Annotated in this window: 396 protein-coding genes, 4 tRNA genes, 3 pseudogenes and 2 riboswitches; of the genes and pseudogenes, 194 read left to right on the top strand and 209 right to left on the bottom strand. The window is 73.1% G+C overall.

Going from position 1 to position 419,837, the window contains the following annotated elements; all coding sequences use genetic code 11:
- Positions 1-798 precede the first annotated feature (798 nt).
- Positions 799-3,378: an ABC transporter permease gene (locus tag ACZ7MY_RS07025; protein ID WP_499600185.1), complete on the bottom strand. Its 2,580-nt coding sequence runs from the start codon at positions 3,376-3,378 to the stop codon at positions 799-801.
- Positions 3,375-4,163 (bottom strand): ABC transporter ATP-binding protein, encoded by a 789-nt coding sequence (locus ACZ7MY_RS07020; protein ID WP_499512247.1) that lies wholly within the window; start codon positions 4,161-4,163, stop codon positions 3,375-3,377. The genes ACZ7MY_RS07025 and ACZ7MY_RS07020 overlap by 4 nt, the downstream gene beginning before the upstream one ends.
- A 369-nt stretch (positions 4,164-4,532) precedes the next feature.
- On the opposite strand from ACZ7MY_RS07020, the gene ACZ7MY_RS07015 reads away from it, so the two are divergent.
- The 3 genes from ACZ7MY_RS07015 to ACZ7MY_RS07005 are packed head-to-tail and all read left to right on the top strand — an operon-like array spanning position 4,533 to position 6,608.
- A complete protein-coding gene (locus ACZ7MY_RS07015) occupies positions 4,533-6,020 on the top strand; it encodes an MDR family MFS transporter (protein WP_499600184.1) in 1,488 nt (495 codons plus the stop codon).
- Positions 6,021-6,024: 4 nt separating this feature from the next.
- On the top strand, positions 6,025-6,156 hold the full coding sequence (locus ACZ7MY_RS07010) for a hypothetical protein (RefSeq protein WP_499600183.1): 132 nt from the start codon (positions 6,025-6,027) through the stop codon (positions 6,154-6,156).
- 35 nt (positions 6,157-6,191) lie between these two features.
- Positions 6,192-6,608 (top strand): Uma2 family endonuclease, encoded by a 417-nt coding sequence (locus ACZ7MY_RS07005; RefSeq protein WP_499600181.1) that lies wholly within the window; start codon positions 6,192-6,194, stop codon positions 6,606-6,608.
- Here ACZ7MY_RS07005 and ACZ7MY_RS07000 read toward each other — a convergent pair.
- From ACZ7MY_RS07000 to ACZ7MY_RS06990, 3 genes are all read right to left on the bottom strand, one after another.
- Positions 6,593-7,561: a cellulose-binding protein gene (locus ACZ7MY_RS07000; RefSeq protein WP_499600180.1), complete on the bottom strand. Its 969-nt coding sequence runs from the start codon at positions 7,559-7,561 to the stop codon at positions 6,593-6,595. The genes ACZ7MY_RS07005 and ACZ7MY_RS07000 overlap by 16 nt on opposite strands.
- A 90-nt stretch (positions 7,562-7,651) precedes the next feature.
- A complete protein-coding gene (locus tag ACZ7MY_RS06995) occupies positions 7,652-10,063 on the bottom strand; it encodes an SUKH-4 family immunity protein (protein ID WP_499600179.1) in 2,412 nt (803 codons plus the stop codon).
- 8 nt (positions 10,064-10,071) lie between these two features.
- On the bottom strand, positions 10,072-11,058 hold the full coding sequence (locus tag ACZ7MY_RS06990) for an HNH endonuclease (protein WP_499600178.1): 987 nt from the start codon (positions 11,056-11,058) through the stop codon (positions 10,072-10,074).
- Between the two features lie 506 nt (positions 11,059-11,564).
- Between ACZ7MY_RS06990 and ACZ7MY_RS06985 the strand changes: the two genes are divergently transcribed.
- Both ACZ7MY_RS06985 and ACZ7MY_RS06980 read left to right on the top strand, forming a co-directional pair.
- Positions 11,565-12,059, top strand: coding sequence for a YwqJ-related putative deaminase (locus tag ACZ7MY_RS06985; RefSeq protein WP_499600177.1), 495 nt, complete (start codon positions 11,565-11,567; stop codon positions 12,057-12,059).
- Complete coding sequence (locus ACZ7MY_RS06980; RefSeq protein WP_499600176.1) at positions 12,056-12,535, top strand: SUKH-3 domain-containing protein; 480 nt, start codon at positions 12,056-12,058, stop codon at positions 12,533-12,535. The genes ACZ7MY_RS06985 and ACZ7MY_RS06980 overlap by 4 nt, the downstream gene beginning before the upstream one ends.
- Positions 12,536-13,149: 614 nt before the next feature.
- Here ACZ7MY_RS06980 and ACZ7MY_RS06975 read toward each other — a convergent pair.
- Complete coding sequence (locus ACZ7MY_RS06975; protein WP_499600175.1) at positions 13,150-14,511, bottom strand: sensor histidine kinase; 1,362 nt, start codon at positions 14,509-14,511, stop codon at positions 13,150-13,152.
- A 139-nt stretch (positions 14,512-14,650) separates the two neighbouring features.
- Here ACZ7MY_RS06975 and ppc point away from each other — a divergent pair, with 139 nt between their 5' ends.
- Entirely contained in the window at positions 14,651-17,380 is a 2,730-nt protein-coding gene (gene ppc / locus ACZ7MY_RS06970) for a phosphoenolpyruvate carboxylase (RefSeq protein WP_499600174.1), read from the top strand.
- A gap of 90 nt (positions 17,381-17,470) precedes the next feature.
- On the opposite strand, the gene ACZ7MY_RS06965 is transcribed toward ppc, so the two are convergent.
- Positions 17,471-18,073: a TetR family transcriptional regulator gene (locus ACZ7MY_RS06965; RefSeq protein WP_499600288.1), complete on the bottom strand. Its 603-nt coding sequence runs from the start codon at positions 18,071-18,073 to the stop codon at positions 17,471-17,473.
- Between the two features lie 76 nt (positions 18,074-18,149).
- On the bottom strand, positions 18,150-19,139 hold the full coding sequence (locus ACZ7MY_RS06960; protein ID WP_499600173.1) for an acyl-CoA desaturase: 990 nt from the start codon (positions 19,137-19,139) through the stop codon (positions 18,150-18,152).
- Between the two features lie 246 nt (positions 19,140-19,385).
- Here ACZ7MY_RS06960 and ACZ7MY_RS06955 point away from each other — a divergent pair.
- The 6 genes from ACZ7MY_RS06955 (at position 19,386) to ACZ7MY_RS06930 (ending at position 24,152) form a co-directional block, all read left to right on the top strand.
- Positions 19,386-19,456, top strand: a tRNA-Gln gene (locus ACZ7MY_RS06955).
- A 107-nt stretch (positions 19,457-19,563) separates the two neighbouring features.
- The gene (glmU, locus tag ACZ7MY_RS06950; RefSeq protein WP_499600172.1) at positions 19,564-21,003 is read left to right on the top strand and encodes a bifunctional UDP-N-acetylglucosamine diphosphorylase/glucosamine-1-phosphate N-acetyltransferase GlmU; all 1,440 of its coding nucleotides are present in this window, start codon (positions 19,564-19,566) and stop codon (positions 21,001-21,003) included.
- A gap of 152 nt (positions 21,004-21,155) precedes the next feature.
- The gene (locus ACZ7MY_RS06945) at positions 21,156-22,133 is read left to right on the top strand and encodes a ribose-phosphate diphosphokinase (RefSeq protein WP_499600171.1); all 978 of its coding nucleotides are present in this window, start codon (positions 21,156-21,158) and stop codon (positions 22,131-22,133) included.
- A gap of 198 nt (positions 22,134-22,331) precedes the next feature.
- On the top strand, positions 22,332-22,940 hold the full coding sequence (locus tag ACZ7MY_RS06940) for a 50S ribosomal protein L25/general stress protein Ctc (RefSeq protein ID WP_499600170.1): 609 nt from the start codon (positions 22,332-22,334) through the stop codon (positions 22,938-22,940).
- 66 nt (positions 22,941-23,006) lie between these two features.
- The gene (gene pth / locus ACZ7MY_RS06935) at positions 23,007-23,609 is read left to right on the top strand and encodes an aminoacyl-tRNA hydrolase (RefSeq protein WP_499600169.1); all 603 of its coding nucleotides are present in this window, start codon (positions 23,007-23,009) and stop codon (positions 23,607-23,609) included.
- A gap of 48 nt (positions 23,610-23,657) precedes the next feature.
- Positions 23,658-24,152 (top strand): hypothetical protein, encoded by a 495-nt coding sequence (locus ACZ7MY_RS06930; protein ID WP_499600168.1) that lies wholly within the window; start codon positions 23,658-23,660, stop codon positions 24,150-24,152.
- Positions 24,153-24,221: 69 nt separating this feature from the next.
- Here the strand turns inward: ACZ7MY_RS06930 and ACZ7MY_RS06925 are convergent, their stop codons facing one another.
- Positions 24,222-24,590: a VOC family protein gene (locus ACZ7MY_RS06925; protein ID WP_499600287.1), complete on the bottom strand. Its 369-nt coding sequence runs from the start codon at positions 24,588-24,590 to the stop codon at positions 24,222-24,224.
- A 5-nt stretch (positions 24,591-24,595) separates the two neighbouring features.
- The gene (locus tag ACZ7MY_RS06920; RefSeq protein ID WP_499600167.1) at positions 24,596-25,417 is read right to left on the bottom strand and encodes a trans-aconitate 2-methyltransferase; all 822 of its coding nucleotides are present in this window, start codon (positions 25,415-25,417) and stop codon (positions 24,596-24,598) included.
- Positions 25,418-25,538: 121 nt separating this feature from the next.
- On the opposite strand from ACZ7MY_RS06920, the gene ACZ7MY_RS06915 reads away from it, so the two are divergent.
- Both ACZ7MY_RS06915 and ACZ7MY_RS06910 read left to right on the top strand, forming a co-directional pair.
- On the top strand, positions 25,539-26,036 hold the full coding sequence (locus ACZ7MY_RS06915; protein ID WP_499600166.1) for a MarR family winged helix-turn-helix transcriptional regulator: 498 nt from the start codon (positions 25,539-25,541) through the stop codon (positions 26,034-26,036).
- A gap of 243 nt (positions 26,037-26,279) precedes the next feature.
- Complete coding sequence (locus tag ACZ7MY_RS06910; RefSeq protein WP_499600165.1) at positions 26,280-27,710, top strand: SH3 domain-containing protein; 1,431 nt, start codon at positions 26,280-26,282, stop codon at positions 27,708-27,710.
- Positions 27,711-27,785: 75 nt separating this feature from the next.
- Here the strand turns inward: ACZ7MY_RS06910 and ACZ7MY_RS06905 are convergent, their stop codons facing one another.
- The 5 genes from ACZ7MY_RS06905 to galT form a co-directional block, all read right to left on the bottom strand.
- The gene (locus ACZ7MY_RS06905) at positions 27,786-28,583 is read right to left on the bottom strand and encodes a LuxR C-terminal-related transcriptional regulator (protein ID WP_499600164.1); all 798 of its coding nucleotides are present in this window, start codon (positions 28,581-28,583) and stop codon (positions 27,786-27,788) included.
- 952 nt (positions 28,584-29,535) lie between these two features.
- Complete coding sequence (galK, locus tag ACZ7MY_RS06900) at positions 29,536-30,681, bottom strand: galactokinase (protein ID WP_499600163.1); 1,146 nt, start codon at positions 30,679-30,681, stop codon at positions 29,536-29,538.
- A complete protein-coding gene (galE, locus tag ACZ7MY_RS06895) occupies positions 30,678-31,667 on the bottom strand; it encodes a UDP-glucose 4-epimerase GalE (protein ID WP_499600162.1) in 990 nt (329 codons plus the stop codon). The genes galK and galE overlap by 4 nt, the downstream gene beginning before the upstream one ends.
- Positions 31,664-31,816 (bottom strand): hypothetical protein, encoded by a 153-nt coding sequence (locus ACZ7MY_RS06890; RefSeq protein WP_499600161.1) that lies wholly within the window; start codon positions 31,814-31,816, stop codon positions 31,664-31,666. The genes galE and ACZ7MY_RS06890 overlap by 4 nt, the downstream gene beginning before the upstream one ends.
- Positions 31,813-32,886 (bottom strand): galactose-1-phosphate uridylyltransferase, encoded by a 1,074-nt coding sequence (gene galT / locus ACZ7MY_RS06885; protein WP_499600160.1) that lies wholly within the window; start codon positions 32,884-32,886, stop codon positions 31,813-31,815. Before galT ends, ACZ7MY_RS06890 begins: the two co-directional genes overlap by 4 nt.
- Positions 32,887-32,989: 103 nt before the next feature.
- On the opposite strand from galT, the gene ACZ7MY_RS06880 reads away from it, so the two are divergent.
- Complete coding sequence (locus ACZ7MY_RS06880) at positions 32,990-34,660, top strand: sodium:solute symporter family protein (RefSeq protein WP_499600159.1); 1,671 nt, start codon at positions 32,990-32,992, stop codon at positions 34,658-34,660.
- Positions 34,661-34,671: 11 nt separating this feature from the next.
- Positions 34,672-35,004: a hypothetical protein gene (locus ACZ7MY_RS06875; protein WP_499600158.1), complete on the top strand. Its 333-nt coding sequence runs from the start codon at positions 34,672-34,674 to the stop codon at positions 35,002-35,004.
- On the opposite strand, the gene ACZ7MY_RS06870 is transcribed toward ACZ7MY_RS06875, so the two are convergent.
- From ACZ7MY_RS06870 to rsmI, 10 genes are all read right to left on the bottom strand, one after another.
- The gene (locus tag ACZ7MY_RS06870; RefSeq protein WP_499600286.1) at positions 34,928-35,659 is read right to left on the bottom strand and encodes a helix-turn-helix transcriptional regulator; all 732 of its coding nucleotides are present in this window, start codon (positions 35,657-35,659) and stop codon (positions 34,928-34,930) included. The genes ACZ7MY_RS06875 and ACZ7MY_RS06870 overlap by 77 nt on opposite strands.
- 307 nt (positions 35,660-35,966) lie before the next feature.
- Positions 35,967-37,538 (bottom strand): outer membrane protein assembly factor BamB family protein, encoded by a 1,572-nt coding sequence (locus ACZ7MY_RS06865; protein WP_499600157.1) that lies wholly within the window; start codon positions 37,536-37,538, stop codon positions 35,967-35,969.
- A gap of 380 nt (positions 37,539-37,918) precedes the next feature.
- Entirely contained in the window at positions 37,919-39,709 is a 1,791-nt protein-coding gene (locus ACZ7MY_RS06860; RefSeq protein WP_499600156.1) for an ABC-F family ATP-binding cassette domain-containing protein, read from the bottom strand.
- A gap of 553 nt (positions 39,710-40,262) precedes the next feature.
- Complete coding sequence (locus ACZ7MY_RS06855) at positions 40,263-41,570, bottom strand: acyltransferase family protein (protein ID WP_499600155.1); 1,308 nt, start codon at positions 41,568-41,570, stop codon at positions 40,263-40,265.
- A gap of 82 nt (positions 41,571-41,652) precedes the next feature.
- Positions 41,653-42,561 (bottom strand): 4-(cytidine 5'-diphospho)-2-C-methyl-D-erythritol kinase, encoded by a 909-nt coding sequence (locus tag ACZ7MY_RS06850; RefSeq protein WP_499600154.1) that lies wholly within the window; start codon positions 42,559-42,561, stop codon positions 41,653-41,655.
- 102 nt (positions 42,562-42,663) lie between these two features.
- Positions 42,664-43,557 carry a 16S rRNA (adenine(1518)-N(6)/adenine(1519)-N(6))-dimethyltransferase RsmA gene (gene rsmA, locus ACZ7MY_RS06845; protein WP_499600153.1) on the bottom strand — a complete coding sequence of 298 codons (894 nt, stop codon included), beginning with the start codon at positions 43,555-43,557 and terminating at the stop codon, positions 42,664-42,666.
- Positions 43,558-43,809: 252 nt separating this feature from the next.
- On the bottom strand, positions 43,810-45,057 hold the full coding sequence (locus tag ACZ7MY_RS06840) for a resuscitation-promoting factor (RefSeq protein ID WP_499600152.1): 1,248 nt from the start codon (positions 45,055-45,057) through the stop codon (positions 43,810-43,812).
- 225 nt (positions 45,058-45,282) lie between these two features.
- Complete coding sequence (locus tag ACZ7MY_RS06835; protein WP_499600151.1) at positions 45,283-46,182, bottom strand: TatD family hydrolase; 900 nt, start codon at positions 46,180-46,182, stop codon at positions 45,283-45,285.
- Between the two features lie 41 nt (positions 46,183-46,223).
- The gene (locus tag ACZ7MY_RS06830; RefSeq protein WP_499600150.1) at positions 46,224-46,622 is read right to left on the bottom strand and encodes a hypothetical protein; all 399 of its coding nucleotides are present in this window, start codon (positions 46,620-46,622) and stop codon (positions 46,224-46,226) included.
- A gap of 191 nt (positions 46,623-46,813) precedes the next feature.
- Positions 46,814-47,698 (bottom strand): 16S rRNA (cytidine(1402)-2'-O)-methyltransferase, encoded by an 885-nt coding sequence (gene rsmI / locus ACZ7MY_RS06825; RefSeq protein WP_499600149.1) that lies wholly within the window; start codon positions 47,696-47,698, stop codon positions 46,814-46,816.
- A 101-nt stretch (positions 47,699-47,799) separates the two neighbouring features.
- On the opposite strand from rsmI, the gene ACZ7MY_RS06820 reads away from it, so the two are divergent.
- From ACZ7MY_RS06820 to ACZ7MY_RS06795, 6 genes are all read left to right on the top strand, one after another.
- Complete coding sequence (locus ACZ7MY_RS06820) at positions 47,800-49,530, top strand: dolichyl-phosphate-mannose--protein mannosyltransferase (RefSeq protein ID WP_499600148.1); 1,731 nt, start codon at positions 47,800-47,802, stop codon at positions 49,528-49,530.
- A 158-nt stretch (positions 49,531-49,688) separates the two neighbouring features.
- Entirely contained in the window at positions 49,689-49,865 is a 177-nt protein-coding gene (locus tag ACZ7MY_RS06815) for a hypothetical protein (RefSeq protein ID WP_499600147.1), read from the top strand.
- Between the two features lie 67 nt (positions 49,866-49,932).
- A complete protein-coding gene (locus tag ACZ7MY_RS06810) occupies positions 49,933-52,353 on the top strand; it encodes a SpoIIE family protein phosphatase (RefSeq protein ID WP_499600146.1) in 2,421 nt (806 codons plus the stop codon).
- A gap of 165 nt (positions 52,354-52,518) precedes the next feature.
- Positions 52,519-54,138, top strand: coding sequence for a penicillin-binding transpeptidase domain-containing protein (locus ACZ7MY_RS06805; RefSeq protein WP_499600145.1), 1,620 nt, complete (start codon positions 52,519-52,521; stop codon positions 54,136-54,138).
- Positions 54,139-54,192: 54 nt separating this feature from the next.
- On the top strand, positions 54,193-54,678 hold the full coding sequence (locus ACZ7MY_RS06800; protein WP_499600144.1) for a YbaK/EbsC family protein: 486 nt from the start codon (positions 54,193-54,195) through the stop codon (positions 54,676-54,678).
- Entirely contained in the window at positions 54,675-55,517 is an 843-nt protein-coding gene (locus ACZ7MY_RS06795; RefSeq protein WP_499600143.1) for an EamA family transporter, read from the top strand. Before ACZ7MY_RS06800 ends, ACZ7MY_RS06795 begins: the two co-directional genes overlap by 4 nt.
- Before the next feature lie 94 nt (positions 55,518-55,611).
- Here ACZ7MY_RS06795 and ACZ7MY_RS06790 read toward each other — a convergent pair whose 3' ends face one another.
- Positions 55,612-56,391 (bottom strand): SDR family NAD(P)-dependent oxidoreductase, encoded by a 780-nt coding sequence (locus ACZ7MY_RS06790; protein ID WP_499600142.1) that lies wholly within the window; start codon positions 56,389-56,391, stop codon positions 55,612-55,614.
- Positions 56,392-56,498: 107 nt separating this feature from the next.
- Between ACZ7MY_RS06790 and ACZ7MY_RS06785 the strand changes: the two genes are divergently transcribed.
- From ACZ7MY_RS06785 to ACZ7MY_RS06775, 3 genes are all read left to right on the top strand, one after another.
- Positions 56,499-58,154, top strand: a complete 1,656-nt coding sequence (locus ACZ7MY_RS06785; protein WP_499600141.1) for an FAD-binding dehydrogenase — start codon at positions 56,499-56,501, stop codon at positions 58,152-58,154.
- A gap of 92 nt (positions 58,155-58,246) precedes the next feature.
- Positions 58,247-59,446, top strand: coding sequence for a serine hydrolase domain-containing protein (locus tag ACZ7MY_RS06780; RefSeq protein WP_499600140.1), 1,200 nt, complete (start codon positions 58,247-58,249; stop codon positions 59,444-59,446).
- A gap of 50 nt (positions 59,447-59,496) precedes the next feature.
- Positions 59,497-62,892, top strand: coding sequence for a S41 family peptidase (locus tag ACZ7MY_RS06775; protein WP_499600139.1), 3,396 nt, complete (start codon positions 59,497-59,499; stop codon positions 62,890-62,892).
- Between the two features lie 116 nt (positions 62,893-63,008).
- Here ACZ7MY_RS06775 and ACZ7MY_RS06770 read toward each other — a convergent pair whose 3' ends face one another.
- The 4 genes from ACZ7MY_RS06770 to ACZ7MY_RS06755 form a co-directional block, all read right to left on the bottom strand.
- Positions 63,009-63,272 (bottom strand): hypothetical protein, encoded by a 264-nt coding sequence (locus ACZ7MY_RS06770; RefSeq protein ID WP_499600138.1) that lies wholly within the window; start codon positions 63,270-63,272, stop codon positions 63,009-63,011.
- 98 nt (positions 63,273-63,370) lie between these two features.
- A complete protein-coding gene (locus ACZ7MY_RS06765; RefSeq protein ID WP_499600137.1) occupies positions 63,371-64,264 on the bottom strand; it encodes an SDR family oxidoreductase in 894 nt (297 codons plus the stop codon).
- Entirely contained in the window at positions 64,261-65,193 is a 933-nt protein-coding gene (locus ACZ7MY_RS06760) for an alpha/beta fold hydrolase (protein ID WP_499600136.1), read from the bottom strand. Before ACZ7MY_RS06760 ends, ACZ7MY_RS06765 begins: the two co-directional genes overlap by 4 nt.
- Complete coding sequence (locus ACZ7MY_RS06755; protein WP_499600135.1) at positions 65,190-66,701, bottom strand: flavin-containing monooxygenase; 1,512 nt, start codon at positions 66,699-66,701, stop codon at positions 65,190-65,192. The genes ACZ7MY_RS06760 and ACZ7MY_RS06755 overlap by 4 nt, the downstream gene beginning before the upstream one ends.
- A gap of 139 nt (positions 66,702-66,840) precedes the next feature.
- Between ACZ7MY_RS06755 and ACZ7MY_RS06750 the strand changes: the two genes are divergently transcribed.
- Both ACZ7MY_RS06750 and ACZ7MY_RS06745 read left to right on the top strand, forming a co-directional pair.
- Positions 66,841-67,557 carry a MerR family transcriptional regulator gene (locus ACZ7MY_RS06750; protein ID WP_499600134.1) on the top strand — a complete coding sequence of 239 codons (717 nt, stop codon included), beginning with the start codon at positions 66,841-66,843 and terminating at the stop codon, positions 67,555-67,557.
- Positions 67,558-67,664: 107 nt separating this feature from the next.
- Entirely contained in the window at positions 67,665-68,489 is an 825-nt protein-coding gene (locus tag ACZ7MY_RS06745) for an arylamine N-acetyltransferase family protein (protein ID WP_499600133.1), read from the top strand.
- Positions 68,490-68,535: 46 nt separating this feature from the next.
- Here the strand turns inward: ACZ7MY_RS06745 and ACZ7MY_RS06740 are convergent, their stop codons facing one another.
- The gene (locus tag ACZ7MY_RS06740; protein ID WP_499600132.1) at positions 68,536-68,751 is read right to left on the bottom strand and encodes a DUF4287 domain-containing protein; all 216 of its coding nucleotides are present in this window, start codon (positions 68,749-68,751) and stop codon (positions 68,536-68,538) included.
- A gap of 186 nt (positions 68,752-68,937) precedes the next feature.
- On the opposite strand from ACZ7MY_RS06740, the gene ACZ7MY_RS06735 reads away from it, so the two are divergent.
- The 4 genes from ACZ7MY_RS06735 to ACZ7MY_RS06720 all read left to right on the top strand — a co-directional run bounded on the left by ACZ7MY_RS06735 (position 68,938) and on the right by ACZ7MY_RS06720 (position 71,886).
- The gene (locus ACZ7MY_RS06735) at positions 68,938-69,750 is read left to right on the top strand and encodes a helix-turn-helix domain-containing protein (protein WP_499600131.1); all 813 of its coding nucleotides are present in this window, start codon (positions 68,938-68,940) and stop codon (positions 69,748-69,750) included.
- On the top strand, positions 69,747-69,941 hold the full coding sequence (locus ACZ7MY_RS06730; protein ID WP_499600130.1) for a DUF397 domain-containing protein: 195 nt from the start codon (positions 69,747-69,749) through the stop codon (positions 69,939-69,941). The genes ACZ7MY_RS06735 and ACZ7MY_RS06730 overlap by 4 nt, the downstream gene beginning before the upstream one ends.
- Before the next feature lie 60 nt (positions 69,942-70,001).
- Complete coding sequence (locus ACZ7MY_RS06725) at positions 70,002-70,661, top strand: HAD family acid phosphatase (RefSeq protein ID WP_499600129.1); 660 nt, start codon at positions 70,002-70,004, stop codon at positions 70,659-70,661.
- Positions 70,662-70,800: 139 nt separating this feature from the next.
- Positions 70,801-71,886 carry a glycerophosphodiester phosphodiesterase family protein gene (locus tag ACZ7MY_RS06720; RefSeq protein ID WP_499600128.1) on the top strand — a complete coding sequence of 362 codons (1,086 nt, stop codon included), beginning with the start codon at positions 70,801-70,803 and terminating at the stop codon, positions 71,884-71,886.
- Positions 71,887-71,950: 64 nt separating this feature from the next.
- On the opposite strand, the gene ACZ7MY_RS06715 is transcribed toward ACZ7MY_RS06720, so the two are convergent.
- The 3 genes from ACZ7MY_RS06715 to ACZ7MY_RS06705 all read right to left on the bottom strand — a co-directional run bounded on the left by ACZ7MY_RS06715 (position 71,951) and on the right by ACZ7MY_RS06705 (position 76,005).
- Positions 71,951-72,856 (bottom strand): DMT family transporter, encoded by a 906-nt coding sequence (locus tag ACZ7MY_RS06715; protein ID WP_499600127.1) that lies wholly within the window; start codon positions 72,854-72,856, stop codon positions 71,951-71,953.
- Between the two features lie 166 nt (positions 72,857-73,022).
- Positions 73,023-74,219, bottom strand: coding sequence for a MarP family serine protease (locus ACZ7MY_RS06710; RefSeq protein WP_499600126.1), 1,197 nt, complete (start codon positions 74,217-74,219; stop codon positions 73,023-73,025).
- Between the two features lie 274 nt (positions 74,220-74,493).
- The gene (locus tag ACZ7MY_RS06705) at positions 74,494-76,005 is read right to left on the bottom strand and encodes an MFS transporter (protein ID WP_499600125.1); all 1,512 of its coding nucleotides are present in this window, start codon (positions 76,003-76,005) and stop codon (positions 74,494-74,496) included.
- A gap of 185 nt (positions 76,006-76,190) precedes the next feature.
- Between ACZ7MY_RS06705 and ACZ7MY_RS06700 the strand changes: the two genes are divergently transcribed.
- Together ACZ7MY_RS06700 and ACZ7MY_RS06695 are read left to right on the top strand one after the other, a co-directional pair.
- On the top strand, positions 76,191-76,460 hold the full coding sequence (locus tag ACZ7MY_RS06700; RefSeq protein ID WP_499600124.1) for a DUF2630 family protein: 270 nt from the start codon (positions 76,191-76,193) through the stop codon (positions 76,458-76,460).
- On the top strand, positions 76,457-76,765 hold the full coding sequence (locus tag ACZ7MY_RS06695) for a GNAT family N-acetyltransferase (protein ID WP_499600123.1): 309 nt from the start codon (positions 76,457-76,459) through the stop codon (positions 76,763-76,765). The genes ACZ7MY_RS06700 and ACZ7MY_RS06695 overlap by 4 nt, the downstream gene beginning before the upstream one ends.
- Positions 76,766-76,853: 88 nt before the next feature.
- On the opposite strand, the gene ACZ7MY_RS06690 is transcribed toward ACZ7MY_RS06695, so the two are convergent.
- Both ACZ7MY_RS06690 and ACZ7MY_RS06685 read right to left on the bottom strand, forming a co-directional pair.
- Positions 76,854-77,459 (bottom strand): TetR/AcrR family transcriptional regulator, encoded by a 606-nt coding sequence (locus ACZ7MY_RS06690; protein WP_499600122.1) that lies wholly within the window; start codon positions 77,457-77,459, stop codon positions 76,854-76,856.
- Positions 77,460-77,578: 119 nt separating this feature from the next.
- Complete coding sequence (locus ACZ7MY_RS06685; protein WP_499600121.1) at positions 77,579-78,004, bottom strand: OsmC family protein; 426 nt, start codon at positions 78,002-78,004, stop codon at positions 77,579-77,581.
- Between the two features lie 229 nt (positions 78,005-78,233).
- Here ACZ7MY_RS06685 and ACZ7MY_RS06680 point away from each other — a divergent pair, with 229 nt between their 5' ends.
- From ACZ7MY_RS06680 to ACZ7MY_RS06665, 4 genes are all read left to right on the top strand, one after another.
- Complete coding sequence (locus tag ACZ7MY_RS06680; protein WP_499600120.1) at positions 78,234-80,759, top strand: SpoIIE family protein phosphatase; 2,526 nt, start codon at positions 78,234-78,236, stop codon at positions 80,757-80,759.
- Positions 80,760-80,881: 122 nt separating this feature from the next.
- Positions 80,882-82,360 (top strand): dihydrolipoyl dehydrogenase family protein, encoded by a 1,479-nt coding sequence (locus tag ACZ7MY_RS06675; RefSeq protein WP_499600119.1) that lies wholly within the window; start codon positions 80,882-80,884, stop codon positions 82,358-82,360.
- A 76-nt stretch (positions 82,361-82,436) separates the two neighbouring features.
- On the top strand, positions 82,437-83,390 hold the full coding sequence (locus ACZ7MY_RS06670; RefSeq protein WP_499600118.1) for a hypothetical protein: 954 nt from the start codon (positions 82,437-82,439) through the stop codon (positions 83,388-83,390).
- The gene (locus ACZ7MY_RS06665; RefSeq protein WP_499600117.1) at positions 83,387-84,163 is read left to right on the top strand and encodes a peptidoglycan-binding domain-containing protein; all 777 of its coding nucleotides are present in this window, start codon (positions 83,387-83,389) and stop codon (positions 84,161-84,163) included. The genes ACZ7MY_RS06670 and ACZ7MY_RS06665 overlap by 4 nt, the downstream gene beginning before the upstream one ends.
- On the opposite strand, the gene ACZ7MY_RS06660 is transcribed toward ACZ7MY_RS06665, so the two are convergent.
- Positions 84,112-85,722 carry an IucA/IucC family protein gene (locus ACZ7MY_RS06660; protein ID WP_499600116.1) on the bottom strand — a complete coding sequence of 537 codons (1,611 nt, stop codon included), beginning with the start codon at positions 85,720-85,722 and terminating at the stop codon, positions 84,112-84,114. The genes ACZ7MY_RS06665 and ACZ7MY_RS06660 overlap by 52 nt on opposite strands.
- Before the next feature lie 74 nt (positions 85,723-85,796).
- Between ACZ7MY_RS06660 and ACZ7MY_RS06655 the strand changes: the two genes are divergently transcribed.
- Positions 85,797-87,455 carry an IucA/IucC family protein gene (locus ACZ7MY_RS06655; RefSeq protein ID WP_499600115.1) on the top strand — a complete coding sequence of 553 codons (1,659 nt, stop codon included), beginning with the start codon at positions 85,797-85,799 and terminating at the stop codon, positions 87,453-87,455.
- Positions 87,456-87,571: 116 nt separating this feature from the next.
- Positions 87,572-88,141 carry a hypothetical protein gene (locus tag ACZ7MY_RS06650; RefSeq protein WP_499600114.1) on the top strand — a complete coding sequence of 190 codons (570 nt, stop codon included), beginning with the start codon at positions 87,572-87,574 and terminating at the stop codon, positions 88,139-88,141.
- On the opposite strand, the gene ACZ7MY_RS06645 is transcribed toward ACZ7MY_RS06650, so the two are convergent.
- From ACZ7MY_RS06645 to ACZ7MY_RS06625, 5 genes are all read right to left on the bottom strand, one after another.
- The gene (locus ACZ7MY_RS06645; protein WP_499600113.1) at positions 88,128-88,847 is read right to left on the bottom strand and encodes a VWA domain-containing protein; all 720 of its coding nucleotides are present in this window, start codon (positions 88,845-88,847) and stop codon (positions 88,128-88,130) included. The genes ACZ7MY_RS06650 and ACZ7MY_RS06645 overlap by 14 nt on opposite strands.
- A gap of 71 nt (positions 88,848-88,918) precedes the next feature.
- Positions 88,919-89,662: an aminoglycoside 3'-phosphotransferase gene (locus tag ACZ7MY_RS06640; protein ID WP_499600112.1), complete on the bottom strand. Its 744-nt coding sequence runs from the start codon at positions 89,660-89,662 to the stop codon at positions 88,919-88,921.
- 56 nt (positions 89,663-89,718) lie between these two features.
- Entirely contained in the window at positions 89,719-92,571 is a 2,853-nt protein-coding gene (locus ACZ7MY_RS06635; RefSeq protein WP_499600111.1) for an FtsX-like permease family protein, read from the bottom strand.
- Positions 92,568-93,305: an ABC transporter ATP-binding protein gene (locus tag ACZ7MY_RS06630; protein ID WP_499600110.1), complete on the bottom strand. Its 738-nt coding sequence runs from the start codon at positions 93,303-93,305 to the stop codon at positions 92,568-92,570. Before ACZ7MY_RS06630 ends, ACZ7MY_RS06635 begins: the two co-directional genes overlap by 4 nt.
- A gap of 48 nt (positions 93,306-93,353) precedes the next feature.
- A complete protein-coding gene (locus tag ACZ7MY_RS06625) occupies positions 93,354-93,980 on the bottom strand; it encodes a PadR family transcriptional regulator (protein ID WP_499600109.1) in 627 nt (208 codons plus the stop codon).
- Between the two features lie 368 nt (positions 93,981-94,348).
- Here ACZ7MY_RS06625 and ACZ7MY_RS06620 point away from each other — a divergent pair, with 368 nt between their 5' ends.
- Together ACZ7MY_RS06620 and ACZ7MY_RS06615 are read left to right on the top strand one after the other, a co-directional pair.
- Complete coding sequence (locus ACZ7MY_RS06620; RefSeq protein ID WP_499600108.1) at positions 94,349-96,250, top strand: alkyl/aryl-sulfatase; 1,902 nt, start codon at positions 94,349-94,351, stop codon at positions 96,248-96,250.
- A gap of 827 nt (positions 96,251-97,077) precedes the next feature.
- On the top strand, positions 97,078-97,677 hold the full coding sequence (locus tag ACZ7MY_RS06615) for an SMI1/KNR4 family protein (protein WP_499600107.1): 600 nt from the start codon (positions 97,078-97,080) through the stop codon (positions 97,675-97,677).
- A 152-nt stretch (positions 97,678-97,829) separates the two neighbouring features.
- On the opposite strand, the gene ACZ7MY_RS06610 is transcribed toward ACZ7MY_RS06615, so the two are convergent.
- From ACZ7MY_RS06610 to ACZ7MY_RS06600, 3 genes are all read right to left on the bottom strand, one after another.
- Positions 97,830-98,090 carry a hypothetical protein gene (locus ACZ7MY_RS06610; RefSeq protein WP_499600106.1) on the bottom strand — a complete coding sequence of 87 codons (261 nt, stop codon included), beginning with the start codon at positions 98,088-98,090 and terminating at the stop codon, positions 97,830-97,832.
- A gap of 1,614 nt (positions 98,091-99,704) precedes the next feature.
- Positions 99,705-100,937 carry an NsdA family TPR-like regulatory protein gene (locus ACZ7MY_RS06605; protein WP_499600105.1) on the bottom strand — a complete coding sequence of 411 codons (1,233 nt, stop codon included), beginning with the start codon at positions 100,935-100,937 and terminating at the stop codon, positions 99,705-99,707.
- A gap of 154 nt (positions 100,938-101,091) precedes the next feature.
- Entirely contained in the window at positions 101,092-101,454 is a 363-nt protein-coding gene (locus tag ACZ7MY_RS06600) for a winged helix-turn-helix domain-containing protein (RefSeq protein ID WP_499600104.1), read from the bottom strand.
- Positions 101,455-101,743: 289 nt separating this feature from the next.
- Here ACZ7MY_RS06600 and ACZ7MY_RS06595 point away from each other — a divergent pair, with 289 nt between their 5' ends.
- Genes ACZ7MY_RS06595 through ACZ7MY_RS06580 form a run of 4 tightly spaced genes read left to right on the top strand, consistent with a single transcriptional unit; the run spans position 101,744 to position 105,010 of the window.
- Positions 101,744-102,175, top strand: coding sequence for a hypothetical protein (locus tag ACZ7MY_RS06595; RefSeq protein WP_499600103.1), 432 nt, complete (start codon positions 101,744-101,746; stop codon positions 102,173-102,175).
- Between the two features lie 26 nt (positions 102,176-102,201).
- Complete coding sequence (repSA, locus tag ACZ7MY_RS06590; RefSeq protein ID WP_499600102.1) at positions 102,202-103,605, top strand: replication initiator protein RepSA; 1,404 nt, start codon at positions 102,202-102,204, stop codon at positions 103,603-103,605.
- A complete protein-coding gene (locus ACZ7MY_RS06585; protein ID WP_499600100.1) occupies positions 103,590-103,790 on the top strand; it encodes an excisionase family DNA-binding protein in 201 nt (66 codons plus the stop codon). The genes repSA and ACZ7MY_RS06585 overlap by 16 nt, the downstream gene beginning before the upstream one ends.
- Positions 103,778-105,010: a site-specific integrase gene (locus ACZ7MY_RS06580; RefSeq protein ID WP_499600098.1), complete on the top strand. Its 1,233-nt coding sequence runs from the start codon at positions 103,778-103,780 to the stop codon at positions 105,008-105,010. The genes ACZ7MY_RS06585 and ACZ7MY_RS06580 overlap by 13 nt, the downstream gene beginning before the upstream one ends.
- Positions 105,011-105,083: 73 nt before the next feature.
- On the opposite strand, the gene ACZ7MY_RS06575 is transcribed toward ACZ7MY_RS06580, so the two are convergent.
- The 7 genes from ACZ7MY_RS06575 to galU all read right to left on the bottom strand — a co-directional run bounded on the left by ACZ7MY_RS06575 (position 105,084) and on the right by galU (position 110,124).
- Positions 105,084-105,157, bottom strand: a tRNA-Ala gene (locus ACZ7MY_RS06575).
- Between the two features lie 61 nt (positions 105,158-105,218).
- Entirely contained in the window at positions 105,219-106,088 is an 870-nt protein-coding gene (sepX, locus tag ACZ7MY_RS06570) for a divisome protein SepX/GlpR (RefSeq protein WP_499600096.1), read from the bottom strand.
- Positions 106,089-106,228: 140 nt separating this feature from the next.
- Positions 106,229-106,849: a GNAT family N-acetyltransferase gene (locus ACZ7MY_RS06565; protein WP_499600285.1), complete on the bottom strand. Its 621-nt coding sequence runs from the start codon at positions 106,847-106,849 to the stop codon at positions 106,229-106,231.
- The gene (locus ACZ7MY_RS06560) at positions 106,846-107,334 is read right to left on the bottom strand and encodes a MogA/MoaB family molybdenum cofactor biosynthesis protein (protein WP_499600094.1); all 489 of its coding nucleotides are present in this window, start codon (positions 107,332-107,334) and stop codon (positions 106,846-106,848) included. Before ACZ7MY_RS06560 ends, ACZ7MY_RS06565 begins: the two co-directional genes overlap by 4 nt.
- Positions 107,331-107,813, bottom strand: a complete 483-nt coding sequence (moaC, locus tag ACZ7MY_RS06555) for a cyclic pyranopterin monophosphate synthase MoaC (RefSeq protein WP_499600092.1) — start codon at positions 107,811-107,813, stop codon at positions 107,331-107,333. The genes ACZ7MY_RS06560 and moaC overlap by 4 nt, the downstream gene beginning before the upstream one ends.
- Before the next feature lie 56 nt (positions 107,814-107,869).
- Positions 107,870-109,219, bottom strand: a complete 1,350-nt coding sequence (locus tag ACZ7MY_RS06550) for a molybdopterin molybdotransferase MoeA (RefSeq protein ID WP_499600090.1) — start codon at positions 109,217-109,219, stop codon at positions 107,870-107,872.
- The gene (gene galU, locus ACZ7MY_RS06545) at positions 109,216-110,124 is read right to left on the bottom strand and encodes a UTP--glucose-1-phosphate uridylyltransferase GalU (protein WP_499600088.1); all 909 of its coding nucleotides are present in this window, start codon (positions 110,122-110,124) and stop codon (positions 109,216-109,218) included. The genes ACZ7MY_RS06550 and galU overlap by 4 nt, the downstream gene beginning before the upstream one ends.
- Before the next feature lie 80 nt (positions 110,125-110,204).
- Here galU and ACZ7MY_RS06540 point away from each other — a divergent pair, with 80 nt between their 5' ends.
- Entirely contained in the window at positions 110,205-110,801 is a 597-nt protein-coding gene (locus ACZ7MY_RS06540; RefSeq protein ID WP_499600086.1) for a 5-formyltetrahydrofolate cyclo-ligase, read from the top strand.
- A gap of 100 nt (positions 110,802-110,901) precedes the next feature.
- Here the strand turns inward: ACZ7MY_RS06540 and ACZ7MY_RS06535 are convergent, their stop codons facing one another.
- Positions 110,902-113,733, bottom strand: coding sequence for a penicillin acylase family protein (locus ACZ7MY_RS06535; protein WP_499600084.1), 2,832 nt, complete (start codon positions 113,731-113,733; stop codon positions 110,902-110,904).
- A gap of 166 nt (positions 113,734-113,899) precedes the next feature.
- Between ACZ7MY_RS06535 and ACZ7MY_RS06530 the strand changes: the two genes are divergently transcribed.
- The 6 genes from ACZ7MY_RS06530 to ACZ7MY_RS06505 all read left to right on the top strand — a co-directional run bounded on the left by ACZ7MY_RS06530 (position 113,900) and on the right by ACZ7MY_RS06505 (position 119,448).
- Entirely contained in the window at positions 113,900-115,399 is a 1,500-nt protein-coding gene (locus tag ACZ7MY_RS06530) for a potassium/proton antiporter (protein WP_499600284.1), read from the top strand.
- Positions 115,400-115,664: 265 nt separating this feature from the next.
- Complete coding sequence (locus ACZ7MY_RS06525; RefSeq protein ID WP_499600282.1) at positions 115,665-116,918, top strand: MFS transporter; 1,254 nt, start codon at positions 115,665-115,667, stop codon at positions 116,916-116,918.
- Positions 116,919-116,984: 66 nt separating this feature from the next.
- Positions 116,985-117,308 (top strand): FmdB family zinc ribbon protein, encoded by a 324-nt coding sequence (locus tag ACZ7MY_RS06520; protein WP_499600082.1) that lies wholly within the window; start codon positions 116,985-116,987, stop codon positions 117,306-117,308.
- Between the two features lie 159 nt (positions 117,309-117,467).
- The gene (locus ACZ7MY_RS06515; RefSeq protein ID WP_499600080.1) at positions 117,468-118,481 is read left to right on the top strand and encodes a zinc-dependent alcohol dehydrogenase family protein; all 1,014 of its coding nucleotides are present in this window, start codon (positions 117,468-117,470) and stop codon (positions 118,479-118,481) included.
- 110 nt (positions 118,482-118,591) lie between these two features.
- On the top strand, positions 118,592-119,134 hold the full coding sequence (locus tag ACZ7MY_RS06510; RefSeq protein WP_499600078.1) for a universal stress protein: 543 nt from the start codon (positions 118,592-118,594) through the stop codon (positions 119,132-119,134).
- On the top strand, positions 119,080-119,448 hold the full coding sequence (locus ACZ7MY_RS06505) for a universal stress protein (RefSeq protein ID WP_499600076.1): 369 nt from the start codon (positions 119,080-119,082) through the stop codon (positions 119,446-119,448). Before ACZ7MY_RS06510 ends, ACZ7MY_RS06505 begins: the two co-directional genes overlap by 55 nt.
- A gap of 97 nt (positions 119,449-119,545) precedes the next feature.
- Here ACZ7MY_RS06505 and ACZ7MY_RS06500 read toward each other — a convergent pair whose 3' ends face one another.
- A complete protein-coding gene (locus ACZ7MY_RS06500) occupies positions 119,546-120,229 on the bottom strand; it encodes a helix-turn-helix domain-containing protein (protein ID WP_499600074.1) in 684 nt (227 codons plus the stop codon).
- Positions 120,230-120,633: 404 nt separating this feature from the next.
- On the opposite strand from ACZ7MY_RS06500, the gene ACZ7MY_RS06495 reads away from it, so the two are divergent.
- On the top strand, positions 120,634-121,038 hold the full coding sequence (locus tag ACZ7MY_RS06495; RefSeq protein ID WP_499600072.1) for an RcpC/CpaB family pilus assembly protein: 405 nt from the start codon (positions 120,634-120,636) through the stop codon (positions 121,036-121,038).
- Between the two features lie 192 nt (positions 121,039-121,230).
- Positions 121,231-121,710 (top strand): large conductance mechanosensitive channel protein MscL, encoded by a 480-nt coding sequence (gene mscL / locus ACZ7MY_RS06490; RefSeq protein ID WP_499600070.1) that lies wholly within the window; start codon positions 121,231-121,233, stop codon positions 121,708-121,710.
- A gap of 12 nt (positions 121,711-121,722) precedes the next feature.
- Here the strand turns inward: mscL and ACZ7MY_RS06485 are convergent, their stop codons facing one another.
- Complete coding sequence (locus tag ACZ7MY_RS06485; RefSeq protein WP_499600068.1) at positions 121,723-121,932, bottom strand: hypothetical protein; 210 nt, start codon at positions 121,930-121,932, stop codon at positions 121,723-121,725.
- Between the two features lie 180 nt (positions 121,933-122,112).
- The gene (locus ACZ7MY_RS06480) at positions 122,113-123,099 is read right to left on the bottom strand and encodes a sigma-70 family RNA polymerase sigma factor (RefSeq protein ID WP_499600067.1); all 987 of its coding nucleotides are present in this window, start codon (positions 123,097-123,099) and stop codon (positions 122,113-122,115) included.
- A gap of 189 nt (positions 123,100-123,288) precedes the next feature.
- Between ACZ7MY_RS06480 and ACZ7MY_RS06475 the strand changes: the two genes are divergently transcribed.
- A complete protein-coding gene (locus tag ACZ7MY_RS06475; RefSeq protein ID WP_499600065.1) occupies positions 123,289-123,816 on the top strand; it encodes a GNAT family N-acetyltransferase in 528 nt (175 codons plus the stop codon).
- A gap of 10 nt (positions 123,817-123,826) precedes the next feature.
- Here ACZ7MY_RS06475 and ACZ7MY_RS06470 read toward each other — a convergent pair whose 3' ends face one another.
- Positions 123,827-124,330: a MarR family winged helix-turn-helix transcriptional regulator gene (locus ACZ7MY_RS06470; protein ID WP_499600063.1), complete on the bottom strand. Its 504-nt coding sequence runs from the start codon at positions 124,328-124,330 to the stop codon at positions 123,827-123,829.
- A 98-nt stretch (positions 124,331-124,428) separates the two neighbouring features.
- Here ACZ7MY_RS06470 and ACZ7MY_RS06465 point away from each other — a divergent pair, with 98 nt between their 5' ends.
- Together ACZ7MY_RS06465 and ACZ7MY_RS06460 are read left to right on the top strand one after the other, a co-directional pair.
- Entirely contained in the window at positions 124,429-125,106 is a 678-nt protein-coding gene (locus tag ACZ7MY_RS06465; protein ID WP_499600061.1) for a GTP cyclohydrolase II, read from the top strand.
- 15 nt (positions 125,107-125,121) lie between these two features.
- Complete coding sequence (locus tag ACZ7MY_RS06460; RefSeq protein WP_499600281.1) at positions 125,122-125,883, top strand: dioxygenase family protein; 762 nt, start codon at positions 125,122-125,124, stop codon at positions 125,881-125,883.
- A gap of 139 nt (positions 125,884-126,022) precedes the next feature.
- Here ACZ7MY_RS06460 and ACZ7MY_RS06455 read toward each other — a convergent pair whose 3' ends face one another.
- The 3 genes from ACZ7MY_RS06455 to ACZ7MY_RS06445 all read right to left on the bottom strand — a co-directional run bounded on the left by ACZ7MY_RS06455 (position 126,023) and on the right by ACZ7MY_RS06445 (position 128,943).
- On the bottom strand, positions 126,023-127,534 hold the full coding sequence (locus ACZ7MY_RS06455; protein WP_499600060.1) for an MFS transporter: 1,512 nt from the start codon (positions 127,532-127,534) through the stop codon (positions 126,023-126,025).
- Positions 127,535-127,655: 121 nt separating this feature from the next.
- A complete protein-coding gene (locus ACZ7MY_RS06450) occupies positions 127,656-128,288 on the bottom strand; it encodes a TetR/AcrR family transcriptional regulator (protein WP_499600059.1) in 633 nt (210 codons plus the stop codon).
- 244 nt (positions 128,289-128,532) lie between these two features.
- A complete protein-coding gene (locus tag ACZ7MY_RS06445; protein WP_018559912.1) occupies positions 128,533-128,943 on the bottom strand; it encodes an organic hydroperoxide resistance protein in 411 nt (136 codons plus the stop codon).
- Positions 128,944-129,046: 103 nt separating this feature from the next.
- Here ACZ7MY_RS06445 and ACZ7MY_RS06440 point away from each other — a divergent pair, with 103 nt between their 5' ends.
- Both ACZ7MY_RS06440 and ACZ7MY_RS06435 read left to right on the top strand, forming a co-directional pair.
- Positions 129,047-129,529, top strand: a complete 483-nt coding sequence (locus tag ACZ7MY_RS06440) for a MarR family winged helix-turn-helix transcriptional regulator (protein ID WP_499600057.1) — start codon at positions 129,047-129,049, stop codon at positions 129,527-129,529.
- An 89-nt stretch (positions 129,530-129,618) separates the two neighbouring features.
- Positions 129,619-129,691, top strand: a tRNA-Arg gene (locus ACZ7MY_RS06435).
- A gap of 90 nt (positions 129,692-129,781) precedes the next feature.
- Here the strand turns inward: ACZ7MY_RS06435 and ACZ7MY_RS06430 are convergent.
- Both ACZ7MY_RS06430 and ACZ7MY_RS06425 read right to left on the bottom strand, forming a co-directional pair.
- Positions 129,782-130,084, bottom strand: a complete 303-nt coding sequence (locus tag ACZ7MY_RS06430; RefSeq protein ID WP_499600055.1) for a hypothetical protein — start codon at positions 130,082-130,084, stop codon at positions 129,782-129,784.
- Positions 130,085-130,167: 83 nt separating this feature from the next.
- Positions 130,168-131,042 (bottom strand): annotated as a pseudogene (locus ACZ7MY_RS06425) (tyrosine-type recombinase/integrase); the annotation flags it as partial.
- A gap of 206 nt (positions 131,043-131,248) precedes the next feature.
- Between ACZ7MY_RS06425 and ACZ7MY_RS06420 the strand changes: the two are divergent.
- Entirely contained in the window at positions 131,249-131,806 is a 558-nt protein-coding gene (locus ACZ7MY_RS06420; protein ID WP_499600053.1) for a hypothetical protein, read from the top strand.
- Positions 131,807-131,971: 165 nt separating this feature from the next.
- Complete coding sequence (locus ACZ7MY_RS06415) at positions 131,972-132,208, top strand: hypothetical protein (protein ID WP_499600051.1); 237 nt, start codon at positions 131,972-131,974, stop codon at positions 132,206-132,208.
- A 320-nt stretch (positions 132,209-132,528) separates the two neighbouring features.
- Here ACZ7MY_RS06415 and ACZ7MY_RS06410 read toward each other — a convergent pair whose 3' ends face one another.
- Positions 132,529-132,873, bottom strand: coding sequence for a hypothetical protein (locus ACZ7MY_RS06410; RefSeq protein WP_499600049.1), 345 nt, complete (start codon positions 132,871-132,873; stop codon positions 132,529-132,531).
- A 911-nt stretch (positions 132,874-133,784) separates the two neighbouring features.
- On the opposite strand from ACZ7MY_RS06410, the gene ACZ7MY_RS06405 reads away from it, so the two are divergent.
- Entirely contained in the window at positions 133,785-134,720 is a 936-nt protein-coding gene (locus ACZ7MY_RS06405) for a S41 family peptidase (protein ID WP_499600048.1), read from the top strand.
- A 15-nt stretch (positions 134,721-134,735) separates the two neighbouring features.
- Here the strand turns inward: ACZ7MY_RS06405 and ACZ7MY_RS06400 are convergent.
- A pseudogene (locus ACZ7MY_RS06400) lies at positions 134,736-134,984 on the bottom strand (site-specific integrase); the annotation flags it as partial.
- A 278-nt stretch (positions 134,985-135,262) separates the two neighbouring features.
- Between ACZ7MY_RS06400 and ACZ7MY_RS06395 the strand changes: the two are divergent.
- Positions 135,263-135,613, top strand: coding sequence for a hypothetical protein (locus ACZ7MY_RS06395; RefSeq protein ID WP_499600046.1), 351 nt, complete (start codon positions 135,263-135,265; stop codon positions 135,611-135,613).
- Between the two features lie 675 nt (positions 135,614-136,288).
- Positions 136,289-136,858, top strand: a complete 570-nt coding sequence (locus ACZ7MY_RS06390; protein ID WP_499600045.1) for an SMI1/KNR4 family protein — start codon at positions 136,289-136,291, stop codon at positions 136,856-136,858.
- Positions 136,859-136,917: 59 nt separating this feature from the next.
- Here ACZ7MY_RS06390 and ACZ7MY_RS06385 read toward each other — a convergent pair.
- Positions 136,918-137,244 (bottom strand): annotated as a pseudogene (locus ACZ7MY_RS06385) (hypothetical protein); the annotation flags it as partial.
- 105 nt (positions 137,245-137,349) lie between these two features.
- On the opposite strand from ACZ7MY_RS06385, the gene ACZ7MY_RS06380 reads away from it, so the two are divergent.
- Complete coding sequence (locus tag ACZ7MY_RS06380) at positions 137,350-137,841, top strand: DUF4265 domain-containing protein (RefSeq protein ID WP_499600044.1); 492 nt, start codon at positions 137,350-137,352, stop codon at positions 137,839-137,841.
- 5 nt (positions 137,842-137,846) lie between these two features.
- Positions 137,847-138,002 carry a hypothetical protein gene (locus ACZ7MY_RS06375; protein WP_499600043.1) on the top strand — a complete coding sequence of 52 codons (156 nt, stop codon included), beginning with the start codon at positions 137,847-137,849 and terminating at the stop codon, positions 138,000-138,002.
- Between the two features lie 910 nt (positions 138,003-138,912).
- Here ACZ7MY_RS06375 and ACZ7MY_RS06370 read toward each other — a convergent pair.
- On the bottom strand, positions 138,913-139,185 hold the full coding sequence (locus tag ACZ7MY_RS06370) for a hypothetical protein (RefSeq protein ID WP_499600296.1): 273 nt from the start codon (positions 139,183-139,185) through the stop codon (positions 138,913-138,915).
- 183 nt (positions 139,186-139,368) lie between these two features.
- Here ACZ7MY_RS06370 and ACZ7MY_RS06365 point away from each other — a divergent pair, with 183 nt between their 5' ends.
- The 3 genes from ACZ7MY_RS06365 (at position 139,369) to ACZ7MY_RS06355 (ending at position 140,860) form a co-directional block, all read left to right on the top strand.
- Entirely contained in the window at positions 139,369-140,115 is a 747-nt protein-coding gene (locus ACZ7MY_RS06365; protein WP_499600041.1) for a hypothetical protein, read from the top strand.
- Positions 140,116-140,279: 164 nt separating this feature from the next.
- Positions 140,280-140,558, top strand: a complete 279-nt coding sequence (locus ACZ7MY_RS06360) for a hypothetical protein (RefSeq protein WP_499600040.1) — start codon at positions 140,280-140,282, stop codon at positions 140,556-140,558.
- A gap of 74 nt (positions 140,559-140,632) precedes the next feature.
- Positions 140,633-140,860 carry a hypothetical protein gene (locus ACZ7MY_RS06355; protein WP_499600039.1) on the top strand — a complete coding sequence of 76 codons (228 nt, stop codon included), beginning with the start codon at positions 140,633-140,635 and terminating at the stop codon, positions 140,858-140,860.
- 124 nt (positions 140,861-140,984) lie between these two features.
- On the opposite strand, the gene ACZ7MY_RS06350 is transcribed toward ACZ7MY_RS06355, so the two are convergent.
- Both ACZ7MY_RS06350 and ACZ7MY_RS06345 read right to left on the bottom strand, forming a co-directional pair.
- A complete protein-coding gene (locus ACZ7MY_RS06350; protein WP_499600037.1) occupies positions 140,985-141,290 on the bottom strand; it encodes a hypothetical protein in 306 nt (101 codons plus the stop codon).
- A gap of 51 nt (positions 141,291-141,341) precedes the next feature.
- On the bottom strand, positions 141,342-141,617 hold the full coding sequence (locus ACZ7MY_RS06345) for a hypothetical protein (RefSeq protein WP_499600035.1): 276 nt from the start codon (positions 141,615-141,617) through the stop codon (positions 141,342-141,344).
- A gap of 334 nt (positions 141,618-141,951) precedes the next feature.
- On the opposite strand from ACZ7MY_RS06345, the gene ACZ7MY_RS06340 reads away from it, so the two are divergent.
- Positions 141,952-142,530, top strand: coding sequence for a DUF1990 domain-containing protein (locus ACZ7MY_RS06340; protein ID WP_499600034.1), 579 nt, complete (start codon positions 141,952-141,954; stop codon positions 142,528-142,530).
- Here ACZ7MY_RS06340 and ACZ7MY_RS06335 read toward each other — a convergent pair.
- Both ACZ7MY_RS06335 and ACZ7MY_RS06330 read right to left on the bottom strand, forming a co-directional pair.
- Complete coding sequence (locus tag ACZ7MY_RS06335) at positions 142,527-142,898, bottom strand: GntR family transcriptional regulator (protein ID WP_499600032.1); 372 nt, start codon at positions 142,896-142,898, stop codon at positions 142,527-142,529. The two genes, ACZ7MY_RS06340 and ACZ7MY_RS06335, sit on opposite strands and share 4 nt — an antisense overlap.
- A gap of 4 nt (positions 142,899-142,902) precedes the next feature.
- A complete protein-coding gene (locus tag ACZ7MY_RS06330) occupies positions 142,903-143,721 on the bottom strand; it encodes a hypothetical protein (RefSeq protein ID WP_499600030.1) in 819 nt (272 codons plus the stop codon).
- Positions 143,722-143,787: 66 nt separating this feature from the next.
- Here ACZ7MY_RS06330 and ACZ7MY_RS06325 point away from each other — a divergent pair, with 66 nt between their 5' ends.
- On the top strand, positions 143,788-144,027 hold the full coding sequence (locus ACZ7MY_RS06325; protein ID WP_499600028.1) for a hypothetical protein: 240 nt from the start codon (positions 143,788-143,790) through the stop codon (positions 144,025-144,027).
- A 94-nt stretch (positions 144,028-144,121) separates the two neighbouring features.
- A complete protein-coding gene (locus ACZ7MY_RS06320; RefSeq protein ID WP_499600026.1) occupies positions 144,122-144,418 on the top strand; it encodes a GYD domain-containing protein in 297 nt (98 codons plus the stop codon).
- A gap of 25 nt (positions 144,419-144,443) precedes the next feature.
- On the opposite strand, the gene ACZ7MY_RS06315 is transcribed toward ACZ7MY_RS06320, so the two are convergent.
- Entirely contained in the window at positions 144,444-144,812 is a 369-nt protein-coding gene (locus tag ACZ7MY_RS06315) for a hypothetical protein (protein WP_499600025.1), read from the bottom strand.
- Between the two features lie 373 nt (positions 144,813-145,185).
- A complete protein-coding gene (locus ACZ7MY_RS06310) occupies positions 145,186-145,308 on the bottom strand; it encodes a hypothetical protein (RefSeq protein WP_499600024.1) in 123 nt (40 codons plus the stop codon).
- Positions 145,309-145,314: 6 nt separating this feature from the next.
- On the opposite strand from ACZ7MY_RS06310, the gene ACZ7MY_RS06305 reads away from it, so the two are divergent.
- Positions 145,315-145,614 (top strand): hypothetical protein, encoded by a 300-nt coding sequence (locus ACZ7MY_RS06305; protein WP_499600023.1) that lies wholly within the window; start codon positions 145,315-145,317, stop codon positions 145,612-145,614.
- Positions 145,615-145,635: 21 nt separating this feature from the next.
- Here ACZ7MY_RS06305 and ACZ7MY_RS06300 read toward each other — a convergent pair whose 3' ends face one another.
- The 3 genes from ACZ7MY_RS06300 to ACZ7MY_RS06290 form a co-directional block, all read right to left on the bottom strand.
- Entirely contained in the window at positions 145,636-146,412 is a 777-nt protein-coding gene (locus ACZ7MY_RS06300; protein ID WP_499600022.1) for a hypothetical protein, read from the bottom strand.
- Between the two features lie 11 nt (positions 146,413-146,423).
- The gene (locus ACZ7MY_RS06295; RefSeq protein ID WP_499600280.1) at positions 146,424-147,008 is read right to left on the bottom strand and encodes an RNA polymerase sigma factor; all 585 of its coding nucleotides are present in this window, start codon (positions 147,006-147,008) and stop codon (positions 146,424-146,426) included.
- A 62-nt stretch (positions 147,009-147,070) separates the two neighbouring features.
- Entirely contained in the window at positions 147,071-147,421 is a 351-nt protein-coding gene (locus tag ACZ7MY_RS06290) for a hypothetical protein (RefSeq protein ID WP_499600021.1), read from the bottom strand.
- A gap of 206 nt (positions 147,422-147,627) precedes the next feature.
- On the opposite strand from ACZ7MY_RS06290, the gene ACZ7MY_RS06285 reads away from it, so the two are divergent.
- On the top strand, positions 147,628-147,849 hold the full coding sequence (locus ACZ7MY_RS06285; protein WP_499600019.1) for a cold shock domain-containing protein: 222 nt from the start codon (positions 147,628-147,630) through the stop codon (positions 147,847-147,849).
- Between the two features lie 13 nt (positions 147,850-147,862).
- On the opposite strand, the gene ACZ7MY_RS06280 is transcribed toward ACZ7MY_RS06285, so the two are convergent.
- The gene (locus ACZ7MY_RS06280; protein ID WP_499600018.1) at positions 147,863-148,303 is read right to left on the bottom strand and encodes an Lrp/AsnC family transcriptional regulator; all 441 of its coding nucleotides are present in this window, start codon (positions 148,301-148,303) and stop codon (positions 147,863-147,865) included.
- A 4-nt stretch (positions 148,304-148,307) separates the two neighbouring features.
- A complete protein-coding gene (locus ACZ7MY_RS06275; RefSeq protein WP_499600016.1) occupies positions 148,308-149,666 on the bottom strand; it encodes a transaminase in 1,359 nt (452 codons plus the stop codon).
- Between the two features lie 274 nt (positions 149,667-149,940).
- Here ACZ7MY_RS06275 and ACZ7MY_RS06270 point away from each other — a divergent pair, with 274 nt between their 5' ends.
- The 3 genes from ACZ7MY_RS06270 to ACZ7MY_RS06260 all read left to right on the top strand — a co-directional run bounded on the left by ACZ7MY_RS06270 (position 149,941) and on the right by ACZ7MY_RS06260 (position 153,430).
- Entirely contained in the window at positions 149,941-150,336 is a 396-nt protein-coding gene (locus tag ACZ7MY_RS06270; protein WP_499600279.1) for a nuclear transport factor 2 family protein, read from the top strand.
- A gap of 590 nt (positions 150,337-150,926) precedes the next feature.
- Positions 150,927-151,136: a heavy-metal-associated domain-containing protein gene (locus ACZ7MY_RS06265; protein WP_326575223.1), complete on the top strand. Its 210-nt coding sequence runs from the start codon at positions 150,927-150,929 to the stop codon at positions 151,134-151,136.
- A complete protein-coding gene (locus tag ACZ7MY_RS06260) occupies positions 151,133-153,430 on the top strand; it encodes a heavy metal translocating P-type ATPase (RefSeq protein ID WP_499600014.1) in 2,298 nt (765 codons plus the stop codon). Before ACZ7MY_RS06265 ends, ACZ7MY_RS06260 begins: the two co-directional genes overlap by 4 nt.
- Before the next feature lie 33 nt (positions 153,431-153,463).
- On the opposite strand, the gene ACZ7MY_RS06255 is transcribed toward ACZ7MY_RS06260, so the two are convergent.
- Positions 153,464-153,883, bottom strand: a complete 420-nt coding sequence (locus tag ACZ7MY_RS06255; RefSeq protein ID WP_499600013.1) for an SsgA family sporulation/cell division regulator — start codon at positions 153,881-153,883, stop codon at positions 153,464-153,466.
- Between the two features lie 158 nt (positions 153,884-154,041).
- On the opposite strand from ACZ7MY_RS06255, the gene ACZ7MY_RS06250 reads away from it, so the two are divergent.
- The gene (locus ACZ7MY_RS06250; protein ID WP_499600011.1) at positions 154,042-155,232 is read left to right on the top strand and encodes a winged helix DNA-binding domain-containing protein; all 1,191 of its coding nucleotides are present in this window, start codon (positions 154,042-154,044) and stop codon (positions 155,230-155,232) included.
- A 74-nt stretch (positions 155,233-155,306) separates the two neighbouring features.
- Entirely contained in the window at positions 155,307-155,495 is a 189-nt protein-coding gene (locus tag ACZ7MY_RS06245; RefSeq protein ID WP_431959569.1) for a hypothetical protein, read from the top strand.
- Between the two features lie 58 nt (positions 155,496-155,553).
- Here the strand turns inward: ACZ7MY_RS06245 and ACZ7MY_RS06240 are convergent, their stop codons facing one another.
- Positions 155,554-158,079, bottom strand: coding sequence for a D-alanyl-D-alanine carboxypeptidase (locus tag ACZ7MY_RS06240; RefSeq protein WP_499600009.1), 2,526 nt, complete (start codon positions 158,077-158,079; stop codon positions 155,554-155,556).
- 252 nt (positions 158,080-158,331) lie between these two features.
- On the opposite strand from ACZ7MY_RS06240, the gene ACZ7MY_RS06235 reads away from it, so the two are divergent.
- From ACZ7MY_RS06235 to ACZ7MY_RS06225, 3 genes are all read left to right on the top strand, one after another.
- The gene (locus tag ACZ7MY_RS06235; RefSeq protein ID WP_499600008.1) at positions 158,332-159,042 is read left to right on the top strand and encodes a GOLPH3/VPS74 family protein; all 711 of its coding nucleotides are present in this window, start codon (positions 158,332-158,334) and stop codon (positions 159,040-159,042) included.
- A gap of 246 nt (positions 159,043-159,288) precedes the next feature.
- Positions 159,289-160,146 (top strand): helix-turn-helix domain-containing protein, encoded by an 858-nt coding sequence (locus tag ACZ7MY_RS06230; protein WP_499600006.1) that lies wholly within the window; start codon positions 159,289-159,291, stop codon positions 160,144-160,146.
- Between the two features lie 160 nt (positions 160,147-160,306).
- Complete coding sequence (locus ACZ7MY_RS06225) at positions 160,307-160,516, top strand: DUF397 domain-containing protein (RefSeq protein WP_499600004.1); 210 nt, start codon at positions 160,307-160,309, stop codon at positions 160,514-160,516.
- A 94-nt stretch (positions 160,517-160,610) separates the two neighbouring features.
- Here the strand turns inward: ACZ7MY_RS06225 and ACZ7MY_RS06220 are convergent, their stop codons facing one another.
- Complete coding sequence (locus ACZ7MY_RS06220) at positions 160,611-161,453, bottom strand: hypothetical protein (protein ID WP_499600002.1); 843 nt, start codon at positions 161,451-161,453, stop codon at positions 160,611-160,613.
- 105 nt (positions 161,454-161,558) lie between these two features.
- Here ACZ7MY_RS06220 and ACZ7MY_RS06215 point away from each other — a divergent pair, with 105 nt between their 5' ends.
- The 3 genes from ACZ7MY_RS06215 to ACZ7MY_RS06205 all read left to right on the top strand — a co-directional run bounded on the left by ACZ7MY_RS06215 (position 161,559) and on the right by ACZ7MY_RS06205 (position 165,401).
- On the top strand, positions 161,559-162,752 hold the full coding sequence (locus ACZ7MY_RS06215) for an aminotransferase-like domain-containing protein (protein WP_499600000.1): 1,194 nt from the start codon (positions 161,559-161,561) through the stop codon (positions 162,750-162,752).
- A 51-nt stretch (positions 162,753-162,803) separates the two neighbouring features.
- Positions 162,804-163,589 carry an SDR family oxidoreductase gene (locus ACZ7MY_RS06210; RefSeq protein WP_499599998.1) on the top strand — a complete coding sequence of 262 codons (786 nt, stop codon included), beginning with the start codon at positions 162,804-162,806 and terminating at the stop codon, positions 163,587-163,589.
- A 279-nt stretch (positions 163,590-163,868) separates the two neighbouring features.
- On the top strand, positions 163,869-165,401 hold the full coding sequence (locus tag ACZ7MY_RS06205) for a sodium:solute symporter family protein (RefSeq protein WP_499599996.1): 1,533 nt from the start codon (positions 163,869-163,871) through the stop codon (positions 165,399-165,401).
- A 79-nt stretch (positions 165,402-165,480) separates the two neighbouring features.
- Here ACZ7MY_RS06205 and trxA read toward each other — a convergent pair whose 3' ends face one another.
- The gene (trxA, locus tag ACZ7MY_RS06200; RefSeq protein ID WP_499599994.1) at positions 165,481-165,819 is read right to left on the bottom strand and encodes a thioredoxin; all 339 of its coding nucleotides are present in this window, start codon (positions 165,817-165,819) and stop codon (positions 165,481-165,483) included.
- Positions 165,816-166,235, bottom strand: coding sequence for a MerR family transcriptional regulator (locus ACZ7MY_RS06195; protein WP_499599992.1), 420 nt, complete (start codon positions 166,233-166,235; stop codon positions 165,816-165,818). The genes trxA and ACZ7MY_RS06195 overlap by 4 nt, the downstream gene beginning before the upstream one ends.
- Positions 166,236-166,357: 122 nt before the next feature.
- Between ACZ7MY_RS06195 and ACZ7MY_RS06190 the strand changes: the two genes are divergently transcribed.
- The 4 genes from ACZ7MY_RS06190 (at position 166,358) to ACZ7MY_RS06175 (ending at position 171,641) form a co-directional block, all read left to right on the top strand.
- Positions 166,358-168,931: a bifunctional FO biosynthesis protein CofGH gene (locus tag ACZ7MY_RS06190; protein WP_499599990.1), complete on the top strand. Its 2,574-nt coding sequence runs from the start codon at positions 166,358-166,360 to the stop codon at positions 168,929-168,931.
- Between the two features lie 203 nt (positions 168,932-169,134).
- On the top strand, positions 169,135-169,887 hold the full coding sequence (locus ACZ7MY_RS06185; RefSeq protein WP_499599988.1) for an SCO2400 family protein: 753 nt from the start codon (positions 169,135-169,137) through the stop codon (positions 169,885-169,887).
- A 17-nt stretch (positions 169,888-169,904) separates the two neighbouring features.
- A complete protein-coding gene (locus ACZ7MY_RS06180) occupies positions 169,905-170,390 on the top strand; it encodes a hypothetical protein (protein WP_499599987.1) in 486 nt (161 codons plus the stop codon).
- Positions 170,391-170,534: 144 nt separating this feature from the next.
- Positions 170,535-171,641 (top strand): ADP-ribosylglycohydrolase family protein, encoded by a 1,107-nt coding sequence (locus tag ACZ7MY_RS06175; RefSeq protein ID WP_499599985.1) that lies wholly within the window; start codon positions 170,535-170,537, stop codon positions 171,639-171,641.
- Positions 171,642-171,671: 30 nt separating this feature from the next.
- On the opposite strand, the gene ACZ7MY_RS06170 is transcribed toward ACZ7MY_RS06175, so the two are convergent.
- From ACZ7MY_RS06170 to ACZ7MY_RS06135, 8 genes are all read right to left on the bottom strand, one after another.
- Positions 171,672-172,502 (bottom strand): LLM class F420-dependent oxidoreductase, encoded by an 831-nt coding sequence (locus ACZ7MY_RS06170; protein WP_499599984.1) that lies wholly within the window; start codon positions 172,500-172,502, stop codon positions 171,672-171,674.
- A gap of 99 nt (positions 172,503-172,601) precedes the next feature.
- Positions 172,602-174,341 (bottom strand): N-acyl-D-amino-acid deacylase family protein, encoded by a 1,740-nt coding sequence (locus tag ACZ7MY_RS06165; RefSeq protein WP_499599982.1) that lies wholly within the window; start codon positions 174,339-174,341, stop codon positions 172,602-172,604.
- A gap of 160 nt (positions 174,342-174,501) precedes the next feature.
- Positions 174,502-175,623 (bottom strand): LLM class flavin-dependent oxidoreductase, encoded by a 1,122-nt coding sequence (locus ACZ7MY_RS06160; RefSeq protein WP_499600278.1) that lies wholly within the window; start codon positions 175,621-175,623, stop codon positions 174,502-174,504.
- Positions 175,624-175,716: 93 nt separating this feature from the next.
- Positions 175,717-176,481 carry an SDR family NAD(P)-dependent oxidoreductase gene (locus tag ACZ7MY_RS06155; RefSeq protein ID WP_499599981.1) on the bottom strand — a complete coding sequence of 255 codons (765 nt, stop codon included), beginning with the start codon at positions 176,479-176,481 and terminating at the stop codon, positions 175,717-175,719.
- 12 nt (positions 176,482-176,493) lie between these two features.
- The gene (locus tag ACZ7MY_RS06150; protein WP_499599980.1) at positions 176,494-177,366 is read right to left on the bottom strand and encodes a TIGR03619 family F420-dependent LLM class oxidoreductase; all 873 of its coding nucleotides are present in this window, start codon (positions 177,364-177,366) and stop codon (positions 176,494-176,496) included.
- Positions 177,367-177,404: 38 nt separating this feature from the next.
- Entirely contained in the window at positions 177,405-177,839 is a 435-nt protein-coding gene (locus tag ACZ7MY_RS06145) for a hypothetical protein (protein ID WP_499599978.1), read from the bottom strand.
- Positions 177,840-177,929: 90 nt separating this feature from the next.
- Positions 177,930-179,165: an amidohydrolase family protein gene (locus tag ACZ7MY_RS06140; RefSeq protein ID WP_499599977.1), complete on the bottom strand. Its 1,236-nt coding sequence runs from the start codon at positions 179,163-179,165 to the stop codon at positions 177,930-177,932.
- Positions 179,166-179,418: 253 nt separating this feature from the next.
- Entirely contained in the window at positions 179,419-180,132 is a 714-nt protein-coding gene (locus ACZ7MY_RS06135) for an AMP-binding protein (RefSeq protein WP_499599975.1), read from the bottom strand.
- Between the two features lie 303 nt (positions 180,133-180,435).
- On the opposite strand from ACZ7MY_RS06135, the gene afsR reads away from it, so the two are divergent.
- From afsR to ACZ7MY_RS06120, 3 genes are all read left to right on the top strand, one after another.
- Positions 180,436-183,372: an SARP-family global regulator AfsR gene (gene afsR, locus ACZ7MY_RS06130; protein WP_499599973.1), complete on the top strand. Its 2,937-nt coding sequence runs from the start codon at positions 180,436-180,438 to the stop codon at positions 183,370-183,372.
- 175 nt (positions 183,373-183,547) lie between these two features.
- Complete coding sequence (locus ACZ7MY_RS06125) at positions 183,548-183,682, top strand: hypothetical protein (protein WP_265737386.1); 135 nt, start codon at positions 183,548-183,550, stop codon at positions 183,680-183,682.
- Between the two features lie 411 nt (positions 183,683-184,093).
- On the top strand, positions 184,094-184,237 hold the full coding sequence (locus tag ACZ7MY_RS06120) for a hypothetical protein (protein ID WP_499599971.1): 144 nt from the start codon (positions 184,094-184,096) through the stop codon (positions 184,235-184,237).
- A 65-nt stretch (positions 184,238-184,302) separates the two neighbouring features.
- Here the strand turns inward: ACZ7MY_RS06120 and ACZ7MY_RS06115 are convergent, their stop codons facing one another.
- Complete coding sequence (locus ACZ7MY_RS06115) at positions 184,303-185,871, bottom strand: FadD3 family acyl-CoA ligase (protein WP_499599969.1); 1,569 nt, start codon at positions 185,869-185,871, stop codon at positions 184,303-184,305.
- A 57-nt stretch (positions 185,872-185,928) separates the two neighbouring features.
- Between ACZ7MY_RS06115 and ACZ7MY_RS06110 the strand changes: the two genes are divergently transcribed.
- From ACZ7MY_RS06110 to ACZ7MY_RS06100, 3 genes are read left to right on the top strand one after another with little or no spacing between them, the layout of a single operon-like run.
- Entirely contained in the window at positions 185,929-187,077 is a 1,149-nt protein-coding gene (locus ACZ7MY_RS06110; RefSeq protein ID WP_499599968.1) for a lipid-transfer protein, read from the top strand.
- Position 187,078: 1 nt separating this feature from the next.
- Positions 187,079-187,486, top strand: a complete 408-nt coding sequence (locus ACZ7MY_RS06105; RefSeq protein ID WP_499599966.1) for a Zn-ribbon domain-containing OB-fold protein — start codon at positions 187,079-187,081, stop codon at positions 187,484-187,486.
- The gene (locus tag ACZ7MY_RS06100) at positions 187,455-188,234 is read left to right on the top strand and encodes an enoyl-CoA hydratase/isomerase family protein (protein WP_499599964.1); all 780 of its coding nucleotides are present in this window, start codon (positions 187,455-187,457) and stop codon (positions 188,232-188,234) included. Before ACZ7MY_RS06105 ends, ACZ7MY_RS06100 begins: the two co-directional genes overlap by 32 nt.
- A gap of 189 nt (positions 188,235-188,423) precedes the next feature.
- Here ACZ7MY_RS06100 and afsK read toward each other — a convergent pair whose 3' ends face one another.
- Complete coding sequence (gene afsK / locus ACZ7MY_RS06095) at positions 188,424-190,826, bottom strand: protein serine/threonine kinase AfsK (protein WP_499599962.1); 2,403 nt, start codon at positions 190,824-190,826, stop codon at positions 188,424-188,426.
- A gap of 135 nt (positions 190,827-190,961) precedes the next feature.
- Positions 190,962-191,762 (bottom strand): VOC family protein, encoded by an 801-nt coding sequence (locus ACZ7MY_RS06090; RefSeq protein ID WP_499599961.1) that lies wholly within the window; start codon positions 191,760-191,762, stop codon positions 190,962-190,964.
- A gap of 193 nt (positions 191,763-191,955) precedes the next feature.
- On the opposite strand from ACZ7MY_RS06090, the gene ACZ7MY_RS06085 reads away from it, so the two are divergent.
- A complete protein-coding gene (locus ACZ7MY_RS06085) occupies positions 191,956-192,603 on the top strand; it encodes a TetR/AcrR family transcriptional regulator (protein WP_499599959.1) in 648 nt (215 codons plus the stop codon).
- 159 nt (positions 192,604-192,762) lie between these two features.
- On the opposite strand, the gene ACZ7MY_RS06080 is transcribed toward ACZ7MY_RS06085, so the two are convergent.
- Entirely contained in the window at positions 192,763-193,263 is a 501-nt protein-coding gene (locus ACZ7MY_RS06080) for a nitroreductase/quinone reductase family protein (RefSeq protein ID WP_499599957.1), read from the bottom strand.
- On the bottom strand, positions 193,260-194,522 hold the full coding sequence (locus ACZ7MY_RS06075; RefSeq protein WP_499599955.1) for an acyl-CoA dehydrogenase family protein: 1,263 nt from the start codon (positions 194,520-194,522) through the stop codon (positions 193,260-193,262). Before ACZ7MY_RS06075 ends, ACZ7MY_RS06080 begins: the two co-directional genes overlap by 4 nt.
- A gap of 72 nt (positions 194,523-194,594) precedes the next feature.
- Between ACZ7MY_RS06075 and ACZ7MY_RS06070 the strand changes: the two genes are divergently transcribed.
- On the top strand, positions 194,595-195,761 hold the full coding sequence (locus tag ACZ7MY_RS06070; RefSeq protein WP_499599954.1) for a thiolase C-terminal domain-containing protein: 1,167 nt from the start codon (positions 194,595-194,597) through the stop codon (positions 195,759-195,761).
- A gap of 44 nt (positions 195,762-195,805) precedes the next feature.
- On the opposite strand, the gene ACZ7MY_RS06065 is transcribed toward ACZ7MY_RS06070, so the two are convergent.
- The 4 genes from ACZ7MY_RS06065 to ACZ7MY_RS06050 form a co-directional block, all read right to left on the bottom strand.
- The gene (locus ACZ7MY_RS06065; RefSeq protein ID WP_499599953.1) at positions 195,806-196,636 is read right to left on the bottom strand and encodes a glycoside hydrolase domain-containing protein; all 831 of its coding nucleotides are present in this window, start codon (positions 196,634-196,636) and stop codon (positions 195,806-195,808) included.
- A 250-nt stretch (positions 196,637-196,886) separates the two neighbouring features.
- Positions 196,887-197,438, bottom strand: coding sequence for a GNAT family N-acetyltransferase (locus tag ACZ7MY_RS06060; protein WP_499599952.1), 552 nt, complete (start codon positions 197,436-197,438; stop codon positions 196,887-196,889).
- Positions 197,439-197,446: 8 nt separating this feature from the next.
- Positions 197,447-197,872, bottom strand: coding sequence for a Zn-ribbon domain-containing OB-fold protein (locus ACZ7MY_RS06055; RefSeq protein WP_499599951.1), 426 nt, complete (start codon positions 197,870-197,872; stop codon positions 197,447-197,449).
- Entirely contained in the window at positions 197,869-198,321 is a 453-nt protein-coding gene (locus ACZ7MY_RS06050; RefSeq protein WP_499599949.1) for a DoxX family protein, read from the bottom strand. Before ACZ7MY_RS06050 ends, ACZ7MY_RS06055 begins: the two co-directional genes overlap by 4 nt.
- Positions 198,322-198,454: 133 nt before the next feature.
- Here ACZ7MY_RS06050 and ACZ7MY_RS06045 point away from each other — a divergent pair, with 133 nt between their 5' ends.
- The 3 genes from ACZ7MY_RS06045 to ACZ7MY_RS06035 all read left to right on the top strand — a co-directional run bounded on the left by ACZ7MY_RS06045 (position 198,455) and on the right by ACZ7MY_RS06035 (position 202,958).
- Positions 198,455-199,648, top strand: a complete 1,194-nt coding sequence (locus ACZ7MY_RS06045) for a flavin-containing monooxygenase (RefSeq protein ID WP_499599948.1) — start codon at positions 198,455-198,457, stop codon at positions 199,646-199,648.
- A gap of 270 nt (positions 199,649-199,918) precedes the next feature.
- Positions 199,919-202,126 carry an acetate--CoA ligase family protein gene (locus ACZ7MY_RS06040; RefSeq protein ID WP_499599946.1) on the top strand — a complete coding sequence of 736 codons (2,208 nt, stop codon included), beginning with the start codon at positions 199,919-199,921 and terminating at the stop codon, positions 202,124-202,126.
- Entirely contained in the window at positions 202,119-202,958 is an 840-nt protein-coding gene (locus ACZ7MY_RS06035) for an enoyl-CoA hydratase/isomerase family protein (protein ID WP_499599944.1), read from the top strand. Before ACZ7MY_RS06040 ends, ACZ7MY_RS06035 begins: the two co-directional genes overlap by 8 nt.
- Positions 202,959-202,971: 13 nt before the next feature.
- Here the strand turns inward: ACZ7MY_RS06035 and ACZ7MY_RS06030 are convergent, their stop codons facing one another.
- A complete protein-coding gene (locus ACZ7MY_RS06030) occupies positions 202,972-203,598 on the bottom strand; it encodes a hypothetical protein (protein ID WP_499599942.1) in 627 nt (208 codons plus the stop codon).
- Between the two features lie 83 nt (positions 203,599-203,681).
- On the opposite strand from ACZ7MY_RS06030, the gene ACZ7MY_RS06025 reads away from it, so the two are divergent.
- Positions 203,682-204,299 carry a flavin reductase family protein gene (locus tag ACZ7MY_RS06025; RefSeq protein ID WP_499599940.1) on the top strand — a complete coding sequence of 206 codons (618 nt, stop codon included), beginning with the start codon at positions 203,682-203,684 and terminating at the stop codon, positions 204,297-204,299.
- 24 nt (positions 204,300-204,323) lie between these two features.
- Here ACZ7MY_RS06025 and ACZ7MY_RS06020 read toward each other — a convergent pair whose 3' ends face one another.
- Positions 204,324-205,658 carry an MFS transporter gene (locus tag ACZ7MY_RS06020; RefSeq protein ID WP_499599938.1) on the bottom strand — a complete coding sequence of 445 codons (1,335 nt, stop codon included), beginning with the start codon at positions 205,656-205,658 and terminating at the stop codon, positions 204,324-204,326.
- Positions 205,659-205,728: 70 nt separating this feature from the next.
- On the opposite strand from ACZ7MY_RS06020, the gene ACZ7MY_RS06015 reads away from it, so the two are divergent.
- Positions 205,729-206,754, top strand: coding sequence for a GlxA family transcriptional regulator (locus ACZ7MY_RS06015; RefSeq protein WP_499599936.1), 1,026 nt, complete (start codon positions 205,729-205,731; stop codon positions 206,752-206,754).
- A gap of 6 nt (positions 206,755-206,760) precedes the next feature.
- On the opposite strand, the gene ACZ7MY_RS06010 is transcribed toward ACZ7MY_RS06015, so the two are convergent.
- The 4 genes from ACZ7MY_RS06010 to ACZ7MY_RS05995 are packed head-to-tail and all read right to left on the bottom strand — an operon-like array spanning position 206,761 to position 211,349.
- Positions 206,761-207,810, bottom strand: coding sequence for a Zn-dependent alcohol dehydrogenase (locus tag ACZ7MY_RS06010; RefSeq protein WP_499599934.1), 1,050 nt, complete (start codon positions 207,808-207,810; stop codon positions 206,761-206,763).
- Positions 207,810-209,276: an aldehyde dehydrogenase family protein gene (locus ACZ7MY_RS06005; RefSeq protein ID WP_499599932.1), complete on the bottom strand. Its 1,467-nt coding sequence runs from the start codon at positions 209,274-209,276 to the stop codon at positions 207,810-207,812. The genes ACZ7MY_RS06010 and ACZ7MY_RS06005 overlap by 1 nt, the downstream gene beginning before the upstream one ends.
- Complete coding sequence (locus tag ACZ7MY_RS06000; protein ID WP_499599930.1) at positions 209,273-210,418, bottom strand: acyl-CoA dehydrogenase family protein; 1,146 nt, start codon at positions 210,416-210,418, stop codon at positions 209,273-209,275. Before ACZ7MY_RS06000 ends, ACZ7MY_RS06005 begins: the two co-directional genes overlap by 4 nt.
- Positions 210,419-210,446: 28 nt before the next feature.
- Positions 210,447-211,349, bottom strand: a complete 903-nt coding sequence (locus ACZ7MY_RS05995; RefSeq protein ID WP_499599928.1) for an SDR family oxidoreductase — start codon at positions 211,347-211,349, stop codon at positions 210,447-210,449.
- Positions 211,350-211,444: 95 nt separating this feature from the next.
- Here ACZ7MY_RS05995 and ACZ7MY_RS05990 point away from each other — a divergent pair, with 95 nt between their 5' ends.
- Positions 211,445-212,371 (top strand): cyclase family protein, encoded by a 927-nt coding sequence (locus tag ACZ7MY_RS05990; protein WP_499599927.1) that lies wholly within the window; start codon positions 211,445-211,447, stop codon positions 212,369-212,371.
- Positions 212,372-212,447: 76 nt separating this feature from the next.
- Here ACZ7MY_RS05990 and ACZ7MY_RS05985 read toward each other — a convergent pair whose 3' ends face one another.
- From ACZ7MY_RS05985 to ACZ7MY_RS05970, 4 genes are all read right to left on the bottom strand, one after another.
- Positions 212,448-212,921 (bottom strand): ATP-binding protein, encoded by a 474-nt coding sequence (locus ACZ7MY_RS05985; RefSeq protein ID WP_499599926.1) that lies wholly within the window; start codon positions 212,919-212,921, stop codon positions 212,448-212,450.
- 387 nt (positions 212,922-213,308) lie between these two features.
- Complete coding sequence (locus tag ACZ7MY_RS05980) at positions 213,309-214,220, bottom strand: acyl-CoA dehydrogenase family protein (protein ID WP_499599925.1); 912 nt, start codon at positions 214,218-214,220, stop codon at positions 213,309-213,311.
- Between the two features lie 6 nt (positions 214,221-214,226).
- Entirely contained in the window at positions 214,227-215,348 is a 1,122-nt protein-coding gene (locus ACZ7MY_RS05975; protein WP_499599923.1) for an acyl-CoA dehydrogenase family protein, read from the bottom strand.
- Positions 215,339-216,535, bottom strand: coding sequence for an amidohydrolase family protein (locus ACZ7MY_RS05970; RefSeq protein ID WP_499599922.1), 1,197 nt, complete (start codon positions 216,533-216,535; stop codon positions 215,339-215,341). Before ACZ7MY_RS05970 ends, ACZ7MY_RS05975 begins: the two co-directional genes overlap by 10 nt.
- Positions 216,536-216,703: 168 nt before the next feature.
- Between ACZ7MY_RS05970 and ACZ7MY_RS05965 the strand changes: the two genes are divergently transcribed.
- Positions 216,704-218,203, top strand: coding sequence for a class I adenylate-forming enzyme family protein (locus ACZ7MY_RS05965; RefSeq protein WP_499599920.1), 1,500 nt, complete (start codon positions 216,704-216,706; stop codon positions 218,201-218,203).
- A 62-nt stretch (positions 218,204-218,265) separates the two neighbouring features.
- A complete protein-coding gene (locus ACZ7MY_RS05960) occupies positions 218,266-219,369 on the top strand; it encodes a tetratricopeptide repeat protein (RefSeq protein WP_499599919.1) in 1,104 nt (367 codons plus the stop codon).
- 79 nt (positions 219,370-219,448) lie between these two features.
- Here ACZ7MY_RS05960 and ACZ7MY_RS05955 read toward each other — a convergent pair whose 3' ends face one another.
- The 3 genes from ACZ7MY_RS05955 to ACZ7MY_RS05945 all read right to left on the bottom strand — a co-directional run bounded on the left by ACZ7MY_RS05955 (position 219,449) and on the right by ACZ7MY_RS05945 (position 223,076).
- Positions 219,449-220,921, bottom strand: coding sequence for a cellulose binding domain-containing protein (locus tag ACZ7MY_RS05955; protein WP_499599917.1), 1,473 nt, complete (start codon positions 220,919-220,921; stop codon positions 219,449-219,451).
- 101 nt (positions 220,922-221,022) lie between these two features.
- A complete protein-coding gene (locus ACZ7MY_RS05950; RefSeq protein WP_499599915.1) occupies positions 221,023-222,399 on the bottom strand; it encodes a glycosyltransferase in 1,377 nt (458 codons plus the stop codon).
- A 299-nt stretch (positions 222,400-222,698) separates the two neighbouring features.
- On the bottom strand, positions 222,699-223,076 hold the full coding sequence (locus ACZ7MY_RS05945; RefSeq protein ID WP_499599914.1) for an STAS domain-containing protein: 378 nt from the start codon (positions 223,074-223,076) through the stop codon (positions 222,699-222,701).
- Between the two features lie 219 nt (positions 223,077-223,295).
- On the opposite strand from ACZ7MY_RS05945, the gene ACZ7MY_RS05940 reads away from it, so the two are divergent.
- Positions 223,296-223,844 (top strand): sigma-70 family RNA polymerase sigma factor, encoded by a 549-nt coding sequence (locus tag ACZ7MY_RS05940; protein ID WP_499599912.1) that lies wholly within the window; start codon positions 223,296-223,298, stop codon positions 223,842-223,844.
- The gene (locus ACZ7MY_RS05935) at positions 223,841-225,136 is read left to right on the top strand and encodes a maleylpyruvate isomerase N-terminal domain-containing protein (protein WP_499599910.1); all 1,296 of its coding nucleotides are present in this window, start codon (positions 223,841-223,843) and stop codon (positions 225,134-225,136) included. Before ACZ7MY_RS05940 ends, ACZ7MY_RS05935 begins: the two co-directional genes overlap by 4 nt.
- Before the next feature lie 42 nt (positions 225,137-225,178).
- On the opposite strand, the gene ACZ7MY_RS05930 is transcribed toward ACZ7MY_RS05935, so the two are convergent.
- From ACZ7MY_RS05930 to ACZ7MY_RS05920, 3 genes are read right to left on the bottom strand one after another with little or no spacing between them, the layout of a single operon-like run.
- Complete coding sequence (locus ACZ7MY_RS05930; RefSeq protein WP_499599908.1) at positions 225,179-226,747, bottom strand: transporter; 1,569 nt, start codon at positions 226,745-226,747, stop codon at positions 225,179-225,181.
- Entirely contained in the window at positions 226,744-227,559 is an 816-nt protein-coding gene (locus tag ACZ7MY_RS05925; protein WP_499599907.1) for an ABC transporter ATP-binding protein, read from the bottom strand. Before ACZ7MY_RS05925 ends, ACZ7MY_RS05930 begins: the two co-directional genes overlap by 4 nt.
- 34 nt (positions 227,560-227,593) lie before the next feature.
- On the bottom strand, positions 227,594-228,262 hold the full coding sequence (locus ACZ7MY_RS05920) for a bifunctional DNA primase/polymerase (protein WP_499599906.1): 669 nt from the start codon (positions 228,260-228,262) through the stop codon (positions 227,594-227,596).
- Between the two features lie 271 nt (positions 228,263-228,533).
- Here ACZ7MY_RS05920 and ACZ7MY_RS05915 point away from each other — a divergent pair, with 271 nt between their 5' ends.
- Together ACZ7MY_RS05915 and ACZ7MY_RS05910 are read left to right on the top strand one after the other, a co-directional pair.
- On the top strand, positions 228,534-229,916 hold the full coding sequence (locus ACZ7MY_RS05915; RefSeq protein ID WP_499599904.1) for an NsdA family TPR-like regulatory protein: 1,383 nt from the start codon (positions 228,534-228,536) through the stop codon (positions 229,914-229,916).
- 204 nt (positions 229,917-230,120) lie between these two features.
- Positions 230,121-231,419: a hypothetical protein gene (locus tag ACZ7MY_RS05910; RefSeq protein ID WP_499599903.1), complete on the top strand. Its 1,299-nt coding sequence runs from the start codon at positions 230,121-230,123 to the stop codon at positions 231,417-231,419.
- Between the two features lie 111 nt (positions 231,420-231,530).
- Here the strand turns inward: ACZ7MY_RS05910 and ACZ7MY_RS05905 are convergent, their stop codons facing one another.
- Positions 231,531-232,769, bottom strand: coding sequence for an ABC transporter substrate-binding protein (locus tag ACZ7MY_RS05905; protein WP_499599902.1), 1,239 nt, complete (start codon positions 232,767-232,769; stop codon positions 231,531-231,533).
- Positions 232,770-232,965: 196 nt separating this feature from the next.
- Here ACZ7MY_RS05905 and ACZ7MY_RS05900 point away from each other — a divergent pair, with 196 nt between their 5' ends.
- Both ACZ7MY_RS05900 and purU read left to right on the top strand, forming a co-directional pair.
- Positions 232,966-233,412, top strand: coding sequence for an SCO4402 family protein (locus tag ACZ7MY_RS05900; RefSeq protein ID WP_499600277.1), 447 nt, complete (start codon positions 232,966-232,968; stop codon positions 233,410-233,412).
- A 176-nt stretch (positions 233,413-233,588) separates the two neighbouring features.
- On the top strand, positions 233,589-234,473 hold the full coding sequence (purU, locus tag ACZ7MY_RS05895; RefSeq protein ID WP_499599901.1) for a formyltetrahydrofolate deformylase: 885 nt from the start codon (positions 233,589-233,591) through the stop codon (positions 234,471-234,473).
- A 55-nt stretch (positions 234,474-234,528) separates the two neighbouring features.
- Here the strand turns inward: purU and ACZ7MY_RS05890 are convergent, their stop codons facing one another.
- Positions 234,529-235,416, bottom strand: coding sequence for an alpha/beta fold hydrolase (locus ACZ7MY_RS05890; RefSeq protein ID WP_499599900.1), 888 nt, complete (start codon positions 235,414-235,416; stop codon positions 234,529-234,531).
- Positions 235,417-235,976: 560 nt separating this feature from the next.
- The gene (locus ACZ7MY_RS05885) at positions 235,977-236,669 is read right to left on the bottom strand and encodes an iron-dependent transcriptional repressor DtxR (protein WP_018559992.1); all 693 of its coding nucleotides are present in this window, start codon (positions 236,667-236,669) and stop codon (positions 235,977-235,979) included.
- A gap of 111 nt (positions 236,670-236,780) precedes the next feature.
- Between ACZ7MY_RS05885 and ACZ7MY_RS05880 the strand changes: the two genes are divergently transcribed.
- On the top strand, positions 236,781-237,530 hold the full coding sequence (locus ACZ7MY_RS05880) for an SIS domain-containing protein (protein ID WP_499599899.1): 750 nt from the start codon (positions 236,781-236,783) through the stop codon (positions 237,528-237,530).
- Between the two features lie 72 nt (positions 237,531-237,602).
- On the opposite strand, the gene ACZ7MY_RS05875 is transcribed toward ACZ7MY_RS05880, so the two are convergent.
- Together ACZ7MY_RS05875 and pdxH are read right to left on the bottom strand one after the other, a co-directional pair.
- Positions 237,603-238,919: a PAS domain-containing protein gene (locus ACZ7MY_RS05875; protein WP_499599897.1), complete on the bottom strand. Its 1,317-nt coding sequence runs from the start codon at positions 238,917-238,919 to the stop codon at positions 237,603-237,605.
- Positions 238,920-239,280: 361 nt separating this feature from the next.
- Positions 239,281-239,904 (bottom strand): pyridoxamine 5'-phosphate oxidase, encoded by a 624-nt coding sequence (gene pdxH / locus ACZ7MY_RS05870; RefSeq protein WP_499600276.1) that lies wholly within the window; start codon positions 239,902-239,904, stop codon positions 239,281-239,283.
- Between the two features lie 283 nt (positions 239,905-240,187).
- On the opposite strand from pdxH, the gene ACZ7MY_RS05865 reads away from it, so the two are divergent.
- Positions 240,188-241,288 (top strand): citrate synthase 2, encoded by a 1,101-nt coding sequence (locus ACZ7MY_RS05865; RefSeq protein ID WP_499599896.1) that lies wholly within the window; start codon positions 240,188-240,190, stop codon positions 241,286-241,288.
- A 25-nt stretch (positions 241,289-241,313) separates the two neighbouring features.
- Positions 241,314-241,883 (top strand): RNA 2',3'-cyclic phosphodiesterase, encoded by a 570-nt coding sequence (thpR, locus tag ACZ7MY_RS05860; RefSeq protein WP_499599894.1) that lies wholly within the window; start codon positions 241,314-241,316, stop codon positions 241,881-241,883.
- A gap of 150 nt (positions 241,884-242,033) precedes the next feature.
- Here thpR and ACZ7MY_RS05855 read toward each other — a convergent pair whose 3' ends face one another.
- The 3 genes from ACZ7MY_RS05855 to ACZ7MY_RS05845 all read right to left on the bottom strand — a co-directional run bounded on the left by ACZ7MY_RS05855 (position 242,034) and on the right by ACZ7MY_RS05845 (position 244,245).
- Complete coding sequence (locus tag ACZ7MY_RS05855; RefSeq protein ID WP_499599893.1) at positions 242,034-242,453, bottom strand: CBS domain-containing protein; 420 nt, start codon at positions 242,451-242,453, stop codon at positions 242,034-242,036.
- Between the two features lie 69 nt (positions 242,454-242,522).
- Positions 242,523-243,518, bottom strand: coding sequence for an aldo/keto reductase (locus ACZ7MY_RS05850; RefSeq protein ID WP_499599892.1), 996 nt, complete (start codon positions 243,516-243,518; stop codon positions 242,523-242,525).
- A gap of 34 nt (positions 243,519-243,552) precedes the next feature.
- Complete coding sequence (locus ACZ7MY_RS05845; protein WP_499600275.1) at positions 243,553-244,245, bottom strand: GDSL-type esterase/lipase family protein; 693 nt, start codon at positions 244,243-244,245, stop codon at positions 243,553-243,555.
- 271 nt (positions 244,246-244,516) lie between these two features.
- Between ACZ7MY_RS05845 and ACZ7MY_RS05840 the strand changes: the two genes are divergently transcribed.
- Positions 244,517-245,122: a mycothiol-dependent nitroreductase Rv2466c family protein gene (locus tag ACZ7MY_RS05840; RefSeq protein ID WP_499599891.1), complete on the top strand. Its 606-nt coding sequence runs from the start codon at positions 244,517-244,519 to the stop codon at positions 245,120-245,122.
- Positions 245,123-245,150: 28 nt separating this feature from the next.
- Positions 245,151-246,170, top strand: a complete 1,020-nt coding sequence (locus tag ACZ7MY_RS05835; protein WP_499599890.1) for a hypothetical protein — start codon at positions 245,151-245,153, stop codon at positions 246,168-246,170.
- Positions 246,171-246,244: 74 nt separating this feature from the next.
- On the opposite strand, the gene serC is transcribed toward ACZ7MY_RS05835, so the two are convergent.
- Positions 246,245-247,363 carry a phosphoserine transaminase gene (gene serC, locus ACZ7MY_RS05830; protein WP_499599888.1) on the bottom strand — a complete coding sequence of 373 codons (1,119 nt, stop codon included), beginning with the start codon at positions 247,361-247,363 and terminating at the stop codon, positions 246,245-246,247.
- 86 nt (positions 247,364-247,449) lie between these two features.
- Between serC and ACZ7MY_RS05825 the strand changes: the two genes are divergently transcribed.
- A complete protein-coding gene (locus tag ACZ7MY_RS05825; RefSeq protein ID WP_499599887.1) occupies positions 247,450-250,248 on the top strand; it encodes an FAD-binding and (Fe-S)-binding domain-containing protein in 2,799 nt (932 codons plus the stop codon).
- A gap of 28 nt (positions 250,249-250,276) precedes the next feature.
- Here ACZ7MY_RS05825 and ACZ7MY_RS05820 read toward each other — a convergent pair whose 3' ends face one another.
- Both ACZ7MY_RS05820 and ACZ7MY_RS05815 read right to left on the bottom strand, forming a co-directional pair.
- A complete protein-coding gene (locus ACZ7MY_RS05820; RefSeq protein WP_499599885.1) occupies positions 250,277-250,855 on the bottom strand; it encodes a Uma2 family endonuclease in 579 nt (192 codons plus the stop codon).
- A 130-nt stretch (positions 250,856-250,985) separates the two neighbouring features.
- Positions 250,986-251,888 (bottom strand): NADP-dependent oxidoreductase, encoded by a 903-nt coding sequence (locus tag ACZ7MY_RS05815; protein WP_499599883.1) that lies wholly within the window; start codon positions 251,886-251,888, stop codon positions 250,986-250,988.
- Positions 251,889-252,036: 148 nt separating this feature from the next.
- On the opposite strand from ACZ7MY_RS05815, the gene ACZ7MY_RS05810 reads away from it, so the two are divergent.
- Together ACZ7MY_RS05810 and ACZ7MY_RS05805 are read left to right on the top strand one after the other, a co-directional pair.
- Complete coding sequence (locus ACZ7MY_RS05810) at positions 252,037-252,468, top strand: winged helix-turn-helix transcriptional regulator (RefSeq protein WP_499599881.1); 432 nt, start codon at positions 252,037-252,039, stop codon at positions 252,466-252,468.
- 212 nt (positions 252,469-252,680) lie between these two features.
- Positions 252,681-253,067 carry a hypothetical protein gene (locus ACZ7MY_RS05805; protein WP_499599879.1) on the top strand — a complete coding sequence of 129 codons (387 nt, stop codon included), beginning with the start codon at positions 252,681-252,683 and terminating at the stop codon, positions 253,065-253,067.
- Positions 253,068-253,121: 54 nt separating this feature from the next.
- On the opposite strand, the gene ACZ7MY_RS05800 is transcribed toward ACZ7MY_RS05805, so the two are convergent.
- Both ACZ7MY_RS05800 and ACZ7MY_RS05795 read right to left on the bottom strand, forming a co-directional pair.
- Positions 253,122-254,612: an MFS transporter gene (locus ACZ7MY_RS05800; RefSeq protein WP_499599877.1), complete on the bottom strand. Its 1,491-nt coding sequence runs from the start codon at positions 254,610-254,612 to the stop codon at positions 253,122-253,124.
- 18 nt (positions 254,613-254,630) lie between these two features.
- The gene (locus tag ACZ7MY_RS05795) at positions 254,631-255,086 is read right to left on the bottom strand and encodes a MarR family winged helix-turn-helix transcriptional regulator (protein WP_499599876.1); all 456 of its coding nucleotides are present in this window, start codon (positions 255,084-255,086) and stop codon (positions 254,631-254,633) included.
- A 143-nt stretch (positions 255,087-255,229) separates the two neighbouring features.
- Between ACZ7MY_RS05795 and ACZ7MY_RS05790 the strand changes: the two genes are divergently transcribed.
- Positions 255,230-255,439, top strand: coding sequence for a ribbon-helix-helix protein, CopG family (locus ACZ7MY_RS05790; RefSeq protein WP_499599874.1), 210 nt, complete (start codon positions 255,230-255,232; stop codon positions 255,437-255,439).
- On the opposite strand, the gene ACZ7MY_RS05785 is transcribed toward ACZ7MY_RS05790, so the two are convergent.
- Positions 255,409-256,869 carry an NCS2 family permease gene (locus tag ACZ7MY_RS05785; RefSeq protein WP_499599873.1) on the bottom strand — a complete coding sequence of 487 codons (1,461 nt, stop codon included), beginning with the start codon at positions 256,867-256,869 and terminating at the stop codon, positions 255,409-255,411. The genes ACZ7MY_RS05790 and ACZ7MY_RS05785 overlap by 31 nt on opposite strands.
- Before the next feature lie 146 nt (positions 256,870-257,015).
- Here ACZ7MY_RS05785 and ACZ7MY_RS05780 point away from each other — a divergent pair, with 146 nt between their 5' ends.
- Together ACZ7MY_RS05780 and ACZ7MY_RS05775 are read left to right on the top strand one after the other, a co-directional pair.
- A complete protein-coding gene (locus tag ACZ7MY_RS05780; RefSeq protein WP_499599871.1) occupies positions 257,016-257,300 on the top strand; it encodes a DUF2530 domain-containing protein in 285 nt (94 codons plus the stop codon).
- A 172-nt stretch (positions 257,301-257,472) separates the two neighbouring features.
- Positions 257,473-259,899: an HAD-IC family P-type ATPase gene (locus ACZ7MY_RS05775; RefSeq protein WP_499599869.1), complete on the top strand. Its 2,427-nt coding sequence runs from the start codon at positions 257,473-257,475 to the stop codon at positions 259,897-259,899.
- A gap of 30 nt (positions 259,900-259,929) precedes the next feature.
- On the opposite strand, the gene ACZ7MY_RS05770 is transcribed toward ACZ7MY_RS05775, so the two are convergent.
- The 3 genes from ACZ7MY_RS05770 to ACZ7MY_RS05760 form a co-directional block, all read right to left on the bottom strand.
- Positions 259,930-260,769, bottom strand: coding sequence for a DUF5707 domain-containing protein (locus tag ACZ7MY_RS05770; protein WP_499599868.1), 840 nt, complete (start codon positions 260,767-260,769; stop codon positions 259,930-259,932).
- 154 nt (positions 260,770-260,923) lie between these two features.
- Positions 260,924-264,079 carry a sacsin N-terminal ATP-binding-like domain-containing protein gene (locus ACZ7MY_RS05765; protein ID WP_499600274.1) on the bottom strand — a complete coding sequence of 1,052 codons (3,156 nt, stop codon included), beginning with the start codon at positions 264,077-264,079 and terminating at the stop codon, positions 260,924-260,926.
- Between the two features lie 739 nt (positions 264,080-264,818).
- Positions 264,819-265,721 (bottom strand): DUF3027 domain-containing protein, encoded by a 903-nt coding sequence (locus ACZ7MY_RS05760; protein ID WP_499599867.1) that lies wholly within the window; start codon positions 265,719-265,721, stop codon positions 264,819-264,821.
- Positions 265,722-265,935: 214 nt separating this feature from the next.
- Between ACZ7MY_RS05760 and ACZ7MY_RS05755 the strand changes: the two genes are divergently transcribed.
- The 4 genes from ACZ7MY_RS05755 (at position 265,936) to ACZ7MY_RS05740 (ending at position 269,456) form a co-directional block, all read left to right on the top strand.
- On the top strand, positions 265,936-267,315 hold the full coding sequence (locus tag ACZ7MY_RS05755; RefSeq protein ID WP_499599866.1) for an MFS transporter: 1,380 nt from the start codon (positions 265,936-265,938) through the stop codon (positions 267,313-267,315).
- 82 nt (positions 267,316-267,397) lie between these two features.
- Positions 267,398-267,868: a hypothetical protein gene (locus tag ACZ7MY_RS05750; RefSeq protein ID WP_499599865.1), complete on the top strand. Its 471-nt coding sequence runs from the start codon at positions 267,398-267,400 to the stop codon at positions 267,866-267,868.
- 29 nt (positions 267,869-267,897) lie between these two features.
- A complete protein-coding gene (locus tag ACZ7MY_RS05745; RefSeq protein ID WP_499599864.1) occupies positions 267,898-268,599 on the top strand; it encodes a futalosine hydrolase in 702 nt (233 codons plus the stop codon).
- Entirely contained in the window at positions 268,596-269,456 is an 861-nt protein-coding gene (locus ACZ7MY_RS05740; protein WP_499599862.1) for a 1,4-dihydroxy-6-naphtoate synthase, read from the top strand. Before ACZ7MY_RS05745 ends, ACZ7MY_RS05740 begins: the two co-directional genes overlap by 4 nt.
- 32 nt (positions 269,457-269,488) lie before the next feature.
- Here ACZ7MY_RS05740 and ACZ7MY_RS05735 read toward each other — a convergent pair whose 3' ends face one another.
- Positions 269,489-269,872: a cold-shock protein gene (locus tag ACZ7MY_RS05735; protein ID WP_018560023.1), complete on the bottom strand. Its 384-nt coding sequence runs from the start codon at positions 269,870-269,872 to the stop codon at positions 269,489-269,491.
- A 185-nt stretch (positions 269,873-270,057) separates the two neighbouring features.
- Here ACZ7MY_RS05735 and ACZ7MY_RS05730 point away from each other — a divergent pair, with 185 nt between their 5' ends.
- Positions 270,058-270,303, top strand: coding sequence for a hypothetical protein (locus ACZ7MY_RS05730; protein ID WP_499599859.1), 246 nt, complete (start codon positions 270,058-270,060; stop codon positions 270,301-270,303).
- Here the strand turns inward: ACZ7MY_RS05730 and ACZ7MY_RS05725 are convergent.
- Positions 270,273-270,917, bottom strand: coding sequence for an HAD family hydrolase (locus ACZ7MY_RS05725; protein WP_499599857.1), 645 nt, complete (start codon positions 270,915-270,917; stop codon positions 270,273-270,275). The two genes, ACZ7MY_RS05730 and ACZ7MY_RS05725, sit on opposite strands and share 31 nt — an antisense overlap.
- 10 nt (positions 270,918-270,927) lie before the next feature.
- The gene (locus ACZ7MY_RS05720) at positions 270,928-271,794 is read right to left on the bottom strand and encodes an HAAS signaling domain-containing protein (RefSeq protein ID WP_499599855.1); all 867 of its coding nucleotides are present in this window, start codon (positions 271,792-271,794) and stop codon (positions 270,928-270,930) included.
- Between the two features lie 897 nt (positions 271,795-272,691).
- Between ACZ7MY_RS05720 and ACZ7MY_RS05715 the strand changes: the two genes are divergently transcribed.
- Together ACZ7MY_RS05715 and ACZ7MY_RS05710 are read left to right on the top strand one after the other, a co-directional pair.
- Positions 272,692-275,109 carry a helicase-associated domain-containing protein gene (locus ACZ7MY_RS05715; RefSeq protein WP_499599853.1) on the top strand — a complete coding sequence of 806 codons (2,418 nt, stop codon included), beginning with the start codon at positions 272,692-272,694 and terminating at the stop codon, positions 275,107-275,109.
- A gap of 140 nt (positions 275,110-275,249) precedes the next feature.
- Positions 275,250-276,881: a DNA repair helicase XPB gene (locus ACZ7MY_RS05710; protein WP_499599851.1), complete on the top strand. Its 1,632-nt coding sequence runs from the start codon at positions 275,250-275,252 to the stop codon at positions 276,879-276,881.
- A gap of 25 nt (positions 276,882-276,906) precedes the next feature.
- On the opposite strand, the gene ACZ7MY_RS05705 is transcribed toward ACZ7MY_RS05710, so the two are convergent.
- The gene (locus ACZ7MY_RS05705; protein ID WP_499599849.1) at positions 276,907-277,080 is read right to left on the bottom strand and encodes a hypothetical protein; all 174 of its coding nucleotides are present in this window, start codon (positions 277,078-277,080) and stop codon (positions 276,907-276,909) included.
- A 261-nt stretch (positions 277,081-277,341) separates the two neighbouring features.
- On the opposite strand from ACZ7MY_RS05705, the gene ACZ7MY_RS05700 reads away from it, so the two are divergent.
- Together ACZ7MY_RS05700 and ACZ7MY_RS05695 are read left to right on the top strand one after the other, a co-directional pair.
- Positions 277,342-279,414 carry a HelD family protein gene (locus ACZ7MY_RS05700; RefSeq protein ID WP_499599847.1) on the top strand — a complete coding sequence of 691 codons (2,073 nt, stop codon included), beginning with the start codon at positions 277,342-277,344 and terminating at the stop codon, positions 279,412-279,414.
- Between the two features lie 5 nt (positions 279,415-279,419).
- Positions 279,420-279,605 (top strand): type II toxin-antitoxin system VapB family antitoxin, encoded by a 186-nt coding sequence (locus ACZ7MY_RS05695; protein ID WP_499599846.1) that lies wholly within the window; start codon positions 279,420-279,422, stop codon positions 279,603-279,605.
- Positions 279,606-279,933: 328 nt separating this feature from the next.
- On the opposite strand, the gene murQ is transcribed toward ACZ7MY_RS05695, so the two are convergent.
- Together murQ and ACZ7MY_RS05685 are read right to left on the bottom strand one after the other, a co-directional pair.
- Entirely contained in the window at positions 279,934-280,869 is a 936-nt protein-coding gene (gene murQ, locus ACZ7MY_RS05690; protein WP_499599844.1) for an N-acetylmuramic acid 6-phosphate etherase, read from the bottom strand.
- Positions 280,866-281,762, bottom strand: coding sequence for a MurR/RpiR family transcriptional regulator (locus ACZ7MY_RS05685; protein ID WP_499600273.1), 897 nt, complete (start codon positions 281,760-281,762; stop codon positions 280,866-280,868). The genes murQ and ACZ7MY_RS05685 overlap by 4 nt, the downstream gene beginning before the upstream one ends.
- 83 nt (positions 281,763-281,845) lie before the next feature.
- Here ACZ7MY_RS05685 and ACZ7MY_RS05680 point away from each other — a divergent pair, with 83 nt between their 5' ends.
- Together ACZ7MY_RS05680 and ACZ7MY_RS05675 are read left to right on the top strand one after the other, a co-directional pair.
- Positions 281,846-282,232 (top strand): DUF8819 family protein, encoded by a 387-nt coding sequence (locus ACZ7MY_RS05680; RefSeq protein ID WP_499599842.1) that lies wholly within the window; start codon positions 281,846-281,848, stop codon positions 282,230-282,232.
- 1 nt (position 282,233) lies between these two features.
- The gene (locus tag ACZ7MY_RS05675; RefSeq protein ID WP_499599841.1) at positions 282,234-282,506 is read left to right on the top strand and encodes a DUF4031 domain-containing protein; all 273 of its coding nucleotides are present in this window, start codon (positions 282,234-282,236) and stop codon (positions 282,504-282,506) included.
- 24 nt (positions 282,507-282,530) lie between these two features.
- On the opposite strand, the gene ACZ7MY_RS05670 is transcribed toward ACZ7MY_RS05675, so the two are convergent.
- Positions 282,531-283,142 carry a maleylpyruvate isomerase family mycothiol-dependent enzyme gene (locus tag ACZ7MY_RS05670; RefSeq protein ID WP_499599840.1) on the bottom strand — a complete coding sequence of 204 codons (612 nt, stop codon included), beginning with the start codon at positions 283,140-283,142 and terminating at the stop codon, positions 282,531-282,533.
- Positions 283,143-283,250: 108 nt separating this feature from the next.
- Positions 283,251-283,937 (bottom strand): HD domain-containing protein, encoded by a 687-nt coding sequence (locus ACZ7MY_RS05665; RefSeq protein WP_499599838.1) that lies wholly within the window; start codon positions 283,935-283,937, stop codon positions 283,251-283,253.
- Between the two features lie 51 nt (positions 283,938-283,988).
- Here ACZ7MY_RS05665 and ACZ7MY_RS05660 point away from each other — a divergent pair, with 51 nt between their 5' ends.
- Complete coding sequence (locus ACZ7MY_RS05660; RefSeq protein ID WP_499599836.1) at positions 283,989-284,690, top strand: copper homeostasis protein CutC; 702 nt, start codon at positions 283,989-283,991, stop codon at positions 284,688-284,690.
- A 113-nt stretch (positions 284,691-284,803) separates the two neighbouring features.
- Here ACZ7MY_RS05660 and groL read toward each other — a convergent pair whose 3' ends face one another.
- From groL to thrC, 4 genes are all read right to left on the bottom strand, one after another.
- Complete coding sequence (gene groL / locus ACZ7MY_RS05655) at positions 284,804-286,426, bottom strand: chaperonin GroEL (protein ID WP_089222503.1); 1,623 nt, start codon at positions 286,424-286,426, stop codon at positions 284,804-284,806.
- A gap of 360 nt (positions 286,427-286,786) precedes the next feature.
- Positions 286,787-286,993 carry a cold-shock protein gene (locus ACZ7MY_RS05650; protein ID WP_005486335.1) on the bottom strand — a complete coding sequence of 69 codons (207 nt, stop codon included), beginning with the start codon at positions 286,991-286,993 and terminating at the stop codon, positions 286,787-286,789.
- A gap of 423 nt (positions 286,994-287,416) precedes the next feature.
- Positions 287,417-287,695: a MoaD/ThiS family protein gene (locus ACZ7MY_RS05645; protein WP_499599834.1), complete on the bottom strand. Its 279-nt coding sequence runs from the start codon at positions 287,693-287,695 to the stop codon at positions 287,417-287,419.
- Positions 287,696-287,739: 44 nt separating this feature from the next.
- Complete coding sequence (gene thrC, locus ACZ7MY_RS05640) at positions 287,740-289,026, bottom strand: threonine synthase (protein WP_499599832.1); 1,287 nt, start codon at positions 289,024-289,026, stop codon at positions 287,740-287,742.
- An 18-nt stretch (positions 289,027-289,044) separates the two neighbouring features.
- Positions 289,045-289,172, bottom strand: a riboswitch (SAM riboswitch).
- Between the two features lie 157 nt (positions 289,173-289,329).
- Between thrC and ACZ7MY_RS05635 the strand changes: the two genes are divergently transcribed.
- Entirely contained in the window at positions 289,330-290,301 is a 972-nt protein-coding gene (locus ACZ7MY_RS05635; RefSeq protein ID WP_499599830.1) for a glucosyl-3-phosphoglycerate synthase, read from the top strand.
- A gap of 94 nt (positions 290,302-290,395) precedes the next feature.
- Positions 290,396-291,856, top strand: a complete 1,461-nt coding sequence (locus tag ACZ7MY_RS05630) for an alpha,alpha-trehalose-phosphate synthase (UDP-forming) (RefSeq protein ID WP_499599829.1) — start codon at positions 290,396-290,398, stop codon at positions 291,854-291,856.
- Between the two features lie 24 nt (positions 291,857-291,880).
- Here ACZ7MY_RS05630 and ACZ7MY_RS05625 read toward each other — a convergent pair whose 3' ends face one another.
- Together ACZ7MY_RS05625 and ACZ7MY_RS05620 are read right to left on the bottom strand one after the other, a co-directional pair.
- On the bottom strand, positions 291,881-292,744 hold the full coding sequence (locus ACZ7MY_RS05625; protein WP_499599827.1) for an alpha/beta fold hydrolase: 864 nt from the start codon (positions 292,742-292,744) through the stop codon (positions 291,881-291,883).
- Between the two features lie 98 nt (positions 292,745-292,842).
- Positions 292,843-293,346: a cupin domain-containing protein gene (locus ACZ7MY_RS05620; RefSeq protein WP_499599825.1), complete on the bottom strand. Its 504-nt coding sequence runs from the start codon at positions 293,344-293,346 to the stop codon at positions 292,843-292,845.
- A gap of 298 nt (positions 293,347-293,644) precedes the next feature.
- On the opposite strand from ACZ7MY_RS05620, the gene ACZ7MY_RS05615 reads away from it, so the two are divergent.
- Together ACZ7MY_RS05615 and ACZ7MY_RS05610 are read left to right on the top strand one after the other, a co-directional pair.
- Positions 293,645-295,096 carry an aldehyde dehydrogenase family protein gene (locus ACZ7MY_RS05615; protein WP_499599823.1) on the top strand — a complete coding sequence of 484 codons (1,452 nt, stop codon included), beginning with the start codon at positions 293,645-293,647 and terminating at the stop codon, positions 295,094-295,096.
- A 214-nt stretch (positions 295,097-295,310) separates the two neighbouring features.
- Positions 295,311-296,738, top strand: coding sequence for an MFS transporter (locus ACZ7MY_RS05610; RefSeq protein WP_499599821.1), 1,428 nt, complete (start codon positions 295,311-295,313; stop codon positions 296,736-296,738).
- On the opposite strand, the gene ACZ7MY_RS05605 is transcribed toward ACZ7MY_RS05610, so the two are convergent.
- A complete protein-coding gene (locus tag ACZ7MY_RS05605) occupies positions 296,707-297,111 on the bottom strand; it encodes a hypothetical protein (protein ID WP_499599820.1) in 405 nt (134 codons plus the stop codon). The two genes, ACZ7MY_RS05610 and ACZ7MY_RS05605, sit on opposite strands and share 32 nt — an antisense overlap.
- Entirely contained in the window at positions 297,108-297,500 is a 393-nt protein-coding gene (locus ACZ7MY_RS05600; protein WP_499599818.1) for an ATP-binding protein, read from the bottom strand. The genes ACZ7MY_RS05605 and ACZ7MY_RS05600 overlap by 4 nt, the downstream gene beginning before the upstream one ends.
- Before the next feature lie 114 nt (positions 297,501-297,614).
- Here ACZ7MY_RS05600 and ACZ7MY_RS05595 point away from each other — a divergent pair, with 114 nt between their 5' ends.
- From ACZ7MY_RS05595 to ACZ7MY_RS05570, 6 genes are all read left to right on the top strand, one after another.
- A complete protein-coding gene (locus ACZ7MY_RS05595) occupies positions 297,615-298,430 on the top strand; it encodes a helix-turn-helix domain-containing protein (protein ID WP_499599817.1) in 816 nt (271 codons plus the stop codon).
- Positions 298,427-298,627, top strand: coding sequence for a DUF397 domain-containing protein (locus ACZ7MY_RS05590; RefSeq protein ID WP_499599816.1), 201 nt, complete (start codon positions 298,427-298,429; stop codon positions 298,625-298,627). Before ACZ7MY_RS05595 ends, ACZ7MY_RS05590 begins: the two co-directional genes overlap by 4 nt.
- A gap of 102 nt (positions 298,628-298,729) precedes the next feature.
- Positions 298,730-299,638 carry a hypothetical protein gene (locus ACZ7MY_RS05585; RefSeq protein WP_499599815.1) on the top strand — a complete coding sequence of 303 codons (909 nt, stop codon included), beginning with the start codon at positions 298,730-298,732 and terminating at the stop codon, positions 299,636-299,638.
- A 38-nt stretch (positions 299,639-299,676) separates the two neighbouring features.
- The gene (locus ACZ7MY_RS05580; RefSeq protein ID WP_499599814.1) at positions 299,677-299,892 is read left to right on the top strand and encodes a type II toxin-antitoxin system VapB family antitoxin; all 216 of its coding nucleotides are present in this window, start codon (positions 299,677-299,679) and stop codon (positions 299,890-299,892) included.
- Positions 299,889-300,305, top strand: a complete 417-nt coding sequence (locus ACZ7MY_RS05575) for a PIN domain nuclease (RefSeq protein ID WP_499599813.1) — start codon at positions 299,889-299,891, stop codon at positions 300,303-300,305. Before ACZ7MY_RS05580 ends, ACZ7MY_RS05575 begins: the two co-directional genes overlap by 4 nt.
- Positions 300,306-300,527: 222 nt before the next feature.
- Positions 300,528-300,941, top strand: a complete 414-nt coding sequence (locus ACZ7MY_RS05570; RefSeq protein ID WP_499599812.1) for a hypothetical protein — start codon at positions 300,528-300,530, stop codon at positions 300,939-300,941.
- 82 nt (positions 300,942-301,023) lie between these two features.
- Here ACZ7MY_RS05570 and ACZ7MY_RS05565 read toward each other — a convergent pair whose 3' ends face one another.
- Complete coding sequence (locus ACZ7MY_RS05565; protein ID WP_499599811.1) at positions 301,024-301,236, bottom strand: hypothetical protein; 213 nt, start codon at positions 301,234-301,236, stop codon at positions 301,024-301,026.
- A gap of 134 nt (positions 301,237-301,370) precedes the next feature.
- Here ACZ7MY_RS05565 and ACZ7MY_RS05560 point away from each other — a divergent pair, with 134 nt between their 5' ends.
- Together ACZ7MY_RS05560 and ACZ7MY_RS05555 are read left to right on the top strand one after the other, a co-directional pair.
- Complete coding sequence (locus tag ACZ7MY_RS05560; protein ID WP_499599810.1) at positions 301,371-302,468, top strand: sensor histidine kinase; 1,098 nt, start codon at positions 301,371-301,373, stop codon at positions 302,466-302,468.
- A gap of 2 nt (positions 302,469-302,470) precedes the next feature.
- Positions 302,471-303,145, top strand: coding sequence for a response regulator (locus tag ACZ7MY_RS05555; protein ID WP_499600272.1), 675 nt, complete (start codon positions 302,471-302,473; stop codon positions 303,143-303,145).
- 37 nt (positions 303,146-303,182) lie between these two features.
- Here the strand turns inward: ACZ7MY_RS05555 and ACZ7MY_RS05550 are convergent, their stop codons facing one another.
- On the bottom strand, positions 303,183-303,455 hold the full coding sequence (locus ACZ7MY_RS05550; RefSeq protein ID WP_499599809.1) for a hypothetical protein: 273 nt from the start codon (positions 303,453-303,455) through the stop codon (positions 303,183-303,185).
- 191 nt (positions 303,456-303,646) lie between these two features.
- Here ACZ7MY_RS05550 and ACZ7MY_RS05545 point away from each other — a divergent pair, with 191 nt between their 5' ends.
- Positions 303,647-304,507 carry an SDR family NAD(P)-dependent oxidoreductase gene (locus ACZ7MY_RS05545; RefSeq protein WP_499599808.1) on the top strand — a complete coding sequence of 287 codons (861 nt, stop codon included), beginning with the start codon at positions 303,647-303,649 and terminating at the stop codon, positions 304,505-304,507.
- On the opposite strand, the gene otsB is transcribed toward ACZ7MY_RS05545, so the two are convergent.
- Together otsB and ACZ7MY_RS05535 are read right to left on the bottom strand one after the other, a co-directional pair.
- Complete coding sequence (gene otsB, locus ACZ7MY_RS05540; RefSeq protein ID WP_499599807.1) at positions 304,468-305,364, bottom strand: trehalose-phosphatase; 897 nt, start codon at positions 305,362-305,364, stop codon at positions 304,468-304,470. The two genes, ACZ7MY_RS05545 and otsB, sit on opposite strands and share 40 nt — an antisense overlap.
- Before the next feature lie 185 nt (positions 305,365-305,549).
- Positions 305,550-305,894 carry a DUF3263 domain-containing protein gene (locus ACZ7MY_RS05535; protein WP_499599806.1) on the bottom strand — a complete coding sequence of 115 codons (345 nt, stop codon included), beginning with the start codon at positions 305,892-305,894 and terminating at the stop codon, positions 305,550-305,552.
- 147 nt (positions 305,895-306,041) lie between these two features.
- Here ACZ7MY_RS05535 and ACZ7MY_RS05530 point away from each other — a divergent pair, with 147 nt between their 5' ends.
- From ACZ7MY_RS05530 to ACZ7MY_RS05520, 3 genes are all read left to right on the top strand, one after another.
- Complete coding sequence (locus tag ACZ7MY_RS05530) at positions 306,042-306,956, top strand: ROK family protein (RefSeq protein ID WP_499599804.1); 915 nt, start codon at positions 306,042-306,044, stop codon at positions 306,954-306,956.
- Complete coding sequence (gene nagA, locus ACZ7MY_RS05525) at positions 306,899-308,092, top strand: N-acetylglucosamine-6-phosphate deacetylase (protein WP_499599803.1); 1,194 nt, start codon at positions 306,899-306,901, stop codon at positions 308,090-308,092. The genes ACZ7MY_RS05530 and nagA overlap by 58 nt, the downstream gene beginning before the upstream one ends.
- An 89-nt stretch (positions 308,093-308,181) precedes the next feature.
- Positions 308,182-309,123, top strand: coding sequence for a 1-phosphofructokinase family hexose kinase (locus tag ACZ7MY_RS05520; RefSeq protein WP_499599801.1), 942 nt, complete (start codon positions 308,182-308,184; stop codon positions 309,121-309,123).
- A 36-nt stretch (positions 309,124-309,159) separates the two neighbouring features.
- On the opposite strand, the gene ACZ7MY_RS05515 is transcribed toward ACZ7MY_RS05520, so the two are convergent.
- Positions 309,160-310,152 carry a carbohydrate-binding protein gene (locus ACZ7MY_RS05515; protein ID WP_499599800.1) on the bottom strand — a complete coding sequence of 331 codons (993 nt, stop codon included), beginning with the start codon at positions 310,150-310,152 and terminating at the stop codon, positions 309,160-309,162.
- A gap of 216 nt (positions 310,153-310,368) precedes the next feature.
- Between ACZ7MY_RS05515 and ACZ7MY_RS05510 the strand changes: the two genes are divergently transcribed.
- Together ACZ7MY_RS05510 and ACZ7MY_RS05505 are read left to right on the top strand one after the other, a co-directional pair.
- Positions 310,369-311,382 carry an SAM-dependent methyltransferase gene (locus ACZ7MY_RS05510; RefSeq protein WP_499599798.1) on the top strand — a complete coding sequence of 338 codons (1,014 nt, stop codon included), beginning with the start codon at positions 310,369-310,371 and terminating at the stop codon, positions 311,380-311,382.
- Positions 311,383-311,402: 20 nt separating this feature from the next.
- Complete coding sequence (locus ACZ7MY_RS05505) at positions 311,403-312,545, top strand: NADH-quinone oxidoreductase subunit D (RefSeq protein ID WP_499599796.1); 1,143 nt, start codon at positions 311,403-311,405, stop codon at positions 312,543-312,545.
- A 39-nt stretch (positions 312,546-312,584) separates the two neighbouring features.
- Here the strand turns inward: ACZ7MY_RS05505 and ACZ7MY_RS05500 are convergent, their stop codons facing one another.
- The 4 genes from ACZ7MY_RS05500 to ACZ7MY_RS05485 form a co-directional block, all read right to left on the bottom strand.
- A complete protein-coding gene (locus tag ACZ7MY_RS05500; protein WP_499599794.1) occupies positions 312,585-313,574 on the bottom strand; it encodes a hypothetical protein in 990 nt (329 codons plus the stop codon).
- Positions 313,575-313,729: 155 nt separating this feature from the next.
- Complete coding sequence (locus ACZ7MY_RS05495; protein WP_499599792.1) at positions 313,730-314,695, bottom strand: ABC transporter substrate-binding protein; 966 nt, start codon at positions 314,693-314,695, stop codon at positions 313,730-313,732.
- Positions 314,692-315,402 carry an ABC transporter permease gene (locus tag ACZ7MY_RS05490; protein ID WP_499599790.1) on the bottom strand — a complete coding sequence of 237 codons (711 nt, stop codon included), beginning with the start codon at positions 315,400-315,402 and terminating at the stop codon, positions 314,692-314,694. Before ACZ7MY_RS05490 ends, ACZ7MY_RS05495 begins: the two co-directional genes overlap by 4 nt.
- A complete protein-coding gene (locus tag ACZ7MY_RS05485) occupies positions 315,402-316,082 on the bottom strand; it encodes an ABC transporter permease (RefSeq protein WP_499599788.1) in 681 nt (226 codons plus the stop codon). Before ACZ7MY_RS05485 ends, ACZ7MY_RS05490 begins: the two co-directional genes overlap by 1 nt.
- A gap of 170 nt (positions 316,083-316,252) precedes the next feature.
- Between ACZ7MY_RS05485 and ACZ7MY_RS05480 the strand changes: the two genes are divergently transcribed.
- Positions 316,253-317,437 carry an ABC transporter ATP-binding protein gene (locus tag ACZ7MY_RS05480; RefSeq protein WP_499599786.1) on the top strand — a complete coding sequence of 395 codons (1,185 nt, stop codon included), beginning with the start codon at positions 316,253-316,255 and terminating at the stop codon, positions 317,435-317,437.
- A 13-nt stretch (positions 317,438-317,450) separates the two neighbouring features.
- A complete protein-coding gene (locus tag ACZ7MY_RS05475; protein WP_499599784.1) occupies positions 317,451-318,065 on the top strand; it encodes a GPP34 family phosphoprotein in 615 nt (204 codons plus the stop codon).
- Between the two features lie 495 nt (positions 318,066-318,560).
- Here ACZ7MY_RS05475 and ACZ7MY_RS05470 read toward each other — a convergent pair whose 3' ends face one another.
- The 12 genes from ACZ7MY_RS05470 to dacB all read right to left on the bottom strand — a co-directional run bounded on the left by ACZ7MY_RS05470 (position 318,561) and on the right by dacB (position 330,950).
- Complete coding sequence (locus ACZ7MY_RS05470; protein ID WP_499600271.1) at positions 318,561-319,055, bottom strand: DUF3180 domain-containing protein; 495 nt, start codon at positions 319,053-319,055, stop codon at positions 318,561-318,563.
- Positions 319,056-319,109: 54 nt separating this feature from the next.
- On the bottom strand, positions 319,110-319,700 hold the full coding sequence (folK, locus tag ACZ7MY_RS05465; protein WP_499599782.1) for a 2-amino-4-hydroxy-6-hydroxymethyldihydropteridine diphosphokinase: 591 nt from the start codon (positions 319,698-319,700) through the stop codon (positions 319,110-319,112).
- On the bottom strand, positions 319,697-320,056 hold the full coding sequence (folB, locus tag ACZ7MY_RS05460) for a dihydroneopterin aldolase (protein WP_499599780.1): 360 nt from the start codon (positions 320,054-320,056) through the stop codon (positions 319,697-319,699). The genes folK and folB overlap by 4 nt, the downstream gene beginning before the upstream one ends.
- 226 nt (positions 320,057-320,282) lie before the next feature.
- On the bottom strand, positions 320,283-320,768 hold the full coding sequence (locus ACZ7MY_RS05455) for a nuclear transport factor 2 family protein (protein ID WP_499599779.1): 486 nt from the start codon (positions 320,766-320,768) through the stop codon (positions 320,283-320,285).
- Positions 320,765-321,619, bottom strand: coding sequence for a dihydropteroate synthase (gene folP / locus ACZ7MY_RS05450; protein WP_499599778.1), 855 nt, complete (start codon positions 321,617-321,619; stop codon positions 320,765-320,767). Before folP ends, ACZ7MY_RS05455 begins: the two co-directional genes overlap by 4 nt.
- 23 nt (positions 321,620-321,642) lie before the next feature.
- Positions 321,643-323,400, bottom strand: a complete 1,758-nt coding sequence (locus ACZ7MY_RS05445) for a phosphatidylglycerol lysyltransferase domain-containing protein (RefSeq protein ID WP_499599776.1) — start codon at positions 323,398-323,400, stop codon at positions 321,643-321,645.
- A gap of 155 nt (positions 323,401-323,555) precedes the next feature.
- The gene (gene folE / locus ACZ7MY_RS05440; protein WP_499599774.1) at positions 323,556-324,164 is read right to left on the bottom strand and encodes a GTP cyclohydrolase I FolE; all 609 of its coding nucleotides are present in this window, start codon (positions 324,162-324,164) and stop codon (positions 323,556-323,558) included.
- 133 nt (positions 324,165-324,297) lie between these two features.
- Positions 324,298-326,349, bottom strand: a complete 2,052-nt coding sequence (gene ftsH / locus ACZ7MY_RS05435; protein ID WP_499599772.1) for an ATP-dependent zinc metalloprotease FtsH — start codon at positions 326,347-326,349, stop codon at positions 324,298-324,300.
- A 192-nt stretch (positions 326,350-326,541) separates the two neighbouring features.
- Positions 326,542-327,081, bottom strand: coding sequence for a hypoxanthine phosphoribosyltransferase (gene hpt / locus ACZ7MY_RS05430; protein ID WP_499516875.1), 540 nt, complete (start codon positions 327,079-327,081; stop codon positions 326,542-326,544).
- Between the two features lie 36 nt (positions 327,082-327,117).
- The gene (gene tilS, locus ACZ7MY_RS05425; RefSeq protein WP_499599771.1) at positions 327,118-328,104 is read right to left on the bottom strand and encodes a tRNA lysidine(34) synthetase TilS; all 987 of its coding nucleotides are present in this window, start codon (positions 328,102-328,104) and stop codon (positions 327,118-327,120) included.
- Positions 328,105-328,282: 178 nt separating this feature from the next.
- Positions 328,283-329,461, bottom strand: a complete 1,179-nt coding sequence (locus ACZ7MY_RS05420) for a zinc-dependent metalloprotease (protein WP_499599769.1) — start codon at positions 329,459-329,461, stop codon at positions 328,283-328,285.
- 79 nt (positions 329,462-329,540) lie between these two features.
- Positions 329,541-330,950 (bottom strand): D-alanyl-D-alanine carboxypeptidase/D-alanyl-D-alanine endopeptidase, encoded by a 1,410-nt coding sequence (gene dacB, locus ACZ7MY_RS05415; protein ID WP_499599767.1) that lies wholly within the window; start codon positions 330,948-330,950, stop codon positions 329,541-329,543.
- 142 nt (positions 330,951-331,092) lie between these two features.
- On the opposite strand from dacB, the gene ACZ7MY_RS05410 reads away from it, so the two are divergent.
- Complete coding sequence (locus ACZ7MY_RS05410; RefSeq protein WP_431959297.1) at positions 331,093-331,587, top strand: inorganic diphosphatase; 495 nt, start codon at positions 331,093-331,095, stop codon at positions 331,585-331,587.
- Positions 331,588-331,662: 75 nt separating this feature from the next.
- Here ACZ7MY_RS05410 and ACZ7MY_RS05405 read toward each other — a convergent pair whose 3' ends face one another.
- From ACZ7MY_RS05405 to ACZ7MY_RS05395, 3 genes are all read right to left on the bottom strand, one after another.
- Positions 331,663-333,084 carry a wax ester/triacylglycerol synthase family O-acyltransferase gene (locus tag ACZ7MY_RS05405; protein WP_499599765.1) on the bottom strand — a complete coding sequence of 474 codons (1,422 nt, stop codon included), beginning with the start codon at positions 333,082-333,084 and terminating at the stop codon, positions 331,663-331,665.
- Between the two features lie 163 nt (positions 333,085-333,247).
- Positions 333,248-334,855, bottom strand: coding sequence for a threonine/serine exporter family protein (locus tag ACZ7MY_RS05400; protein ID WP_499599764.1), 1,608 nt, complete (start codon positions 334,853-334,855; stop codon positions 333,248-333,250).
- 367 nt (positions 334,856-335,222) lie between these two features.
- Complete coding sequence (locus ACZ7MY_RS05395) at positions 335,223-335,966, bottom strand: DedA family protein (RefSeq protein ID WP_499599762.1); 744 nt, start codon at positions 335,964-335,966, stop codon at positions 335,223-335,225.
- 139 nt (positions 335,967-336,105) lie between these two features.
- On the opposite strand from ACZ7MY_RS05395, the gene ACZ7MY_RS05390 reads away from it, so the two are divergent.
- Both ACZ7MY_RS05390 and ACZ7MY_RS05385 read left to right on the top strand, forming a co-directional pair.
- Positions 336,106-337,452, top strand: coding sequence for an ABC transporter ATP-binding protein (locus ACZ7MY_RS05390; protein WP_499599760.1), 1,347 nt, complete (start codon positions 336,106-336,108; stop codon positions 337,450-337,452).
- 38 nt (positions 337,453-337,490) lie between these two features.
- The gene (locus ACZ7MY_RS05385) at positions 337,491-337,862 is read left to right on the top strand and encodes a YbjQ family protein (RefSeq protein WP_499599758.1); all 372 of its coding nucleotides are present in this window, start codon (positions 337,491-337,493) and stop codon (positions 337,860-337,862) included.
- Here ACZ7MY_RS05385 and ACZ7MY_RS05380 read toward each other — a convergent pair.
- Positions 337,843-338,616, bottom strand: a complete 774-nt coding sequence (locus tag ACZ7MY_RS05380; RefSeq protein ID WP_499599756.1) for a MerR family transcriptional regulator — start codon at positions 338,614-338,616, stop codon at positions 337,843-337,845. The two genes, ACZ7MY_RS05385 and ACZ7MY_RS05380, sit on opposite strands and share 20 nt — an antisense overlap.
- Positions 338,617-338,670: 54 nt before the next feature.
- Here ACZ7MY_RS05380 and leuE point away from each other — a divergent pair, with 54 nt between their 5' ends.
- From leuE to ACZ7MY_RS05365, 3 genes are all read left to right on the top strand, one after another.
- Positions 338,671-339,330, top strand: coding sequence for a leucine efflux protein LeuE (gene leuE, locus ACZ7MY_RS05375; protein WP_499599754.1), 660 nt, complete (start codon positions 338,671-338,673; stop codon positions 339,328-339,330).
- A 97-nt stretch (positions 339,331-339,427) separates the two neighbouring features.
- Positions 339,428-340,882, top strand: coding sequence for a glutamate decarboxylase (gad, locus tag ACZ7MY_RS05370; RefSeq protein ID WP_499599752.1), 1,455 nt, complete (start codon positions 339,428-339,430; stop codon positions 340,880-340,882).
- Positions 340,883-340,910: 28 nt separating this feature from the next.
- Complete coding sequence (locus tag ACZ7MY_RS05365) at positions 340,911-341,909, top strand: cation diffusion facilitator family transporter (protein WP_499599751.1); 999 nt, start codon at positions 340,911-340,913, stop codon at positions 341,907-341,909.
- Positions 341,910-341,913: 4 nt separating this feature from the next.
- On the opposite strand, the gene ACZ7MY_RS05360 is transcribed toward ACZ7MY_RS05365, so the two are convergent.
- Entirely contained in the window at positions 341,914-342,972 is a 1,059-nt protein-coding gene (locus tag ACZ7MY_RS05360) for a M23 family metallopeptidase (RefSeq protein ID WP_499599750.1), read from the bottom strand.
- 118 nt (positions 342,973-343,090) lie between these two features.
- Here ACZ7MY_RS05360 and ACZ7MY_RS05355 point away from each other — a divergent pair, with 118 nt between their 5' ends.
- Positions 343,091-344,818 carry a SpoIIE family protein phosphatase gene (locus tag ACZ7MY_RS05355; protein ID WP_499599748.1) on the top strand — a complete coding sequence of 576 codons (1,728 nt, stop codon included), beginning with the start codon at positions 343,091-343,093 and terminating at the stop codon, positions 344,816-344,818.
- A 116-nt stretch (positions 344,819-344,934) separates the two neighbouring features.
- Positions 344,935-345,963: a rod shape-determining protein gene (locus ACZ7MY_RS05350; RefSeq protein WP_499599746.1), complete on the top strand. Its 1,029-nt coding sequence runs from the start codon at positions 344,935-344,937 to the stop codon at positions 345,961-345,963.
- Between the two features lie 103 nt (positions 345,964-346,066).
- Here the strand turns inward: ACZ7MY_RS05350 and ACZ7MY_RS05345 are convergent, their stop codons facing one another.
- Positions 346,067-346,966 (bottom strand): alpha/beta fold hydrolase, encoded by a 900-nt coding sequence (locus ACZ7MY_RS05345; protein ID WP_499599744.1) that lies wholly within the window; start codon positions 346,964-346,966, stop codon positions 346,067-346,069.
- A gap of 165 nt (positions 346,967-347,131) precedes the next feature.
- On the opposite strand from ACZ7MY_RS05345, the gene ACZ7MY_RS05340 reads away from it, so the two are divergent.
- The 4 genes from ACZ7MY_RS05340 (at position 347,132) to ACZ7MY_RS05325 (ending at position 351,141) form a co-directional block, all read left to right on the top strand.
- Entirely contained in the window at positions 347,132-348,352 is a 1,221-nt protein-coding gene (locus ACZ7MY_RS05340; protein ID WP_499599742.1) for an APC family permease, read from the top strand.
- Between the two features lie 30 nt (positions 348,353-348,382).
- Positions 348,383-348,985 (top strand): DinB family protein, encoded by a 603-nt coding sequence (locus ACZ7MY_RS05335; protein WP_499599740.1) that lies wholly within the window; start codon positions 348,383-348,385, stop codon positions 348,983-348,985.
- Positions 348,986-349,083: 98 nt separating this feature from the next.
- Positions 349,084-350,610, top strand: a complete 1,527-nt coding sequence (locus ACZ7MY_RS05330; RefSeq protein ID WP_499599739.1) for a vWA domain-containing protein — start codon at positions 349,084-349,086, stop codon at positions 350,608-350,610.
- A gap of 18 nt (positions 350,611-350,628) precedes the next feature.
- Positions 350,629-351,141, top strand: coding sequence for a pyridoxamine 5'-phosphate oxidase family protein (locus ACZ7MY_RS05325; RefSeq protein ID WP_499599738.1), 513 nt, complete (start codon positions 350,629-350,631; stop codon positions 351,139-351,141).
- A gap of 97 nt (positions 351,142-351,238) precedes the next feature.
- On the opposite strand, the gene ACZ7MY_RS05320 is transcribed toward ACZ7MY_RS05325, so the two are convergent.
- Positions 351,239-352,411 (bottom strand): DUF2786 domain-containing protein, encoded by a 1,173-nt coding sequence (locus ACZ7MY_RS05320; RefSeq protein WP_499599736.1) that lies wholly within the window; start codon positions 352,409-352,411, stop codon positions 351,239-351,241.
- A gap of 81 nt (positions 352,412-352,492) precedes the next feature.
- Between ACZ7MY_RS05320 and ACZ7MY_RS05315 the strand changes: the two genes are divergently transcribed.
- The 4 genes from ACZ7MY_RS05315 (at position 352,493) to ACZ7MY_RS05300 (ending at position 357,211) form a co-directional block, all read left to right on the top strand.
- The gene (locus ACZ7MY_RS05315; protein ID WP_499599734.1) at positions 352,493-353,299 is read left to right on the top strand and encodes an alpha/beta fold hydrolase; all 807 of its coding nucleotides are present in this window, start codon (positions 352,493-352,495) and stop codon (positions 353,297-353,299) included.
- A gap of 162 nt (positions 353,300-353,461) precedes the next feature.
- Positions 353,462-354,775 carry a polyprenol phosphomannose-dependent alpha 1,6 mannosyltransferase MptB gene (mptB, locus tag ACZ7MY_RS05310; protein WP_499600270.1) on the top strand — a complete coding sequence of 438 codons (1,314 nt, stop codon included), beginning with the start codon at positions 353,462-353,464 and terminating at the stop codon, positions 354,773-354,775.
- Positions 354,772-355,932, top strand: a complete 1,161-nt coding sequence (locus ACZ7MY_RS05305; protein ID WP_499599732.1) for a glycosyltransferase 87 family protein — start codon at positions 354,772-354,774, stop codon at positions 355,930-355,932. Before mptB ends, ACZ7MY_RS05305 begins: the two co-directional genes overlap by 4 nt.
- A 46-nt stretch (positions 355,933-355,978) precedes the next feature.
- Positions 355,979-357,211, top strand: a complete 1,233-nt coding sequence (locus ACZ7MY_RS05300) for a S8 family peptidase (RefSeq protein WP_499599730.1) — start codon at positions 355,979-355,981, stop codon at positions 357,209-357,211.
- A 28-nt stretch (positions 357,212-357,239) separates the two neighbouring features.
- On the opposite strand, the gene ACZ7MY_RS05295 is transcribed toward ACZ7MY_RS05300, so the two are convergent.
- Positions 357,240-357,674, bottom strand: coding sequence for a GNAT family N-acetyltransferase (locus tag ACZ7MY_RS05295; RefSeq protein ID WP_499599729.1), 435 nt, complete (start codon positions 357,672-357,674; stop codon positions 357,240-357,242).
- Between the two features lie 238 nt (positions 357,675-357,912).
- On the opposite strand from ACZ7MY_RS05295, the gene ACZ7MY_RS05290 reads away from it, so the two are divergent.
- The gene (locus ACZ7MY_RS05290) at positions 357,913-358,086 is read left to right on the top strand and encodes a hypothetical protein (protein ID WP_499599727.1); all 174 of its coding nucleotides are present in this window, start codon (positions 357,913-357,915) and stop codon (positions 358,084-358,086) included.
- A gap of 48 nt (positions 358,087-358,134) precedes the next feature.
- Here the strand turns inward: ACZ7MY_RS05290 and ACZ7MY_RS05285 are convergent, their stop codons facing one another.
- The 6 genes from ACZ7MY_RS05285 to ACZ7MY_RS05260 all read right to left on the bottom strand — a co-directional run bounded on the left by ACZ7MY_RS05285 (position 358,135) and on the right by ACZ7MY_RS05260 (position 364,150).
- Positions 358,135-359,205 (bottom strand): terpene synthase family protein, encoded by a 1,071-nt coding sequence (locus ACZ7MY_RS05285; RefSeq protein ID WP_499599725.1) that lies wholly within the window; start codon positions 359,203-359,205, stop codon positions 358,135-358,137.
- A gap of 500 nt (positions 359,206-359,705) precedes the next feature.
- Positions 359,706-361,175 carry a cytochrome P450 gene (locus ACZ7MY_RS05280; RefSeq protein ID WP_499599724.1) on the bottom strand — a complete coding sequence of 490 codons (1,470 nt, stop codon included), beginning with the start codon at positions 361,173-361,175 and terminating at the stop codon, positions 359,706-359,708.
- A gap of 30 nt (positions 361,176-361,205) precedes the next feature.
- Positions 361,206-361,829: a GTP-binding protein gene (locus ACZ7MY_RS05275; RefSeq protein ID WP_499599722.1), complete on the bottom strand. Its 624-nt coding sequence runs from the start codon at positions 361,827-361,829 to the stop codon at positions 361,206-361,208.
- On the bottom strand, positions 361,810-362,169 hold the full coding sequence (locus tag ACZ7MY_RS05270) for a DUF742 domain-containing protein (RefSeq protein WP_499599721.1): 360 nt from the start codon (positions 362,167-362,169) through the stop codon (positions 361,810-361,812). Before ACZ7MY_RS05270 ends, ACZ7MY_RS05275 begins: the two co-directional genes overlap by 20 nt.
- On the bottom strand, positions 362,166-362,552 hold the full coding sequence (locus ACZ7MY_RS05265; RefSeq protein WP_499600269.1) for a roadblock/LC7 domain-containing protein: 387 nt from the start codon (positions 362,550-362,552) through the stop codon (positions 362,166-362,168). The genes ACZ7MY_RS05270 and ACZ7MY_RS05265 overlap by 4 nt, the downstream gene beginning before the upstream one ends.
- A gap of 23 nt (positions 362,553-362,575) precedes the next feature.
- Complete coding sequence (locus ACZ7MY_RS05260) at positions 362,576-364,150, bottom strand: ATP-binding protein (protein ID WP_499600268.1); 1,575 nt, start codon at positions 364,148-364,150, stop codon at positions 362,576-362,578.
- Positions 364,151-364,972: 822 nt separating this feature from the next.
- Here ACZ7MY_RS05260 and ACZ7MY_RS05255 point away from each other — a divergent pair.
- Positions 364,973-365,752: an SDR family NAD(P)-dependent oxidoreductase gene (locus ACZ7MY_RS05255; protein ID WP_499599719.1), complete on the top strand. Its 780-nt coding sequence runs from the start codon at positions 364,973-364,975 to the stop codon at positions 365,750-365,752.
- Between the two features lie 116 nt (positions 365,753-365,868).
- On the top strand, positions 365,869-368,316 hold the full coding sequence (locus ACZ7MY_RS05250; protein ID WP_499599717.1) for a SpoIIE family protein phosphatase: 2,448 nt from the start codon (positions 365,869-365,871) through the stop codon (positions 368,314-368,316).
- A gap of 45 nt (positions 368,317-368,361) precedes the next feature.
- Here ACZ7MY_RS05250 and ACZ7MY_RS05245 read toward each other — a convergent pair whose 3' ends face one another.
- Positions 368,362-368,766, bottom strand: a complete 405-nt coding sequence (locus tag ACZ7MY_RS05245; RefSeq protein WP_499599715.1) for a VOC family protein — start codon at positions 368,764-368,766, stop codon at positions 368,362-368,364.
- A 94-nt stretch (positions 368,767-368,860) separates the two neighbouring features.
- Between ACZ7MY_RS05245 and ACZ7MY_RS05240 the strand changes: the two genes are divergently transcribed.
- The gene (locus ACZ7MY_RS05240) at positions 368,861-369,847 is read left to right on the top strand and encodes a sigma-70 family RNA polymerase sigma factor (RefSeq protein ID WP_499599714.1); all 987 of its coding nucleotides are present in this window, start codon (positions 368,861-368,863) and stop codon (positions 369,845-369,847) included.
- On the opposite strand, the gene ACZ7MY_RS05235 is transcribed toward ACZ7MY_RS05240, so the two are convergent.
- The 5 genes from ACZ7MY_RS05235 to ACZ7MY_RS05215 all read right to left on the bottom strand — a co-directional run bounded on the left by ACZ7MY_RS05235 (position 369,749) and on the right by ACZ7MY_RS05215 (position 374,566).
- A complete protein-coding gene (locus ACZ7MY_RS05235) occupies positions 369,749-370,156 on the bottom strand; it encodes an STAS domain-containing protein (RefSeq protein WP_499599712.1) in 408 nt (135 codons plus the stop codon). The genes ACZ7MY_RS05240 and ACZ7MY_RS05235 overlap by 99 nt on opposite strands.
- 104 nt (positions 370,157-370,260) lie before the next feature.
- On the bottom strand, positions 370,261-370,926 hold the full coding sequence (locus ACZ7MY_RS05230) for a histone deacetylase (protein ID WP_499599710.1): 666 nt from the start codon (positions 370,924-370,926) through the stop codon (positions 370,261-370,263).
- A 26-nt stretch (positions 370,927-370,952) separates the two neighbouring features.
- On the bottom strand, positions 370,953-372,092 hold the full coding sequence (gene rho / locus ACZ7MY_RS05225; protein ID WP_499599708.1) for a transcription termination factor Rho: 1,140 nt from the start codon (positions 372,090-372,092) through the stop codon (positions 370,953-370,955).
- Positions 372,093-373,148: 1,056 nt separating this feature from the next.
- A complete protein-coding gene (locus tag ACZ7MY_RS05220) occupies positions 373,149-373,967 on the bottom strand; it encodes a hypothetical protein (protein WP_499599705.1) in 819 nt (272 codons plus the stop codon).
- A gap of 80 nt (positions 373,968-374,047) precedes the next feature.
- A complete protein-coding gene (locus tag ACZ7MY_RS05215) occupies positions 374,048-374,566 on the bottom strand; it encodes a SigE family RNA polymerase sigma factor (RefSeq protein ID WP_499599703.1) in 519 nt (172 codons plus the stop codon).
- A 224-nt stretch (positions 374,567-374,790) separates the two neighbouring features.
- Between ACZ7MY_RS05215 and ACZ7MY_RS05210 the strand changes: the two genes are divergently transcribed.
- Positions 374,791-375,321 (top strand): TerD family protein, encoded by a 531-nt coding sequence (locus ACZ7MY_RS05210; protein ID WP_499599701.1) that lies wholly within the window; start codon positions 374,791-374,793, stop codon positions 375,319-375,321.
- 84 nt (positions 375,322-375,405) lie between these two features.
- Here ACZ7MY_RS05210 and gdhA read toward each other — a convergent pair whose 3' ends face one another.
- The 5 genes from gdhA to ACZ7MY_RS05185 all read right to left on the bottom strand — a co-directional run bounded on the left by gdhA (position 375,406) and on the right by ACZ7MY_RS05185 (position 379,860).
- Entirely contained in the window at positions 375,406-376,752 is a 1,347-nt protein-coding gene (gene gdhA, locus ACZ7MY_RS05205) for an NADP-specific glutamate dehydrogenase (protein ID WP_499599698.1), read from the bottom strand.
- A gap of 287 nt (positions 376,753-377,039) precedes the next feature.
- Positions 377,040-377,552, bottom strand: coding sequence for a hypothetical protein (locus ACZ7MY_RS05200; RefSeq protein ID WP_089222586.1), 513 nt, complete (start codon positions 377,550-377,552; stop codon positions 377,040-377,042).
- Positions 377,549-378,091, bottom strand: a complete 543-nt coding sequence (locus ACZ7MY_RS05195; RefSeq protein ID WP_499599695.1) for an RNA polymerase sigma factor — start codon at positions 378,089-378,091, stop codon at positions 377,549-377,551. Before ACZ7MY_RS05195 ends, ACZ7MY_RS05200 begins: the two co-directional genes overlap by 4 nt.
- 127 nt (positions 378,092-378,218) lie before the next feature.
- Positions 378,219-379,061, bottom strand: a complete 843-nt coding sequence (locus ACZ7MY_RS05190) for a class I SAM-dependent methyltransferase (protein ID WP_499599694.1) — start codon at positions 379,059-379,061, stop codon at positions 378,219-378,221.
- 61 nt (positions 379,062-379,122) lie between these two features.
- Positions 379,123-379,860 (bottom strand): SDR family NAD(P)-dependent oxidoreductase, encoded by a 738-nt coding sequence (locus ACZ7MY_RS05185; RefSeq protein ID WP_499599692.1) that lies wholly within the window; start codon positions 379,858-379,860, stop codon positions 379,123-379,125.
- Positions 379,861-379,987: 127 nt separating this feature from the next.
- Here ACZ7MY_RS05185 and ACZ7MY_RS05180 point away from each other — a divergent pair, with 127 nt between their 5' ends.
- Positions 379,988-380,458, top strand: coding sequence for a GNAT family N-acetyltransferase (locus ACZ7MY_RS05180; RefSeq protein WP_499599690.1), 471 nt, complete (start codon positions 379,988-379,990; stop codon positions 380,456-380,458).
- 129 nt (positions 380,459-380,587) lie between these two features.
- The gene (locus ACZ7MY_RS05175; protein ID WP_499600267.1) at positions 380,588-381,043 is read left to right on the top strand and encodes a contact-dependent growth inhibition system immunity protein; all 456 of its coding nucleotides are present in this window, start codon (positions 380,588-380,590) and stop codon (positions 381,041-381,043) included.
- Positions 381,044-381,090: 47 nt separating this feature from the next.
- On the opposite strand, the gene ACZ7MY_RS05170 is transcribed toward ACZ7MY_RS05175, so the two are convergent.
- From ACZ7MY_RS05170 to ACZ7MY_RS05155, 4 genes are all read right to left on the bottom strand, one after another.
- Positions 381,091-381,164: transfer RNA gene (locus ACZ7MY_RS05170), tRNA-Thr, on the bottom strand.
- 126 nt (positions 381,165-381,290) lie between these two features.
- Positions 381,291-382,862, bottom strand: coding sequence for an alpha/beta hydrolase (locus ACZ7MY_RS05165; protein WP_499599689.1), 1,572 nt, complete (start codon positions 382,860-382,862; stop codon positions 381,291-381,293).
- Positions 382,863-382,964: 102 nt separating this feature from the next.
- The gene (locus ACZ7MY_RS05160) at positions 382,965-383,990 is read right to left on the bottom strand and encodes an alpha/beta hydrolase (RefSeq protein WP_499599688.1); all 1,026 of its coding nucleotides are present in this window, start codon (positions 383,988-383,990) and stop codon (positions 382,965-382,967) included.
- Positions 383,991-384,267: 277 nt separating this feature from the next.
- Positions 384,268-385,479, bottom strand: a complete 1,212-nt coding sequence (locus ACZ7MY_RS05155; protein WP_499599687.1) for a DNA polymerase III subunit delta' — start codon at positions 385,477-385,479, stop codon at positions 384,268-384,270.
- 282 nt (positions 385,480-385,761) lie between these two features.
- On the opposite strand from ACZ7MY_RS05155, the gene ACZ7MY_RS05150 reads away from it, so the two are divergent.
- Positions 385,762-386,667 carry a DUF4396 domain-containing protein gene (locus ACZ7MY_RS05150; RefSeq protein ID WP_499599686.1) on the top strand — a complete coding sequence of 302 codons (906 nt, stop codon included), beginning with the start codon at positions 385,762-385,764 and terminating at the stop codon, positions 386,665-386,667.
- Positions 386,668-386,694: 27 nt separating this feature from the next.
- On the opposite strand, the gene ACZ7MY_RS05145 is transcribed toward ACZ7MY_RS05150, so the two are convergent.
- A complete protein-coding gene (locus tag ACZ7MY_RS05145) occupies positions 386,695-387,339 on the bottom strand; it encodes a hypothetical protein (protein ID WP_499599684.1) in 645 nt (214 codons plus the stop codon).
- A gap of 171 nt (positions 387,340-387,510) precedes the next feature.
- Entirely contained in the window at positions 387,511-389,544 is a 2,034-nt protein-coding gene (locus tag ACZ7MY_RS05140; protein ID WP_499599683.1) for an asparagine synthase-related protein, read from the bottom strand.
- A 773-nt stretch (positions 389,545-390,317) separates the two neighbouring features.
- Here ACZ7MY_RS05140 and ACZ7MY_RS05135 point away from each other — a divergent pair.
- From ACZ7MY_RS05135 to ACZ7MY_RS05105, 7 genes are all read left to right on the top strand, one after another.
- Positions 390,318-391,730 carry an NsdA family TPR-like regulatory protein gene (locus ACZ7MY_RS05135; RefSeq protein WP_018558441.1) on the top strand — a complete coding sequence of 471 codons (1,413 nt, stop codon included), beginning with the start codon at positions 390,318-390,320 and terminating at the stop codon, positions 391,728-391,730.
- Positions 391,731-392,413: 683 nt separating this feature from the next.
- Positions 392,414-393,643, top strand: coding sequence for an L-2-hydroxyglutarate oxidase (gene lhgO, locus ACZ7MY_RS05130; protein ID WP_499599682.1), 1,230 nt, complete (start codon positions 392,414-392,416; stop codon positions 393,641-393,643).
- Positions 393,644-393,655: 12 nt separating this feature from the next.
- Entirely contained in the window at positions 393,656-394,414 is a 759-nt protein-coding gene (trmB, locus tag ACZ7MY_RS05125; protein WP_499599681.1) for a tRNA (guanosine(46)-N7)-methyltransferase TrmB, read from the top strand.
- Between the two features lie 67 nt (positions 394,415-394,481).
- Complete coding sequence (locus ACZ7MY_RS05120; RefSeq protein ID WP_499599680.1) at positions 394,482-396,056, top strand: PrsW family intramembrane metalloprotease; 1,575 nt, start codon at positions 394,482-394,484, stop codon at positions 396,054-396,056.
- 41 nt (positions 396,057-396,097) lie between these two features.
- Positions 396,098-396,751 (top strand): DUF6230 family protein, encoded by a 654-nt coding sequence (locus ACZ7MY_RS05115; RefSeq protein ID WP_499599678.1) that lies wholly within the window; start codon positions 396,098-396,100, stop codon positions 396,749-396,751.
- A gap of 86 nt (positions 396,752-396,837) precedes the next feature.
- Entirely contained in the window at positions 396,838-397,494 is a 657-nt protein-coding gene (locus tag ACZ7MY_RS05110; protein WP_499599677.1) for a DUF6230 family protein, read from the top strand.
- A 20-nt stretch (positions 397,495-397,514) separates the two neighbouring features.
- On the top strand, positions 397,515-399,518 hold the full coding sequence (locus tag ACZ7MY_RS05105; RefSeq protein ID WP_499600266.1) for a DUF6114 domain-containing protein: 2,004 nt from the start codon (positions 397,515-397,517) through the stop codon (positions 399,516-399,518).
- Positions 399,519-399,707: 189 nt separating this feature from the next.
- Here ACZ7MY_RS05105 and ACZ7MY_RS05100 read toward each other — a convergent pair whose 3' ends face one another.
- Positions 399,708-399,926, bottom strand: a complete 219-nt coding sequence (locus ACZ7MY_RS05100) for a DUF2277 domain-containing protein (protein WP_499599676.1) — start codon at positions 399,924-399,926, stop codon at positions 399,708-399,710.
- A gap of 25 nt (positions 399,927-399,951) precedes the next feature.
- Positions 399,952-400,335, bottom strand: coding sequence for a hypothetical protein (locus ACZ7MY_RS05095; RefSeq protein WP_499599675.1), 384 nt, complete (start codon positions 400,333-400,335; stop codon positions 399,952-399,954).
- Between the two features lie 107 nt (positions 400,336-400,442).
- Here ACZ7MY_RS05095 and ACZ7MY_RS05090 point away from each other — a divergent pair, with 107 nt between their 5' ends.
- The 3 genes from ACZ7MY_RS05090 (at position 400,443) to ACZ7MY_RS05080 (ending at position 404,491) form a co-directional block, all read left to right on the top strand.
- Positions 400,443-403,580 carry a DEAD/DEAH box helicase gene (locus tag ACZ7MY_RS05090; RefSeq protein ID WP_499599674.1) on the top strand — a complete coding sequence of 1,046 codons (3,138 nt, stop codon included), beginning with the start codon at positions 400,443-400,445 and terminating at the stop codon, positions 403,578-403,580.
- A 152-nt stretch (positions 403,581-403,732) separates the two neighbouring features.
- A complete protein-coding gene (locus ACZ7MY_RS05085) occupies positions 403,733-404,245 on the top strand; it encodes a hypothetical protein (RefSeq protein WP_499599673.1) in 513 nt (170 codons plus the stop codon).
- 15 nt (positions 404,246-404,260) lie between these two features.
- On the top strand, positions 404,261-404,491 hold the full coding sequence (locus tag ACZ7MY_RS05080; protein ID WP_499599671.1) for a hypothetical protein: 231 nt from the start codon (positions 404,261-404,263) through the stop codon (positions 404,489-404,491).
- 41 nt (positions 404,492-404,532) lie between these two features.
- Here the strand turns inward: ACZ7MY_RS05080 and ACZ7MY_RS05075 are convergent, their stop codons facing one another.
- Positions 404,533-405,402: a PfkB family carbohydrate kinase gene (locus ACZ7MY_RS05075; protein ID WP_499599669.1), complete on the bottom strand. Its 870-nt coding sequence runs from the start codon at positions 405,400-405,402 to the stop codon at positions 404,533-404,535.
- Positions 405,403-405,563: 161 nt separating this feature from the next.
- Here ACZ7MY_RS05075 and ACZ7MY_RS05070 point away from each other — a divergent pair, with 161 nt between their 5' ends.
- Together ACZ7MY_RS05070 and ACZ7MY_RS05065 are read left to right on the top strand one after the other, a co-directional pair.
- Complete coding sequence (locus ACZ7MY_RS05070) at positions 405,564-406,328, top strand: DUF6227 family protein (protein WP_499599667.1); 765 nt, start codon at positions 405,564-405,566, stop codon at positions 406,326-406,328.
- Between the two features lie 123 nt (positions 406,329-406,451).
- Positions 406,452-406,733, top strand: coding sequence for a hypothetical protein (locus ACZ7MY_RS05065; RefSeq protein WP_499599665.1), 282 nt, complete (start codon positions 406,452-406,454; stop codon positions 406,731-406,733).
- Between the two features lie 117 nt (positions 406,734-406,850).
- Here ACZ7MY_RS05065 and ACZ7MY_RS05060 read toward each other — a convergent pair whose 3' ends face one another.
- From ACZ7MY_RS05060 to ACZ7MY_RS05045, 4 genes are all read right to left on the bottom strand, one after another.
- A complete protein-coding gene (locus ACZ7MY_RS05060) occupies positions 406,851-407,975 on the bottom strand; it encodes a M23 family metallopeptidase (protein ID WP_499600265.1) in 1,125 nt (374 codons plus the stop codon).
- 185 nt (positions 407,976-408,160) lie between these two features.
- Positions 408,161-408,300, bottom strand: a riboswitch (cyclic di-AMP (ydaO/yuaA leader).
- A gap of 217 nt (positions 408,301-408,517) precedes the next feature.
- Positions 408,518-409,942: an extracellular solute-binding protein gene (locus ACZ7MY_RS05055; protein ID WP_499599664.1), complete on the bottom strand. Its 1,425-nt coding sequence runs from the start codon at positions 409,940-409,942 to the stop codon at positions 408,518-408,520.
- A complete protein-coding gene (locus tag ACZ7MY_RS05050; protein WP_499599662.1) occupies positions 409,939-412,422 on the bottom strand; it encodes a caspase, EACC1-associated type in 2,484 nt (827 codons plus the stop codon). Before ACZ7MY_RS05050 ends, ACZ7MY_RS05055 begins: the two co-directional genes overlap by 4 nt.
- Before the next feature lie 37 nt (positions 412,423-412,459).
- Positions 412,460-412,828: an effector-associated constant component EACC1 gene (locus ACZ7MY_RS05045; RefSeq protein ID WP_499599661.1), complete on the bottom strand. Its 369-nt coding sequence runs from the start codon at positions 412,826-412,828 to the stop codon at positions 412,460-412,462.
- Between the two features lie 193 nt (positions 412,829-413,021).
- Between ACZ7MY_RS05045 and ACZ7MY_RS05040 the strand changes: the two genes are divergently transcribed.
- The 3 genes from ACZ7MY_RS05040 (at position 413,022) to ACZ7MY_RS05030 (ending at position 414,939) form a co-directional block, all read left to right on the top strand.
- Positions 413,022-413,183, top strand: coding sequence for a hypothetical protein (locus ACZ7MY_RS05040; RefSeq protein ID WP_499599660.1), 162 nt, complete (start codon positions 413,022-413,024; stop codon positions 413,181-413,183).
- Between the two features lie 35 nt (positions 413,184-413,218).
- Positions 413,219-413,923 (top strand): hypothetical protein, encoded by a 705-nt coding sequence (locus ACZ7MY_RS05035; RefSeq protein ID WP_499599659.1) that lies wholly within the window; start codon positions 413,219-413,221, stop codon positions 413,921-413,923.
- A gap of 131 nt (positions 413,924-414,054) precedes the next feature.
- Positions 414,055-414,939 (top strand): helix-turn-helix transcriptional regulator, encoded by an 885-nt coding sequence (locus ACZ7MY_RS05030; RefSeq protein WP_499599658.1) that lies wholly within the window; start codon positions 414,055-414,057, stop codon positions 414,937-414,939.
- Between the two features lie 57 nt (positions 414,940-414,996).
- Here ACZ7MY_RS05030 and ACZ7MY_RS05025 read toward each other — a convergent pair whose 3' ends face one another.
- Complete coding sequence (locus ACZ7MY_RS05025; protein ID WP_499600264.1) at positions 414,997-417,381, bottom strand: DUF8508 domain-containing protein; 2,385 nt, start codon at positions 417,379-417,381, stop codon at positions 414,997-414,999.
- 478 nt (positions 417,382-417,859) lie between these two features.
- Here ACZ7MY_RS05025 and ACZ7MY_RS05020 point away from each other — a divergent pair, with 478 nt between their 5' ends.
- The gene (locus ACZ7MY_RS05020; protein WP_499599657.1) at positions 417,860-419,026 is read left to right on the top strand and encodes an Ig-like domain-containing protein; all 1,167 of its coding nucleotides are present in this window, start codon (positions 417,860-417,862) and stop codon (positions 419,024-419,026) included.
- Positions 419,027-419,038: 12 nt separating this feature from the next.
- Here the strand turns inward: ACZ7MY_RS05020 and ACZ7MY_RS05015 are convergent.
- Positions 419,039-419,837, bottom strand: a 799-nt coding sequence (locus tag ACZ7MY_RS05015; protein ID WP_499599655.1) for a hypothetical protein, incomplete at its 5' end; no start/stop codon positions are given.

Here is a 419,837-nt window from a genome sequence, read left to right as displayed (position 1 = left end):
GTTTTCCCCCCACCTTCCCTCTGGGTTGCGGGAGAGGGGTTGTGGGGTTCTAACACTGGGGGGTGGTGCCGGCGCACTCCCCCAGCCTTCGGCCGGGGGGACCCCCAGAACGCTCGCGGTTTACGTCCACATCCTTGGGCACCGCGTTCGCCGCTCGTCTCCCCCAGCCTTCGGCCGGGGGGACCCCCAGGGCGCACCCCGACACACCCCCTCCCGTCATATGGGCGCACAACGGCCGGTGAGGGGTATGGAGGCGGTCCAAGGCGCCCCGGACCGCTCGCTGACCCCGCGGACCCGCGGTTCGAGCCCGCATCGTTCGGCACGGGTCCGCCGCTCGTTTCCCCCGGCCTTCGGCCAGGGGGAGCACCCCGCCACACCCCCCTGTTGTGCGGGCGCAGGGTGTCCAGTTGGGGGTGCGTCGGACAGGTGCGGTGCCCCAACTCCCTCTGGCCACCCACCGGCCGTTGGCCGCTGTCGATAGGGAGGGGGTGGGGGAGTTGGGGGCACCCCCGGCCGAAGGCTGGGGGAGGGTGGGCGTTCTGGACGCTGACGTGTATTTGATGTGCGGCACAGACGGCACCGACAAGTGCTGCCCGCCATGCACATAAATATGCGGTACAGAATGCCCACCCCGGAGGCCCCGCCCCCGGCCCACCAACCCACAGAGCGCAGGCCCGCACCAATCGCGCCGGGCAATCGGGAGGGCGGGTGGGAAAAAGCCCCCAACACCAACCACAAACAACCCGCACACGACGGCGGCCCCGGGCACGAGGCGGACCCGGGGCCAGGCCGTCAGGCCTACTCCGTGGCGATCGCGCCCAGCACGTTCATCCGGCCCGCCCGGAACGCCGGCACCAGGGCCGCGACGAGCCCGACGAAGGCGGAGCCGATGAAGACCGTGATGATCGTCGGCCAGGGGATCTCCAGGATCCCGAGGCCCTGGAGCGCCAGGAGCTGCTGGGCGGAGGCGCCCCAGCCCATGCCGAGCCCGAGGCCGAGCACCGCGCCGAAGAGGGCGATGACGATCGACTCCAGGCGGATCATGCGCCGCAGCTGCCGCCGCGACATGCCGATCGCCCGCATGAGGCCGATCTCCCGGGTGCGCTCGACCACCGACAGGGCGAGGGTGTTCACGACGCCGAGGATCGCGACGATGATCGCCAGGGCCAGCAGGCCGTAGATCAGGTTGAGCAGCTGGCCGATCTGGTCCTTGAGCATGTCCTTGTAGTCGGCCTGGTTGCGGACCTGGACCTGCGGGAAGTCGTGCAGCGCCTTCTTCAGGCCCGCGTAGGCCGCGTCCTGCCGCCCGTCCTTGGCGGCGGCGAACATGATGTCGTTGATCGGCATCCGGTCGGCCGGGACGTAGCGCGCCGCGGTCGTGATGTTGGTGTACATCGCGCCCTGGTCGAAGACGGTGTCCGCGGAGGTGATGGCGGCGACCGTCAGCGTGGCGGTGTCGCCGTGCTCGAAGCGGACGGAGAGCTTGTCGCCGAGCTTGACCTTGTGCTTGTCGGCGAAGCCCTCGCCGACCGACATCGCGTTGGCCCCGTACGCGGCCGACAGCTCGCCGGCGACCGTCTTGACCTGGAGGTCCTGGGCGTAGGTCGGGTCCGCGGCGGACAGGGAGGTGTCGGACACCGACCCGTCGGGGGCGGTGAGCTTCACGTCGAGGGACTTGTAGTCGGTGACGTGGGCGAGGTCCGGCGCGGCCTTGATCGCCTGCTCGATCTGCGGGGTGATCGGCTGGCCGCTGTCGGAGGCGATGATGAAGTCCGCGCCGACCGACTTGTCGAGCTGGTCGGTCGCCGAGGCCACCATGGAGGAGCCGACCACGGAGAGGGCGGCGACGAGCGCGAGGCCGATCATGAGGGCGGCGGCGGTGGCGCCGGTGCGCCGCGGGTTGCGCAGCGCGTTGCGTTCGGCGAGGCGGCCGACCGGGCCGAAGACCCGCAGGACGCCCGCGCTGATCATCCGGACGACGACGCCGGCCAGCAGCGGGCCGACGACCACGAAGCCGACCAGGGTGAGCAGGATGCCGAGGCCGAGGAACATCGAGCCCTCCGCGGCCTTGGTGGCCTGGACGGCGGCGAGCAGGGCGGCGGCACCGGTGAGGGTGAGGACCAGGCCGATCGCGGCGCGCACCTTCCCGGCCCGGACGTCGGCGGGGGTCCCGGCGTCGCGCAGCGCGGCCATCGGGGAGACCTTGCCGGCCCGCCGGGCGGGCAGGTAGGCGGCGAGGACGGTCACCACGACGCCGAGGACGAGCCCGATGACCGGGGTGGAGGCCTTGACCGTCAGGGAGGAGGTGTCGAGGTTCATACCCGCGCTGCCCATGAGGTTCATGAGCAGGACGGCGAGCCCGACGCCGCCGCCGATGCCGAGGACGGAGCCCACCACGCCGAGGAGCAGCGCCTCGACCAGCACCGAGCGGTTGACCTGGCGGCGGCTCGCGCCGATGGCCCGCATGAGGCCGATCTCCCGGGTGCGCTGGGCGACCAGCATCGAGAAGGTGTTGACGATCAGGAAGATCCCGACGAGGACGGCGATCCCGGCGAAGCCGAGCATCGCGTACTTGATGACGTCGAGGAAGCCGGCGATGTCCTTCTGGTTCTCGGCGGTCCACTCGGCCTGGGTCTGCACCTTGTAGCCGGCGGTGGAGCCGAGGGCGGCGGTGACGTCCTTCTTCAGCTGCTCGTCGGTGACGCCGGGCTTCGCGGTCACGCCGATGCTGGTGAAGACGTCCTTGGCGCCGAGCAGTTTGGTCTGGGTGGTGGCGGTGTCGAAGTAGAAGATGGCCGCACCGGGGTTGGTGACCTTGAAGGTGGCGATGCCGGTGATCCGGGCGTGGAACTCGCCGGGGATGGCGATGACCCGCAGCTCGTCGCCCAGTTCGAGGTGCTTCTTGTCGGCGGTGTCGGCGTCGACCATCACCTCGGTGGGGCCGCGCGGGGCGTGGCCGGAGGTGACGTCGACCGAACGCAGCTCGGTGGAGTCCCAGTTGGTGGCGATGGTGGGGGCGCCGGAGGTCGGGCCGAGGTTGTCGCCGGCGGCGTCGGTGACGGTGAGCGTCTGGCTGCCGGCCTCTCCGGTCGCGGATTCGACGCCCTCGACCTCCTTCAGCCGCTCGACCGTGGCGGCGGGCACGGTGGCCGCCTTGGTGGTCATCTGCATCTGGTCGTCGCTGGGCGCGCCCTTGGGCGTGACCGTGACGTCCGACGCGGTGGCGGCGAAGAGCTTGTCGAAGGTGGAGGTCATGGTGTCGGTGAAGACGAGCGTGCCGCAGACGAAGCCCACCGACAGCAGGACGGCGATGGCGGACAGCGCCATGCGTCCCTTGTGCGCGACGAAGTTGCGCATCGAGGTCTTGACGACGGTCACGAGGTCCTCCCGCGCGCGTCGAAGTCCTTCATGCGCTCCAGGACGGAGTCGGCGGTCGGGTCCCGCATCTCGTCGACGATCCGGCCGTCGGCGAGGTAGAGGACGCGGTCGGCGTAGGAGGCGGCGACCGGGTCGTGCGTCACCATGACGATGGTCTGGCCGAGTTCGTCGACCGAGCGGCGCAGGAAGCCGAGGATCTCGGCGCCGGCGCGCGAGTCGAGGTTGCCGGTCGGCTCGTCGCCGAAGATGATCTCCGGGCGGGCGGCCAGGGCGCGGGCCACGGCGACGCGCTGCTGCTGGCCGCCGGAGAGCTGGCCGGGCCGGTGCTTCAGGCGGCCGGCCAGACCGACGGTCTCCACGACGCGCTGCAGCCACTGGGGGTCGGCCTTGCGGCCGGCGATGTCCATGGGCAGCGTGATGTTCTCGGCCGCGTTGAGGGTCGGCAGCAGGTTGAAGGCCTGGAAGATGAAGCCGATCTTGTCCCGGCGCAGCTGGGTGAGCTTCTTGTCCTTCAGCTTGGTGATCTCGGTCTCACCGACCCAGATCCTGCCGTCGGTCACCGTGTCGAGACCGGCGAGGCAGTGCATCAGGGTCGACTTGCCGGAGCCGGACGGCCCCATGATCGCGGTGAAGCGGCCGCGGTCGATGTCGACGTCGACCGCGTCGAGGGCCACGACCCGGGTCTCGCCCGAGCCGTACGCCTTGGTGACCTGACGGGCCCGGGCGGCCACGGCCGTACGTTCTCCGCTGCCCCCGGACTTGGGAATCGATACTGCCGTTGTCACTGGTCTGCTCCTGTTCGGGTGGTGGTCGCCGCCGTCGCCGGGCGGGCTTCGTCGTGTACCAAGACTGGCTTCGGGGAGGGGGCCGGAACGATGGTGCGGGTCTCCGTATCGGCCCGGGGGTTAGCCCCACCAGAAGGCTAGGGAGCCCAGGAGGGCCCCCTCGTCCTCCGCCGGTACGAACCGGGGGTAGGAGAAAGTCGGGTGGGACCCCTAGGGGGCCTGCACCTTTCGGCGGACCCCGGCTCGGGGTCGAGACCGCACCCTCCGGTCGCGGGAGGTTCAAGCCCCGCCGTCCGGCCTGCGGGAACCCCCTGTCCGCGCGGGGGGCGGGCATGAAATCGTGTGTCGTACACACACCAGGGGGGTCCCGTGGAGCGCACCGAGCAGACCGCGACCGCCGCCGCCGCGGCGGCGTCCGCCGACGGGCCGCCGCGGCGCGGTCCCGTCGTCGCCGCACTGATGCTGGCCATGGCGCTGGCGGCGATGGACTCCACGATCATCTCCACCGCGGTGCCGCAGATCGTCGGCGAGCTGGGCGGCTTCTCCGTCTTCTCCTGGCTCTTCTCCGGCTACCTGCTCGCGGTCACGGTGACCCTCCCGGTCTACGGCAAGCTCGCCGACACCTTCGGGCGCAAGCCCGTGCTGCTGGCCGGCATCGGGATCTTCCTGCTGGGCTCCCTGCTGTGCGCCGGGGCCTGGAACATGGCCGGCCTGATCGCCTTCCGCATCGTGCAGGGGCTCGGCGGCGGCGCCATCCAGGGGACCGTGCAGACGATCGCCGCCGACCTGTACCCGCTGAAGGAGCGCGGCCGCATCCAGGCGGCGATCTCCACGGTCTGGGCGGTCTCCGCCGTCCTCGGGCCGCTGTGCGGCGGGCTGTTCGCCGGGTACGCCAGCTGGCGCTGGATCTTCCTGATCAACCTGCCCATCGGCGCGGTCGCACTGCTGCTCATCTCCCGTCACCTGCGCGAACGGGTCGCCGAGCGGACCCGGCACCGGGTCGACTGGCCCGGCGCGCTGCTGCTCTTCCTCTCCGGCGGACTGCTGATCACCGGCCTCGTGCAGAACGGGGCGGCCCGGTGGTGGCTGCTCGGCGGCAGCCTCGTGATGGGCGCCCTCACCGTGTGGGCGGAGCGCCGGGCCGCCGAGCCGATCATCCCCGGCTGGGTCTGGCGGCGCCGGGTGATCGTCGCCGTCAACCTGGCCCTGGGCATGCTCGGCGTCCTGATGGTGGCCCCGACGGTCTTCCTCCCGACGTACGCCCAGACCGTGCTCGGGCTCGGGCCGATCGCGGCGGGCTTCGTGCTGTCGGTGATGACGCTCAGCTGGCCGCTGTCCGCGGCCCTCAGCAACCGCGTCTACCTGCGCATCGGCTTCCGCAACACCGCCGCCCTGGGCATGGCGGCCGCGACCGTCGTCCTCGTCGTGCTGGTGATGCTCCCGTACGCCGGTCCGGCCTGGCAGCCCACCCTGGTGATGCTGGCCCTCGGCGCGGCCCTCGGCCTCTTCCAGCTCCCGCTGATCGTCGGCGTCCAGTCCACCGTCCCGTGGAGCGAACGGGCCACCGCCACCTCGTCGATCCTCTTCTGCCGCCAGGTCGGCCAGAGCGTGGGCGCGGCCGTCTTCGGCGCCGTCGCCAACGCCACCCTCGCCTCCCGGCTGCACGGCTCCGGCACCGACCTCGACTCGATCGCCGGGGCCGCCCACCTCGACGACCACGTGCGCCGCGCGGTCGCGGCGGCGGTCAACCACGTCTACGCGGGCGCGGCCGTCGCGGCGGTCCTGTCCCTGGCCGCCGTCCTCCTGGTGGCACCCCGCCGCTTCCCGGTCCTGGAGGAGGACCCGGCGGTACGGTGACGCCGTGGACGCGAAGACCTACGCGCGCATGCGGGCCGTCGCCGGCGAGCTGATGGGGCGCGAGGACGTCTGGGCCGTGGAGATCGGTGAGGGTGTCATCACGCTGATGATGCCGCCGGTGACCGGCACGAGCTGATCGCCCTGCGGCTGAGGCGGCAGATCGAGCGGCAGATGGCCGACGATCCGGACTGGGCCGGCCACGTGGCCCACAGCGGTCCCGAGATCGAGGCGCCCGCCATAGGGCGCATGCGCCGCCCCGACCTCGTCGTCGTACCGGAACAGGTCCTCGACACCCCCGGGTTCCTCGACCCCGCCGACGTCGCCCTGGTGGCCGAGGTCGTCTCCACGTCCAATCCGGAGAACGACTACCGCGAGAAGACCCGGGACTACCCCGCCATGGGCATCCCGCTGTACCTGATCATCGACCCGCGCGACAAGACGCTGGCCGTCCTCTCCGACCCGGGACCGTCGCCCGGCGACGACGGCCCCCGTTACCGGGCGCGCCACGACTACGCCTTCGGGGACGCCGTCCCCGTGGGGCCATGGGTCCTGGACAGCGGGGAGTTCCCCGCCTACGACGGTTCCTGATCGTCCCCGGGTGCAGGGGCGGGCAGGTCGGGGGCGGTGGGCCCCGGTTCGTCCTCCGTCCCGGTTTCGGGGACCTCCCGGCCGGTCAGGGCTGCGAGGCTGCTGCGGACGTGGGCGAGGTGCTCGCGGATCTCCTCCCTGCGGACCTCGTGCTCGCGCAGTTCGCGTTCGGCGGCGAGCCGGATGCGCTCCTCCCGTACCCGGGCCTGGGCGAGGAGTTCCGCGGCGGTGGCGTCGGCCTCCTCCTGGCGGCGCCGGGCGGCATCCTCGGTCTCTGCCAGGGCCCGGCGGGCGTCGTCGACCATGGCCTCGGCGTAGGAGGTGAGTTCGGCCGTACGGGAGTCGACCCCGGCCTCGCCCTCGGCGAGTTCGTGCTCCTGGGTGTCGAAGCGCTCGCGGTGGTCCTTCTCCAGTTCGGCGAGCGTGTGTTCGCTCTCCCGCCGGGCGGCGTCGAGTTCGCGGGCGGCCTCGTCGCGGACCCGGCCGGCCTCTTCCCGGGCCTCGCCGAGCACCCGTCCGGCATCGGTGCGGGAGCGCTCCAGCAGCTGCTCGGCGTGCTCGTCCCCGCCGACGCGCCGGGCATGGGCGGCCGCGCGGGCCTCGTCCATGAGGGTGCGGCGGGCGGCCTCGGCCGCGTCGTGCGCGTGCCGGGCCTCCTCCTCGGCCTGCTCGCGGACGGAGGCGGCCTCCTCCTCGACCAGCCGCAGCAGGTCCAGCGCGCCCTTCCCGAGGGACTCGTAGGTGGGCGGGGAGAGCGTGGAGACCACGTCGCGCAGCGCCGCGCACTCCGCGCTCATCTCGCCGGCCAGGACGGTGAGCCGCGCGGCCCGCTCCCAGGCGGCGTCGCGGTCCTCGGACAGCTCCTCCAGGAAGCGGTCGACCTGTTCGGTGCGGTACCCGCGGCCACGGACGGTGGCGAGGCCGTGGCCGCCGCGGGGCTGTGCCGTACTCATACCCCCATTCTCGGGGATTTGCCCGATTTACCCATATCGCGACACTCCGACCGGTGGCCGGCCGGTCGGAGCCGCTGGGACGGGCAGGGTCTAGAGCATCCCGTCCCACATCTGCTCGATGAGGACCGGCCACCAGTGCTCGGGCGAGGCGACGGCCGCCGGGTCGAGCGCGGCCAGCTGGTTCTGGAAGTCGACCGTCCAGCGGCCGGCCTGCTCCGGCGTCAGGCCCAGCCGCCAGCGCCACATCTTCCCGAGCAGCGCCAGGCAGCGGACGAACTCCGGCAGGCTGGTGTTGGCGAACTGCGGCGTCGCCGCCGTCCCGCCCGGCCCGGCCTCCAGCGGCACCGCCACGATGTGCGCCGTGCCGTACTGCACGCACAGCTGGCGGCCGAAGTCATTGCCCATCACCAGGTACGAACCCGCGTCCGGGGCCGGCTGCACGCCCCGCTCGGCGGCGAGCTCCGCCAGGGTCGGCACCGGCCGGCCGGGCTGGGCCTGGGCCCAGAAGAACGGGCCGAAGTCCACCGGCAGCCCGGACCAGGTGAGCGTCTGCGCGACCAGGTCCGGCACGCCCTGGCGGGCGACCGCCCGCTGGTCGAAGCGGAACACGCCCTGCGGCCCGAAGGACTGCGCCAGTTCGTGCCCGATCGCGTCCAGCGGGATCGGGGGGACCCGCTGGACGTGCTGCGGGTCGGGCATCGGCACCCGGTGCGGGTGGGCGTGCGCCGGGGCGCTCGCCACCTGGTGCAGCTCGCCGAGGTGGGTCAGCAGGTGCTGGACGCCAGCGCGACGGCTCGTGTGGTCCTTGCCGTACGGGGCGGTGCTGCTGATCCGCACCTGCGGCCAGGTCTCGCGGATCATGCGGGCGCAGTAGCCGCCCGGCAGGTCGCAGGACTCCAGTTCCGTGTGCAGCTCCAGCACCGCCTGCGGCGGCACCCCGAGGGCGCGCAGCTCGTGCAGGATCTGCCACTCCGGGTGCGGGGTGCCGGGTGCGGAGCGGCGGATCAGCTGCTGCTCGGAGCCGTCCTGCGCGCGGTAGCGGAGCACGGCCATGTAGCCGGGGCCGACCGTGGGCACCCCGGTGGGCGGGGCCGGGGCGTGGTGCTGCGGCGGCTGGGGGTAGCCGTACGCCGCGGGCTGCGGCGGCGCCGCCACCGGTCCGGGCGGCGGAGGGGGCGGCGGTGCGGCGGCCCCGGCGCCGCCGTCCGGGCGGGACAGCATCGTCGCGGCCCGGTGCACGTCGCCGGCCGCCGCATCGGGCGGTGCGGGCGGGCCGGGCCGGTCGTTCGCGGGGAGCGCCTGCACGAGCTGCGTGGGCACGTACCCGGCGGCCGGGGTGCCGGGCACTCCCGGTCCGGGCGGGGGCGCGGGCGGCCCGGGAGGGGCCGCCTTGGAGGTCTCGGCGGCGGCCACGTCGGCGGCGCCGCGGCCCGGTCCGGGCGGCGGCGGGGGCGGCGGGGGCGGTCCGTCCGGGCGGGACAGCATCGTCGCGGCGTGGTGCACGTCGCCGGAGGCCGGCCGGGCGGGCGTGGACGGCGCCGGCGGCGGCGGGGGCGGGCCGGGCTGGGCAGCGGCCGGCCCCCCGAACGGCGAGGGCGGCGGGCCCGGCGGCGGGGGCGTGGCCGAGCCGCCCGGGTAGCCGTATGCACCGGGCCCGGGGGCCGGCGGGGGCGGCGGGGGCGCGCCCGCACCGGCGCCGGGGTAGCCGTAACCGCCCCGCGCGTCGGGCTGCGGCAGCGGCGTCCCGGTCTCGGGCACGCCGGGCAGCCGCTCGGTGCTGGCGTCGGCGCTCGTCATCGGCGGCGGGGTGTGGGCGTCGTCCGAGTCGCTGATGGGCGGCGCGTACACGGTCGCGGGCGGCGGCACGGAAGCCCCCGCGCCATGGCTGTCGTTGGCGTCCCGCCAGGCCGCGGGCGGCGGGGTCGGCGCACCGCCGTACGAGGCCGGCATCGGCGGGGTCGGGGTCGGGATGTACGGCTGGGTGGGCGTCGCCGGCCCGGGCGTGGTGACGGGGGCCGGGGCGGGCGGCGGGGTCGTCACCGGGGCGGGCGCGGGCGGCTGGGTCGTGACCGGCTGGACCGTGACCGGCGCCGGGGCGGCGTCCGGCGCCTCGCGGCGGTCGGGGATGCCGAGCCGGTCGGCGGCGTCCTGCAGCCACTGCGGCGGGCTCAGCAGGAAGGACGTCGCCTCCAGGTCGACCCGCCGGGGCCGCTCCGGCACGGCGTCCGCGACCGCGCCGGCCGAGGCGCCGTAGACCTCCTCCCAGCGGCGGATGACCTCGCCCACGGGCAGCGCGGGCCAGAGCGTGGCCTCGCCGCTGTCCCGGGCGATGACGATGCGGGTCTCCCCGTCGTCGGAGGTCGGACCGCCGTCCCTGGGCTCGGACCACACCACGAAGCCCCGGTCGAACTCCCGCACCTGCACCGCGCGTGCGAGGTAGGCGGGGACGTCGGCGTTGATCCACCGCTCGGCGCGCTCCTGCGCCTGCGCGAACGTGACCATGTCCTGCCTCACCCCTCCACCGGGACGGCGCGGGCGAAGCCGCCGTCCACCATCAGGTTCGCCACGGTCTCCAGCTCCGGCGGGTCACCGGCGAGCGCGGCCAGGAAGGCGTCGAAGTCCTCGCCGCAGGGCAGCAGCAGTCCGGCGGCCCGCTCCTCGGTGGAGCCGAACGCGCCGTCGGCGTCCCGCACGTCGTCGTACGGGCACAGCCACATCGAACCGAGGTCGGCACCGCGCGACTTCACGGCGAGCACACCGCCCTGGACGTAGGAGATCGCCAGGTAGTCCTTGGTGAGGTGGTCCCGCAGGCACTTGTTGACGTAGACGAGGTCGTTGGCCGCCGCCTCGTCCCGCACGGTGAAGAAGGGCTGGTCGACGAGGAGTCCCAGCATGGGGAGCAGGGCGACGCCGCGCGGCGCGCTGCCGCCCGCCGCCTTCAGGAAGGTGCGGTAGGCGCCGGGCAGCCGGTAGCCGAGCTCCTCCTCGACGTCCCGCACCTGCTGTTCGGTGACGGCGACCCCGTCCTTGCGCAGGCCGAAGTGGACCGGCCGGGTCTCCTGCAGCGGCCGGGTGCCGCGCTTGTCGTGGTCGGCGGAGGCGGTGGTGGCCAGGCCGCCGTGGTGCCGCAGCAGCGACTTGACCTCGGCGGGGATCAGTTCCAGACGGCGGCTGCCGGCGACGTGGTGCCAGGTCCACCCGTGCGGCGTGGCGACGGAGGACAGGCTGCCCCACAGCTCGTGACCGGTGGCGTGCACGGCGGCGTTGGCCGACACGTAGTCGGTGAGCCGGAGTTCGTCGATGCCGAAGCCGTCCGGCGGCTCGGCGATCTCCGCCGCCGCGCGCGCGTACGGCGAGAAGTCGGGGAAGCCGCGCTCGTCCACGCGTACGCCCTGCGGGTGGCGGGCGCGCCGCACCGGGTCCGGGAAGTGCACGATCTGACCGGCGTAGGCCGCGTTCGGTGGCGCGACCCGGTGCCCGGGCCGACCTGTCGTCATTGCCGATGCCCCCATGCTGGATCTGGTGTTGGGCACAGCCTATGGGGTGTGGCAATAGGCGCTTCGGCTGGTTCCGGTCACGGGTGTGCGGCGGCCCGGGCGGGTTGCGCGCACTCCCGAGGGGGGGCACTCCGGACCCGTCGCAGCGGCACCCGCCGCACCGCCGTTCACACGTGGTGGGCGTCGTCCGCAAGCTGGTTCCGGTGAACGTCCGTCGCATCCCTTCCGTAGGGAAGGTGGTCGAATCCCGGCCGTTCTCAGGGGGCTTGGCGCCCTTTCCCTCCAGGTCGGCGCTACTATCCGTAGAACCACTGGCCAACGCAAGGAGCGGTACTGCGGGTAACACATCGGACTGCGTTACGCATCTCCCCACAGTGCCGTGACATCCGGCACAAAATAAACCTCTCACCTCACAACCGACTTCCGTAACGCCTTGTCCGTTTGGCAGTCTTACGCACATAGGGGGACGTCCTCCCCGCGAGGACGGATCGGAGGGCCGTACGAAGATGCTGACGAGAGACGCCGCGGACCCGCGGCTCAACTGGGGAGCCGACGAAGCGCCGCCGCCACCCGTCCTGCGCCACCGGCGCGACGGGATCCTGCCCGCGGTCGCCGCCGCGCTGTCCGTCAAGGACGAGGTCCTCACGTGCACCGGCGTCAAGGCCGACCAGCCGCCCCCGCTCCACCCGCTCGTCCAGGACGTCCTCGACGCCCTCCCCGTCGCGCAGCGTGAGCGCTTCACGGGGCGATGTCCCGAGCCGGTGCTGCTCTCCCGCCACCTCACCACCGTCGACGGCGCCCGCAGCAAGCGCGCCGCGCGCAAGCCGCTCACGAGCGGCGAGGCACGCAAGGCCCTCAAGGGCGCCAAGCTCACCGCCCGCCACATACGCGAGGACGGCGACCCCGCACACGGCGCCTACGTCCCGCCCTGCCGCTCCTGCCAGGCGCTGCTCGCACACTTCGGCGTCCGCGCCTTCGACCCGGGAGCCGGCGCCGAATGAACTCGACCCGCTTCCCCGTCGGCGTCGACGTGGCCCTGCGCTCCGCCGGCTGGCAGCCCGGCCGCTGGGACATCCGCCAGGCCGAGGTCTGGGCCGACACGCTCCGCGCCTACGCCTCACCCGGCGGCCACCGGCACAGCGTCTTCCCCGCCGCCGTCGAGGCCTGGGCCGAGTTCGGCGGTCTCACCGTGCCCGCCGTGGGCTCCCCCGGCCGCCACGTCGCACCCAGCGCGGTCCACATCGACCCGCTCCACGGGCTGCACCTCGCGCGCACGCTCGGCGACCTGGGCAGTGCGCTCGAGACGGAGGTCGCGCCGCTGGGCGAGGAGTCCGCGGGGCACGGGCAGCTCGCGATCGACGCGGAGGGACGCGTCTACTGCGTCGACCACACCGGTGACTACTACCTGGGCGCCAGCATCGACGTGGCCCTCGGCACCCTCACGACGGGCTCACGCCCCCACCGCCTCACGACGTGACCACCGGGGTGCTGCCGGTCTTCGGCCGCCCCGACGTCTCGCGCCCTGCGGGCGCACAGCGGCCGGCTGCGGACGGGAGGGTGGCGGTCCGGGGCCGGTCTGCCGTGTGCGGGTGGGTGGGTGGTCGGGGTTCAGGCGCCGGAGCGGAGCCGGTTGTTCGTCCGGTTCCGGTCTCGTCGCCGTCCGCGGGTACGGATGGCCGGTGACCACGCCCACCCTTGGTGGGTAGCGCGCCCGCCGCAACCGGCGCCTGCGGGTAATTCCCCGATCCGACATCGGGCTCTGTTCCGACGTATATACCGCTGAAAGCGGGCCCGATCTCCCGCCGGCCGCCCGGCAGTACCCCGAAATACCCGCAGACGCGGGTTACGGCGGGCCCCCACCCACGGATGGCGTGGCAACCGGCCATCCATACCCGCGGACGGCAACGAGACCGACACCGCCGGAAGGCAACCCGCTCCGGCGCCTGAACCCCGGCCACCCACCCACCCGCACACTGCGGACAAGGCCGGGCCCCACCCTCCCATCCCCAGCCCGCCGCTGTGCGCCCGCAGGGCGCGAGACGAACCCGCACCCACCCACCGACCCCACAGAACGCACCCCGGGCCGTACCGCTACGCGGGAAGCATCGCGGAGACGCGGAACCCGCCCTCGTGCGTCGTGCCGGCGGCGAACCCCCCGCCCAGCGCGGTGACGCGCTCCTTCATGCCGACCAGCCCGTTGCCCCCGCTGGGAAGCACCAGCGCGGGCGCCCCTCCGGAGGGCCCGTTCTGCACCAGGACCGCGACCTCGGCCTCGCGGTAGGCAAGGCGGATGCGGGCCCGCGCACCGGGCGCGTGCTTGTGCACGTTGGTGAGCGCCTCCTGCACGACGCGGTAGACCGTGGCCTCGACCCGCGCCGCCAGCGGCCGCTCCTCCCCCTCCACGGTGAGCTCGACGTCCATCCCGGCGGCCCGCGACTCGTCGAGCAGCCCCCTGAGCTCGGCCAGGCACGGCCCCTGCTCGTCCTCCCCCGCCTCGGCCGCCGTGGCCGGCGCCGCGGGCGCAATCGTTTCCGCAGCGGCCACACGGACCACCGACGCCGCGGACACGGACGCCGACGCCGACGCCGAAGCGGCCGCCCGCGCCGCCGTCGTGGGCTCCGTCCGCAGGACGCCCAGCATCTCGCGCAGTTCATTGAGCGCCTGGCGCCCCATGTCCCCGAGGAGCTGGGCGCTGGCCGAGGCCTTCTCGGGGTCCTTGACGGCGATGGCCTGGAGCGCGGCCGCGTGCACGACCATGAGGCTCACCCGGTGCGCGACGACGTCGTGCATCTCGCGCGCGATGCGGGTGCGCTCCTCCATGCGGGCGCGCTCCGCTGAACTCGTGGCCGTCTCCGCGAGCAGCGACAGCTCCCGCTCCAGGCCGTCCGCCCGCTCCCGCAGGCTCTCCACGAGGCGGCGCCGGGCGCCGACGTACAGGCCGAGCAGCACCGGCGGGGCGGTGACGCCGACGGCGGCGAGCACGGAGGTGAGGGCGACCACGGCCAGCGGGGCGTGGTAGGCGGCGGCGCCGAGGTCACCGTGCATCTCCAGGAAGGTGACGATCAGCATGCCGAGCATGGTCATCCCGGACAGCACCGCGATGATCCGCCGCGGCACGTCGGAGGCCGCCAGGGTGTAGAGGCCGACGACGCTGAGCAGGATCCCCATCTGGGCGGGCGTGACGGCGATGGAGACCAGGACGACCAGGACCGGCCAGCGCCTGCGGAGCACCAGCACCGATCCGACCAGCAGGCCGAACAGTCCCGTGACGACCGGCGAGATCCCGGTCTTCTCCGCGAAGGCCGCGCCCTCCAGGAGGCATTCCACGGCCGAGACGAAGGCCAGGGAGACGTCGAGCACCATGCTGCGCCGCCTGGGCCACCACCACGGCCCGGCGGCCCCCCGGCTTCGTCCGCCGGCCCCGTCCGGTACGTACTCCCCCGTCGTACTCATACGGACCAGCCTAGACGCGACGGTGTCCGCCTGGCGGTCAGCCCCGTACGGGGAGGCGGCCCCGACCTATCCTTGTGCCGTCGGACAGCGCGGTCCGGACAATGCCGCCGACCATTCCACTGCACTAGGAGCCGCACCTGTGAGCAGCGCCGACAACACCACCGGCAGCGCCCCCCTCCGCGCGGACATCCGCCGCCTGGGAGATCTCCTCGGCGGGACGCTCGTCCGGCAGGAGGGCCCGGAGCTCCTCGACCTGGTCGAGAGGGTGCGGGCGCTGACCCGCAGCGACGGCGAGGCCGCCGCCGCCCTCCTCGGCGAGACCGATCTGGAGACCGCGGCCAAGCTGGTACGGGCGTTCTCCACCTACTTCCACCTCGCGAACGTCACCGAGCAGGTGCACCGCGGCCGTGAGCTGCGGTCCCGCCGGGCGGCCGACGGCGGGCTGCTCGCCCGTACGGCCGACCTGCTCAAGGACGCCGACCCCGAGCACCTGCGCCAGACCGTGCGCAACCTCAACGTGCGTCCGGTCTTCACCGCCCACCCGACCGAGGCGGCCCGCCGCAGCGTGCTGAACAAGCTGCGGGTGATCGCCGCCCTGCTGGACGAGTCCGGTACGGCGGGCGGCGACCGCCGCCGCAGCGACCTGCGGCTGGCGGAGAACATCGACCTGCTCTGGCAGACCGACGAGCTGCGGGTCGTGCGCCCCGAGCCGGCCGACGAGGCGCGCAACGCCATCTACTACCTGGACGAGCTGCACGCCGGCGCGGTCGGCGACGTGCTGGAGGACCTGGCGGTCGAGCTGGAGCGGGTCGGTGTGCCGCTGCCCGCGGAGACCCGGCCGCTGACCTTCGGCACCTGGATCGGCGGTGACCGGGACGGCAACCCCAACGTGACCCCGCAGGTCACGTGGGACGTCCTGATCCTGCAGCACGAGCACGGCATCACCGACGCCCTGGAGCTGGTCGACGACCTGCGCGCGGCGTTGTCCAACTCGATCCGCAACTCCGGTGCCTCGCCCGAGCTGCTGGCCGACCTGGAGCAGGACCTGAAGCGCCTCCCGGAGATCAGCCCCCGCTACAAGCGGCTGAACGCGGAGGAGCCGTACCGCCTCAAGGCCACCTGCATCCGGCAGAAGCTGCTCAACACCCGGGACCGGCTGGCGGGCGGCACGCCGCACGCGCCCGGCCGGGACTACCTGGGCACCGGGGACCTCCTGGCCGACCTGCGTCTGCTGCAGGACTCGCTGCGCGCCAACCGTGGCGAGCTGATCGCCGACGGCCGGCTGGACCGCACCATCCGCACGCTGGCCGCCTTCGGCCTGCAGCTCGCCACGATGGACGTCCGCGAGCACGCCGACGCCCACCACCACGCGCTCGGCCAGCTCTTCGACCGGCTGGGCGAGGAGTCCTGGCGGTACGCGGACATGCCGCGGGACTACCGGCGCAGGCTGCTCGCCAAGGAGCTGCGCTCGCGGCGTCCGCTGGCGCCGTCCCCGGCGCCGCTGGACGAGGCCGGGGCCAAGACGCTGGGCGTCTTCCACACGGTGCGGGAGGCGTTCGAGCGGTTCGGGCCGGAGGTCGTGGAGTCGTACATCATCTCGATGTGCCTGGGCTCCGACGACGTCTTCGCCGCGGCGGTGCTGGCCCGTGAGGCCGGGCTGGTCGACCTGCACGCGGGGATCGCCAGGATCGGCATCGTGCCGCTGCTGGAGACCACCGACGAGCTGAGGGTCGCCGACAAGCTGCTCGACGAGATGCTCTCCGACCCCTCCTACCGCAAGCTCGTCTCGCTCCGCGGGGACGTGCAGGAGGTCATGCTCGGCTACAGCGACAGCTCCAAGTTCGGCGGCATCACCACCTCGCAGTGGGAGATCCACCGGGCGCAGCGGAGCCTGCGCGACGTGGCCCACCGTCACGGGGTGCGGCTGCGGCTCTTCCACGGCCGCGGCGGCACCGTCGGCCGGGGCGGCGGCCCGACGCACGACGCGATCCTGGCGCAGCCGTGGGGCACGCTGGAGGGCGAGATCAAGGTGACCGAGCAGGGCGAGGTCATCTCCGACAAGTACCTGATCCCGTCCCTGGCGAGGGAGAACCTGGAGCTGACGGTCGCGGCCACGCTGCAGGCCTCGGCGCTGCACACCGCGCCCCGCCAGTCGGAGGAGGCGCTGTCCCGCTGGGACGCGGCCATGGACGTGGTGTCCGAGGCCGCGCACTCCGCGTACCGGCGGCTGGTGGAGGACCCGGACCTGCCGGCGTACTTCTTCGCCTCCACGCCGGTGGACCAGCTGGCCGAGCTGCACCTGGGCTCGCGCCCCTCGCGCCGCCCGGACAGCGGGGCGGGCCTGGACGGGCTGCGGGCCATCCCGTGGGTGTTCGGCTGGACGCAGTCGCGGCAGATCGTGCCCGGCTGGTTCGGTGTCGGCTCCGGCCTGAAGGCCGCCCGGGAGGCGGGCCGGGAGGCGGACATCGCCGAGGCGTACGAGCAGTGGCACTTCTTCCGCAACTTCCTGTCCAACGTCGAGATGACGCTGGCCAAGACGGACCTGCGGATCGCCGGGCACTACGTCGGCACCCTGGTGCCCGACGAGCTCAAGCACGTCTTCGACGTCATCAAGGCCGAGCACGAGCTGACGGTCGCCGAGGTGCTGCGGATCACCGGTGAGGCGGAGCTGCTGGACGCGCAGCCGGTGCTCCAGCAGACCTTCCGGATCCGGGACGCCTACCTGGACCCGATCTCGTACCTGCAGGTGGCGCTGCTGCACCGGCAGCGCGAGGCCGCGGCCCGCGGGGAGAAGCCCGACCCGCTGCTCGCCCGCGCGTTGCTGCTGACGGTCAACGGTGTGGCGGCCGGCCTGCGCAACACCGGCTGACGCGCCCGTCGCACGACATGACGAGGGCGGTGCACCCCGGAAGCGGGGTGCACCGCCCTCGTCATGTGTGCGCGGAGCGGGTGGCCGGTGTCAGTTCTTGCGGTGGCCGATCAGCCGGGGCCTGGGCTCCAGCCCGGACAGCCCGTTCCAGGAGAGGTTCACCAGGTGGGCGGCGACCTCCGCCTTCTTGGGCTTCTGGGCGTCCAGCCACCACTGCCCGGTGAGCGCGACCATCCCGACCAGCGCCTGCGCATAGAGCGGGGCGAGCTTGGCGTCGAAGCCGCGCTGCTTGAACTCCATGCCCAGGATGTCCTCCACCTGGGTGGCGATGTCGCTGATCAGCGAGGCGAAGGTGCCGGTCGACTGGGCGACGGGCGAGTCCCGGACGAGGATCCGGAAGCCGTCGGTGTACTGCTCGATGTAGTCCAGCAGTGCGAAGGCCGCCTGTTCCAGCAGTTCGCGGGGGTGGCCACCGGTGAGGGCACCGGTGACCATGTCCAGCAGCTGGCGCATCTCGCGGTCCACGACGACGGCGTAGAGCCCCTCCTTGCCGCCGAAGTGCTCGTACACCACGGGCTTGGACACACCCGCCTTGTGCGCGATCTCCTCGACGGAGGTGCCCTCGAAACCGCGTTCGGCGAAGAGCGTGCGCCCCACGTCGAGGAGCTGCTCGCGGCGCTCCTTGCCCGTCATGCGGACCCGCCGGGTGCGCCGCGACGTCGTACCCTCGCTGCCCCTGCTGCTGCTTCTGCCGTCGCTCACCCGTCAATCATGCCGCTTCGCTGACGCTCTCCTTACGGCGGGCCGCGATCCGGTCAGCGGTCGGCCACCGTACGTCACTGGCCCAGCCCAGGAGTTCGAACCAGCGGATGATGCGGGCGCTGGAGTCGATCTGGCCGCGCAGGACGCCGTGCCGGGCGGAGGTGGGGTCGGCGTGGTGCAGGTTGTGCCAGGACTCGCCGCAGGACAGCACGGCCAGCCACCAGACGTTGCCGGACTTGTCGCGGGAGCGGAAGGGGCGCTTGCCGATCGCGTGGCAGATCGAGTTGATCGACCAGGTGACGTGGTGCAGCAGGGCCACGCGGACCAGGGAGCCCCAGAAGAACGCGGTGGCGGCGCCGGTCCAGGACATCGTCGCCAGGCCGCCGACCAGCGGCGGGAGCAGCAGGGAGACCGTCGTCCACAGCCAGAAGTCACGGCTGATCCGGCGGATCGCGGGGTCCTTGATCAGGTCGGGGGCGTACTTGTGCTGGGGGGTCTGCTCCTCGTCGAACAGCCACCCCATGTGCGCCCACCACAGGCCCTTGAGCAGGGCGGGGACGCTCTCGCCGTACCGCCAGGGGCTGTGCGGGTCGCCGTCGGCGTCGGAGAACTTGTGGTGCTTGCGGTGGTCGGCGACCCAGCGCACGACCGGTCCCTCGACGGCCATCGACCCGGCGACGGCCAGGGCGATCTTCAGCGGGCGCTTGGCCTTGAACGAGCCGTGGGTGAAGTGGCGGTGGAAGCCGATGGTGATGCCGTGACAGCCGAGGAAGTACATCCCCACCATCAGGCCGAGGTCGAGCCAGCTCAGGCCCCATCCCCACGCGAACGGGATCGCCGCGACGAGGGCGAGGAAGGGGATGCCGATGAAGAGTCCGAGGGTGATCTGCTCGAGCGACTGCTTCCTGTCAGCACCGAGGGTGGCACGGGGCGTCCGGTCCCCGTCGCCGGCCCCGGGTTCCGGGGACTCGGTGATCACGTCGGTCTGTGTGGTCATGGTGGTCCCTCAATGAAGGTCGGGGGCTACGCCACCGTAACTTACGGCTTCGTAAGTATGGCAGCGCCGAGTGAAGGCCGAACAGAGCACGCGTGTCGGCCGGAATACGGCTCTTGGCACATGTACCCACTCCACGGGGAGGGGAAGTACCGATCTTTCTCGTCGCATTGGAGGCGGTCGGTGCGGCATAGTGGTGGGGGCCCGCCGGGCACCCTGACGGGATGTCCTGTTCGGCCGGTGTTTCCATCCGCTGTGGTGTAACGGCAGCACTGAGGGTTTTGGTCCCTTAAGTCCGGGTTCGAATCCTGGCAGCGGAGCGCGGAACGCAGGGTCGCGGCAACCGTCGCGACCCTTCCGCGTTCACCGCCCGAAACGCCCCGGTATCCTTCGGGTGACCGTCACCCCACGCCGAGGAGCCCGTTCCGTGAGCGCCCACCGCCCGGCTGCCGTCATCGTCCTTGCCGCGGGTGAGGGCACCCGCATGAAGTCGGCAACCCCCAAAGTCCTGCACGCCATCAGTGGCCGGTCCCTGGTCGGGCACGTCGTGGCCGCGGCCCGCGCCCTGGAGCCGGAGCACCTGCTGGTCGTCGTCGGTCACGCCCGTGAGCAGGTGACCGCCCACCTGGCCGGGACCGACGCCGCGGTGCGCACCGCCGTCCAGTACGAGCAGAACGGCACCGGCCACGCGGTCCGGGCCGGCCTCGCGGAACTCCCGGAGCTGACCGGCACGGTGGTGATCACCGCCGGCGACACCCCGCTGCTCACCCCGGACACCCTGCGCGCGCTGGTCGCGGCGCACGCCGCCGACGGCAACGCCGTCACCGTGCTGACCGCCGAGGTGCCCGACCCCACCGGCTACGGCCGCATCGTGCGCGGCGCCGACGGCTCGGTGCTCGCGATCGTCGAGCAGAAGGACGCCACCGACGAGCAGCGGGCGCTGCGCGAGATCAACTCCGGGGTGTTCGCCTTCGACGCCCGGTTGCTGGCGGAGGCGCTGGCCAAGGTGACCACCGACAACGCCCAGGGCGAGGAGTACCTCACCGACACCCTCGGCATCCTGCGCGAGGCCGGCCACCGCGTCGGCGCCTCGGTCGCCGAGGACCACCGCGAGATCGCCGGCATCAACAACCGCGTGCAGCTCGCCGAGGCCCGCCGCATCCTCAACGACCGGCTGCTGCACCGGGCGATGCTGGAGGGCGCGACGATCATGGACCCGGCGTCGACCTGGCTGGACGTCACGGTCGAGTTCGAGCCCGACACCCTCGTGCTGCCGAACACCCAGCTGTACGGCGCGACCCGGCTCGCCTCGGGCGCCGAGGTCGGCCCCAACTGCACGCTGACCGACACCCTGGTCGGTGCCGGAGCCACGGTGAGCAACACCGTGGCGCAGGGCGCGGAGATCGGCGAGGCGGCCACGGTGGGCCCGTACGCCTACCTGCGCCCGGGCACCCGGCTCGGCCCGAAGTCGAAGGCGGGCACCTACGTCGAGATGAAGAACGCCACCGTCGGCGAGGGCACCAAGGTGCCGCACCTGTCGTACGTCGGCGACGCGACGATCGGCGAGTACACGAACATCGGCGCCGCCAGCGTCTTCGTCAACTACGACGGGCAGGCCAAGCACCACACCACGATCGGCTCCCACTGCCGCACCGGCTCGGACAACATGTTCGTGGCGCCCGTCACAGTCGGGGACGGCGCCTACACCGCCGCGGGCTCCGTGATCACCAAGGACGTACCGGCCGGTTCGCTCGCCGTCGCCCGCGGCCAGCAGCGCAACATCGAAGGCTGGGTGGCCAGGAAGCGTCCCGGCAGCGCCGCGGCCCACGCCGCCGAACAGGCCCAGCAGACCGCCCCGGAGGCCTGACCGGCGGGACGCCGCCGGGGGAGCCGCGGATGCAGTGGCCTTCCCCACGTGCGCGGTCGCGCCGGGCAACGCGTACCGTGTGAGGTGCACACAATTCCGCCAGCTCCCCTGACCGAAGGCGAAGCTGCGTTGAACACCAAGGAGACGGTGCAGTGACCGGGATCAAGACGACCGGTGAGAAGAAGCTGATGCTCTTCTCCGGCCGCGCACACCCCGAGCTCGCGGAGGAGGTGGCACGTGAGCTGGGCGTCAACCTTGTGCCGACGAAGGCCTTCGACTTCGCGAACGGTGAGATCTACGTCCGTTTCGAGGAGTCGGCGCGCGGCTCGGACGCATTCGTCATCCAGAGCCACACCGCTCCCATCAACAAGTGGATCATGGAGCAGCTGATCATGATCGACGCGCTGAAGCGGGCCTCCGCCAAGCGCATCACCGTGGTCGTGCCGTTCTACGGGTACGCCCGCCAGGACAAGAAGCACCGCGGCCGCGAGCCGATCTCGGCCCGCCTCGTCGCGGACCTGCTGAAGACCGCGGGCGCCGACCGCATCCTCACGGTCGACCTGCACACCGACCAGATCCAGGGCTTCTTCGACGGCCCGGTGGACCACCTGTTCGCGCTGCCGCTGCTGGCGGACTACGTGGGCGCCAAGGTCGACCGCTCGAAGCTGACCGTCGTCTCCCCGGACGCCGGCCGGGTGCGCGTGGCCGACCGCTGGTGCGACCGTCTGGGCGCGCCGCTGGCCATCGTCCACAAGCGCCGCGACCCGGACGTCGCCAACCAGGTCACCGTGCACGAGGTCGTCGGTGACGTGCGCGGCCGCATCTGCGTCCTGGTGGACGACATGATCGACACCGGTGGCACCATCTGCGCCGCGGCGGACGCCCTGTTCGCCAACGGCGCCGAGGACGTCATCGTGACCGCCACCCACGGCGTCCTGTCCGGCCCGGCCGCGGACCGGCTGAAGAACTCCCAGGTGAGCGAGTTCGTGTTCACCGACACCCTGCCGACGCCGGGTGAGCTGGACCTCGACAAGATCACGGTGCTCTCCATCGCGCCGACGCTCGCCAACGCGGTCCGCGAGGTCTTCGAGGACGGCTCCGTGACGAGCCTCTTCGAGGACGCGCACTGATCACGCGCTCCGCGCACTGATCGATTTCCGGGGCGGCCTCCCCGCCGGGTAGACTCTGCGAGTTGCTCGGCGAGGGAGGCCGTCCGCGTTCACGCGGGCCACTCCGTTATCGACGCGCTCCTCGTAAGTGGAACGGCCCGTCGTGGGCTGGGCGACCGACAGAAGTCCCGTCGTCTCTCCACGAGGAGTGTGATCCCCATGTCCGAGGTCAAGATCACCGCGCAGCTGCGCACCGAGTTCGGCAAGGGCGCCGCCCGTCGCGTCCGCCGCGCCCACCTGGTCCCCGGCGTCATCTACGGTCACGGCCAGGACCCCAAGCACGTCACCCTGCCGGGTCACGACCTGCTGCTCGCGCTGCGCACCCCCAACGTGCTGATCAGCCTGGCCATCGACGGTGACGGCACCGAGCTGGTCATCCCCAAGGCCGTGCAGCGCGACCCGCTGAAGGGCTTCCTGGAGCACGTCGACCTGCTCTCGGTCAAGCGCGGCGAGAAGATCACCGTCGAGGTCCCGGTCGTCACCGAGGGCGAGCTCGCCCCGGGCGGCAACCTGCTGGAGCACGTCCTCAACGCGCTGCCGGTCGAGGCCGAGGCGACCCACATCCCCGAGGGCGTCACCGTCTCCGTCGAGGGCCTGGAGGCCGGCGCCTCCGTGCTCGCGAAGGACATCGTCCTGCCCAAGGGCACCACGCTGGCCGTCGACGAGGACGCCGTCGTGCTCCAGGTCGTCGCCGCCCAGGCCGAGGCTCCCGCCGAGGGCGAGGGCGAGGCGGCCGAGGGCGAGGGCGCCGAGGCCGCTGCCGAGTAGTCACGGCAGCACGCTCTTCCCGTCCGCCGCCCCGCTCCGTCAGGAGCGGGGCGGCGGTCCTGTTGAATGGACGTCATGAGCATGAGCGCAGCGGAAAGCGCCCCCGAGGGGCCCTGGCTGGTGGCCGGCCTCGGCAACCCCGGTCCGGAGTACGCCGGCAACCGGCACAACATCGGCTTCATGGTCGCGGACCTGCTCGCCGAGCGGATCGGCGGGCGCTTCAAGACCCACAAGAGCCGGTCCCAGGTCGTCGAGGGGCGTGTCGCCGGGCGCCGCGTCGTGCTGGCCAAGCCGATGACGTACATGAACCTCTCCGGCGGCCCGGTGACGGCGCTGCGCGACTTCTACAAGGTGCCGCTCGGCAACCTCGTCGCGGTGCACGACGAGTTGGACATCGACTACGCCACCCTGCGCCTGAAGCAGGGCGGCGGCGACAACGGCCACAACGGCCTGAAGTCGATCACCAAGTCCCTCGGCCCGGACTACCTGCGCGTCCGCTGCGGCATCGGCCGCCCGCCGGGGCGGATGCAGGTCGCGGACTTCGTCCTCAAGGACTTCTCCTCGGCCGAGCGCAAGGAGCTCGAGTGGTTCGTGGACCGGGCGGCCGACGCGGTCGAGTCCCTCATCTGTGACGGGCTGGAGAGGGCGCAGGGCACCTACAACGGTTGACCATCGAAAGGTTGACCGAGTGCCACGCCATGGCCAAGGATCGCCCGCATGGTCAAACGGAGTCTCACCCGCCGCACCGCCGAGAGCGCCTGGGGGCTGGTGCTGGTCGGCCGCATCGTCCTGCTGAGCGCACTGGTCCTGTTCATGCTGGCGGCAGGGGTGTGGACCTCGTGGAAGACGGCCCAGCACGTCATGCTCACCAAGGGCCGCGAGCAGGGCACGATGACGGTCTCCCGCTGCGGCGCCGACACCTGCACCGGGCCCTTCGTGCCCACCGGCCTCGGCTCCGTCCGCGGCAAGGTGACGATCGACAAGGCGGTCACCCGCCGTACCGGTGAGCGGATTCCGGTCGCGGTGAAGCCCGGCACCGACGACGTGGTGCGCAGCGGGCTCGCCGGCGTGCTGCACGCCTGGGTCCCGCTGGGCGGCGCCCTCCTCCTCTCCGCCCTGGTCCTCGCCGGGGGCCTGCGCTGGCCGCGCACCGCCTGGACCGCCGCCGCGGCCGGCGCCGCGCTCCTGGGGGCGGCCTTCCTCACCCTGTGAGGGCACGCGCCGTGGTCGTGGACGCCGCCGGCGCAGGCCCCCTCCGCGGGGGCCGGCGCCGCCGGGGCGTCACGAGGCGCCGGCCGGTTCCAGGAACTCCAGACGGTTGCCGAACGGGTCGGCGGTGTGGAAGCGGCGGTGGCCCGGGAGGTCACCGTCCCAGACGACCGCGGTGCCGCGGGACTCCAGCCGTTCCGCGAAGGCCTCGATGCCGCTGACCCGTAAGCCCGGATGGGCCTTGCGGGCGGGGCGGAAGTCCTCCTCGACGCCGATGTGCAGCTGGACCTGGCCGACGGCGAACCAGCAGCCGCCCCGGGCGGCGAGCACCGGCGGCTTGGGGACCTCGCTCATCCCCAGGACGCCCGAGTAGAAGGCGCGCAGGATCTCCTCGGAGCCCGGCGGGGCGGCGAGCTGGACGTGGTCGAGGCCGGTGATCACCGGGGTCACCCCGCTTTCCTCGCCACGGCGAAGATCCGCCGGAAGGGGAAGACGGTGCCGTGCGGCCCGGCCGGGTACGCCTTGCGCAGCAGGTCGCGGTACTGGCCGAGGAACTCCCTGGCGGCCTCGGGGTCGTCCTCCAGCGCGGTCAGCACCGGGCGCAGCGCCGTCCCCTTGGTCCATTCGAGCACCGCGTCCTCGCCCTGCAGGAGCTGCACGTAGGTGGTCTCCCAGACGTCGACGTCCACCTCGACCTCGGGGATCTCGATGAGCCGCTCCAGGTAGCCGGGGGGCTGGAGGATGTGGACGTAGCGGCGGCCGTGTCCGTCGCCGAGGCGGTCCCGCCAGGCCGGGGAGTCGCAGAGGTCGCCGAGCAGGGCGTGGCTGGGCGAGGTGAAGTTGCCGGGGACCTGGAAGGCGAGGACGCCGCCGGGGGCGAGGTGCTCGACCCAGAGCGGGAAGCGGTCGGCGTGGCCCTCGACCCACTGCAGGGCGGCGTTGGAGACGATCAGGTCGTAGGTGCCGTCGGGCACCCAGTGGGCGGCGTCGGCGGCGCGGAAGGTGAGGCTGCCACCCCCGGGGGTGGGGCCCTCGTAGGCCCGGGCGGCCTCCAACATCTCGGCGGAGCTGTCGAAGCCGGTGATCCGGGCGCCGGGCCAGCGCTGCGCGAGCAGCGCGGTCACGTTGCCGGGGCCGCAGCCCACGTCGGCGATCCGCGGGCTCGCACCGGGCAGCTCGGGTATCCGGGCCAGCAGGTCGTGGAAGGGGCGGGTGCGGTGGGTGGAATGGCGGAGATACTGCTGGGGATCCCAGGCTGCTGCGGGCATGTTTCGAACTCCCTGGCGAGAGATGGATCTCTTCCTGCCGCCGACATTGCCCACAAGGTTCCAGAGCTAATCTCTTGATGTCAAGAGACTTCATGTCGACACAACCACTACACTGATCTCCATGGAGGACGAGGTCGATCGGCTGGTCGCTGCGTGGCGCAGGGAGCGCCCTGACCTCGACGTCGAACCGCTCGAGGTGCTCAGCCGGGTCAGCAGGCTCGCCAGGCACCTGGACCGGGCCCGTCGGCTGGCGTTCTCCGAGCACGGTCTCGAGCCCTGGGAGTTCGACGTGCTCACCTCCCTGCGCCGCGCGGGCGCGCCCTACCAGCTCTCCCCCGGGCAACTGCTGACCCAGACGCTCGTCACCTCCGGGACGATGACCAACCGGATCGACCGGCTCACCAAGAAGGGGCTCGTCGAGCGGCTGCCCGACCCCTCGGACCGGCGCGGCGTCCTCGTACGGCTCACCCCGGAGGGGCGGGACCGGGCGGACCAGGCCCTGGCGGGCCTGCTGGCCCAGGAGCGGGCCATCCTCGGAGAGCTCTCCGACCGCCAGCGCGGGGAACTCGCGAACCTGCTCCGACAGTTGACCGCGCCCTTCGACAACATCCCCGGTTGACGCCGATTGCCCGGCACAACCGCCAGGGAATGATCACAAACGACCACGCTCCGCCACCGGTTGCGCACACATAGTGGCGCACTTAGCGTGATGTCCGTGAACGCCGCTTAAAGGCTCAAATGGCCACTTTTGCGGCTGCCGGCGCACCACATTCCGACAACGTCAAGTGGAAGGCGGTCGGGGCGCGTCCGGCTTCCATTTTCCCTGGACCCCGCCGGGTCCCGCTCCACCTTGGAGATGCAGATGACTCTGCACACCCGCGCAAGCAAGATAGCCGCAACCGCGGTGACCGGCGCCCTGGCCGGCACCCTCGCCATCGGCACCATGGGCACCGCCTTCGCCACCGACGGCCGGCCTGCCGCAGGGGTGCCTGCCGCTCCTGGACCGGACGGCCAAAGTGAACTCGTTTCCCCTTCGGAGCGTCTCCGGGACCTGTCCCGTGAAGTGGCGGTGAAGTCCGCACGCTCCCCCAACGCGGCCCTGTTCCAGGGCCGCGTCGTCGCCCGTACGGGTCTGCGCGTCCGCAGCGGACCGGGCGTCCAGTTCTCCAGCGTCGGCGTCATCCCCTTCAACGCCCTGGTGGCCATCGTCTGCAAGTCCGTGGGCAGCCCCATCGCCGGCAACTCGCGCTGGTACCAGCTCAGCGGCAACTACTGGGCCTGGTCCTCGGCCCGCTTCGTCGCCAACGTCGGCCCGGCGCCGGCCTGGTGCCCCCCGGGTGCCGGCGGGGTCGGCGGCGTGGGCGGGGTCGGCGGTCCCGGCTTCGGCGGTGTCGGTGGCGTCGGTGGCGTCGGCGGCATCGGTGGCGTCGGCGGTGTCGGCGGCATCGGTGGCGTCGGCGGGATCGCCGTCCCCGGCGTCATCGGCGGGATCGGCGGCGTCAACTGCCGCAACAACGGGCACGGTGGCCGCCAGCACAACCGCGGCGACCAGCGCTTCAACGGCGTGGAGGACCCGTTCCGCGAGGACAGCCGTACCGAGGAGCCCCTGGACAGCGTCGCCCTCGCCCAGCGCAGCGACGGCCCGGGCGGCGGCCGCGGTGGCGTCGGCGGGATCGGCGGCGTGGGCGGTGTCGGTGGCGTCGGTGGTGTCGGCGGGATCGCCGGCCCCGGCTTCGTCGGCGGCCCCGGTGGGGTCGGCGGGATCGGCGGCGTGGGTGGCCCCGGCTTCGTCGGCGGCCCCGGTGGCGTCGGTGGGATCGGCGGCGTGGGCGGCCCCGGCTTCGTCGGTGGTGTCGGTGGCGTCGGCGGGATCGGCGGCCCCGGCTTCATCGGCAGTCCCGGCCTGGTGGGCGTGGGCGTCCCCGGCTTCAACGGCGGCTTCAACGGCGGCTTCAACTGCCGTGACAACGGCCGTGGTGGCAACGGCGGCCACGGCGGCAACGGCCGCGGTGACAACCGGGGCGACAACGGCCGCGGCGGCAACGGTGGCCATGGCGGCAACGGTGGCAACGGCGGCAACCGCGGCGACAACAACCGCGACCCGTTCGACGAGGCCGGTGACAGCCAGCGTGGTGACGGCGGCCGCGACCCGTTCGACGGCCTCAATGACCGCGGTCAGGAGAACGGTCAGCACCGTGACCGTTCCAACGACCGTGACACCAGCCGCTCGGCGCCGACCACCGGCGTCGGCGGTGACCGCCCGGCGCCGGCAACCGGCGTCGGCGGTGAATGACCGCGGGTATCCGCGGTGACCCGGCGGGTCGCTCTCCCCGGCAACGGGGAGGGCGATCCGCCGTGCGCGGTGCCGTCAGGCGTGCTGGACGGGGGCCGCGGAACCGATCCGGCCACCGTCGCCGTCGACCGGGGGCACCCCGGCCCGCCGGGCCAGCGCCACGGCGGCCAGCGTCGAGTGCACTCCCAGCTTGCCGAGCACGTTCTGCATGTGGGTGCGGACGGTGTGCGGCGACAGGTACAGCCGTTCGGCGACCGCCTTGCGGCCCAGACCGGCCACCATGCAGCGCAGCACCTCCTGCTCGCGCGGGGTGAGCGACTCCACCAGGCGCTCGCTCTCCGTCCGGTGCCGGCGGGCGGCGGTCAGTTCCCGCAGCACACCGGTGAGCAGCGCGGGCGGCAGATGCGTCTCGTCGCGCAGGACGCCGCGCATCACGGCCAGCAGCCGGGACAGCGAGCAGTCCTTGGCGACCCAGCCGGAGGCCCCGGCCTGCAGGGCCCGGGCGGCGCGGCGCGCGTCGTCCCGCTCGGCCAGCACGACCGTCCGGGTGGCGGGATGCTCGGACCGTACGCGTTCCACCAGGGCGATGCCGTCGAGCCCGGCCTGCCCGCCGCTGTCGGCCCCGGCCTGCGGGGCGGCCTTGGGCGCGCCCAGCACCCGGACCCCGGCGGCGGACGTCGCCCCGAGGTCGGCGTCGACCAGCAGCACGTCGTAGCGGCGGCCGTCGGTGGCCGCGCGTTCAAGGCAGCGCTGGGCGGCCGCGCCGCTCCCGGCCGCCGAGACGTCGACGTCGGGTTCGGCCGCGAGAGCGGCCGCGAGCGACTCGGCGAAGATGCGGTGGTCGTCGACGACGAGAACGCGGATTCGTCCCACGGGCCCCACTCCCGGCATTCGGCACTTCCCCCCACGGACGAGGTCGATGTGCACGGAGGGCCGGCACCTGGAGCGGACGCCGCACGCCGCCGGGCTAGCAGCCGTCCCCAACCAGGTGCCGAACCCTTGTGTCTCGCCCCCTGATGCCGCCGGCCCCCACCGGCGCTGCCAAAAAGCGTAGGGGCAGGAGCAGACAAAGGCGCCCGAATGGAAAAACTTGCGGGACGGACTTCCGCCGGGACCCGCCTGGTGTGGCCAGTGGTGCGGTTTTCCACAGCGGTGGACGAAGAGCGGCGCTCAGGGCTTCGGCCTGGCGCCGCGCACGGTGGGTGGGTGGGTGCGGGTTCCTCTCGCGCCCTGCGGGCGCACTGCGGCCGGTTGCGGAGGGGACGGTGGGGGCGCCCCTTGTGTGCGGGGTGTGCAGTGTGCGGGTGGGCGCGTGGCGGGCGTTCAGGCGCCGGAGCCGGGTGCCTTTCCGGCGGTGTCGGTCTCGTTGCCGTCCGCGGGTATGGATGGCCGCTTCCACGCCATCCGTGGGTGGCGGGCGCGGCCGCCGTAACCCGCGACTGCGGGTGATTCGAGGTGCTGCCGGGGCGGTCGGCGGGAGATCGGGCCCGCTTTCAGCGGTATAGCCGTCGGAACAGAGCCCGATGTCGGATCGGGGAAGCACCCGCAGGCGCCGGTTACGGCGGGCGCGCCACCCACGGACCGTGGGCGTGGTCACCGGCCATCTATACCCGCGGACGGCAACGAGACCCGAGCCGGACGAACAACCCACCCCGCTCCGGCGCCTGAACCCCGGCCACGAACGGACCCGCACACTGCCGACAAGGGCGGGCTCCCACCCTCCCCTCCGCAGCCCGCCGCTGTGCGCCCGAAGGGCGCGAGACGGCGCGGCAGCCGAACAACCGGCAGCCGCACCGCACCGCGCCCTGTCGGCCGGGTAGCGCGCCTACACCAGTCGGCGGGCCCCCGCGGACGGCACCGCGGTGAAGACGCGCGGCTCACGGTGGCCGGCGGTGGCGAAGGCGCCGGCGATCGCCTCAGCGGTCTTCTCCGCCGCGGACTCCTCCACCAGCACGATCGCCGAACCGCCGAAGCCGCCGCCGGTCATGCGCGCGCCGAGGGCGCCCGCCTCCACGCCGGCCGACACCACCAGGTCCAGTTCCGGGCAGGAGACCTTGAAGTCGTCGCGCAGCGAGGCGTGGCCCTCGGTCAGCACCGGACCGATGGCGCGGGCGTCGCCGGCCTCCAGCAGTCCCACGACCCGCTCGACCCTGCGGTCCTCGGTGACCACGTGCCGTACGAGTGGCCGCAGGGCGGGGTCCTCGAGGCGGGCGAGCGCCTCGTCGAGCCCCTCGTACGGGATGTCCCGCAGCGCCTCCACGCCGAGCAGCGCCGCCGCCTCCTCGCAGCCCTCGCGCCGCTTGCCGTACTCGCCCTCGCTGTGGGCGTGGGTGACCCGGGTGTCGACGACGAGCAGCCGCAGGCCCTGGGCGGCCATGTCGAAGGGGATCTGGCGCTGCGACAGGTCGCGGGTGTCGAGCCACAGGGCGTGCCCCTCGGTGCAGCACGCCGAGGCGGTCTGGTCCATGATCCCGGTGGGGGCGCCCACGTAGACGTTCTCGGCGCGCTGGCAGAGCCGGGCGATCCGCCAGCGCTCCAGGCCGAGGCCGTAGAGGTCGTTCAGGGCGACGGCCGTGACGACCTCCAGGGCGGCCGAGGAGGACAGCCCGGCGCCGGTGGGGACGGTGCTCTCGAAGTGGACGTCGGCACCGGTGATCTCGTGCCCGGCGTCGCGCAGCGCCCAGATGACGCCCGCGGGGTAGTCGGCCCAGCCGGCACCGCCGCCGGGTTCGAGTTCGTCGACGTGGAGTTCGACGACGCCGGCGGGGACGTCCGGCGAGCCGCTGTGCAGCCGCAGCCGTCCGTCGGCGCGGCGGGCGACCGCGGCGACGGTGGCGTGCGGCAGCGCGAACGGCATCACGAAGCCGTCGTTGTAGTCGGTGTGCTCGCCGATCAGGTTCACCCGGCCGGGGGCGGCCCAGACGCCCTCGGGGCCGGTGCCGTACGTGGCGCGGAAGCCGTCCTCGCTCACTTGCCGCCCTCCCGGTTCTGCAGGTCCTGCGCGAAGGTCCAGGCGTCGCGGACGATCCCGTCCAGGTCGGTGCGCGAGGGGCGCCAGCCCAGGCGCTCCTTGGCCCGCTCGGCGGACGCGACCAGGACGGCCGGGTCGCCGCCGCGGCGCGGGGCGACGACCTCGGGGACGGGGTGGCCGGTGACCCGGCGGACGGTCTCGACGACCTCGCGCACCGAGAAGCCGTTGCCGTTGCCGAGGTTGCAGATCAGGTGCTCGCCGGGGGCCGGCGCGTCGACCGCGAGCAGGTGCGCCTCGGCCAGGTCGGCGACGTGGATGTAGTCGCGGACGCACGTGCCGTCGGGGGTGGGGTAGTCGTCGCCGAAGACCGAGATGGCCTCCCGGCGGCCCTGGGCGACCTGCAGCACGAGCGGGATGAGGTGCGACTCGGGGGCGTGCCGCTCGCCGAACGCCCCGTAGGCGCCGGCGACGTTGAAGTAGCGCAGGGAGACCGCGGCCAGGCCGTGGGCGACGGCCTCACTGGTGATCATGTGGTCGACGGCGAGCTTGGACGCGCCGTAGGGGCTGGTCGGCAGGGTCGGGTCGTCCTCGGTGATCGGGACGGACTTCGGCTCGCCGTAGGTGGCCGCCGTGGAGGAGAAGACCAGGCGCCGCACTCCGGTGTCCCGCATGGCGGTGAGCAGGTCCAGCGTGCCGACGACGTTGTTGCGCCAGTACTTCTCGGGGTGGACGACGGACTCGCCGACCTGGGAGCTGGCGGCGAAGTGCAGCACGGCGTCGTAGGTGGGGTCGAGCACCTTCGCCGCGTCCTGGACGCGTCCCTCGACGAAGTCGGCGCCCTCGGGGACGCCGTCCCGGAAGCCGGTGGACAGGTCGTCCAGGACGGTGACCCGGTGCCCCGCCTCCAGCAGATGGGCCGCCACGACGCTGCCGACGTAGCCGGCGCCTCCGGTGACCAGAACCTTCTTCGTGCGAGGGTCGCTCACGGGGTCACTGCCTTTCTCGGGTTCGACTCGGGGCCACGGTAGTGGCGCCGGATGAACACGTGCCGGGAGTACGGCACGGCGGCGGCCACGGGGGTGACGCTCACCGGGATGCCGATGACGGGGGTGCCGGTGACGGGGGCGGGGTTCACGGGGTGGCGACCTCCCTGAGGCGCCTCGCGGCGGCCTCCGGCGGCACGTCGTTGATGAAGACGCTCATGCCGGACTCCGAGCCCGCCAGGTACTTGAGCTTCCCCTTGGTGCGGCGGATCGTGAACAGCTCCAGGTGGAGCGCGAACTCCTCGCGCCACTCGCTGCCGAACGGCGCCTGGTGCCAGCCGGAGATGTACGGGGTGGGCGGCTCCGCCGGGGCCTCGGGCCGGTACGGGCCCTCGGGGCCGAAGATCCGGTCGAAGCGGCGCAGCAGTTCGAGGTAGATCCCCGGGAACTCGGCGCGGGCCGCCTCGTCCAGGCCGGTCAGGTCCGGCACCCTGCGGCGGGGGTAGAGGTGCACCTCGTACGGCCAGTGCGCGGAGTACGGCACGAACGCCGTCCAGTGCTCGCCCTCGAGGACGATGCGGCTGCCGTCCTCGCGCTCGCGCGCGACGAGGTCGTCGAAGAGGTTGCGGCCGCCGGTGGCCTCGTGGTGCCGCTCCAGCGAACGCAGCATCAGCTCGGTGCGCGGGGTGGCGTGCGGGTAGCCGTAGATCTGGCCGTGCGGGTGACCGAGGGTGACGCCGATCTCCTCGCCGCGGTTCTCGAAGCAGTAGACCTGCTCGACGCCGGGCAGCCGGGAGAGTTCGGCGGTGCGGTCCGTCCAGGCGTCGAGCACCAGGCGCGCCTGCTCGGGCGTCAGGTCGGCGAACGACCTGTCGTGCCGGTCGGTGAAGCACACGACCTCGCAGCGGCCATGTTTTCCGGTGAGCGAGGGAAAGCGGTTCTCGAACACGGCCACGTCGTAGTGGTCTTCGGGGATCTCACTCGACCGCCCCTCCCGGGACGGGCAGAGCGGGCACTCGTCGGCGGGCGGGTGGTAGGTGCGGGTCTGGCGGTGGGAGGCGATGGCGACGAAGTCACCGAGCAGCGGGTCGTGGCGGATCTCCGAAGCGCTGGTCACCGGGTCCAGCGGGCGGCGGTCGACGGCGTCGCGGGGCTCGCCGTCGCGCAGGTCGTAGTAGATCAGCTCGCGCCCGTCGGCGAGCCGGGTCGATGTCTTCTTCACCCTGCGGGCTCCTCACGCCACGCCAACAAACAGAACTAAACACAATGAACCACAACGCAACAGCAACGTCAACGGAGACCCCGTTGCGGGGAGTGATCGAACCATGCAAAACCTGGCAGAAGGGCTACGGCTCCCGACCAACGCGCTCGACTACTCGATCCTTGCGATCTACTTCGTGGTCGTCCTCGGCATCGGCTTCGCCGCCCGCCGCGCCGTCCGGACCAGCCTCGACTTCTTCCTGTCCGGCCGGTCGCTGCCCGCCTGGGTCACCGGTCTCGCGTTCATCGCCGCCAACCTGGGTGCCACCGAGATCCTGGGCATGGCCGCGAACGGCGCACAGTACGGCGCCTACACGGTGCACTGGTACTGGATCGGCGCCATCCCGGCCATGGTGTTCCTCGGCCTGGTGATGATGCCGTTCTACTACGGCTCCAAGGTCCGCTCCGTGCCCGAGTTCCTGCTGCACCGCTTCGGACCGGCCTCGCACCTGCTCAGCTCGATCATCTTCGCGGTCTCCGCACTGCTCATCGCGGGCGTCAACCTCTACGCCATGGCGATCGTGCTGGAGGCGCTGATCGGCTGGCCGCAGTGGGTGGCGATCGTCGTCTCGGGCTTCTTCGTGCTCTTCTACATCACCCTCGGCGGCCTCTCCTCGGCCATCTACAACGAGGTGCTGCAGTTCTTCGTGATCCTCGCGGCGCTGATCCCGCTCACCGTCGTCGGCCTCAAGCGGGTCGGCGGCTGGTCCGGGCTGACGGACTCGCTCACCGACTCCCACGGCACGGCCTTCCTCTCCGCCTGGGACGGCACGGGCATCGGTTCGCCCAACCCGCTGGGCGCCAACTGGCTGACCATCGTGCTCGGTCTCGGCTTCGTCCTCAGCTTCGGTTACTGGACGACCAACTTCGCCGAGGTGCAGCGCGCCCTGTCCGCGAAGAACCTCTCGGCCGCCCAGCGCACCCCGCTCATCGCCGCGTACCCCAAGCTCTTCATCCCGCTGATCGTGGTCCTGCCGGGGCTGATCGCGCTCGTCATGGAGCCCGGCATCGGCAAGCCGGGCAGCGGGCTCCAGTACAACGACGCGATCCCGGTGCTCATGCGCGACCTGCTGCCCAACGGCGTCCTCGGGATCGCGATCACCGGCCTGCTCGCCGCCTTCATGGCCGGCATGGCGGCCAACGTCTCGTCCTTCAACACCGTCTTCACGTACGACATCTGGAGCGCCTACGTACGGCCCGGCCGCCCCGACCGGTACTACGTCACCGCCGGCCGCGTGGTGACCGCGATCGGCGTGCTCATCGGCATGGGCACGGCCTTCATCGCCTCGTCCTTCAGCAACATCATGAACTACCTGCAGACGCTGTTCTCGTTCTTCAACGTGCCGCTGTTCTGCGTCTTCATCCTCGGCATGTTCTGGAAGCGCTCCACCGCCGCGGCCGGCTTCTGGGGACTGCTGAGCGGCACGGTCGCCGCGATGGTCAACTACTTCTGGTTCTACAAGGGCGGCCTGATCTCCATCCCCAGCGACCAGGGCGCCAACTTCGTCTCCGCCATCGCCGCCTTCGTCGTCGGCGCGGTGGTGATGGTCCTCGTCTCCTGGTTCACCCGGCCCAAGCCCGTCGAGTCGCTGGCCGGACTGGTCTACGGGACCACCGCACCCGGCATGGCCGAACCGCCCGCCAGGGGCGACGACGCCTGGTACCGCAGGCCCGCGCTGCTCGGCTGGGGCGCCGTCCTCCTCGCCGTGCTGTGCTACATCCCCTTCTCCCTGTGAGGTGACCCGTCGTGAGCGAGTACGGCAACGAGTCGGACTTCCAGCACCGCATCCAGGACCTGGAGCACAAGTCGGCCTCGGCGGCACGCCTGTTCGACGTGCGCCGCGTCATCGGCGGCCTCTTCGTGGTCTACGGGGTGATCGTGACCGTGGCCGGGATCACGGCCTCCGACGCGGACATCGCCAAGGCCCAGGGCATCAACATCAACCTCTGGACCGGGATCGGCATGCTGGTGCTGGGGCTGCTCTTCCTCCTGTGGATGAAGCTCAGCCCCCCTCCTCCCCCGCCCGCTCCTGAGGAGACGCCTGAGCAGGGATCGCACCGCCCGGGAGGTGGTGGCTGACCCGGTCCAGCAGACCCGTGCGGGCCGCCAGCGCGGCGGCCTCCAGCCGCGAGCCCACCCCCAGCTTCATCAGCACCCGCTGCACGTGCGTACGGGCGGTGCTCGGCGCGATCCGCATGCCGGCCGCGATCAGCCGGGTGTCCTCGCCCTCCGCGACGCGCAGCAGCACCTCGACCTCGCGCGGGGTGAGCATCTGCAGCAGCCGGGTGCCCTCGTCGTCCGGCTCGGCCACCGGGTTGAGCAGGTCGGCGAAGGCACCCTGCAACAGCGCGGGCGCCACGGCCACCTCGCCGGCGCGCGCCTTGGCCATCGCCCGCTCGACGCCCTCGATCCGCTCGTCGTGCCGTACGTAGCCGGACGCCCCGGCGGCGAACGCGGCGGCTATGCCCCGCGGGTTGGGCACCGGCCCGAGGACCAGCACGGCGACGCCCGGCCGCTCCCGCTTGATGCGGACGACCGCGTCGAAGGCACCCGGCTCGGCCGGCGCGGCCGTCCCGATCAGGCACACCTCGGGCGAGCGGCTCAGCACGAGATCCGCCGCGCCCGACGCGGGCGCGGCTGCCGCGAGCACCCGGTGCCCGCGCAGCTTCAGCGCCGAGGCGAGCGCCTCGGCCAGCAGACGATGGTCGTCGACGACGACGAGCCGTACGCCCATGGGCGTCCCCCTCATCCCCCCATGGACTGGTGCGGACCTGCCCACCGAGTCCAAGCCGGTCCCCTTTCACATGCCGTGGCGAAGCCCGTCCGGCATACCGCCTGTGCCCCCGCGGCGGGCCCGGGCCATGCCCGGGAAGGTACACGCTTGTTCGACGCTTTGCGCCCCCTACTCGGCAGAAGCCTCCCTAAATCCGCATTATCTCCAAACATGGCCGACTTGCGACCGGCTGTGCGTGTTTGAGTTGGCGGCGCGCGTCGCGGCGCGTCGGCGCACGGGCGGCGGCACGTCGGCGGCGGGTCCCCGGTCAGCCGAAGGCGGCGATGGAGCGGTCCGTCAGGTTGGCCGAGGCGGAGATGTGGTCGGAGGTCAGGAAGAAGTGGTCCTTGTACAGCCACCGGCCCGAGTCGCTGTCGAGGAAGTCGTTCTCCATGTCCTTGCCGCTCTCCGGCAGTTCCATGAACAGGCTGAACGCACGGGTCGCGGGGTCGAGCCGCACCAGGCGGCCCGGCTTGTCGTAGGTGTTCTTCTGGTAGGCCACGACCTTGCCGCCGCTCATGCCGACGATCTTGAGCTCGCGCTCCTCGTCGGGCTTGGCCAGCCACTTCGGCTTGCCGGTGACGAGGTCGAGCGCGGCGATCTCGTTGGTCTGCGAGTAGGAGGCGCCGCTGCCCGAATGGGTCTTGGTGGGGAGGTAGATGGTCGTGCCGTCCACGGCGACGTTGGTGCACCGGTTGTCCTCGCACCGGATCCGGTACGTCGCATCGGCGCCGCCCGCGCCCAGCGAGATACGGCTCTTCATCTTGCCGCCGTCCAGGTACACGATGTCGGTCAGGGTTGCGCCGCCGGCCGCCAGGCCGACGACGACCGGGTCCGTGGAGATGACGTTGTAGACCTCGCTGCCGTTCGGCACCTGCCAGGACCACTTCTTGGCGCCGCCCTCGCCGAGGCCCTGCACGTACTCGTCACCGCCGAAGCCGCCGCACTCGACGACCGCGATCAGCGCGGTGCCGCCGTGGTAGCCCTTGTCGGTGCACTCGGAACCGGCCTTGGGCGTCCACAGCACCGCACCGGTGCTGATCCGGTACGCGACCGAACCGCCGATCCAGGACACGGCCGCGGTGTCGCCCGTGAGCGCGATCTGCGAGTAGCTGTGCGAGGTCCGGCCGTTCGGGCTGGGCAGCTTCTTCGCCCACAGCTTCCGGCCCTTGGCGATGTCGACGGCGATCACGCTGTCGCAGTCCGTGCCGTACTGCAGTACCAGGCGGTCGTTCGCCGGCGACTCCGGACCCGGGCAGGAGTCGCCGGACAGGGGGATCGACCAGTTCTCCTTGCCGCTGTCGATGTCGAAGGAACGCAGCGCGTCCGGCATCGTCTTGACGACCGCGTTGCCGGTGAACCACGCCTCCGCCACCGGGGCGGTGATCTCGGACTTGGGCGGCCGCACCGCCCGCTTGTCCCACAACGCCCGCGCCTTGAGCGGCCCGTCACCGGCCGGCCGGCTGCTGCCGCCCTTCGCCGGGGTGTCCGCGGGCCCGTCGTCGTCCCCGCCCGTGGTCGCCAGGAAGACACCCGCGCCGACGACCAGGACCGCCGCGATCGCCGCGGCCACGATCCCGACCACCTTGCCGTTGCCGCGCTTCGGCGGCTGCGGGTACTGCGGGTACGGCTGGTAGCCGTACCCGGGCAGCGGCTGGGTCGGCGCCTGGGCGTACGGGTTGGGCCCGTACGGACCCGGCGGCGGAGGCGGCGGCTGCCGGCCCTGCGGCTGCGCCGGCGGCTGGGCGTACGGGTTCGGCTGCTGCGGCGGGTAACCGTACTGAGGCGGCTGCGGCCCGAATCCGGGCTGGTTGCCGGGGGGAGGCGGCGGCTGCGACATCAGCGGCACCTTTCGGGCACAGGCGTTCGGGGCGGACGGTGACCCTCTTTGTACCACCGGTCACACACCGTTCCGCCCCCGCGCCCGAGGACCGTTACGGCACTGCTACTCGACCTGTTCGCAGCGCACCGGGCTCAGGCCGCCGAACTGTTCGCCTCAGTCCGGATCGAAGTGGCCGGGACGCCGGCGTCATCCGGATCGGCCGCTTCGAGCCGACGGCCCCGAACCCCGGCACGTCCGTGTGTGGACCTGCGGGGCGTACGGAGCCGTCCTGGACCGGGACATCCACGCGGCGGTCGACGCTGCCAGGGCGCCGGACCGGCGGTGTCAGCCCGTGCGGGAGCAGGCGGCGATCCCCGGCCTCCGGGCCGGGGAGGACGTCAGACCTCGTCCGCCAGCTCCAGCCAGCGCATCTCCAGTTCCTCGCGCTCGGCGGCCAGCGACCGCAGTTCCAGGTCGAGTTCGGCCACCTTCTCGAAGTCGGTGGCGTTGTCGGCGATGGCGATGTGCAGCTTCGACTCCCTCTCGGCGATCTTGTCCAGCTGCCGCTCGACGCGCTGCAGTTCCTTCTTGGCCGCGCGGCTGTCGCCGCCGCCCTTGGGCTTGGCCGGGGCGGGCGCGGGGGCGGCCGCCTCGACGGCCGCACGGCGGCGCTCCAGGTACTCGTCGATGCCGCGCGGCAGCATGCGCAGCGTCGCGTCGCCGAGCAGGGCCAGGACCCGGTCGGTGGTGCGCTCCAGGAAGTACCGGTCGTGGGAGATGACCACCATCGAGCCGGGCCAGCCGTCGAGCAGGTCCTCCAGCTGGGTCAGGGTCTCGATGTCCAGGTCGTTGGTGGGCTCGTCGAGGAAGAGCACGTTGGGCTCGTCCATCAGCAGCCGCAGCAGCTGGAGCCTGCGGCGCTCACCGCCGGAGAGGTCGCCGACCGGGGTCCACTGCTTCTCGTTGGTGAAGCCGAACTTCTCGCAGAGCTGACCGGCCGTCATCTCCCGGCCCTTGCCGAGGTCGACGCGGCCGCGCACCGACTCCACCGCCTGCAGCACCCGCAGCGCCGGGTCGAGTTCGGCTACCTCCTGCGACAGGTAGGCCAGCCGCACGGTCCTGCCGACCACCACCTTGCCCGCCACGGGCTGCTTCTCGCCCTCGCTGACGGCGGCGTCCGCGAGCGCCCGCAGCAGGGAGGTCTTGCCGGCGCCGTTGACGCCGACCAGGCCGATCCGGTCGCCCGGGCCCAGCTGCCAGGTCAGGTGCTTCAGCAGCACCTTGGGCCCGGCCTGGACGGTCACGTCCTCCAGGTCGAAGACGGTCCTGCCGAGCCGGGTCGTGGCGAACTTCATCAGCTCGGCGTTGTCGCGCGGCGGCGGCACGTCGGCGATCAGCTCGTTGGCGGCCTCGATGCGGAAGCGCGGCTTGCTGGTGCGGGCGGGGGCGCCGCGGCGCAGCCAGGCCAGTTCCTTGCGCATCAGGTTCTGCCGCTTGACCTCCTCGGTCGCGGCGATCCGCTCGCGCTCGGCGCGGGCGAAGACGTAGTCGCTGTAGCCGCCCTCGTACTCGTGGACGTCACCGCGCTGCACGTCCCACATGCGGGTGCAGACCTGGTCCAGGAACCAGCGGTCGTGGGTCACGCACACCAGGGCCGAGCGGCGCGCCCGCAGATGGCCCGCCAGCCAGGAGATGCCCTCGACGTCGAGGTGGTTGGTGGGCTCGTCGAGCACGAGCAGGTCCTGCTCGGCGATGAGCAGCTTCGCCAGCGCGATCCGCCGGCGCTCGCCTCCGGACAGCGGCGCGATCACGGTGTCCAGCCCCTGCGGGAAGCCGGGCAGGTCCAGCCCGCCGAAGAGCCCGGTGAGCACGTCCCGGACCTTGGCGTCGCCGGCCCACTCGTGGTCCGCCCGGTCGCCGACCACCTCGTGCCGGACGGTGGCCTGCGGGTCCAGGCTGTCGTGCTGCGTCAGCACGCCGAGCCGCAGGCCCGAGGTGTGCGTCACGCGGCCGGTGTCCGGCCCCTCCAGCTTCGCCAGCATCCGGATCAGGGTGGTCTTCCCGTCGCCGTTGCGGCCGACGACACCGATGCGGTCGCCCTCCGATACGCCGAGCGAGATCCCGTCCAGCAGGGTGCGCGTTCCGTACACCTTGCTGACGGACTCGACGTTGACCAGGTTGACGGCCATGGGACTCCTGTCACTACGAACGAACGACCTCCCAGGGTAGTGCGGCCCTCCCGTCCCCCGTGCCCGGCCGTCCCCGGCGGGCACCCGTGCGGGTGGGCCCGCCCGCTTCCGGCGTCCCCGCGCGCCCGGGCCCCGCACACTGCGCGGGGTCGCCATGCGCCCTGCGTCCGGCGCGCGGCTCCTTCGAGTGATCGGCGACCGTACGACGGGCATGAACACATCCTGATCAGCGAGTACGGAAAGCCCGCCGCCGCGCTCATCCCGATAAGCGAACTCGAGGAGCTCCAGCGACTTCGCGATGCGGCGGAGGCCGCCGAGGCGGCGGCCCGCGAATCGGCGCCCACCGGCCCCGCGATGACGCATGACGAGTTCATGGCCCGCTGGGAGGACGAGGACCGTCGGGCTGCGGCCCCGTGACCCACGCCGTCGTCCGGCAGCACCAGGGCATGGACGAATTCCGTCGCCTGCGCCTCCTCGATCCGGTGGGCGCCAAGGAGTGCGCGGCTGCCGTCCGGGATGCGGCCGGGGCACGTCGCGTGCGCTGACGTCGGGCTCAGACCCTGGCGCGGCCCGCGCGTTCGACCAGGGCCCAGCCGGCGGCGGCCATGAGGACGGCGGCCGGGGCCGTGACGCGGAAGGCGATCAGGGTGGCCGAGTGGCCGTCGAGGAGGCCGCCGAAGCCGACGGCGGACAGGCCGAGGACGCCGAGGAGCGCGAGGGCGACGCCGAGGGCCGCGCCGGGGCCGGACAGGGGCGTGCCCCGCCGGGCGGCCGGGACGGAGGGGGCCGCGGGGCGTTCGGCGCGGCGGAAGACGGCGACCAGGGCGGCGGTGAGGGCGGTCGCGGCCGCCACGCGCAGGGGCGCCTGGGCCCACCAGGGGGCGGTGGCCGGGGCGGGCAGCGTGCCGCCGAGCGAGATCAGCGCCCCGTACACGGCGAGCATGGCGGTGAGGTGCCAGAGGAACGCCGTCATCGCGATGCCGTTCGCGGCGACCACGCCGTGCCACACGCGGGGCCGCCGCAGCAGGCGCGCGGCGGGGCGGCGCAGCAGTTCGACGGCGCCGACGAGCCACACGCCGTGGCAGAGCAGGGCGAGCGTGGGCGGCGCCATGTTGGAGATCCGCTCGCCCGGCATGCCCACCATGGACAGCGGGTACGGCCCGAGGGCGACCAGCGCGACCGCCCCGGCCGGCCCGCAGGCCGCCATGGCCGCGGGGCGCCGCAGCCGGCCGTCCGCGCGCAGGAAGCCGAGCTGGTGCACCGCGAGCCACACGAACGCGAAGTTCAGGAACGGCACGTAGGGCACGGCGGTGGTGAAGCGCAGTACGTCCACCACGACCGCCCCGGCCGCGAGCGCGGCGAAGGCCCCCCAGCCGTACCGCTCGTGCAGCCGCAGCAGCGGCGGGGTGAAGGCGACCATGCCGAGGTAGATCCCGATGAACCACAGCGGTTGCGCCACCAGCCGCGCCGCCACGTCCGGCACCGGGAGCAGCAGCGCGCCCGCGCCCCACACCGCGACGAACAGCATCGTCGGCCGCAGCAGCCGGCGCAGCCGGGCCCGCAGGAAGTCCGCGTAGCCGCCGCCGGATCGCGCGACGGAGCGGTACGAGAGCGCGTGCGAGAAGCCGCCGACGAAGAAGAACACCGGCATGACCTGGAGCACCCAGGTCAGCGGTTGCAGCGCCGGGCGCACCGCCAGCAGGTTGCCGACCTCGACTCCCCCGCCGGCCCCGGTGGTCACCGCCGCCATCAGCCAGTGCCCCAGCACGACCGTGGCCAGCGACGCCACCCGCAGGAAGTCGACGTAGCGGTCCCGAGCCGCGGGCGTGGCCGCGGCCGTCTCTCCGGCTGTCATCCCCATGGCGGCACGATCCCGCGCCGGGGCGTCGCGGCGTCAGGCCCGTCCTACTCAACTCGCCCCGGGGACGGGTGAGTACGGGTACTCAGAGCAGGGTGGCGCCCTGCGCGGGGCCGGTGGTGACCCGGACCGCGCGGCAGGTGCCGGAGCCGGCGAGGGCACCGGCGACGGCGTGCGCGGTCTCGGCGTCCTTGGTGAGGAAGGCGGTGGTGGGACCGGAGCCGGAGACCAGGGCGGCCAGGGCGCCGGCCTCGGTGCCCGCGGCGAGGGTGGCGGCCAGCGAGGGCCGCAGGGACAGCGCGGCCGGCTGCAGGTCGTTCGCCAGGGAGGCGGCGAGGGCGCCGGCGTCACCGCCGCGCAGGGCGTCCAGCAGGGCGGCGGACGCCTCCGGCTCGGGCACCGCGGCGTCGCCTCGCAGCCGGTCGCACTCGCGGTAGACCTCGGGGGTGGACAGGCCGCCGTCGGCGACGGCGAAGACCCAGTGGAAGGTGCCGCCGGTCTCCAGCGGCTCCAGCAGCTCTCCCCGCCCGCGGCCGAGCGCTGCGCCGCCGACCAGGCTGAAGGGGACGTCGCTGCCGAGCTCCGCGCAGATCTCCAGCAGCTCCTCGCGGCTCGCGCCGGTGCCCCACAGCGCGTCGCAGGCGACGAGGGCGCCCGCGGCGTCGGCGCTGCCGCCGGCCATGCCGCCCGCGACGGGGATGTCCTTGTCGATGTGGATGTGGACGCGCGGCTCCAGGCCGTGCCGTGCGGCGAGCGCGACGGCGGCGCGGGCGGCGAGGTTGCTCCCGTCCACCGGGACCTGGTCGGCGTCCGGGCCCGCGACGGTGATCCGCAGCTCCTCGGCGTGGGCGACGGTGACCTCGTCGTACAGGCCGACGGCGAGGAAGACGTTCGCCAGGTCGTGGAAGCCGTCGGGGCGGGGCCCGCCCACCGCGAGCTGGACGTTGACCTTGGCGGGGACGCGGACGGTCACGGACGCGGGGCGGCGGGTCACTGGCGCGGTTCTCCTCGGTGCGTGGGTCGTGCGGTGCGCGGCGCGTGCGGGAACGGGACGTCGCGGTCCGGGGGCACGGCGGCGCCCCCATTGTGCCCCCTGCTACCGCCGGGGAACGGCGGGCCCGCCGTGCTCGGCGATGGCCGCGAACTCCTCGACGGTCAGCGACTCCCCGCGGGCCTGCGGGGAGACCCCGGCGGCGACCAGCGCCTCCTCGGCCGCGGCGGCCGAGCCCGCCCAGCCGGACAGCGCGGCGCGCAGCGTCTTGCGGCGCTGCGCGAAGGCGGCGTCCACGACGGCGAAGACCTGCTCGCGGGAGGCGGTGGTGACCAGCGGCTCCTTGCGGCGGACCAGCGAGACCAGCCCGGAGTCGACGTTCGGGGCGGGCCAGAAGACGCTGCGGCCGATGGCCCCGGCCCGCTTCACCTCCGCGTACCAGGCCGCCTTCACCGAGGGCACCCCGTACACCTTGGAGCCGGGACCGGCGGCCAGCCGGTCGGCCACCTCGGACTGCACCATCACGAGGGTGCGCTCGATGCTCGGGAAGGTCGCCAGCATGTGCAGCAGCACCGGGACGGCCACGTTGTACGGCAGGTTGGCCACCAGCGCCGTGGGCGGCGGCCCGGGCAGCTCCTCGACGCGCAGCGCGTCGCTGTGCACGAGCGCGAAGCGGCCGGCCCGGCCGGGCAGGCGGGCGGCGACGGTCGAGGGGAGGGCGGCGGCGAGGACGTCGTCGATCTCGACGGCGGTGACGTGCTCGGCCACCTCCAGCAGCGCCAGCGTGAGCGAACCGAGCCCCGGGCCGACCTCGACGACCACGTCGTCGGGCCGGACGTCCGCGGTGCGCACGATGCGGCGCACCGTGTTCGCGTCGATGACGAAGTTCTGGCCGCGCTGCTTGGTGGGGCGGACGCCCAGCGCGGCGGCCAGCTCACGGATGTCGGCGGGGCCGAGCAGGGCGTCGTCGGCGGGACCGGAGTGGTCGGTGGTGCTCACCGCTCAAGGGTATCCGTGCCCGGCGGGCCATCCCCCGGACCGGCCCTCGCCCCCGGACCGGCTCCCCCGGCTGACGCGGGGAAGGCCGGGCCAGGGCGCCGTCCCGCTCCGGCACGGTGGCCTCGCCGTGCGCCGTCACCGGGATCCTGGCGTCCCCGGCCGCTGGCCGGTCACCGACCCGGACGACCCGTCGCCGTACCCGGGGGCACCCCCGCGATCGGAGGCGCCCCGGACCGGCCACGACGAGACCGGCTAGGAGTAGAGCTTGCGGCCGCACACCGGCCAGGGGCCGGCGCCGCGCTGGATGTACAGGCGCTTGGCGCGGTACGTCTGCTCCTTGGCCGAGGCGTCCTGTGGGCGACCGTGGCCGCCCAGGTTGCGCCAGGTGCGCTTGTCGAACTGGTAGAGGCCGCCGTAGGTGCCGGAGGCGTCCACCGCGTTCGGCCGGCCGCCCGCCTCGCACTGGCCGAGGGCCTTCCAGTTGAGGTGGTCGGCGCCCTCGACGCTGTCGGGGAGCGGCTTGGTGCCGACGCGCACGACCTGCCGCACCGGCTCGCGCAGCACCTCCTCGGCCACGCGGCGCGGCTTCTGCCGGACCCCGTCGACCGTGCGGTGCGCGTACGTGACCCGGCGCAGCCCGTTCCTGCCCCGGGTGTCTACGGCGGTGGTGCCCTCGAACAGCGTGGGGTCCTCCGTCCGCTCGACGCGGAACGGCACCGGCTCCTCGTGCGTCTCGTCGTGGCCGCGGATGCGCTTCACGGCGATCGTCTGGCCCTCGCGGGGGAAGCTGTCGGGGTCGGCGGAGGTGGCGTCCAGGCCGTGCAGCGCGATGCCGGCGTCGTGCAGCGCCTCGCCGACGGTGGCGGCGTTGGTGCGGACCGGGCGTTCGTGCCCGTCGACGAGGAAGGTCACCTGCCGTTCGGTGCGGACGTCGAGTTCCAGCCCGTGCCGCCCGATGGCCTCGCCGCGGGAGGCGGACAGGTAGGCGCCGTCCGCGCGGACGCCCAGCTGGCGCAGGGCGCCGTCGACGGTGCCGGCCGTGGTCCAGATCCGCCGTGGCCTGCCGTCGAGGGTCAGCGCGACCGGTCGGCCGAAGCGGACGGCGATGGTGTCGCCGTCCCGCAGTTCGGCATCGGGGCCGGGCGCGACGATGTCGTGGTCGCCGACCTCGATGCCCTGGCGCTGCAGCAGTTCCTCGACGCTCCCGGCGAAGGTGTGCAGGACGCGTGGCCGGCCGTCCACGCTGAGCTGCACGGCCTTGCCGCCGACCAGGTAGGCGGTGCTGCCGCCCGCCAGGCAGGCGACGACGAGGGCCCGGGGCAGCAGCCTGCTCAGCGTGTCGGGGCGCCGTGCGGCGCGCCTGCGCCGGGTGGCCGCGCGCCCCGGACGCGGTTCGGCGTCCTCGGCGGCGGGGGCCGTACCCGGTGTCCCGCGGTCGGGGCCCTCCGCGGAGGACCGTGTTCCGGCCCGCGTCGTGCCCGCCTTGCTCCTGTTGCTCACGGCGTACCTCCGGCCCGGCCCGATTCGGGCCGAACCGGGACCATAGCGGAGGATTCATCACTCCCCCAAGCCGAACGGTCACGCCGTGTCGCCGGTACGGGTGCCCACCGCACCGCTCGCTGCCGTGGTCAGCGGGCCCCCGCCCCGGATGCGGTGGGCACCGAGGGGTCGCGGCGGCGGTCCGGAATCGGACACCCGGCGTTACGCCGACCGCGCGACGCGGCGTCAGTAACCGAAGGCGCGGGCGGTGTTGGCCCCGATGGCCGCGGCGAGGTCGTCCTCCGCGGCGCCCCGGGCGGCGGCCATGGCCCGCACCGTGACCGGGATCAGGTACGGGGCGTTGGGCCGGCCCCGGTGCGGGACGGGGGTGAGGAAGGGCGCGTCGGTCTCGACCAGGAGCAGTTCCGCGGGGGCGACGGCGACCGCGTCGCGCAGGTCCTGGGCGGACTTGTAGGTGACGTTGCCGGCGAAGGACATGTAGTAGCCCTTGTCCGCGCAGAGCTTGGCCATCTCCGCGTCGCCGGAGTAGCAGTGGAAGACGACGGTGCCGGGCGCGCCCTCCTCGTCGAGGATGCGCAGCACGTCGGCGTGGGCCTCGCGGTCGTGGATGACCAGGGCCTTGCCGTGCCGCTTGGCGATGTCGATGTGACGGCGGAAGGAGTACTGCTGGGCCTCGACGCCCTCGGGCCCGGTGCGGAAGTAGTCCAGTCCGGTTTCGCCGACGCCGCGCACCTGGGGCAGCGCGGCGAGGGCGTCGATCTCCGCGAGGGCGGCGTCCAGGGCGGGCAGACCGCCCGCCTCGCGGGCCCCCTGGCGCGACCATCCGTCCGGGTCCCCGTGGACGATCCTGGGAGCCTCGTTGGGGTGCAGGGCGACGGCCGCCCACACGGCGTCGTACGCGTCCGCGGTGCGTGCCGCCCAGTGGGAGCCGTCGACGTCGCAGCCGACCTGGACCACGGTCGTCACGCCGACCGACGCCGCCTTCGCCAGCGCCTCCTCGACGCTGCCCTCCTGCATGTCGAGGTGGGTGTGGGAATCCGCCACCGCGACCGCGAGCGGTTCGGGGAGGGGAGGGGCGGCGGACGCGTCCTTCTTGGGGCGCTGGCTCTGGCTCTGCTCGGGCATGCACCCGATCCTAGGCGGGCGGCACGGCGGCTCCGCCCGGCCTAGTGGTCGTCCCTCCTGCGGTGCAGCAGGTTGCGGGGCGACCAGTGCCGCGCCCGGCGCTCGGCGCCCTCCACCGCGGACGAGGCCGGTACCCGGCGCATGTCGGAGGCGGCGGGCAGGGGCCCGGCGGTCGCGGTGGCCGACCAGGACCCGGCGACATCGGAGACCTGTCCGGCCCGCATGATGCGGACCTTGTGGCTCTCGCACTCCACGCACGTCGGCCGGGTCAGCGGGGACGGCACACGCTTGCCGTCCGCCATGTACCAGACGACCTCGCGACCCTGTGCGTCGACGTGGTGCTCGATCTCGTACGCCTGCTCCCATCCTCGGCCGCAGCTGATGCAGACGAAGGCGTACGCCTCACGAACCGTGCCATCGGTTCCGATGGTCTCGCTCATGGCAGCTCCTGATGCCCTCCGGACGAGGCGTCCGGAGCGGGACTTCCCTCTACCAGCGAACGCCCGGCAGGGCGTCGGCGACAGCGGCGGTGCCCATTCTTGAGCCAGTTTTGGGGTGTGTGTGACGCGGGGCCGATCGGGCGGCCCAGGTTTTTCCCTCTCCTACGATAGGACTTTGCACCGTGCCGCGTTTAGCCGGTTGTGGGACGGTTCGCGGCGTGCTTCGCGGAGACCACGGCGTCGAAGACCTCCCGCTTGGGCAGCCCCGCCGCGGCCGCCACGGCCGCGATCGCCTCCTTGCGGCGCTCGCCCGCCTCCTCGCGGACCTGGACCCGGCGCACCAGCTCGGTGGCGTCCAGCTCCTCCGGCCCGGTCTCCGGGGCTCCCTCCACCACGACCGTGATCTCCCCGCGCACCCCTTCGGCGGCCCAGGCCGCCAGCTCCTCCAGGGTGCCGCGCCTGACCTCCTCGTAGGTCTTGGTCAGCTCGCGGCAGACGGCGGCCCGGCGCCCGGCGCCGAAGGCCTCGGCCATCGCGGCGAGGGTCTCGGCGAGGCGGTGCGGGGCCTCGAAGTACACCAGCGTGCGGCGCTCCCCGGCGGCCTCGCCGAGCCGGGCCCGCCGCTCACCGGCCTTGCGGGGCGGGAAGCCCTCGAAGCAGAAGCGGTCCACGGGCAGGCCGCTGAGGGCGAGCGCGGTCAGCACGGCGGACGGGCCCGGGACGGCCGTCACGCGGATGTCCCGCTCGACGGCCGCCGCGACCAGCCGGTAGCCGGGGTCGGAGACCGAGGGCATTCCGGCGTCGGTGACGAGCAGCACCCGGGCGCCGTCCTCCAGCGCCGTGACCAGCTCCGGGGTGCGGGCCGACTCGTTGCCCTCGAAGTACGACACGACCCGGGCGGTGGTGGTCACGCCCAGGGACTGGGTGAGCCGGCGCAGCCGCCGGGTGTCCTCGGCGGCGATCACGTCGGCCCCGGCCAGCTCCGCGGAGAGCCGCGGCGGTGCGTCGGCGACGTCGCCGATGGGGGTCCCTGCGAGTACGAGTACGCCTGCGGCCGGTCCTGCGGAGCTAGTCACCGCCCCAGTCTCCCACCCGCCGCGGGCCCGCCCGGGCCCGCGCGATCCCCGCGGCGGCGCGGCGGCGTACCCCCGGTTGGCCCGGTCCTCAGCACATACACATGCGGCTTCCCTACGATGGCCCGGTGACGAGTGACACCGCGACGCACGCCCACCGGGTCGAGGACGCACCGAAGGCCGCGGAGGAGCAGAGCCCCTGGCAGCGGCGGCTGCGCCGCTACGGCTACGCGGACCGCCCACGCGCCGACGTGCGCGAGCGCCTGGTCGCGCCGTTCCCCGAGCCGGGGACACGGGTGTGGGCCGCGCTCGGCGTGGGCCCGGCGGCGGCGTCACGGCTGGCCCGCTGGACGGGCTGGGGCGGTCCGCTGCTGGTGGCGCTCTTCGCCGGACTGCTGCGCTTCTGGAACCTGGGCAGCCCGCGCGCGGTGATATTCGACGAGACGTACTACGCGAAGGACGCCTGGTCGCTCCTGCAGTACCGCTACGAGGGGAGCTGGCCGGACAAGGCCAACGAGCTGATCCTCGCCGACCCGCCCTCCATCCCGCTCTCGGACGCCCCCTCCTACGTGGTGCACCCGCCGGTCGGCAAGTGGGTGATCGCCTCCGGGGAGTGGATCTTCGGGCTGAACCCCTTCGGCTGGCGCTTCGCGATGGCCGTGCTCGGCACGCTGTCGGTGCTGATGCTCTGCCGCATCGGCCGCCGGCTGTTCCGCTCCACGGCGCTGGGCTGCCTCGCGGGCGGCCTGATGGCGGTCGACGGCCTGCACTTCGTGATGAGCCGCGTCGCCCTGCTCGACCTCGTCGTCATGTTCTTCGTGCTGGCCGCCTTCGGCTGTCTGCTGATCGACCGCGACCGGGCGCGGGCCCGGCTCGCCGCCGCCCTCCCCGAGGGCCGCCCGGACGACCGCGTCGCCTCCTTCACGTGGCTGGGCCTGCGCCCCTGGCGGATCGCGGCCGCGATCTGCCTGGGCCTGGCCATCGGCACCAAGTGGAACGGCCTGTACGTCCTGGCGTTCTTCGGCGTCCTCACCGTGCTGTGGGACGCCGGCGCCCGCCGCGTGGCCGGCGCACGCTACCCCCGGCTCACGGCGTTCTGGCTGGACGGGCTGTGGGCGGGGATCTCCATGCTCGGCGTCGCCGTCGTGACGTACCTGGTGACCTGGCTCGGCTGGTTCACCACCGCCAAGGGCTACGACCGCGACTGGGCCAAGGGCGACGGCGGCTTCCTCTCGAACGCCTGGGCGGCGCTGCGCAGCCTGTGGCACTACGAGTCGCAGGTCTACGACTTCCACGTCAACCTGCACTCCCCGCACACCTACCAGTCCAACCCGTGGAGCTGGCTGGTCCTGGGCCGCCCGGTGTCGTACTTCTACGAGTCCCCCAAGTTCGGCAAGGACGGCTGCACCGCGGTCGGCGGCTGCGCCCGCGAGGTGCTCGCCATCGGCACCCCGCTGCTGTGGTGGGCCGGGTGCTTCGCCCTGCTGTACGTCCTGTACCGCTGGATCTTCCGCCGCGACTGGCGCGCCGGCGCGATCGCCTGCGGCGTCGCAGCCGGTTACCTGCCGTGGTTCCACTACCAGGAGCGGACGATCTTCCTCTTCTACGCGGTCGTCTTCGTGCCGTTCCTCTGCCTCGCGGTCGCGATGATGCTCGGCGCGATCCTCGGTCCCCCCGGTTCCAGTGAACGCCGCCGCATGTGGGGCGCGGTCGGCGCGGGCACCCTGGTGCTGCTGATCGTCTGGAACTTCATCTACTTCTTCCCGCTCTACACCGGGCAGACCATCCCCATGGACGCCTGGCGCGACCGCATGTGGCTCGACACCTGGATCTGACCCGGCCACCCCGCGCGGCGGGGCCACACCGCGGGCGGACCTCGGCACGCCGGCACCGAGCGCAAGGGGTGGCGCTGGACCGTCGAGGGAAGGGCGTCCGGTGGACCGGGAAACTGCCCGACGGATGCGTCGGTGCCCCGGTGTTCACGGTCGTTCCCGTGGAGGGCGACAGCTTCAGGCTGGTCTGCGTGGGCCTGGCGCTGTCCGGCACCGGCGGGCGGCATCCGGTCGCCACGTTCGACCGCATTCGCGCCGCACTGCGGACCTGGGAGCCGGACGGCGACGCCCCGGTGACGGCCCGGACGAAGCGCCGCTGGTGGCAGCGGGGCCGCTGACCTGGCCGGTGACCGTTTGCAGGGGGGAGGGCGCGGACCTAGCGTGAACCCCGAGGGAATGTCACGTATGTCCGCCCCCGATCGCAGCGTGCCCGGTAAAGCGTCGGCGCTCGACAGCGCCGGCGCAGCTTTGGCGGTGGTCGACGCCGGCGGGGTCCTGGTCCGCTGGACCGAGGTCGCCCGCAGGCTGCTGGGGTACACGGCGGAGGACGTGCTGGGCCGGGATGCCACGATGCTGCTGGACGCGCCGGGCCGCGGCCCGCGGGGGTTCACCGGCGAGTGGGCCGGGCCGGCCGCGCTGCGGCACCGTGACGGCGGGCGGCTGGACGTGGACCTGCGGGTGACCGGACTGCCGGGGGCGGCGGGCACGGTGGACTGGCTGGTCACGACGGCCGGGGTGCGCCCGTCCGTACTGGAGTCGGCCTGCGAGCTGAGCCCCTTCCCGATGGCGATCTGGGACAGCGACCTGCGCACCGCCTGGCTGAACGACGCCCTGGCCGAGAAGTTCGGCCTCTCCCGGGAGGAACGCCTGGGACGGCACCTGGACGAGTCGCCGCTCTACTCCAACACCGAGCAGGTCGAGTCGCTGCTGCGCGAGGTCCTGGAGAGCGGCGTCCCGGTGATCGACCGGGAGCTGGACCAGCTGGACCGGTTGCGGCAGCGCGCGTACGCGCTCTCCGTCTTCCGGATCGAGGACGTCCGCCACGGCCTGCCGGGCGTCTGCTCGGTGAACGTGGACGTCACGGAGAGCCGGCGGGCCAGGGACCGCATGACCGTGCTCGGCCGCGCGGCGAGCAGCATCGGGACCAACCTGGACGTCCTGCAGACCGCGCAGGACCTCGCCGACCTGCTGGTGCCGCTGCTCGCCGACTACGCGACGATCGACCTCGCGGAGTCGGTGCGGCTCGGCAACGCCCCGCTCACCCGGCTCGGCGTGATGGAGGGCGGCAACGTCCCCGTCTTCCACCGGGCGGGGATCGCCTCCGTCCACGACGACTTCCGGGAGTCGCTCTACGCGCGCGGCAGCCCCGTCTTCGTCCCCCCGCACTCGCCGTTCATCGAGGTGCTGCGCTCCGGCCGGACGTACATGGAGACGGAACTGGACACCGAGCCCGGCACGTGGCTGGAGGAGGACGCGCAGCGGCTGCAGCGGGTCCTCGACGTCGGGATGCACAGCCTGCTGATCCTGCCGGTGCACACGCGGGACGAGATCCTCGGTGTCGCCGTGCTCGTCCGCAGCGAGAACCCCACGCCGTTCGACGAGAACGACAGGACGCTCGCGGAGGAGCTGGTCAGCCGGGCCGCGCTGAGCCTGGACAACGCCCGCCGCTACACGCGCGAGCACACCATGGCACTGACGCTGCAGCGCAGCCTGCTCCCCCGTAACCCCAGCGCCGGGTTCGCCCTGGAGACGATCTGGCGCTACCTGCCGGCGGACACCCAGGACGGCGTGGGCGGCGACTGGTTCGACGTGATCCGGCTGTCCGGCGCCCGGGTGGCCCTGGTCGTCGGGGACGTCGTGGGCCACGGCCTCAACGCCGCCGCGGCCATGGGACGCATCCGCACGGCGGTGAGTACCCTCGCGAGCCTGGAGCTGCCGCCCGACCGGCTGCTGGCCGCGCTGGACGACCTCGTCGTACGGCTGGGCTTCGAGGACTTCGACGAGGGTTCCCCCGCCGCCGGCATCCTCGGCGCCACCTGCGTGTACGCGGTCTACGACCCCATCGAGGAGCGGCTGACCATCGCCCGGGCCGGGCATCCGCCGCCCGCGGTCGTCACCCCGGACGGCACGGCGGCCTTCCCGGAGATGCCCTCCGGGGCGCCGCTGGGCGTGGGCCTGCGGTCCTTCCCGTCGGTCGACCTGGAGCTGCCCGCGGGAAGCGTGATCGCCCTGTACACCGACGGGCTCGTCGAGACCCGGGACGGCGACATCGACGAGGGGCTGGAACGCCTGCGGACGGCGCTCACCCGGCCGCCGGGGACCTCGCTGGAGGACCTGTGCGACGGGGTGGTCGACCTGCTGCCCACGAGCGGCCAGGACGACGACGTCGCGCTGCTGCTCGCCAGGACCTGCAGCTTCAGCGCCGACCGGGTGTTCAGGGTGGAGGTGCCCGCCGATCCGGCCGCCGTCGGAGCGGTGCGGTCCGAGGCGGCCCGGCAGTTGTCCGCGTGGGGGCTGGACCGGGTGCGGGGGGCCGCCGAGCAGATCGTCGGGGAACTGCTGGCCAACGCCGTACGGCACGGGGCGGGACCCGTGCGGCTGCGGCTGGTCCGGCACATGAAGCTGTCCTGCGAGGTCTTCGACGCCGGTCCCGGCCCGCCGCTGCCACGCCGCCCCGAACCGACCGACGAGGGCGGCCGGGGCCTGGTGATCGTGGCGGAGCTGTGCACGCGGTGGGGCGTCCGCAGGACCGGGGAGGGCAAGATCGTCTGGGCGGAACTGGCCCTCACGGACGAGGAGCGGCTCCCGCCCGGGCCGGAAAGGTGACCCGCCGGTAGGGGCCCTGACCGGCGGACTTTCCCGTGCCATGGGAAGCGCGTGCTGAAGCTGTGACCCGGTCGGGCACCCCGGCTCCACCCGCGTCCCGTAGAGTGCGCTTGCACTGCCACGTTTTTGAACATGTTCAGGGGGACCACGGGGAGGGTCGGTGCCATGCGCCGAGGAGTGAAGCTGGGGATCGTCGCCACGCTGACCGCGGGACTGGTGGGAACCGCCGCGTACGGGGCGTACAACATCTACGACGGGCTGGCCGGGGGCGGCGGCTTCTCCGCGGAGGCCGCGCCGGTCGAGACCGGGCCGCCCACCGCGGCCGAGGTGAAGAAGACCGCCGCGGACTTCCTGGCCGCGTGGGCCAAGGGGGACACCACAGCGGCGGGGGCGCTCACCAACGACGCGACGACGGCCTCCACGGACCTGGCCGCCTACCGGCAGGACGCGCACGTCGCCCGCGTACGGCTGACACCGGGCACCCCCCAGGGGGACGTCGTGCCGTTCAAGGTCGTGGCCTCGCTCTCCTACAAGGGCAAGACCTCCACGTGGACGTACTCGTCGAAGCTCACCGTCTTCCGCGGCGAGACCACCCACCGCCCCCTCGTCGACTGGCAACCGGCGGTGATGCACCCCAAGCTGACGGAGGGTCAGTCACTGGAGACCGGTGAGGCCAGCTCACCGCCGGTGGACGTCGTCGACCGCAACGGCAAGGTCCTGGACGCCGACGACTACCCCTCGCTGGCCTCGGTGCTGCCGCAGCTCCGCGAGCGCTACGGCGCCAAGCTCTCCGGCGGCAAGCCGGGCATCGAGACCTGGGTGAACGGCGGCGACGGCCCCGGCCAGACACTGCACGTGATCGCCGAGGGCACACCGGCGAAACTCCCCACCACCTTGGACGCGCGCGCCCAGAAGGCCGCCGAACAGGCCGTCAAGAACAAGAGCCAGTCGTCGGTCGCGGCGGTCAAGGCGAGCACCGGCGAGATCCTCGCCTTCGCCAACAACCCGTCGACCGACAACAACAACGCCTTCAACGCGCAGGTCGCGCCCGGATCCACCTTCAAGGTCGTCACCGCCACCGCGCTGCTGGAGAAGGGCGTGACCCCGGGCACCCCGGCGCCGTGCCCGGCGACCGCGAACTACGACAACGGCAAGATGTTCCACAACGTGGAGAGTTCCTCCGACCCGTCGGCCACCTTCCAGCGGGACTTCGCGATCTCCTGCAACACCGGCTTCATCAAGCTCGCCGGACGGCTCGACGAGTCCTCGGTCCCCTCGGTCGCGCAGCGCTACTACGGCTTCGGCCAGACCTGGAACGTCGGCGTCCCCGCCTGGGACGGCCGCGTTCCCGGCGGCCCGGGCGACGAGATGACGGAGGAGATGATCGGCCAGGGCCAGATACAGATGAGCCCGCTCAACATGGCCTCCATCGCCGCCACCGTGCAGAACGGCGTGTTCCGCCAGCCCCGGCTGGTGGCCGCCGGCTTGATCGAGGGCCCCCTCGCCAAGGCCCGCAGCGGCCTGCCGTCCGGCGTCCGCGGCAACCTCAAGTCGATGATGCGGCTGACCGCGTCGAGCGGCACCGCCGCGGGCGCGATGCGCGGGGTCTACGGCGACGTCGGCGCCAAGACCGGCTCCGCGGAGGTCGGCGGCCAGGAACAGCCCAACGGGTGGTTCGTCGCGTTCCGCGGTGACGTCGCGGCCGGCGGGATGGTGCTGGAGGGCGGGCACGGCGGCGACTCCGCCGGGCCGATCGTGGCCTCGGTGCTCAAGGCCTCCTCGTGACCCGCCCGCAAATGGCTTGGCCCCCGCGCCCCGCCGGGGACTAGCGTGCCGGACATGTCGACTTCAGCTGCAGCCCATCCCCGGTTCGCGGAAGCGCTCACCGCGCTGGGCCTCCGGGTACCCGTGCGCGCCTTCCCCGACGCGACCCGCACCGCGGCGCAGGCCGCCGCGGCCGTCGGCTGCGAGCTCGGCCAGATCGTCAAGTCCCTGGTCTTCACGGCGGACGGGGTCCCGGTCCTGGTCCTGATGGACGGCGCCTCCCGGGTCGACGTGGAACGGGTCCGCGCCGAACTCGGCGCGACGCAGGTGCGCCGGGCCGACGCGGACCTGGTGCGCGAGACGACGGGGTACGCCATCGGCGGCGTACCCCCCTTCGGGCACCGCACGCGGACCACCGTCCTCGCCGACCGGGGCCTGCTGGAGCACGCGACCGTGTGGGCGGCCGCCGGCACCCCGCACACCGTCTTCCCCATGGCCCCCGCCGAACTCGTCGGGCACGCCGGGGCGACCCTCGCCGACGTCCGCGAACGCACCGCGTGACACCGCTGATCGCGGCGGCCGTCCTGCTCGCGGCCGTCACCCACGCGGCCTGGAACGCCATCGCCCACGGCATCAAGGACCAATTGGTCGCGTTCACCCTCGTCGGGGGCGGCGGAGCGCTCTGCGGCGCGGCCGTCGCCGGGTTCGCGCCACTGCCCGCGGCCGGCGCCTGGCCCTACCTGGCCGCGTCGGTGGGGATCCACATGGCCTACATGTACCTGCTGATGAAGTCCTTCACGCTGGGCGACTTCGGGCAGGTCTACCCCATCGCGCGGGGCGTCGCCCCGATGGTCGTGACGCTGCTGGCGGCGGTCTTCGTGGGCGAGGTGCCGGACGCCCTGCAGACCGCGGGCGTCCTCGTCGCCTCCGCCGGGCTCGGCGGGGCCGCCCTGTGGGGCATGCGGGGCCGCCGCAAGGACTGGCCGGCGGTCGGCGCGGCCGTGGGCACCGGCCTGACCATCGCGGCGTACACCGTGGTCGACGGCGTCGGCGTCCGCGCGTCCGGCACGGCCCTCGGGTACGTCGCCTGGCTCCTGCTCGTCCAGGGCGTCCTGCTCGTGTCCTGCGCCCTCGCGGTGCGCGGCGCGGCGCTCCCCGCGCAACTGCGCCCGGTCGCCGGCCGCGGCCTGCTCGGCGGGGCGCTGTCCATGTCCGCCTACGGCCTCGTCCTGTGGGCCCAGACGCGCGGTGACCTCGCCCCCATCGCGGCCCTCCGGGAGACGTCCATCATCGCGGGGGCGGTCATCGGGGCGGTGTTCTTCAAGGAGCGGCTGGGGCGGTCCCGGGTCGTGGCGGCGTTGCTGGTCGTTGCGGGGATCGGCCTGATGCTTCACGTGTGACCGGGTCGGTTGTGGTTGCGGCCGGTTGTCGTGTGCGGGTTGTTTGCGCCTGCGGCGGGCCCGCACACAACAACCGGGCAGCCCGCCGGAGGCGTCAATCCAGCGCGGAGCGGAACGATGCCGCGTTCACAAGGATCCCCCCGTCCACGGGCAGCGTGAGCCCCGTGATCCAGGACGCGTCGCCGGAGGCGAGGAACGCGACCGCCGCCGCGATGTCACGGGGCTCGCCGACCCGCCCGAGGGGATAGACCCCCGCGAGGCGGTCGAGCGCGTCCTCGCGCCCCGCCCAGGCGGGCGTCCGCACCGTGCCGGGGGCGACGAGGTTGACCCGGACGCCGCGTCGGGCGGCGTGCACGGCCAGCGTGCGGGTCAGGGAGGCGAGCCCCGCCTTGGCGGCGCTGTAGGCGTGGTTGCCGAAGTTCATGTGCCCGTTGACGGAGCCGATGCTGACGATCGCCCCGCGCCCGCCCGCCTCCGCCAGCAGCGGCAGCGCCGCGCGGGCGCAGCGCATGGCCCCGGTGAGGGTGACCTCCAGGTCCTCGTACCACTCGGCGTCCGGGACGTCCTCGAACCGCGGCGGGTCCACGTGGCAGGCGTAGGCGTTGTTGACCAGCACGTCGAGCCGCCCGAAGCGTTCGACGGCGTACGCCATGGCGGCGTCCACCGCGGCCTGGTCGACGACGTCGCAGCGCACCGCCGCTGCCCGGCCGCCGGTCTCCTCGGCGAGGGCCTCCGCCGTCGCCGCGGCACGGTCCGCGTCCAGGTCGGCCAGCAGGACGTCCGCGCCCTCGGCCATCAGGCGCCGGGCGGTCGCCGCGCCGATGCCCTGGGCGCCCCCGGTGACGACGGCGACGTGTCCCTCGAACCTGCGCATCGGGTCATCTCCCGCCGGCGAGCGATTGAAAGGCGCTGCCCTCTCGCCTCCTTACTCGCGCGTAGCGTAACGTGCCTGCACACCCAAGGGGAGCGGAAAGGCACACCATGGCGCTGGACGCGGACGTCATCGTCGTCGGAGCTGGACTGGCCGGTCTGGTCGCGACCGCCGAGCTGGCCGACGCGGGCCGCAAGGTCCTCCTGCTGGACCAGGAGCCGGAGAGCAACCTGGGCGGCCAGGCGTTCTGGTCCTTCGGCGGGCTGTTCCTCGTCGACTCCCCCGAGCAGCGCCGGATGCGGATCAAGGACAGCCGCGAACTCGCCCTGCAGGACTGGATGGGCACCGCCGGCTTCGACCGCCCCGAGGACCGCCGGCCGCGCGAGTGGGCCGAGGCGTACGTGGACTTCGCCGCAGGCGAGAAGCGGTCGTGGCTGCACGCGCAGGGAATGAGGTTCTTCCCGGTGGTCGGCTGGGCGGAGCGCGGCGGCTACCTCGCGACCGGGCACGGCAATTCGGTGCCCCGCTTCCACATCACGTGGGGCACGGGCCCGGGCATCGTGGCGCCGTTCGAGCGCCGGGTGCGGGAGGCCGTCGACAGGGGCCTGGTGGAACTGCGCTTCCGGCACCGCGTGACGGCCCTGACGACGACGGGCGACGCGGTGGACGGCGTGGCGGGCGAGATCCTGGTGGACAGCGACGCCGAGCGCGGCCAAGCGAGTTCGCGGGAGATCCGGGCGGAGTTCCAGCTCAAGGCGCAGGCGGTGATCGTCACTTCGGGCGGCATCGGCGGCAACCACGAACTGGTGCGCGCGGCCTGGCCGGAGCGGCTGGGCACGCCGCCGCGCAAGCTGCTGTCGGGCGTTCCGGCCCATGTGGACGGCCTGATGCTGGGGGTCGCCGAGGCGGCGGGGGCGCACCTGATCAACGGCGACCGGATGTGGCACTACACCGAGGGCATCGAGAACTGGGACCCGATCTGGGCCAGGCACGGCATCCGCATCCTGCCGGGCCCGTCGTCCCTGTGGCTGGACGCGACCGGCAGGCGGCTCCCGGTCCCGCTGTTCCCGGGCTTCGACACGCTGGGGACGCTGGAGCACATCATGCGGACCGGGCACGAGTACACGTGGTTCGTCCTCACCCAGAAGATCATCGAGAAGGAGTTCGCGCTGTCGGGCTCCGAGCAGAACCCGGACCTGACCGGCAAGAGCGTGCGCGACGTGCTCAAGCGCGTACTGCCGGGGGCGCCCGGCCCGGTCGAGGCGTTCAAGCGGAACGGCGTGGACTTCGTCGTGGCGGACGACCTGCCGGAGCTGGTGCGCGGCATGAACGCGCTCACCAAGGACGACCTGCTCGACGAGACGGCGATGCGCCGTGAGATCGAGGCCCGCGACCGCGAGATCACCAACACCTTCACCAAGGACCTGCAGGTCACCGCGATCCGCGGGGCCCGCAACTACATCGGCGACAAGCTGATCCGCACCGCCGCCCCGCACCGGCTGCTGGACCCGAAGGCGGGCCCGCTGATCGCGGTGCGGCTGAACATCCTGACCCGCAAGTCGCTCGGCGGCATGGAGACCGACCTGGACGCACGGGTGCTGCGCGCCGACGGCGAGCCGCTGCTGGGGCTGTACTCGGCGGGCGAGGCGGCCGGCTTCGGTGGCGGCGGGATACACGGCTACCGCTCGCTGGAGGGGACCTTCCTCGGCGGCTGCATCTTCTCCGGCCGTACGGCGGGGCGCGCCGCCGCGATGGCGACCGCCTGACCGGTCCCCCCGCGCGCCGCCGGTGTGTCCCGACCCCGGTCCTGACCGGTCCCGGGCGGGAGGCACCATGGGGGGAGCAACAACGGCGGCGCATGGTGGGAGCACGGGCTGTGGTGGACGTCCACGGGGCAGTGACGGAAGGCTTCGAGCCGGTCCGGGAGGCCTTCGTCCGGAACTTCGAGGAGCGGGGCGAGCGCGGCGGGGCCGTGGCGCTGTACCGGGACGGCCGCAAGGTCGTGGACCTGTGGGCGGGTTCCGCCGGCGGGGACGGGGCCGGCGGCGCGCCCTGGGCGCAGGACACGGCGCAGGTGGTGCGCTCGGCGACGAAGGGCGTGGCGGCGGCGTGCCTGCTCCTGCTGCACCAGCGGGGGCAGCTCGACCTGGACGCGCCCGTCGGCACGTACTGGCCCGAGTTCAAGACCGCCGGCAAGGAGCGGGTCACGGTCCGCGACGCCCTGGCGCACCGGGCCGGGGTGCCGGCGCTGGACACCCCGCTCACCCCGGAGCAGGCGCAGGACGGCGTCAGCGGGCCGCGCGCGATCGCGGCGCAGGCCCCGTTCTGGGCGCCCGGGACGGACCACGGCTACCACGCGCAGACGTACAGCTGGCTGATCGGCGAGCTGGTGCGGCGCGCGAGCGGCGGACGCTCCCTCGGGCGCTACGTGGCGGAGGAGATCGCCCGCCCGCTCGGCCTCGACCTGTGGATCGGCCTGCCGGCGGGCGAGGAGCACCGCGTCGGGCGGATCGCCGCCGTGGACACCCCGCCGCCCCCGGCCGCGGCGGGGCTGCGCGCGCGGCCCAAGCGGAACGTGACCGAGGCGTACGACGACCCGTCGTCGCTGACCCGGCGGGCGTTCGGCGCGATCGACCCGCTGCCGGACGAGAACGACGCCGCCTACCACGCGGCGCAACTGGCGGCCTCCGGCGGCATCGCCACCGCCCGTTCGCTGGCCCGCTTCTACGCCGCGCTCATAGGGGAGGTCGAGGGCCCCGGCGCCCGGCTCTTCGCGCCGGCGACGCTCACCTCAGCGCGCACCCCGGAGTCGGAGGGCCCGGACCGCGTCCTGGTGGTGAACACCCGCTTCGGCCTGGGCTTCATGCTGCACGGCCCGGCCGCCCCGCTGCTGTCCCCGGGCTCCTTCGGGCACCCGGGCCGCGGCGGGTCGCTGGGCTTCGCGGACCCGGGTGAGGGCGTCGCCTTCGGCTACGTCACCAACGGCATGCAGAAGAACGTCACCGCCGATCCGCGCGCCCAGGCGCTGGTCCGGGCGGTGCGGGAGTGCCTGCGCTGACGGCGGCCGGAAAAGTTGCCCGGGCTCCGGGAGCCGCGAACGATGGATGAGTGAGCGACGCCGCATATCTCCGGTTTCCGCATGTTCACGGCGAGCGGCTCTGTTTCGTCGCCGAGGACGACATCTGGGTCGCGCCCCTGGGCGAGGGGCGCGCGTGGCGCGTGACGGCCGACCGGACCCGGGTCGGGCATCCGCGCTTCTCCCCCGACGGGTCGGTGATCGCCTTCAACAGCTGGCGCTCCCTCGACCCCGAGGTGTACGTCGCGCCGGTGGAGGGCGGCCCGGCCCGCCGGCTGACCTACTGGGGCAGCACCGACACACGCGTGCGTTCCTGGACGCGGGACGGCCGCATCCTGGCCGTCTCCTCCCACGGCGAACCCTTCTCGCACTACACGTGGGCCTACGGCGTCCCCGTCGAGGGCGGTCCGGGCAGCCGCCTGCCCTGGGGCCCGGTGTCGGACATCGCCGTGGACGACAGCGAGGAGGGCGAGCACCGGACGCTGCTGCTGACGGCGACCGCGCCCCACGAGCCGGCCTCGTGGAAGCGGTACCGGGGCGGCGCGACGGGGCGGCTGTGGCTGCAGTGCCGGCGGCTGGTGCCGGAGGTCGACGGCCACCTGGAGTCGCCGATGTTCGTCGCGGGGCGCATCGCCTTCCTCTCCGACCACGAGGGCATCGGCAACCTGTACTCCTGCCTGCCGGACGGCACTGACCTGCGGCGGCACACCGACCACGCCGACTTCTACGCCCGCAGCGCGGCGACCGACGGCACGCGCGTGGTCTACCAGTGCGCGGGCGAGGTGTGGCTGGTCGACGACCTCGGCCCGGGCTCAGTGCCGCGCCGCCTCACCGTGGACCTCGGCGGCCCGCGCGCCGGCCGGCGCCCGTACCAGGTCCCGGCCTCGGCGTACCTGGACGGTCTGGCCGTGGACCGCACCGGACGCGCCAGCGCGGTGTGCGTGCGCGGCAGCCTGTACTGGCTGACCCACCGCGACGGGCCCGCGCGCACCATCTCCGACGTGCCGGGGTCGCGGGTCCGGCTGCCGGTCATGCTGGGCGACACCGGGCGGATCGCCTTCGTCACCGACGCCGAGGGCGAGGACGCCATCGAGATCGCCGCGCTGCCGGGCCGCCCCGCGGCGCTGGCCGCCGCCGACATCGCCGACGCCGACGACGCGGTCGCGCAGGCCCTGCGAGCCACGGAGGAGGGCACCGGGGACGGGGGCGGGGAGGAGGACGAGGAGGAGACCGCGCAGGAGATCGCGGCCGCCGAGGGGCAGACCGAGCCTCGGCCCCCGTGCAGCAGCGGCGGCACCCGGCTGGCGTGCGGGCTGCTCGGCCGCGTCCACGAGCTGGTGCCCTCGCCCGACGGCCAGATCCTCGCCGTCGCCTCCCACGACGGCCGGCTGCTCATGGTCGACGCGGAGTCGGGCGCGGTGGCCGAGCTGGTCCGCTCGTCCAACGGTCCCGTCCGCGACCTGTCCTTCTCCCCGGACTCCGACTGGATCGCCTGGTCCCACCCGGTCATCGGCCGTTCGCTGCGGAAGATCCGGATCGCCCGGCTCAGCCCGGACCCGGAGACCGGCAAGCACACCCTCATCGACGTCACCAACGGCCGTTTCGAGGACGAGCAGCCGGTCTTCACCCGCGACGGCCGCTACCTGGCCTTCCTGTCCTGGCGCGGCTTCGACCCGGTGTACGACGTGCACACCGGAGACCTGTCCTTCCCGCTGGGCTGCCGCCCGCACCTCGTACCGCTGCACTCGGCGACGCCCTCGCCCTTCGCGCTGCCCGTGGAGGGCCGACCGCCGGGGGGCGGGCTGGACCCGACCGGGTTCACCGAGGGGCCGCTGGCGGTGGAGGCGGCCGGGCTGCCGATGCGGGTGACGCCCTTCCCGGTGCCCGCCTCCAAGTACAGCTCGCTGGAGGCGGTGCGGGGCGGGCTGACCTGGCTGCGCTGGCCGATCTCCGGCGCGCTCGGCGAGACCTTCGTCAACCCGACCGACCCCTCCGCCCGCCCCACGCTGGAGTACTTCGGCCTGGCGAAGTCCAAGCGGGTCGAGCTGGTGCGGCACATGGACTGGTACCGGATCAGCGGCGACGGCACGCAGCTGGTGGTCTTCGACGAGGGCGACCTGACGGTGGTCCCGGCGTACGAGCCGGGCGACCTGGACTCCACCGTCTACATCGACATGCGCCGCATCCTGCACGAGGCGAACCCGCCCACCGAGTGGCGGCAGGCGTTCGACGAGGCCGGGCGGATCATCCGCGACTACTTCTGGGCGCCGGACATGTGCGGCATCGACTGGCCGGAGATCCTCGACCAGTACCGTCCGCTGGTCGAACGGGTCGCCACCCCGGACGAGTTCGCCGACCTGCAGCGCGAGGTCCTCGGCGAACTGGGCACCTCGCACGCGTACGTGGCGTCCGCCCGCCGCAGCGAGGGGCCGCCGCACTACCAGCGGCCGATCGGGCTGCTCGGCGTCAACTTCCTCCACACCAAGGACGGCCGGTGGGTCGTCACCCGCATCCTGCCGGGCGAGTCCTCCGACTCCAAGGCGCGTTCGCCGCTGGCCGGCACCGGCATCCTGGAGGGCGCGGCGCTCACCCACGTCGACGGCCGCGCCGTCGACCCGGACGCCGGTCCCGGCCCGTTGCTGTCGGCCGCGGGCGGCACCACGGTGGAGCTGACCTTCGTCCCGCCCGACGGCGGGCATCCGCGCCGGGTCGCGGTGGTGCCGCTGGTGGACGAGCGGCCGCTGCGCTACCAGGACTGGGTGGCCAAACGACGCGCGGTCGTACGGGCGTTGAGCGAGGGGAAGTGCGGCTACCTGCACATCCCCGACCTGGGGGGCTCGGGCTGGGCGCAGTTCAACCGCGACCTGCGCATCGAGATCGTCCATCCGGCGCTCATCGTCGACGTGCGCGGCAACGCGGGCGGCAACATCAGCGACCTGGTGGTGGAGAGCCTGACCCGCAAGATCCTCGGCTGGGACCACACCCGCCACGCGCAGCCGGTGAGTTACGCCGGCAACGCCCCGCGGGGCCCGATCGTGGCACTGGCGGACGAGGCGACGGCCTCCGACGGCGACATGATCACCGCCACGTTCCGGCTGCTGGGCATCGGCCCCGTGGTGGGCCACCGCACCTGGGGCGGTGTGGTCGGCATGACCGGCCGGCACCGGCTGGGCGACGGCACGGTGATCACGGTGCCGATGAACGCCGCCTGGTTCGAGGCCTACGGCTGGGCGGTGGAGAACTACGGCGTGGAGCCGGACATCCCCGTCATCCGCACGCCGTTGGACTGGGCGGAGGGCCGCCGCACCGACCTGGAGATCGCCGTGCAGACGGCACTGGACCTGCTGGAGAAGCACCCGGCCTCCACACCGCCCGATCTGTCCGACCGCCCGGACCGGCGGCGGCCGCCGCTCCCCCCGCGTCCCTGAACCTCCCCTCCCCGTCAGGGACGGCGGGCGGTTCCGCCGAGGAAGGTCCGGTCGAGGACGAGGAAGGGGCGCGCCCGGTACGGACGCGCCCCTCCTTCACGCCTTGACCACGCGGGTCAGGCCCGCTCGTGCCGCTCGTCGATCTCCTCCGGCGAGCGCCGGCGGTCGCGGTCGCCCTTGGGCATGCCCTCCGGGGGCTGCTTGGACGGCTGACCCTGGCCGGGCTCGCGGTGCTGCGGCTTGCCCGGCTGGCGCATCGGGTCGCCGGCCATGCCCTGAGCACGCTCGCGGGTCTGGCCGATACGCTCCTGCCCCTGGGGCTGAGCCTGCGGGCGGTGCTGCTGCCCGGCCTTGTTTCGCGTGGGGTCGTTCTTGCCCATGATCACTCCTTCGTGATGTATGGAATGGGCCTCGACCAGGCTGACACGGCCGGACACAGTACGCATTTCGGACGAACGCGGTCCGTGAACGGCGCTGGTCAGACGGGCCTTTCCGAGCGGGCGCGTTCGTCGGCGGCGCCGCCCCGGCCGACGAGTCCGTGCCGGACGCCGCCCGCGGCGGCGATCCTCGGCTCCAGGCGGCGCATCTCGCGCCGCCCCAGGACGCCGCCGATCAGGCCGGGCACGTACCCGCGTACGGACTGCATCCCGCGCAGCCACCACTGGGCGTAGACGTGCGGCGAGCGGCGGGCGATCCCGTCCGCGATGCGCTCGACGGCCGGTCCCAGCGGGTAGGTGCGGTTGGCGGGCCAGGGCAGCCGGGCGCGGGCCTCACGCATCAGGGCGTCCTCATCGGCGCCCCGCACCATGTCGGTGTCGGTCCAGCTCAGGTACCCCACACCGACCTTGACGCCCTTGAAGCCGACCTCGGCGCGCAGGCAGTGCGCGAAGGCCTCCACCCCCGCCTTGCTGGCGCAGTACGCGGTCATCAGCGGTGCCGGGGTGATCGCGGCGAGCGAGGCGATCTGCAGGAGGTAGCCGCGCGAGGCGACGAGCGCCGGGAGGAACGCGCGGGCGGTCACCACGCTGCCCAGCAGGTTGACCTGGACGACCCGTTCGAAGTCGGCGGGGTCCACGTCCAGGAACGGACCGCCGGTCGCCACACCGGCGTTGGCGACGACGACGTCGACGCGGCCGTAGCGCTCCAGTACCTCCGCGGCCACCCGGGCCATCGCCTCCCGGTCGGTGACGTCGGCCGTCCAGCACCCGGCGTCGGGGCCGATCTCCTCGGCCACGCGCTTGAGTTCGTCCGGCTCCAGCCCCACCAGCGCCAACCGGGCGCCGCGCGCGCCGAGTTCACGTGCGAGCACCGCCCCCACCCCACGGGCGGCACCGGTCACCACCGCGACCTGCCCGTCCAGCGACCTGCTCATGCCGTCTCCTCCTTGACCTGCGTTCCGGGCCGCAGATGGTCCTCGACGAGGGTGCGTACGACGCCGGCGACCGCGGCCGGCGCCTCCAGCGGCGTCATGTGGCCGAGGCCCGGCAGTTCGGTGAGCCCGGCGAACCCGGAGAGCCGGGCGGCCATGCCGTGGGCGTGCACCGGCGGGGTGAGCTTGTCGGCCCCGCCCACCAGCACGGCGGTGGGCGCACGCAGCGCGGACACGCCCGCGTCCAGGTTGAGCCCGGCCAGCACCCGGCCCCACGCGGCGCGCTGCCGGCGCCCGCAGGCGTGCACGATGCGCGCGGTGGCGGCCGTCAGCTCCCGGCTCGACGCCGCGCCCAGGATCCCGTACTTGAGCGCGGCCCGGGTCACCGCGGACTGCGGGCCGAGCGGCGCGGAACTGACCAGCAGGAAGCGGTGGAAGGCGTCGCGCACCCGCTTGCTGCGCACCCGCGGCGGCAGCACCGCGGCCTCGGTGAGCAGCCGCCCGCTGCCCGTGCTGGCCAGCAGCACCGCGGCCGTACGGGACTGCACGGCGGCCCGGTCGCCGGCCGCCATCGCGGTCATGCCGCCCATGGAGTGGCCGACCAGCACCACCTTCTCGTCGCCCTCGACGGCGGCCTCCAGGACCGCGGTGAGGTCGTCGGCGAGCGCGCCGGTGCCGTAGCCGCCGCGGCGCGGGGTGCCGCTGCCGCCGTGGCCGCGCTGGTCGTAGGCCACGACGCGGTACTCCCCGGCGAGTTCGTGGATGAGCGGGGCCCAGAACAGGGTGCTGCACGTCCAGCCGTGGATCAGCACCACGGTGGGCGCGGTGCCGGACTCGGGGCCGTACTCCTCCACATGGATCGAGGTGCCGTCCGCGGACCGCACGGAGTGCGTGCGCCGGGTGGCCGGCAGGTCGAAGACGGACGCGGTCACGAGGCCACCTCCACGCGCTCCGGGCGCTCCTCGGGGGCGCCGGCGGGCACGATGTCGTACTCCTGGAGGTCCAGCCGCCGGGTGGCGCGCCGGAACTCGGCGGTCGTCCCGGGCCACACCGTGGTGTTGCGGCCCTGGTCGTCCAGGTACCAGCTGACGCAGCCCCCGGTGTTCCACACCGTGCGGGCCATGCGGCGCTGCACCGCCTCGTTCCAGGACCGCACGGCCTCCGGACGGGCGTCGAGCGCGGCGGCCCCGGTGGTGTCCAGGGCGCGCAGGTACGCCGCGACGTAGTTCAGCGAGGACTCGATCATCAGGATCATCGAGCTGTTCCCGAGGCCGGTGTTGGGCCCGATGACGAACAGCAGGTTGGGGAAGCCGTCGACGGCACAGCCGCGCAGCGCGGCCATGCCGCCCTTCCAGTGCTCGGCCAGCGAGCGGCCGTCGGCGCCGAACACCCGGTCCCCGATGGGCATGTCGGTGACGTGGAAGCCGGTGCCGAAGACGATGGCGTCCACCTCGCGCTCGGTGCCGTCGGCCATGACCAGGGTCGAGCCGCGCACCTCCTTCAGCGCGGAGGCGACGACCTCGGTGTTGGGCCGCGCGAGCGCCGGGTAGTAGTCGTTCGACAGCAGGATGCGCTTGCAGCCGATCCGGTAGTCGGGTGTCAGCTTGGCGCGCAGCGCCGGGTCCTTGACGGACTTGCGCAGGTGCGAGGCGGCGACGGCCTGCGCGCCGCGCATCATCGCCGGGCGCTTGGTGAACGCGCCCACCTGGAACTCGCGGATCAGCCACAGCAGTCCGCGCCGCGCCCTGGCGGTGGCCGGCACCGTGCCGTGCAGCCACTGCTCGGCCCGGCTGATCCCGCGGTCCATGCGCGGCATCACCCACGGGGGCGTCCGCTGCACCACGGTCAGGCTCGCCACCGCGGGCTGGATCGCGGGCACGATCTGGATCGCGGAGGCCCCGGTGCCGACCATGGCGACCCGCTTGCCCGTGAGGTCGAAGTCGTGGTCCCACTGCGAGGAGTGGAAGACCCTGCCCGGGAAGGCGTCCAGGCCCGGGACGTCCGGCAGCTTGGGGTCGGACAGCGGCCCGGTGGCCGAGACCACGACGTCCGCGGTGAGTTCGCCCCGCGAGGTGGTGATGCGCCAGTGCCGGGCGCCGGCGTCCCAGCGGGCCTCGGTCACCTCCGTCTCGAGCCGCAGGTGCGGGCGGAGGCCGAAGGTGTCCGCGACCCGTTCCAGGTAGGCCCGGATGTGCGGCTGGCCGGAGAAGGTGCGCGGCCACCGGGGGTTGGGCGCGAAGGAGAACGAGTACAGGTGCGAGGGAACGTCGCAGGCGCACCCCGGGTAGCTGTTGTCCCGCCACGTGCCGCCGACGGAGTCCCGGCGTTCCAGGACGACGAAGTCGGTGATCCCCTCGCGTCGCAGCCGCACGGCGGCGCCCAGTCCGCCGAACCCCGATCCGATCACCGCAACCCGCACGTGTTCGCTGTGTCCGGCCATACCGCCGCCTCTCGGTGCCGCCCCTGTGCCGAATCGTGCCAGCGTTCACTGGCACGGTCGGAGCGTAGACCAGAAGGCGTTACCAGCGGTAGAGGTCGGGCCGCGCGATGTGGCGCGGACACGGCATAGGCTGAACGGCGTGGCAACGCACGAGCGCGAGTACCGGATGGACGAGCTGGCGGAGGCGGCCGGAGTCCCGGTCCGCACCGTCCGCTTCTACCGGGAGCGCAAGCTGCTTCCGCCGCCGCGCCGCGAGGGCCGGATCGCCTGGTACAACGACCACCACCTGGCCCGGCTGCGGACCGTCACGGCCCTGCTGGAACGGGGTCACACCCTCGGCGGCATCGCCGAGTTGATGGACGCCTGGGAGAGCGGCCGCCGCGACGTCGGCGAGTTGCTCGGCCTGGACCCGGGGCTGCCCACCCGCTGGTCGGAGGAGGAGCCGCTGCGGCTCACCCCCGAGGGCCTCGCCGACCACTACGGGGACCAGGCCACCGCGGAGAACCTGGCCACCGCCCTGGACGTCGGCTACATCGCCGTCGACGGCGACGACGTCGTCCACGTCAGCCGCCGCCTCCTGGAGGCGTCGGCCGCGCTGGTCCGGGAGGGCATCCCGCTCGCCGAGGTGCTGGCCGCCGGCCGCGACATGCGGGGCCGCATGGACCTGCTCGCCGAGCTCTTCGTCGAGCTTGCCCGCACCTACGTCCTGCCGGACGCGGAGGCCGACCTCCAGTCCGGCGACACCACCCGGCTCACCGAGGCCATCGCCCGGCTGCGCCCCCTCGTGCAGGCCGTCGTGGAGGCGGAACTCGCCCTGGCGATCGACCGCAGGCTCCGCGAGGAACTCAAGCGCTGACCCCGTACGCCGCCCCCGTACGCCGCCCCCCGGCGGCACCTCCGCCCGCACCGCGGCCGGCCGGCCCGCGTTCCCGGAACGGCGGCGCGCATCCGTACTGTGGACGCATGACGCTCGATCTCGACGCCTATCTCGCCCGCATCGGCTGGACCGGGGATCGCCGTCCCACGGCGGAGGTGCTGCGGTCCGTGCACCGCGCCCACCTGCTGGGCATCCCGTTCGAGAACCTCGACCCGGTCCTGGGCCACGCCCCCTCGCTCGCGCTGCCCGACCTGGAGGCCAAGCTCGTCCGCGGTACGCGCGGCGGCTACTGCTACGAGCACAACACCCTGTTCGCCGCGGCGCTCACCGCCCTCGGGTTCCGTGTCACGCTGCTCACCGCGCGCGTCCTGGTCGGGGCGAAGCCGGGGGACGTCCGCCCCCGTACGCACATGCTGATGCTCACCGACGTGCCCGGCGAGCCGGTGCCGTGGGTGAGCGACGTCGGCTTCGGCAGCATCGGCTCCCTGCTGGAGCCGTTGCCGCTGGTCGCGGACGTGGAGCTGCACGACGCGCCGCGCCGCCACCGGCTGGTCCACGCGCCGCACGACGGCCCGCTGGAGCTGTGGAAGCTCCAGGCGCACCTGCCCGGCACCACGGACGACGGGTGGGAGGACCAGTACGCCTTCACCGTCGAGCCCTTCCAGGCCCCCGACTACGAGGTCATCAACTGGCACGTGGCGACCAACCCGCGCTCCCCCTTCTCCCACGGTGTCTACGTCCAGCGCACCACCGGCGACGCCCACCTCTCCCTCACCGGACGGCACCTCACGGAGACGGCCGCCGACGGCACCCGCAAGGAGCGCGAACTCGCCGACGCGGACGAGGTGCTGCGGGTCCTCGCGGACGACTTCGGCGTACGGCTCCCCGAGGGGACGCGCCTGCCGCAGTGATCCGGCCCCTGCCCCCGGGTCCGGGGGCAGGGGCCGGGGGCCGGGACTACGACAGGTCCTTGCCCTCGGCCAGGGTGTGCGCCACCAGCGCGTTGGCGTGGCCGTGCCCGAGGCCGTGCTCGGTCTTCAGCCAGCCGACCAGCTCCATGTGCCGGGTCAGCGGGGAGGAGCGGATGAGCTCCTTCCATTCCCCGACCGGCCGCCCGTACTTCTTCTCGATCGCGGGGAAGTAGCTCGCGGGGCCCTTCACGTTCTCCGTCATGCCTGGTGGACCGCGCGGCCGTCGCGAACTCATCGGACGGGGGCCGTGACCCGCGTCACACGCCCGCCCACCGGCGGACGTTCGCCGGGTCAGGTGAATCCGGCCGGTTCGCGGCGTGCCGCCGGGCGCCACGTGCCTAGCGTGGCGGCCGGGACGACACCAGGTGGACCGGACGGGGGTGACCGCATGACGGTCGAGGACAAGCGCTCGGTGAGCATGAGGATCTTCGGGGACCTGCTCAGGGCACTGCGCGAGGGCCGCGGGCTCACCCTCGACGCGGTGGCGGCGCACACGGGCTACTCGAGGTCGCAGACCGTCAAGATCGAGTGCGGGGAGCGCATCGCCAGCACGGCGTTCATCGACCGCGCCGAGCAACTGCTGGGCTCCCCCGGCGTGCTGAAGGCCGTGGCACCCCATCTGTCCCGGGAGAAGCTGCCCGTGGGGTACGGGGAGTACGCGGACGAGGAGGCCCGGGCGCTGAGCCTGGGAACGTACAACATCCACGTCATTCACGGCCTGTTGCAGACCGAGGCGTACATCCGTGCCGTGTTCGGAGCCCGCTGTCCGGCCCTGGAGGAGGACGAAGTCGAGCGCTGGACCGAGGACCGGCTGGCCCGCCAGGCCCTGATCACCCGCCGGCCCGTGTGCATGCTCTCCTTCGTCCTGGAGGAGTGGCTCCTGCGCCGCCCGACAGGCGGACCGGCCGTGATGAGGGAGCAGTTGCGGCACCTCGTCGAAGTGGGGCGGCGGCGCAACGTCCAGATCCAGGTGATGCCGGCGCGGTACGAGGCGCACGCCGGCCTCGACGGTCCCTTCACCTTCCTGGAGAATCCCGAACGCCATCTGCTCGCCTACGCTGAAGGTCAGGTCGGGGGCCTGCTCACCGATGACCGGAAAAGGGTCAGCCTGCTCCACCAGCGTTATGGCATGATCCGGGCGCAGGCCCTCACGCCGGAGGACTCGGCCAAGGTGATCGAGCAGATTGCGGGTGAACTGTGAGCGCTCTCGTGTGGTTCACGTCCAGTCACAGCGGCAGCGACGGCGGCGAATGCGTGGAAGTTGCGGTCGGCCCGGCCGCCGTCCGCGTACGGGACTCCAAGGACAGGTCCGGCCCCGTTCTGGCCTTCGAGCCGGAGGCGTGGACCGCGTTCCTGGCCTTCGCCGGCCAATTGCGCGACCCCCAAGGATAGTTACCAACCGGTAACCCAAACGCCGGTTTCCGCTCACCCGCACCCGCGAACGTACGGTGCATGACAACCCTCAAAACCCTCGACTGGAGACGCGGCGCCGTCGTGACGGCGATCATCGTCGCCGGCGTGTCCGGCATCGCCCTCCCCGCCGACGCGCACGCCGCCGGGCACACCCCCGGCACGGTGGCGGCGGCCACCACGGCCCCCGCGACGGCCTCCGCCACCGCCCCGGTCGACCACGAGACCTGGCTGAGCGACGTCCGCCCGGTGATCGACCAGGCGCACGCCTACCTCCAGGAGCGCACGTCCGCCGTGCGCCCCGGCGAGAAGCCGGCGATCGTGCTGGACATCGACAACACCGCGCTGGAGACCCACTTCGACTGGTGGTTCCCGCCGGCCGTGGCGCCGACCCTCGACCTCGCCCGGTACGCGGACTCCCGCGGCGTGGCCGTCTTCTTCGTCACCGCGCGGCCGGACTTCATCCACCCGGCCACCCGCTACAACCTCGACCGCGTGGGGTACCCGGTCACCGGGCTCTACGGCCGCTCGATCCCCGACCTGTTCGAGGAGGTCAGCGCGTACAAGACCGCGCAGCGCGCCGCCATCGAGAAGCGCGGCTACACGATCGTCGCGAACATCGGCAACAACACCGGCGACCTGGTGGGCGGTCACGCCGAGCGCACCTTCAAACTCCCGGACTACGACGGCCTGCTCGACTGACGCCGTCCCGGACCGGCCGGCGCCCGGGGAAGGATCGTTCCCCGGGCATTCACCATGCCCTCATGCGCGGGCTTCGTACGGGCTCGACCTGCGGCTTAGCTTCACGAGGTCCCGTTCGCCCGATGTAGACGAGGTGTAAATGTCCCTCCGGCACGCAATCGCAGCCCTGGCCGTCGTCCCCGCGCTCGTGGTCCCCACCGCCGCCCAGGCCGCCACCGCCCAGCACGGCCACGACCACGGCCACGGCCACTCCCACCGGGTCGACTTCGACCTGCAGGCCCACCGCGGCGGCATCGGCATGACCACCGAGGAGTCCCTGGAGGGCTTCGGCAAGGCCCTGCGCCTCGGGGTGAGCACCCTGGAGCTGGACACCCACGTCACCAAGGACCAGAAGGTCGTCGTCAACCACGACCGCCAGATCAGCGCCCAGAAGTGCAAGGACACCGGCCCCGTGACGGCGGGTGACCCGATGTACCCCTACGTCGGCAAGTACATCAAGGACCTGACGCTGGCCCAGATCAAGACGATGGACTGCGGCTACCAGCACCTGCCCGGCTTCCCCGAGCAGGAGCAGGTCAAGGGCCACCGCATGGTGGAGCTCAAGGACGTGCTGGGCCTGGTCAAGAGCTACAAGGCCAAGAAGGTCAAGCTCAACATCGAGACCAAGGTGGAGGCCGGCGCCCCCGAGCAGACCGCGCCGCGCGAGCTGTTCGTGCGCCGGGTCTTCGAGGAGATCCACCGCTCGGGCATCGAGAAGCAGGTCACCATCCAGTCCTTCGACTGGGGCGCCCTGAACGAGATGCACAAGCTCGCGCCGAAGTACCCGCTGGTGGCGCTCACCAACTACGACTTCCTCCAGGTCGGCAAGCCCGGCGCCTCCCCGTGGCTCGGCGGCATCGACGCCGACGACTACGACGGCGACTTCGTGAAGGCCGCCTCCGCCGTACCCGGCGTCAAGGCGCTCTCCCCGGTCTACGGCATGCCGCAGAACGGCACCGTCGCCGACCCGAACTTCACGTTCTACGTCACCGAGAAGATGGTGGACGACGCCCACAAGCGCGGCCTGAAGGTCATCCCGTGGACCTGTGACGACAACCCGACCATCGAGGCCCTGATGGACATGGGCATCGACGGCATCATCACCGACTACCCCAACCACGTCCGGCAGATCATGGCCGACCGCGGCATGCGCCTGCCCAAGGCGTACTCCGCCCCGCGCCACTGACGACCGGCGCGCCCTACGCGTGACGCCCCCGGGACCCACCGGTCCCGGGGGCGTCCGCGCACGGTCAGCGGGCCGAGGTGGCGGGTTCCCCGGCGGGGCTCGCCAGGTGCTCCTCGGGGTGGACGCACTTGTACAGGCAATGTGTGCGGGACATCGCGAAGACGCCGTAGCTGAGCACCGCGAACCCGGCCAGCGCGGGCAGCATCCAGAAGCCGGTGCGCGGCTGCTCACCGTAGAGCGTGACCCCCAGGCAGAACCCGACGACGGCGTCGCCGAGCGTCAGGGCGGGCTGGGATGCGATCAGCGGTCCCCCCTGCATCGCGGTCCCCAGCAGGAACAGCGAGAACCCGCCGGCCGCGGCGAACGCGTAGGTCTGCCAGGACATCAGCCAGGCCACGACCCCCTCGTGCTCCAGGACGTACATGGACGACTTGATCAGCGCGGCCGTGAGGGCGTTGCCGACCGCGGCCCCGGCGCCCAGGCACGCGGCGCGCATCAGGCCGTTGGGCCGCCGCAGCCCGGCGAGCACCAGCGCCACGCCGAGCCCGCCGACGATCAGCAGCGTCGGCACCCACCAGATGCCCGGCACCTGCTCCCGCCCCCCGCGGGGCGCCATCGAGAAGAGGAACAGCGCGAGGCCCCCCGCGATGCACGCCACACTGACCCACGCCTTGCGGGACAGCTCGACGTGGAAGACCATGCCGCCGATCACCAGGGCCAGCGGCAGTTCCAGGATGAACACCGGCTGGACCGCGGCGAGCGAGCCCGTGCCCAGCGCCAGCGCCTGGAAGACCGCGGCGAGGATGACGCCGAGGATGCCGGCGAGCCAGACGGGGGTGCGCAGCAGGTCCTTCATCAGACCCAGGCGCAGGGACTTCGAGGCGGGGACGGTGAGCACCGCGCGTCGCTGCAGGACCGTGCCGTAGGCGTTGCTGCAGGCCGCGAGGACGGCGAAGAGGATGGAGATCATGACGCAGGCACCACTCCCGCGTGCTCGGCCGCGGTCGTCCTCGTCCGGCTCGGCGCCGGACGACGCTCGACGTTGTTATGGGTTCGTCCGGTTTTCAGCGTAAATGGAAAGTCTAACGTCGAACGTATGCGGAGGCCCGCCGCGCTCCGTGGGCGCGGGGCCGCGGTCACAGCGCCGCGCGGTCGCCGGTGTCCACCGGCTCCGTGGCGCTCGCCCCGCGCAGGGCGTCGGAGCGCACCTCGTCCGCGGTCAGCACGTAGCCCGTCGTGGAGTCGGTGGTGGAACGTGCGAAGACCACCCCGTAGACGCGTCCGGAGGTGTCCAGCAGCGGGCCGCCGGAGTTGCCGGGGCGCACGACGGACCGGACCTGGTAGATGTCGCGGGTGACCGTGCCGTCGCCGTAGATGTCCTGACCGGTGGCGCGGATGCGCCCGGCCACCGTCGCCGCGCGCAGGTCGAGGCCGCCGTCCTGCGGGTAGCCCGCCACCACGGCGCCGTCGCCGCGCACCGCGTCGTCGGTGAAGTCCAGCGCGGGCGCGTTCAGCCCCGGGACGTCCAGGACGGCGATGTCCTTGCCGGGGTCGAAGAGCACGACCGTGGCCCGGTAGGCCCGGCCGGTGCCGCCGACCTGCACCGCGGGGTCGTCCACCCCCGCCACCACGTGGGCGTTGGTCATCACGTGCTCGTCGGCGTAGACGAAGCCGGTGCCCTCCTGGCCCTGGCGGCGGCCGTCCACGAAGGCGACGCCCTCGATCTTGACCGTGCTGCGGGCCGCGGCGCCGGCCGCGGCCGCGGTGACGCTGTCACCGGAGGGCGCGGGCACCCCGTTGACGGGCTCGGACTCGAAGGGGTTGAACACCTGCGGGAACCCGGCCTCGGCCAGTGCGCTGGTCGCCTTGCTGAACCAGGTCGGTGCCTGCCGGGGCATGGTGTCCTGGACCGCGCCCAGCACCTCGGACCCGCGGATCGACTGGGACAGCACGCTGGAGGAGGACGTCACCAGCACGCTCGCGGCCACCCAGGAGACCAGCAGCACGGCCACTGCGTTCGCCACCGCGCCGCCCGCCCCGTCGACCCAGCGCAGCGGGCCCCAGTCCAGCCCGGTCCGCGCCTTCAGGGCGAGCCCGGAGGCCAGGGCGTGCCCGCCGGCCGCGGGCACCAGGACGGTGAGCAGCGCGACCAGCGTGGCCCGTGGTGTGCCCGGCTCGACGTACTGCAGTACGTACGGCAGCAGCCACACACCGACCACCGCACCGCCGAGGAAGCCAGCGAGCGAGACGCAGCCCGCGACCAGTCCCCGCCGGAAGCCGGCGACGGCGTAGGCGACGGTCAGCACCAGCAGCAGGAGGTCGAGCAGGTTCAACCGAGGGGCCTTTCGACGAAACCCTATGGACCAGTGAAAACGCACATTAACTGACCATAGGTTCCCTTTTGCGGCGCACCGCACGCAGATTCCGTCACATCCGCCCCGCCTACCCCGGATCGCCGTGGAATCGCATGGGAAAGGCCCGGCGCGGCTTCCGTGTGCAACCACGGACTCCGGCACCGGGCCCTCCGTCGCACCGCACCCCGTCCCCACGGGTCGGCGCGTGCGGGGCCTTCCCACCGCTCAGGGGCGGCCCCGCAGCTCATTCCCCCTACATGTGGACGACCGGGGCGGCGTCAGCATTCCCGTCCCGAGCGGGAATTCCGCGCCGGTACATCAGGAAGCTGATCACCAGACCGGCCGCGAAGAAGGCCGCGGCCCACCAGTAGGCCGTCGCGTAGCCCTCCAGGGCGGCCCGCGCCTTCACCAGCGGATCGGTGCGGTGGGCCAGGGCGTAGTCGGTGGCGGCACCGGTGGCCAGGGTGTTCAGCAGCGCGGTGCCGATCGAGCCGCCGACCTGCTGCATGGCGTTGACCGTGGCGGAGGCCACACCCGCGTCCTCGGCCCCGACGCCGGCGGTGGCCAGGTTCATCGCGGGCGGGAAGATCAGGCCCATGCCGAGGCCGACCACCAGCAGCGGCGGCAGTACGTCGGCCGCGTAACCGCTGTCCAGGCCGAGCCCGGTCAGCCAGACCAGGCCCGCCGCCGACAGGCCGAAGCCGGTCGGCACCACGGGCCTCGGGCCCACCCGGGGCACCAGCACCGTGGTGGCGACCTGGGCGCCGACCATCAGGGCGCCGACCATCGGCAGGAAGGCCAGGCCCGTCTCGACCGCGGAGAAGCCCAGGGTGAGCCGCAGGTAGTAGGTCAGGAAGAGGAAGACCGCGAACATGCCGGCGCTGGAGACCAGCGAGGCCGCGAAGGAGGCACCCCGGTTGCGGTCGAACAGCACGCGCAGCGGCAGCAGCGGGTGCCGCGCCCGGGTCTGCCACCAGGCGAAGACGGCCATCAGCGCCGCCCCCGCGGCCAGGTAGCCCCACACCTGCGGCGAGCTCCAGTCGTGGCTCTCGGCGTTGGAGAAGCCGAAGACGACGGCGAACAGCCCGGCGGAGACCAGCGCGGTGCCGGGCAGGTCGATCGTCGCGCCGGGACGGCGGCCCGCGCGCCGCAGCAGGGCCACGCCGCCGAGGAAGGCGGCCAGGGCGAAGGCCAGGTTGACGTAGAGGGTCCAGCGCCAGTCCAGGTACTCGGTCAGCAGACCGCCGAGCAGCAGGCCGACGGCCGCGCCGGAGCCCGCGATGGCGCCGTAGATGCCGAAGGCGCGGTCGCGCTCCTTGGCGTCGGTGAAGGTCGTGGTGAGCAGCGACAGCGCGGCGGGCGCGAGGAGCGCGCCGAAGGCGCCCTGCAGGGCCCGGGCGGTCACCAGCATCTCGAAGCTGCCGGCGGCGCCGCCCAGCGCGGAGGCCGCGGCGAAGCCCACGACGCCGACGAGGAAGGCGTTCTTGCGGCCGAAGAGGTCCGCGATCCGGCCGCCGAGCAGCAGCAGGCTGCCGAAGGCCAGGGCGTAGGCGGTGACGATCCACTGCCGGTTGCCGTCGGTGAAGCCGAGGTCGGCCTGGGCGGAGGGGAGGGCGATGTTCACGATGGTCGCGTCGAGCACGACCATCAGCTGTGCCATGCCGATGACGGCGAGGACCCACCAGCGCTGCGCCGCCGGGGCGTCGCTCGCGTTCGTCTCGGCCGGCACGGCAGGTGCGGCAGGTGCGGCGGTGGTCTGGGACATGCGGAACGTGCTCCAGTCGGTCGCGAGGAGGGCAGGGTGCGCCCGGGCGCCGGGAACCCGACGCGATACGAAACCGTTTCGTACACACAGAGACTAGGGAGCCCCTTATCGAAACGCAAATGTTTCGATCGCATGGACGCAAGCGGCTGCCTAGAGTGGGTGCCGACGACGAGGAGGTGCGGGCCGTGGCCGAGCATCACGCGGGAGATCGCCCCGAGAAGGCGATCCTGGAACGGATCAGCGCGATGGTCTCCGACGAGAGGACCCTGCGCGAGCTCCTCAGCGAGGGGCAGATGGACAGCGGGACCGAGCGGGCGCGGCTCGACGCCCTGGAGCGGGAGCTCGACCAGTGCTGGGACCTGCTCCGCCAGCGCCGAGCCAAGACCGAGGCCGGCGGGGACCCCGGCGAGGCGCAGGTACGCTCCTCGCGCACCGTGGAGGGCTACCAGTCGTGAAGAGCGACGCGAAGGTCTCGGACGCCACCGGCGCACGGCGCTACGAGGCGCACGTCGACGGCAGGCTCGCCGGCTTCGCCACGTACATCCGCACGCCCGAGATGGTCGCGTTCCTGCACACCGAGGTGGACCCGGAGTTCGAGGGCCGGGGCGTGGGCTCGGCGCTGGCCCGCCACGCCCTGGACGAGGCACGCGAGCGCGGGCAGAGCGTGCTCCCGGCCTGCCCGTTCATCGCGGGGTGGATCGCGCACCACCCGGAGTACGAGGACCTGGAGTACCGCCCGCGCAGCGCGGTCAGCGACTGAGCCTCCGGCGGGCGCCCCGGTTGTCGTGTGCGGCCCCGTTGTGGTTGCTGTCGGGCTTCTCCCCCAGCCACAAACGACCCGCGCACAGTCAGCGGCCCCGCGCGACACCCAGCGCGGGCAGCACGACCGCGTCGATGTACCGGTGCATGAACGCCGCGTCGACCTCCACGTCCTCCAGCAGACGCCGCGTGACCACCGCGCCGAGCATCATGTGCGGCATGAACTCGGCCGCGGGCACGGCCGCGTCGATCTCACCGCGCCCGGCGGCCCTGCCCAGCAGTTGCCGCACCCCGGTGAGCTCGGGCTCGATCAGGTGCTGGCGCATCGCCTCGGCGAGGTCGGGGTTGGTGGCGGAGGCGTGGGCCAGGCCCCGGATCAGCGGGGTGTCCACGTCGGAGCCGTCGCCTATGCGGTCGGCGAGTTCGTGCAGGTCGCCGGGGAGCGAACCGGTGTCGACGTTCTCCACGTGCACCGGCTTGGTGCACCGGAGCGCGGTCACGACCAGCTCGGGCTTGCTCTTCCACTGCCGGTAGAGGGTGGCCTTGCTGGACCGGGTCCGGGTGGCGACCGCGTCCATGGTCAGCGCGTCGTACCCGACCTCGCGCAGCAGGTCGATCACCGCGCCGTACAGCTCCTGCTCCCGCTCGGGCGTCAGCCGGGTGCGGCGCGCCGGTGCGCTCGCGTCGGTCGTCATGTCCCTGCTCCGTCTCTCGTCCCCTGCGAAACGGTTCCGTATCCGAACGACAATATGGCACCGCCCACCGAAACCGAAACGTTTCGATGGGCGGTGCACACGGTACGGGCCGTGCGGCGTCAGGCCAGCGAAGCCGTGAGGGTGATCTCCGTGCCCGCCAGCGCCTTGCTCACCGGGCAGTTCGCCTTGGCGTCCTCGGCCGCCTTGACGAACTCCGCCTCGTCCATCCCGGGCACCTCGCCCTCGACGGTCAGGTGGATGCCGGTGATGCCGGTGCCCGGCTTGAAGGTGACGTCGGCCTGGGTGCGCAGCCGGGTCGGCGGGGTGCCCGCCTTGCCGAGACCGGCCGACAGGGCCATCGAGAAGCAGCTGGAGTGGGCGGCGGCGATGAGCTCCTCCGGGCTGGTCTTCCCGCCCGGCTCCTGCGAGCGGGCGACCCAGGTCACCGGGTACTCCCCGATGCCGGAGGAGTCGAGGGTCACGACCCCGCTGCCCTCCGTCAGACTGCCGTCCCAGACGGTGTGCGCGACGCGCGTGGTGGACATGGTGGTTCCTCCCGAGTGCGGAGTACGGCTGCGGCGGGTCCAAGTCTTCACCACGGCAGGCCGCTTCGCGAAGCGATCACCCGCGCCGTGACGGTCGTGTTGCCCTCTGTCAAACGAGCCGTCACCCACAAGGGTGGCTGTATGCAGGGATTTCACCGACCCGCCCCCCGCCGGCGCGTCGCCGCCCTACGTTCGGGACCTGGGACGCGGACGTCAAGGAGTGAGCCTGGTGGTCGAATCCGTGCGGGTACCGATCCTCGCTTCGTGGGAACGCTGCCGGAGCGCCGGCCTCGACCCCGAGAGGTTCGACGTCCCGTACAGCGACGACCTCGACCCCACCGGAGCCCTGGTCCGGGCCGCGGCCCCCGTCCTCGACCGGCTCGCCGGCACGCTCTCCGGCACCCGCACCGCCGTCCTGCTCACCGACGACCGGGGCCTGGTGATCGACCGCCGGGCCGCCGAACCCCCGCTGCTGCCCGCCCTGGACCGGGTCCGGCTCGCCCCCGGGTTCAGCTACCACGAGCTCGACGCCGGGACCAACGGCATCGGTACCGCGCTGGCCGCCCGGCAGCCCGTCCGCGTCTGCGGCGAGGAGCACTTCTCCGCCGCCCTGCGCGGCTTCAGCTGCTTCGGGGTGCCCGTCCGCCACCCGGTCAGCGGCCGGGTGGAGGGCGTGCTCGACCTGACCAGTCTGTCCGGCGACGCCCATCCCCTCATGGCCGAACTCGCCCGCGGCTGCGCCCTCGCCATCGAGCAGCGGCTCCTCGAGGAGTGCGGCGAACGCGAACGCGCCCTGCTGCACGACTACTTGAACGCCGAGCACCGCGGTGCCGGGTCCACCGCGCTGCGGCTCGACGGCGCCGGACGCGTCCAGGGCGTCGGGCCCCCCGCCGGACTCACCGACGGCGACGAGTCGGCCCTCGCCGAGACCGCGGCCGGACTGATCGCCGCCGGACGGCGCGAGGCGCTCGAACTCCCCCTCTCCCGCGGCCGTACGGCCCACTTGCTGTGCCGGCCCGTCGCGGGCGGCGCCGTCGTGGAGGTCAGCGTGCCCGGGGACGCCGGGGCACCGGGCGCCGCCCCGGCCGGGAGCCGCCCGCTGCTGGTCGGCGAGCCGGGGGTGGGCCGCCTCGCCGTCGCCGCGCGCCGCCGCCTGGAACTGCTCAGCGACGCCGCCCTGCGGATCGGCACCACCCTCGACGTCGCCCGCACCGCCCGCGAGATCGTCGAGGCCACCGTGCCCCGCTTCGCCGACCACGCGACCGTCGACCTCTTCCGCCCCGTCCTGCACGGCACGGCCCCCGGTGACACCGGGGCGGAGCTGCGCCGGGTGGCGGACGGCGGCGCGGCGCCCGCCGGCGCGTACGGCCCGTACGCCCGGGGTGAACCGATTCGCCTCGTGCCCGGCAGCCCCCAGGCCAGAGCCCTGTGCGCCGGCTCGGCGGTCCGCGACACCTCCCCCGGCCCGGACGGGGAACCCCGCGCCGTCATCGCCGTCCCGCTGCGCGCCCGCGACACCCTGCTGGGCGTCGCCACCTTCCAACGCGCCGCGCGGACCGAACCGTTCGCCGACGACGACCTCACCCTCGCCCGCGACCTGGCCGCCCGCGCCGCCGTCTGCATCGACAACGCGATGCTCTTCACCCGCGAGCACCACCTCGCCCTCGAACTCCAGCGCAGCCTGCTGCCGCGCGGCGTGGCGGAGCAGCACGCCGTGGACGTGGCCCACCGCTACCGCCCCGCGGCCCGTGGCCGGGTCGGCGGCGACTGGTTCGACGTCATCCCGCTCTCCGGGGCGCGCGTGGCGCTCGTCGTCGGCGACGTCGTCGGCCACGGCATCCACGCCGCCGCCGCCATGGGCCGGCTGCGTACGGCCGTGCACAACTTCTCCACCCTCGACCTGCCCCCGGACGAGTTGCTGGGCCGCCTGGACGACCTCGTCGTCCGCCTCGACGACGAGAGCGGCACCGGCCCCGGCCTCGCGGGCGCGACCTGTCTCTACGCGGTCTACGACCCGGTCGCTCGGCGCTGCCAGCTGGCCCGCGCCGGCCATCCGCCACCGGCGCTGCTCGCCCCCGACGGCGGGGTGCGCTTCCCCGACCTGCCCGCCGGGCCGCCCCTGGGCCTGGGCGGACTCCCCTTCGAGACGGCCGAGTTCGCGGTCCCCGAGGGCAGCGGCCTCGTCCTCTACACCGACGGCCTCATCGAGGGCCGCCACCTCGACCCGGACACCGGGATGCGCCGCCTCGGCCGGGCCCTCGCCGCCGTCCCGCGCGGCTGCCCGCCGGAGGAGGTGTGCGCGGCGGTCGAGGCCGCGCTGCGCCCCGTGCCCTCCGCCGACGACGTCGTCCTGCTCGTCGCCCGCACCCGCTCCCTGGACGAGCGCCAGGTGGCCTGCTGGGACGTGCCCGGCGACCCGGCGGCCGTCTCCGCCCTCCGGTCCGCCATCACCGGCCGTCTGCGGGCCTGGGGCCTGGACGAGCTCGCCTTCACCACCGAGCTGATCGCCAGCGAGCTGATCACCAACGCCATCCGCCACGGCGCCGGCCCGGTACGGGCCACGCTGCTGCGCGACCGGGCCCTGGTCTTCGAGGTCGCCGACGCCAGCGGCACCTCCCCCCGGCTGCGCCGCGCGGCCACCACCGACGAGGGCGGCCGCGGCATCTTCCTCGTCGCCCAGCTCTGCCGCCGCTGGGGCACCCGCTACACCGACCGCGGCAAGGTCATCTGGACGGAGCAGCAACTCCCCGCGTGAGAGCCGCGAGCGGCGGCCCCGCCTCCCGTCTCGCCCTGATGGCCTACCAGCCGTACGGGTGAGGCCGCGGAACAGGGGGGGTTCCGGCTGTGCGCGGACGAGCTGTTGCCTACGGTGGGACCATGACCACGGCGGCAGACAGCGGTACGCACACGAGCACGGACACCTACGACGTCATCGTCATCGGCGCGGGCCCCACCGGGGAGAACCTCGCCGACCGGACCAGGCAGGCCGGACTGACCACGGTGGTGGTCGAGGCCGAGCTGGTCGGCGGTGAGTGCTCGTACTGGGCGTGCATCCCCAGCAAGGCGCTGCTGCGCCCGCAGGCGGCCCTGGACGCCGCGCGGGCGGTCGCGGGGGCGCGGGAGGCGGCCGGCGGCCGCCTGGACGCCGCGGCGGTGCTGGCCCGGCGCGACTACTGGACCTCCAGCTGGAAGGACGACGGGGCGGTGACCTGGCTGGACTCGGCCGGCATCGACCTGGTCCGGGGACGCGGACGCCTCGACGGGCCGCGCCGCGTCGTCGTCGAGACCCCGGACGGCGGCGAGCGCGTCCTGGTCGCCCGGCACGCGGTGGCGGTATGCACGGGCACCCGCGCGCAACTGCCCGACCTGCCCGGCATCGCCGACGACCACGTGTGGACCAGCCGGGACGCCACCAGTTCCCCCGAGGTGCCCGGACGGCTCGTGGTGGTCGGCGGCGGAGTGGTCTGCGTCGAGATGGCGACCGCCTGGCGGTCCCTCGGCTCCGAGGTGACCGTGCTGGTCCGCGGCTCCGGGCTGCTCCCGCGCTGGGAACCGTTCGTGGGCGAACTCCTCGCGGACGGGATGCGCGCCGCCGGGATGGACATCCGCACCGGCGTCTCGGTCACGGAGCTGCGGCGCGACGCGGAGTCCGGCCCGGTCACCCTGGTGCTCTCCGACGGTTCCGAACTCCTCACCGACGAGGTCCTGTTCGCCACCGGCCGGGTCCCGCACACCGACGACCTGGGCCTGGAGACGGTCGGCCTGAGCCCCGGCTCGTGGCTGGACGTCGACGACACCTGCCTGGTCAAGGACGTCGAGGGCGGCTGGCTGTACTGCGCGGGCGACACCAACCACCGCGCGCTCCTCACCCACCAGGGCAAGTACCAGGGCCGCATCGCCGGCGCCGCCATCGCCGCCCGCGCCAAGGACGAGCCGGTCGACACCGCCCCCTGGGGCCGGCACGCGGCCACCGCCGACCACGGCGCCGTCCCGCAGGTCGTCTTCACCGAGCCCGAGGCCGCGTCCGTCGGCATCACCGCGGAGCAGGCACGCCAGGAGGGCCGCCGCGTCAAGGTCGTGGACTACCAGATCGGCAACGTCTCGGGCGCCGGCCTCCACGCCGACGACTACAAGGGCAAGGCCCGTGCCGTCGTCGACCTGGACCGGGGTCACCTCGTCGGCGTCACCTTCGTCGGCCCGGCGGTCGGCGAGATGCTGCACTCGGCCACCATCGCCGTCGCCGGGGAGGTCCCGCTGGAGCGGCTGTGGCACGCCGTACCGGCCTTCCCCACGATGAGCGAGATCTGGCTGCGGCTGCTGGAGACCTACCGGGACGCGCCGGACGGCGAAGGCTGACGGAGACGGCGGCCCCGGGCGCCTGCCGATAGGATCGCGCCCTGCTCGTCGAGACCAGGTCGAGGGGACAGCTGAGGTGGGGATTTTCCGGCGCGGGCCGAAGCGTGACCAGCGGGACGCACCCCGCGATCCCGAGTACGCCTTCTTCTCGGTGGACGAGGGCGCGCGCTTCCGCGCGACCGTGCGCGAGTCGTTCGCCGAACTCGGGCTGGAGGTCACCGTCTTCGCCGACATGGTGACCGACGACTCCGGCCGTCGCTTCGGGCTCGGCAACCTCGCCGCGCTCTGCCACAACGACCGCCGCGGCCCGCGCGTGTGGCCGCAGCTGGCCCGGGAGCACGTCGGGGCGGTGCTGCGCACCCTCGACGGCCCCTCGCCGCTGGAGACCATGCCCGTCGAGGAGATCCGCGAACGGCTCTACCCGCGCCTGGTCCCGCCCGACGCGGTCGACCCGGAGACCTTCCGCTACGCCCGGGTCGCCGCGCCGGGGCTGCTGGAGGTGCTCGCCCTGGACCTGCCGGAGAGCGTGATGACGCTCGCCGACCACGCCCTGGGCCCGCTCGGCGACACCCGCGAGCTGCGCGGCCGCGCCCTGCTCAACCTGCGCGACCTGCCGGTGGAACGGCACGAGGTCGTCCGGCACGCCGATGTGCGCTTCGACGTCCTGGTCGGCGACTCCTTCTTCACCGCCGCCCGGGTGCTGGTCCTGGACGAGCTGGTGGAGCGGGTCACCGGGGAGCCGCTGACCGCCGACGGGGCGCTGGTCGCCATGCCCTTCCGGCACCAGCTGGCCTTCCACGCCATCCGCGACAGCGGCGTCATCCCGGCGCTCAACGGCATGGCCGGTTTCGCCGCGGCGGGCCACGAGGACGCGGTGGGCCCGATCAGCCCGTACGTCTACTGGTGGCGGGACGGGGTGCTGACCCAGCTCAGCCGCAAGGACGGCGACGGGCTGATGATCACCGTCGGCGAGGAGTTCCAGGACGTCCTCGAACGCCTCGTGCCCGACCAGGCCGGCGACGAGAGATGACCGGCGGCGAGCCGGGCGGCACGACCGTCAGACCGCTGATGGGCGTCGGCGCCGAGGGGCCCGCGCCCGACTACGCCGACCTGTTCCCCGAGGACCCGCCCGGCATGGTCGGCGGGCCCGGTGCGGCGCCGGAGGTGCCGCCGCAGCCGTACCCGGCGGGCGATCCGCGCGGTCCGCGCCGGGCGGCCGCCCGCTCCGGACGGCGCACCCGCATCCTCGTCGTGGTGGCCGCGGCGGTGACCGGCGTCGGCGTCCTGGCCCTGCTCGGGCACCTGGTCACCGGTCCCGGCGAGGCCGACCGGGCGCTGCCCGCCCCGAGCGCCTCCCAGCCGCAGCCGGCCCCGCCCAGCCTGCTCCGCTCCGGCGGCACGGCGGAGCCCTCGTCCGGTGCCGGGGCCTCCTCGGCACCGGCGGGCACGGGCGACGCCTCCCCGGCCGGCCCGGACCCCGCCTCCGCCTCCGCCTCTGTGCCCGCCTCCGCGTCCGCCACGGCCACCGCGACCGCGGGCGCCCCGGACGGCAGCGCCGGGACCGCGCCCGCCGTCCCCGCGACGGTGCTCAAGCCCGGCTCGCGCGGCCCCGAGGTCACCGCGCTGCAGCAGCGGCTCACCCAGGTACGGCTCTACGACGGCCCCGCCGACGGCAAGTACGACGGCGGCGTCAAATCCGCCGTCCAGCGCTACCAGCAGGACCACGGCGTCACGGGCGACACCGCCGGCTTCTACGGCCCCGCCACGCGCCGCTCGCTGGAGTCGGTCACCTCCGCGCCCTGAGGCCGCAGCGGGTTCGGCAGCGGCAGGTAGCGGGCGGCGGCCCCGTCCGCGCCCGTCCAGCGCAGCAGCAGATTGGTCTTCCCCGGGATGTGCGCCGCGGACAGCAGTTCCCGCAGCGGCGCCGGCTCGCCGTTCTCGGCCGACCACCCCGCGAGGAACGCCCGGGCGCGCGCCCACAGCACCGGGGTGAGTTCCGGGTGGCGTGCGGCGACCGCGCCCGCGATCTCCATCAGGTTGTTGGTGACGAGGCAGTAGACCAGCCGTTCCCAGCCGTGCGCCGCGTCCACGCCCGGCCCGGGGGCATCAGGGCGCGCGTGGCGCCGGAGCAGTTCCCCGTGCCGCTCCTCGACCAGCTTGACGCCCTCGTGGTCGCGGAAGAGCGCCTGGCCGGGCAGCCCTTCGTCGTCCACGGCGACGAGCACGTTCTGCAGGTGGCACTCCAGCACCGCCCCGTGCCGCAGGAACGCGTGCAGCACCGGCGGCACGACCTGCCGCAGGTACGCCTCCCACCAGGCCAGCGCGCCCCGCGCGGTCAGCCCGGGCGCGGCGAGCGGGCTGCCTGCGTACCCCTCGGCGACGGCCGCCGCCAGCAGCGGGGTGAGCCCCGGGCGCAGGTGCGCGCCGAAACCGTCGCGGACGAGCACGGCCAGCGCCTCGTACGCGTCCCGGCCGTCGGGGCCGTCCAGGCCGGCCGTCCGGTAGCCGCGGTCGGACAGGACGTCCGCCTCCGGGACGGCCCGCAGCACCTCGTCGACGGGCCCGAGCCACCGCAGGTCGTGCCGCCACAGCCGGCGGACGTCGTTGGTGATCCGCACGTCGAGGCTGAACTTCAGGAAGAGGTCGGCCTCCGGCAGGTACACCGTCCGCACGGACGCCGTCGGCACCGCCGGCACGGCGGTCTCCCCCAGCCGCAGCAGCCGGCCGTCGTGGAAGGCCGGGAGGTCGCCCAGCAGGGCCAGCTGCCACGGGTGCGCGGGCAGCACCCGGTAGCCCTCGGGGACGTCCGGGTGGAGCCGGTCGAGCACCGCGGTGTCGCCCTCCCCGGCCAGCAGGTCCGCCCGGACCGCCAGCAGGGCGAGCGGGAAGCTCGTGTGCGCCTCCGGCGCGTAGGGCAGCCAGCGTTCCGGCGGGCCGCCGCCACGGGTCTTGGGCGCGGGGTGGTGGCGGTGCCCGGCCACCAGGGCCTGCTCGGAGCGCAGGTACGGGTCGGCCGGCGGCGGGGCGTGCTCGCGGGCCTCCAGCAGCGCGGCGAGCACGTCGCGGCTGTCCGCGATCTCGGCGGGCAGCCCGGTGTTGGCCACACCCGTGCGGGCGGTCAGCTCCGCGGCGGTGACGTCGACCAGCGCCTCCAGCGGGAGCGGCCGCCAGCCGTCCGGGGTGTGCACCTCGGGCCCGGCGGGATGGCGCCCGGCCCGCACCCGCAGCAGCCGCCCGGTCGCGGGCAGCCGGTGGACGGGACGGCCCCCGTCCTCGCCGGCGGGCACGGCGACCTCACGCAGCAGGCAGTTCAGCAGGGCCGTCGCCGAGAGTGCCTCGGCGCGGTCCCAGGCCTCACCCACGACGGCTCGTTCCCGCTGGTCGCAGGGCTTGTCGATGCACGGCCGGCTGCCTCCTCGTAGGGTAGGGACTCATCATGTACCCGCACTCGGCGGCTGCGACGCGGCGCCCCCTGGAGACGGCGTTCGCCACCGAGCTGGCGACGCTCCGACCTGATCTGCACGACGCGTACACCGCTGCGCTCCCCGGTGCCCGCGCCGCCGTCCTCGGCCGCCTGTGGCGCGCCCTGCTGCTGGAACCGCTGCCGGGCATCGCCTGGCGCGGCCCCGGCCGCGTGCTCTTCCACGACGGCCGGCTGCTCACCGGGCCGCGGCGGCTGCCGCACGACCTGGCGTCGCCGGATGACGAGGCCGCCCTGCTGCTGGACGGCCTGCCCCACGACCACCCGGCCGCCCTGGTGGCGGCCCTGGGCCTGCCCGGCTCGGGCCTGCTGCGCGACGAACTCGACCACAGCGTCGCCTCCCTGGCCCTGTCCCGGGCGGGTGCCGCGGACGCGGACGGCCACGGCGTACGGCCGCCGACGCTCGCATCCTTCGAGCAGGGCGTCGTCGACGGCCACCCCTACCACCCGTGCTGCCGCAGCCGTCCCGGTTTCTCGGTCGCCGAGCAACTGGCGTACGGGCCCGAGCACCGGCCCGTCGTCGCCCTCGACCTCGTCGCCGTCCCCGCCGCCGAGTCCCTGGTCGCGGGCGCCTGGCCGGACCGGTTCCGGGACGGCGACCGGCTGCTGCTCCCCGTCCACCCCTGGCAGACCCGGCACATCCTGCCCGCCCTGGGGCTGCGCCCGTACGCCGAGGCCGCGGTGCCGACCCGCCCGCTGATGTCGGTGCGCACCTTCGCCCCGCTCGACGGCGGGCCGCACCTGAAGACGGCGCTGAGCATGCGGATGACCTCGTCCGTCCGCGACATCTCGGCCCTCTCGGTGACGGACAGCGCCCCGCTGTCCGCGCTGCTGGACGAGCTGACCCGGCGGCTCGGCGGCGACGCGCTGCGCGTCGTCCGCAACGTCGGGGCCGCGGCCGCCGTCGTCGGCGGTGAGCCCAGCCCCGACCTCGCGGCACTGCTGCGCGAGTCCCCGTCCGGCTTCGCCGACCCGGCGGCCGGGGAGTACGTCCTGCCCGTCGCCGCCCTCGCCGAGCGCCCCGCGGACGGCGGACCGCCGCTGCTCCGCTCCCTGCTCTCGGCCGCGGAACCTGCCGCGCCCCCGGACGGCGCCGCCTGGCTCACCGCCTTCGCCCGGCTCGCGCTCCCGGCCGTGCTGAGGCTGCTGTCCTGGGGCGTCGCCCTGGAGGCGCACGGGCAGAACCTCCTGCTCGTCCTCGACCGGCACGCCCGGCCGCTGCGGCTGGTCTACCGCGACCTCGCGGACGTCCGGATCAGCCCGGCCCGCCTCGCCCGGCACGGCATCGCCCTGCCCCCGCTCGGCCGGGGCCTCAGCGACGACCCCGCGGTCCTGCACGCCAAGCTCTACGGCTCCCTGGTCGCCACGACGTTCGGCAGCCTCGTCTCCACGCTCGGCGAGGGCCACCGCCCCACCGAGGCACGTCTGTGGGCCGCGGTGCGCACGGAGACCGCCCGCGCCTTCGACGCCCTCCCCACGACGGCGGACACCCGCACCGACCGCGCGGCCCTCCTCTCCGCCCCCGAACTCCCCTTCAAGGCCCTCACCCTGATGCGCCTGGAAACCCCCACGACCGGCGACCAGTGGACGGGCCTCCCCAACCCCCTGCTCTGACCGGGGCGGACGTCCGGGGCCCTGCCCCCTCCACCCCACGACGGCGAACACCGCACCGACCGCGAGGCCCAGCCGGCCCGAGCCCGCTGTCGGTGGGGCCCCCTACGGTGGCGGGCATGTCCGAAACGGCCGACGCCCCGCAGTCCTACACGACGTTGTGGACCAACGACCTCTGCCGTCACCTGGCGCGGAGCGGCTACGCCGGGCGCCCGCTCCGCGTCCTGTTCGGCGGGCCGCACCAGTCGCTGCCCAGCTTCAGGCTCGCGGGGGTCAAGCCCGGCGACCGCGTCTTCCCCGTCCGCGTCCACCGCACCCGGCTCCACGTGCTGGGCCGCCTGGAGGTGGCGCGGATCATCCCGTACGAGGGGGCCGCGGACGAGCTGGCGAAGCTGCCCGACTGGTCGCCGCTGGAGGGCGGTTGCGCGTCCGAGGTGCTCGTGGGCCCGCCCGGCACCCCGCTCGACTTCGGCACCACCGTCCCCGGCGAGCTGCTGGAACGGCTCACGTACCGCTCGCGCCGCGCCGAACGCAAGCTGCGGTTCGTCGAGGACGGCCGGCTGACGCGGTCGATCGGCCTCCAGGGCGTCTACCGGCTCGCGCCCGAGTCGGCCGCCGGACTCGACCGCCTCGTCGACGCGGCCGCCGCGGACGCCGCAGCCGCCGCCCCGCCCGTCAGTCCCGGATGACGCCCGCCGCCCGCGCCGCGGTCAGCCACTGCGGGAACTCCTCCATCAGCGCCGCGTACAACTCGGCGTCCGGCGCCGCCGCGGGCTCCTCCCCGGCGGCGTGGAAACCGGCGTTGTCCACCAGCCGCTTGGCGGGAACGGGGAGTTCGTCGAGCTTGCGCAGGAAGTCGAAGTCCTTGCCCGCCGGGTCGCCGAAGCCGACGAACTGCCAGAAGATCGGCAGCCCGGCCGCCAAGCAGAGCAGCCGCTCGGCGGCCGTGCGCGAGGAGGGGCCGCCGTCCGTCTGGAAGATGACGAACGCGGGCTGCGTCGCGCCGGACGCCCGGTAGTGGTCGATCACCGCCTGCATCGCCAGGTGGTAGTTGGTGCGGCCCATGTGGCCGTAGCCCTCGTGGAGCGCGTTGATCCGCCCCTCGTACCCGTCGAGGCCGATCTCGGCGACGCCGTCCACCTCGGTGGAGAAGAAGACCACCGGCACGACCCCGTCGTCGTCGAGGTTCGCCGCGAGCCCGAGGGCCTGCTCGGCCAGGCGCTGCACCGTGCCGTCCCGGTAGTGCCGCCGCATGCTGCCCGACCGGTCGAGCACCAGGTAGACCGCGGCGCGCTCGCCCGCGACCCCGGCCTTCTCCAGCGACACCCGGGCGCCCTTGTACAGGCTCACCAGCCCGGGCGCCGCCGCCTGCACCTTCTCCAGACTGATGGCCATCTCGTCCCGCCCCCTCGCTCTCGCGGTCTCCCGCCCCGATCGTGCCACCTCCGGCCCGCCCGGCGCACCCGTCAGGTGACGCTCCACAGGCGCCGGTAGTAGGCGGTGCGTTCCGGGTCGGGGGCGATGCCGTACGCGTCCAGGAGCGCGCCCTCCCAGCCAGGGCCGTAGTTCCACTCGGTGCTCCAGGTGGCGACGGCCAGGTCGGCCCAGCGGTCGGCGACGCCGAGGGCGCCCATGTCGACGTGGCCCGACCAGGAGCCGTCCTCGGCCAGCAGGGTGTTGGGCGCGCAGGGGTCGCCGTGGCACACCACGAGCCGCTCGACGGGCGGCGCCGGCGGCAGGTCCCCCGGCACCGGCCGGCCGGCCCGCCGGGCGCGTTCCAGGCGCGTGCCGACGGACCAGTCGTACGGGCAGCCGTCGACGGGCAGTTGTTCGTGCAGCGCGCGCAGCCCGGCGCCCAGCGCACGTACCGCGGTGGCGGGTTCGGCCGTCCAGCGCGGGCTGACGGCGCTCTCCCCGGGCAGCCCGCGGGTGACCAGCCAGGTCCCGTCGCCGTCCGCGCCGTGCTCCACGACGGGCGGCACGGACGTGAACCGGCCCGCCCATTCCAGGCGCTCGGCCTCGGCCCCGAGGTCGATCCCCGAGCCCGCGGGCGCCCACTTGGCGAACAGCCGGTCCTCCCCCGCCCCCAGCCGGAACGTCAGCCCGCCCCTCTCGTTGCGCCACACGGGCAGCGGCGTCCGCTCCCCCGCCAGCGCCCCGATCCGCGCGGGCACCTCCACCTCGCCCTCCGGCGGCCCCGAAATCTCCACCGCCGCATGCTCCCCCGCGCCCCGCCGGAAGGCCAGCCCATTTCGCGTTGCCGGGGCTACACCGCCCGTCGCGTGGTCGTGGGCCTCGACGAGGTGGCCAGCGCCGCCAGGCAGGCGGCGCCCAGCGGCACCGCGATCAGCAGGACGGCCAGCAGCCCCCAGGGCACGACGATCGGCACGTGCTCGATGATCCGGCTCGCGCTGCCCTCGTCGAGTTGCCGCTCGTTGAAGGCCTCGACGATGCGCCGGTCGACCAGCCGCAGCCCGATGGCGGGGATGATCCCGGTGACCGCACCCAGCACCACGCCCGCCGCGGCCACCACGGCGCACTGGAACGCGGTGAGCAGCCGGCGGGTCCTGGGCGGCGCCCCGATCGCGGCGAGCGTGGCGAGGTCGGCCTCGGCGTCGGAGCGTGCCAGGCCCGTCGCGGTCCCGGCGGCGCCGAGCGTGACCACCGCCGCGAAGACGGCCAGCGCGAGCGGCACGACACCGGCCGGGTCCTCGGGCCCCTCCTCCAGGTGGAAGCGGACGTCGGCCCCGGTGTCGCCGAGGGCCTGCTGCGTCTTCTGCCGCTGCGCGTCGGTCGGCGGGTGCGTGGTGGTGAAGTAGGCGCCGAACGGCACCGTCCCGATGTGCGCCGCCCTGGCCGCCGCCGGGGGCACGACCAGTTCCACGCCGTGGTTGGGCGGGCTGCCGGGAACCTGGTGGACGGGGAACCGGGCGACCCTGCCCGGCGGCTCCTTCCCCTGTGCCTCGGCGGCGCTCGCCCGCAGGTCGTCGGTGACCAGCCGCACGGCGACCCGGCCCCGGGCGTCCACGTTGCGGCGGTCGAGGGAGACGGCCCGCCCTTCGGCCAGGGCCGCCACCGCCCCGGGGTCGTCGACGCCGAGCACCGCCAGCAGTCTCGCGTCGCCGACCAGGACACCGCTGGGAGTCGTGTCGCCGGTGCTGCCGTTCGTGCAGCGCGAGTCGTGGGCCAGCGCCCTGAGCTCCGCACGCGGCATCGCGGACAGCGGGTTCGCCGGTCCCGTGTCGTACAGCGGGCACCTCTCGGCCGGAGGCCGTACGACCTCCACGTAACCGCACATGCCGTCCTGGTCGCAGCCGGCGCGGCCGGTGAACAGCTGGTCCACGTCCGCCTCGACGCCCACGGGCAGGTTCCGGGCGACGGCTCTCCTGGCGGCCGGGACGTCGCGTCCACGGTCCTCGTCCACCATCACCGTCACCGCCCCGTCGGGCAGCAGGGCCTCGTACCCGGCGCGTTCCTGGGCTGCCGTGCCGGCGGTGTACGCCGCGACGGTCACGGTGCCGGCGACGGCGGCGAGCACGGCCGCCACGGCGGGGGCGGTACGGGCGCGGTTGCGCGCGGCGTCCCGCAGCGCCAGGCGGGGCGAGAGGCCCCACCGGCGCCCGAGGCGGCCGGCGATCCCCATGAACGCCGGCGTCATCGCGACGACACCGGCCTCGGCGATGACGCTGCCGGCCGCGACGACGACCTTCCAGTCGGTCCGCATCGCCCCGTACAGCGCGATCGCGGTCCCCAGCAGGAACGCGGCCAGGCCCACGAGGCTCAGTCGCCGCCCCGAGCGCCGCACGCCCTTGCGCCCGGTGAGCGCGGCCAGGACCGGCTGCCGGGCCGCCGTGACGGCGGGCAGGGCCGCGGCCGCAAGTCCGGCGAGCACGGCGAGCAGCGCGATGCCGAGGAGGTCGGCCGGGTGCGGGTCGAAGCCTCCGTACCGCGCCCCGCCGCGGGCCTCGAACAGCGGACGCAGGGCCGCGGCCAGGCCGATGCCGAGGGCGGTTCCCACCGCGGCCGCGACCACGCCGGCGATCAGGCCTCCGGCGAGGACCACCGCCCTGATGTCCCGGCCCTCGCCGCCGCCCGCGCCGATGAGCCCGAACTGCCGGCGCGAGCGCTGGGCCCCGACGGCGAACGCGGGCCCCGCGAGCAGGCAGACCTCCGCGAGCGCCAGGACGACGACGGTCACCGCCGCCGTGGCCCGCGCGGAGACCGGCGCGGCCAGGGGCCGCTCCGGGTGCTCCCGGTACTGCGGCACGTCGGATCGGGCCGGCGGGTGCAGCGTCACCTCGCGCGAGACCACCGCCACGCCGTGGGTGTTCGCCTCCACCACCCTGGGCCAGCCGAACCCGCCCGGCAGCGACACCAGGAACGTCTCGGCGGCCGGCTCGGACGGCGTCCTGTGGGCGCCGGCGAGCATCCGTCCGTAGGGGGCCAGCAGTGCGCCGGGCAGCGCGTTGACCTCGTCCGCGGTCAGGTCCCCGGGGCGCTCGTAGGCGCCGACGACGCGGTAGGAGGGGCTGAGGTCCCGCACGGTGAGCCGTGACCCCACCCGCAGGCCGCTCACCGTCAGGAAGTGCGTCGTCACGGCCACTTCGTCGGGGCGGACCGGGTGGCGGCCCTGCTTCAGCGTGGTGATGCCGCGGGTCATCGGGTCGGCGGTCTCGAGTTCGAGCACGTCGACGTCGAGAGCGCCGTGGCGGGTACGGACCTCGGCGGTGCCGGCGAGGCGTTCGAGCGTCCGGGCGTGCGGCGGCATCGCCTGCGCGAGGACGGCCCTGGCGGTCGCCGGGGTCGGCGGACCGTCTGCCACGTCGTCCGGCTGCCCCTCGACGGGGGTGTGGTCCACGTAGAGCGCGGAGGCGTCGGGGTCCTGGAGGATGGGGCCGAAACCGGGGTAGCGGACCTCGGCGTCCGCCCGTCCGAGGGTGCGCTCCAGCTGTTGCTCCGGGGAGAGTTGTGCGCTGCGCAGCGTGACGTCGGCCGCCGACGCCCCCAGCACGGGCAGGGCGAGCATGCCGACGACGAGCAGGGTGCGGCCCGGGGCCCGCAGGGCGTCCCGGCCGGCGATCCGCAGGGCGGCCCGCCAGGCGTGGAAGCGGGCGGTCACCGGCCGGCCGTCCCGCTGAGCAGCGACTCCGCGGGCGTCCGGCTGGTCTCGTCGACGACGGCGCCGTCCCGCAGGAAGACCATCCGGTCCGCCCAGGCGGCGAGCCGCGGTTCGTGGGTCACCAGCACACCCGCCGCTCCGGCCTCGCACCTCCTGCGCAGCAGGGCGAGCACGGACTCGCCGGTCTCCGAGTCGAGCGCGCCCGTCGGCTCGTCGGCGAGCAGCAGCCGGCGCTCCCCGACGAGGGCCCTGGCGATGGCGACGCGCTGCTGCTGGCCCCCGGACATCTCGTCGGGGAAGCGGTCCGCCAGGTGCTCCAGCCCGACGTCTCCCAGCGCCTCGACGGCCTCCTTGCGTGCCCGGCGCACCGGGACGCCGTCCAGTTCACGGGGGAGGGCGATGTTCTCGGCGGCCGTCAGCGCGGGGATGAGGTTGTAGTCCTGGAAGACGTAGCCGACCCGGCGCCGGCGCAGCGCCGCGAGCTCCTTGCGTCCGGCGGTGGCCAGTTCGGTGCCCTCGACGGTCACACTGCCGGACGTCGGGGTGTCCAGGCCCCCCGCGATCGCCAGCAGCGTGGACTTGCCGGAGCCGGACGGCCCCATGACGGCGACGAGTTCGCCCGCGTGGACGTCCAGGTCGACGCCCCGCAGCGCGTGCACCTCGGTGGCGCCGCTGCCGTGCGTCCGCGTCAGCTCGCGTATGCGCAGGACGGGTTCGGTGGTGAGTGGGGACAAGGCGGTCCTCTTCGGAAGGGGTACGGGATGGGGGCTTCGGGGGCGCCGCTAGGAACGCGACGCGCGGCGGCGGCCGCCCCGGGGCGCGCCGCCGTCCGCGGGCTCCGGCCGGGTGTCCGCCTCTGCCCGCCGGGCCGCGGCGGCGGCCGCCACCCTGACCAGCCGCGCCTCGCAGTGGTCGAGCCAGCGCACCTCGGCCTCGGTCTGGAAGATGAGCTGCTCCAGGACGAGCACCCAGGCCACGTCCTCCGGCCGGTCCGACGCCGGCTCCGGGGCCGCGGCCTTGAGCCGGGTGTAGTCCTGCATCGCCCGCAGGGCGTGGAGCCGCTGCAGCCGGATGACGTCCCGCACGTCGACCCCCGGCGCGCTCACCGCCATGGCGAGCTTGATCGCGAGTTCGTCGCGCGGCGGGTTGCTGCGGTCGACGGGGCTGCGGAACCACGAGCCCAGCTCCGACCGCCCTTCCTCGGTGATGCGGTAGAGCGCGTGCCCCGAGTCGTCCTCCCCGTCCTGCACGACCAGCCCGTCGCGCTCCAATCGGTTCAGGGTCGTGTAGACCTGCCCGACGTTGAGGGACCAGGTCGCACCGGTACGGCTCTCGAACTCGGAGCGCAGCCGGGACCCGTAGCGGGGGCCGTGTTCAAGCAGGGCGAGCAGCCCGTGGCGGATCGACATACCGAGTATATATACCAAGTATGCCGACCGAACCAACCAGCCGCCGCGGCACCCGACTTGGGCTTCGCCAATCCCCGCAGTGCCCTACGCGCGACTACACGCCGCCACGGTCCCGTCCGGTCGGCGGCCGTCCCCGGCGACGGCTCCACATACCGGATCGCGGCTGCACGAGCCCACGGCAGCCGTACGGCCGGACCGAACGTCACGGGCGGCCGCGTATCCCGCCGGGCCGGGATCCGTTTCATCCGGCCCCCGGCGGTGTCGTGCGGATGGAGTACTCCTGCTCGCGCGCCTGAGGGTGTTCACCGAAGGTGACAGAGGCTCATCCCGAACGGTGTGATGCCGCTCCCGTCTCGAAGGGGAACACGTTGTCCGCCGATTCCGCGCTGAAGGGCCCCGAGCCGGCCATCGTCGCCGCCAACCAGGCCGCACGAAGCCTCCTGCCGTTCGAGGACAGCCGCGACCTGGAGGACATCGGCCGTGGTTTCCTCGGCACCGTCGACCAGCGGGAGATCACAAACCGCGACGGCCGGGTGGTGTGGTCCCTGGACGCGTACCGGTTCCTCGATGCGGACTGCCCGGACACGGTCCACCCGAGCCTGTGGCGGCAGAGCGGTCTGGTCGCCCGGCACGGGCTCTTCGAGGTGGCCGAGGGCATCTACCAGGTACGCGGATTCGACCTGTCCAACATGACGGTCGTCGAGGGCGAGCAGGGCATCCTGGTCGTCGACCCCCTGCTGTCCGTCGAGACCGCCGCGGCCGCCCTGGCCCTGTACCGAAGCCACCGCGGCGACCGCCCCGTCACGGGCGTCCTCTACACCCACACCCATGTCGACCACTTCGGCGGCGTCAAGGGCGTCATGACCGCCGAGAAGGTCGGCGCCGGGCTGCCCGTCATCGCCCCTCAGGGCTTCCTGGTCCACGCCGTCAGTGAGAACGTGTACGCGGGCACGGCGATGGCGCGCCGCGCCGCCTACATGTACGGCGCCGCGCTGCCCAAGGGGACGCACGGCCAACTCGGGGCAGGTCTGGGGCAGACGACCTCCACGGGCACGGTCAGCCTCATCCCGCCCACCGTCGAGATCACGCACACCGGCCAGACGTACACCGTCGACGGCATCCGCATGGTCTTCCAGCTCACCCCCGGGACCGAGGCGCCGGCCGAACTGAACATCCACTTCCCCGGCCACGCGGCGCTCTGCATGGCGGAGAACGCCACCCACAACCTGCACAACCTGCTCACGCTGCGCGGCGCCGAGGTCCGGGACCCGCGCGTCTGGGCTCAGTACCTCACCGAGACCATCCAGCTCTTCGGCGCCTCATCCGACGTCGCGTTCGCCTCGCACCACTGGCCGACCTGGGGCCGTGACCGGGTGCTGACCTTCCTGACCGAGCAACGCGACCTGTACGCGTACCTGCACGACCAGACCCTGCGCATGATCAACCAGGGACTCACAGCCCTGGAGATCGCCGAACGGATGCATCTTCCGCCGGCCCTGGAGCGCGTCTGGCACACCCACGGCTACTACGGCTCCGTCAGTCACAACGTCAAGGCGATCTACCAGCGGTACCTGGGCTGGTTCGACGGGAACCCCGCCCACCTTTGGGAACACCCGCCCGCCGAAGCCGCCACCCGCTACGTGGACTTCATGGGAGGCGCCGACGAGGTCCTGCGTCGTGCCCGACGGTCCTACGCCGAAGGCGACTTCCGATGGGTGGCCCAGGTCGTCAACCACGTGCTGTTCGCCGACCCCGGCAACACCGAGGCGCGAGAGCTGCAGGCGGACGCCCTCACCCAGCTCGGCTACGGCAGCGAGAACGGCACATGGCGCAACTTCTACCTCACGGGGGCCTTCGAACTACGCCACGGCGCGGTCGGTACCCCCACCGTCACCGCGTCCCCCGACGTGATCTCCGCGCTCTCCCTCGACCAGCTCTTCGACTCCCTCGCGATCCGCGTCGACGGCCCCGGCAGCTGGGACGCGGACATCACCATCCGATGGAACGTCCACGGCGCGCAGCCCATCACCTGGCGCCTGCACAACGGCGTGCTCACCCACGTGCCCGGAGAGGGCCCCGCCGCCGCCCAACCGGACCTGGAGATCACCCTCACCGAGGCCGACCTGCGGGCCGTCCTCCTGGGAACCCTGCCGGCAGCCGACCTGCCGACTCGATCCGGCACCCGGATCTCGGGCGCCGCCGACAAACTCCCCGAACTGTTCTCGCATCTCACCCGACCCGACCCGGACTTCGCGATCGTCACCCCGTAGTCAGCGCGAACTCGCAAAAGGTGCCCCGATGATCTGCGACTCCGCGACCCTGCCGGCGAGGAACCGGGAGGCCCGCCTGTGAACGGGTGGCACACACGCAGCCCACAGCCCGCTTTGCCCCACCGCTCGCCATGGGAGCCGTACCGCCGGGCATGGACTCCAACGGCCGCGTAGGACCGCCGACACGTTCGCGCACGCGTCTGGGAAGCGATGAAGTCACAGCCGCGCGGCCCGGACACTGCTCACCGCCGTCCAGCTCGCCGGACCCGCTCGACGTGCCCACGGCACCGGACAGGGCTTCCCGCAACGGCTTCCGTGCCGTACCTGGCCTCGAAACCAAGAAATCCCATCCAGACAGCTGATCTGGATGGGATTTCGTGAACCGTCCCCGAACCACGTCGTGAACCGTTCGTCGTTGTGGACCTGAGGGGATTCGAACCCCTGACCCCCTCGATGCGAACTATGGGCACGACGGTCGCGGAAGGTTGGTGGGCAAGTTGAGCGCCCTCCTGGGGCCACTACTGGTCGCCCACAGTCGCCACGGTTGCTGTACTTCGCTGCTGTACAGCACTGTCGCGTGCCACCGCTTTAGGAGTTCGATCCGGTGACCGTGCCTGTACTGCTCGCGGCAGCCCAGGTGCCGTTGTTGGAGCTGCCGGAAGTGGTCCTGAGGTGTGGTCATCCGCCGCCGTTGATGACACGCGTGGATGTCATTCGATGCTCTGGTTGCTGAAGGGGGAGCCGGACTCTCGGGCAGCATGACGGTGTACAACACCTACTGAACGGCCGGGGTGAACCTCGGCGACGTGGTCAGTAACGGAGACCCCATGCAACAGCAACCCGAACCGGGCGACCTCCTGGCCCGTCTCTCTTCCCTGGTCGCCCCACCGGCCGCAGGAGGCAACGTCCTGAACTGGGACAGCCTGACCGAGCGGTATCCGCGTGGGTTTCCTGACGACTACAAGGAGTTCATGCGCGTCTACGGTGAGGGCCTCTTCGACGATTTCCTCGGGGTGGTTCCGCCGGTGTCCGAGGTGTATCCCAACGATCCCGGCGCCAACGTTGAAGGGGTAACAGCGGATGCCGAGCTGACGGCCGAGGAACTGGAGTACGACGCGCCCGAACTGCTCATCGGCTGGGGTTATACCGTGGATGCGGACCTGCTGTGCTGGCGGACGGACTCGCCGGACCCCAACAAGTGGGGGACGGTGATCTGGCGCCGGCACTGGGCGGAGCCTGAGTGCTGGTCCCACTTCGACTGCGGCATGGTTGACCTGCTGTGCCGCTTCGCGGCCCGGGACATCACCGAGCACTGGACCTTCGACCTCCGCTATATCGGGGCGCGTTTCTTCCACGACCGTGACGTCAAGCGCTACAGGCAATCCCGGATCGATCCCTGGGGCGCTGAGGGCCCTCCGCAGCTGTGAAGTGCACCAGTTTGGAAGACGTCGTATGCGGATGACGGCTGGCCTGGCGACTCTCTGACCTGGGCCGGAGCGTCGTTGGCACCTCCATTCCCCGTGAGTCCCCGTGATGTCCCGCAGAAACGGGCACGCAGCGGGCACGCCATGAGGACCGTCTACATCGCTCGGCGCAGTCGCAGCTCGCGAAGCCATGCGAGTACCTGCTCGTCGTCGTGTAGGAAGCCGCCCGTAGCGCCCGCAGGAAGATCAACGCCGTGCAAGAGGTTGAGCGCCCACCATGCAAGGTCACCCCAGACAAGGTCGCTCTTGGTCACCCAGCGCGCCGCCCATCGATCGGCGTCGTCCCGGCTTAGCCGCCCCTCGACAAGAGCAACAAATCGGTCTTCGATCTCGTCAAGCGTCGGCTGGACATCCATACTCCGAGCCTACGGGCAGGGTCGACTAGTTCTTCTGGAAGTGGTGCGGTCCATCTCCCACCTGGACCAACGTGTTCTCATGCCCCGTTGACCTGCGCTGTCGCCGTGATCGCTTGTCATCGTTGGTCAACCTTGGTCGACGCAGGACGGCCCAGAGGCGGCCCGGCCGCCCCTCCTGCGCTCTCTGGCTTCCTCGCTGCTCGTGCAGCCAGCCAGCAGCACACGCCCGCTGCGATTAGCGGAAGCACGCTGAACAGCAGACGCGTGGCCCATGCCACGGCGCCTTCTTCGATCGGAAGCCATGAACCCCACGGGGCTTTGACGACCTCCGCCGTTCGGCCTGGCCTGTTGTTGAAACGCACGGTCACCTGGGTCACGCCCGCGGGCGCCTTCTGTGCCAGCTCTCCAGTGCACTCGACGTAAGGGCCGCCCCGGCCCCCGTCCTTCTCCATACAGGCCGCGATCCGAATGTTCTTCGTTTCCCCGACCAAGCCCAGTTCCAGGCTGCCAACCAACACCGCATACGCCGTGATGCCCAAGAAAAGGAGCGCGATGACGCCCCACGACATGGAAGTAACAGACCGCCCCAACACGTCCCCCCGCCCTTCTGCCGCACACCGGCGGCGCCAATCAAGGCTGACGCTATTTGTGAACGCAGGCGCAGATACCCGCGCGGCCAGCATGGACCGGCCTTGGGTGGCCCCAGTTTGGAAGACTGAGGCTGCGGACCCGGCCTCACCTGGAGGGACGCAGACCTGCGGCAAAGCGACCCCTTAACCGCTGTTCCCCGTGGGTCCCCGTTCGGCACCGCCTCACCTGGCACGGCTGTGGCATGCCCGATCCCCGCGATGCGAACTATGGGCGTGACCGTTGCCGAGGGCTAACGGGCGGGTCAGTCGGCCGCCTGGATCTGGTGGCGGTCAGAGGTCAACGCGGCGGATGCCGTACTCCGCTGCTGTACGGCTATGTTCCGCGCCCCAGAGCTACAAGGTCGGGCAACAGCATGAGGAACCCGATCAAGACCCAGCCTCCGCCAACGATTCGGAACGTTCTCGGCGTCGCCGTCCCCGTGTACGGCATCCGCCGCGCGACCACGTGGAAGAACCTCTCGGCCGCACCCCACAGGTTCAGCGCGAGCACAGCGCCGGCCACGATGGCGAATCCGGCAGCGACCCACAGTATCCATATGTCGTCGTTGGTTGACCCGTTCACTGCACCTTCACCAACCCCAGTTTTGTCGCAACACATGCACCCTCGCGCAAGATCGTAGCCATGAGGTCGGCGAAGCGGCTTTACACGGGAGCTGCCATGGGGCGAGAGATCGGGGCCCGTACGCTGGCTGCGAATCGGGCTGGCTCCTTGCCTGCCCGCAATAGCCCGATGTGGGCCCCGATCTTCGAGGCTCGCCCCATGGTGGCTGTGTAAAGCCGCGGAGCCGACCGCCCCAGCCACAGCGGGTTGCCTCCTCCAGCCACCCCTCGCCGTCTGGCGGGCGGCCGGCGACCGGGCCGGAGCGGGGCGAAGACTGGAGCGGCGGCCCGAGGCGCCGGGCCGCGCGCCGCCGCGCTGTGCGCGGCGGGAGCGCCTTGATGAGGTAGAGAAACCTGTAACGGGCTACTTGGTCCGGCTCAGAGTGTCCAGGTGATCGAGGTAGCTTCGGCTGGTGGCTTCGCCTGGGAAATCGCGGCTGACGACGGAGGCGAGTTCACGGCTGACCAGCAGCAGCGACGGCAGTGATTGTCGGTCGCCCTTGAGGGCCCACTCTCCGTAGTTCACGGCTTGTTCCAGGTCTCCACGCCGTGCGGCTACGACCCCCAGAGTGACCCGGGCTTCGGCCATTCGCATCGGCTGCTTCTCGGCCCCGTCGAAGTCCGTGCCAGCACGGATTACCTCGTGGGCCAGCGTTTCTGCAATGGCGTTCTCACCTAGCAGCCGGTAGCAGTCCATCGCGTAGTAGTCGAACTTCGCCGGATCCACGACGAAGTGATGATCGAGGTTCTCGGGGTACGGCATCCCCTCCAACAGCTTCCGCCCCCGGTCCAACGCGACCTCGGTCTTCCGGCGGTCACCGAGCCTTGCCCACCCCTTGGCCTCATGTGCCGCGAGTTGGACGGCGACGCCATGATGTGGAGCGACTTCGTTCCCGGCCTGGGAGGCGGCCAAGATCCCGTGATAGTCGCCCGTTGTAAGGGCGAACCACGCCCGCATCTCGTGGGCCCATCCCGCGGCTTCGGCGTTGTTAGCCTCGTTGGCCAGGGAGAGGACTGCGCGGCGGGTGGTCTCGGCCGCGGCTCGATCGCCCATGTCGTACTCGACGCAACCGACGAGCAAGGCGAGCCAAGCGGAGATCGTCAGTACCTCGCGGTGCTGAGCCAGAGTGAGCCGCTGCGACTGGAGGCCGGCCACGCGCTTGAGCCATTGCCGCCCCTCAAGGGCAAGCTGAGCGCTCGGCATGAACGGGTACTCAGAACAGAGCCGGTCGGCAGTGATCCTTAACGCGTCCAGGGTCGCGTTGTCCACATCGGATGCCTGCATGCGGCTGAGGATCTCCATGGTTTCCATGCCGCTCGCCGCGATGATCTCGGCGTTGCCGTCGCGCCGGGTGGCCACGGGGAAGATCGCATGAGTCACGGTGCCAAAGGTCGCAGCAATGATCGGCTGGTAGAACTCGCTCGGCGTGACTTCGCCGGACTCCCAACGCTTCCACTGCCGGATCATGCTCGACCCGTCCGGCAGCCTCTTGGGGGAGTGCGCTCGAAGCGCCGCCACGGCTTCCGCCTGCGTCCACTGGCGTGCCTCGCGCTCGGCTGCGATGCGCCGTGCCCACGCGGGTCGTTCCTCGCTCATGTGGTGCCCTCCCGTCGGGTCCGTGCTTTGAGTCTTGCACTTCACGGGCCCAAGACATGAGGGGTGACAGGGGGTTGTCCCGGTAGCTGTCCCCTGGTGACACCTCTCATGTCACTGGCTAAGCAATCACGCTGCGTACATGGTGGATCGCATGTCAGGCGCTGCCCGTGTGATCGGCTCGCTCTTCCAACTCGGCCACTCGGGCGGCAAGTTGCCGAATCTCGGAGTGGATAGCGTTGATCTCTTCTCGACTGACATCGACCGTGGGCGAGTTCCCGCCGTTACTGGGCGTTGACGCCTGCACGAAGTACCCGCGCGTAGGCACGGACGTGATCAGCCCTTCGTCCATCAAGAGCTGGAGCGCGTTGCCCACCGTCACGGTCGTCACGTCGAACCGCTCGGCCAGGGCCCGCAGCGATGCGAGCTTGCCCCCGGCCGGCATGGCCTCGATCTCAGGGCGCAGCGCATCAGCGATCTGCACCTTCTTGGGCCTGAGGTCGTCATCGGCAACGGTCATGCTTCGAGCCTATCGACTATGGCGCACTAGTACATCCTATGGCGCCGAGCCTCTTGTGCTCTAGCGTGCTATATAGCAAGCTATGACATGCGTCTGAACGGCCGTGTAACCCGGGGGCGACGCCCTACCGCCAAGCAAGCCGTCGCCCCCTTCGTCCCCGAAGGGAAGCTCCATGATGCCTGCGACACTGAACGCTTCGCACTTAGCTCCCGTGCTGCCAGCGGCGGAGTCGGTTTCCGTCTCTGACTTGTCGAATGGTGAGCGGGCCGTTGCGCTGTACGCCTCGGACATGCCCGGTGCGTATCGGTACCGCCGTGGCGATGACGCCAAGGTGTTCGCCTGGATCGTCCAGGGCGCGAACCGGTTGGGCCTGTCGGAGCTGTACCGGTCGGCCGCGTGCCTCCGCGGCTTCCGGCTGCTGTGGCTGGCTCGATCGGCCACGGGTGAGCAGGAGCGGGCCCACGCGCTCCGCTTCCCGAACGCCGCCCGCCTGCGTCGGGCTGAGCTGCTGGCCTCGCTCACCGTCGGCATGACCAAGATGAGCCAGGATGCCATCGACCGGAGCGGACGTCCCCGGGTCGAGGGGGCTTGCCGGTGCGCCGGTACCGGCTGGTTCGAGGTCTGCTTCGAGCCCGGGGACCCGACGTCGGTCGCGTGGGAGAACTGCGCGGCGCACAACCCCAAGGGGCACCGGCCGACCCCGCTGGCGGTGGTCGCGTGACCTTGACGCCTGTTGCCCCGGCGGCTGTGGCTGGTGCTGCGGCCGCCTGCGGCACTGACCCCCACACCCTGGCCGACGCGCTACGGCTGGCCGGTGATCCGGGCTTCGAGCGGTGGCGGGAGCAGATCCAGCGCACCGGGGGCTGCGCCGACCCGATCCACCTGCAAGGGCTCACCGTCACCCGCGACGCTGCCACTGGGCAGGTTCTCTACTCGTACTCGACCGAGGGTGAGCCCGGGGGCCGGTTACGGGTGGCGTGTGGCAACCGCCGTGCCTCGCGCTGCCCCTCGTGCGCCTGGACCTACGCCGGGGACACCTTCCATCTGATCCGGGCCGGGCTGACCGGCGATGAGCGCAAGGACGTCCCCCTGGCGGTCCGCACGCACCCGAAGGTGTTCGCCACGCTGACCGCTCCGTCGTTCGGTCCGGTCCACAACCGCCCCGACACCGGCCGATGCCGCTGCGGCACCGCCCACAGCGAGCACGCCCCCGAGATCGGCACCCCGCTCGATCCCGAGCGGTACGACTACGCGGGCGCGGTGCTGTGGAACAACCACGCGGGCGACCTGTGGCGCCGCTTCACGATCTACCTGCGCCGGGAGATCGCCGCCCGCGCCGGACTCTCCCAGACCGCCATGAAGGAGGTCTGCCGGGTCTCCTTCGGGAAGGTCGCCGAGTACCAAAAGCGCGGCGCCGTCCACTTCCACGCCATCGTCCGCCTCGACGGCCCCGAAGGACCGCAGGACGTCCCGCCGTCCTGGGCGAGCGTGCCGCTGCTGGATGCCGCGATCCACGCCGCTGCGGCCCGGGTATCGGTGCCTGTCCCGGCCGCCGGCGCCCTCCTGGCGCGAGAGCTGCGCTGGGGCCAGCAGGTCGACGTCCGCCCGATCGGCTCGGACGACGGCCAGGAGCTGACCGAACAGGCCGTCGCCGCGTACGTGGCCAAGTACGCCACCAAAGCAGCAGAGACCACCGGCACCATCGACCGGCGGGTCGGCAACCGCGAAGCCCTCGACCTGTTCGACTTACCCGCACACACCCGGCGCCTGATCGAAACCTGCTTCGACCTCGACCCCCACTACCCCGACCGCAAGCTCCGCGCCTGGGCCCACATGCTCGGCTTCCGCGGCCACTTCTCCACCAAATCCCGCCGCTACTCCACCACCCTCACCGCGCTGCGCCAGGCCCGCGCCGACTACCGCGCCCGCCAGGAACGCCGTGAGCGCGGGCTCCCCGACCCCGACGACACCTTGGAGGGCTCCACGCTCGTGCTCGCCCACTGGACCTACGCCGGACACGGCCACACCCCTGGCGAATCCTGGCTCGCCGCCACGATCGCGCGCGACATTCGCACCAACCGCGACACCGCCCGCGAAGCACTCAACGACCTGGATGAGAAGGAGGGAGATGCTGCATGGCTGCTGCCGTGATCGAGCGCAAGTGGTACACCACTGCGGAGGTCGCCGAGATGCTCGGCTTCGGCCTGTCCAAGACCAAGATGCTCGTGCTCACGGGCGAGATCCGCTCCGTGAAGGTCGGCCGCAACCGGCGCATTCTTCCGGCCTGGGTGGATGAGTACGTGAACCGCAGTGCTGCTGCGGGGTGGTCGGCATGAGCGGCAAGCGCGGCAACGGCGAAGGGTCCATTTACCCCTACAAGAACGGCTACGCAGCCTACGTCTGGGTCACCAAGCCGGACGGCAAGCGCGCCCGCAAGTACGCCTATGGCAAGACCCGCGAGGAGGTTCACGGCAAGTGGGTCAAGCTGCATGCGGAGGCCGCAACGGGGCCGGTGGCGACTTCCACGCCGACGATGGCGCAGTACCTGACGCGCTGGCTGGCCGAAGTCGTGGATCCCGACCTCAAGCCCAAGACGGCGGACACGTACGCGATGCACGTCCGGCTCTACATCATCCCGGGCCTCGGCTCGAAGCGGCTCGACAAGCTCACCGTGCAGGACGTCCGAAGGTGGGTTAATAACCTCCTGAACCAGTGCCAGTGCTGCGCCCAGGGCAAGGACGCCCAGCGGACATCGCCGCGGTGTTGCGCCACCGGCCGCTGCTGCCGACAAGTCCCGTCCCGCCGAACGGTGCAGGACGCTCGCGCCGTGTTGCGGTCGGCACTGACCAATGCCATGACGGAGGAGTTGATCGCGAAGAACGTGGCGGCTCTGGTCAAGGTGCGCTCGGGTCGGAAGACGAAGCGTGATCCGTGGTCTGTGGAGGAGGCAAGGAAGTTCCTGGAAGCGGCCCGTTCCGCCCGCGATCCGCTCTACCCGGCCTATGTACTGATCCTGGTTCTGGGCTTCCGCCGCGGCGAAGTACTCGGCCTTACGTGGGAAAACGTGGACCTGGAGGCCGGGGAGATCTCGGTACAGCTCCAACTCCAGCGCATCCGCCGCCGCCTGGTGCACGACGAGACCAAGACCGAGGCATCAACGGCGACGCTGCCACTGCCCCAGATCTGCGTGGCTGCGCTGGAGCTCCGCCGGAAGGAGCAGGAAGCCGCCCAGCGGGCCGCCAGAGACCTTTGGACCGCCTCAGATTTCGTATTCACCACGCGATACGGCACGCCCATTGAGCCGCGCAACTTCAACCGCTCGTTCGAGAGCCGCTCGGCGAAAGCCGGCGTCCGGCGCATCCGTCTGCACGACACTCGCCACACCTGCGGGTCGCTGCTGGCCGCGCTCGATGTGCACCCCCGGATCGCGATGCAGATCCTCCGGCACAGCAAGATCGCGGTGACGATGGAGATCTACACGCATGTCCCATCCGAGGCGACACGCAAGGCTCTGCGCAGGCTCGGCAAGCACCTCGACACGCAAGATCAACCGTAGTTGCTGTACTTCGCTGCTGTACGGCATGACAAAGCCCCTGCCGGATCTCTCCGACAGGGGCTTTGAGCTGCTGTGGACCTGAGGGGATTCGAACCCCTGACCCCCTCGATGCGAACGAGGTGCGCTACCGGACTGCGCCACAGGCCCTTGCAACGAGGAAAACTCTAGCATCCCGGTGGGGGTGCTCCGCGCCCCCGGCGCCGGGAGGTCACTCGTTGGCGGCGCGGGGACGGTCGCGGTCGGCGTGCTGGTCGAACAGCGGGGTGCGGGAGCGGTCGCGGGAGCGGCGCGGGGTGACCGGGGCGGTGGAGAAGGTGGGCCGGGGGGCCGGGACTTCCCAGGTGTCCTCGGTGGGGACGCGCTGCTGGTCGACCCACTCGGCGTGGTCGGTCTGCTCCACGAGGGCGCGCCGGTCGGCCGTGGCGGGCTCCTCGGCGGGCGGTGTGGGCTCGGTCACGTCGGGCACGTCCGGAGCGGGCTCACGGGTCGTACGGGCCTCGCGCAGGCGCTTGGCGGCGTCGGCCGCGCGGCGCTGGTCGAGCTTGACCTCGAAGCGGCGCCGTTCCTGGGCGCGCAGGTACGCGATGTAGAACGTGAGCAGCACGGCGGGGGCGGCCGGGGCCCAGAGGAACGCCACGCCGCCGACGGCGGCGACGATCATGCCCGCGGTGAAGGCCAGGAAGAGCATCGTGATGGTGCGCCGGCGGGCGGCGAGGACCTTGGCCCGCGGATTGGGCTTCTTCGCCTTCCCGGGGTTCACCGGGCCGCCCTGCTTCCCCGGCTTCCCCTGCTTCCCCACGTTCGCGCTCTGCCGGGCCTTCGGCTTCACTTCCGTCGCGGGTACGGCGAGGGCCCGGACGTCGACCGCGGGCTCCGCCTCGGCCTCCGATTCCGGGTCCGCCGTCTTGGCGTACCTGCGCTCCAGGGCCGCACGTCCGGACAGGAGCCGGATGGCGGTGCTGAAGCGTTCCGTCGGGCGCGCTTCGTTGAGCTCGTCCTGCCTACGGAGCCACATCGGCACCAAGTAGGCAGCCCAGGCCCCGACGATGACTGCGTAGATGAGGCCGCTGCTGCTCACGCATCACACGGTAGGGGGGTTCACACGGGGGCATACGCAATTTGGCGCGGTGTGTCGCACGATCTGGCTGATACTCCGAAATTTTTTTCTGATTGCGTTCAAGTCGGAGTCGGATCGGCGGTCATTTTCGAACAGACTTTTTATTTGTGAGCCGTGCCAGGTCGGGCCTGGTGCCAGCGGTGGAGCATTCCCTCCGGCACCTCCTCCGCCGTCAACGCGAAGACCAGGTGGTCACGCCAGGCTCCGTCGATATGGAGATAGCGGGGCCGCAGCCCTTCCTCGCGGAAGCCGAGTTTCTCCACCACCCGCCGGCTCGGCATGTTCTCGGGCCGGATGCAGACCTCGACGCGGTGCAGTCCCACCGCGCGGAAGCAGTGGTCCACGGAGAGCGCGACCGCGGTGGGCATGACCCCGCGCCCGGCGACGGCCTCGTCGACCCAGTAGCCGACGTGGGCGCTGCACATGGAGCCCCAGGTGATCCCGGCGACGGTGAGCTGGCCGGCGAGCCGGCCCTGGTACTCGATGACGAACGGCATCATGCGGCCCGCCGCGGCCTCGTGGCGCAGGTGCCGGACCATCTGCCGGTAGGTGGGGCGCTGGGTGAGGTGACCGGGCGGCGCCGGGGGCACGGTGGCCTCCCATGGACGCAGCCACTCGCGGTTGCGCCGGTTCACCTCGCGCCAGGCCCGCTGGTCGCGCATCCTTATCGGGCGGAGGAGGACGTCCCCGTCCGCCAGCTCGGCCGGCCAGGACCCGTTCAGCTCGGTCTCCCAGACGTAGGGTGGTCGCCGCCGTGGATCTGCTCGACGGCATGGACGAGGATCGGGGCCAGCACGGCCAGGCCGTCCTTGACGCCGCCGGTCGACCCGGGGAGGTTCACCACCAGGGTGCGCCCGGCGACACCGCAGACGCCACGTGACAGCGCGGCCGTGGGCACCTTCTCGCGGCCCGCGGCGCGCACTGCCTCGGCGACCCCGGGGACCTCGTAGTCGAGGACGGCCCGGGTGACCTCTGGGGTGCGGTCGGTGGGCGAGATGCCGGTGCCGCCGGTGGTGACCACCACGTCGTAGCCCTCCGCCACGGCCTCCCGCAGCGCGCTGCCGACGGGCTCGCCGTCCGGGACGACGCGCGGGCCGTCGACGGTGAAGCCCAGCTCGCGCAGCCCGGCGACGACCAGCGGGCCGCCCCGGTCCTCGTAGACCCCGGCGGCCGCGCGGTTGGAGGCGGTGATCGCGAGCGCCCTCATCGGGTGCGGCTCCAGTCCCCGGACTTGCCGCCGGTCTTCTCCTCGACCCGTACGTCCGTGATGACCGCGGCCTTGTCGACGGCCTTGACCATGTCGACGACCGTGAGCGCGGCGACGCTCACCGCCGTGAGGGCCTCCATCTCGACGCCCGTGCGGTCGGTGGTCCTCACGGTGGCCGTGATGTCCACGGAGGAGTCGCCGACGGCGAGGTCGACCTTCACCCCGGAGACCGCCAGCGGGTGGCAGAGCGGGATGAGGTCGGGGGTGCGCTTGGCGCCCATGATCCCGGCGATGCGCGCGGTGGCGAGGGCGTCGCCCTTGGGCACGCCCTCGCCCCGCAGCAGCTCGATGACGCGCGGCGACACCAGGACCCGGCCGGTGGCACGGGCGGTGCGGGCGGTGACGTCCTTCTCCGAGACGTCGACCATGCGGGCCGCCCCCGCGTCGTCGATGTGCGTCAGATGCTGCTGTTCTGTCATCGGTCCGGCACTCCCACTGCTCGCCGCGTGCTCGCGTGGGCAGTAACGGTACCCGCTCAGTCGAGCAGCACGACGTCGACCTCCGAGCCCGCCGCGACCTCCGTCGTGTCCTCCGGCACCACGATCAGCGCGTTCGCGTGGGCGAGCGCCTTGACCAGGTGCGATCCGGCGCCGCCCACGGGGGTGACCCGGCCGGAGGAGGGGTCGTGGCGGCCGCGCAGGAACTGCCGCCTGCCCTTGGGCGAGGAGGTCAGCTCGCCCTCGCACACGGCGCGCACGGTCGGCCGGAACACCGGTTCCACCCCCATGAGGGTGCGGATGGCGGGCCACACGAACATCTCGAAGGAGACGTAGGCGCTGACCGGGTTGCCGGGCAGGGCGAGCAGCGGGGTGCGCTCGGGCTCCGGCGGCGCGGCCTCCGCGCCCGCGGCCCCGCCGTCGCCCTCGTCCTCGGCGCGGGCCCCGACGTCGATGAAGCCGAAGCCCTGCGGCTTGCCGGGCTGCATCGCCAGTTTGCGGAACTCGATCTCCTCGCCGAGCGCCTCCTTCACCACGTCGTACGCGCCGACGCTGACGCCGCCGCTGGTGACGACGAGGTCCGCCCGGATCAGCTGGTCCTCGACGGTGGCCCGGAAGGTCTCGGCGTCGTCCGCGACGGCGCCCACCCGGTACGCCTGGGCGCCGGCCTCGCGGGCGGCGGCGGTGAGCATGAAGCTGTTGGAGTCGTGGATGCGGCCCGGGCCCAGCACCTCGCCGGGCGGGACCAGCTCGCTGCCGGTGGAGACCACGACCACCCGCGGCCGGGGCCGCACCCGTACCGTCGCCCGGCCCACGGCCGCGAGCAGGGCGATCTGCGGCGGGCCCAGCACCGTGCCGGCGCTCAGCGCCAGCTCGCCCGCCGCGACGTCGCTGCCCCGGGCGCGGACGTGGTCGCCACGCCCCACGGGCCGGTAGACGCGGACCTCGCCGCCCACGGCGTCGGGGCTCCGGCTCGCCGCCGGCATGCCCACGACGGGGGCGCCGCCGGTGCCGCCGTCGGTCCACTCGACCGGCACGACGGCCTCGGCACCGGGCGGCAGCGGGGCACCGGTCATGATCCGGGCGGTCTGCCCGGGGCCCACGGTGGGCAGTTCGCCACTGCCGGCCGCGACGTCACCGATGACGGTGAGCACGGCCGGATGTGACGCGTCGGCGCCCTGGGTGTCGGTGGTGCGGACCGCGTAGCCGTCCATCGAGCTGTTCTCGAAGGGCGGCAGCGCGACCGGCACCATGACGTCCTCGACGAGGACGCACCCCTGGGCGTCGAGGAGTTGCAGCTCGATGGGTTCCAGCGGCTTCAGCTGCCGGAGGATGTTGTCGAGGTGCTCCGAGACGGACCAGACGCGGTCGGCCGTGCCGCTGCTCAATCTTGCATCTCCTCGTTGACATACGTGCGCAGCCAGGACCGGAAGTCCGGCCCCAGGTCATCACGTTCGCATGCCAGTCGGACAATCGCACGCAGGTAGTCGCCGCGGTCTCCGGTGTCGTAGCGCCGGCCGGTGAAGATGACACCGTGCACGGGCCCGTCCGGGCCGTCCTCCTGGGCCAGTTCGCGCAGCGCGTCGGTCAGCTGGATCTCGCCGCCGCGGCCGGGCCGGGTCTTGCTGAGCACGGCGAAGACCGAGGGGTCCAGCACGTAGCGCCCGATGACCGCGTACGCGGAGGGGGCCTCGCCCGGCGCGGGCTTCTCGACGAGGTCCGTTACGCGCACGACGTCGTCGTCACCGGTGGGCGCTATGGCGGCGCAGCCGTAGAGGTGGATCTGGCTCGGGTCGACCTCCATCAGCGCGACGACGCTGCCGCCGTACTGCTCCTGCACCTCGATCATGCGGCCGAGCAGCGGGTCGCGGGGGTCGATCAGGTCGTCACCCAGCAGCACCGCGAAGGGCTGGTCGCCGACGTGCGGCTCGGCGCAGAGCACGGCGTGGCCGAGGCCGCGCGGGTCGCCCTGGCGGACGTAGTGCATGGTGGCGAGGTCGCTCGACTCCTGGACCCGCGCCAGGCGGGCCTCGTCGCCCTTGGCCGTCAGCGCCGACTCGAGCTCGTAGTTGCGGTCGAAGTGGTCCTCGAGCGGCCGCTTGTTCCGGCCGGTGATCATGAGGACGTCGGAGAGGTTCGCTGCGACGGCCTCCTCGACGACGTACTGGATGGCGGGCTTGTCGACCACCGGCAGCATTTCCTTGGGCGTCGCCTTCGTGGCGGGCAGGAAACGGGTGCCAAGGCCGGCGGCAGGGATGACAGCCTTGCTGATCCGGGTACGCGCGTGAGTCATGGGGCAACGATAACCGCTGTATATGAGGTGAAGATGAAGTTCCGGTTGCTTGATGACGATAGGCGGCGGTTGCACGTCAAATGAGTGACGACGACGTTAGCAAGAGGGACTTGCGAGAACGCCTCCTCCAGGTGAGGCGCGGGTTGACGCCGGGTGACCGGGCGGAGGCCGAACGGGCGATCGCGCAACACGCCGTGGGCCTGTCCGAGTTGTCACGGGCCCGGACGGTGGCCGCCTACGTGTCGATGGGCGCCGAGCCGGGCACCCGCGCGCTGCTGGACGTGCTGCGCGAGCGCGGGGTGCGGGTGCTGCTGCCGGTCCTGCTCCCCGACAACGACCTGGACTGGGCCGCCTACGAGGGTCCCGGCGCCCTGCGGCCCGCCTCCCGCGGCCTGTACGAGCCCACCGGCCCCCGCCTCGGCCCGGACGCGGTCACCGGGGCGGACGCGGTCCTGCTCCCCGGGCTGGCCGTCGACGGCCGGGGCCTGCGGCTGGGCCGCGGCGGGGGCTCGTACGACCGGGTCCTGGCCCGGCTGGACGCGGCGGGAGCGACGCCGGCGCTGGTGGTGCTGCTGTACCCGCACGAGGTGCTGGACCGGGTGCCGGACGAGCCGCACGACCGGCCGGTCGACGCGGCGGTCACCCCCGGGGGCGTACGGCGTTTCGGCGACGGCTGAGGGCGGCGGGGGCGTGCGGACCGGCAGGCGGCGGGCCGGAGACGGCAGGGGGGCGGGCCCGGCGGCCCGCCCCCCTGCCCTCATGCTCCGGCCGCGCCGGCTACGGCGTCAGCGTGAGGCTGTCCTCCGTGGCCCCGGCGACGCGCTGCTCGGTGAAGACCCACGGCAGCATCTCGCCCTTGGCCCACTTGGTCGTCTGGTCCGTGTAGTGGGAGCTGTAGGCGTGGCCCGAGGCCCCCGTCAGGTTGATCCACCGGGACTTGTCGAAGTCGTCGAGCGAGACCACCATCCGCATCGACGGCACCCAGACCACCTCGTAGCCGCCGGCCGCGTTCCAGCCGGTCGCGTTCACCGCCGCCTCGCCGCCGCCGAGCTGCCACGGGCCGCGGTTGAGCAGCCAGCGGACGAAGGCCGGACCACCGGTGCCCAGGGTCTGGTTGCGCAGCTCCAGCGTGTGGAGGCGGCCCCAGCTCCAGGTGTCGATGTTCTTGCCGAGCTTCGCGGTCAGCTCGTAGCGGGCGTCCTTCATGGCCCGGGCGAACAGCTCGTCGCGGGTGGTGCGGGTCTTGCCGCTGTCCTTGTCGTAGAAGGCCGAGGGGGAGTCCGTCCACCACGGGTTGTCCTCGTCCTTCAGGATCGTGCGCACGACCTCGAACCAGCGGTCGCCGCCATCCGGCTGCGCCTGGTCCGCGGCGCGCCGGCCGCACTCGCGCACCAGCTTGGACTTGCCGTCGAGGTCGTCGACCGGGCCGGAGCGGTCCGCGGCCGGGACGGTCAGGCACTGGCCCTCGGGGCGCAGTTCCTTGGGCAGCTTGTTGCCGAAGGCCAGCTTGAGGATGTTGCGCCAGACGGCGTTGAAGTAGGCCGCGGGCGCGGAGTCGGAGTCCTGGTTGTAGTCCCAGCCCTCCAGCAGCTTCTGGGCGTTGCGGACGTAGTCGTCCTTGTCGTCCTTTATGTCGATCTTCAGCAGGTACGGCACCAGGAGCTTGGCGATCTCGCTGCTGTTGTCGCCCTGCATCTTCTGCATGTCGTCCATGGAGATCAGGCCGCCGTCCTTGATCTTGGACTGGATCAGGTCGTTGATCCGCTGGCTGCGGGTGCCGTAGCCCCAGTCCTGCGTGAGCAGGTAGGGGTACTCGCCCTGGTCGACCACGGCCTGGTTGGCGGTGACGATGTAGCCGCGTTCCGGGTCCTCCTCGTACGGCATCGCCGAGAAGGGGATCCACTCCTTCCACCGGTACCGCGGGTCCCAGCCGGGGGCGGGGTAGGTGCCGTCGTAACCGCTGGCGCGGACCGGGATCCGGCCGGGGGCCTGGTAGCCGATGTGGCCCCGGTCGCCCTTGTCGTCGGCGTAGATCAGGTTCTGGGACGGGACGGCGAAGTCGCGGGCGGCGGCCCGGAACTGCTCCCAGCCGGTCGCCGCGTCCAGCTCGAAGACCGCGTCCATGGTGTTGGACGGGTCGAGCGCGGTCCAGCGCAGGGAGACCGCGTAGCCCTCGCCGCGGTCGGGCGCGGAGTTCGGCACCGGGGCGCGGTCGCCGACGCTGCGCAGCTCGGCGCTGCGGTCGGAGATGACCGGGCGGCCGTCCTCCGTGCTGCGCACGGTGATCGTGCGGTCGCCGCCGCCGGCGACCTTGATGGTCTCCTTGCGGGTCTTGAACGGCTGCTGCTTGCCGTCGTAGAGGTACGTGTCGGCGGTGACCTTCTCCAGGTAGAGGTCGGTCACGTCGGCACCGAGGTTGGTCATGCCCCAGGCGATCGACTGGTTGTGCCCGATTATCACGCCGGGCATGCCGGAGAAGGTGTAGCCGGCCACGTCGAAGGGGCAGGCCTTGCCGACGCTGGTGCAGTGCAGGCCCATCTGGTACCAGAGCGAGGGCATCTGCGGGGCCAGGTGCGGGTCGTTGGCCAGCAGCGGCTTGCCGGTGGTGGTGTGCTCGCCGGAGACCACCCAGGAATTGGATCCGATGCCGTTGCCGTTGGGGCCGAGCAGCGCGGGGATCTGGTCGAGGGTGTCGGAGAGCGAGGCCAGCTGGGACTGGACGTTCTGCGTCGCGTCGGAGGTGTCGGCGGCGTTGGTGCCGGTTCCTGTGCCGGTTCCGGTTCCGGTGCCGGTTCCTGTGCCCGTGCCGGTTCCGGTTCCTGTGCCCGATCCGGGGGTCCCGCCCGCTTCCGTGGCGGATCCCTGCGGAACGTACTCCCCGGAGACGTCGTCGACCTTGCCGCCCTCGACGATCGGCGTGTTCCGGTCGTACGGGTAGGCGGGGTAGAGCTGTTCGATCTGCTTGGGGCTCAGCCGGCTCGACAGCAGCGAGCGGTCGATCTCGTCCTGCATGTTGCCGCGCAGGTCCCAGGCCATCGCCTTGAGCCAGGCGACGGAGTCGACCGGGGTCCACTTCTCCGGCACGTAGTCGTTGCTGAACTTCAGCGCCGCGTACTCGACGGACAGGTCGGCGCCGGAATGGCCGTCCAAGTAGGCGTTGACCCCGTCCGAGTAGGCCTGGAGGTACGTCTTCGTGGCGTCCGACAGCTTGGTGTCGTACTCCTGCTGCGCGACCCGGCGCCAGCCGAGCGTGCGCAGGAACGCGTCCGTCTCGACCTGGCCGCTGCCGAACATCTCCGACAGCCGGCCGGCGGTCAGGTGCCGGCGCACGTCCATCTCGTAGAAGCGGTCCTGGGCCTGGACGTAGCCCTGGGCGCGGAACAGGTCCTCGGCGGTGTCGGCGTAGATCTGCGGGATGCCGTTGCCGTCGCGCTTCACTTGGACGGCTCCGGTCAGGCCCTTGAGCTGCAGGGTTCCGGTGGTCTGCGGGAGGGAGGCGCGGACGGTGGCGACGCTCCAGTACGACCCGTAGACGATGCCCGCCACGAGCACGAGCACGACCCCGATCACGATGAGGCGCGTGCGGCGGGACTTCTTCTTGGCGGGCATCGATGTCCTTCGAAAGGCAGGGTGGACCGATTGCTAGGGGCCACCTTAGGCGTACCGGCCCGTAGCTCCCCACGCGGTGTCCTGACCTGTGGATGGAGATCGCCACAACCCCAAGCACAGGTAAAATGTTAGGTAAGGCAATGAACTTCGTTGGAAGGACCGGCTCCTGACTGTCGACCGCCTCAATGAACTCCTGCTGGTGTGCGCCCTCGTGCTGCTCATAGCGGTGGTCGCCGTGCGCCTCTCCTCGCGCAGCGGCCTTCCCAGCCTGCTCCTCTACCTGGGCATTGGGGTCGCGATAGGACAGGACGGGCTCGGAGTCGCCTTCGACAACGCCGAATTGACCCAGGTGTTGGGATATGCGGCACTTGTGGTGATTCTCGCCGAAGGCGGTCTCGGCACCCAGTGGCGGGAGATCAAACCGGCCGTCCCGGCGGCGGCGGTCCTCGCGACCCTCGGCATCGCGGTCAGCGTCGGCATCACGGCCGCGGCGGGGCACTACCTCGTCGGGTTGGACTGGCGGCAGGCGCTCCTCATCGGCGCGGTCGTCTCGTCCACCGACGCGGCGGCCGTGTTCTCGGTGCTGCGCAGGGTGCCGCTGCCGAGCCGGGTGACCGGCGTGCTCGAGGCGGAGTCCGGGTTCAACGACGCCCCGGTCGTCATCCTGGTCGTCGCCTTCTCCGAGCACTGGCCGGTGCACAACTGGGGCGTGCTGCTGGGCGAGATCGCCCTGGAGCTGGCCATCGGCGCCGCGGTCGGCCTGGCCGTCGGCATGCTCGGCGCGTTCGCCATGCGCCGCGTCGCGCTGCCCGCCTCGGGCCTCTACCCGATCGCGGTGCTGGCCATCGCCGTCCTCGCCTACGCGGGCGGCGCGCTCGCGCACGGCTCGGGCTTCCTCGCCGTGTACGTCGCCTCCGTCCTGCTCGGCAACGCCAAACTCCCGCACCGCCCCGCCACCCGGGGCTTCGCGGAGGGGCTGGCCTGGCTGGCGCAGATCGGCCTGTTCGTGCTGCTGGGCCTGCTGGTCACCCCGCACGAACTCGGCGACGACATCGTGCCGGCGCTCGTGGTCGGCCTGGTCCTGACGATGGTGGCGCGGCCGCTGTCGGTGACGGCGAGCCTGCTGCCGTTCCGCACGCCCTTCCGCGACCAGGTGCTGCTGTCCTGGGCCGGGCTGCGCGGGGCGGTGCCCATCGTCCTGGCCACGATCCCGATGGTGGCGGGCGTCCGGCAGAGCGAGCGCATCTTCAACATCGTCTTCGTCCTGGTGATCGTCTACACCCTCGTGCAGGGGCCGACGCTGCCCTGGATCGCCCGCAGGCTGCGCCTCGGGGACCCGGGGGCCGCGGAGGACCTGGGAATCGAGTCGGCGCCCCTGGAGCGGCTGCGCGGGCACCTGCTGTCGGTGCGGATCCCGCCGCGCTCGCGCATGCACGGCGTGGAGGTCAGCGAACTGCGGCTGCCGCCGGGCGCCGCGGTCACCCTGGTCGTCCGCGAGGACAGGAGCTTCGTCCCGTTGCCGACGACCGTGCTGCGGCACGGTGACGAACTCCTCGTCGTCGCCACCGACCCGGTGCGCGACAAGGCGGAGGCACGGCTGCGGGCGGTGGGACGCGGCGGCAAGCTGGCCGGATGGCTGGAATCGGGCGGTGGGGCCGGCCGTTAACATGGCTGTCGACAGTCACCACCAACTCTGTCTGATGCAGAGCTGGCGCGACCGCCCGGCGGCCGGACAGACCCGGTATCTACCTCGGTCATGCGCGAGAGGACAGCTCTCGGCGCACAGGAACGCGACCAGGCGTCCAGGGTGCGCTACCAGGCGGCGGAAAGGCCCGGCCGTGGGATCCACGGTCACTCGTACGTCCCGCTCGTCCCGTCCTTCGGGCTCCTCCGGTCATTCCCGTACCGCGGCGCGCCCCGGGTACGGGCAGCTGCTGCGCACGCCGGGCGCGTGGGCGTTCCTGCTGCCCGGCTTCGCCGCGCGCCAGCCCTTCGCGATGCTGACCATCGGCATCGTGCTGCTGGTGCAGCACACCACCGGCTCCTACGGCACCGCCGGCGCCGTCTCGGCCGTCACCGGCGTCTCCATGGCGCTTTTCGCCCCGCAGAGCGGCAAGCTGTCCGACCGCTTCGGGCAGGGCGCCGTACTGCTGCCGGGGGTGCTCGTCCACTCGGCTGCCGGGACACTGCTCGCCGTGCTCGCGCTGGCGCACGCCCCGCTGTGGGCACTGCTGGCGGTGGCGGTGCCGACCGGTGCCTCGGTGCCGCAGGTCGGGCCCATGGTGCGGGCCCGCTGGGCGGCCGCGCTGCCGGCCGGGTCGCCGCTGCTGCAGACGGCGGCGGCCTTCGAGTCGGTCACCGACGAGTTCACCTTCGTCATCGGGCCCGTCCTGGCCACGGCGCTGGCCACCGGAGTGCACCCGGCGGCCGGGCTGCTGTCCGAGGCCGTGCTGACGTTGGCCGGCGGCCTGCTCTTCGCCGCGCAGCGACGGAGCGCTCCCGCTCCGTCCCAGGCCGTCGCGGGGGGCCGGAAGCGTGAGGCCTCGGCGCTGGGCGTGCCGGGCGTGCGCGTGCTGGCCGTGGCCTTCCTCGGGATCGGCGCCGTCTTCGGCGGCATGCAGGTCTCCATGACGGCCTTCACGGAGGAGATCGGCCGGCCCGGCATCAACGGCCTGCTCTACGGGACCTTCGCGGCCGGCAACATGCTCGCGGGCATCGCCTGCGGCGCCGTCGCATGGAAGTCCGGGCCCAAGAAGCGCATGGTCGCCGGCTACACGGCACTGACCCTGGCCACCTCGATGCTGTGGGCGGCGCACGCCGTGCCGCTGCTGGGCGGGCTCGGGCTCCTGGTCGGGCTCACCATCGCCCCGGCGCTGATCACCGGCTACACCCTGGTCGAGTCGCTGGTGCCCGCGGGGATCCGCACGGAGGCGTTCACCTGGCTGACCGGCGCGGTCGCGCTGGGCCAGGCGGCGGCCGCCACGGCCACCGGGCGGCTGGCCGACGGGCTGGGGGCGAGCGCCGGGTTCACCGTGCCGCTCGTGGGCACCGGGCTGGCGCTCGTCACGTTGCTGGCACTGCGCGAACGGCTCGTCCCGAGGCCCTCCGAAGTGGTGGCGGCACGCAGCGACGGGACCGGCCACGGCAGTGGCATCGGTCACCGAGAGCCGGTCACGGTGGACTGACGCCGCGGAATACTGCACTATTGACCGTCGTTAGCACTCACTGAGTCAGAGTGCCAGGAGGAGCAAGTGCCGACGTACCAGTACCAGTGCACCGCCTGCGGCGAGGGCCTCGAGGCGGTGCAGAAGTTCACCGATGACGCGCTGACCGAGTGCCCGGCGTGCAACGGCCGACTCCGCAAGGTCTTCTCCGCGGTGGGCGTCGTCTTCAAGGGATCCGGCTTCTACCGGACGGACAGCCGCAACTCGTCGTCCAGCAGCACGCCGGCCGCCAAGAGCGGCGGCTCGGAGTCGAAGTCCTCGGAGTCGAAGTCCTCTTCGGACTCCAAGAGCAGCGGTTCCGCCGGCGCCGGCAGCGGTTCCTCCAGCTCGGCGAGCACTTCGGCCGCCTGAGCGGAGCCACCGGCACCCTCGCCTGGTGAAGGCCCCCGTCGCGGGCGACGGGGGCCTTCGACGTGCCCGCACGGGCTGCTCCCCGTGCGCGCTGCCGGCTTCGTGCCCACGGCCGGTTTCATGCTGCAGCGCCGAGGCCTCCGGTCGCAGACTGGAGACATGCTGAGTGGTTGGGTCGTCGACCGGCCCGGACCCATGATCACGGAGCCACTGGTACGCGTCGGGCGCCCCAAGCCGGTGCCGGGACCGGGTGAACTGCTGCTGCGCGTGGAGGCGTGCAGCGTGTGCCGTACCGACCTGCACCTGGCGGAGGGGGACCTGCCGCCGCGCCGCCGCGAGACCGTTCCCGGGCACGAGGTGGTCGGGCGGGTGATCGGCACCGGTGAACTCGTCAGCCGCTTCGCCGAGGGCGACCGGGTGGGCGTCGCCTGGCTCCGCGGCACGTGCGGCACCTGCGCCTACTGCCTGACCGACCGCGAGAACCTCTGCCCGTACTCGCTCTACACCGGCTGGGACGCCGACGGCGGCTTCGCGGACTTCACCTCCGTGCCCGAGGACTACGCCTACGCCCTGCCCGAGGACACCGACGGCCGCGACGCCGTGCACCTGGCGCCCCTGCTGTGCGCGGGCATCATCGGCTACCGCGCCCTGCGCCGCAGCGACCTGCCGGCCGGCGGTCGGCTGGGCATCTACGGCTTCGGGGCCTCCGCGCACATCGCCGCCCAGGTCGCGCTGGCCGAGGGGGCCACCGTGCACGTGCTGACCCGCTCCGGACAGGCGCGGGAACTCGCGCTGGAGCTCGGTGCCGCGTCCGCGGGAGCGGCGGCGGAACGGCCACCGGAGCCCCTGGACTCGGCCATCCTCTTCGCGCCGGTCGGCGACCTGGTGCCACCGGCCCTGGAGGCCCTCGACCGGGGCGGGACCCTCGCGATCGCCGGCATCCACCTCACCGACGTCCCGGCACTGAACTACCAGCGCCATCTGTTCCAGGAGCGCACCCTGCGCAGCGTCACCTCCAACACACGACAGGACGGACAGGAGTTCCTGGACCTGGCCGCCAGGATCGGGATCCGGGTGACCGCCACCCCCTACCCCCTGGACCACGCGGACCGAGCGCTCTCCGACCTGGCCGCCGACCGCGTCAACGGTGCGGCGGTGCTGGTCCCGGACTGAGAGGTGGGGACGGGGCGGGGCAGGGGCCGACCGGGTAGAGCCGGCGCCGGGGCGCAGTGCCGGCCGTTCGACAGCGGCACCGTCAGCGACACCGACAAGGAGTCACCGTCATGGACACCAGCCACGGACCGGTCGTGGTCGGCACGGACGGCTCGCCCCGCGCCACCGCCGCGGTGATGTGGGCCGCCGGTGAGGCCGTGCTGCGTGATCGGCCGCTGCACATCCTGCACGCGGCCGGTCTCGAGTCCCGTTCCGGCAGGAACCTGTCTCCCGAGACCGCACAGCTGGTCCTCGACGGTGGTCGCGCGCTGCTGGACGAGGCGGCGGCCTCCGCCACCGCCCGCTACCCGGACCTGGCGGTCTCCACCGCACTCGACAAGGGCAAGCCCACGGACACCTTGCTGGACCAGTCCGGGTCCGGGGGCCTGACCGTCGTCGGCTGCCGTGGAGGCGGTGGCTTCCACGCGCTGCTGCTGGGTCGGTCGGGCTGCGGGTGGCGGCCCATGCACATGGGCCCGTGGTCGTCGTGCGGGGCAGCGAGCAGCCGTCGACGGGTGTCGTCCTGGTCGGGCTCCGGGGCGAGACCGACCTGGCCACCGTGCGCTTCGCCGCCGACGAGGCACGGCTGCGGAAGGCCACCCTGCGACTGCTGACCGCATGGAGCCTGCTCGGCGCGGTGGGCGAGATGGTGCCGGGGCTGGACGACGCCACGTCGGTCGGCGACCGGGAGGCGGCGGCCGAACAGCACGTCGCCGCCACGATCCGCGAGGAGTACCCGGACCTCACCGTGACCGTGGACCTGGTCAAGGCCTCCTCCGCGAGCGGCGCCCTGGTGGACGCCTCCGCCCACGCCGATCTGCTCGTCGCGAGTGCCCGGCGACAGCAACGCGCCGGCGGCCGGCTGGCCCATGTCACCCACGCCGTGCTCCACCACGCGCACTGCCCCGTGGCGGTCTTCCACGGCTGACGCCCGCGACTGCCACGACGGCCGCGACGACCGCGCCTGACCAACCGCCCCCGAGCGACCGCAGGCTGAACCCGCGACGGCTCCAGCAGCTCCTGCCCTAGACGGTGCGTATGAGGCTGCCGGTGACGTGCGTCGGCACGATGCGTATCCACAGATCGTCCTCACCCACGGACCACGGGCCGGGGTGGGTCTCCAGCGCGCGGGCGTCCTCGGGATCGACAATACGCTCGGCGACCCCGAGGACCAGCACGCTCCATCCCGCGCTGAGACAGGCGTCGAGCTGGTCGACCTCGAAGGCGACCTCGATTCCTTCGGCCAGGGACGGAGGCGCGTCCGCGGCCGTGCGGTAGACGATGGCACCGCCGACGACCGCGTAGTTCACCGGGACGACCGCGGGGTGGCCGCCCCCGGTGGTGAGCGCGATCCGGCCGACGTCCTGGCCGGACAGCCGGGTCCAGCACTCCTCCGACGGCATCTCCCCCATCACCGGCGGACCGGCGGGCTCCGCCTCGCCGGGCACGCGCTCGGCGTCACCCCCCAGCAGATGACTCGCGGTGGTCCTCAACGCGCCTGCGAGCCGGAGCAGGGCGTTGGTGCCGATGGTGTGGTGGCACTGCTCCTCCACGTAGCGCACGTAGCTGGGCGTCATTCCGGCCTTGGCGGCCACTTCCTCACGGCTGAGCCCCAGCTGTTCCCGCCGCTGCGCGACGCGGCGGCTGACGTCCCCCGGATGGGCTCTCGACCTCTCGGACGGGCCGTCGCGCAATGACTGACCGGGCACGTCGACCACCTCCCACTCTCGGGCTCGGACGCTTCGTTTCGTTATGAGCAAGCACACCACCGCGGGCGCCGCACCGCCAGACCCGTCCGGCCCATCCGCTCGAACGGGCGACCGAGTTATCCACAACCCCTCGGTTATCCACAGGCCGCCGAGGCACCGCGGCGGGATGCGGCATGGTGGTCCTACCAGGCCGGATGCGCCGGTGGACGAGGAATTGACGACGGGGGTCGGTCGAGATGGTGGAAAACTGTGGAGCCACGCTGTGGACGGACGGCGGCGCTCCGATGCCGTCGGCACGTGCGGGGACGGGGGCGCCCGCGCCGTGCGCGGTCCCGCTGTTCGCACCGATCAGGGCGGCCGGCGGGCGGCACCGGTTGCGCCGTGCGCTCCGCCGGCGACGGAGGATGACGGCCGCGGGGCTGGCGATGGCCGCCGCCGCGCTCGCCGCCGCGGCACCCCGGACCGAGCCGCAGCCCCACCCGCCCGGGCGGGAGGACCCGGCTCCCGCTGCCGCCGCCACGCGGGACATGGTGCGGGCGCCGGTGCGCATCGCGGACGCGGCGGCGGCCGGGCTGGTGCGGCCCGGTGACCGGGTGGACGTCCTCGCCGCGGCGCGCGTGGTGGCACGCGGTGCGCCCGTGCTGGCGGTCCCCTCCCCCGCCACCGGGTCCCAGGGCCTGACGGCGACCGGCGCGGACGGGGGCGGGAGCGGGGACGGGGCGCTGATCGTGCTGTCGGTGCCGCGCGCGACGGCGGCCGCTCTGTCCGGCGCCGCCGCCTCCTCGCCCCTGGCGGTGGCACTTCGCTAGCCGCTGGCCGTACGGCACGAGAAAGGCAACCGGCGGCAGGGCCGTAACGCGCACCCCTTACCCTCGGAGGCCGAACCGCTCACCCACCTCCGTCACCGCCGGCCCCCACGTCGGCGGGTGCCCGCGGACACCACCGGCCCCACGGGTCCCCGGGCCGAACTGCACGGTCGTTCTTCGAAAGGAAATCGTCCCTTGAAGGGCTTCAAAGCCTTCCTGCTGCGTGGCAACGTCGTCGAGCTCGCTGTGGCGGTCGTCGTCGGCGCCGCGTTCAGCAAGATCGTCGACGCGTTCGTGAAGGGCCTGATCAATCCGGTGATCGGTGCCATCGGCACCAAGAACCTCGACGGCTACATCTTCTGCATCGAGACCCCCTGCGTCGCCGTGAACGGCGAGCTCAAGCAGGGCGTGGGCCTCCTGTGGGGCGCCGTCGCCGGCGCGGCGCTGACGTTCCTCATCACGGCCGCGGTCGTGTACTTCCTGCTGATCCTTCCGATGAACAAGCTCAACGAGCGGCGCAAGACGGGCAAGGAGGAGGCCGTAGCCGCCCCGACGGAGCTGGAGCTGCTGACCGAGATACGCGACCTGCTCGCCCGCCAGCAGCAGGGTTACGGCGGCGCTCCCGGCATCCCCTCGCCCTACGGCCACGGCGGCACCAACCGGACGCACCAGTAACGGCCGTCCGCCTCAGATGTGGTGCGGGGGCTTCTCGTCGAGGAAGCGCGCGAGATCTCCCGCACCGCCCTGGCCGGGGCGTTCGCCCCAGCCGGTGTCGGTGTCGTCGGACGACTGCCGGTCCATCGGGTCGTCGAAGACGAGCGCCGCCGCGGGGTCACGGGGCACTCGCGGGGCGGGGGCCTCGGCGGGCCCGGTGGCGGGGTCGGGGGTGCTGCTCATGCCGTCCAGGGTACGGGGGCTGTGCTCGGCGCCCGGCGGCGCAGGGACCCGGCCGCACGCACGCGGGCGACGCGCGACCGGGCCGTCCCGGGAAGGGGTCGAGCCCCGGCACAGGGGGGTGGCGCCGGGGCTCGAGTCTGTGGGTGGTGGCACGGGCGCCGGCAGCGGCGCCCGCCTGGGTCAGGCCGCCTCGATGGACAGCCCCGTCGCGCGCGCCATGCGCTTGAGGTCCGCCAGCGCGTGCTTCTCGATCTGCCGGATCCGCTCACGCGTCAGCCCGTGCTGCTTGCCGACCTCGGTCAGCGTGCGCTCGCGGCCGTCCACGATCCCGTACCGCGCCCGGATGATGGACGCCGTCCGGTCGTCGAGCCGGTCGATCAGGTCCTCCAGTTCCTCACGCCGCAGCATGACGAGTACGGAGTCCTCCGGCGAGGCCGCCGAGGTGTCCTCGACGAGATCGCCGAACTGGGTCTCGCCCTCGTCGTCCACCGACATGTTCAGGCTCACGGGGTCACGCGCCCAGTCCAGCACGTCGGAGATCCGCTCCGGGGTGGAGCCGAGCTCGGCCGCGATCTCCGCGGGCTCCGGGTCGCGCCCGTGCTCACGGTTGAACTCGCGCTGCACCCGGCGCACCCGCCCCAGCTCCTCCACCAGGTGGACGGGGAGCCGGATGGTGCGCGACTGGTCCGCGATGGACCGGGTGATCGCCTGACGGATCCACCACGTCGCGTACGTGGAGAACTTGAAGCCCTTGGTGTAGTCGAACTTCTCGACGGCGCGTACCAGGCCTGCGTTGCCCTCCTGGATCAGGTCGAGCAGGGGCAGGCCGCTGCGCGGATAGCGTCGCGCGACGGCGACGACCAGGCGCAGGTTGGACCGGATGAAGACGTCCTTGGCCCGCGCACCCGCGGCGGCTATCGCCTCCAGTTCCTCTCGGCCTGCGTCCGCTCCCTGACCCAGCTCCTCGTCCGCGAGGAGCTGCTCGGCGTAGACGCCGGCCTCGATCGCCCTGGAAAGCTCGACTTCCTGCGCGGCGTCGAGCAGCGGCGTGCGCGCGATCTCGTCGAGGTACATGCCGACGAGGTCACGGTCGGCCATCTCGCCGTGGCCTGCGCGAGCGCTGCTGTTCCCGCCTGCGGTGCTGCGGGCGACGGCACGGGTTGCCATGCGTGCTCCCTTGCGAAGGTTCGGTCGGGTGTCGGATCGAGTGAACTGCCCCTCCAGCAGCTTCACGCGTGCCTTTCGGCTGCCCACTCGAAAAGAGATAACGACTGGAATCCGGACACAATTCCCAAGCGCCGCCCCGTTTTTTACGATCTTGCAGTACCCTGTCGGGCCACAGCCGGAGGTGGATCATTGTCCGAGTCCGTCGAAGTGCAGGTCAGGCCGGGTGGGGAGGAGGACCTGCAGGCCCTCACCGACCTCTACAACCACTACGTCCGCGAGACTCCGATCACCTTCGACCTGGTGCCGTTGTCACCGGAACAGCGCCGCCCTTGGCTGCTCTCCCACCCGGAAGACGGACCGCACCGCCTTTTGGTTGCCCACGGGCCCGGACCGGACGGCTCGAACGGCCTGCTCGGATACGCCACGAGCAGCCCGTTCCGCCAGAAGGCCGCGTACTCCACCTCCGTGGAGACCTCCGTGTACTGCGCGCCGGAGGCCGCCGGCCGCGGCGTCGGCACCCTGCTCTACGCGGCGCTCTTCGAGGCGCTGCGGGGCGAGGACCTGCACCGCGCGTACGCCGGCATCGCGCAGCCCAACGAGGCGTCCGTCCGCTTGCACACCCGCTTCGGCTTCCGCCCGCTGGGCGTCTACCGCGAGGTCGGCCGGAAGTTCGGCCGCTACTGGGACGTCGCCTGGTACGAGAAGGACCTGACCTGACCCGGCGCGCTCAGCGCAGCCAGGGAAGGTCGCCCGCCGCGCCGTTCTGCGGCTGGAGCCCCTCGGCGACGATCCGGCAGATCTCGCCGAGCTGGCGCACCTGCTCCTCCGACAGCCGGTCGAAGATCGCCCCGCGCACCGCCTCCACATGGCCGGGAGCGGCCGCCTCGAGCGCGGCGAAGCCCTCGTCGGTGAGCACCGCGAGCTGGCCGCGCCGGTCGGAGGGGCAGTTCTCGCGGCGGACCCAGCCGTTCTCCTCCAGCCGGGATATGGCGTGGGAGAGCCGGCTGCGCGTAATCTTCGAGCGTTCCGCCAGCTCCGTCATGCGCATCCGGCGGTCCGGGGTCTCCGAGAGCCACACCAGCAGCGAGTAGTACGCGTGCGGCATCCGCGCGTCGCGCTGGAGCTGCCGGTCGAGCGCGTCCGAGACCAGCTGGGTGGACGCCATGTACGCGCGCCAGGCGCGCTGCTCCTCCTCGCTCAGCCAGCGGGGTTCGGGGGCACTCGTGGTCATCCCCCCACTCTACGAATTCGACCTTGAACTTTCAAGCAATCAGGGGTACCTTCCCCCTGCCAGCTTGAAACTTCAAGGAACGCAGGCGAGGGACCCGTATGACGACCACCCCGGACGCCCCGACCGCCCCGACCGCCCCCGATTCCCCGGGCACGGTCCCCGCCCCGCCGCGCGCGTCCGTCCGCACACGGGTCCGGATCCCGTTGCGCTTCCCCGACGGCTGGACGACCACCGCCGACGTCTTCACCTTCACCGGCCTCGTCGACGGCGAGGAGCACCTCGCACTCGGCCTCGGCGCCCACGAGGGCACGGCGTCCCCGCTGGTCCGACCGCACTCCGAGTGCCTGACGGGCGACGTCTTCGGCTCCGCCCGCTGCGACTGCGGCCCCCAGCTGCGCGAGGCCGTGCAGCGCATCGCCGAGACCGGCGGTTACCTGCTCTACCTGCGCCAGGAGGGCCGCGGCATCGGCCTGTACGCCAAGCTCGACGCCTACGCCCTGCAGGACGAGGGCCTGGACACCTACGCCGCCAACCGCGCCCTCGGCCGCCGCGACGACGAACGCGACTACACCGCCGCCGCCCAGATGCTCGGCGCCCTCGGCGTCGACGCCGTCCGCCTGCTCAGCAACAACCCCGACAAGGCCGCCCAGCTGACCGCGCTCGGCGTCACCATCACCGAGCAGGTGCCCACCGGGGTCCACCTGTCCGAGGACAACGTGCGCTACCTGCGCGCCAAGGCCGAGCACACCCACCACACCCTCGACCTCCCGGCCTGAGGAGGCCCCATGCGCATGCCCGCCCTCTACCTCTCGCACGGCGCCCCGCCGCTCGCCGACGACCCGGTGTGGCCCGGGGAACTGGCCGCCTGGTCCGCCGGGTTCCCGCGCCCCACGGCGATCCTGATGGTCTCCGCGCACTGGGAGGAGGCCCCGCTCGCGCTCGGCGCCACCACCACGGTCCCGCTCGTGTACGACTTCTGGGGCTTCCCCCGCCACTACTACGAGGTGCGGTACGCCGCCCCGGGCGCGCCCGCGCTGGCCGAGTCCGTGCGCAAACTGCTCCGCACCGCGGGGACGCCGGTCCAGGACATCCCCGACCGGGGCCTGGACCACGGGGCCTACGTCCCGCTCGTGGAGATGTACCCGGACGCCGGCATCCCCGTGCTGCAGGTCTCGATGCCCACCCTCGACCCGCAGCGGCTCATGGACATCGGGCGCAGGCTCGCCCCGCTGCGCGACGAGGGCGTGCTGATCGTCGGCAGCGGCTTCTTCACCCACAACCTCGCCGCTCTGCGCCACTCCGGCGGGGTGCCGGGCTGGTCGGCGGAGTTCGACGACTGGGGGCACCGCGCCCTGGACGCGCACGACGTGGACGCCCTGCTGGACTTCGAGCACAAGTCCCCCGCCGGGCGGCTCGCCCACCCACGGACCGAGCACTTCGCGCCGCTCTTCGTCACGATGGGCGCGGCCGAGGACGACCTCGGGGACCAGCGCAGCGTCATCGACGGCTTCTGGATGGGCCTGGCCAAGCGGTCCGTGCAGTTCGGCCGGTAGCCCCTCCGTAGCCGGCAGCGGTGACCGGCCGGTTGCCGGTAGTCTCCGCAACGCGACGGTGAAGGGCCCCGCCTCCTCGCATGAGGCGGGGCCCTTCACCGTGCTCGCCGTCCGGCGTGCCGTCGTCGTCGACTGTCCGTCAGTGGGCGATCACCGGGACGGCGACGTCCTCCGCGCCCTCGGCGTCCTTGGTGCCGGAGCTCGCCACCACACCGCCCCCACCACGGGTGGTGACGAAGGTGAAGGCGATGATCGCGGAGAGGGCCAGGATGCCGACCGCCCACCAGATCGCGGTGGAGTAGCCGTGCACGGCCGCGGCGTTGACGAAGCCCTGCTTGCCGAGCGTACGGGCCTCGGCACCGTGCGCGGCGACCCAGGCGGTGGTCGCGCTGGCCGCGATGGTGTTCAGCAGCGCCGTGCCGATGGCACCGCCGACCTGCTGCGAGGTGTTGACCATGGCGGAGGCGACACCCGCGTCACGCGGCTCGACCCCGTGCGTGGCCAGGCTCATGGCCGGCATGAAGGCCGTACCCATGCCGAGGCCGAGCAGGATCTCCGCCGGCAGGACCAGGCCCGCGTAGGAGGTGTCGACCGACAGCTGGGTCAGCAGCAGCATGCCGAGGCCCGCCACCAGGAAGCCCGGGGTCATCAGCAGGCGCGGGGCGACGCGGGTCATCAGGCGCGCGCCGATCTGCGTCGAGCCGGTGATCATGCCCGCGATCATCGGGAGGAAGGCGAAGCCGGTCTTCAGCGCGGAGTAGCCCTGGACGACCTGCAGGTAGTAGGTGAGGAAGAGGAACAGGCCGAACATCGCGATGATGGCCAGGCCCAGCGAGAGGTAGACGCCACCGCGGTTGCGGTCGGTCACCACGCGCAGCGGCAGCAGCGGGGCCTTCACGCGGGCCTCCACGGCCACGAACGCGACGAGCAGCACGACCGAGGCGACGAACAGGCCGATCGTGGTGCCCTCGCTCCAGCCGTGGGTCTCGGCCCGGGTGAAGCCGTAGACCAGGGAGACCAGGCCGGCGGTGGCCAGCACGACGCCGGGGATGTCCAGGCCGCTGCTGTTGCGGCTGCCGGCGGGCTCCTGGACGAAGCGCATGGCGCCGAAGGCCGCGACGGCGGCGAAGGGGATGTTGACGAAGAAGGTCCAGCGCCAGTCCAGGTACTCGGTGAGCACACCGCCGAGGATCAGACCGACGGCACCGCCACCACCGGCGATGGCGCCGTAGATGCCGAACGCCTTGGCGCGCTCCTTGGCCTCGGTGAACATCACCGCGAGGAGCGACAGCGCGGCCGGCGCGAGCAGCGCGCCGAAGGCACCCTGCAGCGCGCGGGCACCGAACAGGACCCCCTCGTTGGCCGCAGCGCCGCCGATCGCGGACGCGGCGGCGAAGCCGATCAGGCCGGTGACGAAGGTGCGGCGGCGGCCCCACAGGTCGGCGATGCGTCCGCCGAAGAGCAGCAGGCCACCGAAGACCAGCGCGTAGGCCGTGATGACCCACTGCTTGTTGGCGTCGGAGATGCCCAGGTCGGTCTGGGCGGAGGGCAGGGCGATGTTCACGATGGTGCCGTCGAGGACGACCATCAGCTGGGCTATCGCGATGAAGGCCAGCGCCTTCCAGCGCTGGGCGTGTGCCGTGTCAGGCATGGGTGGACTCACTAACGGTACGAAGAGATGACGACATTGAAGACGAAGAGGACATACGGTACGTAAAGGAAATGTTGTGGGCGAGTGAATTACGCGGGGGCGCCCGTTCGGCAGGCGGAGCTCAGCGACATTGCCGAAGGTCCTCGAATGTGGCGGAGCTACCCGGGAGTTCGGAGCGCGCCGGCGCCTCCAGGCCGTCCACGAACAGCTGCAGATGACGGCGGATGAAGCGCTCCATGCTGCCGCAGTGCTTGCCGGGCAGCGGCCGCGTCAGCTGGCTGACGGCCACCATCACGTCGCCGACGTCGATGTCGGTACGGAGCCGGCCGGACCGCCGCCCGGCGGCCATCAGCTCCTCGATCGCGTGCTGCAAGCGTACGCGGCCCTCCGTGAGCCGCGGGTCCCCCTCGCCGAATCCTGTGGAGAGCATCGGGCACAGCGCGCCCACGCGCTCGTCGGCCGCCTCGTGCACGAAGCGGCGCAGCGCGTCGAAGGCGTCGGCCTCCTCGGCCAGCGCCTCCTCGGCCCGCTGGGTGAGCCGGTCCATCACCGACAGGGTCACCTGGAACGCGAGTTCCCGGCGGTCGGCGAAGTGCCGGTAGACGGTGGCGTTGCCCACGCCGGCCCGCTTGGCGATCTCGTCGAGCGGCGCGTCGACACCGTGCTCGAGGAGCGCCTCACGGGCGGCGACGATGATCCGCTCGCGGTTGCGCGTGGCGTCCGCGCGGAGCTTCACGGAGGCGGCTACTGCCATGACGGGCACTCCTCTCTGTCCTTCGGTGGTTCCGGTTCCGGGGAGCGAGTCCCCGCTTGTGCGACGTAGGTGTAAACGGGGAGCAGTTCCCCGGATATTTCGGCGCCGCTTGTGAGCTGAGTCACAATCAACGCGAGCCGGTAAGACGCCGCTTGGGAGGGGCCTCCGTACCGGCCCCCGCGCGCATGCGAAGGGCCCCGGACGCCAATGCGCGCCCGGGGCCCTTCCGCACTTCCGTGGCCGGTTACTCCACGACGAGCTCGACCGGGATGTTGCCCCGGGTCGCCTTGGAGTACGGGCACACCTGGTGCGCCTGCTCGATCAGCGCGCGGCCGGCCTCGTTCTCCAGCTCCGAGGGCAGCTCGGCGCGGAGCACGACCGCCAGGCCGAAGCTCGTGTCGTCCTTGCCGATGGTCACCTCGGCGGTCACGGAGATCTCGCTGGTGTCCACCTTCGCCTGCCGCCCGACCAGGGCGAGGGCGCTGGCGAAGCACGCGGCGTAACCGGCCGCGAAGAGCTGTTCGGGGTTGGTGCCCTGACCGTTGCCGCCGAGCGCCGGCGGCATGGCGAGCGCGAGGTCGAGCTGACCGTCGGAGCTGACGGCACGCCCGTCGCGGCCGTTGGCGGTGGCGACGGCGGTGTAGAGCGGGTCCATGGAACGTCCTCTTTCGATCGGTTGCGATCTCGTTGACGACAAGTAGAGCACACAACTGAGTTGCACACAACTAAAACGTGGACGGTAGAGCTACTCTGTATCCATGACCGCCACCGCGCCCGCCCGTGCCGGGGACCACCTCCGGCTCGAGAACCAGATCTGCTTCTCCCTGCACGCCGCCTCGCGCGCCTTCGGCGGCGTCTACCGCGTCGTGCTCAAGGACCTCGGCCTCACCTACCCGCAGTACCTGGTGATGCTCGTGCTCTGGGAGCACGGCGCCCTGCCGGTCAAGAAGATCGGCAAGCACCTGCGGCTGGACTCGGGCACCCTCTCCCCGCTCCTCAAGCGCCTCGAGGGCACGGGCCTCGTACGCCGCGAGCGCTCCGCCGACGACGAGCGCTCCGTCACGGTCCACCTCACCGACGCGGGCACGGCCCTGCACGAGAAGGCCCTCCAGGTCCCGCGCCGCATCTCCGCGGCCACCGGCCTCGGCCTGGACGAGATCAACGACCTGCGCACCCGGGTCGACCGCCTCACCGCGGCCCTCACCGCGGCCGACCTCGCCGACGGCCCGCCCTGTGCCTGACACCCCTCACCCCGGCGCCACACCCCCGGGGCCCGGAGCAATCGCCGGCACACCCCAGACCCGCATCCGCTAGGCTGTCCCACGCTTCCGCCTCAGTAGCTCAGGGGATAGAGCACCGCTCTCCTAAAGCGGGTGTCGCAGGTTCGAATCCTGCCTGGGGCACAAGGTGAAGGGCCAGTTCAGGGGCTTGATGTCCTCGAACTGGCCCTTTCTCGTGATCACGGCCGTGCCACATCCGTGCCACAAGGCCCGCTAGGCAATCGACGCCCCCGGCGCCAGTTCGAGTCCGGCAGCGTGCAGGAAGTCGGAGAGGCTGATCATGCCGTCGTCCGTGTCGTCGTCCCACTGGACCAGGAGCTCCGAGCGGCCTTCGTTCCAGGATTCAGCGGTCCAGGTGTCGGTGTCAGGTCCGGGATGCCGCTCGACGCTTCCCTCACCGTGGCGGTAGTGCAAGTACAGGTAGTGGCCGCCGACAGTCCAGGCGTCCCACTGTGACGGGTATCCGTGACACGTCTGTACGACCCGCGCCAGCAATCGTTCCGCTTCTCCGGTCATTCGGCGATGTTCGTCCTGTGCCCGCGCGCTCAGCAAGGCATTTGCGGCCGTTGGCAGCCTTTCGCAACGGGGTACCCAAGCGCCTAAGCCTCACCGCCGCGCGCCCTACGGATCATCGACCCGAGCCGATCGGCGATCTCCCGATCACGACCGTTGACCATGTGCTGATAGATCAGCGCCGCACGCGGCGTGCTGTGACCCATCCTGGTCATCAGCTCACGCAGGCTCGCCCCAGATGCGGCGAGGGAGTTCCCCGTGTGCCGGAGATCGTGGAAGTGCACGTCTGCCGTGATGCCGTTCGCGCGCGGATCCAGTCGTCCCGGAAGTTGCTCCGCCGCAGCTGCCCGCCCCGGGGGCCGAGGAAGACGTGACCGTCCCGGCCGGGCCCGGCGTATGTGTCGAGGTGCCGCTGAACGTCCGGCAGGAGTTCGCTGGGGAAGGCCACCGGCCGGATACCAGCATCGGACTTCGGCGCCTTGTCGAAGAGGGCCTCGGTCTGCATCTCTGCTTGCGAGCGCCGGACCATGAGCACCGTGTTGCCCGTGTCCACGTCCCGCCGGCGGAGGGACGCCAGCTCCCCGAAGCGCAGCCCGGTGAAGGCAGCCAGGAGGATCGGCAGCCGGTACCGCGGGCCCATCGCGTCAGACACGGCGTAGACCTCCGCCACGGTGAGGATCGGCCGCTCCGGGACGTCGTACCGGTCAGCGCCCTTGACCCGGCACGGGTTGCGCCGGATCAGTTCGTCGTCCAAGGCCGTGTTCAGGATTGCCCGTAAGACCTGGTAGGCCTTGACCACGGTCGGCTCACCGGTGCGTGTCAGGCACACCGTCCGCCAGGCCCGCACCTGAGCTGTCGTGATCGAGGCCAACGCCCGGTCACTGAAGGTGGGGAGCAGGTGCAGCCGGACCACCGATTCGTGGCGCTCGCGCGTACGAGCAGCCATCTTCCTGTCGTTCAGGCAGGGGCAAGCCTGCCCGAGTTGCCAGCAAGCGTACGGCCCCCTGATCATGCTCGACCCCAGCCCGGGCAGGCCACCGGCCAAACCCACTCCACCGACCTACGCGGCGTCGTCCGCAGGCGCGGCCGGGGCTGGCCCCGAATCAAGGTGCCCACAGGACGCCGCCGTGGCACGATGCCTTCTCCTACGAATGGCCGGGAATAGACGTGATCGAAGAGGAAGCGCTGCGACAACTACGACGGGTGGCCCAGGAACGGGCGCTCGGCCGTCACATCGGCTCCGACCGTCTGATTCAGGCCGGGCTTGATGCACTGATGGCCGGTGTCGATACACCGTCGGTAGCGCTCCTGGCAGGGCTTGGACGGTACGAGGAGCCCGAAGCGCCGGGTCTGTTCGATCAGGTTCTGGAGGAGCTCGGTCTGCACTTCGAGTCTCCCGTAGACCCGACTGCCGCCTCCTGGGCTCGGATCCACTGGCTGGCAGAGCAGATTGTCGACGGCACAGTTGACCCCGCCACCGGTGCCGATCGGATCTGGCTGGAGATGCTGACCGAGCTCCACATGTCTTGGCCCTATCCCGGGGAACTGAGTCGGATCGCTGTGTGCGCGAGCAATCTGGAGGACTGGAACGAGACCTGGGATATTTCGCTGGAGGACTTGATAGCACGGACCTTCCAAGCAGCCCAGTATTTCCTGCACATCCGACCATCGGTGGCCGGAAACTCGCCCCGAATGATCGACGCAGCCGGTCCGAATCGAGAGTAGGGGCCGTCGCCGGGCCGTCTGAGGTGAACCGGCGTTGACAAGCGTTGACAACCGACCACCACGTTGGCGCAGGTCAGGAACACCCCGCGAGAGAAGGTCCCAGGTCAGAGACTGGCCGCACCACTTCCAGAAGAACTGACCGTTGCCGGGAGGAGATGAACGGCCATGAGAGACGTGACGCTGACCGGAAGACGCTTTGCCGTAACTCGATTCACCAACATCATCGATGACTGCTGGACAATGGAGTATGCGGAGCTGGGTGGCGATCTAGAGATTGCTGTATCGCGCTCATTCGAAGCACCTGATGACCAACTAGAGGTATGGACGTCCGCAGACCTGTCTCCCGCCCTCACGGCAGCTGCACTTGAGGACGCACGATCCTGGCTCTCTGATTCCAACTGACTGCCGCCAGTTTGGCGGGAAGCCCAGCTCACAGCCTGCTCAGGTTGCACCGTTACCGTAAACCGGCGCTGTACAGCAGCGAAGTACAGCAACCACCGCGCCCGCGACCGACCACCACCGACCCCAGACGACCGGCCAGCGTGCCCGGCAGACCTCAGCGACCATGGTGCCCATAGTTCGCATCGAGAGGATCAGTCCCTCATTCGTGCTCCGTTGGCTCGACTACGTCATTGAGACTCCGCCGGCCCCGCGGTGGATGGTGCAGCAGCGGAGGACCAAGGCCGACCATTGGTCAGCGGTCAGCGGTCAGCGGTCAGCGGTCAGCGGTCAGCGCAGTCGTAGGAGCCGTCCGCCTGTCGCGCGATGGAATTGTGATCCCAACATTTCAACATCGGTGCAAGCGTGTACGCCCTATAGCAGGCCGCGACGAGCAGGAGACCGCACACCACGCCAACGAATGGCCGCACGCGCCGAGACGCCCACAAGGTGGCTGCTAGCGCCCCGAGGAGCGCGGCAACGCTGAGGGCCAGCGCAAACACCGCAAAGCTGCTGAGGTTGTCCCGCCACCCCGCGAATGCGTCTGGAGAGTCAATCTCCACCGTGGCTGCGAAACTGAACAGGAGCAGCAGTCCGCCCAGCGGTATCAACCCCACGATCAGGCCCACGGGCACACAGCCTCTCGCGACGCCTTCCCGCTCCGAGGGTGCCGGGGTGCCAGCCATGTTCATACCTACCCTTCGACGCTTCCCGCAGTGACTCTCCCGGGCTACACAAGGGAGGTCAACGAATCCAAGAGCGTCGTGCCACAACCGTGCCAGAACGGGCGGGGACTCACGGGGAATCGGAGTGCGCAGGGGCGCGTGCCACCGGACTCTGCCCAGGGTAGGGAATCCGCAGGTCACACCAGAGATGGCCCAACCTCGCTCCTAAAGCGGTTGTCTGGAATCATCGGCCGCGTGGACGAGTATGCGTGGCCTGAGGAACGTTAGAGCAGTGGGCACAACGCGTACGGGACTCATGGCTTGCCACCGTCGCGGCGCTTCCAACCGGCACCGTCATCGGGCATGCGAGCCACAACCATCAAGTCAGACTGAGACTGCACGAACGGGCATCCCCGAACGATGGCTCGGCATAACTGCTTCTGGCATCCAACGTCGACATCAACGACGGCAGACAACTGCAAGACTCGGCATTCAAGGGCGGGCGCCTCACTGCCGGTGTAACAGCGCTCACCCGGGCGCAGCCGGTCCGAGATCGAACTTACAAGGCAGTACTCAGTGACAGAGCGGGCGGCGACTGTCTCCCGACGTGACGCTGACGGTTCGTGTGGGTGGGTGAAAGCCGGGTTCGACGCCGGCGGGATCGCTTGCGTCTGTCTGACCATGGTGAGATCGTCTCGCGCGCACGCCGAAGGCGGGGTGCTGTGATGGGGGAGACGTCAATGGTCTGCACGGTGACGGTCCGGGTCCGGACCGTTGGGTATTTGCTCTTGTGCGCTGTCCTGCTCACCGCAGGCGATGCCGTCCCCATGAGGGCGGCTGAAGGCAGGGTTTCCCCGAACGCCTCAGCAAACGGCATGTCCCCGCAGGCCCGGGCCTATGTCGACCACGCGCTGAGTCTGTTGCAGCAGTACTCCATTGCCCGCGAGCACACCGACTGGGCCGATCTGCGGCAGTGGACCTATTCGCTCGCCCAGGGCGCGCAGACCGCCGCCTACACTCATCGTGCCATCGACGACGCGGCGCGGTACCTCAACAAGCACAGCGAGTTGGATCCTCCGGAGATGGTGAGTGCGAGTCAGGCGGTCCCGGCGGCCAAGGTGCCCATTCCGACGGGCCGCGTCGTATCGGGCCGGGTGGGACTTGTCGTCCTGCCCGAGAGGTTTTTCGGACGGTCCACGGCGGACCGGCGGTACGTCCAGGCCGCCCGTGCCGCCGTGCGGAGGCTGGACCGCGCCGGTGTCCGCGGCTGGATCGTCGACCTGCGCGGAAACCGCGGCGGAAGCATGGACCCCATGATTGCCGCCGTGGCACCTCTATTCGGTGACGGGCGGCTCGGCCAATTTGTTGCCCCGAACGGCGATGCGTACCACTCCTGGGCCATCCGCGGCGGGCAGTTCCACCGCGAGTTTCCCGGGAGCAGCCAGGCAGAGACCTTCGGGACCTCCCCTTACGAGCTGAGCCGTCCCGTACCGCCCGTGGCTGTACTGACCGACGACGCGACGGCAAGCGCGGGTGAGGCCACCGCAATCTCCTTCCGTGGACGCCCGCACACCCGGTCCTTCGGCTCCCCCACCGCCGGAGTGCCCTCGGGCAACATCACGTTCACGCTGAGCGACGGCGCCCAGCTGGTCATCACCAGCGTCGCCGAGGCCGACCGTACCGGTCACCGTTACGACCCGGACGCTCCGCTGGCGCCGGACCAGCTGACCCAGCCAGAGGAGACTGAAGCCGCAGCAACAGCGTGGCTTCAGCAGCAGCCCCCATGTGCCTCACCTGACGGCAGAAGATGACGGCAACACAGCCGAATTCTCCAGCCAGTAGGGCAGCCACTCGGCGAGCTTGTCGGACCGAGTGGGCACCGGGATGCCGCTGTCGACCTTGTCCAGCAAATCGCGGCGCTTGCCGTCGCACTCGGCCCAGGTCTTGCCGTAGGCGAACTTGCGGGGCCAGGTACCCTCCGGCTGGAGGACGTAGACGGCGGCTTGGTAGCGGCCGTCCTTGCGCCTGGTGATGGTGTCGGCGCCGTTGGGGTTCCGCTTGCGCTGTGCGGGCATCAGGAGCGGCCTCCTCGGTCTCGTGGGCGATGAAGTCCCGTAGGGCGTCGGCAGGGATGCGGCAGGCGCGTGCGTCGGCGAGGCCACCGCCGCACTCCTCGAAGCCGGGACCCTGGCCCCCGAACAAGTCCACCCCCACCACCTGGCACGCGAAGCAGTCCGCGACCTTCTCCAGTTCTCCGGAGACCGCGTCCCCGACCTCCTGGCAGGACTTGCCGACCGAATGGCGATCACACAGCGCTGTCCCCGGTCGTCAGAGCTCGTGCGATGATCCGGCCGTGAGCTATGACCTTGCTGTGTGGGCTGGCGAACTCCCACCCGATGACCACGAAGCGGGCTCCGTCTATGACGAGCTCTACGAGCGCTATCTGGAGTCGGAGGATGTCGTCATCCCTCCGGCGCCGCGCATCGTGGATTACGTCGAGGCGCTCCTCGACCGGTACCCCGACGGCATCGACGGCAAGATGGTGTGGGCGTCGACACCGGTGATCAACGAGGCTTCGGGGCCGATCGTGTACCTGGTCATGTCCTACAGCGAGGCTGAGGAAGTGTCGCAGTACGCAGCATCTTTGGCTCGCGAGAAGGGGCTCGTCTGCTACGACCCGCAAGGAGAAACCCTGCGGCTGTGAGTCGCTTCCTCTGTCGCTACGCGCACCACTTGGGTGGTGACCGTAGAGCTGATCAGAGATCGCCACGCGTGGAGACCACGCAAGCTGTTACGGGTTTCTCTACCTCATCAAGACACCCGGCGTCGCTCACGCTCCGCCGGGCGCGCGGCCCGCGTCCGGCCGCGCCCACAGAGGTAGGCCGGGCATGAGGTCAGATCCGCGGTGGCTGGGGCGGGCGCCAACACGATCTTCAGCCACCTCCCCGGTCCGGGACCCGACGTCGAGCCAGACCAGGGGGCCGATCGGGCTTGTTGCGGGCAGGCAGGAGCCAGCCCGATTCGCTGCCGGCGTAAGGCACCCTGGCGCCATGCTCGACCCCAGCCCAGGCAGGCCACCGGCCAAAGATCGCGCCAAACGCCCTACACGAAGCGTTTTCAGCTCCCCATTCCAGGGTCAGGACGGTCTTGGCGACCTCGGTTGGGCCCACTGGGCACAGCCGGCTTGTTTGTGAGGTGTTGGCGGCTGGTCACCTCACTGAGCGGCCGGTGGTCCTGCACTTCAGGCCGGAAAGTGGTCGAGGGGAGGGGGCGGGAAGCTTGCTCGGAGTACCATCCCTGCGAGGTCCCCACGTCGCGCTCCGCAACCCCCGCAGTGGCACAGTCGTATGGGGCATCCGTGCAGAGACGGCAGAGTGGAATGAGTGTGGCGGAGAGCTGGTCCCGCGTGATGGATCTTCTTCGGCAGCACGCCCCGGCAGATCACGCGGATCTCCCTGGGCCCGCTACGGAACAGATGCTCGCGGCCGCCGAGGAACGGATGGGTATCCCCCTCCCTCAGGATCTACGGGCGTGGCTGCTGCAGAACAATCTGGATCTTCCTGAGGAAGATGTGGACGACGATGTGGCATGTTGCGGCTTCGCCGGGTTCCCGGATGAGGGAAGCTTCTTTCTCGGCATCCGGGCGATGGAGAGGCTTTACGCGAACCGCTCCACGCTCGGTGGATTCGATCCTCCGGACCAGCCGGACAATCCCTTTTGGCGTAATGAATGGATCCCGTTCCTGTCGGACCAGGACGCCTGGACGGGAAAGTTCATCGATGTGCGGGACGGCCGCGTCGGCAGGTGGTTCGTGGGTGAGATCACGGTCACGGGCGAGTACGAATCGCTGGCTCACTATTTCGACTCCGTCGCGGAGAAGCTGACGAAGATCGCCGATGGAAACCACCCGGTCTGTGAGGTCGCCGAAGGGCGACTCGTCTGGTCTTGAAACAGAAGATTCGCCGCGTCGGTCACATGGGCCAGTCCCACTTGGCCGGCGGTACGAGGTCAGACTGAGAGTTCCCTCCCACCTACCGCGATCTGAGAGTGGATCGATGTGCCACCTCTGCGCCAGAACGGGCGGGGCCTCACGGGCATGATGACCCGGGGCGCGACGCCGGCCGCCGTCCGCGGCGTGGGGCAGCCGTGCCGGGCATGGTGCAGCCGGACCACCCGGAGCCCCGCTTGCGCGGCGACCCGGGTGAAGGACCGGTACACGTTCCGCGGCTCCACCGGGCGGCCGTTCCTGGTCGCGAAGATGTGGGCGGCCTCGGACCAGCCGACGCCCGTGCGCGTGAACGCCTCGCGCTGCCGGAGTCGGTGCAGGCAAGGAGCCAGCCTGATTCGCGGCCAGCGTACGGGCCCCGATCTCTCGCCCCATGGCGGCTCCTGCCCAGGGCCGCTACGCCGGCCTCATCACGGGTATGCCAGCATGCTCGCATGAGCGTCGAAACCCCAGACTTGGCCGTCCACTGCCACGTGTCGCTCCAAGTGGGCCAACCAAGCGCCAGTAAACCGGTGTTCGAGACCCTTCCGGCCAGGGCTGTCGGTCCGGATCTGTTCGAACTGATGGGTAGTCCGGGTCTGGTCGAGGGTTGCGCGGCTGGTGACGTGCTGAAGATCGATGCCGAGGGGCTGTTCCAGGTTGAGCGGCGAGGCCCGAACCTTTGCATCCAAGCGTTTGGTGATCCTGCCTTCGACGCCGACGCCTTGGAAGCCCTGACTGAGGGATTTGCGGCGCTGAATGGCCTGGTCGAGGCTCCGGCCGACCGCCGGTTCATCGTGGTGACGGTGCCCGCGTCCGCCGGATTCCCTGCCGTCGAAGCAGTGATGGATGCTTGGGCCAGCGCAGTGAGCGGGCAGCTCGAATGGGGATTCAGCAACGTATTCGGTGCTGACGGAGAACCACTCGACTGGTGGCAGCCTGCCTAAGTTGCATGACTGGGCCGTCGCTGAGCCACGACGTCTGCCAAGCCCTCGAACACGAACTCCTGCCGAGGAACATCGAAGGCACCCGCGCCAAGCTCAGGCGCCTCGTCAAGCTCGGCATCCTCACCGAGACCAACACTGGCAGCTCCGCCAGGAAGCAGTAGCCGACAGAGAATCAGGAACCGCTACTGTGCACCGTTCGATGGTGATCGAAAGTGAGCCACGATCTGGCATGCGTACTGATTGTCCGGGCCGAGATCGTGGACCGCTCGATGGGCGTCTTGGATCCGACCCGTCTCACACATCAGTCGAACAAGGGCGTACAGGGCGCCACGATCACCGGCCTCGGCTCGGTCGCGCAGGGCAGCCTCCATCCCCCGCTCACTGAGCGCTCTGTTGAGTCGCCGACGTGCGTGAACATCCGTGAGAGCGCGCTCTGCGAGTTCCGAGAGCCGTGCCGCACGGGCAAGCAAATCCATGTGCCACAGATGATTGTCGTGCCTGGACCAATCGGTCGAGTAGCACTCGGCGTGGGCGCTCACCAACGCGATGGCCGCGTCCCAATCTCGGCGTTGCTCCGCAGCCTGGACCTGTTCGAACCATTCCACAGGACTACTATCCGGCGTGGGGGTGTCTTGCCGGGATGGTCGTGGCTCTCGCCATTCCGGTCGGTAGGCATCCATGGCTATCGGACTCCGGTCGGCGTGGCCCGGGACGGTCGCGGGTGGAGCGGGGCAGGCGTCAAACTTCCTCGCCCACGAGTGCCCATTCCACGAGTGCCGGCAAGTAGGGCAGCAGAAGGACGAGAACCACCCCGGCAACGAGGCCAACTATCAGCAGGATCACGCCTGCAGCTCCTCGAACGCCGATGGATCCGTTCACAGTTGGTATTTCGTCAGTCACAAGTCCTCCCCGCAAGATCCTAGCTGGAACTCCCTCGCTCCTGCCCTGGCGTGCAGGCCCCTGCAGCTCTCGTGGATCAGCGAGCTGGTCGCCCGGATTCAGGGCCCGTAGTGTTCGCTCGTGCGTTACTTGGCGGAGTCCTTCATTGTCGGCGCCTTGAGAAGGGGCCGTTCAGTTGAACAGTTCCTTGGGCCAATCGGTTCGCCCGAGCGCCTCGGCGTCACCTACGTCGAGGTCCGGCCGACGAAGGTCGGCCCATGCGGCCTGGCAGCCCAGTGACGTCCCGATGATCAGGCCGTTCATGTGGCTGATGGCAACCCGCAGCGGCGCGATGCACAGCGCCGGCATCGGGACGACGCGGCTGCGGCGGCTTTTGGAATTGTCGTCGTACAGCGTCCCCCAGGGCGCTGCGTCTGCTGCCGGACGGCCGTACAGCCATTCCACCGCCCGTGACCGACCACCACCGGTCCCAGTCGGCTGACGTGCCGACAGGGCATCTCCAACCGTCGTGCCCATGGGGCGCCGTCCGCATCCTCAGCCGTACAGCAGTCGGCTACGGCAGGGCCGCAGACCGGGGTGACTTGCCCGGTAGGGGATCGTGTCCGAGGTCTGGTCTAGGTTCGGCCTGTGAACCACGACCGTTCCAACGCCGGGGCGCCCCGTGAGCCTGACCTGCCGCCGTACCAGGCGGTCCTGGCGGAGACTGATTGGGGTTCGCTCGAGACGCCCTTCGGGAACGGTGAGGACCTTCCCGAGTTCCTGACAAGGCTGTTGGAGCCCGATCCCAAGGTTCAGGTCACCGCTTTGTCGGAGCTGGGTGAGATGGTCCACCACCAGAACAGCATTTACGAAGCCACCGCCCCCGTCGCCATGTACATCGCCGGCATCCTCACCCACCCGGCGGCCATGACCCCCCGGCCCTATCGCAACGTCCCCATCCGCGCGGCGCTGTTGAACTGGCTGGTTTCCACGACCTATGACGCCTCCGACGTGATCGTCGAGCGCAACAAGCAGTACTCCCCTGGCTTCCTCACCCACAACACCACCATGGCGTCCTTCCGGGACCTGCGCCCGATGCTCTATCGGGCCGTCTCGCCCTTCCTGCAGGACAGCCACGAAGACGTGCGCGAAGCCGCCGTCATCGCCGCGCTCATCCTCGCCGAACACCCTGCGCTCACCGAACACCGCGATCACCTCGCCGTGCACGCCCGCGCCATCCTGGACACCAGCAGCGACGACCCCAACCGGCGCGTTGCCTGGAAGGCACTCGAAGCATGGGGGTACGACGTCTCCGACCTTGAACCTGTCCGGGAGGAGACCTGGGACTGGGGGCCGCACAGCGATGGCCGCGGCGATCTCGAACCTCCCTTTTGACCGTGGTCCATCGTCACGGCGTGAAATGTTCCGGAGCAGGCGTTGTCCAGGCCACCGGCGCGCCGTCCGGTCCGGGCGGGCACATGGCGACCCCGCTGCGAACGCGGACCGGCACGGGCAGCAGGATTCCTCACGCCACGACCGATGAAGACGAGGGAGAATCCATGAGCAGGCCGGCCCCCCGCAGCGCCACGGCCTTGTACGCGATAGCTGCGACCTGCGCCGTCATAGGGACACTGCTGTGGGTGCGCAGCCAGGGCGGCACGCCCCTCAGTCTCACCTCCACGTCGTACGGAGCCCTCCTGGCTACCGACAGCTACACCCCGTCGGCCTGGCGGGTGTGGTCTCCGGACGTACCCGAAGCCCGCCTTGGCCTGTACCTCCTCGTGGCCGGCCTGGTGCTGGCCGTGGTGGCGCGCCTCGTCTCCGTCTGGCGTGAGTGAGCGGCGGCCGAGGCCCCACAGGACGGAACCGATCGAGCAGCCGTGCAGGACGGGCCCGGCAAGAAGGGGAACTCATGATTGCCTGGAGCAAGGCACTGGTTGACCTGGGGTACGGAATAGTCCTGATGTCGGTGGCGCTCAACGTGGGCAACACCGCTGAGCGACTTCACGGCCGTGTGGCGATCCGTCCGAAGGTCAACCCCTCGTTCACGCCCCTGGTGTTGAGGGTCACGAGCGCGGTTGTCGGAGCGCTCGGGCTGACGGTCGGCGCCGTCCGCCTGGTCCACGCCTTCGCCGGTTGAGGTTGCACTGGCCTGGGAGCCCCGCGCCACCGCTCGACCCGTGCGTCAGTCCGCGACCTCGTCCGGTGCGCTCGGAGGGTACGAGGACAGAACCGTCGTTGCCGGGGCCGGCCGAATCATCGGCCTAACCCTGGATCGGCAGGTCCGGGTGAGTGATCAGGAAGATCATGTACGCGATGGCGGCCGTTGTCCCCAGAGTCGAGAGTGCCAGCCCGGTCAGGGGGTTCCCGCGGGCCGTACCGTGACGCCAGGCGGCGCGACATTCGATGACGCCGCGGACCAGCCCCGTCAGGCCGAGTGGCAGAGCCAGGAACCAGACCACCATCCAGAACGGACAGCAGAACCACAACGCGACGGATGCCGCGCCAAAGGGGACAGCGAGACTCCAGCGTTCGGAACTGCCGTCATTCGCATCACCGGCACGGGTCATGGGCTGATCACATCAGCCCGAGAACTCAGCTCGACGGCCACCCCTCCCTACCTACAGGCCGAGGCTCGTGACGAAGGCCGAGAAGGTGGGCGCTGCCACTCGCCAGTGGCACAGCATCGGGTCCGTCCAGAAGTCGCTGCCGACGACGCGAGGGTCTGATGGATCACTGCGGTAGTCGAGCGCCAGGGCACCGTCATCACCGGGGTTGCGCGTGACGGCGATCAGCACCGCCTGTTCGACGTCGAGCCACGGCGGTTCGAGCGGGGCCGTCGCCCTGCTGCCGCGCGCTTCGCGGAAGAAGGCGCAGTGCGGGTCGTCGGCGAACATGCCATCGACCGGGACGCGAACTCCATCTGCTCCGGGTTCGGCACGAACCTGAGCGGGTCCTTGAACCAGGGGACGACCTCCGCCATCACCGCATCGCCAGGGTGGCGCCAGAGGTCACGATCGATGAGGTACGTCAGTTGGGCGGGCATGGCGAGTCCACGGACTCTCGCAGGCAGCACGGCGTACATGTACCACCTGAGAGCCCGACCGTGCTACGGCGGCTGTGGAAGCGGGCGACCCCGGTGGAGCGCCGTCGCAGTGCACGGGCGGTTCGGCATAGCCTGTGGGAGCGTTCGATCCCGATGTGTCCCGCCGAGTGTCCGGTCGGAGTTCCATGCCCAGTCCCGGTGCGAGCCGTTCCTCGGCCGCCGCGTTCACGTACGGCGCTGTCGGCGCGACGCGTCCCGCGGAGGAGCGGTGGTCGATGGGGCGCACGGGCCTGCGTGCCCATTGCGGCACCGTTGTCGTCGGACACGGGGAGGCGGACTGGCGTGCCGCCGCCGACGCCGTGCTGCGGTGGGGAGTCAAGCGGCGGAGTGGGTTCTCCGTCGCGGGCTGCGGCGGGGCCGGGGAGCGGGTCAGCGTAGGCGCCGAGTACCGGATCAGCGCCGGCTTCGGCCCCTTCGTCGTCCGGGAGCCGGTGCGGGTCGTGGCCGTGGTGGACCTGCCGGATCGTTGCGGCTTCGCGTACGGGACCCTGCCGGGGCATCCCGTCTGCGGCGAGGAGGCCTTCGTCGTCCACCGCTCTCCCGACGGCACGGTCGCGCTGACGATCCGCTCCCTCACGCGTGCCGCGCCGAACGGTCCCTGGCGGCTCCTGTTCCCCGTACTGCTCGTGGCGCAGCGCTTCTTCCGGCGCCGTTATCGACGTGCCCTGACGGCGGCGGGCGCGAAGGCCGCGCACGGGAACTAAGTTGACGCCGCCGTCCCGTTGGCCAGCGCCGCTTCGACGATGCGGACGGCCTCGTCGGTGTCGAGGCCCACGCGGGCGATGACCGCCGCGTACTCGGCCGCGGCCCGGCGTGCCCGTTCGCGTCCCTGCTCACCGGCCGCCGACACGAACGAGCCCGCCCGTCCGCGGGTCTCGATCAGCCCCGCTTCCTCCAGCGCCCGGTAGGCCCGGCCCACGGTGTTGACGGCCAGGCCGAGGTCCGCAGCCAGGCGGCGGATGGTGGGCAGTTGGGTGCCGACGGCCAGGGTGCGGTCCTGGATCTGCCGGGCGAGCTGGGCGCGGAGCTGCTCGAACGGCGGGACGGGCGAGGCCGAGTCGATGACGATCAACGCTTCACCGGGCCGTCGTGGCGTGCCGCGCCACCGTGCTGCTCTGCGCGGTCCGCGCGGTGATCAGGGCGAGCGTGACGGCGCTCAGGGCGATGAAGACGAGCCAGGCGGCGTTCCACCAGCCGAGCCCGGTGTCGAAGACCGACACGACCGGCAGCGACCACACCACGCTGGGCGTGGCGACCTCGCGGGCGTCCTCGACCCGCATCAGGACGTCGGCGGTCAGCGAGGCCTCGTCGTCGGCCACGACCGGGTGCGTCAGGACGTGGCGCAGTTGGACGACCGTGCCGGCCGCCGCGCCGAACAACCCGATGAGCAGGAGGAGTGCCGCGTAGCGCGCGGCGGCGTCGTCCACGGTCAGGGCACCGATCGCCATCGCCGTCGCGCCCGCGAACGTGGCGGCGGCGAAGGCGGCGCGCGGCGTGCCGAGCACGGTCCGCCAGCCGAGCCGGACCGGGTGGGTGGCCCGGCGCGGCAACGTCGCGCCGGCCCGCCGGTCGACCCGTCGCACCCACCGGTCCAGCAGCGACTGGGCCAGCACCAACGCCACCACTACCGCCGTCAGCGCCAGCAGCGACCCGTACCGGGGAGACTCTGCCCCATCGGCCGCGGCGTCGCCGTCGGCGGACAGGTCACCGACACGGACGAGGGCGACCGCGATGATGAAGGCCGCCAGCAGCACGGCGGCTGCCAGACGGGCACGTCGCCGGACCGCCAGACGCGTGGCCAGCAACGGCGTCGGCGGGACGTCGGTCAGGCCGTGCTGGGCCAACCACGCACCGGCCCGCTCGACTTCCTCCGGACGCACCGACTCCTCGTTCATCCGGGAACCTCCCTCCGGCACAGCACTCTATGTCGCAAGGCTTGTCGCAACATGGTGCGACAAGCCTTGCGACAAGTCAACGGTCGCGGCGCGGCTGCGTACGCTCCCGGCATCGCACTTCTCTATTTCCGTCCGCACGTCGTGCCGGCGGTCCTGGCGCTCGCGACCCCGTCGTGGCGGTGCGAAGTGGGGCTCGCGCCCGAGGAGTTCGAGGACCTCGATTTCGTGGTCCCCGTGCTCTTCGGCGACTTCTGCGACGCGACCGCCCCTGAACAGTCCGGGCTCGGGCTGGGCCGGCCCAGGTGATGGTGACCACGGCCCGCATGCGCCGGATGCGACCCGTCAGGGGCGCACATACGCTGTGAGGGGGCGCTCCTTCTCCTTGTCGAGGTGAGAGATCGTGCCGCTCTACATCACGCTGCTGAGCTGGACCGACCAGGGGATCCGCGCCTATGCCGACACGGCGCGGCGGGCCGACGCGTTCGGTACCGCGCTGGGGGAGGCCGGTGGCAGGCTGGTCGACATCTTCTGGACGGTCGGGCCCTACGACCTCGTCGCCCTCGTCGAAGCGCCGGACGACGAGACCGCCGCCGCGGCGCTGCTGAGGCTGGGCGCGGTCGGCAACGTCCGGAGCACGACCATGCGGGCGTTCGGGCGGGACGAGGTGGAGGGCGTCATCGCCAAGGCCTCCACCTGAGGCGGCGCACCGTCCGTTCGCGCGGTCAACCGGCCTCCGGAGTCGGGTCGAAGAAGGAACCGCGGCGCAGCCGCTCGTACGCGGGCTCAGCCCGTGCCATCCACGCGTCCACGTCGGCGGCCATGGACGGGAACCGCTCCTTGAGGGGTGCGACCAGTGCGGCGATCTCCTCCCAGGAGTCGGCCAGATACGTCTCGTTCTCCAGCCCGATGGCCACCGCCGCTCGGAACGCGTCGTCGGAGCGCAGCCACCGCTTGGCCACCTGGACGACGCGGGCGACGTCCTCGGCGTCGATGATCCAGGACATGGACAGGAGTTGCTCGGAGACGTAGCCGGGCACGACGTTCGGGGCCCGGTGCTCGACGAGGAAGTCCATGACCTGTTCGACGTCCACGGCGTCCCCCTCGGTGTCGGCGGTCCCGCGACCAGCGGGATCAGCATGCCAAGGGGATGTCCTGGACGGGCGGGGAACTTTTCCGCGGGCGCCCGAGTCCCTGTCCGCGGGGCTGCCCGAGGAGATACCGGTGCCCTGACGGGCTCGAGGCGGTGGACGACGGGTGCGCGCGGGTGTTCGTCGGCCTGTCCGGCGGGGCGCGCTCGGCGGGCACCGCGCCGTACTGCGTCGGCTGCCTCTGAGGAGCGCCCGGAGAACCCCCCGAGGTCCCCTCAGGGGGCCGCGGGAATGGGGCAATTCGACATGTACTCCTACGCCGTGCGGCCCTCCGGCCTCCCGCCGGTCTCCGGGTGTTGACCTGCGTTGCGGATCATCACAAGATGACCGCGTACGGCACTCTGCCGAGACCGCCGGCCGGGCCGTCGTCGACCGCCCAGCCCGCCGGCACGGGCAGGCCGGTGTGCGGTCCGGCGCGTCCGGAATCCTGGAAGGTCACGCGTTCATGCAGAGCTACGCCTCGGCGCAATTGGCATCCCCTCTCACCTACTTCCAGACGGCGGCGTTCTGCTGCCTGGTGGCGGTCGTGCTCATACGTGCGGGCCGCGTGTGGCGCCGCGCGGCCCGGGGCCTGCTCGCCCCCGACGAGCCGGTGCCGAGGGAGTCCGCGCCGGCGCCCGTCCCGGCGGCGTCGCGGGCACAGGGCAACCGGACGGTGGGGCGGGTCTACCTCTGCTTCGGCTGGTTCCTTGTGCTGGGGACGGTCGTCAACCTGGTCAACGGCTTCCGTTCGGTGTGGGGCTGAGGTCCCCCCGGCCGCGGGCGGTCACGGGTGCCGGCCGTCCCCCTGGGTCTCCGGGCGGACCGGCGGCGGCGTGACCTCGGGGGCACCGGTGAGCCGGGCGCAGTGAGCGGGTACGGCGGCGGCACTCCCGGCGGCGCGTTCCAGCCGGGCCAGGGTGGAGGCGTTGACGCTCTTGTGGTGCTCGGCGGCCTTGACGTAGGCCTGGCACAGCCCCTTCAGCCCGGCGTCCGTCGGCGCGGCGAGCGGGGGTACGGAGCCGTGCGGGCCGTGTGACGCGGCGTCCGGGGTCGTGGGCGTGGCGCCGGCGCTGCCGCCCTGCGGACCGCGCGGGGACGCGGTGCGCGTACCGCCGCCCGACCCCGTGGGGGCGGCAGGCGACGGGGCGGGCGACACCGGCCGGGGTCCGGCCGTGCCCGAGTGGAAGGGGCCGGGGAGCGAGCCGGACTGCGCCGCGACGGCCACGCCGCCGAGGGCGAAGACCGCGACGAGTCCGCCCACCGCCGCCCGGGTGCGCCGGCCGGAACGGACGCCGCGGGCCCGTCCGCGGCCGTGACCGCCGCTCGTGACGGCCCGGACCTCCCGGAAGGCGCTCAGTGCGGCGCGCTCGCGCTCGGGGTCGCCCGGCAGGGGTGCCGCGGCGGCGGTGAGGAGTCGTGCGAGGGCGTCCGCGCGGCCGTCGCCCGCCGCGGCGGGGTCCCCGTCGAGGAGCCGCTCGGCCAGGGCCGCGTCCAACCGGTCGTCCATGCGGTCGTCCATGCGCTCGTCGGTCCGCTCGTCGTGAGCTCGGCTGTCCTTCATCCGTCAGTCCGTCACTTCTCCATGGCGCCGTCGAGGCGCTCCGCGAGGCGTTTCAGCCCCCGGTGGGCGGCGGTCCGCACCGCGCCCGGGCGCTTGCCGAGGACCTTGGCCGCGGCGGGGGCGTTGAGCCCGACCACCACCCGCAGCAGCACGGCCTCGGCCTGGTCCTGCGGCAGGGCCGCTATCAGGTCGAGCGCGCGCCGCGTGGACAGGTTCTCCAGGGCGGCGCCCCCGGCGTCCTCCGGTGCCGTGGGTTCGGCGGTGCGCTCCTCCAGGGGCGCGGTGCGCGGCCGGGCCTTGATGCGGCGCAGGTGGTCCAGGGCGCGGTGCCGGGCGATGGTGGCGGCCCAGCCCCGGAAGGCCTGGCCGCCGCCGCGGAAGCCGGGGAGGTCCCGTACGACGTCGTGCCAGGTCTCGGAGGCCACGTCCTCGGCGTCGTCGCCGACCAGGCCGTGCAGGTAGCCCAGGAGCATCGGGTGGACCTCCCGGTAGAGGACCCCGAACGCGGTCTCGTCGCCGGCGCGGGCCCGCTGGACCGCGTCGCCCAGTTCCTCCTCGCCCAGCCGGTCGCGCCGGCGGACCTGCGCCTTCCCCACCGCGTCCTCTTCGTGCTCGATGGCCCCGTGCCGCCGGTCGCCGCGCCGCGCCGCGGCGGGCGTCACACCTCGGCCCGGCCCACCACCGACAGACAGAAGAGGCGCAGGCTGTCCACCGGCCCGTTCTCGTACCGCTTGACCGCCCTGCCCAGCGGGTTCCACACCCGCCCGTCGGGCGTCCGGATGCCGAACGGCTGCCCGAATGTACCGCTCTGCTCGTCGTCGAAGTCCACCCAGGCCGCTCCGGCGGTGCGGACCAGCACCTCTCCCGTGTAGGCGCCGAAGCCGCGGAGCGTGGGCGCGACGGCTTCCAGGGGCGGCTGCTCGCCGCGGATGGCCTCGATGACACGGTCGACCAGGCCGAGGCTGGCCAACGAGTAGTCGAGCCTGACCCGGGAACCCTCCCTGGCCATGGACACGACATCCGCGGCGAGACGAGGACCCAGAACCGTCGCCGGTGGACTGCTCACGCCCTGCTTCATCGTGCCCCTTCGCTCGTCGTCCCCGTCCGCGTGTGACGCGTGTGGCTACTGAGTGGGGCGCAGCGGGACGCGAAAGCGTTACACCGGGCGGCGGAGGCGGCGGGGCCGCGCGGCGCGGACCCGCTTAGGCTGCGGGCATGGCGCATGCGACCGTACGCGAGTGGTACGAGGAAGAGGGCTGGGGCGTGCTGGACTGCCCGGAGACGCCCGGAGGCTGCTTCGCCCACTACAGCGACATCGAGATGAACGGCTTCCGCACCCTGTCCGCCGGCCAGTCGGTGGCCCTGGAGTGGGAGGCGCCGGGCTTCGCGCAGGACGGGTACGAGTACCGCGCCCTGCGCGTCGTGCCGAAGGGCTGACCGGGCCCGCCGCTCAGCCCACGTCCCACAGGAAGCGGTGGGTGTGGATGCCGAAGTACGGGAAGGTGTCCACGCCCGCGACGCCCTCCGCGGTCCTGACGACGTCGTTGACGAAGTCCAGCAGGTCGGCCGGGCCCGGGCAGACGACCTCGGCGAAGAGGGCGTAGGGCCCGGCCGTGAGGACCGCGTAGACGACCTCGTCCCGGGCCGCCAGCGCGTCCGCGACCGCCCGCGGGTCGCCGTCCACGCGGACCCCGAGCAGCGCCATCGACTGACCGCCCATGGCCATGGGGTCGGTGACGCCCACCACCTGCACGACCTTGCCGTCGATCAGCCGCTGCAGGCGCTGCCGGGCGGCGGACGGGGAGAGCCCGACCTTGGGGCCGAGGTCCGCGTACGGGATGCGGCCGTCGCTCTGGAGCTCGCGGAGGATGGCGCGGTCGATGTCGTCCACGGGCTCAGCCTGCCAGTTCGGCCAGGGCCGCGGCGAAGAGGGCGGTGTGGGTGTCGACGTCGGCCTCGGTGGTGGCCGGGCACATCAGGGCCATGTTGTGGAACGGCGTCATGAGGACGCCGCGGTTGGCCAGCCACAGGTGCAGGAAGTCCTCCAGCTCGGGGTCGGAGACGGCCGCCGACTCGCTCCCGTCGCGCGGCGCGGGCGCGGCGAAGCGGTACTCGGTGCGGGCGCCGAGGCGGCTGACCGACCAGGGCAGCCCGTGGGCGGCGACGGCGTCGGCGACGCCCCGCTCGAAGCGGGCGGCGAGGGCGGACATGGCGGTGAACGCGTCGTCGGTGAGGACGTGTTCGAGGGTGGCGCGCATGGCGGCGACGGACAGCGCGTTCCCGGCCAGGGTGCCGCCGACGCCGCCCATGTCGACCAGGTCCAGGTCACCGCGGGACAGCAGGCGGTCGGCGAGGTCGGCGGACAGGCCGTAGGCGCCGGCCGGCACGCCGCCCGCGATGGCCTTGCCGATGGTGAGGACGTCGGGCTCCAGGGACCATGCGGCGGTGGCGCCGCCAGGCCCCGCGGAGAAGGTGTGGGTCTCGTCGTTGATCAGCAGCACGCCGTGCCGGCGGGTGAGCTCGCGGACGCCCTCCAGGTAACCCGGCTCCGGGAGGACGATCCCGATGTTGGTGAGGGCGGGCTCCATCAGGACGGCCGCCACGTCCCCGGGGGCGAGTTCCCGCTCCAGGCCCTCCAGGTCGTTGAACTCCGCGACGCGGCTGGTCAGCGTCACGTCGCAGGGCGCCCCCACGTTGCCGGGGCGGCTCACCCCGCCGCGTCCGCCGGGGCCGGTGACGATCAGGGACTCGTCGACGCTGCCGTGGTAGCAGTGGCTGTTGAAGAGGATCTTCCGCCGTCCGGTGACGGCACGGGCGAGGCGGATCGCCCACCGGTTGGCGTCGGTCGCGGTCAGCGCGTACGACCAGCGGGGCAGCCCGAAGCGGCGGGCCAGTTCGGCGCCGACCCACTCGGCGTCCTCGGTGGGGAGCATCGCGGTGGCGCCGCCGAGCTCGCGGTACCGCCGCTCGATCGCCTCGGCCACGGGCTCCGGGGAGTGGCCGGCCATGGCGCCGGTGTCGCCGAGGCAGAAGTCCACGTACTCGTGGCCGTCGATGTCGGTCACGCGCGCGCCGCGCGCACCGGCGAGGTAGCGGGGGAAGGTGCCGGCGTTCTTGTTCATCCAGGTCATGGGCACCCGGCCGAAGAGGTGGTCGGCCGCCTCGTAGGCGGCGCGCGACCTCGGGTTGCTCGCGGCGGCCTCGGCGGTCTCCCGCGCGAGCAGTTCCTTCAGGCGGGTGCGGTCGACGGACATCGGGCCTCCTCGGCTATGGGGGGCTCCGACCATACGCGTGATTCCGCTGCCGAACCATCCCTCGACACGCGATTCGATCGCGCGCACGATCGAATCCCCTTCCGGTGGACGGCCGGCGGCTCCGGGGCCGCAGCGGGTGCGCCCGCCGGGGACCGGTGCCAGGGTGGCTTGTGTCGGTCCCGGGCGGGCCGAGTGGCGCGCCGCCGCGGTGGGTCGAAGCGCCCGGAGGCGGGCGGACACCGGGGACGGACGGCAGGGAAAGGCGGCGATGGCCATGGCGGGACACCCGCACGCCATGCTGGTCGAGAAGGTCTACGCGGCGTTGACCAGGGGCGACATGGACGCGCTGGCCGGCCTGCTGGCCGGGGACGCGGCCCACCACTCCCCCGGCGACCATCCGCTCGCCGGGCACTACAAGGGCCGGGACGAGGTCATCGGCTACTACCGAAGGCTCGCCGAGGAGACCGACGGCAGCATGCGCGTCCAGTTGCGGCAGGTGCTCGTCGACGGCCGCGGGCACGCGATGTCCCTCCACCACGTCACGGCCGAGCGCGGGAGCGGATACCTCGACCAGCCGGGCGGCATCGTGTTCCGCATCGTCGGCGACCGGGTCACGGACCTGGACGAGTGCGTCTGCGACCTCGAGGCCACCAACCGCTTCTGGGCCTGAGGGGCGGGGCGCCCGAGCACGGCGCGGCGCCTCCGCGGCACGCGCCCGCTGCCCTCTGACGCGCCGGGCCGCGGCTCGCCCCGTCCTCGCGCGTCACGGGCGGGGCGCCTCACGCCGGTTCCGGCCGTGATCCCGTACGGCGCACCGGCCGGCGGGGGCGTCCTCAGGCGCGGGCGGCACTCGCGACGGGCAGTGGACGCGATCCGCCGCCGACGACGGCGGTGGTGATGGTGACGATGCCCGGCCGCGGTGATCTGCCGTAGCCCCCCGAGAGGACCCCGCTCCCGGCGAGGAGGCCCGCAAGGCCCCGCCCCGGCGCGACGCGCACGACACCGGCCCGGGTACGCGGACCAAAGCCCTTCCCGCGCCGGGCACAGCCGGCCGGCCAAGGCGCGGCGTCGGGTGCCGAGTTGCCGGGGCCGGGGGCGCGGCGTGCGGCCGGGGCGCGCGGAACCCCGCGCCACATCGCCCCCCGCTCCCTCACCCTCCCCTTTCGCAATACCCCTAGGGGGTATAGTTTGGTGGTGGGTGGACGGCACGGTTCCCGACGCCGTACACCGGAACACGCACAGAACGCACGAGGAGAACCCATGTCTGTCAGCTACAGCGTCTCCGGGATGAGCTGCGGTCACTGCGAGTCCGCGGTCAGCAAGGAAGTCGCGGCCCTCCCCGGTGTGACCGGCATCACGGTGGACGCCAAGACCGGCCTGCTCACCATCGACTCCGACGCGCCCCTGGAGGAGGAGGCCGTCCGCGCCGCCGTCGACGAGGCGGGCTACGAACTGGTCGGCCCGGCATGACCCTCCCGGATCAGCAGCAGGTCACCCCGCGGATCGCAGCGCAGGCCGCCCCTGCGGGCGTCACCGAGCTCGAACTCGCGATCGGCGGGATGACCTGCGCCTCGTGCGCGGCCAGGATCGAGAAGAAGCTCAACCGGATGGACGGCGTCACGGCCACCGTCAACTACGCCACCGAGAAGGCGAAGGTGGCGTTCGGCGGCGGGATCGGCGTCGGCGACCTGATCGCCACCGTCGAGGCCACCGGTTACAGCGCCGCGCTCCCCGCCCCGCCGCTCACCGCCGCACGCGGCGACGGGGAGGAGGCCGCGGAGTCCGAGCCGCGCGAGCTCACGGCGCTGCGGCAGCGGCTGCTGACCGCCGTCGTGCTCGCCGTGCCCGTCATCGCGATGGCCATGGTCCCGGCCCTGCAGTTCCGCAACTGGCAGTGGCTGTCGCTGACCCTGGCCGCACCGGTCGTGGCGTACGCGGCGTGGCCCTTCCACCGCGCGGCGTGGACCAACCTGCGGCACGGCGCCACCACCATGGACACGCTCATCTCCATGGGCACGCTGGCCGCCTTCGGCTGGTCCGTGTGGGCCCTGTTCCTCGGCGACGCGGGCGTGCCCGGGCTGAAGCACCCGTTCGAGCTGACCGTCGCCCCCGGCCACGGCTCCGCCGACCTGTACCTGGAGGTCGCCTCCGGCGTCACCGCCTTCATCCTGGCCGGGCGCTGGTTCGAGACCCGCTCCAAGCGCCGGGCGGGCGCCGCTCTGCGCGCCCTGATGGAGCTGGGCGCCAGGGACGTCGGCGTGCTGCGCGGCGGGCGCGAGGTACGCGTCCCCACGGGCGAACTGGCCGTCGGCGACCTGTTCGTGGTGCGGCCGGGCGAGAAGGTCGCCACCGACGGCGTCGTACGGGAGGGCACCTCGGCGGTCGACGCCTCGATGCTCACCGGCGAGTCCGTCCCCGTCGAGGTGGGGCCGGGCGAGGCCGTCACCGGGGCCACGGTGAACGCCGGCGGACGGCTGGTCGTGGAGGCCACCCGGGTCGGCGCCGACACCCGACTGGCCCGCATGGCCCGTCTGGTGGAGGACGCCCAGAACGGCAAGGCGGCGGCGCAGCGTCTCGCCGACCGGATCTCGGCGGTGTTCGTCCCCGTCGTGATCGGACTCGCGCTGGCGACCCTCGGCTTCTGGCTCGGCAACGGCTCGGGCCCGGCCGCCGCCTTCACCGCGGCCGTCGCCGTGCTGATCATCGCCTGCCCGTGCGCGCTCGGCCTGGCCACCCCCACGGCGCTGATGGTCGGCACCGGAAGGGGCGCGCAGCTCGGCATCCTCATCAAGGGGCCCGAGGTGCTGGAGACCACCCGGCGGGTCGACACGATCGTGCTGGACAAGACCGGGACGGTCACCACCGGCGCCATGACGCTGACCGCCGTCCACGCTGCCGAGGGCGAGAAGGAGGATGAGGTGCTGCGCCTGGCCGGCGCCCTGGAGCACGCCTCCGAGCACCCCATCGCCCGCGCCGTCGCCCGGGCGGCGGAGGAGCGCACCGGCGACCTGCCCGGCGTCACGGGCTTCCGCGCGCTGCCCGGACTCGGCGTCCGGGGCACCGTCGACGGCCACGAGGTCACCGTCGGGCGCCAGGAACTGCCCGAACCGCTGCCGGCGGAACTCGCCCGCGCCAAGGCGGAGGCCGAGGCGCGCGGCAGCACGGTGGTCACGGCGGCCTGGGACGGCCGGGCCCGGGCCGTGCTCGTCGTCGCCGACGCCGTGAAGCCGACCAGCGCCGAGGCCGTCCGGATGCTGCGCGGGCTGGGCCTCACCCCGGTGCTGCTCACCGGGGACCACCAGGCGGTGGCCCGGGCGGTCGCCGCCGAGGTCGGCATCGACCCCGCCGACGTGATCGCGGACGTCATGCCGGAGGACAAGGTCGCCGTCGTGGCGCGGCTCCAGCGGGAGGGCAGGTCCGTCGCCATGGTCGGCGACGGGATCAACGACGCCGCCGCGCTGGCCCGCGCCGACCTCGGGTTCGCCATGGGCACCGGCACGGACGCCGCCATCGAGGCGAGCGACCTGACCCTGGTCCGGGGGGACCTGAGGGTCGCCGCCGACGCCATCCGGCTGTCCCGGCGCACCCTCGGCACCATCAAGGGCAACCTGTTCTGGGCCTTCGGCTACAACGTGGCGGCCCTGCCGCTGGCCGCCGCCGGGCTGCTCAACCCGATGATCGCGGGTGCCGCGATGGCCTTCTCCTCGGTGTTCGTGGTCGGCAACTCCCTCCGGCTGCGCGGTTTCCGGCCGCTCGCGCGCTGACCCCCACGGCCGCCCCCATGGCCGTGGGGGCGGTCACTCCCCTTCCAGGAGGGCGGCGACGACGGCGTCCATGTCGACGTGGCGCAGCTCCTGCCCGGGCGGCACGGCCTCGTAGACCCGGGCGAGGAAGCTGCGCAGGGCGGAGGTGCGCACCTCGACGAGCGCGGTGCCCTCCTCGGTGCGGAACTCCATCGCGGTGTGCTCCGGCCCGCTCGGCCGGATGTGGACGTCGCCCTCCCCGGCGGGCTCGTACAGGCCGGTGGTGAGCAGGCCCCGGGCGAACACCCAGGTCACCTCGGCGCCGTCGAGGGAGACCTCCGCGGGGAAGGTGATCCGGGCGGCGAGCGGGTCGTCGCGGCGGTAGCGCAGGGTCGCGGTGGTCTCGCGGCCCGCGGGCCCCGAGCGCGGTCCGCGCAGACGGGCCCTGACGATGTGGTCGATGTCGGTCAGCATGGCCTTCCTCGGCAGGCGGGCGGTGTCGCTCCGGATGCGTTCCGGCGCATCTGGAGAGCGCGGACGGCCGCCGTCCTTACGCGACTTGGCGCCCCGATAGTGTGATGTACGTCACATGCGGGCGGGAGCGTTGTCGGTGGTGCGTGCCACGATGAGCCATGGACGCGAGACGGGCGGTGGGGGCGGAGGAGCGGCGCCGGCGCATGGCGGTGCGGCACCGTCTGACGGCGCAGCGGCGGGCGGCGGGCCCCGAGGAGGTGGCCGAGTCGCTGGTGGCGCTGCACGGCACGGACCCGGCGACGGTCTACCTGTCGGCCGCGGCCAGGATGCGCGAGCCCGGCGCCGCGGCCCTGGACCGGGCGCTGTACGAGGACGGGAGCCTGACGCGGCTGCTCGCGATGCGCCGGACGATGTTCGTGGTCGCCACCGCCTCGGCACCGGTGGTGCTCTCGGCCGCGGCCCGGCCGATCGCCGCGCGGGAACGGCGCAAACTGCTCGGGTTCCTGGCCGACGGCGGCGGCTGGGACGAGGGGTGGCTGGCGGAGCTGGAGCGCTCCGTGCTCGCCGCGCTGGCCGGACGCGGCGAGGCGACGGCCGCGCAACTCGCCTCCGACGTGCCCGGGCTGCGCGAGCAGGTCGTGGTGGCCCGCGGCAAGCCGTACGAGGCGACCCAGGCGGTGTCGACGCGCGTCCTGCGGGTGCTGGCGGCGGAGGGCCGCATCGTCCGCAGAAGGCCACTGGGCGGCTGGACGAGCAGTCAGTACCGCTGGGCCCCGGGCACGGTGGCCGAGGCGCCCCCGGCCGCGGAGGCGCGCACCGCTCTGGTACGCCGCTGGCTGGCCGCGTACGGGCCGGGCACGGAGGCCGACCTGAAGTGGTGGACGGGCTGGACGCTGACCGAGGTCCGCAAGGCCCTGGCGGCCCTCGGCACGGAACAGGTGCTGCTCGACGGGGAGACCGGCCATGTGCTGCCCGAGGACGCCGGCCCGGTCCCGGAGACGCCGCCGTGGGCGGCGCTGCTGCCCGCACTGGACCCGACGCCGATGGGTTGGCAGCGCCGCGACTGGTACCTGCCGCCGGACGCGCAGGAGCGGGCGGCCCTGTTCGACCGGTCGGGCAACATCGGCCCCACCGTGTGGTGGAACGGCCGGGTGGTCGGCGGCTGGGCGCAGCGCGCCGACGGCGAGGTCGTCCACCGCCTCTTCGGCGACCCCGGCGGCGAGGCGGTCGCCGCGATCGCGGCCGAGGCCGCCCGGCTGCGGGGGTGGCTGGACGGCGTCCGCGTCACGCCCCGCTTCCGGACGCCGCTGGAGCGGGAGTTGTCCGCGCCGGCGGCCGCACCGGCCTGAAACGCCGTCACCACGGGTATGCCGCCCATGACGCCCGGTGACCGGCCGGGCGCGGACCGTGCGGAGGTGGACCGATGGAACAGGTGGCGGTGTTCTGCGGCAACTGCGACTGCGGCTGTCCCACGCTGTACGTGGACGAGGCGGCGCCGGCCGACCAGCGGGTCGTGCTGACCGACGACTTCGGGCAGCGGGTGCGGATGAGCGCCGAGCAGTTCCGCTCGCTGGTCGAGGAGGCGAAGGCGGGCCGGCTGGACCACGTGTAGCGGTCCGGCCGGCCCGTACGCCCGATCGCCCGCGCGCCGCGGGCGGGGCCGACCCGGGTCAGGAGACCCGGGTCAGCTTCGAGCCGAAGGAGGGCTGGACGAGGGCCGACTCCAGCAGCACCGGGACCCGGATCGTGCTGTCGCCGTTGCCGACGACGAGTTCGCCGACCTGGTCGCCGGCGTTCGCCTGGTGCGGGAGGCCCGCCTTCCCGGCCTCCACCGCGATGTCGACCTTCAGGCCCGCCCAGCCGATCGCGGTGACGTCCTCCCCGGCCACCACCGGCGTGTGGCCGCCGAGGCCGTCGTCCACGTAGCCGACGACGTCGCCCTTCTTGATGATCGTGGCCGAGGCGAGCGCGTCGCGCGTGCCGTCGATCAGGGTGTGGCTGCGGCCGAGGACCGTGTCGATGATCGGGGCCTTCTGCTGGTCGAGCATCGCGCCGACGATCAGCTGCCGGGTGCCGCCGATCTTGCGGTAGGCGGCGAAGAGCAGGTTGCCGCCGGCCTTGGTGCTGGTGCCGGTCTTGATGCCGACGATGTCGTTGTAGCCGGACAACTGGTTGTAGTTCTTCTGGATGTTGCCGTTGATGTCCGTGTACTGGATCTTGCCGGCGATCTCCGCGAAGACCGGGTCCTTCATCGCCGCGTGCCCCAGCTTGACCTGGTCGCTCGCGGTGCTGACGGTGGTCGCCTGCAAGCCGCTGGGGTCGGTGTACGTCGTGTCGTCCATGCCGAGTTCCTTGGCGGTGGCGTTCATCTTCTTCACGAACGCCGCCTCCGAACCCGCGTCCCAACGGGCGAGCAGACGGGCGATGTTGTTGGCCGAGGGCAGCATGACCGCCTCCAGCGCCTCGTACTCGGTGAGCTTCTGCCCGGCGGTGACGGGGACGACGGACTCCGACTCCTGCACGCCGCTGTGGTACTGGTCCTGGGCCTTCTGGTCGACCTCGACGGTCTTGCCCTTGCCGCCCTTGCGGATCGGGTGGTCGCGCAGGATGACGTAGGTCGTCATCACCTTGGCGACGCTCGCGATCGGCGTCGGCTCCTGCTCGCCGAACTCGCCCATGCGGCCCAGGCCCTCGGCCTCGACGACGGCCTGGCCCTCGCTGGGCCACGGGAGCGACAGCTCGTCGCCCTCGAAGGTGTACGAGGTCTCGGCGGTCGCCACCAGCTCCGGCTCGGGCAGCGGACGCAGCGCCTGCGCCACGCAGACGACCACGATCAGCAGCAGGACCAGCGGGGTCCAGATCTTGACCCGCCGCACGGTCGTGCGCAGCGGCGTCTGCGGCGGCGGCGGGGTGTTGGTGAGCTCCGCCAGGAGCCGCAGCGGCTCGTCGGGGTCGGGCGGCAGCGGCATCTGCTTCGTCCGCGAAGCGCCGCCGGGCTCCGTGGTCTCCGGGGTCCGCGTGGTCTCCGCGGGCAGCGGGGCCCGCGGGATCGCGGCCGGACGGTCGTCCGTCCTCAGCGGGACAAACGTTCCGCTACCGCGGGGAGGCGTCGCCACGGGCGCGGAGGCGGAGGGCGCCGGTGCGGGTGCGGGTGCGGGTACGGAGGGCGCGGGCGCGGGCGCGGGCGCGGAGGCGGAGGACGTGGGTGCGGGTGCGGGTGCGGAGGGCGCGCGCAGGGTCATGGTGCGCTCGCGGACGGGCGTGCCGCCGCCTTCGGTGCGGGGCGCGCGCAGCGTGAGCGTGCCCTCCACGGCCCTGGGGGCGTCGTGTCCGCCCCCGGACGCCTCGCGCGCCCCGGGTCCGCCCTTGACGCCTCCGGGGCCCTGTGAGGGGCGTTCGGGGCCCTCGTCCCCGGACCCGTCCGACGGGGTCCCGTCCCGGGACTCCCCGGCGGTGTCCTCAGGGCCCTCGTCCGGGGCCTCCTCCGGATCCTCGCCCGGGGCCTCCGCGTGCCTCTCCGCCGGGACTTCGCCCGGCGTTCCGTCCCGGGTCCCGTCCGGCTCTCCGTCAGGGCCGCGCCCGCCCGCGTCGCCGGCGGGGGTGTCCGCGGGCTCCGCTTCGGCGTCCGCCGCGGCGGCCGGCTCCTCGCCGCTGCCGGGTTCCGCGGCGGAGGAGGACTCCTCGGGCTCGCCGCCGGACTCCGCGGACTCCGCGGGTCCCACCGGCTCGTCGGGCGCGGACTCCCGTACGGGCGTCGCGTCTGCGGCGTGCTCCTCGCCCGCGTCCGCGTCACCGTCCTCGCCGGCGTCCGCCTCCGCGTCCGCGTCTCCGTCCGTGGCGGAATCCTGCGCGCCCGCCTCCTCGGTGACTGCGTCGCCGGTACGGGATTCCGCACCGTCCCCCGCGTCACCGGCCGGAGGGGCGGCTTCCGCGTCCGGCGTAGCGTCCTGCGCCGCGCCGTCCACGTCCGCTCCGGCGTCCGGCGTACCCGGGGCACTCGCCCCCGGCTCCGAAACGCCCTCCGCTTCGGGCGGCTCCGGCGTGAACTCCGGGTCACCGGCGGCCGGTTCCGACGCACCCCGAGGCGCTCCCACGGACCCGCGGAAGACCGTCAGCCGCGGATCCACCGCCCCGCCTCCGGTCGCCTCCCCCGACAACTCCTGCTGCTCCGCCCTGCCGGGGGACTCGCCCGCCACCGGACCTCCTCCACACTTCGCGCGGTGCGCCGCCGCGGCGCCCCGCTCACCCTTACACCAGTTTCCAGGCCCCTGCCGTGAAGCCCCCGTGGGACCCGCCGGGCGACGCCCCGGCCCTTCGCGAGCCACCGCCGCCCTCGGTGCTAGACGAGAACGACATATGAGTCGGTTCCCGCACGAACGGGCAAGGCGCTCTCGACAGGCCGGTGTGAGAGGCGTCACCCTGTCATTCATCCACGCGGGGAGGCATGGATGGGCAGGAGCCGCAGAACACTTCCGGAGGAGCTGTTGCTGCTCGCCCTGGACCCGGCCACGGGTACCACGGCGCAGCCGCAGTCTCTCGACCTCGGTCTTGCCGGGGCACAGCTAGTGGAGCTGGCCCTCGCAGGACGGATAGCCCCTGACGGGGATCGTATCGCCGTGGTGCACCCACGGCCGACAGGAGATCCGACCCTGGACTCCGCGCTCGAACTGCTGCGCCGTCGTGGCAGCCCCGTGCGCGCCGTCCACTGGATCGGCGGGCCCCGCCTGGGGCTGCGCCAGACGTATCTCGCGCATCTGGAACGGTGCGGCATGGTGCACGCCGTGCCGGGGCAGATGTGCGGGGTGCTGCCGACCACGCGCTATCAGGCGACCGACAGCGAGGTCAGCCGGGAGATCAGGGCCCGGCTGGACAGCGCGATCCGCACCGGGGTGCCACCGGACCCGCGGACCGCGGCCCTCGCCGCGATCGCCCATGCCGTGGGGCTCGGCAAGCACCTGTACCCGGGCAACGAGGGCCGGTCGTCCCGATCGCGGCTCCGTGACCTGATCAGGTACGACCCCATGGGCGGCCTCGTCGCGCACGCCGTGATGGACGTGCAGAACGGCGCCGCCGCGCAGCCGAAGCGCGCCCCCGCCCAGGGGCGTCCGGCGGCTGCCAGGGCGACGGGCCACGGCATGGTCCGCGCCGGCGTGCGCTGAACCGGGGTGTCCGGGGGCAGGGCCCGGACACCGTGAGACCACGACCCCACCGCAACCGCCGCGCGCGGGGCGGCGACCGGCACCGGCCGGCCGCCGCCCCGCGCGCTGCCGTTTGTCCGCTCTTTTGAAGAGCGCAGCATATGACCAATTCCCAGCGGCGGGATGACCGATAGTGGCACTCTGCTGACCAGCAGTACATATCTGCAGAGAACACGGACCAGTCCGGAACCCGGAGGTGCACATCCCGTGGCCGCCAACGTCAATCCCACCGTCAGGCGACGCCGACTCGGCTCGGAACTGCGCAAGCTGCGCGAGCAGAAGGGAATGACCGCGGAGGAGGTCGCCGCCCGGCTGCTGGTCTCCCAGTCCAAGATCAGCAGGCTGGAGAACGGGCGCCGCAGCATCAGCCAGCGCGACGTGCGCGACCTGTGCAGCGTGTACGGGGTCGACGACAGCCGCCTCGTCGACTCCCTGATGAACATGGCGCGCGAGTCCCGGCAGCAGGGCTGGTGGCACGCCTTCGGCGACGTCCCGTACAGCGTCTACATCGGCCTGGAGACGGAGGCCGAGTCCCTGCGCGTCTACGACTCCCTGGTGGTGCCGGGCCTGCTGCAGACCCGCAACTACGCCTCGGCCGTCATCGAGGGGACGCTCCCCGAGGCCACGCCCGAGCAGATCGAGAAGCGCATCGAGATCCGGCTGCGCCGCCAGGAGCGCGTCACCGACCCGGACTCGCCGCTGCGCTTCTGGGTGGTGATGGACGAGTCCGCGCTGCGCCGTATCGTCGGCAGCAAGGACGTGATGCGCGAACAGCTGGAGTACCTGACCCAGATGAGTACCCAGGCGCACGTCACCGTCCAGGTCCTGCCCTACGACGCCGGGGCGCACCCGGGCATGTCCGGCAACTTCGCGATCCTGGAGTTCGCCGACGCGACCGACTCCAGCGTCGTGTACATCGAGGGCGTCACGAGCGACCTCTACCTGGAGAAGCCGACGGACGTGCACGGCTACAGCGTGATGTACGAGCACCTGCGGGCGCAGGCGCTCAGCGCGGAGCAGAGCCGGCAGTTCATCGCGGACGCCGCCAAGGAGTACGCACGCTGATTCTGCGACAGGGAATGCCGCAGAGTACACCTGTGCCCCGTGGGGTGGAGGACCTCCTGGAATATGCCACTCGTTGGAGGTAACAGCCGCTGTGGGCAGTGATGTTGGCGAGTAGCTTCGATCACGTCAGAGCTGCACAAAAAGAAAGCTCGGAGCGATCATGGCTATTCAGCTCGGTAACACCAATGCGTGGACCAAGTCCACCCGTTCCCAGGGAAATGGCGCCTGCGTGGAGGTGGCCTCCCGTACGTCGTCCGCCGTCGACGTCCGCGACTCCAAGGACCCCGACGGCCCGACGCTCGCCTTCTCCCCCGATGCCTGGACGGCGTTCGTCGCGGACATCGGCCACGGGACCTACGACCTCGACTGAGCACCGGCGCAGTACCCGTACGGGCCCTCTCGACCGGCACGCCGTCCTGGCCGAGGGGGCTCACTGCCACCCTGACGTCCTCTCCCCGCGGCCGTCACCGCAGTTCGTCGACGTAGGTGTCGGTCCCCGGCACCGTGGGCACGAAGGGCGCGACGAGTTCGACCCGGCCGAGCCCCGTGGCGGCCACCTCGGCGTCCAGCCCCGTGAAGTGCTCCTCCCACACCTCGCCCGGGTCCCGCTGCAGGAACCAGAGCAGGGTGAGCCGGGTGCCGACGCCCTCGACCTGCTTCACGTAGGACATCCGCTCCAGCGGCAGCGGTGTGGGACGGAAGACCGTCACCATCGCCGAGGGCGAGCCGGCCAGCCGCCGCGGCAGCTGTCGGTCGCGCAGCACGCCGAGCAGTTCGTCGCACTGCTGCGGCGTGTCGGTGTCGACCACCTCGACGACCAGTCCCCCGTAAGGGTGGTCGAGCGCGTGGAAGTCCCGGGGGCCGGACGGGCCGTCGCGGTAGACGGTGACGGCGTGGTCCTGGAAGGCGGTGAAGACGTGGGTGCGGTCGTGGTGGACGCGGGCGTCGCGGTTGAGGCGCCGGTTGATGGCGACGGTCCACTTCATGTGGTCCGCGTGACGCCCGGCCGTGATCCAGTACACGGTGATGTAGCAGCCGTCGGTGACCGGCTGGGCGACCGCGGACTTCTCCGGGTAGCGCAGTGACCGCAGGTCCCGGGTCGCCACCCAGCGGCGCCCGGCGAACATCCAGGGCATCGCCATGGCGCCGGCGATGAAGTGGTCGTCCTCGTACCAGCGGTTGTAGGCGCGCTCGTGGCCCGGGTGCGGCTCGACCATGGTGATGAGCGCGTGGCCGAGTCCCGGGCCGTAGGGGCCGACGGAGGCCAGTTCTGCGTAGAGCTCGCTGCGGGTGTCCTCTTCGGTCATGCCTCCGGTTTAGCTGATGGGACGTCAAATATGGAAGCCCGTGGCGGGTACCGGGACATCTGTGTACGGTCCCCGGAAATCACCCGCCCCGCGAAGGAGCCCGCCATGCGCGCCGCCGTCCCCGGACTCGCCACCCGTGCCACCGCCGTCGGCGGCTCGCCGGTACGGGAGATCCTCGCGCTGACCGCCCGCCCGGAGGTGATCTCCTTCGCCGGCGGCCTCCCCGCCCCCGAGCTCTTCGACGCCGCGGCGATACGCGCCGCGTACGACCGCGTCCTGGCGGAGGCGCCCGAACGGGTGCTGCAGTACTCCACCACCGAGGGGGACCCGGCGCTGCGCGGGGCGGTCGCCGGCCGGCTCACCCGGGCGGGACTGCCCACCGGCTCCGACGACCTGCTCGTCACCGGCGGCTCCCAGCAGGCCCTCACCCTGCTCTCCACGGCCCTGCTGGAGCCCGGGGACGTCGTCCTCGTGGAGGACCCGGGCTACCTGGCGGCGCTCCAGTGCTTCGCCTTCGCCGGCGCGCGCGTGGTGCCCGTGCCCTCCGACGCGGACGGCATCGACCCGGTGTCCCTGGAACTGGCCGTCGTCCGGGAGAAGGCCAAGCTGCTTTACCTGGTGCCGACCTTCCAGAACCCCACGGGCCGCACGACGACCGCCGGACGCCGGCAGGCGGTCGCCCGGATCGCCGAACGGCACGGGCTGTGGATCGCGGAGGACGACCCGTACGGGGAACTGCGCTACGACGGCGAGGCCCAGCCGTGGATCGCCTCCCACGAGGCGGCGGCCGACCGGACGGTCCTGCTCGGCAGCCTGTCCAAGATCATGGCGCCCGGGATGCGGCTCGGCTGGCTGCGTGCCCCCGCCGCGCTGCGCCGCGCGTGCGTGGTGGCCAAGCAGGCCGCCGACCTGCACACCTCGACCGTGGACCAGGCCGCCGCCGCCCGCTACCTCGCCGACTCCGACCTCGACGCCCACCTGGCCCGGGTCCGCGCCGCCTACCGGGAACGGCGGGACGCGCTGCTGGCCGGGCTGCCCGCGGCGCTGCCGGCGGGCAGCACCTGGAACCGGCCGGAGGGCGGCATGTTCGTCTGGGCGCGGATGCCCGCCGGGTACGACGCGACGGAGCTGCTGCCGCGGGTGGTGGCGCACGACGTGGCCTACGTGCCGGGGGCGCCCTTCTACGCGGGCGAGCCCGACCGTGCGGCGCTGCGGCTGTCGTTCGTGACGCACACCCCGGACGAGATCGGGGAGGGGCTGCGCCGGCTCGCCAAGGCCCTGGCCATCGCCGGCGGCTGAGCCTATTCTGACGGTCCGTCAGTTCATCCGTCCGGGTGGGGGTGGTGGGCCGTGCTGCTGCGCGACAAGACCGTGGTGGTGTCCGGGGTGGGGGCCGGCCTCGGGCAGCGCGTCGCCGAGGCCGTCGTCCGTGACGGCGGGAACGCCGTGCTCGGGGCCCGCACCGAGGCGCACCTCGCCAAGGCGGCCGGCGAGATCGACCCCGGGGGCGGCCGCGTCGCCTGGCGTTCCACCGACATCAAGGACGCCGCACAGTGCGAGGCACTGGCCGCCCTCGCCGAGGAGCGGTTCGGCGGGATCGACGCGGTCGTCCACGTGGCCGCCATGGACGGCCACTTCGGCGGTCTCACGGACGCCGACTTCGAGACCTGGAAGACGGTGCTCGACGTCAACCTGCTCGGCACACTGCGGATGACCCGGGCCTGCCTGGGCGGGCTGCGCCGGCGCGGCGGCGGCTCGGTGGTCATCATCGGCACCCAGTCCGCCGTGGCCGCCCCGTCCCAGGTGCGCCAGGCGGCGTACGCGTCCTCCAAGGGCGCGCTGACCTCGGCGATGTACTCGCTCGCCCGCGAGCTGGGCCCGGAGCGGATCCGGGTCAACACGGTGCTCCCGGGCTGGATGTGGGGCCCTCCGGTCCAGGCCTGGGTCGGCTTCACCGCGCACATCGAGGGCGTGCCCGAGGACGAGGTGCTGCACCGGCTCGCCGAGCGGATGGCGCTGCCCGAACTGGCCACGGACGGCGACGTGGCGGAGGCCGTGGTCTTCCTGGCCTCCGACCGGGCGCGCGCGATCACCGGGCAGTCGTTGCTGGTGAACGCGGGCGAACTGATGCGCTGACAGGGACGGCCGGGGCCGGACGGGCCCCGTTCTGTGTGCGGTCGTTCCGGCGAAGTACCCGCTCATCGTGGGGCGCCGGGCAGGTTCACAACAACGTGAAGTAGGGTCAAGAACAAGTAAAATCGTTCTACGTGCTGATCGACGTTCATGTCCTTGAACGCCGATGGTCTTGACCAGCCCCTTTCCAGGCGGTTCAATCTGGGGCGCCGCCCCGCGACGGACGTACCGGCGAAGTGCGCTCCCGTTCACAAGGCGGACCCCTGGAAGGGGCAACAGCACATGAATGGTCTCGACTGGGCCGTACTCGTCGGCTACTTCGGCGTGATGGTCGCCATCGGCCTGTGGTCCCACAAACGCGTCGACGACGTCAGCGACTTCTTCACCGCGGGCGGTCGCATGCCCTGGTGGCTGTCCGGCATCTCGCACCACATGTCCGGCTACAGCGCGGTGATGTTCACCGGTTACGCCGGCATCGCCTACACCTACGGCGTCACCTCGTACGTCACCTGGTCCTTCCCCATCGCCATCGGCATCGCCATCGGCGCCAACCTCTTCGCGCCCCGGCTCAACCGGCTGCGCTCCCGGCTGCACGTGGCCTCGCCGCTGGAGTACCTGAAGAACCGCTACAACGTCCCGACCCAGCAGGCCCTCGCCGTCTCCGGCGTGCTGCTCAAGATCGTTGACGTGGGCGCCAAGTGGGCGGCGATCGCCACCCTGCTGTCGGTCTTCACCGGGGTCTCCCTCAACCAGGGCATCCTCATCACCGGCGCGGTCACCGCGGTCTACTGCACCGTCGGCGGGCTGTGGGCGGACGCGCTCACCGAGCTCGGGCAGTTCGTCATCCAACTGCTCGCGGGCCTGGCGATGCTGGTCGCCGTGCTCGGCGAGATCGGCGGCGTCAGCGGCCTGTGGACGGTCTGGGACAAGCTGCCCGACAACCACACCGCGCCGACGGCCGGCCCGTACACCCTGACCTTCCTGCTGGCGTACCTGTTCATCAAGACCTTCGAGTACAACGGCGGCATGTGGAACCAGGCCCAGCGCTACATGGCCACGAGCAACGCCCGCGAGGCCACGCGCTCGGCGCGGCTGTCGTCCGTGCTGTGGTTCGTCTGGCCGCTGATCCTCTTCTTCCCGATGTGGGTCGCCCCGCTGCTGGTGAAGGCGCAGAAGCCGGACGCCTCCGACTCGTACGCCCTGCTGACCGAGCAGCTGCTGCCGCACGGCCTGCTGGGCCTGGTCGTCGTCGGCTTCTTCTCGCACACCATGGCCATGTGCTCCTCCGACGCCAACGCCATCGCCGCCGTCTTCACCCGGGACATCGCCCCGGTGCTGTCCAAGGCGGCGCGCGGCTGGAACGCGCGGGCCGGACTGCTCGCGGCGCGGCTCACCACCGTGGCCTTCCTCGCCCTGTCGATGGCGGTGGCCACCCAGGTCAACTCGCCGACCTTCAAGGACATCATCACGGTCGTCATCAAGTGGGTGGCCGGCCTGATGGGCCCGATCGCGATCCCGTTCATGCTCGGGCTGCTGCGGACGTTCCGGAAGTCCGGCCCCACGGCGGCGCTGGTCTCGTGGGCGGCGGGCCTGTTCGCCTTCTGGCTCACCAACTACGGCCTGGACGGGGTCCAGCTGCAGATCCAGATCGTGACGCCGCTGGCGGTCAGCCTCGTGCTGTACGTGCTCATCGGCTTCGTCAAGCCCGAGGACACCCCGGAGCGCGACGCGGTCCTGGCGCAGATCAACTCCGACGGGGACGGGGACGACGCGGCCGCCGCGGCGACCCTGCCCGAGGAGCCCGCGAAGGCCTGACGCCCGGTGTCCCCGGGGCGGGCCGTCACCCGCCCCGGGGACACCGCGTCGACGTCGGCCCGGCCGGCGCTCACGGCGCTCACGGCAGGACGTCGGCGAGCTCCTGCAGCAGCCGCCGCTTGGGCCGGGCGCCCACGAGGGACTTCACCGGCTCCCCCGACCGGAAGACCATCAGGGTAGGCATCGACAGGACCCCGTAGGCCGCCGTGGTCCGCGGGTTGTGGTCCACGTCGATGCAGACGACCTTCAGCCGGCCCGCCTCCTCGCGGGCGACCTCCGCCAGGACCGGGGCGATCTGGCGGCAGGGCGGGCACCAGCCGGCGGTGAACTCCACCAGCACCGGCCCCCGCGCCCCCAGGACCTCCTCGGCGAACGTCGCGTCGGTCACCTCGGTCAGCCCCTCGACGTGCGTCGTCATCGCGTACTCCCCTCACTCGCCTCGCAACCGAACTCGCAGCGCGGAGCGGAACCGCCCCCGGCCGAGGCCAGCTCCGCGTGGGCGAGCTGCGAGCCGAGCCGCTCGCGGACCTCGCTCAGGCGGGCGATGCACTCGTCCAGCTCGGCCAGCTTGCGCCGGTAGACCTCGATCGAGGCGTCGCAGGAGTCCCCCTCCGGGTGGCCCGCCCGCAGGCAGTCCACGAACGGGCGGGTGTCCTCCAGTTCGAAGCCGAAGGCGCGCAGCGCCTGGATCTGCCGGAGCAGCCGCAGGTCCTGCTCGTCGTAGGCCCGGTAGCCGTTGCCCGCGCGCCGGGCGTGCAGCAGGCCGATCGATTCGTAGTGGCGCAGGGCGCGGGTGGTGGTCCCGGCCCGTTCGGCGAGTTCTCCGATCCGCATGCCCCGACGGTAGACCTTGACGTGGGCGTCAAGGCCAGCGCGGATATTCCCGGCCGGGGCAGCGCGGCCCGGTGATCCTCCCGACACAGCCGACTGACGTACACCGCACCTATCCTCGGAGGATGACCCAGACTCCGCCCACCGCCAACAGCATGCGCCGTGCCCTCAAGCGTGCACGTGACGGCGTCGCGCTCGACACCGCGGAGGCCGCGGTGCTGCTCCAGGCGCGGGGGGAGGACCTCGCCGCCCTGACGGAGAGCGCGGCCCGGGTGCGCGACGCCGGCCTGGAGGCGGCGGGACGGCCGGGGGTCATCACGTACTCCAAGAGCGTCTTCATCCCGCTCACCCGCCTGTGCCGGGACAAGTGCCACTACTGCACCTTCGTGACCGTCCCCGGCAAGCTGCGGCGGGCCGGGCACGGGATGTTCATGTCGCCGGACGAGGTGCTGGAGATCGCCCGGCGCGGTGCCGAACTCGGCTGCAAGGAAGCCCTGATCACGCTCGGGGACAAGCCGGAGGACCGCTGGCCCGAGGCGCGCGAGTGGCTGGACGCCCACGGCTACGACGACACCATCGCCTACGTCCGGGCGATGTCCGTCCGCATCCTGGAGGAGACGGGGCTGCTGCCGCACCTCAACCCCGGGGTGATGAGCTGGACGGACTTCCAGCGGCTGAAGCCGGTCGCGCCCTCGATGGGCATGATGCTGGAGACGACGGCGACCCGGCTGTGGAGCGAGCCCGGAGGCCCCCACTACGGCTCCCCCGACAAGGAACCCGCCGTACGGCTGCGGGTGCTGGAGGACGCGGGGCGCAGTTCCGTGCCGTTCACCAGCGGGCTGCTCATCGGCATCGGGGAGACGTACGAGGAGCGCGCCGACTCGCTGTTCGCGCTGCGCCGCGTGGCCCGGTCGTACCACGGCATCCAGGAACTGATCATCCAGAACTTCCGCGCCAAGCCGGACACCGCGATGCGCGGCATGCCGGACGCGGAACTGGACGACCTGGTGGCGACGGTGGCCGTCGCCCGGCACATCATGGGGCCGTCGGCCTGCCTGCAGGCACCGCCGAACCTGGTGGACGCGGAGTACGCCAGGCTGATCGGGGCCGGCATCGACGACTGGGGCGGCGTCTCCCCGCTGACCCCGGACCACGTCAACCCCGAGCGGCCCTGGCCGCAGATCGAGGAGCTGGCGGAGCGCTCGGCGGAGGCCGGCTTCTCCCTGCGCGAACGGCTGTGCGTCTACCCGGAGTTCGTCCTGCGCGGCGAGCCGTGGCTGGACCCGCGGCTGCTGCCGCACGTGACCGCGCTGGCGGACCCCGCCACGGGGCTCGCGCGTGAGGACGCCGAGGTGACCGGCCGTCCGTGGCAGGAGCCCGAGGAGGTCTTCACCGCCGCGGGCCGCACCGACCTGCACCGCACCATCGACACCGACGGCCGCAGCGGCGACCGCCGGGAGGACTTCGACGAGGTGTACGGGGACTGGGAGGCGCTGCGCGAACAGGCCGCGCCCGGCCTCGTCCCGGACCGCATCGAGGCCGACGTGCGCACCGCGCTGTCCGTGGCCGCCGACGACCCCACGAAGCTGACCGACGCCGAGGCGCTCGCGCTGCTGCACGCCGACGGCGCGGCGCTGGACGCGCTGTGCCGGATCGCCGACGACGTCCGGCGTGACGCGGTCGGCGACGAGGTCACCTACGTCGTCACCCGGAACATCAACTTCACCAACGTCTGCTACACCGGCTGCCGGTTCTGCGCCTTCGCCCAGCGCCGCACCGACGCCGACGCCTACACCCTGTCGCTGTCCCAGGTCGCCGACCGGGCCGAGCAGGCCTGGCAGGTCGGCGCGACCGAGGTGTGCATGCAGGGCGGCATCCACCCGGACCTGCCCGGCACCGCCTACTTCGACATCGCGCGGGCGGTGAAGGAGCGCGTACCCGGCATGCACGTGCACGCCTTCTCCCCCATGGAGGTCGTCAACGGGGCCACCCGCACGGGCCTGTCCCTGCGCGAATGGCTCACCGCCGCCAAGGAGGCCGGCCTGGACTCCGTGCCGGGCACCGCCGCCGAGATCCTCGACGACGAGGTGCGCTGGGTCCTCACGAAGGGCAAACTGCCCGCGGCCACCTGGGTGGAGGTCGTCACCACCGCCCACGAACTGGGCCTGCCCTCCTCCTCCACGATGATGTACGGCCACGTCGACCAGCCCCACCACTGGCTGGCCCACCTGCGCCTGCTCGCCGAGATCCAGCAGCGCACGGGCGGCTTCACCGAGTTCGTGACCCTGCCCTTCATCCACACCAACGCGCCCGTCTACCTGGCCGGCATCGCCCGCCCCGGCCCGACCATGCGCGACAACCGCGCGGTCACCGCGATGGCCCGTCTCCTCCTCCACCCGCACATCCGCAACATCCAGACCAGCTGGGTCAAGCTGGGGACCGAGGGCGCCGCCGAGATGCTGCGCTCCGGCGCCAACGACCTCGGCGGCACCCTGATGGAGGAGACCATCTCCCGGATGGCCGGCTCCGGTTACGGCTCCTACCGGTCCATCCGCGACCTGGTCGCCATCGCCGACGCCGCCGGCCGGCCCGCCCGTCAGCGCACCACCACCTACGGCCAGGTGCCCGCCGAACGCATCGCCGCAGGTCTGGCCTCCGACGGGCACCTGCCGGAGCTGCTGCCGGTGCTGGAGGACTGAGCCGGGGCGCGGCCCCGGGCCGCGCCCTCCGGCGACCTGTGCAAAAGAGTCCGAGCAACTCTCCAAAAGCGTCACACAGGCTGCGCACCTCCTGCGGGAGGTGTCGTTAGCGTTGCTGGCCGTCCCGCCCTGCACGGGGAACGTGCGCGCGGACGTGCCGCCGACGTCCCCCGGCGGCGTTGTCAGCAGAGAAAGACTCGGAGATGGACTACTGCTCCTCCTGCCGTCGGCATCTCAACGGGGCTCTCGTGTGTCCGGGGTGCGGCGCCTACGCACCCGACATAGCCCCGCCCATGTGGCAGGGCCCGGACTCGGCAGCCGAATGGGAGAGGCTCCGCGACGCGGACGCCCCGGACGACCCCGACGGCACCGGACAGGACGACGCCGACCCGTCCCTGAAGGGCCGTGCCGCCCGGCGCAGACAACTGGAACGCTGGAAGAAGAACCGGCGGCGCGCCGCGGCCGCCACGGCCGTGGCGCTCGTCGGCGGCGGCCTCACCGTCGCGGCGATGCCGCACGGCGGCTCCCGGGGCCGGGCCGACACGGCCGCGGCCGCGGAGCCGCTGACGCCGGCCACCGCCCGTACCCTGCCGCTCTCCTCGATCCCCGCGCAGCCCGGCGACGACGCCACGCACCGCCCCGGTCGGCACGGGAACCCCACCACCGCCGCGCCGCGCGGCGACGCACCCGGCGCCGCACCGTCCGCCGCGCGCACCGCCGCGGGCACCACCCCGCCGGAGCACACCGCCCCGCAGGGCGGGACCGACTCCCGGGTCCGGACGGTCACGGCCGTCCCCGCTCCCGCGGACACCGCCCCGCACACCACCGCGCCCTCGTCCGCCCCCCACTCCCCCGCGGACGTCCCGGCCACACCCCCCACGACGACGGCGGCCCCCACGCCGTCGGCAACGAAGTCACCGATGCAGCTGTGCCTCCTGGTGCTCTGCGTCGGCTGACCGGAAAGGAACCACACGTGTCAAGCAGCTACGCCGACCACGACCACCGCCGCCTCCACGCCTGGCGGTTGTGGGGCGTCGGTGCCGCGACCGCGGTGCTCGCCGGCCTGCTGGCCAAGACCGGCATCACGGTCGCGCAGAGATTCCTGCTGCTGCCGCTCTTCGCCCCCGAGGGCTACGGACTGTGGCGCGACGCCGCCGCCACCGCCTACGTCCTCGGGGCGGCGCTCGTCGCGCTCGCCGCGACGCTGCTGCTGCGCTTCCTGCTCGCCGCGACCCCGCGCGCCATGCTGTTCTTCGGCTGGATCATGACCGCCCTGACCTTCTTCGCCGTGGTGGTCCCGCTGGCCGTGCACCGCTCGAACGAGATGCTCGCCGCCTGCGTGGTGAACCTGTTCATCGGGCTGATCGTCACCTCCCTGCTCGCGAGCGCGGCCCGCTGGGCGCTGACCCGCGCCGGCCAGTCCCCCCGGCCCGCGTGGCAGGGGGGCCGGGGCTGGTAGCCCGCCGAGCCCCGAAGGCCCCCGCTGCTCCGGCAGCGGGGGCCTTCCTCCGTGCGTGACTGGCCACAATCCGTTCGTGACCGGAAGCCGACCGATCTGGGTCGATTACAGTGCTTGGTCGGGTCGAGCAGGGAGGCGTTGGTCATGAGCGGTGCCGTATGGGGGCGCACCGAGCAGCAGGACTTCCGCAGCCGGGTGCGCGGTTGTCTGCTCGGCGGCGCGATCGGCGACGCACTCGGCGCCGGCGTGGAGTCCGACGCGCTGGCCGCGATACGGCAGGCGCACGGGGAGGCCGGGGTCACCGACTACGTCCCGGCGTACGGGCGGCGGGGCGCCGTCACCGACGACACCCAGATGACGCTGTTCACCGCCGAGGGCCTGATACGCGCCCAGGTGCGCCGGGACGCGGGGGCCTGGCACCCGCCGACCGACGTGCACCGCGCCTACCTGCGCTGGGCGGCCACGCAGAACGACTGGGGGCCGGACGAGCGCCGCAAGGACACCGGCTGGCTGGCCCGCGAGGAGTGGCTGTACGCGCGCCGCACCCCCGGCACGGCCTGCCTGACCGGGCTCGGCGACGAGCGGATGGGCACCCTCGACCACCCCAAGAACCCGGACTCCAAGGGCTGCGGCACGGTCGTGCGCTCCGCCCCGTTCGGGCTGCTGGTCGGCTGGGAGCCGCCCCTGGTGTTCCAGCTCGCCGTCGAGTGCGCGGTCCAGACGCACGGTCACCCCACCGGGGTGCTGGCCGCGGGGGCGTTCGCCGTCATCGTGCACGCGCTGGCCCGCGGCGACGCCCTGGACGGCGCCGTCCAGCAGGCGCTGGCGCTCATCGCGGCGCGCCCCGGGCACGAGGAGACCTCCGCGGCCCTGCAGGCGGCCCTCGGCGCCGTGCGCCAGGGAATGCCCGGCGCGGAACGGGTGGAGTCACTGGGCGCGGGCCGGACGGCCGGGGAGGCCCTCGCCGTCGGCGTCTACTGCGCCCTGGTCGCCGAGGACGTCCGGCACGGGCTGCTGCTCGCGGTCAACCACTCCGGGGACAGCGACTCCACCGGCTCGATCTGCGGCAACCTGCTGGGCGTTCAGCACGGCGAGACGGCCCTGCCCCCGGCGTGGACCGCGGAACTGGAGGGCCGGGGCACCATCCTCCAGCTCGCCGACGACTTCGCCATGGAGATGACGCAGGGTCCGGCGCTGCACGGGCCCGGCGGCGCCTCCGCGGCGTGGCTGGAGCGCTACCCGGGCGACTGACCGCCGCCGCGAGGCCGGCGGCCGGGCGCCTCAGAGGTAGCGCGCGTAGTCGTCGAGGGTGCGCAGCACGTCCGCCGTCCCCGCGGACGGCAGTTGGAGCACGACCTCCTCCAGGCCCTGCTCCCGGTAGTGGGCCAGCTTCCCCGGGTTCGGGCGCACCGCGTACGGCACGACCCGCAGCGCCTCCGGGTCGCGTCCGGCGTCCGCCCACACGCGGCGCAGGCGGGGGACGCTCTCCGCCAGCCCGGCGCCGCCGATCGGCATCCAGCCGTCGGCGTACGCGGCGATGTGCGCGAACAGCGCGGGGCCCCCCGCGCCGCCGCACAGGATGCGGGGCCGCCCGCCCGCAACGGGCTTGGGCCAGGCGTGACTGGCCTCGACCCGGCAGGACTCACCCGTGTACGCGGTCGGTTCCGACGCCCACAGGGCGCCCATGAGGGCCATCCGCTCCCGCACCAGGTCCCGGCGGCGCGGCCAGTCGACCCCGTGGTCGGCGGCCTCCTCCACGTTCCAGCCGAAGCCGACGCCGAGCGTGAACCGGCCGCCGGAGAGGAAGTCCAGGCTCGCGACCTGCTTGGCCAGCACGATCGGATCATGCTGCGCGACCAGCGTGACGCCGGTCCCGAGCCGCAGCCGTCGGGTGACGGCGGCGGCCGCGGACAGGCCCACGAAGGGGTCGAGCGTACGGCCGTACTCCGGCGGCAGCGGACCGCCCATCGGCGCGGGGGTGCGGCGGCTGACCGGGATGTGCGTGTGCTCCGGGAGGTAGAGGCCGTCAAAACCGCGCTCCTCCAGTTCCGCGGCGAGCCGGACGACGGGTACGGACTGGTCGGTCAGGAAGATCGTCGTGGCGATCCGCATGGTGTCGTCGCACCTCCCGTGGTGTGGGCCGACCGTACGCCCGTGCCGGCGGGCGCGTACACCCCCGGCACGGGGTCCCGCCGCGGGGGCGGGCCGGGGTCACCCGCCCGTGGCGACCGTGCGGGTGTCCCGTCCGGAACGCAGGACCCGGCCGGGGACCGCCCCGGTGATCCGGTCGTCGCGGATCGTCTCGACGCCGCCCACCCGCACGCTCACCACGCCCCGGGCCCTGGAGTCCAGGCGCGGGCTGTCGCCCGGCAGGTCGTGCACGAGCGTCGCGGTGCCCGCGTCGATCCGTTCGGGGTCGAAGAGCACCAGGTCCGCGTGGTACCCCGCGGCGACCCGGCCGCGCCCGCGGAGCCCGAACAGCCGCGCCGGGTCGTCGGTGAGCATCCGCACCGCCCTCTCCAGCGGGACCAGCCGGCGGCCGCGCAGGCAGTCGCCGAGGAACCGGGTGGTGTACGGCGCACCGCACATGCGGTCCAGGTGCGCGCCCGCGTCCGAGCCGCCGAGCAGCACGTCCTCGTGCTCCCAGGTGGTACGGCGCAGCTCCCAGCTGTCCGGGTCGTTGTCGGTGGGCATGGGCCACAGCACCGTCCGCAGGTCGTCGGCCGCGCAGATCTCCACGAGGGTGCGGAAGGGGTCCTGCCCGCGTTCCGCGGCGATGTCGCGCACCACCCGGCCGCTGACCCCGGCCCGCCGGTTCTCCTCGGAGTACGTGTCCCCGATGACGTACCGCCCGAAGTCGGCCAGCCGGCGGAAGACGCCCGCCTCGGGGCTGACGGCACGGCGGAGCATCGCGGCGCGGACCTCCGGGTCGCGCAGCCGGGCGATGCGCTCGGGGACGGGCAGGGAGAGGACCTCGCCCCAGCCGGGGATGAGGTTGAGGGCGCAGAAGGTGCCGAGCGACATGTTCATCGGCGTCAGGATCGGCATCGTCAGCGCCACGACGCGGCCGCCCGCCTTGCGGGCCCGCTCGGAGGCCAGCAACTGGCGGGGCACCCGGTCCGGGACGGCCGAGTCGACGGTCAGCACGTTCCAGTTGAGCGGGCGGCCGGCGGCGGCGGTCATGTCGACGAGGAGGTCGATCTCGTCGTCGGAGAAGGTGTCCAGGCAGCCCGCGACGATCGCCTCGATCTGCGTGCCCTCGTGCTCACCGACCGCCCGCGAGAGCGCGAGCAGTTCGTCCGGCCGGGCGTGCCGCGAGGCCACCGGGTGCCCGTCGCCGTCGGAGTGGGTGGACGACTGGGTCGTCGACAGGCCCCAGCCGCCGGCGTCCATGGACTCGTGGAAGAGCCGCAGCATCGCGTCGAGCTGGTCCGGCGTGGGCTGTCCGCCGACGGCGTCGGGCCCCATGACGTAGCGGCGCAGCGCGCAGTGGCCCACCATGAAGCCGGCGTTGACGGCGATCCGGCCCTCCAGGGCGTCGAGGTAGTCGCCGAACCCCTGCCAGCCCCAGTCGACGCCGGACTCCAAGGCCGTGAGGGACATGCCCTCGACCTTGGACATCATCCGGCGGGTGTAGTCGGCGTCCTGGGGCCTCAGCGGTGCCAGGGTGAAGCCGCAGTTGCCGCCGGCGACGGTGGTGACGCCGTGGTTCATGGAGGGGACCGCGAAGGGGTCCCAGAACAGCTGGGCGTCGTAGTGGGTGTGCGGGTCGACGAAGCCGGGGGCGAGGACCAGCCCGGTCGCGTCCTCGGTGGTCCGTGCGGGCTCCTCGGTCCGGCCGGGCGATGCGACCGTGACGACGCGGCCGTCCCGCAGGCCCACGTCGGCGGTGCGGGCCGGGGCACCGGTGCCGTCGGCGAGCGTCGCCCCGCGGATCAGGTGGTCGAGCATGGGTGGTCCCTCCTCCTGCTGGGCCGCGGGCGGGCGCCCCGCCGCGCGGTGTGGCCCCCGGCCGGCCGCGGGCGCGGCGGGCCGCCGCCGCGGTGCCGCTCCGGTCCGGGGGCCGGGCGGCGGTCCGGGAAGGCGCCGCCCCGTCGGTGGCCCGCGGGCGTCACGCCGCCCGGCGGAAGCGGGTGGTCCGGTGCACCGGGTCCGTGTCGATCTTGGGGATGACGTGCTCCCCCACCAGCTTGATCGTGCGCATCGTGTCCTCGAAGGGGACGCCCACCGGCAGCCCGAACGACAGCTGGTCGGCCCCCGCGGACTCCCAGCGCTTGCACTGCTTGAGCGCGTCGTCGGGGTCGCCGCAGATCATCAGTTCCTCGTCGAGGAGCATCTCGATCAGCTCCTCGGTGTAGGTCGGCAGCAGCTCGGGCCACTGCGGGATGTACTCCGGGCGCGGGAAGGTGTCGTGGTAGCGGAAGACCAGCGACTGCAGGTAGTTGAGGTTGCTGCTCGCGGCGACGCGGATCGCCTCCTTGCGGGTCTCGGCGACGATCGCGGTGGTGGTCACCATGACGTTGTCGTTGACGAAGTCGCCGATGGGCTCGGCGTCGCGCACCGCGGACTTGTACTGCTCCAGCACCCACTCCATGTCGGAGACCTTCTGGACGCTGAAGCCCAGCACGCCCAGGCCCTTGCGGGCGGCCATGGCGTAGGAGGGCGGCGACCCGGCGGCGTACCACATCGCGGGGTGCGACTTCCCGTACGGCTTGGGGAACACCTTGCGGGGCGGCAGGGACCAGTGCTTGCCCTGGAAGCCCGGGTACTCCTCGTTGAGCCACATCTTGGGGAACTCGCCGACGGTCTCCTCCCAGATCTCCTTGGTGGCGTTCATGTCGGTGACGCCGGGGAGGAAGCCGAGGATCTCGTGGCTGCCGGCGCCGCGGCCGGTGCCGAACTCGAAGCGCCCGTCGGAGAGGTGGTCGAGCATGGCGACCTTCTCGGCGACCTTGACCGGGTGGTTGACCTGCGGGAGGGGGTTGAAGATGCCCGACCCGAGGTGGATCCGCTCGGTGGCGTGGGTGAGGTAGCCGATGTAGACGTCGTTGGAGGACAGGTGCGAGTACTCCTCGAGGAAGTGGTGCTCGCTGAACCACGCGTACTTGAAGCCGGACCGGTCCGCCTGGACGACGTACTCGGCCTCCTCCATCAGCGCGTGGTGCTCGGCCTGCGGGTCGACCTCCGAGCGGAACTTGGGCACATATCCCTGTACGAAGATCCCGAATTCCAAGGGGTTCACCGTCCCTAGCTTTTCTGACGGATCGTCAGATTCCCGCTCCGACTCTTCCACCGGCGACGGGGGAGGTCAATACCCGACGGTTCGTCAGAAGAGCTGGACGCCGGCCAGCCAGCCGCCGTCCACGACGAAGGGCTGCCCGGTGACGTACGAGGAGTCGTCACCGGTCAGGAAGAGCGCGAGCCGCGCGACCTCCTCCGGGCGCCCGATCCTCGCGAGCGGCACGAGCTTGCCGTACAGCCGGTCCAGGGCCTCCGCGGGCACGGACTCGCCGGGGTTGGACATGGGGGTGTCGATCGCACCCGGGCACATCGCGTTGACCCGGATGCCCTTGGGCGCCAGCTCCATGGCGGCCACCCGCGTCATCCCGACGACGGCCGCCTTGGTCGCGGCGTACGAGACCACCCCGGCCATGCCGGTCAGCGCCACATAGGAGGCGGTGTTCACGATGGTGCCGCCGCCGGCCGCCGCGAGCAGCGGGGCCACGGTGCGCATCCCGAGGAAGGCACCGACCTGGTTGACCTGGACGACCTCCTGGAACTCCGCGAGCGGGGTGTCGACCAGCGCGTTGAAGCGCAGGATGCCGGCGTTGTTGACCAGCCCGTCCAGCCGGCCGAAGGCGTCCGTGGCCACGTCCAGGGCCGCCGCCCAGTCCGCCTCGCTCGTCACGTCCAGGTGGACGTAGCGCGCCCGGTCGGCGCCGATGCCCTCCGCCACGGCAGCGCCCCGCTCGTCGAGCACGTCCCCGAGGACGACCCGCGCCCCCTCCTCCGCGAAGAGCAGCGCCTCCTGCTCGCCCTGCCCGCGCGCCGCGCCGGTGATCAGCACGACCCGGCCGTCCAGCTTGCCCATGTCCGTCACTCCCTACGCGTCAAGGTGCGGCGCCACGCCGTCGGCGAACGCCTCCATCTGGTCGAGCAGTTCCGTCGCGCCACGACTGCGGAACCGCACCTGGATCTGGTCCACCCCCATCGCGCCGTACTCCCGCAGCGACTCGGCCAGCGCCTCCGGCTTGCCGGTCAGCGTCCGCCGCCCCACCGGCCACCCCGGCTCGCCGACGTACAGCGGCTCCGCGATGACGCCGACGGTGATCGGCGTGCCGCCGCGCAGCCGGCGCAGCCGGGCGATCTGCCCGGGCATGGCCTCCCGGGAGTCGCCCTGCGGCAGCCAGCCGTCGCCCTTGAGCGCCGCGCGCCGCACCGCCGCGGGCGACGATCCGCCGACCCACACCGGGACCGGCCGCTGCACGGGCTCCGGCTTCTGCTCCCCGGCCGCGAAGTGCGCCCGCACGGCGTCGATCGCCCGGTCCAGCAGCGCGCCGCGCCGCTCGAAGTCGAGCCCGAGGGCCTCGAACTCCTCCCGTACGTGCCCGGCGCCGACCCCGAGGACGAGCCGGCCCCCGGAGAGGTGGTCCAGGGTCGCGTACTGCTTGGCGGTGACCAGCGGATGCCGCAGCCCGATCACGGCCACGTGGCTCAGCAGCCGCACCCGCGTCGTCACGGCCGCCAGGAAGGCGAGCGTGGCGACGGGGTCGTACCAGGTGGGGCTCATCGCGGTGGCGAGCCGGGGCGGGACGGCCACGTGGTCGCAGCACCCGATGTACGCGAAGCCCAGCCGGTCCGCCGCCCGTGCGACGTCCACCAGGTCGCCCGGCGGCGCCGCGGCCTCCCACGGCTCCGCGTAGAGGGTGCTCAGGGATTGCACCGGCAACTGCATGCCGTACGCGGTCTCGGTCATGCCGACATGGTCGGACCTGACGGATCGTCAGACAAGGGTCAGCGCACCGCGAACTCCGGGGCGGCCAGGTCCACGGTCAGCGAGTGCCCCAGGTTGTTGGTGAAGGTGGCGTACCGCCCCTCGACCTCGGCGAGCTCGAAGGGGTTGGAGTCCTGGAGCGCCACCACCCACAGGAGACCGCCGTCGGAGTCCAGCCGGGCGAAGAAGCCCTCCGAGCCGTGCGCGCCGTCACCGCAGCACACGTACCCGGTGCCGTCGCGCAGCTCGACGACGCCCCGCGGACGGGAATCGGCCGTGGTGACGCGCTCCGGGTCCTCGGCGAGCCCGGCGACGACGTCGAAGGGCCCGCCGACGTCGAACACCGACAACCGGGGGCCGTCGACGTGCACGTGCAGCGCCGTGTCGTCCACCCGGTACAGGCCGTCCCAGGCCGGGACCCGGCCCGACAGCCACAACTCGGCGATCAGACCCATCGCCCGCCCTTCTCCCGTCCTACCGGGAGAAGCCCATCAGGCGGCCGCGCACGGCACGCGACACGGCCGCCAACGGCGGGCGAACTCGTCTCAACCGGCGGCCCCGCCCGGCCCCGGCCACAGGCCCTCCGGGGTCAGCCCCAGCAGCTCGACGGCGTTCCCCCGCACGATCCGCTCGACGACCTCCGGGGCGAGGTGACCCATCTGCGCCTCGCCCACCTCACGGGACTTGGGCCAGGTCGAGTCGGAGTGCGGGTAGTCGGTCTCGTACAGGACGTTGCCGACGCCGATCGCGTCGATGTTGCGCAGGCCCACCGCGTCGTCGAAGAAGCACCCGTACACGTGCTCCCGGAACAGCTCCGAGGGCGGCCGCAGCACCTTGTCGGCCACACCGCCCCAGCCGCGGTTCTCCTCCCAGACGACGTCGGCACGCTCCAGGACGTACGGGATCCAGCCGATCTGCCCCTCCGCGTACATGATCCGCAGGGAGGGGAAGCGGTCGAAGATCCCCGACATCAGCCAGTCGACCATCGAGAAGCAGCAGTTGGTGAAGGTGATCGTGGAGCCGACCGCGGGCGGCGCGTCCGCGGAGGTGGACGGCATGCGCGAGGAGGAACCGATGTGCATCGCGACGACGGTCCCGGTCTCGTCGCAGGCGCGCAGGAAGGGGTCCCACGCGTCGGTGTGCACGGACGGCAGCCCCAGGTGCGGCGGGATCTCGGAGAAGCAGACGGCCCGCACCCCGCGCGCGGCGTTGCGGCGCACCTCCGCGGCGGCCAGTTCCGCGTCCCACAGCGGTACGAGCGTGAGCGGGATCAGCCGGCCGCCGGCCTGCGGCCCGCACCACTCCTCGACCATCCAGTCGTTGTACGCGCGCACGCACAGCAGGCCCAGCTCCCGGTCCTTCGCCTCGGTGAAGGTCTGGCCGCAGAAACGGGGGAACGTGGGGAAGCACAGGGCGGACTGCACGTGGTTGACGTCCATGTCCGCCAGCCGCTCGGGGACGCTGTGGGAGCCGGGGCGCATCTGCTCGTAGGTGATCGCCTCCAGCCGCACCTCGTCCCTGCTGTAGCCGACGGCGGTGTCGAGGCGGGTCAGCGGGCGCCGCAGGTCCTCGTACACCCACCAGTCGGCGAGGGGCCCGTCGTCGCCGGGCTCGCCCATGCGCGGGGCGAACCGGCCGCCGACGAAGGTCATCGACTTCAGGGGGGCCCGCACGACGTGCGGCGCCCTGTCCCGGTACGCCGACGGGAGGCGGTCCCGCCAGACGCCGGGGGGCTCGACCGTGTGGTCGTCCACCGAAATGATCCTCGGGAAGGTCTCCATGGGGGCACGGTAGCGCGAATCTGACGGCCCGTCAGCCGGTGTGTGTGCGGCCGGGTGTCTGTGGTTGCGGCCGGTTGTCGTGTGCGGCGCCGCTGTGGTTCTTGTTGGGGGCTTTTTCCCGCCCTCCCGCCCTCCCCCAGCCTTCGGCCGGGGGACCCCCATCCGGCGCGATGGGGAGGGAGGGTGGGAGACAGCCCGCCGCAGGCGCAACGGACCCGCACACGACAACGGGCCGCAAGCGAACGACCCCGGGTCAGGCGGCTCCGCCGCCCGGCGCGAGCAGGAGCATGCGCCACACCGCGTCCTCCAACCCGTGCACGGAGGCGATCCACCCCAGCCCCTCCGCCCGCGTCCCGCGTCCCACCGCGACCGCCAGCTCCCCGGCCGCGTCCGCCAGGTCCCCGTGCCGCAGCGCGGGCTCCATGCGGCCCCCACCGAGCCCGTCGGCGACGTACCGCTCGTAGCCGGGCGCCGTACGCAGGACGCCGACCGGGCGCCACTCGTCCGCCAGCCGTTCGACCGGCTCGCCGCCGACCCGTCGCCCGTCGGCCTCCACGACCTGCGTGCGCGAGCGGTCCACCGCGAGCGCGGTCCACGCGTCGGCCCCGGTGAGCACCGCCGCGGGACGGCAGCGCTCGACGGCCTCGGCGACCGTCCCCGCGCTGTCCGGCCCGCCGCCGACCAGCGGCACGGCCGCCATCCCGGCGTACAGGCAGCCGTAGAACGCCCCGGCCAGGTCCGCGCCCTGCTGGTAGGCGAGCAGCACCCGGCTGCCCGGCGGCAGCAGCCGTCCCAGCCGGGCGGCCACCGCGCGCGCCCGGCGGTCCAGGGCGGCGAAGTCGCAGTCGTACGGCTCGTACGGGCGCCCCTCCGGATGCCGTACGGCCCGGCGGCGCAGGGCGGGACCGGGCAGGCGGTAGACGGACGGCGCCGGCCCTCCCCCGCTGCGGCTGCGCGGTCCGCTCACGGCCTGCGGCACACAACGCGAGCACATGGGCGGCCCTCCACCTCCTCCGACCGGACACCGGCCGGGCCGACGGAGTATGCTCGCACTTCACATGAAACTGGACCGAACATTCCCCGCTACTCCCTGGAACGCCCCTCCCGAAAGCCACCCATAGGTGACCGCATACAGGTTGAGGCGGCAAACTGGCACAGGCGGCGGAACCGATCGGGATGGTCCCGCCGTCCGTGAAGACTGTTCCGGCTCGTGATGAACGATCGATATACGCGCTCGTCGTGAAGGGTTCGGCGGCACCAGGGGGCAGGCATGGCAAGCGGTAAGGACCAGGACGGAGCGCTGCGCTTCGCGGTCCTCGGCCCGGTGCGGGCCTGGCGCGGCACGGAACCGATCTCCGCCGGGTCGCCACAGCAGAAGGCGCTGCTGGGCGCGCTGCTGCTGCGCGGCGGCCGCACGGCCACCGCGCAGGAACTGCTGGACGCCGTCTGGGGCGAGGAGCCGCCGCCCACCGCGCTGGCGGCGCTGCGCAGTTACGCCTTCCGCCTGCGCAAGGCCCTCGGCGCCGAGGCGCTGGCCACCGTCGACGGCGGCTACGTGCTGCACCCTGGCGACGGCTTCGACCTCTTCCTCGCCGAACGGCACCAGGCCGCGGCCGAGAAGGCCCGCGCGGCCGGCGACCTGGCCGCGGCCCGCGAGGAACTGCGCGGTGCCCTCGCCCTCTTCGACGGCGAGCCGCTGGCCGGCCTCCCCGGCCCGTACGCCGAGACCCAGCGCACCCGCCTGCAGGAGTGGCGGCTGCAGCTCACCGAGACCTGCCTCGACCTGGACCTGCAGGCCGGCTGCCACGCCGAGGTGGTCTCCGAGCTCACCGTGCTGTCCGCCGAGCACCCGCTGCGCGAGCGCCCCCGCGCCCTGCTGATGCTCGCCCTCTACCGCAGCGGACGGCAGGCCGAGGCGCTCGGGGTCTACGCCGACACCCGCCGCCTCCTCGACGACGAGCTGGGCGTCGACCCGGGCGCCGAACTCACCGAACTCCACCAGCGCGTGCTGGAGGCCGACCCCTCGCTGCTGCCGCCGCCCGTCCCGCAGGCGGAAGCCGTCGCAGAGCCGGTACGGCCCGCCCAGCTGCCCGCCACCGTCGCCGACTTCACGGGCCGCGACGCCTTCGTCCGCGAACTCGGCGAGCGCCTGGCCGGGTCCTCCGCGGAGGGCGGCGTCATGTCGGTCTCCGCCGTCGCCGGCATCGGGGGCGTCGGCAAGACGACCCTCGCCGTCCACGTCGCCCACGCCGTCGCGGGCACCTTCCCCGACGGGCAGCTCTACGTCGACCTGCAGGGCACCGCCGCCCGCCCCGCCGAACCCGAGACGGTGCTCGCCTCCTTCCTGCGCTCCCTCGGCGTCACCGACTCCGCGATACCCGAGTCCCTCGCCGACCGCGCCGCGCTCTACCGGTCGACCCTCGCGGGCCGCCGCGTCCTGGCCCTGCTGGACAACGCCCACGACGCCGCCCAGGTCCGCCACCTCCTGCCGGGCACGCCCGGTTGCGCCGCGCTGATCACCAGCCGGACCCGCATGGTCGACCTGGCCGGGGCCCACCTGGTCGACCTCGACGTCATGAGCCCGGAAGAGGCCCTGCTGCTCTTCACCCGCATCGTCGGGGAGGAACGCGTCGCCGCCGAACGCCAGGCCGCCCTCGACGTCGTCGCCGCCTGCGGCTTCCTCCCGCTCGCCATCCGCATCGCCGCCTCCCGCCTGGCCACCCGCCGCACGTGGACGGTGTCCTTCCTCGCCCGCAAGCTCGGCGACGAACGCCGCCGCCTGGACGAGCTCAAGGCCGGCGACCTCGCCGTCAAGGCCACCTTCGAGCTCGGCTACGGCCAGCTCACCCCGCAACAGGCCCGCGCCTTCCGGCTGCTGTCCCTCGCCGACGGCCCGGACATCTCCCTGGAGGCGGCCGCGGCCGTCCTCGACATGGACGTCCACGACGCCGAGGAACTGCTCGAGACCCTGGTCGACATCAGCCTCATCGAGTCCGCCGCGCCCGCCCGCTACCGCTACCACGACCTGGTCCGCCTGTACGCCCGCGACTGCGCCGAGCGCCACGAGGGCGACGACGCCCGCTGCACGAGCCTCTCCCGGCTGCTGGACTTCTACCTTTCGTCCGCGATGTGCGCGTACGAGCTGGAGAACCCCGGTGACCGACTGCTCGCGCACCTCGCCCCCGTCGGCCGTCCCGGTCTGCCCTTCGGGTCCCGCGAGGACGGCCTGGACTGGCTGTTCACCGAGGCGCCCAGCCTCCTCGCCGCCGTCCGGCAGGCCGCGGGCGACGGCTGCGAGGGGCCGATGCGGCGCGCCGTCGACCTGCTGCTGGTCAGCCAGGACCTGATGGAGTCCGGGATCTACGCGCGCCAGTACGAGCAGGCCACGCGCGCCATCGTCGCCACGGCCGGCGCCTGCGGCGAGCCGCTCGTGGAGGGCCGGGCCCGCGTGCTGCTGGGCCAGCAGTACAGCCTGGCCGGACGCCTGGAGGAGGCGGACCGGGAGGCCGAACGCAGCCTCGTGCTGGGGCAGGCCGTCGGTGACCCTCTGACCAGCAGTTACGCCCCCAACCTGCGCGGGATGGTGGCCTTGCCGGGACGCCGCTTCCAGGACTGCGCCGCCCACCACTCCCAGGCCCTGGAAGCCTTCATGGCCGACGGCAACCGGCACGGCGGCGCCGCCGCGCTGAGCAACCTGTCCCGCGCCCAGATCGAGCTCGGGGACGTCTCCGCCGCCGTGGCCTCGGCGGAGCGGGCCCTGTCGATCTACCGTGAGCTGCGGGCCGGGTTCCGCGTGGGCAACGGTCTGTACGCGCTGGCCATCGCACTGACGGCGGCCGGTCGCCGCGAGGAGGCCCTGGCGTCGCTCTCCGAGGCGTTGCCCGTCTTCCGAGCGGCGCGGCAGCACTTCTGGGAGGCCATGTCCCTCTTCCGCATGGCGGAAGTGCACCTGTCCTCCGGCGCCCACCGTCAATCGGCGGCGCTGGCCGAGCAGTCGCTGAACGCGCTGCGCGACCTCGGGGGCGAGCTCTACCGCGCGAAGGTGCTCACCGTCCTCGGCCGCGCCCTCGACCAGGCCGGCCAGGTGGACCGTGCCCGCGCCTGCTGGCGGGACGCCCTGGCGGCCTTCGTCGCACTGGGCTCCCCCGACGCCGACGAAGTGCGGCGCCTGCTGCACGGTCCCGCCGCTCCGGCCGTCGCCGTGTAGCCCGTTCCGCCTGCGCAACACCATCGGCACAGGACATCAACAGTTCCGTTTATCGGTTGATTATCGACGCCTGCCACGATTCCATCACTGCAAGAGCTGCCCGCCTGGTAGCGCACGGGGGTCGTTGCCAGGCGGGCTTTCCATCGGCCCAGTTCCACCCACCAGGGGAGGCACCATGAGCGAGACGGCACCCGAGTCCGGCTCCACCGTCGAGGAAGAGCCGGAGGTCGTCACCACCGAGGAGGTCGAGGAGCCCAAGGTCAAGGGCGACGACACCACGGTCAAGCCCGACAACTGGCACACCCCCTGACCGTCTTCTGACACGGGGGACGACCGGCCCGGGGGGCACGGGGGGCACGGGGGAGAGAACGACGGGGAACGGCACGACGGGGGACAGCACCACCACGGGGGACGGCACGGCCACGGGGGGCGGCACGGCCTGAGGAGCGCACCAAGGGGGGAGTGCTTCCGGGGGGGAACAGCACGAAGGAACCACGGACCGACTGCGGCGCGGAGGGGGCGCCGCAGCCGGTCCTTCTTCGCATGTGCCGGCCGTCGGCCACCGGCGCCGTACGGCACTTGCGTGCCGGGGGGACCGACGCGGTATGTTCCACAGCCGAGTCGGCCGCACGCGCACCCGCGGTCCGGGCCGCCTCACGGGCACCACCTGTACGCATGCTGCCGCCGGGTGCCCGCACCCGGCCTCTCCTCCGGAGGCGTCATGAACTTCGTACGCAAGGCCGCCGTCGTCCTCGCCGCCGTCGCGGCCGGACTCCTCTCCGCCGCGCTCCCGGCCGCCGCCGCGGACAGCCCGGACAACTGGCACCAGACGGTCGTCTCGCCCGACAACTTCCACACCCCCTGACGCCGGGCGCGCGGATTCGACCCGGGTCCCTCACCCTCCTCGGCGGGAGGGACCCGGCGCGTCCCTCACCGCGCCCGCAGGGCCGTCTTGAGCACCTTCCCGCTCGCGTTGCGCGGCAGTTCCGCCAGGAACTCCACCTCGCGCGGCACCTTGTAGTTGGCCATCTCCCGCCGGGACCAGGCGATCAGGTCGTCGGCGGTGACCACGGCGCCCGCCCGGCGTACGACGTACGCGCGGCCGACCTCGCCGAGCCGCGGGTCGGGGACGCCCACCACCGCCGCCTCCACCACGTCCGGGTGGCGGGTGAGCGCCTGCTCGATCTCCGCCGGGTACGCGTTGAACCCGCCGACGATGAACATGTCCTTGATGCGGTCGGTGATGCGCAGGTTGCCGTCGGCGTCCGTCACGCCCACGTCCCCCGTGTGCAGCCAGCCGTCCGCGTCGACGGCCTCGGCCGTGGCCGCGGGGTCCTCCCAGTAGCCGGACATGACGTGGTAGCCGCGCACCAGGACCTCGCCGGGCCGCCCCGGGCCCTCCGAGAGCACCCGCACCTCCGTGTCGGGGATGGCCCGCCCGGAGGTCGCGGCCACCACCTCCGCGGGGTCGCCGCGCCGGCACATCGTCACGGTGCCGCTCGCCTCCGTCAGCCCGTACGCGGTCAGCACCGTGGCGATCTTCAGCTCGCTGCGCAGCCGTTCCACCAATTGCAGCGGGATCACGGACGCGCCCGTCACGACCAGCCGCAGTGAACTCAGGTCGTGCCGGCCGCGTTCGGGGTGGTCGAGGACCGACTGGTGGAGGGTGGGCGGGCCGGGAAGCACGGTGACGCGTTCGGCGGCGACGTTGGCCAGGACGGTGCCCACGTCGAAGACCGGCTGCGGGATCATCGTCGCGCCCCGCATGAGGCAGGCGATGATCCCGGCCTTGTAGCCGAAGGTGTGGAAGAACGGGTTGACGATCAGGTGGCGGTCGCCCTCCTCCAGTCCCGCCAGGTCCGCCCAGACGTCGTAGACGCGCAGCGTCTGGGCGTGCGTGACCACAACACCCTTGGGGTGGCCGGTCGTCCCGGAGGTGAAGGTGATGTCGGAGGGCGCGGAGCCGTCGATCGCGTCGGAACGGGCCCGTACCGCCGCGCCGCTGACGGGGTCGCCCGCGGCCAGGAAGTCCTTCCAGCGCCGGTAGCCGTGGCCTTCGGGAGCCGCGTCGGACAGGACGACGACCTGTTCCAGGTCCGGCAGCGGCTGCTCGCGCGTCGCGCGCCGCAGCGCGGCGACGTAGGAGGTGCCGAGGAAGGTGCCCGTGACGAACAGCAGCCGGGCACGGGTGCGGCGCAGCACGTAGGCCGCCTCCGCCCCCTTGAAGCGGGTGTTGAGCGGGACGAGCACCCCGCCCGCGGTGACCGAGCCCAGGGCGGCGGTGATCCAGTCGAGCGTGTTGGGGGCCCAGACGGCCACCCGGTCCCCCGGGGCGATCCCGGACGCCACCGCCGCCGCCGCGGCGCGCTCGACCCGGGCGCCGAGTTCGGCGTACGTGACACGGGTGCGGCCGTCCACCACCGCCTCGCGCCCGCCCCAGCGCCGCGCGGCCTCCCGCACGAGCCGTGGGACGCTGCCCCACTCCAGGTCACCGCGCATGCGCCGAGCACCTCCCCATGAGCTGACTATCCGTCAGATTAGCGATAGCCTGATGGAATGTCAGCATTGAAGGACGCCACCGCGATCGTCGGCATAGGCGCGACACCCTTCGCCAGGCACCTCCCCGAGTCCGAGAAGTCGCTCGCCTGCCGCGCCGTCCTGGCGGCGCTCGACGACGCCGGGATCGAGCCGCACGAGGTCGACGGCCTCGCGTCGTACACGATGGAGGAGACCGACGAGGTCGAGCTGGCCAAGGCCGCCGGTCTCGGCGACCTCACCTTCTTCTCCAAGGCGGGCTTCGGCGGCGGCGGTTCCTGCGCCACCGTCGCCCATCTCGCCGCCGCCGTCGCCACCGGCCAGGCCACCGTCGGCGTCGCCTGGCGGTCCCGCAAGCGCGGCAGCGGCCCGCGCCCCTGGACGAACACCACCGTCCAACTGCCCACCCCCGCACAGTGGACCCGGCCCTTCGGCCTGCTGCGGCCCGTCGACGAGATCGGCATGCTGACCCGCCGCTACATGCACGAGTACGGCGCCACCCGCGACCACCTCTTCAACGTCGCCCTCGCCTGCCGCAACCGCGCCAACCAGAACCCGGCCGCGATCATGTACGACCGCCCGCTGACCCGCGAGATGTACATGACCTCGCGCTGGATCAGCGAACCGCTCTGCCTCCACGACAACTGCCTGGAGACCGACGGCGCGCTCGCCTGCGTCGTCGTCTCCGCCGACCGCGCCCGCGACTGCCGGCAACGCCCCGTCTACGTCCACTCCGCCGCCCAGGGGCTGCCCGCCCAGCACCACGGCATGGTCAACTACTGGACCGACGACCCCCTGACGGGCCCCGCCTGGACCGCCGCCCGCCACCTGTGGAAGCACGCCGACCTCACCCCGGGGGACATCGACGTCGCCCAGGTCTACGACGCCTTCACCGCCCTCGTCCCGCTCTCCCTGGAGGGCTACGGCTTCTGCGGCCGCGGCGAGGGAGGCGCCTTCACCGAGGGCGGCGCCCTGGAGATCGGCGGCCGGCTGCCGCTCAACACCTCCGGAGGCGGCCTGAGCGAGGCGTACGTCCACGGCTTCAACCTCGTCACCGAGGGCGTACGGCAACTGCGCGGCACCTCCACCGCCCAGGTGCCCGGCGCGCGGACCTGCCTGGTCACCGCGGGCGAGGGCGTCCCGACCTCCGCCCTGATCCTGAGGAGCTGACATGCTGAGCCCCGTCACCGACGACGACGGCGCCCCCTTCTGGGAGTACGCCCGCGCCGGCGAACTGCGCGTCCAGGCCTGCGCCGACTGCGGACGGCTGCGCTTCCCGCCCCGGCCGTGCTGCCCGCACTGCCACTCCTTCGCCGCCGAGTGGCGGCGCACCAGCGGCCGCGGCCGCGTCTGGTCGTACGTCGTGCCCCATCCCCCGCTGCTGCCCGGCTACGCCGAGCAGGCCCCGTACAACGTCGTCCTCGTCGAGCTCGCCGACGACCCCCGGATCCGGCTGGTGGGCAACCTGGTCACGGCACCGGACGCCCGGCTGGACTCCTTCGACCCCGCCCGCATCCGCATCGGCGCCCCCGTGAAGGCGGTCTTCCATGACGGCATCCCGCGATGGCTTGCGCTGTGAGACCGGCGACGGCGTCGCCGTCGTCACCCTCGACCGCCCGGAGCGGCACAACGCGATCGACCTCGCCACCGCGGCCGGACTGACCGAGCTGTGGAGGGAGTTCCGCGCCGGCGACGCGGTCCGCGCGGTCGTCCTGACCGGGGCCGGCGACCGTGCTTTCTGCACCGGCCTGGACCGCGCGGCCGAGGTCCCGCAACCGCCCTCCCCCTACACGCTCGACGATCCGCTGCTGACCGTCGGGCCCAAGGCCAACGACCTGTGGAAGCCGGTCATCGCCGCCGTCAACGGTATGGCCTGCGGCGGCGCCTTCTACCTGCTCGGCGAGTGCGAGTTCGTCATCGCCGCCGAACACGCCACCTTCTTCGACCCGCACACCAGTTACGGCATGGTCAGCGCGTACGAGGCCATCGCCATGGCACAGCGCATGCCGTACGGCGAGGTGATGCGCATGGCCCTGATGGGCACCGCGGAGCGGATCGGCGCGCGGCGCGCCCACGAGACCGGGCTGGTCTCGGAGGTCGTGCCCGGGCCGCTGCTGCTCGACGCCGCCCTGCGCGCGGCAGCGGTCCTGGCCGCCCACCCCACCGAGGCCGTGCAGGGCACCGTCCGCGCCGTCTGGTCGGCCCACGAGGCCGCGCGGGCCCAGGCCTTCGCCCACGCGCCGCACCTCATCGCCCTCGGCAACCTCCCCCCGGAACGCCAGGCCCGGCTGTTCGCCGGCCGCACCCGGGAGCATCGCGTGCGCTGACGGGCCCTGCCCGGACCCGCCCCGGACGAGGAGCCGGGGCCGCCCTGCTCCGGCGGCCTCACGACGGCCGGAACGGGGTCACCCTGACGGCCCCTCGCGTGGCGCCCCCGTCCCGCGCCGCGTAAGTTGGCCGGCGGCGGCCGTCGTTTGCCCCTTCCGTGTGCGGCACGACGGCCGTCAGCCGGGTCCTCACGTACGCCGGGTCGCCGCCTCGGTGCCCTTCACGGCGTTGAGGGCGTACACGCAGCGGTCCTTGCTGCTCGCGTAGACCACACCGTCCGAGACCACCGGGGAACCGGTGATCTCGCCACCGGTCTCGAGCTTCCAGCGCAACTGGCCGCCGCTCGCGTCGACCGTGTACAGGCAGTGGTCCTTCGAGCCGAAGTGCACGCGCCCGTCGGCCACCACCGGGGAGCCGACGATCTCGCCCTGCGCGGCGAAGCGCCACTTCGGGGTGCCGGAGACCGCGTCGAGCGTGTACAGCGCGCCTCCCGCGCCCAGCATCACCGAACCGCCCGCGACGAGCACGGGCTCCACGCTCTGCCGCTGCTCGGTCGCGACCCGCCAGCGGTCGCGCCCATCCACCGGGTCCAGGGCGTAGACGGTGCCCAGGTAGTCCGCGACGTAGACACCGCCGCCGGTGACGCCCGGTCCGGGCACGTAGGCGGGCGGCGCGAACATCACCGCGGGGGCGTCGAAGCGCCACCGCTCGGTGCCGCTGCGGGCGTCCAGGGCGAGCACCCGGTTCCCCACGGTCACGTACACCGCGCCGTCGGCGACGACCGGACGGGTGGGCATGGCGCCACCCTCCCCGGTCGGGTACGACCAGTGCTCGGTGCCGCTCGTCGCGTCCAGGGCGTGCAGCCGTCCGCCGCCGTGGAAGTAGACGACCCCGTCCACCACGCTCGGGCCCGACTCGGGCGTCTCGAACTCCGTCTGCGCCCCGCCGCGTTCCCAGCGCAGCCGCCCGGCCGCGGCGTCCCAGACCTGCACGCCGCCGCCGCGGGTGCCGGTGACGACGGTCCCGCCGTCCGCGCGGAGGGAGTAGATCCAGCCGTCCACACCGGTGCGCCAGTGCTCGGAGCCGTCCGCGGCGTCCAGCGCGTACAGGCTCGGCCCGTCGGAGCCGTGGATCCGGCCGCCCGAGACCGCCATCGTCCACGCCACGTCACGGGTCTTGAACTGCCGCCGCCCGGTGGCCACGTCCAGCGCGTGCACCTCGAAGGAGGTCACGTAGAGCCGGCCCGAGGAGACGACCGGGGTGCCCCACACGTCGTTGGACATGCGGAAGCGCCACGGCCGCCATTCGCCCGGCGGCACCGCGGGTGCCTGCGGCACGCCCTGGGGACCGCCCTGACCGCTTCCCTGGCCACTTCCCTGACCGGGCACCGCCGCCGGCGGTCCTCCGGCCACGCCGCCGCGACCGGCCCAGCCCAGCGCGCCCCCGGCGGCGGCGGTGGCCGCGGCCTGGTTCTTGCGCTCGGCGAGCCGCATCCCGGGTCCTATCGGTGCCGAACCGGCGAGCTGCACCGGCCCGCCCGGGCCCTCGGCGGCGACCGGAGGGGGCCCCGCCGGTCCCACGGGCGGCACGGGAGGCCGCGCCGGCATCGGGGGCACCGCGGCACCCGCACCACCGCCGCCCGGCACCCCGCCGCCCGCACCGCCGCCGGGGGCGCCCGGCCCCGCGCCGGGGCGGCCGCCACTGCGCCGTTCCTCTATCAGTCCCACCGCCGCGGGCGGCAGCCACGCGGAGGCCGTACCGGTGTCGTCACCCGCGGACGAGAACAGATGCGGCGCCAGTTGCGCCTGCAGGTCCGCCGGGCTCGGCCGGCGGTCGGCCTCCATGCGCATGCACGCCTCGATGAGGGGGCGCAGATCGTCGGGCAGGCCCGACAGGTCCGGGCCCTCCCGCAGGAGCATGAACACCGTCTCCACGGGGTTCGCCCCGTGGAAGGGCGCGTGCCCGGTCGCGGCGAAGACCAGCGTCGAGCCCAGCGAGAACACGTCGCTGGAGCCGGTGACGCTGCGCGAGTCCTTGGCCTGCTCGGGCGACATGTACGCGGGCGTGCCGACGGCGACGTTCGTCATCGTCAGCCGCGTGTTGGACACCCCGCTCGCGATGCCGAAGTCGATCACCCGCGGACCGTCCTCCACGACGAGCACGTTGGAGGGCTTCATGTCCCGGTGGACCAGCCCCGCCCCGTGGATCGACTGGAGCGCCTCCGCGACCCCGGCCGCCAGCCACCGTACGGCCTGCACCGGCAGCGGCCCCGACTCGTTGACGATCTCCTCGAGCGAGGGCGCCGGCACGAACGCCGTCGCCAGCCAGGGCACGGCGGCCCTGGGATCGGCGTCGACGACCGCCGCCGTGTAGAAGCCGCTGACCGCGCGGGCCGCCTCCACCTCACGGGCGAAGCGCACGCGGAACAGCTGGTCCTCCGCCAGCTCCGCCCGTACGGTCTTGATCGCCACGCGCCGGCCGGATGCCGAGCGCGCGAGATAGACCAGGCCCATACCGCCGGCACCCAGCCTGCCCAGCACCTCGAAAGGGCCGATCCGTCTCGGATCGTGCTGCGTCAGCTGCTGCACCACTGTCCTGCCACCTCCCCGTGGGTTCCCCCCATCCCGGGGTCCGTCCCTGATTCTTCCTGGGATGAGTATCAGTTGCGAACCCGGGGCGGTGTCGACACGCGATTACCTTCGATTCGGTTGCGGATCCGGGTGCGTTCAGGACGGCTTCCCGCCGACCGTGGTAGCGGGGTCGATCAGGGCGAAATGGGCACCCTGGTCGTCAGCGACCAGGAGGAAACGGCCGAAAGGCGAATCCATCGGACCCATGGTGACCCGGCCCCCGAGCCGCGCGACCGTTTCCGCGGCCCGGTCGGCGTCGGAGACGGCGAAGTAGACGATGAAGTGCGCGGGCAGTTCCGACGGGAACCCCTCCCCCATCCGGAAGCGGCCGAGCACCGCGTTCCCGGGCGTGACCTCCCGGCCCTGGGGGACGAAGATCCGGAAGTCGACGGCCTCGTCCTCGATCCGCTTGCCGCCGAAGCCGAAGACCTCCTCGTAGAAGGGGTCGGTCCGCTCGGTCTCCCGCGTGTAGACCTCGGTCCAGATGTAGGAGCCCGGGACGCCGGTCACCTCGAAGCCCCCGTGCGTGCCGGCCTGCCACACCCCGAAGACCGCACCGCCCGGGTCGGCCGCCATGAGCATCGTCCCGAAGGGCCCAACCGCCATGGGCTCCATGATGAGTTGGCCGCCGGAGTCGCGGATCCTGCTCGCGATGGCCCGGATGTCGGAGGAGGCGAGGTAGACGTTCCACACCGTCGGCATCCGGCCGTCCGGCTTGGGGGAGAGGGCCGCGACGTTCTTCCCGTCCGGGCCGTACGCCTGCGTGTACTGGCCGTACTGCTCCTCCCCCTCCCCGAAGGTCCAGCCGAGCAGCTCGCCGTAGAAGCGCTTGCCGGCCTCCAGGTCGTTGAGCATGGCGTCGGCCCAGCAGGGGGCGCCCTCGGGGTGTGCGGCCATCTCGTCCTCGATTCGTCCGATGATGCGACCGGCGATCCCGATTCACGTGGGGATTCGCATGGATCGACGGAGTGTCTGGCTTGACACGTTATCGGCGGATCCCCCGCTGCGCCCGAGGAGAAATCGAACACATGGCCTTCCCCATTTGCAGGCATCGAATCGCGCGCTGATCACCAGCCCGTAAACTGACGGCATGACAGGACAAGTTCGCACCGTCGACGGCCGTGTGGCAGGCCGCCGGGGACAGGCGACGCGGCAGAAGCTGCTCGACTGCCTCGGCGAAATGCTCAGCACGTCGCCGTACCGGGACGTCAAGGTGATCGACGTCGCCCGGATGGCGGGTACCTCCCCCGCAACGTTCTATCAGTACTTCCCCGACGTCGAGGGCGCCGTCCTCGAGCTCGCCGAGGAGATGGCCAAGGAGGGGGCCGCGCTGACGGACCTCGTCGCCGGCCGATCCTGGGCCGGCAAGTCCGGCGCCACGGCGGCGGAGGAACTGGTCGAGGGCTTCCTCTCCTTCTGGCGCAAGCACGACGCCATCCTGCGCGTCGTCGACCTGGGCGCCGCCGAAGGGGACAAGCGTTTCTACAAGATCCGCATGAAGATCCTCAACCCCCTCACCAACTCCCTTTCCGATTCGATCAAGGAGCTCCAGGGCAAGGGCCGGGTCGACAAGGATGTCAGCCCGGCAGCCGTCGCCGGATCCCTCGTCGCGATGCTCGCCGCGGTCGCCGCGCACCAGAAGGGCTTCCAGACCTGGGGCGTCAAGCAGGCCGAACTGAAGCCGAACCTCTCGCTGCTGGTGCACCTCGGCGTGACGGGCAAGAGGCCGACGCGGTGACGCCGCGGCGCTGACGCCCGCCTCCGGCGGCATTGTTGATCTACGTTCACGTCGAAGTCCTGCCTGCAACGACGCGGGCGCCCACCGGTCCTCGGGGGAGGTTGCCGGCCCGGGCGCCCGCGTTGTCCTTTCCGGGGGCTTCCCTCCTGCGAACCCGCGCTACGGCTTCCCGGGCGCCCCGCCGCCCGGCTCCCTGGGGACGAGCCGGAACAAGCGGATCCGCCGCTCCACGCGCCGCGCGTAGGTCGCGTACGGCGGCCAGAACTCCAGCAACGCCGCCCACACCGCCTCGCGCTCGCCGCCCGTCAGCAACTCCGCGCGCACGGCGAGGTCCCGGCCACGCCAGTTGACCTCGGCGTCGGGGTGCTTGAGCAGGTTCCCCGTCCACGCCGGGTGGTCGGTGCGGCCGAAGTTGCTGCCGACCAGCACGAAGGTGCCGCCCTCCTCCGGCATGCAGGCCAGCGGAGTGTGCCGGGGCAGACCGCTGCGCGCACCGGTGGCGGTGAGCACCAACCCGGGCAGCATGCGCGCGCTGAGCAGGACCCTGCCGCGGGTCGCCCGGTGCACGAACCGGTCCACCGCCGGCACGACATGCGGCCCCACCCTGGCGAACAGCCGGGTCGACGACACCTTCTGCACCACCGTCCGCAACAGGCTCATGCCGCCGCCCTTCCCCGGGTCGTTGTCGTGGTCGTGGTCACGGTGGCGGCGGGGGTGGGGGCGGGGGCAGCCCCGGTGAAGACGCCCGCGCCCTCGGCCGCGTGGGCCCGCAGCGCGTGCACGGGGCCGAAGAGCAGGTCGTCGGAGGCGGCCCGTTTCACGTACAGGTGCGCGTGGTGCTCCCACGTGAAACCGACGCCGCCGTGCAGTTGGACGGCCTGTCCCGCCGCGGCGCGCAGCGCCTCCAGGCCCTGGGCGAGCGCGAGCGGTGCCGCCACCGCGGCGTCCGGCTCCTGCCCCTGCTCCTGCTCCTGGGTGCTCCCGACGGCCCAGGCGGCGTAGTAGGCGGCCGAGCGGGCCGCCTGGACCTGGACGTAGAGGTCGGCGAGACGGTGCTTGACGGCCTGGAAGGACCCCACGGGCCGCCCGAACTGCTCCCTGGCCGCGACGTACTCCACGGTGACCGCGAGCGCCCTGGAGGCCGCCCCCACGGCCTCCGCGGCCAGTGCGGCGGCGGCCAGGACACCCGTACGGGCGAGTGCGGGGCGCGGATCGGCGGCGTCCTCCCCGCCCAGCGGCTCGGCGGGGACGTCGCGCAGTTCGACGCGGGCCTGCGGGCGGGTCTCGTCCAGGGCGGTCAGCCGCCTGCGGACCAGGCCCGGGGCGTCACCGAGGACCAGGAAGAGCCGGATGCGACTGCGTGCGTAGCCACCCGTATGGGCGGCCACGAGGAACAGCCCGGCACCGGGGCCGCCGAGCACCTGGTCGGCCTGCCCGTACAGCCGCCAGACGCCGTCGGTCGGGCGGGCCTGCACGCCCCCCGCGCGGCCGCCGCCCGCCCAGTCGCCGGTGTTGGGGCCGGCGAGGCCGAGGGCCACCGGGGACGCGGCAAGGGCGGCGGGTTCACCGGAGGCGAGGCGTGGGAGCAGGGCCCGGCGCTGGGCGTCGGTGCCCAGCGCCTCGACCAGGGGCGCGGTGAGCACGGCCGTGCCCAGCAGCGGCGAGGGCAACAGCGCCCGGCCGGTCTCCTCGCAGGCCAGCACGAGTTCCGTGGGGCCGCAGCCGGCGCCCCCGTACGCGGGGGGAAGGGCGAGGCCGGGCAGGCCCAGCGACTGCGCCAGCAGCCGCCACAGGCCGGCGTCGTGGCCCGTGGGGGTGCGGGCGGCGGACTTCACCTCGTCCGGTCCGCAGCGTTTGCCGAGCAGTTCGCGCAGGGTGCGGCGGATCTCTTCCTGCTCCTCGGTGAAGGCGGCGTCCACGGCGAGCTCTCCTCCCACCCCGGGGCATCCGGAGGCGACCGGAAACCCTGCACCTGATGTACCGTCAGATTCATGGCTCAGGGTCAGGGTACTCGCAACGGCCGCGAAGTCGCCGTCCTCGGCGTCGCGTTGTCGGACTGCGGCCGGGTCGACGACGCCACCCCCTACGCCCTCCACGCGCAGGCGGCACGCCGCGCGCTCGCCGACAGCGGGCTGCCCCGGTCGGCCGTGGACGGCTTCGCCTCGGCCGGGCTCGGCACGCTCGCGCCGGTCGAGGTCGCCGAGTACCTCGGACTGCGGCCGCGCTGGGTCGACTCGACGTCCGTGGGCGGGGCGACCTGGGAGGTCATGGCGGCGCACGCCGCCGACGCGATCGCCGCCGGGCACGCCGACGTCGTGCTCCTGGCCTACGGCTCCACCGCCCGCGCCGACCTCAAGGCCGGGCGGCGCACCGCCAACCTGTCCTTCGGGGCGCGTGGGCCGCTGCAGTTCGAGGCCCCGTACGGGCACACGCTGATCGCCAAGTACGCGATGGCCGCCCGCCGCCACATGCACGCGTACGGCACCACCGCCGAGCAGCTCGCCACCGTCGCCGTCCGGGCCCGGGCGAACGCGGCCCGCAACCCCGACGCGATGTACCGCACGCCGATCACCGCCGACGAGGTCCTGTCCGGACCGATGATCGCCGACCCGTTCACCAAACTGCACTGCTGCGTCCGCTCCGACGGCGGCTGCGCGGTGCTCCTGGCCGCCGCGGAGTACGTGCGGGACGGGGCACGGCCGCCGGTGTGGGTGCTGGGCTCCGGCACCGCCGTCTCGCACGCCACGATGTCGGAGTGGGACGACTTCACGGTCTCCCCTGCCGCGGTCTCGGGGCCGCAGGCCTTCTCGCGCGCGGGCGTCACCCCGGACGAGATCGACCTCGCCGAGATCTACGACGCCTTCACCTACATGACCCTGGTGACCCTGGAGGACCTGGGCTTCTGCGCCAAGGGGGAGGGCGGGCCCTTCGTCGCGGGGTCGCCGCTGCCCGTCAACACCGACGGGGGCGGGCTGTCGGCCTGCCATCCCGGCATGCGGGGGCTGTTCCTGATCGTCGAGGCGGTGCGGCAACTGCGGGGGGAGGCGGGCGAGCGGCAGGTGCGCAAGGCCGGCGGGGCGCTGCCGGAGCTGGCCGTGGCCTCGGGGACGGGGGGCTGGTTCTGCTCCTCGGGGACGGTGGTGCTGGGGCGGGGCTGAGGGGCGCGGGGCCTGCCCGCGCCGCTCAGCCCCGCCCCGGGGCGTCAGCCGGTGATGGCGACCGGGGCGTCCCAGTCGCTGCGGTCCACGGTGATCGTGTAACCGCCGCGGGTCTCCTTGCTGTTGACCATGTACTGGTGGCCGCGGCGGTGGCCCGTCCACAGCGACGTGGAGAACGGCCAGTCGGCGGTCGTGGTCTTGCGCTCGTCCCACAGCGCGTACCAGAGGATGTCCGGCATGTCGGTACGGTTCGTCGTCGTGGCGACGGCCTTCGCGCTGGAGCTGCGGAAGCCGTAGAAGCCGGCCCAGTACCCCTTGGCGTGCACCGCCTTGTCCCAGGCCCGGACGTAGGTGAGCACCGCGTTGTTGCACGAGGTGTTGGCGACGTCGTAGGACTCCATGTCCAGGTACACCGGGCTGCCGGCCTTCATCCCCAGCGCCGACGCCTTGGCCACCGCGTCCGCCCCGTCCTTCGCGCCGAGCGAGGCGGCGGTGGATGCGGTCAGCTTCTCCGGGTTGCGGCTGGTCTGGCACGGGGGCTGCGCGCCCACGTAGAGCGGGATCAGCTTCCAGCCCGTGGCGCTGACCGACTTGACCCAGGACTTCGTGAGGTTGGGCTGCGCGCACCCCCGGTTCTTGCCGCCGACGTACACGGCGGCCGCGCCGTAGAAGCCGTTGTGCCACGCCTTCATCGCCGACGCGGACGGCGCCGTGCACGTGTCGAACGCCCGCCCGGTGAACACCTTGGGCGCCGGACGCGACACGGTGGTCGCCATCGAGGCCTCCGCGGCGACTCCCCCGCCCACGAGCACCGCGGCAGCGGCCACCGCCCACGCGATGTAACGACGCTTCTTCGACATCCGGTGACCGGACATCCCCACCCCATTCACGAACAAGGGACGCACCGCACCGGGTGCGCCTGACAGAACTCCGAGGCCCCGGGACAGCACGGCGCGCGCAGGGCGTGCGGCGCGCGGCCGCACCCGTGTACGGGTCCGCGGCGCGCGAGGGGCGGATCGCACCCTAACCAACCCACCCCTCCCGATCGGGAAAGCACATGTCCCGATCGGCACAAGATTCCCCCAAGGCACGGCAAATCCCCGTGCGACCGTGCCACCGCGCAGTTCAGGGGTGCGGATCGGTCGCCAGACGGCTGTGCAGGTGGACGTTCTGGAGCGCGCCGGACAGGTCGACCATCGCATCGCGCAGGACACCTTCGAGGACGTAGCCGCAGCGCCGCGCGACGCCGCAGGAGGGCTCGTTGCCGACGGCGTGCCCCAGCTCCAGGCGGTGCAGCCCGAGATCGCGGAAGGCCCACCGGGTCACCGCCTCCAGTGCCCGGGAGGCGACGCGGCGCCCACGGGCCTCGGGCAGCATCCAGTAGCTGACCCGGGCGCCGCGCATGGTGCGGTCGATCGCCCCTATCCCGGCCTGGCCGAGCACGTCACCGGCCTCGGTGACGGCGAAGGACGCGAGGTCCCCGGCCGCCCAGCCGTCGCGCCTGCGCCTCAGGAAGTCCTGCGCCCCCGCTTCGTCGGGGTCGGGGGCGTGTGCGGTGTTCCAGCGGCGGAAGTCCGGGTCGCCGAGGCCGCGCAGGGCCGCTTCGAGGTCGCCGGCCGTCTCCTCCCACGGCCGGAGCAGCAGTCCGTACGCTTCCAACTCCACTGGCCTCAGCACGCCCTCATTCAAGCAAACGCGGCCGTCCCGGCCGGGCGGAAGATGGGGATGGCGATCCGGGCGCCGTCGGCCGCGGGGCGGAAGCAGACGCGGAGGTCCATGCCGACGCGCAGCGCCTCGTGGGCGCAGCCGACGACCTCCGTCATCATGCGCGGCCCCTCGGCGAGGTCGACGACGGCGGCGACGTACGGCAGCCGCCCGGCGAAGGGCCGGAGCTCGTTGGCGTGCACCACGGACCAGGTGTAGAGGGTGGCCCGGCCTGCGGCCTGCTCCCAGACGACCTCCTCGCTCCAGCAGTGCGGACAGAACTCCCGGGGATAGTGGTGGGCGAGCCCGCAGCCCGGATCGAGGCAGCGGCGGATCAGCAGCCGGCCCTCCGCCGCGGCCCTCCAGTAGGTGTCCGTGAAGGCGTCGGGCTCGGGCAGGCCGGTCACAGGAAGAGCCCCCAGGCGCTGTCCAGCGACCAGGCCTGCCAGCCCATGGCGAAGAGGAGGACGACGGAGGCGAGGATCATCATGGCGTTCTGCCCCTGCTCTGCCCAGTCGTGGATCATGAGGACCAGGTAGAGCAGGTTCAGGACGGCGCCCCCGGCCAGGGCTATCGGGGTCAGCAGGCCGAAGGCCAGGCCGAGCCCGATGGCGAGTTCGGCGTGGACGACGACGTGGGCCATCAACTTGGGACGGGGCGCGACGAGCACGGAGAAGCCGTTCCGGACGGCGCTCCAGCGGTGTTCGGCGGCGACGCCGGCGGCCCAGGCGATGCCCGTGCCCCGCTCGAACCAGCCCTTCTTGTCCTTGTGCCGCCAGCTCTCCAGCCACCACAGTCCGAGGCCGATGCGCAGGACGGCGAGCCATTCGGCGCCGGTCAGCCAGATCGTCTGCATCTCGTGCCTCCCCGGGACAAGGGATCTGACGGAATGTCAGTTGACCGGATGCTGTTGCACCTCCGCAAGGTGCCGGGGCGAAAGCGCGCTACCTTCCGGTGATGACCCTCACCCAGCAGGCACGGGAGCAGCCATGACCGACACCTCGGCATCCGCCGGTACCTCCGCATCCGCAGCCACCCCCATACCGAGCACGGCGGCGCCGGACGCCATCGTCGTCGGCGCCGGCCCCGGCGGACTCGCCGTCGCGGCGTCGCTGCGGCACCGGGGTGTGCGCACCCTGGTCGTCGAACGGTCGGACGCGGTGGGCGCCTCATGGCGCGGCCACTACGACCGGCTGCGGTTGCACACGACCAGACGCCTTTCCGCGCTCCCCGGACTGGGGATCCCGCGGTCCTACGGCCGCTGGGTGGGCCGCGACGACGTTGTGCGCTACCTGGAGCAGTACGCCGACTTCCACGGGCTGGACGTCGCCACCGGCATAGAGGTGGGGCGGATCGAGCCCGCCGGGGACCCGGCGACCGGGTGGGTGCTCCCGGCCACCGGCGGCCGCCGGCTGACCGCCCGGAGCGTCGTCCTCGCCACCGGCTACAACCACTCGCCGCACCTCCCGGACTGGCCCGGGCGCGACACCTTCGACGGTGAGCTGCTGCACGCCTCTCACTACCGCAACGGCCGGCCCTACGAGGGGCAGGACGTCCTGGTCGTCGGCGTGGGCAACACCGGTGCCGAGATCGCCGTCGACCTCGCGGAATCCGGCGCGGCCCGCGTCCGGCTGGCAGTGCGCACGCCCCCGCACATCATGCGCCGCTCCACGGCCGGATGGCCCGCGCAGCGCACCGGGATCATGGTGCGCCGCTTCCCGACGAAACTGGTCGACGCGATCGCGCCCTTCGTGGAGCGGATCTCCGTGCCGGACCTGTCGGCCCACGGACTTCCCCGCCCGGACAACGGGCTCTACTCCCGCGTGCGGGAGGGCGCGATCCCCGTCCAGGACGTCGGCATCATCGACGCCGTCCGGTCCGGCAAGGTCGCGCCCGTGGCCGCCGTCGAGGGCTTCGAAGGACGCGAGGTGCTGCTCGCCGACGGCACGCGGATCACCCCGGACGTGGTGATCGCGGCCACCGGCTACCGGCGCGGCCTGGAACCGCTGGTCGGCCATCTGGGCGTCCTGGACGAGCGGGGCCGGCCCGTGACGCACGGCCGCCGCAGCCCCAAGAACGCCCCGGGCCTGTACTTCACCGGCTTCACCAATCCCATCAGCGGGATGTTCCGTGAAATGGCCATCGACGCACGCCGGATCGCCAAAGCGGTGGCACGGCGGTAGCGAACGCGGCGCGACGGGCACGGAGAGGGTACGGACGAGCATCCGCGGGACCCCACGCAAGGCCTCCGTACCACCTCTGCACGCACCTCCGGCCCTCCCGCGCCACCCCCGTCCGGCTCCACGGCCGACCCTCTCCCCGCCGGCCGCCCGGGCCGCCTTCCCGTGGAGCGCACAGGTTTCTCGCATCCGCCCCGTTCCTGACGGATCGTCAGTTAAGTAATCTGACATTGCGTCAGTTCTCTGGACCCTCGAGCGGGACGGGCGGGACACATGCTTGGTTCGACCTTCAGCACCCTGGGCACCGATCCCGCGGCGGGCACCGGCGGCCCCGGTCGCCGCACGGACGACCTGGACGTCAGCGGACGTCCGCTGCACGCCCGGGTCCTTGACCTCGACCGCTTCTTCCGGCCCGAATCCCTGGCCGTGGTGGGCGCCTCCGACGCCGAGGGCCGGCCCAACACCGGCATCACCCGGCAGCTCGTCGACTGGGCCGGGCGGGTCGGCGCCCGGCTCCATCCGGTCAATCCCGGCCGCGCGACCGTGTTCGGCCTGCCCTGCCACGCCTCCGTCGCGGACCTCCCCGAGCCGGTCGACCTCGCCGTCCTGCTCGTCGCCGACCCGCTCCCCGTCCTCGAACAGCTCACCGGGGCCACAGCGCGGTTCGCCGTCGTCTTCGCCTCCGGGTTCGCCGAGACGGGGGAGGCCGGCGCCGCCGCCCAGGAACGGCTCGGCCGCGTCGTCGCGGCCGGCGGGCTGCGCCTGCTGGGGCCGAACACCAACCTCAACGCCTTCCAGCCGTTCCGCGAGGACCTCCCCGGCCCGGCGATCGCCCTGATCACCCAGTCCGGCCACCAAGGCCGCCCCGTCTACGCCCTGCAGGAACTCGGCATCCGGCTCAGCCACTGGGCGCCCACGGGCAACGAGGCCGACCTGGAGACGGCCGACTTCCTCTCCTACTTCGCCGGGCGCCCGGAGGTCGGCGCGATCGCCGTCTACGCCGAAGGCCTCAAGGACGGCCGCTCGTTCGCCCTCGCCGCGGACCGCGCGGCCCGCAACGGGGTGCCGGTGGTCATGGTCAAGGTGGGCCGCACCGAGACCGGCACCCGTGCCGCCGCCACCCACACCGGCAAGCTCACCGGCTCCGACGCGGTCGCCGACGCGGCCTTCCGGCAGTTCGGCGTCATCCGTGTCGACGCTCTGGACGAACTCCAGGACACCGCCGCCCTGCTGGCCAGGGCCCGGCCACCGGTCGCCGAAGGCGTGGCCGTCTACTCGATCTCCGGCGGCACCGGGGCGCACTTCGCGGACCTGGCCACCGCCGCCGGCCTGCCGCTGCCCACACTGCCGGGGACGAGGCAGGCCGAACTCCACCAGTGGATACCGCAGTACCTGGACGTCTCCAACCCCGTGGACAGCGGCGGCCACCCCGTCGGCGACTGGCGCGGCCGAAAGATCATCGACGCGCTGCTCGCCGATCCCGCGATCGGCGTCCTTGTCTGCCCGATCACCGGCCCCTTCCCGCCGATGAGCGACAGGCTCGCCCGGGACCTCTGCGAGGCCGCCGAGGCCACCGACAAGCTGGTGTGCGTGATCTGGGGCTCCCCCGTGGGCACCGAGGAGGCCTACCGGACGACTCTGCTGGGCTCCTCCCGGGTGGCCACCTTCCGCACCTTCGGCAACTGCGTGACCGCCGTACGGGCCTGGCTGGACCACCACCGCTTCACCGCCGGCTACCGCTCCCCCTTCGACGAGGCACCGCGCACCCCCTCCTCCTCCGCCCGCAAGGCCCGCGCACTGCTGCACCCCGGCCGCCGGCTGAGCGAGCACGCCGCGAAGCAGCTGCTGCGGGCCTACGGCATCCGCGTCCCGCGCGAGCAGTTGGTCTCCAGCGCCGCCGGTGCCGTACGGGCGGCCGCGCTGGTCGGCTACCCCGTGGTCATGAAGGCGTCCGCCGACCGGCTCGCGCACAAGACCGAGCTCGGCCTGGTGAAGATCGGCCTCACCTCCGCCAGCCAGGTCCGCGACGCGTACCGCGAACTCGCCGACATCGCCCGCTACGAGGGCCTGGACCTCGACGGCGTCCTCGTCTGCCAGATGGTCGAGCCCGGTGTCGAGATGGTCGTCGGCATCAGCCATGACCCGCTCTTCGGGCCCACCGTCACCGCCGGCCTCGGCGGGGTCCTCGTCGAGGTCCTGCGGGACACGGCCGTCCGCGTTCCGCCCTTCGACGCCGCGACCGCGCAGGACATGCTGCGGGAACTGCGCGGCGCCCGGATGCTCGACGGGGTCCGCGGGGCTCCGCCCGCCGACACCGACGCGCTCATCGACGTCATCCTCCGCGTGCAGCGGATGGCGCTCGAACTCGGCGACGGCATCGCCGAACTCGACATCAATCCGCTGATGGTGCTGCCGCGCGGGCAGGGAGCCTGCGCCCTCGACGCACTGGCCGTCTGCCGCCTGGAGAACACCCATGACTGACTCCCCCCGTGGAGTGACGCTCACGGAGCGTGACGACTCCGCGGAATCCGTTGTACTCCACGTCACCGACAACGGGATCTCCCGGCTCACCCTCAACCGCCCTCAGGCGATGAACGCCATTACCCCTGACCTGCGGGAACGCCTCATCGAAAAATTTCTGGAGGCCTCCGCGGACCCCGCCGTGCGGGCCGTCGTCCTGACCGGCGCCGGCCGCCGGGCCTTCTGCGCGGGGGCCGACCTGCGGGGCGGCCCGGCCGGTGCGGACCGGGTGGCGGGCGACGTCGCACGGATGATCCGGTCCGGGGCCCAGCGCCTCGTCGCCGCCGTCCTCGACTGCGAGAAGCCCGTGATCGCCGCGGTGAACGGTACCGCCGCGGGCCTCGGCGCCCATCTCGCCCTCGCCTGCGACCTGGTCCTGGCCGCCGACACCGCGAAGTTCATCGAGGTCTTCGTCCGCCGCGGCCTCGTCCCCGACGGCGGAGGCGCCTACCTCCTCCCCCGCCTGATCGGCCCGCACCGCGCGAAGGAACTCCTGCTGCTCGGCGACGACCTGCCCGCCGCCTCAGCCGAACGCCTCGGTCTGGTCAACCGCGTCGTCCCCGCCGACGACCTCGACCAGGCCGTCCGCACCCTCGCAGAACGTCTGGCGGCCGGCCCCACCCGCGCCCTCGCCCTGACCAAGCAGCTCGTCAATGCGTCCCTGGACTCCGACCGCGCGACGGCCTTCACCGCCGAGGCGGCCGCGCAGGAGCAGAACATGACCACCGCCGACGCCCAGGAGGGACTGCGCGCCTTCCTCGAACGCCGCCAGCCGGACTTCCGCGGGCGCTGACACCCCGGAGGGTTCACCCGGAGGAGGAAGCGGCCCCCGGCGGCGGCCGGTACTCCTCCAGCAGTCCGGTGCCGTACGCCAGCAGACCACCCGCGAAGACGACGCCGATCACCGCGATCATCACGACCCCGACCTGGAAGGCGACGTGCCGTTGCCGCGCCCACCCGGTGCGGCCCTCCGGGTCCCTGCGCCCCGCGTAGAACGAGGTGACCAGCACCGGCGCCGCGCCGGCACCCGCGACGCACGCCCAGGCGAGCAGGTACGGACCGTTGAGCCACACGACGGGCAGCGCGACCACGGCGGCCGTCGCCACCTCCACCGCCAGGAGGCAGAGCCATCGGGGACGCCCGGTGCGTGCCGCGAGCCGCAGTCCCAGCACCGTCGCCGGCAGGGCGTGCAGGAGGGAGGCGGCCACCGCGCAGGCCCAGACGGGGATGAGGAAGAACGGCAGGAAGCAGCAGGCGAGCGGTTCGTCGAAGACACGCTCCGAGGACGCCTGGGACGGCATGAGGACCATGTGGACCGTTGCCGCGACCGCCACCACCGCGCAGTACGTCGAGACCGCCGCCGCTCGTCCGGCGTCGCCCCACGGGTCGACCGCGGGCCGCACCGGGGACCCCCACCCCACACTCCACCCCATGACGCGCACCGTACGCCCGGGCCTCGACCGCCCTCCGCCCGGCCCTTCACTTCTGACGATCCGTCAGTTTCAATGGAGGCGTGATGGGACAAGCAGGCATGGCGGTCGCCGTCGTCCGCTACCTCCGGTCGGCCGGGGCCGCGACGGCGGCCGGGCGGCTGGATCCGCTGCCGCCGCCCGAACTGCGGGCCGTGCGCCCGGACGAGCGCGCCCCGGTGGACCAGGCGGTGTTCCGCGAGGTGCTGGGGAACTTCGCGAGCGGTGTGACGGTGATCGCGGCGCCCGGGGACGACGCGGAGGGCGGCCCGGCCGGATTCGCCTGCCAGTCGTTCGCCTCGCTGTCGCTCGACCCGCCGCTCGTCGTGTTCATGGTGGCGCGCACGTCCACCAGCTGGCCGCGCATCGCCCGGGCCGGGGTGTTCTGCGTGAACGTCCTCGGCGCGGAACAGCACGGACTCTGCCGCTCCTTCGCCGTGAGCGGCGGGGACAAGTTCGCGGGCGTGGCCTGGGACCCGGCACCGGTGACGGGATCGCCCCGGCTGCGCGGGGTGCCCGCGTGGATCGACTGCACGATCCACGCCGTGCACACGGGCGGCGACCACCTGGTGGTCATCGGCCGGGTCCGCGACCTCGGTCGCGCGGCGGAAGGCAGCGGGCCGCTGCTCTTCCACCGCGGCCGCTTCGGCCGGCTCGCCCCTTGACCGCGGCCGGCCCGCGAAGGCCGGCTACGCCGCGAGGGGCAGCGCTCCGGAACCCGGCTCCGCCCGCCGCCGGATGACCAGCGACATGAGCGCCGCCAGCGCGCACAGCGCCCCGGAGGAGTACCAGACCACGTTGTACGTGCCGAAGGCGTCGCGCGCCGCGCCGCCCAGGAACGCCACCAATGCGGCGCCCAGCTGGTGGGAGGCGAGCACCCAGCCGAAGACGATGGCGCTGTCGGCGCCGTAGTACTCGCGGCACAGGGCGATGGTGGGCGGCACGGTGGCGACCCAGTCCAGCCCGTAGAAGACGATGAACAGCACCATGGGCGGGTGGACGGAGTCGCCCAGGAGCACCGGCAGGAACATCAGCGACAGCCCGCGCAGCCCGTAGTAGGTGGCCAGCAGCCGCCGCGGGCTGAAGCGGTCGGTGAACCAGCCGGAGGCTATGGTGCCGGCGATGTCGAAGACGCCGATCACCGCGAGCAGGGAAGCGGCCGCCGTCACCGGCATCCCGTGGTCGTGTGCCGCGGGCACGAAGTGCGTCTTGACCAGGCCGTTCGTCGAGGCGCCACAGATCGCGAAGGTCCCCGCCAGCAGCCAGAACGGGCCGCCTCGGGCGGCGCTGGTCAGCGCCTTGACCGCCCTCGTCGCCGCGCCCGTCACCGGCGGCGGCTTCGGCACGAACTCCTTGGCGCCGTAGGGGGCGAGGCCCACATCGGCCGGGTGGTCCCGCAGCAGCAGGTAGACCAGGGGCGCGACGAGGACCGCGGCACCCGTGACGGTGAGGGCCGCCGCGCGCCAGCCCGCGTGCTCGATGATGACGGAGAGCAGGGGCAGGAAGATCAGCTGCCCCGCCGCGCCGGCCGCGGTCAGGATGCCGGTGACCAGGCCGCGCCGGTGCTCGAACCAGCGGTTGGTCACGGTGGTCGCGAAGGCCAGCGCCATGGAGCCGCTGCCCAGCCCGACGAGGACGCCCCACAGGAGCACGAGCTGCCAGCTCGCGGTCATGAAGACGGTCAGGCCCGCTCCGGTCGCGATGGTGACGAGCGCCGCAGCCACCACCCGGCGGATGCCGAAGCGGTCCATCAGCGCGGCGGCGAACGGCGCCGTCAGCCCGTAGAGGGCGAGGTTCACCGATACCGCCAGGCCGATCATGCCCCGCGACCAGCCGAACTCGCCGTTCAGCGGCTCGATGAGCAGTCCGGGCAGGGAGGCGAACCCCGCGGCGCCGATGAGCGTGACGAAGGCGGCGGCGGCCACCGACCACGCACGGTGGACACGGGGGGTGCGGAACGGCCGGGAACCTTCGGGGACCCTGTCGGCCAGGGTCTGCGCGGGAAGCTCGGGAGTCTGCGTCACCGGATCAGCATCCGGCATCGGTTTCCCCGGAACGAGTGGCCGGATGGCCATGTTGTGTAAGGATCGGGCCATGGCCGTATCCATGGAGACGCCTTCTCGGAACGCAGACCCCGGCACACCGGCGCGCCACCGGATCGCCGTCCTGGTGCAGCACGGGGTGATCCCCTTCGAGGTGGGCATCCCCCACCGCATCTTCGGCGGCGCGAGGGACTCCGGCGGGGCCGACCTGTACGAGGTGGTGACGTGCTCCCCGCACGGTCCCGGACCGGTGCGCGCCGACGCCGACTTCGAGATCCACGTCGCCCACGGCCCCGAGGCGCTGGAGACGGCCGACACGGTCATCGTCCCCGCCGCCCACGAGCGTTCCGTCGCGCACACGGAGGGTCGGCTGCCCAAGGAGATGGCGGCCGCCTTCGCCCGCATCCGCCCCGGGACTCGGCTCGTGTCCATCTGCACCGGGTCGTACTTCCTGGCCGCGGCCGGCTACCTGGACGGTCTGCGCGCCACCACGCACTGGTCGAGTACGGACCACTTCCAGAGGCTCTTCCCCCGGGTGCGGGTCGAGCCGGACGTCCTGTACGTCGACAACGGCGGCATCCTCACCTCCGCGGGCGTCGGCTCGGGCGTCGACCTGTGCCTGCACATCGTCCGCCGCGACCACGGCATCGCCGTCGCGAACGCCAGCGCGCGCCGTACGGTCGTACCGCCGCACCGGGAGGGCGGCCAGGCCCAGTACATCCAGCGGCCCCTCCCCGAGCCCCAGCAGGCCACCACGGCAGCGGCGCGCACCTGGGCGCTGGACCGGCTCGACCGGCCGCTGACGCTGCGCGAGCTGGCCGAGCGCGAGGCGATGAGCGTGCGCACCTTCACCCGGCGGTTCCGGGAGGAGGTGGGCACCAGCCCCGGGCAGTGGCTGACGCAGCAGCGCGTCGAACGCGCCCGGCACCTGCTGGAGTCCAGCGACCTGTCGGTCGACCAGGTCGCCCGGCAGGCCGGGTTCGGCACGGCGGCCTCCATGCGGCAGCACCTCCAGGCCGTCATCGGCGTCTCGCCCAGCGCCTACCGGCGCACCTTCCGGGCGACGGCGGCGATCTGAGGCGGTTCAGAAGGTCAGCACGCCACGCGCCACACGACCGCCCCGGGCGTCCTCCACCGCCTCGGCGAAGTCCTCCACGGGGTAGGTCCGGGTGACGAGTTCGTCCAGCAGGAGCCGGCCCCGCCGGTAGAGGTCGGCGTAGAGCGCGATGTCGCGCTGCGGCCGTGACGAGCCGTAGCGGCAGCCCAGGATGGACTTGTCGAGGTACACGGAGGACACCAGGAAGGACGCCTCGGCGTCCGCCGGCGGCACGCCCAGCAGGACGGCCTGGCCGTGCCGGTCCAGGAGGTCGACGGCCTGGCGGATGAGCCCCACGTGTCCGACGCACTCGAAGACGTGGTCGGCGCCGGTGGGCAGCAGCGCGCGCACCGCCTCCGCGGAGTCCGTGAAGTCGGTGGCACCGAACAGCCGCGCGGGTTCCTCCTTCGCCGGGTTGGTGTCGACGGCGACGATCCGGGAGGCGCCCGCGAGGCGTGCGCCCTGCAGCACGTTCAGGCCGACGCCTCCGGTGCCGATGACCACGACCGTGTCGCCGCGGTCGACGCGGGCGCGGTTGAGCGCGGCACCGACCCCGGTCAGCACCCCGCAGCCGATGAGCGCGGCGGAGGTGAGGGGGATGCCGTCGGGCAGGCGGACGGCCTGGACGGCCTTGACGACGGTCAGTTCCGCGAAGGCCGAGTTGGAGGCGAAGTTGAACAGCGGCTCGCCGTGCCGGCTGAAGGGCCTGCCGGGACGGCCGATCGCCTTGCGGCACATCGTCGGGCGTCCCCGGTCGCAGTCCGGGCAGGTGCCGCAGTTGGCGAGGGTGGACAGGGCCACGTGGTCGCCTGGCGCGACGTGCGAGACGCCCGCGCCGGTCGCCTCCACGACGCCCGCCCCCTCGTGGCCGAGCACGACCGGGACGGGGAAGGGGATGACGCCGTCGACGACGGACAGGTCGCTGTGGCACAGCCCCGCCGCGTGGATGCGGACCAGCACCTCGCCCGGGCCCGGGTCCCGGACCTCGAGGTCGTCGACGACCGCGGGCTGCTTCCCGTCGAAGATCACGCCTCTCATCACCACACCACCGCCTGGAGTTCGCTGTAGGCCTGCAGCCCGAAGGAGCCGCCGTCGCGGCCGACGCCGCTGCGCTTGAAGCCGCCGAACGGCGTCTCGGGATGACGCTGCACGGTGTTGATGCCGACGTTGCCGCTGCGCAGCCGGGCGGCGAGGGCCCAGGCGCGGGCGGTGTCGTCGCCGAAGACGTAGTCGTACAGGCCGTACGGGGTGCCGTTGGCGATCTCGACGGCCTCGTCCTCGGTGTCGTACGCGAGGGCGGCGACGACCGGGCCGAAGACCTCCTCCTGGGCGACCGTCATGTCGGGAGTGACGTCCGCGAGCAGCGTGGGGGCCACGTAGTAGCCCGGTTTGAGGTCGGGGCGCGCACCGCCGGTGACGACGCGGGCGCCCTGTTCACGGGCGCCCGCGACGTAGGCCTCGACGCGGTCGCGCTGGGCGGCGGTGATCAGCGGGCCGACGACGGTGGAGTTATCCACAGGGTCCCCGAGGGTCAGCGAACGGGCGTACTGTTCAAGGGCGGTGATCACCTGCTCGTACCGCCGGCGGGGGACGAGGACACGGGTCGGCGCCGTGCAGATCTGACCTGAATGGAATGCCCATGTTGAACCGACAGCAGATATCGCTGATCTGAGGACGCCGGGAGCGGCGTCTTCGAGGATGACCGCCGCGCCCTTGCCGCCCAGTTCCATCAGGGTCCGCTTCATCGACGCGCCCGCGACGCGGGCGATCGCCCGCCCGACCGCCGTCGAGCCGGTGAAGCTGATCATGTCGACACCGCGGTGCGCGACCAGTGCCTCGCCGGCCGCGGCGCCCGTGCCGGTGATGACGTTGAACACCCCGTCGGGCAGGCCCGCCTCCCGCATGATCCCGCCGAGCAGCAGGCAGGTCAGCGGGTCCTGGGGCGCGGGCTTGGCGACGACGGTGTTCCCCACGGCCAGCGCGGGGGCGACCTTGCCGGCCAGGTTGACCAGAGGGAAGTTGTAGGAGGTGATGCAGGCGACGACACCCACCGGACGCCGTACCGCGGCCGCGTTGACCAGCCCGCCGGGCGCGAGCGGCGAGGCCCTCACGGGCTGCGGCGCGAAGGGGATCGTGTCCGGTTCCAGCGCACCCCGCGCGTAGCGCCGGAAGCGGTCCACCGCTGTAGGCATCTGCATGCTCGACGCGACACGGATCGTCGCTCCCGTCTCCTGCTGGAGCAGCGGTACGAGATCCGCCGACCGCGAGGCGAGGACGTCCGCGATCCGCTCCAGGATCGCGGCGCGCTCCGCCGGGCTCGTACGGGACCAGCCCTCGTACGCCTCCCGGGCGGCGCGCACCGCAGCGTCCACGTCCGCCGGGCCCGCTTCGGGGGCGCGCCCGACGGTCTCCTCCGTGGCCGGATTGACAACTGGATAGTGAGCTCCGGCCGGTTCGTGCCACCGGCCGCCGATCCAGTGGCCGTACGTCCCGTCGCTGTTCATCCGCGAGGCTCCTTCGGGAGGCCGAGCACCCGCTCGGCGATGATCGTGCGCTGGATCTCGTCCGAGCCGCCGTAGATGGTGTCCGCGCGGCTGAACAGGAACATGTGCTGGGCCTGGTCGAGTTCGTAGGGTCGTGCCGGCTCCCACGGCGCAGGGCCGGCCGCGGCAGGGGCGCCGCCGACGGCGACGGCCAGTTCGCCGAGCCGCTGGTGCCAGCCGCCCCAGAGCAGCTTGGCGACGCTCGGGGCGGCGGGGTCGGTGGTGCCCAGCGTGCGCAGGGCGTTCCAGCGCATGACGCGCAACTCGGCCCACTGCCGCACCAGCCGGTCCCGCAGCACGGGGTCGGCCGCCGCCCCGGTGGCGACCGCGCGGTCGACGACCTGGCGCAGTTCGCGTTCGAAACCGATCTGCTGCACGAGGGTGGAGACCCCGCGCTCGAAGCCGAGGAGGGACATGGCGACCTGCCAGCCGTGGCCCTCCTCGCCGACGAGGTGGGCGGCGGCGGCGCGCGCCCCGTCGAAGAAGACCTCGTTGAACTCGGCCGTGCCGGTCAGCTGGCGGATGGGGCGCACCTCGATCCTGCCGGGCTGGTCCATGGGGACGAGCAGGAAGCCCAGTCCGTGGTGGCGCCGCGAGTCGGGATCGGTGCGGGCCAGGACGAAGCACCAGTCGGCGTGCTGGGCGAGGGAGGTCCAGATCTTCTGGCCGGTCACGCGGTAGCAGGGGCCCTCGGCGTCGTGGTCGCGAACGGCCGCGGTCCTCACACCGGCGAGGTCGGAGCCCGCTCCGGGCTCGCTGTACCCCTGGCACCACAGTTCCTCGCCGCGGGCGACGGGTGGCAGGAAGCGGTCGCGCTGGTCGGGGGTGCCGTGCGCCTCCAGGGTGGGGGCCAGCAGGTTCTCGCCGATGTGCCCGGACCGGGCGGGCGCCCCGGCACGGGCGTACTCCTCGCCCCAGGCGACCTGTTGGGGCAGGGTGGCGCGGCGGTTGCCGTACTCGCCGCGCCAGCCGAGCCCGATCCATCCGGCGGCACCGAGTTCCCGCTCCCACTCCCGCCCGGACACACGGTCCGGGTGCGCGCTCAGCCACGCCCGTGCCTCCGCGCGGAAGGCTTCAGTCTCCGGGCCGAAGGTGAAGTCCATGGTCCGCCCTCTCCTCGGTACGGGGCCGTCACTGCCTTCGGACGGCGGCAGCGGCGGCACGCATGGCCTCGAGTTGGGCGAGCATCGGCATGGGGTCGGTGCCGACCGTGCCCGGCAGGGCAGTGGCGATGCGCTGCGGTGTCCACCCCTCGCCGTCCGCGTAGGCGGCGCGCAGTTCGCGTGGCTGGGCCCATACCGCGATCTTGGGTCCGGCGACGGTGTAGACCTGTCCGGTGATGTCGCGGGCGTGGTCGCTGAGCAGGAAGACGACCATGGCGGCGACGTCCTCGGGTTCGCCGATCTCGGCCAGTTCCAGGGGCACGTTGGCGGACATGCGGGTGCGTGCCACGGGGGCCACGCAGTTGGCGGTCACCCCGTAGCGGTGCAGTCCGAGCGCGGCGCTGCGCACCAGCGAGATGATCCCGCCCTTGGCCGCGGAGTAGTTGGCCTGGGAGACGCTGCCCTGGTGGTTGCCGCTGGTGAAGCCGACGAGGGTGCCCGTGCCCTGTCGGCGCATCACAGCGGAGGCGGCGCGGAAGACGGTGAAGGTGCCCTTCAGGTGGGTGGCCAGGACCGGGTCCCACTCGTCCTCGCCCATGTTGAAGAGCATGCGTTCGCGCAGGATCCCGGCGACGCAGACGACCCCGTCGACGCGGCCGTAGGTCTCCACCGCGGTGGAGACGATCCGTTCGCCGCCCGCCATGGAGGAGACGTCGTCGGTCACCGCGGTGGCCTCGCCATCGGCCGCCTCGATCTCCTTCACGACGGCGGCGGCGACCTCGCCGGTCGGCTCGCGGCCGTCGACCGCGACGCCGTAGTCGTTGACGACGACCTTGGCACCTTCGGCCGCGCACGCGAGGGCGACGGCCCGCCCGATGCCTCGCCCGGCGCCGGTGACCGCGACGACCTTTCCGCTCAGGAAGTTGCCCACGTCCGGTCCCGCCCCTTCTCAAAGTTTCTGACGGACCGTTAGATTTTAGGAGCACGGACGCACCCCAGCACAAGCCCTGAGACCGGGAGGCAGCGATGGCGTTCCCCGCCGAGTTCCACGACATCGCCAAGCGCGTCAACAACTGGGGCCGCTGGGGGGAGGCCGACGAGACCGGCACCCTCAACCTGATCACCGACGAGGTCGTCCGCGCGGCGGCCGGCACCGTGCGCAGCGGACGCCGCGTGCCGCTCGCGCTGCCCCTTCAGCAGGACGGGGTGCAGACGGGCATGATCCCGGGCCGGGTGAACCCGCTGCGCACCATGGTGATGCTCAACCACGAGATGTTCGGCCCGGGCACGGTCGCCACCAGCGACGACATCGTCACCATGGGGCTGCAGGCGGCGACCCATTGGGACGCCCTGACCCACGTCTCGCACTCGGGGCGCATCTACAACGGCCGGCCGGCCGGCTCCGTCACCGCCCACGGCGGGGCGGCGTTCAGCGGCATGGAGAAGATCACGACACTGCTCTCCCGCGGCGTCCTGCTCGACGTGGCCCGCGCCCGCGGCACGGACCGGCTGCCCGGCGACCACGCCGTCACCCCCGACGACCTCGACGCGGCCGAGGAACTGGCCCGCACCACGGTCCGCGCCGGGGATATCGTCCTGGTCCGCACCGGCCAGATGCGGGTGTACCTCGCGGGCGACAAGCACGCCTACGCCTTCCCGTCACCGGGGCTGTCGGTGCGCACCCCCGAGTGGTTCCACGCCCGTGACGTCGCCGCGGTCGCCAACGACACACTGACCTTCGAGATCTTCCCGCCGGAGATCGACGACCTGTGGCTCGCCGTCCACGCCCTGGACCTGGTGGAGATGGGCATGCTCCAGGGCCAGAACTGGAACCTCGAGGCGCTGTCGGAGGCCTGCGCCGAGGAGGGGCGGTACGCGTTCCTGCTGGACGCCACGCCGCAGCCCTTCGTGGGCGGGGTCGGCAGTCCGGTCGCGCCGGTGGCGGTGCTCTGAGGACGGCCCCTCGGTCCGTACGGCCGGAAGACCCGTGCGTTCGGGATCGTACGGGGGGCGGGAAAGACCCGTACGTTCAGAAGGCGGGGCGGCGGATCAGCCCGCCGACGGACTGCGCGGGGACGATCGCCGGGCGCTCGCTGCGGTCGATCTCGCACCAGATCTGCTTGCCCGCCCCCTCGCGCTGCCAGCCCCAGCGGTCCGCGAGGCCGTCCACGAGTTCGAGTCCCCGGCCGCCGGTCTCGTCGTTGTCGGCGTGCCGCGGGCGCGGCGGGGCGTCGCTGGTGTCGGCCACCTCGACGCGCACGGTCTCCTGTTCACCGCTCTGCGCGGCGCCGGAGGAACGGAAGAGCATCCGCAGCACCGCGGGACAACCGGTGTGCACGACGGCGTTGGTGACCAGTTCGGAGATGAGCAGGATCAGCGTCTCGGCGACCGGCTCGTCGGCTCCTATCCCGGAGCCCGCGAGACGCGAGCGGGCCCACCGACGGGCCCGGCCCACCTCTGCGGGGTCGGGGCCGACCTCAAGTTGAACCTGGAGCACCTGCACCGCTCACACCATCCGAACCGGCGGACACATCGCCTCGCGCCTCGGCAGGGTCACCGTACGTGACCTCATCGCGACCCAGCATGATTGACCCGCAGTCACCGCAACAAGCGCTTCGGGCATATTCCAGCGCAAGGGGGTACGAGTGCTGCATACTGTGCGGGGCTCATTACGGGGCGAATTCGAACAGCCCGGCACAGGCAGCCCACCGGGCACCGAGGCCCCGCCACTGCCGCATCCGTCGCGTTTCGCCACCACACGCACCCGATGGAGCGTACCCGAGGCGGGATCCGACTCCATGGCGTGACAAGTCACACCTCGGACACAACCCGATATCGACGCTCGGGAACCCTTTATCCGTGACGAAACGGCCATAACCAACCAACCGCCTTAAAAGGTGCCATCGAGCAGACCCTCCGCGAGGCTCTCCTCACACTCCGCCACGGACCGGCCCCGGCTCCGCAGGATCCACGACCGCTTGATGTGGAGATGCACCTCCGCCTCCCAGGTGAAACCCATCCCACCGAACACCTGCAGACAGTCGCGGGCGTTGCGGACCGCCGCCTCGTCCGCCAGCAGTCGCGCGGCGGGCGCCTCGCCCGGCGCGCCGGAGACCGCCGCGGCACGCACCGCCGTGCGCGCCATCTCAGCCCGCACCAGCATGTCCGCGCACAGGTGCTTGACCGCCTGGAAGGAACCGATGGGCCGCCCGAACTGCTCCCGGGCGGCGGCGTGACGGACGGCGAGTTCCAAGGTGCGCGCAGCACTGCCGGTCTGCTGGGCCGCGGTCAGCAACTCGCCGGCCGTGCCCCCGCCCACCGTGCCTTCGCCCGCGGGTTCGCCGCCCACGACCCGGTGCAGCGGGGTGAGCGGGTCCACCGAACGCACCGGCTCGGCCTTGTCGTAGGAGCCCAGCACATGGTCGGACGCCTCCAGCCACTCGGCCAGCCCGCCGACGGCCGCGGTGACCACCGCGGTGCCCTCGGCCGCCCCCGGCACGCGGCCGGCCGCCAGGTGCGTCGTCACCAGCGGCCCCGGCAGCAGCGCCCGTCCGGCCTCCTCGAAGACGAGCGCGGCCTCCGGGAGTCCGAGCCCGAGCCCGCCCCGTTCCTCCGGCAGCCGCAGCGCGAAGAACCCCGCCTCCCCCAGCGCCCGCCACATCCCGCGGTCGAGGGTCGCCGGGTTGCCCGCGGCCGCCCCGGCCGCGTCCTCCCGCAGCCGCTCCGCCGGGTACAGGCGCGCCAGCAGCCCGCGGGTTCCCGCGGCGAGGGCCCGTTGGTCCTCGGTGAGGCGGAAGTCCACGGGCGCTCACGCCCCCTTCGGCAGGCCGAGGATCCGCTCGGCGACGATGTTCCGCTGGATCTGCGACGTGCCCGCCGCGATGGTGTAGGAGAGCGAGGAGAGCCGGTCCGCCGTCCACAGGCGGTCGGCGTCCAGCGCCCCGGTGGGCCCGAGGACCTCGGCGGCGGTGTCGTAGAGCTCCTGCCGTGCGTGCGAGTAGCGCAGTTTGAGTACCGAGCCCCCCAAGCCCGGGGCGCCGGCACTGACGTTCCACTGGACCAGCCGCCACAGGACGCCGAACTCCGCCGCCAGCCGGCCCAGCCTGCGCCGCAGCACGGGGTCGTCCCAGGCCCCCGTTTCCCGGGCGGTCAGGGCCAGTTCGCGCAGGGTCCGACGGCAGGCGACGACCTCCCCGGCGAAGGCGGTGCCTCGCTCGAAGGAGAGCGTCACCATCGTGACGCGCCAGCCGTCGTTCTCCGCGCCGACCCGGTTGGCGACCGGCACGCGCACCTCGTCGAGGAACACCTCGGCGAACTCCGTGGTCCCGGCGAGGGTCCGCAGCGGCCGTACCGTCACGCCCGGTGAGTCCATCGGCATCGCCAGCCAGCTGATGCCGCGGTGCCGCGGCGCGCCGGGGTCGGTGCGCACGAGCAGTTCGCACCAGTCGGCGGCCTCGGCGTGCGAGGTCCAGATCTTCGACCCGGTGACCACGTAGGCGTCGCCGTCGCGCACCGCCCGCGTGCGCAGCGACGCCAGGTCCGAGCCCGCCCCCGGCTCGCTGAACCCCTGGCACCACACCTCGTCCCCGCGCAGCACCGGGGGCAGCCAGCGTGCGCGCTGGCCGGCCGTCCCCTCGGCGGCGATGGTGGGCCCGGCGTGCAGCAGGCCGACGAAGTTCGCGCCGACGTAGGGCGCCCCGGCCAGCTCGGTCTCCTCCAGGAAGATCAGCCGCCGGGGCGGGTCGGCGTTCCAGTGCACGTCGGCGTAGCCCGCCTCGTGCAGACGCCGCTGCCAGCCGGTGTCGTACGCCCGCCGGGCGGGCCAGTCGGCGGGGTCCGGCGCGGGCGGCAGGGTGGGCAGCGTCCGGGCGAGCCAGCCGCGCAGCTCCTCCCGGTACGCCAGCTCCGCCTCGGTGTACGTCAGGTCCACCGGTCCGGCTCCAGCCCCAGCATGCGGATGGCGTTGCCGCGCATGAGCTTGTACACCGTCTCGTCGTCGAGGCCCTTCACATGGTCGAGGGCGACCTCCTTGGTGTGCGGGAAGGTCGAGTCGACGTGCGGGTAGTCGGTCTCGAAGGTCGCGTTGTCCCGGCCCACCACGTCGATCGAGGCGACGCCGTGCTTGTCGCGGAAGAAGCAGCAGAAGATCTGCCGGTAGTAGTAGGTGGACGGCGGCTCGGGCACCACGTCGCGCACGCCGCCCCAGGCCCGGTGCTCCTCCCAGACGTCGTCGGCCCGCTCCAGGGCGTAGGGGATCCAGCCCATCTGCCCCTCGCTGTAGGCGAGCGTGAGCCGGGGGTGGCGCACCAGCACCCCGCTGAAGAGGAAGTCCATCATCGAGGCCATCGCGTTGTTGAAGGAGAGCGAGGCCTGGACGGCGGGCGGCGCGTCGGGGGACGCGGCCGGCATCTGCGAGGACGAGCCGATGTGCATGTTGACCACCGTCCCGGTCTCCTCGCAGACCGCGAAGAAGGGGTCCCAGTACCCCGAGTGGATGCTGGGCAGTCCCAGGTGGGTGGGGATCTCGCTGAAGGTGACGGCCCGCACCCCGCGGGCCGCGTTGCGGCGGATCTCCGCGACGGCCAGGCCGACGTCCCACAGCGGGATCAGGCAGAGCGGGATCAGCCGGCCGCCGCTGTCACCGCACCACTCCTCGACCATCCAGTCGTTGTAGGCGCGGACGCAGGCGAGGGCGACCTCCTTGTCCTTGGCCTCGGCGAAGGTCTGGCCGCAGAAGCGCGGGAAGGTGGGGAAGCAGAGCGAGCCCTCGACGTGGTTGAGGTCCATGTCGGCGAGCCGGGCCTTGGGGTCCCAGCAGCCCCGCCGCATCTCCTCGCGGGTGATGCCCTCCAGGGTCATCTCGTCCCGGTCGAAGCCGACGGCGGCGATGTTCCGCTTGTACGGGAACTTCAGGTCCTCGTAGATCCACCAGTCGGTCGGCGGCCCGTCCGGGTCCATCGTGATCTGGTACTTGCCGCCGACGTAGGCGAGCTCCCCGATCCCGGCGGTCAGCGGCTGGGGACCGCGGTCCCGGTACTTCGCCGGCAGCCAGGTCTCGAAGAGGTGCGCGGGTTCGATCACGTGGTCGTCGACGCTGATGATCCGGGGCAGTTCCATCGCTCCCCGCCCTTCCTTGAATCTGATGCATCGTCAGATTCACATTACGCCCGCCGCCCCGGACCGTCCATCGAAGGCGCGCGGACCCTGGACCGCACCCGGCCCGGCACCTACGCTCCGGCCAAGCTGTCTGACGTTGCGTCAGATTCCTGACCGGGAGGAGAAGAAATGCGAAGCCTGGGCGACTCACCGACCCTCTGGGCGCTCATCGCGGGGCGCGCCGCGCTGACCCCCGACGCCCCGGCGCTGCTCGACACCGACGACCGCCGGCTGACCTTCGGGCAGCTGCGCGACCGCGCCGAGCGGGTCGCCGCGGGGCTGCACGCCCGGGGCGTCCGGCCCGGCACCGCGGTGGCCTGGCAGCTGCCGACCCGCATCGAGACGGTGGTCCTCTCGGCGGCCCTCGCCCGGCTGGGCTCCGTGCAGACCCCGATCATGCCCTTCTACCGCGACCACGAGGTCGGCCACATCCTCCGCCAGACGACCCCCGCCCTCTTCGCCGTCCCCGGCACATGGCGCGGCTTCGACCACACCGCGATGGCCCACCGCCTCGGGGCCCACGAGGTCCTGGAGGCCTACGACTGCCTCCCGGAGGGCGACCCGGGCTCGCTCCCGGCCCCGCCCACCGACGGCACCCGGGTACGCTGGATCTACTGGACCTCGGGCACCACCTCCGAACCCAAGGGCGTGCTGCACACCGACCGCAGCCTCATCGCCGGCGGCACCTGCCTCGCCCTCGCCCTGGAACTGGGACCCGACGACGTCGGCTCCGTCGCCTTCCCCTACGCGCACATCGGCGGCCCCGACTACCTGGTCATGCTGCTGCTGTGCGGCTTCCCCGCCCTGCTGCTGGAGCACTTCTCGCTCCCGGAGTCCCTGGAGGCCTACCGCAGGCACGGGGTGACCATGGCGGGCGGCAGCACCGCCTTCTACTCCCTCTTCCTCGCCGAGCAGCGCAAGCAGCCCGCGGGCGGCAGGATCATCCCGACCCTGCGCCTGCTGTCCGGCGGCGGCGCCCCCAAGCCGCCCGAGCTCTACCACGCGGTGGTCCGCGACCTCGGCTGCGCCCTCGCGCACGGCTACGGCATGACCGAGGCCCCCATGATCACCATGGGCTCGCCGCGCGACCCCGTCGACCGGCTCGCCACCACCGAGGGCCGCCCGCCCGCCGCCATGGAGATACGGATCGCCGAGGACGGCGAGGTGAGGCTGCGCGGCGAGGCCGTGTGCCAGGGCTACACGGACCCGCGGCTGACCGAGCGGGCCTTCGACGCGGACGGCTTCCTGCGCACCGGGGACGTCGGCAGGCTGACCTCGGACGGATATTTGGTCCTGACCGGGCGCCTCAAGGACATCATCATCCGAAAGGGTGAGAACGTCTCGGCCAAGGAGATCGAGGAACTCCTCTACGCCCACCCCGGCGTCGCCGACGCCGCCGTGATCGGCCTGCCCGACCCCGAACGCGGGGAACGCGTCTGCGCCGTCGTCGAGCAGCCGCGGGACGCCGGACCGCTCACCCTCGCCGAGGTCACGGCCTTCCTCCGCGAGGCGGGCCTGGCCGTCCACAAACTGCCCGAACAGCTCGAGGTGGTGGACGCGCTGCCGCGGAACGAGACCCTGCGCAAGGTGCTGAAGTACAAGCTCAGGGAGCGCTTTACGAAAGCGTGAGGCACGTCCGGCGCAAAGCCGCGTAACCTCCTCCGCAAGAGTTCCAGAGGGGAAGGGTCACGGTGGGCACACAGGACGGCCAGGACCGGGCGCAGGACGGCCTGGAGGAAGGTCCCGGCACAGGTCCGGAAAGCGGCCCGCAGGACGGCCCGCAGGATCCCCTCGAACTGCTCCGGCAGGGCGACGCCGCACTGGACGCGGGCGAACTCACACAGGCGCGCGTCCACTTCGAGACCGCGGAACGGCTGCTGGACGCGGACCCGGCGGCCGACGACGCCCGGCGCGCCGCAGCCCTGCGCGGCCGGGCCGTCTCCCACCTGCTGGCGGGCGAGGTGCGCTACGCCTCCCATCTGCTGGAGGAGGGCATCACCCGGCTGGAGCGGCGGACCGCCCCGGACGGTGCCCGGCCCGATCCCGACGCCCTGCTGATGCTGTACATCGCGTCGATCGGCCCGTACACCGACCTGGGCGCATACGCCCGGGCCGCGCACGCCGCGGAGCAGGCGCTCAACCTCGCTCCCGAGGCGGGTGATCCGGCCCTGGTCGCCCAGATGCACCGCAGCATCGCCCGCACCCTGATCGTCGCGGGCCGCACCGGCGAGGCCGAGGCGTCGCTGGCCAAGGCGCAGGAGCTGTTCCAGCGACTGGAGTTGCACACGGACCTGGCCCACTGCCACTGGATGCGCGGCTACGTCCACTCCCAGGACGGCGACCTGGAGCAGGCCGAGCGCGAGTTGCGCACCGCCCGCGACATGCTGTCCGCCGGCCGGTCCGTGCTGTTCACGGTGCAGGTCGAGGTGGAGTTGGCGGACGTGCTGCGGCGGCGCGGCAAGCCCGCCGAGGCCGAGGAGCTGCTGACCCGGCTGCTGGACGAGCTCGGCCCGTGGCGCGGTGCCGTCCACGCCGGCGGCGCGCACCGGCTGCTCGGTCTGCTGGCCGAGGAGCGCGGCGACCCGGAGGCGGCGGAGGAGCACTACGTGTCCGCCCTGGCGCTGCTGGAACGCGCGGGAGCCGCCGGGGACCTGGCGGACATCTGCCGGCTGCTCGGCGACCTGCTGCGCCGCTCCGGCCGCGTCGAGGCCGCGCTGGACGCCTACCGGACGGGCCTGGGCCACCGGGCGGCGATCGGCACCACCACACTGGGACCCGCCCCGGCCGACACCTGACCCCGGCCGACCGCCCACCCGGGCCCACACCTCACCCGGCCCCACGCCTCACCCGGGCCGCCCCGCCGCGCGGGGCGGCTCAGGGCTCGCGGACGGTGTTCACGTAGCCCGTGCCGCCCGCGGCGAGGCCGTCGACCGCCTTCTCCACCTCCGCCTGGGACAGCGCCTTCCGGGCGTCGTGGTAGAACCAGTCGACCTGCATGTCCCAGGTGCGCTTCCCCGCGAACGGCAGGTCCACGAACCAGGTGTTGAAGTTCACGGACATGTTCTGGGTCGGGTAGTACTTCCCCCCGGTGCGGAACAGCTCGTGCCCGTCGAGGCTGTAGGTCACGACACCGTGGGCGGCGGTGGTGACGAGGGTGTGCCACCCCTGGAGGGCGGCCGTCGTGGCCCGGGTCACCCGGTCCCCCTCCCTGGCGCTGCGCCAGGTCGTCGTGTCGAGCCGCGGACCGGGCGCGCCCCAGCCCCCGTTGGGCTGGTACTCGTTGTCGAGCTCGCTGTACTCGGCGTGGTGGTGGGGCGAGATCATGAAGAAGGTCTCGTTGATGTGGTCGCCGTTGCGGCCGCTCTCCGGTTCGTCCGCGAAGCGGATCCGGGCGGCGAAGGTCCCGGTCAGGAACTTCGTGCCGGTGGTGTGCACCTCGGCCTGCGTGGTGCCGCGCCGCGTCCCGTCGGTGGCGGCGCGCAGCCGCAGGACCTGACCGCCCAGGGCGCTCTTGTCCGCGGGGAAGGCGACCCCCCGCGACGACCACGTGTCGTGGATGCCGGGCCCGCCCCCGCTGGTGCGGACCAGCCAGCCGTGGGCGCGCAGCGCCGGATCCCGGGGTCCGCTGTAGCGGAAGTCGTCGAAGACGATCCCGGGAGGCGGCGCGGGCCGTGCCGCGCCCGCGGCGGAGCCCCGGGGAGGCGTGCCGGCCTCACCGTCCGGCTCGTCGCCCCAGACGTGCCTGCCGTCCAGGTAGCCGGTGACCAGCTTCGACGGCCGGAAGGTGTCGTGGGCGGGGCTGAACGACCGGTCGTCGCGCTGGTCCACCTTCCCGCCGGGACGGTACAGCTGGACCCCGATGGCGCCGCTCTTCGCGCCGGGCGCCAGGGTGCCCGCCGCCTTGGTGAAGGTGATCTCCAGGTAGTGGTCGGCGTTCGCCGCCGGGCCGTCCAGGGCGACGGTCCGCCCGTCGACGTCCGAGCAGCCGACCGAGGCCTGGACGCAGTTGAACGCGTACGGCGTGCCGCCGTCCTGCGTGAAGTAGTACCGGACCGCCACGTCGGCGAGGCGCACCCGGTGGTCGGAGGTGTTGACGACCTCCAGCCACGGCCGGGCCGTGCCGGCGGACACCGGTGTGCCCGCCTTGTAGCGGACGGTGAGCTCCGGCGGCGGCTGCTGCGCCTCGCGCCACTCGGGGTACAGCGCCGTGACGCCCGCGCCGACGGCGGCCGCCAGCAGCAGGTACCCGGCCGCCCTCCGGACGGGGCGGCGCCGTTTGCCGTGACCGGCGGGGACAGGGCGCTCGGGCCGGACGGAGGGACGGACGGAGGGGCGGGCAGAACCCACGGAAGCTCCTAGCACGGTGGAGGGGCGATGCCGAGGGCATGCCATGCGGTCTCCGCGACGCGGCCGGACCGGACGGGACGGGACGGGAACGGACGCGCCGCCTACGGGGCGGTGTCGCGCACGGGCCCGGCCGGGCCGACGGCGCCGAGGGCCGGTGGCGCGGTCCCGGGGTGCACGGACGCGTCCCATGGGTCCCACGTCCCGCCGGCGGCCTCCCGGCGCTGGTGCGGCAGGTGGGGCTGCGGGTGGGCCTGCCCGGCGGGCTCGAACGCGATGTCGTCGTGGGCGCCGCCGACCTCGATCCGGGCGCGGGTCCCCCAGTTGGTGCGCCGCAGCGTCGCCAGGGACCACAACCGCAGGGGCAGCAGCAGGCCGATGTTGAGCAGGGCGTACAGCGGGGCGGCGAGGAAGGTCAGCAGCCGGTCGGCGATCCGCACCTGCGCGGCGCCGCGCAGGTAGTGGACGGAGCGCACCCAGGCCATGACGCACATGTAGGCGAGGTAGCCGGCCAGCAGCGTCCAGCCCCGCGGGTGCATCACCACCGCGACGAGCGCCGCGAGCAGTCCCGCGGTGAAGGCGACCCAGGTGACCAGCTCGACGAGGTTCAGCCACCAGTACATGCGGTGCAGGCGGAGCTTGGCGAGCAGCAGGAAGCCCTCACGGATGAACGACTTGCCCCAGCGGATCTGCTGGCGCACGTAGTGACCGAGGCGCTCGGGGACGTCGGTGTAGCCGACCGCCGAGGGCTGGATCAGGGAGAGTCCCTCGGTGAGGCAGTAGTACGTCAGGCGCCGGTCGTCCCCGAAGGTCGCCGGGCGGCCGAGGAACCGCTGGTCGAGGAAGTCGTCGAGGTGCTTGCGGACGACCCACCCGCGGTACATGGCCAGCGACCCGCAGGCACAGAGCACCGAGCCGAGGCGGGAGTAGGCGACCCGCTCGCCGAGGAAGGCGTTGACGTACCGCATGTCGATCAGGCGGGTCAGGAGGTTGGTGCCGCGGTTGTGGGCGAGCACCAGCCCGGTGACGCACTGGACCCGGCGCTTGGCGAAGGGCTGGGCGAGCTCGGCGACGGCGTGCCGGTCGAGCAGGGTGTCGGAGTCGACGCACAGGTAGACGTCCGCCAGCGGCTCCTTCCCGAAGCCGGCGGCGAGCCCGTGGCGCTTGCCGCGGTTGTCGGGGAACCGGACGAAGTCGAGACGGACCCCGGCGCGCTCGAACTGCGGGCGCATCTCCTGGACCAGGGCCCCCGCCGAGTGGTCCTCGGAGCAGTCGTCGACCACGGTGAGGGAGTGCGGCAGCAGGGTCTGCGCCAGGACCGACTCCAGGCAGCCGCGCAGCATCGCCGGGGCCTCGTTGTAGACCGTGATCACGGCGTGGATGCGCAGCCGGGTCACCGGCTTGTCGAAGGCGAGCTCCGGACGGCGGCGCCGGCGGACGGAGAGCAGCAGTTTGACGGCGAGGAGTGCACCGACGGTCACTCCGTACCAGTGCACATGACGAAGGGACCACGAGACGTGGTCCCATGCACCCGCGAGATCGAGCATGGGCGGTGGAGACCTCCGAACGAACGCCCCCACCCGCCGGACAGAACCTTGAACACGTGTTCTGCGCACGAAGGTAACCCGAGCGGGGGGACGACGAAAGGTGCGTCCTCCGAAGATTTCGCCCGAGGGGCCGCAATCGGGCCTCCAGGGACGCCTCATGGACGAAGCGGACACCGGATGTGAGAGTGCTCACACAGGACTTGGCGGACCCGCCCGCCCCTCGGAGGCGCGCCTTAGGCGGACATCGGCCCCGCGGTGTCGTCGGTGGCGGCCTCCAGGTCGGGGAAGACCTCGAAGAGCCGGCGTACGCCGAGCGCGGCCAGCACCCGGTTGACGTGCGCGACGCCGTCGGAGGGGCTGTTCCGGGGGAGGATCAGGCGCAGTTGCCCGGCACAGGACCGCATCAGCCGCCGGGCGGCGATCAGCACGCCCACACCGCTGGAGTCGCAGAAGTGGACCCCGGCCAGGTCCAGCACCACACTGTGCCGCCCGTCGGCCACCGCGTCGTGCACGTGCTGGCGCACAACCGGCGCGGTCACGAGATCCATCTCCCCGGACACGGTCAGGACCACCCAACCGTCCCGTTCGTCCTGCAACACCTGCAATGCCACTGTCTGGCCCTTCTCCTGGCAGCGGTCGTACAGACCCTATGCCCCGCCGGAGCCGCTTCCCCGCAATCTTCCGGTCACACCCGGGTAACGCATTACCAGAATCGATCAGTTATGGCAGAAGCTTGCCGCAAGGCGCCGTACGTGGCAGCAATCGGCGGATACATTCGATCCGAGGCAGTGCGACCGTAGTAGGGCGACGGCGACAAAGGGGGAGACGCGATGGCGGCATCCGCACCACCCCGCTGGGACCGCAAGATGCAGCAGCGGCTCGCGCGCGGCGAGGAGGCCGCGCTCGGAGAGCTGTACGACCGCTACGCCTCCCTCGTGCACAGCCTCGCCCACCGCGTCATGGACGACGAGGAGGCCGCCGCCCAGATCACCCGCGAGGTCTTCGGCTACATCTGGGAGAACCCGGACGCCTACGACCCCAAACAGGGTTCGCTGCGCTCCTGGGTCGCCGGCCTCACCCAGCGCCAGGCCGTCCACCGGCTGCGCCAGTCCGAGAACCGCGGCGCCGGCACCCCCGAGCAGGTGGAGGCCCGGGTCCGCGAGGCCTCGACGGCCGCCCGCGCCGACTACATCGTGACCTCCATGCCCGAACCCCTGCGCCAGGCCCTCGACCTCGCCTACCGCCGCCGCATGGACTACCGCGAGGCCGCCGCCGACCTCGGGGTCACCGAGGACGAGGCCCGCCGCCGCCTGCGGCTCGGGCTCCAGTTGCTGTCCACCGCCGTCCAGGACTCCGCGCCCCGGGGAAGGTCCCTGTGAACGGACCGGCCGAGAACGGCGAGACTCCCCCGCCCGGGACCAACCTGCCCCGGGTGCCGATGCCGCGCGGCGCCGCAGAGGACGGTCCGCTGCCCGAGGCCGGACCCGCGGCCCCGGCCCTGTCCCCGTCCCCTTCCTCACCCGAGACGGCGCGCGAGACGGCGCGCGAACCCGCGCGGGAGCCCGCGCGGTCCGGTCCCCCGGAGTACGACCACCGCGTACTGCGCTCCCTGCTCGGCGCGTGGGCGCTGTCGGCCTGCTCCCGCGACGAGGCCGGCGCCGTCGACGTCCACCTGACCGACTGCGCGCCCTGCGCCGAGGAGGCGATGCGGCTGCGCCGCGCGGTGGGCCTGCTGCACCAGGAGGAGTCCCTCGACCTCGACCCGCTGTTGCGCGCCCGGGTCCTGGAGGGCTGCCTGGGGCGCCGCCCGGCGCGCATCCCCGTCCCCGAGTGGGCCGCCCCCTACGACGCCGAGACCGCGCGCCTGGACGCGCTCCTCGCCGACCTCGGCGAACCCGAGTGGGACATGCCGGTCAAGCTGGTCTGGGCCGGCGGGGCGCGCGAGCTGACGCTCTGCGGCGTCCTCGCCCACCTCGGCTCGGTGGACGGCGTCGTCGCCACCGCCCTCGGCCTCGACGACCCGCTCGGCCCGGGCGCGCCCCGTACGCGCCTGGAGCGCACCGAGCTGGCCGGCGAGCGCTGCCGCCGCCACACGCACGCCTTCGTCCGCAACAAGTGGCGCACCCAGACCCGGGACATCGTGCGGACGCTGTCCTTCGCCGGGTCCGCGACCGGCGGCCTGCCGGTGGACTTCACCGACGCCGTGGTGCCGATGCGGGACGCCCTGATCGACCGCGCCTTCGAGTGCTGGATCCACGCCGAGGACATCGCGCAGGCGCTGGACTACCCCGAGTACGGGCCGCCGGCGGCGCCGCACCTCAACCGCATGATCGACCTCGCGGCCCGGATGCTGCCCACCGCCCTGGCCGCGCTCCGGCAGGCGGGGCTGGCCGAGTCCTCCGCCCGTCTGGTGCGGGCCGGCGCCCCCGGCCGCACCCTCGACCTCCACGTCGAGGGCTCCGGCGGCGGCCACTGGTACATCTCCCTGGACTCGCCCGGCGCGATCGGCACCCCCGAGGCGGTGGTCGCCGAGATCGCCGTCGACCAGCTCGACTTCTGCCAGCTGGCCGCCGGCCACATCGCCCCCGGCCGCATCGCCGCCGGCCGCGACGGGGACGGCGCGGCGATCCGGGACGTCCTGTACGCCACGGCATCGTTGTCACGCCTCTAGGGCCCGCACCCGCCCGCCCGCCCGCCCTCCGCCGCGCGGGGCCTACCCCTTGCTCACCGCCGTCAGCACCTCCGGCAGCCGGCCCAGCAGACGGGGCGCCGCCGAGCGGACCCCCGCCACCGCGAACGCGGCCCCGTAGAGGCAGCCCAGCGGCAGTACGAGCCACAGCGCGCCGTGCCGCCCCGAGACGTGGAGCCAGATCAGCACGCCGAGCACCGGAAGCGTGATCACCGCGCCCGTCAGCGCGCCCCCGACGAGGCTGAGCCACGCCAGGCTCGTCTGGCCCGGCGCGGCGGCGCTGCCGAAGCGGTTCTCCTGCGGCATGGAGTACGGGAAGCGCACGCTCGCCCAGGCGCCGGTGGCGACCAGCGCCCCGAGCAGCGCGAAGGAGAGCCCGAGCGTCTCGGCCACCGCGTCGGCCCGCCCCAGCAGGAAGGCCGCGCCGATGGTGACGACGGCCACGTACGGGACGCCCACCACCGCGATCGCCAGGGCCCGCCCCCGCAGTTCCGCGTACGCGTCCGCGCGGGAGGAGATGGTCGCGGCGACCGTCCAGAAGGCGGAGCCGTCCATGCCGAACTGGTTGTACATCTGCAGCCCGAGCAGCCCGGCCGCCCAGCAGGCGGTGTAGACGCTGCCGTCCTGGACCGCCGAGACGAGCGGCAGCAGCAGCCCGACGGCCAGCGCGGTGGCCCAGGCGGCCTTGGTGCGCGGATCACGCCAGGCGTAGCGGAACTGGCGCTCCATGACGGTACCGGTGCGTCCCTCGGGGAACAGCCGGAACCGGGTCTCACGGACGCTCGAGGGCCCCGCCTGGAGCGTGGAGGCGTCCGGGCGGGTCATCAGCCGGTCCAGGCTGGTGTGCCACCACAGGAGCACCAGGCCCACCACGACCGCGGTCCAGGCGAGTTCGGCGGCCGCGAGCCCGTACGAGCCCTCGCCCACCGACCGCACCGCGTCCAGCGCCGACGCCGGCGGCACCCAGCGCAGCACGGTGGTGAAACCGCTGATCCGCTCCAGGCCGTTCCCCGAGGTCAGCGCGTTGGCGGCCAGGCTGACCAACTGGGCGCCCACCGCGATCAGCACGCCGCTGAGCACCGCCAGGTCGCGCCCCTTGCGGCTGGTCAGCAGGCGGGTGTTTGCCGCGGCGACGGCACGCGACACGGCCACGCACATCAGCACGGCCAGCGGCACCGCGAGCACCGCGGCCACCGCCGAGGCGGCCCCCGCCACGACGGACACCGCCGCGCCGGCCACCACCAGGAGCGTCAGCAGCGGCCCGACGCCGACGAGCGAGGAGACCAGGAGCGCCCGGACCAGCGGCCACGGCCGCAGCGGCAGCATGGCCAGCCGGGTCGGGTCGAGGGTGTCGTCACCGCCGAAGACGAACAGCGGCATGACGGCCCAGCCGGCCCCGAGCACCACTCCGACGCCGACGGCCGCGGCGGGCGCGTACTCGTTGCCGTGCAGGAGGACGAGCCCCACCACCATGCCCAGCGCGTACAGCAGGGAGACCAGGGTGCCGACGATCCAGCCGACCCGGCGTCCGGTGGACTGGCGCAGCCCGTTGCGGAGGACCGACAGCTTGAGCCGTACGAAGGTCCCCGTCACGACCGGTCCGCCCCGGCCGGACCGCCCCCGGCGTTCGCCCCGCCGAGCCAGTCCAGGTCCTGCCCCGGGCCGCGGTCTCGGGCGCCCACCAGGGTCAGGAAGGCGTCCTGCAGCGTCGGCGCCTGCCCGCGCACGTCGGCGATGGGGCCCTGCGCCACGATCCGGCCGGTGGCCATCACCGCCACCCAGTCGCACAGGCTCTCCACCAGCTCCATGACGTGCGAGGAGAAGACAACCGTCGCCCCGGACCCGGTGAAGCGCTCCAGCACCCCGCGGATCACCTGGGCGGAGACGGGGTCGACCCCCTCGAAGGGCTCGTCCAGGAAGAGCACTTTGGGGTTGTGGAGCAGGGCCGCGGCCAGGCCGATCTTCTTGCGCATGCCCGTCGAGTAGTCCACGACGAGCTTGTTGGCGGCGCCGGCCAGGTCGAGGACGTCGAGCAGTTGCGCGGCGCGGCGGTCGGTCTCCGCGCCCGGGATGCCGCGCAGCCGCCCCGTGTACGCCAGCAGTTCGCGGCCGGTGAGCCGTTCGAAGAGCCGCAGCCCCTCGGGCAGGACGCCGATGCGGGACTTCACGGCGACCGGGTCGCGCCAGACGTCGGCGCCGCCGACCTCGATGAGGCCGTGGTCGGGCCGCAGCAGTCCGGTCACCATCGACAGGGTCGTGGTCTTGCCCGCCCCGTTGGGCCCCACGAGTCCCACGAAGTGCCCGGCGGGCAGGCTCAGGTCGATCCCGGCGACGGCGACCTGCTGCCCGAAGCGTTTCCACAGTCCCTGGACACGTACGGCGGGCGCGACGGATGCGTTCGGCATCCGCCCACCCTATGCCGAGGGGGGTACGGCCCGGCTAGCGTCCGCGGCCGCAGGCGTAGGCGAGGGGGGAGATCAGTTCCTCGGTGTCCGGCAGCCACCGGTTGAGGGCCGTCGGCTGGCGCACCCACTGGACGACGCCGCCCGTCCCGAGCCGGGTGGGCGGGGCCGGCACCCAGTCGCCGTCGCCGCGCACCACCAGGTCGAGCGAGGACGGTGCCCAGCCGAGCCTGCGCAGCAGGTCCGGCGCCTTGGCGGCGGCCCCGGGCAGCACGAAGAAGATCATCCGGCGGGACGGGGTCCCGAGCACCGGCCCGAGCGGCAGTTCCATGCGCTCCATGCGGGCCAGCGCGAGGCAGCCGGCGTCCTCGGGGACCTCGATCGCGTCGAAGGTGCGCCCGGTGGGGAGCAGCACCGACGCGAGGGGCTGCCGCAGCCACATCCTGCGTACCGCGGCGCCGCTGCCGCTCGCCTCCCCCACCCAGCCCGGCCCGGTCGGGTGCGCCCCGGGTGCGGGGCAGCCGGTGTCGCCGCAGGAACAGCGCGGGGTGCGCGGGACGCGCGCGCCGCCGCGGCCGGAGGGGGCGGCGTCCTCGACGAGCCACGCACCGGGCAGCACATCCCAGTGCCGTTCGTCCGCGTACCCGACGGCGGCGTCGAGGAGTTGGCCGGCGATCCGCCGCGGGGCTGGGACGGTGTGTTCCACGGTGTCTTCCACGACCTTCACAACTGCCCTGCCCAGCGCGGGTTACGGGCAGTGAGGTCCCGGCCTCGCGGCTCATGGCGGGCGCACGGGAGCACGTGCGGGGGCGCGCGGTAGGGGGAGGTCCGACATCCGGGTAGTCACCCTTGCGTGTGTAGGCATGCATCCAGCCGCAAATTATGTCCTTTGCGGGGAATTTGAGTGGCGCGTACCGGGAAGGGATCTTCAGGAAGGGATCTTGAGGTCCCAAAGCGGCAGCTGTGAGGGGGAGCCCATGGCCGCACGACCGCTCGTCGCCCGCCAGCCGAACGAACGGCTGCAGGCACTGATCCAGGAGGCAGGCTGCTCCAACGCCGGATTGGCCCGCCGGGTCAACATGTGCGGCGCGGAGCACGGCCTCGACCTGCGCTACGACAAGACCTCCGTGGCCCGCTGGCTACGCGGCCAGCAACCGCGGGGCCGGGCCCCGGCGATCATCGCCGAGGCCATCGGCCGCAAACTCGGCCGCACCGTCACCATCGACGAGATCGGCATGGCCAACGGCAAGAACCTGGCCACCGGCGTCGGCCTGCACTTCTCACCCACCGTGCTCGGCGCGATCGAGCAGGTCTGCGAGTTGTGGCGGAGCGACGTCGGCCGCCGGGACTTCCTCACCGGCTCCAGTGTGGCGGCCTCGGCCCTGGTCGAGCCCAGCCGGGACTGGCTGATCACCCGCGCCGACGCCCAGGTCGCGCGGGCCGGCGGGCAGCGCGTGGGCATGTCCGACGTCGAGGCGGTACGGGCAACCACCCGCGCGCTCAACGAACTCGACCACCGCTTCGGCAGCGGTCATGTGCGCCCGGTGGTGGTGCACTACCTCAACAGCGTGGTCTCCGGGCTCCTCGCCGGCTCCTACCGCGAGGCGACGGGGCGTCAGCTCTTCTCCGCCGTCGCGCGACTGACCGAACTCGCCGGCTACATGGCCGTCGACACCGGCCAGCCCGGCCTGGCGCAGCGCTACTACATCCAGGCGCTGCGGCTGGCGCAGGCCGCGGGCGACCGTGCGTACGGGGGCTACGTCCTGGCCGCCGGGATGAGCCACCTCGCAGCGCAGCTCGGCAACCCGCGCGAGATCGCCCAACTGGCCCGCGCCGCCCAGGAGGGCGCCCGCGGCCAGGTCACCGCCACCGCGCAGGCCATGTTCTACGCGGCGGAGGCGCGGGGCCACGCGCTGATGGGCGACGCGCGCGCCTGTGGGGCCGTCGCGGGACAGGCCGTGGAGACGCTGGAGCGCTCCGAGCCGGGCGACGACCCCGACTGGATCCGGCACTTCGGGCCCGCCTACCTCGCCGACGAGCTCGCCCACTGCCACCGCGACCTCAACCAGGCGCCGCAGGCGGTGCGCCGGGCCGAGGAGGCACTGGCCGGGCACGCCCCGGAGAAGGCCCGCCGCCGCGCGATCGGGCTGCTGCTGCTCGCCCAGGCCCAGGTCCAGCAACGGGAGGTCGAGCAGGCCTGCCACACCGGCGCCCGGGCCGTCGAGCTGCTCTCCACGCTCCGCACCAACCGCGGTGCGGAGTACCTCGACGACCTCCGCCTGCGCCTCCAGCCGTACGCGGCGGAGAACGCCGTCCGGGAGTTCGACGCCCGGCTGGAGGAGGAGGAACTGGCGGCGTGACGGCACGGGGACGGGGGTGGCACACGCCCCCGTCCACCGAATCGTTACAGGAACGACATCAACCCCGCGGTAGGGGCACCCTGTTCTGCGACGCGGCGGCCGCCCGGACCCCACGGGACCGACCGCGGCGTGGTGACCCCCGAAGCAGACCCGGTAGCGTGAGCCGACGATTCCGTAGCGACGGAGAAGGCAGAGGTACCGGAGATGCACGGCGGACGCGGTGACGAGGCGTATCCGGAGGTGCACGAGGGCGTGGTGCTGCCCGCGGACGGGGGCATACCCGGCCCGGGAGCGGCCACGACGTGGGGTACCGGCCCCGCGGCCGGGCAGCCGTGGGGCGAGCAGCCCCAGGCGTACGGCGCCCCGCAGCAGTCCCTCCCGGACTCCGACGCGACACAGCTCTTCCCGCCGTACCCGCAGGCCCGGCCGCCCATGCCGGCCCATGCGCCGCAGCAGCCCCCGGCGCCCCAGTACCAGCCCGGCCCTGTGGCGGACGCCACACAGATGCTGCCGCCGTACCCGATGGCCGACGCCTCCTACGGCGTGCACCCGGGCGCCCCGGCCGAGGCGGACGCCACCCAGCACCTGCCGCGCTTCGAGGACGCACAGGCCCCGCAGCAGGCACCCGGCTACGGCTACCCGCACGACCCCCAGGGTCACCAGGGCCACGACGACGGGATGCTCGCGCCACAGCAGCCCCACGACGACTTCGGGCACCTCTACCGCCAGGACGGCCCGCCCGCGCAGCAGCCGGGCTACGCCGCGACCCCGGACTACGGACAGCCCGCCTACGGCCAGCCCGCGTACGGACAGCCCGCCTACGCGCCGCAGCCGTCCTACGACCACGACGAGCCCGCCCCGGCCCGCCGCAGGATGACCCCGGCCGCGCTGATCGGCATCGTCGTCGGCGGCTGTGCCGTGGCCGGTCTCCTCGCCGGCGCCCTGATGAGCGGCGGGGACGACAGCCCGACCGCGGGCGGCCAGTCCCCCGCGCCCTCGTCCAGCGCCTCGGCCCCGGCGTCCTCCGGGGGCGGCGGCGACGACGCGGCGGAGAAGCAGGCCAAGGGGCTGGAGGCACTGCTCAAGACGAGCGGCAGCAACCGGACCTCGGTGATCAACGCGGTCGCCGGCATCAAGGGCTGCCGGAACCTCGACGGGGCCGCCGCCGATCTGCGGGCCGCCGCGCAGCAGCGCAACGACCTGATGGCGCAACTGAAGTCGCTGCCGGTGGACAAGCTCCCCGCCCACCAGGAGCTCACCGACGCCCTCAACAAGGCGTGGACGGCCTCCGCGGCCGCCGACAACCACTACGCGGCCTGGGCCGATCAGGTGAAGAGCACCAAGAAGCTCTGCCGTCACGACCAGGCGCGCCCGACCGGCCAGTACTCGGCGGGCAACACCCAGAGCGGCACCGCCACGCAGGCGAAGGCGCGTGCGGCGGCGCTGTGGAACCCCATCGCGAAGAAGTACGGGCTGACGCAGCACCAGGGCAGCCAGCTCTGACGCGGGTTCCCCGTGAAACGACGGAGCGCCGGCGGCCGTGGCCGCCGGCGCTCCGGCTGTCCGGGCGTCCCCCGGCGTCGCGGGCCGCTGTTCCCGGCGCCCGGCCGGGCGTCAGCCCGGGGCGTTCTCCAGGGTCTTCGTCACGTCCACGAAGCCCTTGCGCGCGGCGACCAGCCGGCCCTTCTCGACCTTCTGGAAGGTGACCCGGCCGTTGACCAGTCGCGGCTGCTCGATGATGGCGGCCGCGTCCTCGTCCCGCCAGCCGAGCGGGGGCGTGAGGCCGTCGGTGGAGACGTTGTGCGCCCCGTCCAGCGCCTTCTTCAGCGTCGGCGCCGTGACCGCCTGGTCCTTGCCCATCTTCTCGATGACCTCGGTGAGGGCGGTGTAGGCGATCCACGTCGTCTGCACGCCCGGGTCGTTCGGGTCGATGTCGTTGTTGCCGAAGGCGTACCGCTTGATCGTGTTCCGCATCAGCGCCCAGCGCGAGTCGGAGGCCGGCGGGTACCAGCCGGTGATGTACGCGCCCTCCAGCGGGCTGTTCTTGCCGCCGGTGCTGTCGAGGGTGGACTGCTGGACGCTGCCGAGGACGGAGGCGATCCGCGCCTGGGGGCCGTCCTCCAGGCCGGAGAGCGGGTCGGTGGTCGTCGTGCGGCGGAAGGCGTCGAAGAAGGTGGCGGTCTTGTCGCCGAGTGCGGCGCTCACGCAGTCGCCGGGCTTGTTGGAGCCGATGGCCTGCCGGGATATCGCGTTGTAGTCGGTGGCGTCCTCGGCGGCGCGCAGGTCGGTGGCACCGGAACGGCCCGCGGCGCGCAGGCCCGCGTCGAGGAAGCGCACGAAGAGGTCGCCCGCGGCGGTGTCGGGGCGTACGAGGCTCACCTTGTCGCACTTGCCCGCCAGTTGACTGCCGGCACCGGCCATCAGCGCGGGCAACCCGCCGTTGATGGGGTAGGAGAGCGGGCTCTCGAACTCGTCCTGGGTGATGCCGTAGCCGCCGAGGTACGGGATGCCCTCGGCCTCGAGCGTGGTGGTGAAGGCGGCGCCGTACTGGCTGTAGGAGCCGACGACCGCGACCGCGCCCGCGTCGGCGGCCTGCTCGGCGCAGTCGCCGGCGCCGATCGCGGTGTTGTGGTCGTTGCAGGTGATGACCTTCAACTCCCGGCCGGCGATGCCGCCGCGGGCGTTGACGTACTTCGCGTAGGTCTTGGCCATCGCCGGCATGCCCGGCATGTTGGTCGCGTTGGTGTTCTGCGGCGCCCAGGTCATGACGACGATCGGGCCGGTGGTGCCGCCCGTCCCCCCGGGGAGCGTGCCGCATCCTGCGAGCAGGGCGACGCCGGCGATCGCCGACACGAACGGAACGGCTCTGCGTGTGCGGCAATCACTCATGGAATGGGAAGATTCCGCGTTTTCCGCAACGCCAGGGTGAACACGAGGGAACGGAGGGTCACCATCGGGTGAACAGAGTGTGTGAAGCGGGGAGCACGTACGATCGTGCACTGTGCAGAGTACGGAGAAGTCTTCCCGCCGCGGCACCCGCTCGTCCACGATGGGGGGCATGCCGCTCAACGACATGCCCTGGTGGCGCTGGCGCGCGAACGTGCGCTCGGCGCTGCACATGATCAGCGACCCGGTGTTCCAGCGCGACGTCTGGCTCGCCGGGCAACCGGGCTACGGCGACGTGACCGACGCCGTCTACCGCCTCGTCGAGGACACCTGGCTGGACAACTGGTCCGCGGAGAAGTACGTGGGCACCGTCTTCCGGGACTCCCAGGAGGCGGCCCTGGTCGACGTGGCCGTGCTGCGGGTGCTGAAGATCCTGCACCAGGTGGGCGCGGACGCCCCCGTCTCCGCGTACCTGGAGAACCACGCCTGGCCGGAGGCGGTACGGGCGGCCCGCGAGGCGCACGTGCGGCTGGCGACCGGGGACGGCGAGGACCCGGACACGCCGCCGCGTTCACTGGAAATCCTCAAGATCTACACACGCACGGCCTGAGCCCTCGGCACCGCCGTCCGCTCCCGCCGGCCCGTGCCGTCGTCCCGCGCGGCCTTCCGTCGCGCCGCGAACCGGCGCGAGCGCCGCGGCAGCCGGGTGCCACCTGCGACGACACCCGGGCGCCCGGCTGGCGGACGGCTTGGAACGACGGGGCGACTTTGTGCGACGCTAGCCCCGTGAACGCCGCCGACGAGTCGCAGCCGCAGCCGCAGGACCAGCAGTACATCCTCACCCTGTCGTGCCCCGACAAGGCGGGCATCGTGCACGCCGTGTCGAGCTACCTCTTCATGACCGGGTGCAACATCGAGGACAGCCAGCAGTTCGGCGACCACGACACCGGGCTGTTCTTCATGCGGGTGCACTTCTCGGCGGGCCACCCGGTCACCGCCGACAAGCTGCGGGCCAGCTTCGCGGCCGTCGCCGACGCCTACGCCATGGACTGGCAGATCACGCCCTCCGCCGAGCGGATGCGCGTCATCCTGATGGTCAGCAAGTTCGGGCACTGCCTCAACGACCTGCTCTTCCGCACCAGCATCGGCGCGCTTCCGGTGGAGATCGCCGCCGTGGTCTCCAACCACACCGACTTCGCCGAACTGGCGGGTTCCTACGACGTCCCCTTCCACCACATCCCGGTAACGAAGGAGAACAAGGCCGAGGCCGAGGCGGAGCTGCTCTCGCTGGTGGAGAAGGAGAACGTCCAACTGGTCGTCCTCGCCCGCTACATGCAGGTGCTGTCGGACCACCTCTGCAAGGAGCTCTCCGGCCGGATCATCAACATCCACCACTCCTTCCTGCCCAGCTTCAAGGGCGCCCGGCCCTACCACCAGGCCCATGCCCGCGGGGTGAAGCTGATCGGCGCGACGGCGCACTACGTCACCGCCGACCTCGACGAGGGCCCGATCATCGAGCAGGAGGTCGAGCGGGTGGGCCACGAGGTCAACCCGGAGCAGCTGGTCGCCATCGGCCGCGACGTGGAGTGCCAGGCCCTGGCGCGCGCCGTGAAGTGGCACAGCGAGCACCGCGTCCTGCTCAACGGCCGCCGCACGGTCGTCTTCGCCTGACCCCCGCCGCCGCCGCTCCCCGCTCAGCGCTCGCCTCCCGGCGTCCCGCGCCCGGTCAGGCCTGGCACACCGGCAGGCCCGCGACGTCCGCCAGGAAGGTCTCGACCGCCGCGTACCAGGCCTCGGGCTGGTCCCAGGGGACGAGGTGCCCGGCGTCGGGGATCTCCGCGTACGAGCCCCGGGGCAGCACCCGCACCATCTCCTGGGCCTCGGCACGGCCCAGCTCGCCGTCCCAGCCGCGGACGACGAGGGCGGGGCAGGACACCTGGGCCAGCTCGTCCCAGTGGGCGTCGTGGATCCAGGACTCACGGGAGCGCAGCATGTGCCGCCGCGTGAACACCGGGCGCCAGCCGTCGGCGTGCTCCTCCATCACCTCGGCGAAGAACTCCCCCCGCGCCGGGCGGGAGCCCTCCAGCCAGGGATCCTCCTCGCCGAACCAACGGCGCACCGCGTCGGGCCCGGGGAAGGGCAGCGGCCAGGCCCCGAACCAGTCCTCCCAGCGGCGCTGGCTCGCCTCCCCGAGGGCCACCGCCCGCATGTCGCACAGGACCACGGCCCGCACCAGCGACGGCCGGCGGGCGGCGAGCTGCCAGGCGGTGAGGGCACCCATCGAGTGCCCCACGACGGTGACCGGCGCGAGCCCCAGCTGTTCGACGACGGCGGCCGCGTCGGCCACGTAGGCGTCCCGCGTGTAGGGCCCCTCGGGCTTGGCGCTGCCTCCGTGACCGCGCTGGTCCAGGGCGACCACCCGGTGGCGGGCGGCGAGCCGGCGGGCGGTGCCGGCCCATTGGGAGGCCCGTCCCATCAGGCCGTGCAGCAGCAGGACAGCGGGCCGCGGGGCTTCCCCGGACACCGCCCCGGGCCCGGAGGCGGACCCGTCGGCGTACTCCCACGCCGTGAGCGGGAGGCCGCCCGCTCCGGTGACTTCGACGCGCCTGACCATGTGCCGCACCCCCTGGTACGTGACGTTCAGACCCCCAGGTTATCGAAAGCCTGTTCTATACGCGTCTTCACACGCGCAACACCGCTCTTTCGAGTGACAACGCTCAAGGATTGCCGGCCCGCGCCGAGGGGAGGACTTCAGCGGGACGCGGCCCGGCGGGGAAGACGGGCAGCGGGGAGCCACCCGGACAGCTCGGGGATCCGGGTGGCCTCCACGGGGGCCCAGGGGAGGGGACGGGGGAATCGGGGGAGGAAGGGACTCCGGCGCATGGGGAGGCGCCGGGGTCCCTCGGACAAGGCCCCGTTGATCAAGCCGGCATCGGGCAAGGGCCGGGAGGAGCGCAGGGAAGGACCCCGACCGTCCGGCCCACGGCGCGGAACCACACGGACCCGGCGCAGCACCAGCGCCCCCTCGCCCCGCAACAACGACGCGACCGACCGACCGGCCGGCGGGGAACCCCGACGCACCGGTTCCGTCAGCTGCCTCCTCCAGCACGAACCCCGCCCGCGCGCACCCGAAAGGCGCGCCGGACCGCGGAGGAGTCCCGGGGAGCGGGGGTCCTAGCGCTTGGCGACGAACACGTGCGAGGCGGTCTCCGTGCTCAGCTCCGCGGCCTCGCCGCCGCTGCCGACCAGCACGCCGCCCGCCGACGGGGTCACCGACACCACTGCGCCCGGCTGCACACCGGCCCGCCGCAGGGTGTACATCAGCTGGGCGTCCGTCTGGATCGGCTCGCCGATCCGCCGCACGACCACGCTCGCGCCCGCCTGGCCCGTCTCCAGGTCGATCAGGCTGACCATGCCCTCGTCCAGGAAGGGGTCCGCGCCGTCCTTCTCGCCGAGTTCCTCCAGGCCGGGGATGGGGTTGCCGTACGGCGACTCCGTCGGGTGCCGCAGCAGCTCGAGGACGCGGCGCTCGACCGCCTCGCTCATCACGTGCTCCCAGCGGCACGCCTCGGCGTGCACGTGCTCCCACTCCAGCCCGATGACGTCGACCAGCAGGCACTCGGCCAGCCGGTGCTTGCGCATCACGCGCGTCGCGATCCGCCGGCCCTCGGAGGTCAGCTCCAGATGCCGGTCGCCCGCGACGTGCACCAGCCCGTCCCGCTCCATGCGCGCGACGGTCTGACTGACCGTCGGTCCGCTCTGGTCGAGCCGTTCGGCGATTCGGGCGCGCATGGGGACGACACCCTCCTCCTCCAGCTCAAGGATGGTGCGGAGATACATCTCCGTCGTGTCGATCAGTCCGGACATGCGTGCCCCTCGGTGGCTCGTACGTGGCCCTGGACTCAATTCTGACGCATGCGACCGACAACCGGGGCCCTGTGGTTGACAGGCGGACGCCGCGGCAGCACGGTTCTCGGCATGACCGATCTGGCCGCCACATATTTCGATGCCGCCATCGCACTGCTGAGGCGCGTGAGGGACGAGGAGTCCGCGGGGATCGAGGCGGCCGCGGCCGCGCTCGCGGACACCGTGGCGAACGGGGGGCGGGTGTTCGCCTACGGCGCGGGGCACTCCTCGCTCCCCGCCCAGGACGTCGTCTACCGCGCGGGCGGCCTCGCCCTGGTCAACCTGCTGGCCGTGCCGGGCGCGGTCGGCGTGGACGTCGTCCCCGCCACCCTCGGCAGTGCCCTCGAACAGGTCGGCGGCCTGGCCCGCGTCGTGCTGCGCAGCTCCCCCGCCCGGGCGGGCGACCTCCTGGTGGTCATCTCCCTCTCCGGCCGCAACCCGCTCCCGGTCGAGATGGCGCTGGAGGCGAAGGCGCTCGGGATGACGGTGATCGGCGTCACATCGGTGGCGTACGCGAAGGAGACGCACTCACGGCACGCGAGCGGCACCTTCCTGAAGGACCACTGCGACGTCGTCGTGGACAGCAAGATCGCGCCGGGCGACGCCGAGCTGTCCGTACCGGGGATCCCGGCCCCGTTCGGCCCGGCCTCCACCGTGGTGACCAGCGCGCTGATGCAGGCCGTCGTGGCCACAGCCGCGGCGGACCTGGCGGAACGCGGCGTCACCCCGCCCATGCTCCGCTCGGGCAACGTCGACGGCGGCCACGAGTGGAACGCCGAGGTCTTCGAGCAGTACGCGGACCGGATCTTCTACCGCCACTGAGCGCTCAGGCCGCCGCCGGACCGTCGTCGGGCCTCCGCCGGACCACCACCGGTACCGCCGCCGGGCCCGCCGTCACACCCGCGGCGGCAGGTCGAGGCAGGCCGCCGCACGCAGCGCGACGTCCTCGGCGAAGGCGGCGTCCGCGCGGTCGAAGGGACGGCGGCCCGCGCCGCGCAGGAAGGTGAGCACGCCGAGCGTGCGGCCGCGGCTGCGCAGCACGGCGCACAGCCCGTGGACGGTGCCGTCGGGCCAGCGCCGCGCGGCGGCCCAGCTGTCGACCTGGGCCCGTGAGGCGGGCTCCGCGGCCGCGGCCCCGAAGCCGGCCCGGACGGAGCCCGTGCGCGCGACCGCCTGCAGGGCGGGGTGCCCCTCGCCGTAGCGGACCGGGATGCCGCCGGACACCGGCAGGCAGGGCCCGGCTCCGCCGGGGGGCGTGGCGGCGGCCCGGACGAGGCGCACCCCGTCGGGCGCGAGCACGTCGAGCAGGGCGTGCTCGGCGAACCCGGCGAGGGCGAAGTCCACGTAGCAGGTCGCCGCCTCCAGGCGGTCCTCGCACTCGGCGACGGCCAGCGCGGCGCGGTGCAGCTGGTTGCTGCGGAAGCGCAGCCGCGCCGCCTCCTGCTCGGCGAGCTTGGTGTCGGTGATGTCGTGGAAGAGCCATCCGACGCCGAGGGGCACCGGTTCCTCGCCCAGCGGCGAGCCGAGCCGCACGAAGCCGCTGCGCCAGCAGCAGCGTGCGCCGCCGTCCGCCCGCAGGCCCACCCACAGCTCACTGGGCGCGGGGGGCGCGCCCTCGGCGAGCACGTGCTGCAGGGCGCTCTCCAGTTCCTCCGCGCCCTGGTCGAGGAAGTCGCCCAGCGGCCGCCCGAGCGGCGCGTCCCGGCTGGTGCGCAGCACACGGGCGGCGTACGCGTTGACGACGACGGGACGCAGGTCGGCGTCGACGAGGACGACCCCGCACGGCGCGTCGTCGAAGAGGGCCTCGCTGAGGGCTATCGAGCGCTCCAGGTCGATCTGCGCGTGCACCTCGGAGAAGGCGCAGTAGACGCCCGCGGGACGTCCGTCGGGGCCGTGCACGGCGGCGGCCTGGGTCCGCACCAGCACGCGGCGGCCGTCCTTGGTCAGCAGCGCGAACTCGTGGACCTGGCGGCCCTCCGCGTCCATGGCGCCGAGCAGCCGTCCGCGCACCTCCTCGGCGTCGGCGGTGCGCGCCGCCCAGCCGGCGAACCCGCGCCGGCCGACGGCCTCCTCCGCGGTCCAGCCCAGGATGCGGGTGGCCTCGGAGTTCCAGTGCGTGATCACTCCGTCGCGGTCCAGGGCACAGAGTCCGGCCTCCATGCCGTCGAGGAGCGCGGCGAGCAGCTGCGGCGTCGCATCGAATGACTGCACGTCTGGACATTCAACCCCTGTGTGACCGACGACACAGGAACTTCACGAAATTCGGTCGCCTCGGGACCGCCTCTTCCGGGGCGGAAAAAAACCGCTTGTCGTCCGCCGGACCGTTTCCTAGGGTTGCGAGCACACATGAAGGGAGGTGGTCCGGAGAATGATTTCCCATCGGACGCGTGAGGTGGCTGCGGGCTGACGCCTGCGTTCCTCGCCTGCGCGCGATGTGCGTAGCGGGCCAATCCATCGCAGTCACCCGACCCGCGGGCTCGTCGGATTCGTCCGGCCGATGCCCGGACGGTTCGCCGTCCGGGAAGCAGCCCGCGGGTCGTCTGCGTCTGCGGGCGGTGAACGCTCCCGCCCCTCAGGGCGACAGGCGCCGTACCGTCCAGCCGCCCTCGGCTGCGGTGTACACCAGACGGTCGTGCAGCCGGTTCTCCCGCCCCTGCCAGAACTCCACGCCGCGCGCGACGACCCGGAAGCCTCCCCAGTGCGGCGGCACGGGCACCTCCGTGCCCTCGGGGAAGCGGGCCGCCAGTTCCTCGTAGCGGTGTTCCAGCTCCTCCCGCGAGCCCACCACCGACGACTGCGCGCTCGCCCAGGCGCCGATCCGCGAGCCGTGCGGCCGGGTGCGGAAGTACGCCTCCGTCTCCTCGCGCGAGACGCGTTCGACGTCCCCCGCCACGATCACCTGGCGGGCGATCGGGTGCCAGGGGAAGAGCAGCGAGGCGTGGGGCCGTTCGGTGAGCTCGCGGCCCTTCCTGGAGCCGTAGTTGGTGAAGAAGACGAAGCCGCGGTGGTCGTAGCTCTTCAGCAGGACGGTGCGCGAGCTGGGCAGCCCGTCGGCCCCCGCGGTGGAGACCACCATGGCGTTGGGCTCGTCGACGCGGGCGTTGACGGCGTCGGCGAACCAGTGCGCGAACTGGGTGTACGGGTCGCCGGCCAGCTCGGCCTCGGTCAGTCCGTGGGCGCGGTACTGCTTGCGCATGGCGGCGGGGTCGTGGTGGCTGTGCTGCACCCGCACATCTTGCAGCACGGCGGCGGCACCGTGTGCCGGACGCTGCGGGGGAACCCACGCGGGAAGTCCCCGCAACATGTGCCGGACCTCACGCTTCACGTCACCTGCCGGAGGGGACAGACTTACAGCCGGGTATCCGTGCCCTCTCGACATCGGGGGATGTCGTACGGGGCACCGAGTGCCGACCCCCGTGCACCACCCCGCGTGCCACAAGCACCACCGGATCGTCGACCGCATCAAGAGGAGCCGCCTGATGTCCGACTTCGTACCCGGACTCGAGGGAGTCGTCGCCTTCGAGACGGAGATCGCCGAACCCGACAAGGAGGGCGGCGCCCTGCGCTACCGCGGGGTGGACATCGAGGACCTGGTGGGCCACGTCTCCTTCGGGAACGTGTGGGGCCTGCTGGTCGACGGTGCGTTCAACCCCGGCCTGCCGCCCGCCGAGCCCTTCCCGATCCCCGTCCACTCCGGTGACATCCGCGTCGACGTCCAGTCGGCGCTGGCCATGCTCGCCCCGGTGTGGGGACTGAAGCCGCTGCTGGACATCGACGCCGAGCAGGCCCGCGAGGACCTCGCCCGCGCGGCCGTCATGGCGCTGTCGTACGTGGCGCAGTCGGCGCGCGGCCAGGGGCTGCCCATGGTGCCGCAGAGCGAGATCGACAAGGCGGAGACGGTCGTCGAGCGCTTCATGATCCGCTGGCGCGGCGAGCCCGACCCCAAGCACGTCAAGGCCGTGGACGCCTACTGGACCTCCGCCGCCGAGCACGGCATGAACGCCTCGACCTTCACCGCCCGGGTGATCGCCTCCACGGGCGCCGACGTCGCGGCGGCGCTGTCCGGCGCGGTCGGCGCCATGTCGGGCCCGCTGCACGGCGGCGCGCCCTCCCGCGTGCTGGGCATGATCGAGGAGATCGAGCGGACCGGCGACGCCGAGGCGTACGTGAAGCAGGCCCTCGACAAGGGCGAGCGCCTGATGGGCTTCGGCCACCGGGTCTACCGGGCGGAGGACCCGCGGGCGCGGGTGCTGCGCCGTACGGCCAGGGAGCTGGGCGCCCCCCGCTTCGAGATCGCGGAGGCGCTGGAGAAGGCCGCCCTGGATGAGCTGCACTCCCGTCGCCCGGACCGCGTCCTGGCGACCAACGTGGAGTTCTGGGCCGCGATCATCCTTGACTTCGCCGAGGTCCCGGCCCACATGTTCACCTCGATGTTCAGCTGCGCCCGCACCGCCGGCTGGTCGGCGCACATCCTGGAGCAGAAGCGCACCGGCCGCCTGGTACGCCCCTCGGCCCGCTACGTCGGCCCGGGCTCCCGGGACCCGCGCGAGGTCGAGGGCTACGCGGACATCGCACGCTAGGCCCTGCCCGGTGCACCCTGGGGGCATGAGGCTGTTCGTGGCCGTCGTGCCCCCCGGGGCCGCCCTCGCCGAACTGGGGGGCGCCGTGGACGCGCTCCGCGCCCTGCCGGGCGCGGAGGGGCTGCGCTGGACGGAACGTGCCGGCTGGCACGTGACGCTGGCGTTCCTGGGCGAGGTGGACGAGGGCCTGCTGCCGAACCTGGTCGAGCGGCTGGAGAGGGCCGCGCGACGCCATCCGGTCTGCCGGATCTCACTGACCGGCGGGGGCCGCTTCGGCGACCGCACGCTGTGGGCCGGGCTGGTCGGGGACGACCTGGCACGCCCCGCCGCGGCCGCGCAGGCCGCCGCCCGGCGGGCGGGCGTCCACCACGAGGACGAGCACGGCCGCTTCCACGCGCACCTGACCCTCGCCCGGCAGCGCGCCGGGCGCACCAGGGTGGGCCTGCGGCCCTTCACGGACGCCCTCGGGCGGTTCGCCGGGACGCCGTGGACGGCGGCGGCGTTCTCCCTGGTGCGGAGCCATCCGCCCGTGCCCGGGGTGCCGGGGGCGCAGCCCCGCTACGAGACGGTGCGGACCTGCCCGCTGGGGCAGTGAGGCCGCCCCGTTAACCTCGATGCGTGGATCCGAAGACCCGTACCCGAGTAATGACCGCCGCCCTCGCCCTGCTGGTGGTCGTGGTGATCGTCGGCACGCTCGTGCGCGGCTAGCCGTCGGGGCGCCGGGAGGCCGGGAGGACCGGCCGGGTCAGGCGCCGGCGTAGACCCTCTCGACGAATTCCGCGACCTGTTCGTCGGTGAGGTGGCGGGCCAGGTCGGCCTCGGTGATGATGCCGATCAGCTTCTTGTCCTCGACGACCGGGAGCCGCTTGATGCGGTGCGACTCCATCTCGGTCAGGACGTCGGACACGTCGGCGTCGGCGTCGATCCACCGGGGGGTGCCCTCGCACAGGTCGCCGCAGGTCACCTTGGAGGGGTCGTGACCGGCGGCGATGCACTTGGTGACGATGTCCCGGTCGGTGATGATGCCGCACATCCGGTCGTTCACGTCGTGGACCGGCAGCGCGCCGACGTTGAGCTCGCGCATCAGCTGCGCGGCCCGGTCGAGAGTCTCGGTCGCCGGTATCGCACGGGCGCCGGGGTGCATGATCTCCTTGGCTGTGGTCATACCCTCATCGTGCGCCCGAACGGGTGAATCTGCGACCGGGCGCACGACGGGGGCGGGGGCCGTGGAGCCCTACCAGGCGAAGGCCTCCGGGGACGGGCCCGGGCCCGGGAAGATCTCGTCCAGCTCGGCCGACAGCTCCGCCGGCAGCTCCAGCTCGACGGCCCGCAGCGCGGAGTCCAGCTGCTCGCGGGTGCGCGGGCCGACGATCGGGCCGGTGATGCCGGGGCGGCCCAGCAGCCAGGCCAGGGCGACGTCACCGGGCTGCAGGCCGGCCTTGTCGACCGCGTCCTCGTACCGCTGCACCTGCTCGCGCAGCACGGCGTCCTTCAGGGAGTCGGCGCTGCGGCCGGAGGTGGAGCGGGAGCCGCCGCCCTCGCGCTCCTTGCGCAGCGCGCCGCCCAGCAGGCCGCCGTGGAGCGGCGACCAGGGGATGACGCCCAGGCCGTACTCCTGCGCGGCCGGGATGACCTCCATCTCGGCACGGCGCTCGACCAGGTTGTACAGGCACTGCTCGCTGACCAGGCCGAGCGAGTGGCGCCGCGCGGCGGCCTCGTTGGCCTGGGCGATGCCCCAGCCGGAGAAGTTGGACGACCCGGCGTAGAGCACCTTGCCCTGCTGCACCAGGACGTCGATCGCCTGCCAGATCTCCTCCCACGGCGTCGCGCGGTCGATGTGGTGGAACTGGTAGACGTCGATGTGGTCGGTGCCCAGGCGCTTCAGGCTGGCCTCGGCGGCGCGGCGGATGTTGAGCGCGGAGAGCTTGTCGTCGTTCGGCCAGGGGGCGCCGTCGGTGCCCATGTTGCCGTAGACCTTGGTCGCCAGGACGGTCCTGTCGCGGCGGCCGCCGCCCTTGGCGAACCAGCTTCCGATGATCTCCTCGGTGCGGCCCTTGTTCTCGCCCCAGCCGTAGACGTTGGCCGTGTCGAAGAAGTTGACGCCCGCGTCGTGCGCGGCGTCCATGATGGCGTGGCTGTCGGCCTCGTCCGTCTGCGGGCCGAAGTTCATCGTTCCCAGAACGAGCCGGCTGACCCTGAGTCCGGTGCGTCCGAGCTGTGTGTACTCCATGGGGCACAAGCCAAGCCGTTGGAGTGCGCTCGAATCAAGGGGAGTTGAGGGTGCGTCGGTAGGGCGCGCCGAGGCCCCACGCCTGGTGCGCGGCGTCGGCGAACGCCGCCGCGATCCGGTGCTCCCCGGAGGCGTTGGGGTGGGTGCCGTCGTAGGTGTCGCGGGCGATGTCGTACCCGGCCGGGCGGGAGGCCAGCAGCAGCGGCGAGACCGGGGTGTCCAGGTCGGCGACCGCCTTGGCCAGGCGGGTGTTGAACTCCTCGCACTGCGCGCCGAATCCGGGGTCCTGGTCGCAGCGCGAGTTGGGTATGACGGGCAGCAGCACCGCGGCGACCAGGGGGTTGGCGGCCCGCGCCCGCACGACGAACTCCCTTGCGTTGGCCTCGGTCTGCTCGGGGTTGGTGTAGAAGCCGAGGTCGATCAGCCCGAGCGAGACCAGCAGCACGTCGGGGCGGTGCTCCCGTACGGCGCCCTCGATCAGCGGCGCCATGTGCAGCCAGCCCTCGCCCCAGCCCGCGAGGTGGCGGCGCGCGGACGGCGGGAAGGCCGGGTCGGCGTAGCGCTGCGACACGGCCGCGTCGGCGGCGGGGTCGTACAGCGCGGTCCGCGGGCCGACGATCGCGAAGTCCGCGCCCTCCGTGCCCTGCGCCCGCAGGTGCTGCCACATGCGGTAGCGCCAGGTGTGCTCCCCGGCGCTGCCGACGGTCATGGAGTCGCCGACGAACATCCACGCCGTACGGCGCCGGGACGGGCTGCGCCCGGGCGTGCCGCGTCCCGGCGTGCTGCGGGGCCCGTCACCGGGGCCGGAAGGTGCGCTGGACATGGAGGGGATCTTAGGGCCCACGGCCCCGTCCGCACGGCCCTGACCTCGGGCCCGGCGATGTCACGCCCGTCACGACCGGGGGCCGGCGCGCACTGGCCGCCTCCGCGATTGGCCCACCGCGGGCGCCCCTGAGTGGCCCTGCTGAACGGGCCGTTCCGTTCCTAGGGTGACGCGCATGACGCACTCCGTGGACTTCTACTTCGACCCCGTCTGCCCCTTCGCCTGGATCACCTCCCGCTGGATCCTGGAGGTGGAGCGGGAACGCGAACTGCGCCTGCGCTTCCGGGTGATGAGCCTGTCCGTGCTCAACGAGGGCCGCGAGGGCCTGCCCGAGCGCTACGAGCGACTGCTGAGCACCGGCTGGGGCCCGGTGCGGGTCTGCGTCGCCGCCGCGCGGCACCACGGGGAGCACGTGCTGCGGGAGTTGTACACGGCGCTCGGCACCCGGCTGCACGTGCAGGACCGCCCGGTCTCCGACGAGGTGCTGCGCGAGGCGCTGGCGGAGGCGGGCCTGCCGCCGGGACTGGCGGAGGCCGCGGGCGGCACCGCGTACGACGAGGAGCTGCGCAGGAGCCACCACGAGGGCATGGACCCGGTCGGCGAGGAGGTCGGCACCCCCACCCTGCACATCGACGGGGCCGCCTTCTTCGGCCCCGTCCTCACCTCGATCCCGCGCGGCGAGGAGGCGGCACGGCTCTTCGACGGGGTGCGGGCGCTGGCCGGCCACCCGGCCTTCTTCGAGCTGAAGCGCAGCCGCACCGGAGGCCTCGACTTCGCCTGAGCCGTCGTGCACCTGGCAGGCTTGGCGCATGCGCCCACTGCTCGCCGCGGCCGCGGCCTCCGTCCTCGTCATGGGTCCCCTGGTCGGCACGGCGGCCGCCGACGACGACGGGGAGTCCGTGGCCTTCACGATGTCGGACCCGCGGATCACCGAGTCGAGCGGCCTGGTCGCCAGCCGTCTCCACAAGGGCGTCTACTGGACGCACAACGACAGCGACGACGGCCCGTACGTCTACGCCGTCGACTCCGCGACGGGCAAGACGGTCGCCACCGTCACCCTGCGCGGCGTGGGCAGCCCGCGCGACGTCGAGGCGATCTCGATGGGGCCGGACGGCGCCCTGTACGTCGGCGACATCGGCGACAACCTCGACGGCTCCTGGCCGCACGTGTGGATCTACCGCTTCCCGGAACCGAAGCGGCTGGCGGACCAGACGGTGACCGCGACGCAGTTCACCGTCACCTACGACAAGGGCCCGCGCAACGCCGAGGCGGTGATGGTCGACCCGAAGTCCGGACGGGCGTACATCGCGAGCAAGAACGAGGACGGCGGCGGCCTCTACGAGGGCCCGGCGAAGCTCTCCGCGAGCGGCACCAACGTCTTCCGGCGGATCGCGGACATCCCGCTGTGGATCACCGACGGCGCCTTCTCCCCGGACGGCAGCCGGCTGGTGCTGCGCGGCTACTTCGGCGCCCTGATGTACCGCTGGTCCGGCGGCACGGCGCACCGGATCGACCAAATGCACGTACCGCTGCAGCGGCAGGGCGAGTCCGTCGCCTTCACCCCGGACGGCCGGGCCCTGATGTACGGCAGCGAGGGCACGGACAGCGAGGTCTGGCGCGTGCCGCTGAGCGGGGACGACCTGCCCGACGCGGCCCGCCGGGACACCGCCTCCTCCCCCGGTCCCTCGGGGAGTTCATCGGCGGACGCCGCCGGCGCCGGCGCGGACGGGCCCGGTTCGACCCGGCAGTTCACGCTGGGCGCCGTCACCCTGGCGGCGGTCGCCGCGCTGCTGATCGGGGTGCGCCGGCTGCTGCGCCGGGAGCGCTGAACCGCCGCGGGAACGCCGGTGGGCGGGGCCGTCGCCCCGCCCACCGGCGGTGGTGGCCCCCACGGGGCCGGGCGTCAGAGCCGCTCGACGACGAAGTCGACGCAGGCGGTCAGGGCCTGGACGTCCGCCGGCTCGACGGCCGGGAACATCGCGACGCGCAGCTGGTTGCGGCCCAGCTTGCGGTAGGGATCGGTGTCCACGATGCCGTTGGCGCGCAGCACCTTGGCGACCGCCGCGGCGTCCACCTCGTCGCTGAAGTCGATCGTGCCGACGACCTGCGAGCGCTTGGCCGGGTCGGCGACGAACGGGGTGGCGTGCTTGGAGTCCTCGGCCCAGGTGTACAGGCGCGAGGAGGAGTCGGCGGTGCGCGCGACGGCCCAGTCGAGGCCGCCCCGGCCGTTGATCCACTCCAGCTGGTCGTTCAGCAGGAAGAGGGTGGCGAGCGCCGGGGTGTTGTACGTCTGGTTCTTCCGCGAGTTGTCGATCGCGGTGGGCAGGTCGAAGAAGGCCGGGATGTGGCGGCCGGACGCGGCGATCCGCTCGGCGCGCTCCAGCGCGGCCGGGGAGAACACCGCGATCCACAGCCCGCCGTCGGCGGCGAAGGACTTCTGCGGGGCGAAGTAGTAGACGTCGGTCTCGGCGATGTCGACCGGCAGGCCGCCCGCGCCGGAGGTGGCGTCGACCAGGACGAGGGCACCCTCGTCGGCGCCGGCGACGCGCCGCAGCGGCATCGCGACACCGGTCGAGGTCTCGTTGTGGGTGAAGGCGTAGACGTCCACGCCCGCCTCGGCGGCCGCCTCGGGGTGGGAACCCGGGTCGGCGGAGATCACGGTCGGCTCGTCCAGCCACGGCGCCAGCTTGGCGGCCTTGGCGAACTTGGAGGAGAACTCGCCGAAGCTGAGGTGCTGCGACTTGCGCTCGACCAGTCCGTGGGTGGCGATGTCCCAGAAGGCGGTGGAGCCGCCGTTGCCGAGCACCACCTCGTAGCCCTCGGGCAGCGCGAACAGCTCGCGGACGCCGTCCCGGACCCGGCCGACGAGGTCCTTCACCGGCGCCTGCCGGTGAGAGGTGCCCATCAGCGAGGTGCCGGTCGCGGCGAGTGCGCTGAGCGCCTCGGGCCGCACCTTGGAGGGGCCCGAACCGAATCGTCCGTCGGCGGGCTTGATGTCAGCGGGAATCTGGATCTCGGCCACGTTCGCAGCGTAGTGCGTGACGACCCCGTCACGGGGCTCCGTTCCATCCGGTGAGACATGCGCCGCGGTGGGGCAGGCTGAGGGGCATGGCGGACGATCTGCGGCAGGCACTGCGCCGCGACCTGGAGCGGGCCGTACGCGGCGAGGTCTCCTTCGACGCGCAGAGCAGGGCGCTGACCACGATGGACGCGTCCAACTACCGTCGTGTCCCGGTGGGCGTGGTCGCGCCGCACGACGCCGACGACGTGGCCGCGGCGCTCGCCGTGTGCCGGGAGCACGGGGTGCCGGTGGTGCCGCGCGGCGGCGGCACGTCGATCGCGGGGCAGGCGACGGGCACCGGGGTCGTGCTCGACTTCACCCGGCACATGCACCGGATCGTGTCACTCAGTCCCGAGGCGTTGACGGCCCGTGTGCAGCCGGGGGTGGTCCTGGACGACCTGCGGCGCGCCGCCGCCGCGCACGGGCTGACCTTCGGCCCCGATCCGTCCACCCACAGCCGCTGCACCCTCGGCGGCATGATCGGCAACAACGCGTGCGGCACGCACTCCGTGGCCTGGGGCACCACGGCGGACAACGTCCGGGCCCTGGAGTGCCTGACCTACGGCGGCGAAGCGCTGCGCACCGACGGACCGCTCCGCGCCGACCTGCGGGAACTGGTCGACGGCCACCTCGCCCTGCTGCGCACCGGCTACCCGCAGCAGCTCCCCCGCCGCATCTCCGGCTACGCCCTGGACGCCCTGCTCCCCGAACGCGGCCGGGACCTGGCCCGCGCCCTGACCGGCAGCGAGGGCACGCTCGCCGTCATCACGGAGGCCGAGGTCCGGCTGGTGCCCGCGCCCCCGGTGCGCGTGCTGGTCGTCCTCGGCTATCCGGACGAGGGCGCCGCCGCCGACGCCGCGAACGGCCTGCTGCCGTACGGCCCGCTGACGGTGGAGGGGATGGCAGCCGACCTGGTGGGCGGGGAGGCCGCCAAGCTGCTGCCCCGGGGCGGCGCGTGGCTGTTCGTCGAGATGCCCGGCACCGGCGAGGCGGAGGCGCTGCGACGGCTGGCCGACGCGGGCGACTCGGTCGTCGTGACCGACCCCGTCGCGCAGCGGGCGCTGTGGCGGGTGCGCGAGGAGGCCGCCGGGACGGCCACCCGCACCCCCGGGGGCGCGGAGGCCTGGCCGGGCTGGGAGGACTGCGCGGTGCCCCCGGCACGGCTCGGCGCGTACCTGCGCGACTTCCGCGCGCTGCTGGGCGAGCACGGCCTGCACGGCACCCCGTACGGGCACTTCGGCGACGGCTGCATCCACGTGCGCATCGACTTCGACCTGCTCGGGGCCGCCGGTGTGGCCCGCTTCCGGCGCTTCTCCGAGGAGGTCGCGGACCTGGTCGTCGCCCACGGCGGCTCGCTGTCCGGTGAGCACGGCGACGGGCAGGCCCGCGCGGAACTGCTGCCGCGGATGTACGGGGAAGAACTGGTCGCCCTCTTCGGCCGGTTCAAGGACACGCTGGACCCGGCGGGCGGCCTCAACCCCGGCATTCTCGTACGGCCCCGGCCCCTCGACGCCGACCTGCGGTTCTCGGTGCTGCCGCGCGGGCCGGTCGACGTCGCCTTCGGCTACCCCCACGACGGCGGGGACTTCTCGGCGGCCGTGCGCCGCTGCGTCGGCGTCGCCAAGTGCCGCGACACGGGCGGTGGGCCGGGCGCGGGTGTCATGTGCCCCTCGTACCGGGCGACGGGCGAGGAGCGGCACTCCACCCGCGGCCGGGCCCGGTTGCTGCACGAGATGCTCGCCGGCGAGGTCGTCACCGGCGGCTGGCGCTCGCCGGAGGTATCGGACGCCCTCGACCTGTGCCTGTCCTGCAAGGGCTGCCGCACGGACTGCCCGGTCGGCGTCGACATGGCCACCTACAAGGCGGAGTTCCTGCACCACCACTACCGGCGGCGGCTGCGGCCCGCCTCCCACTACCTGATGGGCGGGCTGCCGACCTGGCTGCGCGCCGCCGCCCCGGTCGCCGGGACCGTGAACACCCTGGCCCGGGTGCGCCCGCTGGCCGCCCTCGCCAAGCGGGCGGCGGGCCTCGCGCCCGAGCGGGAACTGCCGCTGCCGGCCGAGGAGTCCTTCGTGCGCTGGTGGCGCCGGCAGGAGCGGCCGGCGCCGGGAGCGGGGACGGGGACCGGGACAGGAACAGGGACAGGGACGACCGTGGTCCTGTGGCCGGACACCTTCACCGACCGCTTCTCCCCCGAGGCCGGCCGCGCCGCGGTGCGCGTGCTCCAGGCGGCCGGTTTGCAGGTCGTCCTGCCGCCTGGGCGTGTGTGCTGCGGCCTGACCTGGGTCTCGACCGGACGGCTCGACCGGGCCCGCCGGGTGATGAGCCGCACGGTGCGGCGGATGGCGCCGGTGGTGGCCGCCGGCCATCCTGTCGTCGTCCTGGAACCGAGCTGCGCGGCGGCGCTCCGCACCGACCTGCCCGAACTCCTGGGCACCGACGAGGCGGCGGCCCTGGCGGGCTCGGTGCGCACCTTCGCCCAGGTGCTGGAGGAGGAGGCGCCCGGCTGGGCACCGCCGCGCCTCGACCGGCCCGTCACCGGCCAGACCCACTGCCACCAGCACGCCGTCCTGGGCGACGCCGCCGAGCGAAGGCTGCGCGCCCGCGCCGGGCTCAGCGGCACCCTGGCCTCCGGCTGCTGCGGTCTGGCCGGCAACTTCGGCTTCGAACGCGGCCACTACGAGGTGTCCGTCGCCTGCGCCGAGGACCGGCTCCTCCCCGCCGTCCGTGCCGCCCGCCCGGACGCGGCCGTCCTGGCGGACGGCTTCTCCTGCCGCACCCAGCTCGCCCAGCTCGCCGGGGTGCGCGCCCGGCACCTCGCCGAGCTGCTGGCGGACGGGCTGTGAGGCGGTGGACCCTGGCGAGCGCGGGGCCTCAGAACTCCGCGGTGTCCAGCTCGAGTCCGAACGGCTCGGGCAGCCGCAGCGGCGTGCCGAAGGGATGCGGGCCGTCCACCGACCGGTAGCCGAGCTCCCCCGGCTCCGCGTACAGGGTGCAGCTCCGTTCCTGCCGGTCGACGAGCAGGTACAGCGGGGCGCCGTACTCGGCGTAGCGGCGGCGTTTGACGATCCGGTCGGTGTCCCCGTTGGACTCCAAGGTCACCTCCACCACCAGCAGGGTCTGGTGGGGGACCAGAGCGTCGGCTTCCGCCAGCTCTTCCGGCACGACGGCCAGGTCCGGCACGTACCAGTTGCCGCTGCCGGGGAGGTCCAGGTTTCCCGAGCCCGAGAGGCAGCCGATCTTCTGCACCACGGGGTCGATCTGCCGTCGGATCATGGCCGCAGCCTTCTCATGCCCCCACGTAGGTGGCACCACTTGCTCGATGACCCCCTCGACGATCTGCACCCGGTCCCCCCCGTGGTGCCGGATCGCGTACTTGAGCGCGGTTTCCGGGTCGTCCGGCGCGTACGAACCCGCGGCCGCCCGAGGCGTCCAGTGAGGCTGTGAGCTCATCGGTCCTCCAGGGGCTCCGTGCGTGCGACTGACGACAGCTCCGATTCTCACGCAGCCGCCGCCCGCCCGGGGCGCCCCGATCGCACATTCACTCGAAACGATGAAGCGCCTCCGGTCGCCGGAGCAGGCGTCACGGCACCAGCACGAGCCTCCCCCGCAGGCCGCCCTCCGCGAGGCGGGCGTGGGCCTTGGCGACCTCCGCCAGTGGGTAGGTGTCGGCCACCCGCGTGGTGAGCACGCCCTCGTCCACCAGGGCCACCAGCTCCGCGAGGCGGGCCCCGTCCGGCCGGACCTGGACGGCGGCGACGCGGACGCCGCGCTCGGCGGCGGGCACCGCGTCGGGCCGGACGGTGACGTAACCGCCGCCGTTCCGTACCGCCGCCACCGCCGGGGCACCCATCCCCGCCGCGTCGAGGGCGGCGTCGGCCCGGACGCCGTCCAGGGACGACACGGCCTCGTCGGCGCCCAGGTCCCGCAGCAGCGGCAGGTCGGCGGGGCGGGCCAGGGCGACGACGCGCAGCCCCGCGTGGCGGGCCAGCTGGACGGCGTAGCCCCCGACCGCGCCCGCGGCGCCGGTGACCAGCAGGCGGTCGCCGGGCCGGGCGGCGAGCAGGCCGAGCGCCTGGTCGGCGGTGAGGGCGTTGGTGGGGAGGGTGGCGGCGTGGACGGGTTCGACGGACGAGGGGGCCGCGGCGACGGCGTCCGCGTCCAGCACGACGTACTCCGCGTGCGCCTTGGTCCGCGGACCGAGCCCGCCCACGGCGCCCACCACGGCGGTGCCCGGCGCGGGGCCGGAGACCCCGGCGCCGACCGCGTCGACGGTGCCGGCGACGTCCCAGCCCAGCCCGAGGAACCCGCCGGGCACCAGGGCCGCGGCACCGAGCAGGCCGGCCCGTACGGCGAGGTCGGCGGGGTTGACCCCGGCCGCGGCGACCCGCACCCGGACCTGGCCGGGCCCGGGCTCCGGCAGCGGCACCTCGGCGACCTCCAGCACCTCCGGTCCGCCGAATTCCCTGATCACGACAGCGTGCATGGCGAAGACTCCCTGTTCCTGTGGACAACGTCCTGTGGACAACGGCGGTCGGACACCGCCACACGCAAACCTAGGGAGAGCTACTCTCTCCGGGTAAGTACGTACCTGGAAGTGCGTACCGAACCCAGGAGTCCCGGAGGGCAGCACCATGGCGACGACCACCGCGTCCCAGCGGCGCGAGGAGGCGCGTACGGCCTACAACGCGTTCATGAAGGGCTGCCCGACGAACCTGCTGCTCTCCCGGATCAGCGACAAGTGGGTCGGCCTGGTCCTCTCCGCGCTCAAGGAGCGCCCGCAGCGCTACAGCGACCTCGGCCGCCGCATCGCGGGCGTCAGCCAGAAGATGCTCACCCAGACCCTGCGCACCCTGGAGCGCGACGGCCTGGTGTCGCGGACGGTCACGCCCTCGGTGCCCGTACGGGTGGACTACGCGCTCACGCCACTGGGTGCGAGCCTGGCCACGTTGTTCTCGGCCGTGAAGGAGTGGGCGGAGGAGAACATCGAGGAGGTCGTCGAGGCCCGCGAGCGCTACGACACGGAGGCGGAGGCGCAGGCCCGGGCCGAACAGGCGGCGTCCTGAGAGGCGGGGCCGGCCGGGGGGCGGACGCCGGGGGCGGACGCCGGGCGCCGGGTGCGCCTTGGCGCGGTGACCGGCCGCCCGGTTTCGCCGATCCCCTGTGCCGTTCATCCGGTTTCCGGCATCCTGTAGAGCCATAATCGGCCATTTCGGCCGAGTTACGGCAATGGGGGGACACCATGCCCGGTGGAGAGCGGGGCACACTCGGTCGGCTCGTGAGAGCGCTCAGCCTGGGGACGCTGGTGACCGTCTACGTCGCCAGCCTGCTGATCACCTACCGCCAGCTGCACGCCAAACCCGTGCTGCAGGACGTCATCGGGGCACCGGACTGGACCCGCGCGGTTCTTGTCATGGGCCTGGTCATCGGCGGCGGGCTGGGCACGGCCGCGGCGATCGTCGACGACCGCCGTGAGCTTCCCTCGTGGTTCCTGACCGCCGTGGGCGTGGCGGGTGCGCTGGCCTGGAGCCTGTGGGCCTCGTCGAGCCTGGGCGAGGACTACGTCCACATGCTCTTCGCGGCCACCGCCCCGGTCACCGGCCTGCTGGTGTGGGCCGAGCTGATGCGGCAGTTCCGCAACCAGCGCCGGGTCGCCGTCGTCTGACGGCCCGGCGGGGCGGGGCGGCGGGCCGAGCCGCCGCCCGGGCCGGGGCCGCGCTCAGGCGGCCACCGACTCCGACTCCCGCGGGACGAACTCGACCAGCTTGTGGTCCTTGCCCCGGTGCAGGTCGATCTTCAGCCGCAACCCGCCCAACCGGGCCAGGACGAGTCCGACGCACGCCGCCGCCACCGCGGCGACCAGGCCGCCCGCCAGGAACCCGGTACGGGCCCCGAAGACGTCGGTGATCCAGCCGACGAGCGGTCCGCCGAGCGGCGTGCCGCCCACGAAGACCATCATGAACAGGCTCATGACGCGGCCCCGCATCGCGGGGTCGGTGGCGAGCTGCACGCTGGCGTTGGCGGTGGTGTTGAAGGTCAGGCCGAAGATGCCGATCGGCAGCATCAGCGCCAGGAAGATCCAGTACGTCGGCGCCAGCGCCGCGACGACCTCCAGCACACCGAACCCCAGCGCCGCGCCCACCAGCAGCCGCAGCCTGCTGCTGCCGCGCCGGGCCGCCAGCAGCGCGCCGACCACGGAGCCGACCGCGAGCACGGAGTTGAACAGGCCGTACATGCCGGCGTCGCCGTGGAAGACGTGGTCGGCGAAGGCGGTGAGCCAGATCGGGAAGTTGTACGCGAAGGTGCCGATGAAGCCGACCAGCACGATGGGCCAGATCAGCTCCGGCCGCCCGGCGACGTAGCGCAGCCCCTCGCGGAGCTGGCCCTTGCCGCGCGGCGCGGTGGGCACCGCGTACAGCTCGGAGCTGCGCATGAGCAGCAGTCCGGCGAGCGGCGCCAGGAAGGACAGGCCGTTGAAGAGGAAGGCCCAGCCGCTGCCGACCGCGGTGATCAGCGCGCCCGCGACGGCGGGGCCGATGAGGCGGGCGCTCTGGAAGTTGGCGGAGTTCAGGGAGACCGCGTTGCGGACGTCGGCCGGGCCGACCATCTCCACGACGAACGCCTGCCGGGCCGGGTTGTCCACGACGGTGACCATGCCGAGGCCGAAGGCGATGGCGTACACGTGCCAGACCTGCACGGCGCCGCTGAGGGTGAGCGCGGCGAGGGCGAGGCCCAGCAGGCCCATCAGGAGCTGGGTGGCCAGCAGGATGCGGCGCTTGGGGTAGCGGTCGGCGATGACGCCGCCGTAGAGCCCGAAGAGGAGCATGGGGAGGAACTGCAGCGCGGTCGTGATGCCGACGGCGAAGGAGGACCCGGTGAGGCTGAGCACCAGCCAGTCCTGCGCGATGCGGGACATCCAGGTGCCGGTGTTGGAGACGATCGCCCCGCCGGCGAAGAGCCGGTAGTTGCGGTTGCGGAGCGAGCTGAACATGCCACCGGGCGCGGACGGTGCGGCGGGACGGCCGGCGCCGGGGGCCCCGGTCGGTCCGTTCGGTCCGTTCACTCCCGGCCCGGCCGGTCCCGCCGCCCCCGCGGCGGCGTCGGCGCCGGCCGGGGTGGGCAGGTCGGCCGGGTCGGCCGTGCCGGCCGGTCCGGTCCGCTCGGGGGTGTTCGGTTCGGGTGCGGCGTCAGATGCGGCTGCCGAACTCAATCCGGTCTCGCCTCCTCGTCATCGTTTCCTTGCGTCGGCGTGAGCGAGCTTGTCCAGGACGGGCGCCGCCTCGCGGAGCACGGCGCGTTCCTCCTCCGAGAGGGTGGCCATGAGTTCGGCCAGGAACGCGTTGCGCCGGGCCCGGCTCTCCTCGAGCATCGCCTCCGCCTGCTCGGTCTGCCGGACGACGACCTGGCGCCGGTCGTCCGGGTGCGGGTCCCGGTGCACCAGGCCCTTCGACTCGAGCATGGCGACGATCCGCGTCATGGACGGCGGCTGTACGTGCTCCTTGCGGGCCAGCTCCCCGGGGGTGGCGGACCCGCAGCGCGCGAGGGTGCCCAGTACGGACATCTCCGTCGGGCTCAGCGACTCGTCGACCCGCTGGTGGCGCAGTCGGCGGGAGAGCCGCATCACGGCGCCGCGCAGCGTGTTCACCGCTGCGCGGTCGTCCTCGGACAGTTCGTTCACGATCATTAGCCTAGCTCATTACTTACGCTAAATAAAATCCGCCGGAACGGTGCCGTGTCCAAACACATTCGTCAAGGAAGTCACCCATCCGGGTGAGTTCCGCCCCGAAAAGGAGGCATGCGCCGACAGGGCCGCCGGACCCTTGGGCCATGGCTTCGAGAGTGCTCAGCATGCGCATAGACGGGGACCTGCTGGACCGTCTCCAGGCTCACGCCGCGAAACGCGGGATGAGCGTCCAGGACTACATCGTCCGGACGCTCATCCGCGATGACTTCGACGAACGGCTCAAGGCCTCCGTCGACGAGACCGAGCAGTTCTACACGGGCGGTTACGTCAGTCCCAGCGCCGGCATCAGGTAGTAGAAGGCGAAGACCGCCGACACCGCGTACAGCGCGGGCGGCACCTCACGGCCGCGTCCCGCCACCAGCCGCAGCACGCAGAAGGTGATGAACCCGATGCCGATGCCGTTGGTGATCGAGTAGGTGAACGGCATGAGCAGCATGGTCAGGAACGCCGGGACGGCGATCGTGACGTCGCTCCAGTCGATCTCCCGGACGCTGCCCGCCATGATCAGGAAGCCCACCGCGACCAGCGCGGGGGTGGCCGCCTGGGCCGGGACCATCGTGGCCAGCGGCGCGAAGAACAGGGCGACGACGAAGAGCAGCCCGGTGGCGATCGAGGCGAGTCCGGTGCGCGCACCCTCGCCGGCGCCGGCGGTGGACTCCGCGTAGCAGGTGTTGGCCGAGCAGGAGGTGAAGCCGCCCGCCGCGGTCGCGACGCCGTCGACCATCAGGACCCGGCTCATCCCGGGCAGGTCGCCCTTGGAGTCCAGCAGGTGCGCCTCGTCGGCGACGCCGAGGATGGTGCCCATCGCGTCGAAGAAGCAGCTCAGCAGCACCGTGAAGACGAAGAGGACGCCGGTGAGCACACCGACCTCCTGGAAGCCGCCGAACAGGCTCACCTTGCCGAACAGCCCGAAGTCGGGGCTCGCGACCGGGTTGCCGGGCCACTGCGGGACGGTGAGGCCCCATGCGGCGTCCTTGACTTTCGCCACCGCGTCCACGACCAGGGCGAGGAGCGTCATGGCGACGATGCTGATCAGGATGGCGCCGGGCACCTTGCGGACGATCAGCCCGAGGGTCAGCAGCACGCCGAGGATGAAGATCAGCACCGGCCAGCCGGTCAGGTGGCCGTTGATCCCCAGCTGCAGCGGCACCGTCGTGTGCGCGGCGTCCGGGATGCGGGTCACGAAGCCGGAGTCGACCAGGCCGATCAGCACGATGAACAGGCCGATGCCGATGGCGATCGCCTTGCGCAGGCCGAGCGGCACCGCGCTCATCACCCGTTCCCGCAGACCGGTGGCGACCAGCACCATGATCGCGAGGCCCGCCAGGACCACCATGCCCATCGCGTCCGGCCAGCTCATCTTGGGCGCGAGCTGGAGCGCGACGATGCTGTTCACACCGAGGCCCGCGGCCAGCGCGATCGGGACGTTGCCGATGACACCCATGAGCAGGGTGGTGAAGGCGGCGGTCACGACGGTGGCGGTGACCAGCTGGCCGCCGTCGAGGTGGTGACCGTACTTGTCCACGCCCGAGCTGAGGATGATCGGGTTCAGGACGATGATGTAGGCCATCGCGAAGAAGGTGGCCAGACCACCGCGGATCTCCCGAGGGACCGAGGACCCCCGCTCGGTGATCCGGAAGTAGCGGTCGAGCGCGCCGCCGGCGGCCGCCGGGGGCGGGGTCGGGGAGCTGGGCACGACCTTGGCGGTGGTCGACGGGGACATGCGGTTCCTTGCGTGGGGGGGGAGCTTTTGGAGGTTCCTACGACTGAAACCGGTCAGCCTCGGACCGTTTCAGTATGAACATATGAGCCTCGCAAACGCTATCTCCGCGCGTAGACCCCCTTGGGTCACTGGGTACGCTGTGCGGTATGAGCAGCAGCAGCCACAGCAAGGGGACGACCGGGTTGCGCGAGGCGCCCGCACCTCTGGAGGCGAACGACGTCGCGACCGTCACCGTCGGCACGGTCATCTGGTTCGCGCTCTTCCTCGTCCAGCTCCCCTTCTACGGCTGGTACTCCGACCACGGCCACGCCTGGTGGATCTGGACCTGCCTGGCCGGCGGCGGCCTCGGCCTCATCGGCCTCTGGTACGTGCGCGCGCGCCGGGACGCCATACAGCGGGCGCGCGCCGCCGAGGACGCCGGACGGGACTGAGCCGGCCCGGCCCACCCGGCCGCCCCGTCCCGCCCCCTCCCCGGCGGCCGCACCGCGCGTCCCACCCCGGTACCGCGCGGCTACGCCCCCGGTCGTACGGCGCCCCGGAGATGTCCCCGAGAGCGGTCCCTCGCCGCGCCGCGCGCGCCGCCCCCCACGTACCGTCGAACCCATGACGGAGAGCACGCAGCGGGAGGCGGCCGGGACGCGACCGGCCGTGCTCGGTGGCCTGACCGCCGCCGAGGTGGCGGAGCGGGTGGCGCGGGGCGAGGTGAACGACGTCCCGGTGCGCTCCTCGCGCTCGATGGCCGAGATCGTGCGTGCCAACGTCTTCACCCGCTTCAACGCGATCATCGGGGTGCTCTTCCTGATCATCCTGGTGGTCGGCCCGATCCAGGACGGCCTGTTCGGCTTCGTCATCATCGCCAACACCGGCATCGGCATCTTCCAGGAGTGGCGCGCCAAGAAGACCCTGGACGGACTCGCCGTGATCGGGGAGGCGCGACCCACCGTCCGCCGGGACGGGGTCGCCACCCCGGTCCCCACCTCCGCGATCGTCCTCGGCGACCTCGTCGAACTCGGGCCGGGCGACAAGGTGGTGGTCGACGGGGAGGTGGCCGAGGCCGACAGCCTGGAGGTCGACGAGTCGCTGCTCACCGGGGAGGCCGATCCGGTCGTCAAGCGCCCCGGCGACCCCGTCATGTCCGGCAGCTTCGTCGTCGCCGGCGGCGGGGCCTTCACCGCGACCAAGGTCGGCCGGGAGGCCTACGCGGCGCAACTCGCCGAGGAGGCGAGCCGCTTCACCCTCGTCCACTCCGAACTGCGCAGCGGCATCAGCCGGATCCTCAAGTACGTCACGTGGATGATGGTCCCCACCGCCATCGGCCTGATCGTCAGCCAGCTCGTCCTGGAGGACAACGACTGGCGCGAGGCGGTCCGCCGGATGATCGGCGGCATCGTGCCGATGGTGCCCGAGGGCCTGGTCCTGCTGACCTCCGTGGCCTTCGCCATCGGCGTGGTGCGGCTGGGCCGCAAGCAGTGCCTCGTCCAGGAGCTGCCCGCGATCGAGGGACTGGCCCGGGTGGACGTGGTCTGCCTGGACAAGACCGGCACCCTCACCGAGGGCGGGATGGACGTCGCCGAGCTGCGGATGCTGGACGGCGTCGCGGAGCCCTACGTACGGCAGGTGCTCGGCGCGGTCAGCGCCGCCGACCCGCGCCCCAACCCGACGCTGGCCGCCGTCGCCGCGGCGTTCCCGGCCCCGGACGACGGCTGGCACGTCACGGACGCGCTGCCCTTCTCCTCCGCCCGCAAGTACAGCGCGGCGGCGTTCACCGAGCCGGGCGGGGAGCGCAGCGCCTGGCTGCTCGGCGCCCCCGACGTGCTGCTCCCCGCCGGCGACCGGGCGCTCGGCGAGGTCGACGGCCTCAACGCCGGGGGACTGCGGGTGCTGCTGCTCGCCCGGACGGCGAAGGAGCTGGACGACCCCGCGGTGGGCGCCTCGGCCACCCCGGCCGCGCTGGTCGTCCTGGAGCAGCGGCTGCGCCCCGACGCCGCCGACACCCTGCGCTACTTCGCCGAGCAGGAGGTGCACGCCAAGGTCATCTCCGGTGACAACGCCGTCTCCGTCGGCGCGGTCGCCGGGAAGCTGGGGCTGCCGGGCGCCGAGCGGACGGTCGACGCCCGGCGGCTGCCCGCCGAGCGCGCGCGGATGGCGGCCGAGCTCGACCGGGGCACGGTCTTCGGCCGGGTCACACCGCAGCAGAAGCGGGAGATGGTGGGCGCGCTCCAGTCCGGCGGCCACAACGTGGCGATGACCGGGGACGGCGTCAACGACGTCCTGGCCCTCAAGGACGCCGACATCGGCGTCGCCATGGGGTCGGGTTCCGAGGCGACCCGGGCGGTGGCGCAGATCGTGCTGCTCGACAACAGCTTCGCGGCGCTCCCGTCGGTCGTGGCGGAGGGCCGCCGCGTCATCGGCAACATCACGCGCGTCGCGACGCTCTTCCTCACCAAGACCGTCTACTCGGTGCTGCTCGCCCTGCTGGTGATCATCTGGCACGCGCCGTACCCGTTCCTCCCCCGGCACCTGACGCTGCTCTCCACGCTGACCATCGGCGTCCCCGCCTTCTTCCTCGCCCTCGCGCCCAACAAGGAGCGGGCCAGGCCGCAGTTCGTGCGCCGGGTCATGCGCTACTCGCTGCCCGCCGGGGTGATCGCGGGCGTCGCCACCTTCGTGACGTACATGCTCGCCCGCCACCATTACCGCGGCGCCGGCGCGCTGGAGGCGGAGACCAGCGCCGCGACGCTGACCCTCTTCCTGGTCGCGATGTGGGTGCTGGCACTGGTCGCGCGCCCCTACACCTGGTGGCGGATCGGCCTGGTCCTCACCATGGGCGCGGGTTTCCTGGTCGTGCTGGTCACACCGTGGCTGCAGGAGTTCTTCGCGCTCCGCCTCGTCGGCACCCAGGGCCCCTGGACCGCCGTCGCCGTGGCGGCGGCCGCCGCGTTCGTGCTGGAGGTGGTCTGGCGCCGCGTACGCCGCACCGACGAGGACGACACCGTGCCGGACAAGCGCCGGGCGCCGGACCCCCGCTGAGGGGGACCGGCGCCCGGGACGCGGCGGGTGCTACCGCACGTCGACGAAGTCGGACGGGCCGGCGACCGCGCCGGTCAGCGAGGTGGTGACGAAGTTGAAGCGCCAGTAGCCGTCCACGGAGGCCTTGACGGTGGTCTTCAGGGCGCCGGTGCTGCTGGACTTGACGGTCTTGACCGTCTTGTAGGTGCTGGTGCCCTTCTTGCGGAACTGCAGCTGCACGGACTGGCCCGTGTAACCGGCGTACTTGTGGGTCTCCCAGTTGGCCCGGGTGAGCTTGCCGGTGACGGTGATGGTCTTGCCCTTCTTCACCGGCTCCGGGGCGGCGTTGACCGTCAGCACGGCGTTGCGCTTGATCTTCGCGGTGCCGGCGGCCTCCTTCTCGACGAAGTCGCCGTCCTTGCCCCCGACCACGGCGTACACCTTCCAGGTGCCGGCGAGGGCGTTCTTGTAGAGGTCCGCCTTGGGGTCGACGGTGATGCTGACCTTGCAGGTGGACGTGGTGGCGTTGACCGCGGTGCAGGCGGCGTCCTCCGAGGCCGGGAAGAGGGCGCCGTCGGTGCCGGTGCCGGTGAGGGCCGAACCGTGCCAGAGGAAGACCACCGCGCCGTCGATGCCCGACGGGTCGGTGGCGGTCACCGCGACGGAGACCGTCTTCTTGGCGCTCGTCCCGAGGACGATGTCCTTGCCGCCGTTGACGACGACCTTGGTGATCCTGGTGTCACCCGTGAGGGTGTCCGCCGCCGCCTTGGCGGCGGAGGTCCGGAGCGGGGTGGTGCCGCCCGGCCCGTCGGCGGCCTGCGCGGCCGGGACGGCCGACGCGGCGAGGGCCAGGGCGCCGGAGACCGCGGCCACAGTGGTGCGCATACGCATGCGTGAAGATCCCCCAGAAGAAGCGACGCCCGTCGATCCCCCCGACATGGCGTCTCGAGTGGTGAGAGGGAGGTTATGTGCGAACACTCACCTCGTGGACACCTTTTCGACACATGATCCGGTGTGATCACCGACACGCCGGGCCGCGGCCGGCTCAGTCGAACCAGCGGTCCCGGGCCAGCTCCTCCGTGCGGGTGAGGTCCTCCAGCAGCGCGGCCACCTCGAAGCGGCGCTGCCACGCCCCGGCCGCCCACGACAGGCCGGCGGCGACGCCCTCCAGCGTGGCGGCGTGCAGGGTGCTCCCGGTCCACCGCCAATCGAGTTCGGCGGTGCCGCCGTCAGGAACCCGGACCAGCAGTTCCTCGTGCTCGACGTAGGACAGCGGGGCGCCCGGCAGCAGCTCCCGCACCGCGTCCGCGACGTCGTGCGGCTCCCCCTCCGAGACGACCGGGGCCTCGAAGGCCTCGCTGAGCCGGCGCACCTGGAACAGCTCGGCCAGCGCGGCGGCACGGACCGGCGGCACCGGGAGCAGGGGCAGGCCCACGGTGAGCGGGATCAGGTCGGGCGCGTCCGCGACGAACGCCTCGCCGGCCTCGACCACCCGCGTCTCGCGACCGTCGACGACGGCCCGCAGCTCGTCGGGGAGGGTGACCTGATCGGGGTCGAGGGTGGCCAGCTCGGAGTGGAGCCGGTGCAGTTGGGCCGGGGTGACGGCGGACTCCGGGTCGGCGAGCCGGGCGAGCAGCTCCGCGCCGCCGCCGGGCTCGTCCAGCAGGGCCGTGACGGACGTGCGCACGCCCAGGGCGCGCAGCACCTGGTCGTCCACGGCCCCGGCCTCGGCGTCCTCGTACAGCCCGGCGAGCAGCGGGTCGCCGCCGGCGGCGCGCAGGCCCACCGGGCGGCGGCCGTCGAGGACGGGGTGGTCGCGCAGCCACCAGGCGGTGTAGGGCCGCACGGACTCCGTGGTGCCGTCCGGCAGCAGGACCCGCACCGGCTGGGTGACCGCGTCGCGCAGCGGCGGCACGGAGAGCATGGCCAGCGCCTGCGGCCAGGCGTCGTCGTCGACGAGGTCGAGGTCGCGCACGGCGACGATCTCGGTGGCGACCGGCGGCACGTCGGTGTCCGGCAGCCGGTCGAGGACGTCCTCGCACCAGACGTCGACCGCGTCGAGCAGCCCCGCGTCGTCCGGCTCGGCCCAGTCGCCCTCGCGGGGCTCCAGCTCGTCCGGGTCGAGCACCACGTCGGTGGCCCTGACCAGCGCGAAGGTGGCGAGGACGCCGACCGCGGTCAGCGGCTGCTCACCCCAGCGGGCGGCCAGGTCCGCGTCCACGGAGCCGAGTTCGCCCTCCCGGATGACCTGCTCGAAGGCGCTGCCCGGCAGCACCAGTTCACCGGCCGGCGCGAGCTCGCCCTCGTCGTCGGTGAGGGCCAGCGCGGCCAGCCAGGGCTCGTCGCCGGGGGCGAGGTTCGCGGCACGGACCAGGCCGAGGACGACCTCGGCCAGTTCCTCCGCGTCCAGCGCGGGCGCGTCCTCGTCCCAGGCGTCGTCGGCGTCCAGGGACGCGGCCACCGCCGCGCGCACCTGCGGGGTGGTGAGGACGGCGCGCGGGGTGGCCGGGGTGGCGCCGAGCTTCTCCAGCAGCGGGTGCGCTGCCTCCGGGTCGGCCACCTTCAGGCCCAGCCGGGCCAGTTCCGAGGCGGCCGGCAGCCCGGTGCTGACCGGGGCGGCCCCTTCGGCGTAGACGCTGTCCATCTCGGGCAGCGGCAGCAGCACCTGGCGCGGTCCGATGACCGTGCGACGGTCGGCCAGCGGTACGGGCAGCCCGCTCAGCCGGTCGGGGTCGGTGCCGGCCAGGGAGTCGTACAGGCGGTGCCACCAGGCCGCGGGCCGCTCCACCCCGGCGAGCCGGTCGATCGCGTCGCCCAGCGGCAGTCGGGCCACCCCGAGGACGCGCAGTTCGGGGCGGCGTTCCAGGCCGGCGGGCAGCAGCGTCGGGAAGACCTCCGCGAGCACCCCGACCGTCTCCGCGCCGGTGCCCTCGACGACCTCTGCCTCCACGGGGCGCAGCGCGGGCGGGAGTTCGTCCTCGCCCTCGCCGCCGGTGACGTCGGCGGCGCGCGGCAGGAAGGCGGTGCGCGGCAGCCGCTCCAGCACGTGGCGGCGCAGTTCCGCGTCCAGCTCGCCCTTGCCGAGCGGGCCGGGCACCAGGTCCACGATGCCCGCGGTGACCGGCCGCCAGTCCGCCAGCAGCCGTACGTACAGCTCCGCCGCCCGCGCGACCAGGAAGTCGGTGAGGGCGCCGGGCGCGGCGTGGCGCCGGCTCGGGTCCAGCGGCAGCGAGGCGATGAGCAGCGCGGGCAGTCCCAGTGGCTCGTCCGTCGGGGTCGGGGCGTGCACGAAGGGCGCCGTCCGCGGCCGCTCGGGCGCACCGTCCCCGCCCACCGGGACGGCCCAGGTCACCGACCACACCGGCCGCAGCCGCTCCTCCACCGGGCGGTCGGCCAGCAGTGCCGCCTCCAGCGCGCCGGCCTCGCTCGCGGTGCGCCAGCGGGTGGTGCCGTTGACGCTGTCCACGACGACGGTCAGCCCGTCCTCCTGGCGCCGGGTCAGCGTCCTTACGCCCTCCGGCGTCTCGACGACCACCTCGGCCAGGCCGGGCAGGGACAGCAGCAGCGCGTCGTCGATCCCCGCGAGCAGGTGCGCCGCGAGGTCCGCGGCGGCCCCGTCGCGCAGCGGCAGCACGACGCAGGTGTCGTAGCCGTCCGGGGCGGTGCCCTCCGCGGGCAGCGGCAGCCGCAGCAGCGGTACGTGGCCGTCGCGACGGCGCAGTTCGTCGGTGAGCCCCGGGGAACGTCCACCGGTCTCCCGCGCCAGGTCCCGGGCCTCGGCCAGCGACCAGCGGACGCCGCCGCTGCGGCTGAGGATCGCGGGCTCGTCGCTGACGGACAGCACGGCGGAGAAGCCGACGCCGAAGCGGCCGACGGCCAGGTCGCCCGCCTCGCGCTTGGCGCTGGCGCGCAGCGTCGACAGGGACTCCACGCCCACGGCGTCCAGGTGGGCGCCGGTGTTCGCGGCCGCGAGCACCCCCTCGCGCAGGGTCAGCCGCAGCCGGCCGGTCACCCCCGCGCGGGTCGCCGCGTCGGCGGCGTTCTGGGCCAGTTCGACGACGAGGCGGTCGCGGTAGCCGCCGAGCGCGAGGTCCTCCTCCGCGTTGGCGTCCTCCCGGAACCGGGCGGGCGACGCGGCCCACGCGTCCAGCACGGCCCGCCGCAGCCGTGCGGTCCCGAACGGATCTGCGCCCCGGTCCATCGCGGTCCCGCTCACGTCGTCTTCTCCCTCAAGCGCTCTCGCATGCCCTGTGCGGGTGACGCTACCGCGTGCGCCCGCACCCGGTCGTCCCGCACACCCCGGCCCCGGGCCCCGCCGGGACCACCGGCGGGACCGGTCATCCGGTTCGTACGGGACGTCGGCCACCCCCGGGGCACACCGCGACCGCCACCCGGCTCCTCGCCCTGCCGGCGCGCCCCGCACGCGGCACGAACCGCATCAACCTGCTGCGCCACCTCGTCCCGCAACTGGCGTACGCACAGCTCACCTCGCCCGACGACGGCATCGTGCCGTTCGGCCGGATACGTCGTCGGGCCGCCGCTTCCCAGGGCGTGCGCGCCCGCGTGCACTCGTGCGTGAGCGCGGTGGGGCCCTTCCGTCGTTTCCTGGCGCCGCCCAGGGAGCCGTGGCCCGCGCCGGGACGTACCTGTGTGGTGGGGGTCGTCGCGCCGGCGCCTCCACACCGCTCACCGCGGGCACGCACACCGCGCCCACCACCGGAACCCGGGGCGACAGCCCGCACCCAACAGCGAGGCGCACACCCCCGGCGCCGCTCGCCACCCGCGCACACCCCGACCACCGCCCGCGAGCCGGAACCCGCCGACCGCCGACCGCCGACCGACAACAGCCGCAGCCGCAGCCGCACCCGACGCGCGAACCGGCACGCCACCAGGCAAAGGCCGGGGCACCCCGCGAGGTGCCCCGGGGACCGGCGGAGCCGTCAGCTGTGGCCGAGTTCCTCGGCCGGGGTGGTGTCCTCGACGGAGCCGTGGCGGTCCGGGTGGAGGGGGAGCGGCTCGACCGCGGTCTCGTCGAGGACGGGCGGGGCCGGGCGCGGGGTCTTCGGCATGACCGCGGCCTCGGAGTGCGCCCCGCACCCGTAGGCGAGGGAGACGACGCGCCCGTCGGCCGGGGAGAACTCGTTGGCGCAGACGCCGAAGGCCTGCCGCAGGGAGCCCGCGATGGGGACGAGGAAGCCGCAGGAGACGCACTGGGCGGGCGCGGCCTGGGCCATGGGGGCCTTGGGGCCGTACTCGTCCTCCCAGCGGTCCGCGGCGACGTGCAGCCCGTAGCGGGACAGCACGCGCGGCCGGGCCATGCCGATCTCCTCCGCGACGGCGCCGATCGTGCCGACCGTGGGCGCCAGCGGCAGGGCCGCGGGCGGTCCGCCGGAGACGTCGGCGTCCTCGGCCTCGACGAGTTCGGCCATCTCGTCGGAGACCGGCGAGTTCGGCGGCGGCACGTCCTCCCCGGAGAAGCCGGCTTCCAGGCGCAGGTCCTCCGCCTCGGTGGGCAGCAGGTCGCCGGGGCCGAGGTCGCCGGGGCGCAGGCGCTCGCTCCACGGCACCCATTCGGGCGCGAGGACGGCCTCGGGCCCGGGCACGAGCACCGTCTCGTCCAGGGTGATCGACTTGGCGCGGGAGGCCCGGGTGAGCGTGACCGCCCACCGCCAGCCGCGGTAGGCGGCCTCGCGGCAGTCGAACAGGTGCGTCACGACACGGTCGCCCTCGGCGACCGCGCCGAGGTGCTCGCCCACCGCTTTCTCGCCGAAGGCCTCGACGGCGGCTTCGAGGGCGAGGTCGACCGCCTCGACGCACAGGCGGTCTGGGGTACGGCTTCGCATCGCAGCACTCACAAGAATCGATTCTCTCCTACGCCGTCTTACGCGTGCGCCGCCGAGGGTCGGGCGGGGCGGTGGCGGAGCGGACCGGAGGACCGCTTCAAACGCTGCCTGCCCGTACGTCCACGGGCGCACCTGATGACTCCATTCTGCGCGATCGCACGCTATCGGTGCGCGCCCCGTTCGGAAAGCCGCCCGGTAGGGCAGACTGGCGAGCGTGGCACGCACAGTGACGTCCGGCCCCGGACGGGTTCGCAGGGCGGGGAACGCCGTCGCGCGCGCCACGCAGCGTACGTCGTCCGCCGTGGTGCGCCGCTTCAGGCGGCACACGCATTCGGGCGGGGCGGGCGAGTCGGGCCTGGCGAAGCTGATCGAGCTGCACGCCGTGAACTCGGCCGGCGACATGCTGATCACCGTGGCGCTCGCCAGCACGATCTTCTTCTCCGTGCCGACCGGCGAGGCGCGCGGCCGGGTGGCGCTCTACCTGCTGGTCACGATGGCCCCGTTCGCGCTGCTGGCCCCGGTGGTCGGTCCGCTGCTGGACCGGATCCCGCACGGGCGGCGCGCCGCGATGGCGATGTCGATGCTGGCCCGGGCGATCCTGGCCTGGACGATGGCCGGGGTGGTGGCGACCGCCGGACTGGAGCTGTACCCGGCCGCCTTGGGCGTGCTCGTGGCGTCGAAGGCGTACGGGGTGGTGCGCAGCGCGGTGGTGCCGCGGCTGCTGCCGGTGCGCACGACGCTGGTGAAGGCGAACTCCCGGGTGAGTCTGACCGGCCTGCTGGCCACGGCGCTGGCGGCGCCGATCGGCGGGCTGCTGCATCTGATCGGGCCGGGCGTGCCGCTGTACGGGGCGTTCGTCGTGTTCGTCTGCGGGACGCTGCTGTCCTTCTCCCTCCCGCACAAGGTGGACTCCGCCAAGGGCGAGGCGCGCGCCGAGCTGAGCGCGGGCGAGGACGTCGAGCCGCACCGCCTGGGCCGGCAGTGGCGGGAGAAGCGGCCGGGGCTGCGGAGCGTCGGCGGCCCGGTGCTGCACGCCCTGCAGGCCAATGCCGCGCTGCGGGCGCTGTCGGGGTTCCTGACGCTCTTCCTCGCGTTCCTGCTGCGCGAGCATCCGCTGGGCGGCCTGTCGGGGCCCGTGTCGCTGGGCCTGGTCGCGGTGGCGGCGGGCGCCGGCAACGCCTTCGGCACCGCGCTCGGCTCCTGGCTGCGCGCCCGCGGACCGGAGCGGATCATCATCAGCGCGCTGGCCGCCGCCCTGGCGGCGACGTGCCTGGCGGCCGCCTGGTACGGGGTGCTGACCATCGCCGTCGTCGCGGCCGCGGCGGGCATCGCGCAGGCGCTGGGCAAGCTCTCGCTGGACGCCCTGATCCAGCGTGACGTGCCGGAGGAGGTGCGCACCTCGGCGTTCGCCCGCTCGGAGACCGCACTCCAGCTGGCGTGGGTCATCGGCGGCGCCATCGGCATCGTGCTGCCCCTCCACGGCACGCTCGGGATGGCGGTGGCGGCGGCCCTGGTGGCGCTCGGCGTCGTGTTCTCGGTCCGCGGTCTGGCCACCGGCGCCCGGGGAAGGGCGACGCGTCCGCGCACGGTGTGAGCACGGGAGGCCCACGGGAGGCCGGGGACACGAGCGGGCCCCCCGCGTAGCGGGAGCGCGACCGCCCGGTAGCCTCACCTTCATGAGCAATCGCCGCCGTGCCGCCGCCCTCGGTGCCGTGTCCCTCGGGCTGATCGCCCTCTCCGCCTGCGAGAAGCCGACCCCCCTGGCGACCGTCACCGTCGGCGACAGGACCGTGACCACCGAGGCCACCAGCAAGTGCTACCTCGACGGGAAGAAGCTGACGGAGCAGGCCTTCCTGGCCTGCCTGCAGGGCAAGCCCGAGAAGACCATCACGGTCCGGCCCGGTGACAAGGTGCGCATCGGCGTCGACCCCGCGATCGCCGAGAAGGGCTGGGTCGTGGCCGCCGGTACCTCCGGCAAGTCGGGGCTGCTGAAGGACACCACCTACCGCTCCTTCGACGCGGAGACGCTGCTCGCCGACGCGCAGTCGGGTGCCTCGGCCAGCGAGGTCACCCTCAACATCATCGAGACCGGCAGCGCCCAGGACTACCTCGGCGTCTGGCAGTTCAAGCTGAAGACGGCGGGCTGAACCGCCAGCCGGGTCCGCCGGTCGAGGACATGACGCCCCGCCTGCTCGTCGTCACCGCCGTCCCGGCGGAGCGCGACGCGGTCGTGCGCGGTCTCGGCGGCGCGGCCGCCGAACGGCCCGTACCGGGTGGCCGCCTCCTGCTGCGCACCGCGCTGGCGGACGTGCTGGCCGCGGGCGTCGGGCCGGCGGCCGCCGCGGCCGGCACGGCGGCGGCGCTGACCGCGGCCGAGTACACGCTGGTCGTCTCGGCCGGGATCGCCGGCGGTTTCCAGCCCGGCGCACCGGTGGGCTCGGCGGTCGTCGCCGACGCGGTCGTCGCCGCCGACCTGGGCGCGGAGGGCCCGGAGGGCTTCCTCCCGGTCGCCGAGCTGGGTTTCGGCACCTCCGAGCACCGTCCGCCCGGGCCGCTGTCACGCCGGGTCGCCGAGGTGCTCGGCGCGGCGTACGGGCCGGTCCTGACGGTGTCGACGGTCACGGGCACGGCGGCACGCGCCACCGAGCTGACGCACCGTCATCCGGGTGTCCTGGCCGAGGCCATGGAGGGCTTCGGCGTCGCGGAGGCGGCCGCGGCGCACGGGCTGCCCGTCCTGGAACTCCGTACGGTGTCCAACCCCGTGGGCCCGCGCGACCGCGCGGCCTGGCGGATCGGGGAGGCGCTCGACGCGCTCGCCGACGCCTTCGCCCTGCTCGGGAAGCAACCGGCCGTACTCGACGTTGGAGATCGGACATGAGCCAACAGCGCGCGCTGCGGATCGCCTACTCCCCGTGTCCCAACGACACCTTCGTCTTCCACGCCTGGGCGCACGGCCGGGTCCCGGGCGCGCCGCCGATCGACGTGACGTTCGCGGACATCGACATCACCAACGGCATGGCCGAGCGCGGCGAGTTCGACGTCCTGAAGGTCTCCTACGCGGTGCTGCCCTACGTGCTCGACGAGTACGCGCTGCTGCCCTGCGGCGGCGCGCTGGGCCGCGGCTGCGGCCCGCTCGTGCTGACCAGGGACGAGGGCACGGGCACGGGCGCCGACCTGAGCGGGCGCACGGTGGCGGTGCCGAGCGAGCGCTCGACGGCGTACCTGCTCTTCCGGCTGTGGGCGGCCGCCGAAGTGCCGGGCGGCGTCGGCGAGATCGTCGTCCTGCCGTTCCACGAGATCATGCCCGCGGTGCGGGACGGCCGGGTCGACGCCGGCCTCGTGATCCACGAGGCGCGCTTCACCTACCAGGACTACGGACTGCACAAGCTCGCGGACATGGGCGAGCACTGGGAGCGGACGACCACCCTGCCCATCCCGCTCGGCGCGATCATCGCCAAGCGTTCCCTGGGCGAGGAGCGGCTGCGGGAACTGGCGGACGCGGCCCGCACCTCCGTCCTCATGGCCTGGGACGAGCCCGAGGCCTCGCGCGACTACGTCATGGAGCACGCGCAGGAGATGGACCCGAAGGTGGCGGACCAGCACATCGGGCTGTACGTCAACGAGTTCACGTCGGCGCTGGGCGAGGAGGGCTACGCGGCGGTCCGCGGGCTGCTCACCCGGGCCGCGGCCGAGGGGCTGGTGCCGCCCCTCGGCCCGCACGCGCTCGAGTGGTGAGCCCGGGCCCGGACGAGGTCAACGGGACGGGGTCAGACGTCCAGCTGGTCGGCGACGACACGCAGGACGGAGGCGATCTTGTGGCCGTGGGCCTTGTCCGGGTAACGGCCGCGCTGCAGCGAGCGGGCGACGTCCTCCAGTAGTGTGGTGAGGTCCTGCACGATGGGCAGCAGTTCGTCGGGCTTGCGCCGCTGCGCGGCCGCCACGGACGGCGCCGGATCCAGCAGGGTCACCGAGAGGGCCTGGTCGCCGCGTTGCCCGGCGACCACCCCGAACTCGACTCGCTGCCCCGGCTTCAGCGTGGCCACGCCGTCCGGCAGGACGGAGGAGTGGACGAAGACGTCGCCGCCGTCGTCGCGGGAGAGGAAGCCGAAGCCCTTCTCGCTGTTGAACCACTTGACCTTGCCGGTAGGCACGTCCGACCTCGTCCTCGCTGTAGACAGAAAAAAGCTCTTGGATAGCAAGACAGCGGGTCCTTGGCAGACCCGCCGCCCATAAGGCTAATGGCCCGGGGGCGTGTGACAAGACTTCGTGGTCCTACGGCTCCGGCCCGCATCCGGTCGGTGCGCTGCGACTTCCCCGGGCGATCTACCCTGGTCCGGTGACCAACGAAACCCGGAAACCGGGCGATCTCCTCGTGCGCGCCGGCGCCGCCGTCTTCGTCGTCGGCGCACTCGGCACTCTCGCCACCGTGGCCCCGCTCTTCCTCGGGTCCGACCCGCTGCCGACCGCCGCCTACCTGGTGTCGATGCTCATGGGCGTCGGCTTCGGGCTGGCCCTGGCCGGGCTGCTGCGCTCCGCGCGGGCGCAGAGCCGTCAGGCGACGGCGTCCGGATCCGGGGCGTAGGAGGCGAACCAGGCGGGGAACTCCGTCAGGTCGGCGAGCACCACGTCGGCGCCCGCGGCGCGCAGTTCCTCCGCGGTGACGGGACCCGTGGCCACCGCCACGGACAGCGCGCCGGCCGTACGGGCCCCGACGACGTCCCCCACGTGGTCGCCGACGTAGACCGCCGCCCCGTACTCGGTCAGCGCCTCCGCCTTCGCCTCGGCCCACAGCCAGCCGCGCACCTCGTCGACCTCGATGCCCAGGTGCGCGAGGTGCAGCTTGGCGTTCGGCTCGTGCTTGGCCGTGACCACGACGGCCCGGCCGCCCGCGGCGTGGACGGCGGCGACGGCCTCGCGCGCCCCGGGCATGGCCGGGGTCGGGGCGACGGCGTACTCGGGGTACAGCGCCCGGTAGCGGTCGGCGGCCGCGGGGATGTCCGCCGCGGGGAACCAGTGCTCCAGCTCCCAGTCGAGCGGCGGCCCGAGACGGGTGACCGCGAGCGCGGCGTCGATGTGGACGCCGGTCTCCTCGGTGAGGCGCTCGTACGTGGCCCTGATGCCGGGCCGTGAGTCGATCAGGGTCATGTCGAGGTCGAAACCGACCGTTATCGGGGACGGCGGCAGGGAAGCGGGCATGGCAGCCACTCTAACGAGGCGGCCGGCGGGCCCTGCTCCCCCGCCAGAGCAGGAAGGCGGCGGAGGCGACCGCCGCGATCCGCACGACCGTGGGCAGCGCGTCGGCGATCGCGGAGTCCAGGCCCCCCTCGGGGATCGGCTCGCCCCACCGTCCGGCGAAGCGGCCCCATATCCAGGTGAGCGCGGCCGCCGCCGTCAGCCCCGGCAGGCCCAGCGCGGCGAAGCGGGACGCGCGGCGCGACAGGCGGCGTGAGCCGTACGCCACGGCCCAGCCGGCGAGGAGCGCGATCCAGGAGCCCAGGACGGCCCCGGCGAGCAGCAGCAGCGCGGCGGCGGTCTCCAGCACGCCGGCCCGCCACCGCCACCGCCTGCGGCGCTCGGCCGGGACCGGGACTGCCTCCGGTTCGGTCTTCGGCCCGGGTCCGGACGCGGGCCCGGCCCCGGGTTCCTCCTGACCGCCGTCGCGGGCCGCTTCCGGGTCCTCCTCGGGATCGATGGGGATGATCAGGCCGCCGGTCATGCCGGGCAGCCCCTCCACTTCGTCCCCGGGTGCGGGCCTCCGCGACGGGGACCGCGTGGGCTGCGTGCGCTGCTCGGGCAGCCGCCACCACTCCGGCTCCGCCGGTGCGGGTTCCTGTGGGATGCGGGGCGCGGGCACCGCGGCGGCCTCCTGCACGACGGTGTCGGGCGCGCCGAGGCGGCCCAGGATCCGCCGCACCACGGCGGGGTTGTCGCTGCCGTGCCGCTCCCGGTCTATGTCCTTGCGCAGCTGTGCCACGAGGTCCCGCCGGCGGTCCGCCGGCAGGGCCGTCTGCGCCAGGTCCCCCACCTTGCTGAGGTAGTCCAGAACCAGCCGGTCGCTCTCCTCCGCACCCATGCCCCGACGCTACCGCCCCCCGGCCCGACCCCGGGCACGGTTGCGTCCCGCCCCCGCCCCGGACGCCGCTGCGCGGTACGCCACGGCAGGTCATCGCCGACGCCCGCACCCCCACGGACGGGCACGGGCACGGTCGCATGCCGACCCCCACCGGAAGCCGCAGGCCGCGCCGCCCCACGGCAGGAGTCCGCAACGCCTCTACCGCCCACAGCCCGTCTCGGCCCACCCCCGGCCAGCCATGGGCGCGGTTACGCGCCGACCCCCCCACCGGAGACCGGGAGCGGCCACACGGAGGTGACCCCGCCACCATGTAGCCGTGCCACCCCACGACAAGGGCGCCGCACCCCCGCCTCCCCGTGCACCGGCACGGTCGGGTGCCGCTCACCGGAAGCCCGAGGCGGCCCGGAGCAGCGCGCCGCCACCACGTACCCCCGCCGGAAGCCGCGGGCCGCGCCGGCCCACGGCACGAGGGCGCAACGCCCCTACCGCCCACTGCCCGTCGCGCTCACCCCGGGCCAGCCATGGGCACCGTTACACGCCAACCCGCCGGAGACCGAGAGCGGCCCGCACGAAGGCGGCCCCGCCACGTCTCGCCGACCCCCACACCCCGCACCCCCGCTCACCCGTCGACGCCGTCACCCTCCGGGCCGTGCGTGGGACGGTGCGTACCGGCCCGCCCGCCGGAGGCCGGAGGCGTCCCCATCGCGGGGCGCCGGCCCAAGGGGCCGCCCCCAATGCGCCCACCGCCCACCGGTACCGGTACGCCCGCCACCCCGCGCACCGGCACGGTCGCGCGCCGACCCCCCACCGGAAGCCCCGGCGCAGCCGGTGAGGCTTGGGGAAAACCGGGGACGACGCCCACGTGGCTCGGGGGCGGGCAGGGCTAGTGTGGGGGAGATGAGCACTGACGGCCCTGCGGCGGCGCCGCGCACGCTCGCGGAGGACCTGCGCGCCCGCGGCGACGACGCGTTGACCGCACTGCTCCGGGCGCGCCCGGACCTGCTGAACCCGGTCCCGAACGACCTCTCGCAGCTGGCGACCCGCGCCGGCACGCGTGCCTCCGTCGTCCGCGCCCTCGAACGCCTGGACCGGTTCACGCTGCAGACCGCCGAGGCGCTGGCCGTCGCGGCGGACGGCGCCCCCTACGACGCGCTCGCCGCGCTGATGGGCCCGGAGGCGGCGGAGGCGCTGCCCGGCGCCGTGGAGAGGCTGCGGGCGCAGGCACTGCTGTGGGGCGGGGACGAGCGGCTGCGCCTGGTGCGCACCGCGCGCGACATCCTGGCCCCGGCGGCGGGGAGCCCGTCGCCGACCGGTCTCGGGCCGTCGGTGGCGGAGGCGACGTCCGGCATGTCGCCGACGCGGTTGCAGCAGATCCTCACCACGGCCGGGCTGCCGCCGACGCACGACCCGGTGAGCGCGGTGGGGGCGCTGACGGCGCTCTTCGCGGACCGCTCGCGGATGGCGGCGCTGCTCGGCGGGGCGCCCCCCGAGGCCGTGGCGGTGCTGCGCCGGCTGACGTGGGGCCCGCCGTACGGGGAGGTGGCCGACGTGTCGGTGCCGCCGCCCCCGGTGGCCTGGCTGCTGGAGCGGGGGCTGCTGCTGCCGGCCGGGGCGCGCAACGTCGTGCTCCCCCGCGAGGTGGCCCTGCACCTGCGCGACGGCAGGGCGCACCAGGTTCCCGAGCCGGTCGCACCGGACGTGGCGCCGAAGGAACACGATCCACAGGCTGTGGACAACACCGCCGCGGGCCAGGCCTTCACGGCGGTCCGGACGGTCGAGGAACTGCTGAAGCAGTGGGAGACCGGCGGCCCGCCGATGCTGCGCGCCGGCGGGCTGAGCGTGCGGGACCTGAAGCGGGTGGCCACGGCGCTGGACGTGGCGGAGCCGCCGGCCGCGTTCTGGCTGGAGCTGGCCTACGCCGCGGGCCTGGTCGCCTCGGACGGGGAGGTGGACGAGGCGTACGCGCCGACCCCCGCGGCCGACGTGTGGCTGGCCATGCCCGCCGAGGACCGGTGGGCGGCCCTGGTCACGGCGTGGCTGGCCGCCACCCGTGTGCCCGGTGTCGTCGGCACGCGGGACGCGAAGGGCCGTGCGCTGGCCGCGCTCGGCCCCGACCTGGACCGTTCGCTCGCCCCCGAGGTGCGCCGGCGGACGCTGGAGCTGCTGGCCGCGCTCCCCGAGGGCGCGTCGGCGGACCAGGACGCGCTGCTGGCCCGGCTGCGCTGGGAGCGCCCGCTGCGGGGCGGTGCCGCGATGGACCCGCTCCGCGCCGACCTGGTCCGCTGGACGGTGTCGGAGGCGGAGTTGCTGGGGATCACCGGCCGCGGCGCGCTGTCGGCGCACGGCCGTGCGCTGCTGCGGCGTTCCGGGGACGTCGCGGCGGCGCTGCTCGGGCCGCTGCTGCCGGAGCCACTGGACCATGTGCTGCTCCAGGCGGATCTGACCGCGGTCGCGCCGGGCCCGCTGCAACCGCACCTGGCCGAGACGCTGCACGTGCTGGCGGACGTGGAGTCCAAGGGCGGCGCGACGGTCTTCCGCTTCACCCAGGGGTCGGTGCGCCGGGCGCTGGACGCCGGACGTACCGCCGCCGACCTGCACGCCTTCCTGGCCGCGCACTCGCGCACCCCTGTGCCGCAGCCGCTGAGCTACCTCGTGGACGACGTCGCCCGGCGGCACGGCCGGCTGCGCGTGGGAGCTGCCTCGGCGTACGTGCGCTGCGACGACGACGCCCTGCTGAGCGAGTTGCTGGTCGACCGCCGGGCGGCCGGCCTAGGGCTGCGCAGGCTGGCGCCGACGGTGCTGGCGGCGCAGAGCGACCCGGCGACGCTGCTGGAGCGGCTGCGCGCGCTGGGCCACGCACCGGCCGCCGAGTCCGCCGAGGGCGATGTGCTGATCACCCGCGCGGACGCCCGGCGCACGCCGCCGCGCAGCGCGCCGGTGCCCGTGGTGGACGGTCCGCCGACCCCGGACGGCACCCTGCTCGGGGCGGCCGTGAAGGCGATCCGGGCGGGTGACCGCGCCTCGACCGCGGTGCGCCGGGAGTCCGCGGACCGCCCGGGCGCGGGCGCCGACGGCCGCCTGCCGCGTACGGCGGCGGCCGAGACGCTGGCGACGATGCAGGCGGCGGTGCTGACCGGCGAGTCGGTGTGGATCGGCTACGTCAACGCGGAGGGCGCGGCGAGCCAGCGCGTGATCGGCCCGATGCGGGTGGAGGGCGGCTTCGTCACCGCGTACGACCACACCGCGGACGAGGTCCGCACCTTCGCGCTGCACCGGATAACGGGTGTCGCCGAGCTCGCCGACGACCTGGCCTGACCGGCCGCCCGGGCGCCCGGCGGGCGGGCCCGCGGTATCGATCGCGGGGACCGGGGCGTTTCCACAGCGGGATGGGGGACCATGGATAGTTCAGCCCGGCCCCTCTCCCGGTCCCGGCCCGCCCATTCGCGGAGGTTTGCGTGTCCTGCCTGATCGTCCAGAGCGACAAGACCCTGCTCCTGGAGGTCGACCACGAGCTCGCCGACGAGTGCCGGCGAGCCATCGCCCCCTTCGCGGAACTGGAGCGGGCGCCCGAGCACATCCACACCTACCGGATCACGCCGCTGGGGCTGTGGAACGCCCGCGCCGCCGGGCACGACGCGGAGCAGGTCGTGGACGCGCTCGTGCAGTACTCCCGCTACCCGGTGCCGCACGCGCTGCTGGTGGACGTGGCCGAGACGATGGCCCGCTACGGCCGGCTGACGCTGAGCAAGCACCCGGCGCACGGCCTGGTGCTGACCACCACGGACCGTCCGGTGCTGGAGGAGATCCTCCGCTCGAAGAAGGTCGCGCCGCTGGTGGGCGCGCGGCTCGACCCCGACACGGTGGTCGTCCACCCCTCCGAACGCGGCCAGATCAAGCAGGTGCTGCTGAAGCTGGGCTGGCCGGCCGAGGACCTCGCCGGGTACGTGGACGGCGAGGCGCACCCGATCGAGCTGGACCAGGACGGCTGGAAGCTGCGCCCCTACCAGGAGCAGGCGGTGGACGGCTTCTGGCACGGCGGCTCCGGCGTGGTCGTGCTGCCCTGCGGCGCCGGCAAGACGCTGGTGGGCGCGGGCGCGATGGCGCAGGCGAAGGCGACGACGCTGATCCTCGTGACGAATACGGTCTCGGCCCGGCAGTGGAAGCACGAGCTGGTGAAGCGGACCTCGCTGACCGAGGACGAGATCGGCGAGTACAGCGGCACCCGCAAGGAGATCCGCCCGGTCACCATCGCCACCTACCAGGTGCTGACGACCAAGCGGAAGGGCGTCTACCCGCACCTGGAGCTCTTCGACTCCCGTGACTGGGGTCTGATCGTCTACGACGAGGTGCACCTGCTGCCGGCGCCGGTCTTCAAGTTCACCGCGGATCTGCAGGCCCGCCGCCGGCTCGGACTGACGGCGACGCTGGTGCGCGAGGACGGCCGTGAGTCGGACGTCTTCTCGCTGATCGGGCCCAAGCGCTTCGACGCCCCGTGGAAGGAGATCGAGGCGCAGGGCTACATCGCGCCCGCCGACTGCGTGGAGGTGCGGGTCAACCTGAGCGACTCCGAGCGGCTGGCGTACGCGACCGCCGAGCCGGAGGAGAAGTACCGCTACTGCGCGACGACGGAGACCAAGCGCAAGGTCACCGAGGCGCTGGTGGCCAAGCACCGCGGGCAGCAGACCCTGGTGATCGGCCAGTACATCGACCAGCTCGACGAGCTGGGCGAGCACCTGGCCGCGCCGGTGATCAAGGGCGAGACGACGAACGCACAGCGCGAGAAGCTCTTCGACGCGTTCCGCCGGGGCGAGATCTCGGTGCTCGTGGTCTCGAAGGTGGCCAACTTCTCGATCGACCTGCCGGAGGCGACGGTCGCCATCCAGGTGTCGGGCACCTTCGGCTCCCGCCAGGAGGAGGCGCAGCGCCTCGGCCGGGTGCTGCGGCCGAAGGCCGACGGCCACGAGGCCCGCTTCTACTCCGTGGTCGCCCGCGACACCATCGACCAGGACTTCGCCGCGCACCGGCAGCGCTTCCTGGCCGAGCAGGGTTACGCGTACCGCATCGTCGACGCGGACGAGCTGCTGTAGCGGCCGCGGCCGCGGGGCCGCCGCGTCAGTCGCGCGCGGCGGCGCCGTCCTGGCCCAGCACCACCACGCGGAAGGCCGTGGCGACGAAGACCCGGAAGGCGCGCAGGGCGTCCCCCACGGGGTGGACCGGATGCCGGTGCGCGCCGTCCTCGGCGATGGCGGTGCTGCCGCGGACGCGGGAGACCACTGGTCGTGCCATGCCCCCAATGTACGCATCCGTGACGCTTTGGGCAGAGGTCCGGGCCACGGGCGGGTGGAATAACGGTTAGCGCCGCCCGTCGGCGAAGCGTAAGATCCTGCGTCTTGCCGCCCGCCCCCGAGGGGGACGGTGCCACCGGCCGGACGGAAACCGGTCGGCCCGAGTCGTGATCCGTATCAGGACAGCGCCCCGCCCCGCGCCCCCGTGCGCGCCGGTCAGGGGCCGGCTGAGCCATGCCCTACGTGCCGCCGGAGGCAACCCGTGCCAGGGGAACAGTCCCTCACCGCCGACAATCCGCTCGACCGCGAACGCTCCCACCTCGCCGAGTCCCGTTCCGCCCTGCGCGCGATGCGCGCCGACGTCGAGGCCCTCGACATCCGGGACGTGACCGCCAACTGGGTGAACGCGGAAGTGCTGCAGTCCGAGATCGACGCCCGCATCAAGGCGCTCGCCGATCTCGCGCACACCCCGCTCTTCTTCGGCCGCCTCGACTACGAGGAGGGCGAGGCCTTCGGCGGGGAGGAGGTGGGACACCGCTTCTACATCGGCCGCCGCCACGTCCACGACGCGGACGGCGACCCCATGGTCATCGACTGGCGCGCGCCGGTCTCCCAGCCCTTCTACCGGGCCTCCCGCACCGACCCGCAGGACGTCGCGCTGCGCCGCCGCTTCGGCTACACCGGCGGGGAACTGACCGCGTACGAGGACGAGCACCTCACCGACCCGGCCGAGGCGCAGACCTCCAGCAAGCTGCTCCAGCAGGAGATCGAGCGGCCGCGCGTCGGCCCGATGCGGGACATCGTCGCCACCATCCAGCCCGAGCAGGACGAGATCGTCCGTGCCGGGGTCGGCGGCACGGTCTGCGTGCAGGGGGCGCCCGGCACCGGGAAGACCGCCGTCGGCCTGCACCGGGTGGCGTACCTGCTCTACGCGCACCGCGAACGGCTGGCCCGCGCGGGCACCCTCGTCATCGGCCCCAACGCGTCCTTCCTGCACTACATCGAGCAGGTGCTGCCCGCCCTGGGCGAGCTGAGCGTCAAGCAGGCCACGGTCGACGACCTGGTCGCCCACGTCCCGGTCAGGGGCACCGACTCGGCGGCCGCCGCCGGCGTCAAGGGCGACGCGCGCATGGCCGAGGTGCTGCGGCGCGCGGTCCGCTCCGGCATCACGATGCCCACCGAGCCGGTGGTCGTGGTGCGCGGCTCACGCCGCTGGCGCATCCCGGCCTACGAACTGGAGGAGCTGGTCCGCGAGCTCCAGGAGCGCGACATCCGCTACGGCGCCGCCCGCGAGGCACTGCCGCAGCGGATCGCGCACGCCGTGCTGGTCCGGATGGAGGCGGCCGGCGAGGCCCCCGACGACCGGGTGCAGGACGCGGTGGCGCGCAACGCGGCCGTCAAGGCCGTCGTCAAGGAGCTGTGGCCGCCGGTGGACCCGGCGAAGACGGTGCTGCGGCTGCTGTCCGACCCGGAGTTCCTGGCCGCGTGCGCGGAGGGCTTGCTGACCGCGGAGGAGCAGAAGGAGATCCTCTGGGAGAAGCCCGCCCGCTCGGTGGCCTCCGCGAAGTGGTCGGCCGCCGACGCGGTGCTGGTCGACGAGGCCAACGACCTGGTGCACCGCACGGCCTCGCTCGGCCACGTCGTGCTGGACGAGGCCCAGGACCTCTCCCCCATGCAGTACCGGGCGGTGGGCCGCCGCTGCTCCACCGGCTCCGCGACGGTGCTGGGCGACCTCGCCCAGGGCACCACCCCGTGGGCGACCGGGACGTGGGAGGAGGCGCTCACGCACCTCGGCAAGCCCGGTTCGCGGATCGAGGAGCTGACCCAGGGCTTCCGCGTCCCGCTGGAGGTCATCGCCTACGCGTCCCGGCTGCTGCCGGAGATCGCCCCCGGGCTCAAGGAGGCGACCTCCGTCCGGGAGAACCCGGGCGCCTTCTCGGTGACCGGGGTCCCGGCGGCGGAGCTGACCGCGGCCGTGCTCGACGCCTGCCGGCAGGCGCTGGGCCGCGAGGGCTCGATCGGCCTGATCGCCGCCGACGCGCGCCTGCCCGAACTGGCCGGGGCACTCGCGGCTGCGGGGCTGGCGTACCTCTCCCCCGGCGAGGAGACCACCGCGGAGGTCCGCCTCACGCTGGTCCCGGCCTCCCTGGCCAAGGGCCTGGAGTACGACTACGTGGTCCTGGACGAGCCCGCCGCCGTCGTCGACGGCGAGCCCGACGAGCGCACCGGCCTGCGCCGCCTGTACGTCTCCCTCACCCGCGCGGTCTCGGGCCTCGCCGTCCTCCACGCGGCCCCCCTGCCGGAGGCGCTCCGGCCGGCCCCTGGCGCACGGTGACCGACGTGGACGGCGCGCTGCCCCCTCCGGCCGCGGACGCACGGGGCAGCGCGCCGAAACAGGCGACGGTCAACGGAGCGCCGGCGGAATCCGTGGCCACCGCCGAGCGGCGGCGGTTCATCGAAATGCTCGACGAGGGTGCCTTCGACGACCTCAGGGACGCCGAGGTAGCGGCGGACGCGTGGCGGTGACCCGGTATCCGGTCGACAAGTGCGCCTGGGCGCGCGAAGCAACCGGTGGTGAGAACGGCTCTGGGCGAGACCGCGCCCGCGCCATCGAGGTCCGGACGCTGCTCGCCGAGAGAGGGCATCACCGCGCCGCTTCGCCCGCGGATCTGCTGATCGCCACCACCGCCGAGCGGCACCGCTTCGCCGTCCTGCATGGCGACGCGGACTTCGACGCCATCGCAGGTGGCGAACCAGGCGGTCCGACGGGTCGTACCGCCCGGCTCGGCCGACTGACGGAGCGGGAGATCACGCGGAGCGCCCGGGCGGCAGCCCGGCGCGGCCCCGCGCCCGCTCAGCCGCGGGCGTCGGCGACCGCCACCAGCAACGCCGCACGCAGATGGCCGTCGGCCTCCGCCAGGAGGCGGGCGGCCGTCGGGGCGTCCACGCCGCCGAGGACGACGAGGATCGCGTCCTTGACCTCGCCGCCGGTGGCGGTGAGGGCGGCCTCGATCTCGTCGTCGGGGGCGCCGGTGGCCAGGGCCACGATCCGCCGGGACCGCGCGCGCAGCTTGTCGTTGGAGGCGCGGAGGTCGACCATCAGGTTCCCGTAGGTCTTGCCGAGCCTGATCATCGTGATCGTCGACAGCATGTTGAGGACGAGCTTCTGGGCCGTGCCGGCCTTGAGCCGGGTGGAGCCGGTCAGGAACTCCGGGCCGGTGACGACCTCGATGCCGTGGTCGGCCGCCGCGGCCAGCGGGGAGCCCGGGTTGCAGGACAGCCCGACGGTCAGGGCGCCCAGGGCGCGGGCGTGCTCCACGGCGCCGACGGCGTACGGGGTGCGGCCGGAGGCGGAGACGCCGACCACGGTGTCGTCCGGGCCGACCCCGAGCGCGTCGAGGTCGGCGGCGGCAAGCTCCCCGCTGTCCTCGGCGCCCTCGACCGCGTCCACGATCGCCGCGGGGCCGCCCGCGATGAGCCCGCTGACCCGGCCCGGCGCGGTGTTGAACGTCGGCGGGCACTCGCTGGCGTCGAGCACGCCGAGCCGCCCCGCGGTGCCCGCGCCCGCGTAGACCAGGCGGCCGCCGCGGGCCATGCGCGCGGCGATGCCGTCGACGGCGGCGGCGATGGCGGGCAGTTGCTCCGCGACGGCGGCCGGCACGGTGGCGTCCTCGGCGTTCATCAGCCGGGCGATGTCGAGCGTCGGGAGCCGGTCGACCTCGGCGAGCTCGGCGCGGAAGGCCTCGGTGGTGAGGTGGTCCAGCTCGCGCCGGAGCTCGGTGTGCGTCATCGCTGATGGTTCCTTCGCGGGCTGTGGCGGTGGGCGAGGGCCTCGTACGAGGCGGACAGGGCGGGGGCCGCGGTGTCGTACGTGTGCTGGGCGACCCCGACGAACAGGCAGTCCACCACCAGCAGCTGACTGGTGCGGCTGGCCATGGCGGCGGGGCGCAGTTCGCTCTCCCGGCCGCTGGAGGTGAGCAGCACGTGGTCGGCGTAGTGGGTGACGGTGCCGTCCGCCCGGCCGGTCACGGCGATCGTGGTGGCGCCCCGGTCGAAGGCGGCGCGCAGCGGTTCGACCACGTCGTGGGTGTGGCCGGAGTGCGTGATGGCCACGGCGACGTCGCCCTGGCGCAGCTGGACCGCGTTGGTGAGGGTGAGGTGCGGGTCGCCCAGGGCGTGCGCGACCAGGCCGATCCGCAGCAGTTTCTGCACCAGGTCCTGGGCGACCAGGCTGGACGCCCCTATCCCGTAGACGTCGATGCGGCGGGCCGCGGCCAGCGCGCCCACGGCGGCCTCCAGCTGGGCCACGTCCAGCTGGGCCGCGGTGTCGGCCAGGCAGCGCTGCTCGTCCAGCGCGAGCTTGGCGACCACGTCGGCCAGCGGGTCGTCCACCGCGATGTCGGGGGTGACGGCGGGCGGCGCCCCCGCCTCCTCACGGGCGGCCAGCGCGGCCAGCGCGAGCCGCAGGTCCCGGTATCCGGGGTAGCCCAGCAGCCGCGCGGTGCGCACCACGGTCGCCTCGCTCGTCCCGGTACGGGCCGCGAGCGCCGTCACGGTCAGCCGGGAACTGCCCGCCGGGTCGGCGGCCACGGCCTCCGCGACGCGCTGCATCGAACGGGTCATGGACGGTGCCAGGGTCCTGACCTTGGCGGCCAGCCCTCCGGCGTTGAAGGTTTCCTTCATCCTCTCGGCCACGGACGAAAGCTATTTTCAGCTCCGGACGACGTCAAGGACGCCCGCACGCCGGTTGGTCCACAATGGACGCCATGGATCCTGACGCACCCGGCTCCGCCGCCGGTCTGGAGGCGGCCCTGCACGGTGCCCGCGCGCTCGTCCTCGCCGACCTGACCGCGACCGGCGTCGCCGACGCGGACGTCGTCTCGCTGGTCGAGGAGGCCGTCTCCCAGCGCCGCTGGTGGGTGGAGCAGTGGCCCGACGGCGTCGCGTTCGTGCCGGGGCTGGTGGCCCAGGACGTCAAGGACGCGCTGCTGGAACGGATGGGCCGCTGGCCACTCTGCCCGCGCTGCGAGGACCCCCACGCCCTCGACGTCGAGCCCGAACTCGGCCCCGACCCGCACTGGGTGTGCGAATCGCTCGGCGAGGCCGTCGCCCCCCTCGGCGGTCTGTCCGCCGTGCTCGGCGGGCCGCGCTGAGGTGACCGTCTACATCGACCCGCCGAGCTGGCCGGGCCACGGCCGCATGTGGTCGCACATGGTGAGCGACAGCTCGTACGAGGAACTCCACGCCTTCGCCGACACCATCGGCGCGCCCCGCCGCGCCTTCGACGGCGACCACTACGACGTGCCGAGCGAACGCTACGACTCGGCGGTCGCCGCGGGCGCCGTCCAGGTCGGCAGCAAGGAACTGCTGCGCCACCTCACCGAGGCGGGCCTGCGCCGCCCCAAGGGCCGCCCGCAGGGCGAGTAGCCCTCGGCGCCGGCCCCGCGACGGTCACAACGACGCGCCCTCCAGCCGCCCGGCGGGCAGCCGGCGCCCGCACATCGCCAGGGCCAGGTCCTGGCCGGTGCCCCGCAGTTCGGGACCCGAACCGTACGACCAGTCCAGGTCGGTGGCCCGCAGCCGGCGGCCCTCGACGGCCACACCGAAGTGCGCGTGCCCGCCGCCCGCGGTGAGGTCGTGGAGGAGGACGCCGAGGGTCTCCGCCGGGACGCGGCGCTCCGCGCCCAGCGGCACGGTCATGTCCAGCCCGTGGATCACCACGTGGTTGAGCGCGCCGTGGGCGCCGCCGCCCGGGGGCTGCCACCGCTGCATCACCTCGGAGCGCAGGGACCCGACGAGTTCCCCGGTGGGCAGGGCGCCGTCCCGTGCGGCGACGGCGTCGGACAGCCGCGTGAAGTCGTGGGCGTGCTCGGCGAGGAGTGCCATGAACTCCTCCCGCGAGTACCGGGCGGCCATCGTCATGTGCGCCACGACCTCGCGCACCCGCCAGCCCTCGCACAGCGTGGGGTGGTCCCACCATGCCGCGGGGACCCCGTCGAGCAGGTCGGCCAGGGCCGTGAACTCCGCCGCGACGGCGGCCTGCACCTCGGTGTCGTCGGTCATCGCTGTCGTACCCCTTCGTCTCGCGCCGCGGGCAAAGGCCGCCCGCACGGACAAGGACCGCCCGCGCACGCCGGACTCATCGGTGGGCGCCGGAGTCGTCGGCCGGCGTCACGGCCGGGCGTCGTCCGCGTCGCCCGGGGCGAGCAGTTCCAGCTCGGTGGTGAGGTTGCGGCGGGCGGTGGCCTCCCAGCGCCCGTACGCCTCCGGGGTGCGGTACAGCCGGGGCAGCCGCAGGAGTTGGCGCAGGACGTCGGCGCGTCCGGCGCGGAAGGCGTCGTCGGGAACGAAGCCGTACTCCTCGCGGACGGCGGCCGCGTACTCGGCGTAGCCGGTGGGGTCTCCGGCGAGGACGGCCAGGTCGGCGTCGCAGAGGACCTCCCCGTCGCGGTCGCCCGCGGCAGGGTGGTGGGTGACGGTGAGCCGGACCAGGCGGGCGACCTCGGAGGTGATCGTGTCGGGGACCCCCGCCTCGGGCAGCGCGCGTTCGGCGAGCCGGGCGCTGCGCTCCTCGTTCTCGGAGCGGTCGGGACGGTAGACGGCGTCGTGGAACCAGGCGGCGAGGAGCACGGCGTCCGGGTCTTCGGCGTGCGCGGCCAGGGCCTCGACGTGGTCGAGGACGGCGACCAGGTGGGTGGTGGTGTGGTAGCGGCGGTGCGGCTCGGCCCAGCGGGCGATCAGGTCCTTGCCGTACGGCACCGGGTCGACGGACTCCGTCTGGCAGCGGCGCAGCAGGTCGCACCAGCGGGCGAGGAGGGCGGAGCCGGTTTCGGGTGCGGTGTCAGCCATGGAGGTCATTGTGGTGTACGGGGGTCGCGGGCACGCGGGGGCATGTGACACCCTGGAGATATGTCTAGACCAATTTTCGAAGTGATCGCGCTCGACGCCGACGACGCCCTCGCGGCCCGCACGGGCGGCGCGGACCGCCTCGAACTGGTCACCGACATGGCGGCGGACGGCCTGACGCCCTCCCGGGAGACCTTCGCCGCCGTCCGGGCCGCGGTGGACATCCCGGTCCGGGTGATGCTGCGGGCCCGCGCCGACTTCGGCGTGGGCGGCACCCGCGAAGCGGACGCGCTCTGCGTGGCCGCGGCGGCGCTGCGCGGCGAGGGCGCCGAGGAGTTCGTGCTCGGTTTCCTCGACGGCTCGGGCGCGCCGGACATGGCCGCCGTGCGCCTGCTGGTCGACGCGATCGGCTCCGGTGCCCGCTGGACGTTCCACCGCGCCATCGACCACTCCGCCGACCGGGAGGCCGTGCGCTCGGCGGTGCACGGGCTGCCCGGGCTGGACACCTTCCTCACCGCGGGCTCCGCGCGCGGTGTCGACGACGGGCTCGGCCATCTGCTGGCGGAGGCGGGACGTCCCGGCGAGCCGCAGCTGATGGTGGGCGGCGGACTGCGGGCCGAGCACCTGCCGCGGCTGCTCGCGGCCGGCATCGACGCCTTCCACGTCGGGGGCGCGGTACGCCCCGGCGGCTGGACCGGACCGGTCGACGCGGAGGCGGTGCGGGCCTGGCGCGACCTGCTGGACGCACCGGTCGCCGTCCCCTGACCCGACCTGACCCGACCTGACGGGGCGGCGCCCGGAAACGCCCGAGGGCGGTACCCCGTGTGGGGTACCGCCCTCGGTCTTCTGCCGTGGTGCGGAGTCCTGGTCCCGGAGGATCAGAAGTCCATGTCACCGCCGGGCATGCCGCCGCCGGCCGGCGCGGCGGCCTTCTCCGGCTTGTCGGCGATGACGGCCTCGGTGGTGAGGAAGAGCGCGGCGATGGAGGCCGCGTTCTGCAGCGCGGAGCGCGTGACCTTGGCCGGGTCGATGATGCCCTCACCGATCAGGTCGACGTACTCGCCCGTGGCGGCGTTGAGGCCGTGGCCGGGGGTCAGGTTGCGCACCTTCTCCACCACGACACCGCCCTCGAGGCCGGCGTTGACGGCGATCTGCTTCAGCGGGGCCTCGAGGGCCAGCTTCACGATCGACGCACCGGTGGCCTCGTCGCCGTCGAGCTCGAGCTTCTCGAAGACGTTGGACGCCTGGAGCAGGGCCACGCCACCACCGGCGACGATGCCCTCCTCGACGGCGGCCTTGGCGTTGCGCACCGCGTCCTCGATGCGGTGCTTGCGCTCCTTGAGCTCGACCTCGGTGGCGGCACCGGCCTTGATGACGGCCACGCCGCCGGCCAGCTTCGCCAGACGCTCCTGGAGCTTCTCGCGGTCGTAGTCCGAGTCGCTGTTCTCGATCTCGGCACGGATCTGGTTGACGCGGCCCTGGATCTGGTCCTGGTCGCCGGCGCCGTCCACGATCGTGGTCTCGTCCTTGGTGACGACGACCTTGCGGGCGTGGCCGAGCAGGTCCACGCCGGCGTTCTCCAGCTTGAGGCCGACCTCCTCGGAGATGACGGTGCCACCGGTGAGGATGGCGATGTCACCGAGCATGGCCTTGCGGCGGTCGCCGAAGCCCGGGGCCTTGACCGCGACGGACTTGAAGGTGCCGCGGATCTTGTTGACGACCAGGGTCGACAGCGCCTCGCCGTCGACGTCCTCGGCGATGATCAGCAGCGGCTTGCCGGACTGCATGACCTTCTCCAGCAGCGGGAGCAGGTCCTTGACCGCGGAGATCTTGGAGTTGACGATCAGGATGTACGGGTCGTCGAAGGACGTCTCCATACGCTCCAGGTCGGTGGCGAAGTACGCCGAGATGTAGCCCTTGTCGAAGCGCATGCCCTCGGTGAGTTCCAGCTCCAGACCGAAGGTCTGGGACTCCTCGACGGTGATGACGCCTTCCTTGCCGACCTTGTCCATCGCCTCGGCGATGAGCTCGCCGATCTGCGGGTCGGCGGCGGAGATGGAGGCGGTGGAGGCGATCTGCTCCTTGGTCTCCACGTCCTTCGCCTGCTCGAGCAGGGCGGCGGAGACGGCCTCGACGGCCTTCTCGATGCCACGCTTCAGCGCCATCGGGTTGGCGCCGGCGGCGACGTTGCGCAGGCCCTCGCGGACCAGCGCCTGGGCGAGGACGGTCGCGGTCGTCGTGCCGTCACCGGCGACGTCGTCCGTCTTCTTCGCGACCTCCTTGACCAGCTCCGCGCCGATCTTCTCGTACGGGTCCTCGAGCTCGATCTCCTTGGCGATGGACACACCATCGTTGGTGATCGTGGGGGCGCCCCACTTCTTCTCGAGGACGACGTTGCGGCCCTTGGGGCCGAGGGTGACCTTGACGGCGTCGGCGAGCTGGTTCATCCCGCGCTCGAGACCGCGCCGTGCCTCCTCGTCGAACGCGATGATCTTGGCCATGTGAAGTGGTCCTCCCGGACTTGGGGTCCCCCCGCGGCGCACGGCTGCGGGGAAGGATTACTCCAGGACCGCGCCGGCGCCCGCGACGGACGGCCTGCCCTCCCGCCGGTTCCTTTCCGGCGTTCGAGCGGGCCTCACCCACTCGGTCCTTTGTCACTCTCAACGTCAGAGTGCTAACGCCAATGATTAGCACTCGCCCTAGGAGAGTGCAAGCCGCTTGGCCGGTGCCGTGGACAACCCGCAGGTCCCGGTCCGCGGGCCCCCGGACAGCACGAAGGCCCGCCCCTGTGCGGGGCGGGCCTCGACGCGTACGTTTGAGCGGCCGTACGCGAAAGTGCTCCGTGGCCGATGCGCGGCGCGTCAGCCGGCTGCGAGACGGACCATGTCCGCCTGCGGCCCCTTCTGGCCCTGCGAGATCTCGAACTCGACCCGCTGACCTTCCTCGAGGGTGCGGTAGCCGTCCATCTGGATCGCGCTGTAGTGCACGAAGACGTCCGCACCACCGTCGACCGCGATGAAGCCGTAGCCCTTCTCCGCGTTGAACCACTTGACGGTGCCCTGAGCCATTCCTAACTCCCCTATTGCTGGCCCTTCGCAGACCCGCACCTCGCGGACCCGGGTCAGACCTCACCCCCTACAGCCAAGGGGGCGTGCGCCGGAACGCGTCGACCGCGGCTGAATGTATCTGCCCGGACGCTGTCTGCAACAGGTCAATCGGACGAGAATTCCGGGCACACGGAATCGGAAGAAGAGCCTGTTCGGCGAATAATCCGGGGCAACTCGGACCGGACATAGGGGGCCAACACGACAAACGCCACGTGAATTTGGCGATAAATCGTCGACAAGACCGCCCCGGGAAGGGGGGTTGCGCAGAGCGTTGCAGGGAGTTGCGACCTGCTCAGGGCAACTGTACAGGCCTTCAACTACCCCTCACGCACACAGGGGTGCCGGGAGGTACCCGGCACCCCTGTCGCCCGCGGGCCGTGCGGCTCAGCAGCCTCCGGCCACCGCCGGGATGATCGAGACGGACGCGCCCTCGCCCACCGAGGTCTGCAGCCCCTCGGAGAAACGGACGTCGTCGTCGTTCACGTAGACGTTCACGAAACGGCGCAGCTTGCCCGTGTCGTCCAGGACCCGCGCGGAGATGCCGGGGTGGTTCCGCTCCAGCGAGTCGATGACCTGGGCCAGGGTGCCGCCCTCGGCCGGGACCTCGGCCAGGCCGCCGGTGTAGGTGCGGAGGATGGTGGGGATGCGGACGGTAGCGCTCATGATGCGGGGTTCACCTTCAGTCTGGGTCAGCCGGTGCGGTGGGGTCAGCCGGCCAGGCCGGCGGCGCGGAACGCGTCGAGGCTCGGGCGGATGGTGGCCGTGGGACGGGAGGTCGGGGCGACGGCGTCCAGCGTCTTGAGGCCGTCGCCGGTGTTGAGGACGACGGTCTCCCCGGCCGGGTCGAGCTGCCCGGTCTCGATGAGCTTGCGCAGCACGCCGACGGTCACGCCGCCGGCCGTCTCGGCGAAGATGCCCTCGGTCCGGGCGAGCAGCTTGATGGCGTCGACGATCTGCTCGTCGGTGACGTCCTCCACCGCGCCGCCGGTGCGCCGGGCGATGTCCAGCACATAGGGGCCGTCCGCCGGGTTGCCGATGGCGAGCGACTTGGCGATGGTGTTCGGCTTCTGCGGGCGCACGACGTCCTGCCCGGCCTTGTAGGCGGTGGACACCGGGGAGCACCCCTCCGCCTGGGCGCCGTAGATGCGGTACGGCTTGTCCTCGACCAGGCCGAGCTTGATCAGCTCCTGGAGCCCCTTGTCGATCTTCGTCAGCTGGGAGCCCGAGGCGATCGGGATGACGATGTTGTCCGGCAGGCGCCAGCCCAGCTGCTCGCAGATCTCGTACGCGAGCGTCTTGGAGCCCTCGCCGTAGTAGGGGCGCAGGTTGACGTTGACGAAGCCCCAGCCCTCGCCGATCGGGTCGCCGATCAGCTCGCTGCAGAAGCGGTTGACGTCGTCGTACGTGCCCTCGATGCCGACCAGCTCGCCGCCGTAGACCGCGGCCATGACGACCTTGCCCTCCTCCAGGTCGTGCGGGATGAACACGCAGGAGCGGAAGCCGGCCCGGGCGGCCGCGGCGCCCACGGCGCCGGCCAGGTTGCCGGTGGAGGAGCAGGACAGCGTGGTGAGGCCGAAGGTGCGGGCGGCCTCCAGGGCGATGGCGACGACCCGGTCCTTGAAGGAGTGCGTCGGGTTGCCGGAGTCGTCCTTGACGTACAGGCCGCCGGTGACGCCCAGTTCGCGGGCGAGGTTGTCGGCCTTGACCAGCTTGGTGAAGCCCGGGTTGAGGTTGGGCTTGGCGGCCACGTCCGCGGGGACGGGCAGCAGCGGCGCGTAGCGCCAGATGTTGTTCGGCCCGGACTCGATCCGCTTGCGGAGGGTCTCGGGGTCGCCGCTCGGGAGGTCGTACGCCACTTCGAGCGGCCCGAAACAGACCTCGCAGGCGAAGAGGGGGGCCAGCGGGAAGCGCTCGCCGCACTCGCGGCAGGAGAGCGCGGACGCGGGGCCGAAGGCGGAGTCGGTGGACGCGGGTGCAACGGTCTGCGCAGCCATGTCAGGCGAGGCCCTTTCTCCTCATCTTCCTCGCGGCGCATTTCGCCGCGAGACGGAATTGGCACCTTCCCCACCTGGACCTCGCGGTCGGCGGGAGGGTTGCCGGGGCTTCAACGGGCCGTTCCCTCTGCCCCTCTGGATGAGCGGTATGGCGCCGGGCGCAGGGCCCGGGCATTTGTCGGACGGGGCGCGATCACCGTGGACATACGATGGTCATGCCTCGTGTTCAAGACTGTAACCGACGACCTCGAACCTGGTCATAGGCCGTCCGTCCTTCGAGACGGGCAGAAACGGAGCGATCCAGTGCTCGACGAGGTGGCCCGCTGGCTGCGGCGGCGGTCCTGGACGGCGGACCACAGGCCACTGCCGCAACTGCTCGCCGCCAAGCGCGCGGCCGGTGCGCGCGGCACGGTCAGCGTCGTGCTGCCCGCCCTCGACGAGGAGGCCACGGTCGGGGCGATCGTCGGGACGATCCGCCGCGAGCTGATGAGCGAGGCGGTCCCGCTGGTCGACGAACTCGTCGTGCTGGACTCCGGTTCCACCGACCGCACGGCCGAGGTCGCGGCCGCCGCGGGCGCGGTCGTCGTCCACCGGGACGAGGTGCTCCCCCGGCTGCCCGCGCTGCCCGGCAAGGGCGAGGTGCTGTGGCGCTCGCTGCTCGTGACGCGCGGGGAGATCGTCTGCTTCGTCGACTCCGACCTGCGGGAGTTCGACGCACGCTTCGTGTCGGGGATCGTCGGGCCGCTGCTCACGGACCCGGACCTGCAGCTGGTCAAGGCGATGTACGACCGGCCGCTGGAGACCGGGGGCACGGTCCTGCCGGCCGGCGGGGGCCGGGTGACGGAGCTGGTCGCGCGGCCGCTGCTCAACCTGCACTGGCCGCAGCTGGCGGGGTTCGTCCAGCCCCTCGGCGGCGAGTACGCGGCGCGGCGCTCGCTGCTGGAGCGGCTGCCGTTCCCCGTGGGGTACGGGGTGGAGCTGGGGCTGCTGGTGGACGCGCTCAACACGGTCGGGCTCGACGCGCTCGCCCAGGTCGACGTGGGCGTCCGGCACCACCGCCACCAGGACGGCCAGGCGCTGGGCCGCATGGCGGCGGCGATCTACCGGACCGCGCAGATCCGGCTGGCGCGCGGCCATCTCGTGCGGCCCGTCCTCACCCAGTTCGACCGGGCGCCGGGCGGCGGTTTCGAGCCGCGCGTCCACGAGGTCGCGACGGAGGAACGCCCCCCGATGCGCACGGTCCCCGAGTACGCCCACCGCCGCGCCGTGGCGTAGGTCCCCGGCCCGGGGGCCCCGGCGGGAGGCCGGAAACCCCCGGCTGGGCTAGCTCGTACGTTTGCGGTCAGGGATGCGTGGCTAGGCTGGCCGCATGGTCGCTTCGCATGCCGCGCGCGTTCTGGTCGCGTCCAACCGCGGCCCCGTGTCGTACAGCCTCCGCGAGGACGGCACGCTCGACCCCCGCCGCGGCGGCGGCGGACTCGTCTCGGGCCTGAGCGCGATCGGGCCGGACGCGGACGCCGTCTGGGTCTGCGCGGCCCTGGGCGAGGGGGACCGGGCCGCCGTGCTGCGCAGCTCCGGGGGCACGGGCCGGCTGCCCACCACCGACACCGGCGGCCAGCACGTACGGATGCTGGACATCCCGGCGGACACCTTCGCCTCGGCGTACAACGGCATCGCCAACTCGGTCCTGTGGTTCGTCCACCACATGCTGTTCCAGACCCCGCTGGAGCCCGTCTTCGACGAGGACTTCCGCGAGCAGTGGGCGGCGTACGTGGCGTACAACTCCGCCTTCGCCGACGCGCTCGCCGAGGAGGCGGGCCAGGGCGCGGCCGTGCTGGTGCAGGACTACCACCTGGTGCTGGTGCCGCAGCTGCTCCGCTCACGCCGCCCCGACCTGCGGATCGGCCACTTCTCGCACACCCCGTGGGCCCCGCCGGACTACTTCCGCCTGCTGCCCGACGACGTCGCCGCGGAGGTGCTCAGCGGCATCCTCGGCGCCGACCGGGCCGCCTTCCTGACCCGGCGCTGGGCGGACGCCTTCGCCGCGTGCTGCGCCGACGTGCTGGGCGCCTCCGTCATCCGCGACGCGGGCAGCCTGACGATCACCCACCGGGGCCGCACGACCCGCATCGGGGTGCACGGCCTCGGCGCGGACGCCGACTTCCTGCGGGAGCGGGCGCACCGGCCGGACGTGGACGAGCGCCTGGCGGCGCTGCGGGAGACGGTGGGCGGCCCGGACCGCAAGGTCGTCGTGCGCGTGGACCGCACCGAGCTGTCGAAGAACATCGTGCGCGGCCTGCTCGCGTACGCGCAGCTGCTGCGCGACCGTCCCGAGTGGCACGGGCGCGTGGTGCACATCGCCTTCGCCTACCCCTCCCGTCATGACCTGGCCGTCTACCGGGAGTACACCGACGAGGTCTCCGACCTGGCCGAGGAGATCAACGAGGAGTTCGCCACGCCGGGCTGGCAGCCGGTGGTCCTGCACGTCAAGGACGACTTCGCGCGCTCCCTGGCCGCCTACCGCCTGGCGGACGTCGCGCTGGTCAACCCGATCCGCGACGGCATGAACCTGGTGGCCAAGGAGATCCCGGTCGTCTCGGACGACGGCGTGGCGCTGGTGCTCTCCCGCGAGGCGGGGGCCTACGAGGAGCTGGCGGACGACGCGTTCGTGGTCAACCCGTACGACATCCGGGCCACTGCGAACGCGCTCCACCAGGCGCTGTCCGTGTCGCACGGCGAGCGGGCCGAGGCCACCAAGCGGCTGGTGGCGGCCTCGACGGCGCTCCCCCCGCAGCAGTGGTTCCTGGACCAGTTGCGGGCACTGGGTTAGCCGGGACGGCCCTCGCGGGCGGTCTCAGGCGCCGAAGGCCTTCACGACCTCCGCCACGAACTGCTCCGGGCACTCCTCCGCGAGGAAGTGGCCGGCACCGGGGAACTCGACGAACGTGACCTCGTCCACGAAGGGCTCGACCAGGGCCTTCGAGACCGGCAGCAGCTTGCCGCTGAAGTACACCATCGGCAGGGTCAGCTTCGGGTTGGCGTGGAAGTCGCCGATGTCCTGGTGGAGCGTGTCGAACCACTTGTTGGTGGCGGCGATCGCCTCGGGGGTGTCGTACCCCGCGGCGGCGGTGGAGCGGACGTCCTCGTCGAAGACCTCCGGGTGGTCGCCGCCGATCTTCTCGATGTTCCAGTCGATGATCGCGCGGGCCTGGCCGGCGAAGAGCTTCTGGGGGAGGTCCGGGATCTGGCCCATGACCCACCACCACGGGAAGATCATCGCCCGCGCCTCGGGCGGCTGGACCATCGAGAACTTGTAGTAGCCCTCGTTGGGGTGGACGCCGTCCGCGATGATCAGCTTCTTGACGACCTCGGGGTGGTTGAGCGCGAGGCTCCAGGCGACCATGCCGCCGATGTCCTCACCCTCGATGTACGCCTGCTCGTAGCCGAGGGAGCGGATCAGCTCGTAGACGTCCCTGGCCATGTTCTTCTTGTCGTAGCCGGACTCGGGCCTGCCCGAGTCGCCCATGCCGCGGATGTCGACCGCGATGACACGGAAGTGCTCGGCGAGCCCGGGCATGACCCGGTGGTAGTAGTACCAGGTGCGGGGGTATCCGCCCATCAGGACGAGCGGCTCCCCCTCGCCGCCGATCACGTAGTGCAGTCGGGTGCCGTTGACGTCGGCGTACGCGTGCTCGAAACCCTCCGGGGTCCTGGGCATGGTGAAGTCCTTGTCGTTCTCGGGTTGGTGGTGGTGGGGCGCGGCCCCTCTTCTGGCCGCGCCCACGGCGTGGACGGCCGCCGCCGGGCCCGCCAGGCCTACGCCTCCTCGGGTGCGATCACATTGCCGAGCTTCTCGACGAACGCCAGCATCTCCGGGGTGTAGCGCTCGATCGGCCACAGTTCCGGGCCGTGCCCGGGCAGCGGCTCGTCGCCGTAGCGGAGGAAGAACTCCTCCTGGCCACCGGGGGTGAACAGGAAAAGCATCCGCGCGGCGCGCGTGCCCTTGTTCGTGAAGCGGTGCCGCGTACCGCGCGGCACGAAGACGAAGTCGCCGGTCTTGATGTCGAAGACCTCTTCGCCGTTCAGGAACTCCAGGTCGCCGTCCAGGATGTAGAACGTCTCGTCACCGGTGGTGTGGATGTGGGCGATCGGGCCGCCCCCGGGGGGAACGCTGGCGAGGACGAAGCCCAGCGTCCCGTTCGACTGCTCACCGGAGATCTTGATCGTGTACTCATCACCGGCGACCCACTTGACGGGCCCCTCCCCGTCGGGGACGTAGATCGCGGTGCTCTCGTACTTCTCGGGGGCTGCTCCGGACACGGGAGTCGTCCTTTCCAGGCGAAGCGGTACCGGCGGCCGTCCGCGCGGAACCGGCGGTGCATTCCGTGCCACCGCACCGTTCGTCCGGGCCACCGAAGTACTTGTCGAGTCAAGTAGATGCGTCCACCTCCGGCCTGTCAAGGCGATCCCGCCAGGCCGGGGAGTGGCCCGGGTCACTCGGAATTCTACTTGACTCGTCAAGTAGATTGAGGGCTAACTGCTTGATACGTCAAGTAGATGTGGCCTCGTGCGGCCTCCCGCCGACGGCCGTCCGCCCTCACCAGCAGGAAAGGTCTCCATGTCCCCTGCGACATCCACCGGCACCCCGGTCCGGCCCTCGATCCCCACCCCGGCCCACTGGATCGACGGGCGAGCGGTTCCCGTGGAGGGGCCCGGCCTCGACGTGGTGAACCCCGCCACCGGCGCGGTGATCGCCTCGGCGCCCCGGGGCACGGCCGAGGACGTCGACCGCGCGGTGAGCGCGGCGACGGCCGCCTTCCCCGCGTGGTCGGCCACCGACGTCGCCGAGCGGATCGCCGTGATCCGCCGGGTAGCGGAGGGCCTGCGGCAGCGCACGGAGGAACTGGCGACGGTCATCACCGCGGAGATCGGCTCTCCGATCTCCTTCTCCCGGCAGGCCCAGGCCGGCTTCGCCGCCCACGCCATCGCCGCCGCCATCACCGTGGTGGAGGAGTTCACCTGGTCGGAACAGGTCGGCAACTCCCTGATCGTGCGGGAGCCGATCGGAGTGGTGGGAGCCATCACCCCGTGGAACTTCCCCCTGCAGCAGATCGTGACCAAGGTGGTCCCCGCGCTGCTGGCGGGCAACACCGTGGTCCTGAAGCCGTCCGAGGTGACGCCCCTGTCGGCGCAGATCTTCGCCGAGGTGACCGCCGGAGCCGGCGTCCCGGCCGGTGTCTTCAACCTCGTGCACGGCACGGGACCCGTGGTGGGCGAGGCCATCGCACGGCACGTCGGCATCGGCATGGTGTCGTTCACCGGCTCGACCGCCGCGGGCAAGCGGGTCGCCGAGGTCGCCTCCGGCACCGTCAAGCGGGTGTCCACGGAACTCGGCGGCAAGGCCGCGTACATCGTGCTCCCCGAGGCCGACCTGGACGAGGCCGTCAGCCAGGGCCTCGCCATGGCCTGGGTCAACGCCGGTCAGGCGTGCGGCGCCTGGACGCGCATGCTGGTCCCGGCCGGCGTCCACGACGCGATGGTGGAGAAGCTGCGCGAGGCCGCCACCACCTACACGACGGGCGACCCCACCGACGAGGCCACCGCCATCGGCCCGCTGGCCTCCGAGGCCCAGCGGGAGCGCGTGAACGCCTACATCGAGAAGGGCATCGCGGACGGCGCCACCCTCGTGGCCGGCGGCCCGGACCGGCCCGAGGGCCTGGAGACCGGCGCCTACGTCAGGCCCACCATCTTCGCCGACGTCGACCCGGACTCCGTCATCGCCCGTGAGGAGATCTTCGGACCGGTCCTGACGGTGATCCCCTACACCGGCGACGACGAGGCCGTGGCCATCGCCAACGACACCGTCTACGGGCTCAGCGCCGCGGTCGCCGGCGAGAGGGAGCACGCGCTGGCCGTGGCACGCCGGATCCAGGTCGGGCAGGTCACCGTCAACGGCGGCGACTACAACTTCATGGCCCCCTGGGGCGGTTACAAGCAGTCCGGGAACGGCCGGGAACTCGGCCGCGCCGGTTTCGAGGAGTTCCTGGAGACCAAGGCGATCAACATCTGACGCCCCGTCCCGGCCTCCTCGCCCGCGCCGCCCGTGCGCGCGCCGGGCCAGGAGGCCGGCCCCACGGACGACCCGGCCCCACGGACGACCCGGTCCGACCGGACACACACGACAGGCCGCGACCGTCGGCATCGAACACAAGACGAGCGCACCCCCACAAGAGGCACCGCAGCATCGGCCCTCCTGGCGGCCGCTCCAGGAGCGGAGACCTTCCATGTCCCAGGACCCAGGACGCACCCACCACCAGGTCGTCTTCGTCGTACTCGCGGCGGGAATCCTGGCCTTCTCCCTGCTGCAGTCGCTGCTCACCCCGGTGCTCCCCACCGTCCAGGGCGCTCTGCACACCAGTCAGTCGACCGTGACGTGGGTCCTGACCGCGTACCTCCTCTCCGCGTCGGTCTTCACGCCGATCATGGGCCGCGTCGGTGACGTGGTCGGCAGGAAGCGCGTGTTCATCGTCGCCATGGCCGCGCTCTCGCTGGGCGCCCTGCTGGCGGCGCTCGCCGGGAACGTCACGGTGCTGATCGTCGCCCGGGTCGTCCAGGGCGTCGGGGGCGGGGTGCTGCCCCTGGCCTTCGGGGTGATCAGGGACGAGTTCCCCGAGCACAAGGTCTCCGGGGCGGTCGGGTTCCTCGCCTCGTTGACCGCGGTCGGCGCCGGGGTGGGCGTCGTGCTCGCCGGGCCGGTCGTCAACGCCCTGGACTACCACTGGCTGTTCTGGATCCCCATGATCCTCACCGCCGCGGCCGCGCTCGCCGCCCACTTCCTGGTCCCCGCGTCGTCGGTGCGCACCCCCGGACGTGTCAGCTGGCTGCCGGCCGTGCTGCTCTCGGCGTGGCTGGTGGCACTGCTGATGGCGCTCAGCAAGGCGCCGCGGTGGGGCTGGGGATCGGGCAGGGTCCTCGGCCTGCTGGTCGCCGCCGCCGCCCTGGGGTTCCTGTGGGTCCAGGTGGAAAAGCGGTCCGCGGCCCCGCTGGTGGACATGCGGATGATGCGGCTGCCCGCGGTGTGGACCAACAACCTGGTCGCGCTGCTCCTGGGCATCAGCATGTACGCGCTCTTCGCCTTCGTCCCGCAGTTCGTCCAGACCCCCGTCTCCTCCGGCTACGGCTTCGGCGCCGGCGTCACGCAGTCCGGCCTGATCCTGCTCCCCCTCACCGTCATGATGTTCCTCAGCGGCTTGGTCAGCGGCGGTCTGGCGGCACGGATCGGCGGCCGGGCGGTGATCGGGCTGGGCCTGCTGATCAGCCTGGCCGCGGTGGCGGTGCTCGTCCTCGCGCACGCCGCGAAGTGGGAGCTGTACCTCGCGACCGGGCTCATGGGCACCGGATTCGGCCTGGCCTTCTCCGCGATGTCGAGTCTGGTCGTCGGTGCGGTCCCGCCGGACCAGACCGGCGTCGCCGGCGGCATGAACACCAACATCCGCACCGTGGGCGGCTCCATCGGCGCCGCCCTGATGACCAGCGTCGTCACCGCCGACCTCGCGCCGACGGGGCTGCCCCGGGAGTCCGGCTACACCCACGGGTTCGCCATGCTCGGCGGCGCCCTGGTCATCGCCGTCCTCGCGGTCCCGCTCATGCCCCGGCCCGGCACCGGCCCGCGCACCGCGGTCAGCGGGGAGGTGAGGGCGCCCGCCGGCTGATCCCCAGCCGGATGCGCCCGCAGGTCGTCCCCAGGGCCAGGTAGGCCTCCACCGCCGGCAGCGGCGCGCCGCGGGCGAGCGGGTCGAGCCCCACGACGAGCGCGACCGGTCCGCCGCCCGCGACGAAGGCGGACCACCGCTCCCCGGCCGCGACCTCCAGCAGGGCCCCGCCGTCCGCGCCGCGCACCGTGGCCCGCCCGTAACCGCCGACGGTGACGCGGGCCCCGAGCTCCGGCAGTCGCCGCCCGGGTTCGGCGAGCCCGAGGAGCGCGGCGAGTTCCGCCGTCCCGCGCCCGTGCGGATGGGCCAGCAGCAGGAACGCCACCGGCCCGTACGCCGTGTCGTCCAGCCAGGTCCACGAGGCGGGCCTCACCGCAGCACCACCCACACCTGCTTGCCGTCCGGGGTCGGCAGCACGCCCCAGCGGTGGGCGGCGGCCGCGATCAGGTGCAGGCCGCGGCCGCGTTCGGCCGCCCAGTCCGGCGGCCCGGGGGACGGGACCGGCAGGACGGGGGAACGGTCGCTGACCGCGGCCCGCACCCCCTCGGCGGCCAGGTCGTCCAGGGTCAGTTCGCACTCCGGGGAGCCCGCGTGCCGGTGCACGTTGGCGAGTATCTCCGTGACGCACAGCGCGGCGGCGGGCGCCAGGTCCTCACGGCCCCAGGCGCGGAGCTGTTCGCGTACGGCCCTGCGGACCTCGGCGATGCGGGCGGGCTCGGCGACGACGCGCATCGCCGCCACGGGTGGTGATTCCTGCGTCATGGGTCCAACGGTTCCGTGCCGTGGCTAGCCTGACCAGGGCGGACCTGACCCCGGGTCAGTTGTGTCGGGACCGGTCCGCCGCTGTGTACGGCGTGTGTACCGGGAGGTGGTGCCGTGTCCGCGAAGGGCGAGGGCTCGGCCAGCATGCGGATGTTCGGTTCCGTCGCGCGGTCCCTGCGGGAGGCCCGCGGGGTGTCGACCGAGGAACTGGCCGCGCATGTCGGCTACTCGAAGTCGCTGGTGGTCAAGATCGAGCGCGGTGAGCGGATGCCGCCGCCCTCGTTCGTGGAGAGGGCGGGGACCCTGCTGGGCGACGGCGGCGGAGTGCTGCGGTCCGCGGCGTGCCATCTGGAACGGGCGGAGTTCCCCTCCTGGTTCGAGGAGTACGCGGAGCTGGAGCGGGCCGTGGTGAGCCTCTACACCTACGACACGCACGTCATCAACGGCCTGCTCCAGACCGAGGACTACGCCCGTGTCGTGCTCGGCGCCTACTGCCCGACGCTGGAGACGGAGGAGGTCGAGCGCCGCGTACGCGCCCGGCTGGCCCGGCAGTCGCTGCTGACCCGCGCTCCCGCCCCGCAGCTCGCCTTCGTCATCGAGGAGTGGGTACTGCGCCGCCCCATCGGCGGAACCGCCGTCCACCGGCGCCAGTTGGCACGGCTGCTGGAGGCCGGGGCGCTGCGGCACGTCACGGTCCAGGTGATGCCGCTCTCCCACGAGGCGCACGCGGGCTTCGACGGGCCCATGCACCTGCTGGAGACCCCGGACCTGCGGCTGCTCGCGTATCTCGAAGTCCAGGGCCGCAGCGTGCTGGTGGACGACCGGAACGAGGTCAGCAAGCTCCACCAGCGCTATGCGATGATCCGCTCACAGGCCCTCAGCGTGGGGGACTCCGCCAGAGTGATCGAGCAGATTGCGGGGGAGCTATGACATCCCGACTCGCCTGGTACACGAGCAGTTACAGCGGCAGCGAGGGCGGCGCCTGCGTCGAGGTCGCCCAGGCCCCCGGCGTCGTGCACGTGCGGGACTCCAAGGACCCCGCCGGGCCCGCGCTGGCCTTCACCGGCGAGGCGTGGACGGCGTTCGTCGCCTTCGTCGCGGACAACACCGTGACACCGGTAGAGTAATCGGCCGATCACGCTTCGTGCCCAGCGCATGAAGCGGCCCCCAGTGGTGCGCCAACACCGGCCGGGGGCCTACACGTACGAGGCTTACAAGGAGCCCCGCAAATGATCCGTCATGCTATCCCGCCGACCCGTTTCTTCTCCCAGACGCCGAACGACCTCATCCGCCATCCGCGCCTGAACGGCACCGCCGTACGGCTGTTGCAGTGGGCGCTCTCCGTGCCGGAGGGGTCCCGGGAGACCCTGCAGTCCATCGGCGCGAAGATGCCCGAGGGGCGCATCGCCCTGCGCCGGGCCCGGCAGCAGCTGGAGGCGGAGGGCTATGTGCACACCCGCCGCACCCAGAGCCCCGAGACCGGCCACTGGACGACCCAGGTGCTCGTCTCCAACGTGCCGCTGCACGACCCCGCCGAGATCGATGCCGCCTTCGCGGCACCGGGCGGCAGCATCCTGACCGCCGGTGCGCCGTCCGTACGGGCCGTCGGCGCATCCCCCAAGGGGGAGAAGAGGGAGGAAGAGAACACCTCCCACCCCGAACCGCCCGCCGACGCGTCGCTGGTCGCCCGCGCGGCGGCAGCGCTGCAGCGCCTCGGGCGGCGGGAGGCCCGGCTCGCCCTCGGCGTCGCCGAGGCCGCCCGGCTGGCGCCGCTCGCCGCGCGCTGGCTGGCCCACGGCGCGAGCGAGCTGGAACTGGGCACCGCCCTGTCCGCCGGGCTGCCGCGCGCCGTCCACTCCCCCGCCGGTTTCATCGCACGGCGCCTGCGCGACAAGCTCCCGGCACCCCGGCCCGCCCGCGACCCCGCCGCCCCGGCGGCCCCGCTCCCCGAATGCCCCGCCTGCGGCGACCCGCTGCCCCCCGGCCGCACCGGCCCCTGCCCGCCCTGCGCCGGAGCCGCCCCCGTCGCTCCGTCAGGCGGTCCGCACGGCGCCGCCCTGGCCCGCGCGGGTATCGCCCACCGGCGGCCCCGTGTGAAGCCGTCGCCGGCCGCCGATATCATCTCCAGCTCGTTTTGATATCGTTGGGTCAAGTACCCATGCCCGAGGAGGCTCGAATGACCCGCACCGTCATAGACGTCGACGACCAGATGCTGGCGGAGGCGGCCGAGATCTTCGGCACCACGACCAAGGTCGCCACGGTGAACGCCGCCCTGGAGGACGTGATCAAGCGCCGCAAGCGCGCCTCGTTCCTCAACTGGCTGGCGGAAGGCGGTCTTCCGGGCCTCACCGGCGAGATCGCGGCAGCGGACGATCCGAACCGAGCCGCATGAGGGACCGCTTCCTCATCGACAATTCCGCCCTCGCGCGCTACCCGAAACCTCCGGTGAGGGCCGTGGTCGAGCCTCTCCACAACGCGGGAAAGCTCGCCGTCTGCGGCGCCGTCGAACTGGAAGTGCTGCACAGCGCACGGTCCACAGCGGACGCGGACCGCATCCGCGACGGGATGCGAGGATTCGACTGGCTGCCCACACCGGACGAGGCCTGGGACCGTGCGCTGGACGTGCAGACGGGCCTCATCGCCGCGGGCAACCGGAAGGCCCTCTCCCTCGCGGACCTGATCATCGCGGCGACCGCGGAGCGGCACGGCGCGACCGTCCTGCACTACGGCGGCGACTTCGACATGATCGCCGGTGTCACCGGCCAGCCCGTGCGCTGGGTGGTCCCGCCGGGGACGGCCGACTGAGCGACCTGCCGCCGCTCCGTCAGATCGCGGCCCGCGCACCGTTCATCCTCTTTGGTCACCCAAAGTGCGGAACACCTCGCACAGGGTGACGATGAGCGCAATCGCTTCGACCCGGAGCGAGCTCCTTCCGTCATCTTCGAAGGCAGAGAGATGAACATACGAGCGAAGAAGACCATGTCCGGTCGACCCCGTCGTAAGGTGCTTTGGGGTGTCGCCGGAACCATGACGGTCGCCGCCGCGGTCGTCACGACCAGCGCATTCGTTGCCCCCCTGAACGCCTCCGCCACCGCGCGCCCCGCCGCGGTCGCCGACGACGCCGCCGGAACCCCCCTCGCGGGCAACGGCAACAACCGTGACAACTTCGGGCGGCTGAGGACCGCCGAGTTCCTGGGTGTCTCCGTCACCGTGCCCTCGGGCACCACGCAGACCGTCTCGGCGCGCTGCCCCTCGCGCACCGAGGTCACCGGCGGTGGCTTCGTCCTCAGCAGCACCGACCTGGCCGTGCTGACGAGCCAGCGGTCCGGCAACGGCTGGACGGTCACCGTCCGGAACAGGAACGGCATGACCACCCCCGTCCCCACCGCCCGCGCCGTCGTGGAGTGCGCGGCGATCGTCCGGGACAACAACAACTGGTGACCCCTCCCCTACCACCCGCCGGCGCCCCGGCCCCCCGTCACACAGGAACGGGGGACCGGGGCGGGCCGTGCGCGACCGGGCGTCAGGAGCGCTTGCCCGCCGAGTCCGACGCGAAGAGGACGGCGACGCCCAGCACGACCAGGAGGACGCACACGTAGATCTCGTAGCCGTCCAGGAAGCCGATCCGGTGCGTCAGCGCCCACACGCGGAACCAGCCGTCGGTGAGCTGGTGGACGATGCCGCCGATGCCCTGGGAGAGCAGCACGAAGCCGAGGAAGCCGAGGAATCCCTTCATGCCACGAGGCTAGGGAGCGGCCGACCGCCCCGGCTGTCGGCGAAAGTCGCCGATCGCGCGCGGGCTGTCGTCCCAAGGTCTCGACTTCGGGCGCGGGGGTGGTGCCGGCGCCCCGGGACCGTACATTCGGTGGAATGCGACGCGTACGGAAGGGCATCGTCGCCGACATCGCGGTCTTCCTCGGTGCGGCGGCCTTCTCCGTGCTGTCCGCGGACGGGGTGGGCGCCCGCGTCGGGCCCGTCGAGCAGGCGGTCGCCGCGGCCGCGTGCGCGGCGCTGTTCCTGCGGCACCGGTGGCCGGTGCAGCTGGCGGTGGTGCTGCTGGTGACGGGCTGGTTCGCGCACCTGGTGGGCGGCCCGACCGCGGTGGCGGTCTTCACCGTGGCCGCGTACCGGCCGCTGCGCGGCACGGCCTGGGTGGCGGCCCTGGCGTTCGCGCCGCTGCCGGTGTTCGTGGCCCGCGGCCCTGACCCGGACCTGCCCGAGACCGGCTCGGCGATGACCTTCTTCGTGATCATGGCGGGCTCGATCGGCTGGGGGCTCTACGTACGCTCCCGGCGCCAACTGCTGGCCTCGTACGCCGAGCGGGGGCGGCGGCAGGCGCGCGAGGAGATCGCACGGGAGATGCACGACGTGCTGGCGCACCGGCTGTCGCTGCTGAGCGTGCACGCGGGAGCGCTGGAGTTCCACCCGGGGGCGTCCCCGGCGGAGATCGAGCGGGCCGCCGGGGTGATCCGGGAGAGCGCGCACCAGGCGCTGGACGACCTGCGCGGCATCATCGGCGTGCTGCGCGAGCCGGCCGGGTCCGGCACGGCGGACGGCGCGGGCGGACGGCCGCAGCCCACGCTGGCGGACGTGCCGCGCCTGGTGGAGGAGTCCCGGGAGGCCGGGATGCGCATCGTGCTGGAGGCGGACGACGACGCCGTGTCCGCGGCGCCCACCGCCTCGGGGCGCACCGCCTACCGGATCGTGCAGGAAGGACTGACCAACGCCCGCAAGCACGCCCCCGGCACGGAGGTGACCGTGCGGCTCGCCGGCGGTCCCGCGCGGGGCCTGACGGTCGAGGTCAGCAACCCGGTGCCGGCCGCGGCGGCCGTGGTGCCCGCCATCCCCGGCGCCGGACAGGGGCTGATCGGGCTGACCGAGCGGGCCGCGCTCGCCGGGGGCGACCTGGAGCACGGCCGGTCCGGCGGGGACTTCCGGGTGCGCGCCTGGCTACCGTGGGCGGCGTGAGCATGGTGCGGCTGCTGCTGGTGGACGACGACCCGCTGGTGCGGGCCGGGCTGCGGATTATGCTCGGCGGGGCACCGGACGTCGAGGTCGTCGCCGAGGCCGCCGACGGGGGCGAGGTCGCGGCGCTGGTCCGGGAGCACTCCCCCGACGTCGTGCTCATGGACATCCGCATGCCCACCGTCGACGGTCTCGCGGCCACCGAGGCCCTGCGGGCGCTGCCGGGCGCACCGGAGGTGATCGTGCTCACCACCTTCAACACCGACGAGCACGTGCTGCGGGCGCTGCGCGCCGGCGCCGCCGGGTTCGTCCTGAAGGACACCGCGCCGCGCGAGATCGTCGAGGCGGTACGGAAGGTGGCGGCCGGCGAACCGGTGCTGTCCCCCGCGGTGACACGGCAGTTGATCGCCCAGGTCGCCGGCTCCGAGGCCGGCGCCGCCGAAGGGCGCGGCGCGCGGGCCACCGCCCGGCGCAGGCTCGCCTCGCTGGGCGAGCGGGAGCACGAGGTCGCCCTCGCCATCGGGGAGGGCCGGTCCAACGCGCAGATCGCGGCCGGGCTCCACATGAGCGTGCCGACGGTCAAGACCCACGTCTCCCGGATCCTCGGCAAGCTCGGCCTGAACAACCGCGTCCAGATCGCCCTCCTCGTCCACGACGCGGGCTCCCCGGGCCGCGGCTGACGCGGTCACGGACCGTGGTGCCCCGCGGGCGACCCGTTCAGTCGGTGAGCGACTGCATGGCGACGGTCAGCATGGCGAGCAGGACGACGGCACCACCGAACAGGAAGATCGACCCGGCGACGAACATCACCACCCTCTGCGACGGGTTCGCCCGGAAGTACTCGCGCCGCGTGAGCCCCGGGTGCATGAACGACCTCGTGATCTTGAGGTCGAACACGAGGGTGACACCGATGAGCAGAGCGACGGCGCCGAGGCAGAACCCGACGAGAAACGCCGGCCCCGCACCCAACTCGCCCGCGCCCTGAACCATTTCGCCCCCCTCAGTTCGAGCAGGCACAGCTGCCGACGGGCGTCGGCGGCCGCGATGCTGTCGCGGCAGGAGGCTCGGCGGAGACCGGCCCGCGCCACGGACCCGGGGCCGCTCCGGCCTGCCGTGCCGCCGGGACGCAACGGCTGCCTAGGCTGCTGTCACCAGCACCCGCAGAGAGTGAGAACCACCGCATGACCACCGGCAACCGCAGGACCGTCCTCGTCACCGGCACCTCCTCCGGCATCGGCCTGGCCACCGCCGTCGCCGCCGCCCGCGCCGGCTGGGACGTCGTCGCGACCATGCGCGACCCCGGGAAGGCGGACCGCCTCCGCGAGACGGCGACCGCGGCGGGGGTCGCCGAGCACGTCCACGTCAGGCGGCTCGACGTGACCGACGCCCGGCTCGTCGCCGCGGTCGTGGAGGACGTCGTCGTGGAGTTCGGCGGCCTGGACGCGGTGGTCAACAACGCCGGTGCCGGGCACGTCGGCACCATCGAACTGGAGACGGTCGCCGACGTCCGCGCCACGATGGAGGTCAACTTCTTCGGCGTCGTCGAGGTCACCAAGGCCGCGATGCCCCACCTGCGCGCCTCCGGCGGGCGGCTGGTCACCGTCACCAGTGTCGGCGGCGTCGTCGGGCAGCCCTTCAACGAGGCCTACTGCGCCGCGAAGTTCGCCGTCGAGGGCTACATGGAGTCGCTCGCACCCGTGGCGGCCTCGGTCGGCGTCACCGTGAGCGTCGTCGAACCGGGCGCGGTCGGCAGCGAGTTCGTCGCGAACCTCGGCATCGACATCCCCGCGTACGCGGCGGCCGCGGGACCCTACACGCCCGCGCTCACCCACTACCTCGACCGCACCACGCAGGCGTTCAGCGCCGCCCAGACCGTCGACGAGGCCGCGGCGCCCATCGTCGAGGTCCTCACCGCCGAGCGGCCGCCCTTCCGCGTCCAGACCTCCCCGCGGGCCCGCGAGTTCACCGGGGTGAAGCTCGCGGACCTCGACGGGTCCGCGGTTCAGTCGCTGACCGGCGGGTGGGTCTCGGCGCCGTCCTGAGCGTCCCGCTCCTCCAGGGCGTCCGCGAGGGCGTCGACCAGCGCGACGACGCCCTCCGGGCCGTCCACGACGAGGTCGGCCCGGGCGGCCAGTTCGGCCACCTCCGCGCTGCCGCTGCACACCAGCACACCGGGGAAGCCGTCGGCACGCCGCTTCTCCACGGCCCCGAAGGCCGCCAGGTCGCCCAGGTCGTCACCGGCGTACAGCACGGGGCCGGCGCCGACCTCGCGCAGGTAGTCGTTGAGCGCCACGCCCTTGTCCATCCCGGGCGGCCGTAGTTCCAGCACCATCCGGCCCGGCTCGACGATCAGCCCGTGGCGGTCCGCCAGTTCACGCAGCGGCCCGTTCAGCGCCTCGAACGCGGCCTGCGGATCCTCCGTGCGGCGCGTGTGGACGGCCACCGCGCGGCCCTTGTCCTCCACCCACGTGCCCCGCCACGCCCCGATCGCGTCCAGCACGCCCGGTAGTTCCGCGCGTACGGCGTTGACCCCGGGGTGCGAGCCGGGCGCCTTGACCTCGCCGGAACGGGCGTCCCAGCGCTCGGCGCCGTAGTGGCCCAGCACGACCATGTGCTCCAGCGCGGGTACGCCGGCGAAGCCCCCGTACCGTACGGCCACGCCCGCGGGGCGGCCCGTCACGACCACCACGGAACCGATCCGCGGGGCCAGCCTGGCCAGCGCGGCGGCGGCACGGGGGTGAGCCCGCGCGGCGTCCGGATCCGGCACGATCGGTGCCAGTGTCCCGTCGAAGTCCAGTGCCAGCACGGCCCTGCGGGGCTCCGCGAGCAGTGCGGCCAGGCCGTCCTTGCCCTCGGGCGTCGTGGGTACCGGCAGTTCGTCCCTGCGGCTGCGGCTCATGCCCCCGACCATACCGACCCCCGCGGGGGGCATGCCCGGCGTACGGGAGCATCCCGCCTCCGGCGGTGTTCCCGGGGGCCCCGTGAGGTGGGTGGTTGGGCTGTCGCGCCGTCTCGCGCCCTGCGGGCGCAAAGCGGCGGGACAGCCGAACAACCAGCCCCGCACCCCACCCACGCCGCGTGGCGTCAGCGGGTGGTGCGGTGGGTGTCGCGCGTACGGCGGAGGCGGTTGACCGTGACGGGGTCGTGCGCGAGGGCGCGGGGGTCGTCGAGGAGGGCGTTGAGCAGCTGGTAGTAGCGCGTGGGGGAGATGCCGAGGCGCTCGCGGACGGCCCGTTCCTTCGCGCCGGGACCGGCCCAGGCGCGGCGGGCGATGTCGAGGACGGCGCGGTCCTGTTCCGTCAGCCCGTCCTCGGGGGCGTCCCCGGAGGCGTCCGTGGAGGCGTCCCCGGATGCGTCCCCGGAGGCGTCCCCGGATGCGTCCCCGGAGGCGTCCGCGGAGGCGTCGGCCCCGGTCTCGTCCCGTTCCATCCGACAACCATATCCGCGCCCGCCGCGTGACGCCCCGGTCACACCGTGCCCCCATGAGGTCTACACCACTCGCCCTGTACGCCGTAGGCGATCTCTTTCGACGAGTGGACTAGACCTTTTATGGGTTACCGCGCGACACTGTCCCCCGTGAGACACGTCATCGCCCTCGATGTGGGCGGCACCGGCATGAAGGCCGCGCTGGTCGCGACGGACGGCACGCTGCTGCACGAGGCACGCCGCCCGACCGGCCGGGAGCGCGGCCCGGACGCCGTGGTCGAGACCGTGCTCGACTTCGCCGCCGACCTCCGGGCCCACGGCGAAAGCGTCTACGGCGAGCCCGCCGCCGCGGCCGGGGTCGCCGTGCCCGGACTGGTCGACGAGCGGGCCGGCGTCGCGGTGTACTCCGCGAACCTCGGCTGGCGCGACGCACCCCTGCGCGACCTGCTCACCCGCCGCCTCGAGGGCACCCCCGTCGCCCTCGGCCACGACGTGCGCGCCGGCGGCCTCGCGGAGGGCCGGCTGGGCGCGGGGCGGGGCGCCGAACGCTTCCTGTTCGTGGCGCTCGGCACCGGCATCGCCGGAGCCATCGGCATCGAGGGCCGGGTCGAGGCCACCGAGCTCGGACACGTCGTCGTCCGCCCCGGCGGCCCGGTCTGCGGCTGCGGCCGGCGGGGCTGCCTGGAGACCGCGGCCTCCGCCGCCGCCGTGGCCCGCGCCTGGGAGGCCGCGGGCGGTGGCCCGGACGCCGGTGCCGCCGGCTGCGCCGCCGCCGTCGAGGCGGGCGACCCCCGTGCCGCGGCCGTGTGGGACGAGGTCGTCGCCGCCCTCGCCGACGGCCTGGTCACCGGGATCACCCTGCTGACCCCGGGCACGCTGATCGTGGGCGGCGGGCTCGCCGAGGCCGGCGAGACCCTCTTCGCACCGCTGCGGGCCGCCGTCGAGCGGCGGCTGACCTTCCAGCAACTCCCCCTCATCGTGCCGGCGGCCCTCGGGGACACCGCCGGATGCCTGGGCGCAGGGCTGCTCGCCTGGGATCTTCTCTCCGTGGAGGTGACCGCTTGACTGCGGCAACTAGCGTGCTGACCGGTGCCCGTGTGGTGCTGCCGGACGGCGTGGTCGAGGACGGCCGGGTGACCGTCGAGGGCCGCTCGATCATCGCGAACGACCCGCTCCAGGCGTCCACCCGCGACCTGACGGGGCACTGGGTCGTCCCCGGCTTCGTCGACATCCACGTGCACGGCGGCGGCGGCGCGTCCTTCTCCTCCGGCGACGCCGAGGCCGTCCTCACCGGGATCGGGACCCACCGGCGGCACGGCACCACGACCCTGCTCGCCTCGACGGTGACCGGGGACCTGGACGACCTGTCCCGGCAGGCGGCGCTGCTCTCCGAACTCGTCGAGCAGGGCGACCTGGCCGGCATCCACTTCGAGGGGCCGTTCATCTCCCCGCACCGGCGCGGCGCGCACAAGCCGTCGCTGCTGCGCGACCCGCACCCCTCGGACGTCCGCAAGCTGCTCGACGCCGCGCGGGGCACCGCGCGCATGGTCACCCTCGCCCCCGAACTGCCCGGCGGGCTCGACTCGGTGCGGATGCTGGCGGACCACGGCGTCATCGCCGCCGTCGGCCACACCGACGCCGCGTACGAGGCGACCCTGCAGGCCGTCGAGGCCGGCGCCACCGTGGCGACGCACCTGTTCAACGCCATGCCCTCGCTGCTGCACCGCGAGCCCGGCCCGATCGCCGCACTGCTGGAGGACGAGCGGGTCACCGTCGAGCTCATCAACGACGGCGTCCACCTCCACCCGGCCGTCCTGGAGATGGCGTTCCGCAGCGCCGGCGCCGACCGGGTCGCCTTCATCACCGACGCCATGGACGCGGCGGGCTTCGGCGACGGCCGCTACCTGCTGGGCCCGATGGAGGTCGACGTCGTCGACGGTGTCGCCCGGCTCGTGGAGGGCGGCTCCATCGCGGGGTCCACGCTCACCCTGGACACGGCGTTCAAGCGGGCGGTGACCGTGGACGGACTGCCCGTGGGCGACGCGGTGCGCGCGCTGAGCGCCAACCCGGCGCGGCTGCTGGGCGCGTACGACCGGATCGGTTCGCTGGAACCGGGCAAGGACGCCGATCTGGTGGTCCTAGACGCGTCGTTCGACCTGGTCGGTGTGATGCGCAAGGGCAGCTGGGTCGTCGAGCCCTGAGCGGACCCCGGGCGGCGGGGTCTGTGCCTCCGGGCGTTCCTTTGGCATGATCCCTTCCCATCGCACACGCTGTTCGAAGGGATCATGCGGTGATCGTCACCGTCACGCTGAACGCCGCCATCGACGTGACCTACCGCGTCCCCCGGCTGCGGCCGCACACCACCCACCGGGTGTCGGAGGCCGCGGAACGTCCCGGCGGCAAGGGGCTGAACGTCGCCCGCGTCCTCGCCGCGCTCGGCCACGAGGCCGTCGCGACCGGCTTCGCGGGCGGCGCCTCCGGGGACCGGCTGCGCGACTGGCTGTCGGGGACCGACGGCGTCACCGACGCCCTCGTGCCCACCTCCGGGAGCACCCGGCGGACGGTGGGCGTCGTGGACGAGTCGGGCGGCGACACCACGATGTTCAACGAGCCCGGGCCGACGATCACTTCGGAGGAGTGGTCGGCCTTCCTCGGCACGTACCGCAAGTTCCTGGAGGGCGGCACGACGCGCGCCGTTGCCCTGTGCGGCAGCCTGCCGCCGGGGCTGCCCGTCGGCTGCTACGCCGACCTCGTACGGGACGCGCGCGCCGCGGGCGTCCCGGTCCTCCTGGACACCAGCGGCGAGCCCCTGCGGCGGGGACTGGCCGCCCGGCCCGACCTCGTCAAGCCCAACGCCACCGAACTGGCCGGGCTCACCGGCGCGACGGAGCCCATGCGGGCCGCCCGCGACGCCCGCCGGCGCGGCGCCCGAGCCGTCGCGGCCTCGCTCGGCCCCGACGGGATGCTCGCCCTCGCCGAGGACGCCACCGTGTGGACCGCCCGTCCCCCGGCCCCCGTCCCCGGCAACCCCGCGGGCGCCGGCGACTCCGCCGTCGCCGCGCTGCTGTCCGGGATCGTCGAGGGCCTCGACTGGCCGCGGCGCCTCGCGCGCGCCGTCGCCCTCTCGGCGGCCACCGTGGCGGCACCGGTCGCGGGCGAGTTCGACCGCGGGGTGTACGAGGACCTGCTGGAGCGGGTCAACGTGATCCGGGAGGGCGACCCACGGCCGTAGCCCGCCCACCCGGGGCGGGCCGCGGCGGGATCAGCCTCACCAGCCCGCGGGCTTCTGGTCCTTGTCCATGAGAGCCAGCTGGTCGAGGTTGAAGTGGCAGGCGTCGCCCTGACCGCAGGTCAGGGCGAGCGTGTTGCTCCCCTGCTTCAGGTCGAGAGTGGCGTAGGAGCGGTACCAGTGGTTCCAGTCGCCCTCCTTGCCGAAGTTCCTGAGGTCCGGCTTGTAGCTCTGGGGCGCCCCGTTGACCACGATCGTGGCGCTGGCCGAGTCCTTCTCCGCGTTGCCGTAGCGGATCCAGAAGTCGTACGAGCCGTCCTTCGGCACGTCGACCGTCCAGGTCACCGACGCGCCCACCGCGCTCATGTTCTCGACGTACTTGCCGCCCGCCGCCTTGGTGCCCTTGTACTGGGAACCGACGCGGGCGCCGCCCGCCATGGCGAGCGAGGCCGCGTCGACGACGCCCGGATCGGTGGTGCTCGCGGAGGCCGAGGGCTCGCCGGAGCTGTCGCCCTTGCCGCCGTCGCTGCTCGCCGTCGGGGTCGGGGTGCTGCCCGCCTGCGGGTTGTCGTCGTCGCCGCCCGCCATGGCGACGCCGATGCCGATCGCGACGGCCGCCACCACGGCGACGGCGCCGATCAGCAGGCCCTTGTTGTCGGGGCCGCCGGAACGCGGGGCCGCCGCGCGACGGCTGCCACCGCCCGCCGGGCCCGCCGGGCCTCCCGGACCGCCCGGGCCCTGGGGGAACGCCTGCGTCGCCTGGGCGTGCTGGGGCTGCTGCTGGCCGTAGGCCGGCGGCTGCTGACCGTACCCGGGCTGCTGCTGCGGGTAGCCGTACCCGGGCTGCTGCTGTTGCTGCTGCGGCTGCTGCGGGCGCCGCTCCCCGACCCGCTGCACCTGGTTGTACGAGGTGCGGGGCACGCCGGGCTGGGCAGCAGGCGCCTGACCCGGCTCCTCGCCGTCCTGGCGGTACAGGTACGCGAAGGGGTCGTCACTCCCGGGCTCGGGGGCACCGTTGTTGCCGGCCGTCATCGCTCTTCACCTTCCACTGCCTGTCGCTTGCACAGCACCTATCAGTACCGGGGCATCCGGCAAAAGGCGTGCGCCCTGCACGATGGCGAATGTTCATGATCGATTCATCCGCGGCCGTCACGGGCGGACACACCTCTGACCACGGCACCCTACCTGGAACCGGTGACGGTCCGCTCAACCGTCCGAAGCCCCGGGTCCTGCGCATACGGTGGGATCGTGATCGACAGCACAGCCGCCTGGACGGGGTGGCGCGAGGCCACGGAGCGGGCCCTGTACGGCCCCGGAGGGTTCTTCCGGCGGGAACGCCCGGCCGCCCATTTCCGCACGTCGGTCCATGCCTCACCGCTGTTCGCGGGGGCCGTCGCCCGCCTCCTGGAACGCGTCGACGCGGACCTCGGGCACCCCGGCGAACTGGCCCTGGTGGACGTCGGCGCGGGGGCCGGGGAACTGCTCACGGGATTGCTCGATGTGGTTCCCGCCACGTTGCGCGACCGCCTGCGGCCGTGCGCGGTGGAGAAGGCCCCGCGACCGGACGGCCTGGACGCCCGGGTGACCTGGTCCGACGCGCTGCCGCGGGGCCTGCGGGGCCTGCTCTTCGCCAACGAATGGCTGGACAACGTGCCGGTCGACGTCGTGGAGACCGACGCGGCCGGGGTGCCCCGCCGGGTCCTGGTCCGCTCCCTCGACGGCGCCGAACGCCTCGGTGACCCGGTGGACGGGGAGGACGCCGCCTGGCTGCGCCGCTGGTGGCCCGTCGAGGGCGCGGAGCCGGGGACCCGGGCGGAGATCGGCCGCGGGCGGGAATCCGCCTGGGCCGCCGCCGTGGCCTCCCTGGAGGCCGGACTCGCCGTCGCCGTCGACTACGGGCACGTGGCCGGGGCCCGCCCGCCGTACGGGACGCTGACCGCGTTCCGGGCAGGCCGCGAGGTGTCGCCGCCGGTGCCCGACGGCTCCTGCGACATCACGGCACACGTGGCGCTGGACGCCTGCGCGGGCCCCGGGGCGGTCCTGCGCACCCAACGGGAGGCCCTGGGCGCCCTGGGGGTCACCGGGGCCCGCCCGCCCCTGTCGCTGGCCTCCTCCGACCCCGCCGGCTACGTACGCGCCCTGGCCCGCGCGGGCCAGGGGGCCGAACTCACCGACCCGTCCGGGCTCGGCGGCTTCCTCTGGCTGGAACAGCCCGTGCCGGCCGCCGGACGAGCCCCGGGGGGCACGCCCCCCGACACGTAAAGGGATGGGAAACTGGGGCCATGACGGAGACCACGATCGGCATCGGCGGCGCGGCCGAGGGCACCGACATGGTGCTGAACATCGGCCCGCAGCACCCCTCGACGCACGGTGTGCTGCGTCTGCGGCTGAACCTGGACGGCGAGCGGATCGGCGCCGCCGAGCCGATCATCGGGTACATGCACCGCGGTGCCGAGAAGCTCTTCGAGGCCCGGGACTACCGCCAGATCATCATGCTGGCCAACCGGCACGACTGGCTCTCCGCCTTCTCCAACGAACTCGGCGTCGTGCTCGCCGTGGAGCGCATGCTCGGCATGGAGGTCCCCGAGCGCGCGGTGTGGACCCGCACGCTGCTCGCCGAACTCAACCGGGTGCTCAACCACCTGATGTTCCTCGGCTCCTACCCCCTCGAACTGGGCGGGATCACCCCGATCTTCCACGCGTTCCGCGAGCGCGAGGACCTGCAGGCGGTCATGGAGGAGGTCTCCGGCGGCCGCATGCACTACATGTTCAACCGCGTCGGCGGCCTCAAGGAGGACCTCCCCAACGGCTGGCACGGCCGGGTCCGCGCCGCCGTCGCCGCCGTGCGCTCACGCATGGGGACCTTCGACGACCTCGTCCTCGGCAACGAGATCTTCCGCGGCCGCACCCGCGGCGTCGGCGTCCTCTCCGCCGGGAACGTGCACGCCTACGGGGTGAGCGGGCCGATCGCCCGCGCCTCGGGCGTCGACTTCGACCTGCGCCGCGACGAGCCCTACCTGGCCTACGGGGAGCTGCGGGACACCCTGAAGGTCCCCACCCGCACCGCGGGCGACTGCCTGGCCCGCTTCGAGGTGCTGCTGGAGCAGACCCACAACGCCCTCGACCTCGCCGACGCGTGCCTGGACCGGCTGGCCGAGCTGCCCCCCGGCCCCATCAACCAGCGGCTGCCGAAGGTGCTCAAGGCCCCCGAGGGCCACACGTACGCCTGGACCGAGAACCCGCTCGGGCTCAACGGCTACTACCTGGTGTCCAAGGGCGAGAAGACGCCGTACCGGCTGAAGCTGCGCTCGGCGTCGTACAACAACGTCCAGGCGCTGGCCGTGCTGCTGCCGGGCACGCTGGTCGCCGACATGGTGGCGATCCTGGGCTCGATGTTCTTCGTCGTCGGCGACATCGACAAGTGACGGGCGGGCCGCCCGCGGGCGGCCCGTCCCCGGTGGGCGTCAGGAGGAGCGGGCGCGCAGCTCGCTCAGGTCGAGCTGCTCGGTCTCGTCGTGCGCGGTCAGGTCGATGACCTCGGCCTGGTCGGCCACGGCCTCGTCCCCGACGACGTCGGCGAGGTCCGCCTCCGCGGGCGCCGCGGCGCCGTCCGCCTCCAGCTCCTGGGGGCGGGCCTTCTCGTTCTTCGTGCCGAAGAAGTCGAAGCCGCCCTGGGCGCGGCTGGCCTGCCGGTTGGGCTTGGCGTACGGCAGCACGGCCGCGGCGACCGCCGGGACGAGCTTGGGCTGACGCACCGGCAGCGCCGGGGTGCTCCCGCTGCCGCCGGTGGTGGGGTCCGCCGGGCGGTCGCGCTCGGCCGGGTCCAGGGCGTGCCTGCCCTGCGGCTCGTCGGTGTCGGCGAGGTCGCGGCGGCGGGCCTCCTCGACGGTGAGCGCGGCCTGCTGGCGGGCCCCGTTGCGCGACAGGTCCCGCAGGGCGGCGGACGCCCGCAGGTACGCGGCCGGGGTGACCGGCGCCGTGTAGGGCACCGGGAGGGCGGAGACCGCCTTCTTCGCGACGCGGCCGTCCTCCAGCGCACGGGCCCGCTCGGACTCGGCGGTGGCGTAGCGGCGCAGCAGGTCCGCGTGCTCCGTACGGAGCCGGGCCAGTTCGGCGCGCTTGGCGCGCAGCTTGTTCTCCAGCTTGCCGCGCAGCTCGCGGGAGTCCTCGAGGTCCACCTCGAGCTCCGCGATCCGCTCGTCGGCCCGCCATTCGTCGCGCACCCGCGCGGTCTTGAGGTCGGCGACCTGCTTGCCCGCGGCGCGGTCCCAGCTGCGCAGCAGGAAGGCACCGCCACCGGCGACACCGGCCGCCACGACCACGAACACACGGAGCAGCACCGGATCACCGATCACCAGCGCGCCGACGGCGAGGGCCGCGGCGGAGCCGGCGACCGTCACGGGCGGGAGCAGCCGGTGCAGCGGCTGTGAATGGCGGTGTCGTCCACGGGGCATGGTAGGGAACTTAGCGTGCCCGTGGGTCGTGTGGGGCCGCGGCATCCGATTTCTCACCGAACACACAACGACAAATACGGAGGGCGCCCACGCGTATGCGAAACGTCACGCGAACGCCCTCCCGCCACCATTTATTCGATCTTGTCCACCGGGCCTCAGCCCTTCAGCAGACCCTTCGACTTCAGGTAATCCGCGGCGACGTCCTCGGGCTTCTTGCGCTCCGAGTCCACCTGCTTGTTCAGCCCGGCGAGGTCGGCCGTGGTCAGCACCTGGGTGAGCTTGTCGAGGGCGGCGGCGACGTCAGCCCCGCCGGCCTCCTTCGCGTTGACGACGGGCAGCAGGTTGTCGGCGTTCTGCAGGCCCTTGTCGTCCTCCAGCAGCACCAGGCCGAACTGGTCCAGCGTGGCGTCCGTGGTCGTGGTGAGCACCAGCTGGTCGATGCCGTCCTTGACGGCCTGCTTCGACTGGACGGTGCCGACGCCCTTGGCGTCCACCGACGTGACGTCTATGCCGTAGATCTTCTTCAGACCGGGCGAGCAGAAGGGGCGGATCGAGCATTCCTCGCCCGCGGCGAGCTTGACCTTGATCTTCGACTTGCCGAGGTCGGAAAGGGTCTTGAGGTCGTTCTTCTCCGCGAATTCCGTGGTGACCGCGAATGCGTTCTGGTCGACGGCCTCCCCGGCCGGCAGCACCTTCAGCCCGAGCGGGCCGGCGAGTTCGGTGAGCGCCGTGACGGTGGCGTCGACGTCGGAGGAGGCGACGGGCGGGGCGTCCTTGCCGTTCACCTTCGCGTTGAGGAACTCCGCGAGGGTGGCCGCGTACTCGGGGACGACGTCGATCTGCCCCTTCTCCAGGGCCGGTTCGTACAGCTCGCGGTTGTCGACGGTCTTGATCGTGGTCTTGTAGCCGGCGTCGTTCAGCAACTGCGCGTACAGCTGCGCGAGGACCGTGCTCTCGGTGAACCCGGCGGAGCCGACGGTCAGGGAGCCCTTGCCGCCGCCGGCCTGCGAGCTTCCCCCTCCCCCGCTCTTCTCCAGACTGTCGCCGCCGCAGGCCGCCAGGCCCGCGGAGAGGACCGCCACGGCGGCCAGGGCGGTGGCGGTGCGCAGGGCCTTGCTCATGTGAACTCCATCTGATGGGTGGGACGGGCAGGTCTTCGGGCGGGTCGGGACTTCCGTGCGGGGGACACCAGGCGTTGCAGCAACAGGAAGACTCCCTCCACGAGAAGGGCGAGGCAGGTCACGAGGGTCGCGCCGGCCACGACCTTGGCCGTGTCGTACTGGGCGTAGCCCGCGGTGATGATGCGGCCGAGGCCGCCCTCACCTGGCAGTGCGGCGAGCGTGGCGGTGGCGACGACCTGGACGGCGGCAGAGCGCACCCCGCTCATGACGAAGGGCAGCGCGAGCGGCAGCTCGATCCCGCGGAGCACCTGGCCCCCGGTCATCCCCATGCCTCGGGCGGCCTCCACCGCGTCCCGGTCCACCTGACGCATGCCGACGTAGGTGTTGGTGAGCAGCGGCGGGACGGCGAAGAGGACGAGCGCGAGGACCGTCGGCAAGTGGCTCGACGAACCCAGCGCGATGATCAGGAGCACGAGCACCGCGAAGGTGGGCACCGCGCGCCCGACGTTGGACAGGTTGACCGCCAGCGCGCCGCCCTTGCCGAGGTGGCCGAGGAGGATCGCGACGGGCAGCGCCACGGCGCAGGCGATGGCCAGGGAGACGAACGTCAGGGCGAGGTGCTCGCCGAGCCGCTGCAGCACCCCGTCGGCACCGGTCCAGTTGGCGCCGTCGGTCAGCCAGGCCCACGCGTCGGGAACCACCCCCATCACGCCACCGCCTTCGAGGCGCGGCTCCAGGGCGAGAGGAGCCGCTGCAGACCGAGCAGGAGCACGTCGGCGAGGATCGCGAGCACGACGCAGATCGCCGAGGCGGTGAACACCTCCGCCTTGAAGAAGCTGCGCATCCCGTCGTAGATGAGGTTGCCCAGCCCGCCGTAGCCGATGATCGCGCCGACCGTGGTCAGGGAGACCGTGGCGACCGTGGCGATGCGCACGCCCGCCATCACCGCCGGCAGCGCCAGCGGCAGCTCCACCTCGATGAGCAGCCGCAGCGGCCCGTACCCCATGCCGCGCGCGGCCTCCCGCGCGTCCTCGGGCACGGAGTCCAGTCCGGCGAGGAAGTTCCTGACGAGAATGGTCAGCGAGTACAGGGTCAGTCCGCTGACGACCACGGCCGCGGAAATCCCGAAGAAGGGCACGAGCAGCGAGAAGAGCGCAAGGGACGGCACCGTGTAGAGGACGGTCGTGACCCCCAGCACAGGTCCCTCCGCCGCCCGCCAGCGCCGGGCCACCAGGGCCAGCGGCAGCGCGAGCAGCACACCGGCGGCCACCGACACCGCGGTGATCCACAGATGTTCCACCCCCGCGTCCAGCAACTCCTGGCTGCGCGTGCGCACGAACTCGCCGCATATCCAGTCGTTCGCCGCGAGACAGTCCTGTCCGGCCATGCGATGCCACCTCCCCCGCCCGGTTCAGATCATGCAGGTGAGCGTAAACCCGACCCCGGACATTCCCGGTGTCCCGCCACATCCTCGCAACACCCCCTTCACAACCATCGCCGAGCGTGTACCAAGCTGGAGGGGTAAGCCGCACCACCGAGCGCCGACGAGAGGTCCCGATGATCCGCTTCGAGAACGTCACCAAGCGCTACCCCGACGGCACCACCGCCGTCGACGACCTGTCCTTCGACGTGCGCGAGGGCGAACTCGTGACCCTCGTGGGGCCGTCCGGCTGCGGCAAGACCACCACGATGAAGATGGTCAACCGGCTCATCGAGCCCACCGCCGGCCGCATCCTGCTGGACGGCGAGGACATCGCGCGCACCGACCCGGTACGGCTGCGCCGCCGCATCGGCTACGTCATCCAGAACGTCGGCCTGTTCCCGCACAAGACCGTGCTGGAGAACACCGAGACCGTGCCGCACCTGCTCGGCTGGACGCGCGCCAAGCGCCGGGCCCGCGCCGCCGAACTGCTGGAACTGGTCGGCCTGGACCCGTCCGTGCACGGCGCCCGCTACCCCGAGCAGCTCTCCGGCGGCCAGCGGCAGCGGGTCGGCGTGGCACGGGCGCTGGCGGCCGACCCGCCGCTGCTGCTGATGGACGAGCCCTTCGGCGCCGTCGACCCGGTGGTGCGGGAGCGGTTGCAGTCGGAGTTCCTGCGGCTGCAGGAACAGGTCCGCAAGACCGTGCTGTTCGTCACACACGACATCGAGGAGGCGGTCCGGCTCGGCGACCGCATGGCGGTCTTCGGCCCCGGCCGGATCGAGCAGTACGACACCCCCGCGACCGTGCTCGGCTCCCCCGCCACCCCGTACGTCGCGGACTTCGTCGGCTCCGACCGCGGTCTGAAGCGGCTGTCCGTCACGCCGATCGAGACGACGGACCTGGAGCACCCGCCCGTCGTGCGTGCCGGATCGCCGGCCGCGGAGGCCGCGGCCGTCCTCGCGAAGCAGGGCCACCCCTACGCGGTGGTCCTCGACGACGACGGCGGGCTGCGCGGCTACGTGGCCGCGGGCACCCTCACGTCGGGCACCGTGGCCGACCACACGCGCCGCCTGGAGGCCTGGGTCCCGGTGGGCGCCCCCCTCAAGCGGGCGTTCAGCACGATGCTCCAGCACGACGCCGGCTGGATAGCCGTCGTGGACGGCGACCGCTTCGCCGGGGTGCTGACCCCTGCCACGCTCCACGCCGCGCTGCGCCGTTCGGTCAACGAGGACGGCGACGGCGAGGAGGCGGAGCCGGTGGCGGCCCCGGCCGGAGCGGGTGACAATCGCCGGGCGGAACCGGACGCCGATGCCTCGTGATGCGGAGCGTTCCATGACCACCCCGCGGGATCTGATCGTCACCGCCCTGGAACGGGCCCCCGAACACGCCGTGGAACCGGGCGACCTCTCGCTCGCGCTCGCCGCGGCCGAAGCCGTCGACCTGCTCGCCGCCCGGGCGGTGGCATTGGACGGTGACCGTCTGGTGCCGGGCGCGGAGCCGGCGATCAGCGACCCCCTGCTGGCCGGGGCCGCCGCCGCGCTGGTGCACGAGGCGCCGTACGAGTCCCCCGGCGACTGGCTGTGGCGCAGGGGCCGCGGCCTCGCCGACGTCTACCTGACCGACCTGGCGGCAGAGGGCGAGGTCGTACGGGAACGGCACCGCAGCTGGCTGGTCCGCGACACCCGGACCGTGCTCACCGACTCCCGCGCCCGGCGCCGCGCCGCGGACCGCCTGGCGGCGGACGAGCCCGTGCTGGCCGCCCTCGCCAGGACGCTCGGCCTGCGCGAAGGCCCGGCCGCCGAAGCGGCACCCGAGGTGACCGACCCCGCCGCGGCCCGCGTGCTGGCCGCCCTCGACGACGCGCTCGCCGAACTGGCCGCCGAGCGCCGTCGCCGCTCCCGGCGCCAGGCCGACGCCGCCGCCGAGAACGTCCGGCGGGGGTACTGAGCCTGCGCGTACCGGGGCGGTGGGTGGGGCCGGTGGGCGGGTGCGGGTTCGTCTCGCGCCCTGCGGGCGCACGGCGGCGGGCTGCGGAGGGGAGGGTGGGGGGCCCGCCTTGTCGGCAGTGTGTGGGCCGTGGGGGTGAGGGTTCAGGCGCCGGAGCGGGCTGCCTTTCCGGTGGCGGAGGTCTCGTTGCCGCCCGCGGGTATAGATGGCCGGTTGCCACGCCTAATCCCGGTGGTGGGCGTGCCCGCCGTAACCCGCGACTGCGGGTATTTCGGGGTGCTGTTGGGGGGTCGGGGGGAGATCGGGCTCGCTTTCGGCGGCATATCCGGCGGAACGGAGCCCGATCTTTGTGCGGACGGAGATCGGGCCCGCTTTCAGCGTCATAGACGTCGAAACAGAGCCCGATGTCGGATCGGGGAAGCACCCGCAGACGCCGGTTACGGCAGGCGCGACAGCCGAACAACCAGGGCGGTCCGCGTAACGGCCGGCGCTCCGCTACGCGCGGCCCCCCACCGCGCCGGTGCGGTTGTCGTCCTCGTCCTCGGGGAGGCGGCAGACGCGCTCCAGGAAGATCGCGGCGGCGCAGACCGCGATGCCGGCGATCACCGCGACGCCCGCGTAGATCGCCTGGTCACGGCGGGGGTCGTTGTCCAGCTGGTACATGACGAGGAAGACGCACACGCCGCCGTACATCCCCGCGACCAGGGCGGCGACCAGGGCGCTGGCCTGCCCGAAGACCACCGCGCGGGCCGCGAGCAGCGGGTCGACGCCCTTGGCCCCGGGACGCCGCTCGCGCTGCGCGCGCAGCCGGGAGCGCAGCGACAGCGCCGTCGCCGCCAGGACGGCGGCGATCAGCGCCAGCACGATCGGCGCGGCCACGGGCACGCCCGGCAGGGTGCCGAGCGAGTCCCAGAGCTTCGCGCCCGCCCACGAGAGCACTCCGGCGACCACGAACAGTCCGACCAGGGTCCTGATGCGCAGCGCCTTCACCGAGTGCTCGCTCCCCACATCACATCGACGAACGTACTGACGGGATCGTAACGATTACTCCGGCAGCCTGAGTTCCACGTCGCCCCTGGCCCACACGCTCTCGCGGCCGACGCCCGCCAGCAGACCCGCCACCGGTCCCTGGCCCGGCAGCTCGGCCGCGGGGTCGATGTCGAGCCACGGCGCCAGCACGAAGGCCCGCTGGTGCGCCCGAGGATGCGGCAGCGTCAGCTCCGGGTCGTCGGAGACGACACCCTGGTAGGCCACGATGTCGACGTCGATGGTGCGCGGACCCCAGCGCTCGGTGCGCGTCCTGGCGAAGGCGTCCTCGATCGCCCGGCCGCGCTCCAGGAGCGAGGAGGGCGGGAGCGTCGTCCTGACCAGGACCACGGCGTTGAAGTAGTTGGGCTGCGAGCCGGGCTCGACGCCCCAGGGCTCCGTCTCGTACACCGGGGAGACCTTCTTCACCCGCAGGCCCGGGGTGTCCTCCAGCGCGTCCACGGCGCCCTGCAGCGTCTCCAGGCGGTTGCCGAGGTTGCTGCCCAGCGAGATGACGGCGAACTTCGGGTTCTGCAGCGTCGAGTCCGCCGCGTCGACCTGCGCGACGACGGAGGCCGGGACCGGCTGCACGGTGGGGTCGTAGCTCACGGGCGCCTCCGGGTGATGGTGACGGACACATCGGTGAACGGGACGGTGATCGGGGCCTGTGGCTTGTGCACGGTGACCTCCACCTCCTGGACCAGGTCGTGCTCGAGCACCTGGTCGGCGATCCGCTGGGCCAAGGTCTCGATCAGGTCCACGGGCTCGCCCTCGACGACGGCGGTGACCTCCTCGGCCACGATGCCGTAGTGCACGGTCCTGGTCAGGTCGTCCGTGGCGGCGGCGGGAGCGGTGTCCAGGCCGAGGACGAGGTCCACGAAGAAGTCCTGGCCCTCGCGGCGCTCGTGTTCGAACACGCCGTGGTGCCCGCGGGCCTTCAGGCCGCGCAGCGCGACACGATCCACGATTCACTCCCGCTGGTCGACGTACGGACGGGTGGGCGCGGTCCGCCCGCCCAGCGGGAGGGGAGGGCCGCACCGCCCTCACTCGAATCTACCTTCGACCGCCGACACTCCCCAGTACCGGGCAGCGAGCGAGCGACCGCCCCGCGATTACCCCGGGACGGAACGGCCTACTCCGGCCTTCACCACTTCTTGCCACTTCTTGGCACGAACGGGTGGTCAGAAGGCCTCAGGCTGACCCCTCGCCGCCGTTGTCGGCGTCCTCCGCGGCGTCCTCGTCGATCCCGTCGGCCATGACCGGCGAGCCGTGGTGCACCCACAGCCGCCAGCCCTCCGGTGTGCGCCGAAACACATTCGTGGCGACCACCAGGCCGCCCACCAGGGAGCCCATCTCGCCCTCCTCCTCGGCGGGGCCGCCGGTGAGGATGTTCTCGGTGCAGGTCACCAGGGCGGTGTCGCCGTCGACCGCCACCTCGACGTCGGTCAGGAAGAACTGGATGTACTCGGTGTTCGCCATGATCAGGGCGTACGAGCGCATCACCTCGCGGCGCCCCCGCAGCACCGGCCAGCCCGGGTGCACGACGGACACCGTCTCCGCCAGCGGACCCGTCAGGACCAGCTCCTCCAGCGCGTCCAGGTCGGACCGCTCCACGGCGTCGTAGAACGCCTGGTTCGCCTGTTCGACCCGTGCGGCCTCGGCCGTGCGCGGCGTCATCGTGCCCCCTCCAGTGCCCGTGCGACCCGCACGGCGTCGGCGCTGTCGTGCACCTCGTGCACCCGGACCGCCCAGGCGCCGCGCCCCGCCACGATGGCGGTGACGGCGGCCGTCGCGGCGTCACGCTCCCTGGCCGGGGGCGGATCGCCGCCCTCGCCGGCCAGCACCCGGCCCAGGAACCGCTTGCGGGAGGCCGCGATCAGCAGGGGGCGGCCCAGCGCCAGCAGGTCCTCGACGTGGGCGATCAGGGTCAGGTCGTGCTCGGCGTTCTTCGCGAAGCCCAGGCCCGGATCGAGGACGATCCGCTCCGGGTCGACGCCGCCCGCCACCGCGTGGTCGAAGCTGCGCCGCAACTCGTCGGTGACCTCGGCCACGACGTCCCCGTAGACCGCCCGGTTGTTCATGTCGATGCTCTGGCCCCGCCAGTGCATCACGATGAACGGGCTGCCCGTCGCCGCGACGACGGGGATCATCGCCGGGTCCGCCTGGCCGCCGCTCACGTCGTTGACCAGGACCGCGCCCGCCTCCACGGCCTTCTCCGCGACCACGGCCCGCATCGTGTCCACGCTCACCACGACCCCGGCCCTGGTCAGCTCGCGGACCACCGGGACCACCCTGCGCAGCTCCTCCGCCTCGTCCACCCGCGCCGCGCCCGGACGGGTCGACTCACCGCCCACGTCCACCAGGTCGGCACCGGCCGCCACGAGGTCCAGGCCGTGCTTGACCGCGAGCTCGGTGTCGAACCACTCGCCGCCGTCCGAGAACGAGTCCGGCGTGACGTTCACCACGCCCATGACCGCGCACCGGTCCCAGGACGGCAATCCGGCCACGTGGCCGCGCATCGTACCCATGGGCTCAGCCTAGAACGGGGTGCTCACCGCAGGCGCCGGGAGGCCCACGCGGGCAGGGCCAGGGTGACGAATCCCTCGGCCCGCATGGCGGCCAGGCCGATCCGGGGCAGGTCGCCGGTGGCCCGGAAGACCAGGAACCGCGGCAGCCACTCCGGCTGGAACTTGGCGTTGAACCGGTACAGCGACTCGATCTGGAACCACCGCGACAGGAAGACCAGCAGCCCCCGCCAGCTCCGCAGCACCGGCCCCGCGCCGAGCCGCTCCCCGCGGGCCAGCGCCGACCGGAACATCGCGAAGTTCAGCGAGACCCGCCGCACGCCCAGTCGCGGCGCCTCGCCCAGCGCCGCCACGATCAGCAGCTCGTTGAGCCCGGGGTCGGCCGACCGGTCCCGCCGCATCAGGTCGAGCGACATGCCGTCCTCGCCCCAGGGCACGAAGTGCAGCACCGCCCGCAGCGCGTCCTGCGCGTCGTGCGCCGTCACCACCACGCACTCCTCGTCCGCCGGGTCGCCGAACCGGCCCAGCGCCATGGAGAAGCCCCGCTCGGTGTCCGTACCGCGCCAGGCGTCGGCCGCGCGGCGGACCGCCTCGCGTTCCTCCTCGCCCAGTTCCGCCACCCGCCGCACCCGGCACACGTAGCCGGCGCGCTCGGTGCGCTTGACCATCTGCCGCACGTTGCGCATCGCGCGCCCCGACAGCGAGAAGCAGGAGGTCTCCACGACGGCCTCGTCGCCCAGCTCCAGGGCGTCGAGACCGGTCTCCCGGGTCCACACCTCGCCGCCGGTCTCGCTGCAGCCCATCACCGCCGGGATCCAGGCGTGCGCCCGTGCCTCGGCCATGTAGCGCTGTATCGCCCCGGGCCAGGCCTCCACGTCGCCGATCGGGTCGCCGCTGGCCAGCATCACCCCCGACACCACCCGGTAGCAGACCGCCGCCTTGCCGCTCGGCGAGAAGACCACGCTCTTGTCCCGGCGCAGCGCGAAGTGCCCGAGGGAGTCGCGGGCCCCGTGGCGCCGCAGCAGCGCCCGCAGCCGCTCCTCGTCCGCGCCCGTCAGCTCGGCGACCGGGTGGGCCGGGCGCAGCGCCAGGTAGGCGGTGGTGGCGACGGTCAGGAAGCCCAGCCCGCCCAGCGAGTACGCGACGACGTCGGACGTCTGGCCGGTGGCGTAGCCGACCGGCCCGTCGAAGCCGAACAGCCCGTACAGCACCTCGGTGAACCGCTGCGCCCACGTCGGGTCGCCCGTCTCCGCCGCCGGGTGGGCGCTGACGACGGCCAGCCCCACCACCAGGCTGAGCCCGCCCAGCCCCGCGAAGGCCGCGACCGCCCGCAGCCGGGTGTGCGGGTCGCCGAGCGCCGAGAACTCCGTCCGGTACCGGATCAGCAGGGTCAGCAGGACCGTCGACAGCAAGGCCCCGCCCAGCGAGTGCCGGTGCAGCACCTGCGCCACCGCGGCCACCGGCAGCAGCAGCACGGCCGCCCGCCAGGCACGCCTCTTCCCCCGCTTGAGGGCGTGCGCCAGCATCAGCATCAGGATGCCGGTGACCACGCCGGCCGCCGCGGCCACCGAGGTGACCGTCCCCGGGACGACGCCGGCGAGCACGTGCATCCGGCTGTGGCGGAACCCGGGGAACACCGCCGCGGCGAGGTCCAGCAGCCCCACCAGCGCGCAGGCCGTCCCCACCACGCGGGGCGCGGCGGAGGCCGGCATCGCCCACGGGAGCCGCCGCACCCTGTCCCGGGGAACCCGGACGGCGGGATCTTCCTCTGCCACGACAGACATCGCTCACCACGCCCCGGCGGTGCGGATCACCCCGCACGCCCCACTCTCGTCGGAGATTTGCGCCCTGTAGGACGTGAACTCCGCCGTGCGGGTTCCGTCGCCGGGCGGGGAACGGGCACATAGGCCGGGACGGCCGGGGGCCGCGGCCCCTCAGGTCACTTGGCCATGATCAGGCTCATCGCCTCGGCGCGGGTCGCGGAGTCGCGCAGCTGGCCCCGCACCGCCGAGGTGATGGTCTTCGCGCCGGGCTTGCGGACCCCGCGCATCGTCATGCACATGTGCTCGCACTCGATGACCACGATCACGCCGCGCGGTTCGAGTATCCGCATGAGCGAGTCGGCGATCTGCGTGGTCAGCCGCTCCTGCACCTGCGGGCGGCGGGCGAAGACGTCGACCAGCCGGGCCAGCTTCGACAGACCGGTGATCTTGCCGTCCGTCGAGGGGATGTAGCCGACGTGGGCGACGCCCACGAACGGCACCAGGTGGTGCTCGCAGCTCGACAGCACCTCGATGTCCTTGACCAGCACCATCTCGTCGTGACCGAGGTCGAAGGTGGTCGTCAGGACGTCCTCGGGCTCCTGGTAGAGCCCGGCGAAGATCTCCCGGTACGCCCTGGCCACCCGCGCGGGCGTCTCCCGCAGCCCCTCGCGGTCGGGGTCCTCGCCGACCGCGATCAGCAGCTCACGGACCGCGTTCTCGGCACGCTTCTCGTCGAACTCACCGACGGGGCGCAGGTCGCCCTCAAGGGTCACCGGGTCGGTCATGTGTGCCTCGTTCCTCTTGCGTACCGGATGCGTGTGCCGCGGGAACCGCGGAAACGCAGCGCCCCCCAGGATAGGAAACCTGGGGGGCGCGGCACGCATTCCGATGTCCGTGACCAAGGCCACGTCCGAGGTCTCAGGCCTCGGGGTTGGGCTCCTCGGGGAGCTCCACCGTCTCGGCGGGCTTGCTCAGCGACGCGGTGGCGCTGCCGTTGGCCGTCGGCTGGGTGCCGTTGGTCAGGGCGAGCTCACGCGGCGAGAGCACCGGCGGGCGGGTCGACGGCGTACGCCGCGAGGAACCCGTCCAGGCCGGACGCGGCGGGCGCTTGACGATCGGCTTGAAGATCTCCGCGAGCTCCTCCTTGTTCAGCGTCTCCTTGTCCAGGAGGGCCAGAACCAGGTTGTCGAGGACGTCGCGGTTCTCGACCAGGATCTCCCACGCCTCGTTGTGCGCGGTCTCGATGAGCTTCTTGACCTCTTCGTCGACCAGCCCGGCGACCTCTTCCGAGTAGTCGCGCTGGTGGGACATCTCACGGCCGAGGAAGGGCTCCCCGTCGCTCGTCCCGAACTTGATCGCGCCCAGCCGCTCGGTCATGCCGTACTGCGTCACCATCGCGCGGGCCGTGGTGGTGGCCTTCTCGATGTCGTCCGCGGCACCCGTGGTCGGGTCGTGGAAGACCAGCTCCTCCGCCGCGCGGCCGCCCATGGTCATGGCGAGCCGGTCGAGCATCTCGTTGCGGGTGGTGGAGTACTTGTCCTCGTCCGGCAGGACCATCGTGTAGCCGAGGGCCCGGCCACGCGACAGGATCGTGATCTTGTGCACCGGGTCGCTGTTCGGAGAAGCCGCGGCGACCAGGGCGTGACCGCCCTCGTGGTACGCGGTGATCTTCTTCTCCTTGTCGGACATGATCCGGGTGCGCTTCTGCGGGCCGGCCACGACGCGGTCGATGGCCTCGTCCAGCATCGCGTTGTCGACCAGCTTCTTGTCGCTGCGCGCGGTGAGCAGCGCCGCCTCGTTGAGGACGTTCGCCAGGTCCGCACCGGTGAAACCGGGGGTGCGGCGGGCGACGGCCTTGAGGTCGACGTCCGGGGCGACCGGCTTGCCCTTCTGGTGGACCTTGAGGATCTCCAGGCGGCCCTGCAGGTCGGGGCGGTCGACGGCGATCTGCCGGTCGAAACGGCCCGGGCGCAGCAGCGCCGGGTCCAGGATGTCCGGGCGGTTGGTGGCGGCGATCAGGATCACGCCGCCCTTGACGTCGAAGCCGTCCATCTCGACGAGCAGCTGGTTCAGCGTCTGCTCGCGCTCGTCGTGACCGCCGCCGAGGCCCGCGCCGCGGTGCCGGCCGACGGCGTCGATCTCGTCGACGAAGACGATCGCCGGGGCGTTCGCCTTGGCCTGCTCGAACAGGTCGCGGACACGCGAGGCGCCGACACCCACGAACATCTCGACGAAGTCGGAACCCGAGATCGAGTAGAACGGGACGCCCGCCTCGCCGGCGACGGCGCGCGCGAGCAGGGTCTTGCCCGTTCCGGGCGGGCCGTAGAGCAGCACGCCCTTGGGGATCTTGGCGCCCACGGCCTGGAACTTCGCCGGCTCCTGCAGGAACTCCTTGATCTCCTGGAGCTCCTCGACGGCCTCGTCCGAGCCCGCGACGTCCGCGAAGGTGGTCTTCGGGGTGTCCTTGGTGATCAGCTTGGCCTTGGACTTCCCGAAGTTCATCACCCGGGAGCCGCCGCCCTGCATCTGATTCATCAGGAACAGGAAGACCACGACGATGAGGACGAACGGCAGCAACGACAGCAGGATGCCGACGAAGGCGTTCTGCTTCGAGGGCGCGACGGTGTAGCCGTCGGGCAGCGTGGTCTTGTTGCCGTCGTCGACCTTGGCCTGAAGGATCTTGGCCACGTCGACGCCCTGGTCGCCGATGTAGCTCGCCTTGATCTTGGAGCCCAGATCCTCGCCGCCTACCTTGGCGCCGTCCTTGAGCTCGACCTTGATCGTGTTCTCGTCGCCGGTGGTCAGCTCGGCGGACTTGGCCTGGTTGCTGTTGATGGCCTCAATGGCCTGGCCGGTGTCCACCGTCTTGTAGCCACCGGACGAGCCGACGACCTGCATCAAAACGACCACGGCGAGGACAGCCAGCACGATCCACATGACTGGCCCACGGAAATAGCGCTTCACGTCCATCCATGCGGGGCGATCACGCCCCGTCCCTCCTGCCACAGTGAGGCACCGCGGCCTGGGGGCCGCCGGTGCATCCGGTGTATGAACCGACCTTCGGACGGTACCCCAGCATTGTCACCCGAAGTCGCCGGAGACCGTAAACAAACAGCGTTACCACCCTCCAACGCGGAGGAGGGCGTCGGGGTTCCCGGAGCCTCAGCCGCCGTACACGTGCGGCGCAAGGGTGCCGATGAACGGCAGGTTCCGGTACTTCTCCGCGAAGTCCAGACCGTATCCGACCACGAACTCGTTGGGGATGTCGAAGCCGACGTACTTCACGTCGATCTCCACCTTGGCCGCGTCCGGCTTGCGCAGCAGCGTGCAGACCTCCAGCGAGGCCGGACGGCGCGAGCCGAGGTTGCTGATCAGCCAGGACAGCGTCAGACCGGAGTCGATGATGTCCTCGACGATCAGGACGTCCCGGCCGGCGATGTCGGTGTCCAGGTCCTTGAGGATCCGCACGACACCGGAGGACTTGGTGCCCGCGCCGTACGAGGACACCGCCATCCAGTCCATGGTGACCTGGGAGGACAGGGACCGCGCGAGGTCCGCCATCACCATGACGGCGCCCTTCAGGACGCCGACGATCAGCAGGTCCTTGCCCTCGTAGTCCTTGTCGATCTGCGCAGCCAGCTCCGCCAGCTTGGCGTCGATCTCTTGCTTGGAGATGAGCACCTTCTCGAGGTCGGTGCCCATGTCGTTCTCGTTCACCCGCACAACTTCCGGCTCGGTCTACAGGGCCTGGAAGAACAGTCTGCCATTCCGCCGGCCGACGACGACGCCGCCGGGTAGATTGAGCGGTTTCTGCCCCCGCCACCCGGTGAGCAGGCGGTCGGTCTCCTCGATGTGCCGGGCGAAGAGCGAACCGGCGGGTGAGCCCGCCGCGACGGCCGCCCGGCGCAGCACCCGGCGGCGCACGGCGGCGGGAAGGGTCAGCAGCCGGGCGACGTCCAGCCCGCCGTCGGCGTCGGCGGCCGTCCGCTCGGCCTGCGCCGCCCACTGGTCGAGGGCGTCGGCGTCGTCCCGGGAGAGCTGGGCGGTACGGGCCAGCGCCTCCACGACGCCCTTGCCCAGGGACTTCTCCAGCACCGGCAGCGCCTCGTGGCGGACCCGGGAGCGGGTGTAGGCGGGATCGTGGTTGTGCGGGTCCTCCCACACGTCGATGCCCTGCACGAGGCAGGCCTTGCGCACGGTGTCCCGGTCCAGCAGCAGGAAGGGGCGGCGGTAGCGGCCGTTGACCGCGGGCATGCCGGACAGCGACCGGATGCCGGAGCCGCGGGCCAGCCCGAGCAGCACCGTTTCGGCTTGGTCGTCGCGGGTGTGGCCGAGCAGCACGGCGGCGGCGCCGGCCCGCTCCGCGGCCGAGTCGAGCGCCGCGTACCGGGCGTCGCGCGCGGCGGCCTCCGGGCCGCCCTGCCGGCCCACGGTGACCGCGACGGCGTCGACCGGGTCGAGGCCGAGGCCGCGCAGGCGGTCGGCGACGTCGACGGCGCGGGCGTCCGAGCCGTCCTGCAGGCCGTGGTCGACGGTGACGGCGCCGGCCCGGACGCCGAGCTTGGGCGCTTCGAAGACGAGGGCGGTGGCGAGGGCCATCGAGTCGGCTCCGCCGCTGCAGGCGGCCAGCACGAGCGGGCTGCCGCCGGGGTGGTCGGTCAGGACGTCCTGGAGTACGCGGCGGACCGCCAGGCGTATCGCCGCGACCGCGGGGTGGGGACCCATGTCCGGTTTCCCTCCTGGAGAGGCTGGGGGAGGCGTCGGGACGGAGAAGATGACGCAGGGTAGCTAGATGGTGACAGACAGCGTGCGATACTCGAGCATCGCACGCTTACCCTGCGCCCACGGTCCCTCGGACGGGTGAACCGGGAGGCCCCCGGGGCCTGCTGTGCCCCGGGTCGACTCAGGTTTCGCTCCGCCCGTGCACCCGTGCCACCCAGTCCGCGGGTTTGGCGATCTCCTGCTTGGTGGGCAGGGTGTTGGGCGAGGTCCAGATCCGGTTGAAGCCGTCGATCCCGGCATCGTCCACCACGGCCCGCACGAAACGCTCGCCGTCACGGTACTGCCGCAGCTTGGCGTCCAGCCCCAGCAGCTTGCGCAGCGCCATGTCCAGCCGCCCCGCGCCGCTCTGACGGCGGCGCTGGAACTTCTCGCGGATCTCCGCCACGGAGGGCACGACGTCCGGGCCCACGCCGTCCATCACGTAGTCGGCGTGCCCCTCCAGCAGGGACATCACCGCGGTCAGCCGGCCCAGGATCTCCCGCTGGTTCGGCGTCTGCACCAGGTCGATCAGGCTGCGGCCCTCGTCGCCGTCGGCGTCGACCGACGCCTCCTCCGCGTCCGGGCGGCTGCCGGAGGAGAACGCCTGGAAGGCCTCGCGCAGCCGCTCGATCAGCGTCGACGGGTCGATCTCCGTCTCGCCGAGGAAGGCCTGGATCTCCTGCTCGATGTGGTCCCGCAGCCACGGCACGGCCGTGAACTGGGTGCGGTGGGTCTCCTCGTGGAGGCACACCCACAGCCGGAAGTCATGCGGGTCCACGTCGAGTTCGCGCTCCACGTGGACGATGTTGGGGGCCACCAGCAGGAGCCGCCCGGTGCGCGGCTCGCCCGGCCCGGGCGCCGCGGGACCGGCGGGCATGTCACGGCTCGCGGGGGCGAAGGTCTCGTACTGGCCCAGTACGCGCGAGGCCAGGAAGCTCAGCAGCATCCCGACCTCGACCCCGGTCACCTTCCCGCCGACGGTGCCCAGCACGGCACCGCCGGGGCCGCCCGGCTTGCGGGCCTGCATCTTGTCCAGCAGCGGCTTCAGCACCTCGCGGAAGCCGGCGACGTTCGCCTTGATCCACCCCGGGCGGTCCACGATCAGCACCGGCGTCCCGGTGTCGGCCGGGTCCTCCTGGTCGCCGAACATCCTGGTGAACGCCCGGACGTGCGCCTCCGACTCCTTTGCGTGCCGCCGCAGTTCCGCCACGACCGCACGTGCCTCGTCCCGGCTCACCTCGGGGCCGGGCCGCACGAAGCGGGTCGCGGTCGCGACCGCGAGGTTCCAGTCGACCATCTCCGCACCACCGATGCTCGTCATTCCTTCACGGTACGTGCTTGTCCCCTTCCCCGGGAGCGTTCCTCGCGGGGGCACGGGCAACGAACACTCCCCGCAGCCGCTACGTGCGGCAGCCGCACGTGGCGAGTTCCGCGGCGAGGCGGTCGAGGGCGGACTGCGCGGCCACGGTGTCGGTCGTGCCGTTGGTCAGGAAGGCGAACGTCAGCAGCCGGCCGTCCGCGTCCACCACGGTCCCGGCGAGGGCGTTGACCCCGGTGAGCGTCCCCGTCTTGGCGCGGACGAGGCCGGCGCCCCCGCCCGCCGTGGTGAAGCGTTCCCGCAGGGACCCGGTGAAGCCGGCGACGGGCAGCCCGGTGAGGACGGGGCGCAGCTCGGGGTGGTCGGGGTCGGCCGCCAGGGCCAGCATCCGCGCCAGTTGCTCCGCCGTGAGGTGGTCGGCGCGGTTGAGCCCGCTGCCGTCGGTGAAACGGGCCCCCTTGAGCGGGAGCCCGAGCTCACGCAGTGCCGAGCGGACGGCCTCGGCGCCGCCGGAGAAGGACCCCGGACGGTCCGCGGCGAGGGCGGTGTGCCGGGCCAGCGCCTCGGCGATGTCGTTGTCGCTGTTGGTCAGCATGCGCTCGACCAGGTCGGCGAGGGGCGCGGACCGCACCTCCGACAGCCGGTCGGCCGCGTGCGCGCGCGAGGGCGCCTTGCCGGCCTTCACCGCGCCGTCGACCTTGACGCCGCGCTTGCGCAGCAGGTCCGCGAAGGCCGCCGCCGCCTTGGTGGCCGGGTCCCAGTGGCGGGCCACCGGGCCCTTGACGCTCTTGCCGTCGCTGCGGCCCTCGTCGGCCATCAGGGCGGTGACGGGCGCGATGTTCTCGTTGTGCCCGATGGGGTGGACGGCGGGCCCGGTGAAGAGCGAGGTGTCGTACGTGAGCTTCACCGAGCGGACGCCCTTGGCGCGCAGCGCGCGGGCGGTGTCGGAGGCGAGGGTGCGCAGGGAGGCCGCGGTCCAGCCGCCGCCGGGCTCGGCGCGGGCGGTGAGGGTGGGGTCGCCGCCGCCGACGAGCACGACGCGGTCCTTGCCGGCGGCGACCACGGAGGTGGTGAGCCGGTGGTCGGGCCCGAGGAGCGAAAGGGCCGCGACGGCCGTGGCGACCTTGGTGGTGGAGGCGGGGACGGCCGCCGTGGCGGGGCCCTGCCCCCAGACCTTCCGGCCCGAGACGGCGTCGACGACGGCGCCCGTCGTCAGGGTGCCGAGCGCGCGGTCGTGCAGCAACGGGCCGAGCCGCCCGGCCAGTCCGGAGGTGGTGGGCAGCGGCGCCCCCTGCGTCCCGGACACGGCGCTGAGCACCTCCGGGGCGGCGGGCGGCACCGGCGCGACCGCCCCCTTGTGGCCTCCCGCGCCGCCCTTCTTGTGGGGACGCGCCTGCTTCCCCTGGCCCTCCCGGGAGGCGGCGATCGCCCGTTCGGCCGTACGCTGACCTGACTCCCACGGTCCCGCTGCGGCCACGGCCGTCAGCGCCACGGCAAATCCTGCGGCAGCCGACCCTGCCACCACCTGCCAGTTCTTCGGAACGGGCACCCCGGACCAGCCCCTTTCGCGACCACACACAAGCGTGGGAGACACTTAATCACCAGAAGTATGTGCTGATCATGGAGGACAGGCTGTGCTCGAGTTCGACGTAACGATCGAGATCCCGAAGGGTTCCCGCAACAAGTACGAGGTGGACCACGAGACCGGTCGTATCCGCCTGGACCGGCACCTGTTCACCTCGACGGTCTACCCGGCCGACTACGGCTTCGTGGAGAACACCCTGGGCGAGGACGGCGACCCGCTGGACGCCCTGGTGCTGCTCGACGAGCCGACCTTCCCCGGCGTCATCGTGCGCTGCCGCGCGATCGGCATGTTCCGCATGACGGACGAGGCCGGCGGCGACGACAAGCTGCTGTGCGTGCCCGCCTCGGACCCGCGGGTCGAGCACCTGCGTGACATTCACCACGTCTCCGAGTTCGACCGCCTGGAGATCCAGCACTTCTTCGAGGTCTACAAGGACCTGGAGCCCGGCAAGTCCGTCGAGGGCGCCAACTGGGTGGGCCGCGCCGAGGCCGAGGCCGAGATCGAGGCGTCCTACAAGCGCCTGAAGGAGCACGGCGGTCACTGACCCGCCGGCTCCCGCCGACGTGAGGGCGGCGCGCTCCCTGCCGGGGCGCGCCGCCCTCACGCGTCCGCGGCGGCCTCATCCGCAGGCGTCGAGGAGCTCGGCCAGCGCGCCGTGCAGGGCGGCGGCCAGCGTGTCGGCGTCCGGCAGCGACCGCGCGTCCGCGAGCAGCCCGATGTGGACCCGGCGGCGGTACGTGGAGCAGGCGACCGCGAGGGACTGGCCGCGGGCGAGCGGGGCGATCGGGTAGAGCTCCGTCATGCGGCAGCCGTCCAGGGTGAGCGGCACGTCGAGCATCGGCACGTTGGTGACCAGCACGTCGAACAGCAGTCGCGCGGAGGCGGCGAGCAGCGGGGCGGCGAAGCGGTGCGCGAGCGGCGGCACGCTGTCGGCCAGCAGGGCGACGGCGCCCGGGCCGGTGTCGGGGCCGGCGTCCTTGTTGCGGTCCATGCCCGCGCGCACGTCGCGCAGCCGGGCGAGCGGGTCGGGCTCGCCGACCGGCAGCCGCAGCAGGTAGCCGGAGATGCGGTTGCCCCGGCCGCCGCGCACACCCCGGCGGCGGCGCCGCGCCACGGGGATCAGGGCGCGCGGCCCCGGGCCCGCCGGGTCGTCGCCGCGGGCCTCCATCCAGCGCCGCAGCGCGCCGGCCACGACGGCCATGACGACGTCGTTGACGGTACCGCCGCTGGTCTTGCGGACCTGGTGCAGGTCGTCGACGTCGAGGGAGGCGGTGGCGAAGCGGCGTTCGGCGCCGCCGGGCGTCCAGACCGCACCCAGCGCGGCGGGACCGCCGGGGTCGAGGGAGGCGCGCAGCACGGCCGAGCCGATGCCCAGGGCGCGCCCGGCCTCGCGCACCCGGTCCGGCAGGGAGGCGACGACCTGCCGGGGATCGGGCAGCGGCAGCGCGGGCAGGTGGATGCCGGGCCCCCGGACCTGGGCCGGTACGGCGGCCGCGGCGTCGGCCTCGACGGCGGAGCGCTGCGGCGCGGCCGCGGGAGCGGTGGCGCCGGCCCGGGCCGGCGCGGCCGCCGGGGTGCGGGCCCCCTGGTCGAGCAGCGCGGCGCCGAACTCCACGGCGCGCAGCCCGTCGGCGAGGGCGTGGTGCAGCTTGACCAGGACGGAGAAGGGCGCGTCGGGGGCGCCCTCGATGACGTAGACCTCCCACGGCGGCCGGTGGCGGTCCATGGGCCGGGACATCAGCTCGGCGACGGCCGCCGTGGCGTCGGCACGACGTACGGCGTGGACGTGGTGCCGCGCGTCGAAGTGCTCGTCGACCGCCCAGGCGGCGCCCCCGACGCCGTACCAGACGTCCTTCACGCGCTGCCGCATCCGCGGCACGGCCTCGGCACGGGCGGTGAGCAGCGCGGCGAGCCCGTCGGCGTCGACCGGGCGCTCCGGGTCGCGGTCGAAGACGGCCACCGCTCCCAGGTGCATGGGGTGGCCCGGCGAGTCCAGGTTCCAGAACGCGAGGTCCAGCGGGCTCAGGTGCTCGTCAGCCAAGGCTCCATGCCTCCGAAAGGTCGGGGTTTGCCCTGGAACGGACTCCAGTTGGTGAAGTGAAACCCCTAAAACCGATTACAGTCAACTACGACCACGATACGGACAGTTAACATCAGGTTGCCCGTACGACCGCCCGACGGCGAGGCGGCGGCGTCCGGAAGGCTCAGAAACCGCGGGTGCGCTTGGCCGCCGCGCGGCGTCGTGCCTGGTCGACGCCACCGGGCAGCTTGATGAACAACCGCGCGATCTCGCCTCCCAGGTTCACCCCGATGGCCACGGCCAGCGCCAGCGCCGCCGCCTTCGTCAGCGAGGCGAATCCCTGGTCCAGGTGACCGCGGGTCAGCCCGAGGAGCCCGAAGTACGTCGCGGAGCCCGGCAGCAGCGGGCCGATGGCCGCCGTGACGTACGGCAGCGCGGAGGCGTGCCGGTAGCGGGCGAGCACCTGGCCGAAGAGGCCCACCAGTCCGGCGGCGACGGCGGTGGCCGCGACCGGTGACATGCCGACGCCGATGCCGTCCTGGTGCAGCGCCGCGTAGACCGTCCAGGCGACCCCGCCGTTGAGCGCGGCGACCACCAGCACGCCGCGCTCGCACTGCAGCAGCACGGCGAAGGCGAGGCTCAGCACCATCGCCGCGACCAGTTGCACCGGCGGGTTCTCGTACGCCCGGAAGGCCTGGTCGGGGTCGAGCACGGCACCCAGGCTCACCCCCGCGTAGAGGATCAGCGTCACGCCGACGACGATGCCGGTGAAGAGGTACATCACCTCCAGCAGGCGCGCGGAGGCGGTGATGTAGAAGCCCGTCAGGCCGTCCTGGACGGCCGCGACCAGGGCCCGTCCCGGGATCAGGGCGAAGAGGCCACCGGTGATGACCGCCGAGGCCTGCAGGGTGCTCGTACCGGGCAGGTGCTGGCCGAACCGGGCGACCAGCACGCCCATCACGGCGGCCGGCATCGCCGCGGCGACGAACTGGTAGAACTCCGGCAGCCCGCGCCCGGCGCAGAGCCAGGCCAGCCGGTCGCCCAGCATGGCGCCGAGCGCGGCGATCGCGAAGACCAGCGGACCGCCGCCGCCGACCAGCATGCTCGCCGCGCCCGCCAGGAGCCCGGCCGCCACGGTGAGCAGCCAGCCCGGGTACGGGTGCCGGTTGCGGCGGATCTCGGCGAGCCGCCGGTAGGCGTCCTCCAGGGTGAGGTCGGCCGCCGTGATGTCGTTGATCAGCCGGAAGACGGCCGCGAGGCGGGTGTAGTCGGTGGCCCGGCGGCGCACCGTGCGGTTGGCGGTGACCGGGGCGTCCACCAGCGAGGGCTGGTAGGAGATGCCCAGCAGCGTGAACGTCACGGTCGGCTCGACCCGGCCCAGACCGTAGGCGTGGGCCACACCGAGCATCGCGGCCTCCACGTCCTCGGCGCCCTCGCCGCCGGCGAGCAGCAGTTCACCGATGCGCAGCGTCAGGTCCAGCACGCGCGGCACCGGCGGGCCGGCCTCCGCCTCCGGCCGCCGGGCGGGCTGCTCGGGGGCCGGGCGCTCTCCGACGGGCATGCGCAGCATCGTGCGCATCCGGTCGGGCCAGGGGGTCTCCTTGGAGAGGCTGACGACCGGGATGCCCTCGGGGGGCGTGAAGGCCGGGTGGGACAGCTGCGGGGAGGTCCGCGTCCCCGGGCGGGAGAAGGCGGAACCCTGCGGTTCCGGCCGGGGCAGCTCGACGCCCAGGGGCGGCGTGAACTCCGAACCGCCGGGCTGCTGCTGCTCGGGCTCCTTGGGATGCGCCACGGGATCCTCCTTTCGGCGCGTGATCGCTACGGGTGCCGGGTGGTGCGCCGAGGGGGGAGGGTGCGGACACCCTCCCCCCTCGGCCTGTCGTCACATGCGCGCCTGCCCCACAGCGCCTGGCACGGCACTCCCCCAGCTCCGCTGGGAGGTGCCCCCACGCTGCGTTGTCGAATCGTCCGAGTAGCCCACTACGAGGACGACTCTCCGCCTTGCGATGCACCGCACCTGGGGGCACCTCCCGGCGCAAGCCGGGGGAGCCGTGGGGCCCGCCCTCCGGGCGGTGGGGGCACCTCCCAGCGGCAGCTGGGGGAGCTCATGTGACGACAGGCCTCGGCACAGCGGGACGACTGCCCACTCCCTCCGTCGGCTAACGGCGGTTCGCGCGGTGGCGCCCGCCGTTGCCGCGCTGGAGCGGCGGCTGGCCGGCGTCTCCGTCGGCATCCGCGGCCCCGGCGTCGTACGCGTCCACCCCGGGCAGCGGCGCCGCCTTCCGGGAGGCCGAGCGGGCCCGCAGGAACTCGATGGCGATCGGGACGACCGAGAGCAGCACGATCGCGATGAGGATCAGCTCGATGTGCTCGTGGACGAAGGCGATCTGCCCCAGCCAGTAGCCGAGCAGCGTGACACCGACACCCCACAGCAGGCCGCCGATGACGTTGTACGTCACGAAGACGCGGTAGTTCATGCGGCTGACGCCGGCGATGACCGGCGTGAAGGTCCGCACGATCGGGACGAAGCGGGCGAGCACGATCGACTTGGCACCGTGCCGCTCGAAGAAGTCGTGGGCCTTCTCGACGTTCTCCTGCTTGAAGAGCCGGGAGTCCGGGCGCCGGAAGAGCGAGGGACCGACCTTCCGACCGAAGAGGTAGCCCACCTGGTCGCCGGCGACGGCCGCGATCCAGACCAGCACGCAGACCAGCCAGATCGGATAGTCGAGCTTGCCGCCCGCGACCAGCAGGCCGCCGGTGAAGAGCAGGGAGTCACCCGGCAGGAAGAAGCCGATGAGCAGACCCGACTCGGCGAAGACGATCGCCAGCAGGCCGATCAGGCCCGCTGACGAGATGAGGTAATCGGGGTCGAGCCATTGCGGGCCCAGGGCGATAGTCGTCACGCGCCAAAAGTATCAACGCGGTCGCGACCGAACCGTTCCCAGCCCGGGAACGCTCGGCTACGTTCCTCCCAAGCGTTTCACCGTGCAACACCGCAAGTCGCCCGTCACTCCTGAATCATCATGATCCGGCGGAACCCACATGACTCGCGCCATCTCACTGCACGACGTCTCGAAGACCTACGCCCGCGGCGTGCGCGCCGTGGACCGCTTCTCCCTGGACATCGCCCCCGGCGAGTTCCTGGTGCTGCTCGGCCCCTCGGGCTGCGGCAAGTCCACGGTGCTGCGCATGATCGCGGGGCTGGAGGACATCACCTCCGGTGAGCTGCTGCTGGACGGCGAGTACGCCAACGACCTGGGGCCGGGCGACCGGCGGATGGCCATGGTCTTCCAGAACTTCGCCCTGTACCCGAGCATGACCAGCCGGGAGAACATCGGCTTCCCGCTGCGCTTCGAGATGCCCGGGCAGGACACCGGGCCCCGGGTCGCCGAGACCGCCCGGACGCTCGGCATCGAGGACATCCTCGACCGCTACCCGGGGCAGCTGTCCGGCGGCGAGCGGCAGCGGGTCGCCATGGGCCGGGCCATCTCGCGGCACCCGTCCGTCTTCCTGATGGACGAGCCGCTGTCCAACCTCGACGCCAAGCTCCGCTCGCACCTGCGCGCCGAGATCGCCCGGCTGACCCGTGGCATGGGCGTGACGACGGTGTACGTCACGCACGACCAGGCCGAGGCGATGTCGCTGGGCGACCGTGTGGCGATCATGCGCAGCGGGGTGCTGCAGCAGGTGAGCACCCCGCGGGAGGCGTACCACCTGCCGCAGAACGTGTTCGTCGCCGCCTTCATCGGCACCCCGAGGATCAACCTCATGGAGGCGACCGTGGTCGCCGCGCTGGACGGCGGGATGTGGATCGACCTGGGGCGGCAGCGGCTCGTCCTCCCGCAGCCGCTGAGCCGGGACCACCAGATGCTCCGCATCCAGCAGGGCCGGCCGGTCATCGTCGGCCTGCGCTCGGAGGCCGTGCGCATCGACCGGCCGAGCGGCGCCCGGCCCGGGGAGGTGGTGCTCAGCGGCGTCGTGGAGCACGTGGAGTACCAGGGCCACGAGTCGCTGGTGCACCTGGACACCGGCGCACGGCCGGCCGTCGTGCCCGAGCTGGAGTCCGCACGGCCGGGCGGCGCGCGGCAGCGCTCCCGGGCGGCGTCCCGGCAGGGCGGCACGGCCGGCCTCGGCCGGCTGGTGCAGAAGGCCGCCGCGCGGGTCTCGGGCCAGGGACGGACGGCCGTGCTGGACCGTCCGGCACCGCGCCCGGAGACCGGGTCCGCCACCGGGGGCGGGGACCTGGTGGTGCGCACCGGGCCCGACCTGCGGCTGCGCGCCGGACAGCACGTGCCGCTGCTGGTCGACCTGGCGCACCTGTACGTCTTCGACCACGCGGGCCACCGGATCTGCCCCGCCCCCGAGCGGGCACCGCACCTGGAGTACTGAACCGCGCGGGACGACGGCGACGGGACGACGATGCCGGTATGGGTATCGACGAGTACGGCGGCGGACAGTCGCCCCGGTCCGCCGTCCTGGTGGTCACCACGAACGACGTGCCGGGCTACCGGATCGAGCGGGTGATCGGTGAGGTCTTCGGCCTCACCGTGCGCTCCCGCCACCTGGGCAGCCAGATCGGCGCGGGCCTGAAGTCCCTGATCGGCGGCGAGCTGAAGGGACTCACCAAGACCCTGGCCCAGACCCGCACCGAGGCGATGGAGCGGCTGGTGGAGCAGGCGCAGTCGCGCGGCGCCAACGCGGTGCTGATGATGCGCTTCGACGTCAGCGAGGCCGCCGACGTCGGCACCGAGGTGTGCGCCTACGGCACCGCTGCGGTGATCACGCCCCGGCACGCCTAGCGTTGGCCATGATCGCGTCGTGGACGTACCGGGCGGTGCCCGGCGCGATCGCCTCGTAGAAGGCGTTGAAGCGCGGGTCGTCCAGGTACATCCGGGCGAGCCCGGTGTGGATCTCGTAACCGCAGTCGTAGTAGTGGTCCACGATGAACTGCCGGTGCTCCTCGGCCAGGTCCATCGCGGCCTCGCCGTCGGCCGGGGCGCCGGACCCGCGGAGCGCGACCAGCCGGGCGCCCCAGTCCTCCTGCTCGGCCTTGATCCGCAGCCAGTCCTCCTTGGTGTAGGAGGCGGCCCGGCGCTGCGACTGCTCGTACGCCTCGGTGTTGCCCCAGCGCTGCCGGGTCTCCTCGGCGTGCTGGTCGGGGTCGTACTCCCCGAAGACCTCGAACTTCTCCTCGGGCGTGAGGTTGATGCCCATCGTGCGTGCCTCCATGGCTCGTTGGACGGCGTCGGCCATCTCCGTCAGCTTCCCGATCCGCGCCGTCAGCAGTTCGTACTGGCGCCGCAGGCGCTCCCGCGGGTCCGCGTCCGGGTCGTCGAGGAGGGCGGCCACCTGCTCCAGGGGGAAGCCGAGCTCCCGGTAGAAGAGGATCTGCTGCAGCCGGTCGAGGTCGGCGTCGCTGTAGCGCCGGTGACCCGCGTGGCTGCGGGCGCTGGGCGAGAGCAGTCCGATCTCGTCGTAGTGGTGCAGCGTCCGGACGGTCACGCCGGCGAAGCCCGCCACCTGCCCGACCGGGTAGCCCGTGCTCGTGTTCATGACCACACCCTCCGGCCTCACGCCACGTGAGGTGCAAGTGCCATATTGGTGCGCATGCTGGGAATCACCGACCTGTCGACGTACGTGCTGGGCACCGTACTGATCGTGCTGCTGCCCGGGCCGAACTCGCTGTACACGCTCTCCGTCGCGGCGCGCCGCGGCGTCCGGACGGCGTACCGCGCGGCCCTGGGCGTCTTCCTCGGCGACACCGTGCTGATGACCGCCTCGGCGGCGGGCGTGGCCGGGCTGCTCAAGGCCAACGCCGTGCTCTTCGGCATCGTCAAGTACGCGGGCGCCGGCTACCTGGCGTGGATCGCCTTCGGCATGGCGCGGGCCGCCTGGGGCATGTGGCGGTCCCGGAGCGTGGAGCCGGCGGCGGTGGCCGCCGCGGCCGAGGAGGTGGCGGACGCCGAACAGCCCTTCCGGCGCGCGCTGGTGATAAGCCTGCTCAACCCCAAGGCGATCCTCTTCTTCATCTCCTTCTTCGTGCAGTTCGTGGACCCGGGCTACGCCCACCCCGCGCTGTCCTTCCTGGCGCTGGGCACCATCGCCCAGGTCTTCAGCTTCTGCTACCTGACGCTGCTGATCTTCGGCGGCACCTACCTGGCCGCCCAGTTCCGCCGCCGCAAGCGCCTGGCGGCGGGGCTGACCTCGGGTGCCGCAGCGCTCTTCCTGGGCTTCGCGGCGAAGTTGTCGCTGTCCTCGGCCGGCTGACCGGCGCCCCGGCAGGAGCCGGCGGTCCGGGCTCCCCGGGCCGCCGGCCGCCCGTCGCCGACCTGCCGGTGACTGATTTCACCCTTATCGTTACGGTATGTCGCTCCACAAAGGTGCCGAGGGCCTGCCGAAGCTCGCCGTGAACCCCTTCTACGCGGGGGCCGACCCGGTCGCCGGGATGCGCGCGGCACCACCGAAGCACCGGCTGCCCGACGGCCCGATGGCACCCGCCACGGCGTACCAGCTCGTGCACGACGAGCTGATGCTCGACGGCAACGCCCGGCTCAACCTGGCCACCTTCGTCACCACGTGGATGGAGCCCGAGGCCGGGGTGCTGATGGGCGAGTGCCTCGACAAGAACATGATCGACAAGGACGAGTACCCGCGCACCGCCGAACTGGAGCGGCGCTGCGTGGCGATGCTCGCCGACCTGTGGCACGCCCCCGACCCGGAGAGCGCCATCGGCTGCTCGACCACCGGCTCCTCCGAGGCCTGCATGCTCGCCGGGATGGCCTTCAAGCGCCGCTGGACCAAGCGCGCCGCCGACCGCTCCGGCGGCGCGTCCGGCAAGCGCCGCTGGCCGAGGCGGTCCGGCGACCGCCACCCGGACGGCGCCAGGCCCAACCTGGTCATGGGCGCCAACGTCCAGGTCTGCTGGGAGAAGTTCTGCAACTTCTGGGAGGTCGAGCCGCGCCTGGTGCCGATGGAGGGCGACCGGCTGCACCTGGAGCCGGACACCGCCGTCGCGATGTGCGACGAGAACACCATCGGGGTCGTGGCCGTCCTCGGCTCGACCTTCGACGGGTCCTACGAGCCGGTGTCCGAGATCTGCGCCGCCCTCGACGCCCTGCAGGAACGGACCGGGCTCGACATCCCCGTCCACGTCGACGGGGCCTCCGGGGGCATGATCGCCCCCTTCCTCGACGAGGACCTGGTCTGGGACTTCCGGCTGCCCCGGGTGGCCTCGATCAACACCTCCGGCCACAAGTACGGGCTGGTCTACCCCGGCGTCGGCTGGGCGCTGTGGCGGGACCTCGAGGCGCTGCCCGAGGAACTGGTCTTCCGGGTCAACTACCTCGGCGGCGACATGCCGACCTTTGCCCTCAACTTCTCCCGGCCGGGCGCCCAGGTCGTCGCGCAGTACTACACGTTCCTGCGGCTGGGCCGGGACGGCTACCGCACCGTCCAGCAGACCGCCCGTGACGTGGCCACCTACCTGGCCTCGCGGATCGAGGAGTGCGGTGACTTCCGGCTGATCACCCGCGGCGACCAGCTCCCCGTCTTCGCCTTCACCACCGCCGACCACGTCACCGCGTACGACGTCTTCGACGTCTCCCGGCGGATGCGCGAGCGCGGCTGGCTGGTGCCCGCGTACACCTACCCGGCGGACCGCGAGGACCTGGCGGTGCTGCGCATCGTCGTCCGCAACGGCTTCTCCGAGGACCTCGCCGACCTCTTCCTCGCCGACCTGGAGCGCTACCTCCCGCAGCTGCGCGCCCAGGACCACCCGCTCCACCCGCCCGGCGAGGCACCCACCGCCTTCCACCACTGAGCGGCGCGTCGCGGGGCACACGCTCCCCATGGGGAAGGACAAGCAGACCAAGGCGACCGTCTTCGTGGCCCTCGCCGCGAACCTGGTGATCGCCGTGGCGAAGGCGGTCGGCGGGCTGCTCACCACGTCACCGGCGCTGCTCTCGGAGGCGGCGCACTCGGTGGCCGACACGCTCAACGAGGTGTTCCTGCTGGCCGCGCTGCGCCGCAGCCGGCGCAGTCCGGACGCACGGCACCCCTTCGGCTACGGCAAGGAGCGCTGGTTCTGGTCGCTGCTGGCCGCCGTGGGGATCTTCGTGATGGGCGGCTGCTTCTCCTTCTACCAGGGTGTGAACGCGTTCCACGAGAGCGAGCCGCACACCACCCGGGCCTTCCTGATCGCGGCGGCCGTCCTGGTCGTCTCCCTGCTCGCCGAGGGGACCTCCCTGGTCAAGGCACTTGTGCAGGTGCGCTCCGGGGCCCGCGAGCACGACCGCCCCTTCCGCACCGAACTGCGCGAGGGCGAGGACCCCACCCTGCGCACCGTGCTCGCCGAGGACAGCGCCGCGGTGTTCGGCGTGCTGCTCGCCCTCGCCGGCGTCGTGCTGCACTGGACCACCGGCGACCGGACCTGGGAGGCGTACGCGTCCCTGGCGATCGCCGCCCTGCTGATGTACGTCGCCTACCGGCTCGGCAAGGACTGCCGGGACACCCTCATCGGCGAGGCCGCCGACCCCAGGTTGCGGCAGCGGGCGCACGAACTGCTGACCCGGCAGCCGGAGATCGACACCGTCACCGCGCTGCTGACGATGCGCCTCGGCATCGACTCGGTGCTGCTGGCCGCCCGGGTCGACCTGACCGAGGGCATCGACAGCGAGACGGTGGAGGAGGCCGCGGTCCGCATCAAGCGCTCGCTGGCCGGGGAGTTCCCCGAACTGGACCAGATCTTCCTGGACGTCACCGACGCCTCCGACGAGGACCGCCGCGCCGCCCACCGGCTACGGCAGGCGCTGCGCGCCGAGGCGGGCGAGCGCGAGGGCGGGGGCTGACCGCTCAGCGGCCGATGCGCACGCCGTGCCGCGCCAGCCAGGGGAGCGGGGGGACGGCGGAGCCCATCTGCGGCGTGACGCGGACCTCGAAGTGCAGGTGCGGCCCGGTGGAGTTGCCGGAGTTGCCGGACAGACCGATCCGCTCGCCCGCCCGCACCCGCCGGCCGGGGGCCGCCTCCAGGACGGACAGGTGGGCGTAGTGCGTGCAGTAGCCGTCGTCGTGCCGGACGACGATCTGGTTGCCGAAGCCGTCGCCGCACGCGGCCACCACCACCGTGCCGTCGCCCACCGCCCGGACCGGGGTCCCCGGCGGCACCGCGAAGTCCTGGCCGGTGTGGCGGTGCGCCCAGTGCGCCCCGGCGGCGTCGTAGCCGGCGGTGAGCGTGTAGTGCGCGACGGGGCGCACCCAGTGCGGGGCACCGTGGCGACGGGACGCGGCCGACGACCGGGGCGGGGCCGGGGGAACGTCGCGGGGACAGTCAGCCGAGAGCCCCTCGTGCGCCATGAGCGCCAGGTCGCGGGCGGACAGCCGGGCCCGGGCACGCAGCAGCCGCTCCTCGATGTCCCGGCGCAGCGCGTCCTTGCGGCGGGCCTCGCGGGCCAGCACCCTCAGCGTCCGGTCGACGGCCTCGGTGTCGGCCGCCAGCCGGCGCTCGGCGAGCATCCGCTCCGCCAGCAGCGCCGCCTGCGCGTGGTCGCCCTGCCGGGCCAGCGTCGCGCCCTCCAGCAGCCGGTCGGGCCGCCCGGTCAGCAGCAGCCGCGCGGACGGCCCCAGCCCCCCGTTGCGGTACTCGCTGCGCGCCATCGCCCCGATCCGGTCCCGCAGCGCGTCAAGCCGACGCCGCTCCACCGCCGCCGCGCGGTGCAGCAGCCGCAGGTCGGCGCGCTTGCGGCGGACCGCCCGCTCCGCGTCCTCGTGCGCCCGCACCGCGCGGGCCGCCTCCGCGTACAGCCGCTCCACCCGGGCCGGCGGGCCGGGGCGCGGTTCGGGGCGCTCGCCGGCCACCGCCGGCGAGGCGGTCAGCAGCAGGCAGAGGGCCGCGGCCGCCGTCCTCCATCGCATCGCCCGATCCTTTCGGGCCCGGTCACCGCGCTGCCCGGACGACACGCCCCCGCCGGTCCCGGGCCACCCGGCGGGGTGACCGCATCCGGGCGTGCGCCCGGCGGAGGACCGTCCGATCATGGGAACGGGCGCACTCGGCGGACAGGAGGGTGACCGGGTGAGCGGTGACGGTGAGCCCGGCGGCTGGTCACCGCCGGACCACACGGTCCTGCGGCAGGTGCTGGACGGCACCCCGGCGGGCGTGGGCATCTACGACCCGCAACTGCGCTACGTCTACGTCAATCCCGCCCTCGCCCGGATGAACGGCCTGCCCGCCGAGGAGCACCTGGGCCGCCGGATCACCGAGGTCCTGCCGGACCTGGACGACGCCGGCGAGGAGGCACTGCGCCAGGTCCTGTCCGACGGCAAGTCCCGCGAGGTGCCCTCCAGCGGCCGCACCCACGCCGGGTCCGAGGCGGGCCGGCGCTACTGGCAGGGCGCGTACCACCGGCTGGCCGCGGCGGACGGCACGGTGCTGGGCCTGGTCGGGATCGTGCTGGAGGTCAGCGCCTCCCGCCAGCACCAACGGGAACTGGAACGTGCCCGGGAGCGGCTGGCCATCCTGGACCGCGCCGCCACCTCCATCGGCACCACCCTGGAGATGGACGAGACCTGCGCCGAACTCGCCGGGTTCCTGGTGCCGCTGCTCGCCGACATCGCCACCGTCGAGGTCTTCCCCACCGAGCGCGCCACCCCCTACAACCGCGGTGTGCTGCGGCTGCGCCGGGCCGCCATGGCGGCGCTGCCGAACCTGCGCGAGCAGGTCAAGGCCTTCGGTGAGCCGGGGGAGTGCGTCGAGTACCCGTCGGGCACGACCATTCCGCGCTGCCTGCAGTCCGGCAGCCCGGTGGTGCAGAACCTCTTCGAGGACGACGCCCTGGGCCGCGGCGGGTCGGCCCGCGAACGGATGGCCGCCTTCCGCTCGGTGGGCATCCACTCGGCGCTCGTCGTGCCGCTCGCGGCTCGCGGCGCGCCCATCGGCACGGTGACCCTGGTCCGCTGCGGCGAGTCCCCGGGCTTCACCGAACGGGACACCGAGACCGTCCAGGACATCGTCCGGCGGGCCGCGATCTACCTCGACAACGCCCGCCGCTACACCCACGAGCACGGCATCGCCCTGGAGTTGCAGCGCGCCCTGATGTCCGAGCCGGGCTCCCCGCACCCCTCCGTGGAGGCCGCGTTCCGCTACCAGCCGGCCGGCAGCACCGCGCTGGTGGGCGGCGACTGGTACGACACCGTACGGCTGTCCTACGGGCGCACCCTGCTGGCCATGGGCGACGTGATGGGGCACGGGGTCGAGGCCTCGGTGGACATGAGCCAGTACCGCTCGATGCTGCGGTTCGTGGCGGCGGCCGACCTGCCGCCGCACCGCATCCTGCGCCGGCTGGACACCCTCATCTCCCAGACGGAGTCGGGCCGTCCGGCGAGCTGCCTGCTGGCCCTCGTCGACCCGGCGCGCGACAAGTGCACCTTCTCCAGCGCCGGACACCTGCCGCCCGCCGTCATCCGGGCGGACGGCACGGTGCGCATCGTCGACGTGCCGGTCGGCCCGCCGCTGGGCACCGGCCACGGGGGCTACGAGGCCGTCCCGGCCCCCTGCCGGCCCGGTGACGTCCTGCTGCTCTACACCGACGGCCTCGTGGAACGGCGCGGGGAGGACATCGACGCCTCGCTCGACCGGCTCGCCGGGTTGCGTCTGCACCCCGACGGTGATCTGGGCGGACTGGTCGACCGGGTCCTTTCCCTGCTGGTCGTGGAACCGGCGGACGACGACATCGCGGTCCTCGCGGCACGGGTCGTGCGATAGGCGGATCAACCGCTCGGAGTACCACAACAGGCGGATCTCGACTTGCGCCCGCACGATGATCAGACGGGCCGCCGCAGGGGCGGTCCCGGGAACCGGCCCCTCGGGGAGGATCTGCCGTGACCGTCAGTCTGGCGCATCTGCGTCGTTGCTCCGTTGCCGTCGACCTCGGGGCGTCGCGCACCCGTGTCTACCTCAAGCACCAGGGACTCGTCGTGGACGAGCCGAGCGTGGCCGCCGTCAACGCGCACAGCGGTGCCCTCATCGCGGTCGGATCGCTGGCCGAGAAGATGACCGGCCGTACGCCCGAGCACATCCGCGTGGTCCGCCCCATCCAGGCCGGGATGGTCGTCGACATCGAGATGGCCCAGCGCATGCTCCGTCACCTGCTGGGCGGTCAGCTGCGCAAGGCCTGGCGGCGCAAGCCGATGCTCCGGGCCGCCGTCTGCACGCCCCACGGCAGCGGTCCGCTGGCCCAGCGGGCTGCCGTCGAGACGATGTACGGCCTCGGTTCGCGCCGGGTCGAACTCGTGGACTCCGTCGTCGCGGCCGCCATCGGGTGCGGGCTCCCGGTCGAGGAGCCCGAGGCGACGATGATCATGCTCGCCGGGGCCGGCACCACGCAGATCGCCGTCATGTCGATGGGCTCGATCGTCGCCGCGGAGACCATCGGGGTCGGTGGCGAGGCGATCGACCACGCCGTCGTCCAGCACCTGCGCAACACCCACGAACTGCTGCTGCCCAGCCAATCGGTGCGGTCCCTGCACGAGACCCTCTCCGCGCCCGGGCCCGTCGCGCCCAGCGCCGAGGTCCAGGGGCGCGACGTCGCCAGCGGGATCGCCCGCACGGTCCGCGTCGACACCGAGGCGGTGCGGCAGGCGATCCGGATGCCCATGGCGACGCTGGTCGACGGCATCGGCCAGGTGCTCCGGCGGTGCCCGCCGGACCTGGTCGCCGACCTCACCGACCGCGGCGTCATGCTGGCGGGCGGCAGCGCGCTGCTGCCCGGCCTGGACATGATGCTCCGTCAGGCCACCGGGATGCCGGTCACCATCGCGGAACGGCCCGACGTCTGCGCCGTCCTCGGGCTCGGCGCCATGATGGAGGGCCATCCCGTCCCGACGCCGCTCGACCCGCTGTCGGTGTAGGGGCCCGGCCGGGTTCACACCTCCAGGACGAGCCGGGACGGGGAGCACTTCTCCGTCCCGGCCGAGCCGCACGTCGACACCGGCGCCGGGCGCAGGGCGGGGATCAGCGCGGGCGGACCGCCTTCTCGGTGCGCTCGACGAGGCGGGCGGCGTGCCCGGCGACAAGGTCCGGGCGGTGGGAGGGCAGCCAGTGGCCCCCGTCCACGCGGTGGACCTCGGCCCGGGGCGCCCAGTCGGTGATCTCCGTCTGCCAGGGCGGCAGGACGAACACGTCCTTGGACGGGGCCAGCACGACCGCGGGCAGCGCGGCGTGCCGTACACGGGGGCGGAGCATGCGGGGCAGCACGTTGGCGCGGTAGAGCTTGAGCGCGGCGCGGTTGCGCGCAGCGAGCCGCGGGCCGTAGCCGGCCGGGGCCTCGCCCGTCTCCAGGCGGCGCAGGGTCGCGATGACGCCGTCCAGGAAGCCGCTGCGGCAGGCGAGCTCGGCGATGCCGGGCAGGTGGAAGAAGCCGACGTACTGCGAGGCCAGCGCCTGTCTGGCGAACTTCAGCAGGCGGGCCGGGGAGGGACGGCGCAGCTGGGCCCGGTACCAGCGGCCGGTGTGGTCCAGGTCGGGGCCGGAGATCGAGGTGATCGAGGCGTAGCGGTGGGCGAGTTCCGGCGTGCTGACGGTGTGCCAGCTCTGCACCGACCCCCAGTCGTGGGCGAGCAGGTGGACCGGGGCGCCCGGGCTGACCGCGTCCGCGACGGCGGTCGTGTCGGCGGCGAGCCGCGGCAGCCGGTAGGCCCGGGTGCGGCGCGGGGCGTCCGAGGCGCCCGAGCCGCGCACGTCGTACGACACGACGTGGAAGCCGCGGGCCGCCAGGAGCCCGGCGACGCCGTCCCACACGCCGTGATCGTCCGGGAAGCCGTGCACGCACAGCACCGTGGGCCCGGCCGGGTCCCCCTGCTCGTACACCGCCAGCCGCACCCCGTCGGAGACCGTGACCCAGCGCTGCGCCATGTCCGCCGCCCTTCGCCTTCACGTCGCCGCGTCGCCGTGGCTTCGCATGACCGTCACCGTGGCTTCGCACCGTCGTTCCGCTGTCGTTCCGTCGCCGGTCCCGGGCGCCACGATGGCAGCTTGTTGACGCAGTGTCTAGCAGTGGGACGGTATACCTTTGCCGCCGTGACCGGTGGGAACGCGATACTGCAGCGACGGCTCGGCGTCTTCGACGCCACCGTCGTCGGACTCGGCTCGATGATCGGCGCCGGAGTCTTCGCCGCGTTCGCCCCGGCCGCCCGCGCCGCCGGGTCCGGGCTGCTCCTCGGGCTCGCGGCGGCGGCCGTCGTCGCCTACTGCAACGCCATGTCCTCGGCCCGGCTCGCCGCGCTGTACCCCGCCTCGGGCGGGACCTACGTCTACGGGCGCGAGCGGCTCGGGCCCTTCTGGGGCCACCTCGCGGGCTGGTCCTTCGTCGTCGGCAAGACCGCCTCCTGCGGCGCGATGGCCCTGACGATCGGCGCGTACGTCTGGCCGGAGCAGCAGCGGGCGGTCGGTGTCGCCGCGGTCGTGGCGCTCACCGCCGTCAACTACGCCGGCGTCCAGAAGGCCGCCTGGCTCACCCGGGGCATCGTCGCGGTCGTCCTCGCGCTCCTCGCGGCCTTCGTCGTCGCCGCGTTCACCGGTGGCGACGCCGACGCCGCCCGGCTGGACATCGGGGCCGATGCGAGCGTGGGCGGCGTGCTCCAGGCGGCCGGCCTGCTGTTCTTCGCCTTCGCCGGGTACGCCAGGATCGCCACGCTCGGCGAGGAGGTCAGGGACCCGGCGCGCACCATCCCCCGCGCGATCCCGCTCGCCCTCGGCATCACCCTGGTCGTCTACACCGCCGTCGCGGTCGCCCTCCTCGCGGTGCTCGGCCCGCAGGCGCTCGCCGACTCGGCGGCACCCCTGGCCGACGCCGCGGGCGGCCTCGCGCCGCTGACGCGGGCGGGCGCGGCCGTCGCCGCCGTCGGCTCCCTGCTCGCGCTGATCCTCGGGGTCTCCCGCACCACCCTGGCCATGGCCCGCGACGGCCACCTGCCCCGCACCCTGGCCGCGGTGCACCCCAGGACCGGGGTGCCGCACCACGCCGAACTCGCCGTCGGCGCCGTCGTCGCCCTGCTCGCCGCCACCGCCGACCTGCGCGGGGCGATCGGCTTCTCCTCCTTCGGCGTCCTGGCGTACTACGCCGTCGCCAACGCCTCCGCCTGGACCCTGGGCCCCGGCGCCCGGCGCGCCGTCCCCGCCCTCGGCCTGCTCGGCTGCCTCGTCCTGGCCTTCGCCCTGCCCTGGACGTCCGTCGCCGCGGGCGCGGCGGTCCTGGCCGCGGGGGCGGGCCTCTACGCCGTACGCGCCCGCCGCGCCTGACCCGGCCCGCCCGGGCCTACGCTGAGGCGCATGGACTCCGCGGCACCGGACTGGAACGTCCTGCTCGTCGACCAGCTGGACTGGCACTGGCGGAACCAGCTGCGCCCGCGCCTGGACGGCCTCACCGACGACGAGTACCTCTGGGAACCCGTCCCGGACTGCTGGAGCGTCCGCCCGCGCGGCAGCGGCCGGGCCCCGATCGAGGCCGGCACCGGCGAGTTCCGGCTCGACCTCGCCTGGCCGCCCCCGGATCCCGGGCCCGTGACGACGATCGCGTGGCGCCTGGGCCACGTCATCACCGGCGTCCTGGGCGCCCGCACCGCCTCCCACTTCGGCGGCCCGCCGGTCGACCTCGCCGGCAGGGACTTCCCGTTCTCCGGCACCGCCGACGGCGCGCTCGCGCAGTTGGACGCCGCCTACGCGGCATGGCGCGACGGCGTGCGCGGTCTGGGCGCCGAGGGCCTGGCCCGGCCGTGCGGTCCGCGGGAGGGCCCGTACGCGAAGGAACCGCTGGCCGCGCTCGTGCTCCACATCAACCGCGAGGTCATCCACCACGGAGCCGAGACCGCCCTGCTGCGCGACCTCTACCGCGCCCGGCACCTCGCAACGGGCGGAGGGGCGTTGCCCGACTGAGATCCATCCGCAACGGCCCCGATGCCACTGGCCCGCGGCTTCCTGCGTCACAGTCGCAGAAGGCGCAGGGGGCGCCTCCGGGGGAGGTGGTGACGGTGATGCGGCGGATCACAGCGGCGGTACTGGCGACGCTGACGGCCGGGGCGGTGCTCACGGGCTGCAGCGCGAACACGGACCGGGGCAGCGGCGACCACGCGCGGCGGCCCGGGCCCGTACAGGGCGCGGACGACGCCCCCCAGTGGAACGGCGGAGACCCCGACGAGGACCGGGGTGCGGACCGGGCGCCCGACGCGTCCCTGCTGTCGACCTTCGCGCTGGACGTCGACACCGCCTCGTACGGCTACGCCAAGCGGCGGCTCGACCAGGGCTCGCTGCCCTCCCCCTCCCAAGTGCGCCCCGAGGAGTTCGTCAACAGCTTCCGCCAGGACTACCCCGCGCCCAGGGGCGACGGCTTCTCCGTCACCGTCGACGGCGCCCGCACAGGCGACGAGGAGGGCTGGTCGCTGCTGCGGGTGGGCCTCGCCACGCGCCCCGCGGACGTGGGGAGCAGGCCCCCGGCCGTGCTCACCTTCGTCGTGGACGTCTCCGGCTCCATGGGCGAACCAGGCCGCCTCGACCTCGTCCAGAAGGCGCTGCGCGCCGCGGTCGGCGAGCTGCGGGACGACGACTCCCTCGCCGTCGTGACCTTCAGCGACCGCGCACGGGTCGCCCTGCCGGCCACCCGGCTCGGCGCGGGCGGCGCCCGCGAGCACGCGCTGTCCGTCGTCGACCGCCTCGCGCCCGAGGACTCCACCAACCTGGAGGCGGGGCTGCGCACCGGCTACGACGTGGCCCTGGAGAGCGCCCGGAGCGGGGCCACCAACCGGGTCGTCCTGCTCTCCGACGCCCTGGCCAACACCGGGGAGACCGAACCCGACGCCCTCCTGGAACGGATCGACCGGGCCCGCTCACGGCACGGGATCGCGCTCTTCGGGGTCGGCGTCGGCAGCGAGTACGGCGACGAGCTGATGGAGCGGCTGGTCGACAAGGGCGACGGCCACACCTCGTACGTCTCCACCCCGGCCGAGGCCCGCGCGCTGTTCGTGGACCAACTGCCCGTCAACATCGGCCTGCGCGCCCGCGACGCCAAGGCACAGGTCTCCTTCGACCCGCACACCGTCGAGCACTACCGCCTGATCGGCTTCGAGAACCGTGCCGTCGCCGACGAGGACTTCCGCGACGACCGGGTCGACGGCGGCGAGGTCGGCCCCGGCCACACCGTCACCGCGCTCTACGCCGTCCGCCTGAAGGCGGGCGCCCGGGGCCACGTCGCCACGGCCACCGTACGCTGGCTCGACCCGCACGACCGCTCCCCGCACGAGGCCGCAGGCGCCGTCGAGGCGGACCGGCTCGCCGGCCGGCTGTGGGACTCCGGCACCTCCCCGAGGCTCCGCGTGGACGCGGTCGCCGCGTACTTCGCCGACGCCCTGCGCACCTACGACACCGGCGACGAGCAACTGCCCGGCGCCCCCGGCCTCGCCGTACTGGGCGACCGCGCGCACGCCCTGGCCGCGACCACCGAGGACCCGGCGGTACGCGACCTGGCGGAAGCCGTCGACAGCGCGTACGCGCTGCGCGCGGGCTGATGGAGTATCAGTGGAGGCATGGCAGAAGAGAAGGAACCCGAGCCCGAGCTCGACGCCCGCTACAGCAGCACCGGCGCGACCCCCACGACCTGGCACGACGCCCGCGAACACCTGGCCGGCGCCGAGATCTACTGGCTGACCACCGTCCGCCCGGACGGCCGCCCCCACGTCACCCCGCTCATCGGGGTCTGGCTCGACGACGCCCTGCACTTCTGCACCGGCGCCGACGAGCGCAAGGCCAGGAACCTCGACCACAACCGCCGGATCGTCGTCACGACCGGCAACAACGCGCTCGACGAGGGCCTGGACGTCGTGCTCGAGGGCAAGGCGGCCCGCGTACGCAGCGACAAGCAGTTGCACCGGATCGCCGAGGCGTACGAGGGCAAGTACGGCTCCGAGTGGCACTTCGACGTACGCGACCAGGTCTTCGTCGGCGACGGCCACGAGGCCCTGGTCTACCAGGTGGAACCCACCACCGCCTTCGCCTACGCCCGCGGCACCACCTACAGCCAGACCCGCTGGTTGTTCTAGGTGACCGGCGGCCGGTGGGGCCGGTGGGTGGGTGGGAGACGGCGCGACAGCCGAACACCCACGGCAGTCCGCGTAACCGGCCGGCGCGTCGGCGCCATCACTCACGGAGACGCCGGGACGGGCCGGCCGGACCGTGGAAGGCGGCACGGTCGGCGGCGGCGGTGCCGCGGGCCCAGCCTTCGTGGTCGCGGCCCCGGAGGCGCTGGGTGCGGGTGTCGGGGAACATCGCGTCGGCGGCGCGGCCGACGGCGACCTCACGGGCGGCCAGGACCGGGAGGACCTCCGTGGCGCCGGTGGCCCGCGCGGCCTCCTCCGTCGCGTCGCGGGACGCGGCGGCCAGGCGTTCGCCGACCCGGCCCGCGTAGGCGATGAGGAAGGACTCGCGGAAGTCCCGCGACAGGTCGCCGCCCCCACCGCCCCTGCCGCCCTTGCGACGCGGGCGACGCGCCGCCCGTCCCGGGGCGCCGCCGCCGCGCATGGCCGCCTCGGCCTGCACCAGCAGGGAGGTGTAGAGCACCTCCACGGCCTCCAGATCGGCCTCCCAGCCCACCACCGTAGAGAAGCCGAACTCGGCCGACCACACCGCGCGGCAGCGGTTCGCCGCCGCGACCGCGTCGAGCAGCAGCGCCTTTGGCGCCTCGTACGGCCGGTCCACGCCGATCCGCCGCGCGCCGGGCCCGCCGCCGCCCGCAGCGGTGCCCGCGACCACTGCCTCGTCCACGCTGTGCCGTGCCATGAGGTGCTGGGCCTTCGCGCTCAGCGCCTCCGCCTCCTCCGGGAAGGCCGTGGACTCCGCCTTCGCCAGCAGCGCCCTGATCCGCCGCAGCATCGGATGGCCCGTGGCGCCGGACGCCGCCTCGGGCGCGGCCGCCGGGGTGATCCCGGGCAGCCGCCCCAGCAGGCGGACGAGTTCCAGCACGGTCGTCGCGACGGTGAAGCGGTCCAGCCGCTCGGCCGCCCCGTACGCGCTCAGGAGGCCCCCCGGGTCACCGCCGCCGTCCTCGGTGAGGCGCCCCGCGAGCCGCACGTGCTCGGGGCGCAATTCACGGCGCACCATGCGCAGCAGGTCCGCGTCCTCCCAGCCGCGGGCCCGGCAGCCCCGCACCAGCCCGCCCACCGCGGTCGCCACCGCCCGGCCGACCTCGTCCCAGCCGGCCTCCGCCGCCGCCATGGCCGACGCCCCGGCGTCCAGCGCCGTCTCGACGTCCCCCTCCGGCGCACCCATGGCACCGGCGAACGCCGTCTCGACCACCGTCATCGCATCTCGCACGCGGTTCAGGATCGCACCGACACGCCGCGGACGGAGCACGGTGCCCACGCGGCCGTGCGGACCGGGCCAGGGTGTGGAGCCGTGAGCACCGACAGCGGGCGCGAGGGCTGGGACATCCGCACGGCCGGACCGCCCGACGCCGCACGACGGGCCCTGCTGCTGCCGGGCGCCCTGTGCACGGCCGAGTTCTACGCCGACGTCATGGCCGAACCCGCGCCCGCGGACGCCGGACTCGGCCTGGTGGCCGTCACCCTGCCCGGCCACGGGCGCAGCCCCGCCCCCGAGGACCTGTCCATCGGGAACTACGCCCGCCTCATGGCCCGGCTCGCCGCCGACACCGGCTGCGACGTCGTGGTCGGGCACAGCCTGGGCGCCAACGTCGCCATCGAGATGGCCGCCCTCGGCGAGTTCTCCGGGCCCCTCGTGCTGCTCTCGCCCGTCTTCTCGCGCGGCGACGAGGCGAGGGAACTCGCCCTGCTCGACCGGCTCGCCCACGTGCCGGTACTGGGCCTGGCGGCCTGGGCCGTGGCGCTGAAGACCCTGCCCCGCGGTGTCCGCGACAGCCTGCCGCCCGCGCGCCGCGACATCCTCGCCTCGATCATGGGCGACAACGACCCGGCCTTCTGCCGCGCCGCGCTCCGGCAGTACTTCGCCCACCTCGACGCGCACGGCTCCCTCGTCACCCGGCTGTGCACCAGCGGTGCCCGGGCGGTCGTCGTGCGCGGCAGCGCGGACGACATCGGCCTCACCGACGAGGAACGGCACGACCTCGACACCTGCCCGACGCTGACCCTCGTCACGGTGCCCCGCGCCGGGCACGGGGTCCTCTTCGAACAACCCGGCCGGGTCGCCGAGATCATCGTGGCCGCCGCCGACGGGACCGGCTGACCCCACCCCGCCCCTCACCAGCGCTGCACGCTCCCGAGGGGGGTGAACCCGCCCGCACCGCGACGAACCGGCCATCGCGCCTCCGGGCCGGTCATCCGCCGGTCGCCCGCTGGTCGTCCGGCGGACATCCGGTGATGGGACCGTGCGGGCGTGACTCGCACGATGGCTCTCGGACTGGCCGGTACCACCGCGCTGGCGGTCGGCGGCAGGGCCGCGGGGGCGCTTCCGGTACGGGACGGGATCGCGCTGCCCCACGGGGAGGCGGCGGCCGGGCTGCTGGTGGCGTACTTCGGCCTCGGCCTGCTCGTCGCGGCGTGGTGGCAGCTCGGCCGGATCGTGCGCGGGCCGCGGCCGCCGTCGATCCGCGCCCTGCTGACGACCTTCGCCGTGTGGGCGGCCCCCCTGCTGCTGGCACCGCCGCTGTTCAGCCGGGACGTCTACAGCTACCTGGCGCAGGGTGCGATGGTGAACGCGGGCATCGACGCCTACACGCACGGCCCGAGCGTGCTCGGGGGCACGGCGGCCGCCGAGGTGCCCGCGATCTGGCGGAACAGCCCCGCGCCGTACGGCCCCGCGTTCCTGGCGCTCGCCCGGTACGGGGCACACGCCGGGGTCACCGGGATGCGGGCGCTGGCGCTGCTGGGCGTGGCCCTGCTGGCGACCCTGCTGCCGCGGCTCGCCCGTCGCTGCGGCGCGGACCCGGCCGCGGCCGTGTGGCTCGGGGCGCTCAACCCCCTCGTGCTGCTGCACCTGGTGGCGGGGGCGCACAACGACGCCGTCATGCTCGGCCTGCTCGGCGCCGGCCTGGGCGCGGCGCTGGCCCGCCACCCGGTGCCGGCCGCCGCGCTGGTGACCTTGGCCGCCCTGGTCAAGGCACCCGCCGCCCTCGGACTGCTGGTCGTGGCGAGCCTGTGGGCCGAACAACTGGAGGGCCGCTGGCGCCTGGCGCGCGCCGGGGCGGCCACGGCGGCGGTCGCCGGCGCGGCCACCGTGGCCGTCACCGCCGTCACCGGCGTCGGCTACGGCTGGATCGGCGCGCTCACCACGCCCGCCTCCGCCTCCAACTGGTCGCTGGTCAACGTCCTGGGCCGGTTCATCGGCACCCCCGACGTCTGGCGGTTGCTCGGCATGGCCGCCGCCGCGCTCGTCATAGCCGCCGTGTGGCTGTTCCGCGAGCGGCTCGGGCCGGTCTACGCCCTCGGCATCAGCCTGCTCGCGGTGGCGCTGCTGGGGCCGGCGATCCGTCCCTGGTACCTGCTGTGGGGGCTCGTACCGCTCGCGGTGGCCGCCCCCGACGGCCGGGTGCGGCGGCTCGCCGCGCTCGCCAGCGCCGCGTTGGCCCTCGCGGTGCTGCCCAGCGGGTTCGCCGCGACACCCCGTCAGATCGCCCTGGCGGCCACGGGGGCGGCCCTCGCGCTGCTGCCGCTCGCCGCCGCACGGCTGTTCCGGCTCGTCCGTCCCGCGCTCGCCTCATGAAGCGGATCGTGACGGCGGCCGCCGCCGTGGCCGCGACCGCGCTGTTCCTGGCGACCGTGCCGCTGCACCGGCACTGGTTCGACCTCGGCGTGTACTGGGGCACCGTCAACGCCTGGGTGTACGACGGCGTCGGCGTCTACGACTACCTCAGCCCCGGCACCACGTACGGCTTCACCTACCCGCCGTTCGCCGCCCTGTGCATGCTTCCGCTGACGCTGCTGAACTGGCCCTCGGCCGTCGTCCTCGCCGCCGCGGTCAACATCTGCGCGGCGGGCGCCGTCCTGTGGTGGACGGTCCGGCCGATCGTGCGCCGTCAGGGCTGGACCCCCTGGTACGCGATGGTGCTGGCCGGGTGCCTGATGGCGCTCCTGGAGCCGGTCCACGACACCTTCACCTTCGGGCAGGTCAACCTCGTCCTGCTCACCCTGGTGCTCGCCGACGCCGAACTGCTGCGCCGCGGCAGCCGCTGGGCCGGGTGCGCCATCGGCCTCGCCGCCGCCGTGAAGCTGACGCCCGCGCTGTTCATCGGATGGCTGCTGCTCGCCGGACACCGCCGCGCCGGGCTCGCCGCGGCCGCCACCGCCCTCGGCGCGACCCTGCTGGCGGCAGCCGTCGCACCGGGCGCGTCCCGCGACTTCTGGACCCGGGCGATGTGGGACACCGACCGCGTCGGCTCGCTGTCGTACGCCTCCAACCAGTCGCTGCGCGGCACCTTCGCCCGGCTCGACGCCCCTACGTGGATGTGGGCGGTGGCCGTCGTCGCGGTGCTGGCGGTGTGGGCGTACAAGGTGCGCAGGACCGACGTCGCGACGGGCGCCGCCCTCACAGGTGTGACGGCCTGCCTGATCAGCCCGGTGACCTGGGTGCACCACCTGGTGTGGCTGATCCCGGCGCTGGCCGCGCTGGCCGCCGAGGCGCTGCGGTCGCGGAACCGCGGCACGGTGACCGCCGCGATCGGCAGTTACGTCCTGCTCTGCAGCAGCGTCGTGTGGCTGTGGCGGGGCGACCCGGGCACCGGCGGCGTGGGCGCCCTCGTGGGCGGCAGCGCCTACGTCTGGATCGGCCTGGGGCTGCTCGTCGCGCCCCGTCCCGGATGGCGTACCAGGGCGCGCCCGCGTCCGATCCTGGCTGACAGGGTGGGGGAGAGGGCCGGCTGACGGCCCGTCGGCCGTGCTGTCCGCCGAGCCCCGAGGAGATCGACGCATGCGTGTGTCCCTGCGCCGGACGTTCGCCGCGGTGCTGATGACCGCCGTCCCCGCCCTGGCCGCCCTCCCCGCGACGTCCCCCGCGCAGGCGCACTCCCCCGCCCTGGCACCCCTGCTCGGGGCGGGAGCGCCCCACTCCATCCCCGGCCGCTACATCGTCACCCTGGCCCCGGGCAGCGACCCCTCCTCCGTCGCGAAGGCTGCCGGGATCACCCCGGCCCACGTCTACGACAGCGTGATGCGGGGCTTCGCCGCCCCGCTCACCGGACGGCAACTGGCGCGCGTACGGGCCCTGCCCGCGGTACGCGGCGTCGAGCAGGACACCACCGTCACCCTGCCCGCGGAGGACCGCGTCCCGGTGTCGACCAGCCACCGCCTGCCGGGCGGCACGCCTCCCCCGCCCGGCGGCACCGGACGCTTCTGGGGCCTGGAGCGCGTGAACAACCGGACCCCGGCCACGCACGGCTACACGGTCCGGGCGACCGGCGCCAAGGTCACCGCGTACATCATCGACAGCGGGATCGACTTCACCCACCCCGAGTTCGGCGGCCGCGCCCGGGCCGGCATCGACGAGATGGAGGACGACGACCGCAACGCCGCCGACTGCGCGGGCCACGGCACCCACGTCGCCGGCACGGTCGGCGGCGAGAACACCGGCATCGCCCGGGGCGTCTCACTGGTCTCCGTGCGCGTGCTGGACTGCGAGGCGCGCGGCCCGAACTCCGGGATCATCGCGGGCATCAACTGGGTCGCCCGGCACGCGGTGAGGCCGGCCGTCGCCAACATCTCGCTGGGCGGGCTCTACTCCCCGACGATGAACGAGAGCCTGGACGCGCTGGCCCGCTCCGGGGTCTTCCCGGTCGTCGCGGCCGGCAACGACGACGTCAGCTCCTGCGTCATCTCCCCGGCGAGCGCCACGGAGGCGTTCACCGTCGCCGCGACCGACCGGACCGACCACCGGGCGCCGTTCAGCAACTTCGGCAGCTGCGTCAACCTGAACGCGCCCGGCGTCGACATCGCATCCGCCTTCCCCGGCGGGCTCTACGCGGTCATGAGCGGCACCTCGATGGCGGCGCCCCACGTCACCGGCATCGCCGCGCTCTACAAGGACACCTACGGGGACGCCGGCTACGAGGCGCTGAAGAAGTGGCTGCTCGACCACGCCACCCGGACCACGACCCCCGAACCCACCGGCACCCCGAAGCTGGTGGCGTTCACCGGTGACCTCTGAGCGTTCCTGGACGCGACGGACGGGTGCGTCAGGTGAGCTCCCGCGCGAAGTGCAGTCCCGTGATCGCCATGCGCCGGGCGTGGTAGAAGCGGTGCGCCCCGTGGTTGGTGACGCCCGCGGCGAGTTCCAGCCGCTCGCAGCCCGCCGCCCGGGCCCTGGCCTCCACCTCCGCCAGCAACCGCGTGCCCACCCCGGCGCCGCGCGCGTCCAGCGCCGTGACCATGTCGCCGACGAGCAGCGTCCGCCCCCTGCTGGTGGTCAGCACCCGGTGCGTGGCCACCCCCAGGTATCGCTCCCGCTCGTCCAGCGCCACCGTGAAGACCACACCCTGACCGTGCGCCTCCGCGGCGAACGCAGCGAACCCGTCGGCGGTCATCGCCGGCCTCAACGCCCTGATCAGGGGCCCGACTTCAGCGGTCATGGCCGGTTCACCAGGCTTCACGTCCACGAACGTCAGTTCCATGGCGTGATCCTAGGAGGCGCCGGTGCCCACCGCCTGCCGGTACGGATCAACTTGCCGCGACGTTCACCGGAGTCGGGCAGCCGCACGCCGAAGAACGCGGCACGCTAGCCGATTGGGCCGGGCGTCGCGCGGGAATCCTCAACGCCACGGCGGCGAATGTCCTGGTCTGGTAAGAAACGACCGTGGATCATCGCGTCTCGAGCGATGGTCCCGGGCTCACACGCTGGGAGAGATCGACATGCTGAAGCCCACCTGCTCCTGCGACAAGCACCCGGTCGACGGGGAACCCCCGGCCGGCATGACCCCCGGCCCCCACGCGGCCGACGGCCCGGGCTCCGACGGCCCGGCCGGCTCCCTCCTCGACGACGCCTTCGTACCCGGAAACGGCGGCGCCCTCGTGCCGTCCCATTGACGGACGGAACGAGGGCACCGGAACCACGGGCGGGGCCCGTGGGCAAGGTCAGCCCTCCAGCTGCCGCCACCACCAGGAGATCGCCGGAAGGTCCACGGGGGCGTCACTGCCGGGCATCGGCGCCGGCGCCCAGGTGGTCGGCAGGTAGGCCGGGTCCTCGGGGTTGAGGTAGCGCTCGCAGGTCGTCCCCCACTCGAGGTTCGCCCGGATCCAGTGCCCGAGCGAGGTCACGTACCTCCGCAGCTCGGGCGAGGCGGTACGGCCCACCTGCGCGCTCAGCGTCTCGAACAGCACCATGACCTGGTCGCGCAGGAACATCGCCTCGGAGACCATGCCGGGGACGGGCTTGCCCGCGGCGTCCGCGAGCACGTCGAGCAGGTTCTGGTTGTCGCCGTCGCGCACGTGCTCCTTGCGGTAGGAGAGGATGTCGTTGTCCCAGCCGACCAGCAGGCAGGTCGCCTCCGTGAGGGCGCGCACCTCCGGGCGCTCGAGTTCGGCCGGGGGCACCTCGTACCCGTCCGCGACGTCGAGGAGCATGACGCTGACCTTCATCGCGCCGTTGTGGATGCGCAGGAGCGCGTAGTCGTCGAGGTCGGGTGCCGCGCCCTCGACCCGGTTGGCCGCCTCCCACACCTGGCACAGGAAGTACATGCGCATCGCGTCCGTCCACCGGACTATCTGCGCGGCGGTGGCCACCCGGCCCATACGCAGCCGCAGGTCCCTGAAGGCCGCCTCGAAGCAGAAGTACGGGCTGTCCGGGGACAACGGTGTCTCGGGGGCCTCGAGTATGCGGAGCAGCCTGGTCAGCACGCGGCTGAGCTCACCGGGACGCCTGCCCAGGCGGCCCTCGTCACAGTGCGCGTCGTCGAAGGCGAACAGCCACATGAGGGAGTCCGACGATATCTGCGTCGCCTCCCGGGTCCCGTACGGCGAGGTGAGTGCGGCGAGACGGCCCGCCTCGACGTGTTCCAGGCGCCGGCGCTGGGCCTCGTCCTCGTACAGGCCGAAACGGCGGACCCACTCGATGGTGGTCCGGTCCAGTTCCTCCGCCAGGGGGTGGGCCGCCGGTGAGATCGGGCAGTAGAAGGGCGCCAGTTGAAGGGCGGGCACAGTGGTCACGGACATGCTCCTTCGAGCTTGGGGGAGGGGCGGGCCAGCGCCTGCTACCTTCCGCACAACCTTGCCATGAACGCGCCAAACGTAGACCGACAGGAATAGGCGCGGGCCGCGCACCGGGGGCGCACGGGGCGGCCCGCGGGAGGCCGGTCCGGTGGAACGCAGAACCCGGGTCCCACCAGCGATCACCTCTCAGCCGTCACAACCGTTCCACCTGTGACTCTCCGCACGCATGGCGGAAATCGAACACAAGTGGATCATTCAACTGACCATTACTCCGGCATATGGCGGAGCAGTCAAGAGACCAAAACACGTCACTGGGCTGGCAGTTGACGCGCATTCCGGTTGCGTTCATGGGCGAGATGTGTGCGCCCGCTGCCCGGCCTTGGCAGAACCAGCCACGATGGCCGTACGGCATGGAGGGCGCACGAAGAGGCGCACGGGCGCATTCGCCCGTGCGCCCGTCGTGAACCGGTCACACAGTGAGACACCAGGGGCGTCGGCTACCGCCGTCGCACACCCAGGCGCGAAACGAGCGCGCGCCACCAGGAACCCCGTTGCGCGGGGACCGCGACCGCCGGCCCGGCCGTGTACGCCGGTGCCGGCTGTGCGGGAGGCAGTTCGGCCCCCGTCACCCGCACGGGCTCGGAGGTCCGGCCCCGCGTCGGCGTCTGCGGGACCCGCGGCTCCTGGGGCGCCTGCGGTTCCGCGGGGCCGGACGCCTGGTCACCGAGCGGCTTGGCCGGGCTGAACTCCGCCGGCAGGGCCACCAGGTGCCGGGAGATCCAAGCGGCCTGCGAGGTCAGCGCCTCCTCCGGCACGGACAGCCGCAGGTCCGGCAGCCGCATCAGCAGCGTGTCGATCGCGGTGTCGACGATCGCGCGGGCGATGTCCTTGCCGGGGCACTCGTGCGGGCCGCTGCTGAAGGCCAGGTGCGAACGGTTGCCGTGCACGGGTGTGCTGATGTCCGGCCGCACGCGCGGGTCGACGTTGCCCGCGGCGATGCCGAACATCACCATGTCGCCCTCCTCGATCCGCTGACCGCCCAGCTCGGTGGCCCCGGTGGCCCAGCGGCCCGGCACCACGGCGATCGAGGGCTCGTCCCACAGCACCTGCTCCAGGGCGTCGGGAAGCGTCATGTGCCCACCCGACAGGTGGGCCCGGAAGCGGGGGTCGATCAGCACCATCTTGAGCGCGCCGACGATGAAGTTGACGGTGGGCTCGTTGGCCGCGATCAGGATCAGGCGCAGGTGCTCCGCGACCTCGTCGTCGGTGAGGTTCGCCTCGTGCCGGAGCAACCAGGAGGTCAGGTCGCCTCCCGGGTCGGCCCGCTTGCGCTGTACGAGCTGCTTGCAGGCGGACAGCACGTACTCGTTGCTCGCCACGGCGGTCTCGGTGCCGCGCATCAGGTCGCGGCCCGCCTCCACCAGCCTCGGCCCGTACTCCTCCGGCATGCCCAGCAGCTGGGTCATGACCAGCACCGGCAGCTGCTCGGCGAACTGGGTCACCAACTCCGCCTCGCCGGACTGGCAGAACTCGTCGACCAGTTGGTTGGAGAAGCGGATGATGTGCTGGCGGATGCCCCGGCGGTTGAGGCGGCCCATGCTGGTGGTGACCGCACCGCGCAGCCGCTCGTGCTCGTCGCCGTCGGCGAAGACGCACAGCGGCTGCCAGGCGACCATCGGCAGCAGCGGCGAGTCCATGGCGACGTTGCCCTCGCGGAAGTGCCGCCAGATGCGGGAGTCACGGGAGAACCGCGAGGGGTTCCGCATGGCCTCGAGGTTCTCGTGGTGTCCCAGGACGATCCAGGCGTTCAGATCGCCGTGCACGAGGACGGGTGCCACCGCTCCGTGCTCTGCGCGCAGCTTCTCGTACAGGGCCATGGGGTCGGCGGAGGCCTCGGGGCCGTAGAGCCGCCGCAGGCCGCCCGGGCCGAGGCCGTGGGCGGGGCATTCGGGGGGTGGGGTGGTCACGGGACGCTCCTGATCACGGGCGGGGAGGGATCACAGGGCCGATGCGGCGGCGAGGGACTGGAGATGGCGCATGAGCGTCATCAGCACGTCACGGACGGAACTGCGGGACCGGGCGTCGCACTCCACCAGGGGAACGTGATCCGGCAGGTCCAGGGCGGACCGCAGCTCGTCGAGCGGATGGTGCGGCGACTCCGGGAAGGAGTTGACGGCGACGACGAAGGGCGTACCGCGCTCCTCCAGCCGCCCTATCACGTCGAAGCTGACCTCGAGGCGCCGTGTGTCGACCAGCACCACCGCGCCCAGCGCACCCTCGAAGAGCCCGTTCCACAGGAACCAGAAGCGCTGCTGGCCCGGTGTGCCGAACAGGTAGAGGACCAGTTCCTCGTTGATGCTGATGCGGCCGAAGTCCATGGCCACCGTGGTGGCCGTCTTGCGTTCCACGCCGACGATGTCGTCGACGCCCACGCCGGCCTGGGTCATCGTCTCCTCGGTCGAGAGCGGCCGGATCTCACTGACCGATCCGACCAGGGTCGTCTTGCCGACCCCGAAGCCCCCGACAATCACTATCTTGACCGCGGCGGTTGCCGATTCCGGCAGAGCGTCCTCGCTCCGCGGCCCCCTGACGCCGATCGCGTCAGAGCCTTTCAAGTCCATGCATCACCGCCTCAATCAGTGCAGCGTCGGGAAGAAGTGCGGATGGGATGGGCGGTCGTGCCTCCACCCGCTTGTCGGCCAGCAGATCCGCGAGAAGTACGGTCACCACGCTGACCGGGAGGTTCAGGTACGCGGATATCTCGGCGACGGACAGGGGAGAGGTGCACAACCGCAGGATCGCGGCCTGTTCGGGCGCCATGCCCGGGGGTGGCCCCGAGCGGGCCCGTACCAGGGTGACCAGGTCGATGGCGGTCCCGTCCGAGGAACCGCTGCGCCCTCCCGTCACCACGTAGAGCCGCTCGGGGTTTCCGTTGTCCCACTCCGGAGGTCCGTCGCTCATACGGCCTGCCCGTCCCGGCGCGGAGGACTGGTCAGGTGTGCGCCGATCCGCGCGACCAGGTCCCGCATCCGATTGCCCATGAGCCCGGCGTCGACGCCCTCGTCGGCGAGGACCGCGAGGTACGCACCCGCGCCGGCCGCCATGAGGTAGAAGAAGCCGCCGTCCACCTCGATGACGACCAGCCGCATCCGTCCGTCGCCGTGCGGGAACTCACCGGCGATGGCCGCGGCCAGGCTCTGCAGGCCCGCGCAGGCCGCGGCCAGGCGGTCGGCCGCGTCCGTGTCGCCGCCGTACTGGGCCATGCGCAGGCCGTCCGAGGACAACACCACGACGTGCCGGGTCTCCGGGACGCCCGTCGCCAGGTCCTTGAGCATCCAGTCCATGTTGGCCCGCTGCTGAATCACGGCTACTCACCCTTATCTAACGTTTCGTCACTGTTGCTGTCAGAGGAGGTGGCAGTGCTCTCACCGGACACGGCGCTGGTGAAGGCAGCCAGCCACATGCCCGGTTGCACGGACTCCTTGCCCGGCATCGGGTCCGACGCGGCAGTGACCGAGCCGTCGGCGGGCGTGGCGCCCGTCCGTGCACCGGGGGCGGGACTCGGGGCCGGAGCACGTCGCCGCCGCTGGGGAAGTCCGTTCGCGGTCCTCTCGTGCACGAGCGGCACGTCGTCCTCCGCCCACGAGGGGGAGGCGGCGGGCAGGGAGGGCCGGGGACCCGGAGCGACGGCCGGCGCGGGCGCCGGTGCCGTCCGGGGGTCGGAAGCGCGCTGGTCCGGGACCACGGGCCGGGGGCCCGAGACGGAACCGATGCCGTGCGCCAGGCCCGTGGCGTTCGCCGCCGTGGTGATGACGTCCTGCGGGACGATCACCACGGCGCGCACCCCGCCGTAGGCGGAGGAGCGCAGCGACACCTGGAAGTTCCAGGTCGCCGCGAGGCGTCCGACGACGGCGAGGCCGAGACGGGGTGTCTCGCCCAGGTCGCCCAGGTCGAATCCGGCCTGGGCCTCCGCCAGGGCGCGCTCGGCGCGGGCCCGGGACTCCTCGCTGAGGCCGACGCCGCCGTCCTCGATCTCGATGGCGATGCCGGACTGCACCTCGACGGCGGTGAGGTGGACCCTCGTGTGCGGCGGCGAGTAGCGGGTGGCGTTGTCGAGCAGTTCGGCGACCGCGTGGATCAGCGGCTCGACCGCGGGTCCGACGACGGCCACCTCCGTCACGGAGTGCAGCTCCACGCGGGTGTAGTCGGTGATGCGCGACATCGCGCCGCGCAGCACGCTGAAGAGGGGTACGGCCCGGCGCCACTGGCGTCCGGGGCGGGCGCCGCCGAGGACCGCGATGCTGTCCGCGAGCCGGCCGATGAGGGCGGTCCCGTGGTCGAGCTTGAGCAGGTCGCCGAAGACCTCGGGTGTGCGGCCGTGCCGGTCCTCCATCTCCCGCAGGTCACTGGCCTGCTGGTGGACGATGGCCTGCACGCGGCGGGCGATGTTGACGAAGGCGCGCTGCGAGGACTCGCGGACGTCCTCCTCCGCGGAGACCGCCTCCAGCACCGAGTGCAGCATCCGCTGGTGGGCCTGCTGGAATCCCGGCGTGAGGCCCTCGGAGTCCTCGTCGATGTCCTTGAGCACGTCGGCGACGAACTCACCGCGCTGCAGCCGGGCCACCGCGTTCGGCAGCTGCTCCCGGGCGAGCCTTTCGGTCTCCGCCTCCTGGCGGGAGAGCCGGAACTGCAGTTCTTCCTCACGGCGTACGAGTTGCTCGCGCAACGCCCGTACGGCGGTGCCCCTGCGGGCGGTCTCGGCCCCGAGGACGGCCACGGCCACCGTGGCGGTCACGCCGCACCACAGCACCGCCTCCCGGGCGGCCGACGGGACGGTCCATACGGCGACGGCGGTGACCGCCGCGACTATGCCGACCGGCAATAACCACGCGGACGTGGCGGTGGGCCGGCGGTCTCCGGGGGACGATCCAGCACGAACCATCAGCATCCTCAGGTGATCGCTAGACATGGAACGAACACAGCACGAGCAGGCGGAGTGCGGCCTCAGCGACCTGGGCAATCGGCGACCGGTCGGCGAGGTGCGCCTGACCTGGCGTAATTGCTACAACACGCTGAGCCGCAAGTAGCATAGCCGCTTCCATTCGGTGGCTGATGCCGCCTCATGATGCCTTTGGCACATGCCGGTTGACGTATGGTTATCGGTTCTCGAGCGTCGACGCAAACCCCTCCCGGGCGCTCCCGCACCATCTGTGCGGCCACGAATCGATCATGACCAATGACCGATATAAACTGTTTGACCAGGGATGGCTTGGTCGATTCCGACGCCGGTCCCCGTGCCCCGGGAGGCCCCCATGAGCGAGCAGGAACCCGCCGGGCGGGACGCCCACGCGAGGGCCCCGGGAGGCCGCTTGCGCACGTCACATGCCCCGCGCGGGGCAGGCTGCGGCCCGGGTGGGAGGGGGTGGCGAACGGCACGGGCGGGGGCCGCGCGAAGGCGCGGGGTGGAACCGGAGCGGCCGGCTCCCCACGGCCTGCCCGGACGGTACGGCCGGGCCCCGGGGTACGGGGCGGGGCGGCCCCGGCCGGCACCGTCCGGCCGTACGCGACGCGCCCGGCACGCGGGGCCCGCGGCGGGCGCAAAAATTGGCTTCACCCTTAAGAGTGATGGGTACTTGCGCCCGGCCCGTTCGGGGAGCAGTGTCACGCGCGCGGGGAACACGGACGCCCGCACCGGGGACGGCCCAGCCGTGCCGTTCCTCACCGTGCCCTCCCGAACCGGGCGCGTCCGAACCGGGGACGCCCGATGACGGCCCGGGAACTGCAGGGGCTCGCCGCGATCGTCACCGGCGGCGCCACCGGGATCGGGCTCGCCACGGCGGAGACGCTGTCGGCGCGCGGCGCACGCGTCGCCGTACTGGACCACGCCCCCGGCCGCGCACCCGGGCACCTGCACGCACTCGCCGCCGACCTGGCCGACGACGCGTCCGTGCGGTGGGCGGTCGACCGGGCCGTGGAGGACCTGGGCGGCCTGGACATCCTGGTCAACAACACGGGGACCGGCGCCGTCGGCACCGTGGAGGAGAACCCGGACGGCGAGTGGCGCCGGGTGCTGGAACTCAACCTCCTCGGCGTGGTCCGGGCGAGCCGGGCCGCACTGCCGCACCTGCGCCGCTCCCCTCACGCGTCGATCGTCAACATCTCCTCGGTCACCGCCACCGCCGGTCTCCCCCGCCAGGCGCTGTACGCGGCCAGCGAAGGCGCCGTACTCGCCCTCACCCTGGCGATGGCCGCCGACCACCTTCCGGAGGGCGTCCGGGTCAACTGCGTCACCCCCGGCACCGTCGACACGCCCTGGGTGGAACGGCTGATCGCGACCGCCCCCGACCCGGCGGCCGAGCGGGCCGCGCTCCAGGCCCGCCAGCCCAGCGGGCGCCTGGTCACCGTCCAGCAGGTCGCCGACGCCGTCGCCTACCTGGCCGGGCCCTCCGCCGCCGCCGTCACCGGCACCGCGCTCCCCGTGGACGGCGGCCTGCACGCGCTGCGGCCCGCGCCCACGCCTCCACCCCCGGAACCGCTGCCCTGAGGCCCCCGGGCCCCCGGCCGGCCACGCCGCCCCGCGGCCGCTCCGGCGCGGGGAGCCCCCGCCGACGGGACGTCCTAGCATGGGAGACACGTATCCGCGGACAGGGGACACCCCGCATGGTCACGCCGGAGGGAAGCGCGGCGGCGCCGGCGAAGGCGCCGTTCGACCTGGCCTACGCCGCGTCGGCGCTGATCGACGGCGCGGGGACGATCGTCGGCTGGACGGCCGCCGCGGAGCACCTGCTGGGCTACTCGCCCGCGGAGGCGCTGCACAGGTCCGCGACGCTGCTGCTGGCCGCGCCCGAGCAGGCGTCCAAGGCCACCGAGATGGCCGCCCAGTGGCGCGACCAGGACATCTGGGGCGGTCTGGTGGCCGCCCGGCACCGCGACGGGCGGCGGATCGAGGTGGGCCTGCGGGTGTCCGCCCTGATGGCGCCCGACGGGCAGCAACGCTGGCTGGTGTCCGCGATCGACCTCGCCAGGACCCCGTCCTGGGCGGTGAGCAGCGCCATCCTGGAGGGCTTCCTCACCCGGTCCCCGATCGGCATGGCCGTACTCAGCCCCGACCTGCGGTACGTGTGGCTCAACGACACCCTGGAACACTTCGGCGGCGTGCCGCGCGACCGCCGCATCGGGATGCACCTGGCCGACGCCCTGCCCGGGATGGACACCGGGGCGCTGGAGGCCATCATGCGCGAGGTGCTGCTGACCGGTGAGCCGGCGATCGACCACGAGTTCCAGGGCTGGACGCTCGCCTCCCCCTACCGCGAGCGCTCCTTCTCCATCTCCTTCTACCGCATGGACGACGCCGAGGGCCGGCCGATGGGCGTCTGCTACATGGCGATGGACGTCACCGACCGGTGGCGCGCCCGGGCCAGGCTCGCGCTGCTCAACGAGGCCGGGGCGTGCATCGGCAGCACCCTGGACGTCACCCGCACCGCCCAGGAACTGGCCGACGTGTCGGTCCCGCGGCTCGCCGACTTCGTCACCGTCGACCTGCTGGAACCGGTGCTGCGCGGTGGCGAACCGCCCACCGGCGGCGGACTGGGCAGGGTGCCGCTGTGCCGTGCCGCGATGCGCTCGGTGCACCCGGGCACCCCGGAGTCGGTCGTCGCGCCCGGCGAGCGGATCAACGCCGGGGAGACCTCGCCGCTCGTGCGCTGCATGACCTCCGGCCGCTCCGAGGTGGAGGGCGACATCGCCGTCGACCGGGCGTCGTGGCTCACCGACGACCCGGCACGGGCGGCCAAGATCCGCGAGTTCGGGATGCGGTCGGCGATGTGGGTACCGCTGCGGGCCCGCGGCACCGTCCTCGGCGTGGTGACCTTCGTCCGGCACCGCCGGCCCAACCCGTTCGAGCCCGACGACCTGCTGCTCGCCGAGGAACTCGTGGCCCGCGCCGCGGTGTGCGTGGACAACGCCCGGCGCTGGACCCGCGAGCACGAGGCGGCCCTCACCCTGCAGCGCAGCCTGCTGCCGCAGACGCTGGCCGGCGGCGCGGCGCTGGAGGTCGCCTTCCGCTACCTGCCCACCGACATCCAGGACGGCGTGGGCGGCGACTGGTTCGACGTCATCCCGTTGTCCGGCGCGCGGATCGCGCTGGTGGTCGGGGACGTCGTCGGGCACGGGCTGACCGCGGCCGCGACGATGGGGCGGCTGCGCACCGCCGTCCACACCCTCGCCGACATGGACCTGCCGCCCGACGAGCTGCTGGCGCACCTGGACGACCTCGTCATGCGGCTCAGCGAGGAGGAGAGCGCCGACGGGTCCGTGGCCGCCACCCTCACCGGCGCCACCTGCCTCTACGCGATCTACGACCCGGTGACCCGGCGGCTGACGATGGCCCGCGCCGGACATCCGCCGCCGGCCGTCGTCGACCCCGGCGGCCGCGTCACCTTCGCCGAACTGCCCGCGGGACCGCCGCTCGGCCTGGGCGCCATGCCCTTCGAGGCCGCCGCGCTCGATCTGGCCGAGGGCAGCGTCGTCGCCCTCTACACCGACGGCCTGATCGAGACCTTCGGCGAGGACGTGGACGCGGGCCTCGCCCGGCTCGCGCGCGCCCTGGCCCATCCGGAGCTGCCGCTGCAGGACCTGTGCTCGGCCGTGCTGGAGCACCTGCCACCCGGACCGCCCGCCGACGACGTGGCCCTGCTCGTCGCCCGTACGCACGCGCTCACCCCGGACCACTACGTCGCCTGGGACCTGCCGGCGGACCCGGCGGTCGTCGGCGAGGCACGGGCGCTGGCCGGGCGCCGGTTGGCCGAGTGGGGCCTCGACGAGCTGCGGACGACCACCGAGCTCGTCGTCAGCGAACTCGTCACCAACGCCATCCGGCACGCCTCGGGACCGATCCGGCTGCGGCTGATCCGGCAGTCGGTGCTCATCTGCGAGGTGTACGACGCCGGCAACACCGTGCCCCGGCTGCGGCACGCCCGGACCACCGACGAGGGCGGCCGCGGGCTCTTCCTCGTCGCCCAGCTCACCCGCCGGTGGGGCACCCGCTACACCGCGGACGGCAAGCTGATCTGGGCCGAGCAGGAGATCCCGGACGCCGCCGCGGGGTGATCCCGGCCTCCCCGCGGGGTGATCGCCCGGCCCGGGGACCCGCGGTCAGTCCTGCGGCGCCGCGAGGTCCATGAAGACGACCTCCCACAGGTGCCCGTCCGGGTCCTGGAAGCTGCGGCCGTACATCGGACCCTGCTCCATGGTCTCGTTCGAGTGCGACCCTCCGGTGGCCAGGGCCGTGTCCACCAGCTCGTCCACACGTCCCCTCGACTCGACGCCCAGGCAGACGATGGCCTCCGTGGTCTTCGTGGCGTCGGCGACCTCCTTCCCGGTGAACCGCCGGAAGAAGGGCTCGACGAGCAGCATCGCGAAGATGCCCTCGCCGATCACCACGCACGCGGCGTTGTCGTCGCTGAACGCGGGGTCGAAGGAGAAGCCGAGGCCGCCGAAGAACGCCCGCGACCTGGGCAGGTCCCGCACGGGGAGGTTCACGAAGATCTGGGTCGGCATGGTCGCCTCGTTCCGTTCCGGGCCCACTGTCAGTGGGCTGTGCTGAAGTAGACCGGTGGGCGCTCCGGAACTCATCGGAAGGCGGAGGAGAACCATGGCCGATCTCGCTGCACCCCCGGAAGTGGCGCAGGAGTTGGAGCAGTACCGCGCGGAGCTGACCGGTTACTGCTACCGGATGCTGGGCTCGGCCTTCGAGGCGGAGGACGCCGTCCAGGACACGATGGTGCGCGCCTGGCGCGCGTACGACCGCTTCGAGGGGCGCTCCAGCCTCCGCTCCTGGCTGTACCGCATCGCCACCAACGCCTGCCTGGACATCCTGGGCGGCACCGGGCGCCGCGCCCGCCCGATGGACCTGTCCTCGGCCGGCTCCGCCGACGGCCCGCTGCCCGGCACCCTGCCGGAGACGACCTGGGTCTCCCCCGCCCCCGACGGCCGCGTGCTGCCCTCGACGGGCGACCCGGCCGACCTCGCCGACCAGCGCGAGAGCGTCCGCCTGGCGTTCGTCGCCGCGCTGCAGCACCTCGCGCCGCGCCAGCGGGCCGTGCTCATCCTGCGGGAGGTGCTCGCCTGGAAGGCCGCCGAGGTCGCCGAACTGCTCGACACGACCGTCGCCTCGGTCAACAGCGCCCTGCAGCGGGCCCGCGCCACCCTCGCCACCGCCGCCCCCGCCATGACGGATCCGGCCCGGCCGCTCGACGAGGAGCAACGGGCCCTGCTCGGCCGCTACGTCGCGGCCTTCGAGTCCTACGACCTCGACGCCCTCACCTCGCTGCTCCACGAGGACGCCACGCTGTCCATGCCGCCCTTCGGCCTGTGGCTGCGCGGTCCCGCGGACATCAGGGCCTGGATGCTCGGGATCGGCGCGGGCTGCCGCGGTTCACGGCTGGTCCCCGTCACGGCCAACGGCACCCCGGGCTTCGGGCAGTACCGGCCCGCCCCCGACGGGGGTCACGAACCGTGGGCGCTCCAGGTCATCGAGATGTCAGACGGCCGCATCACCGGGCTCAACTCCTTCCTGGACACCGAACGGCTCTTCCCGCTGTTCGGTCTCCCCGCACGACTCGAACCCGAGGCCCACTGACCCGTCCAGCCCGGTGAGCGCCAGCAGTTCCCGCAGCGCGCCCCCGGCGCCCCGCAGCCGGATCCGGCCGCCGTGGCGCCGGGCGGTGAGCTGCAGCCGGGCGAGGGCGTCGAGCAGCACGGCGTCGGGTGCCCCGTCGAGCCCGCCGACGTCGCACAGCACCGTGCCGCCGCCCCGCTCCGCCAGCAGGAGCCGCAGCCGTTCCAACAGCGGCGGGATCCCGGCGCGGTCGAGCCTGCCGGTCAGGACGAGCACGACGGGCCCACCGCCCGGTCGGGACGCGGGCGGGGGCGGCGCGGGCCGGGCCATGGGCGACCTCCTGGGACGGGTTCCGGGCGTGGGCCTACGGTTCCCCGTACGCCCCCGTACATCCCTAGGACCGGCGGCGCGGCCGTAATCCATCGGAGCCCGCGTCACCGTCCGAGCAGCGCCGTGATCTCCCGGGCGTCCCACGCCCCGTCCGCGCACTCCGCGAGGTAGGCGGCGATGCCGGGCAGGTCCCAGGCGCCCGTCTCGGCCAGGCCCTCGACGATGTGCCGCAGGTAGTTCCCGGACGGCCTGACGTGCTCGGCCCCGGCGGAGCCCCAGGGCGCGGTGAAGGTGAGCACCGGGTGCCCGTCGACGTCGCCGGGGTACAGCAGCGTCTCGTACCGGCCGTCGCCCAGCCGGGCCCTGCCGTGCCGCAGCACCTCGCCGAGGTCGAGGTCGGCACCCGGCGAGCGGTACATCTCCTGGGCCGCGATGTCAGAGAACTGGCCGACCGTCAGCAGATGGGCCCGGGCGCGCACCCCGCCGGCCGGCACGTCGCCGTCGTAGAAGGCCCGCCCGCCCGACCAGACCGGCGACCGCGTCGCGAAGTACATCCGCCCCGGCAGTTCCAGCGGCACCGACCGCAACGGCGGCCGCGCGTCCCGGCAGCCCGGGTACTCCCGGCCGCCCCCGGGCGGCACCCCGCCGGCCAGGTAGCTGTTGAGGCGCACCAGGTGGGTGTTGGAGCCGTACGCCGCGTACCAGACGAATCCGGGCGGCCGGTCCCGCCGGCCGGCACCCCGGGGGCCCACGCTCTGCGGTGTGGTCACCGCTCCATGATGCGGCCGCCGCGGGGTCAGGCGGCCGGCACCGTGCCGCGGATCTGCCGCAGGAAGGCGGCGTTGTCCGGGGTCGCCCGCAGCCGCTCCAGCAGCGTCTCGAAGCTCCCCGCGCCGCGCAGGGCCCGGCGCAGCCCGCGGGCGGCGGTCAGCTCGGCGGGGCTGAGCAGCAGTTCCTCGCGCCGGGTCCCCGAGGGGGCCACGTCCACGGCCGGGAACACCCGGCGGTCGGCGAGCCCGCGGTCCAGGCGCAGTTCCATGTTGCCGGTGCTCTTCAGCTCCTCGAAGAAGTAGTCGTCCGCCCGCGACCCGGTGTCGACCAGCGCGGTGGCCAGGATGGTCAGCGAACCGCCCTCCTCCGCGAGCCGCGCCGAACCGAACAGCCGCTTCGGGCCGAGCAGCGCCGCCGCGTCCACACCGCCGGACAGCGTCCGGCCGCCCGAGGACGCCGCGTTGTTGTGCGCCCGGCACAGCCGCGTGAGGGAGTCCAGCAGCACGACCACGTCCCGGCCCGTCTCCACGAGCCGCTTGGCCCGCTCGACCGCCAGTTCGGCCACGGCGATGTGCTCCTTGGGGGTCCGGTCGAAGGTCGAGGCGACGACCTCGCCGCGCACCGACCGCCGCATGTCGGTGACCTCCTCGGGCCGCTCGTCCAGGAGCACCACCATCAGATGGCACTCGGGGTGGTTGTCCGCGACGGCGTCGGCCAGTCGGCGCAGCAGCATGGTCTTCCCGGCCTTCGGCGGCGCCACGATCAGCCCGCGCTGGCCCTTGCCGACGGGGGCCAGCAGGTCGACGACCCGGGTCGTCAGGCCGCCCTTCGGGCACTCCAGGCGCAGCCGCTCGGACGGGTGCAACGGGGTCAGGTCCGCGAAGTGCCGTCGTGCACGGGCCTGTTCAGCGGGACGCCCGCCGATCTGTTCGGCCCGCACGAGGGCACCCGAACGACCGGGCGTGGCCACGCCTTCGACGGCGTCGCCCTTGCGCAGCCCGTGCCGCCGGATCACCTCCGGCGGCACCGTGACGTCCTGCGGACCCGGCGCGTAACCGGCGGTCCGCAGGGAGCCGCGGCCGCCCTCGATGTCGAGGACACCGGCGACGGGGACGAGTCGTTCTCGGGTGGGGGCGGGGGTGGGGGTGGTGAGGGTTGTGGACATACGGGGTCCTCGGAGGAAGGGCGCGCACGGCGGCGGAACGGCCGGCCGGCGAAACGCGCGGCAGAAGAGGCTCGAGCCTCGGGAGAGTTCGCGGGCGCGGGGCGCGGGCGAACGGGAACATCGACCGCAGCGGGCTGCGGGGGCGGACCGTTGAGCGGTCACGCGAAAGCACCGGCGCCAAACGGGGCGCACAGTCGTGCCCTTGCAATGTAACACCCGGGCCCGCCTTTGTGCCCCCGGGTTGTCGCGTGCGGCGCCGCGGTGGTTGCGGTTGGGTTTCTCCCCCACCCTCCCGCCTGATTGCCCGGCACGGTTGGTGCGGGCCTGCGCCCTGTGCATGGGTGGACCGGGGGCGGGGCCTCCGGGGTGGGCATTCTGTACCGCATATTCATGTGCATGGCGGGCACCTGTGCTTGGTCACCCGGGATGCCGCACATCACATACACGTCAGCGTCCAGAACGCCCACCCTCCCCCAGCCTTCGGCCGGGGGTGCCCCCAACTCCCCCACCCCCTCCGAATCGACAGCGACCAACGGCCGGTGGGAGGTCACAAGGCAGCCCGGGGCACCGCACCTGTCCAACGCACCCCCAACGGGACACCCTGCGCCCGCACAACCGGAAGGGGGTGTGTCGGGGTGCTCCCCTCTGGCCGAAAGCAGGAGAAGACGGGCGGCGGACCCGGTGCCGAACGATGCGGGCCTGAACCACGGGGCCGCGGGGTCAGCGAGCGACTCGGGGCAACCGCGGACTGCCCTCATACCCCAACCGGCCGTTGTGCGCCCACACCGCCGGAGAGGGTGTGTCCCCCTGGCCGAAGGCTGGGGGAGACGAGCGGTCAAGTGCGGCGCCCGACGATGTGGACGTAAACCGCGAGCGTTCTGGGGGTCCCCCCGGCCGAGGGCTGGGGGAGTGCGCCGGCGCGGCCCCGACCCCAACACAACGTGCGAGACCCGCACCGACCGTGCCGGGCAATTGGGAGGGAGGGTGGCGAACAGCCCGCCGCAGGCGCAAACAACCCGCACGCAACAACCGGGCGGCCCGGCGCAGCCGGACGCACTAGCGGGACGGCGCCGCGTAACTCGCCCCCCGCAAACCCGCGACGACCGCATCCACCGCGCCCTTCGTCGGACGGCTGAAGCACGCCCTGACCATGAGCCCGACGGAGGACTTGGCGTCCGGGTCCTCCCCCCACGCCGTCAGCTCGTTCCGCCCACCGAGCGCCCGGCACCCCCCGCTCGCCTCCGTCAGCCCCTTCACCACGAACCGCCCCGGCCCGAACTTGCTGCCCGCGGACTCCTCCATCTGCCGGAAGGCGATCAGCACCCCGCCCTCGGCGACCGCGTCCACAGGCGGGCAGGCCGAGTACGCGACCATCTCCGACTTGGTGCACCCGTCCCGCTCCCGCAGCGGCTGCGCGCCGACGAAGCCGACCACCAGACCGTCCGGGGCAGCGGTCACGAGCGACCTCCAGCCCGTGCCGGGCAGCTTGAGCCCCAGCCCGGACAGGGCGTCCAGGCTGACGTACGCGTACACCGAGTCCGTACTCCCCGCCGCCGCACCCCCCGCCGCACCCGCGTCAGGCGCCGACGTCGGGCCCGGACCCGGGGCCGGACGGGTGGGCGACGCGGCGGGGAGGATGCGCTGCCCCCGGGGCGCCACCGGATCCGCGGGCCCCAGCAGCGCGGCGGCCACCACCGCCGCCGCGGTGGCACCCCCGAGCACGGCGACCGCCCCCGCGGCGACCCGGCGCCTCCTGCGCCGCCGCACGCGCCGCCTGATCTGCGTCATCCGGTCCTGGGGCGCGGGTGTCTGCGGCACGACGCGCTCCAGCAGCACGCTGAGCTCCCACTCCTCCTCCGACTCGGGCTCACGCACAAACTCGGGCTCGAGCTCACGCCCCCGCGCCCGCCTCCACCCCCGCCCGCCCCCGGGCTCAGGCTCCGCGTTCACACCGCTCACCGCTCACCGCCCCTCGCCAGGCTCGGCACGGCCGCGAGCTGCCCCCGCAGCATGGTCAGCGCCTTGGCCGCCTGGCTCTTCACCGTGCCGGGCCGGCAGCCGAGCACCTCGGCGGTCTCCTCGACGCTCAGGTCCTCGAAGTAGCGCAGCACGACCACCGCCCGCTGCCGCGCCGGCAGCCGGCGTATCAGCACCGCGAGCGACTGCTCCAGGTCGACCGAGGCGAAGGGGTCCTCCGCCGCCGTCGCCACCGTGTCCGGCACCTCGCCGTGCGGCAGCTCGCCGCGCCAGCGGCGCTGCCACCAGGAGGAGGCCGTGTTCACCAGGGCCCTGCGCACGTACGCCTCCGGGTTCTCCCCGGATATGTTCCGCCACCTCGGCCAGACCTTGGCCAGGACGGTCTGCAGCAGGTCCTCCGCCAGGTGCGTGTCGCCGGTCAGCAGCCAGGCGACCCGCAGCAACCGCGGCCCGCGCGCGGCGACGAACTCCTCGAAGTCCGTCTCCGCATCCCTCACCGTGGTGTCCTTGCCATCGCGTCCCTGTCCGTGCTCCGAGCAGCCTCACATCCGCTCGAACCGGGTGGGACACCGGTTCGGTTGCCAGGAATCCGGGATCGCCCTCGTTCGTTGCCGCCTCGGACGGCCGCGCGGCGCGCGGTCGCCCCCCAACTGACCTCAGACGAAAGGGCGTTCTCCGTGACAGCCGCACCCGACCAGCCGGAAGCAAGGGGAGCCAGCCTGTGAGCAGCGTCACCAAGGGCATCGCCAAGGTCGAGGTCCGGCTCAAATGGGACCCCAGTCCCGCCGGCGCGCCCGCCAGCGACCTGGACATAGTCGCGGCGACCTACAGCGCCGCCGACCCGCAGGGCGCCCCGGTGTACCTCGTCCACTTCGACAGCCGCTCCCCGGACGGCACCATCACGCTCAACCGCGACAGCAAGACGGGCAAGGGGCTGGGCTTCGACGAGGTCATGACCCTGGAGCTGGACCGCCTCGGCGCCGCCTACCAGCGGGTCGTCGTCGGCGTGGTGGTGCAACAGCGCGACGGCCGGATGACCTTCGGCGACGTCGCGGGGACGGGCGTGCGCGTGGTCGAGGGCCACACCGACCTCGCCGCCTCCGACCTCGGCGAGGTGGCCGCCGCGACGGCGGCCACCGTCGGGGAGTTCCGCCGCGGCGACACCGGCGAGTGGCGCTTCAGGCCGGGCGTCCACGGCTACGACACCGACCCGGCGGCCTTCGCCCGTGTGATGGGCGGCGGCGCCTCCTGATCACCGCCCCCGGGCACGCCGGTGCCCTCCCACGTGCCGCGCGGGAGGGCACCGGCGCGTGGAGGGCGCGGCCTGGGGCAAGCCCTAGACGACGCCCTGCGCCGTCATCGCCTCCGCCACGCGCAGGAAGCCGGTGACGTTGGCGCCGAGGACGTAGTCGTCCGGCGTGCCGCCGTACGCAGCGGCGGTGGCCCGGCAGTGGGTGTGGACGTCGCGCATGACCTGCGCGAGGCGGGCCTCGGTCTCCTCGAAGGTCCACCGCTCACGGGACGCGTTCTGCTGCATCTCCAGCGCCGAGGTCGCCACGCCGCCCGCGTTGGCGGCCTTGCCCGGGCCGAAGAGGACGCCCGCCTCCCGGAACACCTCGATCGCCTCCGGGGTGCACGGCATGTTCGCGCCCTCGGCGACGGCCAGCACGCCGTTCTTCACCAGCGTCCCGGCGTCCTGCCCGTCCAGCTCGTTCTGCGTGGCGCAGGGCAGCGCGACGTCGCAGGGCACGTCGAAGACCGAGCCGCGCTCGGAGTACCGCGCTGAGGGCTTGGCCTCCGCGTACGCCGACAGCCGCGCCCGGCGCACCTCCTTGATCTCCTTGAGCAGTTCGAGGTCGATGCCGCCCTCGTCGACGACGTAGCCGCCGGAGTCCGAGCAGGCCACCACCGAGCCGCCCAGCGCGTGCACCTTCTCGATCGCGTAGACCGCGACGTTGCCTGAGCCGGAGACCACCGCCCGGCGCCCTTCGAAGCCCTGCCCGCGGGTGGCCAGCATCTCGGCGGCGAAGTACACCGTCCCGTAGCCCGTCGCCTCGGTACGGGCGTGGGAGCCGCCCCAGGCGACGCCCTTGCCGGTCAGTACCCCCGCCTCGAAGCGGTTGGTGATCCGCTTGTACTGGCCGAAGAGGTATCCGATCTCCCGGCCGCCCACGCCGATGTCCCCGGCCGGCACGTCGGTGTGCTCGCCGAGGTGCCGGTGCAGCTCGGTCATGAACGACTGGCAGAAGCGCATGACCTCGCCGTCGGAGCGGCCCTTGGGGTCGAAGTCGGAGCCGCCCTTGCCGCCGCCGATGGCGAGGCCGGTCAGCGCGTTCTTGAAGATCTGCTCGAAGCCGAGGAACTTCACGATGCCGAGGTCGACGCTCGGGTGGAAGCGCAGACCCCCCTTGTACGGGCCGAGCGCGCTGCTGAACTCCACCCGGAAGCCCCGGTTGACCCGCACGCGGCCCTGGTCGTCCACCCACGGCACCCGGAAGATCACCTGCCGTTCCGGCTCGCACATCCGCTCCGCGATCCGGGTGTCCAGGTACTCCGGGTGCCGCTCCAGCGCCGGCGCCAGTGAGCGCAGCACCTCCCCCACCGCCTGGTGGAACTCCGTCTCACCGGCGTCGCGCCGGCAGACGTCCGCGTAGACGGCCTCGATGTGAGCACTGACGTTCATGCGCGCCTTCCCTCGTCTCCTGAGTCCCGGAAGCGGCGCCGTGGCGCCGCGTCCGGCCGTTGCCGTGTCAACGAGTACGGAGGGGAAGAGGCCATGTGTCAGCAGAGGGACGAATGTCCGCGACATCCGGAAAAACATCCGAAGCGGCTCCCGGAACGACTCCCGGAGCGTCACCCGGCGGCTCACCGTCGTCGCGTTCCCGGCTCCCGGGCCACGGAGTGCGAGGGGCCCCGCGGCGACCGCCGCGGAGCCCCCTCCGGCGTCACGGGCCCCAGGCCCGCCGCGGTCTATCCCGCGGGGATGGGCCGGGCCCCGATGCGGGCGCAGGCCTGGTCCTGGCCGAGGCCGTCGGCGGGCCAGACGACCTTGCCGGCGCCGCCGGGGTAGTAGCAGGCCGCGAAGGACGTGGGGACGGGCTCGGACGGCCCCCACATCTCCTTCCAGCGCCCGGCGCACACCGCGCCCGGGTCCTTCGGGTCGAACTCCTTGACCGCGTCCGACGGCAGACCGGAGAGGTCGGCGCCACGCGCCAGCGTCCGGGCGCACATCATCTTCCCGCCGGCGTCCTCACCCCACGGCATCCCCCCGGCGACGGCCACGACACCGCCCCCGGCCAGCGCGACCACGGCCGCGCCGCCGGCCACGGCGACCCGCAGCGACCGCCGTCCCGTGGCCCGCGGCGTCGCCGCCTGGTCCAGCACGGAGCGCAGCGTCTCCCGTCCGGCGTCCGACCTCGTCCAGCCCTCGGCCCCCTGCGGACGCAACTCCCGGACGGCGTCCAGGACAGGGTCGTTCGTCATACGTGTACCTCCGAATCGAGCGGGGTGAAGGGTGCGGGACGACGCTCCAGGGCCGCGCGGAACCTCTTGCGGGCCCGGTGGAGCCGCAGCGTGTACGCCGCCCTGGTGCAGCCCAGGGCCTTGGCCGCCTGCTGCGCGCTCAGGTCGTACCAGCCGGTGAGCAGCAGCACTTCGCGATCGGCCTCGGACAGCGCCATCAGCACCCGGAACACGTGCTCGCGGTCGCCTATGCGGTCCTCGAAGACCTCCTGCGGGGCACGGTCCATCACCGCGGATATCCGCTCCGCGAGCGCCTGCCGCCGTACGTCCGACCGCACCCGGTTGGCGAGCAGCCGGCGTGCCGCCGCCAGCAGCCAGGGCAACGCGTCGTCCGGTACGGACCGCTGCTTGCGCCAGGCCAGCAGGAAGGTCTCGGAGAGCACGTCCTGCGCGGTCTCGCGATCCGTGCGGTGCATCAGGTAGCCCATCACCCGGTCGGCGTGGGCCTCGTACCACTCTTCCACCATCTCGTGCCCTCGCGGACCCTCACGTGCCGTCATGCGCACCCTTCCCTCCCTGAACAGGCTTTCACTGGGGAATGTCCGGCCGGGCGCGGACGATTACAGGCCCGGGCCGGGGATGGGTACGACGAGGCGGAGGTCACACCGCCAGGGGGCCGGCGGCGACTCAGGGGCGCTCCGCGGTCACGAGCCAGAGGCGGGCGGTCAGCACGACGCCCCGGTCCGCGGTCGTGAAGCCGCGGAAGGCGTCCAGGGCGGCGTCCCGGGCACGGGAGCGGGCCGCCTCGTCGGCCCCGCCCTCGTGGAGCCAGTACTGCACGGGCCCCCAGCCCATGAGGAAGTCGGCCGCGTCCTCGGCGTCCCTCCCCCAGACCTGCGGGACGTCCACCGCCGTCGAGGTCACCCCGGCGAAACCCGCCCCGGTCAGGACCTTCTCGGTGTGCCCGGGGTCGGCGAAGGAGGCCGGCCCGGTGTCACCGGTGAAGTCGGGCACGGGCACCACGGTCCCGATCGCCCGGTAGATCTTCGTCTGGTCCATGGCCTGGTGGCCGCGCGAGGCCACGAAGGCCAGCCGCCCGCCGGGACGCAGCGCACGCCGGAGGTTGGCGAACGCGGCGACGGGGTCGGCGAAGAACATCACCCCGAAGCGGCTCACGACCGCGTCGAAGCCCTCTAGGGGGAACGGGTGCACCTGTGCGTCGCCCCGGACGAAGGCGACGCCGGCGAGGCCCTCCCGCTCGGCGGCGGCGACCGCCTCGCGCAGCATCGGCTCCGACAGGTCCACGCCGAGCGCCGTGGCGCCGCGACGGCCGGCGAGGCGCGCCACGCGCCCGGTCCCGCAGCCCACGTCCAGCACCCGGCTGCCCGCCACGACCGGGAGGTCGTCGAGCAGGTGGTCGTTCACCGCGTCGTTGAGCGCGTCGTACCGCTCGGGGTACGACGCCCAGTGGCGGCCCTCGTACCCGTTCCACGCGTCGGACTGGTCCAGGTTCACGATCGGGTTGCCCATGGGACGAACGTACTGCGCGCGGCGGCCGTCCGGGCGGGCCGTCCTGACCAGGGGCGGGGCCCTACCAGGGGGCGGGGCCGTCCTCGCTGAAGTAGCCGCCGCTGGGTCCGTCGTCGGGGAGCGTGGCCAGCTCCACGATGATCGCGGCCCCCTGCTCGACCGTCCGGGAGCCGGCGTTGTGCGTGAGGTCGGTGGCGGTCAGCCCGGGCGAGGCCGAGTTGATCTTCACGTGCGCGTACGCCGGCTCCCGCCGGAACGCCTGGGCGTACTGGACGGTGAGCATGTTCAGCGCGGCCTTCGAGGACGCGTAGGGCAGGATGTGGTCGGCGTCGGCGTAGAGGGAGCCCGGCTCACTGGTCACCGTCAGCGACGCGGTGGTGCTGGAGACGTTGACGACGCGCGCGGCGGCCGAGGCGGCCAGCAGCGGCAGCATCGCGTGCGTGACCGTGACCACGCCGAAGACATTGGTCTCGTAGGTGGCCCGCAGGTCCGCCGCCGTGGTGCTCAGCGCGGGGGACTCGACGATCCCGCCGGCGTTGTTCACCAGGATGTCGAGCCGCCCGAACTCCTCACGTATGCGTGCGGCGACCCGCTCGACGCCGTCCACGTCGGTCACGTCCAGCTGGACGGGGAGGACCCGCAGGCCCCCGGCGGCCAGTTCGGCGGCGGCGGCCTCGCCCCGCCGCAGGTCGCGACTGCCCAGCAGGACGGTCGCCCCCGCGGCGGCGAGCCGGCGGGCGGTCTCCCGGCCCAGCCCCTTGTTGGCACCGGTGACCAGGGCCGTCGGATTGTCGATCATCGCGCTCCTCCTACGTACGAGACTAAACGGACCCATGAGTCCGATTGCCTTCACCGTAACCGGACCCGTGAGTCCGGTCAAAGCGCGGACGGAGTCACCGGGGCGCCCGCGGGGGAGGATGGGCGCCATGGTGGAGATCGGCTTACTGACCGCGTCGGACCGCACCCGCTGGGAGGCACTGGCCCGCGGCAAGGACACGTACTTCGGGGTCGAACGGGACGACGACAGCTACGAACGCACCTGGCGGCGCCTGATCGACGACGAGCCGATACGCGGGATCGCGGCCCGGCTGGACGGCGAGCTGGTCGGCATCGCGCACTACCTGTTCCACGCCAGCGTCTGGTACGCCGGGAAGTGCTACCTGGCGGACCTGTTCGTGGACCCGGACGTCCGGCGGCGCGGTGTCGCCACGGCGATGATCGAGTGGGTCGCGCGGGACGCCGAGCAGCACGACTCACCCGGCCTCTACTGGAACACCCTTGAGGACGCCCCGGCCCGCGCGCTGTACGACAAACTCGGCAGGTTCCACCCGGGCTTCGTCCTCTACACCTACCGCCGCGACGCGAACCGGACCCCTCACCAGGCCCGCGACACGTAAGGGGCCGCGCCGACCGGACGCCCGGCAGCGCCCGCACGGGCAACGGGCCTGGGGCGTGCGGGCGTTGGCAGCCTTGAGACTCGGACTGAGACCGCGTTCGAGATCCGGTCGTGGGACGATCGGTCGGTGATGCGTCCCTTGGATCGCGACCGGTCCCTCGAAGAGCTTGAACGTGACTGCTGGCCGGCTCCGTCACCCGAGGCCACCCGGCTGATCACCACTGCACACGCCTTGCGGCGTCGGCCGGTCGGCGAGCTGACCGTCGAGGACATGCGTCTGCTGATCGGGCAGGACATCGGCCTGCCCTACCTCTTGCCGCTGGCAATGGAGGTACTGCGGGAGAACCCGATGGCAGAGGGGCACATGTACGAAGGTGATCTGCTGTCCGCGGTCCTCGCCAGCACCCCATCGGTCTGGGCCGAGTTCCCCGAACTCGACCGGGAGCTTCGCGGGATCATCTCGAAGTTGACTGACCCGCCCACAGACCTGCAGCAGAAGGTTGAGCACTTCCTGGTTCCGGTCCCCACTGAGACCAGAACTGAGACCGCGGACACCCGTACGGCCCGATCGCGCCACCGCCGCTGAACGAAGAAACCCCAGGTCGGAATGGTCCGACCTGGGGTTTCGGTTTGAGCCGCCTAAGGGAATCGAACCCTTGACCTACGCATTACGAGTGCGTCGCTCTGGCCAACTGAGCTAAGGCGGCAGGCTGCCGGGACAGCTTGGCATCGGCAGCGGGCACAAGTCTACACAGTTCTCGAGGGGCCCCTGACCAGGGTGCGGCCGGGGTCCGCCGACGTGCGGCCGGGGTCGGGCCGGGGCCCCTCGGGGGTCAGCAGCTCTTGCCGTCGACCGGGGGCGTGCCGTCGAGGAGGTAGCGGTTGACCGCCGCGTCGATGCAGTTGCTGCCACGGGCGTACGCCGTGTGGCCGTCACCGTTGTACGTGAGCAGCACGCCGGAGTCGAGCTGGCCGGCGAGGGACTTGGCCCAGGCGTACGGCGTGGCCGGGTCGCGGGTGGTGCCGACGACGAGGATGGGGTCGGCACCGGTGGCCTCGATGCGGTGGGGCTTGCCGGTCGGCGGGACGGCCCAGTAGGCGCAGATCAGGCTGGACCACGCCAGGTTCTTGCCGAAGTGCGGGGACTCGGCGGTGAAGGCGGACACGGACTGCTCGGCGGCCTGCGGCCCGGACAGGGCCGGCGGCAGGTCGAGGCAGTTCACGGCGGCGTTGGCGTACATCAGGTTGTCGTAGTGCCCGCTGTCACTGCGCTCGTAGTACGTGTCGGAGAGCGTGAGCAGGCCGCTCCCGTCGCCCTTGTTCGCCTTGGTGAGCGCGGACCGCAGGGTCGGCCACATCGACTCGTCGTACATCGCGGCGATCACGCCGGTCGTGCCCAGCGCCTCCGTCAGCTTGCGGGAGCTGCCGGTGCCGAGCGGCTTGCCGTCCAGCTGCTTGAAGAGGGCGTCGAGGCGGTGCCCGGCGTCGGCGGTGCTCTGGGTGCCGAGCGGGCAGTCGCGGTGGGTGATGCAGTCCGCGGCGAAGGCGTCGAAGGCGGTCTCGAAGCCCGAGGCCTGGCCGCGGCTCGCGTCGAGGGCGGAGATCGAGGGGTCGACGGCGCCGTCGAGGACGAGCCGCCCGACCTTGTCCGGGAAGAGCTCGGCGTAGGTGGCGCCCAGGAAGGTGCCGTAGGACTTGCCGACGTAGTTGAGCTTGCGGTCGCCGACGAGGGCGCGGAAGACGTCCATGTCGCGGGCGGACTCCACCGTGCTGACGTGCTTGAGCAGCTTGGCGGAGCGCTGCTCGCAGCCGTCGGCGAACTTCTTGTCGGCGGCGACCAGGGCGTTGACCTCCGCGCCGTCGTCCGGGGTGACGTCGGTCGCCGCGAAGGCGTCCATCTGGCTGTCGCTGAGGCACTCGACGGGCTCGCTGCGGGCCACGCCGCGGGGGTCGATGGCGGCCATGTCGTAGCGCGAGGTGACCGGCGACGGGTAGCCGAAGGCCGCGTACTGCAGGTAGTCGATGGCGGAGCCGCCGGGGCCGCCCGGGTTGACCAGCAGGGTGCCGAGCCGCTTGCCGCCGTCCTCGGCCCGCTTCCGGGAGACGGCGAGCTTGAGGTCGGTCGCTTCCGACGGGTGCGCGTAGTCGAGGGGGACCCGCATCGTGGCGCACTGCATGCCCGGCATGTCCTTGCAGTCGCCCCAGGACAGGCGCTGCTCGTAGTACGGCCGGAGGTTGCCGTAGGCGTCGGCGGCCGCGCCCGAGGGCGGCGGCCCGCCGAGCGAGCCCGCCGGGGACGACGCGGCGGCGCTGTGGGTGTTGCCACCGGTGGTGCACGCGGACAGCATCAGCCCGGCGACGGCGAGGACGGTGCCGGAGGTACGGAGCAGGCGCGGGGTGTGCATCGGAGCCTCGGTTCCCTCGTGGTGATGATCTGGAGCGTATCCGTACGACCGGTGGCGAACCGTCGTCCACAGTCCTCGTACGGGTGATTCCGGCCCGCGCCGTCAGGGACGGTCCGGGCCGTCGAGCTTCTCGGTCGCGTACCCGGCGACGAGGGCGAAGAGCCGCCGCCGCGGGCCGATGCCGTCCAGCACCCGGACCTCGGCGGACACGCCGCGCACCCGCCCGCGCAGGGCGAGCGCCGAGCGCCGCGCGTCCTCCTCTCCGGAGGGTACGGCGAGCAGCAGCGCGGGGCGCGGCATGTCACGCCCGGCGTAGCCGCCCCCGGCGTACGAGTACGGCGGCGGGCCGGACCGGTCGATCCCCTCGTAGCCGCCCGAGACGCCGATCGCCGTCGCGAAGCCCCGGGGATCGGTCAGCTGCTGCCGTACGACGCAGGCCGCGTCCCCGTCGGCGCCCAGCAGCGCCCGCGCGGGACGGCCCGGCAGGACGCGGTAGAGCCGGGCGACCGCGTCCGGGACGGAGGCGGGGCCGGCGCCCGGACCGGCGTCGCAACTGGCGGGCAGCACCACCACGAAGGGGTCGGCGACGCCGCGCAGCGACTGGGCGGCGAAACCGGCGAACAGATCCGGGTCCGCGGGGTCGATGTGGGCCACGACCAGGGGGAAGTAGACGCCCGCGGAGTCCGGGTAGTCGTACTGCGGGGGCAGCCAGACCCGCGTGCCGTCGGACAACTCCTGGAGCGTACCCCCGGCCGGGTGACCGAGCGTGCGCGGCGGCACCAGCCCCGCGTCCACGGGGTCCGACGGCACCGGCCGCGGGCGCGGCCGCGGCGGGGACGACGGCCGGGACGGCGACGGCCCGGCGGCGGTGACCTGGCGCGGCGGCGAGAGCGGCGGGGCCCCGGACCCGGGCGCCAAGCAGACCCCCAGCGTGATCGCCACCGCGGCGGCCAGGCCCGACCCGGCCCCGCGCAGCAGGGTGCCGGCGCGCTCCACGGGCAGTTCGTACGCGCGGCCCGCACGCTGCTCCCACCAGTGCCGCAGTGCCGAGCGGGCGAGCACCACCGCGACGGCCCCGGCCACAGTCAGCAGCGCGTACAGAACGACGACCTCGGCCACCTCGGGCACGTGCGGCACCACCTCGGGACGTCCCCGAGGGCGCTTCGGGCACGGGTGGGCACCCACGCCGGAGGCAGGGGGAAGCGCATCCCGTGCGCTGGGATCACCCCCGCGGGGACAGCGGCCGGGGGCACCGCACGCCAGCCTGCGGCAAGGCCGGGCGCACCGGGGAGCGGCGACGCGCGGGCACCGCAAACGATCACCCGTCCGCCGGATGATCAAGGGCGCGCGGGCGGCTCCGCGCGGCCCGTCCCGCGCGCCGGTGATGTGTCCCGTACGCCGGTGGTCAGCCCGCGCGCAGGGCCAGTGTCATCGCCTCGACGGCCAGCAGCGGCGCGACGTTCCGGTCCAGGGCCTCGCGGCAGGCGAGCACGGCCTCGATGCGACGCAGGGTGTTCTCCGGGCGCGAGCCGGCCGCGATCCGCTCGACGGCGTCCCGCGCCTCGATGTTCGCGATCGCGACGGACGTGCCGACCTGCACGGCCAGCACGTCCCGGTAGAAGCCCGCCAGGTCGGTCAGGGCCAGGTCTAGCGTGTCGCGCTGGGTACGGGTGGACCTGCGCTTCTGCCGGTCCGCGAGCTCCTTCATCACGCCCGCCGTGCCGCGCGGCATACGGCTGCCCGCCCCGGCGGCCGCGCCGAGCGCCGCGCGCAGCTCCTCCGTCTCCTTGCCGTCCATCTCCTCGGAGACCTGCTTGGCGTCCTCCGTCGCCGCGTCCACCAGCTCCTGGGCGGCCTTGAGGCAGCCCCCGACGTCGTCCACGCGCAGCGGCAGCCGCAGCACGGCCGCGCGGCGGCTGCGGGCCGCCTCGTCGGTGGCGAGCCGGCGGGCCCGGTCGATGTGGCCCTGGGTGGCGCGCGCGGCGGCCTCGGCGATCACGGGGTCGATGCCGTCGCGCCGGACCAGCACGTCGGCCACGGCCTCCACGGGCGGGGTGCGCAGCACCAGGTGCCGGCAGCGCGAGCGGATCGTCGGCAGCACGTCCTCGATGGACGGCGCGCACAGCAGCCACACCGTCCGCGGCGCGGGCTCCTCCACGGCCTTCAGCAGCACGTTCCCGGCGCCCTCGGTGAGGCGGTCGGCGTCCTCCAGCACGATCACCTGCCAGCGGCCGGAGGCGGGCGAGAGCGAGGAACGGCGGACGAGGTCGCGGGTGTCCTTGACGCCGATGGAGAGCAGGTCGGTGCGGACCAACTCGACGTCGGCGTGCGTACCGACCAGGGTCGTGTGGCAGCCGTCACAGAAGCCGCAGCCCGGCGCGCCGCCCAGGGCCCGGTCCGGGCTCACGCACTGCAGCGCGGCGGCGAAGGCGCGGGCGGCGGTGTCCCGGCCGGCGCCGGGCGGGCCCGTGAACAGCCAGGCGTGCGTCATCTTCGACGCGGTCGGCAGCGCGTTGCCGGCGGCTGCCGCCGTCACGAAGGCGTCGGCGTCCCGCGCGGCGGCGGCCAACTGCTCCGTCACCCGGTCCTGGCCGACCAGGTCGTCCCATACCGCCATCGCGTCCGCCCGTCCTGTGGTGCCCGTCGCCCTCTGCGTTCTCCGGCCCCACCATTGTCGGGCACGCCACCGACAGCCCGTCCCGGGACGTGGACGCGGGCGGTGGTCGCCGCACACGGCGAGCGACATGTCAGGGGATCGGGTAAGTGTGCAGGGAGGACTCGGAACGGTCTGAGCCGCGCGGCGACCGGCGGCAGCCGTGAACCGGATACCCCGCGACGACCGCTGCTCGTCGGCGTTCCACGGGACGAAGCGCCGAGAACGGCTCGGGAGGAGGCGACGATGCTGATCGAGGGCGTCATGCTCCTGTGGTTCATCCAGGTCGTCATCGGTGTGCTGTTCGTGGCCATCGACATCCAGACGACCCCGGAGTCCCCGGTGATGAAGTGGGGCTTCGTGATCGTCACCGCGTTCAGCGGACTGTTCGGCGCGTTGCTGTACGTGCTGAGCTGCCGGGAACCGCTGCCGGGCACCCATGAGCAGTACGTCTCCGCGAAGTGGCGGCAGGTGGTCGGTTCCACGATGCACTGCGTGGCCGGCGACGGGGTCGGCATCCTCGCCGCGAAGGCCCTCACTTCAGGAGCCGGCCTGCCGATGTGGGCCGAGGTCCTGTGCGAGTACGCCCTCGGGTTCCTCTTCGGCTGGACCGTTTTCCAGGCGCTGTTCATGAAGAGCATGTTCGGCTCGTACCGCAGGTCCCTGTCCAGGACCTTCGTCGCCGAACTGTTGTCCATGAACGCCGTGATGGGCGGCATGACGGCGGTCATGGTTCCGTGGCTGTCGCACGACATGACGGCCGCGGACCCGACGAGCCCACAGCTCTGGTTCATCATGTCCATCGCACTGTGCGCGGGGTTCCTCGTCGCGCTGCCGATGAACTGGTGGCTGGTCGGCCATGGCCTCAAGCACGGCATGATGACGGTGCGCGACGACGCCCGCCCGGTCCCCCAGGTCGCGGCACTCGCCCTCGCCGGCGCCACGTTCGGCGGCCACGGGCAACACCCGCCAGCTCCCGGTCACCGGACGCCGACGCCTGCCCACGGTGCCGCAGCGCCCGGTACCGGCGGCCACGACATGGAACGGGGCGTCAGCCGGAGCCGGCTCATCGTGATGACCCTGGTCAGCTTCGCGATCTTCGGCGCGGGCTTCCTCGTCGCGGGTCTCTTCGGCGACCTCACGATGACGTAGTCCGCCCGCGGCGGTGCCGCATGACCGTCAAGCGGAGGTGCGGCGGTGGCGGCGCGGTGCGACGGGCCGCCGCCGGAGCATGACGAGCGCCGCGATCGCGGCGATGCCCAGCGCGGCCAGGGCGGAGGCCACGCCGGCCGTGACGTCGGAGGGGCCGGTGGAGGTCGACGCGGACGTGAGCCCCGCGGCCGGCAGGCCCGTGCCCGGCCCGGTGGACGCCGCCGCGCTCACCGCGGGCACGGCCCCCGCGGACGGGGCCGCGGACGCGCCGCCCGGCGACGGCGTCGCCGTCCCGTCCGGGCAGGCCACGGTGAAGGGCTGCGGCTTCGCGTCGGAACCGGCCCACCGGAACCGGTAGGCGCCGTCGGCGAGCACGACGCGGTCGCTGCTCCCGGTGCCCGCGCTCCCGGTGACCAGCGTGCCGACGACCGCGTCCTCGCCCCGCGCGTACGAGACCGTCCAGTTGACCGGCTGGTCGGGGCCGAAGCCCTCGGCCCTGAAGTAGAAGGTGCACACCGTGGCGCCGGCTTCCCGCGTCCTGCCCAGTGCCTCGTCGTACAGGCGGACCCCGGGCCGGTCGGCGGGCGCGCCGGAGGCGTTCGCGGCCAGGCCCAGGAGGGTCGCCGCGGCGGCAGCGGCGGCGAGGGCCGCCACCGTGGTACGGATGCGCATGCTCAAAGTGTCCCGGAGACCCGCGCGGAGGGCTGCGCCGGGGTCCATTTCCAGCCGCCGACATATGTGGAGCAACGGCGTCCATATCCCCCCGGGCAGCGCACACATGGGGCGCGCACGCCGCCGAATTGGCTTATGCACGGGGCAGTTGCGACAGCCGGTGCCGCCCGCCTACAGCGACAGCCGCTGCACCCCGCTCGCGACCGCGCGTTGTTCCGGCACCTCCGTGCCCGTCCAGCAGGAGCCGCGCCGCGCCAGCAGGCGGCGCAGCCAGACCTCCGTGGCGACCAGGTCGGTGAGGCCGTCGACGGGCACCGGTTCGCCCTCCGCCGCCGCGCGCAGGGCGGCCCGTACGACACGGGCCTCGACGAGCCCGGCGTCCGCGAGCAGCGGGGCCTCGAAGAGGTCGAGCAGGTCGTCGACGGCCGACCGCAGGCCCGCACGGACGGCGACGGCGGTCGAGACGTGGGAGTTGGCGCCCCAGCCGGGCGGCAGTTCGCGGATGCCCGCGCCCGCCAGGACCGAGCGCAGGATCGTGGCGCGGGCACCGGGCTGGACGCGCAGCGTCTCCGGCAGCGCACGGCAGGCCCGCACCACCTGGTTGTCCAGGAAGGGCGCGTGGAGCCGCTGGCTGCGCACCTCGGCGGCCTGCTCGAAGACCCGGTGGTCGGCGGCGTGCCGGGCGAGCGCGGCGCGTGCCCGGCGCTCACCGGGGCGCTCCACCGTCGTGCCCGGCCGGGCCGCCGCCTCCTGCAGCCGAACCGATACTTCCGCCAGCGCCTCGCCGGTCAGCCAGCGCGCCGCCGGTCCCGGCCGGCACCAGGTGAGGGCCGCCAGGGACGCGGCCAGCGCGCCCCCGTGCTCCTCGAAGCGCCGGGCCAGCAGCCGTGCGGCGGCGTCCTCGACACCCTGCCGGTAGCCGGTACGGGCCAGCCGCCGCGCCGCCCGGTACACGGTGAAGGGCACGAACACCGAACGCCCGGAGGGTCCGTCCGCACGCGCCAGGGCCGTGACGGGACGCAGCAGGCCGCGCCGCCGCCGGTCCATCAACAGGTCGGCCAGCCGCGCCGGATGCGCGTCCAGCACCTGCCGGGCACCGTGCCCGACGAAGTGGTCGGCGCCGCCCGCCGCGAGGCGCCTCCGGTGCCGTTCCGCGGTGATGAGCGAGGGCCCCGGCTCGTCGGTGAGCGGCCCGCTCTCCAGGTCGGCGTACGGCAGGGACTCCGGCCCGCCCGGCACGACGACGTGGTGCAGCCGGGGGTCGGCGGCCATGCTGCGGGCGCGCTCCAGCTCCGCCTCGCGCGCCTGGACGCTGCCCGTGGCCAGGTCGTTGAAGGTCACCGCCAGCAGGCGCTGTCCCGCCGCGGAGCCGTGCCCGAGCGGGGTGCCCGGCATCCCCGGCAGGCCGGCGGCGAGCAGGGCGAGCGTGGAGGAGGCGCTGCCCCCGGACAGGTCGGCGCCGATGCCAGGCGCCGGGTCCTCCCCGGGGTCGGGTACGAAGCGGGGCTGCGCGAGCCGCGTCCGGACGGCGTCCACCAGCGCGTCCCGTATCCCGGCGATCGCCCGGTCCGGGTCGGCGGAGGCGGACGGGGTGCCGGCGACGGCGAGGGAGGCTCTGGGCTCGTAGCCGCTGACCTCGGGCACCCCGTCGCGCATGATGAGCGCGTGCCCGGGCGGGACCCTGCGCACCCCGGCGTACGGGGTGCCCTCGCCCAGCGCCTCGGGAGAGTCGGGGCAGGCCAGCAGCGCCGCCAGGTAGGTCACGTCCAGGGCGGCCTCGGTGAGGTCGGCCAGCGGCAGCGCGGCCGTGCCGTAGGCCGTGCCCCGCGCCCACTGGGTGTGGAACACCGGCCGGGCGCCCGCGAGATCGCCCAGCACCGTGATGCGGCGGCCGATCTGCAGGACGCACGTGTAGCTGCCGGCCCAGGCGGTCAGGTGGCGCAGCGCCCCGCCGCGCGCCGCGAACAGCCCCACCCGCAGGTCGGCGTCGGAGGCGGCGCAACGGCCCAGCACGGCCAGCCGCGCGACCGAGCCGTTCTCGGCGTGGACGATCCGTACCTCGTCGGGGCGCCAGTCGCCGACCATCCACAGCGGATCGGGGTCGCCCCACAGGAGCTGGGCGCCGACGGGCTGCAGGGTGCGGTCGGCGCGCACGCCGGGAACCTGTCCCACGGCAGCGCTGCTCCACCCCACCAACCACCGCATCGCCGCCTCCACAGGTTGTGGACAACGTGGGCCACCGTGGCCGACCGGCCCCGCGGCAGGCCGAACTGCCGCCCCGTCCGAGGAACATGCTGCCACGGAGCGGCGCACAAAGAGGCGCATGAGGACATGGTTGAGCGCCGGACCGCGCGTCACGCGCGGTCCGACGCGGGCCGGTTCGGCCCAACTCCCCCCTGATCAATGTCACTTGGAACGGGCCACCGAATTTCAAACGTCATTTTCCGGTCAATGTCCGGGGAGCCCGCATTCGTCCGTTGTGCGACGTGTGGGGGTCGCGGTCCGGGAGGCGTGGCGCACCTCCCGGACCGGTCCGCCACCCGCGGGGATTGTGGTGGCGGAGCCCCCTGACCCGCCACTACCCCCCATAGCCGCACATGAGAGCCGCGGGCCAACCCACCCCACCATGGAACCCCCACCGCCCGAACCGGCACAGAGCGCGCGGATGGGCGCACAGCCGCATACGCCGGTAGCACGCGCCACAAGCAGGAGTCGCCAGGCCGCAATCAGGGCAGGAATCTCGCCATCCGGGACAACAGCTCTTAACGGGCGGGATACGGCGAACTACGCTGGGTTCACCCGAGAAGCGATGGTCCCGGCCGCTCGGGGTACGGCGCATGCCCGGTGACGGGCTGCGGCGGGCCCCGGCACGCCTCCACAAAAGGCGCCGGGCCAGCCGTTGTTGTGCGTCGAGAGGGTGTGACAGGCGTGGCAGGCGTACGCGGCCCTCGCGCTTACGGCGAGAGGTGGTAGTGGTCATGACCAAAGAACCCCGAGGGCCCAACGAGAAACTCGGCACCCTTCTCGCCCTGGCCGGCATCAGCAACGCGGGACTCGCCCGCAGGGTCAACGACCTCGGCGCCCAGCGCGGTCTGACCCTGCGGTACGACAAGACCTCCGTCGCCCGCTGGGTCACCAAGGGCATGGTGCCGCAGGGCGCCGCCCCGCACCTCATCGCGGCGGCCATCGGCAGCAAGCTCGGCCGCCCCGTGCCGCTGCACGAGATCGGCCTCGCCGACGCCGACCCCGCGCCCGAGGTGGGCCTCGCCTTCCCCCGCGACGTCGGGGAGGCCGTCAAGTCCGCCACCGACCTGTGGAAGCTCGACCCCGGCCGGCGCGGCCCGGGCGGCGGCGGCATCTGGCAGAGCCTCGCCGGCTCCTTCGCGGTCAGCGCCTACGTCACGCCCGCCTCCCGCTGGCTGATAACCCCGGCCGACGCCCGCGTCGCCCGCGAGGACCCCGCCCCGGGCACGCACCACGTCGGCCACTCCGACGTCGCCAAGCTCCGCGAGGCCGCGGAGGACGCCCGGCGCTGGGACTCCAAGTACGGTGGTGGCGACTGGCGTTCGGGCATGGTCCCCGAGTGCCTGCGGGTCGAGGCGGCCCCGCTGCTGCTCGGCTCGTACAGCGACGAGGTCGGCCGCTCCCTCTTCGGGGCCACCGCCGAACTCACCAGGCTCGCCGGGTGGATGGCCTTCGACACCGGCCAGCAGGAGGCCGCCCAGCGGTACTACATCCAGGCCCTGCGGCTCGCCCGCGCCGCCGCCGACGTCCCCCTCGGCGGATACGTCCTGGCATCGATGTCGCTGCAGGCCACCTACCGCGGCTTCGCCGACGAGGGCGTGGACCTCGCCCAGGCCGCCCTGGAGCGCAACCGGGGCCTCGCCACCGCGCGCACCATGTCCTTCTTCCACCTCGTCGAGGCCCGCGCCCACGCCAAGGCCGGCGAGAGCGCCGCCTGCGCCACGGCCCTGGCCGCCGCCGAGTCCTGGCTCGACCGCGCCCGCGACGGCGACGCCGACCCGCCCTGGCTCGGCTTCTACTCCTACGACCGGCTCGCCGCGGACGCCGCCGAGTGCTACCGCGACCTGCGCGTACCCGGGCAGGTGCGCCGCTTCACGGAGACGGCGCTCGCCCGGCCCACGGAGGAGTTCGTCCGGTCGCACGGGCTGCGGCTCGTCGTCTCGGCGGTCGCGGAGCTCGAGTCCGGCAACCTGGACGCGGCCTGCGCGGCCGGGGTCAAGGCGGTCGAGGTCGCCGGGCGGATCTCATCGGCCCGGACGACGGAGTACGTGCGGGACCTCCTGCACCGACTGGAGCCGTACGGGAACGAGCCGCGCGTCGCGGAGCTGCGCGAGCGGGCACGCCCGCTCCTGGCGGCCCCGGCGTAGCCCGTGGGAGCGGGCGGCGCGCCCTGCCGGTGGTTTTCTCGGCTGTCGCGCCGTCTCGCGCCCTGCGGGCGCAAAGATGCGGGCTGCGGAGGGGAGGGTGGCGGTCCGGGGCCGGTCGGCAGTCTGCGGCCCGGTGGGCGGCTGGGGTTCAGGCGCCGGAGCGGGGCTGGTTGTTCGTCTGGTGCCGGTCTCGTTGCCGGCCGCGGGTGTAGATGGCCGGTGACCACGCCCAATGCCGGTGGGTGGCGCGCCCGCCGTAACCCGCGACTGCGGGTGCTTCCCCCGATCCGACATCGGGCTCTGTTCCGACGGCTATACCGCTGAAAGCGGGCCCGATCTCCCGCCGGCCCCCGGCAGCACCTCGAAATATCCGCAGTCGCGGGTTACGGCGGGCAAGCCCACCACCAGCAGTAGGTGTGGAAGCGGCCATCTATACCCGCGGACGGCAACGAGACCCCAGGCCACCGGAAACGCAACCCGCTCCGGCGCCTGAACCCCGGCCACCCACCCACCCGCACACTGCGAACAAGGCGGGCCTCCCACCCTCCCGTCCGCAGCCAGCGCTGTGCGCCCGAAGGGCGCGAGACGAACCCGCACCCACCCACCGGCCCCACCACCGCGCCGCCCGCAGGTTTGCAGACGGCCCGGACGGGCCAAGCCTTACGCGGGAGGTGACCACGCGCATGGACACCGCGGACGTCGTCGTCATCGGCGCCGGCATCGTCGGCCTCGCGACCGCGTACGCGATCACCCGCACCTCCCCCGGCACGTCCGTCCTGGTCCTGGACAAGGAGGACGGCCCCGCACAGCACCAGACCGGCCACAACAGCGGCGTGATCCACAGCGGCATCTACTACCGCCCCGGCTCCCTCAAGGCGCGGTACGCGACGCAGGGCGCCGCCGAGATGGTGAAGTTCTGCGCCGGCAACGACATCCCGCACGACGTGACGGGCAAGCTGATCGTCGCCACGGAGCGGGACGAGCTGCCCCGGCTGCACGCCCTCGTCCAGCGGGGGCGGCAGAACGACATCCCCGTACGGGAGCTCGGCCCGGCCCAGATCACCGAGCGCGAGCCGCACGTACGCGGCCTGGCGGCGATCCACGTCGGCACGACCGGGGTCTGCGACTTCACCGCGGTCGCCGCCGCCATGGCCCGCCACGTGACCGAGGGCGGCCGCGGCGAGGCCCGCATCGCCTACGGCACGGAGGTCCGGGCCCTCCACCGCGACGGGCGGACCGTGGTCGTCGAGCCCCACGACGGTCCGCCGGTACGGGCCGGGGCGCTGGTGAACTGCGCGGGCCTGTACTGCGACCGCGTCGCCCGCATGACCGGCGCCACCGACCCGGACGTCGCGGGCGTGCGCATCGTGCCGTTCCGCGGCGAGTACCACCAGCTGCGTCCCGCCCGCGCCGGCCTCGTGCGCGGCCTGGTCTACCCCGTCCCCGACCCCGCGTTCCCCTTCCTCGGCGTCCACCTGACCCGCGGCGTCGACGGCTCCGTGCACGTCGGCCCGAACGCCGTCCCGGCGCTCGCCCGCGAGGGCTACCGGCGGCGCACCGTCCGCCCGCGCGACCTCGTCGAGACGGCCGCGTTCCCCGGCACCTGGCGGATCGCCCGACGTCACTGGCGGTACGAGGCCGGGGAGATCCACCGGTCGCTGTCGAAGCGGGCCTTCGTGGAGTCCGTGCGCCGGCTGCTGCCCGAGGTGACCGCCGACGACCTGGTGCCCGCGGCGGCCGGGGTGCGGGCGCAAGCCGTGCTGCGCGACGGGACGCTCGTCGACGACTTCCTCATCGCGGGCGACGGGCCCTTCGTCCACGTGCTGAACGCGCCCTCGCCCGCCGCGACGGCCTCGCTGCCGATCGGCCGGGAGGTCGCCCGCAGGGCACTGGCGGTGCTGGGGCGTACGTAAAATCGACGCATCATGTCGAAGCCCCGCACCCCCCACTTCCCCGGCGGCCCCGCCTCCCACCCGCATCCGAACGCGCACACCGAGCAGCGCATCCGCACCTTCCACCCGCGTCGCGGCCGGGTCACCCACGGCCAGCGGGCCGCGCTGGAACGGCGCTGGGCGGACTGGGGCGTCGACATCGACGGCACGCCGCTCGACCTGGACAAGCTGTTCGCCGACGCCGGCCTCGCCCCGGACCGCCCGGTGGTCCTGGAGATCGGCTTCGGCATGGGCGACGCCACCGCCGCGATGGCCGCCGCCGACCCCGGCACCGGCATCCTCGCCGCGGACGTGCACACCCCCGGCCAGGGCAACCTCGTCCACCTCGCCGAGCGCGAGGGCCTGCGCAACGTCCGGGTCGCCAACGGCGACGCCGTCGTCCTCCTGCGCGACATGCTGGCCCCGGGCTCGCTGGCCGGCCTGCGGGTCTACTTCCCCGACCCCTGGCCCAAGGCCCGGCACCACAAGCGCCGCATGATCCAGCCGGAGTTCCTGGCGCTGGCCGTGTCCCGGCTGCGGCCCGGCGCGACCGTGCACTGCGCGACCGACTGGGAGCCGTACGCCGAGCAGATGCTCGAGGTGCTGACGGCGGAGCCCGGCCTGTCGAACGCCTACGCCACGACCAGCGGCTACGCCGAGCCGCGCCCCGCGTTCCGCCCGATGACCAAGTTCGAGCGCCAGGGGATCGCGAAGGGCCACGTCGTCCACGACCTGGTCTTCGAGCGCGGGTGAACGTCCGGCCGTGCGGTAATCGGCAACACCATCGCGCCGCGCGGTCACCGCCCCGTAAGGTCATCGGGTGTCCTCGTACTCGCATTCGCCCGACTCGCCCCTGCCGGGCCCGGCAGCACAACCCGCCGTACCCGAGTATCCGGAACACCCGCAGCAATCCCCGTTCGCGCTGCCCGCGCCCGGGCAGTGGCGCTACAAGCCGCGCCGGCACTTCTGGGAGAACCGGACGTTCCGGCTGGTGGCGCTCTTCTCCGTACTGGCGCTGTGCGGGGTGATCATCCTGGCGCTGGTGCGCCGGCAGACCGGCACCGAGGGCTTCCTCGTCGGGCTGCTCCTCGCGGTCCTGCCGGTCCCCATCCTCGGCGGCGCCTTCCTGTGGCTGGACCGGGTGGAGCCGACCCCGCTGCGCGACGCGGTCTTCGCCTTCGCCTGGGGCGCGTGCGCGGCCACGCTGGTCGCCATCCTCGCCAACGAGTACGCGACCGAACTGCTCGCGACGACCTTCACCGCCAGCGACTCGCAGAGCGACATCTGGGGCGCCACCTTCGTCGCCCCCGTCGTGGAGGAGAGCGCCAAGGGCGCCGCCGTCCTGCTGCTCTTCCTCTTCCGCCGCCGCGACTTCACCGGGCTCGTCGACGGCGTCGTCATAGCCGGGCTGACCGCCACCGGCTTCGCGTTCACCGAGAACATCCTCTACCTGGGCTCCGGCTTCGCCGAGGACCAGGCGTACGGGACCGACGGCGGCATCGGCACCACCGCGGCCATGTTCGTCGTGCGGATCGTGATGACGCCCTTCGCGCACCCGCTGTTCACCTCGCTCACCGGCATCGGCTTCGCCATCGCCGCCACCTCCCGCCCCGGCCAGGCCCGCCGCTGGCTGGCCCCGCTGGGCGGCTGGCTGCTCGCGATGGTGCTGCACGGCACCTGGAACGGCTCCGCCTCGTTCAGCCCGCTCGGCTTCCTCGCCGTCTACGCGACGGTGATGATCCCCCTCTTCGGCCTGCTGGTCTGGCTCGCGATCTGGTCCCGCTCGAACGAGCTGAGGACGATCCGCACCCAGCTGCCGCTGTACGCCATGGCCGGCTGGCTGAGCCTGCCCGAGCCCGCCGCCATCGGCTCCATGCGGGGCCGCGGCCTCGCCCGCTCCGCCGCCCGCCACGCGCAGGGCAAGCAGGCCGCCCGTACCGTCCGCGAGTACGTGTCCTTCGCGACCTCGCTCGCCTTCCTGCGCGCCCGCGCCGACCGCGGGGCCGCAGGCGCGGACTTCCAGGCCAGGGAGCAGGAGCTGCTGCACCACCTGTGGGAGCGCAAGGCCGTCGCCCAGCCCGCGCTCACCCATGCGGCCCACGCCCTCCGGCCCGCGTTCCCGCCCGTGTACCCGTGGGCGGCGCCCGGTGCGCCGTACGGGCCGTACCCGCAGGTCCAGCCGTACGGGCAGCCCTGGCCGCAGCCTCAAGCGCCCCATGCGCCCCAGGCGTGGCCACAGCCCTGGCCCCAGGCACAACCCCAGGCGTGGCCCCCGCAGCAGCCAGGGGCGTACCCGCAGCGGTGGGGCCCGCGACAGCCGCAGGTGCCGCCGCAGCAGGGGTGGTACCCGCAGGCCGCCCCCTACCAGGACCCCCCGGGCGGCCGTCACCGCTGAGTCCGCTTGCTGGGCCCCGCGGCCGGGGTTGCAATGACCGAGTGAGCCCCCTGACACGACGTACGAGCCGTCCCGACGGCCGTCCGTCCGGCCGCACGAGCTGGACGCGCACGGCCGTCGTCCTCATACCGGTCCTCGCCGTCTCCACCGCCGTGGCGGTCGGCGCGGGCGCCGGCGTGGTGCCCGTCTCCCTGGCGCTCTCACCGACCACGACCGCCCTGTCCGGCCAGAGCATCCAGATCGCCGCCGACCGTCTGACCGGCACCGGCTTCACCCAGTACGTGACCATCGACCACACGGCCAGGGGCGACATCCCGCAGGCGGTCTCCGCCATCAGCTCCGCCGAGCTGCACAACCTGTGCCAGTCTGTGGTCGGCTCCGTCCCCGGCTTCGGCCAGGTCACCCTGTTGATCAAGGCGGGCGGCGGCGACCGGCCCGTCCACGCCGAGCAGCTGATCGTCGACTCCGACGACCTGATGGGCGACGCCGAGTTCCACGACATCCGGATCGGCGTGGACGCCTCGCAGACGGACGCCGAGGGCCGGGCCAAGGGCCCGGCCGGCGCCCCCGGGCAGCAGGCCGAGAGCGTCACCATCGACCACCTGCGGCAGACCACCAGGTCCGTCAGCGCGGCCACGTTCCGGCTGAACGGCCTGCACATGACGGTCGAGAAGGGCGCCCACCCCTGCTTCTGACCCGAATGGGCGAGTACGTACGACCATCGGGGTGATTACGGACCGCCACCGAGCGACCGATCAGACTGTCCCACGGTTGACGGGACGTGCTGACCACCGAGCCCACCGGGTCCCGGCCCGCCGTGTCCCAGGCCGCCGTCGCCGCCTCCGGCCGCACCAGCTGGAAGCGGCTCGCCCTCGTCATGGTGCCGACCGTCGCTGCCGCGGGCGCCGTCGTCGCGAGCCTGGCCAGTGGCGCGCTCGCCGCGTCCTTCGGCGTCTCGGCCAACTCCTTCACCGTCGCCGGCGAGAGCTTCCAGATCTCCTCCTCCCTCCTGGAGGGCGACGGCTTCGTTCAGTTCGGCGTCCTCGACCGGGGCCGTGACGCGGTCTACCCGGAGGCGCTGTCCGCCGTCCGCCGGGCCACCCTGCACGACCTGTGCCAGTCCGTCGTCCAGCCGGTGCCGGTGATCGGCCCGGTCACGCTGCGGCTGACCGCGGACCCGGCGAGCGCCGACCGCCTCATCGCGGACGCCCACGACATCAAGGGCGACGCCGTCTTCAAGAACATCCACATCGGCCAGGACGCCTCGACGGTGGATCAGGTCCCCGGCGTCCAGGGTCCGCCCGGGGCCTTCGCCCAGCAGGCCACGAGCATCCGCGTGCGCGACCTGCGGCAGACGAACCGGTCGGTCAGCGCGGCCACCTTCCGGCTGCCGGACCTGCACGTGCAGGTGCTGCGCGGCGACCACTCCTGCTTCTAGGAGGGGCCACCGTGACGCGCATGCTGATCCGCACCGGAGCCCTCCGGTCCCGCTTCCGCACCTGGCGCCGCAGCCGTCCCTTCTGGGCCGGCGTGTGGACCCTGCTCGCCGGGGTGGAGATCCTCTCCATCCCGCTCGCCCCGCTCTCGCTCCTGATCCACGAGGGCATCGCCGGCGTCTCCGGCCTGCTCATGGGCGTCTTCCTGGTCGTCCTGGGCCTCACCCTGTGGCTCGCCCCGCACTACCGTGCCTTCGCCGGCATCGCGACCCTGGTCTTCTCCGTCGCCTCGCTCGTGCTGTCCAACTTCGGCGGGTTCCTGATCGGCTTCATGCTCGGCGTCATCGGCGGTGCGATGGCCGTCAGCTGGGTGCCGGACGGGGACGGCGACGGGGGCCGCGGCAGGCGCTCCCGGCCGGTGCCCGACTGGGGCGGCGGCGGGCGCGGCAACACCACGGGGCCGGGGACGACCGCCCCCCAGGGCGGTACGCCGGCGGGCGCCCCTGCCCCGCCGCCGACCGCCCCCGCGGGCGGTACGGAACCGGCGCCGCCCACGGCCGCGGGTTCCGACGGGGACACCGTGAGCACCCGTACGGCGACGGTCCCGCCGGCCGTGCGCCCGGCCGTACCCCCCTCGGTCCGCCCCGCCGCGCGCAACCGGGCCGTACGGCTGCGGGCCATCGGCGCCCTCCCGGTCGGCGGGGCGCTGCTCGCCGGCGGACTGCACCCGATGGCGCCGATGGCCGTGGCCCACGACGCCGGTGCCTCCAAGGGCGACGGCACCGCCACGTCCGCCGAGGGCTACCGCAGCGCGGGCGAGGCCGTGTGCGACGTACTGGACGGCCTCTACCACTCCCGCAACCCCACCGTGCACGGCACGGGCTCGGGCTCGGGCTCCGGTTCCGGCTCGGCCACCGGCAAGGCCAGGAACCGGGGCGCGGGCGGCCTCCACGTCGGCGTCGAGGCGCAGGCGCCGCTCCCCGTCCGCGGCTCGCTCGACGTCTCGCCGGGCGGCGCCCCCAAGGGCGCCGGCCCGAGCCCCGTACCGTCCCAGCGCGCGGCACCCCAGCAGCCGTCGGGCGGACTGCTCGGCGCGGTGGGCGACCTGCTGGGGCTGCGGGGCAAGCAGCCGTCGGCGCAGGCCCCGGCGCCGGGACGGACGGGCGCCGGCCCGTACGCGCCACCCGCCCCCCGCGACGGGGGGTCCCACCGCCGTACACGACCCGAGGTGCCTGCGCCGTCCACGGGTCTGCTGTCCGGCAACAAGGTCGGTCCCGACTCGCTGTTGGACCTGATCGTCCCGCGCCGCCCCTCGGACGGCGGCATGGACGAACCGCTCTCCCTGCTCCCCGCCCGCATCCGCCTGGGCACCCCCGACTCGCCCTGGTGCCTGCCGAAGGTCTCCCTGGACCTGTCGATCGGGGCGGGCCGCTACCGCGACCGCGTGATCACCGCCGAGCAGCCGTTCCGCGTGCGCACGCCGCTGCTGGTGCTGACGGGGCTGACGTACCGGGGCATCACCGCCGTCCCCACGCGTGCCGGCGCCGAACGCGTCCTGGTCTTCACCGCCTGGCGCGCCGACATCGCGAGCCTGCGCCAGACCGCGGCGCTGCTCTCCCCCGCCTGCGCCCGCCGCCGCGGCCGCGACTGGACGCCGCCCTTCCACGGCCTGCCCGGGACCGGGCTGCCGCTGCTGGACATGGGGCTGCCCGGCGTCGGCCACGTCTCCCCCGAGCCGCCGCCGTGGGCCCCGTGCCAAGGCGAATTCGAGTCGGACGCGAGGCCCTGGAGCACCACGACCGCAACCGGGCGGCCGGTCGTCCTGCTCACCCGCGTCCTGAGCGGCAACCTCCTCGGCCTGCTCCCGGTCACCTTCACCCCGGACATGCCGCCCCCGCTGCCGCCCGGGCTGACGATCCCCATCCCGGTCTTCTTCACGCAGGTCGTGGCGTACAACCACCTGCTGGCCGCGGACCGGCTGACGATCCCCGGTCTGCACCAGCAGGTGAGGGCGTCACTCCGCTGACTGGCAGACGACGGCGCTGGCCAGCAGCACGGCGGTCAGAGCGGTGACGACGAGGGCCCTACGGACAACGGACATGGCACACCTCAGTGCAGCGGTGGACTGGTTCGAGCAGGCCATAACCTACCGTCACAAGACGACAACTCATCGTCACGCCGCCACAGGGAACCGCCCGCCGACCACCCGCCAGGGCTACGAAGTCCGCTGACCCCGCACCTGGATCCCGGCGAGCAGCTCACGCGTGGCCGCCGCCACGGCGTCCACCGCCTCCTCGAAAGCCTCCCGGTTGTGCGCGGCCGGCGCACGGAACCCGGAGATCTTCCGCACGTACTGCAGGGCCGCGGCCCGGATGTCCTCTTCACCGACCTCGGGCGTCATCGGCGGGCGCAGGGTCTTGATGCTTCGGCACATGGCTCCAGTGTGCCCGCGACCACTGTCAGGCCCACCCGGTGCGCGGCCGCCGGCCCCACCACCAGCCCCCTCCGCCGCCCGGCGCGGCCGCGTCCTCCACCGTCAGCTCGATGTACCGGCCGTCCACCTCCCCCAGCGACTCCCCGAACAGCTCCGCGACCGGCCCCGGCAGCCTCCGCACCAGCCCCGCCACCCCGTCCCGGCACACCAGTTCCCCCCGCGCCGTCGACCGCCCCGCCTCCAGCCCCCGCACCACGTGCTCCCACGCCTCCAAATGCCCCCGCGCCTCCCGCAGCACGCTCCCCTCCACCTCCCACAACGCCTCGTCCACCTCCCCGTACGGCGCCTTCCGCAACGCCTCCATCGCCTGCTCGAACCCATCCGTGACCGGCGTCTCGCTCTCCCTCATGGGCCCATGCTCCGCCCGCGGGGCGCGTGCGTCGCGCACTGCGCGCCACACGTGTCAGTCACTCCTGTTAGAACTGGATCACGCCGATTCGCCTCAGGGGGGCCTACGTGACGAATCCGAACCACGACCTCGATCCCGTCTCCGGGCTGTACGAGAGGCTCATCACCGACAGCCTCGAAGAGCGCATCAAGGCCCTGGGGGCCGACGGGTGGAGCGCCGTCGACGAGGTCGTCGGCAGCGAGTCGGCACCGCACGTGCTGTCCCGGCACATCGCGGGCACCGTCGAACGCGTCCTCGCGGGGCTGACGCCGGCCGAGCAGGTGGTCGCCGCCAACCTCATCCTCGGGTCGATGAACTCCATCGAGGGCGCCCGGCAGGCGACGGACCTCATCTCCGAAGGGCCGCGGCAGCTGCTGGCGCTCGCCGAACAGGAAGCCGAAGGGGTCTACGCGATCCGCCCGGCAACCCCGCTCTCCGAGACCGCACTGATCACCAATTCCCCTGAGGATCCCAGCCTCGGCTACGAACTCCGTGCCGAACTGGCCACGGCGGACCGCGTCGATCTGCTCTGCGCCTTCGTCAAATGGCACGGACTGCGGGTCCTGGAACAGTCCCTCCGAGCGGCCCACGAGCGGGGCGTGCCCATCCGCGTCATCACCACGACGTACGTCGGCGCCACCGAACGACGCGCCCTGGACCGTCTCGTCCGGGAGTTCAACGCCGAGGTGAAGGTCAACTACGAGCTTCGATCCACCCGACTGCACGCCAAAGCATGGCTCTTCCGCCGCAACACCGGCTACGACACGGCGTACGTGGGAAGCTCCAACCTCTCCAAGGCGGCGCTCCTGGACGGCCTGGAGTGGAACGTGCGGCTGTCGTCAGTCGCCACCCCCAGCGTCCTGCGGAAGTTCGAGGCGACGTTCGACGCCTACTGGAGCGAGGCGGCGTTCGAGTCGTACGACCCCGACAGGGACGCCCACCGGCTCGACGAGGCACTCGCCATCGCGAGCGGCGGCAACACAGCGGGCAGCGGACGCAGACTCAGCCTCTCGGGACTCGAGGTCCGCCCCTACCCGCACCAGCGCGACATGCTGGAACGGCTCGAAGTGGAACGCGAGGTCCACGACCGGCACCGGAACCTCCTCGTGGCCGCCACGGGGACGGGCAAGACGGTCATGGCGGCCCTCGACTACAAGCACCTCCGGGCGAAGCTCGGCGGCGACCTGAAGCTGCTCTTCGTCGCCCACCGCAAGGAGATCCTCGAACAGTCCCTGCGCACCTACCAAGACGTGCTCGTCGACGCGAACTTCGGAGAACTCCTGGTCGGCGGCGAGATCCCGGACAACTGGACGCACGTCTTCGCGAGCGTCCAATCCCTCAACGCACAGTCGCTCGACCGCTTCGCACCCGACCACTTCGACGTCGTCGTGATCGACGAGTTTCACCACGGTGTCTCCCCCACCTACCGGAAGATCATCGACCACTTCGCCCCGCGGGAGTTGCTGGGCCTCACGGCGACCCCCGAGCGGATGGACGGCCGCAAGGTCCAGGACGACTTCTTCGACGGCCGCATCGCGGCCGAGATGCGGCTGTGGGAAGCCCTGGAGAACGACCTCCTGAGCCCCTTCCACTACTTCGGCATCACCGACAACACCGACATGAGCGCGGTCGCATGGAAGGCGGGCGCCTACGACCGCACCGGGCTGGACAACCTCTTCACCGGCAACGACGCTCGCGCGCGACTCGTCGTACAAGCCGTCCGCGACAAGGTCACCGACCCCGGCTCCATGCGGGCACTGGGGTTCTGCGTCACCGTGGCGCACGCCGAGTTCATGGCCGACTTCTTCTGCCGGGCCGGCCTCAGGGCCAAGGCCCTGTCGGGCGAGACGCCCCGGGACGAGCGGAAGGCAGCCCTCGAAGAGCTGCGGGCCGGGACCCTGCAGATTCTCTTCTCCGTCGACCTCTTCAACGAGGGACTGGACATCCCCGACGTCGACACGCTGCTGCTCCTGCGGCCCACGTCCAGCGCCACGGTCTTCCTGCAGCAATTGGGACGCGGCCTGCGCCGCAGCGAAGGCAAGGCCGTCCTCACGGTCCTGGACTTCATCGGGCAACACCGCAAGGAGTTCCGCTTCGAGGAGCAGTTCCGCGCGCTCACCAACTTCACGCGCAACCGGCTGCTGAGCAACATCGAGCACGACTTCCCCCAGCTCCCTTCCGGCTGCCAGATCATCCTTGAGCCCAAGGCCAAGGAACTCGTCATCGACAACATCCGCAGCCAGATCAACGTCAACGTCACCCAGCTGACGCGCGAGGTCAGCGCGTACGCGAGCCCCACACTGGCGGAGTACCTCGCGGAGAGCCGCCGCGAGATCAAGGAGATCTACCGCGGCGGCAACTCCTGGACCGGCCTGCTCCGCCGGGCCGGGCTGCTGCCCACCGCACACCCCGAGGGCGAGGCCGCCCTCCTCAAGCGCGTCCCTGCGTTCCTCCACGTCGACGACCCGGCGCGGATCGCCGCGTACCAGCGGGTCCTGGCCGACGACGCCCCCACGTACGACGAACTCGACCCGCGCGGGCAGGACTACGCCCGTATGCTCTTCTTCTCCCTGTGGCCCCTGGGCAACGCCTTCCCCACCTACCAGGACGGCCTGGACGCCCTCCGCGCCCAGCCGCACGTCCGCGACGAACTCCGCCAGGTCCTCGCCCACGGCCTGGACCGCACCGACCACGTCCCCATCCCGTTCGACGGGCCACTCAGCGAGCTGCCCTTGACCATCCACGCCTCCTACAGCCGAGAGGAGATCCTCCCGGCCCTTCGGCAGTCCGCACTGGGCGGCTTCCTGCCCGGGTACTTCCGGGAAGGCGTGAAGTGGTGCGAGTCGATAGGGACGGACGCGCTGTTCATCACGCTGGAGAAGGACGAGAAGGACTTCTCCCCGCAGACGCGCTATCACGACTACGCCCGCAACGAGACCGAGTTCCACTGGGAGTCCCAGAACCAGACGTCCAGCTCGTCCCCGACGGGGCTCCGCTACCAGCAGCACCGCGCACGCGGTAATCACGTCCTGCTCTTCGTCCGCCGCTACAAGAAGACGGACATCGGCGGCCCCCAGCCCTGGATGCTCCTCGGCCCGGCGGATTACGTCGAGCACAAGGGCAGCAACCCCATGGGCATCGTCTGGCGCCTCCAGCACGAACTGCCCGCGGACGTCTGGACCTACTCGGCCATCGCCGCAGGTTGAAGGGCCAACTCCTGTTGCAAAACTGATGCTTGAAGGTTCCTGCACCACTCCCCCGAGCGACCTTGTGTCACCGGCACGCAACACCACGTATCGCGTCGGGGGAGGGTGGCGTTCTCCGATGCGTACGTAGGCAGCAAGCATCGGAGTGCCAAATGAGCCGCAATGAAGTCCGCACCTTCCCTGCTCGGCGCCCTTTCGCGGGGCGGGCTAGGCAGTGGGTCGCTTTGACGTCGACGGCAGTAACCGCTCTGGTGGCCGCCGCTTCCCCGGCTTCGGCCACCGCTGTCGGATACGGCAAGGTGGGCAGCTTTTGCTTTGACGTGAAGGGTATGGAGCTCTGCGCTCCGGGCGCGACGATCGGTCACGTCATCAAGGGCAGCGGCCTGAGCATCACGAGGGAAGAAGCCTCCGTACAGGACATCTTCGGCGCGGACTCCGCAGGCGGAAAGTGGTGCAACTGGCGGATCGATTGGCGCTACGCGGACACCGAGGGCAAGACATACCTCATTCGGCGGGGTCCCATGCACCACTCGTGCACTTTCATGAAGTCCGTAGGGCGTGTCGATGACTCTAGGCGGACGTTGAAGCACTACGGGAAAGCATGCGCGGACTTCTTCGCCAGCGGGCAGAAGCGCGGAACCCAGTGCCACAACATCGTCAAATGAGCGAGGCGGAACCCCATGACCGATAAGTCGCCGAACGTACGGACGAGCCGACTGCTGCGCTGGCTGCTGATGGCCGTGCTCAGCTACATGTTCGCGATGTTCATGGTTCTCGGCGGCTTGTCACTGCTGCCCAAACAAACCCAGATGACCGTGTCCGAGTCTGCGGTCGGCTGGCTCGTGCTGGGTGTCGGCGCGGTCCTGTTCGCCCTGATCGCCAACAAGACGAAGGGGCGAGAGCGCCCCTGACTCATCCCGGGAAAACCAAGCACCCCCGCCCCCGGGCCCCCTCAGGCACGCATCCAGGTGCGGGGGCCGAAGGAGGTGCAGGAGCGGGACGCGATGCCTGCTGCGAAGGCGAGGGCGGCGTCGAAGGCGGGCGGGGTGAGGCGGGTCGTGACGTGGGCGGCGAGGTGGTGGGCGAGGGCGCCGTGGAGGACGTCTCCGGCGCCGAGGGTGTCGACGACGGGGCCGACGGCGGGGACGGGGATCTGCCCGTCGGGCCGGAGGATGGGGGACGGCCCCCGGGTGATGGCGGTCCAGCGCACGCCCGCGTCGTGGAGGAAGGCCAGGGCCTCGGCCGGCGTGGTCGTGCCCGGGGGGTGGAAGTCGGCGGAGCAGACGGCGACGTCGACGTAAGGGAGCAGCGTGGGGGTCGCGGGACGCCAGCTGCCCGCGTCCAGGAGGGTGGGGACCCCGGCGGCGCGGGCGAGCCGGGCGGCGGGGACGGCGAGGGCGGGGTGGTGCGCGTCGACGAGGACGACATCGGCGTCGCCGACCAGCACGGAGAGGTCCCCGGGCGGGGAGACGGACGCCCCTGAGGCCGCGTTGGTGGAGGCGACGGCGCGCTCGCCGGTGGCGGCGGTGACCAGGATCGTGGAGACCGCGGGGGGTTCGGGGGAGTCCGCGGTGAGGTTGATGACGTCGACGCCGAGGGCCGTGAGGTCGGCGTCGATCGCGCCGGCGAGGGGGTGGCCGCCGAAGGCGGTGAGCAGGACGGCTTCCCCGCCGAGGTGGGCGAAGGTGGCCGCGGCTCCCGTGGCGGGGCCGCCGGCGGCGACGGTCTGGGTGCGGGCGGTGAGTTTCTCGTTCGGGGCCGGGACGTGGTCGACGAGGGTGATGACATCGAGGGTGCAGAGGCCTACGAAGAGTGCGCGCATGGGCGCATAGTGGCAGCAGGGGGCGTGCGTTTCGCGTTTTACGCGCCTCCTACGGGTGGGGGTGCACCATTTTTCCGGGAGACCCGACGCGCAGCGCGTCGATGCCACTACGCTGAGTGCTCGCAATGGTGCGCGGGGAATGCCGTGAGCAGGAGGACCGCATGGGGAACGCGCGACCAGGTGGGGCGGGTCCGGCGGACGTCGAGGTGGTGCTGGCCAGGGCGCAGAACGCCTTCGACGTCGACGACCACGTGCTGGGGCGGCTGGCGACCGCGCTGATGGGCTGCACGGAGCTGGCGTCCTTCCGCCAGCGCAAGGGCCCGCCGCGCAGGCTGAGCCGCAGGACGTTGCGGCACACGTTCCTGCTGGCCGACGGCAGTACGCAGCTGCTGTGGGAGATCGAGCACAACACCGGCCCCGACGGCGACGAGCCGCTGTACGAGGTCTACTCGGACCCGGACACGCTGGCCGTCGCCCAGCACACGATCGACGCGCGCTTCGGCGAGCCCTCCCCGGAGGAGCTGGAGGCGGAGGCGGCGGACTGGCTGGCACGGCTGCCGCAGCTGGCGATGGATCTGACGCCCGGGCCCCGGCAGTACACGGAGCAGCACTCCGCCGAGCACGCGTGGCGGGTGCTGCGGCGGGCCGAGAACACGGACGTGCCCGGCGAGGACCTGCGCAGCCGGCTGGGTTCGGCGGTGGGCCACGACATCGCGTACGTCACCGGCCGGCACACCCGGATCGGCACCGGCCGGGTCGCCGGCTGGACGTTGTACGAGCACGCCTTCCTGCTGGAGACCGGCGAGGAGATCAGCCTGTGGGAGGTCGAGCACACGATGACCCCCGACGGGCGGCCGGTGTGCGAGGTCTACGCCGACGAGACGGCGGCCTGCGACTCGGCGGACGTACGGCTGGAGGCGCTCTGACCACGCGTTCACCGCGCGAACGCCCCGTTCTGACCCTGTCCCCGGCCGCGTTCCGGATTGCGGCCGGGGTGCAGCCGGAGGAAATTGGGGCGTAGGCGTGTCGTTGGGAGGCGGGAGGTTCCCATGCCGGTCCTGGCGGAGGTCGAGTTCCCCGGTGTGACGGCCCTGCAGTACGAGGAGGCGAACCACCGCGCGGGGTTCGGGCCCGAGCATCCGCCGTCCGGGCTGCTCTCCCACGCCGCCGTGATCACCAACGAGGGGCTGCGGCTGGTGAACGTCTGGCAGACCGCGCAGGCGCTCGAGGCCTTCATGGAGATCATGATGCCCGCCGCCAAGGAGTCCGGTTTCCCGGAGCCGACCGGACCGCCCCGGATCTCGGAGATCTACAACTTCGTCGTCCCGTAGCGGCGACGGGGAATTCGCCTCGAAAAGGACCGGCGGCCCTGGTTGACGGGGGGAGTCACCAGGACCGCCGGAGTCGGTGCGGTCGTACGCGGCCGGCCGGTCGCGCGACCGGTCGCCTCAGACCGTGAGGCCCTTGCTGCGCAGCCAGCCCATCGGGCCGATCGGGTCGCCGCCGCCGGGGCGCACCTCGAGATGCAGGTGCGGGCCGGTGACGTTGCCCGTGGCACCGACGCGGCCGATGGTGTCACCGGTGCTGACCTTGCCGGAGGTGACGATCATCGAGGAGAGGTGGCAGTACCAGAGCTCGGTGCCGTCGTCGAGGGTCAGGATGATGCGGTAGCCGTACGAACCGGCCCAGCCCGCCTCGGTGATGGTGCCGCTGTGGATGGCCTTGACCGGCGTGCCGGTCGGGGCGGCGAAGTCCTGGCCGGTGTGGGTGTTGGCCCACAGCGAGCTGGACTCGCCGAACCCGGCGGTCAGCGTGTACGAGGAGACCGGCTTGACGAAGCTCTTGGCGAGCTCGGCCAGGCGCTCGGCCTCCAGCTTCTTCGCTGCCTCCGCCGCGGCCTTCTTCTTGGCGGCGGCCTCGGCCCGCACCCGCTCCTGCGCGGCGGACTTGGCGGCCTTGGCCGACGCCTCCTGCTGCGCGGCGGTCCTGGCGGCCTTGTCGGCGGCGTTCCGCTGCTGCTGGGCCTGGTCGAGGATGCGGTTGCGCAGCGCCTCGCCCGCGTCGGGGCTCAGGGCCTCGGCGACGGGCTTGGCCTCGGGGGCGCTGTCGTCCTCGACGAGCGCGCCGATGCCGGGCAGCTGGGACGCGTCGGGCAGGTGCGGGAGGGAGACCGGGAGCGGGTTCTTGCCCTCGGCGGTGGCGACCCCGCCGACGCCGAGCACGGCCACGGCCGCGACGCCGAAGACGGCCGAACCGCGGCCCAGGGAGCGCTGCTTGGCGACGCGGTGGCGGCCGCGCAGGGGGCCGGCCGACTCCTCGGAGGGGTCCCACGGCTCGGCGTCCGGGCCCTCGTAGGGCGCGGCCTCGATGTCGCGGGTGTTCCCGAAGGCGTCGAAGGCCTTGATGTCCTCGTGGCGCGGCTGGGCGGGGGCGGCGGGCTCGTAGGCCTCGTGCGCGGTGGTCTCGTACGTCTCGTGCCGGGCGGGCTCGTGCTGCGCGACGGTGGCGTCGGCGACGGCGCCTGCGTCCTGGGAGCCCGTCGCCTCGGCCGCGGCGAGCCAGCCGGCGGCCATGTTCCACTGCCCGGTGTCCCAGCCGTCGATCGCGTTCTTCGTCGGCGGTGCCTGCTCGGCTGCCGGGGGATTCCAGCCGGCGGCGATGTTCCACTCGGCGGTGTCCCACTCGGAGTACGCGGTCGCGGACCCCTGTTGCTGTCCGGGTATCAGGGCAGGCTCGTTCGACGCCACGCGGGCGCGCTCCTTTCCTTCCTTCTCGCCTACCGGGTTAGCTGACGGGTTCGGAGCAGGAAGGTCTCCTACGAGGACCTCGGAAGGCCCCCGATTCACCCCAGGAAGTGGTTCCCCGGTTCCCGCGGACGGGATTCGGCAAGCGCACGGCGCCGCCCTGACGGCGGCGGGACGACCGCGCTGCGTTATCGAACGTTAATAGAGGCGCCCGCCAATTCCAAGCCACTCAAGCGAGTTCATGACGGGAATCTATGGGGATGGACAGGACGGAACCGGACATTGCGCCGTGACTGCCGTGACCTACGGGAAATGTGAGTGTGCATCAGTCGTTATGCGGAAGGGAGTGCCGCGCTCACGGGCAGTGATGGTCACCCCGGACCCCGGCCGCCGAGCGCGCGCCCCAGACGGCCGTCCAGACGCTCCGCCGTGGCGTCGGTGGAGCGGTGCGCCGCGAGCATTCCGTGCACCTCACGCTGCAGGACCCGGGTGAACGTGACGTAGTGCGCGGTCGCCGGACGGGCCCTGGCGGCCTGCAGCGCGCACCACAGCAGGGTCGTGTACCCGGGGGTCGCGGCGGCGGGTGAGGGGGAGGGCTCGGAGCCGCGGCCCGCGGGGCGGTCGTAGAACCAGGCGCGGGGGTCGTGAGGATCGTCACAGTTGACATCCCCGGCTCCGTATGCTGAGCGCCGCGCGGCGGCGAAACCCGCTCTGAGCAGGGCATGTTGGGCGCTGCGTCCGGTCAGGAAGCGGATCAGGTCCGCTGCGTCGCCGGGGCGGTCGCTGGTGGCCGCGACGCCCAGGCTCTGCCCGCCGAGGGCGGCGACGCCGGGGAGCCGGGCCACGCCGAAGCGGACGCCGGGGGCGAGCGCGGCGTCCAGCCGGTTGTAGGCGTACGGCCAGTTGCGCATCAGCACGCTCTGCCCCTCGGTGAACTGGGCGAGGGTGACCGACTCGTCGGCCTCCAGGGACTCCGGGTTGAGGTTGTTGGCGGCGCCCACCCGGCCGAGCTCGTCCAGGCCCTCGCGCAGCCCGTCCTCGGTGCCGGTGTAGCGGCCGTCGCCGTCGACGAGTTCGACGCCCGCGGTCCAGAAGGTCTCCAGGGTGTTGACCGTCAGGCCCTCGTACGCGCGCAGTTGGGTGGTGTAGGCGGCGTGGCCGAGCGGGCGGACGTCGGCGAGGAGGTCGCCGATCTTGGCGTAGCCGCGCAGGTCGGCGGGGCGGCGGCCGGCCTTGGCGAGGTCGTCGGTGCGGTAGTAGAGCAGTCCGACGTCGGTGTTGAAGGGCACCGCGTACGTGCGGCCCTTCCAGCGGCCGGCGTCCGCGGCCTGGCGCAGGAAGTCCCCGTCGACGAGGGCGGGGTCGAGCGGTCGCAGCAGGCCGCTGTCGGCGAACTCGGGGATCCAGCTGATGTCGAGGTTGACCACGTCGTACGCGGCGGTGCCGGACTGGAAGGCGCCGATCAGCTCGCTGCGCTGCTCGTCGGAGGCGGAGGGGAGCTCGACGAGCCGGGCCGGCCGGTCCGGGTTGGCCCGGTTCCACTCGTCGACCAGGGCGCGGCGGACGCCGGGGCGCCCGCCGGCGGTGAGGTCGGCATCGCTGGCGACGATCAGCGGCCGGGAGCGGTCGGGCCCCGGGGCCGGCGCGGGGCGGGGACCTCCGCAGGCGGCGGTGGCGAGGACGGTGGCCAGCAGGAGCACGACGCCCAGGGTGCGGCGGCGCCGGCGGCGGGCGGCTCCCCCGGGCCTCGTGACCCGTATGACTCCGGTGGACCCGGTGACCCTCTCGGCCGTCATGACCCTCCCGAGGTGAGGCGGGTGATGGTCTCCGCGACCCGGTTCGGCAGGTCCTGCGTGGCGGCCAGGCACGCCCCGCCGCCCTCGGTCACCGCCTTGTTGAAGCGCAGCGAGCAGCCGTAGCTCTCCAGCGAGACGACCAGAACGGGGACGTCCACGGCGGGCGGCTCCTCGCGGGCGCTGTCCTCGTCGTCGGTGATGAGGACGATCAGGGTCCCGGGGGAGTCCGCGAGGGCGCGCGACCACTGGCGCAGGGCGGCGGCCACGGGGGCGTCCCGCTCGACCGGTGCCAGCGCGCGGATCGCGGCGTCCCGCGCGGCGGCGTCGTTCGGTCCCAGCGGCAGGAGGGTGCGGCCGGGCACCGCGGCGATACCGTACCGGTAGCCGGAGGCGCGGGCCAGCACGGAGCGCACGACGGGGACGTTGGCGCCGGAGTAGGAGGAACTGGAGACGTCGACGGCGAAGAGGACGTCGCGCCGGGTGCCCGCGGCCTCGCCGTGGTCCCGCAGCGCGGCCTCGATGTCCTTCCGGGTCGGCGGCCGGCCGCCCGCCCGCGGGTCGGCGACGAAGATCGCGCTGTCCAGCGGGGTGTCGCCGGCCTCGGCCGTCCCGCTGACGTCCGTACGGAAGCCCTGCGCGGCCAGCGCCCGCTGCCCCGGGCGGGAGCCGAGCCATGCGGCGAGGCGGTGCACGGCCTCGGCGCGATCGGCGCGGTCGGCCCGGCCGGTCTCCCAGCTCACCGGTACGAGGGTCAGGTCGAGGGGCGGCACGTCGGAGGGGTAGTAGGCGGTGTAGGGGTCCGACTGGTCGCCCAGGCAGGGCGGATGGGACTCCAGCGTCGGGGTGACGAGGGCGGCCAGGGTGGACTCCGCGGTGAGCAGGGCCTGCTGGGTGCCGCGCCGCTCGACCAGCCAGGTGCGGGCCGAGCAGGCCAGGGCCCGGTCGTCCGCCGGGGGCACGGCGTCGGTGGTGATCCGGGTGCCGGGTGCCAGGTGCAGCAGCTGGTCGAGGGCGGCGTCCGAGGAGTGCGGTTCCGCGCTGCGGACGACCACGTCCTGCGCGTGGGCGGCGTCGACGAGTTGCTGCGCGGTGCTGCCGGTGCGCCCGACGCCCTCCAGCGAGGTGGTCGCGGCGACGACGGCCGGGGAGTGCGCGAGGGTGACCGGCCGGCCGAGGGCGACGACGCTCTCGGGGCGCCGGGTCTCGGCCTGGACCTGGGTGAGGGCGGTGCCGGCCGCCGGTATCCACACGTCGGGGTGGGGTCCGACGTCCCGCAGCGGCATCGCGCACTCCCCGGCGTCCTCGTCCTCGCAGGCGCGTTCCGGCTCGGCCCAGGCGGCGGAGGCGCGGAAGGCGGCGATGGTGCGGTCGGCGGGCGCCGCGTAGACGGTGGTGTTGATCTGGCCGCAGCCTTCGGGCCGGCCGCCGAGCAAGGCGGTGGGGCCGGCGTCCTCGCTGTCCTGGAAGGCGTCCAGCACGGAGGTGAGCGCGGCGCGCGTCTCCGGCGAGGTGAGCACCCGCAGTTCGAGCGGTGCGGGGCACAGCGGTGCCGGGCGGTGCGCCCACGTCCAGCCGGTGACGCCGCCCGCGAGCAGGGCCAGGGCGGCGCCGATGCCGACCGCCCGGTGCCAGAGCGGCTGGTGGGGGCCCGCCGTCCACGTCCAGGTGAAGCCGGCGTACTGGGCGAGCCGGCGCAACGGCGCGCGCCAGCGGGTCCCGCGGGCGGGCCGCGGGGTGAGCCGGGCCTGCGACAGGACGGTGTCGCCGGCGCTGTTGCTGGAGCGCTCGGTCGGGAACCAGGGGTCGTAGTCCGCGCGCTCGTCGAGCGTGGCCGCGTACTCGGCGGCCAGTTCGCGCAGCCGGACCCCGAGGCGCTGCACGGTGACCGGGTCGTACGGGTCGGTGCCCTCGGTCAGCACCCGGACCAGGGCTCCGGTGAAGGGCGTCGGGTCGATGCCGTCGCCCTTGTGGATGCGCGAGCCGACGGCCGAGGAGGTGATCAGGGAGAACGGCCGCTCGGGCAGCGGCACCAGTCCGGCGTTGCCGGAGTAGCAGCAGTCCAGGACGAGGACGACGCGCTCGGCGCGCGAGGAGGCGAGCAGCCGCAGCAGGTCGCGGTACGGGATGCCGTCGAGGCGGGCGCCGTCCTTGGTGGACTCCCGGGTCATCAGGTACAGCTCGGGTTCCCCGCTGCCCAGGTCGACGTACCCGTGCCCGGTGAAGTGGACCAGCAGCAGGTCCTGGGCCTGGGCGGCGGCGGTGCCGATCAGCCGCAGCGCGCGGTCGCGGGTGCGCGGCTCGTCGAGGGTCTCCACGGTGCGCGGGATGAACCGGCCGAGCCCGCCGGATACGAGCGCGGCGCGCAGCCGGGCCACGTTGGCCCTGGCGGAGGGGATGTTGGAGAAGTCACGGGCGTGCTCGTACTGGGACACCCCGATCAGGACCGCCCGCGACCGGGACGCGAACGGTTCGTACGGCATGCCCGCCGGACCTCCCCAGGGCCGTCTTCCTCCGGATCTAGTTCTCCAGCGTCTGGCGGATGCGGGCCGCCATCGCCTCCAGCTCGCCGCGCGTCAGGGCGTCCCTGGCGGTGAGGACGCACTCCACGTCCCCCGCGCGGACGGTGACGCTGAGCGAGTCGCCGGGCTGGTTGCGCAGGTGGTTGCGCAGGGCGCGGAACAGCGTGAGCGCGGTGGCCTGCAGGGTCTCCTGGAGGATCATCAGGATCAGGTCGTAGGCGACGCCCATGCTCTCGTCGGCGGGCCGCTCCCTGCGCACGACCAGCGGCGCCAGTTCCTCGTCGGCCCGCAGCCAGACCTCCAGTCTGCGCAGGTCCTCCGCCGCGTCCTTGCCGCCCTCCAGCTCGATGGTCACGTACGTGTCCATGACGCCTCCCCTCATTCCCAGCCTACGCTGACGTACCGTCATTCACACGGCTCATGCACGGAGTTGTGTGTACCGGACAGGAAGTCGCGGCGGCGCGGGCGCGCCCGCCGCGCCCTACCCCGGCGGCGGCCCGGTGCGGCATGATGCCCGAGTACCCCCCGTACGGGGGATTCGCCCGATCTTGGAGGCCGCCATGAAGCTGGGCAGGGCACTGGCGAACGGCTACGCGGAGGAGACGGACGAGGAGCTCGCGGGCATGGAGCGGCTCGTGGACGAGGAGGCGGCCCCCGGGGACCGGGCCCCGGACGCCGTCGAGGTCCGCGCGGCGGGGCCCGCCGAGGCCGCGGCGCGGTGAGGTTCGGCCGCCGGCTGCCCGAGGAACGGCCGGCGGTGCCCCCGACGGGGTACAAGCTGGCCTTCCCGCTGCTGGCGCACGACGGCGCCCGCGTGGGCTTCCGGGGCGTGTCGCTGGGCGGGCGGATCGTGTACGGCGCCCTCGGCGACGCCGTGTGCGGCTACGGGCGGCGGCACCGCAGCCCGGCACGCGGCTGCGACTGCGGCTTCTACTGCCTTCACACGGCCGCCGAGGCGCAGGCCCTGACCTGCGCGACGGACTGCCGGGACGCGGTGGTGCTGCAGGTGAGCGTGCTGGGCGCGTACACCCGGTACGAACGCGGCACGCGCTACGCCCGGCAGCGGGTGCGCACCGTGCGCATGGGCGCCTGCCGCTGCGGGCGGGCCGCCCGGGTCTTCGTGCGCGACGGCACCGGGCTGCCGGGCTGGCACGGGCTGACGGCGGTCTGCAGGCGCTGCGCGGCGGGGCTGTGGGTGCTGCGGCCGGCGGATTTCGCGCGGCTGGCCGGCCCCTGGGTGAACGTGACCGGGGAACCGCCCGCACCGGGCGCCGCCGGGCCGCGGCTGCCGGGGCATGAAGACGCGGGGCATGGGCGGCCGCCGCAGGAGGATGCGCGGCGCGACGAGCCGCTGCGCGAGGAACTGCTCGCGGAGGCGGACCGGCTCAGGCGGCTGCTGGACCGCTTCCAGGAGCGGCCGGCACGGCTGGACGGCCTGGAGGAGAGCCCTCCCGCCGGGTAGCCGCGAGCACCCCCGACCGGGTAGCCGCGGGCCCCTCCGGCCGGGTAGCCGCGGACCTCTCCGGCCCCGTCGCCGCCGGCCCCTCCGGCCGCGCCGGGCCGCCCCATGATCGGCCGCCCATACTGGAACACATGGAGCACAACGCCGAGCTCAGGGACTTCCTGCGGGCCCGCAGGAACCGGCTGAGCCCGCAGGACGCCGGCATCACCGTCACCGGTGCGCCGCGCCGTGTGCCGGGGTTGCGGCGGGAGGAGCTGGCGCGGCTGGCCGGGGTGAGCACCGACTACTACACCCGTTTGGAGCAGGGCAGGCACCAGAATGTCTCGGAGGCGGTGCTGGACGCCGTCGCCCGGGCCCTGCGGCTGGACGCCGCCGAGCGCGCCCACCTCTTCGAGCTGGCGCGGCACCGCACCCCGCCCCGCCGCAGGCCGCTGCGGCCGCAGCGGGTGCGCCCTGAGGTGTACCGCGTGCTGGACCTGCTGGGCGACCGCACCCCCGTCCTCGTCGTCGGCCGCCGCACCGACGTACTGGCCGCGAACCGGCTGGCCCGCACGCTGCTCACCGACTTCGACGCGCTGCCGCAGCGCGACCGCAACCTCGCCCGCTTCATGTTCCTCGACGACGCGGCCCGCGACCTGCACCGGGAGTGGGACAAGCACGCCGCCGAGACGGTCGCCGCCCTGCGGCTGGACGCGGCGCGCCACCCGGACGACCCGGGGCTGACCGAGCTGGTCGGCGAGCTGACCATCAAGAGCGCCGAGTTCCGGGCCTGGTGGGCCGACCACAACGTGCGGCAGAGGTCGCACGGGGTGAAGCTCTACCACCACCCCGTCGTCGGCGACCTCACCCTGTCGTACGAGCACGTGCTCTTCGCCGGCGACGGCGACCAGTTGGTGTGCATCCACACCGCCGAGCCCGGCTCCACCTCGGAGGCGGCCCTGCAGCTGCTGGCCGCCTGGACCGGATCCGACACGCCCGCCAGCGGCTTCCCCGACCCGGAGCCCGACCCCCGGTGACGCCGCGAGGGCGGCACCGGCGTCGCGCCGGTGCCGCCCTCGTCGGGGGTGCGTGCCTCAGCAGCCGTCCGGCTTGATGCGGACGATCTGCGGGTCGTGGTCGCTCGCCTGGTCGGCGAACTCCGCGTTGATGTGCACCACGTCGTAGTCGAAGCGGCGCAGCGCCGGGCTGAGCAGGATGTGGTCCAGCGACTGCGAGTTGCCCTCGTAGACGTAGGTGTAGCGCTCCGACTGCGGCAGCGTCGTCAGCAGGTCCTTCAGCACGCCGCCCGAGGTGAGGGTGGACACCGTGCCGGAGAACTCGTAGTCGTTGAGGTCGCCGAGGACCACGACGTTGGCGTCGCGGTCGGCCGCGAGCAGCGACTTCACGAAGGTGTTGACCTCGGTGGCCTGCAGCTTCCGCTGGGTCTCGGAGCTGCGCACCGGCTGCTGGTTGACGCTGTGCAGCGGCTGGTCGCCACCCTTGGAGTTGAAGTGGTTGGCGATGACGAAGACCGGCTTGCCGTGGAAGCGGAACTCGCCGACCAGCGGCTTGCGGCTGGCGTTCCACGCCTCGCTGCCCGGGTTGATCCGGCCGGGGGAGACCGACAGCTCGGCGCCCTTGCGGGTCTTGACCGCCTTGACCGCGGTGGTGGCGTCGCCGCCGGCGCGGTCGGTGAACTGCACGCGGTGCGGGTCGAAGAGGAAGACCTGGCGGATGTTGCCGCCGGGCTCGCCGCCGTCGGTGTCGTTCGTCGGGTCGACCGAGCGCCAGCTGTAGCGGGGGCCGCCGGCCGCGACGATGGCGTCCGTGAACTTCCGCAGGGTCTGGCCGGCGGTGACGGTGCCGTCGTCGGTGGCGCCGTTGTCGTCCTGGATCTCCTCCAGCGCCACGATGTCGGGCGAGGAGAGGTTGGTGACGACGCCGTCGGCGAGCCGCGCGAACTTGTCGGCCGGGTCGGTGGGGTCGAGGTTCTCCACGTTGTACGTGGCGACCGCGAGCTCGCCGCCCTTCTGCCTGCGGGTCACCTCTCGCTTGAGGCCCTTGTCCACCAGCGGGCCGAGCTGCGTGGCCTGGAGGTTGTAGCCGCCGAAGCCGTCGTAGTCGATCGGGCCGGTGGTGGTGCCGGTCAGCTCGTCACCGACGTCGGCGGTCGGGACGTCGACGCCCGCGCCGATCGACATGACCTTGATGCGGCCGGTGTTGGGCTGGGCGTACGAGCCGTAGACCGTGCCGCCGCGCCGGGTGGGGTTCTCGGTGGGCTTCACCGTCACCCAGACCTCGTGGAACGCGGTCGTGCCGCCGACGACGCGGGCCTTGGCGAACCGCGCCAGCTCGCCCTCGTGGGCCTCGTAGAAGTCCAGCGCGTAGCGGGCCGGGTCGAGCGCCAGGCCCTCGATGCTGCCGCCGCCGGCGTCCGGCGCGTAAGCGGCCGGGACGGTGGACGCGTCCAGCGTGACGGGGGCGGGCAGGGCGTTGCCGGCCGAGAGCACGGTGGTGGTCGGGCCGATGACCTCGGTGACCGACTGGCTGCCGGTGCTCGGGTAGTACTCGGAGACCTTGCCGGTCACCAGCACCTTGTCACCGACGGCGACGGTGGGCGTGACGGAGCCGGTGTAGACGAACACGGCCTCGCTGGTGCGGGCGTCGGCGTCGGCCTCTGCGTCTGCGGACTGGATCCAGTAGCCCTTGGAGCCGGTGGTGCGCACGCCGGTGACGATGCCGGGGACCCGGGTGACGGTCTGGCCCTTGAGCGGGGAGACCCGGGTGGTGCCCTGGATGTCGTGGACGCGGGTGGTGCCGGGCTCGGTCGGCTCGGGGTCGGGATCCGGGTCCGTGGTGCCGCCGCCCGGGGTCTGGCCGGCGGCGTTGACCGGGGTCGGCGCGCCGGCGGTGAGGTCGGCGGCGTTGTCGTCGGTGTCGGCCAGGGACGCGCCGCGGGCGACGGAGGCGGTGTTGCTCGCGCCGGCGACGGGGCCGCTGCCCTCGCGCACGACCGCGCTGCCGAAGCCGACGAGGTCGACCACGCGCGGGTCGGCCGCGCAGTCGGCGGCGGTGATGCAGGTGAGCGGCGTGGTGCCGTTGACCAGGGCGATGGTGCCGCTGGTGGCGCTCATCGCGATGGAGCCACTGGCGTCGGCGGCGGGCAGCGGCGTGGTGCCGCCGGTCCCGGCGGACTCCGACACGAGGTAGCGGCCGCCGGGGGCGATCGCACCGGTCAGCGCGGTCGCCTGCCACTTGGAGGCGGCGGACGGCGTACCGGGCAGGTACTGCACGCTGTAGCCGGCCAGGTCGTACGCGGCCGAACCGGCGTTCGCGAGCTCCACGAAGTCGTTGGTCAGCGTCGCGCCGGAGTTGCCGCCGCCGCCGTACACCTCGGCGACGACCGCCCCGCTGGAGGGGGTCGCGTAGGCGGCGGGCAGCCCGGTCAGGACGACGGACGCGGCGATTCCGGTCGATATGAGCGCGAGCGCCGCGGCGCGGTTGCGGTGTCGGCTCGGTCTGGCGATCGGCACGAGGGTTTCTCCTATCGGGTCCAACAACCCGTCGACGACGGGCAGCGCACGGCGGACCGGCTCAAGTTACGCGCGTAGAAAGACACATGACAAGGGCAATGAGGTTAATTCTGCGAGTTCGCCCTGGCGTGACCACGACACGCGAGCCTGCGGCGGACCCCCGCGCACCGGCACCGCCGGCCGGGGGGGCACCCCGCCACGCCCCCTCACCTCACCTCACCTGGGCGCGTGACGGCCCGTGGGCCGCCGGCCGCCGTCGGCCGCCGTCGACGGAGGAGGCGGGCCCGGGGGCACCCCGCAACCGGCCGCCACCGTTCGGGCGACCCCCCGATGGGTCACCCGGCGCGCCGGGACGGGCCCGGGTTGCCACATTGGTGACGTCCCGTCAGTACCGGTCGCCCCACCTCATCCCGCGGAGCCCGACGTGCGCCCACCCCTCGGACGGCCCGGCCGCCGCCACCGGCCGCCCCTCGCCGCGGCCCTGCTGGCGGCGGCCGCCGTCCTGCTCACCCCGGCCCCGGGCACCGCCGCCCCGGCGGCCCCCGCCGCCGGATGCGCCCCGGTCGCCTACGCCGGCAGCGGCAAGCCCGGCCGCGGTGGCGACGGGGCCGGCGCCACCACGGCCGCCCTGCACGACCCGGCAGGGCTCGCCACCGACACCGCGGGCCGCCTCTACATCGCCGACTCCGGCAACCGCGCCGTCCGCCGCGTCACGGCGGGCAAGGCCGGCGCCGCCCCCGTCATCACGACCTTCGCGACCACCGACTTCGCCCCGTACGGCCTCGCGGTCGGCCGGGACGGCACGGTCTACGTCTCCGGCGAGGGCAAAGTCGTCTCCGTACGCGCCGACGGCCACGGCACCACCACGCTGCTCGCCGAGGCCGGCCGGCACGACGCCGTCGCCGTCGGCGGCGACCGCTCCGTGTACGTCTCGGGCGGCCCGGCCGGCGGACTGCGGCGGATCCCGCCCGGCGGCAAGGCCCCGGTCCGCTACTTCCCCGGCGCCACCGTCGGCGCCCTGACCGCCGACCGCGCCGGCGACGTCTACGCCGTCGTCGACGGCCGCGTCCGCCGCATCGACCACGACGGCCGGGCCACCCCCGTACCCGGCGCCGCCCGGCTCGCCCCCGGCGACGTCCACGGACTCGCGGTCACGGAGGACGGCTCCCTCCTCTACCCCCCACCGCGCGCCCGCTCCTCCGGGGCCACCCCCCTGAAGCGCCCCTGGGGCACCGCCCTCGCCCCCGGCGGACGGCTCTACGTCTCCGACCGCGCCGCGCACCGCGTCTACGTCGTCGCCCGGCCCGTCCTCGTACCGGGGCGGCTCCGCGTCACGTCCGGCCCGCACGGCCACGCCACCGGGGACGTCCTCGAGGACGTCACCGGGAACGGGACGGCCGTCACCGCCCACAGCGAACCCGCGCGGGGCGTCCTCGTCCAGCAGGCCAACGGCCTCTTCTCCTACACCCCGCACGAGGACTTCTCCGGCACCGACGCGTTCACCGCCACCATCACCGACGCCTGCCGGAACGCGACGACCCGCACCGTCCTGGTGCGGGTCGTCGCCAAGCCCCTGCCGCGCGCCGGCTGACGCGCGGCCCCGTCAGCCGCGCGCCTCGGCCACGGCCGCGCCGAGGGCCTCCTTGATGCGCGGGCCCAGCCGGGCGAAGCCCAGCTCCTTCATGGCGGCACGCAGCAGTTCGTCGTCCGACCGCTTCTCGCCGTCGCCGTCGATCCACCGCACCAGCGCGGTCAGTTCCTCCGCCGAGTACGCCGTCACGGCCTTCCCCGGCGTGACCGCCGGCCTCTCCGGCCGCCCCTCGGGCTCGGACTCGGACTCCGCGGCAGGTGCGTCAGCCTCCGCCACCGGCTCGGCCTGATCAGGAGCGGCTTCGGCCGGGGCCTCGGCCTCAACGGCCGGTTCCTGCACGGGCTCCGCAGCGGGAACCTCCTCGGCGACCGGGGCCTCCGCGGAGGGCTCCGCCGGCGCCACGACCGACTCGGCCTCGACTACCGGCTCCGGCTCGGCAGCAGGTGCGGCAGCCTCAACCACCGGCTCCGCCTCAGCGGGAACAGCCTCGGCCTCGACAACCGGCTCGGATTCCGCGGCGGGTGCGTCAGCCTCAACCACCGGCTCCGCCTCAGCAGGAGCAGCCTCGGCCTCAACGGCGGGTTCCTGCACCGGCTCCGCGACGGGAACCTCCTCGGCAACCGCCACCGCGACCGGCTCAGACTCGACCGGGGCCTCCGCCTCGACAACCGGCTCGGACTCGGCAGCAGGTGCGGGAACCTCAGCCACCACAGCCTCCGCCTCAGCAGGAGCAGCCTCGGCCTCAACGGCGGGTTCCTGCACCGGCTCCGCGACGGGAACCTCCTCGGCAACCGCCACCGCGACCGGCTCA

The organism is Streptomyces sp. NPDC111520 (assembly GCF_055635295.1).
The sequence above is the reverse complement of the archived record's forward strand: the minus strand, read 5'-3'. Positions and strand labels throughout refer to the sequence as shown.

Excerpts from the sequence above, each read along its gene's own strand:
- ACZ7MY_RS06360 (WP_499600040.1), top strand. The coding sequence starts at position 140,280 with ATGAGCAGGCCGGCCCCCCGCAGCGCCACGGCCTTGTACGCGATAGCT.
- ACZ7MY_RS06070 (WP_499599954.1), top strand. The coding sequence starts at position 194,595 with ATGGCTCAGGGTCAGGGTACTCGCAACGGCCGCGAAGTCGCCGTCCTC.
- ACZ7MY_RS06595 (WP_499600103.1), top strand. The coding sequence starts at position 101,744 with ATGCCCGGTGCGTATCGGTACCGCCGTGGCGATGACGCCAAGGTGTTC.
- ACZ7MY_RS05195 (WP_499599695.1), bottom strand. The coding sequence starts at position 378,091 with ATGACGGCACGTGAGGGTCCGCGAGGGCACGAGATGGTGGAAGAGTGG.
- ACZ7MY_RS06405 (WP_499600048.1), top strand. The coding sequence starts at position 133,785 with ATGTCCCCGCAGGCCCGGGCCTATGTCGACCACGCGCTGAGTCTGTTG.
- ACZ7MY_RS05140 (WP_499599683.1), bottom strand. The coding sequence starts at position 389,544 with ATGCGGTGGTTGGTGGGGTGGAGCAGCGCTGCCGTGGGACAGGTTCCC.
- ACZ7MY_RS06820 (WP_499600148.1), top strand. The coding sequence starts at position 47,800 with ATGCGGCTTCCCTACGATGGCCCGGTGACGAGTGACACCGCGACGCAC.
- ACZ7MY_RS06800 (WP_499600144.1), top strand. The coding sequence starts at position 54,193 with ATGTCGACTTCAGCTGCAGCCCATCCCCGGTTCGCGGAAGCGCTCACC.
- ACZ7MY_RS06390 (WP_499600045.1), top strand. The coding sequence starts at position 136,289 with ATGAGTGTGGCGGAGAGCTGGTCCCGCGTGATGGATCTTCTTCGGCAG.
- ACZ7MY_RS06380 (WP_499600044.1), top strand. The coding sequence starts at position 137,350 with ATGAGCGTCGAAACCCCAGACTTGGCCGTCCACTGCCACGTGTCGCTC.
- ACZ7MY_RS06615 (WP_499600107.1), top strand. The coding sequence starts at position 97,078 with ATGCAACAGCAACCCGAACCGGGCGACCTCCTGGCCCGTCTCTCTTCC.
- ACZ7MY_RS05255 (WP_499599719.1), top strand. The coding sequence starts at position 364,973 with ATGACGGCCCGGGAACTGCAGGGGCTCGCCGCGATCGTCACCGGCGGC.
- ACZ7MY_RS06785 (WP_499600141.1), top strand. The coding sequence starts at position 56,499 with ATGGCGCTGGACGCGGACGTCATCGTCGTCGGAGCTGGACTGGCCGGT.
- ACZ7MY_RS06260 (WP_499600014.1), top strand. The coding sequence starts at position 151,133 with ATGACCCTCCCGGATCAGCAGCAGGTCACCCCGCGGATCGCAGCGCAG.
- ACZ7MY_RS05075 (WP_499599669.1), bottom strand. The coding sequence starts at position 405,402 with ATGCGCGCACTCTTCGTAGGCCTCTGCACCCTCGATGTCATCACCCTC.
- ACZ7MY_RS06980 (WP_499600176.1), top strand. The coding sequence starts at position 12,056 with ATGAACTCGACCCGCTTCCCCGTCGGCGTCGACGTGGCCCTGCGCTCC.
- ACZ7MY_RS06430 (WP_499600055.1), bottom strand. The coding sequence starts at position 130,084 with ATGACCGGAGAAGCGGAACGATTGCTGGCGCGGGTCGTACAGACGTGT.
- trmB (WP_499599681.1), top strand. The coding sequence starts at position 393,656 with ATGTCGAAGCCCCGCACCCCCCACTTCCCCGGCGGCCCCGCCTCCCAC.
- ACZ7MY_RS06190 (WP_499599990.1), top strand. The coding sequence starts at position 166,358 with ATGACCCAGACTCCGCCCACCGCCAACAGCATGCGCCGTGCCCTCAAG.
- gdhA (WP_499599698.1), bottom strand. The coding sequence starts at position 376,752 with ATGAACGTCAGTGCTCACATCGAGGCCGTCTACGCGGACGTCTGCCGG.
- ACZ7MY_RS05505 (WP_499599796.1), top strand. The coding sequence starts at position 311,403 with ATGACGGAGACCACGATCGGCATCGGCGGCGCGGCCGAGGGCACCGAC.
- ACZ7MY_RS06165 (WP_499599982.1), bottom strand. The coding sequence starts at position 174,341 with ATGCTCGACCACCTGATCCGCGGGGCGACGCTCGCCGACGGCACCGGT.
- ACZ7MY_RS05155 (WP_499599687.1), bottom strand. The coding sequence starts at position 385,479 with ATGGCGGTATGGGACGACCTGGTCGGCCAGGACCGGGTGACGGAGCAG.
- ACZ7MY_RS05235 (WP_499599712.1), bottom strand. The coding sequence starts at position 370,156 with ATGGCCCGGCCCGCGCCGCCCCCGCCCGCGTCCCGACCGGGCGGTGGG.
- ACZ7MY_RS05065 (WP_499599665.1), top strand. The coding sequence starts at position 406,452 with ATGCCGGTCCTGGCGGAGGTCGAGTTCCCCGGTGTGACGGCCCTGCAG.
- ACZ7MY_RS06140 (WP_499599977.1), bottom strand. The coding sequence starts at position 179,165 with ATGGAGACCTTCCCGAGGATCATTTCGGTGGACGACCACACGGTCGAG.
- ACZ7MY_RS05535 (WP_499599806.1), bottom strand. The coding sequence starts at position 305,894 with ATGGAACGGGACGAGACCGGGGCCGACGCCTCCGCGGACGCCTCCGGG.
- ACZ7MY_RS05855 (WP_499599893.1), bottom strand. The coding sequence starts at position 242,453 with ATGACCACAGCCAAGGAGATCATGCACCCCGGCGCCCGTGCGATACCG.
- ACZ7MY_RS06650 (WP_499600114.1), top strand. The coding sequence starts at position 87,572 with ATGTCCGAAACGGCCGACGCCCCGCAGTCCTACACGACGTTGTGGACC.
- ACZ7MY_RS06495 (WP_499600072.1), top strand. The coding sequence starts at position 120,634 with ATGACGGCCGCGGGGCTGGCGATGGCCGCCGCCGCGCTCGCCGCCGCG.
- ACZ7MY_RS06665 (WP_499600117.1), top strand. The coding sequence starts at position 83,387 with ATGACCGGCGGCGAGCCGGGCGGCACGACCGTCAGACCGCTGATGGGC.
- ACZ7MY_RS05055 (WP_499599664.1), bottom strand. The coding sequence starts at position 409,942 with ATGACGGCCGAGAGGGTCACCGGGTCCACCGGAGTCATACGGGTCACG.
- ACZ7MY_RS06470 (WP_499600063.1), bottom strand. The coding sequence starts at position 124,330 with ATGACCACGAGTGCCCCCGAACCCCGCTGGCTGAGCGAGGAGGAGCAG.
- ACZ7MY_RS06480 (WP_499600067.1), bottom strand. The coding sequence starts at position 123,099 with ATGGCAACCCGTGCCGTCGCCCGCAGCACCGCAGGCGGGAACAGCAGC.
- ACZ7MY_RS06510 (WP_499600078.1), top strand. The coding sequence starts at position 118,592 with ATGGACACCAGCCACGGACCGGTCGTGGTCGGCACGGACGGCTCGCCC.
- ACZ7MY_RS06340 (WP_499600034.1), top strand. The coding sequence starts at position 141,952 with ATGCCCAGTCCCGGTGCGAGCCGTTCCTCGGCCGCCGCGTTCACGTAC.
- ACZ7MY_RS06605 (WP_499600105.1), bottom strand. The coding sequence starts at position 100,937 with ATGAGCGAGGAACGACCCGCGTGGGCACGGCGCATCGCAGCCGAGCGC.
- ACZ7MY_RS06725 (WP_499600129.1), top strand. The coding sequence starts at position 70,002 with ATGACAACCCTCAAAACCCTCGACTGGAGACGCGGCGCCGTCGTGACG.
- ACZ7MY_RS05580 (WP_499599814.1), top strand. The coding sequence starts at position 299,677 with ATGACCCGCACCGTCATAGACGTCGACGACCAGATGCTGGCGGAGGCG.
- ACZ7MY_RS06155 (WP_499599981.1), bottom strand. The coding sequence starts at position 176,481 with ATGGGCAAGCTGGACGGCCGGGTCGTGCTGATCACCGGCGCGGCGCGC.
- ACZ7MY_RS05890 (WP_499599900.1), bottom strand. The coding sequence starts at position 235,416 with ATGGTCAGGCGCGTCGAAGTCACCGGAGCGGGCGGCCTCCCGCTCACG.
- ACZ7MY_RS05965 (WP_499599920.1), top strand. The coding sequence starts at position 216,704 with ATGCGAAGCCTGGGCGACTCACCGACCCTCTGGGCGCTCATCGCGGGG.
- ACZ7MY_RS06485 (WP_499600068.1), bottom strand. The coding sequence starts at position 121,932 with ATGAGCAGCACCCCCGACCCCGCCACCGGGCCCGCCGAGGCCCCCGCC.
- ACZ7MY_RS06170 (WP_499599984.1), bottom strand. The coding sequence starts at position 172,502 with ATGCGGATCGCCACGACGATCTTCCTGACCGACCAGTCCGTACCCGTC.
- ACZ7MY_RS06720 (WP_499600128.1), top strand. The coding sequence starts at position 70,801 with ATGTCCCTCCGGCACGCAATCGCAGCCCTGGCCGTCGTCCCCGCGCTC.
- ACZ7MY_RS06770 (WP_499600138.1), bottom strand. The coding sequence starts at position 63,272 with ATGGGCAAGAACGACCCCACGCGAAACAAGGCCGGGCAGCAGCACCGC.
- ACZ7MY_RS05750 (WP_499599865.1), top strand. The coding sequence starts at position 267,398 with ATGAGCAATCGCCGCCGTGCCGCCGCCCTCGGTGCCGTGTCCCTCGGG.
- ACZ7MY_RS05600 (WP_499599818.1), bottom strand. The coding sequence starts at position 297,500 with ATGACGCAGGAATCACCACCCGTGGCGGCGATGCGCGTCGTCGCCGAG.
- ACZ7MY_RS05145 (WP_499599684.1), bottom strand. The coding sequence starts at position 387,339 with ATGCGCATCCGTACCACGGTGGCGGCCCTCGCCGCCGCTGCCGCCGCG.
- ACZ7MY_RS06735 (WP_499600131.1), top strand. The coding sequence starts at position 68,938 with ATGACGGTCGAGGACAAGCGCTCGGTGAGCATGAGGATCTTCGGGGAC.
- ACZ7MY_RS06745 (WP_499600133.1), top strand. The coding sequence starts at position 67,665 with ATGACGCTCGATCTCGACGCCTATCTCGCCCGCATCGGCTGGACCGGG.
- ACZ7MY_RS06790 (WP_499600142.1), bottom strand. The coding sequence starts at position 56,391 with ATGCGCAGGTTCGAGGGACACGTCGCCGTCGTCACCGGGGGCGCCCAG.
- ACZ7MY_RS06080 (WP_499599957.1), bottom strand. The coding sequence starts at position 193,263 with ATGAGCCTGTTGCGGACGGTGGTGCAGAAGGTGTCGTCGACCCGGCTG.
- ACZ7MY_RS06755 (WP_499600135.1), bottom strand. The coding sequence starts at position 66,701 with ATGGCCGGACACAGCGAACACGTGCGGGTTGCGGTGATCGGATCGGGG.
- ACZ7MY_RS05300 (WP_499599730.1), top strand. The coding sequence starts at position 355,979 with ATGCGTGTGTCCCTGCGCCGGACGTTCGCCGCGGTGCTGATGACCGCC.
- ACZ7MY_RS06065 (WP_499599953.1), bottom strand. The coding sequence starts at position 196,636 with ATGTCCGGTCACCGGATGTCGAAGAAGCGTCGTTACATCGCGTGGGCG.
- thpR (WP_499599894.1), top strand. The coding sequence starts at position 241,314 with ATGAGGCTGTTCGTGGCCGTCGTGCCCCCCGGGGCCGCCCTCGCCGAA.
- trxA (WP_499599994.1), bottom strand. The coding sequence starts at position 165,819 with ATGACGACGCACGTCGAGGGGCTGACCGAGGTGACCGACGCGACGTTC.
- ACZ7MY_RS06255 (WP_499600013.1), bottom strand. The coding sequence starts at position 153,883 with ATGCTGACCGACATCGACCACATCGTCAGGGCCCGTCTGCGCGGACCG.
- ACZ7MY_RS05780 (WP_499599871.1), top strand. The coding sequence starts at position 257,016 with ATGAGCAGCAGCAGCCACAGCAAGGGGACGACCGGGTTGCGCGAGGCG.
- ACZ7MY_RS05100 (WP_499599676.1), bottom strand. The coding sequence starts at position 399,926 with ATGTGCCGAAGCATCAAGACCCTGCGCCCGCCGATGACGCCCGAGGTC.
- ACZ7MY_RS06205 (WP_499599996.1), top strand. The coding sequence starts at position 163,869 with ATGAATGGTCTCGACTGGGCCGTACTCGTCGGCTACTTCGGCGTGATG.
- ACZ7MY_RS05365 (WP_499599751.1), top strand. The coding sequence starts at position 340,911 with ATGGGGAAGGACAAGCAGACCAAGGCGACCGTCTTCGTGGCCCTCGCC.
- ACZ7MY_RS06100 (WP_499599964.1), top strand. The coding sequence starts at position 187,455 with ATGACGGCATCCCGCGATGGCTTGCGCTGTGAGACCGGCGACGGCGTC.
- ACZ7MY_RS06025 (WP_499599940.1), top strand. The coding sequence starts at position 203,682 with ATGGGACAAGCAGGCATGGCGGTCGCCGTCGTCCGCTACCTCCGGTCG.
- ACZ7MY_RS05455 (WP_499599779.1), bottom strand. The coding sequence starts at position 320,768 with ATGACGCCGCGCACGGCCGAGGCCGCACGGGTCGAACAGGCGAACCAG.
- ACZ7MY_RS05260 (WP_499600268.1), bottom strand. The coding sequence starts at position 364,150 with ATGGTTCGTGCTGGATCGTCCCCCGGAGACCGCCGGCCCACCGCCACG.
- ACZ7MY_RS05105 (WP_499600266.1), top strand. The coding sequence starts at position 397,515 with ATGCTGATCCGCACCGGAGCCCTCCGGTCCCGCTTCCGCACCTGGCGC.
- ACZ7MY_RS06290 (WP_499600021.1), bottom strand. The coding sequence starts at position 147,421 with ATGGCCAGGGAGGGTTCCCGGGTCAGGCTCGACTACTCGTTGGCCAGC.
- ACZ7MY_RS06610 (WP_499600106.1), bottom strand. The coding sequence starts at position 98,090 with ATGGATGTCCAGCCGACGCTTGACGAGATCGAAGACCGATTTGTTGCT.
- ACZ7MY_RS05045 (WP_499599661.1), bottom strand. The coding sequence starts at position 412,828 with ATGGACACGTACGTGACCATCGAGCTGGAGGGCGGCAAGGACGCGGCG.
- ACZ7MY_RS05815 (WP_499599883.1), bottom strand. The coding sequence starts at position 251,888 with ATGCACGCTGTCGTGATCAGGGAATTCGGCGGACCGGAGGTGCTGGAG.
- ACZ7MY_RS05745 (WP_499599864.1), top strand. The coding sequence starts at position 267,898 with ATGACGCCCCGCCTGCTCGTCGTCACCGCCGTCCCGGCGGAGCGCGAC.
- ACZ7MY_RS05850 (WP_499599892.1), bottom strand. The coding sequence starts at position 243,518 with ATGGAGTACACACAGCTCGGACGCACCGGACTCAGGGTCAGCCGGCTC.
- ACZ7MY_RS06285 (WP_499600019.1), top strand. The coding sequence starts at position 147,628 with ATGGCGCATGCGACCGTACGCGAGTGGTACGAGGAAGAGGGCTGGGGC.
- ACZ7MY_RS05490 (WP_499599790.1), bottom strand. The coding sequence starts at position 315,402 with ATGGGGGTGGTTCCCGACGCGTGGGCCTGGCTGACCGACGGCGCCAAC.
- ACZ7MY_RS06125 (WP_265737386.1), top strand. The coding sequence starts at position 183,548 with ATGAGCGAGACGGCACCCGAGTCCGGCTCCACCGTCGAGGAAGAGCCG.
- ACZ7MY_RS06810 (WP_499600146.1), top strand. The coding sequence starts at position 49,933 with ATGTCCGCCCCCGATCGCAGCGTGCCCGGTAAAGCGTCGGCGCTCGAC.
- ACZ7MY_RS05135 (WP_018558441.1), top strand. The coding sequence starts at position 390,318 with ATGACCAAAGAACCCCGAGGGCCCAACGAGAAACTCGGCACCCTTCTC.
- ACZ7MY_RS05680 (WP_499599842.1), top strand. The coding sequence starts at position 281,846 with ATGGATCCTGACGCACCCGGCTCCGCCGCCGGTCTGGAGGCGGCCCTG.
- ACZ7MY_RS06215 (WP_499600000.1), top strand. The coding sequence starts at position 161,559 with ATGCGCGCCGCCGTCCCCGGACTCGCCACCCGTGCCACCGCCGTCGGC.
- ACZ7MY_RS06740 (WP_499600132.1), bottom strand. The coding sequence starts at position 68,751 with ATGACGGAGAACGTGAAGGGCCCCGCGAGCTACTTCCCCGCGATCGAG.
- ACZ7MY_RS06990 (WP_499600178.1), bottom strand. The coding sequence starts at position 11,058 with ATGACGACAGGTCGGCCCGGGCACCGGGTCGCGCCACCGAACGCGGCC.
- ACZ7MY_RS05515 (WP_499599800.1), bottom strand. The coding sequence starts at position 310,152 with ATGACGGCCGGCAACAACGGTGCCCCCGAGCCCGGGAGTGACGACCCC.
- moaC (WP_499600092.1), bottom strand. The coding sequence starts at position 107,813 with ATGACAGAACAGCAGCATCTGACGCACATCGACGACGCGGGGGCGGCC.
- ACZ7MY_RS06960 (WP_499600173.1), bottom strand. The coding sequence starts at position 19,139 with ATGACCACACAGACCGACGTGATCACCGAGTCCCCGGAACCCGGGGCC.
- ACZ7MY_RS05385 (WP_499599758.1), top strand. The coding sequence starts at position 337,491 with ATGGGTATCGACGAGTACGGCGGCGGACAGTCGCCCCGGTCCGCCGTC.
- thrC (WP_499599832.1), bottom strand. The coding sequence starts at position 289,026 with ATGGCTGCGCAGACCGTTGCACCCGCGTCCACCGACTCCGCCTTCGGC.
- ACZ7MY_RS06005 (WP_499599932.1), bottom strand. The coding sequence starts at position 209,276 with ATGAACAGCGACGGGACGTACGGCCACTGGATCGGCGGCCGGTGGCAC.
- ACZ7MY_RS07005 (WP_499600181.1), top strand. The coding sequence starts at position 6,192 with ATGGCCGACGATCCGGACTGGGCCGGCCACGTGGCCCACAGCGGTCCC.
- ACZ7MY_RS06105 (WP_499599966.1), top strand. The coding sequence starts at position 187,079 with ATGCTGAGCCCCGTCACCGACGACGACGGCGCCCCCTTCTGGGAGTAC.
- ACZ7MY_RS06275 (WP_499600016.1), bottom strand. The coding sequence starts at position 149,666 with ATGTCCGTCGACCGCACCCGCCTGAAGGAACTGCTCGCGCGGGAGACC.
- ACZ7MY_RS06645 (WP_499600113.1), bottom strand. The coding sequence starts at position 88,847 with ATGGCCATCAGTCTGGAGAAGGTGCAGGCGGCGGCGCCCGGGCTGGTG.
- lhgO (WP_499599682.1), top strand. The coding sequence starts at position 392,414 with ATGGACACCGCGGACGTCGTCGTCATCGGCGCCGGCATCGTCGGCCTC.
- ACZ7MY_RS06765 (WP_499600137.1), bottom strand. The coding sequence starts at position 64,264 with ATGAGCAGGTCGCTGGACGGGCAGGTCGCGGTGGTGACCGGTGCCGCC.
- ACZ7MY_RS05500 (WP_499599794.1), bottom strand. The coding sequence starts at position 313,574 with ATGCCCCGTGGACGACACCGCCATTCACAGCCGCTGCACCGGCTGCTC.
- ACZ7MY_RS05685 (WP_499600273.1), bottom strand. The coding sequence starts at position 281,762 with ATGAAGGAAACCTTCAACGCCGGAGGGCTGGCCGCCAAGGTCAGGACC.
- ACZ7MY_RS06220 (WP_499600002.1), bottom strand. The coding sequence starts at position 161,453 with ATGACCGAAGAGGACACCCGCAGCGAGCTCTACGCAGAACTGGCCTCC.
- ACZ7MY_RS06270 (WP_499600279.1), top strand. The coding sequence starts at position 149,941 with ATGGCGGGACACCCGCACGCCATGCTGGTCGAGAAGGTCTACGCGGCG.
- ACZ7MY_RS06655 (WP_499600115.1), top strand. The coding sequence starts at position 85,797 with ATGTACCCGCACTCGGCGGCTGCGACGCGGCGCCCCCTGGAGACGGCG.
- rho (WP_499599708.1), bottom strand. The coding sequence starts at position 372,092 with ATGTCCACAACCCTCACCACCCCCACCCCCGCCCCCACCCGAGAACGA.
- ACZ7MY_RS06345 (WP_499600035.1), bottom strand. The coding sequence starts at position 141,617 with ATGTTCGCCGACGACCCGCACTGCGCCTTCTTCCGCGAAGCGCGCGGC.
- ACZ7MY_RS05925 (WP_499599907.1), bottom strand. The coding sequence starts at position 227,559 with ATGCCGAACGCATCCGTCGCGCCCGCCGTACGTGTCCAGGGACTGTGG.
- ACZ7MY_RS05325 (WP_499599738.1), top strand. The coding sequence starts at position 350,629 with ATGGCAGAAGAGAAGGAACCCGAGCCCGAGCTCGACGCCCGCTACAGC.
- ACZ7MY_RS06705 (WP_499600125.1), bottom strand. The coding sequence starts at position 76,005 with ATGTCCCAGACCACCGCCGCACCTGCCGCACCTGCCGTGCCGGCCGAG.
- ACZ7MY_RS05670 (WP_499599840.1), bottom strand. The coding sequence starts at position 283,142 with ATGACCGACGACACCGAGGTGCAGGCCGCCGTCGCGGCGGAGTTCACG.
- ACZ7MY_RS05645 (WP_499599834.1), bottom strand. The coding sequence starts at position 287,695 with ATGAGCGCTACCGTCCGCATCCCCACCATCCTCCGCACCTACACCGGC.
- ACZ7MY_RS05185 (WP_499599692.1), bottom strand. The coding sequence starts at position 379,860 with ATGATCGACAATCCGACGGCCCTGGTCACCGGTGCCAACAAGGGGCTG.
- nagA (WP_499599803.1), top strand. The coding sequence starts at position 306,899 with ATGCCTGGGCGCAGGGCTGCTCGCCTGGGATCTTCTCTCCGTGGAGGT.
- ACZ7MY_RS05835 (WP_499599890.1), top strand. The coding sequence starts at position 245,151 with ATGCGCCCACTGCTCGCCGCGGCCGCGGCCTCCGTCCTCGTCATGGGT.
- ACZ7MY_RS05345 (WP_499599744.1), bottom strand. The coding sequence starts at position 346,966 with ATGGCGCAGCGCTGGGTCACGGTCTCCGACGGGGTGCGGCTGGCGGTG.
- ACZ7MY_RS06035 (WP_499599944.1), top strand. The coding sequence starts at position 202,119 with ATGACTGACTCCCCCCGTGGAGTGACGCTCACGGAGCGTGACGACTCC.
- groL (WP_089222503.1), bottom strand. The coding sequence starts at position 286,426 with ATGGCCAAGATCATCGCGTTCGACGAGGAGGCACGGCGCGGTCTCGAG.
- ACZ7MY_RS06465 (WP_499600061.1), top strand. The coding sequence starts at position 124,429 with ATGACGACCACCCCGGACGCCCCGACCGCCCCGACCGCCCCCGATTCC.
- ACZ7MY_RS06330 (WP_499600030.1), bottom strand. The coding sequence starts at position 143,721 with ATGAACGAGGAGTCGGTGCGTCCGGAGGAAGTCGAGCGGGCCGGTGCG.
- ACZ7MY_RS05480 (WP_499599786.1), top strand. The coding sequence starts at position 316,253 with ATGATCCGCTTCGAGAACGTCACCAAGCGCTACCCCGACGGCACCACC.
- ACZ7MY_RS06185 (WP_499599988.1), top strand. The coding sequence starts at position 169,135 with ATGGACTACTGCTCCTCCTGCCGTCGGCATCTCAACGGGGCTCTCGTG.
- ACZ7MY_RS06880 (WP_499600159.1), top strand. The coding sequence starts at position 32,990 with ATGCAAAACCTGGCAGAAGGGCTACGGCTCCCGACCAACGCGCTCGAC.
- ACZ7MY_RS05770 (WP_499599868.1), bottom strand. The coding sequence starts at position 260,769 with ATGCGTATGCGCACCACTGTGGCCGCGGTCTCCGGCGCCCTGGCCCTC.
- ACZ7MY_RS05095 (WP_499599675.1), bottom strand. The coding sequence starts at position 400,335 with ATGAGGGAGAGCGAGACGCCGGTCACGGATGGGTTCGAGCAGGCGATG.
- ACZ7MY_RS06115 (WP_499599969.1), bottom strand. The coding sequence starts at position 185,871 with ATGCGCGGTGACCTGGAGTGGGGCAGCGTCCCACGGCTCGTGCGGGAG.
- ftsH (WP_499599772.1), bottom strand. The coding sequence starts at position 326,349 with ATGGACGTGAAGCGCTATTTCCGTGGGCCAGTCATGTGGATCGTGCTG.
- ACZ7MY_RS05775 (WP_499599869.1), top strand. The coding sequence starts at position 257,473 with ATGACGGAGAGCACGCAGCGGGAGGCGGCCGGGACGCGACCGGCCGTG.
- ACZ7MY_RS05200 (WP_089222586.1), bottom strand. The coding sequence starts at position 377,552 with ATGACGAACGACCCTGTCCTGGACGCCGTCCGGGAGTTGCGTCCGCAG.
- pdxH (WP_499600276.1), bottom strand. The coding sequence starts at position 239,904 with ATGCGCAAGCAGTACCGCGCCCACGGACTGACCGAGGCCGAGCTGGCC.
- ACZ7MY_RS05885 (WP_018559992.1), bottom strand. The coding sequence starts at position 236,669 with ATGTCCGGACTGATCGACACGACGGAGATGTATCTCCGCACCATCCTT.
- ACZ7MY_RS05545 (WP_499599808.1), top strand. The coding sequence starts at position 303,647 with ATGACCACCGGCAACCGCAGGACCGTCCTCGTCACCGGCACCTCCTCC.
- ACZ7MY_RS05825 (WP_499599887.1), top strand. The coding sequence starts at position 247,450 with ATGGCGGACGATCTGCGGCAGGCACTGCGCCGCGACCTGGAGCGGGCC.
- ACZ7MY_RS06265 (WP_326575223.1), top strand. The coding sequence starts at position 150,927 with ATGTCTGTCAGCTACAGCGTCTCCGGGATGAGCTGCGGTCACTGCGAG.
- ACZ7MY_RS06690 (WP_499600122.1), bottom strand. The coding sequence starts at position 77,459 with ATGACGACCGACGCGAGCGCACCGGCGCGCCGCACCCGGCTGACGCCC.
- ACZ7MY_RS06675 (WP_499600119.1), top strand. The coding sequence starts at position 80,882 with ATGACCACGGCGGCAGACAGCGGTACGCACACGAGCACGGACACCTAC.
- ACZ7MY_RS05660 (WP_499599836.1), top strand. The coding sequence starts at position 283,989 with ATGTCTAGACCAATTTTCGAAGTGATCGCGCTCGACGCCGACGACGCC.
- ACZ7MY_RS06835 (WP_499600151.1), bottom strand. The coding sequence starts at position 46,182 with ATGCCCGAGCAGAGCCAGAGCCAGCGCCCCAAGAAGGACGCGTCCGCC.
- ACZ7MY_RS06250 (WP_499600011.1), top strand. The coding sequence starts at position 154,042 with ATGGACGCGAGACGGGCGGTGGGGGCGGAGGAGCGGCGCCGGCGCATG.
- ACZ7MY_RS05250 (WP_499599717.1), top strand. The coding sequence starts at position 365,869 with ATGGTCACGCCGGAGGGAAGCGCGGCGGCGCCGGCGAAGGCGCCGTTC.
- ACZ7MY_RS05765 (WP_499600274.1), bottom strand. The coding sequence starts at position 264,079 with ATGGACCGGGGCGCAGATCCGTTCGGGACCGCACGGCTGCGGCGGGCC.
- afsR (WP_499599973.1), top strand. The coding sequence starts at position 180,436 with ATGGCAAGCGGTAAGGACCAGGACGGAGCGCTGCGCTTCGCGGTCCTC.
- ACZ7MY_RS05420 (WP_499599769.1), bottom strand. The coding sequence starts at position 329,461 with ATGACGAGCATCGGTGGTGCGGAGATGGTCGACTGGAACCTCGCGGTC.
- ACZ7MY_RS06225 (WP_499600004.1), top strand. The coding sequence starts at position 160,307 with ATGGCTATTCAGCTCGGTAACACCAATGCGTGGACCAAGTCCACCCGT.
- ACZ7MY_RS06350 (WP_499600037.1), bottom strand. The coding sequence starts at position 141,290 with ATGACCCGTGCCGGTGATGCGAATGACGGCAGTTCCGAACGCTGGAGT.
- ACZ7MY_RS05150 (WP_499599686.1), top strand. The coding sequence starts at position 385,762 with ATGCTGATCGAGGGCGTCATGCTCCTGTGGTTCATCCAGGTCGTCATC.
- ACZ7MY_RS06585 (WP_499600100.1), top strand. The coding sequence starts at position 103,590 with ATGGCTGCTGCCGTGATCGAGCGCAAGTGGTACACCACTGCGGAGGTC.
- ACZ7MY_RS05495 (WP_499599792.1), bottom strand. The coding sequence starts at position 314,695 with ATGAGCAAGGCCCTGCGCACCGCCACCGCCCTGGCCGCCGTGGCGGTC.
- ACZ7MY_RS06300 (WP_499600022.1), bottom strand. The coding sequence starts at position 146,412 with ATGAAGGACAGCCGAGCTCACGACGAGCGGACCGACGAGCGCATGGAC.
- ACZ7MY_RS05585 (WP_499599815.1), top strand. The coding sequence starts at position 298,730 with ATGATCCGTCATGCTATCCCGCCGACCCGTTTCTTCTCCCAGACGCCG.
- ACZ7MY_RS06000 (WP_499599930.1), bottom strand. The coding sequence starts at position 210,418 with ATGGACTTCACCTTCGGCCCGGAGACTGAAGCCTTCCGCGCGGAGGCA.
- ACZ7MY_RS06010 (WP_499599934.1), bottom strand. The coding sequence starts at position 207,810 with ATGAGAGGCGTGATCTTCGACGGGAAGCAGCCCGCGGTCGTCGACGAC.
- ACZ7MY_RS06940 (WP_499600170.1), top strand. The coding sequence starts at position 22,332 with ATGTCCGAGGTCAAGATCACCGCGCAGCTGCGCACCGAGTTCGGCAAG.
- ACZ7MY_RS05240 (WP_499599714.1), top strand. The coding sequence starts at position 368,861 with ATGGCCGATCTCGCTGCACCCCCGGAAGTGGCGCAGGAGTTGGAGCAG.
- ACZ7MY_RS05380 (WP_499599756.1), bottom strand. The coding sequence starts at position 338,616 with ATGAACACGAGCACGGGCTACCCGGTCGGGCAGGTGGCGGGCTTCGCC.
- ACZ7MY_RS05555 (WP_499600272.1), top strand. The coding sequence starts at position 302,471 with ATGGTGCGGCTGCTGCTGGTGGACGACGACCCGCTGGTGCGGGCCGGG.
- ACZ7MY_RS06455 (WP_499600060.1), bottom strand. The coding sequence starts at position 127,534 with ATGCCTGACACGGCACACGCCCAGCGCTGGAAGGCGCTGGCCTTCATC.
- ACZ7MY_RS05725 (WP_499599857.1), bottom strand. The coding sequence starts at position 270,917 with ATGCCCGCTTCCCTGCCGCCGTCCCCGATAACGGTCGGTTTCGACCTC.
- ACZ7MY_RS05060 (WP_499600265.1), bottom strand. The coding sequence starts at position 407,975 with ATGGCCGCCGGCTGGCTCGCCGCGGCCGAGGCGACGGGCTCCCAGGAC.
- ACZ7MY_RS05030 (WP_499599658.1), top strand. The coding sequence starts at position 414,055 with ATGGAGCACAACGCCGAGCTCAGGGACTTCCTGCGGGCCCGCAGGAAC.
- ACZ7MY_RS05445 (WP_499599776.1), bottom strand. The coding sequence starts at position 323,400 with ATGTCTGTCGTGGCAGAGGAAGATCCCGCCGTCCGGGTTCCCCGGGAC.
- ACZ7MY_RS06805 (WP_499600145.1), top strand. The coding sequence starts at position 52,519 with ATGCGCCGAGGAGTGAAGCTGGGGATCGTCGCCACGCTGACCGCGGGA.
- ACZ7MY_RS06780 (WP_499600140.1), top strand. The coding sequence starts at position 58,247 with ATGGTGGGAGCACGGGCTGTGGTGGACGTCCACGGGGCAGTGACGGAA.
- ACZ7MY_RS05245 (WP_499599715.1), bottom strand. The coding sequence starts at position 368,766 with ATGCCGACCCAGATCTTCGTGAACCTCCCCGTGCGGGACCTGCCCAGG.
- ACZ7MY_RS05630 (WP_499599829.1), top strand. The coding sequence starts at position 290,396 with ATGGTCGCTTCGCATGCCGCGCGCGTTCTGGTCGCGTCCAACCGCGGC.
- ACZ7MY_RS05355 (WP_499599748.1), top strand. The coding sequence starts at position 343,091 with ATGGGAACGGGCGCACTCGGCGGACAGGAGGGTGACCGGGTGAGCGGT.
- ACZ7MY_RS05915 (WP_499599904.1), top strand. The coding sequence starts at position 228,534 with ATGGCCGCACGACCGCTCGTCGCCCGCCAGCCGAACGAACGGCTGCAG.
- ACZ7MY_RS06175 (WP_499599985.1), top strand. The coding sequence starts at position 170,535 with ATGAGCGGTGCCGTATGGGGGCGCACCGAGCAGCAGGACTTCCGCAGC.
- ACZ7MY_RS06375 (WP_499600043.1), top strand. The coding sequence starts at position 137,847 with ATGACTGGGCCGTCGCTGAGCCACGACGTCTGCCAAGCCCTCGAACAC.
- ACZ7MY_RS05795 (WP_499599876.1), bottom strand. The coding sequence starts at position 255,086 with ATGATCGTGAACGAACTGTCCGAGGACGACCGCGCAGCGGTGAACACG.
- ACZ7MY_RS05040 (WP_499599660.1), top strand. The coding sequence starts at position 413,022 with ATGAAGCTGGGCAGGGCACTGGCGAACGGCTACGCGGAGGAGACGGAC.
- ACZ7MY_RS06450 (WP_499600059.1), bottom strand. The coding sequence starts at position 128,288 with ATGGCAGTAGCCGCCTCCGTGAAGCTCCGCGCGGACGCCACGCGCAAC.
- ACZ7MY_RS05990 (WP_499599927.1), top strand. The coding sequence starts at position 211,445 with ATGGCGTTCCCCGCCGAGTTCCACGACATCGCCAAGCGCGTCAACAAC.
- ACZ7MY_RS06560 (WP_499600094.1), bottom strand. The coding sequence starts at position 107,334 with ATGAGGGCGCTCGCGATCACCGCCTCCAACCGCGCGGCCGCCGGGGTC.
- ACZ7MY_RS05900 (WP_499600277.1), top strand. The coding sequence starts at position 232,966 with ATGGGGGGCATGCCGCTCAACGACATGCCCTGGTGGCGCTGGCGCGCG.
- ACZ7MY_RS05570 (WP_499599812.1), top strand. The coding sequence starts at position 300,528 with ATGACGGTCGCCGCCGCGGTCGTCACGACCAGCGCATTCGTTGCCCCC.
- pth (WP_499600169.1), top strand. The coding sequence starts at position 23,007 with ATGGACGTCATGAGCATGAGCGCAGCGGAAAGCGCCCCCGAGGGGCCC.
- ACZ7MY_RS06995 (WP_499600179.1), bottom strand. The coding sequence starts at position 10,063 with ATGGTCACGTTCGCGCAGGCGCAGGAGCGCGCCGAGCGGTGGATCAAC.
- ACZ7MY_RS06460 (WP_499600281.1), top strand. The coding sequence starts at position 125,122 with ATGCCCGCCCTCTACCTCTCGCACGGCGCCCCGCCGCTCGCCGACGAC.
- ACZ7MY_RS05560 (WP_499599810.1), top strand. The coding sequence starts at position 301,371 with ATGCGACGCGTACGGAAGGGCATCGTCGCCGACATCGCGGTCTTCCTC.
- tilS (WP_499599771.1), bottom strand. The coding sequence starts at position 328,104 with ATGGGTCCCCACCCCGCGGTCGCGGCGATACGCCTGGCGGTCCGCCGC.
- ACZ7MY_RS05665 (WP_499599838.1), bottom strand. The coding sequence starts at position 283,937 with ATGACCTCCATGGCTGACACCGCACCCGAAACCGGCTCCGCCCTCCTC.
- ACZ7MY_RS05715 (WP_499599853.1), top strand. The coding sequence starts at position 272,692 with ATGAGCACTGACGGCCCTGCGGCGGCGCCGCGCACGCTCGCGGAGGAC.
- ACZ7MY_RS05390 (WP_499599760.1), top strand. The coding sequence starts at position 336,106 with ATGACTCGCGCCATCTCACTGCACGACGTCTCGAAGACCTACGCCCGC.
- ACZ7MY_RS06685 (WP_499600121.1), bottom strand. The coding sequence starts at position 78,004 with ATGTCCACCACGCGCGTCGCGCACACCGTCTGGGACGGCAGTCTGACG.
- ACZ7MY_RS05840 (WP_499599891.1), top strand. The coding sequence starts at position 244,517 with ATGACGCACTCCGTGGACTTCTACTTCGACCCCGTCTGCCCCTTCGCC.
- ACZ7MY_RS06355 (WP_499600039.1), top strand. The coding sequence starts at position 140,633 with ATGATTGCCTGGAGCAAGGCACTGGTTGACCTGGGGTACGGAATAGTC.
- ACZ7MY_RS06145 (WP_499599978.1), bottom strand. The coding sequence starts at position 177,839 with ATGGGTCTGATCGCCGAGTTGTGGCTGTCGGGCCGGGTCCCGGCCTGG.
- ACZ7MY_RS06515 (WP_499600080.1), top strand. The coding sequence starts at position 117,468 with ATGCTGAGTGGTTGGGTCGTCGACCGGCCCGGACCCATGATCACGGAG.
- ACZ7MY_RS06535 (WP_499600084.1), bottom strand. The coding sequence starts at position 113,733 with ATGCCCGCCAAGAAGAAGTCCCGCCGCACGCGCCTCATCGTGATCGGG.
- hpt (WP_499516875.1), bottom strand. The coding sequence starts at position 327,081 with ATGGGCACCGACCTCGAGAAGGTGCTCATCTCCAAGCAAGAGATCGAC.
- ACZ7MY_RS05085 (WP_499599673.1), top strand. The coding sequence starts at position 403,733 with ATGAGCCGCAATGAAGTCCGCACCTTCCCTGCTCGGCGCCCTTTCGCG.
- ACZ7MY_RS05485 (WP_499599788.1), bottom strand. The coding sequence starts at position 316,082 with ATGGCCGGACAGGACTGTCTCGCGGCGAACGACTGGATATGCGGCGAG.
- gad (WP_499599752.1), top strand. The coding sequence starts at position 339,428 with ATGTCGCTCCACAAAGGTGCCGAGGGCCTGCCGAAGCTCGCCGTGAAC.
- ACZ7MY_RS07000 (WP_499600180.1), bottom strand. The coding sequence starts at position 7,561 with ATGAGTACGGCACAGCCCCGCGGCGGCCACGGCCTCGCCACCGTCCGT.
- ACZ7MY_RS06625 (WP_499600109.1), bottom strand. The coding sequence starts at position 93,980 with ATGTCGATCCGCCACGGGCTGCTCGCCCTGCTTGAACACGGCCCCCGC.
- ACZ7MY_RS05070 (WP_499599667.1), top strand. The coding sequence starts at position 405,564 with ATGGGGAACGCGCGACCAGGTGGGGCGGGTCCGGCGGACGTCGAGGTG.
- ACZ7MY_RS05190 (WP_499599694.1), bottom strand. The coding sequence starts at position 379,061 with ATGGGCAACCCGATCGTGAACCTGGACCAGTCCGACGCGTGGAACGGG.
- ACZ7MY_RS05175 (WP_499600267.1), top strand. The coding sequence starts at position 380,588 with ATGCGTCCCTTGGATCGCGACCGGTCCCTCGAAGAGCTTGAACGTGAC.
- ACZ7MY_RS05970 (WP_499599922.1), bottom strand. The coding sequence starts at position 216,535 with ATGGAACTGCCCCGGATCATCAGCGTCGACGACCACGTGATCGAACCC.
- ACZ7MY_RS05265 (WP_499600269.1), bottom strand. The coding sequence starts at position 362,552 with ATGGACTGGATGCTCAAGGACCTGGCGACGGGCGTCCCGGAGACCCGG.
- ACZ7MY_RS06445 (WP_018559912.1), bottom strand. The coding sequence starts at position 128,943 with ATGGACCCGCTCTACACCGCCGTCGCCACCGCCAACGGCCGCGACGGG.
- ACZ7MY_RS05330 (WP_499599739.1), top strand. The coding sequence starts at position 349,084 with ATGCGGCGGATCACAGCGGCGGTACTGGCGACGCTGACGGCCGGGGCG.
- ACZ7MY_RS06150 (WP_499599980.1), bottom strand. The coding sequence starts at position 177,366 with ATGACCGAGACCGCGTACGGCATGCAGTTGCCGGTGCAATCCCTGAGC.
- ACZ7MY_RS05650 (WP_005486335.1), bottom strand. The coding sequence starts at position 286,993 with ATGGCTCAGGGCACCGTCAAGTGGTTCAACGCGGAGAAGGGCTACGGC.
- ACZ7MY_RS06855 (WP_499600155.1), bottom strand. The coding sequence starts at position 41,570 with ATGGGGATGACAGCCGGAGAGACGGCCGCGGCCACGCCCGCGGCTCGG.
- ACZ7MY_RS05305 (WP_499599732.1), top strand. The coding sequence starts at position 354,772 with ATGAAGCGGATCGTGACGGCGGCCGCCGCCGTGGCCGCGACCGCGCTG.
- ACZ7MY_RS05290 (WP_499599727.1), top strand. The coding sequence starts at position 357,913 with ATGCTGAAGCCCACCTGCTCCTGCGACAAGCACCCGGTCGACGGGGAA.
- ACZ7MY_RS05785 (WP_499599873.1), bottom strand. The coding sequence starts at position 256,869 with ATGTCCCCGTCGACCACCGCCAAGGTCGTGCCCAGCTCCCCGACCCCG.
- ACZ7MY_RS06415 (WP_499600051.1), top strand. The coding sequence starts at position 131,972 with ATGAGAGACGTGACGCTGACCGGAAGACGCTTTGCCGTAACTCGATTC.
- ACZ7MY_RS06540 (WP_499600086.1), top strand. The coding sequence starts at position 110,205 with ATGAGTGACGACGACGTTAGCAAGAGGGACTTGCGAGAACGCCTCCTC.
- ACZ7MY_RS06975 (WP_499600175.1), bottom strand. The coding sequence starts at position 14,511 with ATGAGTACGACGGGGGAGTACGTACCGGACGGGGCCGGCGGACGAAGC.
- ACZ7MY_RS06015 (WP_499599936.1), top strand. The coding sequence starts at position 205,729 with ATGGCCGTATCCATGGAGACGCCTTCTCGGAACGCAGACCCCGGCACA.
- ACZ7MY_RS05080 (WP_499599671.1), top strand. The coding sequence starts at position 404,261 with ATGACCGATAAGTCGCCGAACGTACGGACGAGCCGACTGCTGCGCTGG.
- ACZ7MY_RS05625 (WP_499599827.1), bottom strand. The coding sequence starts at position 292,744 with ATGCCCAGGACCCCGGAGGGTTTCGAGCACGCGTACGCCGACGTCAAC.
- ACZ7MY_RS05740 (WP_499599862.1), top strand. The coding sequence starts at position 268,596 with ATGAGCCAACAGCGCGCGCTGCGGATCGCCTACTCCCCGTGTCCCAAC.
- ACZ7MY_RS06040 (WP_499599946.1), top strand. The coding sequence starts at position 199,919 with ATGCTTGGTTCGACCTTCAGCACCCTGGGCACCGATCCCGCGGCGGGC.
- ACZ7MY_RS06085 (WP_499599959.1), top strand. The coding sequence starts at position 191,956 with ATGACAGGACAAGTTCGCACCGTCGACGGCCGTGTGGCAGGCCGCCGG.
- ACZ7MY_RS05820 (WP_499599885.1), bottom strand. The coding sequence starts at position 250,855 with ATGAGCTCACAGCCTCACTGGACGCCTCGGGCGGCCGCGGGTTCGTAC.
- ACZ7MY_RS05165 (WP_499599689.1), bottom strand. The coding sequence starts at position 382,862 with ATGCACACCCCGCGCCTGCTCCGTACCTCCGGCACCGTCCTCGCCGTC.
- ACZ7MY_RS06305 (WP_499600023.1), top strand. The coding sequence starts at position 145,315 with ATGCAGAGCTACGCCTCGGCGCAATTGGCATCCCCTCTCACCTACTTC.
- ACZ7MY_RS05565 (WP_499599811.1), bottom strand. The coding sequence starts at position 301,236 with ATGAAGGGATTCCTCGGCTTCCTCGGCTTCGTGCTGCTCTCCCAGGGC.
- ACZ7MY_RS05940 (WP_499599912.1), top strand. The coding sequence starts at position 223,296 with ATGGCGGCATCCGCACCACCCCGCTGGGACCGCAAGATGCAGCAGCGG.
- ACZ7MY_RS05810 (WP_499599881.1), top strand. The coding sequence starts at position 252,037 with ATGGCGACGACCACCGCGTCCCAGCGGCGCGAGGAGGCGCGTACGGCC.
- ACZ7MY_RS05475 (WP_499599784.1), top strand. The coding sequence starts at position 317,451 with ATGACCACCCCGCGGGATCTGATCGTCACCGCCCTGGAACGGGCCCCC.
- ACZ7MY_RS06985 (WP_499600177.1), top strand. The coding sequence starts at position 11,565 with ATGCTGACGAGAGACGCCGCGGACCCGCGGCTCAACTGGGGAGCCGAC.
- ACZ7MY_RS05865 (WP_499599896.1), top strand. The coding sequence starts at position 240,188 with ATGTCCGACTTCGTACCCGGACTCGAGGGAGTCGTCGCCTTCGAGACG.
- ACZ7MY_RS05180 (WP_499599690.1), top strand. The coding sequence starts at position 379,988 with ATGGTGGAGATCGGCTTACTGACCGCGTCGGACCGCACCCGCTGGGAG.
- ACZ7MY_RS06440 (WP_499600057.1), top strand. The coding sequence starts at position 129,047 with ATGACCGCCACCGCGCCCGCCCGTGCCGGGGACCACCTCCGGCTCGAG.
- ACZ7MY_RS06715 (WP_499600127.1), bottom strand. The coding sequence starts at position 72,856 with ATGATCTCCATCCTCTTCGCCGTCCTCGCGGCCTGCAGCAACGCCTAC.
- ACZ7MY_RS06245 (WP_431959569.1), top strand. The coding sequence starts at position 155,307 with ATGGAACAGGTGGCGGTGTTCTGCGGCAACTGCGACTGCGGCTGTCCC.
- ACZ7MY_RS06600 (WP_499600104.1), bottom strand. The coding sequence starts at position 101,454 with ATGACCGTTGCCGATGACGACCTCAGGCCCAAGAAGGTGCAGATCGCT.
- ACZ7MY_RS05590 (WP_499599816.1), top strand. The coding sequence starts at position 298,427 with ATGACATCCCGACTCGCCTGGTACACGAGCAGTTACAGCGGCAGCGAG.
- ACZ7MY_RS06910 (WP_499600165.1), top strand. The coding sequence starts at position 26,280 with ATGACTCTGCACACCCGCGCAAGCAAGATAGCCGCAACCGCGGTGACC.
- ACZ7MY_RS05550 (WP_499599809.1), bottom strand. The coding sequence starts at position 303,455 with ATGGTTCAGGGCGCGGGCGAGTTGGGTGCGGGGCCGGCGTTTCTCGTC.
- ACZ7MY_RS06915 (WP_499600166.1), top strand. The coding sequence starts at position 25,539 with ATGGAGGACGAGGTCGATCGGCTGGTCGCTGCGTGGCGCAGGGAGCGC.
- ACZ7MY_RS05335 (WP_499599740.1), top strand. The coding sequence starts at position 348,383 with ATGGACTCCGCGGCACCGGACTGGAACGTCCTGCTCGTCGACCAGCTG.
- ACZ7MY_RS05705 (WP_499599849.1), bottom strand. The coding sequence starts at position 277,080 with ATGGCACGACCAGTGGTCTCCCGCGTCCGCGGCAGCACCGCCATCGCC.
- ACZ7MY_RS06110 (WP_499599968.1), top strand. The coding sequence starts at position 185,929 with ATGTCAGCATTGAAGGACGCCACCGCGATCGTCGGCATAGGCGCGACA.
- ACZ7MY_RS06120 (WP_499599971.1), top strand. The coding sequence starts at position 184,094 with ATGAACTTCGTACGCAAGGCCGCCGTCGTCCTCGCCGCCGTCGCGGCC.
- folP (WP_499599778.1), bottom strand. The coding sequence starts at position 321,619 with ATGGGTACGATGCGCGGCCACGTGGCCGGATTGCCGTCCTGGGACCGG.
- ACZ7MY_RS06030 (WP_499599942.1), bottom strand. The coding sequence starts at position 203,598 with ATGGGGTGGAGTGTGGGGTGGGGGTCCCCGGTGCGGCCCGCGGTCGAC.
- ACZ7MY_RS06920 (WP_499600167.1), bottom strand. The coding sequence starts at position 25,417 with ATGCCCGCAGCAGCCTGGGATCCCCAGCAGTATCTCCGCCATTCCACC.
- folE (WP_499599774.1), bottom strand. The coding sequence starts at position 324,164 with ATGACCGACCCGGTGACCCTTGAGGGCGACCTGCGCCCCGTCGGTGAG.
- ACZ7MY_RS05295 (WP_499599729.1), bottom strand. The coding sequence starts at position 357,674 with ATGGAACTGACGTTCGTGGACGTGAAGCCTGGTGAACCGGCCATGACC.
- ACZ7MY_RS05720 (WP_499599855.1), bottom strand. The coding sequence starts at position 271,794 with ATGGGTGCGGAGGAGAGCGACCGGCTGGTTCTGGACTACCTCAGCAAG.
- ACZ7MY_RS05360 (WP_499599750.1), bottom strand. The coding sequence starts at position 342,972 with ATGCGATGGAGGACGGCGGCCGCGGCCCTCTGCCTGCTGCTGACCGCC.
- ACZ7MY_RS05790 (WP_499599874.1), top strand. The coding sequence starts at position 255,230 with ATGGCTTCGAGAGTGCTCAGCATGCGCATAGACGGGGACCTGCTGGAC.
- ACZ7MY_RS05050 (WP_499599662.1), bottom strand. The coding sequence starts at position 412,422 with ATGCCGTACGAACCGTTCGCGTCCCGGTCGCGGGCGGTCCTGATCGGG.
- ACZ7MY_RS06870 (WP_499600286.1), bottom strand. The coding sequence starts at position 35,659 with ATGGGCGTACGGCTCGTCGTCGTCGACGACCATCGTCTGCTGGCCGAG.
- ACZ7MY_RS05880 (WP_499599899.1), top strand. The coding sequence starts at position 236,781 with ATGACCGATCTGGCCGCCACATATTTCGATGCCGCCATCGCACTGCTG.
- ACZ7MY_RS05610 (WP_499599821.1), top strand. The coding sequence starts at position 295,311 with ATGTCCCAGGACCCAGGACGCACCCACCACCAGGTCGTCTTCGTCGTA.
- ACZ7MY_RS06195 (WP_499599992.1), bottom strand. The coding sequence starts at position 166,235 with ATGCGGATCGGAGAACTCGCCGAACGGGCCGGGACCACCACCCGCGCC.
- ACZ7MY_RS06235 (WP_499600008.1), top strand. The coding sequence starts at position 158,332 with ATGGGCAGGAGCCGCAGAACACTTCCGGAGGAGCTGTTGCTGCTCGCC.
- ACZ7MY_RS06830 (WP_499600150.1), bottom strand. The coding sequence starts at position 46,622 with ATGAGCGAGACCATCGGAACCGATGGCACGGTTCGTGAGGCGTACGCC.
- murQ (WP_499599844.1), bottom strand. The coding sequence starts at position 280,869 with ATGACGCACACCGAGCTCCGGCGCGAGCTGGACCACCTCACCACCGAG.
- ACZ7MY_RS05760 (WP_499599867.1), bottom strand. The coding sequence starts at position 265,721 with ATGCGAAGCCGTACCCCAGACCGCCTGTGCGTCGAGGCGGTCGACCTC.
- ACZ7MY_RS06865 (WP_499600157.1), bottom strand. The coding sequence starts at position 37,538 with ATGTCGCAGCCGCCGCCTCCCCCCGGCAACCAGCCCGGATTCGGGCCG.
- ACZ7MY_RS06930 (WP_499600168.1), top strand. The coding sequence starts at position 23,658 with ATGGTCAAACGGAGTCTCACCCGCCGCACCGCCGAGAGCGCCTGGGGG.
- ACZ7MY_RS05845 (WP_499600275.1), bottom strand. The coding sequence starts at position 244,245 with ATGTTCGTCGGCGACTCCATGACCGTCGGCAGCGCCGGGGAGCACACC.
- leuE (WP_499599754.1), top strand. The coding sequence starts at position 338,671 with ATGCTGGGAATCACCGACCTGTCGACGTACGTGCTGGGCACCGTACTG.
- mptB (WP_499600270.1), top strand. The coding sequence starts at position 353,462 with ATGGCTCTCGGACTGGCCGGTACCACCGCGCTGGCGGTCGGCGGCAGG.
- ACZ7MY_RS05615 (WP_499599823.1), top strand. The coding sequence starts at position 293,645 with ATGTCCCCTGCGACATCCACCGGCACCCCGGTCCGGCCCTCGATCCCC.
- ACZ7MY_RS06965 (WP_499600288.1), bottom strand. The coding sequence starts at position 18,073 with ATGACGGGCAAGGAGCGCCGCGAGCAGCTCCTCGACGTGGGGCGCACG.
- ACZ7MY_RS06090 (WP_499599961.1), bottom strand. The coding sequence starts at position 191,762 with ATGGCCGCACACCCCGAGGGCGCCCCCTGCTGGGCCGACGCCATGCTC.
- ACZ7MY_RS06045 (WP_499599948.1), top strand. The coding sequence starts at position 198,455 with ATGACCGACACCTCGGCATCCGCCGGTACCTCCGCATCCGCAGCCACC.
- ACZ7MY_RS06050 (WP_499599949.1), bottom strand. The coding sequence starts at position 198,321 with ATGCAGACGATCTGGCTGACCGGCGCCGAATGGCTCGCCGTCCTGCGC.
- otsB (WP_499599807.1), bottom strand. The coding sequence starts at position 305,364 with ATGAGCCGCAGCCGCAGGGACGAACTGCCGGTACCCACGACGCCCGAG.
- ACZ7MY_RS06860 (WP_499600156.1), bottom strand. The coding sequence starts at position 39,709 with ATGGCCGTCAACCTGGTCAACGTCGAGTCCGTCAGCAAGGTGTACGGA.
- ACZ7MY_RS05575 (WP_499599813.1), top strand. The coding sequence starts at position 299,889 with ATGAGGGACCGCTTCCTCATCGACAATTCCGCCCTCGCGCGCTACCCG.
- galU (WP_499600088.1), bottom strand. The coding sequence starts at position 110,124 with ATGACTCACGCGCGTACCCGGATCAGCAAGGCTGTCATCCCTGCCGCC.
- ACZ7MY_RS05270 (WP_499599721.1), bottom strand. The coding sequence starts at position 362,169 with ATGAGCGACGGACCTCCGGAGTGGGACAACGGAAACCCCGAGCGGCTC.
- ACZ7MY_RS05910 (WP_499599903.1), top strand. The coding sequence starts at position 230,121 with ATGCACGGCGGACGCGGTGACGAGGCGTATCCGGAGGTGCACGAGGGC.
- ACZ7MY_RS05275 (WP_499599722.1), bottom strand. The coding sequence starts at position 361,829 with ATGGACTTGAAAGGCTCTGACGCGATCGGCGTCAGGGGGCCGCGGAGC.